The 457,605-nt window shown below is 71.9% G+C and carries 399 protein-coding genes, 1 tRNA gene, 1 other RNA gene and 6 pseudogenes (1 of these 407 only partly in view); 173 read left to right on the top strand and 234 right to left on the bottom strand.

The window, feature by feature from the left end:
* The 15 genes from IPJ95_06445 to IPJ95_06375 form a co-directional block, all read right to left on the bottom strand.
* Positions 1–241: the beginning of a PD40 domain-containing protein gene (locus tag IPJ95_06445; protein ID MBK7923261.1), read on the bottom strand. It extends 695 nt beyond the left edge of the window; only the first 241 of its 936 coding nucleotides appear in the window; its start codon is at positions 239–241; its stop codon lies off the left edge, out of view.
* A complete protein-coding gene (locus IPJ95_06440) occupies positions 238–1,377 on the bottom strand; it encodes a GGDEF domain-containing protein (protein MBK7923260.1) in 1,140 nt (379 codons plus the stop codon). The genes IPJ95_06445 and IPJ95_06440 overlap by 4 nt, the downstream gene beginning before the upstream one ends.
* Before the next feature lie 93 nt (positions 1,378–1,470).
* A complete protein-coding gene (locus tag IPJ95_06435; GenBank protein MBK7923259.1) occupies positions 1,471–5,127 on the bottom strand; it encodes a response regulator in 3,657 nt (1,218 codons plus the stop codon).
* A 57-nt stretch (positions 5,128–5,184) separates the two neighbouring features.
* A complete protein-coding gene (locus tag IPJ95_06430; GenBank protein ID MBK7923258.1) occupies positions 5,185–6,021 on the bottom strand; it encodes an alpha/beta hydrolase in 837 nt (278 codons plus the stop codon).
* The gene (locus IPJ95_06425) at positions 6,011–9,904 is read right to left on the bottom strand and encodes an ATP-binding protein (GenBank protein MBK7923257.1); all 3,894 of its coding nucleotides are present in this window, start codon (positions 9,902–9,904) and stop codon (positions 6,011–6,013) included. The genes IPJ95_06430 and IPJ95_06425 overlap by 11 nt, the downstream gene beginning before the upstream one ends.
* Entirely contained in the window at positions 9,901–10,722 is an 822-nt protein-coding gene (locus IPJ95_06420; protein ID MBK7923256.1) for a hypothetical protein, read from the bottom strand. Before IPJ95_06420 ends, IPJ95_06425 begins: the two co-directional genes overlap by 4 nt.
* A gap of 79 nt (positions 10,723–10,801) precedes the next feature.
* Positions 10,802–11,353, bottom strand: coding sequence for a GNAT family N-acetyltransferase (locus tag IPJ95_06415; protein MBK7923255.1), 552 nt, complete (start codon positions 11,351–11,353; stop codon positions 10,802–10,804).
* Positions 11,354–11,396: 43 nt separating this feature from the next.
* The gene (locus tag IPJ95_06410) at positions 11,397–12,173 is read right to left on the bottom strand and encodes an META domain-containing protein (protein ID MBK7923254.1); all 777 of its coding nucleotides are present in this window, start codon (positions 12,171–12,173) and stop codon (positions 11,397–11,399) included.
* A gap of 15 nt (positions 12,174–12,188) precedes the next feature.
* Positions 12,189–12,662 carry a hypothetical protein gene (locus IPJ95_06405; protein MBK7923253.1) on the bottom strand — a complete coding sequence of 158 codons (474 nt, stop codon included), beginning with the start codon at positions 12,660–12,662 and terminating at the stop codon, positions 12,189–12,191.
* Positions 12,663–12,712: 50 nt separating this feature from the next.
* Positions 12,713–13,324, bottom strand: a complete 612-nt coding sequence (locus IPJ95_06400) for a GNAT family N-acetyltransferase (GenBank protein MBK7923252.1) — start codon at positions 13,322–13,324, stop codon at positions 12,713–12,715.
* Positions 13,325–13,341: 17 nt separating this feature from the next.
* Positions 13,342–13,737 (bottom strand): hypothetical protein, encoded by a 396-nt coding sequence (locus IPJ95_06395; protein ID MBK7923251.1) that lies wholly within the window; start codon positions 13,735–13,737, stop codon positions 13,342–13,344.
* Positions 13,738–13,848: 111 nt separating this feature from the next.
* On the bottom strand, positions 13,849–14,253 hold the full coding sequence (locus tag IPJ95_06390) for a hypothetical protein (protein MBK7923250.1): 405 nt from the start codon (positions 14,251–14,253) through the stop codon (positions 13,849–13,851).
* 149 nt (positions 14,254–14,402) lie between these two features.
* Positions 14,403–16,589, bottom strand: coding sequence for a penicillin acylase family protein (locus tag IPJ95_06385; protein MBK7923249.1), 2,187 nt, complete (start codon positions 16,587–16,589; stop codon positions 14,403–14,405).
* Positions 16,590–16,738: 149 nt separating this feature from the next.
* The gene (locus IPJ95_06380; GenBank protein MBK7923248.1) at positions 16,739–19,222 is read right to left on the bottom strand and encodes a PAS domain S-box protein; all 2,484 of its coding nucleotides are present in this window, start codon (positions 19,220–19,222) and stop codon (positions 16,739–16,741) included.
* Positions 19,223–19,365: 143 nt separating this feature from the next.
* Positions 19,366–22,431 (bottom strand): protein kinase, encoded by a 3,066-nt coding sequence (locus IPJ95_06375; protein ID MBK7923247.1) that lies wholly within the window; start codon positions 22,429–22,431, stop codon positions 19,366–19,368.
* A 301-nt stretch (positions 22,432–22,732) separates the two neighbouring features.
* Between IPJ95_06375 and IPJ95_06370 the strand changes: the two genes are divergently transcribed.
* Both IPJ95_06370 and IPJ95_06365 read left to right on the top strand, forming a co-directional pair.
* A complete protein-coding gene (locus IPJ95_06370) occupies positions 22,733–24,394 on the top strand; it encodes a hypothetical protein (protein MBK7923246.1) in 1,662 nt (553 codons plus the stop codon).
* Positions 24,394–26,295, top strand: a complete 1,902-nt coding sequence (locus IPJ95_06365; protein ID MBK7923245.1) for a glycoside hydrolase family 127 protein — start codon at positions 24,394–24,396, stop codon at positions 26,293–26,295. Before IPJ95_06370 ends, IPJ95_06365 begins: the two co-directional genes overlap by 1 nt.
* A gap of 49 nt (positions 26,296–26,344) precedes the next feature.
* On the opposite strand, the gene IPJ95_06360 is transcribed toward IPJ95_06365, so the two are convergent.
* The gene (locus IPJ95_06360; protein ID MBK7923244.1) at positions 26,345–26,773 is read right to left on the bottom strand and encodes a fasciclin domain-containing protein; all 429 of its coding nucleotides are present in this window, start codon (positions 26,771–26,773) and stop codon (positions 26,345–26,347) included.
* Positions 26,774–27,152: 379 nt separating this feature from the next.
* Here IPJ95_06360 and IPJ95_06355 point away from each other — a divergent pair, with 379 nt between their 5' ends.
* Positions 27,153–28,265, top strand: coding sequence for a BtrH N-terminal domain-containing protein (locus tag IPJ95_06355; GenBank protein ID MBK7923243.1), 1,113 nt, complete (start codon positions 27,153–27,155; stop codon positions 28,263–28,265).
* A gap of 52 nt (positions 28,266–28,317) precedes the next feature.
* A complete protein-coding gene (locus tag IPJ95_06350; protein MBK7923242.1) occupies positions 28,318–29,430 on the top strand; it encodes a hypothetical protein in 1,113 nt (370 codons plus the stop codon).
* On the opposite strand, the gene IPJ95_06345 is transcribed toward IPJ95_06350, so the two are convergent.
* The 4 genes from IPJ95_06345 to IPJ95_06330 form a co-directional block, all read right to left on the bottom strand.
* Positions 29,427–29,885 (bottom strand): GNAT family N-acetyltransferase, encoded by a 459-nt coding sequence (locus IPJ95_06345; GenBank protein MBK7923241.1) that lies wholly within the window; start codon positions 29,883–29,885, stop codon positions 29,427–29,429. The genes IPJ95_06350 and IPJ95_06345 overlap by 4 nt on opposite strands.
* A gap of 68 nt (positions 29,886–29,953) precedes the next feature.
* Positions 29,954–30,502, bottom strand: a complete 549-nt coding sequence (locus IPJ95_06340; protein MBK7923240.1) for a DinB family protein — start codon at positions 30,500–30,502, stop codon at positions 29,954–29,956.
* Positions 30,499–30,915: a rhodanese-like domain-containing protein gene (locus IPJ95_06335; protein MBK7923239.1), complete on the bottom strand. Its 417-nt coding sequence runs from the start codon at positions 30,913–30,915 to the stop codon at positions 30,499–30,501. Before IPJ95_06335 ends, IPJ95_06340 begins: the two co-directional genes overlap by 4 nt.
* Before the next feature lie 88 nt (positions 30,916–31,003).
* Positions 31,004–32,149 carry a PLP-dependent aminotransferase family protein gene (locus IPJ95_06330; GenBank protein MBK7923238.1) on the bottom strand — a complete coding sequence of 382 codons (1,146 nt, stop codon included), beginning with the start codon at positions 32,147–32,149 and terminating at the stop codon, positions 31,004–31,006.
* Between the two features lie 526 nt (positions 32,150–32,675).
* Here IPJ95_06330 and IPJ95_06325 point away from each other — a divergent pair.
* Together IPJ95_06325 and IPJ95_06320 are read left to right on the top strand one after the other, a co-directional pair.
* Positions 32,676–33,254 (top strand): GNAT family N-acetyltransferase, encoded by a 579-nt coding sequence (locus tag IPJ95_06325; GenBank protein ID MBK7923237.1) that lies wholly within the window; start codon positions 32,676–32,678, stop codon positions 33,252–33,254.
* A gap of 11 nt (positions 33,255–33,265) precedes the next feature.
* Positions 33,266–33,805: a CbrC family protein gene (locus tag IPJ95_06320; GenBank protein MBK7923236.1), complete on the top strand. Its 540-nt coding sequence runs from the start codon at positions 33,266–33,268 to the stop codon at positions 33,803–33,805.
* Positions 33,806–33,811: 6 nt separating this feature from the next.
* Here IPJ95_06320 and IPJ95_06315 read toward each other — a convergent pair whose 3' ends face one another.
* From IPJ95_06315 to IPJ95_06280, 8 genes are all read right to left on the bottom strand, one after another.
* A complete protein-coding gene (locus IPJ95_06315) occupies positions 33,812–35,371 on the bottom strand; it encodes a serine/threonine protein kinase (protein ID MBK7923235.1) in 1,560 nt (519 codons plus the stop codon).
* Between the two features lie 21 nt (positions 35,372–35,392).
* Positions 35,393–36,088: an FKBP-type peptidyl-prolyl cis-trans isomerase gene (locus tag IPJ95_06310; GenBank protein MBK7923234.1), complete on the bottom strand. Its 696-nt coding sequence runs from the start codon at positions 36,086–36,088 to the stop codon at positions 35,393–35,395.
* 143 nt (positions 36,089–36,231) lie between these two features.
* Entirely contained in the window at positions 36,232–36,861 is a 630-nt protein-coding gene (locus tag IPJ95_06305) for an NADPH-dependent F420 reductase (protein MBK7923233.1), read from the bottom strand.
* Between the two features lie 197 nt (positions 36,862–37,058).
* The gene (locus IPJ95_06300; protein MBK7923232.1) at positions 37,059–37,973 is read right to left on the bottom strand and encodes a hypothetical protein; all 915 of its coding nucleotides are present in this window, start codon (positions 37,971–37,973) and stop codon (positions 37,059–37,061) included.
* 202 nt (positions 37,974–38,175) lie between these two features.
* Positions 38,176–38,388 (bottom strand): DUF2892 domain-containing protein, encoded by a 213-nt coding sequence (locus tag IPJ95_06295; GenBank protein MBK7923231.1) that lies wholly within the window; start codon positions 38,386–38,388, stop codon positions 38,176–38,178.
* Between the two features lie 162 nt (positions 38,389–38,550).
* Positions 38,551–41,724, bottom strand: a complete 3,174-nt coding sequence (locus IPJ95_06290; GenBank protein ID MBK7923230.1) for an efflux RND transporter permease subunit — start codon at positions 41,722–41,724, stop codon at positions 38,551–38,553.
* 1 nt (position 41,725) lies between these two features.
* Positions 41,726–42,751, bottom strand: a complete 1,026-nt coding sequence (locus IPJ95_06285) for an efflux RND transporter periplasmic adaptor subunit (GenBank protein MBK7923229.1) — start codon at positions 42,749–42,751, stop codon at positions 41,726–41,728.
* Between the two features lie 37 nt (positions 42,752–42,788).
* Positions 42,789–44,195, bottom strand: coding sequence for a TolC family protein (locus IPJ95_06280; protein ID MBK7923228.1), 1,407 nt, complete (start codon positions 44,193–44,195; stop codon positions 42,789–42,791).
* Positions 44,196–44,324: 129 nt separating this feature from the next.
* Here IPJ95_06280 and IPJ95_06275 point away from each other — a divergent pair, with 129 nt between their 5' ends.
* The gene (locus IPJ95_06275; GenBank protein ID MBK7923227.1) at positions 44,325–44,654 is read left to right on the top strand and encodes a winged helix-turn-helix transcriptional regulator; all 330 of its coding nucleotides are present in this window, start codon (positions 44,325–44,327) and stop codon (positions 44,652–44,654) included.
* A gap of 16 nt (positions 44,655–44,670) precedes the next feature.
* Here the strand turns inward: IPJ95_06275 and IPJ95_06270 are convergent, their stop codons facing one another.
* Positions 44,671–45,720: a DUF2911 domain-containing protein gene (locus IPJ95_06270; GenBank protein ID MBK7923226.1), complete on the bottom strand. Its 1,050-nt coding sequence runs from the start codon at positions 45,718–45,720 to the stop codon at positions 44,671–44,673.
* Positions 45,721–45,817: 97 nt separating this feature from the next.
* Positions 45,818–46,426 carry a hypothetical protein gene (locus IPJ95_06265; GenBank protein ID MBK7923225.1) on the bottom strand — a complete coding sequence of 203 codons (609 nt, stop codon included), beginning with the start codon at positions 46,424–46,426 and terminating at the stop codon, positions 45,818–45,820.
* A gap of 294 nt (positions 46,427–46,720) precedes the next feature.
* Here IPJ95_06265 and IPJ95_06260 point away from each other — a divergent pair, with 294 nt between their 5' ends.
* From IPJ95_06260 to IPJ95_06240, 5 genes are all read left to right on the top strand, one after another.
* A complete protein-coding gene (locus IPJ95_06260) occupies positions 46,721–47,437 on the top strand; it encodes a hypothetical protein (GenBank protein ID MBK7923224.1) in 717 nt (238 codons plus the stop codon).
* Complete coding sequence (locus IPJ95_06255; GenBank protein ID MBK7923223.1) at positions 47,434–48,279, top strand: phosphodiester glycosidase family protein; 846 nt, start codon at positions 47,434–47,436, stop codon at positions 48,277–48,279. Before IPJ95_06260 ends, IPJ95_06255 begins: the two co-directional genes overlap by 4 nt.
* A gap of 62 nt (positions 48,280–48,341) precedes the next feature.
* Positions 48,342–48,893 (top strand): hypothetical protein, encoded by a 552-nt coding sequence (locus tag IPJ95_06250; GenBank protein MBK7923222.1) that lies wholly within the window; start codon positions 48,342–48,344, stop codon positions 48,891–48,893.
* A gap of 3 nt (positions 48,894–48,896) precedes the next feature.
* Entirely contained in the window at positions 48,897–49,742 is an 846-nt protein-coding gene (locus IPJ95_06245; protein ID MBK7923221.1) for a hypothetical protein, read from the top strand.
* Between the two features lie 84 nt (positions 49,743–49,826).
* Complete coding sequence (locus tag IPJ95_06240) at positions 49,827–50,546, top strand: SGNH/GDSL hydrolase family protein (GenBank protein ID MBK7923220.1); 720 nt, start codon at positions 49,827–49,829, stop codon at positions 50,544–50,546.
* Here the strand turns inward: IPJ95_06240 and IPJ95_06235 are convergent.
* A complete protein-coding gene (locus IPJ95_06235; GenBank protein MBK7923219.1) occupies positions 50,543–50,953 on the bottom strand; it encodes an SET domain-containing protein-lysine N-methyltransferase in 411 nt (136 codons plus the stop codon). The genes IPJ95_06240 and IPJ95_06235 overlap by 4 nt on opposite strands.
* A gap of 157 nt (positions 50,954–51,110) precedes the next feature.
* On the opposite strand from IPJ95_06235, the gene IPJ95_06230 reads away from it, so the two are divergent.
* Positions 51,111–52,922 carry a flotillin family protein gene (locus IPJ95_06230; protein MBK7923218.1) on the top strand — a complete coding sequence of 604 codons (1,812 nt, stop codon included), beginning with the start codon at positions 51,111–51,113 and terminating at the stop codon, positions 52,920–52,922.
* Between the two features lie 40 nt (positions 52,923–52,962).
* Here the strand turns inward: IPJ95_06230 and IPJ95_06225 are convergent.
* A tRNA-Phe gene (locus IPJ95_06225) sits at positions 52,963–53,035 on the bottom strand.
* Positions 53,036–53,167: 132 nt separating this feature from the next.
* Between IPJ95_06225 and IPJ95_06220 the strand changes: the two genes are divergently transcribed.
* The 5 genes from IPJ95_06220 (at position 53,168) to IPJ95_06200 (ending at position 57,330) form a co-directional block, all read left to right on the top strand.
* The gene (locus IPJ95_06220; GenBank protein MBK7923217.1) at positions 53,168–53,503 is read left to right on the top strand and encodes a hypothetical protein; all 336 of its coding nucleotides are present in this window, start codon (positions 53,168–53,170) and stop codon (positions 53,501–53,503) included.
* Positions 53,504–53,614: 111 nt separating this feature from the next.
* On the top strand, positions 53,615–54,292 hold the full coding sequence (gene upp, locus IPJ95_06215; GenBank protein ID MBK7923216.1) for a uracil phosphoribosyltransferase: 678 nt from the start codon (positions 53,615–53,617) through the stop codon (positions 54,290–54,292).
* Positions 54,292–55,215 carry a polysaccharide deacetylase family protein gene (locus IPJ95_06210; protein ID MBK7923215.1) on the top strand — a complete coding sequence of 308 codons (924 nt, stop codon included), beginning with the start codon at positions 54,292–54,294 and terminating at the stop codon, positions 55,213–55,215. The genes upp and IPJ95_06210 overlap by 1 nt, the downstream gene beginning before the upstream one ends.
* A 59-nt stretch (positions 55,216–55,274) precedes the next feature.
* A complete protein-coding gene (locus IPJ95_06205; GenBank protein MBK7923214.1) occupies positions 55,275–56,660 on the top strand; it encodes an MBL fold metallo-hydrolase in 1,386 nt (461 codons plus the stop codon).
* Between the two features lie 73 nt (positions 56,661–56,733).
* Complete coding sequence (locus tag IPJ95_06200) at positions 56,734–57,330, top strand: YdcF family protein (protein ID MBK7923213.1); 597 nt, start codon at positions 56,734–56,736, stop codon at positions 57,328–57,330.
* Here IPJ95_06200 and IPJ95_06195 read toward each other — a convergent pair.
* Both IPJ95_06195 and IPJ95_06190 read right to left on the bottom strand, forming a co-directional pair.
* A complete protein-coding gene (locus tag IPJ95_06195) occupies positions 57,327–59,063 on the bottom strand; it encodes a hypothetical protein (GenBank protein MBK7923212.1) in 1,737 nt (578 codons plus the stop codon). The genes IPJ95_06200 and IPJ95_06195 overlap by 4 nt on opposite strands.
* A gap of 189 nt (positions 59,064–59,252) precedes the next feature.
* Positions 59,253–60,989 carry a hypothetical protein gene (locus IPJ95_06190; protein MBK7923211.1) on the bottom strand — a complete coding sequence of 579 codons (1,737 nt, stop codon included), beginning with the start codon at positions 60,987–60,989 and terminating at the stop codon, positions 59,253–59,255.
* A gap of 107 nt (positions 60,990–61,096) precedes the next feature.
* On the opposite strand from IPJ95_06190, the gene IPJ95_06185 reads away from it, so the two are divergent.
* The 13 genes from IPJ95_06185 (at position 61,097) to IPJ95_06125 (ending at position 74,984) form a co-directional block, all read left to right on the top strand.
* The gene (locus IPJ95_06185; GenBank protein ID MBK7923210.1) at positions 61,097–62,467 is read left to right on the top strand and encodes an insulinase family protein; all 1,371 of its coding nucleotides are present in this window, start codon (positions 61,097–61,099) and stop codon (positions 62,465–62,467) included.
* Positions 62,464–63,909, top strand: a complete 1,446-nt coding sequence (locus tag IPJ95_06180; GenBank protein ID MBK7923209.1) for an insulinase family protein — start codon at positions 62,464–62,466, stop codon at positions 63,907–63,909. The genes IPJ95_06185 and IPJ95_06180 overlap by 4 nt, the downstream gene beginning before the upstream one ends.
* Positions 63,910–64,063: 154 nt before the next feature.
* Entirely contained in the window at positions 64,064–64,621 is a 558-nt protein-coding gene (locus tag IPJ95_06175; GenBank protein ID MBK7923208.1) for an NUDIX hydrolase, read from the top strand.
* Between the two features lie 4 nt (positions 64,622–64,625).
* Positions 64,626–65,282 (top strand): sigma-70 family RNA polymerase sigma factor, encoded by a 657-nt coding sequence (locus tag IPJ95_06170; protein MBK7923207.1) that lies wholly within the window; start codon positions 64,626–64,628, stop codon positions 65,280–65,282.
* A gap of 221 nt (positions 65,283–65,503) precedes the next feature.
* The gene (locus IPJ95_06165) at positions 65,504–65,854 is read left to right on the top strand and encodes a hypothetical protein (GenBank protein MBK7923206.1); all 351 of its coding nucleotides are present in this window, start codon (positions 65,504–65,506) and stop codon (positions 65,852–65,854) included.
* 93 nt (positions 65,855–65,947) lie between these two features.
* The gene (gene holA / locus IPJ95_06160) at positions 65,948–67,075 is read left to right on the top strand and encodes a DNA polymerase III subunit delta (protein MBK7923205.1); all 1,128 of its coding nucleotides are present in this window, start codon (positions 65,948–65,950) and stop codon (positions 67,073–67,075) included.
* Positions 67,072–67,956, top strand: a complete 885-nt coding sequence (locus tag IPJ95_06155) for an SPOR domain-containing protein (GenBank protein ID MBK7923204.1) — start codon at positions 67,072–67,074, stop codon at positions 67,954–67,956. Before holA ends, IPJ95_06155 begins: the two co-directional genes overlap by 4 nt.
* A 32-nt stretch (positions 67,957–67,988) precedes the next feature.
* Entirely contained in the window at positions 67,989–70,529 is a 2,541-nt protein-coding gene (gene mutS / locus IPJ95_06150) for a DNA mismatch repair protein MutS (protein MBK7923203.1), read from the top strand.
* A gap of 33 nt (positions 70,530–70,562) precedes the next feature.
* The gene (locus IPJ95_06145) at positions 70,563–70,889 is read left to right on the top strand and encodes a hypothetical protein (protein ID MBK7923202.1); all 327 of its coding nucleotides are present in this window, start codon (positions 70,563–70,565) and stop codon (positions 70,887–70,889) included.
* 137 nt (positions 70,890–71,026) lie between these two features.
* A complete protein-coding gene (locus IPJ95_06140) occupies positions 71,027–71,362 on the top strand; it encodes an energy transducer TonB (GenBank protein ID MBK7923201.1) in 336 nt (111 codons plus the stop codon).
* 218 nt (positions 71,363–71,580) lie between these two features.
* Entirely contained in the window at positions 71,581–72,954 is a 1,374-nt protein-coding gene (locus IPJ95_06135) for a pyridoxal-phosphate dependent enzyme (GenBank protein ID MBK7923200.1), read from the top strand.
* Positions 72,955–73,104: 150 nt separating this feature from the next.
* The gene (locus IPJ95_06130) at positions 73,105–74,118 is read left to right on the top strand and encodes a D-alanine--D-alanine ligase (protein MBK7923199.1); all 1,014 of its coding nucleotides are present in this window, start codon (positions 73,105–73,107) and stop codon (positions 74,116–74,118) included.
* A gap of 14 nt (positions 74,119–74,132) precedes the next feature.
* A complete protein-coding gene (locus IPJ95_06125) occupies positions 74,133–74,984 on the top strand; it encodes a rhomboid family intramembrane serine protease (GenBank protein ID MBK7923198.1) in 852 nt (283 codons plus the stop codon).
* A gap of 94 nt (positions 74,985–75,078) precedes the next feature.
* Here the strand turns inward: IPJ95_06125 and IPJ95_06120 are convergent, their stop codons facing one another.
* A complete protein-coding gene (locus IPJ95_06120) occupies positions 75,079–76,410 on the bottom strand; it encodes an FAD/NAD(P)-binding protein (protein MBK7923197.1) in 1,332 nt (443 codons plus the stop codon).
* Between the two features lie 339 nt (positions 76,411–76,749).
* On the opposite strand from IPJ95_06120, the gene IPJ95_06115 reads away from it, so the two are divergent.
* Positions 76,750–79,356 carry a carbohydrate binding family 9 domain-containing protein gene (locus IPJ95_06115; GenBank protein MBK7923196.1) on the top strand — a complete coding sequence of 869 codons (2,607 nt, stop codon included), beginning with the start codon at positions 76,750–76,752 and terminating at the stop codon, positions 79,354–79,356.
* 797 nt (positions 79,357–80,153) lie between these two features.
* Here the strand turns inward: IPJ95_06115 and IPJ95_06110 are convergent.
* Together IPJ95_06110 and IPJ95_06105 are read right to left on the bottom strand one after the other, a co-directional pair.
* On the bottom strand, positions 80,154–80,825 hold the full coding sequence (locus tag IPJ95_06110; GenBank protein ID MBK7923195.1) for a hypothetical protein: 672 nt from the start codon (positions 80,823–80,825) through the stop codon (positions 80,154–80,156).
* Entirely contained in the window at positions 80,822–81,985 is a 1,164-nt protein-coding gene (locus tag IPJ95_06105) for a hypothetical protein (GenBank protein MBK7923194.1), read from the bottom strand. Before IPJ95_06105 ends, IPJ95_06110 begins: the two co-directional genes overlap by 4 nt.
* A gap of 908 nt (positions 81,986–82,893) precedes the next feature.
* Here IPJ95_06105 and IPJ95_06100 point away from each other — a divergent pair.
* Positions 82,894–83,340, top strand: a complete 447-nt coding sequence (locus IPJ95_06100) for a transposase (GenBank protein ID MBK7923193.1) — start codon at positions 82,894–82,896, stop codon at positions 83,338–83,340.
* Positions 83,341–83,530: 190 nt separating this feature from the next.
* Here IPJ95_06100 and IPJ95_06095 read toward each other — a convergent pair whose 3' ends face one another.
* The 8 genes and pseudogenes from IPJ95_06095 to IPJ95_06060 all read right to left on the bottom strand — a co-directional run bounded on the left by IPJ95_06095 (position 83,531) and on the right by IPJ95_06060 (position 89,340).
* Complete coding sequence (locus IPJ95_06095) at positions 83,531–84,001, bottom strand: hypothetical protein (protein ID MBK7923192.1); 471 nt, start codon at positions 83,999–84,001, stop codon at positions 83,531–83,533.
* A gap of 151 nt (positions 84,002–84,152) precedes the next feature.
* Positions 84,153–85,241, bottom strand: coding sequence for a hypothetical protein (locus tag IPJ95_06090; GenBank protein ID MBK7923191.1), 1,089 nt, complete (start codon positions 85,239–85,241; stop codon positions 84,153–84,155).
* A 338-nt stretch (positions 85,242–85,579) separates the two neighbouring features.
* Positions 85,580–86,215, bottom strand: coding sequence for a metallophosphatase domain-containing protein (locus IPJ95_06085; GenBank protein MBK7923190.1), 636 nt, complete (start codon positions 86,213–86,215; stop codon positions 85,580–85,582).
* A gap of 60 nt (positions 86,216–86,275) precedes the next feature.
* Positions 86,276–87,002, bottom strand: a pseudogene (locus IPJ95_06080) (phage Gp37/Gp68 family protein).
* Positions 87,002–87,286 (bottom strand): hypothetical protein, encoded by a 285-nt coding sequence (locus IPJ95_06075; GenBank protein MBK7923189.1) that lies wholly within the window; start codon positions 87,284–87,286, stop codon positions 87,002–87,004. The pseudogene IPJ95_06080 and the gene IPJ95_06075 overlap by 1 nt, the downstream one beginning before the upstream one ends.
* Positions 87,286–87,870 (bottom strand): three-Cys-motif partner protein TcmP, encoded by a 585-nt coding sequence (gene tcmP / locus IPJ95_06070; protein MBK7923188.1) that lies wholly within the window; start codon positions 87,868–87,870, stop codon positions 87,286–87,288. Before tcmP ends, IPJ95_06075 begins: the two co-directional genes overlap by 1 nt.
* 117 nt (positions 87,871–87,987) lie before the next feature.
* Positions 87,988–88,251, bottom strand: coding sequence for a hypothetical protein (locus tag IPJ95_06065; GenBank protein MBK7923187.1), 264 nt, complete (start codon positions 88,249–88,251; stop codon positions 87,988–87,990).
* A 531-nt stretch (positions 88,252–88,782) separates the two neighbouring features.
* Positions 88,783–89,340 carry a hypothetical protein gene (locus tag IPJ95_06060; GenBank protein MBK7923186.1) on the bottom strand — a complete coding sequence of 186 codons (558 nt, stop codon included), beginning with the start codon at positions 89,338–89,340 and terminating at the stop codon, positions 88,783–88,785.
* Between IPJ95_06060 and IPJ95_06055 the strand changes: the two genes are divergently transcribed.
* Positions 89,315–89,671: a hypothetical protein gene (locus IPJ95_06055; protein MBK7923185.1), complete on the top strand. Its 357-nt coding sequence runs from the start codon at positions 89,315–89,317 to the stop codon at positions 89,669–89,671. The two genes, IPJ95_06060 and IPJ95_06055, sit on opposite strands and share 26 nt — an antisense overlap.
* A gap of 28 nt (positions 89,672–89,699) precedes the next feature.
* Here the strand turns inward: IPJ95_06055 and IPJ95_06050 are convergent, their stop codons facing one another.
* The 21 genes from IPJ95_06050 to IPJ95_05950 all read right to left on the bottom strand — a co-directional run bounded on the left by IPJ95_06050 (position 89,700) and on the right by IPJ95_05950 (position 121,019).
* A complete protein-coding gene (locus IPJ95_06050; protein ID MBK7923184.1) occupies positions 89,700–89,888 on the bottom strand; it encodes a hypothetical protein in 189 nt (62 codons plus the stop codon).
* A 1,041-nt stretch (positions 89,889–90,929) separates the two neighbouring features.
* Positions 90,930–91,472, bottom strand: coding sequence for a hypothetical protein (locus IPJ95_06045; protein MBK7923183.1), 543 nt, complete (start codon positions 91,470–91,472; stop codon positions 90,930–90,932).
* A gap of 100 nt (positions 91,473–91,572) precedes the next feature.
* Positions 91,573–91,875 carry a hypothetical protein gene (locus tag IPJ95_06040; protein ID MBK7923182.1) on the bottom strand — a complete coding sequence of 101 codons (303 nt, stop codon included), beginning with the start codon at positions 91,873–91,875 and terminating at the stop codon, positions 91,573–91,575.
* Between the two features lie 463 nt (positions 91,876–92,338).
* Positions 92,339–92,866: a hypothetical protein gene (locus IPJ95_06035; GenBank protein ID MBK7923181.1), complete on the bottom strand. Its 528-nt coding sequence runs from the start codon at positions 92,864–92,866 to the stop codon at positions 92,339–92,341.
* Positions 92,867–92,916: 50 nt separating this feature from the next.
* Complete coding sequence (locus IPJ95_06030) at positions 92,917–94,071, bottom strand: hypothetical protein (protein MBK7923180.1); 1,155 nt, start codon at positions 94,069–94,071, stop codon at positions 92,917–92,919.
* The gene (locus tag IPJ95_06025) at positions 94,064–97,342 is read right to left on the bottom strand and encodes a hypothetical protein (GenBank protein MBK7923179.1); all 3,279 of its coding nucleotides are present in this window, start codon (positions 97,340–97,342) and stop codon (positions 94,064–94,066) included. Before IPJ95_06025 ends, IPJ95_06030 begins: the two co-directional genes overlap by 8 nt.
* Complete coding sequence (locus IPJ95_06020; protein MBK7923178.1) at positions 97,339–99,186, bottom strand: phospholipase D family protein; 1,848 nt, start codon at positions 99,184–99,186, stop codon at positions 97,339–97,341. Before IPJ95_06020 ends, IPJ95_06025 begins: the two co-directional genes overlap by 4 nt.
* Complete coding sequence (locus IPJ95_06015) at positions 99,179–100,414, bottom strand: hypothetical protein (GenBank protein MBK7923177.1); 1,236 nt, start codon at positions 100,412–100,414, stop codon at positions 99,179–99,181. Before IPJ95_06015 ends, IPJ95_06020 begins: the two co-directional genes overlap by 8 nt.
* 441 nt (positions 100,415–100,855) lie before the next feature.
* The gene (locus IPJ95_06010; protein ID MBK7923176.1) at positions 100,856–102,781 is read right to left on the bottom strand and encodes a DUF1998 domain-containing protein; all 1,926 of its coding nucleotides are present in this window, start codon (positions 102,779–102,781) and stop codon (positions 100,856–100,858) included.
* Positions 102,760–105,240, bottom strand: coding sequence for a hypothetical protein (locus tag IPJ95_06005; GenBank protein MBK7923175.1), 2,481 nt, complete (start codon positions 105,238–105,240; stop codon positions 102,760–102,762). The genes IPJ95_06010 and IPJ95_06005 overlap by 22 nt, the downstream gene beginning before the upstream one ends.
* Positions 105,200–106,069: a DEAD/DEAH box helicase gene (locus IPJ95_06000; protein ID MBK7923174.1), complete on the bottom strand. Its 870-nt coding sequence runs from the start codon at positions 106,067–106,069 to the stop codon at positions 105,200–105,202. Before IPJ95_06000 ends, IPJ95_06005 begins: the two co-directional genes overlap by 41 nt.
* A gap of 24 nt (positions 106,070–106,093) precedes the next feature.
* A complete protein-coding gene (locus IPJ95_05995; protein MBK7923173.1) occupies positions 106,094–108,703 on the bottom strand; it encodes an AAA family ATPase in 2,610 nt (869 codons plus the stop codon).
* Between the two features lie 11 nt (positions 108,704–108,714).
* Positions 108,715–109,809, bottom strand: a complete 1,095-nt coding sequence (locus tag IPJ95_05990; protein MBK7923172.1) for a hypothetical protein — start codon at positions 109,807–109,809, stop codon at positions 108,715–108,717.
* Between the two features lie 145 nt (positions 109,810–109,954).
* On the bottom strand, positions 109,955–110,491 hold the full coding sequence (locus IPJ95_05985) for a hypothetical protein (protein ID MBK7923171.1): 537 nt from the start codon (positions 110,489–110,491) through the stop codon (positions 109,955–109,957).
* A gap of 7 nt (positions 110,492–110,498) precedes the next feature.
* Positions 110,499–111,314, bottom strand: a complete 816-nt coding sequence (locus tag IPJ95_05980) for a hypothetical protein (protein ID MBK7923170.1) — start codon at positions 111,312–111,314, stop codon at positions 110,499–110,501.
* Between the two features lie 272 nt (positions 111,315–111,586).
* A complete protein-coding gene (locus tag IPJ95_05975) occupies positions 111,587–113,692 on the bottom strand; it encodes a hypothetical protein (protein ID MBK7923169.1) in 2,106 nt (701 codons plus the stop codon).
* A 97-nt stretch (positions 113,693–113,789) separates the two neighbouring features.
* Entirely contained in the window at positions 113,790–115,169 is a 1,380-nt protein-coding gene (rmuC, locus tag IPJ95_05970) for a DNA recombination protein RmuC (GenBank protein ID MBK7923168.1), read from the bottom strand.
* Complete coding sequence (locus IPJ95_05965; protein MBK7923167.1) at positions 115,166–118,384, bottom strand: DNA helicase; 3,219 nt, start codon at positions 118,382–118,384, stop codon at positions 115,166–115,168. The genes rmuC and IPJ95_05965 overlap by 4 nt, the downstream gene beginning before the upstream one ends.
* A 724-nt stretch (positions 118,385–119,108) precedes the next feature.
* The gene (locus IPJ95_05960) at positions 119,109–120,032 is read right to left on the bottom strand and encodes an HNH endonuclease (GenBank protein MBK7923166.1); all 924 of its coding nucleotides are present in this window, start codon (positions 120,030–120,032) and stop codon (positions 119,109–119,111) included.
* 123 nt (positions 120,033–120,155) lie between these two features.
* Positions 120,156–120,635: a PEGA domain-containing protein gene (locus IPJ95_05955; GenBank protein ID MBK7923165.1), complete on the bottom strand. Its 480-nt coding sequence runs from the start codon at positions 120,633–120,635 to the stop codon at positions 120,156–120,158.
* A gap of 90 nt (positions 120,636–120,725) precedes the next feature.
* Positions 120,726–121,019 carry a hypothetical protein gene (locus tag IPJ95_05950; protein MBK7923164.1) on the bottom strand — a complete coding sequence of 98 codons (294 nt, stop codon included), beginning with the start codon at positions 121,017–121,019 and terminating at the stop codon, positions 120,726–120,728.
* 1,401 nt (positions 121,020–122,420) lie between these two features.
* On the opposite strand from IPJ95_05950, the gene IPJ95_05945 reads away from it, so the two are divergent.
* The 3 genes from IPJ95_05945 to IPJ95_05935 all read left to right on the top strand — a co-directional run bounded on the left by IPJ95_05945 (position 122,421) and on the right by IPJ95_05935 (position 124,447).
* On the top strand, positions 122,421–123,098 hold the full coding sequence (locus IPJ95_05945) for a hypothetical protein (GenBank protein ID MBK7923163.1): 678 nt from the start codon (positions 122,421–122,423) through the stop codon (positions 123,096–123,098).
* A gap of 864 nt (positions 123,099–123,962) precedes the next feature.
* Positions 123,963–124,181 (top strand): hypothetical protein, encoded by a 219-nt coding sequence (locus tag IPJ95_05940; GenBank protein MBK7923162.1) that lies wholly within the window; start codon positions 123,963–123,965, stop codon positions 124,179–124,181.
* The gene (locus tag IPJ95_05935) at positions 124,178–124,447 is read left to right on the top strand and encodes a hypothetical protein (GenBank protein ID MBK7923161.1); all 270 of its coding nucleotides are present in this window, start codon (positions 124,178–124,180) and stop codon (positions 124,445–124,447) included. Before IPJ95_05940 ends, IPJ95_05935 begins: the two co-directional genes overlap by 4 nt.
* 178 nt (positions 124,448–124,625) lie before the next feature.
* Here IPJ95_05935 and IPJ95_05930 read toward each other — a convergent pair whose 3' ends face one another.
* The 5 genes from IPJ95_05930 to IPJ95_05910 all read right to left on the bottom strand — a co-directional run bounded on the left by IPJ95_05930 (position 124,626) and on the right by IPJ95_05910 (position 127,704).
* The gene (locus IPJ95_05930) at positions 124,626–125,138 is read right to left on the bottom strand and encodes a hypothetical protein (GenBank protein ID MBK7923160.1); all 513 of its coding nucleotides are present in this window, start codon (positions 125,136–125,138) and stop codon (positions 124,626–124,628) included.
* Between the two features lie 163 nt (positions 125,139–125,301).
* A complete protein-coding gene (locus IPJ95_05925; protein MBK7923159.1) occupies positions 125,302–125,640 on the bottom strand; it encodes a hypothetical protein in 339 nt (112 codons plus the stop codon).
* Between the two features lie 158 nt (positions 125,641–125,798).
* On the bottom strand, positions 125,799–126,647 hold the full coding sequence (locus tag IPJ95_05920) for a hypothetical protein (GenBank protein MBK7923158.1): 849 nt from the start codon (positions 126,645–126,647) through the stop codon (positions 125,799–125,801).
* Positions 126,644–127,129 (bottom strand): hypothetical protein, encoded by a 486-nt coding sequence (locus IPJ95_05915; GenBank protein MBK7923157.1) that lies wholly within the window; start codon positions 127,127–127,129, stop codon positions 126,644–126,646. The genes IPJ95_05920 and IPJ95_05915 overlap by 4 nt, the downstream gene beginning before the upstream one ends.
* Entirely contained in the window at positions 127,129–127,704 is a 576-nt protein-coding gene (locus IPJ95_05910) for a hypothetical protein (GenBank protein MBK7923156.1), read from the bottom strand. The genes IPJ95_05915 and IPJ95_05910 overlap by 1 nt, the downstream gene beginning before the upstream one ends.
* Before the next feature lie 254 nt (positions 127,705–127,958).
* Here IPJ95_05910 and IPJ95_05905 point away from each other — a divergent pair.
* The 4 genes and pseudogenes from IPJ95_05905 to IPJ95_05890 all read left to right on the top strand — a co-directional run bounded on the left by IPJ95_05905 (position 127,959) and on the right by IPJ95_05890 (position 133,267).
* A pseudogene (locus IPJ95_05905) lies at positions 127,959–128,602 on the top strand (N-methyl-D-aspartate receptor NMDAR2C subunit).
* On the top strand, positions 128,599–131,718 hold the full coding sequence (locus tag IPJ95_05900; protein MBK7923155.1) for a winged helix-turn-helix domain-containing protein: 3,120 nt from the start codon (positions 128,599–128,601) through the stop codon (positions 131,716–131,718). The pseudogene IPJ95_05905 and the gene IPJ95_05900 overlap by 4 nt, the downstream one beginning before the upstream one ends.
* Positions 131,719–132,128: 410 nt before the next feature.
* The gene (locus IPJ95_05895; GenBank protein MBK7923154.1) at positions 132,129–133,073 is read left to right on the top strand and encodes a hypothetical protein; all 945 of its coding nucleotides are present in this window, start codon (positions 132,129–132,131) and stop codon (positions 133,071–133,073) included.
* Positions 133,070–133,267, top strand: a complete 198-nt coding sequence (locus IPJ95_05890; protein MBK7923153.1) for a CDGSH iron-sulfur domain-containing protein — start codon at positions 133,070–133,072, stop codon at positions 133,265–133,267. Before IPJ95_05895 ends, IPJ95_05890 begins: the two co-directional genes overlap by 4 nt.
* 105 nt (positions 133,268–133,372) lie before the next feature.
* On the opposite strand, the gene speB is transcribed toward IPJ95_05890, so the two are convergent.
* The 7 genes from speB to rpmH form a co-directional block, all read right to left on the bottom strand.
* Positions 133,373–134,170 carry an agmatinase gene (speB, locus tag IPJ95_05885; protein MBK7923152.1) on the bottom strand — a complete coding sequence of 266 codons (798 nt, stop codon included), beginning with the start codon at positions 134,168–134,170 and terminating at the stop codon, positions 133,373–133,375.
* 116 nt (positions 134,171–134,286) lie between these two features.
* Entirely contained in the window at positions 134,287–135,078 is a 792-nt protein-coding gene (locus IPJ95_05880; protein ID MBK7923151.1) for an MOSC domain-containing protein, read from the bottom strand.
* Between the two features lie 112 nt (positions 135,079–135,190).
* Complete coding sequence (gene mnmE, locus IPJ95_05875) at positions 135,191–136,498, bottom strand: tRNA uridine-5-carboxymethylaminomethyl(34) synthesis GTPase MnmE (GenBank protein ID MBK7923150.1); 1,308 nt, start codon at positions 136,496–136,498, stop codon at positions 135,191–135,193.
* A 106-nt stretch (positions 136,499–136,604) separates the two neighbouring features.
* A complete protein-coding gene (gene yidC / locus IPJ95_05870; protein MBK7923149.1) occupies positions 136,605–138,275 on the bottom strand; it encodes a membrane protein insertase YidC in 1,671 nt (556 codons plus the stop codon).
* 30 nt (positions 138,276–138,305) lie between these two features.
* Positions 138,306–138,527: a membrane protein insertion efficiency factor YidD gene (gene yidD / locus IPJ95_05865; GenBank protein MBK7923148.1), complete on the bottom strand. Its 222-nt coding sequence runs from the start codon at positions 138,525–138,527 to the stop codon at positions 138,306–138,308.
* Positions 138,528–138,610: 83 nt separating this feature from the next.
* Positions 138,611–138,838 (bottom strand): ribonuclease P protein component, encoded by a 228-nt coding sequence (gene rnpA, locus IPJ95_05860; protein MBK7923147.1) that lies wholly within the window; start codon positions 138,836–138,838, stop codon positions 138,611–138,613.
* A gap of 110 nt (positions 138,839–138,948) precedes the next feature.
* On the bottom strand, positions 138,949–139,110 hold the full coding sequence (gene rpmH / locus IPJ95_05855) for a 50S ribosomal protein L34 (GenBank protein MBK7923146.1): 162 nt from the start codon (positions 139,108–139,110) through the stop codon (positions 138,949–138,951).
* Between the two features lie 126 nt (positions 139,111–139,236).
* Here rpmH and dnaA point away from each other — a divergent pair, with 126 nt between their 5' ends.
* The 4 genes from dnaA (at position 139,237) to IPJ95_05835 (ending at position 143,362) form a co-directional block, all read left to right on the top strand.
* Entirely contained in the window at positions 139,237–140,619 is a 1,383-nt protein-coding gene (gene dnaA, locus IPJ95_05850; protein MBK7923145.1) for a chromosomal replication initiator protein DnaA, read from the top strand.
* Positions 140,620–140,840: 221 nt separating this feature from the next.
* A complete protein-coding gene (dnaN, locus tag IPJ95_05845; protein ID MBK7923144.1) occupies positions 140,841–141,956 on the top strand; it encodes a DNA polymerase III subunit beta in 1,116 nt (371 codons plus the stop codon).
* Positions 141,957–142,032: 76 nt separating this feature from the next.
* Positions 142,033–142,956: an arginase gene (gene rocF / locus IPJ95_05840; protein ID MBK7923143.1), complete on the top strand. Its 924-nt coding sequence runs from the start codon at positions 142,033–142,035 to the stop codon at positions 142,954–142,956.
* Positions 142,957–143,029: 73 nt separating this feature from the next.
* Complete coding sequence (locus tag IPJ95_05835; GenBank protein MBK7923142.1) at positions 143,030–143,362, top strand: hypothetical protein; 333 nt, start codon at positions 143,030–143,032, stop codon at positions 143,360–143,362.
* Here IPJ95_05835 and IPJ95_05830 read toward each other — a convergent pair.
* The 7 genes from IPJ95_05830 to IPJ95_05800 all read right to left on the bottom strand — a co-directional run bounded on the left by IPJ95_05830 (position 143,355) and on the right by IPJ95_05800 (position 150,707).
* Positions 143,355–144,191 (bottom strand): alpha/beta fold hydrolase, encoded by an 837-nt coding sequence (locus IPJ95_05830; protein ID MBK7923141.1) that lies wholly within the window; start codon positions 144,189–144,191, stop codon positions 143,355–143,357. The genes IPJ95_05835 and IPJ95_05830 overlap by 8 nt on opposite strands.
* Positions 144,191–145,087 (bottom strand): transglycosylase domain-containing protein, encoded by an 897-nt coding sequence (locus IPJ95_05825; GenBank protein MBK7923140.1) that lies wholly within the window; start codon positions 145,085–145,087, stop codon positions 144,191–144,193. The genes IPJ95_05830 and IPJ95_05825 overlap by 1 nt, the downstream gene beginning before the upstream one ends.
* 8 nt (positions 145,088–145,095) lie before the next feature.
* On the bottom strand, positions 145,096–145,974 hold the full coding sequence (locus IPJ95_05820) for a hypothetical protein (GenBank protein ID MBK7923139.1): 879 nt from the start codon (positions 145,972–145,974) through the stop codon (positions 145,096–145,098).
* 2 nt (positions 145,975–145,976) lie between these two features.
* Entirely contained in the window at positions 145,977–146,747 is a 771-nt protein-coding gene (locus IPJ95_05815; protein MBK7923138.1) for a hypothetical protein, read from the bottom strand.
* Positions 146,748–146,780: 33 nt separating this feature from the next.
* Positions 146,781–147,017, bottom strand: coding sequence for a hypothetical protein (locus tag IPJ95_05810; protein ID MBK7923137.1), 237 nt, complete (start codon positions 147,015–147,017; stop codon positions 146,781–146,783).
* A gap of 115 nt (positions 147,018–147,132) precedes the next feature.
* An RNA gene (gene rnpB, locus IPJ95_05805) (RNase P RNA component class A) lies at positions 147,133–147,536 on the bottom strand.
* Between the two features lie 45 nt (positions 147,537–147,581).
* The gene (locus IPJ95_05800; GenBank protein MBK7923136.1) at positions 147,582–150,707 is read right to left on the bottom strand and encodes a protein kinase; all 3,126 of its coding nucleotides are present in this window, start codon (positions 150,705–150,707) and stop codon (positions 147,582–147,584) included.
* A 177-nt stretch (positions 150,708–150,884) separates the two neighbouring features.
* Here IPJ95_05800 and IPJ95_05795 point away from each other — a divergent pair, with 177 nt between their 5' ends.
* The gene (locus IPJ95_05795) at positions 150,885–151,733 is read left to right on the top strand and encodes a helix-turn-helix domain-containing protein (protein MBK7923135.1); all 849 of its coding nucleotides are present in this window, start codon (positions 150,885–150,887) and stop codon (positions 151,731–151,733) included.
* A 16-nt stretch (positions 151,734–151,749) separates the two neighbouring features.
* Here the strand turns inward: IPJ95_05795 and pyrE are convergent, their stop codons facing one another.
* Complete coding sequence (gene pyrE / locus IPJ95_05790) at positions 151,750–152,304, bottom strand: orotate phosphoribosyltransferase (GenBank protein MBK7923134.1); 555 nt, start codon at positions 152,302–152,304, stop codon at positions 151,750–151,752.
* Positions 152,301–153,188: a serine/threonine protein kinase gene (locus IPJ95_05785; protein ID MBK7923133.1), complete on the bottom strand. Its 888-nt coding sequence runs from the start codon at positions 153,186–153,188 to the stop codon at positions 152,301–152,303. The genes pyrE and IPJ95_05785 overlap by 4 nt, the downstream gene beginning before the upstream one ends.
* 88 nt (positions 153,189–153,276) lie before the next feature.
* Between IPJ95_05785 and IPJ95_05780 the strand changes: the two genes are divergently transcribed.
* From IPJ95_05780 to IPJ95_05770, 3 genes are all read left to right on the top strand, one after another.
* Positions 153,277–154,626 carry a GWxTD domain-containing protein gene (locus IPJ95_05780; protein MBK7923132.1) on the top strand — a complete coding sequence of 450 codons (1,350 nt, stop codon included), beginning with the start codon at positions 153,277–153,279 and terminating at the stop codon, positions 154,624–154,626.
* A 150-nt stretch (positions 154,627–154,776) separates the two neighbouring features.
* On the top strand, positions 154,777–157,572 hold the full coding sequence (polA, locus tag IPJ95_05775) for a DNA polymerase I (GenBank protein ID MBK7923131.1): 2,796 nt from the start codon (positions 154,777–154,779) through the stop codon (positions 157,570–157,572).
* Between the two features lie 11 nt (positions 157,573–157,583).
* Positions 157,584–157,970 carry a type II secretion system protein gene (locus tag IPJ95_05770; GenBank protein MBK7923130.1) on the top strand — a complete coding sequence of 129 codons (387 nt, stop codon included), beginning with the start codon at positions 157,584–157,586 and terminating at the stop codon, positions 157,968–157,970.
* On the opposite strand, the gene IPJ95_05765 is transcribed toward IPJ95_05770, so the two are convergent.
* Entirely contained in the window at positions 157,957–160,227 is a 2,271-nt protein-coding gene (locus IPJ95_05765; GenBank protein MBK7923129.1) for an MMPL family transporter, read from the bottom strand. The genes IPJ95_05770 and IPJ95_05765 overlap by 14 nt on opposite strands.
* 127 nt (positions 160,228–160,354) lie before the next feature.
* On the opposite strand from IPJ95_05765, the gene IPJ95_05760 reads away from it, so the two are divergent.
* The 3 genes from IPJ95_05760 to IPJ95_05750 all read left to right on the top strand — a co-directional run bounded on the left by IPJ95_05760 (position 160,355) and on the right by IPJ95_05750 (position 163,050).
* Entirely contained in the window at positions 160,355–161,134 is a 780-nt protein-coding gene (locus IPJ95_05760) for a matrixin family metalloprotease (protein MBK7923128.1), read from the top strand.
* 43 nt (positions 161,135–161,177) lie between these two features.
* A complete protein-coding gene (locus IPJ95_05755; protein ID MBK7923127.1) occupies positions 161,178–162,332 on the top strand; it encodes a serine hydrolase in 1,155 nt (384 codons plus the stop codon).
* A gap of 418 nt (positions 162,333–162,750) precedes the next feature.
* Complete coding sequence (locus IPJ95_05750; GenBank protein MBK7923126.1) at positions 162,751–163,050, top strand: DUF59 domain-containing protein; 300 nt, start codon at positions 162,751–162,753, stop codon at positions 163,048–163,050.
* Positions 163,051–163,083: 33 nt separating this feature from the next.
* On the opposite strand, the gene IPJ95_05745 is transcribed toward IPJ95_05750, so the two are convergent.
* Positions 163,084–164,220: a ribonuclease D gene (locus tag IPJ95_05745; protein MBK7923125.1), complete on the bottom strand. Its 1,137-nt coding sequence runs from the start codon at positions 164,218–164,220 to the stop codon at positions 163,084–163,086.
* Positions 164,221–164,391: 171 nt separating this feature from the next.
* Between IPJ95_05745 and IPJ95_05740 the strand changes: the two genes are divergently transcribed.
* Positions 164,392–165,399, top strand: a complete 1,008-nt coding sequence (locus tag IPJ95_05740) for a pyridoxal-phosphate dependent enzyme (GenBank protein MBK7923124.1) — start codon at positions 164,392–164,394, stop codon at positions 165,397–165,399.
* Positions 165,375–166,589: an alpha/beta fold hydrolase gene (locus IPJ95_05735; protein ID MBK7923123.1), complete on the top strand. Its 1,215-nt coding sequence runs from the start codon at positions 165,375–165,377 to the stop codon at positions 166,587–166,589. Before IPJ95_05740 ends, IPJ95_05735 begins: the two co-directional genes overlap by 25 nt.
* A gap of 234 nt (positions 166,590–166,823) precedes the next feature.
* Here IPJ95_05735 and IPJ95_05730 read toward each other — a convergent pair whose 3' ends face one another.
* Positions 166,824–167,087 (bottom strand): ferredoxin family protein, encoded by a 264-nt coding sequence (locus tag IPJ95_05730; protein MBK7923122.1) that lies wholly within the window; start codon positions 167,085–167,087, stop codon positions 166,824–166,826.
* A 154-nt stretch (positions 167,088–167,241) separates the two neighbouring features.
* On the opposite strand from IPJ95_05730, the gene IPJ95_05725 reads away from it, so the two are divergent.
* On the top strand, positions 167,242–169,278 hold the full coding sequence (locus IPJ95_05725) for a patatin-like phospholipase family protein (protein ID MBK7923121.1): 2,037 nt from the start codon (positions 167,242–167,244) through the stop codon (positions 169,276–169,278).
* 223 nt (positions 169,279–169,501) lie between these two features.
* Here the strand turns inward: IPJ95_05725 and IPJ95_05720 are convergent, their stop codons facing one another.
* The 9 genes from IPJ95_05720 to IPJ95_05680 form a co-directional block, all read right to left on the bottom strand.
* Positions 169,502–169,762 (bottom strand): hypothetical protein, encoded by a 261-nt coding sequence (locus tag IPJ95_05720; GenBank protein MBK7923120.1) that lies wholly within the window; start codon positions 169,760–169,762, stop codon positions 169,502–169,504.
* 760 nt (positions 169,763–170,522) lie between these two features.
* Complete coding sequence (locus tag IPJ95_05715) at positions 170,523–171,446, bottom strand: RHS repeat-associated core domain-containing protein (protein ID MBK7923119.1); 924 nt, start codon at positions 171,444–171,446, stop codon at positions 170,523–170,525.
* A 147-nt stretch (positions 171,447–171,593) separates the two neighbouring features.
* Positions 171,594–171,935, bottom strand: coding sequence for a hypothetical protein (locus tag IPJ95_05710; GenBank protein MBK7923118.1), 342 nt, complete (start codon positions 171,933–171,935; stop codon positions 171,594–171,596).
* Between the two features lie 17 nt (positions 171,936–171,952).
* Positions 171,953–176,500 (bottom strand): RHS repeat-associated core domain-containing protein, encoded by a 4,548-nt coding sequence (locus IPJ95_05705; protein ID MBK7923117.1) that lies wholly within the window; start codon positions 176,498–176,500, stop codon positions 171,953–171,955.
* A 203-nt stretch (positions 176,501–176,703) separates the two neighbouring features.
* Entirely contained in the window at positions 176,704–178,212 is a 1,509-nt protein-coding gene (actP, locus tag IPJ95_05700) for a cation/acetate symporter ActP (protein MBK7923116.1), read from the bottom strand.
* Positions 178,209–179,774, bottom strand: coding sequence for a cation/acetate symporter ActP (gene actP / locus IPJ95_05695; GenBank protein ID MBK7923115.1), 1,566 nt, complete (start codon positions 179,772–179,774; stop codon positions 178,209–178,211). The genes actP (IPJ95_05700) and actP (IPJ95_05695) overlap by 4 nt, the downstream gene beginning before the upstream one ends.
* Positions 179,775–179,787: 13 nt before the next feature.
* Positions 179,788–180,066, bottom strand: coding sequence for a DUF485 domain-containing protein (locus tag IPJ95_05690; GenBank protein MBK7923114.1), 279 nt, complete (start codon positions 180,064–180,066; stop codon positions 179,788–179,790).
* Between the two features lie 3 nt (positions 180,067–180,069).
* A complete protein-coding gene (locus IPJ95_05685) occupies positions 180,070–180,642 on the bottom strand; it encodes a chalcone isomerase family protein (protein ID MBK7923113.1) in 573 nt (190 codons plus the stop codon).
* An 80-nt stretch (positions 180,643–180,722) separates the two neighbouring features.
* Positions 180,723–181,310, bottom strand: a complete 588-nt coding sequence (locus IPJ95_05680) for a hypothetical protein (GenBank protein MBK7923112.1) — start codon at positions 181,308–181,310, stop codon at positions 180,723–180,725.
* A gap of 75 nt (positions 181,311–181,385) precedes the next feature.
* Between IPJ95_05680 and IPJ95_05675 the strand changes: the two genes are divergently transcribed.
* Both IPJ95_05675 and IPJ95_05670 read left to right on the top strand, forming a co-directional pair.
* A complete protein-coding gene (locus tag IPJ95_05675) occupies positions 181,386–181,589 on the top strand; it encodes a DUF350 domain-containing protein (GenBank protein ID MBK7923111.1) in 204 nt (67 codons plus the stop codon).
* Complete coding sequence (locus IPJ95_05670) at positions 181,589–182,218, top strand: transglycosylase SLT domain-containing protein (protein MBK7923110.1); 630 nt, start codon at positions 181,589–181,591, stop codon at positions 182,216–182,218. Before IPJ95_05675 ends, IPJ95_05670 begins: the two co-directional genes overlap by 1 nt.
* Before the next feature lie 155 nt (positions 182,219–182,373).
* Here IPJ95_05670 and IPJ95_05665 read toward each other — a convergent pair whose 3' ends face one another.
* On the bottom strand, positions 182,374–182,946 hold the full coding sequence (locus tag IPJ95_05665; protein ID MBK7923109.1) for a peptide deformylase: 573 nt from the start codon (positions 182,944–182,946) through the stop codon (positions 182,374–182,376).
* A gap of 373 nt (positions 182,947–183,319) precedes the next feature.
* Here IPJ95_05665 and IPJ95_05660 point away from each other — a divergent pair, with 373 nt between their 5' ends.
* From IPJ95_05660 to IPJ95_05625, 8 genes are read left to right on the top strand one after another with little or no spacing between them, the layout of a single operon-like run.
* On the top strand, positions 183,320–184,045 hold the full coding sequence (locus IPJ95_05660) for a winged helix-turn-helix transcriptional regulator (protein ID MBK7923108.1): 726 nt from the start codon (positions 183,320–183,322) through the stop codon (positions 184,043–184,045).
* Positions 184,042–185,490, top strand: a complete 1,449-nt coding sequence (sufB, locus tag IPJ95_05655; protein MBK7923107.1) for a Fe-S cluster assembly protein SufB — start codon at positions 184,042–184,044, stop codon at positions 185,488–185,490. Before IPJ95_05660 ends, sufB begins: the two co-directional genes overlap by 4 nt.
* Positions 185,491–185,533: 43 nt before the next feature.
* Entirely contained in the window at positions 185,534–186,301 is a 768-nt protein-coding gene (sufC, locus tag IPJ95_05650) for a Fe-S cluster assembly ATPase SufC (protein ID MBK7923106.1), read from the top strand.
* On the top strand, positions 186,298–187,596 hold the full coding sequence (gene sufD, locus IPJ95_05645) for a Fe-S cluster assembly protein SufD (GenBank protein ID MBK7923105.1): 1,299 nt from the start codon (positions 186,298–186,300) through the stop codon (positions 187,594–187,596). The genes sufC and sufD overlap by 4 nt, the downstream gene beginning before the upstream one ends.
* Before the next feature lie 7 nt (positions 187,597–187,603).
* Entirely contained in the window at positions 187,604–188,872 is a 1,269-nt protein-coding gene (locus IPJ95_05640; protein ID MBK7923104.1) for a cysteine desulfurase, read from the top strand.
* Complete coding sequence (locus IPJ95_05635) at positions 188,869–189,324, top strand: SUF system NifU family Fe-S cluster assembly protein (protein ID MBK7923103.1); 456 nt, start codon at positions 188,869–188,871, stop codon at positions 189,322–189,324. Before IPJ95_05640 ends, IPJ95_05635 begins: the two co-directional genes overlap by 4 nt.
* A gap of 55 nt (positions 189,325–189,379) precedes the next feature.
* Positions 189,380–189,811, top strand: a complete 432-nt coding sequence (locus IPJ95_05630) for a BrxA/BrxB family bacilliredoxin (GenBank protein ID MBK7923102.1) — start codon at positions 189,380–189,382, stop codon at positions 189,809–189,811.
* Positions 189,811–190,095 (top strand): hypothetical protein, encoded by a 285-nt coding sequence (locus IPJ95_05625; GenBank protein MBK7923101.1) that lies wholly within the window; start codon positions 189,811–189,813, stop codon positions 190,093–190,095. The genes IPJ95_05630 and IPJ95_05625 overlap by 1 nt, the downstream gene beginning before the upstream one ends.
* Positions 190,096–190,186: 91 nt before the next feature.
* On the opposite strand, the gene IPJ95_05620 is transcribed toward IPJ95_05625, so the two are convergent.
* Positions 190,187–190,402 carry a ferredoxin gene (locus IPJ95_05620; GenBank protein MBK7923100.1) on the bottom strand — a complete coding sequence of 72 codons (216 nt, stop codon included), beginning with the start codon at positions 190,400–190,402 and terminating at the stop codon, positions 190,187–190,189.
* A gap of 217 nt (positions 190,403–190,619) precedes the next feature.
* On the opposite strand from IPJ95_05620, the gene IPJ95_05615 reads away from it, so the two are divergent.
* The 12 genes from IPJ95_05615 to IPJ95_05560 all read left to right on the top strand — a co-directional run bounded on the left by IPJ95_05615 (position 190,620) and on the right by IPJ95_05560 (position 203,426).
* Complete coding sequence (locus IPJ95_05615; protein ID MBK7923099.1) at positions 190,620–191,570, top strand: ATP-binding cassette domain-containing protein; 951 nt, start codon at positions 190,620–190,622, stop codon at positions 191,568–191,570.
* A gap of 2 nt (positions 191,571–191,572) precedes the next feature.
* A complete protein-coding gene (locus IPJ95_05610) occupies positions 191,573–192,898 on the top strand; it encodes an ABC transporter permease (GenBank protein MBK7923098.1) in 1,326 nt (441 codons plus the stop codon).
* 139 nt (positions 192,899–193,037) lie between these two features.
* Positions 193,038–194,918 (top strand): tRNA uridine-5-carboxymethylaminomethyl(34) synthesis enzyme MnmG, encoded by a 1,881-nt coding sequence (mnmG, locus tag IPJ95_05605; protein MBK7923097.1) that lies wholly within the window; start codon positions 193,038–193,040, stop codon positions 194,916–194,918.
* A 216-nt stretch (positions 194,919–195,134) separates the two neighbouring features.
* Positions 195,135–195,983: a ParA family protein gene (locus IPJ95_05600; protein MBK7923096.1), complete on the top strand. Its 849-nt coding sequence runs from the start codon at positions 195,135–195,137 to the stop codon at positions 195,981–195,983.
* Positions 195,980–196,849 carry a ParB/RepB/Spo0J family partition protein gene (locus IPJ95_05595; GenBank protein ID MBK7923095.1) on the top strand — a complete coding sequence of 290 codons (870 nt, stop codon included), beginning with the start codon at positions 195,980–195,982 and terminating at the stop codon, positions 196,847–196,849. The genes IPJ95_05600 and IPJ95_05595 overlap by 4 nt, the downstream gene beginning before the upstream one ends.
* Positions 196,846–197,652 carry a M23 family metallopeptidase gene (locus tag IPJ95_05590; GenBank protein ID MBK7923094.1) on the top strand — a complete coding sequence of 269 codons (807 nt, stop codon included), beginning with the start codon at positions 196,846–196,848 and terminating at the stop codon, positions 197,650–197,652. The genes IPJ95_05595 and IPJ95_05590 overlap by 4 nt, the downstream gene beginning before the upstream one ends.
* A complete protein-coding gene (locus IPJ95_05585) occupies positions 197,652–198,095 on the top strand; it encodes a polymer-forming cytoskeletal protein (GenBank protein ID MBK7923093.1) in 444 nt (147 codons plus the stop codon). Before IPJ95_05590 ends, IPJ95_05585 begins: the two co-directional genes overlap by 1 nt.
* 117 nt (positions 198,096–198,212) lie before the next feature.
* Entirely contained in the window at positions 198,213–199,178 is a 966-nt protein-coding gene (locus IPJ95_05580; protein ID MBK7923092.1) for a BMP family protein, read from the top strand.
* 17 nt (positions 199,179–199,195) lie between these two features.
* The gene (locus IPJ95_05575) at positions 199,196–199,963 is read left to right on the top strand and encodes a Nif3-like dinuclear metal center hexameric protein (GenBank protein MBK7923091.1); all 768 of its coding nucleotides are present in this window, start codon (positions 199,196–199,198) and stop codon (positions 199,961–199,963) included.
* Positions 199,964–199,979: 16 nt separating this feature from the next.
* Positions 199,980–201,497, top strand: a complete 1,518-nt coding sequence (locus IPJ95_05570; GenBank protein MBK7923090.1) for an ATP-binding cassette domain-containing protein — start codon at positions 199,980–199,982, stop codon at positions 201,495–201,497.
* Positions 201,494–202,537, top strand: a complete 1,044-nt coding sequence (locus IPJ95_05565; protein ID MBK7923089.1) for an ABC transporter permease — start codon at positions 201,494–201,496, stop codon at positions 202,535–202,537. The genes IPJ95_05570 and IPJ95_05565 overlap by 4 nt, the downstream gene beginning before the upstream one ends.
* A complete protein-coding gene (locus IPJ95_05560) occupies positions 202,524–203,426 on the top strand; it encodes an ABC transporter permease (GenBank protein ID MBK7923088.1) in 903 nt (300 codons plus the stop codon). The genes IPJ95_05565 and IPJ95_05560 overlap by 14 nt, the downstream gene beginning before the upstream one ends.
* Here the strand turns inward: IPJ95_05560 and IPJ95_05555 are convergent.
* From IPJ95_05555 to IPJ95_05530, 6 genes are all read right to left on the bottom strand, one after another.
* Positions 203,423–203,599 carry a hypothetical protein gene (locus tag IPJ95_05555; GenBank protein MBK7923087.1) on the bottom strand — a complete coding sequence of 59 codons (177 nt, stop codon included), beginning with the start codon at positions 203,597–203,599 and terminating at the stop codon, positions 203,423–203,425. The two genes, IPJ95_05560 and IPJ95_05555, sit on opposite strands and share 4 nt — an antisense overlap.
* A gap of 201 nt (positions 203,600–203,800) precedes the next feature.
* Positions 203,801–204,592: a 1-acyl-sn-glycerol-3-phosphate acyltransferase gene (locus tag IPJ95_05550; GenBank protein ID MBK7923086.1), complete on the bottom strand. Its 792-nt coding sequence runs from the start codon at positions 204,590–204,592 to the stop codon at positions 203,801–203,803.
* Positions 204,592–204,957, bottom strand: a complete 366-nt coding sequence (locus IPJ95_05545) for a VOC family protein (GenBank protein MBK7923085.1) — start codon at positions 204,955–204,957, stop codon at positions 204,592–204,594. Before IPJ95_05545 ends, IPJ95_05550 begins: the two co-directional genes overlap by 1 nt.
* A 47-nt stretch (positions 204,958–205,004) precedes the next feature.
* Positions 205,005–205,871 (bottom strand): tRNA epoxyqueuosine(34) reductase QueG, encoded by an 867-nt coding sequence (gene queG / locus IPJ95_05540; GenBank protein MBK7923084.1) that lies wholly within the window; start codon positions 205,869–205,871, stop codon positions 205,005–205,007.
* A 135-nt stretch (positions 205,872–206,006) separates the two neighbouring features.
* On the bottom strand, positions 206,007–207,338 hold the full coding sequence (locus IPJ95_05535) for an NAD(P)/FAD-dependent oxidoreductase (protein MBK7923083.1): 1,332 nt from the start codon (positions 207,336–207,338) through the stop codon (positions 206,007–206,009).
* 117 nt (positions 207,339–207,455) lie between these two features.
* Positions 207,456–207,599 (bottom strand): hypothetical protein, encoded by a 144-nt coding sequence (locus tag IPJ95_05530; GenBank protein MBK7923082.1) that lies wholly within the window; start codon positions 207,597–207,599, stop codon positions 207,456–207,458.
* A gap of 53 nt (positions 207,600–207,652) precedes the next feature.
* Between IPJ95_05530 and IPJ95_05525 the strand changes: the two genes are divergently transcribed.
* The 3 genes from IPJ95_05525 to IPJ95_05515 are packed head-to-tail and all read left to right on the top strand — an operon-like array spanning position 207,653 to position 210,679.
* The gene (locus tag IPJ95_05525) at positions 207,653–208,801 is read left to right on the top strand and encodes an aminotransferase class V-fold PLP-dependent enzyme (protein MBK7923081.1); all 1,149 of its coding nucleotides are present in this window, start codon (positions 207,653–207,655) and stop codon (positions 208,799–208,801) included.
* Positions 208,725–209,549, top strand: coding sequence for a TIGR00730 family Rossman fold protein (locus IPJ95_05520; GenBank protein ID MBK7923080.1), 825 nt, complete (start codon positions 208,725–208,727; stop codon positions 209,547–209,549). Before IPJ95_05525 ends, IPJ95_05520 begins: the two co-directional genes overlap by 77 nt.
* Positions 209,549–210,679 (top strand): deoxyhypusine synthase, encoded by a 1,131-nt coding sequence (locus IPJ95_05515; GenBank protein MBK7923079.1) that lies wholly within the window; start codon positions 209,549–209,551, stop codon positions 210,677–210,679. The genes IPJ95_05520 and IPJ95_05515 overlap by 1 nt, the downstream gene beginning before the upstream one ends.
* A gap of 15 nt (positions 210,680–210,694) precedes the next feature.
* On the opposite strand, the gene IPJ95_05510 is transcribed toward IPJ95_05515, so the two are convergent.
* The 8 genes from IPJ95_05510 to IPJ95_05475 all read right to left on the bottom strand — a co-directional run bounded on the left by IPJ95_05510 (position 210,695) and on the right by IPJ95_05475 (position 218,048).
* Positions 210,695–211,411, bottom strand: coding sequence for a hypothetical protein (locus IPJ95_05510; GenBank protein MBK7923078.1), 717 nt, complete (start codon positions 211,409–211,411; stop codon positions 210,695–210,697).
* A gap of 68 nt (positions 211,412–211,479) precedes the next feature.
* A complete protein-coding gene (locus tag IPJ95_05505) occupies positions 211,480–212,220 on the bottom strand; it encodes a zf-HC2 domain-containing protein (GenBank protein ID MBK7923077.1) in 741 nt (246 codons plus the stop codon).
* Positions 212,210–212,722 (bottom strand): sigma-70 family RNA polymerase sigma factor, encoded by a 513-nt coding sequence (locus IPJ95_05500; GenBank protein MBK7923076.1) that lies wholly within the window; start codon positions 212,720–212,722, stop codon positions 212,210–212,212. Before IPJ95_05500 ends, IPJ95_05505 begins: the two co-directional genes overlap by 11 nt.
* Before the next feature lie 48 nt (positions 212,723–212,770).
* A complete protein-coding gene (locus tag IPJ95_05495) occupies positions 212,771–215,041 on the bottom strand; it encodes a carboxypeptidase regulatory-like domain-containing protein (GenBank protein ID MBK7923075.1) in 2,271 nt (756 codons plus the stop codon).
* A 111-nt stretch (positions 215,042–215,152) separates the two neighbouring features.
* The gene (locus IPJ95_05490) at positions 215,153–215,488 is read right to left on the bottom strand and encodes a metal-sensitive transcriptional regulator (protein ID MBK7923074.1); all 336 of its coding nucleotides are present in this window, start codon (positions 215,486–215,488) and stop codon (positions 215,153–215,155) included.
* A 27-nt stretch (positions 215,489–215,515) separates the two neighbouring features.
* The gene (locus IPJ95_05485; protein MBK7923073.1) at positions 215,516–216,586 is read right to left on the bottom strand and encodes a heavy metal translocating P-type ATPase; all 1,071 of its coding nucleotides are present in this window, start codon (positions 216,584–216,586) and stop codon (positions 215,516–215,518) included.
* Complete coding sequence (locus IPJ95_05480; GenBank protein ID MBK7923072.1) at positions 216,526–217,842, bottom strand: heavy metal translocating P-type ATPase; 1,317 nt, start codon at positions 217,840–217,842, stop codon at positions 216,526–216,528. The genes IPJ95_05485 and IPJ95_05480 overlap by 61 nt, the downstream gene beginning before the upstream one ends.
* Positions 217,842–218,048 (bottom strand): heavy-metal-associated domain-containing protein, encoded by a 207-nt coding sequence (locus tag IPJ95_05475; protein ID MBK7923071.1) that lies wholly within the window; start codon positions 218,046–218,048, stop codon positions 217,842–217,844. Before IPJ95_05475 ends, IPJ95_05480 begins: the two co-directional genes overlap by 1 nt.
* Positions 218,049–218,804: 756 nt before the next feature.
* Here IPJ95_05475 and IPJ95_05470 point away from each other — a divergent pair.
* Positions 218,805–219,797 (top strand): GAF domain-containing protein, encoded by a 993-nt coding sequence (locus tag IPJ95_05470; protein ID MBK7923070.1) that lies wholly within the window; start codon positions 218,805–218,807, stop codon positions 219,795–219,797.
* Between the two features lie 10 nt (positions 219,798–219,807).
* Here IPJ95_05470 and IPJ95_05465 read toward each other — a convergent pair whose 3' ends face one another.
* The 8 genes from IPJ95_05465 to IPJ95_05430 form a co-directional block, all read right to left on the bottom strand.
* Entirely contained in the window at positions 219,808–220,629 is an 822-nt protein-coding gene (locus tag IPJ95_05465; protein MBK7923069.1) for a cytochrome c oxidase assembly protein, read from the bottom strand.
* Positions 220,626–221,066: a copper chaperone PCu(A)C gene (locus tag IPJ95_05460; GenBank protein ID MBK7923068.1), complete on the bottom strand. Its 441-nt coding sequence runs from the start codon at positions 221,064–221,066 to the stop codon at positions 220,626–220,628. The genes IPJ95_05465 and IPJ95_05460 overlap by 4 nt, the downstream gene beginning before the upstream one ends.
* Positions 221,066–221,623, bottom strand: a complete 558-nt coding sequence (locus tag IPJ95_05455) for an SCO family protein (protein MBK7923067.1) — start codon at positions 221,621–221,623, stop codon at positions 221,066–221,068. Before IPJ95_05455 ends, IPJ95_05460 begins: the two co-directional genes overlap by 1 nt.
* 73 nt (positions 221,624–221,696) lie before the next feature.
* Positions 221,697–222,305, bottom strand: coding sequence for an SCO family protein (locus IPJ95_05450; protein ID MBK7923066.1), 609 nt, complete (start codon positions 222,303–222,305; stop codon positions 221,697–221,699).
* Positions 222,306–222,307: 2 nt separating this feature from the next.
* A complete protein-coding gene (locus IPJ95_05445) occupies positions 222,308–223,255 on the bottom strand; it encodes a CopD family protein (GenBank protein ID MBK7923065.1) in 948 nt (315 codons plus the stop codon).
* Positions 223,256–223,309: 54 nt separating this feature from the next.
* Positions 223,310–223,471 carry a hypothetical protein gene (locus IPJ95_05440; protein MBK7923064.1) on the bottom strand — a complete coding sequence of 54 codons (162 nt, stop codon included), beginning with the start codon at positions 223,469–223,471 and terminating at the stop codon, positions 223,310–223,312.
* Positions 223,435–225,039, bottom strand: coding sequence for a CocE/NonD family hydrolase (locus IPJ95_05435; protein ID MBK7923063.1), 1,605 nt, complete (start codon positions 225,037–225,039; stop codon positions 223,435–223,437). The genes IPJ95_05440 and IPJ95_05435 overlap by 37 nt, the downstream gene beginning before the upstream one ends.
* 48 nt (positions 225,040–225,087) lie before the next feature.
* Positions 225,088–225,465 (bottom strand): copper resistance protein CopC, encoded by a 378-nt coding sequence (locus tag IPJ95_05430; GenBank protein MBK7923062.1) that lies wholly within the window; start codon positions 225,463–225,465, stop codon positions 225,088–225,090.
* 169 nt (positions 225,466–225,634) lie between these two features.
* On the opposite strand from IPJ95_05430, the gene IPJ95_05425 reads away from it, so the two are divergent.
* The 8 genes from IPJ95_05425 (at position 225,635) to IPJ95_05390 (ending at position 232,953) form a co-directional block, all read left to right on the top strand.
* Complete coding sequence (locus IPJ95_05425; protein ID MBK7923061.1) at positions 225,635–226,009, top strand: hypothetical protein; 375 nt, start codon at positions 225,635–225,637, stop codon at positions 226,007–226,009.
* A gap of 204 nt (positions 226,010–226,213) precedes the next feature.
* Complete coding sequence (locus tag IPJ95_05420) at positions 226,214–226,732, top strand: copper chaperone PCu(A)C (protein MBK7923060.1); 519 nt, start codon at positions 226,214–226,216, stop codon at positions 226,730–226,732.
* 2 nt (positions 226,733–226,734) lie between these two features.
* Positions 226,735–227,247, top strand: a complete 513-nt coding sequence (locus IPJ95_05415) for a cytochrome c (GenBank protein MBK7923059.1) — start codon at positions 226,735–226,737, stop codon at positions 227,245–227,247.
* Positions 227,248–228,111: 864 nt separating this feature from the next.
* On the top strand, positions 228,112–229,326 hold the full coding sequence (locus tag IPJ95_05410; protein ID MBK7923058.1) for a di-heme enzyme: 1,215 nt from the start codon (positions 228,112–228,114) through the stop codon (positions 229,324–229,326).
* Positions 229,323–229,817 carry a cytochrome c-type biogenesis protein CcmH gene (locus IPJ95_05405; protein MBK7923057.1) on the top strand — a complete coding sequence of 165 codons (495 nt, stop codon included), beginning with the start codon at positions 229,323–229,325 and terminating at the stop codon, positions 229,815–229,817. The genes IPJ95_05410 and IPJ95_05405 overlap by 4 nt, the downstream gene beginning before the upstream one ends.
* Positions 229,818–230,242: 425 nt before the next feature.
* Positions 230,243–230,920 (top strand): DJ-1/PfpI family protein, encoded by a 678-nt coding sequence (locus IPJ95_05400; GenBank protein MBK7923056.1) that lies wholly within the window; start codon positions 230,243–230,245, stop codon positions 230,918–230,920.
* A 56-nt stretch (positions 230,921–230,976) separates the two neighbouring features.
* Positions 230,977–232,218: a hypothetical protein gene (locus tag IPJ95_05395; GenBank protein ID MBK7923055.1), complete on the top strand. Its 1,242-nt coding sequence runs from the start codon at positions 230,977–230,979 to the stop codon at positions 232,216–232,218.
* A 309-nt stretch (positions 232,219–232,527) separates the two neighbouring features.
* Positions 232,528–232,953 carry a hypothetical protein gene (locus tag IPJ95_05390; GenBank protein MBK7923054.1) on the top strand — a complete coding sequence of 142 codons (426 nt, stop codon included), beginning with the start codon at positions 232,528–232,530 and terminating at the stop codon, positions 232,951–232,953.
* A 60-nt stretch (positions 232,954–233,013) separates the two neighbouring features.
* Here IPJ95_05390 and IPJ95_05385 read toward each other — a convergent pair whose 3' ends face one another.
* Both IPJ95_05385 and IPJ95_05380 read right to left on the bottom strand, forming a co-directional pair.
* On the bottom strand, positions 233,014–235,437 hold the full coding sequence (locus IPJ95_05385) for a TonB-dependent receptor (GenBank protein ID MBK7923053.1): 2,424 nt from the start codon (positions 235,435–235,437) through the stop codon (positions 233,014–233,016).
* Positions 235,434–236,696, bottom strand: a complete 1,263-nt coding sequence (locus IPJ95_05380; protein MBK7923052.1) for a FecR domain-containing protein — start codon at positions 236,694–236,696, stop codon at positions 235,434–235,436. The genes IPJ95_05385 and IPJ95_05380 overlap by 4 nt, the downstream gene beginning before the upstream one ends.
* Before the next feature lie 118 nt (positions 236,697–236,814).
* Here IPJ95_05380 and IPJ95_05375 point away from each other — a divergent pair, with 118 nt between their 5' ends.
* A complete protein-coding gene (locus IPJ95_05375; GenBank protein MBK7923051.1) occupies positions 236,815–237,381 on the top strand; it encodes an RNA polymerase sigma-70 factor in 567 nt (188 codons plus the stop codon).
* Between the two features lie 93 nt (positions 237,382–237,474).
* Positions 237,475–238,383, top strand: a complete 909-nt coding sequence (locus IPJ95_05370) for a hypothetical protein (GenBank protein MBK7923050.1) — start codon at positions 237,475–237,477, stop codon at positions 238,381–238,383.
* An 81-nt stretch (positions 238,384–238,464) separates the two neighbouring features.
* On the opposite strand, the gene IPJ95_05365 is transcribed toward IPJ95_05370, so the two are convergent.
* Both IPJ95_05365 and IPJ95_05360 read right to left on the bottom strand, forming a co-directional pair.
* On the bottom strand, positions 238,465–240,678 hold the full coding sequence (locus IPJ95_05365; protein ID MBK7923049.1) for a TonB-dependent receptor: 2,214 nt from the start codon (positions 240,676–240,678) through the stop codon (positions 238,465–238,467).
* Between the two features lie 83 nt (positions 240,679–240,761).
* Positions 240,762–241,100, bottom strand: a complete 339-nt coding sequence (locus IPJ95_05360; GenBank protein ID MBK7923048.1) for a hypothetical protein — start codon at positions 241,098–241,100, stop codon at positions 240,762–240,764.
* A 136-nt stretch (positions 241,101–241,236) separates the two neighbouring features.
* Here IPJ95_05360 and IPJ95_05355 point away from each other — a divergent pair, with 136 nt between their 5' ends.
* Positions 241,237–241,671: a nuclear transport factor 2 family protein gene (locus IPJ95_05355; GenBank protein MBK7923047.1), complete on the top strand. Its 435-nt coding sequence runs from the start codon at positions 241,237–241,239 to the stop codon at positions 241,669–241,671.
* A gap of 19 nt (positions 241,672–241,690) precedes the next feature.
* Here the strand turns inward: IPJ95_05355 and IPJ95_05350 are convergent, their stop codons facing one another.
* From IPJ95_05350 to IPJ95_05325, 6 genes are all read right to left on the bottom strand, one after another.
* Complete coding sequence (locus tag IPJ95_05350; protein MBK7923046.1) at positions 241,691–243,871, bottom strand: HD domain-containing protein; 2,181 nt, start codon at positions 243,869–243,871, stop codon at positions 241,691–241,693.
* 3 nt (positions 243,872–243,874) lie between these two features.
* Complete coding sequence (locus tag IPJ95_05345; protein ID MBK7923045.1) at positions 243,875–244,342, bottom strand: prepilin-type N-terminal cleavage/methylation domain-containing protein; 468 nt, start codon at positions 244,340–244,342, stop codon at positions 243,875–243,877.
* 195 nt (positions 244,343–244,537) lie between these two features.
* Positions 244,538–245,170, bottom strand: coding sequence for a PorT family protein (locus IPJ95_05340; GenBank protein ID MBK7923044.1), 633 nt, complete (start codon positions 245,168–245,170; stop codon positions 244,538–244,540).
* Complete coding sequence (locus tag IPJ95_05335) at positions 245,170–246,645, bottom strand: GAF domain-containing protein (protein ID MBK7923043.1); 1,476 nt, start codon at positions 246,643–246,645, stop codon at positions 245,170–245,172. Before IPJ95_05335 ends, IPJ95_05340 begins: the two co-directional genes overlap by 1 nt.
* Positions 246,646–246,716: 71 nt before the next feature.
* Entirely contained in the window at positions 246,717–246,920 is a 204-nt protein-coding gene (locus IPJ95_05330) for a hypothetical protein (GenBank protein ID MBK7923042.1), read from the bottom strand.
* Between the two features lie 46 nt (positions 246,921–246,966).
* Positions 246,967–247,668: an SDR family oxidoreductase gene (locus tag IPJ95_05325; protein ID MBK7923041.1), complete on the bottom strand. Its 702-nt coding sequence runs from the start codon at positions 247,666–247,668 to the stop codon at positions 246,967–246,969.
* A gap of 285 nt (positions 247,669–247,953) precedes the next feature.
* Between IPJ95_05325 and IPJ95_05320 the strand changes: the two genes are divergently transcribed.
* Positions 247,954–249,699 carry an ABC transporter ATP-binding protein gene (locus tag IPJ95_05320; GenBank protein MBK7923040.1) on the top strand — a complete coding sequence of 582 codons (1,746 nt, stop codon included), beginning with the start codon at positions 247,954–247,956 and terminating at the stop codon, positions 249,697–249,699.
* Between the two features lie 10 nt (positions 249,700–249,709).
* On the opposite strand, the gene IPJ95_05315 is transcribed toward IPJ95_05320, so the two are convergent.
* Positions 249,710–250,582 (bottom strand): SRPBCC domain-containing protein, encoded by an 873-nt coding sequence (locus IPJ95_05315; protein ID MBK7923039.1) that lies wholly within the window; start codon positions 250,580–250,582, stop codon positions 249,710–249,712.
* Complete coding sequence (locus IPJ95_05310; GenBank protein MBK7923038.1) at positions 250,579–250,917, bottom strand: winged helix-turn-helix transcriptional regulator; 339 nt, start codon at positions 250,915–250,917, stop codon at positions 250,579–250,581. Before IPJ95_05310 ends, IPJ95_05315 begins: the two co-directional genes overlap by 4 nt.
* 140 nt (positions 250,918–251,057) lie before the next feature.
* Here IPJ95_05310 and IPJ95_05305 point away from each other — a divergent pair, with 140 nt between their 5' ends.
* From IPJ95_05305 to IPJ95_05255, 11 genes are all read left to right on the top strand, one after another.
* Positions 251,058–251,561, top strand: a complete 504-nt coding sequence (locus IPJ95_05305; protein MBK7923037.1) for a hypothetical protein — start codon at positions 251,058–251,060, stop codon at positions 251,559–251,561.
* 97 nt (positions 251,562–251,658) lie between these two features.
* Complete coding sequence (locus tag IPJ95_05300) at positions 251,659–252,426, top strand: hypothetical protein (protein MBK7923036.1); 768 nt, start codon at positions 251,659–251,661, stop codon at positions 252,424–252,426.
* Positions 252,427–252,587: 161 nt separating this feature from the next.
* Complete coding sequence (locus IPJ95_05295; GenBank protein MBK7923035.1) at positions 252,588–254,651, top strand: elongation factor G; 2,064 nt, start codon at positions 252,588–252,590, stop codon at positions 254,649–254,651.
* A gap of 93 nt (positions 254,652–254,744) precedes the next feature.
* Entirely contained in the window at positions 254,745–255,869 is a 1,125-nt protein-coding gene (locus IPJ95_05290) for a hypothetical protein (GenBank protein ID MBK7923034.1), read from the top strand.
* Positions 255,870–256,048: 179 nt separating this feature from the next.
* Complete coding sequence (locus IPJ95_05285) at positions 256,049–256,507, top strand: sulfurtransferase (protein ID MBK7923033.1); 459 nt, start codon at positions 256,049–256,051, stop codon at positions 256,505–256,507.
* A 95-nt stretch (positions 256,508–256,602) separates the two neighbouring features.
* A complete protein-coding gene (locus IPJ95_05280) occupies positions 256,603–256,977 on the top strand; it encodes a DUF2784 domain-containing protein (protein ID MBK7923032.1) in 375 nt (124 codons plus the stop codon).
* 7 nt (positions 256,978–256,984) lie between these two features.
* On the top strand, positions 256,985–257,320 hold the full coding sequence (locus tag IPJ95_05275; protein ID MBK7923031.1) for a YbjQ family protein: 336 nt from the start codon (positions 256,985–256,987) through the stop codon (positions 257,318–257,320).
* 252 nt (positions 257,321–257,572) lie between these two features.
* Positions 257,573–258,223, top strand: coding sequence for a hypothetical protein (locus IPJ95_05270; protein ID MBK7923030.1), 651 nt, complete (start codon positions 257,573–257,575; stop codon positions 258,221–258,223).
* Positions 258,224–258,229: 6 nt separating this feature from the next.
* Positions 258,230–258,727 carry a hypothetical protein gene (locus IPJ95_05265; protein ID MBK7923029.1) on the top strand — a complete coding sequence of 166 codons (498 nt, stop codon included), beginning with the start codon at positions 258,230–258,232 and terminating at the stop codon, positions 258,725–258,727.
* A gap of 10 nt (positions 258,728–258,737) precedes the next feature.
* On the top strand, positions 258,738–259,238 hold the full coding sequence (locus tag IPJ95_05260; GenBank protein MBK7923028.1) for a Rieske 2Fe-2S domain-containing protein: 501 nt from the start codon (positions 258,738–258,740) through the stop codon (positions 259,236–259,238).
* A gap of 307 nt (positions 259,239–259,545) precedes the next feature.
* Entirely contained in the window at positions 259,546–259,962 is a 417-nt protein-coding gene (locus IPJ95_05255) for a hypothetical protein (GenBank protein MBK7923027.1), read from the top strand.
* A gap of 16 nt (positions 259,963–259,978) precedes the next feature.
* On the opposite strand, the gene IPJ95_05250 is transcribed toward IPJ95_05255, so the two are convergent.
* From IPJ95_05250 to IPJ95_05225, 6 genes are all read right to left on the bottom strand, one after another.
* Positions 259,979–260,992: a tetratricopeptide repeat protein gene (locus IPJ95_05250; protein MBK7923026.1), complete on the bottom strand. Its 1,014-nt coding sequence runs from the start codon at positions 260,990–260,992 to the stop codon at positions 259,979–259,981.
* Positions 260,993–261,006: 14 nt separating this feature from the next.
* Positions 261,007–261,648, bottom strand: a complete 642-nt coding sequence (locus tag IPJ95_05245; protein MBK7923025.1) for a hypothetical protein — start codon at positions 261,646–261,648, stop codon at positions 261,007–261,009.
* A 43-nt stretch (positions 261,649–261,691) separates the two neighbouring features.
* Positions 261,692–262,771 (bottom strand): sigma 54-interacting transcriptional regulator, encoded by a 1,080-nt coding sequence (locus tag IPJ95_05240; protein MBK7923024.1) that lies wholly within the window; start codon positions 262,769–262,771, stop codon positions 261,692–261,694.
* A gap of 327 nt (positions 262,772–263,098) precedes the next feature.
* Entirely contained in the window at positions 263,099–263,947 is an 849-nt protein-coding gene (locus tag IPJ95_05235) for a hypothetical protein (GenBank protein ID MBK7923023.1), read from the bottom strand.
* Positions 263,948–264,108: 161 nt separating this feature from the next.
* The gene (locus IPJ95_05230) at positions 264,109–264,984 is read right to left on the bottom strand and encodes a cation transporter (GenBank protein MBK7923022.1); all 876 of its coding nucleotides are present in this window, start codon (positions 264,982–264,984) and stop codon (positions 264,109–264,111) included.
* An 89-nt stretch (positions 264,985–265,073) separates the two neighbouring features.
* Positions 265,074–265,844, bottom strand: coding sequence for a hypothetical protein (locus tag IPJ95_05225; protein MBK7923021.1), 771 nt, complete (start codon positions 265,842–265,844; stop codon positions 265,074–265,076).
* Between the two features lie 340 nt (positions 265,845–266,184).
* Between IPJ95_05225 and IPJ95_05220 the strand changes: the two genes are divergently transcribed.
* The 7 genes from IPJ95_05220 (at position 266,185) to IPJ95_05190 (ending at position 272,312) form a co-directional block, all read left to right on the top strand.
* Positions 266,185–266,703, top strand: coding sequence for a DinB family protein (locus IPJ95_05220; protein MBK7923020.1), 519 nt, complete (start codon positions 266,185–266,187; stop codon positions 266,701–266,703).
* A 16-nt stretch (positions 266,704–266,719) separates the two neighbouring features.
* Positions 266,720–267,637, top strand: coding sequence for a hypothetical protein (locus IPJ95_05215; protein MBK7923019.1), 918 nt, complete (start codon positions 266,720–266,722; stop codon positions 267,635–267,637).
* Between the two features lie 40 nt (positions 267,638–267,677).
* Positions 267,678–269,288 carry a peptide ABC transporter substrate-binding protein gene (locus IPJ95_05210; protein MBK7923018.1) on the top strand — a complete coding sequence of 537 codons (1,611 nt, stop codon included), beginning with the start codon at positions 267,678–267,680 and terminating at the stop codon, positions 269,286–269,288.
* Between the two features lie 124 nt (positions 269,289–269,412).
* A complete protein-coding gene (locus IPJ95_05205; protein ID MBK7923017.1) occupies positions 269,413–271,122 on the top strand; it encodes an amidohydrolase in 1,710 nt (569 codons plus the stop codon).
* 10 nt (positions 271,123–271,132) lie between these two features.
* Positions 271,133–271,510 (top strand): DUF4345 domain-containing protein, encoded by a 378-nt coding sequence (locus IPJ95_05200; protein MBK7923016.1) that lies wholly within the window; start codon positions 271,133–271,135, stop codon positions 271,508–271,510.
* Entirely contained in the window at positions 271,507–271,893 is a 387-nt protein-coding gene (locus IPJ95_05195) for a VOC family protein (GenBank protein MBK7923015.1), read from the top strand. Before IPJ95_05200 ends, IPJ95_05195 begins: the two co-directional genes overlap by 4 nt.
* A gap of 11 nt (positions 271,894–271,904) precedes the next feature.
* Positions 271,905–272,312: a hypothetical protein gene (locus tag IPJ95_05190; protein ID MBK7923014.1), complete on the top strand. Its 408-nt coding sequence runs from the start codon at positions 271,905–271,907 to the stop codon at positions 272,310–272,312.
* On the opposite strand, the gene ytxJ is transcribed toward IPJ95_05190, so the two are convergent.
* The 12 genes from ytxJ to IPJ95_05130 all read right to left on the bottom strand — a co-directional run bounded on the left by ytxJ (position 272,313) and on the right by IPJ95_05130 (position 281,280).
* Positions 272,313–272,660, bottom strand: a complete 348-nt coding sequence (ytxJ, locus tag IPJ95_05185; protein ID MBK7923013.1) for a bacillithiol system redox-active protein YtxJ — start codon at positions 272,658–272,660, stop codon at positions 272,313–272,315.
* A complete protein-coding gene (locus IPJ95_05180; GenBank protein MBK7923012.1) occupies positions 272,660–273,070 on the bottom strand; it encodes a hypothetical protein in 411 nt (136 codons plus the stop codon). The genes ytxJ and IPJ95_05180 overlap by 1 nt, the downstream gene beginning before the upstream one ends.
* A 45-nt stretch (positions 273,071–273,115) precedes the next feature.
* Positions 273,116–273,373: a hypothetical protein gene (locus tag IPJ95_05175; protein ID MBK7923011.1), complete on the bottom strand. Its 258-nt coding sequence runs from the start codon at positions 273,371–273,373 to the stop codon at positions 273,116–273,118.
* A gap of 20 nt (positions 273,374–273,393) precedes the next feature.
* Positions 273,394–273,909, bottom strand: a complete 516-nt coding sequence (locus tag IPJ95_05170; GenBank protein MBK7923010.1) for a hypothetical protein — start codon at positions 273,907–273,909, stop codon at positions 273,394–273,396.
* A 26-nt stretch (positions 273,910–273,935) separates the two neighbouring features.
* Positions 273,936–274,421 (bottom strand): DUF4440 domain-containing protein, encoded by a 486-nt coding sequence (locus IPJ95_05165; GenBank protein MBK7923009.1) that lies wholly within the window; start codon positions 274,419–274,421, stop codon positions 273,936–273,938.
* Between the two features lie 105 nt (positions 274,422–274,526).
* Positions 274,527–274,889 (bottom strand): hypothetical protein, encoded by a 363-nt coding sequence (locus IPJ95_05160; GenBank protein MBK7923008.1) that lies wholly within the window; start codon positions 274,887–274,889, stop codon positions 274,527–274,529.
* A gap of 50 nt (positions 274,890–274,939) precedes the next feature.
* Positions 274,940–275,257: a hypothetical protein gene (locus IPJ95_05155; protein MBK7923007.1), complete on the bottom strand. Its 318-nt coding sequence runs from the start codon at positions 275,255–275,257 to the stop codon at positions 274,940–274,942.
* A gap of 122 nt (positions 275,258–275,379) precedes the next feature.
* Positions 275,380–276,804 (bottom strand): M20/M25/M40 family metallo-hydrolase, encoded by a 1,425-nt coding sequence (locus tag IPJ95_05150; GenBank protein ID MBK7923006.1) that lies wholly within the window; start codon positions 276,802–276,804, stop codon positions 275,380–275,382.
* A 38-nt stretch (positions 276,805–276,842) separates the two neighbouring features.
* Positions 276,843–278,081 carry a family 3 adenylate cyclase gene (locus IPJ95_05145; protein MBK7923005.1) on the bottom strand — a complete coding sequence of 413 codons (1,239 nt, stop codon included), beginning with the start codon at positions 278,079–278,081 and terminating at the stop codon, positions 276,843–276,845.
* 49 nt (positions 278,082–278,130) lie between these two features.
* Positions 278,131–279,027 (bottom strand): sugar phosphate isomerase/epimerase, encoded by an 897-nt coding sequence (locus IPJ95_05140; GenBank protein MBK7923004.1) that lies wholly within the window; start codon positions 279,025–279,027, stop codon positions 278,131–278,133.
* Complete coding sequence (locus IPJ95_05135) at positions 279,024–280,736, bottom strand: GMC family oxidoreductase (protein MBK7923003.1); 1,713 nt, start codon at positions 280,734–280,736, stop codon at positions 279,024–279,026. Before IPJ95_05135 ends, IPJ95_05140 begins: the two co-directional genes overlap by 4 nt.
* 10 nt (positions 280,737–280,746) lie before the next feature.
* Entirely contained in the window at positions 280,747–281,280 is a 534-nt protein-coding gene (locus IPJ95_05130) for a gluconate 2-dehydrogenase subunit 3 family protein (protein ID MBK7923002.1), read from the bottom strand.
* 90 nt (positions 281,281–281,370) lie between these two features.
* On the opposite strand from IPJ95_05130, the gene IPJ95_05125 reads away from it, so the two are divergent.
* From IPJ95_05125 to IPJ95_05085, 9 genes are all read left to right on the top strand, one after another.
* Positions 281,371–283,272 (top strand): response regulator, encoded by a 1,902-nt coding sequence (locus tag IPJ95_05125; GenBank protein MBK7923001.1) that lies wholly within the window; start codon positions 281,371–281,373, stop codon positions 283,270–283,272.
* Positions 283,273–283,381: 109 nt separating this feature from the next.
* The gene (locus tag IPJ95_05120) at positions 283,382–284,011 is read left to right on the top strand and encodes a DUF1080 domain-containing protein (protein MBK7923000.1); all 630 of its coding nucleotides are present in this window, start codon (positions 283,382–283,384) and stop codon (positions 284,009–284,011) included.
* Complete coding sequence (locus tag IPJ95_05115) at positions 284,008–285,201, top strand: nucleoside permease (protein MBK7922999.1); 1,194 nt, start codon at positions 284,008–284,010, stop codon at positions 285,199–285,201. The genes IPJ95_05120 and IPJ95_05115 overlap by 4 nt, the downstream gene beginning before the upstream one ends.
* 446 nt (positions 285,202–285,647) lie before the next feature.
* The gene (locus tag IPJ95_05110) at positions 285,648–286,574 is read left to right on the top strand and encodes a sigma 54-interacting transcriptional regulator (protein MBK7922998.1); all 927 of its coding nucleotides are present in this window, start codon (positions 285,648–285,650) and stop codon (positions 286,572–286,574) included.
* Between the two features lie 159 nt (positions 286,575–286,733).
* Entirely contained in the window at positions 286,734–291,314 is a 4,581-nt protein-coding gene (locus IPJ95_05105; GenBank protein ID MBK7922997.1) for an RHS repeat-associated core domain-containing protein, read from the top strand.
* Between the two features lie 145 nt (positions 291,315–291,459).
* Complete coding sequence (locus IPJ95_05100) at positions 291,460–292,797, top strand: RHS repeat-associated core domain-containing protein (GenBank protein MBK7922996.1); 1,338 nt, start codon at positions 291,460–291,462, stop codon at positions 292,795–292,797.
* 1,062 nt (positions 292,798–293,859) lie between these two features.
* Positions 293,860–294,765: an RHS repeat-associated core domain-containing protein gene (locus IPJ95_05095; GenBank protein MBK7922995.1), complete on the top strand. Its 906-nt coding sequence runs from the start codon at positions 293,860–293,862 to the stop codon at positions 294,763–294,765.
* 153 nt (positions 294,766–294,918) lie between these two features.
* Positions 294,919–295,197, top strand: coding sequence for a hypothetical protein (locus IPJ95_05090; protein MBK7922994.1), 279 nt, complete (start codon positions 294,919–294,921; stop codon positions 295,195–295,197).
* A gap of 798 nt (positions 295,198–295,995) precedes the next feature.
* Positions 295,996–296,526 (top strand): outer membrane beta-barrel protein, encoded by a 531-nt coding sequence (locus IPJ95_05085; GenBank protein MBK7922993.1) that lies wholly within the window; start codon positions 295,996–295,998, stop codon positions 296,524–296,526.
* A gap of 376 nt (positions 296,527–296,902) precedes the next feature.
* Here IPJ95_05085 and IPJ95_05080 read toward each other — a convergent pair whose 3' ends face one another.
* Positions 296,903–297,937 carry a cytochrome-c peroxidase gene (locus IPJ95_05080; GenBank protein ID MBK7922992.1) on the bottom strand — a complete coding sequence of 345 codons (1,035 nt, stop codon included), beginning with the start codon at positions 297,935–297,937 and terminating at the stop codon, positions 296,903–296,905.
* On the opposite strand from IPJ95_05080, the gene IPJ95_05075 reads away from it, so the two are divergent.
* From IPJ95_05075 to IPJ95_05060, 4 genes and pseudogenes are all read left to right on the top strand, one after another.
* Positions 297,936–298,325: a hypothetical protein gene (locus IPJ95_05075; GenBank protein MBK7922991.1), complete on the top strand. Its 390-nt coding sequence runs from the start codon at positions 297,936–297,938 to the stop codon at positions 298,323–298,325. The two genes, IPJ95_05080 and IPJ95_05075, sit on opposite strands and share 2 nt — an antisense overlap.
* A 446-nt stretch (positions 298,326–298,771) precedes the next feature.
* Positions 298,772–300,002: pseudogene (locus IPJ95_05070) on the top strand (IS256 family transposase).
* 130 nt (positions 300,003–300,132) lie between these two features.
* Positions 300,133–301,471 (top strand): annotated as a pseudogene (locus IPJ95_05065) (Gfo/Idh/MocA family oxidoreductase).
* Positions 301,471–303,100, top strand: a pseudogene (locus IPJ95_05060) (alpha-D-glucose phosphate-specific phosphoglucomutase). Before IPJ95_05065 ends, IPJ95_05060 begins: the two co-directional pseudogenes overlap by 1 nt.
* Positions 303,101–303,118: 18 nt before the next feature.
* Here IPJ95_05060 and IPJ95_05055 read toward each other — a convergent pair.
* Both IPJ95_05055 and IPJ95_05050 read right to left on the bottom strand, forming a co-directional pair.
* Positions 303,119–303,409, bottom strand: coding sequence for a DUF4332 domain-containing protein (locus IPJ95_05055; protein ID MBK7922990.1), 291 nt, complete (start codon positions 303,407–303,409; stop codon positions 303,119–303,121).
* A gap of 36 nt (positions 303,410–303,445) precedes the next feature.
* Positions 303,446–304,006 (bottom strand): DUF4287 domain-containing protein, encoded by a 561-nt coding sequence (locus IPJ95_05050; GenBank protein MBK7922989.1) that lies wholly within the window; start codon positions 304,004–304,006, stop codon positions 303,446–303,448.
* Between the two features lie 157 nt (positions 304,007–304,163).
* Between IPJ95_05050 and IPJ95_05045 the strand changes: the two genes are divergently transcribed.
* Entirely contained in the window at positions 304,164–304,532 is a 369-nt protein-coding gene (locus IPJ95_05045) for a hypothetical protein (protein MBK7922988.1), read from the top strand.
* A gap of 190 nt (positions 304,533–304,722) precedes the next feature.
* Here IPJ95_05045 and IPJ95_05040 read toward each other — a convergent pair whose 3' ends face one another.
* A complete protein-coding gene (locus tag IPJ95_05040; protein ID MBK7922987.1) occupies positions 304,723–305,334 on the bottom strand; it encodes an NAD(P)H-dependent oxidoreductase in 612 nt (203 codons plus the stop codon).
* A 361-nt stretch (positions 305,335–305,695) separates the two neighbouring features.
* On the opposite strand from IPJ95_05040, the gene IPJ95_05035 reads away from it, so the two are divergent.
* Positions 305,696–306,598: a hypothetical protein gene (locus IPJ95_05035; protein ID MBK7922986.1), complete on the top strand. Its 903-nt coding sequence runs from the start codon at positions 305,696–305,698 to the stop codon at positions 306,596–306,598.
* Between the two features lie 89 nt (positions 306,599–306,687).
* A complete protein-coding gene (locus tag IPJ95_05030) occupies positions 306,688–307,161 on the top strand; it encodes a DUF1203 domain-containing protein (protein MBK7922985.1) in 474 nt (157 codons plus the stop codon).
* A gap of 365 nt (positions 307,162–307,526) precedes the next feature.
* Here IPJ95_05030 and IPJ95_05025 read toward each other — a convergent pair whose 3' ends face one another.
* The 4 genes from IPJ95_05025 to IPJ95_05010 are packed head-to-tail and all read right to left on the bottom strand — an operon-like array spanning position 307,527 to position 312,565.
* On the bottom strand, positions 307,527–308,624 hold the full coding sequence (locus IPJ95_05025) for a cystathionine gamma-lyase (protein ID MBK7922984.1): 1,098 nt from the start codon (positions 308,622–308,624) through the stop codon (positions 307,527–307,529).
* Positions 308,625–308,670: 46 nt separating this feature from the next.
* Positions 308,671–309,936 (bottom strand): hypothetical protein, encoded by a 1,266-nt coding sequence (locus IPJ95_05020; GenBank protein MBK7922983.1) that lies wholly within the window; start codon positions 309,934–309,936, stop codon positions 308,671–308,673.
* The gene (locus IPJ95_05015) at positions 309,933–310,820 is read right to left on the bottom strand and encodes a 3'-5' exonuclease (GenBank protein ID MBK7922982.1); all 888 of its coding nucleotides are present in this window, start codon (positions 310,818–310,820) and stop codon (positions 309,933–309,935) included. The genes IPJ95_05020 and IPJ95_05015 overlap by 4 nt, the downstream gene beginning before the upstream one ends.
* A 2-nt stretch (positions 310,821–310,822) precedes the next feature.
* Positions 310,823–312,565 (bottom strand): hypothetical protein, encoded by a 1,743-nt coding sequence (locus IPJ95_05010; GenBank protein MBK7922981.1) that lies wholly within the window; start codon positions 312,563–312,565, stop codon positions 310,823–310,825.
* Between the two features lie 622 nt (positions 312,566–313,187).
* Between IPJ95_05010 and IPJ95_05005 the strand changes: the two genes are divergently transcribed.
* The gene (locus IPJ95_05005; GenBank protein ID MBK7922980.1) at positions 313,188–314,177 is read left to right on the top strand and encodes a PAS domain S-box protein; all 990 of its coding nucleotides are present in this window, start codon (positions 313,188–313,190) and stop codon (positions 314,175–314,177) included.
* A 4-nt stretch (positions 314,178–314,181) separates the two neighbouring features.
* Here IPJ95_05005 and IPJ95_05000 read toward each other — a convergent pair whose 3' ends face one another.
* A complete protein-coding gene (locus tag IPJ95_05000; protein MBK7922979.1) occupies positions 314,182–315,546 on the bottom strand; it encodes an alpha-L-fucosidase in 1,365 nt (454 codons plus the stop codon).
* Positions 315,543–318,608: a protein kinase gene (locus IPJ95_04995; protein MBK7922978.1), complete on the bottom strand. Its 3,066-nt coding sequence runs from the start codon at positions 318,606–318,608 to the stop codon at positions 315,543–315,545. Before IPJ95_04995 ends, IPJ95_05000 begins: the two co-directional genes overlap by 4 nt.
* Before the next feature lie 176 nt (positions 318,609–318,784).
* Between IPJ95_04995 and IPJ95_04990 the strand changes: the two genes are divergently transcribed.
* Entirely contained in the window at positions 318,785–320,878 is a 2,094-nt protein-coding gene (locus IPJ95_04990; GenBank protein ID MBK7922977.1) for an SDR family oxidoreductase, read from the top strand.
* Between the two features lie 96 nt (positions 320,879–320,974).
* Here IPJ95_04990 and IPJ95_04985 read toward each other — a convergent pair whose 3' ends face one another.
* A complete protein-coding gene (locus tag IPJ95_04985; GenBank protein ID MBK7922976.1) occupies positions 320,975–322,081 on the bottom strand; it encodes a fatty acid desaturase in 1,107 nt (368 codons plus the stop codon).
* A 160-nt stretch (positions 322,082–322,241) separates the two neighbouring features.
* Between IPJ95_04985 and IPJ95_04980 the strand changes: the two genes are divergently transcribed.
* Entirely contained in the window at positions 322,242–322,511 is a 270-nt protein-coding gene (locus tag IPJ95_04980) for a hypothetical protein (protein ID MBK7922975.1), read from the top strand.
* Positions 322,512–322,588: 77 nt separating this feature from the next.
* Here IPJ95_04980 and IPJ95_04975 read toward each other — a convergent pair whose 3' ends face one another.
* Positions 322,589–323,965: an insulinase family protein gene (locus IPJ95_04975; protein MBK7922974.1), complete on the bottom strand. Its 1,377-nt coding sequence runs from the start codon at positions 323,963–323,965 to the stop codon at positions 322,589–322,591.
* An 11-nt stretch (positions 323,966–323,976) separates the two neighbouring features.
* Positions 323,977–325,377, bottom strand: a complete 1,401-nt coding sequence (locus IPJ95_04970) for an insulinase family protein (GenBank protein ID MBK7922973.1) — start codon at positions 325,375–325,377, stop codon at positions 323,977–323,979.
* A gap of 241 nt (positions 325,378–325,618) precedes the next feature.
* On the opposite strand from IPJ95_04970, the gene IPJ95_04965 reads away from it, so the two are divergent.
* A complete protein-coding gene (locus IPJ95_04965) occupies positions 325,619–326,551 on the top strand; it encodes a sulfite exporter TauE/SafE family protein (protein ID MBK7922972.1) in 933 nt (310 codons plus the stop codon).
* A gap of 11 nt (positions 326,552–326,562) precedes the next feature.
* On the opposite strand, the gene IPJ95_04960 is transcribed toward IPJ95_04965, so the two are convergent.
* From IPJ95_04960 to IPJ95_04925, 8 genes are all read right to left on the bottom strand, one after another.
* Complete coding sequence (locus IPJ95_04960; protein MBK7922971.1) at positions 326,563–327,555, bottom strand: hypothetical protein; 993 nt, start codon at positions 327,553–327,555, stop codon at positions 326,563–326,565.
* 140 nt (positions 327,556–327,695) lie between these two features.
* Positions 327,696–330,386, bottom strand: coding sequence for an EAL domain-containing protein (locus tag IPJ95_04955; GenBank protein ID MBK7922970.1), 2,691 nt, complete (start codon positions 330,384–330,386; stop codon positions 327,696–327,698).
* 216 nt (positions 330,387–330,602) lie between these two features.
* Positions 330,603–331,844, bottom strand: a complete 1,242-nt coding sequence (locus tag IPJ95_04950; protein MBK7922969.1) for a Gfo/Idh/MocA family oxidoreductase — start codon at positions 331,842–331,844, stop codon at positions 330,603–330,605.
* An 85-nt stretch (positions 331,845–331,929) separates the two neighbouring features.
* Positions 331,930–332,568 (bottom strand): hypothetical protein, encoded by a 639-nt coding sequence (locus IPJ95_04945; protein MBK7922968.1) that lies wholly within the window; start codon positions 332,566–332,568, stop codon positions 331,930–331,932.
* On the bottom strand, positions 332,565–333,173 hold the full coding sequence (locus IPJ95_04940; protein ID MBK7922967.1) for a lysophospholipid acyltransferase family protein: 609 nt from the start codon (positions 333,171–333,173) through the stop codon (positions 332,565–332,567). Before IPJ95_04940 ends, IPJ95_04945 begins: the two co-directional genes overlap by 4 nt.
* Positions 333,170–335,608, bottom strand: a complete 2,439-nt coding sequence (locus IPJ95_04935) for a zinc-dependent metalloprotease (GenBank protein MBK7922966.1) — start codon at positions 335,606–335,608, stop codon at positions 333,170–333,172. Before IPJ95_04935 ends, IPJ95_04940 begins: the two co-directional genes overlap by 4 nt.
* A gap of 50 nt (positions 335,609–335,658) precedes the next feature.
* A complete protein-coding gene (locus IPJ95_04930) occupies positions 335,659–336,840 on the bottom strand; it encodes an aminotransferase class I/II-fold pyridoxal phosphate-dependent enzyme (protein MBK7922965.1) in 1,182 nt (393 codons plus the stop codon).
* Positions 336,837–337,259: an OsmC family protein gene (locus IPJ95_04925; GenBank protein ID MBK7922964.1), complete on the bottom strand. Its 423-nt coding sequence runs from the start codon at positions 337,257–337,259 to the stop codon at positions 336,837–336,839. Before IPJ95_04925 ends, IPJ95_04930 begins: the two co-directional genes overlap by 4 nt.
* 124 nt (positions 337,260–337,383) lie before the next feature.
* On the opposite strand from IPJ95_04925, the gene IPJ95_04920 reads away from it, so the two are divergent.
* Positions 337,384–337,815, top strand: a complete 432-nt coding sequence (locus tag IPJ95_04920) for an SRPBCC domain-containing protein (GenBank protein ID MBK7922963.1) — start codon at positions 337,384–337,386, stop codon at positions 337,813–337,815.
* Positions 337,816–337,817: 2 nt separating this feature from the next.
* On the opposite strand, the gene IPJ95_04915 is transcribed toward IPJ95_04920, so the two are convergent.
* Positions 337,818–339,086: a beta-lactamase family protein gene (locus tag IPJ95_04915; GenBank protein MBK7922962.1), complete on the bottom strand. Its 1,269-nt coding sequence runs from the start codon at positions 339,084–339,086 to the stop codon at positions 337,818–337,820.
* A 169-nt stretch (positions 339,087–339,255) separates the two neighbouring features.
* Here IPJ95_04915 and IPJ95_04910 point away from each other — a divergent pair, with 169 nt between their 5' ends.
* Both IPJ95_04910 and IPJ95_04905 read left to right on the top strand, forming a co-directional pair.
* A complete protein-coding gene (locus IPJ95_04910; GenBank protein ID MBK7922961.1) occupies positions 339,256–339,726 on the top strand; it encodes a hypothetical protein in 471 nt (156 codons plus the stop codon).
* Positions 339,726–340,616 (top strand): DUF2911 domain-containing protein, encoded by an 891-nt coding sequence (locus tag IPJ95_04905; GenBank protein ID MBK7922960.1) that lies wholly within the window; start codon positions 339,726–339,728, stop codon positions 340,614–340,616. The genes IPJ95_04910 and IPJ95_04905 overlap by 1 nt, the downstream gene beginning before the upstream one ends.
* Before the next feature lie 15 nt (positions 340,617–340,631).
* Here IPJ95_04905 and IPJ95_04900 read toward each other — a convergent pair whose 3' ends face one another.
* The 4 genes from IPJ95_04900 to IPJ95_04885 form a co-directional block, all read right to left on the bottom strand.
* Positions 340,632–343,196 (bottom strand): U32 family peptidase, encoded by a 2,565-nt coding sequence (locus IPJ95_04900; GenBank protein ID MBK7922959.1) that lies wholly within the window; start codon positions 343,194–343,196, stop codon positions 340,632–340,634.
* A gap of 65 nt (positions 343,197–343,261) precedes the next feature.
* Entirely contained in the window at positions 343,262–344,338 is a 1,077-nt protein-coding gene (locus IPJ95_04895) for a PepSY domain-containing protein (protein MBK7922958.1), read from the bottom strand.
* A gap of 25 nt (positions 344,339–344,363) precedes the next feature.
* On the bottom strand, positions 344,364–344,570 hold the full coding sequence (locus IPJ95_04890) for a hypothetical protein (protein ID MBK7922957.1): 207 nt from the start codon (positions 344,568–344,570) through the stop codon (positions 344,364–344,366).
* Positions 344,571–344,622: 52 nt separating this feature from the next.
* Complete coding sequence (locus IPJ95_04885) at positions 344,623–346,020, bottom strand: alpha-L-fucosidase (protein MBK7922956.1); 1,398 nt, start codon at positions 346,018–346,020, stop codon at positions 344,623–344,625.
* Positions 346,021–346,091: 71 nt separating this feature from the next.
* Here IPJ95_04885 and IPJ95_04880 point away from each other — a divergent pair, with 71 nt between their 5' ends.
* Positions 346,092–347,240, top strand: coding sequence for a DNA topoisomerase IB (locus IPJ95_04880; GenBank protein MBK7922955.1), 1,149 nt, complete (start codon positions 346,092–346,094; stop codon positions 347,238–347,240).
* On the opposite strand, the gene IPJ95_04875 is transcribed toward IPJ95_04880, so the two are convergent.
* Positions 347,174–349,798, bottom strand: coding sequence for a serine/threonine protein kinase (locus tag IPJ95_04875; GenBank protein MBK7922954.1), 2,625 nt, complete (start codon positions 349,796–349,798; stop codon positions 347,174–347,176). The genes IPJ95_04880 and IPJ95_04875 overlap by 67 nt on opposite strands.
* A gap of 164 nt (positions 349,799–349,962) precedes the next feature.
* Between IPJ95_04875 and IPJ95_04870 the strand changes: the two genes are divergently transcribed.
* The 3 genes from IPJ95_04870 (at position 349,963) to IPJ95_04860 (ending at position 355,781) form a co-directional block, all read left to right on the top strand.
* Complete coding sequence (locus IPJ95_04870; protein MBK7922953.1) at positions 349,963–350,559, top strand: sigma-70 family RNA polymerase sigma factor; 597 nt, start codon at positions 349,963–349,965, stop codon at positions 350,557–350,559.
* On the top strand, positions 350,534–353,203 hold the full coding sequence (locus IPJ95_04865; protein MBK7922952.1) for a serine/threonine protein kinase: 2,670 nt from the start codon (positions 350,534–350,536) through the stop codon (positions 353,201–353,203). The genes IPJ95_04870 and IPJ95_04865 overlap by 26 nt, the downstream gene beginning before the upstream one ends.
* Before the next feature lie 181 nt (positions 353,204–353,384).
* Positions 353,385–355,781, top strand: coding sequence for a thiol-activated cytolysin family protein (locus IPJ95_04860; protein MBK7922951.1), 2,397 nt, complete (start codon positions 353,385–353,387; stop codon positions 355,779–355,781).
* Positions 355,782–355,848: 67 nt separating this feature from the next.
* Here IPJ95_04860 and IPJ95_04855 read toward each other — a convergent pair whose 3' ends face one another.
* Together IPJ95_04855 and IPJ95_04850 are read right to left on the bottom strand one after the other, a co-directional pair.
* Positions 355,849–356,481, bottom strand: a complete 633-nt coding sequence (locus IPJ95_04855; GenBank protein MBK7922950.1) for a gluconate 2-dehydrogenase subunit 3 family protein — start codon at positions 356,479–356,481, stop codon at positions 355,849–355,851.
* Positions 356,478–358,175, bottom strand: coding sequence for a GMC family oxidoreductase (locus IPJ95_04850; GenBank protein ID MBK7922949.1), 1,698 nt, complete (start codon positions 358,173–358,175; stop codon positions 356,478–356,480). The genes IPJ95_04855 and IPJ95_04850 overlap by 4 nt, the downstream gene beginning before the upstream one ends.
* Positions 358,176–358,333: 158 nt before the next feature.
* On the opposite strand from IPJ95_04850, the gene IPJ95_04845 reads away from it, so the two are divergent.
* The 3 genes from IPJ95_04845 to IPJ95_04835 all read left to right on the top strand — a co-directional run bounded on the left by IPJ95_04845 (position 358,334) and on the right by IPJ95_04835 (position 362,260).
* Positions 358,334–359,419: a histidine kinase gene (locus IPJ95_04845; GenBank protein ID MBK7922948.1), complete on the top strand. Its 1,086-nt coding sequence runs from the start codon at positions 358,334–358,336 to the stop codon at positions 359,417–359,419.
* Positions 359,416–360,180, top strand: coding sequence for a response regulator transcription factor (locus IPJ95_04840; GenBank protein MBK7922947.1), 765 nt, complete (start codon positions 359,416–359,418; stop codon positions 360,178–360,180). Before IPJ95_04845 ends, IPJ95_04840 begins: the two co-directional genes overlap by 4 nt.
* Before the next feature lie 103 nt (positions 360,181–360,283).
* The gene (locus tag IPJ95_04835; GenBank protein ID MBK7922946.1) at positions 360,284–362,260 is read left to right on the top strand and encodes a pyrroloquinoline quinone-dependent dehydrogenase; all 1,977 of its coding nucleotides are present in this window, start codon (positions 360,284–360,286) and stop codon (positions 362,258–362,260) included.
* A gap of 30 nt (positions 362,261–362,290) precedes the next feature.
* Here IPJ95_04835 and IPJ95_04830 read toward each other — a convergent pair whose 3' ends face one another.
* The 5 genes from IPJ95_04830 to solA all read right to left on the bottom strand — a co-directional run bounded on the left by IPJ95_04830 (position 362,291) and on the right by solA (position 368,921).
* The gene (locus tag IPJ95_04830) at positions 362,291–363,172 is read right to left on the bottom strand and encodes a TIM barrel protein (protein MBK7922945.1); all 882 of its coding nucleotides are present in this window, start codon (positions 363,170–363,172) and stop codon (positions 362,291–362,293) included.
* 8 nt (positions 363,173–363,180) lie between these two features.
* Complete coding sequence (locus IPJ95_04825; protein ID MBK7922944.1) at positions 363,181–364,641, bottom strand: beta-lactamase family protein; 1,461 nt, start codon at positions 364,639–364,641, stop codon at positions 363,181–363,183.
* An 84-nt stretch (positions 364,642–364,725) separates the two neighbouring features.
* Positions 364,726–365,967, bottom strand: a complete 1,242-nt coding sequence (locus IPJ95_04820) for an MFS transporter (GenBank protein ID MBK7922943.1) — start codon at positions 365,965–365,967, stop codon at positions 364,726–364,728.
* 100 nt (positions 365,968–366,067) lie between these two features.
* Complete coding sequence (locus IPJ95_04815) at positions 366,068–367,630, bottom strand: PAS domain S-box protein (GenBank protein ID MBK7922942.1); 1,563 nt, start codon at positions 367,628–367,630, stop codon at positions 366,068–366,070.
* Between the two features lie 124 nt (positions 367,631–367,754).
* On the bottom strand, positions 367,755–368,921 hold the full coding sequence (gene solA, locus IPJ95_04810; GenBank protein ID MBK7922941.1) for an N-methyl-L-tryptophan oxidase: 1,167 nt from the start codon (positions 368,919–368,921) through the stop codon (positions 367,755–367,757).
* Positions 368,922–369,083: 162 nt separating this feature from the next.
* Between solA and IPJ95_04805 the strand changes: the two genes are divergently transcribed.
* From IPJ95_04805 to IPJ95_04790, 4 genes are read left to right on the top strand one after another with little or no spacing between them, the layout of a single operon-like run.
* The gene (locus IPJ95_04805; protein MBK7922940.1) at positions 369,084–369,878 is read left to right on the top strand and encodes an IclR family transcriptional regulator; all 795 of its coding nucleotides are present in this window, start codon (positions 369,084–369,086) and stop codon (positions 369,876–369,878) included.
* Positions 369,875–370,771 (top strand): cyanophycinase, encoded by an 897-nt coding sequence (locus IPJ95_04800; GenBank protein MBK7922939.1) that lies wholly within the window; start codon positions 369,875–369,877, stop codon positions 370,769–370,771. Before IPJ95_04805 ends, IPJ95_04800 begins: the two co-directional genes overlap by 4 nt.
* A gap of 23 nt (positions 370,772–370,794) precedes the next feature.
* Positions 370,795–373,815, top strand: coding sequence for a TonB-dependent receptor (locus IPJ95_04795; GenBank protein MBK7922938.1), 3,021 nt, complete (start codon positions 370,795–370,797; stop codon positions 373,813–373,815).
* Positions 373,816–373,856: 41 nt separating this feature from the next.
* Positions 373,857–375,233 carry a RagB/SusD family nutrient uptake outer membrane protein gene (locus IPJ95_04790; GenBank protein MBK7922937.1) on the top strand — a complete coding sequence of 459 codons (1,377 nt, stop codon included), beginning with the start codon at positions 373,857–373,859 and terminating at the stop codon, positions 375,231–375,233.
* An 81-nt stretch (positions 375,234–375,314) separates the two neighbouring features.
* Here IPJ95_04790 and msrA read toward each other — a convergent pair whose 3' ends face one another.
* From msrA to IPJ95_04745, 9 genes are all read right to left on the bottom strand, one after another.
* Positions 375,315–375,854, bottom strand: a complete 540-nt coding sequence (gene msrA / locus IPJ95_04785) for a peptide-methionine (S)-S-oxide reductase MsrA (protein ID MBK7922936.1) — start codon at positions 375,852–375,854, stop codon at positions 375,315–375,317.
* Positions 375,855–376,274: a heme-binding protein gene (locus tag IPJ95_04780; GenBank protein ID MBK7922935.1), complete on the bottom strand. Its 420-nt coding sequence runs from the start codon at positions 376,272–376,274 to the stop codon at positions 375,855–375,857.
* 9 nt (positions 376,275–376,283) lie between these two features.
* Complete coding sequence (locus tag IPJ95_04775) at positions 376,284–376,577, bottom strand: hypothetical protein (protein ID MBK7922934.1); 294 nt, start codon at positions 376,575–376,577, stop codon at positions 376,284–376,286.
* 16 nt (positions 376,578–376,593) lie between these two features.
* Complete coding sequence (locus IPJ95_04770; protein MBK7922933.1) at positions 376,594–377,760, bottom strand: aromatic ring-hydroxylating dioxygenase subunit alpha; 1,167 nt, start codon at positions 377,758–377,760, stop codon at positions 376,594–376,596.
* Between the two features lie 8 nt (positions 377,761–377,768).
* On the bottom strand, positions 377,769–378,140 hold the full coding sequence (locus IPJ95_04765; protein ID MBK7922932.1) for a hypothetical protein: 372 nt from the start codon (positions 378,138–378,140) through the stop codon (positions 377,769–377,771).
* Positions 378,141–378,178: 38 nt separating this feature from the next.
* A complete protein-coding gene (locus IPJ95_04760; GenBank protein MBK7922931.1) occupies positions 378,179–378,529 on the bottom strand; it encodes a cupin domain-containing protein in 351 nt (116 codons plus the stop codon).
* Between the two features lie 7 nt (positions 378,530–378,536).
* Positions 378,537–379,448 carry an MBL fold metallo-hydrolase gene (locus IPJ95_04755; GenBank protein MBK7922930.1) on the bottom strand — a complete coding sequence of 304 codons (912 nt, stop codon included), beginning with the start codon at positions 379,446–379,448 and terminating at the stop codon, positions 378,537–378,539.
* Positions 379,449–379,552: 104 nt separating this feature from the next.
* Complete coding sequence (locus IPJ95_04750) at positions 379,553–381,142, bottom strand: NAD(P)/FAD-dependent oxidoreductase (protein ID MBK7922929.1); 1,590 nt, start codon at positions 381,140–381,142, stop codon at positions 379,553–379,555.
* A 19-nt stretch (positions 381,143–381,161) separates the two neighbouring features.
* Entirely contained in the window at positions 381,162–383,228 is a 2,067-nt protein-coding gene (locus IPJ95_04745) for a S9 family peptidase (protein MBK7922928.1), read from the bottom strand.
* 242 nt (positions 383,229–383,470) lie between these two features.
* On the opposite strand from IPJ95_04745, the gene IPJ95_04740 reads away from it, so the two are divergent.
* The 5 genes from IPJ95_04740 (at position 383,471) to IPJ95_04720 (ending at position 388,246) form a co-directional block, all read left to right on the top strand.
* Positions 383,471–384,151, top strand: coding sequence for a copper homeostasis protein CutC (locus tag IPJ95_04740; protein MBK7922927.1), 681 nt, complete (start codon positions 383,471–383,473; stop codon positions 384,149–384,151).
* A 62-nt stretch (positions 384,152–384,213) separates the two neighbouring features.
* Positions 384,214–384,687 (top strand): nuclear transport factor 2 family protein, encoded by a 474-nt coding sequence (locus IPJ95_04735; GenBank protein MBK7922926.1) that lies wholly within the window; start codon positions 384,214–384,216, stop codon positions 384,685–384,687.
* Positions 384,684–385,025, top strand: coding sequence for a tRNA-binding protein (locus IPJ95_04730; protein MBK7922925.1), 342 nt, complete (start codon positions 384,684–384,686; stop codon positions 385,023–385,025). Before IPJ95_04735 ends, IPJ95_04730 begins: the two co-directional genes overlap by 4 nt.
* Before the next feature lie 163 nt (positions 385,026–385,188).
* A complete protein-coding gene (locus IPJ95_04725) occupies positions 385,189–386,619 on the top strand; it encodes an aminotransferase class III-fold pyridoxal phosphate-dependent enzyme (protein MBK7922924.1) in 1,431 nt (476 codons plus the stop codon).
* 46 nt (positions 386,620–386,665) lie between these two features.
* Entirely contained in the window at positions 386,666–388,246 is a 1,581-nt protein-coding gene (locus tag IPJ95_04720) for an aldehyde dehydrogenase family protein (protein MBK7922923.1), read from the top strand.
* Positions 388,247–388,344: 98 nt separating this feature from the next.
* Here IPJ95_04720 and IPJ95_04715 read toward each other — a convergent pair whose 3' ends face one another.
* Together IPJ95_04715 and IPJ95_04710 are read right to left on the bottom strand one after the other, a co-directional pair.
* Positions 388,345–389,652, bottom strand: a complete 1,308-nt coding sequence (locus IPJ95_04715; GenBank protein ID MBK7922922.1) for an acetyl ornithine aminotransferase family protein — start codon at positions 389,650–389,652, stop codon at positions 388,345–388,347.
* A 142-nt stretch (positions 389,653–389,794) separates the two neighbouring features.
* Complete coding sequence (locus tag IPJ95_04710) at positions 389,795–391,165, bottom strand: lysine 2,3-aminomutase (protein ID MBK7922921.1); 1,371 nt, start codon at positions 391,163–391,165, stop codon at positions 389,795–389,797.
* A gap of 156 nt (positions 391,166–391,321) precedes the next feature.
* On the opposite strand from IPJ95_04710, the gene IPJ95_04705 reads away from it, so the two are divergent.
* The 4 genes from IPJ95_04705 to IPJ95_04690 all read left to right on the top strand — a co-directional run bounded on the left by IPJ95_04705 (position 391,322) and on the right by IPJ95_04690 (position 395,188).
* Positions 391,322–392,026: a GntR family transcriptional regulator gene (locus IPJ95_04705; protein MBK7922920.1), complete on the top strand. Its 705-nt coding sequence runs from the start codon at positions 391,322–391,324 to the stop codon at positions 392,024–392,026.
* 6 nt (positions 392,027–392,032) lie between these two features.
* Positions 392,033–392,938, top strand: a complete 906-nt coding sequence (locus IPJ95_04700) for a CoA transferase subunit A (protein MBK7922919.1) — start codon at positions 392,033–392,035, stop codon at positions 392,936–392,938.
* A gap of 19 nt (positions 392,939–392,957) precedes the next feature.
* Complete coding sequence (locus IPJ95_04695; GenBank protein ID MBK7922918.1) at positions 392,958–393,695, top strand: CoA-transferase subunit beta; 738 nt, start codon at positions 392,958–392,960, stop codon at positions 393,693–393,695.
* 107 nt (positions 393,696–393,802) lie between these two features.
* Entirely contained in the window at positions 393,803–395,188 is a 1,386-nt protein-coding gene (locus tag IPJ95_04690) for an amino acid permease (protein MBK7922917.1), read from the top strand.
* 58 nt (positions 395,189–395,246) lie between these two features.
* Here the strand turns inward: IPJ95_04690 and IPJ95_04685 are convergent, their stop codons facing one another.
* Positions 395,247–396,644, bottom strand: a complete 1,398-nt coding sequence (locus IPJ95_04685; protein ID MBK7922916.1) for a M20/M25/M40 family metallo-hydrolase — start codon at positions 396,642–396,644, stop codon at positions 395,247–395,249.
* A gap of 189 nt (positions 396,645–396,833) precedes the next feature.
* On the opposite strand from IPJ95_04685, the gene IPJ95_04680 reads away from it, so the two are divergent.
* The gene (locus IPJ95_04680; GenBank protein MBK7922915.1) at positions 396,834–399,227 is read left to right on the top strand and encodes a CehA/McbA family metallohydrolase; all 2,394 of its coding nucleotides are present in this window, start codon (positions 396,834–396,836) and stop codon (positions 399,225–399,227) included.
* A gap of 91 nt (positions 399,228–399,318) precedes the next feature.
* Entirely contained in the window at positions 399,319–400,806 is a 1,488-nt protein-coding gene (locus tag IPJ95_04675) for an amidohydrolase family protein (protein MBK7922914.1), read from the top strand.
* On the opposite strand, the gene IPJ95_04670 is transcribed toward IPJ95_04675, so the two are convergent.
* The 13 genes from IPJ95_04670 to IPJ95_04610 form a co-directional block, all read right to left on the bottom strand.
* On the bottom strand, positions 400,790–401,320 hold the full coding sequence (locus IPJ95_04670) for a GNAT family N-acetyltransferase (GenBank protein MBK7922913.1): 531 nt from the start codon (positions 401,318–401,320) through the stop codon (positions 400,790–400,792). The two genes, IPJ95_04675 and IPJ95_04670, sit on opposite strands and share 17 nt — an antisense overlap.
* Positions 401,317–402,333: an ATP-grasp domain-containing protein gene (locus tag IPJ95_04665; protein ID MBK7922912.1), complete on the bottom strand. Its 1,017-nt coding sequence runs from the start codon at positions 402,331–402,333 to the stop codon at positions 401,317–401,319. The genes IPJ95_04670 and IPJ95_04665 overlap by 4 nt, the downstream gene beginning before the upstream one ends.
* Positions 402,330–403,364, bottom strand: coding sequence for a D-alanine--D-alanine ligase (locus IPJ95_04660; protein MBK7922911.1), 1,035 nt, complete (start codon positions 403,362–403,364; stop codon positions 402,330–402,332). The genes IPJ95_04665 and IPJ95_04660 overlap by 4 nt, the downstream gene beginning before the upstream one ends.
* Before the next feature lie 379 nt (positions 403,365–403,743).
* A complete protein-coding gene (gene thyX / locus IPJ95_04655) occupies positions 403,744–404,496 on the bottom strand; it encodes an FAD-dependent thymidylate synthase (protein MBK7922910.1) in 753 nt (250 codons plus the stop codon).
* Positions 404,497–404,594: 98 nt separating this feature from the next.
* Positions 404,595–406,250 carry an FAD-binding oxidoreductase gene (locus IPJ95_04650; protein ID MBK7922909.1) on the bottom strand — a complete coding sequence of 552 codons (1,656 nt, stop codon included), beginning with the start codon at positions 406,248–406,250 and terminating at the stop codon, positions 404,595–404,597.
* A complete protein-coding gene (locus IPJ95_04645; protein MBK7922908.1) occupies positions 406,247–407,332 on the bottom strand; it encodes a phytoene/squalene synthase family protein in 1,086 nt (361 codons plus the stop codon). Before IPJ95_04645 ends, IPJ95_04650 begins: the two co-directional genes overlap by 4 nt.
* A 10-nt stretch (positions 407,333–407,342) precedes the next feature.
* Entirely contained in the window at positions 407,343–407,867 is a 525-nt protein-coding gene (locus IPJ95_04640) for a hypothetical protein (protein ID MBK7922907.1), read from the bottom strand.
* A gap of 16 nt (positions 407,868–407,883) precedes the next feature.
* Positions 407,884–408,762, bottom strand: coding sequence for a 3-hydroxyacyl-CoA dehydrogenase family protein (locus IPJ95_04635; GenBank protein ID MBK7922906.1), 879 nt, complete (start codon positions 408,760–408,762; stop codon positions 407,884–407,886).
* Positions 408,759–409,589: a hypothetical protein gene (locus IPJ95_04630; protein ID MBK7922905.1), complete on the bottom strand. Its 831-nt coding sequence runs from the start codon at positions 409,587–409,589 to the stop codon at positions 408,759–408,761. The genes IPJ95_04635 and IPJ95_04630 overlap by 4 nt, the downstream gene beginning before the upstream one ends.
* Positions 409,589–410,794, bottom strand: a complete 1,206-nt coding sequence (locus tag IPJ95_04625; protein MBK7922904.1) for an acetyl-CoA C-acyltransferase — start codon at positions 410,792–410,794, stop codon at positions 409,589–409,591. The genes IPJ95_04630 and IPJ95_04625 overlap by 1 nt, the downstream gene beginning before the upstream one ends.
* Before the next feature lie 149 nt (positions 410,795–410,943).
* Positions 410,944–411,363 (bottom strand): hypothetical protein, encoded by a 420-nt coding sequence (locus IPJ95_04620; protein ID MBK7922903.1) that lies wholly within the window; start codon positions 411,361–411,363, stop codon positions 410,944–410,946.
* Between the two features lie 93 nt (positions 411,364–411,456).
* Entirely contained in the window at positions 411,457–412,017 is a 561-nt protein-coding gene (locus IPJ95_04615; GenBank protein MBK7922902.1) for a hypothetical protein, read from the bottom strand.
* Positions 412,018–412,116: 99 nt separating this feature from the next.
* On the bottom strand, positions 412,117–412,995 hold the full coding sequence (locus tag IPJ95_04610; GenBank protein MBK7922901.1) for a zinc ribbon domain-containing protein: 879 nt from the start codon (positions 412,993–412,995) through the stop codon (positions 412,117–412,119).
* A 52-nt stretch (positions 412,996–413,047) separates the two neighbouring features.
* On the opposite strand from IPJ95_04610, the gene IPJ95_04605 reads away from it, so the two are divergent.
* Positions 413,048–413,908 (top strand): hypothetical protein, encoded by an 861-nt coding sequence (locus IPJ95_04605; GenBank protein ID MBK7922900.1) that lies wholly within the window; start codon positions 413,048–413,050, stop codon positions 413,906–413,908.
* A gap of 60 nt (positions 413,909–413,968) precedes the next feature.
* On the opposite strand, the gene IPJ95_04600 is transcribed toward IPJ95_04605, so the two are convergent.
* The 6 genes from IPJ95_04600 to IPJ95_04575 form a co-directional block, all read right to left on the bottom strand.
* Positions 413,969–414,571, bottom strand: coding sequence for a ribonuclease HI (locus IPJ95_04600; GenBank protein ID MBK7922899.1), 603 nt, complete (start codon positions 414,569–414,571; stop codon positions 413,969–413,971).
* Positions 414,561–415,430, bottom strand: a complete 870-nt coding sequence (locus IPJ95_04595) for a universal stress protein (protein MBK7922898.1) — start codon at positions 415,428–415,430, stop codon at positions 414,561–414,563. Before IPJ95_04595 ends, IPJ95_04600 begins: the two co-directional genes overlap by 11 nt.
* A 170-nt stretch (positions 415,431–415,600) precedes the next feature.
* On the bottom strand, positions 415,601–415,816 hold the full coding sequence (locus tag IPJ95_04590; GenBank protein MBK7922897.1) for a hypothetical protein: 216 nt from the start codon (positions 415,814–415,816) through the stop codon (positions 415,601–415,603).
* Complete coding sequence (gene selD / locus IPJ95_04585) at positions 415,816–416,871, bottom strand: selenide, water dikinase SelD (GenBank protein MBK7922896.1); 1,056 nt, start codon at positions 416,869–416,871, stop codon at positions 415,816–415,818. Before selD ends, IPJ95_04590 begins: the two co-directional genes overlap by 1 nt.
* Before the next feature lie 53 nt (positions 416,872–416,924).
* Positions 416,925–417,278 carry a hypothetical protein gene (locus IPJ95_04580; protein ID MBK7922895.1) on the bottom strand — a complete coding sequence of 118 codons (354 nt, stop codon included), beginning with the start codon at positions 417,276–417,278 and terminating at the stop codon, positions 416,925–416,927.
* Positions 417,279–417,281: 3 nt separating this feature from the next.
* Positions 417,282–418,616, bottom strand: coding sequence for an amidohydrolase family protein (locus IPJ95_04575; protein ID MBK7922894.1), 1,335 nt, complete (start codon positions 418,614–418,616; stop codon positions 417,282–417,284).
* Between the two features lie 157 nt (positions 418,617–418,773).
* Here IPJ95_04575 and IPJ95_04570 point away from each other — a divergent pair, with 157 nt between their 5' ends.
* The 3 genes from IPJ95_04570 to IPJ95_04560 are packed head-to-tail and all read left to right on the top strand — an operon-like array spanning position 418,774 to position 422,791.
* Positions 418,774–420,237: a trehalose-6-phosphate synthase gene (locus IPJ95_04570; protein ID MBK7922893.1), complete on the top strand. Its 1,464-nt coding sequence runs from the start codon at positions 418,774–418,776 to the stop codon at positions 420,235–420,237.
* Positions 420,234–421,013, top strand: coding sequence for a trehalose-phosphatase (gene otsB / locus IPJ95_04565; GenBank protein ID MBK7922892.1), 780 nt, complete (start codon positions 420,234–420,236; stop codon positions 421,011–421,013). Before IPJ95_04570 ends, otsB begins: the two co-directional genes overlap by 4 nt.
* On the top strand, positions 421,010–422,791 hold the full coding sequence (locus IPJ95_04560; protein ID MBK7922891.1) for a glycoside hydrolase family 15 protein: 1,782 nt from the start codon (positions 421,010–421,012) through the stop codon (positions 422,789–422,791). The genes otsB and IPJ95_04560 overlap by 4 nt, the downstream gene beginning before the upstream one ends.
* Before the next feature lie 4 nt (positions 422,792–422,795).
* On the opposite strand, the gene IPJ95_04555 is transcribed toward IPJ95_04560, so the two are convergent.
* Both IPJ95_04555 and IPJ95_04550 read right to left on the bottom strand, forming a co-directional pair.
* Positions 422,796–423,236, bottom strand: coding sequence for a hypothetical protein (locus tag IPJ95_04555; protein ID MBK7922890.1), 441 nt, complete (start codon positions 423,234–423,236; stop codon positions 422,796–422,798).
* Between the two features lie 117 nt (positions 423,237–423,353).
* Positions 423,354–423,842: a hypothetical protein gene (locus tag IPJ95_04550; GenBank protein MBK7922889.1), complete on the bottom strand. Its 489-nt coding sequence runs from the start codon at positions 423,840–423,842 to the stop codon at positions 423,354–423,356.
* A 162-nt stretch (positions 423,843–424,004) separates the two neighbouring features.
* Here IPJ95_04550 and IPJ95_04545 point away from each other — a divergent pair, with 162 nt between their 5' ends.
* On the top strand, positions 424,005–426,821 hold the full coding sequence (locus tag IPJ95_04545) for a tetratricopeptide repeat protein (GenBank protein ID MBK7922888.1): 2,817 nt from the start codon (positions 424,005–424,007) through the stop codon (positions 426,819–426,821).
* 21 nt (positions 426,822–426,842) lie between these two features.
* Here the strand turns inward: IPJ95_04545 and IPJ95_04540 are convergent, their stop codons facing one another.
* From IPJ95_04540 to IPJ95_04505, 8 genes are all read right to left on the bottom strand, one after another.
* Positions 426,843–427,388, bottom strand: a complete 546-nt coding sequence (locus IPJ95_04540) for a Uma2 family endonuclease (protein ID MBK7922887.1) — start codon at positions 427,386–427,388, stop codon at positions 426,843–426,845.
* 124 nt (positions 427,389–427,512) lie between these two features.
* Positions 427,513–427,953: a hypothetical protein gene (locus IPJ95_04535; protein ID MBK7922886.1), complete on the bottom strand. Its 441-nt coding sequence runs from the start codon at positions 427,951–427,953 to the stop codon at positions 427,513–427,515.
* On the bottom strand, positions 427,862–430,300 hold the full coding sequence (locus IPJ95_04530; protein ID MBK7922885.1) for a hypothetical protein: 2,439 nt from the start codon (positions 430,298–430,300) through the stop codon (positions 427,862–427,864). The genes IPJ95_04535 and IPJ95_04530 overlap by 92 nt, the downstream gene beginning before the upstream one ends.
* A 145-nt stretch (positions 430,301–430,445) precedes the next feature.
* Positions 430,446–431,144, bottom strand: a complete 699-nt coding sequence (locus IPJ95_04525) for a hypothetical protein (protein MBK7922884.1) — start codon at positions 431,142–431,144, stop codon at positions 430,446–430,448.
* Between the two features lie 992 nt (positions 431,145–432,136).
* Positions 432,137–433,495: a Fic family protein gene (locus IPJ95_04520; protein ID MBK7922883.1), complete on the bottom strand. Its 1,359-nt coding sequence runs from the start codon at positions 433,493–433,495 to the stop codon at positions 432,137–432,139.
* Between the two features lie 295 nt (positions 433,496–433,790).
* Positions 433,791–434,771 carry an FHA domain-containing protein gene (locus IPJ95_04515; GenBank protein MBK7922882.1) on the bottom strand — a complete coding sequence of 327 codons (981 nt, stop codon included), beginning with the start codon at positions 434,769–434,771 and terminating at the stop codon, positions 433,791–433,793.
* Positions 434,768–436,024 (bottom strand): trypsin-like peptidase domain-containing protein, encoded by a 1,257-nt coding sequence (locus tag IPJ95_04510; protein MBK7922881.1) that lies wholly within the window; start codon positions 436,022–436,024, stop codon positions 434,768–434,770. Before IPJ95_04510 ends, IPJ95_04515 begins: the two co-directional genes overlap by 4 nt.
* A gap of 50 nt (positions 436,025–436,074) precedes the next feature.
* Entirely contained in the window at positions 436,075–436,440 is a 366-nt protein-coding gene (locus tag IPJ95_04505) for a hypothetical protein (protein MBK7922880.1), read from the bottom strand.
* Positions 436,441–436,691: 251 nt separating this feature from the next.
* On the opposite strand from IPJ95_04505, the gene can reads away from it, so the two are divergent.
* The 9 genes and pseudogenes from can (at position 436,692) to IPJ95_04460 (ending at position 448,460) form a co-directional block, all read left to right on the top strand.
* Positions 436,692–437,348 carry a carbonate dehydratase gene (can, locus tag IPJ95_04500; GenBank protein MBK7922879.1) on the top strand — a complete coding sequence of 219 codons (657 nt, stop codon included), beginning with the start codon at positions 436,692–436,694 and terminating at the stop codon, positions 437,346–437,348.
* A gap of 150 nt (positions 437,349–437,498) precedes the next feature.
* A complete protein-coding gene (locus tag IPJ95_04495) occupies positions 437,499–439,367 on the top strand; it encodes a hypothetical protein (GenBank protein MBK7922878.1) in 1,869 nt (622 codons plus the stop codon).
* 91 nt (positions 439,368–439,458) lie between these two features.
* The gene (locus IPJ95_04490; protein MBK7922877.1) at positions 439,459–442,107 is read left to right on the top strand and encodes a hypothetical protein; all 2,649 of its coding nucleotides are present in this window, start codon (positions 439,459–439,461) and stop codon (positions 442,105–442,107) included.
* Positions 442,108–442,552: 445 nt separating this feature from the next.
* Positions 442,553–443,401 carry a hypothetical protein gene (locus tag IPJ95_04485; GenBank protein ID MBK7922876.1) on the top strand — a complete coding sequence of 283 codons (849 nt, stop codon included), beginning with the start codon at positions 442,553–442,555 and terminating at the stop codon, positions 443,399–443,401.
* A 13-nt stretch (positions 443,402–443,414) separates the two neighbouring features.
* Positions 443,415–444,395 (top strand): hypothetical protein, encoded by a 981-nt coding sequence (locus IPJ95_04480; GenBank protein MBK7922875.1) that lies wholly within the window; start codon positions 443,415–443,417, stop codon positions 444,393–444,395.
* Between the two features lie 40 nt (positions 444,396–444,435).
* A complete protein-coding gene (locus IPJ95_04475; protein MBK7922874.1) occupies positions 444,436–446,379 on the top strand; it encodes an Ig-like domain-containing protein in 1,944 nt (647 codons plus the stop codon).
* Positions 446,295–446,714 (top strand): hypothetical protein, encoded by a 420-nt coding sequence (locus IPJ95_04470; GenBank protein MBK7922873.1) that lies wholly within the window; start codon positions 446,295–446,297, stop codon positions 446,712–446,714. The genes IPJ95_04475 and IPJ95_04470 overlap by 85 nt, the downstream gene beginning before the upstream one ends.
* Positions 446,711–447,747: pseudogene (locus IPJ95_04465) on the top strand (zinc-binding dehydrogenase). The gene IPJ95_04470 and the pseudogene IPJ95_04465 overlap by 4 nt, the downstream one beginning before the upstream one ends.
* Positions 447,744–448,460, top strand: a complete 717-nt coding sequence (locus IPJ95_04460; GenBank protein ID MBK7922872.1) for a hypothetical protein — start codon at positions 447,744–447,746, stop codon at positions 448,458–448,460. Before IPJ95_04465 ends, IPJ95_04460 begins: the two are co-directional and overlap by 4 nt.
* Before the next feature lie 13 nt (positions 448,461–448,473).
* Here IPJ95_04460 and IPJ95_04455 read toward each other — a convergent pair whose 3' ends face one another.
* The 3 genes from IPJ95_04455 to IPJ95_04445 all read right to left on the bottom strand — a co-directional run bounded on the left by IPJ95_04455 (position 448,474) and on the right by IPJ95_04445 (position 450,696).
* The gene (locus tag IPJ95_04455) at positions 448,474–449,202 is read right to left on the bottom strand and encodes a hypothetical protein (protein ID MBK7922871.1); all 729 of its coding nucleotides are present in this window, start codon (positions 449,200–449,202) and stop codon (positions 448,474–448,476) included.
* A gap of 409 nt (positions 449,203–449,611) precedes the next feature.
* The gene (locus tag IPJ95_04450) at positions 449,612–450,028 is read right to left on the bottom strand and encodes a hypothetical protein (GenBank protein ID MBK7922870.1); all 417 of its coding nucleotides are present in this window, start codon (positions 450,026–450,028) and stop codon (positions 449,612–449,614) included.
* Positions 449,959–450,696 (bottom strand): hypothetical protein, encoded by a 738-nt coding sequence (locus tag IPJ95_04445; protein ID MBK7922869.1) that lies wholly within the window; start codon positions 450,694–450,696, stop codon positions 449,959–449,961. Before IPJ95_04445 ends, IPJ95_04450 begins: the two co-directional genes overlap by 70 nt.
* Before the next feature lie 440 nt (positions 450,697–451,136).
* Here IPJ95_04445 and IPJ95_04440 point away from each other — a divergent pair, with 440 nt between their 5' ends.
* Together IPJ95_04440 and IPJ95_04435 are read left to right on the top strand one after the other, a co-directional pair.
* The gene (locus IPJ95_04440; protein MBK7922868.1) at positions 451,137–451,373 is read left to right on the top strand and encodes a hypothetical protein; all 237 of its coding nucleotides are present in this window, start codon (positions 451,137–451,139) and stop codon (positions 451,371–451,373) included.
* Positions 451,374–451,711: 338 nt separating this feature from the next.
* Positions 451,712–451,984 (top strand): hypothetical protein, encoded by a 273-nt coding sequence (locus tag IPJ95_04435; protein MBK7922867.1) that lies wholly within the window; start codon positions 451,712–451,714, stop codon positions 451,982–451,984.
* A 31-nt stretch (positions 451,985–452,015) separates the two neighbouring features.
* Here the strand turns inward: IPJ95_04435 and IPJ95_04430 are convergent, their stop codons facing one another.
* A complete protein-coding gene (locus tag IPJ95_04430; GenBank protein ID MBK7922866.1) occupies positions 452,016–452,369 on the bottom strand; it encodes a hypothetical protein in 354 nt (117 codons plus the stop codon).
* A gap of 536 nt (positions 452,370–452,905) precedes the next feature.
* Entirely contained in the window at positions 452,906–453,403 is a 498-nt protein-coding gene (locus tag IPJ95_04425) for a hypothetical protein (protein ID MBK7922865.1), read from the bottom strand.
* Positions 453,404–453,539: 136 nt separating this feature from the next.
* On the opposite strand from IPJ95_04425, the gene IPJ95_04420 reads away from it, so the two are divergent.
* On the top strand, positions 453,540–454,328 hold the full coding sequence (locus tag IPJ95_04420; protein MBK7922864.1) for a hypothetical protein: 789 nt from the start codon (positions 453,540–453,542) through the stop codon (positions 454,326–454,328).
* 1,299 nt (positions 454,329–455,627) lie between these two features.
* On the opposite strand, the gene IPJ95_04415 is transcribed toward IPJ95_04420, so the two are convergent.
* A complete protein-coding gene (locus tag IPJ95_04415) occupies positions 455,628–455,780 on the bottom strand; it encodes a hypothetical protein (GenBank protein MBK7922863.1) in 153 nt (50 codons plus the stop codon).
* Positions 455,781–457,605 lie beyond the last annotated feature (1,825 nt).

Below are 457,605 nucleotides of genomic sequence, written 5' to 3'. Positions count from 1 at the left end.
CCGCGAGCCGGATGCGCGCTTCCGTCAGGAAGACGACCGGGTCCATCCGCAGGTAGGTGAAGTAGAGCCGGGTGCCGTCGGGAGAGATGAAGCCGCTGTCCTCCCACCCCGCGGTACTGACCGGGGCCGGCACCTGCTCCGCGGGGCCGAAGCGGGGCGGGGCGCCGCCGGGCGCGGTGGCGCCGCCGCCGCAGGCCGCCAGCGCCGCGGCCAGGAGCGCCGTCGCGGCGGGGGTCCTCACCCCGGGTCCCGGTCCACCACGCGGTTGCGCCCCTCGCGCTTGGCCACCAGCAGGCGCCCGTCGGCCGCACGGACCAGCGTCTCGAGGTCGGCGCCATCGGCGGGCGAGGCCGCCACGCCGGCGGAGATGGTGAGCCGCAGCGCGGGCCCGCCCGGCGGGGTCAGGCCGCCCTGCGCCACCTGCTCCTGCACCCGGCGCACCTGCCCCGCCGCCGCCGGTCCCGGGGTGTCGAGGTAGGCGATCGCGAACTCCTCGCCCCCCCAGCGGGTGACCAGGTCGGTGCGGCGCAGGCCGTTGCGCAGCGCGCCGGCGAGCTCGCGCAGCACCGCGTCGCCCACCAGGTGGCCGTGGGCGTCGTTCACCTGCTTGAAGTGGTCGGCGTCGATCATCACCACGCTGAGCGGCGTGCCGCGGCGCGCGGCGCGCAGCAGCTCGTCGCGCAGCCGCTCTTCGAAGGTGCGCCGGTTCATGAGCCCGGTGAGGGGGTCGGTGGTGGCGTGGTCGCGCAGGCGCACCGACCACTGCGCGATCCCGGCGCACATCCCCGCGAAGAGGAGCAGCGTGACCACCCGCTCCACCTGGACCCCCCAGTCGAACTGGCCGTACTGCAGCACGTCGGCCGTCGGCGTGGCGGGCCAGCGGCTCGCGCCCCAGGCCACGAGGGCGCCGTACTGCACCGCCGCCACCGCGCCCGCGAGCAGCGGCACCCGGCGGTCCCAGCGGATGCAGGTCCCCACCAGCGCCAGGAAGTACCCGAGGAAGGTGACCCGGCCGTTCACCGCGGCGGCGGGATGGCCCTGGGCCACGTCGAGGTAGTGAAGGAACGAGACCAGCGTCACGTCGCCGATGGCGGTGGCCATGGCCAGCCACGCGGGGCGTTCGCCGCGGCGGGTGGCGTGCAGCACCACCAGCGCCAGGGCCAGGCAGGTGAAGTTGAGGGGAACGGCGCGGCGGTACTCGGCGTTCGCCGGGTCGTGCCACACCACCACCAGGCCGAGGACGGTGAGCAGCCCGATGAGCAGCACGCGCACCCGGGCCACGCGGTGCTCGCTCTGCATGGCGAGGTCGGAGGCGTCGCGATCGCCGCGCCAGACGCGGCCGGCGGTCTCGAGGATGGCGCGTGCGAGATGCGTCATGCCGAAGGGCGTGGGGGGAAGCCGCGGACGGACCCGGGGACGGCGAAGGTTATGCAGGCCGGACCCGGGCGTCCATGCGCCCGCCGGGCGGGCCTAGGCCGGGACCGTCGTCGGGGGGCGCCGCGCCCGGTCGATGGCGCGGCGCACCGCGCGCGCCAGGGCGTCGAGGGTGTACGGCTTGGCGAGGATGTCGCCGTGGGCGGCCAGCTGTTCCTCCATGCCCGCCTCCCCGCCGATGAACCCGGAGATGAAGAGGACCGGCACCCGGATCCTCCGGGCCCCCAGCGCCCGCGCCAGCTCGAGCCCGCCCATCCTGGGCATCATCACGTCGGCGAGCACCAGGTCCACCGGGGCATCGGCGTGCTCCAGCAGCTGCAGCGCCATGACGCCGTCCTCCGCCGCCACGATCTGGTAGCCGAGCGACTCGAGCGAGCCGGTGGCCACCCGGCGCACCATCGGGTCGTCGTCGACCACGAGGATCACCTCGTCGCCGCGCGGCGGGCCGGCCGCGGGCGCGGCGCGCCCGTCGGCCGGCTCCGCGCCCACCGGCAGCCAGACCTCCATGCGGGTGCCGGCCCCGGGCGCGCTCTCCACCTCGATGGCGCCTCCCTGGTTGGTGACGATGCCGTGGCAGACCGCGAGCCCGAGCCCGCCGCCCCGCTCCACCCCCTTGGTGGTGAAGAACGGCTCGAAGATCCGGGCCCGTACCTCGGGCGTCATGCCGGTCCCCGTGTCGCGCACCTCGAGGCAGACGTACTCGCCCGGCGGGAGGGTGGTGCCACCCACGGCCCGCGGCCCCGCCAGCGGCATGTTGCACGCCCGCAGGGCCAGCCGGCCGCCCTCCGGCATCGCATCGCGCGCGTTCATCACCAGGTTGATCACCACCTGCTCCAGCTGGGTCTCGTCGGTGCGCACCGGCTTGAGGTCGCCGGGCAGCGTCATCTCTACCCGGATCCGCTCCCCCACGAGCAGCGTCACCGACTCCCCGAGCCGGTCGAGCACGTCGGGGAGGCGCACCGTGGCGTGGGTGGCCTGCTGTGCGCGCGCAAAGGCGAGCAGCTGCCGGGTGATCCGGGCCACCCGCTCCCCGGCCAGCCGGATCTGCCGCAGGTCGTCGACCGCCTCGGCGCGGTCGCTCACCAGCTGCTCCGCCAGCTCCGCGTAGCCCAGCACACCCACCATGCTGTTGTTGATCTCGTGGGCCACGCCGCCGGCCAGCCGTCCCAGTCCCTCCAGCTTCTGGGCCTGCACCAGCTGGCCCTCCAGCCGCTTCCGCTCGGCCAGCTCCGCCGCCAGCTGGGCGGTGCGCTGTTCCACCCGCGCCTCGAGGGTCTCCCGCGCCAGCTCGAGGTCGCGCGTGCGCTCCGCGACCGTCTGCTCGAGGGCGCGGCCCCGCTCTTCCAGCGCCCGGCGGCGGGCGCGGCTCACCGCCACCAGGAGGAGCAGCGCCAGCGACGCGGCCACCGGCATGAAGTAGGGCGTCTCGTGCAGGCGGTAGCGGACCCGGAAGGCCAGGTGGGTCGGCACCTGGGTCCACGGACCGTCCTGGCTCGCGGCCCGGAGCCGGAAGCGATAGGCGCCGCCGGCCAGCGGGCCGTACGACACGGTCCGCCGCTGGCCGGCGTCGATCCACGCCGTGTCGACGCCATCCATCCGGTACTCCACCCGCACCCGGGAGGGCACCAGCGCGTTGGTCGCCGCAAAGGTGATCTCCAGCCGGCTCACGTGCGGATGCAGGGTCATGGCCGGCCCGAGCGGCAGCTCCACGCCATCGAGCACCACCCGCTCCAGGTGCACCTGCGGCGGCGCGGTATCGGCCGCGATGCGCGCGGGGTCGAGCCGCACCACCCCGGCGTAGCTCGGCAGCCAGATCCGCCCCTGCGCATCCTGGTACAGCTGGCTCTGCACGTCGCCGTTGAACTCGGTGGTGGGCAGCCCGTCCTCGCGGTCGAAGCTGCGCACCGCCGGCAGGCGGGCGCCGCCGTCGGCGAGGGCCTCGAGGTCGCGGCGCGCCACCCGCAGCAGGCCGTAACTCGAGGCCAGCCACAGGTGCCCGGTGCGGTCCTCGGCGATGCCGAGCACCTCGTACTTGAGCCGCGGGTCCCGGCCGCCGAGGTGGACGATGCGCCCCCGCCGCAGCACGTAAAGGCCGGAGTCTGCCGTGCCGATCCAGAGGTTGGCCCCCTGCGGATACAGCGCCCAGACGTCGGGGTCGGTGAGCCCGTCCGCTTCCCGGTAGCGGCGCGGGCCGGCGCTGTCCACCACCGTGAGCCCCGGGCGGCCGATGAGCAGCCGGCCGGCGGCGTCACGGCTGACCACCCGCGGCACATCCCCCGGCTCGAGGCCGACGGCGGCGTTCATCGGCCGCACCGCGCCACCGCCATCCGAACGGTAGAGCCCGCTGTCGTTGACCACCCAGAGGCGCCCGCCCGGCTCGTCGAAGAGGCCCACGATATCCGCGGCCGGGAGCCGCAGGGCGTGGGTGAGGTCCCGGGTGCCACCGGCGCCGACGTGCACCACCCGCCGGTTGCCCGGCGCGGCCAGCAGCCCACCGGCGACCGCGGGCCAGGTGGCAATCGATCCGCTCCCGGGCCCGGCGGGGGCGATCGCCGGGTGGAAGCGGGCCCCATCGAAGCGGTACACCCCGCCGTCGAAGGCGGCGGCCCAGAGCACGCCGTCCCGGTCGCCCCGGATGGACCAGATGGACTCGTGCGGCAGGCCGCGGTCCGCCTGATAAGTGAGGAAGGCGCCGTGCTGGTACTTCTCCAGGCCGGCGCCGGTGCCGGCCCACACCCGGCCGCGCGCGTCCGTCATCAGGGCGAGCACCTGGCGCGCCGCCTTCCCCTCGCTGGGATCGACGGTGCGGAGCGCCTGGCCGTCCCACAGCAGCACGCCCCGGCCGTTGGTGCCGAGCCAGAGGCCGCCATCGGCCGACCGGGCCAGCGCCCACACGGGAATGACCCCCGGGCCGGCGGTCGCCACCTGGCGATCGGCCCGGGGCCGGCCGGCGCTGTCGATGGTCACATGGGTGATGCCCTGCCGCGTGGCGGCCCACAATCCTCCGGCGCCGTCATCCACCAGGTCGAACCCGCTCGCCTCACCCAGCGGGGTGGCGATGGCCGAATCCAGCGCCTCCCCCCGCGTCACGCGCAGCTGGCCGCGGCCCCCGATCCACACCCGGCCGCGTGCATCCTCGAGCAGCGCGTACTGCCGTCCCGTGGCCCCCGGCACCGCATGGAATCGGGTACCGTCGCCCACGTACGCGCCGTCCTCCGTGGCCACCCAGACGCGCCCCTGACGGTCTTCGAGGACCTCCCAGACCTCCGTGGCGGGAATCTCCCCCTCCGGGATGCGGCGCAGCGTGTCGGCTTCCAGCACCGCGAGGCCGCGGCTGGTCGAGACCCACAGCCGCCCGTGGCGGTCGAGGTTGAGGCCGTTGATCCACTGCGAGGGGAGGGCGGCGGGCGCGGCGGGCTGGAACGGCGTGAAGGCGAGCCCGTCGTAGCGGACCAGGCCCCGCCGGGTGCCGAGCCAGAGGTAGCCGTCGGGCGTCTGCGCGATGGCGTTGACCTGGGTCTCCGGCAGCCCCTGGTCCTGGCCGATGATGCGCCGGAACCAGGCGGGACGGTCCGGCTCCTGCGCCCGGGCCGCAGGCGCGGCGCCGAGCAGCAGCACCGCGAGCACGGCGCAGCCCAGCCGCGCCCGCGCGCCGCGGACGTCGGGCACGGCACCGGCGGAAACGGTGGACATGCCGCGAGTATCGGCCCCGCGGCGGGGCGCCTTGAGCCGCATCGGGCCGCGCCGCCGCTAGGGGAGCACCCGGAGGAGGCCCTCCGGCAGGGTGCCGCGGAAGATGGTCGCGTGATGTTCCGCGGGGCGCGGATCGTAGTGCCACGTGAAGCCGGCGGGCGCCGCGGACCGCAGCGCCTCCACCAGCCGCTCCACGCTCGCCACGTTGCCGTCGACGCCCGCCGCGGTGAGGTAGAGCGAGCGCCCCGCGAGGTCGAGCCCGCCGAGCCGCGCCGCCGCGCCGCGCGCCAGCGCCTCGGCGCCCCACCACAGGCTCGGGTCGATGGCCAGGTACCGGCGGAACAGCGCCGGGTCCTCCAGCAGCGTCTCGATCACGAACAGCCCCGCCAAAGACTCGCCGACCAGCGCCGTCTCGTCGGTCACGCGGTAGCGGCGCCGGATCTCCGGCATCAGCTCCTCGCGGAGGAAGCCGCGGAACGCGGCCGAGCCCCCCACCCGCGGGGCGATCGCGAGGTCCCGCGCCTCCCGCGTGGGGCCGGTGAGGTCACGCCGCCGCTCGGTGTTCTCGATGCCGACCACCAGCATCGCCGACACCCGCCCGAGCCCGATCAGCGAATCGAGGGTGTTCACCACGTGCGGGAAGTCTTCGGCCATGCCACCATCGGGCATGTAGAGAACCGGATAGGCGGCCGTCCCCGTCGCGTAGGCCGGCGGGGTATACACGTTGTAGCGCCGCCGCTCGCCGAGCGCCCGCGACTCGAGCGTGAAGGTGGCGTGGCGCGGCGTGACGTCCGCCGCGACCGGCGGCTGCTGCGCCGCGGCACGGCCGGGGAGGAGGCTCGCCCAGAGGGCGGCGAGGACGAGCAGTCGGCGGCGGGGACAGCTAGGACTCATCATCATTGCCTCGTTTGCTCGCATTGACGATCGCTTCGATCTCAACACGATCGGACGAAGAAAGCAGTCCGTATCCCCGCTTCAGCACCTTGAACACGTGTGCTTCTCCAACCCTCCTTGCCTCAAGAAGGGCAGCAAACCAAAGCGATCGTGCCGCCGCCCGATCGACGTTTTTCAGGGATGCGGCCACTCGGGCGTGAGCGCGGACACGATATCGCGGCACTTGAATCTTGCGAGCACGTCGCTGGGCTTCGGGAAATTGGCCTTGACCGAGCAGCAGCGTAACCTCGTGGAATAGCGTCCGGTCCGGATGAGTATCGGCCGGAACTGCCACGTGGGTCTTGGACCGCTCAGTCACCCGCGTGGGGCGCACCAGCGTCGTCGCGTCCGAGGGCTGCACCTCCTCGGCGCAGACCGCCTCGGCCAGCGCCAGCGCGCGCGCCGTGCGACCCGCCGCCTGCAGGATCCACGCGGCCCAGGTGCGCAGCCGCCAGACATCCGCGACGGTGAAGTCCTGCCAGCGCGGCTCCCCGTCGCTGCCGGCCACCGGCGCCCGCTTCCGGGCCGCCTTCCCCCGGCGCGGCGCGGCGGCGGGACTCCGCGCGGGCGTGTCGAGCCGTGCCCGGACCGCCTCCTCCTCCGCCAGGAGCCGCTCGGCGAGGGTCGCCACGCGGTCGAGCCCCGCGGCGTCCTGCCGGTCGCGCAGCACCTCCGTGATCCGGTGCAGCGCGCGGAAGCGCTCCTCCGGGTGCGGCATCCCTTCCACGAACGCGAGCGCCTCGTCCAGCCGGCCGCACAGCGTGAGCGCCCACGCCAGCCGCTTGGCGCTGTCGTGATAGTTGGACCGGACCTCCTGGTGCGCGCCCGGCGCCATCTCCGGCAGCCGCGCCGCCTCCTCGCAGCGCCCCGCGGTGGCGAGCGCCAGCGCCAGGTTGCCCTGGTGGGTGCCGGCGGAGGCGCGGGCCCCCTCGGGGTCGTTCCATGGCAGCACCTGGTCCAGGAAGGTGGCATCGCCCGCCACGGCGGCGGCCTGCAGCCGCAGGTTGCCGATGGGAAGCCCGCCCCCGGCCATGAGGGCGCGCACCTCGGCCAGTCCCGCCTCGTCCTCGGCCTGCCGCAGCGCCATCGCCGCCCAGAAGATGGCGTGGTCCAGCTCCATCATACGCCAGCGCATGCCGCCGGGCGCCGCGGGGGCGCCCGCGAGCGCCGCCCGCACGGCGGACCGGCTGAACAGCTCCCGGTCGGCCAGGTCCCAGTCGCTCATGTCGAGTGAAGTGCCCCGCACCTCGCTCGCCATCACCTGGGTCCAGCGCAGCGCCTGGCGGGCCAGGCGGCGGGCCGTGAGGTCATCGCCCAGCGCCCGGGCCACCCGCACCAGCCAGGCGCCGGTCACCACGCGGTAGGAATCGTGCATCGCCTGCGCCGCGCCGAGCGCCGCGCGGAACTGCTCCCGGGCGCGCTCCGGGTCAGGGAGGGCGTTGCGCTCCGCCAGGAAGCAGAACGCCTGGCACCGATCGAGCGGGTACGCGATGTTGTCGGCGATCAGCGCGGCGCGCTCCCGCTGGCCCGCTGCGGCGAGCACGTCCACCACCAGGGGCGGCGCGGTGGTCATCCACCGGCCATAGGCCAGCGCCAGGCGCGCGATCGCCACCGCGTCGGGGGGCGTGGCCTCGCGTGCCGCGTGGATCGCCACGTCGAGGTCCCGCAGCAGCGGCGCGGGATCGCCGCCGGTGGTCCGCGCCGCGATCCACGCCGGCGCCTGCACCAGCGCCAGCAGGTCGTCGCGGCGGCCGGCGAGCCGGTAGTGCCGCGCCAGGTACGCGCGCACGTACGGCGGTGCCGCCGCCCAGTCGGGGGTGCCGGCCGCCTCGCGCGGCACGGCATCGTCGAGCACCGCGGCCAGCCGCGCCTCGAGGCTGGCGCCGGCGCCCTCCCGCTCCACCAGCAGCGCCTGCGCCCGCGGGCGCAGGAACCGCCCGAACTCCTCGTGATAGAGCCGGAACACCGCGACGCCCTGCCCCACGTCGCGGGTCACGTAGTAGCCGGCGCGCTCCAGCCACCGCGCGATGTCGTGCTCGTCGAACGCGACGCCGCCGATCGCCGCCGCGAACGCGGGCCACAGCTCCCGGGGCAGGCCACGCCCCTGGGCACAGGCGAGGGCGCCGAAGACCGCCGCCGCCTCGAGCTGCTCCGCCGGCGAGAAGCGCTGGAGGTCGAACGCGAACGCCTCACCCACCTCGGCGGGGAGGCGGCCGAGGTCGGCGGTGGGAAGCACGTCGGGGCGGCCGGCGAGCACCCGCGCGGTGATCGACGCGACCAGGAACGACCCCCCGGCGCGGCGGCCCACCGCCCGCGCCACCTTCCGGGCGTACTCCCCCTGCGCCGCGGCGCGGTACGGCGAGCCCTCCGGTGCCCGCAGGCTCCGCTCCACGTAGGCGGTGATGTCGGCGGCCTTGAGGTACTCGGCGCTGCTCACGTCGAGCAGTTCGAACTTGCGACCCAGGCTGCGCACCAGCCGGCTGGCGCCCCCCTCCGCCCGCAGCCCGACGACCAGCCGCAGCCGGGGCGCGCGCTCCAATAGCGAGCGGAGGAACGTGGCCAGCTGCTCCGGCTGCTGGGCTTCGTCGAGCGCGTCCACCACCACGGTGACGGGGGCCGCGTGGCCCGCCGCGGCCGCGCGCGCCATGACCTCCGGATCGGTCTCGCCCGAGGCCAGGTCCGCGCCGAGGGCCACCGCCAGCTCCAGCGCCACGTCGGCGGCGGCCTTGCGGCGGGCGTGCACCGCGACCGTCACCAGCCCGAGCCGCGGCAGCTCCTGCGCCGGCACGCCCTCGAGCGCCCCGGCCCGGCGGGCCTCCTCGCGGACCACGGGGTCGGCGAGCGTCACCACCCGGGCCAGCAGCGCCGACTTCCCCGCGCCGGGCGGCCCGGTGACGATGAGCCCCACCCCGCCCTCCGGCCCCTCGAGCCAGGCCAGCAGCCGGCGCATGGCGCGGGACCGCCCGGTGAAGAGCCAGCTTCCCTCGCTCGCCGCCGCCACGCCGCGGGCCCGCGGCCCCCAGTGGCTGGCCAGGGTGGCCCGCTGCAGCCGCGCGAGCACCGCCTGCGCCAGCTCGGGGGAGGCGCCGACCCGCAGGCGCGGGTCCCACCACGCGTTGGGGAAGAACCGGAACAGTCCCTCGGCGCGGCCGGTGAGCTCGGCGTGCTGACGCCCCCCGTCGGTGGCGGTGCCGAGCAGCGCGTTCACCTGCTCCAGCACCGCGTCGGGGCGCAGGTACTCGTCCTCGCTCCCGCCGGCGCGGCCCTTCCGCACCACCTCGTCGAGCGCGTCCATGAAGGCGCGGGTCCGGGCCAGCTCGATGCTGCGCGCCGCGGCGATCACGTGCAGCCCGTAGCCGCGCGCGGCCCCCCCGTCGGCTTCACGCAGGCGGCCCAGCAGCGCCATCGCCTCGGCCGTGCCGGCGCCGGCGTGGCAGGTATCGAGGATGAGCAGGACGTGGCGGTCGCCGGTCCACACCAGCGGGATCAGGTCGGCCGCGGCCATCGCCGTGGCCGGCCGCGCGGCGGGCACCTCGCTCGTGACCAGCCGGAACACGGAGCGGTCCACCACGCCGTGCCCGGTGTAGTAGACCGCCACCAGGTCGTCGGGGCCGGGCGGCAGCCGCTCGAGCCACGCCGCGATGCCGTTGCGCACGCCCGCCAGGGTGGTGTCGGCCACCCGCTCCAGCGTGGCCGCTTCGTAGCGGAACTCGTCCTGGAAGAGCGTGCGCGCCCGCGCGACCTCCGCCTCCACCCCCGCGGCGATGTCCCCCCAGCCCTCCGCGTAGCGCGCCACCCCGATGAGCAGGAGGTGGCGGCGCGGCCCCGCGGCGGACAGCGTCACGCCAGCACCTCGCCCGCCTGGCGGGAGGTGAGGTACGGCTTCACGTCGTGCATCGTGGCGCCGTTCTGCACGGGGATGTCCTCCACCCGGTCACCGAACACCCGCCCCAGCCGCTTCTCCAGCGCCACGACGTCGCGCGCGTCGGCGATGTTCACCCAGCGGGTCACGCCCCCGGGCCACTCGCCCGGCGGCTGCCGCACCGGGGGATCGAGCCGCGGCAGGAGCGCCGGCACGCCGAGCGGCGAGCCGAGGGTGAGGAGGGTACGCACCGGCAGCCCGGGGTGGGCGCAGAGCGTCTCCCACGCCACGATGCTCCCCAGCGAATGGCCCACGAGGATGCGGGTGTCGGGGCGGATCGTGTCGAGGACCGCCTGCCGGGCGGCGCGACGGATCGCCGGCTCGCGTACGTAGCGGGCCACCTGCTTGAGGTGCCAGATCACCACCTTCTGGGCCACGCCGCCGAAGAACGGCAGCGCCGCCACCACCTGCAGCATGCCCGCGAGGGTGCGCGCGCCGAGCCCCTTGGTCGCGGCCCCGTCCGTCATGTCGGGCGCGTGCGCCGCGTACAGGTCGGCGAGCAGGGCGCGCTCCAGGGTGTCCTCGAGGTCGCCGGGCGCGTACTCGGGGATGCCGTCCGCGCCCTTGCCCCCCTCCGGACGGAACAGCGCCCCGTAGAACGCCATGCTCACCTCCGCGGGGTCGAGCCGTCCGCCGGCGTTCGAGACCCCGCCGGCCAGCGCCGGCGCCCAGGTGGCGAGCAGTGTCTCCGCCGCCTCGTAGGCCTGCCCGATGCCGTGCACGCAGACGATCCGTGTCATGCCGACCTCCTCCCCGGCTGCCGCGGGCGGGCCGCGCCGCCCCATGGGAAGGCAAGCTGCCCGCCCCATGCGCCGCGCGCTAGGGACGCCCGGCGCGCCACTCGCCCTCGAGCAGGCCGTAGACCGCGTGGTCGAGGAACCGGGTGGTGATCCAGTGGCTCTCCCGCTTGATCCCCTCGAGCCGGAAGCCGAGCCGCTCCGGGATGGCCCGGCTGGCCGTGTTCTCCACCGCGCACAGCATCTCGACCCGGTGCAGCCGCTCCACCTGGAACAGCTGCCCCACCACCGCCGCCGCCATGCGGGTGGCCAGCCCGCGGCCGGTGTGCCCCGCATCCAGCCAGTAGCCCACCTCCGCGTGCCGGTTCTGGCGATGGATGCACCAGCAGACGCAGCCGCCCGCGAGGGCACCGTCCACCCGGAGGCCGAGGTGGAAGCCGTCCCCGGCCCGCTGCTTCTCCTCGAAGAGCGTGATCAGCGCCGCCGCGTCGGCGAGCGTCTGCACCCCGCTCGACCAGCGCAGCCACCGGTCGAGGTGGGCGCGGTTGGCGGTGACGAGGCGGTGCAGGTCGGGAGCGTCCGCGGGGATGAGGGGGCGGAGCGTGGCGGTGGGCGGGAGCGCGAGCGGATCCATGGCGGGGGGGCGTGTGCGGAGGTGGCCGCGCGGCGGCCGGCGGTTACGGCCGCTCCGGCACGAAGCGGAGCGGCTGGCCCCCGTCGCCCGGGTAGAGCAGGAGCGCGGTGGCGTCGACCGTGAGCCGTGCCGCCGCGGCGAGCGCGGCGAGGTAGCGCGCCTCCTGCCGCATCGCGGGCTCGGCGCAGGCCTTCCGGGTGACCGCCAGCGCGCCCACGCGGATGGTGTCCCCCGCCAGCTCCACGGGGCCGAAGAAGCGGTTGCAGGAACCGCTGCCGATCACCCGGCCCGCCTGCGGGAACTCGAGCGTGGCGTGGGTCCCGCTGATCGCCACCGTCCCCGCCAGGTCCGCCAGCCGCCAGGCCGTCCCGACCAGCGCCGCGGCCGGCGTGCCCGCGGCCTCCGGCACCCGGACCAGCGCCAGGTCCACGCGCGCCGGGTTGCCCTGGGTCAGCACCCGGTACGCGGCGGTGGTGGTGTACAGGAGCCGGCTTCCGCTGCGGACACTGGCCCGGGCCGAGTAGCTGCGCGACTCGACGATCGACTCGGCCGGGAACCGGAGCGTGAAGGGAATCGGCCCCACGGTCGTTCCCGCGACGAAGGTCGTCTCCGCCATGGTGGCCGCCGCGGCGTCCTGCCGCGACACGTCGTCGAGGCGCACCTCGATGGTGGCGCCCGCGGGGAGCGCGATCCCCGCAGGAAAGGCGAGGGCCCCCTGCAGCACGCCACCATCCGCCGGGCGCGCCTCCCGCCGGGCGCAGCCCGCCGGCAGCAGCGCCAGGAGGCCCGTGACGATCCACCTGCGCCAGGCACGACTCATCGGCTTCCTCACGGGTCAGTTGGGGGCGCTGGCCCGCCCCGGGGCCGGCACCAGCAGGAGGTCCACGGTGCCTCCGGGATGATGGCTGCGCATGCGGAAGGTCGTGTGCGTGAGTCCCAGCACCTCGACCGGGTGCGACACCCCCTGCTCCACCAGCGTCAGCGAATCGGTCGTGCCCGACCACCGGCCCAGGGCGGGCTTCCCGCGCGCCGAGGCCACGACGAGCGTCCCCTCGCCGAGGAACGCGTAGAGGTCACCGCTCGCGGTGCCGGTGGAATCGGCCACCTGCCAGACCCGGTTGATGAAGGTCGGTCGGCCGACCGGGGCGGGCGCGTCGGCCGTCGCGGGCCCTGGCGGCGCACCCGCGGAGGGCGGGGCTGGTGTGACGGGAGCGTTGGAGCGTGGCGCCTCGGCGGGGCGGGCCGGTGGCTCGGCACAGCCCAGCAGGGTCAGCAGCACGGCGGTCGCGGCGAACGGGGTCGGGGACATGGCTCCCTCCAGGGCTGGGGTACGCGCGCGGGGCGAAGGCGGCCGAAAAACTACGCGTGCACCGTCGCCCGGAACATCCCCCAGCTCTCGAAGGCGTCGGCCACCCGGGCCCGGCCGGTCACCGAGTATCCCACATGCTCGTAGAGGGCCACGTTCCCCGCCAGTTCGGTGGTGAGGCTCACGCCCCGGGCCCGGGGGTCGGCCGCCGCGTGGCGGTGCACCCGGTCGAGCAGGCGGCGCCCGCGACCCCCGCCCGCGAGCCCGCGCCGCACCCCGATCATGTTCAGGTGCCAGTGTGGCTCCGGCGCCTCGAAGCCGCGGGTCACCGCGCCGAACGCCTCGTACCGCGCCCGCGCCTCGGCGCCCAGCCGGGCCCAGAGCGCCTCGCGGGCGGCGTCGAGCGCCGGCGGCGCCACCGTGCTGGCGCTCCAGGAGAGGATCGCCGCGCCCGAGAGCTGGCCGTCGGCTTCACGCAGCCCGTACATCGGCTCGCCCCGGAGCACCCGCGCCGCCACGAAGAACCCCACCAGGTCCCGCAGCCGCGCCCCGTAGTCCGGGGGGTCGCCCAGGCACCAGCGCATCACGGGATAGTCCTCGAACGCGCTGCACATCACGGCGACGACCGCAGGCGCCTCCGCGGCGGGGAGGCTGACCGGGTCCATGGCCTGCCCGGGGGCGCTCAGAACAGGCGCACCTGGAGCTGGCGCCCCGCGCGCGCCTCGAGCACCCGGTAGCGACCTTCGGCATCCCGAGCGACCCGGATCCGGGGGCCGAGCAGTTCGGTGGTCGTCCCGGCGCCGGAGCGATCGGGCAGCACCAGCAGCGTCACGTCGCCCTCGAGGGTGGCGGTGGCGCCGGGATCGAGGTCCATGGTGATGGGTGCCGTGAGGGTGGAATCGTGCCCGGCCGCCACCACACCTCCCCCGTCGATGCGGACGGCAGCGCCGTCGGCCCGCAGCGTGAAGCCGTAGGCCTCGCCCTGTGGTCCCGGGAGTACCTGGAGCCGGGAGGGCGCGGCGGCCACCGGCGGCAGCGCGGCGGCGGTGAGCAGGGCGATGGCGGCAAGGCGGAGCATGGTCCCTCCTGACGGGTGGGATGGCCGGGGGCGCGGCCCCGGGGGCCGCGCCCTGAATCTACGCCTTGGTCCGGCGCCGCGTGGCGGATGTCGATCGCACGCGGGCCGCCGCTACGGCGCCTTCTGCACCCGGAAGTTCACGTCGCCATCGGCCTGGCGCAGGCGCAGTTCGATGAACCAGGTCCCGGCGGTCGACAGCGTGCTCTGGAAGGTGCCGTTGCCGGTGAGGTCCGACTGGTAGACCACGGTGCTGTCGGGGCCGCGCACCGTGAGCGTGGCCGTGCCGCCGGTGACCACCGTCGCCTGGTTGATGCTGGCGCTGTCCCCGGTGTTGGTCCAGGCATACCGAAGGGTCTCGGTCACGTTGTGCATGCTCGTGACCTGGAGCTGGAAGTCGTCGGCAGCGTTGGTCACCTGCAGCTGATTGCCGGGCCCGATGCCGTTGGAGCCATCGCCCCCGCAGGCCGCGAGCAGCAGGGCGGCGGTGAGGGCTCGGAACGTCGTGACGGTACGCATGCGGCACTCCTTGCAGGGGTGCCGGAATAGTACCCGCGGGTGCCTGACAGGACGATGAACGCCCGGTCGCGGCGGGACCGCGTCCCCGCGCCCCAATCCGCCGCACCCCACTCCCGTATCCCGGCGCCCCCGCCCGCCGCCCGCCGCCCTCACTCCCCCGGCCGGTAGCTCCGCTCCGTATGGCCCGCCAGCTGGTCGGGGTAGAAGTACACCTCGCGCAGGTTTCCCGCGGCGTAGCGCTCGGCCTGGTCGTTGAAGTGCGGCGAGGCCGGATCCCCGCTCTCGCCGCCGGCGGTCACCGCGCGCGCCCGCACGCTGTCACCGAACTCCACCACCGCCACGAAGCTGTTGCCGCTCACGCCGTAGCGCTTCTTCGTCCCCGCGGGCGTCACGGTCCCGAACGAGGCCAGCGAGCCCCAGCGGCTCGAGGTGAAGGGCACCGGGAGGCTCGGGCCGGCGTCGTCGAACGGGTGGACGATGTCGTCGGTGAGCCGCTGGAACCGGTTGACCTCGCCCCACGGGGTGCGCCAGGTGCCGAAGTCGCGGGTGAGCTGGTCCACCGCCTCCGCCAGCGCCTCCAGCCGCAGGGCGCGGGTGGTGCGCCGAGCCATGAACTCGTAGAGCGAGAGGTCCTCGAGATCGGCCTGCCGCGACCGCGCCCACAGCGCGTCGCCCCAGGAGACGGCGAGCGTGGTGGGGACCGACGCCGCCGACCAGCGGTAGTCCCACCCGCGCAGCGCCGCGACCGGCTCCGCCAGCGCCCGGCGCAGCGAATCGCCGGGCAGGAGGTGGTCGTACGCGTCGAGCAGCGCCGGCACCAGGTCGGCAAAGGCGGGGAGGTAGCTGTCGTAGGCCGCGGTCACCAGCGCGTCCACCGTGAAGTCCCGGCGGGTGCCGAGGACCTGCATGGCGTGGATGCCGCGCGGGTTCTCCAGGCCCAGGTCGGTGTAGGCGGGGTAGTCGGCGCGGCGCGGGCTGTGCCCGGGCCCGGCGGCGGAGTAGGGCCAGTTGTTGCTGTTGTACACCCAGCCGTTGGGCGGGTTGTGCACCAGCGGCGAGCTGTCGAGCGCCATCGGCGCGCCCCACTCGGTGGCCGGATCGCTGCCGTCCACCGGCCGGTTCCAGTCGAAGCGCGGGTCGCGCCGCGGGATGAAGTTGGCGTGGAAGTAGGCGATGTTGCCCTCGCCATCGGCGAAGAGCGTGTTGTTGGAGGAGTTGGTGTGCAGCCCCATCACCTCGCGGAACTGGGCGTAGTTCGCGGCCTTGGTCCGCGAGAACGACTGGGTGAGCGCCTGCTGCGGCGCCTCCATCAGCCGCACCGCCACCCACCGGTCCCCCTCCGCGCGGACGATCGGTCCATGGTGGCTGCGCCAGGTGGTGAACCGCCGGGTGGCCAGGCCGGTGTCGGTGCGGAAGGCCACCGTGATCTCCCGGCGCGCCAGCGGGCGCTCGGCGCCGTCGTACCGGTAGGTGGCGCTGTCCCCGCGCACCGTCACCGTCTCCAGGTACTCGTCGATGTTGTCCACCCCGCTCGAGGTGTGCATCCACCCCGCGGAGGCGTTGAAGCCCTGGTACACGAAGAACTGCCCCCAGGTCACCGCGCCGTAGGCGTTGAGCCCCTCGTCGCTCGTCACCTGCAGCTCGGAACGGAAGAAGAACGAGGTGTGCGGGTTGATGAGCAGCAGGGCGTGGCCATTGAGGGTGTTGGCGGGCGCGATCGCGATGCCGTTGGATCCGGTGGCCTCGAGGTACGCCGGGAGCGGCGCGGCCGGCGCGGCTGTGACGCGCGCGGCGACCGTGGCCGGGCCGTCATGGAACGCCTGCAGCGCCCCGAGGTCCACCCGCTCGATGTCGCCGCCGATGCTCCCCTCGCTGAAGGACAGGGCCATCCACGGCTCGAACCGGGTGAGCACCCTGGGCTTCACCGCCGGGTGGGTGTGGAGGAAGTAGTTGAGCCCGTCGGCCCAGCCATCCATCAGCGCCCGGAGCCACGCCGGGCTGGACGCGTACTGGGCCTGCAGGTCGGTGGTGTCGATGAAGAGCCGCTGCCGCAGGTCCCGGTACAGCTCTCCCTCCCCCTCCGCCTCCGCCAGCCGCCCGAGCGACACCAGGTAGTTGGTCTCCACCCGGTTGAAGTCGTCCTCGGCCTGGGCGTAGATCATCCCGAACACCGCGTCGGCGTCGGTCGTGCCGTGCACGTGGGCGATGCCCCAGTCATCCCGCACGATCGTCACCGCGGCCGCCCGCTGCTCCCAGCGGGACAGCTCCGGGGGTGGCGCCGCCTTCGTGGCGCAGGCGGCGAGCAGGAGCACGGCGATGACGAGGCAACGGGGCATGGCGAGGTACCGGATAGGGGGGACGGCGGGACCTCAGGAAATGGGCAGGGAAACGGGGGAAAAGGGAAGAGGGAAGCGGGACGCGGCCCACCCCTTCGCCGCTTCCCGCTTCCCGCTTCCCGCTCTCCACCAGGAATCGCCCACCCCGGCTACAGGTCCAGCACCTCCCGCACCCGCCGGCCCAGCGCGGCCACCGAGAACGGCTTCTGCAGGAACAGCTGGTCCGGGCTGGTCAGGCCATCCCGCAGCACCGTGTCGTCGGTGTAGCCGCTCATGAAGAGCACTTTGAGTCCCGGACGGCGCGACGTGAGCGCCTCGGCAAGCTGCCGGCCGCCCATGTCGGGCATCACCACGTCGGTGAGCAGCAGGTCCAGCCGGCCCTGGTGGCCGGTGGCGAGCGCCATGGCCTCCGCGGCCGAGGCCGCCGGCAGCACCCGGTAGCCGCGCCGTTCGAGCGCCACCAGCGCCAGCCGCCGCACCGCCGCCTCGTCCTCCACCAGGAGGATCGTCTCGGTCCCGGGCCGCTCCGGCGCCGGCGGCTCGGCGGCGGCCTGGCCCGCGGCGGCGGCCACCGGCAGCAGGACCCGGAAGCTGGTGCCGTGGCCCGGCGCGCTGCTCACCTCCACGTGGCCCCCGGCCTGCCGGATGATCCCGTACACCGTGGCCAGGCCCAGCCCCGTCCCCTTGCCGACGCCCTTGGTGGTGAAGAACGGCTCGAACACGCGCGCCCGGACCTCCTCGCTCATCCCATGCCCGGTGTCGGACACCGTCAGCTGCACGGTGTGCCCGGCGCGGAACTCCCCGGTCTCGGTGGTGATCATCGCCGGTACCAGCAGCTCGGAGGTCTCCACCACCAGGGTGCCGCCATCGGGCATCGCGTCGCGGGCGTTGACCGCCAGGTTCAGCACCACCTGCTCGATCTGCCCCGGGTCGATCCGCACGGGGGGGAGGCCCGGCTGCAGCCGCGAGACGAACGTCACCTGTTCCCCGATCAGCCGCCGCAGCATGCGCGCCGCCGCGTCCACCACCTCGTTCAGGTCCACCAGCCTGGGCTGCACCATGGCCTTGCGGCTGAAGGCCAGCAGCTGGCCCGTCAGCGCCGCGGCCCGCTGCCCCGCCTCGAGGATGGCGTGGACCGACTCGCCGGCCTCGCTGTCCGTGGCGAGCTGGGCCCGCAGGATCTCGGCGTAGCCGTTGATGACGGTGAGCAGGTTGTTGAAGTCATGCGCCACGCCGCCGGCCAGCTGTCCGATCGCTTCCATCTTGTGCGCCTGGCGGAGGCGCTCCTCGCTGGCCCGCAGCTCCGACATCACCCGGTCGCGCTGGATCGCCACCCCCGCGAGCTGCGCGGCCACCTGGAGCACCTCCGCCGATCCCGGCTCCGGCGCCCCCGCCACCCTCCGGTACAGCGCGAAGGTCCCCAGCAGCTCGCCGGTCGCGCTGGCGGCTCCCGTGGCGTCGCCGGCCAGGATCGGCATCGAGAAGCAGGAGCACAGGCCGTGGGGCAGCGCCACGTCGCGGAACGCCGCCCACAGCGGGTCGGTGGCGATGTCCGTGACCAGCACCGGCTCCCGCCGGTACGCGGCGGTGCCGCAGGAGCCCACCGACGGCCCGATGGGCACCCCGTCCACCGCGGCGTTGTACGCCGCCGGCAGGCTCGGGCCCGCGCCGGAGCGCAGCACCTCGCGGCCCGGCTCGCGCACCATCACCGCGCAGAGCGACCCGGGGAGCTGCTCCTCCACCATCGCCACCACGCCCTCGAGCACCCCCGTGAGGTCGTCGCCCGTGGCGATCCGGGCCAGCACCCGGTTCTGGGCCACCAGCATGGCCTCGGCGAGCTTCCGCCGGGTGATGTCCACGTGCGCCACCACCGCGCCGCCGGTCGCGGGCCCCAGCGGCGTCACCCGCATGGAGAACCAGCGCCGTTCCGCCGGGCTGTGGCAGGGATACTCGAGCTCGAACCGGCCCCGCGCGCCGGACAGCACGGACACGATCCCGGCGGCGGCGTCCTCCGCCTGGCTGGAGCGGCACACCTCGAGGTAGTTCAGGCCCACCCCGGCCACGGCCGGCGGACGGCCCGGCGCCGCATTGGCGATGCCGAACTCCCGCCACGAACGGTTCACGGTGCGGATGGTGCCGTCCCAGGCGAGCACCGCCACCTGGCTCGACATGGAATCGAGCACCGCCCGCTCGAATTCCTCCCGGGTGCGCGCCTCGAACTCCGCCCGCTTGCGGTCGGTGATGTTGTACGAGAGTCCCAGCACCCCCACCGGCGTGCCGTGGCCGTCGAGGATGCGGCGCACCCGCGCCTCGATCCAGACCACCGATCCGTCCTTCCGCACATCCTCGAACTCGCCGTTCCACTCGGTGCCGGCGGTGCGGCTGACCATCTCGGCCGCCACCCAGGAGCGCCGGGGCTCCGGATACCGGTCGGCGTACGGCCGCCCCAGCATCTCCGCCGCCGACCAGCCGAACAGGCGCGTGGCGCCGTCATTCCAGTAGGTGACGATGCCCGCGAGGTCCGTCATGACCACGGCGTCCCGGATGCCGCGAAGGACCAGGCTGTCGCACACCACCGCGGACCCGAGGGCGGGTGCAGGCAGCTCGAGTTCTGGGACGTGATCCGGTGCCACGGCGCCTCCGGGGTACAGCCAGCGTCCTCAGTATCGACGGCGGGCGCAGAAACTCATGCGGGCGGGTGGGTGGGCACACGCCATGAAGGATACGTGACCATTTCCGGTCACCCGACGGACAGACCTTCATGAACCGGCGAGACCTACAGCGCGCCCTCCCCCGCCAGCCGGGCCATCCGTCCCCGGACCTCGCGCATCACGGGCGCGAGGGTCGGGTCGGCCTCGCGCCACTGGTCGAGCAGGCGGCCGTAGTAGTCGAGCGCCTTCGCCCGGTCGCCCCGCTCCTCGTACAGCTCGCCGATCCGCCGGTAGGCGCGGGCCTGGTTGATGGCGTCGTCGTAGAACTGCTCCCAGTCGGGGGCGGCGTTCACCACCCGCTCGAGCACGGCCAGGACCGAGTCCCGCTCCCCGGCCCGGTCGTACGCCCAGCCAAGGTCGTACCCAGCGCAGTTCGCGCAGTAGGCGGAGTCGGCGTTGAGGCGGATGCGGGCGAGCCCCGGGGCGTACTGACCCTCGGCGACCTCCACCCAGCCGAGCAGGTACTGGGCCTGGCGGCCGCCGGCCGGCATGACGGAATCGGCCACCATCTGCGTGTACAGCTGCCGTGCCCGGTCGGCCCGCCCGAAGTTCGCGTACTGGCTGACGAGCATGGTATAGGGCCGGTCGGGCGCGGGCATGGTGGCCAGCGGGTCCCGCGCCAAGGCCTGGTCGAGCAGTCGAACGCCGTCGCTCACCGACCCGCCCCACATGGTCCGGGCCTGCGCCTGGTACACCGCCTCCTTGAGCCGGCTGCTCGGGTCAGCGGCCGTCTCCGCGGCCGCGGCGCGCATCAGCCGGTCCATCTCCGACACCTGGCCGCGGATCCCCGCAAAGGCGGACAGCGCCGCGAATGCCCACTCACGGTCCCGCGGCTGGGTCAGGGTCGGCAGCGCGGCGCGCGCCACCGCCGCCGCGCTGTCCCACTGCCGCCGCATGGCCCGCACGTTCCAGCGGTAGCCGGGGATCACCGTCCCGGCGGTCGGCACCAGGCGCGCCATCCGCTCCGTGGCGGCGTCGGCCTCGTCCACCTTGTGCTGGGCGGCGAGGGCCTCCACCAGGTTCACCTGGAAGCTGCGCACCGTGCTGTCCACCCCCACGCCGCGCACCAGCAGCGTCTCCGCCGCCGCCCACTCCCGGCGCCGTGCAAACACCAGCGACAGGTTGTTGATGCTGGTGATGTCATCGGGGCGGCGCGCCAGGACCGCCCGGTAGGAGCGCTCCGCCTGCACCATGTCCTCGGTCACGGCCCAGTGGTAGTACGCCTCGGTCTGCAGCCGCTCGATATCGGGCAGGCGCTCCCGGTGCTGGTACGCCACGGTGGCGGCATGCAGCTGCTTGCTGCGCGGGTCGCCGGTGTTGTAGTAGAACACGCCCAGTGCCCGCCAGGCGGTGGCGAAGCCGCTGTCGAGCGCCACCGCGCGCAGCAGCTGCTGTTCCACGAGACGCGGGGTCCCGGTGCGCATGAGGGCGCGCGCCTCGGTGTAGAGCCGCAGCGCCTCGAGCGATGAGGTGGTGACCTGTTCCATCGGCGGGGCGGCGCGGAGGTCGCGCAGCGACTCGCCCAGCCGCTCCCGGAGGCGCTTGGAGAGTCGGTCCATCGCGGCCAGCACCTCGGTGTCGTCCGCCGCGGTCTCCCGCAGCGCCACCAGCTCGGCGTCGCCGTCGGTGGCCAGCAGCCGCGCCGTGAGCAGGAAGCCCCGCCCCGCGGCCGTCACCTCGCCCACCAGGTAGGCCTTCCCTCCCTCGCGCAGGGCCAGCTCGCGCGCGGTGGCCGGGTCGAGCCGCGCCCCGCCATCCGGGCGCGCCATGCGGCGCAGCGCGTTGCGCACCTCGGTGGCGTCGAGCACCCGTACCACCGGCGTCTGGCTCAGGTCGATCCGCAGCGCCTCCGACACCGAGGGGCCGAGGGTGCTGTCGGTGCCGGCGCTGGTGAAGTCGGCCACCACGATCCGGTCCTGCGCGTGCAGCGCCCCGCGCGCCACCAGGGTGCCGAGCGGGCCGATGCCCAGCAGGCGCATGGCGGTGTACGCCGCGGCGGCGAGCCCCAGCCCGGTGAACGCGGCCAGCGCGGTCTGCCGGGTGCGCCGCCAGGTCATCAGCCGCTGCAGCCCGGTCTCCCCGCTCGCATGCCAGGTGCCGGTGGCGCGGGCCGCCGCGCGGCGCCGCTCCATCACCGCCGTCCCCACCGCCAGCGGGAAGCCGGCCAGCAGCAGCAGCTGGGTGCCGGTGAGCACCCAGTCGGGCAGCCCCACCCGCAGCACGAGGGCCGTGACCGCCGCCATGAACAGCAGGCCGCCGAACCCGAACAGCAACGCCACCTGCACCGGGTGCGTCTCCTCCGGCACCGCCGCCGCGGGCACCGGCTGGGTGCCATGGGCCGGCGTGGCCACCGCGGGCGCCAGCCGGTCCAGCGCGTCCCGCAGCTGCTCGGCGCTGGCCCAGCGCGCCGCCGGCTCCTTGGCCAGGCAGCGCATCACCACCTCGGCCAGCCCCGGGGGCAGGTCGGGGCGCAGGCCGGCGATCGGCTCGGGAGGCTGCGTGATGTGCGCCGCCAGGATCTGCTGCGGCGTCGTGGCCTTGTACGGAAAGCGGCCGGTGAGCATCTCGAACGCCACGATGCCCAGGGCGTAGAGGTCCGCGCGGTGGTCCACCGCCGGATCGCCCGCCGCCTGCTCCGGCGCCATGTACGCCGGCGTCCCCAGCGCAAAGCCCACGCTGGTGAGCCGCGCGCTGGTGCTCGCCTCGCGCACCGCGCGCGCCACGCCGAAGTCCATCACCAGGGCGTGGCGCCCGGAGAGCATCACGTTCTCCGGCTTGATGTCGCGGTGCACCACCCCCTGCCCGTGGGCGGTGGCCAGCGCGTCCGCAATCTCGCTCAGCAGCCGCACCGCCTCCGCCACCGGCAGCGGGCCCCGCTCCAGCCGCTCCCGCAGCGATTCGCCGGGAACGTACGGCATCACGTAGTACGGCCGCGCCGCCTGCCCCGCCCCCGCCGCCACCCACCCCGAATCGAGCAGCGGCAGGATGTGCGGATGCTGCAGCCGTGCGGCGATCTCGATCTCGCGCACGAAGCGCTCCGGCCCCACCGCGGCGCCGAGCTCCGCCCGCAGCAGCTTGATCGCCACCGGGCGATCGTGCTTGCGGTCGGTGGCCAGGTACACGGTGGCCATCCCGCCCTGGCCCAGCAGGCGGTCGAGGGTGTAACGGTCGGCGAGCGCGGCAACCAGCTCGGGGGGAAGCTCAGCCAGGGGCGGGGACCGGTGAGGGTGAGGAGGTTGGAGGAAGGTAGAATCCCCGGGAGGGCCGGGCTAGGCTGCGCCTTCCCCCGCCCGCCCGCCCGCGTACCTTAGGCCGATGCCCTCCCCCCTCTCCCGCCGCGACGCCCTCAAGACCCTGGGCGTGGCGGGCGCCGTGGCCCTCCAGGCTCCCCTCCCGCCGGGACCAGGCACCGGCGACCGCCCCGCGGCCCCGATCCTCCCGCTGGTCAGCAGCAGCGACGTCTTCGTGCCCCCCCGCGGCCGCAGCTTCGTCAAGTACAGCTTCGACTTCCCCGAGCCCTCCGTCGCGTTCGAGGGGCTCACCTTCGGCCTCATGGTGTTCACCCGCGAGAACGCCTACGGCCTCGACCAGGCGCGGATGACCGTGCGCGAGACCGACACCGGCCTCGAGCTGCGCGCCACCGGGCTGGTGTGGGCCGGCGGGCAGCAGCGCGCGGACGGCGAGGTGCTCCTCGCCCTGCGCCGGGTACCCGACGGGGTGGAGTGGGACGGCACCGTGACCATGGACCAGCCGATCAAGGCCGTCACCACGGTGCTCCGCGGCGTGCCGCGCGGGCCCGTGGCGGGCGGCGGCGGCGCCTTCACCGATCCCGGCGACGACGAGCTGCTCTACGGCTACCCCTTCGGCGGCGGCGACCTCTTCGTGGCCGGCGGCATGAATACCCCGCTGCTGCAGGTACGTGAGGCCGACGGGCGCTGCTTCTTCGTCTCGAGCCGCGACACCGCCGTGCGCACCAAGCGCTTCTACCTGCAGCCGGGGGAGCGCGGCTACCGGCTCGAGGCGGTGCACGAGGTCGAGGGCTGGAAGGACGAGCGGCGGGTGTCCCTGCCCGCCTGGCGGGCCGGCCACGCCGCCACCCAGGAGGCGGCCACCGCCGATCACTACGCCCACCTGGCGCGGGCCTACCGGATCCCCGACTGGGACACCCGCCCCGACGTCCCGGACTGGCTCCGGCGCACCGCGCTCGTCACCACGCTGCACGGGATGCACTACACCGGGTACATCTTCAACGACTACCCGAAGATGCTCACCACCCTCCGGTGGATGGCCGCCCGGATCCCCGGCGAGCGGATCCTCGCCTTCCTCTCCGCCTGGGATGGCCGCTACTACTGGAACTACCCCGCCTACGAACTCGACCCCCGCATGGGCGGCGCGCGCGCCTTCCGCCGCCTGATCGACGAGGGCCACGACCTCGGCGTCCGCTTCATGCCCATGTTCGGCGCCAACGCCGCCAACCGCCGCCAGTCGGCGTTCCCCGCCCTCGCCGAGGCGGCCACCGCCAAGGTCGACGGCGACACCATGGACCTCAACTGGGTGGACTGGGACAACGACCGCCACATGGACGGCTGGCTCGCCTACATGAACCTCGGCGTGGCATCGTGGCGCGAGTGGCTCGGCGGCCGCATCGGCGAGATGATCGAGCGCTTCGGCGTGGACGCCTACTTCCTCGACATCGCCGGCGGCTGGATCAACAACCCGCGCGCCGACATGCATGCCGGCCTCCGGCAGCTGGTGCACGACCTCCGCGCCCGCCACCCCGGCGTCGCCGCCGTGGGCGAGATGCACTACGACGCCCTGCTCGAGGTGCTGCCGCTCTTCCAGGCCGGCGGCGGCGGGCCCGCCGGCCCCTTCGTGCAGCGGCACGCCCGATTCTTCCAGCACCTGAGCCACCCCGCCCCGGGCCGCGGCAGCACCGGGGTGCACGAGGAAGGCTTCAGCCGCTTCGATCCCGACACCCTCTCGCTCGCGCCGCACGCCATCCCCACCCTCAACGTGGTGGACGACACCCTGGCGCGGCACCAGGACCTCATGGACGCCGTGATCCGGCGCGCCCGGGAACGGGCAGGCCTCTGATGACCAGCCACCTCTCGCGCCGCGACTTCATGGCCGCCACCGCCGCCGCCAGCGCCCTGCTCCGGCCCGGGGCCCTGTGGGCGGCCCCTGGCGACACGCCGCCCATCACCCCGCGTGCCCGGCCGTTCCCCCTCGACCGGGTCCGCCTCCGCCCCGGCTACGTGGCCGACCAGCTCGAGATCAACCGGCGCCACCTGCTGGCGCAGGATCCCGACCGCCTGCTGCACATGTTCCGGGTCACCGCCGGCCTCGCCTCCACGGCCGAGCCCCTCGGCGGCTGGGAGGCCCCGGACAACGAGCTGCGCGGGCACTACACCGGCCACTACCTCTCCGCCTGCGCGCTGCTCGTCGCCGCCACCGGCGACCCGGCCATCCGCGCCCGCGCGGAGGCCGTCGTCGCCGGGCTGGCCGGGTGCCAGCACGCGCTCGGCAGCGGCTACCTGAGCGCCTTTCCCGAGGAGCTGTTCGACCGGCTCCGCGCCGGCCAGCCCGCCTGGGCGCCCTTCTACACCATTCACAAGCTCATGGCCGGCCTGCTCGACCTGCACCAGCTCGCGGGAAGCGCACCGGCGCGCGAGGTGCTCGAGCGGCAGGCCCGCTGGGTGGGCCGCTGGTGCCAGCCCCTCGGTGACGCCCACATGGCCCGGGTACTCGAGCGCGAATACGGCGGGATGAACGAGGTGCTCTACAACCTCTACGCCCTCACCGGGGACGCGCAGCACCTGGCGCTGGCGCATCGCTTCGACCACGAGCGGTTCTTCGCCCCGCTGGCGCTGGGCCGCGACGAGCTGGCCGGGCTCCACGCCAACACCAGCATCCCCAAGGTCATCGGCGCCGCCCGGCGGCACGAGCTGCTGGGCGAGCGGCGCGCCCGCGACATCGCCGAGTACTTCTGGCACCAGGTCACCGGCCGGCGCTGCTACGCCACCGGCGGCACCAGCGCCGATGAGGGGTGGGGCGAGCTCGGCGCGCTGGCCGCGGGGCTCTCCGGCTACACCCAGGAGTGCTGCGTCACCTACAACATGCTCAAGCTCTCGCGCCACCTCTTCAGCTGGACCGCCGACCCCCGCGTGGCCGACTACTACGAGCGCGCCTACCTCAACGGCATCCTCGGCACCATGCACCCCGCCGACGGCGACAAGCTGTACTATGTGAGCCTCGCCGACGGGCTGTGGAAGCTCTTCGGCACCCCGGGGCACGACTACTGGTGCTGCACCGGCAGCATGGCGGAGTCGTTCGCGAAGCTCGGGGACAGCCTCTACTTCCACGACGAGGCCGGCCTCTACGTGAACCTCTTCGTGGCGTCGGAGCTGGACTGGCGGGAGCGCGACGTGCGGATCGTGCAGGACACCCGCTTCCCGGAGGAGGAGGTCACCCGGCTCACGGTGCGCACCGCGCGGCCCGCCACCTTTGCGCTCCGGGTGCGGGTGCCGGCGTGGGCCGCCGGTGGCCACGCGACGCTCAACGGCCGCGCCCTCGAGAGCTTCGCCCCCCCGGGGAGCTACCTGGTGGTGGAGCGCCGCTGGAAGGACGGCGATCGGCTGGAGGTCACCCTGCCCATGGCGCTCCGCGCCGAGTCGCTGCCCGACGCGCCCGCGCGCCACGCCCTCTGCTACGGCCCGCTGGTGCTGGTGGGCAGGCTCGGCACCGAGGGCCTCACCCCCGAGGCCCTCCGCGCCGAACCCACCGCGCCCCGCACCGTGCCCGAGTACCGGCTCCCGTCGGTGCCGGCGCCGACCCTGGTCGGGTCCGCCAGCGACCTTGCCCCCTGGATCCAGCCGGTTGCCGGGCGGCCGCTCACGTTCACCACCCGCGGCCAGCCGATCGACCTCGAGCTGGTGCCCTTCTACCGCTCGCTCGACGAGCGCTACGCGGTGTACTGGACCATCGCGGAGGCCTGACCGCCACGGGCGAGGTGTCCCCGAGGGGATTCCCCCACCGCCGAGCCGCCTAGTTGGGCAGCAGCACCCCGTCCACGATGTACAGCATCCCGTTCCCGGCGCGGACCGAGCCGAGCACCTTGGCGCCGCCGACCGTGAGCTCGTCCCCTTGCCGCTGCACCGTCACGCTGCCTCCGGCCAGCATGGTGAGCACCAGGCCGTCGGTCAGCTGCGTCGGGTCGTACGCGGTGACGATCACGTGGTGCAGCAGGATGGTGCGGAGCTGGCTCGCGCTCTCCGGCTTGAGCAGGGTCTCCACCGTGCCGTCCGGCAGCTTGTCGAAGGCGGCGTTGACCGGCGCGAAGACGGTGAACGGCCCGGGATTGTTGAGCGGCAGCACGTAGTCCACCGCCTTGAGGGCGGTGACCAGCGTGGTGTGGTCCGCCGAGCCCGCGGCGATCCCCGCGATGCTGTTGGGGTCGAGCGTCACCGCCGGCATGGCCACGGCGGCCTGGGCGGGGGCGGCGCCCTCCCCGGCCGGCTTGCAGCCGGCGGGCAGGAACAGGGCGAGCGAACAGGCGGAGAGCAGCACACGGCGGCGCATGGGACGATCCCTCGACGTGAAGTGAGACGGCACCCGCGGACGGGCGTGACGGCCCGCGCGAGCGCGGCCGGTCGGGCCCGGGTGGCAACGAGGGATTGCCTGACGAGAGGGGAGGGGCTGCGCCACCAGTCTAGGGCCGAGGCCCCGTCGCGTCAATGTCCCACCTGAAGATGCGATTAAGAATCCGTGACGGCCTTCGCCGGCCGGATCCCGGTCGCGGCGCGCCCCGGTGTCCCCACTTCCCCCGCCACGCCGGGCCCCGTAGACTGGCCCCATGACCATCCCCGCCACCGCCGCCCTGCGGACAGTCCTCGCCCACGCCGGGCAGCCCGTCAGCGAGCCGCTGCTGTTCGTCCAGGCGGGCGGCATCGGCGCCGGGGTCTTCGCCTTCCAGTATGAGAAGGAAGACATCGCCACCCTCTTCCTCGCGGGCCGCCACCTCTGGGCCGACGACCACGCCTACCTCACGGCGGCCGCCAGGTGCCTGGGCTGGAAGACGGTGACGAAGGAGAGCACCAGCGTGAAGGCGGCGGAGCAGGAGCTCCGCAAGGCGCTCGAGCGCGGGGCGCCGGTGATCGCCTGGGTCGACGCCGCGCACCTCCCGCATCGGGTGATGCCGGCGCACTACAGCGGCGGCGGCTATCACGTCATCACGGTGCAGGCCATCGCCGGCGACGAGGCGCGGATCACCGACGGGGGCGGGGAGCCCTTCGGCATCGCGCTCCGCGACCTGGCCGCCGCCCGCGGCCGGATCGCCAAGTTCCGCAACCGGCTCCTCTGGCTCGACGGCCGCGCCGGGCGGCCGCCGTCCCCCGACGCCGTGCTCGCCGACGCCCGGAAGACCTGCGTCACCACCCTGCGCAAGGCGAAGATGGCCAACTTCCGGCTCGACGCCTTTGCCGAGCTGGCCGACCGGATGACCGCCCCCAAGGGGAAGGAGAGCTGGGTGGAGATGTTCCCGCCCGGCCCGCGCCTGTGGGCGGCGCTCACCTCGCTGCACGAGTATGTCGAGCGCTACGGCACCGGCGGCGGGCTCTGCCGCGGCATCTGTGCCGCGGGCCTCCGTGAGGCCGGGCTGTCGGCCCCCGCCACCGCGTACGCCGCGCTCGCCGGGGAATGGACCGCGCTGGCGGAGGCCGCGCTGCCCGCCGGGGTCCCGGCGTGTGATGAGGCGCGCGCCCTGTTCGCCCGGCGCACCGCCCTGGTCGCCGCCCGGGGGCCCGTCCCCGAGATCCGTGCCTGCTGGGAGGGGTTGAGCCGTCTCCAGCGCGATGCCCGGAAGAGCTTCCCCCTCGACGCCGCCCGGTCGGCCGACCTCCGCGCCACCCTGGCGGAACGCCTCCGTGCCATCCACGCCATGGAACTGGCCGCCCTCGACCTGCTCTGAGGCGCCGCCCCGGCCCTGCGGCCGCGCCGTTCAACCCTCTTACTATTCCCCCATGCGAAACCCCATCCTCGCCGCCGCCCTGCTCGCCCTGGTCGCGTGCGGCCCCTACACCCCGCCGCTGCCCCCCTCCCCCCCGGCCGATACCCTGCCGCCGGCGCGCACCTCGATCTCGGGCGCCGCGCTGCTGGACCTGCGCTCCCGCACCAGCGCGCGGCTGCAGGCGGTCAGCGTGGTGAACGAGAAGGTGGTGTGGGCCAGCGGGACCGGCGGGGCATTCGCGGTGACCACCAACGGCGGGGCCAGCTGGCGGAGCGGCGTGGTGGCCGGCGCCGACAGCCTCGAGTTCCGCGACGTGCAGGGCGTGGACGACAAGACCGCGTACCTGCTCTCCAGCGGCAACGGCACCCGCAGCCGCATCTACAAGACCACCGACGCCGGCCAGAACTGGCAGATCCAGTTCATCAACCGGACCCCGGAGGCCTTCTACGACTGCTTCGCCTTCTGGGACGCCGAGAGCGGCATCGCCTTCAGCGACAACGTGAACGGCGTCTTCCCGGTGCTCACCACCCGGGACGGCGGCCTCGACTGGCACTTCCTGAGCGAGCCGGGCTCGGAGACGCCCTCGCCGGTCCCCGCCGCCACCGCGGGCGAGGGCGCCTTCGCGGCCAGCGGCACCTGCGTGGCCACCCTCGGCAAGGAGGCGGCGTACATCGCCACCGGCGCCGGCACCCGGAGCCGCCTCCTCTTCACCCCCGACCGCGGCCGCACCTGGGTGAGCTACGACACCCCGGTGAGCCAGGGGACCAACACCACCGGGCACACCTCGATCGCCTTCCAGGACGAACGCACCGGCCTCGTGGTCGGCGGCGACATCGGCAGCGCCACCAGCGGCGGCATCCGCGTGGCGCTCACCGCGGATGGCGGACGGCGCTGGACCGAGGGCGGGCAGCCCACCTTCCCCGGCGCGGTATACGGCGCGGCGTGGGTGCCCGGGAGTCGCGGCACCGTGGTGGCCGTCGGGCCGGGCGGCGCCAGCCTCTCCCGCGACGAGGGCCGCACCTGGGCGCCGCTCGACTCGCTGGCCTACTGGAGTGTGGCGTTCGCCGGTCCCAAGGCGGGATGGATGGTGGGACCGGGAGGACGGATCACGAAGGTGAGCTTCTAGTCCCGCCGGCCGGGCGCCCCGTCGCGGGCGCCCGCGCCGGCCAGCGCCGCGATGCCGGCGGCGTCGAGCTGGTAATCCACCCATCCGTCATCCGGGCGCGCGCCCAGGCGTTCGTAGAAGCGCATCGCGCCGGCGTTCCACCGCGCCACCTGCCACTTCACCAGCGCGCAGCCGCGCGCCCGCGCCCGCCGGGCCAGCGCCGTCATCAGCGCCGCCCCGGCGCCGCGGTCCCGCCCCGCCTCCGCCACGTACAGCTCCTTGAGGTACAAGGTGGGCCGCGCGCGGTAGGTGAACGGCACCATGTAGTGCACCGCCATCCCGAGCACGGCCCCCGCCTCCTCCGCCAGCAGCGCCTCGAAGTCGCGCGCCCCGCCGGCGAACCCCTGCGCCAGCAGCACCGCCTCGGTCACCTGGAAGTCGGCCGCGTAGCGTTCGTACGCCGCGAGCCCGCGCATCAGGCCGAGCAGCGCGGGGATGTCGGCGGCGGTGGCGTCGCGCACCACGAGCCCCGCGGCCACCGGGCTCACAGGTACCGCGCCCGCAGCACCTCGAGGTGCCAGATGGTGTGGCCCGGCGGCACGTGGGCCAGGGCCCGCACCGTGAAGGGGTTGCCCGAGGCGGTGCCCCGGCGCAGGGGCGTGTCGGCGGGGAGCCCCGCCAGCAGCGCCATGGTGGCGCGGCGCACCGCCGTCCACTCCGCGAGCAGGCTCGCCATGGGGCGCTCGCCGAAGCGCGCCGGCGCGATCCAGGTCTCGTGCTCCCAGCTCGGCAGCGCAAGCGGGTCGCCGCGGGCGATGCTGAGCGCGCGGTGGCTGAACACCCGCTCGGTGTCGGTGAGGTGGCCCAGCACCTCCTTCACCGTCCACTTGCCCGGGGCGTAGGCGTGGTCGGCCTGCGCCGGGGTGAGCCCGCCCAGCAGGTCGCGCACCTCGGCGACCTGCGCCTCGAGCAGCGCCAGCAGGTCGCCCTCGGGGACCTTGCCGATGTAATGAGCGTAGTAGGCCGCGTACTCGTCCGGCGCGGGCCGGTCCCAGCAGGCGCGGGCCGGGGCGGTGGCGGGTTCCGGGGTCATGAGGCCACCTCCGCCGCCACGCCCGTCTCGAGCGCAAAGCCCTCGTCGAGCCAGCCGGTCACGCCGCCGAGCATCAGCTTCACCGGCCGCCCCAGCCGCGCCAGCCGGATCGCCGCCCGCTGCGCGCCGTTGCAGTGCGGCCCCGCGCAGTAGACCACGAACGCGGCATCGGCCGCGAAGGGACGCAGCGTGTACTCGACGATCTTGGCGTGCGGCAGGTTGACGGCGCCCGGCAGGTGACCCCGGGCGTACAGCTCGGGCCCGCGCACGTCGAGCAGCACGAAGTCCCGTGCGCCCTGGGTCCGGGCGTGGTGGACATCCCAGCAGTCGGTCTCGAACCGCAGGCTGTCCTCGAAGTGGAAGAGCGCCTCGGCGCTCCGGGCGGGGGGGACGAGCATCACGGCGGATGGCATGGGGCCTCGAACGGTGGTCGGGAATGCGGGAGCGCTCCCGGAAAGCTACCGCTCGATGGTCCCACGGCCAGCGCCACTTGGCATGGTGCTATGGGACCACTGGCCGGGTCGCCCCCTTGAGCAGCGGCGTCACCTGCGGCGCCAGCAGCCCCACCCCCCGGACGATCCGCTCCGGCGTGGTGGCACCGTAGAAGAGCAGCAGTCCCCGGTGCCGCGCCTCGCCGTAGTAGTAGCGGCTGAGCGGTGAAACCCCGAACCCCGCGTCGGGCAGCCCGCGCACCAGCCGGGTGTCGTTGCTGCCCCGCGGCAGGTACGCCACCAGGTGGAGCCCCGTGTCGCTCCGCCCGAGCGGCACCCCGTCCCAGGCGCGCGTCACCCGGCGCACCAGCGCGTCGCGGCAGGCGGCGTAGTGCGCCCGCGCCTGGCGCAGGTAGCTGGCGAAGTAGCCGCCGGCCAGGAAGTCGGCCAGCACCGCCTGCGGCAGCGGGGGCGAGAATCCGTCGCTGATCCGCCGCCCGGCGGCAAAGGCATCCACCAGCGGCGCCGGCACCACCAGGTAGGCCAGCCGGAGCCCCGGAAAGAGCACCTTGTTGCAGGTGCCCAGGTACAGCACCCGGCCCTCCCGGTCGAGCCCCTGCAGCGCCGCCAGCGGGCGCCCGTCGTAGCGGAACTCGCTGTCGTAGTCGTCCTCGAGGATCCACGCCCCGGTGCGCGCCGCCCAGTGGAGCAGCGCCAGCCGCCGCGCCAGCGACAGCGTCACGCCGAGCGGGAACTGGTGCGAGGGCGTGACGTAGAGCAGCCGCGCCCCCGGCCGCTCGGGCAGCCGCTCCGCCACCAGCCCCTCGCCATCCACCGGCACGCCCCGCACCGTGGCGCCCGCCGCGAGCAGCGCCGCGCGCGCGCCCGGATACCCCGGCTCCTCCACCAGTGCCGTGGCCCCGGGATCGAGCAGCAGCCGCGCCGCGAGGTCGATCGCCTGCTGCGTGCTGCTCACCACCAGCACCTGCCGCGCCTGGCACTGCACCCCCCGCGTCAGGCGGAGGTGCTCCGCCAGCGCCTCACGCAGCGCCGGCAGCCCGCTGGGGTCGGCCGGCCGGTACACCGAGGCCTCGCCCCGCCGCGCGTGCCGGAACAGCAGCCGGTTCCAGGTCTCCGCCGGGAACCCCGCCACGTCCGTGGCGCAGAGCCCCGCCGGCTGGTCCGCGGCGATCTCGGCCAGCCCGAGGTCGGTCATCAGCCGCCCCCGCCGCGACAGCGCGGGCGCCGTGCCCCCCGCCGGCGCCGGCGCCGCGGCCCGCCCGCCCCGCGCGCCCGGGCGCGAAGGGCGCGCCCTCGGCCATGGCCCGCGCCACCACTGAGCCGGAGCCGATGCGCCGCTCCACGAAGCCCTCCGACACCAGCTGGAGGAACGCCGCCTCGACCGTGTTGCGCGACACCCGGAGGTCGGCCGCGAGCGTCCGCGCCGACGGCAGCCGGCTCCCCGGCCGGAGCGCGCCGGAGAGGATGTGCTCCCGCACCTGCCGGTACACCTGGGTGTACAGCGGCCCCGTCGGCGACTTTCCCACCGGCAGCGCCAGCGCCACGCCCTTCGGCGCCGCCGGCCGGCCCCGTCGTCCCTGCGGCTCCCGCCTCGTCATGCGCTGCATTCACGACACCCCGCCCGCAGCCGTCAAGCCCGCGCCACCGGCCCGTTGCGGTTTTCCCCGTTCCCCTTTCCCTTTTCCCTGTTCCCCGGACCCGCCCCCGCTCCCGGTGCCTGCATGCACACCCCCGGCATCTACCTCCTGGACCCGGATCACGCCGACGCCATCCAGCGCCTCGCGGCGGACGCGCGCATCGCCGCCACGACCAGCATTCCCCACCCGTACCCCGAGCACGGCGCGCGCGACTACGTCGCGCAGCAGCGGGAAGACCGCGCCGCGGGGCGGGCCTGGGCCTTCGCGATCATGGACGGGGGCGCGCTGGTCGGGGCCTGCGGCGTGCACGGCATCGCCCCGGGCGCCACGCCCGAGGTGGGCTACTGGGTGGGGGTACCGTACTGGGGCCAGGGCTACGCCAGCTTCGGGCTCCGCCAGCTGCTCGAGTTCGTGTTCATCCACCTCGGCCTGGAACGGGTGGGGGCGCGCGTGCTCGAGGCCAATCCCGCCTCCGCGCGGGTGCTCGAGAAGAACGGCATGCGCTTTGTCTGCCTCCAGCCCAACGAGGACGCCGCCCTGCACCCCCCGGGCGTGCCGGTGGCCTGGTACGCCCTCACGCGTGAGGAGTGGCTGGCCCGGCGCCCGGAAACCCCGGGGCCCCTGTCGGACGGTCCACCGCCCGCGCGCCCCATCCGCACCTAGAGACCCGCCCCATGGACCTGCCCGTCTTCCGCTATCACCCCGATCCCATCGCCAGCGGCAGCATCGTGCCCTGGGACGAGGCCTGCCCCTGCTGCGGCGAGGTCCGCGGCTTCGCCTATGACGGGCCGGTCTACATCGAGGGCGACACCCCCGAGGGACTCTGCCCCTGGTGCATCGCCGACGGCACCGCGCACGAGGAGTACGAGGCCACGTTCGTGGACCGCGAGGCCTTCGCGCCGGGGGTGCCCCCCGCGGCGGTCGAGGTGATCTGCACCCGGACGCCGGGCTTCGATGCGTGGCAGGGGGAAGGGTGGCCGTCGTGCTGCGGGGATGCCGCGGCGTTCATGATGCCGGCGGGGCTGGCGGAGCTGCGCGCGCGGGACCGCGCGCTGGAGGGCCTGGTGCTGGGGCACATCGTCCACGAGATGGGCATCTCGGGCGGCGCGGCCACCCGGCTGCTCGACCGCCTCAACCGCGACCGGGGTCCGACCCTCTACCTGTTCCAGTGCCTGCACTGCGGCGGCCCCAGGTTCCACATCGACGGGCCCTGATCCCGCTCAGCGCCGCCGGCCGCCCTCCTCGATGGTGGCCACCAGCCGGTCGGCCAGGCCCTCGAGTTCGGTGGACCGCGTGCGGAACTGGCGGCGGAGCAGGCCGCGCGCCAGCGCATACGAGGAGCCGATGGCGGTTGCCCCGAGCGCAATCGTGGCCGGCACCGAATGCAGCAGCCCCATGCCGATCCCCATCCAGACCCCGACGGTCCCGCCGCCCAGGCCGCCCATGAACCCGCCGAAGTAGGCGCCCGCCACCTGCTTCAGGTTCTCCTCGAAGCGGATGACCGTCTGGCCCGCGCCGGGCCGGAAGGTGATGAACAGCTGCCGCCCCGGCGTGCCGCCGTAGGCCACCGACTGCCACGAGAGGTCGCGGCCCAGCCGGCTCACCTGGCCCATGTTGCCGATGGCCTGCCGGATGAGGTCCACCAGCTGCGCGGCGTCGCCCTCGCTGAACTCGCGCCGCGCCACCCGCTCGAGCAGGATCCGGGTGGGCGAGCCGAGGAAGGGGTGCGCCTTCGGCGCGGCGCTGCGCAGCGCCACCTCGCGGGCGGCGCGCTCCACGTGGGCCGGCGCGATGCCCACCTCGCCGGCAATCCGCTGCAGCCCGCCCAGCGAGAGCGACGCATCGGTGGTGGGCGTGGTGGCGTCGAGCTCGGCGGCGCGGGCCATGATCTGGTCGGCGTCGCCGGCGGAGAAGCGCGGCGTCGGGCCGAACGCCGCGGCCAGCTCCCGCGCGAACACCCCCGGGCTGGCGTGGCGCTGCTGGTCGCGGAGCAGCAGGCCGCGCACCAGCGCCGCCTCCACCGCCCCCGGCAGCCGGTCGAGCGCGGCGCGCACCGCCGGGGCCGCGTCCACGAACTGCCCCGCCCGCGCCGACTCCTCCCCCGGCCACATCCCCGGCAGCTCCCCGACCAGCATCTCGAACGCGGTCGCGGCCAGGCTGTAGACGTCGCTCCGCTCGGAGAGGTCGGTGAGCCCCGCCGCCTGCTCCGGGCTCATGTAGCCGATGGTGCCCACCGGAAACCCGGTGCGGGTGATGCGGCCCTCGGCGCCCGCGGTGCGCTGCCCCTCGACCATGGCCTTGGCGATGCCGAAGTCGGCCACCAGGGCGTGGCCCGCGGAGAGCAGGATGTTCTCCGGCTTGATGTCCCGGTGGATCACCCCCTGCCGGTGGGCGTAGTCGAGCGCGCCCCCCACCTCCGACACCAGCGCCACCACCTGGTCGTGCGGCAGCGTCCGTTCCCGGAGCAGCCGCTGCCGCAGCGATTCCCCCTCCACGAACGGCATCACGTAGTACAGCCGGCCGGCCGCCTCGCCGGCCTCGATCAGCATGAGGATGTGGGGATGCTGGAGCCGCGCCGCGATCTGGATCTCGCGCTGGAACCGCTCGGCGCCAAGGGTCGCGGAGAGCTCGTCGTGCAAGACCTTCACCGCCACCGGGCGGTTGTGCCGCACGTCATGGGCGCGGTACACCACCGCCATGCCCCCACGACCGACGACGCGCTCGAGGGCGTATCGCCCCGCGAGCGCGTCGGTCAGGTGCGGCGGAAGGGCCTCAGCCATGGCCCCGGATCCGGAGCTGGCTCACTTGAAGGAGAGGAGCTCGACCTCGAAATACACCACCGCGTTGGGCGGGATCGTCGGGGGAGAGCCCTGCGGCCCCCAGCCCAGCTCGGCCGGGATCCAGAACTCGTACTTGGAGCCCACGTTCATCATCTGCAGGCCCTCGGTCCAGCCCGGGATCATCTGGTTCAGCAGCAGCGACGCCGGCCCGCCGTGGTCCTCGGAGGCGTCGAACTTGGTGCCGTCGATCAGCGTCCCCTTGTAGTTCACGGTCACCGTGCTGGTGGCCTTGGGCCGCGGGCCGGTGCCTTCCTTGAGGACCTTGTACTGCAGGCCGGTCGGCGTGGTCTTCACGCCGTCCTTGCCCTTGTTGTCGGCCAGGAACTTCTCGCCGTCGGTGCGGTTGCTGATCGCGGCCACCGAGTCCTTCTGGTGCTGGATGCCCATCATGCGCACCTGGAAGGCCATCATCGTGGCCTGCATCGCCGAATCCGGGATCGTGGCCAGGGTCCCCGCCATCCCCTCCTTGAGCCCCCGGAAGATGAGCTCCGGCTTCACCGGCACCGACTGCTGCTTCAGGTTCTCGCCCATCTTGTAACCGAGGATGTAGCTGACGCTGTCGTCCTGGGTGGCGAGGCTGCCACCGCCGACCGCGCCGCCTCCCTGGCAGGCGCCGAACGCGAGCGATCCCATGGCGGCAAGGGCCAGGATCTTCATGGAAACTCCGAAATCAGGGGGTCTGGAGACTGCTTTGGACGGGCGGGAATATAGGCGGGAACCAAGGAGGGCGGTACGGCGGGCCACCAGGCCACCACCCGTACCGCCTTTACCGCCTTTACCGCCTTTACCGCCATTACCGTCTAGCGCCGCATCAGCCGCCAGGCGATCTCCCGCCCCTGCCCCTGCGGGTAGGCCAGCGTGATCCACAGCATCGCGAACGGCTCGAGCAGCCGGGCCCGCGCCAGCGGCCCCGCGTCGAGCATGCCAAAGCCCAGCTCCCGGCCCAGCGCCGCCACCGTCGCCTTGGCCTCCGGGTCGTCCCCGGCGTACAGCATCGTCGCGGCACCCTCCGGGTAGTCGGGGGCCAGGAAGTTGTTGGCGCCGGTGGTGTTGAAGCACTTCACCACGCGGGCACCCGGCGCGGCCCGGGCAATCTCCTCCGCCCCCGACGTCGCGCCGCCGACCCCGAGCCCCGCCAGGTTCGGCAACAGCGGGTTGGTGGTGTCGATGACCACCTTCCCCGCGAGTGACAGCCCGCGCACCACCTCGAGCGTCGCGTCCCACGGCGTGGCCAGCACCACCACCGGCGCATCCGCCACCGCCTCCGCCAGGGGCAGCGCCACGCCCGGGGTGGCAAACTTGCCGAGAAGCGCCTGCACCTTGGGATCGGCGGGGTTCCGCACCCCGAGCCGCACCTGGTGACCGCACCCCGACCAGCCGATGGCCAGGGTCCCGCCGACACTGCCCGCGCCGATGATCGCGATCCGCACTGTCCATCCCCCCATCGCCGATGGTCCCCTCAACTCGCACGGAGCGTAGCGCCTCCATCCCCGATCCGGCAGGGTGGCACGACGAAGGGGGCGGCGCGGGAACCTGCCCCGCCCCGCCCCCTCCCTACCGCCCACTCCCTCGCGCCCGAGTCGCCGCGGCGCGGCTCCTGAAGGGCGCTCGGTCGCCGCCCTACCGCCTACACCGCGCCGGTCGTGCGCGTCACCAGGTACTGCCCGCACTGGGTGAACAGGATGTTGACGAAGGTGGTCTCGCCGCCGCGGGTCACCACCAGGTCGAGCTCGCCGGCGGTGAAGCGCGGCGCCACGGTGCAGGTGGGATCGTAGGCCAGCGGCGTCACGGTGCTGGTGGTCACGCTCCAGCTGCGGTTGGCCGTGGCCCAGGCCCCGGTGCCGCCCAGCACGAAGGAACCGGCCGGCAGCGGGGTGATCAGCGAGATCGAGCCCGGGGTCGTCGCGGTGAAGGTGGCCACCCAGTCCTTGGTGTGGGTCGTGGTCCGGCCGCTCGGGTGGGTCCACACCGAGGTGAAGCCCGTGATCGTGTGCCCCAGCGTGTCGGCGTTGCCGCCCCACTCACGGGTGCCGTTGTGCACCGCCATGAAGCTGCGCAGCGGGAAGGCGGTATTGATGCGGGCGCGGGTGAAGTTGGTGAACACGTGCCGCACGCCGAGGCTGGTGGCGTTGGGCAGCGGATCGAGGAAGTCGATGGTGCCGCCGAGCGAGTCGGTCACGGTCCCGGCGCCACGGGTGAAGACGCAGGCGTCGTAGGTGAACCGGACCGAGTCGGGAATCGCGTCGCCGTCGCTGTTGGTCGGCGGGGTCGGCGCGACCGTCACGCAGACGGCCGGCGGCGCGCCCAGGATCGCGGCGGGCGCGGGCGCGGAGAGCGGCACGCCGTTGGACACATCATACGTCGACAGCTCGGCCAGCTCGTCCACGTCGGCCGCCACGTCGGCGCTGATGTCGTTGGCCTGCGCGGAGGTGAGGATGTTGCCGGTGCTGCCAGAGGGGGAGCTGCTGTCGGCGCAGGCGCCGAGGATCAGGGCGAGCGTCGCCACCAGGGCGAGCCGTCGCGGGAACGGGGTTCCAGTCATGGGACACTCCTTCAGGGGTCATCCGGGGATCGCGGCCATCCATCTGCCCCAGAGACGCAGCCCCGCCGAAGGCGTTAAGTCGTGACCTGCGTCACACTTCCGGGACGTTGCGGCAGGGGGCGCGATCCGGGAAGCGGGAAGCAGGTACTGAGCGACGGATCCTGACTTCCCGTTCCCTCTTCCCGCTTCCCCTTCCCCGCCCTCAGCGCGTCGTCGCCCGGGGGCTGCACCCGAAGAGCCCGAACCGCCCCAGAATCCGCTCCAGCGGGCAGAAGCCGGTCAGGCTCGACTGGATCAGGTTGAAGCCCACGAAGGCCGTGAACAACAGCCAGTAGGGATTCACCCAGTGCGCCAGCGCCAGCGACAGCAGGATGAACGTGCCGGCGATCCGCCGGATGACCATTTCGTTGCACATCGATGCCTCCTCAGAAATCCAGGGGGTGGGCCCGGGGCGCGACCCCGCCGACCCGCTCTCATTTTCCCTTTTTTTCCCTTTTCCCTTTTCCCTCTTCCCGCTTCCCTCTTCCCTCTCCCCGCTTCCCGCTTCCCGCTTCCCGCTTCCCGCTTCCCGCCAACCCTACGCCCCCACCTGCCGCCGCCGCAGCTCCCAGTAGAGCAGCGGCACCACCACCATCGTGAGCAGCGTGGCCACGATCGCGCCGAACATGAGCGCCACCGCCAGCCCCTGGAAGATCGGGTCGAGCACCATCACCAGCCCGCCCACCACCACCGCGGCCGCGGTCAGGGCGATGGGCCGGAACCGCACCGCTCCCGCCTCGATCACCGCCTCCGCCACCGGCACGCCACGGCGCTCGGCCAGCTGGATGAAGTCGACCAGCAGGATCGAGTTGCGCACGATGATCCCGGCGAGCGCGATCATCCCGATCATGCTGGTGGCGGTGAAGAACGCCCCCGTGACCGCGTGCCCCGGCAGGATGCCCACCAGGGTGAGCGGGATCGGCGCCATGATCACCAGCGGGATGCTGAACGACTCGAACCACCACACCACCAGCACGTAGATCAGCAGCAGCACCGCCGCGAACGCCAGGCCGAGGTCGCGGAAGACCTCGATCGTGATCTGCCACTCGCCATCCCACTTCATCGCCACTTCGTCCAGCTGGTCGGGCTGCACCGCGTTGTAGCGCCGGATCCCGGCGCCATCCACCCGGATGGTATCCAGCGCCTGGTTCATGGTCAGGATGGCGTAGACCGGGCTCTCGATGCTGCCCGCCACGTCGCCGGTCACGTAGATCACCGGGCGCAGGTCGCGGCGGTGCCGGGTGCCCTCGCGCAGGGTGCTGTCCACCGTGACGAACCGCCCCAGCGGCTGGGGCCCGCTCATGGTGGGCACCGGCAGGGCCAGCAGCGCCGCCACCGAGGAACGCCGCGACAGCGGCAGCCGCGGCACGATGCCGATCCCCTCCCGCGCCGTGGCGCTGGCCAGCCGCCCCGCCGGCATGCCGGCCTGCGCCAGGTAGACCGTCTGCACGATCTGCTCCACGCTCGCCCCGGCCTGGGCCGCGCGGGCCCGGTCCACCCGGAACGCCAGCTGCGTCTCGGGCGCCTCGACGGTCCAGTCCACGTCCACCACGCCCGGGGTGTGCTCGAAGACCTCCTTCACCCGCGTGGCGGCCGCCAGCCGGGCCGAGTCGCTCCCGGCGTAGATCTCGGCGACGAGCGTGGAGAGCACCGGGGGCCCCGGCGGGATCTCCGCGATCTTGGCGCTGGCCCCGTACCGCCGCGCGATCGAATCGACCCCCGGCCGCACCGCCACCGCGATCGCGTGGCTCTGGCGCGACCGCTCCTCCTTGGGCACCAGGTTCACCTGCACGTCGGCGACGGTGCTGCCCTGGCGCATGAAGTAGTGCCGCACCAGTCCGTTGAAATTGAAGGGCGCCGCGGTGCCGGCGTACACCTGGGTATGCCGCACCTCCGGCACCCCGCGCAGGTACCTGGCCACCTCGGCCGCCGCCGCCGCGCTGGTCTCGAGCGTGGTCCCCTCCGGCAGGTCCAGGATCACCTGGAACTCCGACTTGTTGTCGAAGGGGAGCATCTTCACCTGCACCACCTTGAGCGCCACCAGCCCCATCGAGGCGAGCAGCAGCGCCACCACCCCGACGTAGAAGCCGAGCCGGGTGCCCCGCCGCTCCATGAGCCGGCGCATCAAGCGGGCGTATCGGCCATCCGCCGGACCGGGTGGCGGTGCGGCCGGAGCCGAGTCATCGTGCCGCCGAGCCGACGGGCCGCCGACATGCCCCCGCAGCAGCCGCAGCGCGATGTACGGCGTCACGATGAACGCCACCGCGAGGCTCGCCAGCATGGCCACGCTGGCCCCCACCGGGATGGGCCGCATGTAGGGCCCCATCAGGCCGCGCACGAACGCCATCGGCAGGATGGCCGCGATCACGGTGAAGGTGGCGAGGATGGTCGGGTTGCCCACCTCGTCCACCCCCTCCACCGCCGCCTCGCCGGCCGGCTTGAGGCCGAGCTGCAGGTGCCGGTAGATGTTCTCCACCACCACGATCGCATCGTCCACCAGGATGCCGATCGAGAAAATCAGCGCGAACAGCGTGATCCGGTTGAGGGTGTAGCCCAGGGCGTAGTAGCTGAACAGCGTGAGCGCGAGCGTCACCGGCACCGCCACCAGCACCACCACCGCCTCGCGCCATCCCAGGAAGAGCCAGATCAGCACCGTCACCGACAGCGTGGCGATGACCAGGTGCAGGATCAGCTCGCTCGCCTTCTCGCGGGCGGTCTCGCCGTAGTTCCGGGTCTCGGTGACGGTGACCTCCGGCGGCAGCAGGCGCGCCCGCGCCTGCTCCACTCGCGCCAGCACCTGGTGCGCCACCAGGGTGGCGTTGGCGCCCTTCCGCTTGGCCACGCTGAGGGTCACCGCGCTTGCGGCTCCGCCCTCCCGGCCCGCGTGGCTGACGTAGCTCTCCCGCTCGCCGAACTCCTCCCGCACCGTGGCCACGTTGCGCAGGTACACCGGCACCCCGCGCCGCGCGCTCACCACGATGCCCGCCACCTCCGCGCCGCTGTGGAGCGGCGCGCCCACCTGCACCCGATAGCTCCGCCCCGCGCTCTGCAGCTCGCCCGCGTCGAGCCGGGCGTTGGCGCCGGCCAGCGCCTGCGTCACCTCGCCCGGGGTCACGCCGGCCGCGGCCAGCCGCGCCGGGTCGAGCTCCACCCGCACCTGCCGCGGCGCCCCGCCGATCACCTGCGTGGCCGCCACGTCGGTGACGGTGCGGATTTCCTCCTCCAGCTGCACCGCGAGCTGCCGCAGCGCGTTGGAGCCGTCCCGCGTGGACGACAGCGTCAGCGTGAGGATCGGGACATCGTCGATCGAGTGCGGCTTGACCAGCGGCGGCAGCGCGCCGGCCGGCATCCGGTCCAGGTCGGCCACCAGGCGGGCGTGCACCCGGGTGATGCTGCGCTCCTGGTCCTCGCCGACCTTGAAGCGCACCGTGACCATCGTGTACCCCTCGCCGGCCATGCTGTACACATGCTCCACGGCGGGGATCTCCCACATCCGCTGCTCGATCGGCCGGGTGAGGAGGTTCTCCACCTCCGCCGGGCCGGCGCCCGGCAGCGCCGCGATCACGTCGATCATCGGCACCGAGATCTGCGGCTCCTCCTCCCGTGGCGTCCCCACGATGGCCAGCGCGCCCACCGCCAGCGAGGCGATGATCAGCAGCGGGGTCAGCTTGGAGTGCAGGAACCGCTGGGCAATCCGTCCGGCGAAGCCCATGTCAGTCGCTCCCGGCCAGGATCACGTCGCCGGCGGTGAGCCCGGAGAGCACCTCGACCAGGCCGCCCGTGGCGGGCGCGTCGCCGGCGGTGCGCACCCAGCGCAGGTCGGCGCTCCCGCCCGAGACCACCCGCACCCCCACCAGGTCCCCCTCGCGGACCAGCGCGGCGGCCGGGACCAGGATCGCCGCCCGGGTCCCGTCCGGCACCCGCAGCGTCGCGGCGCTGCCGGGGAGGAACTCCCCGGCGGGATTCCGCACCACCGCGTTGACGGTGTAGACCCCGCCCGCCGGCGAAGGCACCAGCCCCTCGATCGTGGCCGGCAACGCCCGGCCCTCGATCATCGCCTCGAGCGCCTGCCCGGGGCGGAGGCCGCGCGCCACGCGGGTCGGCACGCTCACGCTCACCCGCAGCCGGCTCGCGTCCTGCACCTCCACGATCGGGGCGCCCGGCGCGGCGAAGGCGCCTGGGTCCACGTAGCGCATGGTCACCACGCCGGCGAAGGGCGCCACCACCGCGGCGTACGACCCCACCGCGTCGAGCTCGCTTCGCGCCGCCCGCGCGGTGCGGAGCCCGGCTTCGGCCCGCGCCAGCCCCGTTTCCACCTGGTCCAGCTGGAACCGCGTGGCCGCGCTGTCGGCGTAGAGCGCCCGGAAGCGCCCCGCCTGGGTCTCGGCGTCGGCGTACATCGCCTCCGCAGCCGCGATCCCCGCCTCCACCTGCGCCCGCTTGGCCTCGACGTCCCGCGCGTCGATCCGGGCCAGCACCTGGCCGCGACGGACCTGGTCGCCCTCCTGCACCAGGACCGCGGTGACGCTCCCCATCAGCTTGGTGCTGAGCAGGGCACGCTCCACCGGTTCGGCCACCCCCGTGGCATCGAACCCCGCGGTGATCGTGGTATCCCGGACGGTGAACGTTGCGCCGTGCGCCGTGGCGCCGGGGCTCGCGGCCGGTTCGACCTCTCCCGACCCACCGCACCCCTGCGCCATCGCCATCGTCACCAGGACCAGCCAGCCGTGCGTCCGCATTGCATGTTCTCCCGGGCCAGCGGCCCGGTTCGAGGTATCAGCGATCGAGCGCGCGGAGCGCGCCGAGCTCCAGTCCCTGGGCCTGCCGCGCTTCGGCCGCCGCCACGATCACCTCGTAGCGCGCCGCCGACAGCCCCAGCCGCGTGGCCGTTTCCACCGTCGCGGCATCCAGCAGCTCGCTCACGGTGGCCAGTCCGCCGTCGTACTTCCGTCCCACGATCCGGTGCGCCTCGGCCGCCTGCGCCACCGACCGGTCGGCGATCGCCAGCCGCGCCAGCGCCACCGCCTGCCGGTCCCGCGCGGCGGCGATCTCGAGCGCGGCCTGGGCCCCCGCCGCCTGGGCCATGGCTCGCGCCCCGTCGCGACGTCCCGCGGCGCTCCGCCGTTCCGCCAGCTCCTGCGCCCCCGCGAACGGCGACCAGGAGAGCATCACCCCGAGGGTCCACGCGCTCTTGCCACTGAACGGGGCGTCCGCGGAGTTCCAGTCCAGCCGTCCAAAGCCGTTGAGCCGCGGCAGGTAGAGCGCCGCCGCCCGGCGCGCGTCCGCCTCCGCGGCGGCCCGGCCCAGCTCCGCCGCCTGCACGTCGGCCCGGGCGGCGGCGCCGCCGCTGTCGGTCCCGGCCAGCCCGGCCACCGCCCGGACCGCGTCCAGGGACGGCAGGGAATCGGGGAGGGTCCAGCCGCTGTCCGCCGGCGCGCCCAGCAGCGTGGCCAGCCCCCGCCGCGCCTGACGCGCCCGGCGCTCGGCCTCGAGCAGCTGCGCGTCGACCTCCCCCGCCTTCACCGAGGCCAGCAGGGCGTCGGAGCGGGTGGCCATGCCCTGCCGCACCATCGCCTCCGCCTGCCGCACGTGGGCCGCGCCCGCCGCGCTGGCCGCGCGCAGCGTGGTCACCTGCTCGGCGGCCAGCACCGCGCCGAAGTACGCCTGCACCACCTGCACCGCCGTGCCGCCCCGGGTCCACGTCTCGGAGGCGGCCGTCGCGTCGCGCGCCGCGCGCGCCGCGCGCCGGCCCAGCCAGGCGTCGGCGTTGAACAGCGGCTGCTCCAGCACCACCCCGGTCATCAGGTTGCCGATGGCGGCGGGGTCGTTGAGCGTGGCCGGGTTGAACGCGGCCGGGGTGACGGCCCGCTGCCGGAGCAGGAAGCCGAAGCTGTTGAGCGGATCGGTGGTGCGGAGGTAGGCCGCCTCGAGCCGCACCGAGGGCAGGATCCCCCGGTAGGGTGCCAGCGCCTCGCCGGCCCGCTCCCGGGTGGCGCCGGCGGCGATGCGGTTGGCGTACCCGGCGGTGTCGGCGCGGGCGAGGGCCTCCCCGAGGGTGAGCGGCTGCTGCGCCGCGAGGGGCGCGGCGGCCAGCGCGGCCCCGAGGACCAGGCGGACCAGCGGACGGCGGAACGGTAGCGGCATGGCGGTGACCCGGGGCGTCGGCCCCTTGCGAAAGACCATATAACCATATAGTCATATATACCAATGGTCAACCCCCGCCCACGGCCCGCGGACGGGGGCCGGTTGCCGGGCGGCCCGCTTTCACTACATCATTATATGGTCACCAATCGCGGGGACTGCCCCGATCCCATGGCCGGCAAGGCACTCACCCAGGACCAGCTGCTCCACATCGCCGATCGCTTCAAGGCGCTCGCCGAACCCTCGCGGCTGGAGATCCTCCAGGCCCTCAAGGGCGGCGAACGCAACGTGTCGGAGATCCTCACCCTCACCGGCTTCGGCCAGGCCAACGTCTCCAAGCACCTGCAGCTGCTGCACGCCGCCGGCTTCGTGGAGCGCCGCAAGGACGGCGTCAGCACCTACTACCGCCTGGCCGACAACGACGTGCTCAAGCTGTGCGAGCTGATGTGCGGGCGGCTCGAGAAGGAGGCGCACAGCCGGAAGAAGCTCTTCACCGGCTGAGCGCCCCCCGGCGCGCCTACCGCAGCGCCGTCATCGCGGCCCGGATCCGGGCGTGCTGCCCCGCCGGCGCCAGGTCCAGCGCCTTCTGGTAGTTGGCCAGCGCGTCCCGCTTGTCCCCCTTCACGGCCAGCGCCTCCCCCAGGCTGTCGTAGACGTTCCACGACTTCGGGTAGTCCCGCACGTTCTGCCGGAACAGCGCGATCGCCTCGTCCAGCTTTCGCTCCCCCAGGTACTGGTAGCCGAGCACGTTCACGTCGGCCTCGGTGGCCAGCGTCAGCGCGCGGGCGCGCAGCGAATCGGCCTGCGCCTTCCGGCCCTGGCGCTCCAGTACCGCCGCCTTGGTCCGCAGCGACGCGAAGCTCGGCTGCAGGGCAACGGCGCGGTCCGCCCACGCCTCGGCGCGGTCGAGCCCCGTGTTGTGCGCCAGCGCCCAGCGCGCCGCTTCCAGCCATCCCGTGGGCCAGAACTGCTGGATCCCCGCCAGCTGGTGGCTCAGGCTGTCGAGCACCACCGCGTTGGTGGACACGCCGAGCGGGAACGCCACCGCCAGCTTCTCCCAGCGCAGCGTCACCGTCACCGTGGAATCACCGGGCGCCTCCAGCGTGTACTGCAGGAACTCCACGTGATCGGCGGCGCGCGGCGTCACCGTGAACCGCAGTGCGTCCTTGGCCTGGTCGTAGCTGAAGCTCCCCCAGTTCTCCGCCTCACGGTTGAGGATGATCGTCCACTGCTGCGCGCCCGGGATGGTGTGCAGGCCGTACCGCCCCGCCGGCAGGCGCGTGCCCCCCACCGTGAACGGCGAGGTCACCGCCAGCACCGTGTTCATGTTGGCCCCGGCGCGCCACACCGAGTCGAATGGCACCAGCTCGCCCCAGACCTTACGGCCCTTCACCGCCGGACGGCTGTAATCAATGGAGATGTCGGTGAGGCCGATGGTCTGCCGCACCCCGGCCCGCTGGCTCGCCCAGGGGAGGACCATCGTGGGAGCGCCCTGCTGGGCGGCGGCGGGAAGGGTGGGGACGAGCAGGAGCGCGAACAGCAGCAACGGCCGACGGCGAGCCAGCATGGAACCTCCGGAAGGTGGCGTGGATGGGACCCGCGTTCCTACGAGTCCCATCCCCTCCCGGTTTGGATGTTCCGCCTCGAATCCTCGACCACCCCCCTCAGGGCGTGACGCCCGCGGGCGTGGCCGGCGCGGGGCGGATGGCGGGCGCCGGGGGGATGACCGGCGCCGGCGGAATCGCCGCCGACCGCCGCGGCGTACGCGCCGCCAGCGTGGTGCGCGCCGGAGCCGCGGCGGAGGCAGAGGCGGTCCGCAGCGTCTGCAGCGAATCTTCCAGCGTCTTCACCCGACCCGAGACGGAATCCAGCGCGGCCCGCACCGCGGCGACCTCCTGGGCGGCATCCGGCCCCTCCGGGGCCGCCGGCCGGCTGGTGAAGCCGAGCAGCAGAGCCACGACAGTGCAGGCGCCGCCCGCCAACAGCGGCAGCGTCCACGGATGCTCGCCCAGGCCAGCCATCGCGGAGGGCCGGGCCTCGTACAGACCGCCGAACGTCGGCGCGCTCGGCCGTCCCGGGCGCCCCGGCGGCGGTGGCGGCGGGGCGGGGCGCTGCGACTCCTTGTACTCCTCGAGCTCACTCCGCAGCTTCGCGAGTGACTTGGCCACCATCAGCGTGGCCCATCCAACCGTACCCACCGCGCCCGCCGCGGCCAGCAGCAGCAACGGACTCAGCGTCGGGCCGGGGGTTCCGGCCAGGGCAATCAGGAGCATGGCGGACTCCCATCTCAGTTCAGCAAGGCCGGTCGGGCCAGGGCGGAGCGCCCGGGCCCTCGGCACGAGCGAATCACGCCGCGAGTCGTCACGGCCCCATCACGATCGCTGATCGAGCGGGTCAGAACCGGAGCCCGGCCGCGGCTCGAGGCGCCAGCGGTCTCCTGCGCGTCGTTATCCTATCTCTTTAATCGTCATGTGCTTACCGGATGCGGCTCCGGGTGATCCGGGGGTGACCGGAGGGTGATGGGGTTGAGTAGCTTTCTCCCGTCACCCATACCTCGGAGCCGCACCATGTCCGGCCGTTCGCTCGCCCTGACCAGCCTGCTGGTCGCCCTGTCCCTCGTGGCCCAGCCCGCGGAGGCCCAGCTCGGCGGCCTCACCCGGAAGGCCAAGGAAAAGGCCACCCAGGCCGCGGGCATCCCGTCCACCGACCAGCCGGCGCGGATGGCCGGCCCGGAAGCCACCCCGGAGTCCATTGATCACCTGCTCGCGGGGCTCAAGGCCGAGGCCACGGTGCGGCAGCAGCAGGCGGAGCAGGAGCGGCTGCGGCAGGAGCGGGAGGAGGCCGCGCGCAACGCCTCCGCGCGGCAGGGGCAGTGCTACGAGGACAAGAAGGCGAGCGACCCCGCCTGGCCCGAGCTGCAGCGGCTCGAGGCGCAGGCCAAGGAAGCCGTCGACAAGGGCGACTACAACAAGGCCAGCCAGATCGGGCAGCGGATGACCACCCTGGCCACCGAGATGCAGGCCCGCATCCAGGCCGCCTGTGCCGCGCCCGCCCAGCCCACGCCCGAGCAGCAGGCCATCCAGCGCCAGCCCGCCGCCAACCCGGAGCAGGCCGGCGCGGAGGCGGCGGGGATGTCGCTCACCGACTACGCGCAGTTCAAGGAGCTGGTCTACACCTACCTCTCCGCGGGCAACCGCGCCGGCCTGGCCGACAAGGAGAAGCAGGCCGTCGACGCGAAGAAGCGCGAGCTGCGCGAGCGGCTCAAGGCCGTGGGGCTCGGGTGATCACCGGACGCACCCTGCTGCTCGCCGCGCTGGGGGGAGCGATGCTGCTCGTCACCGGCGCGGGGAGCCGCGCGCCCGCGGCCGCGGGCGTCACCACCTGGCGGGCGGTGCGCCCCGGCGTCGAGCTGGGGGAGCGCGCCGTTGCGGCCGCGGGTGAGGGGCGCTGGACCGAGCTGCACCTGCTCCGGATCGATCCGGCGCGGGTGCGGCTCCGGTTGCAGACCCGGCTGGGCGCCGGGTTCGACCAGGGCGTGTGGACCGTGGACAGCGCCCCCGCCACCGCGCTCGCCGCCTTCAACGCCGGCCAGTTCAGCGGCATCGCGCCGTGGGGCTGGACCGTCATGGACGGCGTGGAACTCCGCCCGCCGGGGAGCGGCCCGCTGTCGCAGGCGGTGGTGGTGGACCGCGCGGGCAGCGTGCGCTTCCTGCCGCCGGACAGCATCGCCGCCGCGCGCGCGGCCGGCGGCGTGGAGCTCGCCCTCCAGTCCTATCCCGCCCTGCTGGTGGGCGAGGGCGAGATCCCCGCCGCGCTCACCACGCCGGGCAGCGGGGTGGGCATCACCCATCGCGATGCGCGGCTCGCCCTCTGCCACCTGGCCGACGGCCGCCTGCTGGTGCTGCTCACCCGCTTCGACGGCCTGGGCGAGGCCGGCGGCGCCATCCCCTTCGGGCTCACCCTGGCCGAGACCGCGGGGCTGCTGCGGGAGGAAGGGTGCCGCCGCGCGGTGGCGCTCGATGGCGGCATCTCCGCCCAGCTGGCGGTGCGCGAGAGTGGCGGCCGCTGGCAGGCCTGGCGCGGCTGGCGCAAGGTCCCCCTGGGCGTGGTGGTGGTGGAGCGCTAGCCCGGTCATCGTGGGTTCATCTCCCGGGGCTACCATTGCGCCACGTCCCGGGAGGTCCGTCCATGCATCGCTCGCTCGTGGTCCGGCAGCTGTTGCCCAACGCCGCGCTGTTCGCCGGGCTGATCCTGGCCGGGATCGGGTTCGACTACGCGCTCCACCTGGCCGGCCTCGCCGCCATCGGCTGGTACCTCGGGCCCGTCGGCACCCTCCTCGTCCTCGCGTCGTTCCTCTACTCGCTCCGCAAGCGGAAGCTGCTCCGCGCCGGCTCGCCCAAGCGGCTGCTCGAGCTGCACGAGACCCTGGGCTGGCTCGGCACCCTCTGCATCATCCTGCACAGCGGCATCCACTTCAACGCGATCCTCCCGTGGCTCGCGCTCGCCGCCATGCTGATCGTCGTGGCGAGCGGGATCACCGGCGCGGTGCTGCTGCGCCGCGCGGTTGATACCCTGAAAGCGCAGGAGACCCGGCCCGAGCCGGAGGACAACCGCCTGCTCGACGCCACCACCGTGGACCTGATGCGCCAGTGGCGCCTGATCCACATGCCGCTCAACGCGGTCTTCGTGGCGCTCGCGCTGGTGCACATCGCGAGCGTCATCCTCCTGCGGGACTGGTAGCCGATGCGCGCCCGCACCGTCTTCCTGCTCACGCTGCTCCTCGGCACCGCCCTCGCCGTCTTCACCCCGGCCTCCGCGCTGAATCCCGGCCCGCTGGTGGCCGGCCACGCCGCGCTCGCCGCCGACTGCCTCGGCTGCCACGTGCCCTTCCAGGGCACCCCGGCCGCGCGCTGCACCGCGTGCCACGCCCCCGACAGCATCGGGCGCACCCGGGAGGTGCGGCCGGCGGGCTGGGAACCGCGGCCGGGCCTGGTGGGGCTGCATCGGTCGCCCGGCGCCGCCGACTGCCTGGCCTGCCACACCGACCACGCCGGCGCCGATCCGGCCCACGCCACCCGGCCCTTTGCCCACGACGGCCTCGCCGCCGCCGACCGCGAGCGCTGCGGCAGCTGCCACGAGGCCAGCCGCCCCGCCGACGCCACCCACGAGCGGCTGACCGACGAGTGCGCCGCCTGCCACACCACCGAGGCCTGGACCCCGGCGCAGTTCGATCACCAGCGCTTTGCGGGAAGCCGCCGCTGCGCCGCCTGCCACGACGCCGACCGCCCCGACGACGGCCTGCACGCCGACGCCGCCGCGAACTGCGCCGACTGCCACACCACCCGCGCCTGGTCCCCGGCCGACTTTGCCCACGAGCGGTACTTCGTGCTCGACCGCGACCACAACGCCCGCTGCGCCACCTGCCATGACCAGCCCGGCACCTATCGCACCTACACCTGCTACGGCTGCCACGAACACACCCCCCGGAACATCCTGGGCGAGCACCGCGAGGAGGGCATCCGCAACCTCGCCGACTGCGTCCGCTGCCACCGCTCCGCCAGCGAGCACGAGGGCCGCGGCGACGACTGACCGGCCCGCCATGCCTCCGCCACCGGGAACGCGGCTTACCGGACTCGAACAGCACCCCCCGGGGGCGGCGGCGTACCTTGCCGCATGCCCCTCGCGCTGCTCTCGCTCTGCCTCACCCTGCTCGGCTGCCAGGCCCCCGCCGATGGCGCGCCCGCCGAGCCGACCCGCATCCTGTTCCTGGGGAACTCGTTCACCTACGTCAACGACCTCCCCGCGATGGTCGCCGCCGTCACGGAGCAGGCGGGCGTGCCCCGTCCCGTCACCGGCATGGTGGCGCTGCCCAACGCCTCGCTCGAGGACCTGATGGGGGAGGGCACGGCGCGGGCACGGCTGGACGGGGCGCGGTGGGATTTCGTGGTGCTGCAGCAGGGCCCCTCGACCCAGCCCGACAGCCGCGTGCACCTGATCGAGTGGACCCGGCAGTGGGCCCCGCTCATCCGGCGGGCCGGGGCGGAGCCGGTGCTCTACATGGTGTGGCCGGGGGTGGACCGGGTGGCGGCGACGGACGATGCGCGGGTCAACTACCGCGACGCGGCGCGCGCGGTGGCGGGGCGGTTTGCGCCGGCGGGCGCCGCATGGCGGCTGGCGCTCACCGCCGCGCCCACCCCCTCGGTGGCCTCAGGCGATGGCTTCCACCCCTCGGTGGCGGGCACCTACCTGGCCGCGGTGGTGCTGGTGGCGGTGCTCACCGGCGCCGATCCCGCGATGCTCCCGGCCGCGGTGCCGGGCCACCCGGAGATCGGGGCCGCGGCGGCGCGCCAGCTGCAGCAGGTGGCCCGGCAGGTCCTGGCGGAGGAACGCTAGACCGCGTCGAACCAGAGCTCGACGTCGTAGTGGATGGTGATCTCCTCGCCGGCCGCGATGGGCCGCAGCGCCTCGAGCACCACCAGCTCCCGCTCGTACTCCTGCCACACGCCGGCGTTGGCGTCCTCGGCGTGGTTCACCAGGCTCACCACTCCGTACGCGATCGCCCCCCGCCACCCCGCCTCGTCGTCCTCGTCGCCATCCCAGTGGAAGTAGTGGTGCGCCAGCGGGGTCCCCTCCAGCAGCTCCGCCTCCGCCGCGGTGATGATCGAGACCGGGGCGAGGTCCAGGATCTCCCCCTCCTCGATGGCGCGGGCGGCGTACACCCCACGGCCCTTGAGCGGGTCGCGGCGCACCACGATGGACGGGGTTTCGAGCAGGATCGGCGAGGGCGCGGAGGCGGTCATGGGGTGCGTCGGGCGCTGAAGTGGACGTCGGGCCGGTCTGGCGGCGCGGGAATCTCGCCCGCGGTGCGGCGGGGGGGAAGGGGGGCACCGGGGCTGCTATGTTTCCCCCCGGTCGCGGGCGGGTACGCGGTCTTCCTCATCCGTCGTGGAGTCTCCCATGGACGTCGTCGAAGCGGTGGCGGGCGTGCTCTCGAGTGCGTGGTGGCTGGTGCTGCTCGCGGTGGTGGTGGTCTTCTACAAGGTGGTGCTGCGGCTCTTCGGCGCCGTGATCATCCCCGGCACCGCCATCGGCGTGGTCCGCAAGCGCTGGGTCCTCCTCGGCAGCAGCCGCACCCTCCCCGACGGCAAGATCATCGCGCTGCACGGCGAGGCCGGCTTCCAGGCCGACACCCTCGCGCCGGGCCTGCACTGGGGCTACTGGCCCTGGCAGTACGAGATCAGCGTCGTCCCCTTCATCGACATCCCCGAGGGCAAGCTCGGCGTGGTCGACGCCAAGGACGGCGCCCCCCTCACCAAGCGGGTCTTCGGCCGCGAGGTGGACTGCGACGCCTTCCAGAACGCCCGCGGCTTCCTGCTCAAGGGCGGCCAGCGCGGGCCCCAGATCGCCATCATCCCGCCCGGCACCTACCGGGTGAACACCGCCCTCTTCTCGGTGAAGCTGGTGCCGGTGCTCGAGATTCCCGAGGGCAAGCTGGGCATGGTCACCACGCAGGATGGCTCCCCGCTCAAGACCGGCGAGATCGCCGGCCGCGAGGTGCCGGGCCACAACACCTTCCAGGACGGCGAGGCGTTCGTCACCAGCGGCGGTACCAAGGGCCTGCAGGCGCAGGTGATGATGCCGGGCAGCTACTACCTGAACCCCAACTTCGCCACGGTCGAGCTGGCCAACATGACCGAGGTCACCATCGGGCACGCCGGCGTGGTCATCGCCTTCGTGGGCGAGCCCGGCGCCGACGTCACCGGCGAGGGCTTCAAGCACGGCAACCTGGTCAAGCCGGGCCAGCGCGGCGTGTGGGTCGAGCCGCTCGACCCGGGCATGTACCCGATCAACCCCAAGACCAACCACGTCGTCGCGGTCCCCACCACCAACGTGGTGCTCAACTGGGCCACCGGGAAGACCGAGGCGCACAAGCTCGACGCCAAGCTCTCCACCATCACGGTGCGCTCCTCCGACGGCTTCACCTTCAACCTCGACGTCTCGCAGATCATCCACATCCCGCGCTCCTCGGCGCCCAAGGTGATCGCGCGGTTCGGCAGCATGGACAACCTGGTCACCCAGGTGCTCGAGCCGACCATCGGCAACTACTTCCGCAACGCGGCGCAGAAGTCGGACGCGATCTCGTTCCTCAAGGAGCGCACCCAGCGCCAGGGCGAGGCGCGGGAGCACATCCAGCACGCGCTGGAGCAGTACGACGTGCAGGCGGTCGACACGCTCATCGGCGACATCACGCCGCCCGAGAGCCTGATGAAGACCCTGACCGACCGGAAGCTGGCGGAGCAGGAGCGGATCACCTACGAGACCCAGCGCGAGGCCGAGGCCACCCGCCAGGCGCTGGAGCAGTCGCGCGCGCTGGCCAACACCCAGGCGCAGGTGGTGGACGCGGAGCGGAGCGTGCAGATCGCCGAGTTCCACGCCCAGTCGGCGGTGAAGAAGGCCAAGGGCGAGGCCGAGGCCAAGACCACCAACGCCGCCGCCGACGCCGAGGTGACCACCGTGACCGGCACCGCGGAGGCGGGGCGGATCAAGGCCGTCGGCGCCGCCGAGGCGGAGGTGCTCAAGCGGAAGGTGGAGTCGGTCGATCCGCAGTACTACGCGGCGATGGACATCTTCCGGAACCTGGCCACCAGCCAGCTCAAGCTGGTGCCGGACATCGCGGTGGCGGGTGGCGGCGGCTCCGGCGGCCCGCTCGACGTGCTGCTGGCCATGGCGCTGCGGGATGCGACGAAGAAGGAAGCGGTGGGCAAGTAAGCCGAACGCCGCCCCGGTCGGGGCGGCGTTGGTGTGGCCATGGCTGGAGAGGGAATCGAACCCCCGACACGCGGATTTTCAGTCCGCTGCTCTACCAACTGAGCTACCCAGCCGCGAGGGGCGGGAATATAAGGATCGGAGGGGGGCGGTGAAAGGGGCCCGTCCGGAACCGGAAACCCCGCCCCCGCAAACCCTTACGGGGTCACGCCTCCCGGCCGGCGCCCCGGCGGGCTATCCTCCCCGCCATGCTCCGCCCCCTCCTCCTCGCGGCCCTCCTGGCCGGCTGTGCCCCCACGCCCAATCCCTACCTGGCCGTGGAACGGGCGCCGGTGCCGGAGGGCACCCGGCTCCGGCTGGTCCCGGCGGCCGGGGCCCGCATCAATGCCCAGCAGCGGCCCGCACTCCAGCGCGCGGACAGCAGCGTGGTGCTCTTCGACTCCCCGTCCCTCACCACCGATTCCGCCTACTTCACCGAGCCCCCCGAGGCCCTGGTCACGGGCCCCACCGCCGGCCGCATCGTGGCCTCCGTCTGCCCCAGCGGCGAGTACGTCTGCCGGCCGGTGATCTTCGACATCCCCTGACCTGGGCCGTCACAAGCCAGGGGCCGGGCCGCAGCTTCTCCCCCGACGTTTCCCGCTTCCCATTTCCCGTTTCCCGCTTCCCGTTTTCTGCCCCCCGCCCCATCTTGAGGCATGCCCCACCCCAGCCACCCGAACCTCACGGTCCTCGAGCACCCGCTCATCCAGCACAAGCTGACCCTGCTGCGCGACCGGGCCACCAGCACCCGCGACTTCAAGCAGCTGGTGAGCGAGATCGCGATGCTCATGGCCTACGAGGCCACCAAGGACCTCCCCACCGAGACCCACGAGATCGACACGCCGCTCGAGCACATGACCGGGCGGATGGTCTCCGACAAGAAGCTCACCCTGGTGCCGATCCTCCGCGCCGGGCTCGGCATGGTCGACGGCGTCTCGCAGCTGCTCCCCACCGCGCGGGTGGGGCACATCGGCGTGGCGCGCGACGAGCAGAGCCTCGAGCCGCATCACTACTACGCCAAGATCCCGGGCGATGAGCGCGAGGGCCCCGCGGCGCTGGCCGGCATGGCGCACGAGCGCGAGTTCTTCATCCTCGACCCGATGCTCGCCACCGGCGGCTCCGCCACCGCGGCGGTGACCACCCTCAAGACGGCCGGCGCCCGCCGCATCCGCCTGCTGTGCATCGTGGCCGCCCCGGAGGGCGTGCGCCGGATGCTCGACGGCCACCCCGACGTGCGGATCTTCGCCGCGGCGCTCGATCGCGGCCTCAACGCCCAGGGCTACATCGTCCCCGGGCTGGGCGACGCCGGCGACCGGCTCTTCGGCACCCGCTGATGCTCGCCGCCACGCTCCTGGCGGCCGCGCTCATGACCCAGGGGGACACCGGCCGCCGCATCGCGATCACCTTCGACGACCTCCCGCTCAGCCGCGCCGCCACCCCCGTGGCGGCGCAGGAGTCGCTCACCGTCGCGCTGGTCGCGGCGCTCACCGCCGCGCGAGTCCCCGCGATCGGCTTCGTGAACGAGGGCAAGCTGCGCGGCGACGACCGCGCGGTGGATCCCCGCCGCGTGGCGCTGCTCACCCGGTGGCTCGACGCCGGCCTCGAGCTGGGCAACCACACCGCCACCCACCCCGACCTGCACCAGGTCCCCCTCGCCGACGTCGAGGCCGACCTCCTCGCCGGGGAGGCGATCCTGCGGCCGCTGCTCGCCGCGCGCGGCGCCACGCCCCGCTACTTCCGTCACCCCTACCTGCACACCGGCCGCTCCCTCGCGGTGCGCGACGCCCTGCTCGCCTTCCTCGAGGCGCACGGCTACGAGGTGGCGCCGGTGACGATGGACAACGGCGACTACCTCTTTGCCCGCGCCTACGACCTGGCGCGGGACCGCGGCGACCGCGCCGCCGCCGACCGCATCACCGCGGAGTACCTGGCCTACCTGGAGCGGGTGGTGGTCTTCTGGGAGCGGCAGTCGGTGGCCATCACGGGGCGGGAGATCCCGCAGGTGCTGCTGCTGCACGCCAATGCCCTGAACGCCGCCACCTTCCCCCGGATCGCGGGGCTGCTCGCCGGGCGCGGCTACACCGCCATCCCGCTGGCGCAGGCGCTGGCCGACCCGGTGTATCGTTCGGACGACCGCTACACCGGCCCCGCGGGCATGAGCTGGCTGCACCGCTGGGCCATCACCCGCGGCCTCCCCGGGAGTACCTTCCGCGGGGAGCCCGAGGTCCCGGAGTGGGTCCAGGCCGCGGCGCGCTAGCCGCCCACCCGTCCGTCGAACCGTCGAACCGCCGACCCAACGAGCCGATGCCCATGCCCATCCGCCTGACATTCCACGGCGCCGCCGGCCAGGTCACCGGCTCGATGCACCTCCTCGAGGCCGCCGGCGCGCGCTTCCTGCTCGACGCCGGGCTGTTCCAGGGGCGGCGCTCGGAGGCGCACGCGCTCAACGCCAACCTCCCGATCGACCCCCGCACCCTCGACGGCGTGATCCTCTCCCACGCCCACATCGACCACGCGGGACGGTTGCCGCTGCTGGTGCGGCGCGGCTTCCACGGCCCCATCTACGCCACCGCCGCCACCCGCGACCTCTCCGCCGTCATGCTCCCCGACGCGGCGCACATCCAGGAGAAGGACGCCGAGTTCCTGGCACGCCGGAAGAAGATCGGGCCGGAGAGCGAGCCGCTCTACACCCTGGCCGACGCGGTGGCGGTGCAGGACCTCATGCTGGGCCTGCCCTACCGCCGGGTGCAGCACCTGCGCAAGCACATCGCCTTCGAGTTCACCGACGCCGGTCACATCCTCGGCTCCGCCTCGGTGGACCTCCGCATCACCGAGGGCGCCACCCACCGGCTGGTCTTCTCCGGCGACATCGGCCGGCCCGGGCTCCCCATCATCCGCGACCCCGACCCGCCGGCCGGCCCCGTCGACACGCTGATCATCGAGTCCACCTACGCCAACCGCACCCACGAGACCGTCACCGACGCCGAGACGCGCCTGGGCGACATCGTGCGCCAGGTGGCGGGCCGCGGCGGGAAGATCCTGATCCCCTCCTTTGCCGTGGGCCGCACCCAGGAGCTGGTGTACAGCCTGCACCAGCTCTTCCGCAGCGGGAAGATCCCCGGCATTCCGATCTTCGTGGACAGCCCGCTCGCGGTCGACGCCACCGCCGTCTTCCGGCTGCACCCCGACCTCTTCGACCGCGACGAGCACCTGATCGAGCGCACCACCGCGCTGTTCGACTTCCCGCTGGTGCAGTACGTGCGCGACGTCAGCGACTCCCGGAAGCTCAACGGCATGCCCGGCCCCGCGATCATCATCGCGGCGAGCGGCATGGCCGAGTCGGGCCGCATCCTGCACCACCTCGCCAACCACGTCGGCGACCACAAGACCCTGGTCCTCTTCGTCGGCTTCCAGGGCGAGCACACCCTCGGCCGCCGCATCCAGGACGGCGCCCGGGTGGTGAAGATCTTCGGCGAGGAGCTGCCGGTGCGCGCGGGCGTGGAGACCATCGGCGGCTACTCCGCCCACGCCGACCGCAACGAGCTGCGCGGCTGGCTCCGCAAGCTCGGCGGCCCCATCAAGCGCGCCTTCGTGGTCCACGGCGAGCGCGAGGCCACCCTCGCCATGGCGCAGCTGCTCAAGGAGGAGGGGGTGCGCCAGGTGGACGTGCCGGCGCAGGGCGAGAGCTTCGACCTCGGATAGGCGGGACGGGCGGTACCGCCCTACCGCCTTACCGCCGTACCGCCTTTACCGCCCCCCCGCTTAACTTCCGCCCGTGCCTCGTTCCCGCCGCCTGCTGCTCGCCGCCGTCCTCACGCCGGCGCTCCTCTACCTCGTCTCGCTCCTCGCCGTCTACCTCGTCAGCCGCGAGGACCAGCGCCGCCTGGCGGACGCCATCGTGGTCCTCGGCGCCGCCCAGTACAACGGCAAGCCCTCCCCCGTGCTGCGGGCCCGGCTCGATCACGCCCTCACGCTCTACCGCGAGGGACTCGCACCGACGGTGGTGGTGACCGGCGGGATCGGGGAGGGGGACCGGGTGAGCGAGGCGACGGTGGGGCAGCAGTACCTGGTGGGGCACGGCGTGCCGGAGGCGGCCGTCGTGGTGCGCCCCGAGGGCCGCTCTACCCAGTCCTCGGTCCGCTCGGTGGCGGACTGGGCCCTGGAACGCGACACCCCGCGGGTCCTGCTGGTGAGCGACCCCTTCCACATGCTCCGGCTCCGCATCGAGGCCAGCCGCGCCGGCCTCACCGCCTTTGCCTGCCCCACCCGCACCAGCCCGATCAGCCAGCGGCCGAGCGCGGAGCTGTTCTTCTTTGCCCAGGAGGCGTGGAAGATCCCGGTGGTGCTGATGGGCGTGCGCGCCGAACGCTAGGCGAGCGGCAGGTACAGCGTCATGGTGGTGCCCCGCCCCACCGCGCTGGCCACGGTGATCCCCCCGTGGTGCCCCACCGCCACCCCGTACACCTCCGCCAGCCCGAGCCCGCCCGCGCTGTGCACCGGCCTGCGGGTGAAGAACGGGTCGAACAGTCGCGGCAGGTCCTCCACCGCGATGCCACTGCCGGTGTCGCGCAGCGCCAGCGCCAGGTAGCGCCCGGCCGGCACCGGCAGGTAGGGACTCTCCAGCCGCGTGGCGAACGCGACCGCCGTCAGCTGCAGCACCGGCGGCGCGGCGCCGCCCGCCTCCACCGCGTTGCGGGCCAGCTGCTGCAGCGCGGCCGTGAGCAGCGGCAGGTCGGCCCGCACCGCCAGGAACTCCACCCCCGGCGCCGGCGCGAGCGCCACCGCCGGCTCCAGCAGCGGCCGCAGCTCCGCCAGCAGCCGCCCGATGGGCACCGGTTCCAGCCGGAACACCTGCTGCCCGCTGAACGAGAGCAGCTGGCGGGTCAGCCGCGCCGCGCGCTCCGACTGCTCCCGGATGATCGCCAGGTCCTCGTGGGCCGCGTGCCCCGCCGGCACCGCTCGCTCGGCGAACTCGGCGTGCCCCGCCACCACCGTCATCATGTTGTTGAACTCGTGCGCCAGCCCGCCGGCCAGCCGCCCCACCGTCGCCAGCTTCTCCCGCTGCAGCCGCCGCTCCCGTTCCGCCTCCTCCCGCAGCCGCGCCGCGCTCTCCCCCGCCGAGAGCAGCACCCGGATCACCAGCAGCAGGGTGGTGACGATCAGCATCGCCACCAGCGGCTGCACCCGGCTCGGGGGCCCCTCCGTCATGGCGTGGAGCAGCGCCACCACCACCAGCACCGGCGTCACCAGTGGCAGCGGGCTCAGGTCCCGGAGCCACAGCGGCCCCGCGGTGGCGGGTTCGAGGTCCACCGGGTCCCGCCGGATATGCACCGCCGCCACCAGCGCGGGCAGCACCCCGAGCACATAGAGCACCCGCCCCGCCACCTTGGTGATCACCTCCGCCATCCCCAGCTGGGAGAGCAGCAGCGCCGGGAGGTACGCCGCCTGCGCCCCCACGAACCACCAGAACGCCCGCCGGGACGGCATCGGCCGGCCCCGCACCACCATCACCGACAGCCCCGCCAGCGAGGCCACCTGCGCCAGCCCGTAGATCAGCGACCACCGCGTCTCCGCGACATCCGGCGTGGCGTCCGCCAGCGGAAAGGTCACCTCGATCAGCACCAGCGCGCCCATCGCGCCGGCGGTGATCACCAGGTCGAGCAGCAGCGTGAGCGCGTCCCAGCGCCGCGCCACCACCCGGGGCCACAGCAGCAGCGCCAGCGCCGAGAGCATGTAGGAAAGGAACATCCAGCCGTCGAGGGCGAGCCCGAGCCACTCCGGCGCCCGCCCCGAGACCCAGAAGAGCGGGAGGTTGGTGAGCAGCGAGACGACCGAGATGCCGCCCGTCAGCCGCAGCACGCCGCGCAGCGCGCGCGGCAGCTCCCGCCGCCCCGCCGCCCAGAGGTACGCCGCCCCCTCGATCAGCAGCCGCACCTCAAACAGCACCAGCAGCCCGGTCTCCGGGGGCTCCACCCATCGTGGCAATGCCAGCACCACGCTGGCCAGCACCAGGAACGCGCCGCTGGCCCAGATCCACGCCGGCACGGCGGCGGCGGCCCGCTGGGGGGCGGGGCGGAGCGTGGGATGGGCGACGGCGTCGAGCATCGGCGTCCGCGGGTGCAACGGGTGAGGGACGGCGATCAGGGTGGGCGGAAAGCTGCCGGGGAATCTACCGCGCGGACGCCGCCGCAGAAGGACGGCCGTCCCGGCGGCTGGCCGGCAACCCCCTGCGCGGGGTTCCGTTGGCCCTTCGGCCGGGCGGGTGGGGCAGGCGGCGCCGTCCGTGGCCGGGGCCTATGCCGCCTCCGGCAGGTAGAGCGTGAGCTGCAGCCCCTGGTCCGGTTCGCTTGCGGCCACGATGCCGCCGCCGTGCGCCGCCACCACCCCCTGCACCGCCGCCAGGCCAAGCGCCGGGATCCCGCTGTCGGCCGAGGTGGAGAAGGGCTCGAAGATCCGCTCCACCGCCGGCCGGGGCAGCGCGGGCCCCGTGTCGGTCACCGCGAGCCGCAGGTACGCCCCGGCCGGGAGGGTGCCGGCCGCCACCCCGACCGGCGCCTGCAGCAGCGCCCGCTGCAGCTCCAGGGTCAGGGTCCCCCCCGACGGCATCCGGCGTTCGGCGTGGCGCGCCAGCGCGAGGACCATCTCCGCCAGCTGTGCCCGGTCGCCGATGACCCGCGCGGGCCCGTCCGGGAGCTGCACGATCACCGACACCCGGCTTCCCGCCGCCTGCCGGATCCGCGGCGCCTGCCGCCGCAGTTCGGCGCCCAGGTCCAGCCGCTCCCGGCCGGTGAACTGGCCCCCGCTGTACGCCAGCAGCTCCCGGGTGAGCACCGAGGCCCGCTCCGCCGCGGCACGGATCCCCTCGAGATCCCGCCCCACCCGGCTGCCCGGATCCACCTCCGTCAGGCCCAGCTCGGCGTGGCCGATCACCGCCGTGAGCATGTTGTTGAACTCGTGCGAGATCCCGCCCGAGATCCGGCGCAGCGCCTCGAGCTTCTCCCCCTGCAGCGCCGCCTCATGCTGCACCAGCCGCGCGTTCTCCCCCACCGTCGCCACGAGGCGGATCGTCTGCAGCGCCACCAGCACCACGAGCCCGAGCGCGAGCACGGTCTCGATCGCCCCGTCGCCGCGGGTCACCTCGGACAGGAAGAGCGCCGCCACGCCCGCGATGGCCAGCAGCGGCAGCGGGTTGAAGGTGAGCAGCCACGGCGGCAGCGGTGACGGCGCCGGCTCCTCCACCGGGTCATGCAGGATCAGCAGCCCGGCGAGGACGTACAGCAGCTGGACCACGATGTAGAGCGCGTCGTCGTAGCGGCTCACGCTGTAGGGGGGCAGGGTGGCGGCGAAGTACTGGATCACCACCAGGCTCACCACCTCGAGGCCGAGGGCGGCCATGTACATCCGGAACGCGCGCGGCGTGGGCAGCGGCAGCCCGCGCACCAGCACCACGTTGAGCGCCACCAGGTCGAGCAGCTGCGCCGCGCTCAGCGCCAGCAGGAACCCGCGCTGCGACGGGGCGCCCACCGGGTCCCCGGGCAGCGTGGACAGCACCCAGAAGAAGAGCCCCATGCCCGCGATGCCGATGGTGGCGTCGAGCCCGAAGTGCCACCACCGCCCGCGCGGCAGCGGCGCCAGCGGCCAGCAGAGGAGCCCCACCACCGCGATGCCGTAGGTGGCGAAGGTGAGCACGTCGTCGAGCAGCGTGGGGAACGGCGGCAGCGCCCCGAGGGTGGCGGCGCCGCTGTACAGGTAGGAGAAGGCGCTCACCCCGAACGCCGCGGCGGAGATCCCGAGCGCCAGCCGCAGCCGCGGGCCCAGGTCGGCGCGCCGCGCCGCCCGCCAGAACAGCGCCCCCTCCACCGCGGTGGAGAAGCCGAAGCCGGCGTAGCGCCAGGGGATGCTCCACTCGGCGAACGGCCCGAGCAGCGCGAACAGCGCCCACCCGCCCCACACCACCGCCGCCGCCGCCAGCCACCGCGTCACGTCATCGCGCGGCTGCCCTGGAGCGCCTGCGACCACCACTGCCGCCATGGACCGTCCTTGCCGGGGCCGGAGGGGAGCCGGGCCCGCTATTATTCTCGACCCATGGCGGGGTTCACGCCAGCACCCCGCCGCGTCCCGCTTGGAGAGTCCATCCCATGCTGCTCCGTCCCCCCGCCCGCGTCCTGCTGCTGGCGGCCCTGCTCGCGCCGCCGGCGGCGGCCCAGGCCCCGGCGCTCCGGGTCCCCGTCACCGTGGACACCCTGCCCAACGGGCTCACGGTGATCGTCCACGAGGACCACAGTGTCCCCACCGTCGCCGTGAACGTCTGGTACCACGTCGGCTCCGGCGACGAGAAGGCCGGCCGCACCGGCTTCGCGCACCTGTTCGAGCACCTGATGTTCATGGGCTCCCAGAACGCCGAGTACCCCGCCTTCGACCGCCTCCTCGAGGGGGCCGGCGCCAACAACAACGGCTCCACCACCGAGGACCGCACCAACTACTACGAATGGGGCCCCGCCACGGCCCTCCCGCTGATGCTCTGGCTGGAGGCCGACCGCATGGGCTGGCTGCTCCCCACCATGACCGGCGAGAAGGTGGACCTGCAGCGCGACGTGGTGAAGAACGAGCGCCGCCAGAGCAACGAGAACCAGCCCTACGGCCTGGCCAACGAGACCATCCTCGCCCTGCTCTACCCCGCGGGCCACCCCTACTCCTGGCCCGTCATCGGCTCCATGGCCGACCTCTCCGCCGCGTCGGTCGAGGACGTGAAGGACTTCTTCCGCCGCTACTACGCGCCCAACAACGCCTCGCTGGTCGTGGCCGGCGACGTGCAGCCGGCGGAGGTGCTCCGCCTGGCGCGGCAGTACTTCAGCGAGATCCCCCGCGGGCCCGCCATCGAGCGCACCACCGCCGCGGCCGTGGCCCTCCCCCGCGACACCGCCGCGGTGCTCGAGGACCGGGTGCAGCTGGCGCGGCTCTACTACGTCTGGCCCACCGTCCCCGGGCTGACCCCCGACGACGCCCCGCTCGAGCTGCTCGCCTACCTGCTCGCCGGCGAGAAGAACAGCCGCCTCACCGAGGCCCTGGTGCACGACGACCAGACCGCCTCCAGCGTCTGGGCCTACCAGGACGGCAAGCGCGTCGGCGGCGACTTCTGGGTGGTGGCCACCGCCAAGCCGGAGCAGGCCCTCACCGGGCTGCAGCCCACGATCGACCGGGAGCTGCGCCGCCTGGCCGCCGAGGGCCCCACCGCCCGCGAGCTGGAGCAGGCCATCAACGCCCTCGAGGCCTCGTTCCTCCGCCGGATCGAGACCGTCAACGGCAAGGCCGACATGCTGAACGGCTACTTCGTCCGCACCGGCCACGCCGACGGCTTCGCCGCCGACCTGGCCCGCTACCGCGCCATCACCGCCGCCGACATCCAGCGCGTCGCCACGCGGTACCTGACCCAGCCCCGCGTCACCCTCAGCGTGGTGCCGCAGGGCAAGCCCGAACTCGCCGCCACGCCGGTGAAGGGGACGCCATGACGCCGATCACCCGACCCCTGGCCGCCCTGGCGGCCGCGCTGCTGCTCGCCACCGGCGCCCGCGCCCAGGGCTTCGACCGCGCCCAGGTCCCGGCGGTGACGCCGCCCGCCAGCCTCACGCTCCCCGCCATCCAGCAGGCCCGGCTCCCCAACGGCGCCTCCCTCCGCGTGGTCCCCATGCACGAGGTGCCGCTGGTGCAGGTGACCCTGCGCGTGAAGGGCGGCGCCCGCCTCGACGGCGACCTCCCCGGCCTCGCCACCTTCACCGCCGGCATGCTCGATGAAGCCGCCGGCGCCCGCGACGGCCTCGGCATCGCCGCCGAAGCCGCCTTCCTCGGCGCCGAGCTCTCCGTCGCCGCCGACTGGGACTACCTCTACCTCAGCCTCAACACCCCGCGCCGCACCCTCGGCCCGGCGCTCGACCTCCTCGCCGACGTGGCCCTCCGCCCCGGCTTCCGGAGCAGCGACGTCAGCCGCGAACGCGACCTCCGCCTCGCCGCGATCCTCGCCGCGCGCGACCAGCCCAACGGCATGGCAAGCCTGGCCTTCGGCGCCATCGTCTTCCCGGCGGCGCACCCCTACCACCGCCCCATCAACGGCGACTCGGCCGGCACCGCCCGGCTCGACTCCGCCACCGTGCGCGGCTTCTACCAGCGGGTGGTGCGCCCCGACCAGTCGGAGTTCATCATCACCGGCGACATCTCCCTCGCCGAGGCCCGCGCCGAGATCGGCAAGCGCTTCGGCCCCTGGCGCGCCAACCGCATGGCGGCGCTCCGTGCCCCGGTGCCCCCGGCCCCCGAGGCCCCGAGCCGCCGGACCATCTACCTGGTCGACAAGCCCGGCGCCGCCCAGTCGGTCATCATGATCGGGCGCCCCGGCCTCGATCGCTCCACCCCCGACTACGCCGCCATCGAGGTGATGAACACCATCCTCGGCGGCTCGTTCTCCTCGCGGCTCAACCAGAACCTGCGCGAGACGAAGGGCTACACCTACGGCGCCGGCTCCGGCTTCGCCTGGCGCCCGCTCCCCGGCCCCTTCACCGCCCGCGCCGCCGTCCGCAGCGACGTCACCGACAGCTCGCTGGTGGAGTTCTTCAAGGAGCTCAACGCCATCCGCGACGCGCCGGTGAGCGACGTCGAGCTGGCCCGGGCCCGCAACTACATCGCCTTCGGCCTCCCCGGCGAGTTCGAGACCGCGGGCCAGATGGGCGACCAGGTCGAGGAGCTGCTCACCTACGGCCTCCCCGTCACCTGGTACGACCGCTACGTGAAGCAGGTCCTCGCCGTCACCGCTGCCGACGTGCAGCGCGTGGCCCGCGCCAGCTACGACCCCGAACGCCTCCACGTCGTCGTGGTCGGCGACGCCGCCAGGATCCGACCCGGCCTCGAAGCCCTGAACCTCGGGCCGGTGGTCGCCGTGGGGCTGGACGGGCAGGAGCGGTAAGGCGGTAGGGCGGTAGGGCGGTAGGGCGGCAGGTTACCGCCTTACCGCCCTACCGCCCTACCGGCGTTGTCCAACCTTCCCATACCCAACATTGCCCCTCCCCTTCCCCGGACCTACTCTTGTGACCCCGGGGCGGGGCGCCCATGTTCCGCCCATGGCGCTGATCGGCTCGGAACGGAAGTACACGGGGCGGGTGATCCACCTCGACGTCGAGACGGTGCGGTTCCCCGACGGCAGCACCGGCCAGCTGGAGATGATCCGTCATCCCGGCGCCGCGGCCGTCGTCCCCATGCTGGATGATCCGGCCACCCCGGACCCTCGGGTGCTCCTCATCCGGCAGTTCCGCCACGCGGCGGGCGGGGTGATCTGGGAGATCCCGGCGGGCCGGCTGGATCCGGGGGAGCAGCCGGAGCAGTGCGCCCGGCGGGAGCTGCTGGAGGAGACGGGGATGCGGGCGAGCCGGCTGGAGCGGCTCACCACCATCTTCACCACCCCCGGCTTCACCGACGAACGAATCCACCTGTTCGTGGCCGGCGGATTGGAAGCGGGGCAGCACCAGCGGGAGCACGATGAGTTCCTCGAGCTCTGCCCCACCCCCTGGTCCGAGGTGCTGGCCCTGATCGAGCGGGGCGAGATCCAGGACGGCAAGACCCTGGTCTCGTTGCTGTACCTGCAGGCCTTCCGCGCCCCCGGGCGCGGCCAGACGAGGTAACTCGATGGCGCTGCTTCGGTTCCTGAAGTCTGCCCTGACCGGCGTCCGGCGGCCCCCCGCCGCGGCCCCGGCCACGCCGCCCGCCCCCCAGCCCGAGATCAACGCGCTCATCGAGGCGCACCTCGCCGGGGACCCGCGCGCCTTCGGGCAGATCGTGGGCCGCTTCCAGGTCCGGCTGCTCAACTTCGTGTACCGGATGATCGGCGACCGGGAGCGCGCGGAAGACCTGGTGCAGGAGGCCTTCCTGCGGGTGTACCGCCACCTCGACCGCTTCGACCGGACCCGGAAGTTCAGCACCTGGGTCTACACCATCGCCAGCAACCTCGCCAAGAACGAGCTCCGCAACCGCAGCCGCTCCCCCCTCATCGCCTTCGACCAGGGCCGCGCCACCGAGGACGAGGAGCCCCGCCCGGTCGAGTACGAGGACGCCGCCAGCCGCCCCGACTACCTCTACGAGCAGCGCCACCTGCGCGCCCTCGTGGACCAGACGGTGGCCCGGCTCTCCAGCCACCACCGCGAGGTGTTCGTGCTGCGCGAACTCGAGGGGAAGAGCTACGAGGAGATCGCCGAGATCATGCACTGCAACCTCGGCACCGTGAAGAGCCGCCTCAACCGCGCCCGGCAGAGCTTCGCGGAGCTGATCTCGCCCCACCTGGACTGAGGGCGCGGCCCGGCGCGGCCGCCCCCGGATGGGCCGATCTCCGGGCACCCGTGACGCCCGGAACATTGGACGGCGAAAGCGGTATAAGGGCAAGATGTGGCGTGGGTTCCCCCGCAGCGCCACCTTTCTAACTGCGACATCCGAGCCTCATGGACTGCCGGGACTTCCGGCGCCGCTACTCCGCGTATCGTGATGGACACGATCCGGAGCTTGCCGCCGACATGGACGATCACCTCGAGGTCTGCGCCGGCTGCGCCGCCTTCGATCGTGCCGTGCGCGAGGGCACCGAGGTCCTCCGCGGCGCCGACATCGCCCCGTCCCCCGCCTTCCTGGCCGGCCTCGAGGCGCGCATCCTGAGTGGCGAGGCCGTCCCCGAACCGCTGCCGCCCCGGGTCTCCCCCTGGGCCGCCACCGCCGCGGTGCTCCTCCTCGCCATCCTCGCCGCGATGAACGCCCGGGACTTCACCGTCCTCCCCGAGCCCATCGCCGCCGAAGTCCAGCCCATGGTCGTCGCCCAGCCCCGCGTCATCCCCGGCATGCCCTTCGTCATCTACGAGCGCACCCGCCCCTGATCCCGCCGTTACCGCCCTACCGCCTTACCGCCTTACCGCCCTACCGCCCTACCGCCCTACCGCCCCACCGCCCCGTCCCGGTACAATTCCCCCATGTCCGCCCGTGCCTACGATGACCTCCTCCGCGCACTGGGTAAGGGCGAGCTGGCCCCCGTCTATTACCTCTGCGGCGCCGAGGACATCCTCAAGGATGAAGCCGTCCGGGCCATCCTCGACCGGGCCCTCGAGCCGCACGAACGCGACTTCAACTTCGACCAGCGTGCCGCCCAGGGCCTCGCGCCCGAGGAGCTCCACGCCCTCGTCAACACCCTCCCCATGCTCGCCAGCCGGCGGGTGGTGGTGATCCGCGACATCGAGGCGTGGAAGAAGAAGGCCGCGACCCACGAGGTGCTGCAGAAGTACCTCGCCAATCCCGCCGCCGAGACGGTGCTCATCCTCGTCGAGGGCGCGCCCAACCCCGAGAAGGACCGCCACTGGGAGCCCGACGCGGCCATCGCCGCCCGGAGCTTCGCGGTGCAGCTGGATCCCCTCCCCCCCGATCGCGTGGCCCGCTGGCTCGCCTGGCACGCCAAGGGGATGGGCCTCACCTTCGGCGAGGGCGCGGCCGAACACCTGGCGCTCGCCGTGGGCTACGACCTCGGCACCCTGCGCGCCGAGCTGGAGAAGTTCTCCAGCATCGCCGACCAGGGCCCCGTCAGCCGCGACACCGTGGGTGAGCTGGTCGGCATCCGCCACGGCGAGACGCTCGAGGACTGGATCGAGGCGCTGCTCGCCGACGATACCCCGCGCGCCATCAGCCTCGGCCGCCAGGTGCTGGAGCAGGCCGGCATGACCGGCGTCAAGATGATCACCGCCCTCGGCACCGCGCTGGTGGGCATGCGGCTCGCCCGCGCCCACTACGAGAAGGGCAGCCGCGGCGGCGCGCTGGAGCGGACACTCATGGACCGCTTCCGCGCCGTCCGCCCCTTCGGCATCGGCGACTGGAAGGTCGTCGCCCGGCAGTGGAGCCGCGCCGCCGAGACGTGGTCCGGCGCACGGCTCCGCGCCGCCCTCCGCGCTACCTTGGAGGCCGACGCCGCCCTCAAGGGCACCCGCGTCTCCGACGAGACCGGGGTGGTCCTCGGACTGGTCCTGCGCCTCGGTGGCTCGGCGACTCGGCGGCCCGACGGTTCGTCGGTTCGGCAGGTGGACGGTTCGACCATGCATGGAGCAACCCGATGACCTGGAACTGGCTGGGCACCGCGACCGCCGTCCCGCCCTCCCGCCGTACCGCCGCGACAGCACTCCTCGCCCTCGCGCTCCACCTCCCCGCGGCCGCGGCGGGCCAGTCCGACCCCCGGCTCGTCGACGCGCTCCGCATTGCGCAGGAGGGAGGCAGCGACTCCGCCCGGGTGCTGGTCACCAACCTGCTCCGCGTCACCCCGCCCACCGACACCCTCTATCCCCAGGTGCTCTACACCATGGGGCTGGTGAGCCGGAGCATCGACGAGATGCGCCGCACCTACACCCGGGTGTCGGTGGAGTACGCCACCAGCGACTGGGCCGACGACGCCATCTACCGCCTGGCGCTGCTCGACTACGCCGCCGGCAACCTCCCCGGCGCCACCCGGCAGCTCGAGCGCATCCGCAACGACTACCCCGACTCCCCCGCCCTCGGCATGGCGGCCGAGTGGGCCGCGCGCGCCTTCTTCGACCAGAAGAAGCGTGACGAGGCCTGCGCCTGGCTGGCCATCGGGATGGAGCGCGCCGCCGACGACGTGGAGCTGCGCAACCGGCTCGAGTTCCTCAATGGCCGCTGCACCACTCCCCAGCCGACCGATACCGCGCGCCCCGCCCCGGATACCGCCGCCACCCCCGCGCCCCCCGCCACCCCGGCCCGCACCGGCTTCGGGGTGCAGGTGGCCGCGGTGAACACCCAGGCCGGCGCCGACAAGATCATGGGCGACCTGCGCAACGCCGGCTTCCAGGCCTACACCGTGAAGGAAGGCGCGCTCTTCAAGGTGCGCGCCGGCCCCTACGCCGATCGCGCCGCCGCCACCGCCGCCGCGGAGCAGATCCGCCGCAAGCTCCGCCACTCGCCCTTCGTGGTGCCGGAGCCGTGAGCAAGGCGGCCGACGCCAGCGGCACCCCGCTCATGCAGCAGTACCGGGAGATCAAGTCCCGCCACCGGGACGCGATCCTCTTCTTCCGCATGGGCGACTTCTACGAGATGTTCTTCGACGACGCCGAGGTGGCGGCGCGGGTGCTCAACATCACCCTCACCGCCCGCGGCGACGGCGTGCCCCTCGCCGGCGTGCCGGTGAAGGCCGCCGCCGACTACCTGCGCCAGTTCATCGCCGCCGGCTTCCGGGTGGCCATCTGCGAGCAGGTGGAGGATCCCAAGCTCGCCAAGGGCATCGTCCGCCGCGAAGTCATCGAGACCATCACCCCCGGCGCCGTCCTCGACGAGAACTGCCTGCCGGGCGTGCGCAACAACTTCCTCCTCGCCGTCGCGGCCACTGAGCCGTCCTCCGGCCTCGCCGCCATCGACCTCTCCACCGGCGAGTTCATCCTGGAGACCCTCGTCGAGGGCGGGCTCGAGGAGGCGGTGGCGCGGATGGCGCCCGCGGAGGTGGTGGTGGGCGGCGACACCGCGCTCCGGCTCGAGGACGGCGTGCTCCGCACCACCCGCGAGAAGTGGGAGTTCGACCCCGAGCTGGCCCGCACCGAGCTGGCGCGCCGCTTCGGCCTGGCCAGCCTCGACGGGCTGGGCCTGGGCCCCGACGATGCCGCGGCGGTGGGCGCCGCCGGCGCGCTGCTCCGCTACGTGCACGAGCTGCAGCCCGCCGGCCTGCCCCACCTGCACCGCCCCGAGGTGCGCCGCTCCCAGGTGCACCTCTGGGTCGACGAGATGACCCGCCGCAACCTGGAGCTGGTGGAGCCGCTGCGCGCCGGCGCCCGCAACACCACCCTGCTCGAGGTGCTCGACACCACCATGACGCCGATGGGCGCCCGGCTGCTCCGCCGCATGGTGCTCTCGCCGCTCCGCGACCCCGCCGCCATCGACCAGCGGCTCGACGCGGTGCAGGTGCTGGTGACCGACGGCCGCGGCCGGGGCCGCATCCGCGAGGCGCTGCAGGGCGTCCGCGACCTGGAGCGCCTGGCCGGCCGCGCCGCCGCCGGCCGCGCCACCCCGCGCGAGCTCGGCGCCCTGCGCGACAGCTTCCTCCGCCTCCCCGACGTGCTCGAGGCGCTCACCGGCCTCGCCGACCGCGACCGGAGCACCGCCCTCGGCGCCGTGCTCGACGACTTCGACCTCCTCGCCGACCTGGGCCAGGAGCTCGCCGCCGGCCTCACCGAGCGGCCCCCCGCCGTCCTCGCCGACGGCGACGTGATCCGCCCCGGCTACGACACCGAGCTCGACGAGCTGCGCGACCTCCGCGACGGCGGCAAGCAGTACATCGCCACCCTGCAGCAGCGCGAGCGCGACCGCACCGGCATCCCGTCGCTCAAGGTGGGCTTCAACAAGGTCTTCGGGTACTACCTGGAGATCACCAACGCCCACGCCGACAAGGTCCCCGCCGACTACGAGCGGCGGCAGACCCTGGCCGGCGCCGAGCGCTACGTCACCCCCGAGCTCAAGAGCTACGAGGCCAAGGTCCTCGGCGCGGAGGAGAAGATCGGCCAGCGCGAGGCCGCGATCTTCGGCCGGCTGCGCGAGCAGGTGGGCCAGGCCACCGCGCGGGTGCAGCGCACCGCCGGCGCGCTGGCGCGGCTCGACGTCTGGGCCTCCCTGGCCGACACCGCGGTGCAGCACCGCTACGTCCGCCCCGCGGTGCACGACGGCCTCTCGCTCACCCTGCGCCAGGCCCGCCACCCGGTCATCGAGCGGCTCATGCCGCGCGAGACCTTCATCCCCAACGACGTCCGCTTCGATCCCGCCGAGCGGCTGCTGCTGGTCACCGGGCCCAACATGGCCGGCAAGAGCACCATCCTGCGCCAGATCGGGCTGTGCGTGATCCTGGCCCAGCTGGGGAGCTACGTCCCGGCGGAGGCGGCGGAGATCGGCGTGGTGGACCGGCTGTTCACCCGCGTGGGCGCCAGCGACAACCTGGCCCGCGGGCAGTCGACCTTCATGGTGGAGATGAGCGAGACCAGCGCCATCCTGCACAACGCCACCAAGCGGAGCCTGGTGCTGCTCGACGAGATCGGCCGCGGCACCTCGACCTACGATGGCGTGGCCATCGCCTGGGCGGTGAGCGAGCACCTGCACGACGTCACCGGCTGCCGCACCATGTTCGCCACCCACTACCACGAGCTGATGCAGCTCCCCGAGGAGCTGGCCCACGCCCGCAACCTCAACGTGGCCGTCCGCGAGGCGGGCGACCAGGTGATCTTCCTGCACCGCCTCGAGGCCGGCGGCACCGACCGCAGCTACGGCATCCACGTGGCCCAGCTGGCCGGCCTGCCGGGCCAGGTGGTGCGCCGCGCCCGCGAGGTGCTGCGCACCCTCGAGGGCGACCACCGCGTGGTGCCCGGCGAGCCCCCGGTCAGCGATCCCGGCCAGCTCGCCCTCTTCGGCGAGGCCCGGCCCCACCCGGTCGTGGAGCAGCTCAAGGGCACGGACGTGGAACGGATGACCCCGCTCGAGGCCCTCAACCTCCTCGCGGACCTCAAGCGGCGCTCGGAGGGGTAGGACGGGAGGCTACCGCCCTGCCACCTTACCGCCATGGATCTCCTCGACCGCTTCCTCGCCGGCGTCAACGTCCCCACCATGATCGTCGCGGTGGTGCTGGTGCTGCTGGTGATGCTGGTGATCAAGATCGGGAAGGTCCTGCTCTTCGCGGCGGTGTTCGGCGGCATGGCGGCGGGCGTCTCGCTGGGCCAGGGCAGCCCCCCCGGCACCGCGGGCACCCACGCGGCCATCGCCTTCGGCGTGGCGGCGGTGACGATGTTCCTCGTGCGGATGGCGAAAGGGTTCCTGGTATGGCTGCTGATCACCGCGCTGGGCGTCGCGGCCCTGCTGCTCTTCGACGTGGGACGCCTCGGCCGATGACCGTCGGCGCGCCCGGGATAACCGTTGGCGCGATCGTCGTTGGCCCGCCGGTCGTCGTTGGCGCGCACGGCCGTGCGCGCCTTCCCATTCTACCCCTCCTCGCAATCCTCGGCTGCGCCCGCGGCGACGGCAATACCGTGGCCCTCCCCGACCAATCCACCGCCCGCCGCGGCGACGACCCGCCGGTGGTGATCAACCCCACCTCGCCGGTGGAATACCCCGCCACCCTCTACGGCCGCGGCATCGAGGGCAAGGTGGTGCTCCGGCTCTTCGTGGACGAGACCGGCAAGCTCACGCCCGACTCCACCCGCCTGGCGGAGTCATCCGGGTACCCCGCGCTCGACTCCGCCGCGCTCGCCGCGGTGCCGTCGTTCCGCTTTGCCCCCGCCCTGCAGAACGGCACCCCCGTCGGCGCGCTCTTCCTGCAGCCGGTCCACTTCCGCCACCCCGAGGCCGGGGGGATGACGCCCTAGCGCGCTCCCGCCGCGTTGCACGCGGCGGGAGCGCGCGGGAAAGGGACAAATCTCCAGGCCGGCGACGTTGTCACGCGCCGGACGGGAAGCGGGAAGGGGGGCTGAGCGACCCTTCCCCGTTCCCCCTTCCCCCGACGCTTCCCGTTTCCCGTTTCCCGTTTCCCGCTGTAAGTTCCCCTCCCCGACACCTCGGACCCTGGCCCGTGACCCCTCCCCATCTGAAGCCCTACGACTCCGTCCTCCCCACCATCGGCTGGACGCCGCTCATCCGGCTCGGCCGCGTGGGCGCGGGCCTCCGGACGCCGGTGTACGGCAAGGCGGAGTACGCCAACCCGGGCGGGTCGGTGAAGGACCGGATCGGGCTCCGGATCATCGAGGACGCGGAACAGCGGGGGGAGCTCCGGCCCGGCGGGGTCATCGTCGAGGGGACCAGCGGCAACACCGGCGTGGGGCTCGCGCTCGCCGCGGCGCTCAAGGGCTATCGCTGCATCTTCACCATGCCCGACAAGATGTCGCAGGAGAAGGTGCGGCTGCTCAAGGCCTACGGCGCCGAGGTGGTCATCACCCCCACCGCCGTGCCGCCCGACCACCCCGACAACTACGTCAACAAGGCCAAGCAGATCGTCCATGACACGCCGGGCGCCGTGCTGGCCAACCAGTTCTACAACCAGGTGAACCCGCAGGCGCACTACGAGACCACCGGCCCCGAGATCTGGACCCAGACCGAGGGCCGCGTCACCCACTTCGTGGCGGGCGCCGGCACCGGCGGCACCGTGAGCGGCACCGGCAAGTATCTCAAGGAGAAGAACCCGAAGGTCCGGGTCATCGCCGGCGACCCGCAGGGCTCCCTCTACACCGGCTTCAGCAAGACGAAGTCCCTGGGCGAGGGCTACCCCTACAAGGTGGAAGGCATCGGCGGCGACAAGATCCCGAGCACCATCTGGTTCGACCAGATCGACGAGTTCCGCCAGGTGCCCGACCGCGACGCCTTCGTCATGGCCCGCCGCCTGGCCCGCGAGGAAGGCATGCTCCTCGGCGGCTCCGCCGGCCTCAACGTGGCGCTGGCGCTCGAGATCGCCCGCGAGCTCGACGACCCGCAGGCGCTGGTCGTCACCATCCTCTGTGACACCGGCGAGCGCTACCTCTCCAAGGTCTTCAACGACGAGTGGATGCAGGAGAACCAGCTGCTCGACGCCCCGCGCATCACCGTGGAGCAGCTGCTGCAGCGCCGCCCCGCCAACAGCCCCGCGCTGGTGAGCGTGGCCCCCGCCGCGGCGGTGCGCCAGGCGCTCAACCTCATGAGCACCTGGGGCGTGAGCCAGATCCCCGTGCTCGAGGCCGGCCAGTGCGTCGGCGGGCTCATCGAGAACACCCTCATGACCCGCGCCCTCGCCCAGCCCGCCCTCCTCGACCGCCCGGTGCGCGAGGTCATGGACGGCCCCTTCCCCGTCGTCGACGCCCTCACCCAGACCGACCGCCTCGCCACCCTGCTCACCCGCGAAAGCCCCGCCGCCCTCATCCAGAAGGACGGCAAGCTCATCGGCATCGTGAGCCGCTACGACATCCTGCAGCAGATGATCGGGACGCGCTAGCGCGGCGCTCCGCGCCGCGCGGGAAGCGGACAGCGCGCCCGTCCGGGGCCGCGACAGGCACCTGCCGGGAAGCGGGAAGCGGTGATCCAGCCGTTTCCCGCTTCCCGCTTCCCGTTTACGATTCACCCACCCCGAGCCGCGAGCCCCACGATCCGGATCACCGTCCTCACTGGTGGCGCCTCAGCCGAGCGCGACGTCGCCCTGGCCTCGGCCCGGCAGGTCGTCCCCGCGCTCCGGGCCTCCGGCCACGACGTGGTCGTGGTGGATACCGTCTCCGGATTCGTCCCCGAATCACGGGAGACCGACCACCTCCTGGGCCGGGTGGGCACCACTTGGCCCTCGGTGACCGAGCTCGCCGACCGGGAGCGGACCTTCCTCCTGACGTCGCTGGGCGCGCTCCCCGAGGTCCGGGAAGCCGACGCCGTCTTCCTGGTGCTCCACGGCGGCCGGGGCGAGGACGGCACCATCCAGACCCTGCTCGAGACCCTGGGCGTCCCCTACACCGGGAGCGGCCCCCTCGGCTCGGCCGTGGCGATGGACAAGGACGCCTCCAAGCGCCTCTTCCGCGACGCCGGCGTCCCCACCCCCCGCTGGCGGATGGCCCCGGTGAGCGTCGCCGAGTCCGGGAAGGAACTCGGCTGGCCGGTCGTGGTTAAACCCAGTAAGCAGGGCAGCACCGTCGGCCTGACGGTGGTCAAGCGGCCGGAGGAGTTCGAGGCGGCGGTGCTCTTCGCCAGCGAGTACGACGACGAGGTGATGGTCGAGGGCTTCATTCCGGGACGGGAGCTGACCGTCGGCATCCTGGAGGGGAAGGCGCTGGCCGTCGGGGAGATCATCCCCCAGCACGAGATCTTCGACTACGAGTGCAAGTACACCCCGGGCATGTCGGAGGAGATCTTCCCCGCCAGCCTCTCCCCCGCGGTCACGGCGGAGTGCCAGCGCCTGGGCGTCCTGGCCCACGACGCCCTCCGGCTGGGGAGCTATTCCCGGGTCGATTTTCGCTTGACTCCGGAGGGGGCCCTCTACTGTTTAGAGGTCAATACCCTGCCCGGAATGACGGCCACCAGCCTCCTTCCCCAGTCGGCCAGGGCGGCAGGCATCGAGTTTGCGGCACTGTGTGATCGGATTTGCCGTACCGCCCGACGTCCCGGGCGGCAGGCGTAACCGGGAAGCGACGCATGTCCTTCAGCAGCCCCACTTTCCCTCGCCCCACACCGTGGGTGGTCCGCGTCATCGCGGCCACGGCGGTGGTGCAGCTGCTGCTGGAAACGATCTTCACATCCGGTCAAATCCACACGCTCCTCGCGATGGACCCGGCCCATTTCATGGCCCGGCCCTGGGGCGCCTTCACCTACCTGTTCGTGCATTCGGGGTTCCTGCACCTCGCCACGAACATGCTCTGGTTCTACCTGCTCGGCACCGCGGTCGAAACCCGACTCGGGTCCCGGACATTCATCCTCTTCTACATCTACTGCGGGGTCGGGGCGGCGCTGGTCTCCCTGCTCCTCAACGTCTTCACGCCGGTCGGCCCGATGATCGGCGCCTCCGGCGCGGTCTTCGGCGTCTCGGTGGCCTTCGCCATGCTGTGGCCCGAGGCCGAGATGCTGGTCTTCCCCATCCCCTTCCCCATCAAGGCCCGGACCCTGGTCCTGGCCGCGGCGGCGATCGAGGTGGTGGCGGCCCAGATCCCGTCCATGTCCGGCGTGGCCCACGAGGCGCACCTGGGCGGCATGCTCGCCGGCTGGCTGTTCTTCAAGATCCAGGCGTTCTCCCGCCACCGCCCCGTCCCCGCCTTCCGGGAACAGCCGGAACGCGCCGTCATGGTGCAGCAGACCGCCGCCAGCCGCGAGTCCGAGCGCCCCGCCGCGCCGATCCGCCCGCTCACCCCCCGCGCCGGCTCCGACCCCGTGGCCATCGAAGTGGACCGGGTGCTCGACAAGATCAGCGCCACCGGCATCGAGAGCCTCACCGCCGAGGAACGCCGCTTCCTCGATGAAGTGAGCAAGCGGAAGCAGAAGGATCTGAACTAGGGCGGTAGGGCGGTAAGGCGGTAGGGCGGTAGGGCGGTAGGGGCCGGCTGAATGCCGGCCCTTCGTGTGTGTCCCCTTCCCGCTTCCCGCCGTCCTACCCCACCAGCTCCGCCGCCTGCCCCCGCAGCTCCGGGATCGCCAGCGACTCCCATTCTCCGCCGATCCGGAGCGGCCCCATCGCGAACACCCCTGGCACCGGGGTGCCATCGGCGCCGTGCAGCTGGCCGTCCGCGGAGGTTTCCCAGCCCAGTCGCAGCGGGTCGGGGGTGAGCAGCCCGCGCATGCGCAGGTTCTGGATGAGCGGGTCTCCCACGCGGTGGTAGTCGCGGTTGGGGCCGGTGCAGTTCACCACCCGCGCGGCGCGGGTGTGGTGCACCTGGCCATCCTCCGGGGAGCGCCAGCGGACCACCAGGGCGTCGTCCTGCGCGCTGAGGCCGAGCGGCCGGCCCCGCAGCACCGTGAGCCGGCCCGCGTCGCGGAGCCGCGCCAGCCGCGCCGCGATCTCCGGCGCCATCCGGTGCCGGTGGATGTCCCACGGCCCCTGCGCGTGGCGGAGGAAGCGCGCCCGGTCGGTCACGCTCCACCCGCGCCAGATCGCCTGGCTGTGCGGCCGGAGCCCGTCGATCACCGCGCGCCACTCGGCGCCGCCCCGCACCTGCTCGCGGATCCACCGGAACGCCCCCTTCGGCGTCTGGAATGCCTCGGGGAGGGTGGGCTGGGGCCGCGGCGTGTACGGCGCGTGGGGGCGGGGCAGCCAGCCGCGGCGCGAGATCGCGGTCACCGGCCCCTCATGGCCCGACTCCTCCAGCGACAGCGCCACGTCGATCATCGTGAGGCCGGTGCCGATGAGCAGCACCGGCGCGGTGGCCGCGAGGCCGGTCGCCGCGGCGGGGTCCCAGGGATTGCGGTAGTAGGAGGGGAAGGCGCCGGGGTCGGCGTGCAGCGGGTCGTTCGGCGGGAGGTTTCCCAGGGCCAGCACCACCCGCCGCGCGGCGAGGGTGGTCCCGTCGTCGAGCAGCACCCGCCACCCCTCGCCCTCGCGGGCCAGGTCCACGGCGCGCCGCGGCACCGGCGAGACGAGCGGCGAGCGGAGCGCCTCCGCCAGCACCTCCTCGAGGTAGGCGCCGTACACCAGCCGCGGCGCGAACGTCCCCTGGTCCGCCCCCGGCGTCCGCGCGGCGAGCCAGCGCTGGAAGTGCCCGGGGTCGTCGGGGAAGGCGCTCATATTCCAGGCGGGGACGTTGAGCAGGTTGCTCCGGAACGGCGTGTCGTACGCCACCCCGCGCCCCGCCCCCGGCCCCACGCCGATCAGCGCCAGCCGGCCCGGCTTGCCCTGCCGCACATGCTGGGCGGTCACCAGCGCCCCGCTCGCCCCGGCGCCCACCACCACCAGGTCGTAGCCCACTCCACTCCACTGGGAATGCATCATCCTCACCGTGACGCGTGGCGCAGGCCCCGCACCCGTGCAGCGTTGCGACAGGCCTGCTGGATCAATTCTGGCCTCAAGGGAGGTCGTCCCCCGGGTTCGGTGCCACGCGCTCGGAGGACCAGTGGCGGGCAGGGACCCGGGTGGCAAGAGCCGGGCCGGGCCCCCTCGCGGCCAGCCCCATCCCCCTCCCACTCCCCACTCCCCCTCTCTCTTCCCTCTTCCCTCTTCCCGTTTCCCTCTTCCCGCTTCCCGGCTCTCCCCCCCGAAACCCCCCAACCTTTACACCCGTAGTCGCCATCCAAGCTCCACCAGGCACTCCATCCCCTCGAGGTCCCTTTGTCCCAGCGCGTCCCGCTGCTGGCCCTGCTGCTGCTGTCCCTCGGCAACGGCGTGGCCGCCCAGGCGGCGGATTCCAGCAAGCAGTTCACCGCGCTCCGCCTCGACAGCGGCCGCCTCCACATCGACGGCCGGCTGGACGAGCCGGCCTGGGCCGATGCCGCGTGGCGCAGCGACTTCACCCAGAAGGAGCCGGTGGAGGGGGGAGCGCCGAGCGGCCGCACCGAGGTGGCGTTCTTCTATGACGACGACGCCCTCTACGTGGGCGCGCGGATGGGGAGCGCGGACCCGGCGGGGATCCCCACCACCGTCACCCGGCGCGACCAGTTCAGCAACGCCGAGCACTTCATCGTGGCGCTCGACACGTACCACGACCGCCGCACCGCCTACAGCTTCATCGTGAGCAGCGGCGGGGTGCGCAGCGACTACTTCCATCCCGCCGACGGCGAGGACGAGCGCGACTACACCTGGGATCCCGTCTGGCAGGCGCGCACCAGCATCACCCCCACCGGGTGGATCGTGGAGATCCGCATCCCCTTCTCGCAGCTCCGCTTCACCGCGGCCGGCAGCCAGCGCTGGGGGCTGCAGATCAACCGCTGGATGCCGCACGCCAACGAGGACGTGTACTGGATCGTCATCCCCAAGAACGAGACCGGCTGGTCCAGCCGCTTCGGACTGCTCACCGGCATCGACGGGGTGAAGCCGCCGCGGCGGGTGGAGCTGCTCCCCTACGTGGCGGGGAACGGCCGCTACGAGGATGCGCCCTCGGGTGATCCCTTCAACGACGGCAGCGAGTACACCGGGCGGGCGGGGCTCGACTTCAAGATGGGCCTGGGCCCGAACCTCACCCTCGACGCCACCGTGAACCCCGACTTCGGCCAGGTGGAGGCCGACCCGGCGGAGGTGAACCTCTCCGCCTTCGAGACCTTCTTCGGCGAGCGGCGGCCCTTCTTCACCGAGGGCGCCAACCTCCTCGCGGGGAACGGGCCCGGCTACTTCTACTCCCGCCGCATCGGCACCTCGCCCCGGGGCGACGCCGCCGCCGACTTCGTCGAGCGGCCCGACAACGCCACCATCCTGGGCGCCGCCAAGGTCACCGGCCGGCTGCGGAGCGGCACCTCCATCGGGTTCCTCACCGCCTTCACCGACCGGGAGGAGGCGCGCACCTACGACGTGGCCACCGGCCGCTTCGGGCGGGCCGCCATCGAGCCCTTCACGGCGTACGGCGTGGGGCGGGTGCAGCAGGAGGTGGGGAAGAACCAGTCGGTGGTCGGGGTCTCGCTCACCAGCGTGTACCGCAGCCTGGGCGACACCGCGCTCGCGGCGCTGCTGGCCGAGCGGGCCATCACCGGCGGCGCTGACTGGAACCTGCGCTTCAAGGACGGCACCTACGAGGTCGGCGGGTTCGTGGGCGTGAGCCACGTGGCGGGCGACGCGGCGGCCATCGCGCGGGTGCAGCGCGCGCCGGCCCACTTCCTCCAGCGCCCCGACGCCTCCGAGTTCGACTTCGACTCCACCCGCACCAGCCTCACCGGGTACGCCGCGGGGCTCAACGCCTCCAAGAACAGCGGCAAGCACTGGCTGGGCAGCGTGGGGGTGAGCACCGAGAGCCCGTACTGGGAGCTCAACGACGTGGGGCGGCTGCAGAGCGCCAACGACGCCGACGCCTTCGTGCAGCTGCGCTACCGCGAGAACACCCGCGGGAGGCTCTTCCACCGCTGGAGCAGCAACGCCTTCCTGGGCCGGGGCTGGAACTACGCCGGCATCCCCACCTACACCGAGGCCTCGCTGGGCAACAGCTTCACCTTCCACAACTTCATGCGCCTCTTCCTGGGCGTGTACGGCAACCTCGCCGAGCAGAGCGACGACCTCACCCGGGGCGGCCCGCTGATGGGCGCGCCCGGTGGCATCGGCGGCGACGTGGAGCTGTCGGGGAACGAGGGCAAGCCCGTCACCTGGGACGCTGGCCTGAGCTGGTTCGACGACGAGGTCGACGGCTGGCGGCGCACCTGGGAGGGGTCCATCGGCATCCGGCCGGTGCCGGCGGTGTCGATCAGCCTGGAACCGTCCTGGACCCGGAGCGTGAGCAGCCGCCAGTTCGTCACCAGCCTGGGCGGCGGGACGGCGGCCACCTTCGGCGGGCGCTACGTCTTTGCCTACGTCGACCGCAGCACCCTCTCCACCAGCATCCGGGTCAACTACGCCTTCTCGCCGGACCTGAGCCTCGAGTTCTACGGCGAGCCCTTCGCGGCGAGCGGGCACTATCGCGACTTCGGCGAGCTCCCCGACGCGCGCAGCTTCCGGATCCGGAGGTACGGCACCGACGGCACCACCATCACGAAGCAGCCCGATGGCAGCCGCGACGTCACCGACGGGGCGCAGACCTTCAACCTTCCCGACCGCGACTTCAGCGTGCTGTCCTTCCGGAGCAACCTGGTGCTGCGCTGGGAGTGGCGGCCGGGGAGCACCCTGTTCGTGGTGTGGCAGCAGGACAAGTTCGGCGACGCCACCCGCGACGTGGGAGTGCGCTCGCTGTTCGATGCCTTCAAGGCCGACGGCGGGCAGTTCCTGGCGGTGAAGGTGACCTACTGGCTGGCGGCGAGGTAGGCGGTTCGGCGGCTCGAAGCCACACGCTGTCATCCCGAGCGCAGCGAGGGATCCCTCCAGGTCCGCAAGGCGTGCGCTACCGCCGCCGGATTGACAGACGTTGGCCGGCCCCGGCACCCGCGGCTAAAGCCGCGGCTCGGCCTCCATCGCTGAAGCGAGGCATGACGGGCCTTTGCCCACCCCGGGCCGAAAGACCCCAGGCGCTTTAGCGCCTGCCGCCGAGCCGCGAGTTTACTCGCGAGCTCGCGACGCCGGCCCCGCGAGAGTACTCGCGAGCTCGCAGCCCGCGGCTAAAGCCGCGGCTCGGCCTCCATCGCTGAAGCGAGGCATGACGAGCCCCTGCCCACCCCGGGCCGACAGACCCCAGGCGCTTCAGCGCCTGCCGCCGAGCCGCGAGTTTACTCGCGAGCTCGCGGCCCGAGCCCGCGGCTAAAGCCGCGGCTCGGCCTCCATCGCTGAAGCGAGGCATGACGAGCCCCTGCCCGCCCCGGGCCGAAAGACCCCAGGCGCTTTAGCGCCTGCCGCCGAGCCGCGAGTTTACTCGCGAGCTCGCGGCGCCCCCCCCCCCATACTCGCAGGCCGCGCTAAAGCCCGGCTCGGCCCATCTAAGGCGGGCCTGCCCCACGGGGGACCCGGCTGCCTGGACCCGCTCTCGCGGCTCGCGGCGCCGGACTCCCCTCGCCTTCCCTCTTCCCGCTTCCCTTTTCCCTCTTCCCTCTTCCCTCTTCCCGCTTCCCGCTTCCCGCTTCCCGCTTCCCGCTTCCCGCTTCCCGCTTCCCCCTTTCCCCTTCCCCGCCCTACCACCCCACGCCGACGCCGAGACTCACCACCGGCAGCGTCGTCCAGGCGTCGGCCCGTTTGGCGGCGAGGCCGTGGAGTCGTGCCTCGACGCGGGGTGAGCCGAAGGGGCCTGCCGGGGGTAGCGTCAGCGCCACGCCGACCGAGACGCCCCATCCCCATGCCCAGCCGCGGTCGGCCGAACGGTCCAGGACCTGACTGGTGGCGCTGTCCCGGACGGTTCGCCGGCTCTCCTGCCAGAGCCCGTAGCGGCCGGCGCTCAGCAGGAGTGCCGGGCGGATCCTGCCGGCGCGCGGGCCGGCCTCGACCGCGAGCCCGATGCCGAGCATTCGTTCCCGGGCGGTGGTGGAGATGATCGTCGGGGTGAAGACCGGGAGCGGATCGAAGCCATGCGTGGTGCGGGCCTCGTGGCCGAGCTGGGCGAAGGAGACCTCGAGTCCGAGCCGCGTGGCGCCGCGACCCCGGAAGATCCCGGCGCCGAGGGAGAGCCCGCCGCCGAGCGCTTCGCCGCGGAGGGAGCGCCCGTAGCCGGCGGTGACATGCGCGGACCATGGGGCGGGGGGGGCTGTCACCTGGGCCACCACCGGCGCGGACAGGGTGGAGAGCAGCGCCAGCAGGGTGGCGATGCAGGGGGGCGGGGCGGGGCGGCCCGCTGAGGGCTGACGGCTCACTGATTCACCCAGGTGAATTGGGGGAGAACCTTTTCGGGGTCGAACACGCCGATGCGTGGCTGTTCCTTGAGCGGCCACCACCGCCCCTGGTCGTATTGGTGCAGCGGGATCCTGGCGAACACCCGGTTCGGTTGGTACTGGATGTAGTCGAAGTGGTCGTCGGCGTTGGGCCACCCATCCGTCTCGACCACGTCGACCTCCAGGTAAGCATAGTTGTCCGGCGCATGGGAGAGGAGCGGAAGCCGCAGGTTGGTGGCGTGATAGTCCGGGTCCACGCCGGTCAGGCGCAGGGTCGCCTGCCCGATGACCTGGAGGCCGATGTAGGCCGTGGCCCGGAACTCGAACTCATTCGACTCGAGCGGGATGCCGTTGTCATCCACCCCGTTCACGCTCAGGCCGTTGAGCGAGGTCACCCCTTCACCGCCCACGATGCTCCCGCCCCCTCCGCCGCCGGCGCAGTCATCCTCGAGACCCGGCGGGCAGAGCTGCATGAAGGCCCCGGCGGGACCGAGATCGGCGAGCTGCGCCCGCCAGGCTGGCTGCCCCGGACGCTGGATAGTGAGCGTCCCGCCGACCCCTTCTTCCCGCGGGTTCTGGATCATGGCGCCGCCGGCGAGGCGGGGTCCCGTGCGCCGGTCCCTCCCCTCCGACGCCTGGAGCATGAGCGCCGGCCCGGGAAAGGGTTCGGGTCCTCGGGGGCGGACGAAGGGCGTTCCGTGCACATCGAATCCGCGGATGGACGTGGGGATCGTGCCAGGCTCCACGATCAGAAGCGGTATCGCGCCCGCGGTCCAGGTCGCGCGGTCGCGCCGGCTGGGGAAGTAGAGGTCAAGCGGCGCCAGCCCGTGGACCAGCCGCATGATCGAGTCCACGCCCAGGCCCGACTGCCGCGCCATCGCGCCCGCCACCGGTGCGCCCTCCGGGGTGGCCAGCCATGTCTCGAAGGGCAGCCGGTGATCTACCAGGGGGGAGGCGCGCATCGCGTCGTGCACCAGCCCGCGCAGGCCGGAATCGGCGAGCGCCAGGGCCAGCGCGCGCCCGACAGCCTCGCGTTGCTGCCCCAGGGGTGCGACGCGGCCGGAGGCCGATTCGCCCTGCGGAGTGGAACAGCCAAGGATGCCGAGCAGGAGAAGCAGCGGAACGCTGGTGCGGGGCGACATGGTGGGGGGCCTCCGGTCGGGTGCGAGTGGGGGTCGGGAGGGGGCATCCCTCCCGATGCTCGCATGACCTCGGCACCGCCCTGGCTCCCGACGCCGGCCGTCGCCGCGGATCATGCACGCGCCAACGTGTGCCAGCGCCCTCAACCCGGAATCAACCAACGCCCCGGTTTCCCGCCCTACTCCCGCTCCACGCCCCCCAACTCCACCCCGACCACGTTGCGTTGCAGCGCCGCGACGGCGCGCGTCATCGGGGCCCCTGCCCGCCCCGGGCCGAAAGACCCCAGGCGCTTTAGCGCCTGCCGCCGAGCCGCGAGTTTACTCGCGAGCTCGCGGCCCGAGCCCGCGGCTAAAGCCGCGGCTCGGCATCCATCGCTGAAGCGAGGCACCACGGGGCCCTGCCCACCCCGGGCCGACAGACCCCAGGCGCTTTAGCGCCTGCCGCCGAGCCGCGAGTTTACTCGCGAGCTCGCGGCCCGAGCCCGCGGCTAAAGCCGCGGCTCGGCCTCCATCGCTAAAGCGAGGCACCACGGGGCCCCTGCCCACCCCGGGCCGACAGACCCCAGGCGCTTTAGCGCCTGCCGCCGAGCCGCGAGTTTACTCGCGAGCTCGTAGCGCTGGACCCGCGAGAGTACTCGCGAGCTCGCGGCCCGAGCCCGCGGCTAAAGCCGCGGCTCGGCCTCCATCGCTGAAGCGAGGCACCACGGGGCCCCTGCCAGCCCCGGGCCGAAAGACCCCAGGCGCTTTAGCGCCTGCCGCCGAGCCGCGAGTTTACTCGCGCGCTCGTAGCGCTGGACCCGCGAGAGTACTCGCGAGCGCGCCGCGCCAGCCGCCCACTGATCACGCGTCGGTCCGGTCCTCCACGCGGCATTCTGATGCTGCACCGGGATGCCCCAGCCCCATGCTTCCGGATGCGCCACCGGCTCTTCGCCCACGTCGTCTGGACCACGCTCGACCGGGCGCCAATCCTCACGGCAGGGGTCGCGGAGTTCCTGGCGCGCTATCTCCCGGCGATGGCCGCGAGGGACCGGGCCAGGATGCTGGCGGTCGGAATCGTCGCGACCCACCTCCATGTGCTGCTGCGGCTGCACCCCCAGACCGACATCCCCCGCATGATCCAGCGGATGAAGGGCGGCAGCGCTCGGCTGGCCCTGCTTGAGGGGCACGCCGGCTACCTGCGCTGGGCCAGGGGGTACAACATCGAGTCCGTGAGCGCACGAGCCCTTCCCGCCGTGGCTCATTATGTCGCGGGACAGTCGCGCCATCACGCAGAGCTCGCCATCGCGGGGTGGGAGCCGCCGCCGCCGATGCTGGAGAGCCGCTGGCGAGAAGAGGCCTGGCCCCCCGCCAGCGAATGAAGCCGCCGCCCCCGCCGCCACGATCCCGCGGCTACGGGCGACGCGCCCCACGAGCCCGCGGCTAAAGCCGCGGCTCGGCCTCCATCGCTGAAGCGAGGGACCACGGGGTCCCTGCCAGCCCCGGGCCGAAAGAGCCCAGGCGCTTCAGCGCCTGCCGCCGAGCCGCGAGTGTACTCGCGTGCTCGCACACTCACCGCGGGCGGAGGCTCCAGCCGATCACCGTGAGTGCCGTGCCGGTCCAGAACAGGAACAGCCACTTGAAGAGGTCGGCCCGGAGCCGTTGCATCCCCACGTCCAGGTCGGAGCGGAGGCCGGTCATCTCCTGCTGCAGTGCGGTGCGCAGCAGCGTGAGGTCGTGCTGGGAGTCGGCCCGCAGCCGGGTGACCTCCTGGGAGAACCTGGCGTCCAGGTGATCGACCTGCTGGCGGAGGGTGCCGAACTCCTGCTGCAGCCCGCCGAACTCCTGCCGCACCTGTGCCAGCACCCGGGCCTCGGAGGCGCTGATGCGCGCCTCGACGCGGCCCCAGTTGACGTCGTTCTGTTCCCGCAGCTCCTGCCGGTAGGTGGCATCCACCTGGTTGAACCACTCCACGAGATCGTTCGCGATCTCGTCGCCGAAGGTATCGTAGAAGCGCTTCGACAGGCGCGCGGTCACGGGCATGGGCACCTCACCAGGTTCGGGATGGTGCCCAGTCTACGATACGCTCGGCGGCGCCGAGCAGGCAATCCTCCGCGACCCGGAGCGGCGCAATGCAGGTGGGGCGGTGGGGCAATCCTGTCACCGCCCCAGACCGGACCACCCCCGACGCCCCCTACTTCGGGCTCAGCGGCCCCGACACGATCGCTCCCGCCACGCTGATCCCCACCACCAGCTGCCCGCCGGTGAGCGACGCGACGCTGATGTCGTCATCCGCCTTCCCCATCTGGTAGTACTGCACCCCCGCGCGCACGCTCCCGATGGTGAGCGCCAGGCCGAACTCCGCCCCCGCGAACGAGCGGTCCTTGCTGCCATGCAGCGCGGCCTGCAGCACCGTGGGCGACTGGGCCACGTTCCCCTGCAGCGTCCGCAGCGCCACCCCCGCCGTCATGGTGATGGCCACGTCGGTGTCGAGCAGCCGGCAGGTGCACAGGAAGTCGCGGTAGACGCCGAGCCCGACCCCCATCACCGCGGCGTTGCGGGCGTGGGCGGTATCGGTCACCCAGGTCGAGTTGCCGCCGCTCAGGTAGCCGTGCACGCCGACGTGCCAGAGCTTCGGCATCGGCGGGGCGAACACCTCGAAGATGAAGGTCGAGAGCTTGCCCTTGCCGGAGCCGGGCAGCAGCACGCTGGCCCCGAAGCCGTCCTTCACCGAGTCGACCGTGGAGGCCACGGCCACCGAGGTGTTGAGCTGCCAGCCCGACGGGAACGACACCGCGAGCCCCACCGACCCGGTGCCGGTGGTGTTGTCCTTGCCGCCGGAGCCGCCCACCGCGTCGCGCACCGTGCCGTCGGCGTAGAGCGCCACCACCGGCCGGCCGGCGATCCCCGCGAGCGAACGCTGAATGGCCGCCGCCTCCGCCTCGATCTGGGGCACGATGGTCGCGTCCTTCACCTGTTCCAGCAGCGCGTCGCGCGCCTTCTGGTTGAGCGCCACCGCGGCCACCTTCGCCACCCTGGCGCGCTGCACCCCAGCCTCCGCCGCCGCCTCGAGCTCCACCCGCGCCTGGACGTAGAGACCGAGTTCGCCGGCGAGCACGCCGGCGCTGTCGCGCGCAAAGCGGGCGGCCTCCTGGAAGGCGGCCAGCACCGCGTTCGGATCGGGACCCTCGTCCTTGTTGTCGGGGTTCCCGAACACCTGGATCTTGAACGGACCGCTGCCCGGGTCGATCGCCGGCAGGTCGAGCGTGGCGTCCTGGGGCACGGTGACCTGGATCGGCGCGGGCTCGCATGGTCTGGGCGGTGGCGGGGGTGGCGTGGAGCAGCGCGCCCAGGAGCAGGGCGGCGGTGGGCCAGACGAGTCGTCGCGGCATGGGGTCCCTCGGAGCGGGAGTGGAGGCGGCATCGGGCGGGCCGTGAAGGGCGGCCGCCCTGCCTCCGGTCCATGCTGGGCCGAAGCGGTCACGTCGGGGTCAAACGGCTGTCAGGTGGGGGTTGGAGCGGATCAGGTCGGGCAAGCGAGGGCAAGCAACCGTCTCAAGCCGTGAACACCCGCCAGAACTCGGTACGCCCGCTCGCGCGGGTGCGGCGGTGTCGTCCCCCCTACACCTCCACCACCACCGGCGCGTTCCGGGGCTCGTACCGCAGGTCACAGGTCGAGGCGTTCACGAAGGTCACGTCGCCGTGGCGTTCGATGCCGTAGGCCTCGTGGATGTGGCCGAAGGCGTGGAGCCGGAGCCGCGGCAGGCGCGCGATCCGCCGGCGCAGGTCGGCGCAGCCCACCCGCTCCGGCGGCCGCGCGCTGGTCTGGTCGAGGATGCCGTGCGGCGGCCCATGGGTGAGCAGCACATCCACGTCGTCGGGGATCCGGGCCCATGCGGCCTCGAGCGCCGGCCCACGCTCCAGGTTGAACGCCCAGTCCATGAACCAGGGCTGCCAGGGCGCGCCCCAGACCGTGAGGCCATCCAGCGAGACCGCCTGGTCCCGGAGGTAGGTGACCCCGGGCGGCACCAGCGCCTCCGCCACCGCGGCCTGGCGCTCAAAGGCAAAGTCGTGGTTGCCGGCGATGAACACCTTGTGCCGGTACGGCAGCGCGCCGAACCACGTGAGAAAGGCCCCGATCTCCGGCAGGGTGCCCCGGCCGGAGACGTCGCCGGCGTGGAGCACGGCGTCGGCCTCGGGGAGGTCGGTGAGGCTCGGGTGGCGGTTGTGGGTGTCGGAGAGGAGGAGCAGGCGCATGCCGGAATCTGGGCGGGAGTAGCGGGCGGACAAGAGCGGAACAACGGCGAACCCGTGTGCTCACGCCTGCAGCGCCACCCCCGCGGGCAATTCCTCCCATGTCCGCCCTTCAAGCAGGCGCCCAGCCGTCTTCTTCCTGACCCCGCCCCACTGCTTGAAGAAGAACGGCACCCCGGCGGCCAGGCACTGATCACGGATATCGAGCGCCCAGGCTGGGTGCATCGGGCGGGCGCCGGGGCCTGACTCACCCCCGACGATGACCCAGTCGATCCCGGTGAGGTCGAGCCCGGGCAGTGGCCCGAGCAGCGGCTCCAGGGGAAAGGAAGCGGACCGCCGCCGCCGTGGAGCGCAACCGGTCGATGCGGTGACGGTAGCGGCCCTCCTCAACGCTCACACCCATCCACAGCTGTGGGGGCCATGGCAGCCGGGCGGCCACGGCGGCCAGCCGCTCCGCACGCTTGGTCAGGACCTGGAACCGGTGCCAGTGAGCCATCCGCATGACGCCAAACACGCGCTGGATGTACGCCAGCGGCACCCGGTCGTGAAACAGGTCACTCATCGAGTTCACGAAGATGACCTGCGGCTTCTTCCACCGGAGTGGCAGGTCGAGCATGTGGGGCTGCAGTGTCAGCGCGAAGCCGTCACGATAGTTCGGCTGGCCCATGGCCCGCAGCCGCTCCGCCATCCGCTCGGCGTAGCAGTGCGTGCACCCCGGGCTCACCTTGGTGCAGCCGGTCACCGGGTTCCAGGTGGCTTCCGTCCATTCGATGCCGGTGCCCAGGGCCATCAGGTCGCTTCCCGGAGGATGTGGTTCGCGATACGGAGGGCCGTCTCGGTCCCCCTGGGGTTGCCCACCGCGAAGCAGAGCAGGTACAGTGGCATCCCCCGTGAATTCTGCAGGATCGCCGGGCGGTCCGCCACGCCGCTGAAGATGCCACGGAGCCGGCGGGTGAAGTAGCCCCCGATCACCTCCTGCGAGGCTTTGACCACCCGGGCCCGATCATCGCCGAACAGCGTCGGTTCCGGCACGATCTCGTAGAAGGCCTGGTACCACTCCTCGCTGCCGAGCATCAGGTCGAGGCGATGCCGCCAGGGCGGGGGATCTCTCCGCTCCGGGTGATCAGGCGGTTCACGGCGATGCCCAGGGGGAACAGGACCCACAGGTCGACGGCCCGCGTGGCGGCGATGGCCTCGATCGTGGCCCATTCGACCTGCATCCCGTACGGGTCGAGGAACATGGTGGCCCGGCGCCCTGCCCAGCCGCCGGCACAGAGCGTCCGGATCGCGTCGTTCGCCTCCCGCCGTTCGATCACGATCCGATCGGCCAGTGCCGGGAAGTCCGCCCTCAGCTGCTCCAATTGCGCGCACCGGACCCGGTGCTTCTCGAAGAACAGGTAACGGTCGAAAGGCGGCTCCAGGCCCGCGCGCGCCCCCCCCCCCGCGCGGGCGGCGGGGGGGTTCGTGCGGCCGGAACCCGGGAAAGGCGGCTCCACGATCTCGGCGAGCGGCGACGTCTCGTGGAACGGGGTCCCCGCAAACGCGTCGACATAGAGGAGCGTGAAGGGCTGACGCCGGAGTGCCGTGGTGTAGGCATTCAGGTAGCGCTGGACCGCGTGGAGTTTCCGGGCCGTCCAGTCGCCGCCGAATTGATGCACCGATCGGGGGCCCTTGGAGTCATGGACGCGCTCGCTGATTCACGCTGGAGGCCCCAAGACTACTGCCCCTCGCCAGAACACGCGTACCAGAAAAACGCCACGCTAACCCCGCTACCCCTAATGCACCGTCACCCCGATCCCGATCTGCCCCACGTTCGCGTCGGCGTTGTCGGTGCGCACCGCGAAGCCGTTCCAGAACGGCGTGAAGCTCACGTTCCGCCCGATCCGGAAGTCGTACCCGAGCCCGAGCAGCGCGCCGGCGCCCGTCTCGCTGTCACTCCCGAAGCCGTCCACGCTCACGTGGACCGTCCCCAGCCCCAGCCCGCCGAGCAGGAAGAAGCCGCCGGTGCGCGAGGGGTAGAAGCGGATCAGCGCCGTCACCGTGCCCACGGTGAGCGTGGCCCCCGCCTTCGGACTTGGTCCAGCCGTTGGTCCCGACGCCGAGCAGCACCTTCTGGCTCAGCGTGCCACCGAGCGCCAGCCCGCCGCTCCACGACCCTTCCCGGGAGCCGCAGTCGTCGCACCCCAGGCTGCCGTAGCCCATCCCCGCATTGAACCAGATCCCGCTGCGCGCCTGGGGGTGCTGGCCGGCGAGGGGAGCGCCATCATCCCCGCCAGCAGCAGCCCCACCAGGCTCCGGCCCACCATCCGTCCGATCATCGCCGCCTCCAGGTCTCGAGGGTACACGCCGGCCGCCGGCCGGCGCCGCCATGGGTAGAGGATAGGGGAGGGTGTGACGGTGGTGGGGAGGCCTTGCCCCACCCGGTGCTCCTGAGGCATACTGATCAAGCCTGTTCTCTTCGGTGAACGCCGGCTCCATGCCGTGTGCTCGCACCAGCGAGCCTAGCCGGGGACAATGGGCATCAGCTGTTCCCGCCGGAGTGGATGCCCATCACCATCCCAGAGCCTCCCTCAACCCTCTCCGCGCCGCACGACATCCGTACTGAGGTCGTCCTCGACGGCCGCCTGGTCCGTCGCGGCTTTCGCCTGCTCGGCGGCCGCGATGATCGCGTCGAGGTTCGCTGCGTTGCTGAAGGGAAAGGCGTAGCGATCGAAGATCACGTTCGCGACATCAGCGCCATCAATCACGAAATAGCTGCGGTCGCGGCGGCGGCCGGGCCGTCCTCCCGACGGCAGGTGTCGGTCACCATCGATGGCCTTGCCGATTTCGATCCAGTCCTCCGGGCGGGAGGTCACCGGCCTCGCGTCGTCGAGATTCAGGTAGTAGCGCACCACGCTCGTGAGGATGAGATAGGAGAACCTGCCGTCCTTCTGCAGGCCGAACGCCTTCAGGAAGCCCCGGTAGAGCACATGGCGCTGCCCATGACTCACCCGGCTCAGCACGTAGGCCACGGTGAGGACATCTCCATCCTCGACCTTCAGGTCGTACACCCAGCGGTGCTGGACCAGCACACGCAGCGTTCCGCTGACGACGAGCCCGCCGGTGCCCCAGCCGAGCAGGGAGGCCACCGCCACTGGCGATGATGACGTACAGGAAGATCCAGTAGCGATCGGCCGAGAGCGTGGCGGCCACCTCGGCGACAGCAAGCGGCGTCTTGGAGGTGTCGAGGGCGATGGCCGCGAGGACTTCCCGCAGGTTGATGCAGGGGAGGAGGCTGCCGCAGAACCACCCGTTGGCAATCAGCAGCAGTCCATGCACCACGAAGGCGATGAGGACCGTGCCCGCAAGCTGGCCGAGTGGCGATCGTTCCACCACCTCCCGCGTGAACTTCTCGGGGAAGTAGAGGCCCACGAAAAAGAGAAAGCCTGGCAGGAGCAGTACGAGAAGTACGATGCCTGACCAGGCGATGGACATGCGGGGGGGATGGCTAGGCGCTGGCGGTGGCGGGGGCCTCACGATCCCGGACCTCGATGATCTTCTTCACCAGGGCCTCGAGCCCTGCGTCAGCGCTCTCCTGGGCCAGCTCGCGTAGCGCCAGTTGGAGCACGACGGGGCTGCCCGCCAGCTCTACCAGCCGCCCGAGCAGTTCTTCCTGTTCACGCGTCAGTGCCTGCATTACCGGCCTCCGGTGAGCACGGAATTCAACCTACACCTGATAGCATCCATGGTAAAGCAACGCCCCATGGCAGCAACCCTCACCCGGCGGCGAGTGGGGCCATAACCGGAACTATCGGAGACGTACCGAAAAACCGCAGGGAGAAGGGCGGTGGGAGGATGGTTCGATCGGGCCAGCGGAAGGGCGAGGTGCCCCTGCGGCTGGCGTCCATTGCAGGCTGTAGCGCTCAACTTGACACCTCTCAGCGGCTGGCCCTAGCTTGTCCTTGGTACCTGCAGCCCCCCACGCGGGGGCGCCGCAAGGCTCAGGTACCGCCCGGGCGGCCCGAAATGGCCGCCCGTTTCTCTTCCACAGCCAGATCGGGCGCGCGTTTTTCCGCTCTTGACGAGTTCGTACCTTGGGGTGACTTCATCCCGCCGGGTACGTCCCGGCGGCGCCCACGGGCCACGGTCCGTGGGCCTTCTCCTGGCACCCGCCCGGGAGCAGACTGTGGCAGCCACCCGTCCAGCGCCGGACATTCAATCCATGCCCCCCCCGCCCCCCCCCCCCCCCCCCCCCCCGCCCCCCGGCCCCGGGCCCCCGGCCCCCGGCGGCCCCCCCCCCCAGCCGCCATGCGGCTCATCTTCGACGAGGGGAGATGACCCACCCCTCCACCACCCGCAGGAATCCGCACTTCTTTGCGCTTTTCCGCGCGCGCACGTCTCACTAGCTTGAGCATGCGGTCGGGAGCGGGTTTGCCTCGGCGAGCCCCCGCGGACACCTCAAGGTGTCCGCCCCGATCGCTCTCCTTTTGTCACCCTGGCCAGAGTCTCTGGTGCACCACCCTGGACTGGCAATGGGTCCGCCAGAGCCGACCAACCGCCTGAGTGGATTCCCTTCGCTGTACCAGACTCCGTAGCCCTCGCGTGCAGTACCTCGAGGGCCTTGCCGAGCACCGCCGGCTCCCGGATCTCGCACAACCCCACCAGGAAGCAATGGGAGGAGCCCTCTGCTCCGACCACGATTTTCCCGTGCTTGTTGAAGAGCGTCAGGTCTCCCGCTTCATCCACGAAGAATTGACGAAGGGTCCTGCCCCAATATCCACCCCTCCACCGCCCGCACCTCCGCATCCGCCGGCTCCCCCGGCGCCCGGTGGCCCAGCACCACCAGCAGCATCCCCAGCAGCCCCGCGAACGCGTCGAAGTCGTCCTCCGTGGCAAAGCCGGTAGCGATCTCCGCCCGGGCCGCCTCGGACAGCGCGATCCCGTCGGGCAGCCGGCCCGCGAGCCAGTGGGCGCAGGCCGCCTGACGGTGCTCGCGCTTCCGCTTGCTGGTCCGGTACCGGCTCCCCAGCCGCGCGCCGAGCGGGCCGTACGCCTCCGCCGGGTAGATCTCGGCCACCGTGCAGCCGGGCTGGGCGAGCAGCGTGGCGAGCGGGCCGTCGAAGGGCCACAGCCGCAGGCGGTCGAGCGCCGGCTGCAGCAGCTCCCGCCAGCCGCTGATGGCGGCCCGTCCCACCTGCGCGCCGCCCAGGGTAAAGAACAGGCATTCCGCGGCCTTGCGGGTGGGCGTCCGGCGTTCGCAGCGGCGCCGCAGCTCGTCCATGGTGGCGGCGCCGAGCGCCTGCGCCAGGTGGGCCCGGGAGGTGGCGCCTTTCGACGGGTTGGGACGGGGTAGAACGGCTGGCGGAGCGTGGGGTGGTCGCTCACCTCGAAGAACCGCGCCCACTCCCCTGGCCCAGCTGGGTCAGGAGGGGCCGGAACGCCGTGACGCCGGTTTGCCGGGCCCATGCCAGCGGCACGCCGATGGGGTGATCGAGGCCGATGAGGATGGCGGCGCCGGGGCCGGCGCGGTGTTCGATGCGGGGGAGCAGGGTATCGAGCGGGCCGACCGCCTCGGGCGCGCCGACCAGGTAGCTGCCATCCCCCCGCCGGCTGGCGATGGCCATGCGCCGCTTGGCGGGGGTGGTGGACCAGTCGGCGGAGAGGAGCAGGTGACACTCCGTCACGCCTCGCCATTTCGCTGCAGGGGTACCGGCTGGACCTGGGGGTTCACCTGGGAATGGTCTTGGCGTGGACCGCTCGCCGCCGGGCCCCGCGAGTGCGAAGTCAGGTGAACGGAAGACCCTTCGCACCGCCTTGGCATTCCGGGCACAGGCGCTGGAAGATGTCCGAACCGTTCGCGCCGTACTCCAGGCTACAGGTGCCGCATCGCAGCACGTAGATACTCTGGCAGTGATCATTGCCAGGGAGCCCCGTAGCTCGGACAACGGACTGCCCATTGCGGTTCACGTAGCCCGGCTGAGTGGTGGGGCCCTTCCCACTTCGTGATTCTCTGGTCACTGACCGCTCCGCATACCCTTGATGAAGAATGCCATGTCGAGCACCTTGGCCCTGGTGTACCGGCGATGCGTAGGCTCGCCCGTGAGGAACTCCAGCGTAGGGATCCTGTAGCGATCGATCAGTGCCTTGTTATTGGCGTAGATCTCCCGACTCTTGCGAGCGACGCGCGGGCCCGTACGTCCAGCGCTCCAGCCCGCGCTTGAAGTACTGGTCGAACGCGGGAACACATCCGAAGACCCCGAGCATGATCTTGGTGAAGAGTGTATCGGACATCGAGCCCAAGGCCCTGCCCAGTGTTTCGCGTGCCGCCCCGAGAACTTCGATGTTGGACTCGGTGTAGCAGTCTGCGTCGATGTCCCAGACTAGCTGGTTCATGCCTGCAATAGCTTCCACTGTCGGTACCAGGTGCCTCGCGCTTCGCTGCAGAAGGTCCGCCGACCCGCGGTACATCCCCCAGCTCGCCAAGTAGAAACCCAGGTGCAGGCAGCTCTGCTGAAGGTGCTCGGGTGCGGCGAGTGCCGCGACGTTTCCAGCCTCGTGGAAAGACTGGAAGAAGTTGAAGCAGTAGTCGAAGGAGGCATATCGAAGGTTCGGCCTGGCACCATCCGGGAGCCCGGTGCCGTCAATGAACGCTTCGATGTCCGATGCGAGACTCATAGCAGCCTCTTCCGCCCGTCATCCGCCGCTCATTCCTCGCGGTGGCGTGTCTACTGGGCTTTCGGGAGCGTTCCTGTCACAGGAGCCTGCAGCCGGCTCCACAATTTCGGGTCAGACCTGAATCCCGACCCCTCCAGCCTCCGCAGCTCATGAAAGCTGTCTTGTGCGCGCTCCTTGATCTCTGCCCATGCCCGTGCAAAGGCCGGGCGACGCAGGTGCTGCTCAATTCCCTCCGCCCAGATAGTCCATGTGCTGTCCGAGATCCTGCGCGTTGCGCGCAGGAAGACCTGGGTGTTGCTCAGGTCGATGTAGCGGTAAAAGTCGTCCAGTGCTGCCTTGTACTCTGTCTCCCCGATATCCTCTCCGAGCAGTGCACCCACGGGTAACTCATGCACGATGTTCCGGTACTGCTCCGCGAGGGAATCCTCGAAATCCGTAGTTGCCTGCCGCTGCGAAAGTCGCAGCTGCCACCAGGCGAGGAATACGCCCACTGTCGTGGCAATCGAGGAAACTTCGTTGATCCATGAGGGGAGGGGCATCTTAACCGTCCTGACTAGTGTGGCAGGTCCGCCGGTCCGTGTGAGAGGCACACGCCGGAGTCGCTCACGGCCCCGCTCGCCCCGCTGCGCCTGCGCCAGGTTGTACAGCGGCAACAGCAACGCCATCTTCCGCGCCCGCGCGCCTGGAGCGTCGTTGGTCCGGGGGTCAATGCCGCGATCAAGGTTCTGGTATGCCCGCTCGATTGCCGGGCAGCCCAGCGCCAGGTAGTCGTCGTAGCTCAGGTCGAAGATCTGTTGCAGCTCCACCTGCTCGAGGTCTTCGGGCTGGTCGATGACGCCGTCGGCAAGGATCGCATCGAGGCGCTCCCCGATGAGCCGGGCCACCTCCCGTGGCCGTGCATCGACAAACTCCCCTTCATCGACGCTGAAGTACCGTTTGAGGTGGACCATGGCGAGGGAAAGGAGCGGCATCGCCACCCGGCGCTCGATGCCATCGTCGACGAAGCCGACAAGCAGGTCGAGCTCGGCTCCACGCACCGAGGGCTCCTGCTCGAACGACTGCACACTGTCGAGTCCCCGACGCTCGCCGGGATCCAATACCCCGGCCGCGAGCTGCGAAGCCTCGTGATGCAGGGGGCTGTTGTCCCCCCACTCCCCCAGCCGGCGCTGGAAGTACTCCCGTATCAGCTGCTGGCACTCATCCATGGTTGCGCTCCAGGTCTCCGGCCGACCCAACCCCTACCCCCCGCGGCCCCAGATCAAGCCTCAGCTCCTCCGCCTGCGCCATCGCCTCCGCCTCCGTCATCTGCCCCATGAGGAACTCGAGCAGGTCCTCCTGCCGCGGCTGGCCGAAGACCATCCGGTAGAGCGTGACCGACCGCCGGAGGCGTGCGAAGCGCCCCACCTCCCGGCTCAGCGGCAGCATGGGCACATGCCGCTCGATCCGCGCTCCCCCCTCGACCGGGAAGATCCAGTAGGGCCACAGGTCACTCATGCCGGCGGGCCGCCCGGCCGCCGCCGCCGCGAACATGGCCGCCCACGGGTCCTGTCCCAGCGTCACATGCGCGGAATCGGCATGCGCCAGCGCCACGTTCTTCCGCACGGCGTGGCACTTGAACCGGTGCACCCGCCCCTCACGCTGCTCGAGGTCCACGGGGTTGCCCGGAAGGTTCCAGTGCGCCACCGCGTGACAGTAGAGATGGAAGTCGAGGCCCTCCTGGCCCACGGACGTCGTGGCCATCACGAAGGGCCAGAAGGGACTGTTGAACGCCTTCCGCAGCGTGTCCGTCCGGGTCCGCTCCTTCGCTCCCTCGAACCGGTCCTCGCTGAGCCGCGCGGCATACCGTGACCGCATCCTGCGCCCCTGGATGGTGAACCCCGAGCCGTCCACGGCAGGGATCACCTCGTCCACCCCGGGGTTGGCGGTCCGGATGGTCAGCGCCTCGATCATCGCCTCGGCAACCTGGTCACCTACCTGCTCCTGCTGGTGCCCCTTCACGCCGAGCCATTCGTGCAGGGCGTGGACGTACTCCTCGACCACCGCGCCGAGCCCGCCGCGCACGCAGTACGCCAGCACCTGTTTCCAGTAGTCACCCGCCGGCTCCAGCGCCCGGATCAGCGCGGTCACTTCGGGCAGGTTGACGTAGCTCCGGAAGGCATAGGCCACCTGCCCCGCCAGCACCCGGATCGCGGCGTCGGTCCGCTCCACCTTGTGGCCATACAGGTTGGTGAGGGCCCGGAGGGCGACGACCGCCGGACCGGCGAGCGCAAGCTCCGCCAGCCGCGTGTAGAGGTCTTTCGGGCGCCGCCCGAGCCGCTGGCCCTCCGCGCCGACGACCTCGCGCAACTCTGGGATATGCTTGTCGACGAAGACGTCCGCCGCCTCCCCCTCTTCCTCTTCCTCACCGCTCTTCTTCCGCCGCAGGTTCGCATGCTCGAACCAGGCATCCGTCGCGGTCCTGTCCTCCCGGAGGTCGAGCAGCGCCGGTGCCGCCCAGTACCAGGTCTCGTCCTCCCTCCCCTCCTGCGGGTCGGGAAACGCCACCAGCGCCCGCCGGATCCTACCCTCCAGGACAGCGATCAACTCCCCAAGCTGCGGCAAGCCGCCGGCAATATCCCGCTCCGTCTCCGCCCCCATCCGCGCCAGCGCGAACGAGGGATAGATCAGCGCCATCAGCGACGCCCCGCTCTCCTTGGCGAACCGGAGCAGCGGCCGGAACCTGCCGCGCGCCTCCTCGGTGTTCTGGGCCGCGGCGTCCTCGAGGAGGCTCATCTCCCGCTCCGCGGCGTAGCTCGTGAGGGCGGCAATGGCCTTCGGCACCACGTTCCAGCTGGAGAAGATGAGCAGCTTGGTGAAGTCGGCCAGCCGCTGGTCCGCGTACGGCCCCTCGAGCTGATACCATGGCCGCGCCGGGGGTACCCAGAGCAACCGCCAGGCGCCGTTATCGATGAACCGGTCCTGCAGCCAGCGCATGCGCGCGTTGCCGGGATCGAGCTTCCTGAACGCGAGGTAGTCTGCCCACGGGAAGGTGAGCTGAGGGCACGCAGCCACCAGCGCCGCCACTCGCCTCGCTTCCTCGGGGTCATCCTCCAGTTCCCGGAAGACCTGCTTGAGCTTGTAGTCCTCCATGAACGAGAGCAGGAATGGCGCCGACTTCCAGTACTCGATGGGATCCCCCTGCTCGAGTGCGTCCGCAATCTGGCCAAGCCCGCGATAGGTCACGGCCTCCGCGGAGGTGACCGACAGGGGTGCGGCCCCCACCTGGACCAGCATCCCGTCCCGGTCCGGGGTGGCCGCCAGGCGCTCCGTACGGACCATGACCCGGCGCAACTCCCCCTCGAGCTCGTCCTTGAGCACGCGCAGCGGCGCCCCGTCTCCCGGCTGCAGCCGGAGCATCTGCCGCCGGAACTCGGCGAGGATCGTCTTGCACCGCTCGGTTCGCGCCGGCTCATTCTGCAGGAACCGCACGGTCGCGAGGAAGTCCTCGTAGTGGTCCTCACCACCCGCCTCGTCCGCCCCGGTGAACATCTTGTACGGGGTGGCCGACAGCAGCAGCACCCGGGCCCGTGACTCGTCGTTCGCGTAGTTGAAGAGATCCCGGGCCAGCCGGCTCTCCTCCGACGCATCGTCCATCAGGTGCTTGAACCGCTGGAACTCGTCCAGGATGATGAGGTCGGGTTCGAGTGCCTGCAGGCAGGTGGTCGCGAGGATGTCACGCAGGGTGCCGACGACTTCCACCTGCAGCTGCAGCGCCTCGGCCGGCCGGCCGCGACGCTCGGCATCCCGCGCAAAGAAGCTGCACAGCTGGTCCCACCGGGTGCGAATGTCCGGGACGCCGGCGGTGGCCTCCCCGGCCGCGACCCGTGCCGCCAGGGCCGCGGCGAACTGGCTGGCGATGCCATCATCGACACTCCCGGCCGGATAGCGGCTGTCAATCAGGCCGCGGAACCGTTCGGTGCCGGCATCTCCCTGGAGGGCGTTCTTCGGGGCTGCCCCCTTTACGCCCCACGCCTTCTCGAGCAGGCGGTACAGGACGGCCCGCTCGTCCATCATCCCGAGACTGGATCGCAGGTCGAACGACGTGGCCGGCGTGAACGAGACGAAGTTGAGCTTGCGGCTCCCCAGGTCCTTGACCTGCACCGGCAGCATCGTGATCCGGCTGGCCAGGTTCATCTCCTGGTTGCCCGGCACCACGTTGAGCTTGTTGATGTTCTGCCGGGCGATGGCTCCATTGGAGCAGATGTAGATGACGTCGATGCGCCGCGTGGTCTCCCACAGCTTGTCGACCGCCAGGGCGATGACGCCCCGCGCCACGTGCGTCTTGCCGAGGCCCACCTCGTCCGCCACCAGGAACCGGTGTGTGGGATCGGGAGCGTTGTAGAGTCGCTCGAAGGCGTACTCCGCCGTGGCACGCTGGAAGTCCTTGAGGTGGCTGAAAACCTCCGGCACATCCGGCCGCGGGATGTCGGTGCTCATGCCCGGATCCCCTGGCGCGCGGCCCAGATGGCTGGCCACACCTCGAGGAGGCCATGGGGGATCCGGCGCCGCCCTTCGTCTCCATCGCCCAGGTCCTGGAGCAGGCGGTGCACCTCGTCCAGCCGATTGGGGTCGTGTGCCAGGGCCCGAAGCAGCGCCTCGAGGACCACGAACTCCTCCTGCTGCCCACGGCCGATGACGCCGGTGCCTTCGACGGGACTCCCGTCGCCCCCCATCGGGTCGTCCACCCCCTCCCCAAGCAGGAACTGGAGGAACCGCAACACCTTCTGCGGATCATCGAGGACCTGGCGCAGGATCGCCTCGCGCCGCCCCGCGGGGCCACCCACCAGCGGGAGCACGAGCGCGAACCGGGTCAGCTGTTTGCGCCCCTCTCGCTCGGCGCTGACCTCACACCCAAGGAAGGTGGTAAGCTCCCCGGCGCCCACATCCACAAACCGGATCTGCGGAGCGTCTCTTGGCACGCGCTGCACGCTGCTCTCCGCCCTGAGGGTCACTGGCCAGACCCGTACCTCTACCCCTTCGGGGATTGCCAGGTTCGCCCCAGGGACCCTCTCGAGCCGCAGCTCCCACGCTGTCCCGGGCCCCTGCGTGGCAACGTACGTCCACCCCGCCGCGGCCATCGCTGCCCGCGCGGCGTTGACCAGGTCGTCGAGCAGGCGCTCTACTCGGTCGTCCACCGGGGCCTCCGGTGGCTCGTACTGCTGGAGCAGGCTCACCAGGCTCGCCTGTCCATCCTCCGGCGTCAGCACCGCGTCGATACCCGCCTTGCTCTTCTTCGCGGTCAGCTGGAGCAGGAACTCGACGTTGCGGCGGAGGGCGGCGCCGGTGGCGTTGGCCGAGCCGACCAGGAGGGAGCAGTTCCAGCCCTCCTCACGGAGGTAGAGCTTGGCGTGCAGGCCGCGGGGGCGCTCGGTCATGGGGGCGTCACCGTCAGCCTGCGGTTCCTGCTCCCCCTCGACGTCGCTCGCCAGCACGTACACCCGTTCCCACCCCTTGAGCGCCGCGGCCGGAAGCCGGTCCAGCTCCTCCTCCCGCGAGACCAGGACACTCCCCTTCGTCCCTGCGACAAGATCCTCGAGTACGTCCGCGGTGACGAACGGGGAGACGACCAGCGTCCGTCCGTTCCTTGCTGCAAATGGCTGGGTCCGCAGGCCCTTGATCCCCATGGGATGAAAGGCATAGTCCTCGAACGGCTGCGGCAGGTGGCTCTTGAAGTCCACCTTCCGTGCCTCCGCGGCCATCCGTTCGGCACGCGCCTTCACGCCGACTGTCGCACCCCGATGGGCCAGGTCGGGCAGCGCCGCGATGAAATCGGCGAGGGGGTGGTTGGAGGCGTAGGCCACCTTCCGGTCCATCAGCGGGCCCTCGAGCATGGCGGAGAGGTCCCACGAGGGATCGTCGGTGAGGTTGCGGGTGAGGCAGAGGAAGCGGTACCACACCGCCCGCGTCTCGGGATTGAGGAAGCGCAGCAACCAGATCTTGGGATGAAAGACATCCGTCGGGTCCGGCGCCGCGGTCTCGACGACGCACTCCTCCAGGTAGCCGAACAGCGGGTTCGGCCGCACGGGCACGGCGATCCGCCCGACCTGGCAGAAGACCGTGAGCCGGTCCACGTGCCGGCGGAGCGCCTCCAGCAGCAGCACGGGGTTCGAGGTCATCGCGCCCTTGGCATCCTCCCATTCGTACTGGGTGAAGGCCAGCGGCGTGGAGAGCAGCGTCACCAGGTCGAGCGAGTAGGTCGTTCCGATGCCCTCATCCAGCGCGTACCCCTCGGGGGGCTGCAGCGCCTCGAGCAGGACCACCCGCGTCTGGGGGTCAAGCACTGGCGCTGAGTCCGCGCTGGATGTCGGCGACTACCCGCGACACCGTGTTGCCCCACCGGTAGTCGAGTTGCCGGGCCCCGGAGGAACCACCCCACCGTTTGAGTGCTTCCGGGCTGTGGAGTCTCGCCAGCCGTCCCTTGATGGCCCGTTCCCGGTCGGAGGTGAGGCGACGGGTCTGCGGGTGACCCAGGAGGGTGGCGGGGTTTCCCGCCAGCGCCAGTCGGAGCCAGGTGTCCACGAACGTGCGGGTGGGGAGCGGGATCCTGGGGTTCTGCTCCAGCACGAGGTGCCAGAACCGCTCGCGGTCCCAGGCTGCATGTTCCTCTCGCCGTTCGGCCATCATCTCCGTCCACTGCTTGTAGCTCGCACCGTGGATCTCCGCCCACTCCTCGCGTCCCGACTGCTTGTCCTCGATCCCGCGCTCGGCGAGCATGATGTTGTAGAGCAGCGCCGCGCCGTTGATCACCTCGGAGAAGTTGCGGGCGTGCGTCAATCGTTCCTGGACGTTCTGTGGAAAGCCGCCGCTCTCGGGATGCTGCCAGACCAGTAGCACATCGGTTACGGGGCTGCACCGATCCACCAGATGGGCCAGGAGAGTCCCGCGGCAGTGGGTGAGGATCTGCTCGTGGAGGTACCCGGCCTCCCGACGCGTGAGCGTGAGTGACAGGGAGCACTTGGGGAAGTTGGTTGGCGCCGGTGGAAGCCCGGCGTCCCAGTTGCGCAGGCGGACGCCGTCGAGCGCCTGCCCGTCATCATCGCGCCCGCGGCCGTCCTTGAGCCCGTAGAACCGATCCAGGGAGCGGTGGTACTGGTCCTGGGACTGATCGGTGGGCTTGAGGCCCCAGGCGTGGAGGGCGCTCCAGTACATGGTGGAGGGGAGCTGTCGGAGTCCGGCCCTGGCCACGCGTCCGATCGTCCGCTCCGAGTCCTCGCTGGCGAGGATCGTGTCGATCAGGCCCACCTCTAGCCGCCTGGCCTCCTTGGCGATGGCGGCCGCGGGCACCCGCTTCGCTTCCAGGGTCTGGTAGATCCAGGGGATGATGAAGAAGTATCGCGCTCGGGTATGCAGCACCGAGGTGCCGGGAAAGAGGGCGTCGGACAGGGCATCCCGGACCGACCCGATTCCGATCTCATCGACGGTGCCCTTCTCCTCGAACAGCTTGATGACCTCCATCGCCTTTCGGCGGGAGGCAGAGGAGGAGTCGAGCCAGGAGAGGGTGGGGGGCATGATGCGAAACAATCGCCTAGGGGGGGGGCCAAACCAATGAGGGTTGCGCTGCTATGCAGCCGCGAAGTACGTATATGAGTGGTTTGAGGTCTCTTGCAGCCACCGCGTGCGGAGGCGCCCGGGGATGGCGTTCCCCTTGTGGCGCCCCAGCACCACCCGGCTGCGCAGCCTATGGTTCCAACGCTGCGACATCAAACCAGCTGGTATCCGCACGCAGGGCCTGCCCCGCGTCTGGTCCCCTAAGGTATCGGGCCAGTCTGTAGAAGTGCCTTATCATCTCTGCCCGGTCCTGCAAATGGCTGGCCGGGATCTCCTCGACCTCATAGTGCTTGCTCCGAAGTGTATCCCGAATCGCTCGATCGCGTTCCCGCAGTTTCGGGCCGGCCGTGAATCGCATTGCTCAGGCCATCGAGGTAGAGGCAAATGCCCGGGGCTAGGTCGTCACCCGGAAAAGACGTCCGGCGTAGTGGTGCCGAGTGGCACACCAAGTGCGATCTGATGCTGCCACTGACCCTCAGGAAAGTTGGCGCTCTGCAGGAGTCGCCGTAGGAGAGCCTCGGCCGCGTTCGTAGGAGCCTGCTGCCCGTGCGGCTGCGCGGCGGGCAGTCGGGCGGGGATTTCGTGGGCTGACCGCAAGTGCGGGCCATGAACGCCAAAGTACGCGGACGCCACCTGGCGGTTGAGGTGGCGATGATAGGCCATGTTGCGGAAGGACTGGAGGCAATCCGCGCAGGACTTCTGACAGCCCCCAGCGCAATGGTCGACGACAGCTCTCGCGGCGGCGACTATCTCCGGCCACCGCTCCAAGGCCTGATCGAGCAGCCCTGAACCGCCCGGCATTGGGTCGTAGAGAATCGCATCGACCTGATCCTCTCCCATTCTTCCAATAACCAGGACCTGAAGATCCTCCCGCGACATCTCCAGCACGTTGGTCATGCCGAGGCGCAAGGCTTCCATCACAGAGAATGCTTCCTCACGACTCGAGCATCCTGGCAAGGCAAGTGCATCCGCAGCCGTGTCGGCGAAGAAGCCGATCGCATCTGGGCGGCGGCCGTAGCGCTGCTCTTCGATGTTTGCAAAGTCGTCGCGCTCTCGCTGGCTCGCGAAGGGGGACCGACAGTTCCCCGAGATCAGGCTCACTGGGTACCCATACTCCCCTTCGGCGACGCGAGCCGCAGGCCCAAGATTGACGAGACGGAGGTGGAGGCCCCGGCGATAACTGAGCATCACCGACCCCCACTCATACATCCGCCCGGGACCATGCCGATCGAGCTCGTAGCCTTCGATCGTCACCTGCAGCTGGAAACGATACTCCTCCTCGTCAGAAATCGGCGCGCGCTGCGGCAGGTCTGCATCACTGATGGGTACGGCCTGGACTCCGGCAGCCCCAAGCGTGACGACAGCCTCGCGCGTAGCGACCCCGGCCTCCCTAACCGCGCCATGATCCCGGTCGTATTGAAACAGGAGCGGCACCGAATGACCGTCGACCGCACCAAAGTGATAGCGGCGAACTGCAAACCGCTGTCCGTTGGCATAGATCAGATTCCCAGGGACATACTCGCGCAGGGCGACCGCCGCAGGGCGCGGGAGGTCGAAATCGCCCTGTCCTCCTAGGCCCGGTGGCAGCATCATGGTTCCCCGGATCGCGCCTGTATCGAGACCGTATCCGGGCAAGTAGCCTTCCGTGGCCAAGACCCCGAAGGTTGTTGACTCGTCGAATCCCTCGGTATCGGTCCACCTGCCAGTTTCCGTGCCCTTGAGTCGCCGCACGAGTCGTTCGCACCGCTTATAGAGCGAGTCCTCATCTGGTTCCAGGGTGCCTCGACTTTGCCTCTCCTGGTCAAGCCGGCCCATCTGACTTTGGGCCCACTGAAGCCGGCGTCGAAGGGTCTTGATCACTCGCTCGAGCCGGGGTCCAGCATCCAGCATAATCGCCTGTAAGTGCTTGTGGCCAACCACTTCGGCATCGGTCGGTGGCCAGGCGTCCGTGAACGATTCCTCCACGTACTCCATCAATCGAGCCTGGTGCCTGGTGACGATACGGTCGAAAGGGGTCAGATCGTACAGCTGGGTGCGAACCCGCCCCTGATCGTCAAACAGATAGGTCTTCACTTGCGGAGGCAGCGCAACCGCCAGCGCCGCTACCAGCTCCTCGCGCTCCTGCTGCGACAGAGTGGCACTCGAGCGCGCAAGCTGATGGAGGCGGGTCAACACGGCCGCTCGCACATGCTTCGCGACCATGAGTTCGTTACGAAGGTTGAATCGGGGCGCTTCTACTCGCCCCCCCAATAGCCGCTCCGGTTGGGCGAAGTACTGCCGGTCGTGAGACACCGACCGGGCGTAGGTCAGATTGACCGCGAGGCGCATCCGGCGCCCGGCCCGCCCTGTCCGTTGCCAGTAGTTGGCCGCAACCGGGGGACGTTCCGAGCAGCACGGTATCGAGGCCCCGATGTCCACACCCATTTCAAGGGTGGGAGTGCAGACAAGCGTATTGATGGCCTCGCTGTCACTCTTGAACAGCTGCTCGATCCGCCCCGATCCTGCGCGGGAACCTGTGCGGAATGCTCTCGGGGCCGAAGTAACGTGAAGTTCTGATCCAGCGCCATCAGGTCGTAGTTGTCGCGGTCATCCTCCTCGATGCGAAGCGTTCCATCACACCGCCATGCGAGGCACCGATTGTGTGGGGTGGAACGGACCTGGGTTCGCTGGCATGTCTGGCAGCGCCACCGACCGCGATGCGCGACGACTTGCATCCGGTCGCTGTCGAGCTGCCGAGTCCCATTGGCCCCGGGCAAGGCGTTGCCGTGAGTGCCGACCAGTGTCGCCGGTGCCAAAAGCTCGAGGTCGATCAGCGCCTGCCACAGCTCCTCCAGGAACTCCTCCGCCTGCTCAGGAGCTACACCAAACTTCTTGGCGACCTGGCGGGCAAGGGTCTCACCAGCTCGACTGACCCACTGGTCGACCCAGCGTTCGTCATCTCCCGCTGCCCGTGACAGCTTCAGCCCTTTGGGGACGCCTCGAATCTCCGGGATGTAGCCCTGCTGGACTTCCTTGCTTCCTGGCGCCCAGAACCGCGAAAAGATGTGATCCTGGCGATCGAGTAGATGGAACCGCCGGCGCTCGATGTCGAGTAACGCGGCGATTCCCTCGGTCAGTGCCTCCCCAGGCAGCCCGAGCATGGGAGCCCATCGCTGCACGAAGGGCACCTCAGCCGTCAACCCCACATACCGGACCTGGACACGTCCCCACGGCTCAAGCCCGACGCGCTGCTTCAGCCCCGTGACCAGCTCACGCAATACCTGGATCCTGAGGTAGTACCGGCGCTGGCGGGCATGCTCGATCCCGGCCTGCTCGCGGCGGGCGACATTCCAGACCTCGGGCAGGAGAGCACGGGATAGCGGGTCGTCACCGTCAAAGACCTGATCCAGCCGAGCGACCACATCTCCAACCGAAGCTCCCTCTCCGATCTGTTCGGCCATCATCGCCCGGAGACGGAATCTGCGCGCATGGTCACGCATCCAGCCTGCCTGAAAAGCGGCTTCCTGACGGCTGTCGGCGAAAACCAGAAGGCGCCGGCGGTCGGCGTGATGGACCATGCTCTGCGCCAACACATGGACATCGGCGACGGCCACGGCACGGACCGGTCGAGCCGGTTCGCGATAGCCCGCACCACGAGGCCTCCCACGTGCACCACAGGAGAGGCATCCCGCCAGGTATCCAGGGTGCTTATCCGATGACACGACAGCGGCGAGCCGAACCAGGGAACCCGTTCGACCACAGCCGTCGCACATTGGCTGCTCATCTGGGTGAGCCGCCCCGCACGCTTTGCACACGAAGAGCGGGCGCGTTCCAGGCAGATCTTCCGGATCGTCGTCGCCAGGATCGCGTTCCCCTACAATACGATCAACCAGGACGGCCCGTCGGCCGCCCTGCGCCTCCTCCGCGGCCGCCCAGAAGCGTCTGTCCCCGACCGCGTCTCCGCCCCCGAATCCGGCTCGGGTGAGAGCAAAGTCCCTCAGGAAGTGGACGAAGTAGTGCTGCCCACAGGTCGAACAGCTGGAAACCGGTAGTCGGAGCCTCGGCTCTTCCCCCTGCTCCTCCAACTGCTGTTCGGCCGAGAGCCAGAGCTTTGGGTCGCCCCCTTCTGTGTCAAAGGTGGCGATCGCACCACCGACACCGCGCATGAAGGCGTGAACGACTGGTCGCAGTAGTGGCCGTCCACCGTCCCGGGAGGCCGCACCGAGAACCATCCAAGCCAGGCATTCGGCTTCCTCCACTCGCCGGCCGATCGCGGTGCTTGTCTCGTCGGCGACCGCAGCAAGGTGCTTAGGTCCGCGTAGCCCTTCGGACAGTCGAAAGCAGATCTCATTTTCTGCGATGGCCTGATACAGCGCCTCTCGCCAAGGTCCAGCAGGAAGTGCTCTTGAGCCGAGGGCGATGAGAACCGCAGAGACAGCAGCGCCATCAACCGCATCGGCTTCGACCGCAGCCAAGGCGTCGGCAAGCAAATCGCCGGCGTCGCGCGCGGGGGCATTCGGCGTGTAGCGCTGCGCCTTCCACAGGTCGGCCTGGTACTGCTCTCTGACAAGGGTCACATCCCCCTGCGGTACACCGAAGAACCGCTCAGCGAATATCCGTGCCGAAGTGCCTTCGCCTTCCTGATCCATCAGGGTCGCGGAAGTGCCCACACAGACCGTCTCCTCCGCGTCGCTCCCACAGAACGCCCGCAGGCGTCGGATCAGCGCCGCTGTCTCGGCGCCGGTTGCTCCGGAAAACACGTGTGCTTCATCGACCACCAGATACCGAAGGTTGGCCCCGGCGAACAACTCGGCATCCTTCCCGCGCGTCAGCAGTAGCTCGCCGCTTGACGTTCGTCAGCAGGATGCGAGGCTGTTTCCCCGGGGCTCGCATCTCCTCGCGAGACACGAGTTCCTCAACCGGGTACACTCCGCCGCCCGCCCGCTCCTCGGTGGCTCGATTGCGTTCGACGAGGTAGTCCTGGCGTGTCGCGCCGGGGCGTAGACGAACCCCTGCGACGTCAGCCGACCGCTCCTTCGTCTTCCCCACGTACATTCCGAACGGTATCCCTGTGCCAGTCAGAAGTTCCCGAAGGCGACCGAGCTGGTCCTCCGCGAGCGCGTTCATCGGGTAGACGATTACAGCGATGATCCCGGGAGGCGCCCCTGCGTCCCTCAGGCGTAGACATTCGCTGATGATGGGATAGAGGAAACACTCGGTCTTGCCAGAACCCGTACCGGTCGAAACGAGCGTGGAATGCCCGTCAAGGATGGCTCGAATGGCCTCCTCCTGGTGCCCGAAGAGCCGCGGATGAGGAACCAGGTTCTCCATGTGAGGGTGAAGAAGCCCTTCGGCCACCAGATCGTGGAGCGCCGCGCCGGGGCGGAATGTACGGGAGAGGCTGACGTACGGGCCCTTCAGGAGAGGGGATTGGGTCGGCTCATCCAGCCGCAGCAGCGATCGCATCTGCGCCTGGAGCCGCAGATCCGAAAATGGATAGGTCGAATACTGGTACCGGAGGAAATCTCCAATGACTTTATCGGTGTAGACGATCGGGTTCAACGGCATCTCACCGGCCCCTCTGATGAATGACTGCACTTGATGCCGCGCCCACGCCTTGAAGCGTGCGCGTGACACCTACGGATTCGGAGACTAGCACGGCTACTTCGCCCTGCGCTTGCGGATGCCATCGATCCACATTTCTAGCGCTCCGATATCCGTGAGCAACTCAGCTGGCCCTGGGACTGGCAGGTTCACTTCAGCTGGCGCGTCGTGCCCCGCGTTGTACGTTGAGCAGCGATCCATCCCATTCTCGAGCGCCTTGAAGTCTTCCGGGGTGATGTCCAGTACCTTCCTGAGTCGCTGAGTCTGCACCTCACGCCCGAATCGTAGGACCGCCTCGTTGAGCCAGACCTCCTCGACTCCCCGTTCCCAGGACTCTCGCAGAAGCCCGTAGAGTCGCTCGGTACCCGCCCGATAGAGATCGACCTCGCCCTCCTTGTGCTGCTTTGCAAGCCGTACCTGAAGCTCCTTCAGGTATCCGATCCGCCTCTTCACCGGGAGCCCGTACCAGGGTAGGTCGTCGGTCACCTCACCGACCGAAACGGACGAGCGACGCAGTTGGCGCCCCGCGAAGGGGGCACCTTCCTTTCCTGCAATGCGTTCAAGAGTCAACAGAAAGACTAGGTCATGGGTGAAAATGATGACTGGCCGGCTCTTCGCTTCCTGCACTAGGCGCCTAGCGATGACCTCCCTACGCTCATGATCGAGCGAGGACACCGGATCATCCAGGACAATGGCCGATGGAGATGTCTGGGTTGAGAGCTCGGCGAGGAACGCGGCCAACGCAATACACCGCTGCTCTCCCTCGCTGAGAACTTCCTCTACCCCATCCACACCCACACCATCATCACGCTTGATCTCGACCCTGTGGTACAGCGTGCCCTTGGCCCCACCGGTCGGATCAAGAACAACCGACAGGTGCGAAAGGCCCAATGCCTTCAGTTCCGTGGCGAAGGTGCTACAAAGGGCGTCCGAGACCGAGGCTTTCGTAAGCTCGGTGCTCTTCCGGGTGATGGCATTGGTTTCGGTATCGGTCTGACAGTCAACGAGTTTGGCCCTTAGGACGAGCCGCTTCACCTCATCGACCACATGAGCTCGTTCATTGAACAGCCTGTCTCGTTCGGCTAGCGCGTCGAGCTCCTTCTGAAGTACTACCTTCCCCGCAGGTTGGTTCGCGGCGTCATTTGCGGCAGCCTCCTTCTCGGCCGCCTCAGCGAGGGCCGTCAGCTGCGGCGCGGGATTCACTGCGAGGGCGGTGACGCGCGCCCAGTCGTTCGCCGATAGTCCCCCTTGGATTGCCAGCTTGCGGTCGGCAGCGCTCTTCACAAATGCATCGATCGCGTCCCGGAGCTCCGTCCCCGGAGCCCCGAGTTCCTCGACAGTTGCCTGACCGGTGACCGCAACTGAAGCGCCATCAAGGCTCTGCTTCAACGTCGCAAGCATCCTCACAGCCTCGGTCGCAGCGGCCTGGCTGCGGTCCTGGACGAAGCGCTCAAACGCAGTGAGTCGATCCCGGGCTGCCTCCGCCAAGGGTTGCTGGCACAAGACGCATACCGCGTCGCCGGCAACGTTTGGGTACGGCTGGTCCTTGTACGCTTCTCGAGTCGAGAACTCCCTGGCAGCGTCCCACAATCGTTTCCAGACCGGTGTTCCCACCGACGGAAGCGGCTGATCCCTGAAGCTCACCGCCGAGGCAACCGCAACGGCGGCGGCGGCTTCCTGGTTCGCCACGACTGCTGCTTTGAGTCCTGCTTCGACCTCGGGAGTGAAACGTTCCCCGATGCTCGTAAGCTCCTTTGCAAGTGCCTTGAAGCGCCCAGCCCTATTGCGAAGCTCAGCCGAACGCTTCGCCGGTCCCTCAAGGTCGATCTCGGCAATCTGGACGCGGAGCTGGTTCATACGCTCTCGCTCCGCCTGCGAGAGCACTGCTACCTGATCGATCTGTGCGGCCGTGGTCGTGGTATTGAGGCCAGCCAGAAACTTGGCCACGGCGCCGTCAGCTGCGAACCCTACTGGCGCAAATCTCTTCCCATCCAGCGCCGTGATTGCGTCCTGTAGCACCCGCTTCACGCGATCGCACGCGGTGGCGAGTTTGGAGAGCAAGTCCAATCCGAGCGGCCTGTAGGCAACTTCCGTCTTGTCCTCGACGTACACCGACGCACAGGCGCTGTCGAATACGCTTATCGCCCCGAGCTCTGGCGGGGATCCGGCGCCGTCCACCCACGGCACTTCCCTCACCTCTGCCCCGATGCGGAAGACAATCGTGCCGCTTGGGGCCTTGCCGTCCGCCTTGAAGACGTTGCGCTTGATGCCGGCTCCCGGAGCGCGGGCACGGCAGATTCGCTTGAGAACACGGACGTACCCGGACTTTCCCGCGCCGTTATTGCCGTAGACCACCGTCAGCCCGGTTGGAGCGAAGGTGAGGGTCTGTTTTTCCGCCAACGCATTTACGTTGGCCAGATCCCGAAGGCCACCTAGCACCACGGGCGGATCCCCAGCCGCGGGGAGTGCAAGATGTTCGGCGGCAAGCGGTGTGGGGGCCGGGGCGGCCTCCTTCAGGACGATGCCCTTCTCGCCCTGGAGCATCAGTGCGAACTCGGCGATATCTTTCTCGGTCAGATCACCTGAGGCCACAAGACGCCGCAGGGCATCCCGCTGCCAGGCAGGTCGTTTCTGGGACCAGGCGAGAATTTCCTGGAGCACCGCCATTCAGGCCTCCTCTACTCGTCGAACAACTCGGGCTGTCCGGGTTTGCCGTTAGGTTTGGAGCTTGGCTCCGCCACTTTCCTTACGGGCTCAGCTACTCGACCCCCACCCGCCAGTTCGCGCTCGAGCGCCGCGTAACCCGCCTCACCTAACAGATTCCGCGCGTGCAGCCTGCATTCCTTCCAGGAATCTTCCACCGACTGCTCGACCTGGAAATCGAAGAACCGAGGACCCAGTCGGTCGCGAACCGGTTGGGGATGGTGGGCGCGATTGTCACGGCCCAGATCATAATCTGAGAGTCGGATGGCCTCAGGCAACATCCAGCCCTCTCCATCGTTCTGGGCGAAGAAGGCTTTGATACCCTTCCCACGATCCCCAAGGTGCGCGCCGACTAGGGCTTGGAGATCGTGGAAAGCAATGAGTGTGAGTATAGTGTGCCGTAGCTCGGGGTCCTTCTCTTTGTCAGCTCGCCAGAAGCCCTTGGGATCGAGAGTGCGTGCCGACTCGCGCGTCAACTGCGCGCTTGGTAAGTCACAATCGGAGAGGAGCCACTTTAGATCCTCAAACTCAAGTCCGACCATCAGGGCTGACATCGCATCAAGCGAACATCTCAGGCGCAAGCGTTCGCTTTCCGTGAGCGCCCATCGCGCCTTCAGTGCCCAATGTGGCGTTCGGTGTCGCCCGAGATGCGCTAGCCACATTGGAGAAAACTGCGAGGCATTGCACGCGAGCTTCAGGGCGGTAGTGGTCGCACCCTCCATGGCCATTCCCCATTGTGGCGGATAGAGAGCCGTCTCCTCTAAGTAATGCCACGTTAGGTGGAGGCCCCCAAGACGCTGGCGCAGTTGCCAATCGAACACGAAGGAGTTCAGATGTGCCAAGAGCAGAGCAGCGCCAAGCGGTGGGCGATGGCCTGAGTCAAGGATCGTGGCGGAGTTTCCACACGGGACGCCGTCTAGTATTGTGGCGAACATCGTGCGCGCATTGGTTGCAGACCCGATATCCATCAGGGTGATTTTGCACCGCGGCACAAAACCGGCCGCGAGCGCTTCGTCGCGTAGAAGCAGGTATTGCGGCATGACTCGCTTTTTGCGGCCAAACCTCTTCACGCCAAACCGCTCCGCGGCCTCTGCCGCTCACCCATCCTTTTTGGCTAAAATCGAATTGCCCGATCATCACTCCCTCGCTAGAGTGGCAGCGCAACCTGTTCGCATTCACTCTCCTCAATCCACCTTGTCCCGTCGTGTGATAGAATCACGCCGGGAGGCAGATCCCAGCGCGACCGGGTGGCATCCCCCGGCGTTCCGCCTTCTCTCGGTCGCCAACGACCGAGCAACCACCGCCCATACTGTCCGCCACATATCCCTTCGCTTCCACTGCAGGCCGATTGTGGAAGAGACTGGAGTCGGAGGTCATGTTGAAGTCACCCTGGGCGTATCTGATGCCCCAGCCCTCCCCGCCCTGGTCACCCATCAGCACTGAGTTGGCGTACATCTTCTCGAGAATCGCTAGGCCGGTGCGACTGCGGATCTCGAGGATGGAGCCCGACGACGGGCTGAACCGCGTTACCAGATCCCGACGGTAGGGGATGGCAATCCGGTCTGCCACCGCCCAGTCCGCTACGTCGCGCCGCATGAATGCCGTCTGGATTGCAACCGTGTCGCCACCCTTCTCGACGATCACCGGGCAGAACTTGAACCGACTGTCGATATCGAAGAGCTTGTCGCGATTCTCAAACCCGAACAGCCAGTGCCACCGACCCTTAGACAGGAGTAGCTGCCTGATTTGCATCGCTCCCTTATCGGTGTAGAGGCTGGAGGGTGTAATGCCCTGGAGAGAGCCACCTTGTGACGGAGCAGGGTCCAGGCTTGCTCCGTGAATAGCTTGTAGGTGAAGGCCTTGCCGGCACCTTGGTGGCGGTACGCATGAGTTGCATCCGCGTAGCCTGTCCTTCTGCCACGCTGACTCGCCACAACTCATGCAGCGCCCCGCTCTGTTTGCCCCTGCCCAGTATCAGTCTCGCACCTTTGGCCGGGTCACCAAATGGTGCGGCGGCATACTCAGTAAAGGCGGCGAGGGCCTTGTAGAATCCGACGTACAGGAGCCAACCGCGCTCCTCAGACTCGGAGTCTCGGAACAGCTCCTCTTGCCGCTGAAGCGCCGCCTGCTTCCCGTACGCCCGATAGAGCGGATCTATGTTGGAGAAAAACTCCTTCGATACGGGCTGGAGTGTTTCCCACGGGGGATTGCCGATGATGGCGTCGAAGCCTCCACCCGTTGCAGCGAATACGTCGGGATACTCCAGCTCCCAGTGGAAGAAGCGGTGTTCCGCAACCAAATCACGCACCACCGCGAGTCCCTCGACAGTTAGCGAGGCCATCGTGGCAGGCAATGGGGCGGAGTCCAGCTTGTCCGCTGGCCAGAACCAGAGCGCGCACCAAATGTCAAACGCACTCCTGAGAGCCAGCACCGCGGGGTTTCCCTGGACCTGGTCCCGATAGAGCCGGGCACGTTCCTCAGTGTCATGCACCGGCAGGGCATGCATGACGTCGAAGACCCGAAGCGCCTCGTCGTGAACCACCTCTGGGGGCTTTCCTTCCACGACATCGAACATGGACCTCGCCCCAGTGATCCATGCGATGAGGGCCGGCTTGACCTTGTTGTCTCGAAAGCTCTTGATGGCATCGGTCCAGGCGCCCCGCGCGTAGTGCACACCGTTCGCATGCGCCTTGTCGCCTCCTCACGTTCGAAGGCCAGCGCGGGGTAGTCCCTGAACCGGTCAAACCAGCACCCAACGAGAGCATTGCCACTTGATTTTGTGGTCGAGGAAGCTGAACGGCGGGGCGCGATCCATCGTCTCGACCCAGAGTGCCATCCGTCCGAGCTCTACAGCCAACGGGTCGAGATCGACCCCGTATAGCGATCGCTCGACCACGTATCTCCGGAGGCGCGCACGGAGCCTGGCATCGAACTCGGGGCATCGGGCCTACAAGGGAGTAGCTCCTCTGTGAGAGCCTGTCCCCCTGCTTCGCCCACGGCGAGTGTGACCAGGGTCTGGTCTCCCTGAGCCCGGATTCGCCCATGAGCATGAAGACTCTCGGCCAGCGCCTCAGTGAGGAATCGAAGGGCGGCCACGAGGAAGGAGCCTGAACCCGCAGCCGGGTCGCAGACCTTGAGGCCAAGAATCTTCTCGGGAGTGAGAGGCGACCATTCGGCGGCAGGCGCATTCTCGCGCGGTTCCCCAGCGGCGTCTCTCGGAGCTTCGTAGGCGAGGGGGCGGAGGGTTCGCTGAACTGTTGGCACTGCAAGCGCAGGCCGGGTATAGAAGGTGCCAGATCCCTTTCTGGTCCCTCCGAACCGCACCAGAAACCACTCTCCAGGCAGGACAACCGGGGCGATTAGGTCTGAGGCCGCCGCTTCTACTATTTTGGCGTGCTCCGCTTCCGCTCCCGCCGCTCGGCGCCGCGGCCTAGGGGCGAAGCCGCCGGCAACTACTGCGAGGCGGGCCCAGACCAGCGCCCGTTCGCGCGCCAGCCGATGTGCGTCGACCGCTTCGACCACCTCGACAGTCGGTTCACCGCCAGCAACAGGCTCTGGACCCGTTTCGGCCTCGGCCTCGGCTTCCTCGATGGCCTCAACTTCGGTCTCTTCGATTTCCTCCTCAGCATCCTCATCGTCGGCTTCCTCGGACACCACCACCCGCTTCTTCTGCTTGAACTTCTCGAGCAGCCCAGCCAGCGACCGGTCGTCCATCTGCTCAAGTCGAGAGAGCGGCAAGGCCGGTTCGTCACCGAGCTTCAGGAATACGACTGGATCGTCCGTGGAGACTCGGCGCAACTCGAAGTCGAGCAGGCCTTCGTAGCGGATACCGATGTATTCGGACGACAGGTCGGAGAAATCGACCGGCATCGGCACCAGGATAGACCGATTGCCCTGCCGGACTTTGGCCTTGGCGCGGGTCAGGAGATCGAGCAGGCGGAATACCGTGTGGTCGCTCACCTCGTGCGCAGGATGCTCCAGCACCGCCAGCGCCCGGGACACGGGGTCTGTTGTGTCGGGGTGGCCGGCCTCGAACAACCCCCCTCCGTAAGCCGGGACGGGCAACTGCTCGTGGGGAGAGCCGTCGTGAATCAATCGGAACAGCGCGAGTACCCGGGGCCACGCACCGCGACGATGACGGAGACGCGCTAGTCCGGCGCCTCCGCCGAGTCGTTCGAGCTCCTCGCGGAGTCCCTGGAGCCCGTACGAGCCGTGGTAGAGAGGGTGATCTCGGGGCAGCAGATCTCTCGCCTCGGCGAACAGCGCAACCACCATTCGCATGACCACCCGCACCGCGGCGTCGTAGATCTGCCGAGGAAGGACGTCGATCGCCGCGAGCTGGGGGCCGTGCGCTTCGATGAGCAGTTCCACCGCCCTCCGGACCTGCTCCCCCAACTCGGCCGAGAGCTCTGCCTGACCTTTGCGGGTCGCCTCGATGGCTTGGATGAGGACCGATGGCGAGCCGAAGGCCGGCGCGGCAAGCGCATGGAGCGAAAGGAGCGTCCGGAGCGCGGTGACCTGCGGGCCGGGCACCCCCTCCTCGAACCAGAGGCCGGCATCCCACTCGGCAAAGGCGTCATGGTCGAGTCCGGCGTGGATCAATCGCCACTGGAGCCCGTTGGTAAGAAGCGCCAAGCCACCACCATCGCGACGCAGCCATTCCACGGTGCGCGCGACGGTCCTCCGGCCGTTCCCGATACCCAATCGGGTGGCATCGTCCCAGAAAACGGGGAGGATCGAATCATTCGGACCGAGCCAGAGCCGAGCAGGTCGGATGGCCTCACCGGTGATTGCCCGACGAGTCCAGGTCGTAGGTACGTCGGGGCCCTTCAGCCAGCGACCACCGATCTCCGGGGCGGAGAGGTCAAGCACAAGTTCAAGGACGGTGTCGAGAAGCGCGCGCCGTTCCCCGCCCTGGGCGCGGATGACGTCCCTGCGCAGGCGATCGACCACCCCGCGGCTGGGGCGGCCGCCGGTGTTGGGAAGAACTCGGCCAACTTGGTCGGCGCGATCAGCAAGCCGCCATGCTGGAGGGAGGACCACCACTCGGTCATGTGGGTTCTCCAGCAGCCGGGAGGCGTGGCTGGTCAACTGCTGGGCTAAGCAGCTCGGCACTTTGGATGTGTCGGATAGTGTGCTGGAGGTCCTCCAACGGCTCGATCTCATCCGTGGTCGCGGCGCCGAGGTCCTTGAAGCGTCGTGCGGCCGGGAGCACACTGCGTTCGATCGACCCGATAGAGTCGTTGTAGGCGTCCACGGCCTTGCTCAGCCCGCTCCCGATTCTCTCGATGTGCTCGACCAGCTTCTTGAGGCGCTTGTAGAGCTCCGCGCCATTCTCGCTGATTTCGCGTGCATTCTCGGCCACCTGCTCCTGCCGCCACCCATAGGAAACCGCGCGGAGGAGCGCGATCAGGGTGATCGGACTCGCTGGAATCACTCGCGAGGCCACGCCGTGTTCGATCAGCGAGGGGTCGTGCTGCAGCGCGGCACTGTAAAAGGTCTCTCCCGGCAGAAACATGAACACGAACTCAGGGGTGGCATCGAACTGGTCCCAGTAGCTTTTGGCGCCCAGCTTGGTCATGTGATCGCGAACCTGCCGAGCATGAGCCTGGAGGAAGGTCTCCCGGGCGGCGTCATCGGTGGCCTCGACCGATTCCAGATATGCTGACAGTGGCGCCTTAGCGTCCACGATGATCTGCTTACCGCCGGGAAGCTTGATCACCATATCGGGACGCAAACGTCCGTCCGCAGTGTCAGTACTCTCCTGCTCGAGGAAATCGCAGTGGTCCAGCATCCCTGCCATCTCGACGACACGCTTGAGCTGGATCTCGCCCCAACGCCCCCGCACCTGAGGGGCCCTGAGAGCCTTGACCAGATTCGCGGTTTCGCCTTTGAGCTGGACCTGGGTCAGCGCCATCGAGTCGACCTGCTGCTTGATCTCAGCATAGGCGCCAATACGCTGTTTCTCCACTTCGCCTAGTGCGGTGTCTACCCGTTTAATCCCCTCCTCGATCGGGCGCACCAGCTCCGCGATGGCCTTGTGGCGGGCCTCGAGATCACCGGCCGCCCCCACCTGGAACTCCCCCATCTTGGTTGCTGCAAGGTCCAGGAATGACTGGTTGTTCTGCCGGAGCGCCTCGGCGGACAGAGCCTGGAACGCGTCTTTGAGCGCCTGCTCAGCCTGCTGAACGAGTACGAGCTTCTCGAGCGACGCCTGGCGTTCCGACTCCAGTTGCTTCCTGGCGCCAGCGAGTTCCTCACGCGCGGCGCGAAGCTCCCTTTCTGCAGCGCTTAGCCGCGTGATTTCCTTGTCACGCTCCTCGAGCCGGGTCGAGAGCTGGATCACACGGTTTCGCCCGATGAGCCAGGCGATCAGACCGCCGACCAGAAGCCCGATCGCGGCACCGATGATGACGTCCTGAACATTCATCGCCGTGCCACCTCGGGGAGGCGAATCTCGATGGCGACCGGGAAGAGTTGCGTCTCGCCACGGAGGGCAAATCGCTTCGGAAGGACTCGCTGCAGGATTCTGTCTCGTTCGATCGTGAGCTGTCGCCGGAGTTCCTCATAGTGCGATCGACGGCGGCCCACCTCCTCCTCCCGAGCTGCGATCGACCGGTCGAGCTCCGCTACTCGGTCCGCGGTCTCGAAGAGTCCGATCTGAGCCCGCTCCGCCCGAAGGTCCGCCACCTCTCGCTCGAGCCGCTGCGTGGTGGCCAGCTCGATCAGGCGAGATAGCTCACCCTGCCGGCTCTGGTACAACGCCCGTTCGCGCTCGGTGGCCTGCGCACCGTCAACAGCGAGGGTCTCGACCAGCCTCCCGGTGATGTCTCTCGCCGATTGCGTCAGCCACGTCCTGATGCCCGGCTCGACCTCGTCCCACAGGTCGCGCCCGCGACGGATCTGCTCTTGGGAGGGGACGACTCCATTCGCACCACGGATCTCGCTCGCCGGTCGGTGCCCAAGGGCCGCCCCGAGCTTGCCGTCCCGAACCGGGAATACGACCGTCCTGACCCAGTGGTGAAATGTCTCCCTCAGCTCATTCACCGCCAGCTCTTCGATTGTGAGCAGGACGAGCGCATCTGCTCCATCGGGGATGCCGCCCGATCGGACGCTCCACCGGGATGTGCTCCGCAGGGATCCTGGGAAGCGGGCTTGGGAAAGGAGTTGCAACGCTCGATGGAACAGCGGGTGACCCAAATGGAGCAACTGACCGTCAGGGGCCGGCGTGAAGACTGGTCGTCCTTCGACCATCCGGATCAGGAGCTGTGGATCGAAGAGGAGGCCCGGCAGAGCTCCTTTGCGAGGCCCGCTCGGGAAGCGCAGGTAGTCGTCGACCAGGTCGGTCCAAGTTGCCGGGATCGGTTGACGGAGGCGGAACATCCCGCGTCCGTCCGGCCCTTCGAGTCGGGGTCTGCCGCCACCCTCGATCCCTAGTGCCAAATCCAGCGTGTCGCGCAGTGTGGTGGCATCGAGATCCAGTTCCCGGACGAGCGCCTTGACCTGATCGGCCTCGGTCGCGGTGACCGAGGGGGTCTGGTCGCGTGGTACGTTCACCACCCCAGCGACAGCAGTCGTAGCCTGCTCGAGATCCCGCTTCACCTCGGCGTCCGAAGCGTCGAACAGGAGCCGCTGTTCGACCGCTCGATCGAACAGCTCTTCCGTGGCGCCCAGATCCTCCCGAATCACGTCCACCTTGCGGGCGACGTAGTCCATGAAGGCCACGTCGGCGTCGTCGGGGGAGGTGAAGTGAAACGCGGTCACATCGCGCGCCTGACCGTGGCGATCCAGGCGTCCATTTCGTTGCTCGATGCGAGCTGGATTCCAAGGGAGATCGTAGTGCAGGAGGTATCGAGCGGTGGCCTGGAGGTTGAGCCCCTCGGCCGCGGCGTCTGTGGCCAGGAGGATTCGCACCGAAGCAGTCGGGTCATTGAACGCGCCCTTGATCGAGTCACGTTCCTTGTCTTCCATGCCCCCATACAGCATCAGCAGCCGGTCTGCCTCGGGGTAACGCGCTGCAAGCAGGCGCCCCAGATAGTCCAGTGTGGTCTTGTATTCGGTGAATACGATCAGGCGCTCGTCGTTCCGAAAGCCGCCGCCCGGCTGGATCAGGAGTCGATCGATCATCGCACAGAGCGCAATGAAACGAGCATCATGATCCGGGACCATCTGTTCTGTTGCGACGCCGAGCAGATTCAGCATTTTGAGAGCGCCACCGATGAGCTTCATCGCTGGCTCGAGCTGATCCACATACGGCTTCAGCCAGGAACCAACCGTTCGGGCCGCATGCTGCACGCGGCTCTCCGCTTCGCGATCGTCCGCCAATCCCTCACGATAGGACCGCTCGACCGCTTGCACCTCGGAATCGGCGGTGTCGTCCCCTGAAGCCAATCCCTGCAGGTAGCGATTCCACGAGTCAGCGAAGGTCGCAGGACCGGAGAGCCTACGTTTCCCGAGCACCTCGACGGCGAAGCGACCGGAGAGCTGGGAACCTCGAGAACCGCCGGCGACGGCCCTCCAGACCGCCCGGCGGAACTCTCCGAAGGCCTGTGCCAGTGCGACCTCGTTGTCACCGAATGCCACCGGTAGCGCTTCCGGGTGGCGCGCGGCGAACCTCGGCACTGGTCCGGAGGCGTTGATCTCCCGCTTGAGCCGCCGGATCACCACCTGCTCCACGCGTCCCTGTTCGGCGGCGGTGAGCGGATCACTCTTCCGAGTAAACCGGACCGGATCCAGGGTCTCGAGCAGGCCAGTGAAGCTCCGGGTATAGCCGTTGTGCGGCGTGGCACTCAGGAACAACCGATGCTCGGTCAATGGGACGAGGCGCTGGAGCATCGTGGCGACGTCGCTGTCCACACCGAAGGGAGCCGGCGCAAGATTGTGCGCCTCATCGACGATCAGAAGGTCCCATGGAAGGCTCGGCGCATCATCCCGGACACGAGAAGCAGCCACGAACCGTTCGAATACATCCGGTTGCTTGAGGTAGTCGTAGGAGGTGATCACCCTGCTGAAGGTGCGCCACGGATTCGCATCGAGCCCGAGCCTGCGCTGTAGTGCGTGGGTGGCCGGGCGGTCCACCACATCAAAGGCGAGACAGAACTTGTCTCGCAGTTCCTGTTGCCACTGCAGTCGGAGGGATGCCGGGCAGAGCACGAGCACACGTCGCACGCGGCGGCGCAGGAGCAGCTCGGTGAGAATCAACCCCGCTTCGATGGTCTTTCCGAGCCCGACGTCATCTGCAAGAAGCAGAGTGACGCGGGGCATCCGGAGCGCCTTGAGTAGCGGGACGAGCTGGTAGTCTTCCGCCTGGATGGCGCCATGAAGCGGCGAAGTGACCGGCAGCCGCTCCAGGGGACCGAGGGTACCGTCGGGGTCAAGGTAAGGAGTCAGCGCCGACCAGCGTGCCGCGCGCACCATGGCATCAAGCTCATCCGGCAGCATCGCCGGATGTGCATTGATCGCGGGCAGAGCCGTGGGTTCGAGGAGGGACGCCCCCGGCTCACGCTCCCAGAGGAGCTGATCATCCGGAGCCCCGTCGGAATCGAAGTACTCCACTCCCACCAAGTGGACGACCCCATGCTCGGCCGCGGCGAAGGGGGCCACCGATGTGACTAGGCCGCGTCGGTTACGTACCGTCGCGACCATCCCTGGGCGGGGGCGGGGCCCTGGCTCCTCAGGCATCGTGCCACACTGGAAAGGCACCGGCTAGATGGAGAGTCAAGTCTACAGAGTGCGGCATCACCGTCCGATTGCTGCGCTGTGGAATTGCTTGTCTTGGCCGAAAGCTTGTCGTTCATTCGCCTACAGGCATCCAACCCAGGGCAAGCTCGATTCGCTCCCGGAATGGTGTCCTGATCTGTGTCGGGGCCCTGCGGAAATACACTTCGGCGGCGGAGCCCGGGGCTGCTCGCCAAGGAACTTGAGGACCTGTCCCGCTGTTGGAGCCAGTCCGGGTTGCCCCTCCCACTTCGCCCCTAGTGCGGTCCAGACTACTCCAGCGAGCCCTCTGGGCTGACTCCACGCTTCTATTGTCTCGACCCCCGGTCCATCGCTCTTGGCTGCTGGCGTCCAATAGCCGATATCTGACACAGCGCAGCCCTCGCGCTTACGCATCGCTTCTTTCGCCGCCGAAATGTTGTCGCATCTGAGCTCAGCCCAGAGTACAGGCGTGGTCGGGGTCCCGGGTAGGATTACTAGAGTGACGCGTGGTCCTGTCGAGCACCTGGCGAACTCAATCGGCAATACGGGGCCGTCGGTGTGCCACTTGTGGACAATTGGCAGGTCACGCGGGTCCCAGATCAGAGAGCCCCAACCCAAGCAGACAAACAACTCGCCCCCTACCGTGACGCTGTTCGGCCTGACAATGGATTCACCCCCGAAACACCACCCCCCCATGCCACTCCAACCCCTCCCGGAGCGGCCGGAGCCCCGGCTCATCCGGTACTGCCACGGGCGCCCCGTCCAAGGCGTAGTAGTGCCGCCCGTTCTGCCAGTCCCGCCTGAGCCGCGGGCTCACCCGGAACCGGAGCTCCGGCGTCACCGTCACGTACCCCCGGTCGAACAGCATGTGGATGTCCGACCGGAACAGGAGCCCGTTGCTGATCTCATGTCGCCCCCCGCTCGCCACCGGGCGGATGTGGGCCGCCTCGAGCACCGGGAGCGTCTTCTCCCCGGTCACCGCGCAGCGTCGGCCGTACGCGTCCGTCACCGCCACCCGGAACGCCCCCTGGCCCAGCCGGGGCCGGAACAGCGTGGGCTGCCCGAACAGCTCGCCGGTCACGTCCGGATCCGCCACCCGGGTGCGCTGAGCGGCCCGGGCCAGCACCACCGCCTCCCATAGCGCCCGGCCATCGGCCTCCTGCAGGTCGTAGCCGCGGCCCCGCACGATGTTCTTCGCAAAGCTCGCCGGCGCCGGGACCCAGTTCCGCTCATCCAGGAAGAACGGGTCGGCCAGGATGATGCAGCCCACCTGGTAGTCCTCGTCCGGCGTGGGCCCCGTCCGCCGGTAGTGCTCCACCCGCCCCCGCATCTCCGCCAGCGTCCGCGCCCCGTTCTGGACCCCGAAGGTGTCCCACGCCAGGCTCACCGGCAGCAGCGAAAAGGTGGCGAAGAACCCGCCGCCCACGATGTAGTTGTCCGGGGAATGCAGCTTGAACAGGAACGGCTGGCCCGGCTGGAGTGCCCGGAACGTGCTGCTCCCGCTCGGCTGCCAGAAATTCACCTCCGTGAGCCCCTCCTGCCGCCGGAGGAACTCCCACCACCCGCGGTCCGTCACCCCGACGTACGCTCTCATGGGTTACCACCTAACCTGCCTTTCGCAGGCGCCCCCGGCAAGCAACCCGAACGGGTGGCTCCCCCCACCCCTCAGCCGGCCCACCCCGCCAGCCGATCGCCCGGCGGGGTGGCCCCGCCACCTTCACCGCGCCTCGAGCGTCCCGATCCGCTCCCACGCCGGGTCCGGCCGCAGCACCACCGTCACCACCAGCCGGTCCGTCTCCGGGTCGGCGGAGAGCGCGGCGTTCTGGGCCAGCGTCGCCTGGATCTCCTCGGGCTTGAGCTTGTACATCCCGCCGGTGATCGCGTCGATCGCGAGCCCGGGGATCCCGCCGAAGACGATGTTCCCCCACACCCAGCCGCTCGTGGCGCGGCCCAGCGCCATCTCGAACGGCTGGTACCCCTCCAGCTCCACCCGGACCACGTGCTTGTCCTTCCGCTTGAGGCTGGCCACCAGCGGGGTCTTCCCCATCTCCGCGCCGTCGACCAGCACCCGGGCCCCCGTCGGGGTGCTGGAGACCGACACCTCCTGGCTGGTGCCCTGCATGATCGTGGCGCAGGCCGCCACCAGCAGGCCGCCAAGGGCAAAGAAGACAATCCGGGACAACGTACGCGCGCGCATGGATGCTCCACGGTGAAGGTGACCCGGCCGGCGGCCGGGGGCCCTCACCATGGCCGGGGGGTGTGACACCCGCCCGGGCACCGCTCCAGCTCACGCCCCGGTGCTCTTCCCCTCCTCGTACCCCTTGCTCCGCAGCCACTCGAGCAGCGCCGCCGCGCTCCCCAGGATCTCCGCCCGCTCCTCCAGGGCCGGATGGATCATCCCGGCCGGGTACGCCGTGGGCTGCCCCGTGTCCTGGTTCACCACCCAGCAGTGCAGGTAGTCGCGCGGGCAGCCGGCCAGCAGGCTGCGCGGGGTGCGTCCCAGCAGGGCGGCAAGCGCCCCGTAGGTCGCCCGCTGGTGATGCCTGGCGAGCAGTGTCAGGATGGTCTTGAGTGAATGCATGTCGGATCGGGCCGATCGGTCGCGCCAGGAAGGGGGTGGGCCCGTGGGCCAGAAGAAAGACCGGCACCCGCGGCGAGCGCCCCGCACCGGCGGCTCCCCCCACCCTACCCCACCCCCGTCATTCCACCGTCACATCGCGCCTGACGGTGCCCCCTGGGTGGCCGGCCGCCGGCCCGACCCCCGCCCGCGCCCGCCCCGGCCCGATTCCCGGCCCGGGGGCCCCCCTTCTATAAGGAGGGAGTGACGCGCGCACCCGCGGTCCATTCTCACACCCCCATGTGACAGCCGCGCGGGGCGGAAGAAGGTGCCGGGGGGAGAGGGCCGGGCTGCGCCCGGCCCGGGAAGCGGGAAAGGGAAGCCGGCGCCGCGGGCCGGCGGACGGGCAGGCGCCGCGAGCTCGCGAGCTGCGGCATGCACTCCCCGCCTTCCTCGCCGCCCGCGGCTGAAGCCGCGGCTCGGCATCCATCGCTGAAGCGAGGCATGACGGGTCCCTGCCAGCGCCGGACCTGGGAACATCAGGCGCTTCAGCGCCTGCCGCCGAGCCGCGAGTGTACTCGCGAGCTCGCGGCGATGCACTCCCCTCGCCTTCCCTTTTCCCGCCGCCCGCGGCTGAAGCCGCGGCTCGGCATCCATCGCTGAAGCGAGGCATGACGGGTCCCTGCCAGCGCCAGGCCTGGGAACATCAGGCGCTTCAGCGCCTGCCGCCGAGCCGCGAGTGTACTCGCGAGCTCGCGGCGCCGCACTCCCCCCCTCCCTTTTCCCTCTTCCCTCTTCCCCCTTCCCGCACTCCCCTCGCCTTCCCTCCTCCCTTTCCCCTTTCCCCCTTCCCCGTCTCCACCACCGTCCTCACTCCCGGACACTTTCCCCTCCAACCGTCCTGTTCCACGGACACTCTCCTCCGCTCCCCATCATCGGAACGCGGCGCCCCGTGCGCACCCAGCGCGTGCCTGCGCGCAAAACATGAAAAACCCCGCCACCCGCGCGGCGCGTGCCTCCAGGGTACTGCGTGGGCGCGCGCGGGCACCGCGTGGGGCTGCGCGCGCCGTGCGTGGAGCCTCACGCGGCGCGGCAAGTCGTTCGCGGGCCACGGCTTGCCGCGCGCACGCGGGGCGTGGGCCCTCCCGGAGCGCGGCGGATCATCGGCATGCATTGCGTGCGCATTCGCATGCACTGCGTGGGCATTCGCGTGCATTTCGTGGGCATTCGCGCGCGCCGCGTGGGTGCGCGCGGGCGCGCATTGTGTGCGGCGCGCCGCCTCACACAGGGCCCCCAGAGTTGTGGCCCGGGTCCTGCATCTCGGGCCCCCCGCGATCGCACGCAGCTGGGCAGACCGTTCACTGGAGGAGGCACCACCCACCGTCGTCCGCGCCGCGCGCGGCGACCCAACGCTGGAGAGAGTGTATGACACGGGAATTCCGGAAGAAGCACGACATGGGGAGCAGCGCCCTGGCCTTCTGCGAGGCGCACCCCGCCAGCATCCCCCGCTTCACCGAGTTCGTGGCCACCCTGGCCACCGCGGTGGCGGAAGGGCGCAAGTACCTGCAGCAGTTCGGGGAAGGCCGCGCCGCCGCGCGCGCCACGGTCGGGCATCGCCAGGTGACCCGGGCGCAGATGCACGTCACCATGCGCGAAATCACCGCGATCGGTCAGGCCCTGGCGAGCACCCGCCCCGAGCTGCGCCGCTACTTCCTGCTGCAGCAGAGCGGGGGCAGCCACGTCAGCCGCCTGAGCCGCGGCCGCCAGTTCGCCGCCAAGGTGGCGGAGCTGCAGGACGAGTTCACCGGCTTCGGCTTCGGCCCCGAGCGCCTGGCCGCGTTCACCGCCCTGCTCGACGCCTACGAGGCCACCCTGACCCGCTCCTCCGCCGCCCGCGGCGCGCACGTCGGCGCCTCGGCCGAGATGGACGCCATCGGCACCACCCTCCTGGCCACCGTGGCGGCCCTCGACGCCATCAACATCGTCCGCTTCCGCGACGACCCGGAGAACCTCGCCGCCTGGAAGAGCGCCAGCACCGTCTCCTGGCCCGAGGCCAAGCGCGGCCGCACCAGGCCCGAGGGAGGCAGCGGGGCCGCGGCGTGAAGACCACGGTGGTCGATGACGGGACGGAGATGAAGGGAAGAGGGAAAAGGGAAGAGGGAAGGCGGGGCCGGTCTGGCGCGCGTTCCCTCTTTTCGTTGCGGGAAGGGGGGGTAGAGGCGGGATCGCGACACGATGCCCGCAGCCGGTCCCGCTTCCCGCGGTTAAAGCCGCGGCTCGGCATCCATCGCTGAAGCGAGGCATGACGAGCCCCTGCCAGCCCCGGGCCGAAAGAGCCCAGGCGCTTTAGCGCCTGCCGCCGAGCCGCGAGTTTACTCGCGAGCTCGCGGCGCCCGAGCCGGCCAGGCGAAGGGGGCAAGGATTCCTCGCCCCGGCGGGGCTCGGAATGACAGACGTGGGCCGGTCCCGCTTCCCGCGGTTAAAGCCGCGGCTCGGCATCCATCGCTGAAGCGAGGCATGACGAGCCCCTGCCAGCCCCGGGCCGAAAGAGCCCAGGCGCTTTAGCGCCTGCCGCCGAGCCGCGAGTTTACTCGCGCGCTCGCGGCGCTGGACTCCCCTCGCCTTCACGCTTCCCTCTTCCCGCTGCCCGCTGCCCGAGCCCGCGGCTAAAGCCGCGGCTCGGCATCCATCGCTGAAGCGAGGCACGACGAGCCCCTGCCCGCCCCGGGCCGAAAGACCCCAGGCGCTTTAGCGCCTGCCGCCGAGCCGCGAGTTTACTCGCGAGCTCGCGGCGAAGGGATTCCTCGCCCCTGCGGGGCTCGGAATGACAGCGGGGGGGGTGGGTGGCGACGGAGGTGTGAGAGCGGCACAGCCGCGGCGCGTTTCGCGGACCCACGTCGCCCGGAATGGGTCCGCCCGCGGCCGCCCTGAGCGTTAGATTCATGGGGTCTCCGAGCGGAGCCCCCGATGACCAAGCTGCTGGAAGAGGCCTTTGCCGCCGCGGCGCGCCTCACCCCTGCCGAACAGGACGCCCTGGCGGCGTCGATCCTCGCCGAGCTTCACGCCGAGCCCCGCTGGCGCGAGGCACTCGGCCGCTCCGGGGACACCCTCCGCACCCTCGCCCGCGAGGCCGTGGAGGAATACCGCGCCGGCCAGACCGAACCGCTCGATCCGAATGCGCCGTGAATTCCCGCACCACCCAGCGCTTTCGCAAGGCGCTGGCCGCCCTGCCTGAGGACGTCCGAGCCCGCGCACGCCTCGCCTATCGCCTCTTCGCCGCGGACCCGTGGCACTCCGCTCTCCAGTTCAAGCAGGTCCACCCCTCCGAACCCATCTATTCCGTCCGCGTCGGCCTGGGCTACCGCGCCCTCGGCGTCCGCCAGGACGACACGGTCATCTGGTTCTGGATCGGCTCCCACGCGGAATACGATCGCCTGGTGACCCAGCGGTGACAGCGGGGGGGGGCGGCGGTTCGGCGGTTCGGCGATTGGGCGCGAGCTCCCCTCGCCTTCCCTCTTCCCTTTCCCTTTTCCCTCTTCCCGCTTCCCGCTTCCCGCACTCCCTCGCCCCCGGGTCGCGCTGTCGCGCTCCCAAAGGGGGCTCGGTCGCCGCTTCCCGCTTCCCCGCAGTTCAGAGGTACCTCGCCACCCCCATCGCCGCCGCCGCCACCAGCAGGCACCCCGTGCTCGCCGCGCTCCACCGCCCCATCTCGGCGCCGTAGCGCCCGAGCGTCGCCTGCTCCTCCGCCGTGGGCGGCCGCCGGGCCAGGCCGATCAGCTCGATCAGCGCCGCCATCCGGTCGCCGGCCGGCCAGATGCGCGTGAGCGCGATCGCCACCGCCGCCACGCTCGCCACGGCGCCGGTGAGCAGCGCCACGCCGGGCGGGCTCGCCAGCCACGCCGCCCGCATCCCCCCCGACACGATCCACAAGAGCCCGAGCCCGCTCGCGATCACCACCAGCGCCGCGTACAGCAGCCCGTGGTGATACCGCCGCCGCCGCAGCTCCAGCAGCACCGTGCCCCCCGCCGCACCCGTCGCCGCCAGGCTCGGCCCCACCTCCAGCGCCAGGAACAACGCGCTCCCCACCCAGTACACCCCCGCCAGCACGTGCAGCAGGCGGAGGGAGATGATCACGACCGTCATGGTTGCCTCGTTGAGGTGCTGGCGGTAAGGCGGTAGGGCGGTAGGGCGGTAAAACTCCGCGCTGACCACCATCACGTGCCACCCTACCAACCTACCGCCTTACCGCCTTACCGCCTTACCGCCTTACCGCCTTACCGCCCTACCGCCCTACCGCCCTACCGCCCTACCTCCACCCCACCACCCCCACCGGCTGCCCCGTGTTGCACACCACCCGCAGCAGCTCGCCGGGGCGGACCCCGTAGCGGCCGTCCTGGATGCGGAAGTCGGCCAGGCCGCCGCCGGCGCGGGCGGCGTGGATCTCGGAGTCGTCGCGCGGGTCCTTGAGCGTCGTCAGGCACCCCGACCCGATCAGCGTGTCCGATGGCCAGGTCCGCGCCGTCGGGTCCATCGGCTCGAACCGGCTCGGCAAGCCCAGCGCGGCCCGCGGCGTCGCCACCGCCGCCTGATTCACCGCGCAGCCGGTCGCCAGCAGCATCATCGCCATCCATGAGGTGCGTCGCATGGTCTGGTCTCCTCTACTTGGTTGAGTGCTGACGTTGGCGGTAGGGCGGTACGGCGGTAGGGCGGTAAACTCCCCTCTCTCCACCATCCCCCCCTACCGTCCTACCGCCTTACCGCCTTACCGCCTTACCGCCTTACCGCCGTACCGCCGAACCGCCCCTACCGCCCCACCGTCATCGCCATCGTCATCCCGTGCATGAAGTGCGGCTTCCCGTCCTTCGCGTCGGGGATGAAGCAGGTGAGGACGTAGTTCCCTTCCTCGAGCGTCAGGTCCATCAGCGCCTCGTGGCCGCGGGCCAGGCCCACGGTGCCGCCCACCAGGCGGGCCGGCGGCGGGCCCTTGGGCGCCATCTGCCACGCCTGCAGGTCGGCCACGGTCTTGCCCGGCAGCAGCTGGAACACCACGATCTCGTGCGGCTGGGCGCCGTCGTTCACCACCCGGATCACCTGCCGCCCGGCCTTGAGCCGCTGCGAGGGCGCGAACCCGAAGTCCACCAGCCGCACCGTGGACGAGGGCTGCGGCGCGCGGGCCCCGTTGGTGGCGGCGGTCACCGTGAAGCCGGCGGCCATCCCCTTGGCCACGTGCGGCACGTTGTCGGCGGCGGGGATGAAGCACAGCACCGCGTAGCTGCCGGGGGCGAGCGTCTGGATCACCGCGCTCGAGTCGCCGGGGCCGACCGCGCCGGGCCCGCCCACCATCACCACCCACGAGGGGGGCGGGGCGTCGTGCGGGAAGGCGGCCAGGTCGGCCAGCGTCTTCCCCTGCTCCAGCCGCACCAGCTGCGCGTGGTGCAGGTCGTGGCCGCTGTTCACCAGCTCGATCCGCGTGGGGCCGGAGGGGACGCTCGCCGGCACGTCGTAGCCGTAGTCGCGGGCCACGATCCGGAGCGTTGTCGGCGGCTTGGGCGCGGGCTTGGGGCCGCTCATGCCCATCAGGGCCACGGCGGCGCCGGCGGTGAGGACCACGGAGGCCACGTACCGCGTCGGGGAGAGGGGAGCGCGCATCATGAGTCGGTTCCTTCCATTCCATTCGGGTGAAGACAGGTGATCGTTGCCGTGAGGGGCACGGCGCTGTCGGTTTCTCCGGTGACGGTCACGGTGGTCGTGCGGCTGCCCTGCAGCACCGCGACCTGGCCATGCCCGCGCGGGACCGGAGTGGTCGCGCGGGTGTCGATCTCGAGCACCTGCCCGGCGAAGAAGTCGCCGAACACCATGCCGAGGTAGAAGTCGGTGGGCCGCGCCGGCGACGGCACCACCAGGGACAGGCTGCGCAGCCCCTGCTTGGGGCCGGTCCAGTCGGTGTACTGCACCGCCACGCTGCCGGGACCCGCCGGCGCCAGCACGCAGGCCGGCCGGCTGGCGCTGCTCTCGTAGCTCCCGGCCGCCGGGCCGCCGTCCAGCCGGACCGCCACCCGGGTGGCCGGGGCGGGCGCCTCGCGGCACCCCCCGAGCACCAGGCAGAGTCCGAGCACGGCGCGGCCCGTGCGCATTACCGGCTCCGCACCCGCGGCAGCGAGCGCAGCGCCGAGCCGGGCGACTGGGTGGCCTTGAACTTCCCGTTCACCGCGATGGTCATCTCCGTGGTCGGGTCGGACAGCGCCCCGCCGATGGCGATGAAGTCGAAGGTCCCCTCGTACACCCCGTTGCTGTTCCGGGTCACCTTCACCGAGCCGCTGGTGGCGGCGAAGATCGCGGTCAGCTGGCCGTGGTCGCTGTCGTACGCCGCCGCCACCCAGTCACCCTCCTGGGGCGTGCCGTTCACCGCGTCGGTCAGCTGGTAGGTGCCCACGCCGGGCACCCCGTCGCCGATGCGGATCAGCTGGATCAGCCCGCCGCCGGTCGCATCATCTTCCGCCATCTCGATGGCGAAGATCGTCCCCGCCTCCGGGTCGCTCGCGTTGCCGAACAGCGCATCGCCCTTGATGGAGGTCTCGATATCGCCCTGCACGTCGGCCGAAAACCCCGCCCCGCCGTTCCCCGGACCCACGCTGCCGTTGCCATCGCCACCGCAGGCGGTCAGCATCGCCACGGCCGCCATCGTCGCCATCCGCTTGGTGCCCCGCATTGCCTGGTCTCCTGTACTTGATTGAGTGTTGTGTCGGGCGGTTGGGCGGTTCGTGACCTCCCCCCGAACCGCACCGCCGAACCGCCGAACCGTCGAACCGTCGAACCGCCGAACCGCCGAACCGTCGAACCGCCGAACCGCCGCTTGCTCCCATCTGCCACGCGGGCTACAATAGGCCCGACGGTCACCTGCCAATGAATTCGGCTCCACCCCTCGATCACCTGCCGATCACCTGACGCAACGTGTTGACTGGCATGCCTTTCGACGCGGCCACCCGATGGGACCGGAGCTGGGCCGCTCTCGGCCTCCCGGCCCCCGCGCCCGGCGTCAGGGACCAGGTGATCGCGGCGTACCGCGCCCCCGGCCGCGCCTACCATTCCCTGCAGCACCTGGGGAGTGTTTCGAGCGGCTGGATGAGGCGGGGGAGCTGGCGGAGGCGGGGGGAGTGGCCGGAGGGGAGGTGGCGGTGGCGCTCTGGTTCCATGACGCGGTGTACGACACCCGTCGCTCCGACAACGAGCAGGCCAGCGCGGCGTGGGCCTCGGAGGTGGTGCGCGGGGCCGGCGCGGCGCCCGACACCGCCCGGCGCATCGAGCGGCTGATTCTCGCCACCCGGCACGACCTCCCCCCCGCCACCCCCGCGGAGGCGCTCCTGGTCGACATCGACCTCGCCATCCTCGGCTCGGTCCCGGCGCGCTACGACGAGTACGAGCGGCAGATCCGCGATGAGTACGCCTCGGTGCCGGCGGCGGATTTCGCGGCCGGCCGCGGCGCGGTGCTCGAGCGCTTCCTCTCCCGCCCCTTCATCTATAGCACCGCGCCGTTCCGGGCCCGCTTCGAGGCCCGCGCCCGGGCCAACCTGAGCCGCGCCCTCGAGGCGCTCGCCGGCGCCGCGTGACTCCCCCGCTCCAGCTCGTCACCTTCGGGGGACTCGGCATCCAGCGGGGCGGGGCGCCGGCCGCGGGTGCCGGCGCGCAGCGCCGCCGCCTGGCGCTGCTCGCCCTCCTCGCCGCCGCCGGCGAGCGCGGCCTGTCGCGCGAGAAGCTGCTGAGCCTGCTCTGGCCCGAGTCCGACCTGGAGCGGGCGCGGAAGAACCTCGCCCAGGCCGTCTACGCCCTGCGCCGCGACCTCGGCGCCGAAGACCTGGTGCTCGGCACCACCGACCTCCGGCTCAACCCCGACCTCTGCGACAGCGACCTGGCCCGCTTCCGCCAGGCACTCAAGGAGCAGCGCCTCGCCGACGCGGTGGCGCTCTACCAGGGGCCCTTCCTCGACGGCATCTACCTCGACGAGGCGCCCGAGTTCGAGCGCTGGGCCGAGACCGAGCGCACGGCCCTGGCGCACGACTACATCGCCGCGCTGGAGCGCCTGGCCCAGGACACCTCCGCCGCCGGCGACCCCCGCGCCGCCGTGAGCTACTGGCGCCTCCTCGCCAACGCCGACCCGCTCAACGCCAAGAGCGCGCTCGGCCTCATGCGCGCCCTGGCCAGCGCCGGCGACCGCGCCGCCGCCCTGCAGCACTACCGGGTGTACGAGATGCTGCTGCGGCAGGAGCTGGAGCTGGAGCCGGAGCCGGAGGTGAAGCGGCTGGCGGATCAACTGCGGGAAGCGGGAAGCGGCGACCGAGCCCCCTTCGGGAGCGCGTCAGCGCGACCCGGGGGCGAGAGAGTGGGGGAAGCGGTCGGTCGGACGGTCGGACGGTCGGATGGCCCCGACACACTGACCGTCCGTCCGTCTGACCGTTCGACCGCCCTCCCCGCCGTCCCCGTCTCCACCATTCCCGGCACCCCCGCCGTCACCCGGCCGGCGCCGGTGCCGGAGCCCTCGGGCCGCAAGCTCATCTCCGGCTACACCGACGAGTACGCCCGTCCCCGCCCCGTCCCCGAGCGCGCGCCCGTCGCGGGCGCTACCGCCGTACCGCCGTACCGCCCTACCGCCAAACCTTTCCTCAAGCGCACCTCGACCAGGCTCGGCATCGCCATCGGCGTGGTGCTCGGCCTGGTGCTGGCGGGGGTGCTGCGGGTGCGGGTGTTCCGGGACCGGATGGGGGCGGGGGTCGCGGCGCCGGTGGTGGCGGTGGGGATGATCAAGGACTACACCCGGAGCGGCGAGGGCCTGGCGCGGCCGCTCGGCGACATGCTCGCCACCGACCTGGCCCGCAGCCGCTCGCTGCAGGTGATCAGCACCGCGCGGATGTACGAGCTGATGGCGCAGGCGGCGGGGGGCACCGGCGACTCGGCGGCCAGCGCGGTGCGCGCGGCGCGGGCGGCCGGCGCCACCGAGCTGCTCGACGGCGCGCTCTATCGCCGGCCCGACGGCCGGCTCCGGCTCGACCTCAACCGCACCAGCCTCGCCACCGGCAGCGTGATCGAGAGCTACTCGTCCGAGTCGGGGGACCTCTTCGGGCTGGTGGAGGAGGCACGGCGCAGCATCACCGCCGGGCTCGACAGCACCGCCAGCGGCAGCATCGCCGACGTCACCACCCGCTCCCTGGTGGCGTACCGGTTCTACGAGGAGGGGCTGCGCGCCCTCTTCCGCGGCGACGGCGAGGCCGGGGCCCGGCTGATGGAGCAGGCGCTGCAGGAGGACTCCACCTTTGCCATGGCCGCCTACTGGCTGGCCACCACGCAGGGGAGCTTCAACGACGTGAACCTCATCCGCGGGCTGGAGCGGGCGGTGCGGCTCTCGGCGCGGGCGTCGGAGCGGGAGCGGCTCACCATCCTGGCGGGGTGGAGCGCGGCGGTGGATGCGCCCAACCGCATCGCCATCGCGGAGAGCCTCACCGTGCGGTATCCCAACGAGCCGGAGGGGTACACCTGGCTCGCGGGGGCGCGGAACTCGAGCGGCGACTTCCTGGGCGCGGTCGAGCCGCTGCGGAAGGTGATCCGGATGGACTCCCTCTCGCTCCGGGCCAGCGAGCGGAAGGACGGCCCGCCGGTGCGCTGCCACGCCTGCATCGCCTACCTGATGCTCATCGGCACCTATGACTACATGGACTCGCTGCCGGCGGCCATCCGCACCGCGGAGGAGTGGCAGCGGGCCCAGCCGCAGGCGCCGGGGCCGGCGGGGCAGATCAGCTGGCAGCTCATGCTCGCCGGGCGGTACCGCGAGGCGCTCACCGCCGACCAGGCCGTCATCGCCCGCGACCCCGGGCTGGTGCGCGACGGCTTCCGGGTGCAGGTCTGGCTCCGCATGGGCAACTTCGCCGCGGCCGACAGCTACTACACCCAGCTGGCCCACGGCAAGCTCCCGGGTGAGGGCTACAAGTGGCTGAGCCTCAGCCACCGGATGCAGGGCAAGCCGCGCGAGGGGCTGGAGTGGGCGCACCGGCTGCGGGCGCTCGACACCCAGGCGCCCCGGGGCGCCGCGCCGTACAACGCCCTCTTCGAGGGGCAGGCCTGGTACGAGCTGGGCGAGTTCCGCCGCGCGGCGGCCATCTTCGATTCCGTCTCGCGCAGCCCCAAGGACACCACCCGCTCGCAGGTGGCCCGCAACCTGGTGTGGACCCAGCTGCTCCGCAGCACCGCCCTCGCCGCCGCGGGCGACACCGCGCCGCTCCCCCGCATCGCCGACAGCCTCGAGGTGTGGGGCCAGCGGAATAGCTACGGCCGCGACGGCCGCGCCCACCATCATGTGCGCGGCCTGCTGTACGCGGCGCGGGGCCAGCTGGAGCAGGCCGCCGCGGAGTTCCGGCAGGCCATCTGGAGCCCGACCAGCGGCTATACCCGCACCAATATCGAGCTCGCCAAGGTCCTGCTCCGCCTCAACCGCCCCCGCGAGGCCGCCTACTGGGCCGACGCCGCCCGCCGCGGCGGCCTCGACGCCTCCCAGACCTACGCCACCACCACCGAGCTCCTCGAACTCGGCGCCCTGGCCTGGGACGCCGCCGGCGAGCGCGACAGCGCCGTCACCCGCTACCGCCAGGTGCTCAAGAACTGGAGCGACGCGGAACCGATCTACCGCGCGCGGGTGGAGCGGGCGAGGATCAGGGTCGCGCAGCTGGGCGGGAACTGAGGGGAAGAGGGAAGCGGGAAGCGGGAAGCGGGAAGCGGGAAGCGGGAAGCGGGGGAAGCGGGCGTACCTCGCCGGCGCGGGCGGGTTCCCGAAGCGCGCGTCCGTGAGCGGGCGGGCGGACGAGCACTCCCCCTCCGAGCGCGAACGTTGGCGCGCGGAGGGAATCCGCCCCGCCGGCGAGGAGTGAGGGGAGAAGCGCGTACGTTGGCGCGCGGAGGGAATCCGCCCCGCCGGCGAGGAGTAGGGAGGCTGAAGGGAAGAGGAAGCGGGAAGAATGATGGCCCTTCCCCCCGCGCGCCGTCCGTCTGTGCGCTGTCTCACACTCGGTCCGCCACTGTCAAGGCGTCCGGGCAATTCTGGCAAGGAGAACGGGGCTTGCGCCTTCACGTCAACCGCCGATATTTGCGCACGTGCTGATCAATCTCGTCCCCGAATTCCTCTCCGTCCTGAAAGCCACTGACCGCGACGCCGCGTTCGAGCAGTACCTGAACGCGCATCGTGCCGTGCTCTCCGCGTACTGGCACAACTATGTGCTGGACCTCGAGAGCCAGCAGGCGCGCGCGGTCATGACCCACGCCCTCAACGCCGACCGCTCCGACCTCTACGAGCTGCTCGAGAGCTCCGACGTCGCGGGCATCGTCGAGGACGCCATTGCCCAGTCCGAGGACCTGCTGGGCGTGGACCGGCCGACGGACGTCTACCTGATGGTCGGGATGGGCGCCGCGAACGCGGGCGAGCTGGTGGTGGGAGGGCGGGGCGTGGCGTTCATCTGCCTGGAGCACTTCACCGGGCGGGCCAACCCCGAGACCTACGGCATGGGCCTGCCGCCGGAGCTGATCCCGCTCTGGGTGGCACACGAGCTGGCGCACTGTGTCCGCTACACCTCGCCGCAGAGCCAGAGCGAGCTCAAGCGCATCGTCGCCGACCAGGGCGGCTACTACGACTACTGGGTCACCGGCAGCCGGGCCACCCTGCGCGAGCTGCTGCTCAACGAGGGCCTGGCCGTCCATGCCGCGCAGGCGGTGGCGCCCGGCCTCGACCCGGCCAACTACTTCGGCTATCCCCGCCGCCAGTACCGCCGCCTGCGCGAACTCGAGTCGCTGCTCCGCCGCGTGGTCGAGCCCGAGCTCGAGGGCCGCGGCATCGGGCTCCGCCTCCGCTACCTGAGCGGCGGCATGAGCCCCTCGGCACGCCTGGTGGCCGGCCGCGTGCTGCCCGAGCGCTCCGGCTACTACCTGGGGCACCGGATGTCCGAGGCCCTGGTGCAGGAGCGGGGCATCGCCCAGGCCCTGCGCGCCAGCGCCCAGGAGTTCCAGGTCGCCGAAGACCAGGCCCGGGGCGTCCAGACGGCATGAGCGACGCGCCGGTCCGCATCACCATCAAGCCCTCCGGCAGCATCCTCATCGAAACGCCGGTCGTCCTCGTCGATGGCGAGGGCCGCGAGATCCCCCAGCCCACCCCCAAGAAACCCGGCACCGTCAAGCTCTGCGGCTGCGGACGCTCCAAGGCCAAGCCGTTCTGCGACGGGTCGCATAACGAGGGGCGGTAGGGCGGTAGGGCGGTAGGGCGGTAGGGCGGTAGGGCGGTTCGCGGCACCTCTCCATCGATCTGATGTTCCCTTTTCCCGCTTCCCGCTTCCCGCTTCCCGCTGTCCCTACCCCACCCTCCCCACGATCTCTCCAATCACCTTCGCCGCGACCCTGGCCGTGAGGTCGCGGAGGTCGGTCATCGGATTCAGCTCCACCACGTCGGCGGCGACGATGCGGCCCTTGGGGATTGCCTGCAGGATGGTGAGCAGCTCGCGGGTGCTGAGCCCCCCCGGTTCGGGGTGACTGAGCCCCGGCGCGAACGCCGGGTCCAGCGCGTCGAGGTCTACCGAGAGGTACACCGGCCCGGCCAGGCGGCGGGCGGCGGTGACCATCGCCTCGAGTCCCTGCCGCATCGTCACCATCTCCACCCCGAAGCGCCGGGCCTGGTCGCGCTGGTGCGCGTTGAGCGTGCGGATCCCCGCCTGCACCAGGTAGTTCGCGCCGCCCTCCTCGAGGATCCGCGCAAAGGGGCAGGCGTGGCTGTCGCGCCGGCCGTCGAGTTCGTCGTAGAGGTCGGGGTGGGCGTCGAGGTGGAAGATCGTGAGCCGCTCGTGGCGGGGGCGCACCGCGCGCACCAGCGGCCAGGTCACCGCGTGGTCGCCGCCCAGGAAGATCGGCACCGCGCCGGTCTCGAGCAGCGCGCGGGCGCCGGCGGTGATCGCCTCGAGCGGCAGCGGGCCGTCGGTGGGGAGCGCCAGGTCGCCGGCGTCCTGGAGCAGCGCGCGGGCGTCCGCCGGCTCCTCGTTCCAGCCGTTGGTGGAATCGGAGCGGAGCGCCGCGCGGATCGCGGCCGGTGCCAGCGCCGGCCCCCGCTGGAACGACGAGCTCGCGTCCCACGGAATGCCGAGGAGGGTGGGGGTCATGGACGTCGCTGAAGTGAGGTTGGGTGATGCCTGGATGGAGCCCGGGACCCGACCGCTTCCCGCTTCCCGCTTCCCGCTTCCCGCTTCCCGCTTCCCGCTTCCCGCTTCCCGCCAATCTACCCGACTCTCACTGCATCGCCCACCTGGAGTGTGCCCGTCCCGTAGTGCACCACGTTCTGCCCGAACATCACCTTCTGGTCCTGGCGCCGGAACGTGGCCAGGGTGCGCAGCGGCTCGTCGCCCATGCGCCGGCCGGTGGCCTGGTCGGTGGTGGTGATCACGCAGCGGGCGCACGGCTTCACCACCTCCATCGGGATACCGCCGATCGTGACCTCGCGCCAGCCATCCTCGGCGAAGGGCGCGCTGCCGGACACCACCAGGTTGGGCCGGAAGCGGTTCATGGGGAGCGGCGCGGCCAGGCGGGCGTTGAGGTCGGCCAGCGAGGCCTCGCCCACGAGCAGGAACGGGAACCCGTCGGCGAAGCCGGTGCGGCCGCCGCGCGGCGCCCAGTGCGTATTCACCGGGCGGATCACCGTCTCGGGGAAGTAGGCCAGCACCGCCTCCTGCTCCACCACGTCGGAGAACCAGGCGTCGGCCTTGTGGTCGGGCGCCACCACGCGGAGCGGATCATCCCACACCTGCGTGGCCACCGGCCGGCCGCCCATCGGGGCCAGCGCCGTCACCAGCTCCGGCTGCCCCGGGAAGCGCAGCACCAGGTGCGGCGGGCGGATCTCGGGGATCACCAGCGCCAGCGCCGGCACCTCGCGCTGGGTCAGGAACTCCCCGCGCGGCGTGATCACCATCCAGCGCCGGTCGTACTGGAGGCCGAGCGCGTCCACCGGCCAGGCGGCGGGGCTCAGGCCGGCGCAGGACTTCACGGGGTAGAGATGCAGGGCAGAGATCTGCATGGGGTCAGCATAAGGGGAAAAGGGAAACGGGAAAAGGGAAGGCGAGAGAAGCTCCCCTCGCCTTCACTCTTCCCGCTTCCCGCTTCCCGCTTCCCGCTTCCCGTCCGTCGACTCACTTCCCCACACAGAACGACGCAAAGACTCTGTCCAGCACCTCCTCCACATCCACCACCCCCACCAGCGCGTCGAGGGCGCGCACCGCCTCCTGCACGTGGTGCGCGGCGAGCACCGCCTCGCCGCCCAGGCCGAGGTGCGTGGCGGCGGCCGCGAGCGCGTCGCGCGCGGCGGTGAGGGCCACCCGATGGCGCTCGCGGGTGAGCGCCGGCTCCAGGTCGGCGAAGCCGGCGCCGGACTGGAACAGCCGCGCGACGATGGCGCGCTTGAGCTCGGCGAGCCCCTGCCCCGTCACCGCCGACACCGGGAGCCCCTCCCCCTCGCCACCCAGGTCGGCCTTGGCGCGGACCAGCAGCGGTGCAGCCTCCGAACCGCCGAGCCGCCGAACCGCCAGGCCGCCCAGCTCCACCACCAGATCCGCCCCCTCCACGAATCGCCGGCCCATCGCCTGGCCCAGCGCGTCGAGCCGGTCGGTGGCCTCGCCGAGGCCGGCGGTATCCACCAGGCGGATGGGCCAGCCGTGGAACTCCACGTGGGCCTCGATGGCGTCGCGGGTGGTGCCGGGGATCTCGGTGACCAGCGCCCGTTCGCTCCCGAGCAGGGCGTTGAACAGCGACGACTTGCCGGCGTTGGGCGGGCCGGCCAGCACCACCAGCGCGCCGCGGCGCACCCGGTCGGCGAGCGGCGCGGTGCCGAGCAGCTGCTCCACCCCCGCGAGCACGGCGGCGCGCGCCGCCTCGATCCGCTCGCGGGAGACGGGGCCGTCGTCTTCCTCGGGGAAGTCCACGTCGTAGGCCAGCAGCGCCAGCAGCTCCACCAGCCCGGCGCGCAGCGCCGCGATGCGGCGGGTGAGGCCCCCCTCGAGCTGCACCAGCGCGGCGCGCGCCTGGGCCGGCGCCTCCGCGTCGATGAGGTCGCCCAGCGCCTCGGCCTGGAGCAGGTCGAGCTTGCCGTGCTGCACCGCGCGGCGGGTGAACTCGCCGGGATGCGCCGGGCGCGCGCCCGCGGCCTCGATCGCCGCCACCAGCCGCGCCGGCACCGCCAGCCCGCCGTGGCACTGGAACTCCACCACGTCCTCGCCGGTCTCGGAGCGGGGGCCGGGAAAGGCCAGGTAGATGCCGCGGTCGATCAGCTGCCCCGCGGCGTCGCGGAAGGCGGCGTAGTGCGCGGTCCGCGGCGGGTCGGCGCGGAAGGAGGGGATGACCTTCGCCGCGATCCCGAACGCCCCCGTGCCCGAGAGCCGGATCACCGCGAGCGCGGAGCGGCCGGGCGGGGTGGCGAGGGCGACGATGGGGTCGGAGAGCATGCCCTAAACTGCAGGGAAGGGGGAAAAGGGAAAAGGGAAGCGGGAAGGCGAGGTGAGCTCCTCGTGCCTTCCCGCTTCCCGTTTCCCGCTTCCCGGCGGTGCGCCGTCACCCCTTCTTGGTGCCGACTTCCGGCGGCTTCGCCTTGAGCCGCTCCTTGGCCAGGTACCACTGCTGCGGGATGCTGACGATGTTCTGCACCGCGTAGTACAGGTTGAGCCCGGAGGCGAAGTTCACGAACATCACCGTCATCATCACCGGCAGGAAGTACAGCATCATCTTCGACTGCGGGTTGGGCGGCATCCCGGCCATGCCCACCTTGTTCACCGCGAACATCGAGAGCCCCATCACCACGGGGATGATGTAGAGCGGGTCCTTGAGCGCCAGGTCGGGGAGCCACAGGAACGACTGCCCGCGCAGCTCGATCGAGTTCGACAGCACGAAGAACAGCGCCAGCAGGATCGGCCAGGGCAGCAGCAGCGGCCAGCAGCCGCTGAAGGGGTTCACGCCCTCGCGCTTGTACAGCTCCATCACTTCCTTCTGCATCCGCGCCGGGTCGTCCTTGAACTTGTCCTGCAGCCGCTGCATCTCGGGCTGCAGCGCCTGCATCCGGATGCTGGCGCGCATGCCCTTCTGGTTGAGCGGCCACAGCACGATCCGGATCAGCACCCCGAACAGCACCAGCACGATGCCGTAGGCCAGGCCCAGGTTCTCGTGCATGGACACCAGCAGCCAGCGCGCGCCCACCGCGATGGGCCGGATCATGGTGCGGAAGCCGGGCCAGCCGTAGGGATTGATGTCGTAGAAGCCGTGGCCGATCGCCTTGAGCCGTGGGTACTCCATCGGGCCCAGGTAGATGCGGTACTGGAAGTCGCCGGCGGCCGCGAGCGGCATGCCGAAGGTGACCTGCGCGTGGGTGGGCTTCTTGGCGGCGGGCAGCGCCTGCGCCGTGGCGCCGGAGAGCTGCGCCGCGCCGGAGTCGACCACCAGCACCGCGGCCACGAAGTACTTGGCCTTCACCGCGGCCCACTCGAGCGGGCCCTCGATGGTGCGCCGCTCCAGCGGGTCGAGCGAGGAGAACTTGGTGAGCTGCGACTCGTCGGTCTTGGTGACCAGGCCGAACTCGTAGTAGTTGGCCGCGCTGTCGGCCTCGGTCTGGCGGAAGCCGCTCCCCATGTCGATGAGCAGGTGCCCGCCCACCGGCCCGAGGCCGCTGACCCGGCCGCGCACCCCGATCAGGTAGTCCTCGGGGCGGAAGGTGTAGCTGAGCTCCACCGTGACGCCGCCGCGGCTCCCCTGCAGGGTGAGCGTCTCGGGCGAGCCCTTCGCCTCGAGCCGCCGGGCCGCCGCGCCGCCGACCGGCGTGAAGTCCCACCCGGCCAGCGGCAGCGTGTCGTTGCCGACGTTCAGCGCGAGCTGGTGGATCGGGGCGGGCAGCAGCTCGACCGGCTGGCCCTTCCCGATCGGGTCGAGGGCGTTGTAGCGGGCGAGCGTGGCCTGCACCATCGCGCCGCCGCGGGTGCTGAAGGCGTAGGTGTAGAGCGGGCCCGAGACGGTGATGGTGTCGGCGGTGGGGCGGATGCTGCCATCGGGCTCGACCACGCCCACGGGGCCGAACGCGCTGTCGCGGCCCAGCACCCGCCCGGTATCACGCGCCGTCGAGTCGCCGGGTTGCCGGGTCGCCGAATCGGCGGCCGTCACCACCGGCTTGGCCGGCGGCTTGAGGAAGAAGGTGGGGGCGATGGCGATGACCATCATCAGCCCAATCGCCCAGATCACACGGCGGTCCATGAGTGCCTATGCGTGGGGTCAGGGAACCGGGTCGTAGCCGCCCGGATGCCAGGGATGGCAGCGGACCAGCCGGCGGGCGCCGAGCCAGATGCCCCACAGGGCACCGTGGCGCTGCACCGCCTCGAGGGTATACGCCGAACAGCTCGGCGCGAACCGGCAGCTGGAGGGCAGACCCGGGGAGATGACGAGTTGGTACAGACGGATGAGGAGGATGCTGAGCCAGGTGAGCGGCGCCTGCAGCCAGCCGAGCGGGGTGGTGGGCCGGGGAAAGAGCCGTCGAGCCGCCGAGTCGTCGAGCCGCCAGGCGGTCGCGCCGCCGAACTTCACAGCCCGCCCACCCAGGTGAGCAGCTCGGTCCTGAGCGTCTGGAACGGCACGCCGTACGCTTCCTTCCGGGCCCGGATCAGGAGGTCCCGCCCGCCCTGCCGGGGCTGGATCTCCCGGCGCCACAGCTCCTGCAGGCGCCGCCGCAAACGATTGCGGGCCACCGCGCTGGACTGGAACTTCGGAACGATCAGTCCCATCCGTGGGTGGCCCACCATGTTGTCCATCCAGATGAACTCCAGCAAGCGCTGCCGGCGCCGGCGACCCTGCTCGAGGCACCGGAGCCGTTCGGCCCGGCCCGCGAGGCGGCTCGACCGCGGCCGCCGTTCGCCTGGCGTCAGCGGCTCCCGTCTTTGGAGCCGATGCTGACGACGAGCTGCTTCCGCCCCTTCTTGCGCCGGCGGGACAGGGTCTCGCGGCCCCAGCGGGTGGACATCCGGGTGCGGAAGCCATGCTTCGCGATCCGGCGCTTGTTGCGCGGACGGTATGACGGATTCATTGGAAAATCCCCTCAAATGAGCCTGCAAACCTAGCCAGGACCCCCCTCTCGGGTCAAGGTTGACTTTTCCACATCCGGCCCGTACGTTCGGCCACCCTTGCTAACGCCTCATCTCTCCTGAGTGGCATGCAGCAGTCCGCCAAAGACATCTGGAAGCGCATCCTCGACGAAGCCGGGCAGAAGCTACCCGACAAGGTCGTGCGCGCGTGGCTCGAACCCACCGAAGCCGTCGCCCTCGAGGACGACCGACTCGTCATTGCCGTGCCCGACGAGTTCGCCGCCAAGTGGAACGAGACCAACCACGGCGCCCTGCTCAGCCGGCTGGCCGAGTCGGTCGCCGGGAAGCCCGTGACCGTCACCTTCCGGGTCCAGGAAGACCGGCAGCGGCGGCCGCAGATGGACTTTTTTGTCAGTCCACCCGCCGGCGGCCACAGCTCGGTGCAGTCCAACCCGAGCAACCAGCCGCTCAACGACCGCTACAGCTTCGACTCCTTCGTCATCGGCAAGTCGAACCAGCTGGCCGCCGCGGCCGCCCACGCCGCGGTCGAGGCCCCGGGCAAGACCTACAACCCGCTCTTCATCTACGGCGCCACCGGGCTGGGCAAGACCCACCTGATGCAGGCCATCGCCCACGCCATGCTGCGGCGCAGCCCCGGCACCCGGGTGCTGTACGTGAGCGCCGAGCAGTTCATCAATGAGGTGATCGAGGGGATCTCGCGTCGCACCATGCCGGAGCTGCGCAAGCGCTACCGGCAGGACATCGACCTCTTCCTGGTCGACGACGTGCACTTCCTGGAAGGCAAGGAGGCCACCCAGGAGGAGTTCTTCCACACCTTCAACGCCCTGTACGAGGCCGGGAAGCAGATCGTCCTGACCTCCGACCGGCCGCCCAAGGAGATCCCGGGCCTCGAGGCCCGGCTGGTGAGCCGGTTCGAGTGGGGCATGGTGGCCGACATCGGCCAGCCCGACCTCGAGCACCGGATCGCCATCCTGCGCAAGAAGCAGGAGCAGGACCACCTCGAGATGACCATCCCGGACGACGTGCTCCGGTTCATCGCCGAGCACGTCCGCTCCAACGTCCGGGAGCTCGAGGGCTGCATCATCAAGCTGCTGCTCTTCGCGTCGCTCAAGCACCGCGAGGTGTCCATCGAGCTGGCCCGCGAGGCCCTGGCCGACAAGATCCGGCCCGGCGACGACCTCTCGGCCACCCCCAGGACCCTGCCCACCATCGACCGGATCCAGGACGTGGTGGCCCGGCGCTGGGGGGTGACCTCGGAGCAGCTCCGCTCCAAGGCCCGGATCAAGACCCTGGTGGTGCCGCGGCAGATCGCCATGTACCTGGCGCGGGACATCCTGCAGATGCAGCTGATCGAGATCGGGCAGGCGTTCGGGGGCCGCGACCACTCCACCGTGATCCACAGCGTGGACAAGGTCCAGCGGCAGATGGTGCGCGACCGCTCCTTCCGCGATCGCATCGAAAGCGCGCGCACGGAGCTGATTGCACAGTAGTTGTCCACGGAGGGTGTGGGCGATGTGGGCGGACGGGACAACCGGGGCACTTCTCCCGGATTCATCCCCACCCTCCACAACCGGTCCACAGGGCCGGAAGCCCCCAACCGGTGACGCAGCGTGGAGTTGGGGCGGCTGTCGACATATCCCCAGAGCCTACTACTGCTACTAGTTTAAATAAACAGAGAAACAGTAGTACTTCTTGCACGCCGAGGAACGGGATGAAGTTCACGATCACGCGGGAGCAGTTCCAGGAAGGACTGCAAGCCGTCACCGCCTCGATTCCCACGAAGACCACCCTGCCGGTGCTCTCGAACGTGCTCCTCGAGGCCACCGCGGACGGGCTCCGGCTCTCCGGGACCGACCTGGACATCGCGGTCAGCACCACGGTGCCGGCCAGCGTCGACCAGGAAGGCGCGATCACCCTGCCGGCCAAGAAGCTCTCGGACATCGTCCGCGAGCTGCCCAGCGCCGCCATCCGGCTCACCAGCTCCGGCGAGCAGCGGGCCACCATCGAGTGCGGCCGCTCCAGGTTCCGGCTCCTCGGCCTCCCCCGCGAGGAGTTCCCCGCCTTCCCCGCCGTCAAGTTCGACGCCGCCTGGCGCTCCAAGGCCGGCGACGTCCAGAAGCTGGTCTCCCACGTGGCCTTCGCCGCCAGCACCGAGGAGAGCCGCCCGATCCTCAACGGCGTGCTGTGGGAGCTCCGGCCCGAGCGGATGCGCATGGTGGCCACCAACGGCCACCGGCTGGCCCGCATGGACGTGCCCGTCACCGCCGGCATCGGCAAGGGCCAGGCCGACCTGATCATCCCGCCCAAGGCGCTGGACCAGATCCGCCGCCTCTTCGGCGACCAGGACGAGCTCGAGATCGCCAAGAGCGACAACCACCTCGGCTTCCGCTCCGCCACCACCCAGGTCTACACCCGGCTCATCGAGGGGCCGTACCCCAATTACGAGCAGGTCATCCCGCGCGAGAACGACAAGATGATGACCGCCGACAAGGCGGCCCTCGCCTCCGCCCTCAAGCGCATGAGCATCGTCGCCAGCGACCAGACCCACCGCATCCGCATGGGGCTGGCCAACGGCTCCTGCAAGCTCTCGGTGCAGACCCCCGACCTGGGCGAGGCGCAGGAGGAGCTCTCCGTCAGCTACGACGGCGAGACCATGGAGATCGGCTTCAACGCCGCCTACCTGCTCGAGATCATGAAGTACATGCCCACCGACGAGGTGCGCCTGACCTTCAAGGGCCCCGAGCGCGCCGCCACCTGCGAACCGGTGGGCTGGAACGACCCGGCGGCGTACCTGACCCTCGTCATGCCGCTCCGGCTGGTCGACTGAACGGCGGGACGCGGGAGGCGGGCACCGGACCCACCCGTCCTTCCCGCCTCCCGTTTCCCTCTTCCCGCGGTTCCCCATGGCCCCCCGCTCCCGCAAGCTGATCCACGTCATCGGCGTCCCCATGGACCTCGGGTCCGGGCGCCGCGGGGTGGACATGGGGCCCTCCGCCATCCGCATCGCCGGCCTCAACGACCGGCTGCGGGAGCAGGGCTACAAGGTCATCGACGAGGGCGACCTCGACATCCGCAACATGGAGGTCATGCAGGTCGGTGACCGCCGCGCCCGCTACCTCGCCGAGATCGTCCACGCCAACACGCTGCTCGCCGCGCGGGTGCGGGGCGTGCTCGCGAAGGGGCACATCCCCCTGGTGCTCGGCGGCGACCACTCGATCGCGGTCGGCACCATCTCCGGCGTGGCCGCCCACGCCCGCAGCAAGGGCCGCAAGGTCGGCGTGCTCTGGGTCGACGCGCACAGCGACATCAACACCCCGAAGACCTCGCCCTCCGGCAACGTGCACGGCATGCCGCTCGCCGCGCTGCTCGGCCTGGGCCCCGCGGCGCTGGGCCAGATCGCCGGCCGCTTCCGCAAGGTGGAGCCGGGCCACGTGGCGCTGGTGGGGATCCGCAGCGTCGACGAGGGCGAACGCGAGCACCTGCGCGCGCTCGGCGTGCACGTCTACACCATCGCCGACATCGACCGCCACGGCATCCATATCGTCATGGAGAAGGCGCTCGCCAACGTCACGAAAGACACCGACTTCGTGCACGTGAGCTTCGACCTCGACGCGGTGGATCCGGCGCTCGCGCCCGGCGTCGGCACCCCGGTCAAGGGCGGGCTCGACTACCGCGAGGCCCAGCTGCTCATGGAGTCCCTCGCCGCCGCCCGCGTGGTCAGCTCGCTCGAGATGGTCGAGGTGAATCCCATCCTCGACGACCGCAACCGCTCCGCCGAGTTCGCCGTGGAGCTGGTGCAGTCGGCGTTCGGGAAGCAGATACTCTAGGCGGTTCGACGGTTCGGCGGTTCGGTGCTCGAGCAGTTCCCGCTTCCCTTTTCCCGGTTCCCTCTTCCCGCCCATGGACCTCAAGAACAACCCCCCCGCCATGGCGCGACGCGGCGTCGGCCTGGCCATGGCCATCGCGAGCGCGTGGATGACCAACCAGGCCTGGATCCAGGCGCGCCGGGACGGCGCGTTCTCGATGCTCGCGGCGCTGGCCGGCCCCGCCTTCGTGGTGATCGGGCTCGGGCTGGTGCTGTTCAAGGGGTACCGGCAGGAGCGGCTGGAGCGGGGCGAGGACATCACGCAGCTGCAGGGGATGGACCTGCTCACGCCGCGGTGGAAGGCCGTGCTCGGCGTGGCGCTGGGGGCGGCCGCCATCAACTACGCGCTGCTCACCGGCCTCATCTGACCTCGGCGATGAACCCCGTCACCCGGTCCATCACCCCGGCATCCCGCATGATCGCGTGGTGGCCCAGCCCCTCGGTGCGCACGAACGTGGCGCCGGGCCACGCCTCGGCCACCGCCTTGCCGTCGCGCAGCGGGATGTCCAGGTCGTCGCGGTCGTGGATCACCAGCGCCGGGACGGTGAATTCGCGCACCAGGTGGGGCACGTAGAGGTCGCCGTACTTGAGCTTGTAGCGCCGCTCCAGGTTGGTGCGCAGCCGCTCCCGCGCCTTGGGTGGCAGCGCCACGTGGTCGGCGAACTGGTCGAAGAACTCCGGGGGCGCCGCGAAGGGCGCGATCAGCACGGCGCGCTGCAGCACCAGCCCGCGCGCCAGCGCCACCGCAATGGCCCCGCCGCCGAGCGAGTGTCCCACCGCCGCGTGCAGCGGTCCCAGCTGGGCCGCCACCTCGAGCAGGGCGGCGGCGTACTCCGGCAGGCTGGTGTGCTGCCCCGGCGAGCGGCCGTGGGCGGGGCCGTCGTAGGCCACCGCGGAGAAGCCCGCCGCCACCAGCCGCGGCACCAGCACCCGGAAGCGCGCGGCGCGGCTGGCCCAGCCATGCACCAGCAGCACCGTCGGTCCCTCCCCCCAGCGCCAGGCCGCGAGCGTACCCGCCGAGATCGGCAGGGCGAACGGCGTGCCGGTGGCGAGGAACTCGTCCTCGTGCGGGCGCGCGGCGGCGCGGGGTGGGTGGGTGAACAGCCGCTCGGCCAGGCGGGCCGCGCGCTCCGGCGCCACCCGGCCCAGGGTGCGCATGGCCGTCCGCACGGTGAAGAGCTGCAGCCGCTTCCGCATCAGGGGGCCGTCTCCGCCGTCGCATCGGCGGGGGCGGGCAGGGTGTCGGCCGGGGGCAGTTCGTCCGCTGGCGGGGCCTCCAGGGGCGCTGGCGCCGAATCGGGGGGCGTCGCCGTCGAGTCGGCCGCGGGCGGGGGCGGCTCCGCCTCGGTCTCCACCGTCGGCACCTCCACCTGCTCCCCCCGCAGCCGGCGCAGGATCAGGTTCTGGCGCCAGCGCATCCGGCCTGGGCGGTAGCCGGGGTTGGAGGAGAGCGGGAAGGGCAGCGTGCCGGCCAGCGCCGCCGCCTGCTCGGTGGTGAGCTGGCGCGCGCCCTTCTTGAAGTACTGCCGGCTGGCCGCCTCCACCCCCCAGGTGCCGCGGCCGAGCTCCACCACGTTCAGGTAGAGCTCCATGATGCGGTCCTTCCCCAGCGCCGACTCCAGCCGCCAGGTGATCACCGCCTCCTTCACCTTGCGCAGCGGGTTCCGCGAGGCGCTGAGGTACAGGTTCTTGGCCAGCTGCTGCGAGATGGTGCTGGCGCCGCGCAGCTTGTCGCGGCGGCTCCAGGCGTGGGGCAGCAGGGCGGTGAGCTCCCGGCGGTCGCGCGGGTTGTCCCAGGCAAACGTCCTCCGCTGGTAGCCGAGCGCGTGGGCCAGCGCCAGGTAGTCGATCCCGCCGTGGCGGCGGAAGTTGTTGTCCTCGCCGATGATCACGGCGTCCTGCAGCACCGGGGCGATGGAGTCGAGCGGGACGGGGCGGTACCGCACCGGCACGGTGTCGCCGGCGCGCATGGCCATGAAGGCGGTCTGCCGGGGCCAGTGGGTGCGGTACCAGAGGGGGGGCGGCCAGATGGCGAACAGCCACGCCACGAAGAGCGCCGCGAGCGCGAGGAGCAGGGTGAGGGCGCGGCGCATGCCGGGCCTCAGCGCAGCAGCGTGAACTGGAGCGTCGAGGATTCCCGCGCCGGCACCGACTGCCCGATCGTGGGAAGGCTCACCACCAGGTCGGTCCAGCGGCGGCCCTCCACCTGCACCACGCGGCCATCGGTGAGCAGCTGGTAGGCCAGGCTGTCGGCGCCGGTGCCCGTCACGCTGATGGGCTGGCCGAACTGGGTGCCGGTGCCGCTCGCGCGGCGGCTGCGCAGCACCTCCACCGGCACGGCCCCGGTGGCGGAGAGCAGGGTGCCGGCGGCGAGCTGGCTGTGCACCACCTCGGTGGCGGCGAAGGCGCTCACCCGGCCGTCCATGGTGGTGGAGTCGGTCCAGCGGGCGCCGGGGAGCACGCCCTGGGGCGGGAGCGGGGGGAAGAGCAGCTGCAGCTCGTCGCGGATCTGGCTCGCCGCGAGCGAGGGCGAGGTGCCGGCGTCCACCCGGGTGTGGCCCGTGGTGTCGCGCCAGGCGGTCCACCGCGCGCTGCGGGCGCTGTCGAGCAGCAGCGCCGCGAACGCGAAGCCGCTGTCGGGGCGCACCGAGTCGACCACCGCGGTGATGCGGCTGCCGCTGTCGGCGTGCACCAGGGTGAGCGTGAGGTACGCGGTGCGCGCCAGCTGCTGCACCTGGGTCTCGCCGCTGGGCATCGTGGCGGCCAGCGAGTCGCGGCGGTGGAAGGCGTAGCGGACGATGCCGCCGCCGCTGCGGGGATAGCGCAGCGCCACCGGCGGCGCCGGCGTGGTGCGGACGGGGTCGATGCTGGGACGGGGCGTGGCGGGCGCCGGGGCGGGCCCCCCGGGACGGCTCGCGGGGCCCCCCGAGGCGCATGCCGCGCCCAGGAGCAGCCCCGCGATCCGCCAGCCGTGACGCATGGCTACTTGAGCAGCGCGGTGGAGCCCTCGAGCTTCACCGTCACCGGGATCGGCTCCGGGAGCTGGGCCACGGTGACCGCGATGTTCTGGGTGCCGGTGAACGTCGACGAGAGGCAGGTGCCGTCGGCGGCCACCACCCAGTTGGCGCTGCTGGTGCCGTTCCCCTCGAGGCTCATGCTGCCCTGCGGGCCGTTCTGCTGCCCCGACATCGCGGTGCTCGATGCGCCCGCCAGCATGACCACCTTGGCGCCGTCCATCATCCCGCCCGAGGTCTGGAAGTTGGTGACGGTGCGGACCGCCACGCCGTCGTTGTCCGCCTCGGTGGTGTCGGTCCAGCTCTGGCCCTCGCGGGTGCCGGCCTTCATCGGCGGCAGCAGCTGCTGCAGCACGCCCTGCATGGTGTTCGCGGCGGGATTCTCGGAGCCGCTCGTGAGGTCCTTCACCCGGCCGTTGGGCTGGCGGAAGCCGGTCCACGTGGTGCCGGCGGCGCCCTTGGCCATCTCGCCCGCGAAGGGCGAGCCCTCGCCCGGCAGCAGCGAGTCGAGCACGATCGTCAGCGCCTGGCCGCCGGCGCTGTCCTTGGTCGTGACGGTGACGAACCCGGTGTTGGTGAACTCCTGCTTCTGCTCACCCTGCCCCACCGCGGTGAGGTCCTGGGTGACCGCGGTCTTGACCTCGACCCGGTACCGCGCCGGCCCCGCGGGGGCCGCGTTGGTCCACGCCGCGAGGGCGCTCACGCTGACCAGGGCGACCAGCCAGGGACGAACCGTCATGACTTCCTCTGTGTGATGGGAGATGGAGTGCGACTAGAGCGAGGCCGGCGACTGCAGGTCCGCCTTGGTCTTGCCGAAGACGGCCACCAGTTCGACCTCGTCGGAGGTGACCTTGAGCAGGCGCCAGCCGCGCTTCCACATGTCCTGCCGCCAGGTGGCCAGCCGGTCCCAGTCCGTGGCCGCGGTGCGGAACACCCGCAGCTCCGCCACCTGCTCCCACGAGTCCGGGTACGGCTTGTTCCGCTCCGGCGACGACGACGATCGGCTCATGCGTAACACCCTGCTGGACAGCGACTAAGGAAGCTACCCCGGGCACCCGGGGGACGGGAGGGCCGGGGCGCACCGGTGGGCGCGCACGGCCGTGCGCACCCCCCGGCGATCCCCGGCCCCAGGCCAGACCGTAAGCCGAGTTCTGTTTCCCTCGGGGTTGCCCCTCCGGGAGATGGTCATCTATCTGGGACGGTCGTCGCCGACCGCCTCGAGCAGCCTACCCGCGGCTTGGAATCCCGGGGCAAGCCCCGTCGTCCCATGGGCGGTGTGGGTCACACCTCGCCGCTTATTTGGCCTTGCACCGACTGGGGGTTGCCGTGCCCCCTCGCTTACGCTCGGGGCGGTGGGCTCTTACCCCACCGTTTCACCCTTACCGCCGGCTCGCGCCGGAGGCGGTCTGTTTTCTGTGGCCCTGTCCGTCGCCTTGCGGCGCCCAGGCGTTACCTGGCAGTCTACCCGGTGGAGCTCGGACTTTCCTCGGGACCGGTTGCCCGGCCCGCGACCATCACGTCCAGCCTGTGTGGGAAAGATACGCCGGGACCCCTGACGGGGTCAGGGGGGCGCCTACCCGGGGCCGGCCAGGCCGGCCAGCCGGCTCCGCACCCGGCCGATGAGCGGGCCCAGCGTGCTGTCGGCGTCCGCCCACTGGGCCAGCGCCCCCTCGTACTCCTTCCGGGCCAGATCGGGCTTGCCCTGCCCCTCGTAGATCTCTCCGCGCAGCACCCGCGCCTGGCCCAGCAGCAGCCAGCGCACGTCGAACCCCTCGGTGTCGAAGTGCTCCGGCGCGAAGATCTCGAGCGAGGCCAGGGCGCGGGTGTCGTCCCCCAGGGCGTGCCAGGCGTGGGCCGCGATCATCCGGCGGTAGCCCCACCACTGGGGGCGCTTGTGGTAGATCGCCGGGGTGGCGGAGTCGGGGAGCGTGAGCAGGGCGCGGGCCCGGGTCGAGTCGCCCCGGTCGAGGGCGCTGAGGGCCTGCAGCTCGGGCGGCGTCGGGTTGCCGTCGAGGGCCTGCAGCTCCTCGAGCGGGCGCGGGTTGGAGGGGTCCTGCAGGAAGAGCCCCATCGCCGCCGCCCAGCCGAAGTTGACGATCATCGCGCGGGTGCCGCGGGGCGCGCGGCGCGCGCTGTCGGCCACGTCGTCCCACAGCGGCTGCAGCCGGGCCGCCGGCGCGCCCAGCGCCGTGAACAGGTGGCTCTGCAGCAGGTAGTCGTACAGCGTGCGGCGGCCCAGCCGCTGGGACTGCGGCGCCGCGGGGAGGTAGTCCGCGCTCACCTCCGCCGCGAGCGAGAGGCTCCGGCCCGCCAGCTCCACCTTGCCCGCGTAGCCCAGCAGGTTGGCGCCCCCCGCCACCTCGCCCACCGCCTCGATGGGCAGCCGGGTCACGTCGAAGTCGGCCGCGGTGAGGGTGTCGAGCGCGCCGGCCACGGTGCTGAGTGCCTCGCGGGCCTCGCCGGTGGCGGCGAGCACCCGTCCCCGGAGGAAGGGGAGGTCGGCCCGGTCGCGGCCCTCGGGCGCCAGCCGGAGCCGGTCCATCTCCCGCAGCGCCTGGGCCCGGTCGTCCGCGGCGAGCAGGGCATAGAGCAGCGCGTTCTGCGCGTGCCCGTTCTCCGGCTGCCGCGCCATCCAGTCGCGCGCGCTGGTGATGCCGTCGGTGCGGGCCCGGCGCACCGCCTGCGCCAGCGCAAAGGAGTCGAGCGCCGGCCGGCCCCCCTCCCGCTCCGCCGGCACCAGGGAGTCGTTGGGCAGCAGCGCCATGAACGGCTGGTCCTGCGCCGCCTGGCGATAGATCCACGCCAGGTGCTCGAAGGCCAGGAAGTACTCCGGGTCGAGCGCGAGGGTGCGCTTGAAGGCGCGCAGCGAGCGGGTCATCCGCGCCGCGACGTTGGCCGTGGCGGTGTCGTGGAACCAGGCGTCGCCCAGCCCGTACCAGGCGTCGGCGTCGGTGGAGTCCTTGGCCAGCAGCGCCCCGTACGCGGCCTGGCCCCGGGTGTAATCGCCCTCGAGGAAGTGCCGGTAGGCGGCGATCATCGCGCGGTCGTGCTCGGGCAGCCGCTCCGCGAAGCGGGTGGCGCGCTGGATCGAGACCAGGCCCAGCGAATCGGCGGGCCCGGTCCGCCAGCCCCGGGTGAGCGAGAGCTTGTAATACGCGAGCCCGAAGGTGCTGTCGGCCTCCACCGCGTGGCGGAAGCCGTCCTCCGCCGCGCCCAGGTTCCAGCGGTTGAGCTCGTCCACCCCCGTCAGGTACGCACGGTACGCCTCGATGGACGGCGTCGTCACCCGGGCCAGGTCGGCGGTCATCCCGGCCGGCGCGCCGGAGATGTTGAGCAGGCGCGCCGCCAGCTGGTCGAAGAGCGGCCGCGCGTCGTCGCCGGGGCGGCCATGGACCTCGGCGGCGTCCACGCGCGCGCCGCTCGAGACGTCGAACACCCGCGCCAGCAGGTGCAGCGAGTCGCCCACCCGGGTGAACTCCCCCAGCACCACGGTCCAGGCGCCGGCGTCGCGGGCCAGCCGGCGCGCCATCTCGAGGCCGAGGGGGGCGCGGGCGTCGAGCTTGCGGCGGGCCAGCAGGTCGTGCAGCCGCTCGTGGTCCACCACCGTGAGGTCGGTCCACTGCGACAGGTTGAGCGCCAGCATGCTCACGCTGCCGTCGCGCAGCCACTCCACCGCCGGGTCCTGCCGCTGGTTGTCGAACGGCAGCACCAGGATCGAGTGCCGCGGGTTGACCCCCTCGGGCGGCCCGCCGGGCCGGAGCGCCAGGAAGCCGACCACCAGCAGCGCCAGGCCCAGCGCCGCCGCCGCCAGCCCGACGCGGCGGCCCCGGCGGGGCGCCACCGGCGCGCTGGTGATCCCCTGCACCGCGTTCCGCATCTCGGCGCCGGTCTGCCACCGCCGCGCCGGATCCTTCTCGAGCGCCCGGGTCACCGCGTGCGCCAGTGCCGCCGGGGTCTCGGGGCGCTTCCCCGCCACCGGCGCCGCCACCTCGGCCAGGTGCTTGGAGGCCACCGCCGCCGCATTCTCGGCGCGGAAGGGCGGCCGGCCGGTGAGCATCTCGTACGCCACCACGCCGAGGGCGTAGAGGTCGCTGCGGGCGTCCACCTGCTCCCCCGCGGCCTGCTCGGGGCTCATGTAGGTGGGGGTGCCCACCGCCACGCCCTGCGCCGTGCGGGCGCCATCGACCTCGCCCGCCATCACCCGCGCAATACCGAAGTCGGCCAGCATGGCGCGGCCGGAGCCCTCATCCAGCAGGATGTTCTCCGGCTTCACGTCGCGGTGCACCAGCCCGGCCCGGCCCGCGGCATCGAGCGCGTCGGCCAGGTCGGCCACGATGCGCTGCACCTGGTCCACCGGCAGCGCCCCCTCGCGCTGCAGCCGCTGCCGCAGGCTCTCGCCGGGGACGTAGTCCATCACGTAGTAGAAGACCCCGGTCGCCTCGCCGGCGGTGTGCACCGCCACGATGCCGGGATGCCGCAGCCGCGCGATCATGCGCGCCTCGGCCAGGAACCGCTCGGTGATGGTGGTGTGGACCGCGAGTTCGGGATGGACCACCTTCACCGCCACGGGGCGGTCGAGGGTGGTGTCGCGCGCCAGGAAGACCACGCCCATGCCGCCGTGGCCCAACGCCCGCTCGAGGCGGTACTGCGCTCCCAGCGCCGCCTGCAGGCGGGCCATCAGTTCCGGCGGCTCGGTCATGGTCCTGAACTTAGGTCGGGAGACGGGAGACGCCTACGGGGGCCCCCCGGTGGACGGGTCCCCTCCGGGCCTGACGCGCCGGGCCCCATGAAGGTTGCACCCTGCGCCGTGCCGCGATTGAACGAGGGTTGAGCACTCCACCGTATGCTGGCGGCCATCTCCCGACCGGATGCCGCCATGCCCCCACGCCCCACCGCCCCCATCGTTGCCACCGTGCTCCGGCCCGAGGAACGGCCCCGGGTGGAGGCCGCGGGCACCGGCTGGTTCTCGCTGGTGCACCGCGAGTCCATCCCGGAGGCCATCCGCGCCGTCCGGGAGCGCCCGGTGGATGCCGTGCTGGTCTCGGTGCACCAGTGCCCCGAGCAGCAGTTCGACTCCCTGGGCCAGCTGGTGCGCGGCTTCCCCGGCATCCCCACCGTGGCCCTGGTCAGCAGCCACGACCCCCGCGGCTCGGAGGTGCTGCTGCACCTCGGCGCGAGCGGGGTCCGCCAGGTCATCGACGTCACCGGCCCCGAGGGCTGGCACCGGCTGCGCAGCCTGCTGGGCCAGCCCGCCACCCGCGACGCCGCCCGCATCCAGGGCCCCGTCCTTGCCGCCCTCGGCGACGACATCCCCCCAGACACCCGGCTCTTCTTCGAGGCGCTCATCCGCCTGGCCCCCGAGGTTCCCACCGCGCTCCAGTTCGCCGCCCAGCTCGGCATCCCCTCCACCACGCTCATGTCCCGCTTCGGTCGCGCCGGGCTCCCCAGCCCCAAGAGCTACCTCGCCGCCATGCGGCTGGTGCACGCCACCCTGCTCTTCGAGCGCCAGGGCTACACCGTCGCCGACGTGGCCTACCGGCTCGACTACTCGTCTCCCCAGAGTCTCGGCCGGCATGTGCGGGGCTTGATGGGGATCACCACGTCCGAGCTGCGCCGGCGCTTTCCCTTCGACGCGGCGCTGGACCGGTTCCTGGTGCTGATGGTGGAGCCCTACCGGGAGGTGTGGCGGCGCTTCCGGCCCCTGGCCCGGGGCGGGAAGCGGTGAGCGTGGCGGGACCGGCCTACTTGAGGCCCAGGCGGGTGGAGGTCGTCAGCGCAACTACCGTGTGACCGGCAGCCTCGAGGGTGGCCCGGCCCCCCTCCTCGCGATCGACCACGGCCAGCACGCCCAGCACGGTGCCGCCCTCCTCGCGGATGGCCTCGATGGCCTTGAGGGCGGAGCCGCCGGTGGTGATCACGTCCTCGACCACCACCACGGCGTCGCCGGCGGTGAAGTTCCCCTCCACCCGGCGGCCGGTGCCGTGGGCCTTGGCTTCCTTGCGGACGCTGAAGGCATCGAGGATCGGGGGGCGGCCCGCGCTGGCGGCGGCGATGGCGTAGGCCACCGGGTCGGCGCCCATGGTGAGCCCGCCGATGCTGCGGGGCGCCCAGCCGGCCTCGCGCAGGGCGGCGAGCCCCAGCTGGCCGATGAGCACCAGCCCCTCGGCGGCCATGGTGGTGAGCCGGCAATCGATGTAGAACGTGGAGGTGCGGCCGGAGGCCAGCACGAAGTGGCCCCGCTTGACGGACCGCGCCAGCAGCAGTCGGTCGAGCGCGGCGGAATCCGCGGTGGTCATTTGCCGAAGAGGCTCTTGAGGAAGCTCTTGCGCTCGCCGCCCTGGCGCAGCGCGGTGCAAAGTCTGGCGGTGAACTCGTCAACCGTCTTGCTGCGCTTGCCCAGGTCGCGTTCCAGGCCGGCCATGATAGCCTCTTCCACGGCCACCGGGAACTTGAGCCCCTTCACCGCCTGGTTGAGCGGGGTGGGCGGCTGGGTGAGCAGCTGCTGGAACAGCTCCCGGGGGGAGCGACCGTTGTAGGGCAGGGCGCTGGTGAGCAGGTAGTAGGCGATCGTGGCCAGGCTGTAGACGTCGGCCTGCTCGCTGACCAGCTCGCCGGAGAGCGCCTCGGGGGCCACGTACTGCAGGGTGCCCACGAAGAACCCGGTGCGGGTGAGCCGCTCCTCGGGCTTGAGGTCGGCGTCGCGGGCGATGCCGAAGTCGAGCAGGACCGCGCGCTGGGTCTCGGGGTTGTACTGGATGTTGGCGGGCTTGAGGTCCCGGTGGATGATTCCCTGGCCGTGCGCCGCGGTGAGCGCCCCGCCGATCTGCTCGATGATGTGGCTCACCAGGGCGGGGGCCAGCTGCCCGGAGCGGATGGCGAACTTCTCGAGCGCCTCGCCCTCGACCCACTCCATGGCGAGGTAGTACAGGTCCTCGGTCTGGCCGTAGGTGTACGTCTTGACGATGTTCGGGTGGTTGACGCGCGTGCCGAACTCCGCCTCGCGCAGGAAGCGCTTGATGGCCACCGGGTCCTGCGCCAGGCGGGTGCGCAGGACCTTCACGGCGGCGATGCCGGTCTCGGGGTGTTCGGCCTTGTAGACGGTGGCCGTCCCGCCCTCACCCACGTGGGCGAGGAGGCGGTACCCGGCGATCGTCCGGCCGATGAGGCTGTCCTGACTCATGGGATGCTCCAAGCTAGTCCCGCTCCAATGGGGGAGCAAGCAGCCGTTGCTTGACGCTCTTCCACCACGATCACTAAGCTAGGTCATGATGCCCCGACCCACTGCCGCCGTCGCTGCCCTGCTCGCCCTCGCGCTCACCGGCTGTGGTTCCTGGGGCCGCGTGGGCAGCCAGCCGCAGCCCAATCAGGGCCAGACCCTGACCCAGATGCTGGACCTCACCACCGTCTACCGGCGGCTGGGACGGCTCACCGCCGGCCCGCCGCTTCCCTTCGTGGCCGAGGTGGGCTTCTTCGGCGGCCCCGGCGACTCCACCGTCGCGCTGATGGGCCTCTCGCTCGAGAGCCGCAGCCTGGCCTTCCAGAAGGACGGCGACGCCTTCGCGGCCCGCTACCGGGTGGAGTTCTCCGCCACGCCGGTGGGCGGCGGGGCCACGGTCGTCTCCGCCAAGGACCAGACGGTGCGGGTGGGGACGTTTGCCGAGACCCAGCGCAACGACGAGAGCGTGCTGTACCAGGACGGTCTCACCCTCGCGCCGGGCAGCTACCGGGTGGTGCTGCTGGTGATCGACCAGCTCGGCGCCCGGACCGGCCGGGCCGAGGCGGTGTACCAGGCGCCGGCCTTCGCGCCGGGCAGCGTCTCGGCGCCGCGGCTGGTGTACCAGTCCTCGGGGCGCGGCACCCGCGAGGCGCCGCTCGCCGTGATCCTCAACCCGCGCGGCACCGTGGCCTACGGCGGCGACACCGCCGCGGCCTACGTCGAGGCCTACGGGCTCACCGGGCCCACCACCGTTCCCGTGGTGCTCCGCGACATGCGCGACAGCGTCATCCGCACCGACTCGCTGCGCTTTGCCGGCGGCCAGGCCGTGGAGAGCGCGCTCATCCGCTTCACCCCCGACTCCGCCCCGCTCGGCGAGCTGCACATCGTGGTGGGGAGCGGCCCGGCGCAGGACAGCACCATCGCCGTGGTCTCGTTCTCCCAGGGCTGGGTGGTCACCAACTTCGAGGACCTGGTGGCGCTGCTCCGCTTCTTCACCCCCTCGCCCGGCCTCGACTCGCTGCGCAAGGCGCCCGCCGCCGAGCGGGGCGACGCCTGGAAGCGGTTCTACCGCGCCTCCGATCCCAACAGCGCCACTCCCGCCAATGAGGCGCTCGACCTCTACTTTGCCCGCCTGGCCCGCGCCAACCTGCGCTTCCGCGACGAGGGCGTGGCCGGCTGGCGCACCGACCGGGGCGAGGTCTACATCCGCCTCGGCGAGCCCGACGAGATCTTCGACGCGAGCCCCGCCAGCGAAGGCCGCCTGATCCGCTGGGGCTACACCGGCTACCAGCTGGTGCTCTACTTCGTCGACGAGACCGGCTTCAGCCGCTACCGCCTGACCCCCGGCTCGCGCGCGGAGCTCGAGCGGGTGGTGGCGCGGCTGTCGCGCCAGGCGGACTGAGACAGGCCGCGGGACGCGGGACCGGACGGCGTAGACCAGGGGCGCAGGCCCCGTCGCCCCGTTCGTTCCGCTTCCCGCTTCCCGCTTCCCGTTTCCCGTCGTCTCCTCCCCGCCCTACCCCCCCCGGCGTCGCGGCGGCACATTCCGTCCATGCCGCATTCGCCCCCCCAGCTGTTCCTCATCGACGGTTATGCCCTGATCTACCGGGCCTTCTTCGCCCTCATCTCCCGGCCGCTCCGCACCACCCGCGGGGAGAACACCTCCGCCGCGTGGGGGGTGGTGAACTTCCTGCTCCGGCTGCGGGAGAAGTACCGGCCGGAGTACCTGGCCTGGGTGCACGACGCCGGCGACTCCTTCCGCACCGCGCTCTATCCCGAGTACAAGTCCACCCGCGAGAAGCTCGACGACGAGCTGCAGGCCGAGTTCGACCGGTCGGTGGTGCGGATCGAGCAGCTGCTGCGCGCCTTCCGGGTGCCGGTGGTGGCGGTGCCGGGGTACGAGGCCGATGACGTCATCGGCACCATGGCGCGGCTGGGGGTAGACCAGGGGTGGCAGGTGGTGGTGGTCTCGGGCGACAAGGACTTCTACCAGCTGATCGGCCCGCGGGTGGCGCTGCTCAACCCCGGCCGCGGCGGCCCCGGCGCGGTGGACGAGCTGTGGGTGGACGAGGCCAACGCCGCCGACCGGCTCGGCGTGCCGCCGGCGCAGGTGGTGGACTACCTGGCGCTGGTGGGCGACGCCTCCGACAACGTGCCCGGGGTGAAGGGCATCGGCAGCAAGGGCGCGGTGGAGCTGCTGGCGCAGTTCGGCAGCCTGGAGGCGATGCTGGGCCGCGCGGGCGAGGTGAAGGGGAAGCGGGCGCGGGAGGCGCTGGAGCAGCACGCCGCCGACGCGCGGCTCTCCCGCCAGCTGGTGACCATCCAGCGCGACGTGCCCGTGACGCTCGACCCCGCGGCGCTGGCGGAGCAGGAGCCGGACCGGGCGGAGCTGCTGCGGGTGGTGAGCGAGCTCGAGTTCTACACCCTGGCCAAGCGGCTGGAGGGCGCGGCCGAGGGCGCCGCGGCGCCGGCGGCGGCCGTGGCGCCCACCGCGCCCGGGACCGACGCCCCGGGGATGGCGGTGCCGGTGCTCGACGACCCGGCGGCGCTGCCCGCGCTGCTGGAGCGGCTGCGGCGGGCGCCGCTGGTGGCGCTCGACACCGAGACCAGCTCGCTCGAGCCGCACGACGCCGAGCTGATCGGGCTGTCGCTGGCGGCGGCGGCGGACGAGGTGTGGTACCTGCCGTTCGGCCACCGGCCCCCGGCGGGGGAGCTCGCCGCCCCCGACCCGGTGCGCAACCTGCCGCCGATCACCGATCCCGCCTGCGCCGGGCTGGTGGCGCTGCTGCAGGACCCGGCGGTGCCCAAGGCGGGGCACAACCTCAAGTACGACTGGCAGGTGCTGCGCCGGGCGGGCGTGGAGCTGGCGGGCGCGGCCTACGACTCCATGCTCGCCAGCTTCGTGCTCGACCCGGGGCGCCGCTCCCACGCCATCGACACCCTGAGCCTGGAGCACCTGGGCCGCGGGATGCGGAGCTACACCGACCTCACCGGCAAGGGCAAGGCGCAGATCCCCTTCGCCGAGGTGCCGGTGCCGGAGGCGGCGGCGTACTGCGGGGCCGACAGCGCCACCGTGCTGGCGCTGCACCAGTTCTTCGCGCCGTCGCTGCGGGAGATGGGGCTCGAGCCGCTGCTGCGCGACCTCGAGATGCCGCTGGTGCCGGTGCTCGTGGACATGGAGTGGGACGGCATTGCCATCGACGCCGCCCGGTTCAGCCGGGTCTCGGTGGAGCTCACCACCGACCTGGTGGCGCTCGAGGCGAAGATCGCCCAGGCCGCCGGCGCCACGGTCAACCTCAACTCCCCGAAGCAGCTCGCCGCGCTGCTGTTCGAGAAGCTGCAGCTGCCGGTGCTCAAGAAGACCAAGACCGGCCCCTCCACCGACGCCGACGTGCTGGAGCAGCTCTCGGCCATGGGGCACGAGGTGCCGGGCCTCATTCTCGAGTACCGCGAGGTGCAGAAGCTCAAGAGCACCTACGTGGACGTGCTCCCCGCCCGGGTGAACCGCGCCACCGGCCGCATCCACACCAGCTTCAACCAGACCGGCGCCGCCACCGGCCGGCTCTCCTCGTCCGAGCCCAACCTGCAGAACATCCCGGTGCGCTCGCCCCGGGGCGAGGAGATCCGCAAGGGCTTCGTGCCCGCCGCGGGGTGCCGCTTCGTGGTCGCGGACTACTCGCAGATCGAGCTGCGCCTCATGGCGCACCTCTCCGAGGACCCCGCCTTCATCGCGGCCTTCCGCTCCGGCGACGATATCCACCGGCAGACCGCGGCGGTGATCTTCGGGGTGCCCCTGCCTGACGTGACCGGCGAGATGCGGGCCCGGGCCAAGACCATCAACTTCGGCACCATCTACGGCCAGGGGCCGTTTGCCCTCTCCCGCCAGCTCGGCATCACCCAGGAGGAGGCCCGGACCTTCATCCAGCAGTACTTCGAGCGCTTCGCGGGGGTCCGGGCCTACCTCGACCTGCAGGTCCGGCTGGCCCGGGAGCACGGCTACGTGGAGACCCTCTTCGGCCGGCGGCGCTACATCCCGGAGATCAACGAGAAGAACTTCAACCTGCGGGCCTTCGCCGAGCGCACGGCCCAGAACACGCCCCTCCAGGGGTCGGCGGCCGACCTGATCAAGGTCGCCATGGTCCGGATCCACGCCGCCCTGGCCGAATCCAGGCTCCCGGCCCGGTTGTTGCTACAGGTGCACGACGAACTGGTCCTCGAGGCCGAGACCGCCGCGGTGGACCAGGCGGTGGCGCTGGTGCGCCGGCATATGGAGGGGGCGGCGGAGCTCAAGGTCCCGCTGGTGGTGGATGTGGGGGTCGGGGACAACTGGCTCGAGGCCAAACACTGAGGAGCACCCGCATGCGACACGCCCCCACCCGGCGCGGCTTCACGATCATCGAGATGCTGGTGGTCATGGTGGTCCTCGGCATCCTGGCCACGCTGGGCTTCGCCCGGCTGCAGAACACCAAGGACAAGGCCACCATCGCCAGCATGACCTCCGACCTCCGGGCCGTCACCGAGGAGCAGGAGGCGTTCTACTTCGACCACCGCTTCTACAGCATCACCACCGACTCGCTCAACCCCAACTACACCGCGGGCAACACCATCACCATCCACGAGGCCACCGCCTCGGGCTGGTCCGGCAGCGTGGCCAACCCCAAGGTCACCAAGCAGTGCTACGTGGTGGTGGGCAACGCCGCGCCGGTCGGCACGGCCACGAACGACGGGGCGATCAGCTGTTCGTAGTGGCCTTGGGCTTGCGCCGGTACCCCGGCCACCAGTTCCACTCCCCCGCCAGGTGCATGATGGCCGGCACCAGCACCATCCGGATGATCGTGGCGTCGAGCAGCACCGCCACCGCCAGCCCGAAGCCCAGGAACTGCATCGCCAGCACCCGGGCAAAGGCGAACACCCCGAAGACCAGGATCATGATCAGCGCGGCGCTGGTGATCACCGAGGCGGTGGCGGAGAGCCCCTCCTCGGTGGCCTTCTCGTTGTTGCCGGTCTTGTCGAACGCCTCCTTGACCCGGGCCAGCAGGAACACCTCGTAGTCCATGCTGAGCCCGAACACCACGGCGAAGACCAGCACCGGCACCACCACGAAGATCGCCGAGGTGGGGCCGTCGAGCCCGAAGAGGCCGGCGCCGATGCCGTGCTGGAACACCAGCACGATGAGGCCGAAGGTGGCGCTCACCGAGAGGGTGTTCATGATGACCGCCTTGATCGGCACCAGCACCGAGCGGAACACGATGGCCAGCATGAGCCCGGTGCAGCCCAGGATGAGCACCACCAGCATCGGGAAGCGGCGCAGCAGCACCTCCTGCAGGTCCAGGCTCGCGGCGGTGTAGCCCCCCACCACGATCGTGGCCCCGCGCAGCTGCTTGGGCGGGACCTTGGCGAGGGTCCGCGCGTGGCGCGAGAGGTCCATCCCCGAGGTGAGGCTGGTGGTGTCCTTGAGCACCACGTCGATCAGCGTCACCCGCTGGTCGGTGGAGAGGTACGCGTCGAGGAAGCCGCCGTAGCGGGTCCGGGCGTCCTCGAGGTTGCCGTAGAGGATCGAGTACTCGAGGATGCCCATCCCCGGCTCGAGGTCCACCAGGCTGCGCACCTGCGCCACCCGGCCGTCGGCCTTGAGCGAATCGGAGAGCGCCCTGAGCCCGCGCAGGCTGGCCGCCGACACCGCGCTCTGCCCCTCGGGCAGCTCGATCACCATCCGCACCGGCAGGATGATGTTGGCCACGCCCATGGCCTCGAGGGTCTGCACCCCCTGGCCGGCCTCGGTGGCGGTGGGCCACCAGTTGCGCGCCGGCAGCCCGATCTTGATCCAGAACACCGGCGCGGTGAGCAGCGCGATCACCGCCCCGCCGATGGTGAGGGCGCGCACCGGGTTGCGGGAGAGACTGCGGGCCCACTTCTCCCAGGCGCCGGGCGCGTGGTACCAGGTGAGCCGCCGCGCCAGCCAGCGGGGCCGGTCGATCTGGCGGCCCAGCACCGCGAGCAGCGCGGGGAGCAGCGTGGTGGAGAGCGCCACCGCCACCGCCACCACCACCAGCCCGCCGATCCCCACCGACTGCGTCTCCACCAGCGGGGTGAGCAGCAGCGCCGCGAAGCCCACCACCACCGTCATCCCGGAGGTGAGCACCGCGGCGCCGGCGGTGCTGAGCGCGCGGGCGGCGGCCTCCTGGCGGCGCAGCCCGCGGTTCAGCTCCTCCCGGAACCGGGTGACGATGAGCAGCGAGTAGTCGATGCCCACGCCGAGGCCGAGCATGGTCGTCATGTTGAGCACGAAGACCGACATCGGCGTGTAGTCGGCGAGGATCACCACCACCGCGAGGGTCACCCAGATGGCCAGGAACCCGATGATGAGCGGCAGCACCGCCGCCACCAGCGCCCCGAAGGCGAGCAGCAGGATCCCCGCCGTGAGCGGCAGCAGGCGGAGCTCGCCGCGCTTGCTGTCGGCGGCCACCACGGTGCGCACGTCGAGGTCGAGCGGGGAGCGGCCGGTGACCCGCACCTGGTGGCTGGCGGAGTCCACGCCGGTCTGGCGGAAGGCCTCCTGCACCAGGGCGCGGACCGGCGCCACCAGCCTGGCCACGCTGTCGCCCTTGTCGGCGTTCACCGCCACCACCACGAAGGTGGTGCGGCCGTCCTTGCTGATGAACGTGGAGTCGCCGGTGCTCCGGAACGACGCCACCGTGCCGAGCCACGGCTGGCGGGAGAACTTGGCGAGGAGGCTGTCGAGCAGCAGCGCGCCGGGGCCGCTGTCCACCGGGGCCGGCGCCTGCAGGGTGACGGCGAAGAAGTCGTTGAGCGGCCGCGCGAACCGGGTGCGGAGCAGGATGTCGGCCGCGCCCGCCTCGGTGGGCTCCCGGGTGCCGCCGCGCACGTTGAGCACCTGCACGACCTGGGGGGACTTCTCCGCCGCCACGTAGCCGATCACCGCCCAGACGACGATGATGGCCCAGCGCCAGCGGATCAGGGCGCGCGAGAGAGCGGAAGCCACGAGCGGGAGAACTCCCGGTGCGAGCGGGGGCGGATGCGGGCAGTGCGGTCGGCGAAATTCTAGGGGGACAACCACTTGGGCGCCAGCGGTGGCGCCCGGATCGCCCGGGGGCCGATATTCCCCCGTCATGCTCCGCCGCGCCCTGCTGCTGCTGCTGGCCACCCTCGTGGCGCTCACCGCCTGGGGGCGGCTGCGCGCCCGCCGGACGGCCGCGGCCACCGGCGCAGTGGCTGGGGCGGCGCCGGCGCCCCGCGCCGACCTGACCCTCGATGCCGCCCGCGATCACCGGGCCGGCCCCCCGCTCGAACTGCCGGGCATCGTCCCGCTCGACTCGCTCACCCGGCTCGGCGTCCGCACCCAGCTCACCGCCCAGGTGGAGCGGCACTTCCTCGATTCGCTCTTCTCCGAGACCGACTCGATCGTCCGCCACTGGCCCGGCGGCATGCACGTGATCCGGGTGGCGATCGTGCCCGGGGGCGCCAGCGGCTTCCTCCCCGAGATGGTGGGCGACGTGCGCTGGGCGCTCGACGCGTGGAATCCCGCCGCGGTGGGGCTCCGCTGGCTCGAGGAGGCCGACAGCAGTCAGGCCGATTTCCTCATCCAGTGGGCCGACACCCTCGAGGCCGACCGCGCCGGCGTCACCGACGTGACCTGGGACCGCGGCGGCCGGATCCGCCGCACGGTGCTCACCCTCGTGACCCGTTCTCCCTCGTCGGGGCGCCCGCTGCCACCGGAGAGCCGCCGCGCCGTGGCGCTGCACGAGATCGGGCACGCGCTGGGGCTGCCGCATTCGAGCCACGCCGCGGACGTGATGTACCCGATCGCGACGGCGCTGGCGCTGAGTGACCGGGACCGGTTCTCGCTGCGGTTCCTGTACGAGCTGCCGACGGGATTCATTGGGCGGTAGGGCGGTACGGCGGTACGGCGGCTGGTGGCCCAGGGGAGGGTGAATGCGGCGGTGGGTGGCCACAATAGCGATGGCGCTGCTGCCGGCGGCGCTCGGGGCGCAGCAGTACCGGGTGGCGGACTCGATCATCGAGTCCGGCATCCGCCGTGGCATCTATCCCGGCGCCGTGCTCGTGGTGGGGGGGCGTGCGGGCATCCGCTACCAGAGGGGCTACGGCCACCTCACCTGGTCGGCGGCGTCGCCGGTGCCCGATCCCGACTCCACCCGCTACGACCTGGCCAGCCTCACCAAGGTGGTGGGGACGATGCCGGCGGTGGCGCGGCTGGTGGAGGAGGGGAAGGTGGCGCTGGATGCGCCGGTGGAGCGGTACCTGCCGCGGTTTGTCGGTGGGACAAAGCATCGCGTCACCGTCCGCATGCTCCTCGACCACACCTCCGGCCTCCCCGCCTACCTCGAGTTCTTCCGCCGCACCCAGAGCCGCGACAGCGCCATCGCCCTGCTCTACCGCACCCCGCTGCGCCGCGCGCCCGGCGCCACGGTGGAATACAGCGACCTCAACTTCCTGCTGCTCGGACTGCTGGTGGAGGCGGTGAGCGGCGAGCCGCTGGAGCGCGTCGTGCCCCGCGTGGTGCTGGGGCCAGCCGGGATGACGCACACCGGCTACGGGGTGCCGGCCGCGGCCCGGGAGCGGACCGCGCCCACGGGGCAGTATCGCGGGCGGCCGGTCTGCTGCACCGTCAACGACCAGAACGCGGCGCGGTTCGGCGGCGCGGCGGGGCATGCGGGGCTGTTCGGGACGGGGGCGGACCTGGCGCGCTACCTCCGGCTCTGGCTGGGCGAGGGGGAACTGGAGGGGGCGCGCGTCTTCTCGCCGGCCACCGTGCGGCTCTTCCTCTCCCCCGGTGATTCCGGCGCCACCCGGCTCCTCGGCTGGGAGCGCCCGCCCCACCGCGCCAACGGCGCCGGCGAGCCCTGCCCCAGGCCCTGCGACTCCGCCTACGGCTCCGGACTCTCCGACGCCGCCTTCGGCCACACCGGCTGGACCGGCACCCTCCTCTGGGCCGACCCCGCGCGCGACCTCTTCGTGGTGTTCCTCACCAACCGGAGCTACGCCCCGCGCCTCGGGAATTCCATCCGCGCCCTGCGCGGCGTCCGCGGGGCCCTCGCCGACGCGCTCGTCCGTTCCGCGGCGCCGTAACACCGGCCGGCGGATCTTTCGGGTCGTCGGACGGTTGGGCGGTTCGTCGGTTGGGCGGTTCGTGCCTCCGGGAATACTTTCAGCGCCCCGGGAGCGCCGCATGGGACTCCCGCCGGACCGACCAGGAGCCGCGCGGCTTTTCCGGGGCCTCCGCGGCCGAATCGCCGCGCCGGCGATTCCGCCGCGTCGAGTGCGTCCGCTGACGGTTCGTCGGTCGGGCGGTTCGTTCCTCCGGGCAGATCTTCGGCGCCCCGGAACCGTTCCCAGGGACTCCCGCGGGCCCGATCGGGAGCTGCGCTGCGTCCGAAGGGCCCTCGGTCGCCGCCCTACCGCCCTACCGCCCTACCGCCTTACCGCCTTACCGCCCAACCCGTAGCCCCTTCCCGACCACGGCACTAGGATTGACGCAGGAGGCAGCATGCAGACACCAGAGACGGTCCGGAAGGCACTCCGTGGGGTCAAGGATCCGGAGCTCAACCTCAACGTGGTCGACATCGGCCTGATCTACGACATCACCGTGAGCGAGGACGGGGACGTGCACGTCAACATGACGCTCACCTCCCCCGGCTGTCCCTCCGGCCCCGAGATCGTGGGCGACGTGAAGCGCGCCATCGAGGACCTCGAGGGCGTGAAGGCGGTCAGTGTCGAGATTGTCTGGGAGCCGTACTGGACGCCCGAACGGATGGACCCGCGGATCCGGGCGTTCCTGGGGGGATGACCGGCGTGGTGGTGGCGCGCCCGGCCGCGCGCCTCAGGTCCCGACCAGCGCCTTCCCCAGCACCTCCACCTGCCACCGCCGCATCCCCTCCACCTGCGCCAGGTCGGCCACGGCCTTCGGCTCCAGCCGCGCGATGGCCTCGAGGATCCCGTTGGCGCACAGCACCCCCGGCGCCAGCGGCAGCGCCTCCGCCGCCTGGTTGCGCACCGCCTTGAGCCGCTCCAGCCGCGCCTCGTAGGCCAGGTCGGGCGCCATCCGCCGCCCCCGCTCGAACACCGGGATGCTGTCGGCCGGCGCCGCGACGCCGCGCGCCACCGCGGCCAGCAGGTCGGCGCCCCGGCGCCGCAGCTGGTCGGGCGAGAGGGCCTTGAGCTCCTTGAGCGCCGTCTCGTCGGCCGGCATCGCCTTGGCGATGCTGAGCATGGCGTCGTTCATCAGCACCCGGAACGGCGCCCGGTCGAGCTGGCCGGCCACGCCCTCCCGCCACGCGAAGAGCTCGCGCAGCACCGCGAGCTGGTGGCCGCGCAGCGTCCGCGCGCCCTTGAGGCGCAGGTACGCCTCCTCCGGCGGTCCGTTCACGCTCCAGCGCACCTGCTCCAGCAGCTGGAACTCCTCCTCCGCCCAGTGCCACCGCCCGATGGCGGTCAGCTGGTCCTTGAGGATGTCGCGGAGCTGCGCCAGGTAGCGGGTGTCGTCGGCGGCGTAGGCCAGCATCTCGGGGATGAGCGGCCGCACCGACCAGTCGGCGCGCTGGTACTTCTTGTCGAGGGTGACGCCGAGGTACTTCTCGAGCAGCGCGGCGAGCCCGATGCCGGGTTCGTTGAGCAGCTGGGCCGCGATCCGGGTGTCGAACAGGTTGCGCGCGGTGAAGCCGTAGTCGCGGTGCAGGATGCGGAGGTCGTAGTCGGCGTCGTGGAACAGGGTCTCGATGGCGGGGTCGGCCAGCAGGGCGCCGAGGGCCGCGAGGTCCGGCACCGCCACCGGGTCGATGACGGCGGTGCGGTCCCGGGTGGAGAGCTGGATCAGGTAGATGCGGTCGCGATAGCGGTGGAAGCTCGCCGCCTCGGTGTCCACCGCCAGGAGCGGGGCATCGCGCAGCCCGCCGACGAAGGCATCGACCGCCGGCTGGGTGTCGAGGTAGAGGTCGCCCGCGGCGCCGGCGTCAGTCACGCGCGCGCGCCGGCGTGGGCGTGAGGAATGGGCTCAGGGGCAGCTCGCATGGCGGCGCATCGCGTGGGAGTGGAGGTCACGGCAACGGTGCAATCTAGTCGCACACCCCGCTCCCCCGAATCCCGCGCCGCGATACTGGACCCCGCCCGCGGCCCGCGGTACCCTGCGGGGGTGACCCTCCCCCTCGAGGCCCACCTCCGCCGGCCGCTCGTGCGGCGCCCGCTGGCGCGGCTCCCCTCGCCGCTGGAATCGCACCCCGCCCTCGCCGCGGAGTGCGGCCTCGCCTCCTTCCTGGTCAAGCGCGACGACCTGGCCGGCGGCAACAAGCGGCGCGCCCTGGAGTGGCTGCTCCCCGCGGCGGGCCCCGCCCTGGTGACGATGGGCGCCTACGGCTCCACCTGGTGCGCCGCGCTCGCCGCCGCCACCGGCGGCACCGGGCAGCGGGCGGAGGTGGCGCTCTTTCCCCAGCCCTGGTCGGCCGCGGTGGCGGGGGCGCTCGGCACCACGGTGGCCGGCGCGGGGGTGCACCTGGCCGCCCGCCGCTGGCAGCTGCCCCTGGCGGTGGCCCGCGCCTGGCGCGCCGCGCGGCGGCACGGGCCCGTCACCTGGCTGCCGGCCGGCGGCGCCACCCCGCTGGGGGTGCTCGGCAGCGTCAACGCGCTGCTCGAGTGCGCCGGCCAGCTCACCGCGGAGGGCTTTCCCCGCCCCGAGGCGATCGTCGTGCCCTACGGCTCCGGCGGCACCGCCGCCGGCCTGCTGGTGGGGGCGGGCCTGCTGGGCTGGCCGGTGACCATCGTGGCGGTGCGGGTCACCGACCCCTGGTTCACCACCCGGCGGCGCATCCTGTCACTGGCCGCGCGCACCCGCGCGCTGCTGGGCGCGCCGGCCGGCGCCGCCACGCTGCGCCTCGATGGCGCGCAGCTCGGCGCCGGCTACGGCCACGACACCACCGCGGCGGCGACCGCCCGCGTCCGCCTGGCCGAACGGGGCATCCTGCTCGATGCCACCTACAGCGCCAAGGCCTGCGCCGCGGTGCGGAGCCTCGCCGGTTCCTTCCGGCATGTCTGCTTCTGGCATACCTTTGACCCGTCGCTCGTGGCGCCCCCGATGGACCACCCGGTGCTGCGGGACGCGCACCGCTACGCGGAGTCGCTTTGGCCTCCCCCGACATCGACCTGACGGTCTACCCCGACGAATGTGATGCATACGGGCACCTCAACCAGGCGTCGTTCATCGCCCTGTTCGAGCGCGCCCGGTGGGAGACCCTGGCCCGGGGTCCCGGCATGGACTTCTTCACCCGCCAGGGCGCCTGGCCCGCGGTGCGGAAGTCGGTGGTGGAGTACCACGCCCCCGCCTTTCCCGGCGACGTGATCCGCTTCTCCCAGGTGCTGGTGCACCTGGGCCGCACCAGCTTCACCCTGCGGCAGACCGCGCGGCGGCTGCGCGACGACGCGCTGATCGCCACGGCGGAGCTGGTGTTCGTGTGCGTGGACGCGCAGGGCCGGCCGGTGCCGGTGCCCGAGGCGCTGTCCCAGGTGATGGCCGACAAGCCGCTCGCCGGCAACCTGCGGCGGGTGGCGGTCAACGGCGTGAACCTGGCCGTGGACGTGCGGGGCCAGGGGCCCGCGGTGCTGTTCATCCACGGCTACCCGCTCGACCACTCGATCTGGGACTACCCGCTGGCGCACCTCGAGGGGTGGCTGCGGATCGCCCCGGACCTGCGGGGGATGGGGCAGTCGGACGCGCCCGACCTGGGCTACAGCATGGCCACCTACGCCGAGGACCTGCTGGCGCTGCTCGACACGCTGGGGGTGGAGCGGGTGGTGCTGTGCGGGCTCTCGATGGGCGGGTACGTGGCGTTCGAGATGCTGCGGCGGGCGCACGAGCGGGTGCGCGGGATGGTGCTGATGGACACGCGGTCGGAGGCCGACACGCTCGAGGGCCGCAAGGCGCGCGATGCCGCCGCGGCCCTGGCCCGCGAGGGGGGCGCCCGCGCCATCGCCGACGCCATGCTGCCGAAGATGCTGGCGCCGGCCGCCGCCACCGAGAACCCGGCGCTGGTGGAGCGGGTGCGGAAGATGATGGAGGCCACACCGGTGAGCGGCATCCTCGGCGCCCTCGGCGCCCTCCGCGACCGGCCCGACAGCACCCAGGACCTCCCCCTCCTGACCCGGACTCCCACGCTGGTGGTAGTTGGGGAGCAGGACCAGATCACCCCCAAGGACGGCGCCCAGGCCATGACCACCGCCATCCCCGGGGCGCGGCTGGCCGTGGTGCCGGGCGCCGGCCACCTCACCCCGATGGAGCGGCCCGAGGCGACGGCCGCGCTGCTGGCCGATTTCCTGACCGGCCTGGGGCTCCACAGCTAGCGCTGCAACTTTTCCCGGGGCCGGTGCGTCTATATGCGTGGCGGGGTTACCCCCGGGTAGACCCGCTGACTCCTTCCCTCCACGCCCCATTGCCGCGGCCAATGCAGTTCGGCAATGGGGCGTCTCTCCTTTCCGTCAGGCTGCCGTCCCCCCAATGACGAACGACCCCCCGCCGGAGCGGGGGGTCGTGGACTGGTTGACGGGTCCGATCGGCCGATGGCCGGGGCCTATCAGCTACTTCTTGGGCTTGCCCGGCGGCGTGTCGCTGGTGAACGCGTCCTTGTTCTTGGCGATGAAGGTCTGCTGGTTGGCCGGGACGTCCTCTTCCGGGAAGATGGCGTTGACCGGGCACTCCGGCTCGCAGGCGCCGCAGTCGATGCACTCGTCCGGGTGGATGTAGAGCTGGTCCTCGCCCTCGTAGATGCAATCCACGGGACAGACGTCCACGCAGGCGCGATCCTTGACGCCGATGCAGGCTTCAGTGATCACGTAGGCCATGCTGCTGCTCCTCGATCAGGGTGATGCCGGCAGCGGCCGCCGGAATCGGGTGGAATCACGCCGTTGAGCGCCAAGTATTATGACCCACCGATGCCCGGCGCAAGGGGGCGATTATGTTTGCCCCATGCGTGTTTGTCGAGCCTTGGTGTTCTTCATGATTGCCCTCCTGGCCGGGGGCCCGGCCGGCGCGCTCCGGGCCCAGGCCTGCCCCGACCGGGGGCCGCTCGGGCTGGTGCTCTCCGGGGGCGGCGCCAAGGGGCTGGCCCACATCGGGGTGCTCCGGGTGCTCGACAGCCTGGGGGTGCGGCCCGACTTCGTGGTGGGCACCAGCATGGGGTCCATCGTGGGGGCGATGTACGCCAGCGGCTACAGCGCCGCCCAGATCGCGTCGCTGGCCGATTCGCTGGGGCTGGCGGAGCTGTTCACCAACGCCGACCAGCGCACCCCGCGCGCCCTGGGCGACCGGCGTCCGCTGGTGGTGTGGGAGCAGGGGACGGGCGGCTTCCGGGTGGCGCAGTCGATCGCGCGGGAGACCGGGGTGAACGCCGCCCTCAACCGCGCCCTGCTCCGCGGCAATCTCTTTGCCCGCGGCAGCTTCGATTCCCTGCCGATCCCCTTCCGCGCGGTGGCCACCGACCTGCGCACCCGCGCCGCGGTGGTGCTCGAGAGCGGCGACCTGGCCCGCGCGGTGCGGGCCAGCATGGCCATCCCGCTGGTGTTCGACCCGGTGCGCATCGAGGGGCGGCAGCTGGTGGACGGCGGCCTCGCCGCCAACGTGCCGATCGGCGTGGCGCGGGCCCAGGGCGCGGCGCGGCTCATCGTCTCCGACGTGAGCTGGCGGCCCCCCGACTCGGTGCAGGGCGAGAACCCGCTGGTCGTGGCCGACCTGCTGGTCTCCTACCTCTTTACCCAGCCGCTCGACTCCCTGGGCCCCGACGACCTGCTCATCCGGCCGGCGGTGGATTCCTACCAGCCGCTCGACTTCGACATGCTGCACCAGCGGGAGATCCGCCACGCCGGCTACGAGGCGGCGCGCGCCGCGCTCGAGGGCCGCACTCTCTGTGGCGCGCCGCCGCTGGAGCCGCGGCAGAGCCCGCTGTACCACGTCACCGAGATCGGCCTCTCCGGCGGCCGCCCCGGCGACGAGACGCTGCTCCGCCGGCAGCTGCGGCTGCGCGAGGGGAACGACCTCGAGGTCGGGGCGCTGCGCGACGACCTCACCCGCCTGGCGCAGCTCGACGAGTTCCGCGAGGTGTGGCTGCGCCCCACCGGGCCCGCCGACGCCCTGCGCCTCGACGTGCTGGTGCGCACCGCCGCCCCGCGGGTGGGCGTGGCCGGCGTGGCCTACGACAACGACCTCGGCGGGCAGATGTGGGTGGGCGGCGTGGACCGCGGCGCCACCATTCCCCGCGTCGAGACCTCGGGGACGCTGGTGCTCGGCGAGCTGCGCCAGGAGCTGGCGCTCAACTTCCGCACCGCCGGGGTGGGCCGGCTGCTGCAGCGGCCGCTGCTGGGCGGGATGATCGCGCGCGAGGAGGTCCGCGCCTTCAACAAGAAGGGCGGCAGCCTGCCGTCCACCAAGGTGCGCGAGCTCACCGCCATCGTGGGGGCGGAGCGGCGCTTCGGGCGGGAGTGGCTGGTGGAGCTCGGCGGCGTGGCGCACACCTGGCACGCGGAGGGGGGCGCGCCCGAGGGGACGGCGTGGGGCGGCGTGGCGCAGATCAGCAGCGGCCCGCGCTACCGTCCCAGCGGCATCTGGGCGCAGGGGATGCTGCTCGACCGCTATCGCCGGGTGGAGGTGGAGGCGCGGCGGGTCTTCCCGCTCAACGGACTCCGGGTCACGCCCACGCTGCGCTTCGGGTGGGGCCGCGACCTGCCGCTGCAGCGCACCTTCCCGCTGGGGGGCGTGGACGGCTTCCCGGGGCTCAACGTCGGGGAGCTGCGGGGCGATCGCGAGCTGTCGCTGGAGCTGCTGGTGGAGCGGCCGCTCTTCGGGCCGATCTCGGCGCGGGTCACGGCGGTGTCGGGGCAGGTGGCCACGGGCGGGCCGGCGGTGCCCCGCGGCCGGTGGCAGACCGGCGGACGCATCGGCGTCGGCGCCGCCACGCCGATCGGCCAGATCCGGGTGGAGTACGGCATCACCCGCGACAGCCGCAACGGGATGTTCGTGCGGCTGGGGGAGTGGTTCTGAGGCTGTCCGGCCGGTCCGGGCTGCAGGCCTTGATCACCGGGCCCCGGAAGGTGGCGCCGACCTACTCGGTGTCCGCCCCGCTGTTGCGGGTGCGCCGGCGGCGCATTTCGCCCAGGTACTTGCTGCCTAGCCAGCCGAAGAGTGCCTTCCGTAGGAGACTTGCTGCGCCTCTGATCCCGCAGGTCCGGCTCACCGGGCGCCCGCCCTGGGTCCTGTGGGGTCCCTACTTCTGCTCGTCCTCCTCCCGATGTCCGAAGCCAGCTCCGACCATCAGCCGGTACCAGATGCGGCCTGCCACCAGGCCAAGCGGGAGGAAGATGCAGAGGTGAATCAGCAGCTCGCGTGCAAAGCCCTCGCCGGCCATCGAATTGCCGGCTGCCCTCCGGGCGGACCGTACGGCCAATCCGATGCCCAGGATGGATCCGAAGATCAGTGCCGGGTGCGTCAGCCAGCGGTCCTGGCGCGCACGAGGCTCGTCAGACATCGGAATCCCGCCGCTGTGGTGTGGTCACGATTCCGCCGCGACCACGAAGAACATGAGGCCGGCGAGAGCGCCGCCAGCACCGAAGGCGGCATCCTTTCCACGCCAAGCGCGACTTCGTCACGGGGGCGGGTCAGCAGCGCCAGGATGGTCCAGCCGGTCGCATTCATCGCGAAGACCGCGGCACCCGCGGCCATTCGCTTGAGCAACGACGGTCAATGGGCGGCCCTCGTTCGATTGCTCCAGTGTACCTGCGGCATTGGGCGCGTGAAGGCCCCGGCCTTGCCGGGCGCCACGGCGCTGCTCTCCGCACCAGGCCTTGGGGGGCCTGTGGAGTAGCTGGCTAGTCGGCTTGCACCTCGCCCCGGCGTGCCCCGTTCCATGCCAGGGCATAGTCCCCGAGCGTCAAAGGAGCTTCATGCGAAAGAGCAATCCCGGTGGCCTTGCGCCTGCGTGCCAAGTGCTCCATCACCGCGTCGGACCTGTCGCCAGACCAGAATTCGCTCAACCACCTGGTTAGAACCCCCCGGTCCGAAGGCGGCTCGAAGAATGCACGGAGCGGGTCGGTCGGCCGAAGCCCTCCCATGGGTATCCCGTACTCCACCTCAAAGACCCAGAGGGCTTCCTGCGTTCCCTCCAAGGACAATCCGAGCGGGGACCAGAACTCCGCATAGGCACGCTCGGTATCCAGGACCTCCCGAGCGCCAAGCCTGCGGTTGACCGCCTGGTGCCACTGCTTCGAAGCCATATTGTAGTCCCCCCGCTACTGGATCCACCCGACCCGACACTCGATGGAAATCGAAGTGTTGTAGACACCTGTCCCTACAGCTATCACCCAAGCTGTCGGTGAGAGGATATCGCCGATGCCAACAAGATAGCCTTGAGCTGCAGCAGCTATCCTCCTACCATACCTTAGGCGCAACCTGTCCGCGCCCTGGCGGGCCGCCCAATTGAACGCGCTAGCTGGGACGCCACTCGATCCTTGAGTCCCGGCTCGCCCGGCCTTGAAGATGCTCGCACCAACATCTGCGAATGTCACTAAGGCACTCCCCGTTTCGATGAACTCGACCGTCTTGCCGACCATGCCATCCCCAAACAAGGCTGAGAACTTGTTCCTTTCATAGCAACTCGGGTCGCCGGATGCCGATTGCCCTCCATCCCCCTCCGCACCCCCCAATCCGCTGTAGTAGTCCAGCACATCCTGATCGGGGTAGCCGCTGCATTCCGGGTCGTGGAAGACGTCCATCCCGCACTCGTTGCTGGGATCCAGCCACTCCAACGGCCCACCCGGCCCGAATGGGTTCCATGGCCGCTTGCACTGCTGGCCAATCCCCGGGATCTGCCCCGGCCCCGGTGGGACATCAATCGGCTTGCAGTCCGGGTCCAGGCCCGATGGGTCGGTCAGGTTCACCGGATCATTCCCCGCATACGCGTACACATTCAGCCCGCCCGCGATCCCGATCGGATCCTCGCTGATCCACCGCCCCAGGGCGGGGTCGTAGTACCGTGCCCGCATGTAGTAGAGCCCGCTCTCGCTGTCGTACTCCCGCCCGGCGAAGTGATACCGGACCACGAGGCCGGTATCGGCCACCGCGTCGCCCCAGGGCGCCTCGGCAAATTCCTTGACCTTGGCCCCGGTGCGGAACCGGGCCAGGCCGCGCACGGTGCCGGTGATCGGGTCGAGGATGGGAGTTCGGGATGGATCCTAGTCCGCCCCCACCAGAAAGGGGAAAGCAGGCCACGAGGAGAAGATCCAGTCCTGCGATGCTGCCTGGCCAGGTGCCCACTGGACGTGGCAGCGAACCGGCATGGTTGCGCTGGTCACGCGCACCACCTACTGATGCAATTCGATCGACAAGAAACGACCGCGCTTGTCGAAGTGCACCATTCCCCCGCCCCCAAATGTGGGCTCATTGGTGGCCACCTCCAGTTGCAGGTGGAATCCGCCAGCGTCGCGCTTGAAGCTGACAACCTTCAATTGCCGGCCTCGCGGCGCTTCGTGTAGCGCTGCAAAGAACGAGTCCATCGCGACTGCCACCAGTGCAGAGCTGTCAGGCGATGGCGACACAGCTGCGTCAATCGGTGCTGAGTCTGGCGGGCGCCCGGAGCAACCGAGGTGCGCGAAACATGCCAGCCAGGCAAGTCGGCGAATTGGCTTCGCCAGGGTGAAGTCCATGTTCAGGGCCGTGTGTCTCATCGATGGCATCCAGTTGTCCCCATGCCTGGGCGGTAGGTGAAGAATGAGTCCCTCGAGACAACGAAGATCTGTAGCCGGAGACTGTCCGCGAGAGCGGTGTCCCTAGGGCTTGGCGCTTGAAGCCACACGGATCGTGGTCCACTCCTTCCGGCGTTTGGGTGAGAATGGAACAGCGCAAATACGCCAACCGGAAACGGAGTTTGGATCTTGAGCTGACTTCTCAAGCCACTACTAGTCCAGCCAGTGAATCCGGTAAGCCCCAGTCCGTGGCCGAATAGTGCCCCTCCCTCCTCAGCTCCGGACTTGAAGGTCGATTGCCAGGCTGAATTCAGCGCCGCGAAAACGGCCGGATTGTGTGACACCGCGTCGCAAGGCCCAGCACCTTTGCCGGCCCCGGGTCCCTCTCCCCCTCCCAATCCACTGTAGTAGTCCAGCACATCCTGATCGGGGTAGCCGCTGCATTCCGGGTCGTGGAAGGTGTCCATCGCACACTGCTCGCCCGGGTCAAGCCAATCCAAGGGCCCCCAGACGTCCCTGCACTCTCGACGCCCCCCGCCGTAGCCATCCAGCTCCACCGTCGTACAAACCAGCTTGAGCCCCGAAGGATCCCTGCCGTTTACCGGATCATTCCCCGCATACGCGTACCCATTCAGCCCCCCCGCGATCCCGATCGGGTCCTCGCTGATCCATCGCCCCAGCGCCGGGTCGTAGTACCGCGCCCGCATGTAGTAAAGCCCGCTCTCGCTGTCGTACTCCCGTCCGGCGAAGTGATAGCGGACCACGAGGCCGGTATCGGCCACCGCGTCGCCCCAGGGCGCCTCGGCGTACTCCTTCACCTTGGCGCCGGTCCGGAGCCGGGCCAGGCCGCGCACGGTGCCGTTGATCGGGTCGAGGATCGCCGCCAGGGTATCACTGACCGGGGTCGTGGTCCGCATGGCCAGGAGCCGGTCCACCCCGCCGGGGTACCAGGCGTACTCGCGCAGCACGGTGCCCGCGGCGTTGAGGTCGAAGATGACCTGGTCGCCCTCGTACACGTAGTATTCGTCCGCGGCGGCCATCTGCTTCCGCACCCGGCGCCCGAGTGCATCATAGAACATGCTGTCCACGAGGGCTCCTGTCGAGCCGTTCCGGATGCCCCGGAGCCGGCCCAGCGCGTCCCAGGAGTACTTGTATCCCACCCCCGTGCCGGCGGGACACGAGCCCACGATCCGGCAGACCACGCCCCCGATGGCATCGTAGCTGATGTTCGTGGTCCCGAACGCCGTCAGGCGATTGCCGTCACCGTAGGTCGTCGTGGTGCCGAGCTGGCCGCGGTTCCCGGCTGAATCGTAGGTCCAGGCGGAGTCGGTCGTGCCATTGATCACGTTTTGACACTGGCTCCCCGTGGAGTCACAGGCGTTGGTGAGGCGGCCTAGGGGGTCGTAGCGGAACAGGCGCCGGGTGTAGCTGCCGCCCTTGGGCGAGGTGCGGGTCCGGTTCCGGCTGAGCGAGTCGTAGGTGAGGATCGGCAGCTCGAGCGCGGCCAGATTGGTCCCGCCGGTGAAGGTCTGACTGGTGATCCGGTGACTGGCATCCTGTGCCTGGAGGAGGCGCCAGGCGTTCGCGGTGCCACGATTGAACACCAGGGTGTCCACCGTGAAGTCGCTCCGCGACTTGAAGGTGACGCAGCGCCTCGGATTGGCGAAGACGCACAGCGAATCCCGGACCCCGGTCGTCGTGGCGTAGACGAACTCGACCACCGAGGAGTCCGCGGCCGGGCTGCTCGGCTTCACGACCCGGCGAATGGGGCGGTCCTTGGCGTCGTAGGTGATCGTGCCCGAATAGGTCCGGCCGTTCAGGGTCTGGCGCCAGAAGTCGAGGCGGCCACGGCTGTCCAGGTGGACGCTGTCCCGCGCCACGCTGTTCCACGCCACGTTCCAGCGGCCCGCGACCGTGTCAAAGGCAAAGTAGTCCGTCGGCATGCCGGGGCCGGCGCGGGAGAGCAGCCGGCCCGCCTTGTCGTAACTCATGTCGATCACGTCGCCGCGGCGGGTCCTGACCTTCCGCAGGTTCCCGGCGAGGTCGTACTTGAGGGTGTCGGCCTTGGTGGTGTCCGCCGCGTCGTGGCGGGCGATCAGGCTCCCCAGCGCGTTGTAGGAGAACTTGTGGACGATGGGCCCCGCCCCGCCCAGGCGGCGCGGCGTCTCCACGCGGGTCAACTGCAGCGTCGCCGGGTCGTAGGTGTAGCCGTAGTGGTAGCCCGTGGCGCCGACCCATTGGCTCAGCACCTGGTTCATCGGCCCGTAGAAGGTCTTGGTGAAGAGGGTCAGGGGGCTGAAGCTGCTGTCGGGCCGGCCGGCGGCATCGTAGGTGACCCTGCTCTCGATCCCCGATGGGTCCCGGACCCGGAGCGAATGGCCCCAGGTCGGATCGTAGAAGAATCGCGTCGTGTGGCCCAGCGGATCGATGGCCGCGGTATCGCGGCCAAGGGGGTCCGCCTTATAGGTGCTCACGAGCTGGCCGCCGCCGGTGGCAGGCCAGGCCGCCGTCACGCCGACGTAGACGTCCTTGAGGGCGCCGGCCGGCCCGCCGGGGTCGCCCGCCCCGTAGTAGTGATAGTCGGTCCGGACCAGGTCGCCCTCGACATACGAGACGTCCGCGCGGAGCGTATCCACGTAGTGCAGCGTCGTACTCGTCCCGCCCGGTCCGTCCCCGGAGTAGGTCAGCTGTCCCTGGGCGTTGTAGCTGAAGGTCACGTAGTGCCCGTTCGACTCATCGATCCGGGTGACGCGTCCATCGCTGTCCCGGGTCAGCAGGGTGGAGTTGTTGAAGGGGTCGGTGACCTTGGTCGGGGCGCCGAACCGGTCCTGGCTGTACCGGGTGATGGCGCCGGCGGGGTCCGCGATGGTGGACTTGAGCGCGGTGTCCGCGGGCGCCCCCGGCTTGGGGGCGTTGCTGGTGGATCCGCTGACGTCGGGCCGCCAGGCCGTACGCTCCGCGGGGGTGTACGTCACCTTCGGCTGGCCGCTCGTGCCGTCGAAGAGGGCGACGCTCGGCGCGCGGATGCTGTCGAGCTTGCGCATGCCATCGTAGAACAGGCGGGTCACCGACCCCGCGCGATCGGTGATCGAGGCCAGCAGGCCGTTGGACCCGTAGCCCAGCATCTGGGTGAAACTGTCGGGATCCTGGATCTGGACCAGGGTGTCGCCGGCGTAGGCGTAGCTGACCACCCGCTCGCCTGCGCCGGGAAGGACCTTGACCTTCTGCAGCTTGGCAGCAGCGGCCGTGCAGCCGGCGTTGTAACAGAGCTGCAGCACCTTGCCCATCGGGTCGGTGATCGTGGCCAGGAGGGTATCGAGCGGTGCGGCATGGTAGCCGAACACCGTGGCATTCCCGAATCGATCAACCGCACGGGTCAGGAAGCCCTTATCGTTGAACTCGAGGGAGGTTCCGTCGAGATAGGTCCGCACGTACCGCGATGCCGCCGGATTGCCGGGCTTGATCTCTAGGCGTATCCCGGGGGCGCCGGCTGGCCGAAGGTAGCCGGCCGCGGTGCTGTCGTAGAAGGCGACCGACCCGTCGCCGTCCGTGACGAGGATGTCGCCGGCGGTAGTCCGGTAGAGACGCTGGTAGCCGGCCAACCCGACTCCTGCCCCGAAGAGGCTCTTGCGTCGGGAATGGGTGAGGACGTTCACCGGCGTTGTCGCTCCCAGGGAACTGCCCGAGTAGTTCGCCATGACCTGCATCTCGAGCGGCACGATGTCCGTGGAGTCCATCTGGTGCGTGGCGGCATCGAAGGCCACGGCCAGGCGCGTGGTCCCGGAGGCATGCGGCGTGAAGTACGCGATCGTCGCCCCATTCAGGAGCGTGAGCCAGGTACCTGCCCCGGGTCGGCGGACCTGGACGCTGTAGGTCGTCGGGACGGTCCCGCCGGCCGGGAGGCTGACATCCGCCAGGATCACGGGCGCCGGCTTGTGGGTTTGGCTGTTGTAGATCAGGGTGATGCCGCGCGCCTGCCCGAGCGAGTAGTACGCCGGCGCGGAGTGCGCGTACGTGCCGTCGAAGCACGCGGCCACGCACCTGGACACGTCGCGATTGGTGGCGTTGTGTGGCGCAAGGCTGATGATCGGGAGGGCTGGGCCGGTCACCGTGATGTTGTACCAGCCCTGGTCGCTGGCGTCGCCCCAGGCGCCCAGTGTCAGGGTCCCTGGCCCGCCGGTGCCGGTGGAGAAGGTCGCGGTCACCGAGATCTGATCGTCGGGGTCGAAGCTGTAGGAGTTGAGACTCAGCCCGGTACATGTGATCGTCCCGGTGCTGGTGCAGGCGAACGACTCCGACAGGACCGACAGGCCGACGTTCTTAACCGTGAACACCACCGTCTGACCGGTGGCGCCCGTCGGCACCGAGGCCGTTCCACCATCGGGCGTGACCACGATGTCGCTGCCGCCGCCCCCGGCGAGCGGGGCCTGGATCTGCCCCCGGGCCGCGACGGGCAGGGCGGCAAGGAGTGTGAGGATGGCGGCAAGAACGGAGTGGTGGGGCGGCCAAGGCAGGCGGAAGTGCACGGGGAGGCTCCGGGGTCGGGATGCCTCCCTATTCTTTCACGCGGTGTGCCACGCGGAATGAGATTACAAGCAGTTGTGGGAGAACAGGTTGCCTCACCATGGCCGCACCTGGCACTGTCTCAGTGAGACAGTCCCAGTGTCTCATGAGACAGTCCGGCGCGCCAGCATGGCCCTGTCTCCCACGGAGGTCCGGCCCAGCTTCCCTACCGGTCCGTCCCCACCGCCGCCCTCCGCTCCATCCCCTCGAACGCCGCCGCCGCCGCCGGCTCCGGCCACAGCCGTGACACCACCACCCCCGCCAGGAAGCCGAGCGGCAGCGAGACGATCGCGGGATTGCGGAGCGGGAAGGGCGCCGCGGCGCGGTGCAGCAGGTCCACCTGGATGGTGGGCGAGAGGTAGATGAGCAGCAGCGTGGCCCCGGTGCCGGTGAGCATCGCCGCCACCGCGCCCCGCGTGGTGGTGCCCCGCCAGAAGAGGGTGAGCATCAGCGCCGGGAAGTTGCCGCTGGCCGCGATGGCAAAGGCCAGCCCCACCATGAACGCCACGTTCTGGCCCTTGAACGTGATGCCTAACACCACCGCCAGCACGCCGAGCGCCAGGGTGGCCACCCGCGCCACGCGGAGCTCCTCCGCCGGGTCGGCCACGCCGCGCCGCACCACGTGCACCCAGAGGTCGTGGGAGAGCGCCGCCGCGCCGGAGAGGGTGAGCCCCGCCACCACCGCCAGGATGGTCGCAAACGCCACCGCCCCCACGAACCCCAGCAGCCCGGTGCCCCCCAGCCGCTCGGCCAGCAGCGGCGCCGCCATGTTGCCGCCGGGATCGGCGGCGCGGATGGCCTCCGGCCCCACCAGCAGCATGGCCCCGAACCCGATCACGAAGGTGAGCAGGAAGAAGACGCCGATGAGCCCGGTGGCAAAGAACACGCTGCGCCGCGCGGCGCGGGCGTCGGGGACGGTGTAGAAGCGCATCAGGATGTGCGGCAGCCCCGCCGTGCCGAACATGAGCGCGAGCCCGAGCGAGACGGCGTCCACCGGGTTGGCCACGAGCTTGCCCGGCGCCAGCACCGCGTTGCCCTGCCGAGCGGCGGCCGCGGCAAAGAGGCCGAGCGGCGAGAACCCGACCTGCGCCAGCACCAGCCCGGTGAGCAGCATCGCCCCTGCCAGCAGCAGCGCCGCCTTGACGATCTGCACCCAGGTGGTGGCAAGCATCCCGCCGAAGAGCACGTAGGCGATCATCGCCACGCCCACGATGCCCACCGCCGCCTCGTACGACAGCCCGAACAGGAGCCGGATGAGCCCCCCCGCCCCGACCATCTGCGCGATCAGGTAGAGGCTCACCGTGGCCAGGGTGCCGACCGCGGCCGCCAGCCGGACCGGCACCTGCCGGAGCCGCGCGGCGAGCACGTCGGCGAAGGTGTACTTGCCCAGGTTGCGCAGCGGCTCGGCGATCAGGAACAGCACGATGGGCCACCCCACCAGCCCGCCGGCGGCGTAGATGAGGCCGTCGAAGCCCGAGAGCGCCACCAGCCCCGAGATGCCGAGGAACGAGGAGGCGCTCATGTAGTCGCCGGCCAGCGCAAAGCCGTTCTGCAGGGCGGTGATGCTGCGGCCCGCGGCGTAGAAGTGGTCGGCGGTGCGGGTCTTCCGGGCGGCCCACCAGGTGATGCCGAGGGTGATGGCGAGGAACGCGAAGAAGAGGAGCTGCGCCGTCACGCCGCCGGCTCCTCCGCCTGGCCCAGGGCGGCGCGGCGCTGCGCCCGGGCATGCGCCTCCGCCGCGGCCGGTTCCGGGAAGAGAAGCGAGACCACGATCGCCGACAGGAAGCCGAGCGGCATGGTCACCAGCGCGGGGTTCTTGAGCGGGAACCAGGCCGCGTCGTGGTGCAGCAGGTCCACCTGCACCGTGGGCGAGAGGGCGATGAGCAGCAGCGTGGCGCCGGTGCCGGTGAGCATGCCGGTGACGATGCCCGCGGTGGTGGCGCCGCGCCAGAAGATGGAGAGGATGAGCGCGGGGAAGTTGCCGCTGGCCGCGATGGCAAAGGCCAGCCCCACCATGAAGGCCACGTTCTGGCCCTTGAAGGTGATGCCGAGCGCCACCGCCACGAGGCCCAGCAGCAGGGTGGCGATGCGCGCCACCCGCAGCTGCTCGTGCGCGTCGGCCTGGCCGCCCTTCACCACGTTCACCCAGAGGTCGTGGGAGAGCGCGGCCGCGCCGGAGAGCGTGAGGCCGGCCACCACCGCCAGGATCGTGGCGAAGGCCACCGCCCCGATGAACCCGAGGAAGGCGGTGCCGCCCAGCAGCTCGGCCAGCAGCGGCGCGGCCATGTTCCCGCCGGCGTCCACCGCCTTGATGGCGTCGGGTCCCACCAGCACCATGGCGCCGAAGCCGAGCACGAAGGTGAGCAGGTAGAAGGTGCCGATGATGCCGGTGGCGTAGAACACCGAGGCGCGCGCGGCCCGGGCGTCGGGCACGGTGTAGAAGCGCATCAGGATGTGCGGCAGCCCCGCCGTGCCGAACATCAGCGCCATCCCGAGCGAGATGGCGTCGAGCGGGTTGGCCACCAGCTTGCCCGGCGAGAGCACCGCGGCGCCGTAGCGCGCGCTCGCCTCCGCGAAGAGCCGGGCGGGGTTGAAGTCGAACCGCGCCAGCACCAGCAGGGCGAGCAGCGCCGCCCCCGAGAGCAGCAGCCCCGCCTTGACGATCTGCACCCAGGTGGTGGCGAGCATGCCGCCGAAGAGCACGTAGGCGATCATCGCCGCGCCCACCACCACCACCGCCGTCTCGTACGACAGCCCGAACAGGAGCCGGATGAGGCCCCCCGCCCCGACCATCTGGGCAATGAGGTAGAGCGTCACGGTGGCCAGCGTGCCCACCGCGGCGGCCAGGCGGACCGGCTTCTGGCGGAAGCGGACGGTCACGGCGTCGGCGAAGGTGTACTTGCCCAGGTTCCGCAGCGGCTCGGCGATGAGGAACAGCACCACCGGCCACCCCACCAGCCAGCCGGTGGAGTAGATGAGGCCGTCGAAGCCGGTGAGCGACACCAGCCCCGCGATGCCCAGGAAGGAGGCGGCGCTCATGTAGTCGCCGGCGAGGGCGATGCCGTTCTGCCGCGCGGTGATGGTGCGGCCGGCGGTGTAGAAGTGCTCGGTGGTGCGGGTGCGCCGCGCGGCCCACCAGGTGATGCCGAGGGTGGTGGCGAGGAAGAGGAAGAAGAACCCCTTGGCCACCAGGCTCGGGGCGCCCACCGTGGTCTGGGGGAGCTGGAGGAGGATCATGGCCGTGCCGGCGTCAGAGGAGGCGCCGGAGGCGGGCGATCTCGGGGTCGTAGCGGGTGTTGGTCCAGCGGACGTAGAGCCAGGTGAGGATCCAGCAGGAGACGATCACCAGCGCGCCGAGCAGGATGCCGAGCGAGAGGCCAGGGCGCACGAGGGTGCCGAGCAGCGGCTTCTGCCAGGCGATGAGGCCGAGGAAGCCGAAGTAGATCACGACCATGGTGGCCGTGAGCCACAGCGCCACCCGGCGCCGGGCCCCCGAGAGGGCCCGGAGCTCCGCTTCCGGATCGGCCACGGCTCAGGACTGGCCGAGCAGGTTCTTCTTGAAGCCCTCGCCGGGGCCGGGCTTGGGGCCGATCCAGCAGCGCAGGATCGCGTCGGCGAAGTCCTTGCCCGCCACGGTGCCCTTGTCGGTGCCGGCGATGTTGATCGTGGTGCCGGTGCCGGGGAGGTACGTGATGGTGAGGCTCTCGCCGTTCTTGAGGTCCTGCATCATCCCGCACAGGTCCACGAACTGCTGCTTGAGCTCCGCGCTGGCGCCCGGGGTGTTGTCCTTGAGACCGTCATTCCAGGCCCCGCAGACCTTGTCCTTGGTGCCGTGCCCCGAGATGAAGTGCATGACCATCTGCCGCGGCGCGTCGGCGCCGAGGATCTCGTCGGCGCTGCGGGAGGCCGACGCGACGTAGAGCCCCGCCACGTACACCTTGATGATGAACTTCTTGCGCAGCGCCATCCCGTTGAGGGAGAGGGTGGTGCCGCCGACGTCGATGGTGGCGGGCATGGTGACGCCGTTCATGGTCCGGCCGGTGTCGGCGGCGGCGGGCAGGGCGGCGGGCTGGGCCGAGAGCAGCGTGGTGAGCAGGAGCAGCATGGATCAACCTCGAGCGGCGGGTGAATGACTGGCGGCATCCGTGGGCCAAGTTGCGGTCCAACGCGGGCTTCCGCAACCCGTCAGGGCGGTCCCCGCAGGGCTACGCCGCCGTCGACCAGGCGCATGCCGGCGCCCGGGGGCACCTGCACGAAGAGGTCGCGGCCGGTGTCGGTGAGCGCGGGGTACTTCCGGCCGATGTCGGCCATGAGGAGCGCCAGGAAGGTCTCCGGCACCGGGATGCCGCGCACCGACGCGCCCCGCAGGTGGAAGCGCACGGCCTCGCGGCCGGCGGGGAGCAGCTCGACCTGGCCCTCGAGCCGGCTGTCGGGCGGGAGCAGGTACACCAGCTGCGCCAGCGCCTGGCGCGCCTCCGCGGGGAGGTCGGCGATGCGCCCGCCGATGCGGAGCTGCAGGGTGTCGGCGGTGACGGTGAAGCCGAAGTCGGGGGGGATCAGCCGCAGCCCGAGCCGCGCCATGAGGTACGCGGTGAAGTCGCCGGCGTCGATGGTGGCGCTGTCGCGCCGGCGGTCGAGGTAGACGGAATCCACCAGCGCCGCCGCGCGGAACACCCCCGCCGCCACGATGGGCCGGGCGGCGCTGTCGGGCGCGGTCTGGGCCGCCAGCGGGGCGGCGGCCAGGGCCAGCAGGAGGCAGGACGTCAGGCGCATATCGCTCGGCCGGTTCCGTTGCCATATTGGACGCGAGCCGGCCCCCCGCCCTGCACCACCCGCCCCGGAGGCACGATGGAATGGAGCATCATCGGACTGAATTTCCTCTACGCCGCGCTCGGCGTGGTGCTGATGTATGTGTCGTACCGGACCATCGACAAGCTCACCCCGGAGGTGAATTTCGCCGAGGAGCTGCGCAAGGGGAACGTGGCGGTGGCCATCTTCATCGCCGCGATCTTCGTGTCGATCGCGCTCATCATCGGCGGCGCGCTCAACTGATGTCCCGGCTCCGCGGCGCCCTCGGGCGGTGGCTCCTCCCCGCCCTGCTGCTGCTGGTGCTGCTGCCGGCCCCGCCGCTCCGTGCCCAGGCGGTCACCGACCGCTACGACCCCACCTTCCGGAAGTACAGCAAGCGCTTCTTCGGCATCGGCTTCGACTGGCGCCTGTTCAAGGCTCAGGGGATGACCGAGAGCAACCTCAATCCCGCCGCCACCAGCTGGGTGGGCGCCCGCGGGGTGATGCAGCTGATGCCCACCACCTTCACCGAGGTGCAGTCGCGCAACCCGGACTTCACCGCCATCGATCACGACGAGTGGAACATCGCCGCCGGCATCTACTATGACCGCCGCCTCTGGCGCCTGTGGCTCGGCGATTCGGTGAGCGCCGACGATCACCGCCACTTCATGTTCGCCAGCTACAACGCCGGCCGGGTACCCATCCTGCGGGCCCGCACCCTGGCCCGCACCCGCGCGCTCGACCCGGCGCTGTGGACCAGCATCGCGGTGGTGGCCCCCGAAGTCCGTGGCTGGCGTCACCAGGAGACGCTCACCTACGTGCAGCGCATCCAGGCCAACCTCGACCGGATGGATGCCCGGGGCCGCGTGGTGCGTCGCGCCGCCGTGCCGTGATGCCGCTCAGCCGTTGAGCTCAGGCCCGGGCGCCGGGGGGGGGCATGGGGCGGCAGGGTGGGGATGGGGAACAGGGGAAACGGGACGCGGGAAGAGGGAAGGGGGAAGCGGCCGAGACGCCGGGCCCGTTCCCCCTGGTGGTACCGCGGCGGCGGCTACAGCAGGCCGGTCAGCGGCGTGGCGTAGCTCTCGGAACGCGGCTCGGGCTCGCCGAAGCGGCCCTCGTGGGCGTGCTGGCGGTTCCACTCCTCGCGGAGGCAGAAGGGATCCAGCCCGTGCGGCCGGTCCACGGCGAGCACGCCGTCGAGGTGGTCGATCTCGTGCTGCAGCAGCTCGGCCCGGTCGCCCTCGAGCTCGGTCAGGTGCCAGGCGCCCTTCAGGTCCTGGTAGCGCACCTTGATGTGGTGCGCCCGCGAGACCCGCACCAGCAGGTTGGGGAACGAGAAGCAGTCGTCCCACACGGTGAAGTCCTCGTTGCCCACGTCCACGATCTCGGGATTGATGAGCGGCCAGGGCTGCTCCATCTCGATGTAGACGATCCGGACCGGGGCGCCGATCTGCGGCGCGGCGATGCCGCGGCCGTAGCCGAAGCGGGACTGGAAGTCGCGCAGCGTCTCGCGCAGGTCGTCCACCACCACGCGAACGGCCGCCGACTGCGGCTTGGCGATCGGCTCGCAGCGGGTCCGCAGGATCGGGTCGCCGAGCATGCGAATGCGGTGAATGGTCATCCAGGGTCCGGGCTCGAGACGCCCCAATCTTGTGCCGAAGTCATTCTGCCACAATAGCGGAGGTCACGGCGGCCGGTCGGGGCCCGGAGCGCGCGCGGGTTCGCGTGCGGAGCTTGCTCGGATGCTGGCGCGCAATCTGTTGTACAACAACGGCTTGAGAAGTAGTTGTATTTACGACTAACTCTGCCTCTGTGCGCCGGCTTTGCGGCATGGCCTGGTCGGGGAATGGCGCAGCGAGCCCTTGGATCCGTCGGCAGCCCGTCCGCTGGCTGGAATCGCGGAACCCCTTCATGAATAAGCGATTACGGATTCGCCCCAATCCATTGGTAATTAGTTGACAAATCCCGATCCCAGCTTTAGGGTTGCGGTCGCCATGGGAACCTCGATCTCCGAACCGATTGCCGAGCAGACGCTCCCGCCCGCCTACAAGGGGCCGCGGGGCGCCATCCTCGTGGCGCTCAAGCGCGCCGGGGCGCTGACGGCGCGGGAGCTGTCGGAGCAGCTGGGCCTGTCGTCCAACGCCATCCGCCACCACCTGCGGGAGCTGGAACTCGAGGCGGTGATCGGGTACCGGCGGGAGCAGCGCGGGGTCGGGGCGCCGACCTACGCCTGGCACCTGAGCGCCGCGGGCGAGTCGCTGTTCCCGCAGCGCTACAAGGAACTGCTCACCGAGGTGCTCGACCGGGTGGCGGAGCAGGCGGGCCGTCAGGCGGTGGTGAGCGCCTTCGAGACCCGGTTCAGCGACCTGGCCCGCAAGCTCCAGGTGGAGCTCACCGACGCCTCGCCGGAGCGGCGGATGGACGTGGTGATGCGGGCGCTGGTGGAGGGCGGGTACATGGCGGAGTGGCGGGACGGCGAGGAGGGGCTGCGCCTGACCGAGCACAACTGCGCCATCCGGGCCCTGGCCGAGCGCTTCCCCGAGATCTGCGCGGCGGAGCGGCGGTTCCTGGAGGAGGTCCTGGCGGCCGCGGTGCATCGCGAGTCGCACATGCTGGAGGGGTGCCCCGCCTGCGAGTACCGGGTGCAGTTCCCGGGCGCGGCGCCCGCACTGACGGTCCTGGAGGGGCCGGCCCGTCCGGCCCGTGAGGAGCAGGCATGAGCACGTCGGAATCGTCGGTCGAGTCGCTGGTCAACCGCGCGTACCAGTACGGCTTCGTCACCGACATCGAGGCGGACACGATCCCGCGCGGGCTGAGCGAGGACGTGGTCCGGCTGATCTCCGCCAAGAAGCAGGAGCCGGCCTGGCTCCTGGAGTGGCGGCTCAAGGCGTACCGCCGCTGGCTGGAGATGAAGGAGCCGCATCACTGGGCCAACATCTCCTACCCGCCGATCGACTACCAGGACGTGATCTACTACTCGGCCCCCCGGACGAACAAGCCGCTGGGGAGCCTCGACGAGGTGGACCCGGCGCTGCTCAAGACGTACGAGAAGCTGGGCATCCCGCTCTCGGAGCAGAAGCTGCTGGCCGGGGTGGCGGTGGACGCGATCTTCGACAGCGTCTCGGTGGCCACCACGTTCAAGGAGACGCTGGCCAAGTCGGGGGTGATCTTCTGCTCGCTGAGCGAGGCGGTGCGCGAGCACCCCGCGCTGGTGCAGCAGTACCTCGGCTCGGTGGTGCCGGCCAACGACAACTTCTTCGCGGCGCTCAACGCCGCGGTGTTCAGCGACGGCTCGTTCGTGTACATCCCCAGGGGCGTGCGCTGCCCCATGGAGCTGTCCACCTACTTCCGGATCAACGCGGCCAACACGGGGCAGTTCGAGCGGACCCTGATCGTGGCCGACGAGGGCGCCACGGTGAGCTACCTCGAGGGCTGCACCGCGCCCAAGCGCGACACCAACCAGCTGCACGCGGCGGTGGTGGAGCTGGTGGCCCTCCGGGGCGCCAGCATCAAGTACTCCACGGTGCAGAACTGGTACGCCGGCGACAGCGAGGGGAGGGGCGGGATCTACAACTTCGTCACCAAGCGCGGCAAGTGCGCCGGCGACGACAGCAAGATCTCCTGGACCCAGGTCGAGACCGGCTCGGCCATCACCTGGAAGTACCCGAGCGTCATCCTGCAGGGCGACCGCTCGGTGGGCGAGTTCTACTCGGTGGCGGTGGTCAACGGGAAGCAGCAGGCCGACACCGGCACCAAGATGATCCACGTGGGCCGGGACACCCGCAGCACCATCGTGTCCAAGGGCATCTCGGCGGGGCAGGGGAACAACAGCTACCGCGGCCAGGTGAAGGTCCTCGGCAAGGCCAGCGGCGCCCGCAACTACACCCAGTGCGATTCCATGCTGATCGGGAACCGCTGCGGGGCGCACACCTTCCCCTATATCGACGTCCAGAACCCGAGCGCGGCGGTGGAGCATGAAGCCTCCACCTCCAAGATCGGCGAGGACCAGATCTTCTACCTGAAGCAGCGCGGCCTCAAGACCGAGGACGCGATCAGCATGATCGTCAACGGCTTCTGCAAGGAAGTCTTCAAGGAGCTCCCCATGGAGTTCGCGGTCGAGGCGCAGAAGCTCCTCGGCGTGAGCCTCGAGGGCAGCGTCGGCTGACGGCGGGCGCGCGCGACCGCGCGCGCCCCGCCGGCCACAGTGCATGGAGAACCGAGTGCTCGAGATCATCAACCTGCACGCCCGCGCGGGCGAGAAGCAGATCCTGAACGGCATCACCCTCACCGTGAACCCCGGCGAGGTGCACGCCATCATGGGGCCCAACGGCTCCGGCAAGAGCACGCTGGCCCAGGTGCTCTCCGGCCACCCGGCCTACGAGGTCACCGACGGCCAGGTGCGCTACCAGGGCCAGGACCTGCTCGACATGGAACCCGAGGAGCGCGCCCAGGCGGGCGTCTTCCTGGCGTTCCAGTACCCGGTGGAGATCCCCGGCGTTTCCAACGCCTACTTCCTCCGCGCCGCGCTCAACGAGATCCGCAAGGCGCGCGGCGAGGAGGAGATGGACCCGCTCGACTTCATGGACCTGGTCGAGGAGAAGCTCAAGCTGGTGGAGTGGGGCCCGGAGATCCTCTCGCGGGCGGTCAACCACGGCTTCTCCGGCGGCGAGAAGAAGCGCAACGAGATCCTGCAGATGGCGGTGCTGGAGCCGAAGCTCGCGATCCTCGACGAGACCGACTCGGGCCTCGACATCGACGCGCTCCGGATCGTGGCCAACGGGGTCAACAAGCTCCGCCGCCCCGACAACGCCACCATCCTGGTCACCCACTACCAGCGGCTGCTCAATTACATCGTGCCCGACTTCGTGCACGTGCTGGCGGGCGGGCGGATCGTCAAGTCGGGCGGCAAGGAGCTGGCGCTGGAGCTCGAGGCCAAGGGCTACGAGTGGCTCACCGAAGCGGTGGGGTCGGCGTGAGCGGCGCGATCCTCCAGGGCGACGGGGCCGCGACCCGGAGCGGCGGCTGGCTGGCCGCCCTGCGGCAGGCGGGGCTCGAGCGCTTCCAGGCGGCGGGATTCCCCAGCAGCCGGGACGAGGACTGGCGCTTCGTGAACCTGGCCCCGCTGGTGGCCACGCCCTTCCGCCTGGCGGAGCCGGCGGAGGGCCAGGTCACCCGCGAGGCGCTGGCGCCCTACCTCTATGCCATCCCCGGGGTGGTCACCCTGGTGTTCGTGAATGGCCGCTACACGCCGGCGCTGTCCACGGTACCCGCGCTGCCGGCCGGCGTCACGGTGCAGCCGCTCGCCGCCGCGCTGGCCTCGGACGCGGAGCTGCTGGGACGGCACCTGGGCCAGTATGCCCGGGCCGACGACAATGGCTTCACCGCGCTCAATACGGCGTCGCTCAAGGACGGCCTGTTCGTGCGGGTGGCGGCCGGGGTACAGGCCCCCGCGCCGATCCACGCGGTGTTCGTCACCGCCGGCCAGGCGGCCGGGGCCGCCACCCACCCGCGCAGCTTCATTTTGGTGGAGCGGGGCGCCCGGGTGGCGGTGCTGGAGAGCTACGTGGGCCTCGACGACGCGGCCTACCTGACCAACGCCGTCACCGAGGCGATCGTCCAGGACGGCGCCACGCTCGAGCACACCAAGATCCAGCGGGAGAGCGAGCGTGCCTATCACGTGGGCACCACCCACATCCGCCACGGGCAGGACAGCCGCGGGCTCTCCTTCTCGGTGAGCTTCGGCGCCGCGCTGTGCCGCAACAACCTGGACGTGTTCCTCGACGGGCCCGGGGTGGACGCCCACATGCTCGGGCTCTACATGGGCCGCGACCGCCAGGAAGTGGACAACCACACCAGCCTGATGCACGCCCATCCCCACTGCGGCACCCGCGAGATCTACAAGGGCATCCTCGACGGGCGGTCGCACGGCGTGTTCAACGGCAAGATCTACGTGACGCCGCTCGCGCAGAAGACCGACGCGAAGCAGACCAACCGGGCGCTGCTGCTCTCCGACACGGCGCGGATCGACACCAAGCCGCAGCTCGAGATCTTCGCGGACGACGTGAAGTGCACCCACGGCGCCACGGTGGGGGCCCTCGACCAGATGGCGGCCTTCTACCTGAAGAGCCGGGGCATCGGCGGGGAGCTGGCCCGGAAGATCCTGACCTACGCCTTCGCGGCGGAGGTGCTGGAGGAGATTCCCCACGAGGCGGTGCGGGCCGCGCTCGAGGCGGTGGTGATGCAGCGGCTCGAGGAGCGGGCGGAGGCCTAGGCACACGATGACCGTGGCGCAGCGCCCGGCGGGGACGGCACAGGCGGAGGCGGGCCAGCTCGACGTGGCCCGGCTCCGGCACGACTTTCCCGTGCTCCGCGCCCGCGTCAACGGCCGGCCCCTGGCCTACCTCGACAACGGCGCCACCAGCCAGCGGCCCCGCCCGGTGGTCGAGGCCGAGGCCGACTTCGCGCTGCTGGAGAACGCCAACGTCCACCGCGGCGTCCATACCCTGAGCCAGCGCGCCACCCAGCGCTACGACGCGGTGCGGGAGCAGGTGCGCGGCTTCCTGAACGCCGCCGAGGCCGCCGAGATCGTCTTCACCTCCGGGACCACCGCGGCGCTCAACCTGGTGGCGCAGAGCTACGCCCGCCCGCGGCTCGGCCCGGGCGATGAGATCCTCCTGACCGGGATGGAGCACCACTCGAACATCGTCCCCTGGCAGCTGGTGGCCGCGGCCACCGGCGCCCGGGTCACGGTGCTGCCGGTGACCGACCGGGGCGAGCTCGACCTGGCGGCGCTCCCCGGCCTGCTCACCCCGCGCACCCGCCTCGTCGCCGTGGCCCACGTCTCCAACGTGCTGGGGACGGTGAACCCGATCCGGAAGCTGGCCGACCGGGTCCACGCCGCGGGTGGCGTGCTGGTGGTGGACGGCGCCCAGGCGGTGCCGCACCTCCCGGTGGACGTGCAGGCGCTCGGTGCCGACTTCTATGTGGCGAGCGCCCACAAGATGTACGGGCCCACCGGGGTGGGATTCCTGTATGGCCGGCTGCCGCTGCTCGAGGCGATGCCGCCGTGGCAGGGCGGGGGCGGGATGATCCAGCGGGTCACCTTCGAGCGCACCACCTACGCCCCGGTGCCGGCGCGGTTCGAGGCGGGCACGCCGCCGATCAGCCAGGTGATCGGGCTGGGCGCCGCCATCACCTGGCTGCAGGCGCTCGACTGGGCGGCCGTGGCCCGGCATGAGGCCGACCTGCTGGCCGAGGCCACCGAGCGGGTGGCGGCGCTCCCCGGCGCCCGGATCATCGGCACGGCGGCGGAGCGGGTGGGGGTGCTGTCGTTCGTGCTCGAGGGCATCCACCCGCACGACGTGGGTACCGTCCTCGACCTGCACGGCGTGGCGGTGCGCGCCAGCCATCACTGCGCCCAGCCCCTGATGGAGCGGTTCGGCGTGCCGGGCACGGTCCGGGCGTCGTTCGCGGTCTACAACACCCGCGAGGAGGTCGACCAGCTGGTCGACGGCCTGCGCGAGGCCCGGAGGGTCTTCGGCGCATGACCGACGCGAGCGAGCTCTACCAGAGCATCATCCTCGACCACAACCGGGCGCCGCGGAACTATCGCGCGCTCGAGGCGCCGGATCGCGCCGCCGAGGGGTACAACCCGCTGTGCGGCGACCAGCTCAAGGTCTGGCTCAAGCTCGACGGCGACCGGATCGCCGACGTGAGCTTCCTCGGCTCGGGGTGCGCCATCTCCAAGGCCTCCGCCTCGCTGATGACCACCGTGGTTAAGGGCAAGACCCTCGCCGAGGCGGGCCGGATGTTCGACAGCTTTCACCGGATGGTCACCGGCGCCGGCGGGCCCGCCGACGACCTGCCCGCCAAGCTGGCGGTCTTCTCCGGCGTCCGGGAGTTCCCGGCGCGGGTGAAGTGCGCCAGCCTGGCCTGGCACGCCCTCAGCAGCGCCCTGCGCAGCCAGGCCGGGGCGGACCCGGCCGGTTCCAGCACCTAGCACGGCGGGCGGGGGGCTCTCCCGCCGGCCGGTACACACTCAAGGAGTGACGATCATGGCGTACGATCCGCGGATGGTCCAGCCGATGCGCGAGGAGATGGTCCGCATGGGCGCCCGCGAACTCACCACCGTGGCCGAAGTCGATGCGGCGCTCGGTGACCAGAAGGGCACCACCCTGGTGGTGGTCAACTCGGTCTGCGGCTGCGCCGCCGGCGGCGCCCGGCCGGCGCTGGCCCTGGCGCTCACGCACGCGGTCCGTCCCCAGCAGGTGGTGACCGTCTTTGCCGGCCAGGACACCGAGGCCACCGCCCGGGCCCGGCAGTACTTCGCCGACTACGCCCCGAGCAGCCCGTCGATGGCGCTGTTCCGCGATGGTGAGGTCGTGCACTTCGTGCACCGCCACATGATCGAGGGCCACGCCCCCGCCGCGATCGCCGGCAGCCTCACGGCGGCCTTCGACAAGTTCTGCGCCACCAGCTCCGTCTGATGTCCGGCCACGTCTTCCACCCCGGGCACGCGGAGCTCCACGGGATCACCGTGGTGCTCGAGACGACCGGCAGCGCGCTGTACGTGGGGCGGTACCACGAGGAGACCCCGGCGGGCGTGCTGCTGCACGACGTGGCGGAACACCAGGAAGGGCCCGGCGAGGCATCGCGGGAGGATTTCCTGCGGAAGACGCTCACGTTCGGGGTGCGCGCGGCCCACAAGCACCTGGTGGTGCCCAAGGAACAGGTCCAGCGGATCTCGCGCCTGGTGGAGTGGGAGCGCTAGCCCCCCGTGCGCGGGGTCTGGTCGCGCCACGGGCTGCCGTCCGGTGGGGACGGCAGCCCGTGGCGCATCCGGGGGTGCCGGCGCGCCGAGGCTAGGGCCAGACCTGTTCGCCGGCGTCGTCGACCAGCGTGATGGCGTCCTCGGGGCAGGCCTTGGCGGCCAGGAGGATCCGCTTGTCCTTGGCCCCCTCGGGGTCGAGGATGACGCAGATCTCCTCGTCATCGAGCTCGAAGACCTCCGGCGCAAGCGACACGCACTTGGCGTTGCTCGAGCACAGGTCGCGGTTGACGCTGATCTGGTAGGGCATCGGTGGTCGGGGCGGTAAGGGTCGGGGGGTGCCACCATATTCGGCAATCCCCCGCCGGGTCGCAAGACGGCGCGCACCACCACCGGCGGGCCCGGAATCCGCGCCTCCCGCATCCCGATCCCGCCGCTATTCTTTCCTCGCCGGCCGCGGCACCCCGAAACCCCCCGGACAGGGGGGGCGTAGGAGGCGGGCCGGAATCCCCCAACCCAGGACTGCCATGGCCGTCGCCGTCATCTCCGTCCAGCGCGTGACCAAGCGGTACGCTGGACATACCGCGGTCCACGCGCTGTCGCTCGAGGTGCCCGCCGGGGGCATCTTCGGCCTGCTCGGCCCCAACGGGGCCGGCAAGACCACCACCATCCGCATGCTGCTCAGCATCATCACCCCGGATGAGGGCCAGGTGGTGCTGTTCGGTGGGGGCGGCTCGGGGCGCGAGCTGGCGCCCCGGATCGGGTACCTGCCGGAGGAGCGCGGGCTCTATCCCAAGATGCGGGTGCTGGACCAGCTCGCCTTCCTGGGGGAGGCCAAGGGTCTCTCCCGCTGGGATGCCCGCAAGCGCGCCAAGGCCTGGCTGGAGCGGCTGGGCATCGGCGACTGGGCGCTCCGGAAGGTCTCCGACCTCTCCAAGGGCATGCAGCAGAAGGTGCAGTTCGCGGGGGCGCTGCAGCATGAGCCGGAGCTGGTGATCCTCGACGAGCCGTTCAGCGGGCTCGACCCGGTCAACAGCCAGGTCATGCGCGACGTGGTGGTGGAGGTGGCCCGGAGCGGCCGGAGCGTGCTCTTCTCCACCCACATCATGGAACACGCCGAGAAGATGTGCGAACGGGTGGCGATCATCGCGCGGGGGGAGAAGGTGGTGGACGGCACCCTGGCCGAGATCAAGCGGGAGGCCGGGAAGAGCCACGTGGCGCTGAGCTTCACCCGCAACGCCCCGGTGGCCCAGCAGGTCCTGGGCGACCGCAGCCTGGTGGCCACCGTGGATGACGCCGGCGCAAGCGCCGAGGTGGGGCTGGTGCCGGGGGCCGATCCGGAGCGCCTGCTCAAGGCGCTGATCGCCGCCGACGTGGGGCTGTCCCGCTTCGAGGTCGTGGAGCCGTCGCTGCAGTCCATCTTCATTGCCAAGGTCGGGCCCGAAGCAGCCCACCCCGTGGCCCGCGAGGGGGTCTGACCATGGACAAGATCTTTGCCGTGATGCGGCGGGAGTTCGTCGAGCGGGTCCGGACCAAGGCCTTCATCATCGGTACCGTGATCGTGCCGCTGATGACCCTCGGCTTCGGGTACCTCCCCCAGCTGCTGATGCAGCGGGAGACCCGGGCCCGCCACGTGGTGCTGCTCGATGCCGTGGGCGGCGCCACCGGCGACAGCGTGGAGTCCGCGCTCCGCGCGGCGAGCGTCGGGAAGGACTCGGTCCGGCGGGCCCGGTACGTCGTGACCCGGCTGGACGCCGGCGGCCGGATGGAGGCCCTGCGGGACTCACTGGTGTCCCGGGTGGGGCTCGGCGACAGCACCAACCGCGGCCCCGACGGCATCGTGGTGCTGACCGCCCAGGCCATCGACTCCGGGCGGATGGTCTACTATGGCAACAACGTCGCCAGCTTCAGCGACATGAACGCCCTGGAGCGGGCGCTGGAGCCCGCCCTGCGGTCGCAGCGGCTCCTGCTCCGGGACGCCGATCCCGGCCTCATCGCCGCGGCGGGGATCCGGCTCGACCTGGACACCAAGAAAGTCTCCGATGGCAAGGTGACCGGGGAGAGCGGGGAGAGCTCGTTCTGGCTGGCCTACATCACCTCGTTCGTGATGTACCTGTCGCTGGTGATGTACGGGGTGCAGGTGATGGGCGCGGTGCTCGAGGAGAAGTCCAACCGGATCGTTGAGGTGCTGATCTCCAGCATGACGCCCTTCCAGCTCCTCCTCGGCAAGGTGCTCGGCGTGGCCGGGGCGGGGCTGCTGCAGCTGGCCATCTGGGGCGGGGCGGGGTTCTACCTGACCAGCGTCGTGGCGGGGCGTTCCGCCACCGCCGGCATGGACCAGCTGGCCGCCGACGGCACGGCGCGGAGCTTCGACCTCCCGACGGTGTCGGTGGAGCTGGTGCTGGTGATCCTGGTGTTCTTCCTGCTCGGGTTCCTGCTCTACTCGGCCCTGTACGCCGCGGTCGGGTCGATGTGCACCACCCAGCAGGAGACCCAGCAGGCGGCGCAGCCGGTGACGATCATCCTGGCGGTGGGCTTCGTCTCCCTGTTCGCCCTGCTCAACGACTCGTCCAGCTCCCTGGCGCGGATCCTGAGCTTCATCCCGTTCTTCGCGCCGATGGTCATCCCCGTCCGCTACGCCATCTCCCCGCTCCCGCTGAGCGAGGTGCTGATCGCGGTGGCCTCGACCCTGGTGGGCATGGTGGCGGTGGTCTGGCTGGCGGGGCGGATCTACCGGGTGGGCATCCTGTCGTACGGCAAGAAGCCCAGCATCAAGGAGCTGTGGCGCTGGGTGCGCACGGACTGAGTGCACGGGCGGTGCGGCCGGCACGGGGGGACGGGGCCAGTGGCCCCGTCCCCCCGTGTGCGTTGCGCGGGCCACGCCCGGAGGGCGGCCGGTGTGGGGATTCTCCCGTTCTCCGGTCCGGTCCAGTAGCTTGGCCCCCATGACGCCATACGACGTGATCGTCATCGGGGGGGGGCACGCGGGGACGGAGTCCGCCGCCGCCGCGGCGCGCACCGGCGCCCGCACGCTGCTCCTCACCCAGAACCTCGAGACGATCGGGCAGATGTCGTGCAATCCGGCCATCGGCGGGATCGCCAAGGGGACGGTGGTGCGGGAGGTGGATGCGCTGGGCGGGATCATGGGGCGCGCCACGGACCGCGCGATGATCCAGTTCCGCATGCTCAATCGCTCGAAGGGCCCGGCGGTCTGGTCGCCGCGGGCCCAGTGCGATCGCGGCCTGTATCGCCGCGCGGTGCGGTCCCTGCTCGAGGAGCAGGCGTCGCTCGCGTTCGCGCAGGGCACGGTGGTGGAGGTGCTGGTGAGCGGGGCCGGCGTGCGCGGCGTGCGGACGCGTGAGGGACAGGAGTTCGCGGCGCGCGCCGTGGTGATCACGGCGGGGACCTTTCTCCGCGGCACGATCCACCTGGGCCGCGAGACCAGGATTCCGGCTGGTCGGGCGGGTGATGCACCGTCCATCGAACTTTCACAAGCTATTGTAAAACATGGACTTACAGTCGAACGATTCAAGACGGGCACTCCGCCAAGGATCGATGGGCGGAGCATCGATCTCGGCGGCTTCCCGCGCCAGGACGGCGATGCGATGCCGTACTGGTTCTCGAGTCTGGAGCGCCACCCGCGGCTGCCGCAGTTGCCCTGCTACCTGGCATGGGCTGGAGCATCGGTCAGGAGCCTGATCGAGGCGCACCTGGGCGAATCGGCGTTGTACGGGGGCGAGATCAGTGGTCGTGGTCCCCGCTACTGCCCATCCATCGAGGACAAGATCGTCAAGTTCGGCGACGCGGAGCGGCACCAGCTCTTCCTGGAGCCGGAGGGGCTCGATACCGCGGAGCTCTACGTCAACGGGCTGTCCACCTCGCTCCCGTTCCCGGTGCAGGAGCAGATGGTGCACGCGGTGCCCGGGCTGGAGCTGGCCAGGATCACCCGCCCGGGCTACGCCATCGAATACGACTATCTCCCGCCCACACAGCTGCACCCGTCCCTGGAGTCCCGGGTACTGCCGGGCCTCTACTTCGCGGGGCAGGTGAACGGAACCACGGGATACGAAGAGGCGGCGGGGCAGGGGCTGATGGCCGGCCTGAATGCCGCCCGCGCTGCGCAGGGCGAGACGCCGGTGGTGCTGCGGCGGGATCAGGCGATGATCGGCGTGCTGATTGACGACCTGGTGACCCGCGGGGTGGATGAACCCTACCGACTCTTCACCTCCCGGGCGGAATACCGCTTGCTCCTCAGGCAGGACAACGCCCTGCGCCGGCTCTTCGCCATCGGGGAAGCCACCCGCCTGCTGGACGACACCCGCCTTCGGCAGGTCGAGCAGCGGCTGCGCGAGGAGGAGCAGGTCTTTGCGTTTGCGCGGGAGACCGTGATCTCCCCGGCGGCCGCCAATCCGCTGGTGGCGAAGAGCGGTTCGGCACCGCTGCTGGAGCCGACCCGGGTTCGCGAGGTGGCCCGCCGACCTGGCGTGAGCCTTCCCGAGCTGCTCGCCCTCTGCGGATGGAGCGGGGATCCGGAACTTGCCCAGTGGGCGGAGATCGAGATCAAGTACGAGGGGTACCTGGAGCGGGAGCGGGAAGGTGCTGCGCGGATGGCGAGCCTTGAGGATTTCCTGCTGGACGTGGCGCTCGACTATCCGAGCTTTCATTCCCTCTCGACCGAGGCTCGACACAAGCTGGCGGCCGTCCGCCCCGGTACCCTGGGTGGCGCCGGTCGCATCCCAGGAATCTCGCCCTCCGACCTGCAGAACCTCGTGATCGAGGTCCAGAAGTGGCGCAGGCACCGGGAGGTCTGCGCCCCGCCCGCGTGAGATCCGCGTTTCACGTGCAACGCGGCTGCCTCCGACCGCCGCCCCGCCCCGCCCCGACCCCGCCATGTTTCACGTGAAACATCTCCACAATCCGGAGTTCAGCATTTCGCGCCCGAAGGCGAAGCAGTATATTCGCCTTGCGCCGCCAGCCCGTATTCTCGTGCGGAGGCGTATTCCGAAATTCATTTGTAATCTCTTGTAAAATAAAGAGTTATAATGGCAAGAATCATCGCCATTGCGAACCAGAAGGGCGGCGTCGGCAAGACCACGACCGCCGTCAACCTGGCCGCCTCGCTGGCCATCGCCGAGCACAAGACGCTCCTGGTCGACGCCGACCCGCAGGGCAACGCCACCAGCGGCGTGGGGGTGCGGCGCGATCAGCTGCGCTTTGCGCTCTACGACGTGCTCATCGAGGGGCGCCCGCTCTCCGACGTGGTGCTCAACGACAGCGCCCTGCCCTACCTCGATATCCTGCCTGCCACGCAGGACCTGGTGGGCGCGGAGCTCGAGCTGGTGGAGCGCGCCGGGCGCGAGAGCGTGATGCGCCGCGCGCTGGAGGCGGCGCGCGACTCCTACGAGTTCATCCTGATCGACTGTCCGCCCTCGCTCGGCCTCATCACCCTCAACGTCCTGGCCGCCGCCGATGGCGTGATCATCCCCATCCAGTGCGAGTACTACGCGCTCGAGGGGATCTCGCAGCTGCTCAACACCATCAAGCTGGTGCAGCAGAACTTCAACGCGACCCTCGCCATCGATGGCGTGCTGCTCACGATGTACGACAGCCGGGTGAACCTCTGCCGCCAGGTGGCCGCGGACGCCAAGGAGTACTTCGGCGCGCGGATGTTCCCGACGGTCATCCCGCGCAACGTGCGGCTGGCCGAGGCGCCGAGCTTCGGCAAGCCGATCCTGCTCTATGACATCCAGTCCATCGGGGCCAAGAGCTACCTCGCGGTGGCGCAGGAGCTGATCCGGCGGGCCGAGTCCGCCGTCCACGGCACGCCGACGCCGGTCCCGGCCCTGCCGGCGTCCGGCGCGGCGGTCCCGCAGGAGGAGTCTGGGTCATGAGCGAGACCAAGCGACTGGGGCGCGGGCTGGAGGCGCTGCTCGGCCCGGTGTCCCGGCAGGCGGCGGAGGCGAGCGGCTCGCTGCTCGAGCTGCCGGTCCAGACCATCCGGCCCAACCCCTACCAGCCGCGGGCGCGGCTGGACGAGCCGCAGTTCTCGGAGCTGGTGGCCTCGATCGAGACCGCCGGCCTGCTGCAGCCCATCGTGGTCCGGAAGCACCTGGACGGGTACCAGCTGATCGCGGGCGAGCGGCGCTGGCGGGCGGTGCAGAAGCTGGGCTGGGCCAAGGTGCCGGCGGTCATCAAGGAAGCCGACGATCGCACCCTGCTCACGCTCGCGCTGATCGAGAACCTGCAGCGCGACAACCTCTCCGCGATCGAGGAGGCTACCAGCTACCAGCGGCTGATCGACGAGTTCCACCTGGGCCAGGCCGAAGTGGCGCGGCTGGTGGGGCGCGACCGGTCCACGGTGGCCAACGCCCTCCGGCTGCTCAAGCTGCCGCCCGAGGTGACGGCGATGGTGGACGACGACCGCCTCAGCGAAGGCCACGCCCGGGCCCTGCTCGGGCTGAGCGACCGGGCGCAGATCGGCAAGCTGGCGCAGGCCGCGGTGGACCAGGGCTGGTCGGTCCGCGACCTCGAGGCCAAGGTGCGCGGCCATCGCCCCGCCGCCGCGCGCAAGGCGCCGGTCCGGGAGATCGCCCCGGCGCACCGCAGGGTGGAGGATGCCCTGCGGGAGCGGCTGGGCACCGACGTGCGGGTCACGGCGCGCCGGCGCGGCCGCGGCATGATCACCGTCAGCTATTACTCCGAGGATGACCTGGCCCGGGTGCTCGAGCTGATCCTCGGCGAGCCGTACGGCGGATGAGTCGCTCGCGCCGGCACGTCACGATCGTCATCCAGTCGGATGGCGAACTCACGTCCCGGACCCTCCGCCTGCCGCGATGGGTGGCGCGCGGCGCCCTGGCGGGCGCAGGCCTGCTGGTCCTGGCCCTCGCGCTGGCGCTCATCACCTACCTGCCGGTGCTGGCCGCCGCCACCCGGGTTCCAGGCCTCCAGCGCGAGGTGGAGCGACTGGAGCGGGAAAACGCCAAGGTCGGCGACCTGGTCGCCGCGCTCGACAGCGCCGAGCGCCGGTATGACCGGATCCGCGAACTGCTCGGTGCCGACGTGGTTCCCGATCCCGTGCGATTTGCCAGCCAACTGCTGGTTGCACCGCCGGTCCGCGCCCGCGCCCCCGGGGTGATGGCCCAGTACGAGGCCGGCGCCACCGCGCCCAGCCACTGGCCGCTCGAGGACGCGGGGTATGTGACCCGCGGCCAAGCGGGAACCGGGGCTGGTGGCGATACTCGACAGGAGTCCCATCCCGGCCTGGACATTGCTGTTCCCATCGGCAGCCCGGTACGAGCTTCCGGCGGGGGGATGGTCCTCCAGGCCGGGGAGGATCCGGAGTACGGGCGGTTCGTCCTGGTGGAACACCCCGCGGGGTACCAGACCCTGTACGGGCACCTCAGCCGCATCACGGTCGCGGCGCAGCAGGTGGTGCCGGCGGGGGAGGTCGTCGGGCTCACGGGCAACACGGGCCGCTCCAGTGGCCCGCATCTCCATTTCGAGGTCCGGCTGGATGGCCAGCCGATCGATCCTCGCACGATCATCAAGGAGCCAGGCTGATGGCGATCTTCTCTTCTCGCGTCTCCGGATCGGGGCGCGCCGATGGCACCGGGCGGCGGGAGCCGGCGGGGCTGACCATCATCGCCGTGGGGACGGCGGTGGCGGGTGATGTCTCGAGCGAAGGGGTCGTGAAAATCGAGGGGACGGTGGAGGGGACGGTCCGGGCCGGGCCGCAGCTCCTCATTGCGCCCGGGGCCATGATCCGCGGGGACGTCTTCGCCGCCGAGGTCGTGGCGGGGGGTGAGGTCCACGGGACCATCTTCGGTGCCGAGCGGGTGGAGATCCAGGCCGGGGCCCTGATCGAGGGTGACATCCGGACCCAGCGGCTCCAGATTGCGGACGGCGGAAAGGTGAACGGCCAGATCACCATGGAACCTACCGGCGGTGATCGGGGTCATCTCAGCGGACAGGAGCTGCGCGGCGAACTGTCCAAAGTTGAGTGAATCAACGACCTGCGGGTTCCCACAATCGTTGATAAGTCGCTGAAAGTTGTGGAAAGCGCCGCGTCATCGACCGTTACAGTCGGGTAGGTGACTCCATTCTGTCACGAGAGTGACTTCATGATGCGCTTTCTCGGCCTCGCGGCCATTTTCTGCATCGGTCTCAGTAGTTGTAGCAAGAACCCCCAATCAACCGAATTCCGCGTCGGCCTGGTGACCCCAGGTTCCATCGCCGACGCGGCCTGGAACTCCGGGGCCTACGCCGGCCTCCAGCAGATCCACGACTCGCTGGCCGTGCCGATCAGTCACGTCGAGGCCCGGACCCCCGGGGAGCAGGAAGAGGCGCTCCGGAACTACGCCGCCCAGGGCTATACCCTGGTCTTCGGGCACGGCTTCGAGTTTCAGGGCGCCGCCGAACGGGTGAGTGCCCAGTACCCCCGGACCGTGTTCGTCGTGACATCAGGGGAACGGGTGGCCGGCAACGTCTCTCCCCTGATCTTCCGCCTCGCCGAAGCGAGCTACCTCGCGGGGATGGTGGCCGGTGGCATGACCCGCAGCAACACGCTCGGGTTCATCGGGGGCATCGAGCTTCCGCCCATCAAGGAGGCAGAAGCGGCGTGGGTGGCCGGGGCCACGCGGGTGAACCCGGGGATCGTGGCCCGCTCCACCTACCTCAACACCTTCGACGACGTGGCGGCGGGCCGCGAAGCCGCGCTCGCCCTGATCCAGGCCGGCGCCGACATGTTCCACCACAACGCGGACCAGGCGGCGCTCGGCGCGTTCCAGGCGGTTAAGGAGTCGAAGGGCGCCTACATCTTCGGCGCTAACTCCGACCAATCCTCGCTCGCGCCGGAACGGGTCCTGGGGTCGGCCGTGATCGACCTGCCCCGGGCCCTGCTGACGGTGGCCCGTGAGGTGCAGTCAGGCACCTTCGCACCGAAGGTGGAGAGCTTCGGGCTCAAGAGCGGCGTCATCCGGTACGAGCCCAACCCCGCGCTCGCGTCCACCCTGCCGGAGGCTCTGCGCGCCGCCGTGGCCGCCGCGCGCGACTCGATCAGCGCGGCCGATGGCGGCGCGGCGCCGTGACGGCTCCCGGCGCCCCGCTGGCCGAGCTCGTCACCTACCTGGACGGATACCTCCACATCCGCGAGGTCCCGGACGACGCCAACGCGCACAACGGCCTGCAAGTGGAGAACGAGGGCCGCGTCACCCGGATCGTCGCGGCGGTGGACGCCTCGCTGGCCACGATCGAACGCCTGGGGAGCAGCGACGGGGCCACCCTGCTGCTGGTGCACCACGGGCTCTTCTGGGATGGTGCGCAGCCGCTCACCGGCCGACGCTATCGACGGGTCCGCGCACTGCTCCAGCGCAACGCCGCGCTGTACGCGGCGCATATTCCGCTCGACCTGCACCCGGAGGTGGGAAACAACGCCGGCCTGGCCAGGATGCTGGGCCTGACGGAGACCCGCGCCTTCGGCCAGTACAAGGGCACGCTGCTCGGCGTGGCGGGGAAGCCGCCGGCGGGACTGGCGCGCCGGGACGTGCTGGTGCGCCGGTTGGCCGACTACCTCGGCATTCCCGCTACCCAGGTCCGGGTGCTGCCCGGGGGGCCGGAGGCCATCGGCACCATCGGAGTGATCACCGGCGGGGCCGGCAGCGCGATCGGGCAGGCGCGCGACGCCGGATGCGACACCTACATCACCGGCGAAGGCGCGGCGCATACCTACTTCGACGCGATGGAGTACGGGATCAACGTGCTGTACGCCGGCCATTACGCCACCGAGACCATCGGCGTGCGGCTGCTGGCGGAACACCTGGCCCAGCGCTTCGGCCTGCCGTGGGAGTTCCACGACCACCCCACGGGGATGTGACGCCCCGCCAGCGCGCATGACCCCGGCTCCCGGCCCCGTCCCGGCGGCAGCGCCGCCGGCCGGGCCCCTCCTGCTGCTCGACGCCATCCACAAGCGATACGACACCACCCCGGCGCTCGCCGGCGCCAGCCTGCGCCTGGACCGCGGCGAGATCCACGCCCTCCTCGGCGAGAACGGGGCGGGCAAGTCGACCCTCATGCGTATCGCCTTCGGCCTGGTGACGCCGGACGCGGGGCGCATCGCGGTGGAGGGCGTGGTGCGGCGCGTCAGCTCGCCGCTGGAGGCCAGGCGGCTGGGCATCGGGATGGTGCACCAGCACTTCACCGCGATCCCTACCTTCTCCGTGCTGGAGAACGTGGCGCTCGCGGCCGGCTGGCCGGCCGACCTCCGTGGCAACCGCGCGCGGCTCGAGGAGCTGATGGAGCGTACGGGCATCCTCCTGGCTCCCGAGGTCCTGGCGGAACAGCTGTCGGCCGGGCTCAAGCAACGGCTCGAGCTGCTCAAGGCGCTCGCCTCGGATGCCCGCATCCTGCTGCTCGACGAACCAACCTCCGTGCTGCCGCCCTCCGAGACGGACGGCTTCCTGGAACTGATCGCCGGGCTGCGCGGGCGCGGGGTGTCGTCGGTGCTCATCACCCACAAACTCGATGAGGCACTCCGGGTCGGAGACCGGGTCACGGTGCTGCGCCGCGGAACGGTGGCGCACAGCGGCCCCGTCGCCGGGGCCTCGGCGGCGGCGCTGGCCGTGGCGATGCTCGGCGCGGCGCCAGCACGCGCGCCACGGCTGGCTCCCCCCACGGTGGGGCCGGTGCTCGCACGATTGAGTGGCGTGTCGGTGCCGCGCCTTGGTGGTACGGGGAGCGGCCTCAGGCACGCCACCCTCGAAGTGCGGGGTGGCGAGGTGCTCGGGGTGGCCGCGGTAGAGGGAAACGGTCAACGCGAACTGCTCCGCGCCCTGGCCGGGCTGGCGGCCATCGCCGGTGGAACGGTCGAACTCAGCGGGCCGATCGCCTGCATCCCGGAGGACCGCACCCGGGAAGCCCAGGTGTCCGGATTCAGCCTGACGGAAAACCTGGTGCTCGGCCAGGGCGCCGCCGGGCCGTGGGTACGGCGAGGCTGGATCGACTGGCCCGCGGCCCGGGCGCGGACCACGGCGCTGATCGAGGCCTACGGAGTGCGTGCCGAGAGTGCGGACGCGACGGCAGGTACCCTGAGCGGCGGCAACCAGCAGCGCATGATCATCGCCGGGGCCATGGAGCGCGGGCCCCGCCTGCTGGTGGCGGAGAACCCCGCCCGGGGGCTGGACCTCCGCGCCACCGCGGAGGTGTACGACCGGCTGCGGAGCGCCGCGCGCAGTGGAGCCGCGGTGGTGCTGCACATTCCCGATCTCGACGAGCTGCTCGAGGTATCCGACCGGGTGATCGTGGTGGTTGATGGCGTGGTCCACGAGGTGCCGCCCGCGGCAACCCGGGATGACATCGGTGGCCTGATGCTCTCCCAGGAGGGCGCACACCGGGCGCGCGGCCCCGCGTGACCGCCCTCCAGCGCCTCGGCTCCGCCGTGCGCCCCGCCCTGGTGGCCCTCGCCGCCGGCCTGTTGCTGCTGGCCGTTGGCCTCGAGGGGGCGGGCTACTCCGCGGGCCCCGCGCTCGCCGCGCTGTGGCGCGGGGCCTTCGGGTCGCCGGATGCCATCCTCTCCTCCCTGCTGCCGCGCGCCATCCCGCTGATCATCATTGGCCTCGGGATCGGGCTGGCGTTCCGCGCGGGCGCGTTCAACATCGGCGCGGAGGGCCAGTTCTACGCCGGCGCGATCGTGGCCACGTGGGTTGGCCTGGCGCTCGGGGGGTGGCCCCGTGCGGTGGCGGTGCCCGTGGTGCTGATCACTGCCACCCTGGCCGGGATGGCCTGGGCCGCGGTGCCGGCGCTGCTCCGGGTCCGCTTCGGGGTGCTCGAGGTGATCAGCACGCTGCTGCTCAATTTCGTGGCCGAGGCGCTGGTGAGCTGGATGGTGGTGGGGCCGCTGCAGGAGGCACGGCATGTCTATCCCCAGAGCGATCCCCTGCCCCTGGCCGCGCGCCTGCCCCAGCTCCCCGGCACGCGCCTGCATCTCGGCCTGGCGCTCGCGCTGCTGCTGGCACTCGGGCTCTGGGTGCTGGGGCGATGGACCCTGGCGGGGCTCCGGCTCCGCGCCGTGGGCCTCAACCCTGATGCCGCGGAGACCATGGGCGGGGTGCGGCCGCTCCGGGTGCTCGCCCTGGCCCTGATCGCGTCGGGCGCGTGTGCCGGGCTGGCGGGGGGGAGCGAGGTGTCGGGGACCACTTTCGCGCTGTTCCAGAACCTGTCGCCCGGGTACGGCTTCACCGGCATCGCGGTGGCGCTGCTGGCGCGGCTGCATCCGCTCGGCATCGTGCTGACGGGGCTGCTCTTTGCCGCGCTCGAGGCCGGCGCCGGCGCCATGCAGCGGGACGCGGGGGTACCGGCGGTGGCGGTGTACGTGGTCGAAGCGGTGGTGATCCTCATCGTGGTCCTGAGCGATGTGGCCGCGCGCCGGGGGGACACCCGTGGAGCTGTTTGAGTCGTTCCTGGCCGCGGCGGTCCGCGTGGCCACGCCGCTGCTGCTCGCGGCGCTGGGCGAGACGCTGACCGAACGTGCCGGCGTCATCAACCTGAGCATCGAGGGCGCCATGCTGGCGGGCGCGCTCGGCGCCGCGCTCGGCGCGACGGCGGGGGGACCGTGGGCCGGGGTCGCGGCCGCCATGGCCGGCGGCCTGCTGGTGGCGGCCATCTTCGCGGCCGTCGCGGTGTGGCTGCGCGGCGACCAGATCATCACCGGCACCGCCGTGACGCTTGCCGCCGTGGGCCTGACGGGCGCGATCTATCGTGGTGCCTATGGGCCGGCTGGGGTCGGCCTCTCGCTGCCGACCTTCGCGCCGAGCGTGGTGCCGGTGCTGTCGGATCTGCCCGGCGTCGGCGAGGCGTTCTTTGCGCAGAGCGTCCTGACCTACGCCGCCTACGCGCTGACCGCGCTCACCGCCTGGCTGCTCTACCGCACCCGGTGGGGGCTCGAGCTCCGGGCGGCGGGCGAGGTGGCGGAGCACGCGCGGGCTGCCGGGGTGCGTGTCACCCGGATCCGGGTGCTGGCGGTGCTGTTCGGCGGTGCCACCGCCGGACTGGCGGGCGCGAGCCTGGTGCTGGCCCAGGTCGGGACCTTCGCGGAGAAGATGACGGCGGGACGCGGGTTCATCGCGATCGCCATCGTGGTGCTGGGGGGATGGCACCCGGGACGGGTGGCGGGAGCCGCGCTCTTCTTCGGCGCGGCGATGGCGCTGCAGTTCCTCTTCCAGACCTTCCTGCTGGCGGTGCCCTACCAGCTCTTCCTGATGCTGCCGTACCTGCTCACGCTGCTGGTGCTGGCCGGCGCCTGGGGAAGAACCAGGGCACCGGCCGACCTCGGCCGCGGCTAGAACTCCCGCCGCTTCATCTCCTTGAACAGGTCCTTCGTGGTCTCATCCTGATCTTCCGGACGGATCCGAAGCGTGCTGTCGTACTGGGCGGAGAGGTTCTTCTTGGTGGGCTGGGGCTTTCCCGCGTGCTTCTTGAGCAAGGCCGCCAGCTTCTGCTCTTCCCGCTTGGACATGTTACGCTCCTTCGGTCGACGATCCTCGATCTCCCGTCGCCCGCCGGCGACGAGGGCAATCCACCGGGACCACCCCTCCGACAATATAGGTGGTCGTCCCATCGGAGACGTCCTGGCTGCCGGCTGGCCACACCCGCCCGTGCGCCCGCCCGAACGACCAGAAACGATGCCATGGCATAGGTAGTATTTGTTGCTACTCCACTACGCAGGCTCCCCACGCCCTCCGGGTTGACCGTGCTTCGCCACCGCGGCCTGGATCATCTCGTCGCGAGTCCGGACGATGAGCTCCCGCAGCCGGTCGCGCAGCGCCGGGACATCGGCGGTGGTCAGGCCGGCCGTCGGGATGGGCTCGAGGACCCGGACCTCCGCCTCGGACTTCCCGAACCGCCAGCCGTGCTTGGGGAGGGCGGTGCCGGTGCCGCGGACCACCAGGGGGAGAATGGGCACCTGGGCGTCGATGGCCAGGCGGAAGGCGCCGTCCTTGAAGGGCAGGAGCTCCGACGTGGTGGATCGGGTGCCTTCGGGAAAGATGATCACCGAGATGTGGTCCTGCTCCATGATCTCCCGGCAGCGGCGCATGGCCTTCACGGCGGACTTGGCGGTGCCGCGCTCCACCGGAACGTCGCCGGCCAGGCGCATGTTCCAGCCGAGCACCGGGATGCGGAGGATCTCCACCTTCGACAGCCACTTCATCTCCCAGGGCAGGTGGCTGATGAGCAGGATGTCGACGAACGATTCGTGATTGGAGACGGCCACGAAGGGCTGGCGCGGATTGGCCGGCATCACGCCGGTGACCCGGAAGCGCCAGAGCGGATTGAGCGTGGCGGTGATCGGCCCGACCTGGCGGAAGAGGTACCCGGTCCAGTAGCGCCCCTTGTCGAAGGGCATGGTGACCAGGCGGACCAGCGCGAGCAGCGGCAGCCAGAGGAGCAGGGTGGCGCCGAGCACGAACCAGACCCAGAGCGAGACGACGGTGACGTAGAGGCGCGACATCAATGGCTGTCGGGTAGCTGATCGTCCCAGAGCGCGAAGATGTTGCCGTCGGGGTCGGCGATCATGGCCATCACGCCGAACGACTGCCGGGTAGGTTCGGCGATGAACCGGACACCACGCTCGTGGAGCCGCTCGCAGTACGGCAGCAGCCCCGACACGCGCAGCGTCAGCCCGGTGTGGCGCCCCACCAGCGCGCGGGCATCGGGGTGCACCGCGGGGTGGACGCCGAGATGGGCGGGGCCCTCGAGGAACTCGGCCCCGAAGGAGCCTTCCCGGAGCAGGGTCAGCTCGAGATCGTCCCGATAGAACCGCTTGGCGCGCTCGATGTCGGTGACGAAGATGGCGATCGAGTGGAGCGTCGGCATGGGCGGGAAAGTAATGCGGCCGGGCGGGGAGGGGAGCGGGCCCGGCGTCAGTCCCGGGGCAGGGCCTGCCACGCCGCCCGCCAGTTGCGGCGCATCCGCTCGAGCCCCGGTCGAGCCAGCGGGGTATCGCCGAAGCGGCGGTCGAACTCCCCCTGGTCCATGTCCTCGAAGAACCGCTCCCCCGCCCCGGCCAAGTCCGGTCGTGGCGCGAAGGCCTCGATGAGTGATGGCTCGGCGAACCGCTCGTTCCAGGGACAGACTTCGTTGCAGATATCGCAGCCGAAGGCCCAGCCCGAGAGCTGCTCCGCGAGCGCGCCGGGGATGGGGCCCTTCTGCTCGATGGTCAGGTAGGAGATGCAGCGCCGCGCGTCGAGCAGGCGGGGTTCGACGAAGGCCTGGGTGGGGCAGGCTTCGAGGCAGCGGGTGCAGGATCCGCAATGGTCGGTGGCAAAGGGCGGGTCGACCTCGAGCTCGAGGTCGGTCAGCACGCACCCGATGAAGAACCAGGACCCGACGCCCGGGCGGAGCAGCATCGTGTTCTTGCCGATCCAGCCCAGGCCGGCCCGTTGGGCCAGTTCCCGCTCGGCGATCGGCCCGGTGTCGGTGTAGGTCCGGGCGGTTGCCGCCCCGTGCGCACGCAGCCGCTCCGCGATCCGGTCGAGCCGGGTGAGGGTGGTCTGGTGGTAGTCACGGCCCCGGGCGTAGCGGGCCACCTTGGGCCGGTCGGCGGCGGCAGGTGGCTCGGCAGTTGGCTGTTCAGGATAGTAGTAGTTATCAAGAACAACTACGGCACGCTTGGCGACGAGGTCCGCGAGTCGGGGGTCCTTCCGCTTCCGGGCCTGCCGGTTGAGGTAGCGCATGCTCCCGCCGAGCCCGTCGCGGAGCCAGCGGTCAAGGATGTCGGCGTGGGGCAGCGGATCGAGGGGTGGTGATGCCGCAGGCGATGAACCCGAGCTCGGCGGCGAGGGCCTTGAGGTCGGCGCTCTGGAGTCGGGGAGCCGGGGCGGTCATGGGGATCGGGGCCGGCGCGGCACCGGCGCCCGACGGCGTCAGGCGGCCGGAACCTTGGGAGGTTCGGGCATGCGATGCTCGCCGGTTCGGCCGGTGATGCCGCCGAAGGGGCCTGACCGGCGGCCGGCCGGTTCGCCGGGGCGACCGCTCCACGGCCAGGTGATGAGCCGCGCGCCGCGCTCGTAGGTGAAGTAGCTCCAGCCCCACTGCAGCATCACGAGCACCCGGTTCCGGAAGCCGATCAGGAAGAAGATGTGGACGAAGGCCCAGATGAGCCACGCGAGGAAGCCACCGAAGTGCAGCTTCCAGATGTCGGCGACGGCGTGCCCGCGGCCGATGACCGCGAGCTGGCCCTTGTCCCAGTAGCTGAACGGCCGGCGGGGGCGGCCGGCGAGGTCGCCGGCGATGGTGCGGGCGGTGTACTGCCCCATCTGGATGGCCACGGGGCAGATGCCGGGGAGGGTGCCCCCCTTGCCGTCGGAGACGGCCGCGGCATCGCCCAGCACGAAGAGCTCGGGGTGTCCGGGCACGCTGCAGTCGGGCTCCACGATGGCGCGCCCTGCCCGGTCGAGCGGCGTGCCGAGGGAGTGCATGATCGGGCTGGCGACATTGCCCGCCGCCCAGACCACCGTCTGGGTGGGGATGGTCCAGCCACTGGCCTGGATGAGTCCCTGGCGGATCTCGGTGACCATCGTCTGCTCGCGCACCTCGACGCCGAGTCGGCGCAGCTCGTACTTCGCGCGCTCGGCGAGCTCGGCGGGATAGCTCGAGAGGATCCGCGGGCCCCCCTCGATGAGCATCACGGTGGCTTCGCGGGGATCGATGTGGCGGAAGTCGCGCCGGAGCGCGTGCCTGCGGATCTCGGCCAGGGCGCCGGCTACCTCGACGCCGGTGGGTCCCCCGCCGATCACCACGAAGGTGAGGTGGGCGTGGCGCTTGACCGGGTCGGATTCCCGCTCGGCACGCTCGAATGACAGCAGGATCCGGCGCCGGATTTCCTCGGCATCCTCCAGGCTCTTGAGCCCTGGGGCCAGTATCTCCCATTCGTCGTGCCCGAAGTAGCTGTGGCGGGCACCGGTGGCCAGGATCAGGTAGTCGTAGTTTAGTGTACTACCGTCGACCAGGGTGATGGTCCTGGCGTCGGGCTGGACCGAGGCGACCTCGCCCATCAGGACTTCGGCGTTGGGTTGCCGGCTCAGGATGGACCGGATCGGCGAGGCGATGTTCGAGGAGGCGAGTGCGGCGGTAGCCACCTGATACAGCATGGGCTGGAAGAGGTGGTGGTTCTCGCGGTCGACGACGGTGATCCGGACCGGCGCATCGGCGAGGCCCCGGGCGGTGTAGAGCCCGGCGAAGCCACCACCGACGATCACGACATGCGGCTCAGGCACTCAGGATCCTCCGGCGCCAGCGCGCAAAGCGCAGCACGTCCGCGACCGGCGGAGGGCCCGCTCCTCACCATAGGCGGTATGCAACCGCCATTCGAGTTAGTCGCGGTCGGGCAAGGGGAGGAATGGGGCGATGTGCCACCAGCGGCGGCGGCGGAAGGCCCAGGCGAGGGTCAGCAGGTCCACCGCGACCCGCGGGTCGCGGCACGCCCGTGCGGCGAGCGCGAGGGTCAGCCCGGTCATGGTTGAGGGGTCCGCCATGCGGACCAAGATAACCAGAGTATATTCTCCCCTCCATGACCGATGCGCGCCCCGCCCCCATCTTCGGGCGCTCCCGGGATGACTTCCCCATCTTCCGGCACTCCGTCTACCTGAACAGCTGCTCCCTGGGGGCGCTCTCGCGGCGCACCCGGGATGCACTCACAGGGTACCTGGACGAATGGGAGCGCCGGGGGGCCGCCGCCTGGTACGACACCTGGCTGCCAGCGTGCGAGCGGCTGCGTGAGGGGTACGGTCGCCTGGTGGGCGCGGAGGCGGGGTGCGTTTCGCTCCACCCTTCGATCTCGTCGGCGCTTTCGGTGGTCGGGGAAAGCCTGGAGTACACGGACCGCCCCCGGGTCGTCACCACGAGCCTCGACTTCCCGACGGTGGCCTACCAGTGGCTGGCCAAGGCGCGGCGCGGGGTGGAGGTGGTGGTGCTGGAGAGCCCGGACGGCATCACGGTGCCGCTGGAGCTGTTCGCGGCGGCCATCGACCACCGCACGGCGCTCGTGGCCACGAGCCACGTGTTCTTTACCAGCGGAGCCATCCAGGACGTGTCGGCCATCGGCGCGCTGTGCCGGGCCAACGGGGCGCTGCTGCTGGTCGATGGCTACCAGGCGGTGGGGCAGGTGCCGGCGGACCTGGCCGCGCTGGGCGCGGACTTCTACTGCGCGGGCGGGCTCAAGTGGCTGCTCGGTGGCTCGGGCATCGCGTTTCTGGCGGTCCGGCCGGAGCTGGCCGCGGGGCTGGAACCGGCGGTGACGGGCTGGTTCAGTCACGCTACGCCCTTCCGGTTCGACCCGCGCCGGCTGGAGCGCGCGGCCGATGCGCACCGGCTGGACATGGGCACCCCCGCAGTGGCGAGCGTCTACGCCCAGCTCGAGGGCCTCGCGATCCTGGAGGAGCTGGGCCTGCCGGCCGTGGGCGCGGCCACCCGGGCGCTGACCGAGGACCTCATCGCCGCCGCCATGGAGCATGGGCTGCGACCGCGGGTGGCCGCCAGCGCGGCCGAGCGCAGCGGCATCGTGATGCTGCCGCGGCAGGACCCGCAGGCCGACGTCCGGCGGCTGGCGGAGCAGGGCTTCATCGTCGACGCCCGCCCGGGGCATGTCCGGGTCTCGCCCTACTTCTACAACGTGCCCGAGGACCATCGGGCCTGCCTGGAGTCACTGGCCCGTGGCTAACAACAGGGAACTGCGTCACAGCTCGCGCCAGCGCGGCCCGACGGCGGACGAACAGCTGCTCGAGAACGTCGGGCTCCCGGAACGCCCCGACGCCCTCCGCAAGACCGACCCGTGGCGGGTGCTGCGGATCATGGGCGAGTTCGTGGAGGGCTTCGAGAAGCTGGGCGACATCCAGGACGCGGTGGCCATCTTCGGCTCGGCGCGCACGGCCGCGGCCGACCCGCAGTACACGCTGGCGGTGGAGACCGCCCGCCTGCTGGCCGAGGCCGGCTTCCCGATCATCACCGGCGGCGGCCCGGGCATCATGGAGGCGGCCAACAAGGGCGCGGTGGAGGGCGAGGGGCTCTCGATCGGCTGCAACATCGAGCTGCCGCATGAGCAGGGAACCAATCCGTTCGTGCGCCGGAGCATGTACTTCCGGTTCTTCTTCGTGCGGAAGACGATGTTCGCCAAGTATTCGATGGCGTTCGTGGTGTTCCCGGGGGGGTTCGGGACGCTGGACGAGCTGTTCGAGGCGCTCACCCTCATCCAGACCGGCAAGGTGAGCAGCTTCCCGGTGGTGCTGGTGGGGAAGGCCTACTGGCAGGGGCTGGTGGACTGGATCTCGAGCACGCTGGTGCAGGAGCGGAAGATCAATCCGGAGGACCTGAAGCTGTTCCACGTCACCGATGACCCGGCGGAGGTGCTCCGGATCATCCAGGAGGCGCGCAGCAACGGCGCCAGCAACGACGGCGAGAGCTACGACTGATGACCCGACCCAGCGCGAACTACCTCCGCGGCCGGCGGATCAACCCGCAGGCGATCACCGGCAAGGAGAGCGTGGCCGAGCTGCTCGACAACGCCTTCCTGGCCTACAACGCCGGGCGGCTGCGCGAGGGCTGCCGGCTCTTCACCGAACGGATGCTGGCCCCGGAGAGCACCGTGGCCATGAGCCTGACGGGCGCGATGACGCCGGCCGGGCTGGGGATGAGCACGCTGATCCCCCTGATGGAAGCCGGCTTCGTGGACTGGATCATCTCCACCGGGGCCAACCTGTACCACGACGCGCACTTCGCGCTCGGGCTCGCGCTGCACCAGGGGAGCCACACCGCGGACGACGTGGCGCTGCGGGAGCAGGGCGTGGTGCGGATCTACGACATCTTCTTCGACTACACGGTGCTGCTCTCCACGGACGCGTTCGTGCGCGAGGTCTCGGCGCGGCCGGAGTTCCAGCGCGCGATGAGCACCGCGGAGTACCACTACCTGCTGGGCGGCTACCTGCGGGAGCGGGAGAAGGCGCTGGGGCTGTCGAAGCGCTCGGTGCTCTCGATGGCGCACGAGCTCGAGGTGCCGATCTACACCAGCTCGCCCGGGGACAGCTCCATCGGCATGAACGTGGCGGAGCAGGCGCTGGCCGGGAGCCAGCTGCGCTTCGACGTGAGCGCCGACGTGAACGAGACCGCGGCGATCGTGCTGGAGGCCAAGCGGACCGGGGGCAAGAGCGCCGCGTTCATCGTGGGCGGGGGCAGTCCCAAGAACTTCCTGCTGCAGACCGAGCCGCAGATCCAGGAGGTGCTGGGCATCGACGAGCGCGGGCACGACTACTTCCTGCAGATGACCGACGCGCGGCCCGACACCGGCGGCCTCTCAGGTGCCACGCCCAACGAGGCGGTGAGCTGGGGCAAGATCGATCCCGACCAGCTGCCCGGCACCGTGGTGGTGTACCTCGACAACACGGTGGCGCTGCCGCTGCTCACCGCCTACGCGCTGGAGCGCCACGCGCCCCGGCCGCTCAAGCGGCTCTACGGCCGCCGCGCCGCGATGATGGAGCGGCTGCTGACCGAGTACCGCGCGGCGCTCGCGTTCCGCGACCGCCGCGCCGAGGAGGCGAAGGGCTAGCGCAACTGCCCGGGCCTATGGCGTCAGGCTGGTGAGGCGGACCACGTTGTCCACCACCGGCCCGACGCCGGAGACGTAGACCTTCTTCGACACGACGCCCGGCTCGAGGGGTGTCGTCTCCTCGAAGCGCACCGTGTTGCCGTAGCTTCCCGCCGGGACGGTGACCGCCTCACCCACGGTGGTGATCATCACACGATCTTCCGCGACGCCCGGGGCCACCTCCTGGCGGAAGCCCATCCCCTCCGCTGGCGCCGCGGGCATGAACAGCCCGGAGACCGCGCCGGCCACGCCGGCCCGCCACGCCCCGTCGTGACTGATGATCGCCCCGCTCTCGTAGATATCCACGTCCTCGCCGAAATAGCACACCGCCCCACCCGCAGTCTGGACGAAGAAGTTGCGGGAGACCTCGAGCAGTGCACCGTCCACGGTCTCGCGTTCCTCGATCACCCGGGTCCAGGCCCCGCCGACGAGTTCAGTATCCGGCAGCACCGTGATCTCCAGGAGGACCGCCTGCCCGCCTTCGATCCCTTCAAGGATGAGCTGGCGGCCGACGGACATCGGGAAATAGGGGTTGGTCAGCGCGTGGCCATAGGGCCCTGCGCCGGGCGCGCACACCGAGATGTCCTCGGTCTCCACGAACGCAGGGGTGTCCGGGCCATTGTTGCTGCAGGCACCGCAGGCGAGCGAAAGGGCGGCCAGTACAGGTACGCCGAGGCTGCAGGAGCGGTTCATGGCGGGGGATCTCCGTGAGAGTGAGCGAAGGACACTCCCAAGGAACCCCTGAGCGGCTGGCTTGTGACTCACGGGCCCCGCTCCGGCGCCAGCGGGATCCGGTAGCTCCCGCTGGTGTCCGACTCGACCGGGAGCTGGATGCCGGGGCCGCGCTTGAGGAGCAGCCGTCGGCCAGCCACGGAGAGCTCCACCTGGGCGGCGGTCCGCGGGACCATGATCTCGTAGTCGATCCGCGCTCCCTGGTTCCGGATGAAGAGCCGACCCGGGGCAGTCTCGAAGGCCGCGCCCGGGCCCAGGGCCGTTGCCACCAGCATGGGGCCATCGCCCAGGCGAACCGTGACTGTACCGGAATCCTGCGGTGAGGCGAAGTCGATCGTGAACCGGTCCCCAGGCTCGACAGCGATCCCGCTCGACCCGGGGGCGGGGAGCTGGGCAGGCACGAGGGAGGGCGCGGGTGCGGGTCTGGCGACCCACTGGACGATCCGGTCCAGCCAGTGCGGTACGGGCGAGCCGGGCATGGCGAACGCGGCCGTGGCGAGGCCCGCCGACAGCAGGACGGTGGCGGCCAGTCGACGCGCTGGCCACGCGGGTTGCCGGGCTCGCCGCAGCACCGCGTCGAGATCGGGGACGGGGGGTGCTCCGTCCAGGCGCGCCAGGAGACTCGACACCTGTGCCTCGTCGGCCTGGACCGCCTCCCAGCGGTGGCGACAGTCTGCGCAGCCGCCAAGGTGGGCTCGCACCGCCCCGGCGTCTGCGGCTGCCAATTCGCCGTGGAGCAGCCGCTGGAAGTCCTCTGTGTCAGGGTGCATTCCTGGTCCCCTCCCACCGCTCGCGAAACGCCGTCCTGGCCCGGGCCAGCAGGGTTCCCACGCTGGCCTCGTTCAGGCCAAGGATCCGGGCCAGTTCGTGGTAGCTGTACCCCTCGGCGCGCAGCAACAGCAGCTGTTGATCCCGTTCAGGCAGCTGATCCAGCGTCGCCCGGACCCGCCGCCGCTCCCCCTCCGCCTCGGTGGCCGCGGCGGGGGAGGGTGGCGGATCGGACTGGGTGTCCGCCCCCCGCGCGGGCGTCAGGAGCCGGGCGCGGCGGGACCTCGTCGACCGCGCGTTCCGAAGCAGGTTCGTGGCGACCGTGACCAGCCAGGCCCCGGGCGTATCGGGGGCCTGGCCCCTGCGATAAAGCCGGACGAACGCCTCCTGGGCGAGGTCCGCGGCCAGGTCGGCGTCACCCCCGAGCCTGCCGAGGTATCGCGCAAGCCGCGGGAAGTGCTCGTGGTACAGCACCGCGAACTCATCCTCGAAGCGCATCGGCATTGGTGAAGGAACCATCGAGGGGCGGGTTCGTGACAGGTGCCCCGTGGGTCACTCGAGGGACCACTCGACCCCCAGGACCAAGAGGGCCCTGGGCCGCGTCCTGACGGGGGTCCGGCCGCCGGTGCCCGGGTCACGGACGTAGGTCATGAGATTCCGCCGGGAGAACACGTTGGTGAGCGTGCCGTAGGCCGCGACGCGGTGGTGCCGTCCGCCCACATGCAGGCCCACGCTCTGCCGCACACCGACATCGGCACGGATGTAGCTCGGCAGACCGACGCTCCCCAGCGGCTCGAGCCGGTGGGAGGGGGTGCCGGCGAACTCGCAGCCGCGATCGAGGAGGTTGCACGCCTCCCACTCAAACGGATCCTCGATGGTGGTCGTCCGTGCGCCGGTCTCGGCGCTGACCGAGAGCCGAAGCGCCGTGCCCTGGGCCGGGCGGAGCAGGAAGCCGGCGTCCAGCAGCTGCTGCCCGCCCCAGGAGGGGATGTACGTCGTGTCGCCGTAGCTGACGCGGACCCGCTGATGGGCATAGCGGGCCACCAGGTCGTGCCGCGGCCCGCTCCAGCGTACGGCCAGCGAGCTGCCGGTGGCGTGGCTGGTGCCGGCCGTGATGCCTGAGGTGGCGAAGGGATCGGCCTGACGGGGGGCGACCAGCGTGAGTCCTTCGGAGTGTCGGGCATAGCCGCGAAGCTCGAACCGGAGCGCGGCCGCCGGCCGAAGCTCGAGCTCCACGCCGGCTTCGTCACCACGGCCGATCGGCACGCCCGAGTGGCCGCCCAGCACCGGGAGTTCCGCCGGAAAGATGTGCCCCACCACCGACTCCGGGTTCCGAAGCGACTGCAGGAACTGGTGCCGGCGGCTGAGGCTCAGGCTCACGCTGGCCGCGGGGCCGAGGGCCTGGCGCACCGCCACTGCGGGGCTGAATCGGCTGGCGTGGGCGGTGAGCGTCGCGGTGGCGGTCAGTTCCGCCGAGAGCCCCTGGCCGAAGTGCCGGAGGTGGCGGATGAACGGCTGCCAGAGCGTTTGGCGGGCTCCGATGGTGATCAGGTTCGAGCCGCCACCGGCGGGTGCCACGCGATATGCCGCGGTGGTCCGTTCCACCCGGAGCCCGCCAGTGGTTCGATGGCCGGCCCCGGGGTAGTCGATCGACAGGCTGGCGCCGGTCTGCCGCAGAGAGGAGTGCAAGCGTTCCGGGAGCGAATCGGCGGCGCGCCAATCCGCGTGCGCGACCCCGGCAGCCTGCCAGGTCCGCGCTTGCAGGGCGGTCGCGCCGATCGCCCTGCTCCACCCGAGCCCGAAGGAGTGACTGCTCCAGTCGAACCGGTTGCGCGGTGGCTCCTCGCCGACGGACAACTGCGCAGAGGCCAGGGCGGAGGCGTCCACGTCATTGCCGGCCCCGAAGCCGAGCAGTTGCAGCGCACCACCAAGCGCCGGCGCCCGGAGGGTGGCCAGCCAGTCGTGACTATCCCCGCGGAGATAGGTGGGATCCCGGGGATGAGTCAGCAGCCCGGGAAACGCCGACCGGAGGCTGAGGAGGTATCCGCTCCCCCCGGGGAGCGGTCCGTCCACCGTGCCCCGGAGTTGCGTGGTGCTGAATCCGGTCTGCACCCGGTGCGCCGTCCCAGGTCGTCTGGTGGAGGCCAGCACGGCCCCGGAAAGCGCCTCGGCGCCCTCGGCCGGCACGACCACCCCGCGGAGCTCGAGGCGATCCAGCCCATCGGGATTGAGGGCGCTGAAGACGCCGCCCTGGTGGAACGGGTTGAGGATGGGGATACCATCCACGGCGTGGGTCACCTGGTCCGAGGTGCCGCCCCGCACGTTGAGGCCGGTGGGTGATTCGGTGCGCAGCACCACCTCCCCGCCACCGAGCGCCATGAGCGCATCGGGTTCCGACAACAGCGGATGGGCGCGGATCTCAGCGCTGGAGAGGGCCCGGCCGGTCGGGGGGACCGAATCCTCCGCCCTGGAGATGAGGCCGGGTAGCATGGCGTGCGTCTCGATCGGCGGAAGCATGACCGGCTGCGGTATGAGCTCGATCGAGATCTCGACCGTGTCGCCGCCCGCCACGAGGGCGACAAAGCGCCCGGGGGCATAGCCGATCCGCCGCACGAGGACCAGGGAGGTTCCGGGGGCGACCGGTGCCAGGAGATAGCGACCGGCAGAATCGGTACGGGTGACGAGGCGGGCAGTAGGCAGCGAGACGACCGCCTCGCGCAGGGGGCTGCGGGACCCAGCCTCACGGACCGTGCCGGTGATCGCGCCGACCTGGGTCTGCAGCGTGCCGAGCAGCGGCAGGAGCACGAACCCGGCGAGCGTCATGCGTGCCCTCTCAGTGGTTCCCCCGCGTTCCACTCGCGCGGCCGGCCGGCCGACCGTTGCCGTTGCGCGCAATCTCCCGGCCTGCCGGCCGGGAGCGCAAGGCGCGGGCGGCTAGCGCGCGCCGCGGAAGAGCAGGTCGGCGAGCTCGTCGTACACCGCCTCCGCGGCGGCCGGGTCGTCCGCCCGGATGGCCGCGGAGGCGCAGTGCTTCAGGTGGTTCCGGAGCAGCGACCGGCTCACGCCGCGCAGCGCCTCCTGCACCGAGGTGACCTGGGTGATGATGTCGGTGCAATAGCGTTCCTCCTCCACCATCTTCTGCAGCCCGCGCACCTGGCCCTCGATGCGGCGCAACCGGGTCAACACGGTGGCCTTGATCTCGGGGTCCACCGCCACGGCGTGCCGGTCATCGCCGGCGGCGCAGGCACAGGGCAGGGTCTCGTCCGGCATGAGTGACTCCTCGAGGGCAGGGTCCGGTCAGCCGCGCGCCCGGCGCAGCCGCAGGCTGTTGGTGACGACGCTGACGCTGCTCAGGGCCATCGCCCCGGCGGCGATGGCCGGGTTGAGGCGCCAGCCGAGCAGCGGGTAGAGGAGGCCGGCCGCGACGGGGATGCTCACCACGTTGTAGGCGAAGGCCCAGAACAGGTTCTGCCGGATGGTGCGCAGGGTGGCGCGGCTGAGCGCGAAGGCGGTGGCCACGCCGTCGAGGTCGCCCTTGACGAGGGTGACCTGCCCCGCGTCCATGGCGGTATCGGTGCCGGTGCCCATCGCCACGCCGACATCCGCCGCCGCCAGGGCGGGGGCGTCGTTGATGCCGTCGCCCACCATGGCCACCACGTGTCCCTCCCCCTGCAGCCGCCGGATCTCCGCCAGCTTGCCATCCGGGAGGACCCCGGCCACCACGCGCGTGATCCCCACCGCGGCGGCCACGTGGCCGGCGGCCGCAGGCTGGTCGCCGGTGAGCATCACGACCGCGATGCCGCGCGCGCCCAGGCGGGCGATGGCCGCGGCGCTGGTGGGCCGGACCGGGTCGGTGATCTCGAGGGTGCCGCCCAGCGTGCCATCCACCACCACATGGACCTCGGTGGCACGGGTGTCCGCCGCGGCAGGCGGCTCGACGCCAAGCTGCGCGAGCAGCCGGGCGTTGCCCACCGCCACCTCGCGCCCCTCCACCCGGCCGCGGACGCCGAGCCCGGCGTCGCTGTAGAAGAACGACGGGTCGGCGAGGGCCAGTCCACGCTGCTCGGCCGCCCGCACGATGGCGCCGCCCAGGGGGTGCTCGCTCAGCCGCTCGAGCGAGGCCGCGAGGCGCAGGAGGTCGTCGGCGGCGAGGGCCGCCGCCGGCACGACCCGCGTGACCGTGGGGCGGCCCTCGGTGATGGTCCCGGTCTTGTCGAGCACGACGGTGTCGACCGCCGCCGCGCGCTCCAGCGCATCGCCCCCCTTGATGAGCACGCCCAGCTCGGCGCCGCGACCGGTCGCCACCATCACGGCCGTGGGCACCGCGAGCCCCATGGCGCAGGGGCAGGCGATGACCAGCACGGACACCGCGGCCACGACCGCGTTGACCACGCGGGGGCCGGGCCCAGCCAGAGCCAGCCGGCGAAGGTCAGGGCGGCGAGGCCGATCACCACCGGCACGAAGACGGCGGCGATGCGGTCGGCGAGGCGCTGGATCGGCGGCTTCTGGCCCTGGGCATCGCGGACCAGCCGCAGGATCCGTGAGAGCACGGTGTCCCGCCCCACGCGCAGGGCGCGCATGCGCAGGGCCCCACCGCCATTGAGGGTGCCGCCCACCACCTCGCCGCCTGGGCCGCGGTGCACTGGCATCGGCTCACCGGTGAGCATCGACTCATCCACCGCGCTCTGCCCCTCGACCACCACGCCATCCACCGGGATCCGCTGCCCGGGGCGCACCAGGACCTGGTCGCCGGGGAGCACCGAGGCGATGGCGACTTCAGTCTCGGTGCCATCGCGCAGCACGATGGCCCGGTCGGGGCGGAGCCCGGCCAGCCGCCGGATGGCGGCGCCGGTGCGGTGCCTGGCCCGGCCCTCGAAGTAGTTCCCGAGCAGCACGAAGCCGACGATCCAGAGCACCGCCTCGTAGTAGACGTCGGGCTCGAGCCCGCGCCGCTGCAGCGCGCGGCTGGCGAGGGTGTTCACCGCGCTGAGCGCCAGGGCGGCGATGCTGCCGAGGGCGATCAGGGTGTTCATGTCGGCGGCGCGATGGCGGAGCGCCGCCCAGGCCGCCGCGAAGAACCGCCAGCCCGCCCAGACCACCAGGGGGGGCACCAGGGCCAGCATGCCGAGGCGCACCAGGTGGGGATCGAGGCGGCCCAGCGGGGGGAGTGCCCGGACGAGCAGCAGGTTCACCGCCATCATGGCGCGGGAGAGCGGATCGGCGGCGTGTGGCGGGGTGCCGTGCAGCATGAGGGGCGCGCCGAGCAGCATGGCGACCACCGCGGCGCCGAGGGTCAGGACCACCTTGAGCCGCAGGCGCTGGAGTTCGCGCTCGTAGCGGGCCTCCTCCGCGGCGAGCTCCTCCTCGACGGTCTGGTCCGGGGCCGGGAGCTCGGCGCCATACCCGGTATCCCGGATCACCGCGGCGAGGTCGTGGGGGGAGGTGCGGGCGGGGTCGTAGGCAACCGTGGCCGCGTTGGTCATGAGGTTCACGCTGGCCCGGGCCACCCCCGGCGTCTTCTCGAGCTGGCGCTGGACCCGCGCGCTGCACGCGGCGCAGGTCATCCCGGAGACCGCGAACTCTACGGTTGGTTCGGGGGGCGCGGGGGTGGCGGTGTCGCTCATCAGGCCGTACCCTCGACCTTGTATCCCGCCTCCTCAATGGCGGCCTTCACCAGCGCGGCCGTCCCGTCGTCGGGCACGGTGAGGTCGGCGCGACCGATTGTCACCGACCGTACCCCGACCCCTGGGACTCCCGCCACCGCGCGGTTGACCGCGTTCAGGCAGTGGGAGCAGGACATGCCTGAGATGTGTAACGTGATATTTTGCATTGCTTTATGCCTCAGATTCCAAGCTGGATCCACCGTGGACACTGTCGCCAACTTATGATAGGGGCCTGGGGTATGCAAGTAGGGGGGAGGGGTATGGGCGTGATTTCGGCCGTCGCGGGGGCATGGACCCTGCCATCTTCCCACGCATGAGCATTGGCGAAGCGCACTTCCGGCAACGCATCCCGCTGCTGCACCCGCGGACGCGCATCCAGGACCTGGATGTGCTCAAGGCGTGGTACGAGGCGGTGGCGGATGCGATGGGTCCGGAACTGCCTTCGGAGCTGTTCGGCCTGTGGATCTACGGCACCGACGGGATGCCGATCCTGATCGAGCCCGAGGCGCTGAGCGCGGACGCGCTGGACGTGCCCGCCGCCAATCCCATCGCCAACCAGCACCTGCTGGACGACGTGGAGGACCGGATCCGCCGGGCCGGTTACGGCTCGGTGCTGCTCCGTCCGGTGCGGTTCGGCGGGCAGGACGTGGCGCTCATCCTGCTGGCCTCGTTCACGCCGCACATCTACGGGCTGCGGGCGGGGGAGATGTTCGAGGCCGCGGCCGACGTGATGGCGCCGATGCTCGCGCGGGTGACCCGCGGCGGGTCGGCGGTGGACGAGCAGGCCCCCCCCGCGGCGCCGCCGCCCGCGCACGACCACGTGCCGGCGGTGGAAGAGCGGGTCCGGGAGCAGGCGCGCGAGGGGAGAGCTGTTCGAGTCGCTGGCGGACGCGCTGGGGGGCGCGGGCACCCCGCGCGACCTGATGCTGGCGCTGTCGTTCGCCCTGCAGTCCGTGCTGCCGCACGACGCCTACGAGCTGCTGATTCCCGATTCCGAGGGGGCGCACTACTACCGGCTGGCGCTGCACGGGCACGGCGTGCTGTGGGGCGACCCCGCGCTGGCCCGCCCGGCGGCCGAGCTCAACCCCACCCTGCTCTTCGGCGAGCGGAACACGGTGCTGGTCGGCGACACCGCGGCGGCCTACGTGCCGCGGGTGCCCGAGCTGGTGACGGTCCGGGGGCCCGAGCTGCCTCCGCGCTCGCTGATCGGGGTGCGGCTGCGGGTGGTGGAGCGGCCGGTGGGGTACCTGCTGCTGGGGAGCGCGGGGCCGGAGTTCTACCAGGCCGCGGACCTCGCGATCCTCGACCGGGTGGGCGCCCTGCTCGCGCCGCGGGTGGACGCGCTGGTGCTCGGCTGGCAGTTCAGCGTGCTCAAGTCGCAGTTCGACCTGCTGCGGCACGTGCCGATGCACCTGGCGCGGGTGGCGGAGCTGCTCGCGGCCACGCCCTTCCTGGGCGAGGGGAGCCGGCAGTTCGTGCAGCTGGCGGGGGCGCTGCTGCCGGTGACGGCGCTCGAGTTCGCGGTGCGCCTCACCGATGAGCGCCGGGTGGCGGTGGTGCGCCCCGGGGCGGCGACGCCGCTCGCCGACCTGCCGCAGGAGCCCATCGAGGGCACCGGGGTGGCGCAGGTGGTGCGCGGGGAGCTGCCCTACCTGCTCACCGCACAGGACGAGGGCCAGGGCGCGGTCTCGGTGCTGGTGGTGCCGCTCCGCACCGGTGGCCGGGTCCTTGGGGCCATGGCCATGACCGCGCGCGGCAGCGAGTCCTTCTCCCGGACGGACATGGCGCTGGCGCAGCAGCTGGCCGACCTGGCCGCGCCGCACCTGGAACTGGCGCGCCGCAGCGGCGGCCTGGGCGGACCGATCATGCCGGGCTGGCGGCGGACCGAGGTCCGGGAGCAGGTCGAGGAGGAGTAGGCCGGGCGGGTCAGCGCGCCACCGCGCTGGGATGGACCGGGGGCGGCGCCGCCGCCTCGGCATCGCGGGACCACCGGAAGAAAATCACCCCGAACGCGAACCAGATCGGCAGGTCTCCCACCAGCTTCATGAGGAGGCCGGCGATCTTCTGGTCTTCCTGCGCGGTCAGCAGGCGGGCCACGCGGGGCGCGAGCTCATACGTGGCGTAGAGCGGGTACTCCGCGAACGTGAGGAAGGCGCTGGGGATGATCGCCGGGAGGGTGGCGGCGAAGAGGTAGGCCATCTTGAGCGGCCGCCGGAAGGTGGACACCTCCGGAGTCGGCGCCATCACCGGCCACCAGAGCCACAGTCCGCCGCCGATCCACGCGAGGTCCACGAGCAGCGCGCCGAGCTGGCTCGCCATCAGCGCGTCCACCACCGATGGGATGTGGGTGATGAACAGGATGGCGCTGAACCCCGCCAGCGCCGGCCCGGGGCGGGCCGCGGCGCGGAGCAGGGCCGCCGCGCCGGGGCGCGCGAGGGCGCGCCGGACATCCGCCGTATCGAAGCCCAGGATGAGGCAGGGCGGGGCCACCAGCGACAGCAGGATGTAGCTGACGGTGTGCGCGCTGAGCAGGTAACCGGCGCCGAGGGCACCGAGGGGCCAGTCGAGGGCGACCCACAGCAGCAGGAGGCCGATGGCGAACCAGGTGCCGCCGCGGCCCGGCGCCCCGGCACCCCGCCGCAGCCGGAAGTACCCGGCGGCCACCGCCACCACGAACAACCAGACTCCGGGGAAGGCCCGCCACTCCCACGTCCAGCTCTGCCCCGTCGCCGCGCACCACCAGTTCATTCGTCGCCGTACTTCCGCACCGGCAGCTGCAGCGTGACGCTGCCCGCGCGCGCAAAGGTCAGGATCAGGGTCAGCGAATCCCCGGCCTCGGGCATGGCCACGAAGTCCGTCAGCATGATGTGGGTGCCACCGGGGGCCAGCGCGAGGGTGCCGCCGGCCGGGATGGGCAGCGTCATCACGTGCGCCATGCTGCCACCGTGGAGCATGGCGCCCGCGGCGGCCGGGCTCGAGGCGCCGAGGAGCGTGTCGGGGGTGGTGCCGCGATTGGTGATCTCGACATAGGCGGCGCCGCTCGCCTGGATGATCGGCTCGTAGGCGAAGCCGTTGGTGAGCCGCAGGTCGCCCGCGGTGGCGGTGGCCGCCGGCGGCCCGCCGGCGCATCCGGCCATCAGGAGGAGGGCCGCGAGTTTCGCGGCGGGTCGGAGGCGGTGTTGCATCACTGCTCCGCGAGAAGTGGGAGGTCGCGGGCCCAGTCCTGCTGCCGGATGCCGAAGGGGTAGACCACGTGGGCCAGGTTGTCGCGGGTGAAGGCGATGACCGAGGCCGGGTGGCCGACGTAGTAGGCGGTGTCCCCGGGGAGGCGCTCGATGACGGGCTTGCCGAAGGGCAGCTGGCCGATGGCATTGAGGAGCGCGAGCGAGTCGCCCGTGAGCCCGATGAAGCGCGGGTCGAACTTGTCGAGCCAGGCGCGCATCGCCTCGGGCGTGTCGCGCACCGGGTCGGTGGTGACGAACACCACCTGCACGGCGTTGTTCACCTCGGGCGAGAGCTTCTTGAGCACCGCGGCGATGTTGGCCAGGTGCACCGGGCAGACGTCGGGGCAGTGGGTGTAGCCGAAGAACAGCAGCGCCACCCTGCCCTCGGTTTCCTTGCGGAAGTCGTAGGGCCGGCCATCGGTGGTGGTCAGGATGAAGTCCGGCTTGCGGATCGGGGGTTCGACCTTGGGGCGGCGAGCCCGTCCGGATTGAACACCTTGGGCGCTGCGGGCTTGCAGCCACCACCGAGCGCGAGCAGCGCGGCGAGGGCCAGCAGGCCGGAGCGGGCGGGAGCGGGGCGTCGGTGCACGGTCAGGATCCGTCCGCGAGCAGGGTCAGGTCGTGGAGCCACTGGTCGGGGGTGAACCCCGACAGATAGGCCACGTGAGCGAGGTTGTCGGGGGTGAAGGCAAAGACGGCCACGTTGTGGTTGATCGTGTACGTCCCGCTGTCCCCGGCGACGGGGTCCGGCGGCATCGGGTGCCCCAGCCGGAGCTGGGTGAACGCGTACGCGATCGACGCGCTGTCCCCGGTGAGCCCGACGAACCGCCGGTCGAAGTGATCAAGATAGGCGCGAATGCGCCCGGGTGTGTCGCGGCGGGGGTCCACCGTGACGAAGACGGTCCGGATCCGCTCCGCCCGCGCCGGATCCATCCGCTTGAGTGCCGCCGCGATGTTCGCGAGCTGGATCGGGCAGCGATCGGGGCAGGAGGTGTACCCGAAGAAGAGCAGGGTGACCACGCCCTCGGTGTCCCGCTGCAGGTCGTAGCGAGTGCCGTCGGTGGCGGTGAGCACCAGCTCCGGCTTGGCGAGCGGCGGCACGACCGCCGGCCCGGCGAGCCCCTCGCCGGAGAACGGCCGCGGGCCGCGGCCCTGGCAGGCGAGGGCGGCGAGGAGGCTGCACAGGAGGAGGGCGCGCATCGTCACAGTCCCGGGGCGGGAAGCGCCACCAGCACGGCCGTGGTGGCCACGAGCAGGAGGCCGATGACGAGCTCGACCGTGGCCGAGCGACGGAGCCGGGCGCTGCCCTCCGCGCGGCCAAGCGTGGGGGACACGCGCCGCCAGTTCCAGGCCCCGAGCGCCATCGTGAGCAGCAGCAGCGCGGACTTCACCAGCAGTGCGCGGCCGTACACCGTGCTGGTGAGGGCGGAGAGGCTTCCCACGTAGGCATACCCCAGCACGAGGCCGGCGCCGATCGCGAGGGTGGCGCCGACCAGCGCCAGGGGCGAGAAGGCGCCGACCAGCCGGGCCAGCGCGCCGTGATCCCCTGGCGGCCCCCCGGCGGGCCCGCCCACCAGCGGCAGGGCCGCGACGGCGAGGGTGGTCAGGGTCCCGAGCCAGAGTCCACCGCCGAGGAGGTGCACGGCGTGGAGCCCGATGCCGAAGCTGGCGCCCCACGGGTGTTCGCCGGCGTGGCCGGTGAGCGGGGTGCTGCCCACCACGGCGAGGACCGCGGTGCCGGCGAGCGCGAGCCGGAGGGCGGGGCGGCGCGTGACCACCAGGATCAGCAGGAGGGCGACCGTGGTGGTGGCCAGCTGGGCCAGCCAGCCGTGGCCCCAGGCGCTGTCGATCAGCATGGGGCGCGCGGCGGCCCAGCTCATCGGCTCGCCGGGATCGAGGAAGCTCTGCAGCTGGCCCACGCCCCGACCCAGGTCGGCAAGCAGCAAGAGGAACGCGACGACCCCGGCCAGCCGCCAGGCGCGGGCCAGTGACCGGGCGGCGAGGGAGTGCTCGTCGTCGGCGGGGTCGCGCCAGCGGGGAATGAGGGCCACGAAGGCGCAGGCGCCGACCAGCGTCAGGGTCGCCAGGTAGGCGACGGCGCGACTGGCGGCGAAGAGATCGAGGGGGAGGGTCGCGGGTTCGGTATCCACGGCTGGCTGGACGACGAGGGTCGGAGGGAAGGTACCCGGGGAGCAGGCGTGCTGTCAGTCCCGCGCGATGGGCACCACCGGCAGGAGCATCCGCGAGGGGAAGGTGCGCGAGTGCTGCACCCGGAGGTCGCCGGCCCGGACCTTGTCCGAGTCGAATTCCTGCAGCCCGGTCTGCGGGTTCACCGAGAAGAGCGGGACGAACGCGGCCGAGAGCACGATGCGGAGCCGGTGTCCGGGGAGGACACGGTTGGCGGTGAGGAGGCCATCGAACCGGAGCCGGGTGACCTCGCCCTCGCGCGGGAGGATGCGGGCGGGCCCGCCCTGGCGGTAGCTCGCGCGGAGCAGCGCGGTGCCGGGGCGGAGAGGTTCCAGGCGGTGCCGTCGGGCGCCACGTCGTAGAGCTGCAGCCAGAGATCGTAGTCGGGCACCGAGGCGGCGACGGCGAACTCGCCCACCACGGCACCGATGACGTCGCGCGGCTCGGTGAAGGGCGCCGTCTCGAAGACCGCGACGTCGGGGCGGCCCACGAGCGCCCGGTAGTCGTGCGCGCCGGCGCGGCCGTCGTACGGGTCGGCGAGGGGCGCGGCGGGGTCGGCGCGGAGGCTGGTCTCGGAGGCGCCGCGGATCGGCGGCTGCGCCTCCAGGCGGCCGGACTGTCCGTCGCGCTCCGGCGGCTGCAGAAAGAGCGTATCCGTGCGCGTGCCCGGAAGCGGCCAGCCGGGGGCGGTGCGCCAGCGGTTCTCGCCCATCACGAAGACCCGCACCGGCGGCTCGTCGTCGACCCCGTTCCGTTCGCCCTTCACGTAGCGGTCCATCCAGCGCAGCACCATCTCGGCGTACGCCAGCGCGGCGGCGGGGCCGAAGTCCCGGTCGCCGGCGGTGGTGCGCTGCACCGCGCCCACGCCGTGGGTCCAGGGGCCGAGGATCAGCGCGGCCCGCGGCGCGCCGGGGCGACGGGCCTGCACCAGGGCGGAGAAGTTGTCGGCGGCGCCGCGGGCGCCATAGGGTTCGTCGAACCAGCCGGAGAGGTTGAGCACGGCGGCGCCGACCTGGCTGTAGCGGCCCTCGAGCGCGGCCCAGCTCCACCAGGGGTCCCGAGGGGGGTGCCGCATCCATTCGTAGTACCAGGGGGCGATGCCCTGGAAGTCGGGCAGCGTGCCGAGGGGGCGATGGCGGCGGGCCCGGGGGCCCTCCCGTTCCCACGCGGCGGCGGCCTCGGCATCGGTGCGCGGCCCGGGGCGGCCCAGGCGGCGGCGCAGGTCGGGGGCGATGTTGAACCAGGTCCAGTCGAGCCACGACCCGTCCCAGACACCGCCGGCGTACCAGAACGATTCCGGCGTGGCGTAGGTCATGGCCGGCGCCATCGCCTTGAGCGCCGGGGGGCGCTGCAGGGCGGCGAGCCACTGCACCGCGGCGGGGTAGGAGAGGCCGATGGTGCCCACCGCCCCAGTGGACCAGGATTGCCGCGCGGCCCACTCGATGGTGTCGTACCCGTCGGCGCCCTCGTGGCGATACGGCTCGAACTCGCCGCCGGAGCCGTAGCGGCCGCGGACGTCCTGGAGGAGCACGGCATAGCCGCGGGCCACGGCGGCGCGGGTGATCCCGGAGGCCGCCGCGGCGTCCTGCCGGTCGTACGGCGTGCGGTAGACGAGGACCGGGAAGGGGCCCGGGGCGGCGGGGCGCCAGATGTCGGCCATGAGCACCACGCCGTCGCGCATGGGGATCGCCACGGCGCTGTCGACGACGAGGCTGTCCTGCCCCGAAAGGCGCTGGGCGCCGGCCACGAGGCCGGCGCCCAGCAGGAGCGATCCACACGAGCCCGCCGCGCATGCTCAGGGCTTGGCCGCGGGGTCGAAGGTGAATCCAAAGGTGCCGCGCACCACGTGGCCGTCGTGTGCGGCGGTCTTGTACATCACCAGGTACTTGCCGGGGGCGAGGTCCACCGGCACCGCGCCGGCGGAGGAGAGGCTGTCGTCGGTCTCGGTGAACTTGATCACGCCGACCGGCGAGCGATCGGCCTTGAGCAGGGTGGCGCTGGTGAGCGCGGCGTCGGTCCGGTCGCTCCACCAGAGGCGGATCTGCTTCGGCGCCGTGGCCACGGTGGCGTCGATGCCGGGCTCGGCCTTGACCAGCTTGGTGTGTACCAGGGTGGCCGGCAGCGCGACCAGCAGGGCGGCGGCAGCGCCCAGGACGAGGGTGGGGAACCGCATGCGGGGACTCCTCGGCTACGGGTGAGGGGTGCCGTCGGTCGCGCATACCGGCGGGGAACAGGGGTGGAATTCTAACACCACCGGCGGGAGCGGGCGGAGGGCGGGGGGCCGTGGGTGGTGACGGCGCCTCTTGCGCCCACCGGTGCCGCGCATGCATGATCCTGACTTCATGCGCCACCTCCTCCGCCCGCTCCTCGGCCTCGCCCTCGCGGTGGTCTTCACCGCCAATGCGCTTGCCCCCGGCCTGCACGGGTGCGAGCGGCGGGAGCCAGCGGCCGCGGCGATGGCGGGGCATCACGGCATGGCGGAGATGCCGGCCGGCCACCAGCACGGGTCGCCGGAGCGTTCCGCGCCGCATCGTTGTGACTGCGTGGGCCATGCCTGCTGTTTTGCCCCGGTGGCGCCCCCGGCGCCGGCGCGGCTCTCCCTGTTGCCCGTGGCGGTCGTGGCCGTGGCCGCGCCGCAGGGCACCCCGACGCTGGTGGTGGTCCGCCCCGCCCGCCTGCTCCCGCTCGCCCAAGCCCCGCCCGCCCCGCTCGCCTGACGAACCCGTTCCGGGTCGTCGGTCTCCCGTTCCAGCACAACTGAATCGCGCCTGACCGATCCCGGGATGTTCCCGGGCTCTCCGCCGTGAACGCCGCCTGCCATCGGCGGCGCGCGGGATGAGGTCTGACCGGCGCGCAGCTGCCGCCACCGCCCGCCGGGCGGGGTGCGCTCCCTTCGAGGGCAACCGATGGTCTCAGCTGTCTTGCGTGCAGTCGGCGGCGTGCTGCTGCCGTGGCTGGTCCTGGCGGGCGGTTCCGGGTGCGTCCGGGACGCGGCCGCGGCTCCGCTGCGTGCGGCCGACAGCGCGCCGGCCGCCGATTCGATGGCCACCCTCGCGCTGGAGCAGGCGTGGGTGGAACCGGGCGAGGCGGGAACGGACACGCGGGCCTTCCTGGCGATCACGAGCCAGACCGCGGTGCCGGTGGCGGTGGGCGCGGTGGCGACCCGTGCCGCGCGGCGGGTGCGGCTGTCGGGCCAGGCCAGCGGCCCCGAGTTCCTGGCGGCGCGCGGCGGGTTCGTCATCCCCGCGCACGGCGCCATCCGCATGCACCCGGGCGGTACCTGGCTCGCGCTGGAGGAACTCACGGTGGACCTGGTGCCCGGTGACAGCATCCGCCTGGCCCTGGCCATGCCCGGCGCGCTGACCCTGTGGGTGCAGGCCGAGGTCCGCGCGCTCCGCCTGTCTGCTGGTTCCCGTCCCCATTCCACATCGAGGTCCTGATCATGTCCGCCGTTCGTCTGACGCCCGTAGCCCTCCTGTCCCTCCTGGCCCTGGCCTGCGGTGGAGGCGACAAGCCCGCCGACACCGCCTCCGCCGCTCCCGCGGCCGCGCCGGCTGCCGCGCCGGCCGCCACCACGCCGGCGTACGTGCCCGAGGGGCAGTACGCGGTGTGTTCGACCTGCCATCAGCCCACGGGGCTGGGGCTCGACCCGGCGTTCCCGCCGTTGGCGGGCTCGGAGATCGTGACCGGTCCGGCCGAGGTGCCGATCGCGATCGTGCTGCACGGCATCCAGGGGCCGATGACCGTGAAGGGCAAGCAGTACAACGGCGCGATGGTGGCCTGGGGCCAGCTGTCGGACGAGGACATCGCCACGACGCTCACCTATGAGCGGTCGTCGTGGGGGAACAGCGCGCCGCCGGTGACCGCGGCGGAGGTGGCGGCGGTCCGCGCGGCGACGAAGAGCCGCACCACGCCGTGGACCTGGGACGAGCTGCAGAAGGCCAAGCTCAAGTAGTCAGATGAGGGAGGGGGTAAGGGCCGGTCCATGGGGTCACGTGTGGCGCGCATCCACGCTGGCGTCGGCGGCCGGTACCTGCCCTCTCCTTCTCCGCTTCACCTTCCAGGAGGACGCATGTCACGCATGGGCATGATGGGGCTGGTCCTCGCGCTGCCGGCGCTGCTGCACCTGGGGGACCCCCCGGCGGCGCAGCGGGTCACGCTGCGCTTCGACGCGCGGGTGGGCGACCGGCGCCTGGCGTGTGGCGAGAGCTACGACGGCATCGGGCGGTCGCGCACGCGGATCACGCCGACCGACTTCCGCATGTACGTGCATGACGTGCGCCTGGTGACCCCCGATGGGCGCGAGGTGCCGCTGGCCCTGGACCGCGACAGCACCTGGCAGGACGGCCAGGTGGCGCTGCTGGACTTCGAGGACGGCACCGGCCCCTGCCGCAACGGCACCAAGGGCGTGCGCCGCGAGATCCGGGGGCAGGCGCCGGCCGGGACCTACACCGGCGTGCGCTTCCGGGTCGGGGTGCCGTTCGAGCAGAACCACGGCGACCTGACGCGGCAACGGGCCCCGCTCGACCTCACCGCGATGTTCTGGACCTGGCGCACGGGATACACGTTCGTCCGGATGGACGCGCGGGTGGAGAGCCCGGTGGAGCGGCTGTTCTTCCACCTGGGCAGCACCCGGTGCGTGCGGGACGACAGCGCCGCTGATGCCACGCTGCCCCCCGATCGCTGCCTCGACAGCAACCGGCCGGCCGTCGCCCTGGAGGACTTCAATCCGGCGCGCGATACGATCGTGACCGACCTGGCCCAGCTGCTCGCGGAGTCGCGGCTGGACAGCAACCAGGTGAACACCGCCAAGGGATGCATGTCGGGCGAGGCGGACCTGGACTGCGACCCGATGTTCGCCGCGCTGGGCCTGCCGTTCGGGTCCCGCGCCGGGGGACCGCAGCGGGTGTTCCGGGTGAGCGGCCGGGCCGCCACCGTGGGCGCCTATCGGGTGCCGACCGGTGCGTTCCGCTGGGCGCTGCCCGCCGGCTTCCCGGAGCCCCGGGTGCCGGCCGACAACCCGATGACCGTGGCCAAGGTGGAGCTGGGCCGGCACCTGTTCCATGACCGGCGGCTCTCCCGGGACAGCTCGATGAGCTGCAGCAGCTGCCACCAGCAGGGGTACGCCTTCAGCGACCCGCGGGTGCACCCTGTGGGCATCACGGGCCAGGCGCACCCGCGCACCAGCATGAGCCTCGCCAACGTGGCGTACAGCCCGTCGCTCACCTGGGCCAACCTGCGGATGCAGCACCTGGAGCAGCAGGCGCTGGTGCCGATGTTCGGCGAGGACCCCATCGAGATGGGGATGACCGGCGCCGAGGCGGAGCTGCTCCGCCGGCTCCGGGACGAGCCCCGGTACCGCGCGCTCTTCCCGGCGGCCTTCCCCGGCGAGCGGGACCCGTTCGTGCTGGCCAACGTGACGCGCGCGATCGCGGCGTTCGAGCGGACGCTGCTCTCGGGCGCCTCCGCCTACGACCGTTTTCACGGCGGCGAGGCCGGGGCCATGAGCGAGGCGGCGCGCCGGGGGGAGACGCTGTTCCTGAGCGAGCGGCTGGAGTGCTTCCACTGCCACGGCGGCTTCCTGTTCACCGGCACGGTGGACCACCTGGGGAAGGCCAATCCCGAAGTCGAGTTCCACAACACCGGCCTGTACAACCTCGACGGCCGCGGGGCGTATCCGGCGCCGAACGTGGGGCTGATGGAATCGACCGGCGACCCGGCCGACATGGGGAGCTTCAAGGCGCCGAGCCTGCGGAACGTCGCGGTCACGGCGCCGTACATGCACGACGGCAGCATCGCCACGCTCGCGGAGGTGGTGGCGCACTACATGGCGGGGGGGCGCACGATCACCAGCGGGCCGCACGCCGGGGTGGGGAGCGCGAATCCGCTCAAGAGCGCCTTCGTGCCCGGGTTCACGCTCACCGAGGGTGAGCGGGCCGACCTGCTCGCCTTCCTGGAGAGCCTGACGGATCCCGCCTTCCTGGCCGACGCCCGCTTCGCCGATCCGTGGCCCACGGCCCGGGCGGCGCGATGACGGCCGCGCTGCTGCTGGCCGCGCTGCTGGCGCAGGCACCCGCCCCCGCGCCGGACGCGGCGCAGGTGTCCGCCCGGCAGCGGACGGCCACCGAACTGATCGGCAGCCTGCAGAGCCCCTTCTGCCCCGGGCTCACGCTCCCCGCCTGCCCCAGCTGGCACGCCGACACGCTGCGTCAGGCGCTGCGGCGGCGGATCCTGGGCGGCGAGGACCCGGGGCTGATCCGGCGCGAGATGGCGGCGCGCTACGGGCAGTACATCCTGGGCGAACCGACCTGGCAGGGCTTCGACGTCTTCGGCTGGGTGGGCCCGGGCATCCTGCTGCTGCTGGGCGGGGTGACGCTGGCACTGGTGCTCCGGCGCCGGGCCGGCCAGCCGGCGCCGGCGCACCAGCGGGGCCGCCCGGACTACGTCCCGCCGCTGGAGCCGCTGGCCGCTGAGGAGCGGGCCCGGCTGGAGCAGCGGCTGCTGGCGGAGTTGCGCCAGGAGTAGCACCTCGGGGAGGGGTAAGGGCCGCCGCGGAGCGCCACGTGTGGCGCGCATCCATGCTGGTGCCACCGGGCGGTACCTGCCCCACTCCATCTTCACCGTTTGGTTCGTTGCCATCGTCCCAGCACTCCCGTGCCGCGCCCCGGAACCCCAGCTTGCCGGCGCGGGGCGTATGAAGCTGACGGGATGTGTCCCGTCCCGTTCCCCGCCCCCTCCCGGAGCCCAGGATGAATCGCCGCCGTTTCGTGCAGTCCCTCGCGGCGGGCGCCGCGGCGGGTTCGGTGCTCCCGATCGCGGGCTGCGGGCCGGCGCCGGGCGCCGCGGGGGCCGCCGCCGGCGCGGCCGACACGGCGGCCATGGCGCACGACGCGTCGATGGACGCCCTGATGACCGCCTTTGCCCCGGACTCGGCGACGGCCGCGATGGTGATGCCGGCCACGCCGCGGCGCATCGCGATGCTGGCGTACCCGGGCATGTTCCCGCTCGACCTGGCGGGGCCGCACGCGGTGCTGAGCGGGCTCATGCAGACCACCGTCCACATCGTGGGACGGAGCACCGCGCCGCTGCAGGCGTCCGGGCTTACCGTGGTGCCGGACACGACCCTCGAGGCCTGTCCCGCCGACCTCGACGTGCTCTTCGTGCCCGGCGGCGGGGAGGGCACCGTGGCGGCGATGCAGGACGAGGCGCTGCTCGCCTTCCTGCGGGACCGCGCGGCGCGGGCGCGCTACGTGACCAGCGTCTGCACCGGATCGCTGGTGCTGGGCGCGGCGGGACTGCTGCGCGGGTACCGGGCCACCACGCACTGGGTGGCGCACGAGGTGCTGGCCGAGTTCGGGGCGGTGCCGGTGACCGCGCGGGTGGTCGAGGACCGCAACCGCATCACGGCGGCGGGGGTGTCGGCGGGGATCGACTTCGCGCTGGTGCTGGCGGCGCGGCTGTCCGGCGCCGCGTACGCCGGGGGGCTGCAGCTCAACGTGGAATACGACCCAGCGCCCCCGTTCAACGCCGGCTCGCCGGCCACGGCGGGCCCGGAGATCACCGCGGCGCTGGCGGGGATGTACGCGCCGCTGGTGGAGGCGATGCGGGGAGTGGCGGCGCGGCGCTAGGGTTGGTGGACCGCGATGGGGCCGTCCGGCGCCGGCCATTCCGTGAGGAGGATGCCATGCGAGGTACGTCGTTTCTGGTCCTGGCTGCACTGGGTCTCGGCGGGTGTGGCCGCGAACCCGATCTCGGCCCCCCGGTCACGATCGCGGCGCGGGACGCCGCGAATCCCACCGTGGCCGTGGATGGCCGCTCGGGCCGGGTGTACGTCTCGTGGGTGCAGATGGCCCCGGACAGCAGCTGGGACGTCTTCCTCGCTGCCGCCGACAGCGGGGCCGAGTTCGGCCCCCCGGTCCGCGTGAACGACCGGCCGGGCGAGGTGATGGTGGCCCGGGAGAATCCGCCGCAGGTGCTCGTCGGCGCGGACGGCGTGGTCTACGTGGGCTGGGTCAGCGCCCGGACCGCCGATGACGCGCCCCACGCCGACGTGAGCCTCCGCCTGGCCCGCTCCACCGATGGCGGTGGCACCTTCTCGCCGGCCGCCTCACTCGATGCCGACCCGGCGGTGCCCTCGCTCGCCAACATGTACTTCGACCTGGCGACGGCGCCCGGCGGGGCCGTCTACGCAAGCTGGCTCGACCTGCACTACTACACCGACAGCGTGGCCGCGCGGGCCCTGGGCAGGGTCTCCGAGAGTATCCCGGTGCCCGAGCACCGGGTGGACCTGGTCGTGGCCCGCACCACCGATGATGGCGCCGGGGTGGCCGCGGCCGCCGTGCTCGATACCAGCTCCTGCATCTGCTGCCGCACCGCCCTGGCCGTGGCGCCCGACGGCGCCGTGCACGCCCTCTGGCGCCATGTCTTCCCGGGGGACGTGCGGGACTTCCAAGCCGCGCGCTCCGCCGACGGTGCCGTCAGCTTCACGCCTCCCGCCCGGGTCCACGAGGATGGCTGGGTGCTGCGCGGCTGTCCCGACATCGGGCCGGACATCGCCGTGGATGCGCGGGGCGCCGTCCACGCGGCCTGGTACACCGGGGTGCCGGGCCGGGTGGGGCTCTGGTACGCCACCTCCGCCGATGGCGGACAGACCTTCGACGCGCCGGTGGCCCTGCTGCCGACGGGGCACGTGTCGCCCTCCCAGGTGAAGCTCGCGGCGGCGGGCGGGACGGTGTGGGGTGCCTGGGAGGACCGCCGCCGGCCGCCGACACGCGTGATCTTCGGGCGGCCGGGTACTGGTTCAACGACCCAGGTCGGCACGGGGGAGTTCCCCGGCATCGCCGCCGCAGGCCGGGTGGTGGTGGTCACCTGGATGGAGGCCGGCGCGGTGCGCGCGCGCCGCGCCCACCTGCGCGCCGCGGACTGACGCCCGGGTCCCACCGGTCGCGACGGCCCCGCCAGCTGCAGCTGGCGGGGCCGTCCTGTCGTGCCGGGGCCCCGTCGATGGCCGAGGCCGATCACCCGATTCCGTGGCCGGCCCGCCACACCCTGCGGGCCGGCGGCCACGTTTGCTGTATCGAGACTTGACGGTTGGCCCCATTCCGGGCCGGATTCTGGTGGCCCGATCCCTGCCCCTGTGCCCCCATGCGACGCGGGAACTTCCAGCCCATTCCGCCGCCGGACGCGCCGGATCGCGCCCGCAGGCAGCCGCCAGGAACCGGACACCCGTCACGCCATGAAGATCCCTTCCCGCGCCACCCTCGACGACCTCGAGGTCGTCGAACGGCCGGAACCGGAGACGCTCTCGATCCTGGGCGCCACGCTGCGGCGGCATCGGCGCACGCCCATCGAGCAGCTGGGTCCGGAGGCCCTCCGCTTCCTGCTCGAGGAGGGCGAAGGTGTCTCGACCGTGCTCGGCGTGGCGCTCGACCGGCTGGAGCAGGATCCGTTCGTGAGCGGCGACTTCCACCCCGGTGACCTGCTGGCGGCGGTGCTCCACCGCTCCTCCACCGTGTGGAACTCCCTGCCCGAGCTGCGCGCCCGCGCCCACGCGCTGGTGGCCGACGCGGAGCGGGAGGTGCACCGCCTGGAGCCGGCTGACCGCGCGGTGGTGGAGCGCGCCATCCGCGGCTTCCGGAACCTCTGGCAGCGCTGGAGCTGAGGCAGGACGGAACGAGGCGAGGCCCCGGCAGACGCCGGGGCCTCGCGTCATTCCCGGCCGTCACCAGGCGGCGCGGAGCGCCAGGCCCACGCTCCGGCCAGGCACGATGGTCAGGTTGTCCGGTTCCCCGCGCTGCGCGTCGAGCAGGTTGTCGCCGGTGACGGTCAGGCCCAGGTGGGAGCCGAGGTCGCGGCTCACCGACAGCCGCAGGCGGGTGACGCCGGGATAGGTGCGCCAGTAGCTGCGCAGCCGCTGGCCCACGAAGTTGCGCGCCGGCTGGCCGGCGGCGAAGTCCTGCGCGATCTGCAGCCGGTCGTAGTTGATCCAGTCGCTGGCGCGCGCCACCGTCCCGGTCGCCAGCCAGCCCGACTGCCTGACGGTGGCGGTGAGGCTCAGCGTGTGCCGCGGCACCTCGAGCATGCGGTCGCCGGGGAGCAGGTCGCCGCCGTAGCGGGGCGCGAGCCTTCGGACCCGGCTGTCCACCTCCGACCACGCCCCGCGCAGCACCGCCGGCCCCCCGCGCACGCTGACCGCCGCCTCCCAGCCGTGGTTGGTGATCTCCCCGACGTTTTCCAGTGCGTACGTCACCCGCGGCTGCCCCGGCCCGCCGCTGGTGTCGAGTGCCACGCCCACCCGCTGGATCAATCCCGACGCCACCTGGTCGAAGCGGGTGACGCTGAGCGTCACCGTGCGTTCCACGGCGAGGTCGGCGCCGGCCTCGAGGCCCGACTGCTCCTCGGGATCGAGCCCGGCCGCCGAGCGCGTGGCCTGGGGGCCGCCCGAGAACGCGGTGCGCACTGCGCCCGTGGGCCAGCGCACCCCCTTGCCGTAGGCCGCGCGCAGCTTGAGGGAGACCGACGATCCCCCCACGACCCACGCCGCGCCCGCCATCGGGATGAGCACCGGGTCGTTGCCGGTGGTGCCCTCGACCCGCAGCCCGCCCGAGAGGAACAGCCGCTCCGCAAGCCCGGCGCTGCCGGTGAGGCTCGCCCCGCTGGTGTGGCGGGTGCTGCCGCTGGCGCGGTTGTCCCGCGGCCCCGAGTCGATGCTGGCCCACTGGCGCAGGATCGAGTGCTCGGCGCTCAGGGCGAGGTCGCTCCAGCTGGCGCCGCCCAGCGGCTGGTGCCGCACCGTGCCCAGCCGGAGCGTGCCCCGCACCGCGCCCCCGACTGCGGCGCGGAGCGCGGAGTCGGTGGCCGAGGTGATGGGGGTGCGCTCATCGGCCACGCCCTCGAGCCGGTAGCCATCGAGGCCCGCCACCACGCTGTGGCTCCAACGTTCGCCGGGGAGGATCCGGAGGTTGCTGCCCAGGGTGTAGGTCAGGACCGACTGGCTGGTGCCGCCGGCCAGGCCCCGGCGGGGCCGGACGCTCGAATCCGGCAGCAGCGGACTCGGGGGCGCGTCGGCCACCTCGGTGCTGAAGCGGCCGAGGCCGGTGAGCATCCAGCGCTCCGCCACGTGGCGCAGGGTGCCGTGGCCGGAGAGGAACTGGCGCGCGGCGCCGGGGATGTAGGCGCCCTCGGTGCCACCCGCCAGGTGCACGGCCCCCGAGGTCAGCTGGGAGCCCAGCCGCGCGCCGAGCGCGTGGCGCTGTCCCACCACCGCGCCGCCGGCGTAGTCGGTGCCCGTCAGGCTCACGTCGCTCCGCGCCGTGAAGCGCGGGGCGGCCGGGTCGGCGCCCTCCTGCCGGGTGACGACGTTCATCACGCCGCTGATCGCGTCGGCGCCGTACAGCGCCGCGCCCTGCGGTCCGCGGATCACCTCGACCCGGTCCACCGCCTCCGGCGCGAGGCCGGTGAGCAGCAGCGGGTTGGCCAGCTCGATGCCGTCGATGTAGACCTTGGGGTAGCTCAGCCCGAAGGACGACGCGCCGCGGATGCTCGCGTAGCTGGCCAGCACGCTGTTGGGCGCCTGGGCCCAGAGCCACAGGCCGGGTACCGCGCCACTGAGCGCCGCCGCGAGCCCGCCGTCACCCCACTGCCGGAGGTCCTCGCCACGCACCACGTCCAGCGCCAGCGGCAGCTCCCGCCGGGCCTGGCCGGCGGGGCTGCCCGTGACCACGATCGTCGCGAGCTCTACCGGTGCGGCCAGGGGCCCGGGCTCGGGCTGGGCCGGGGGCGGCAGCACCACCTGCGCCGGACCCACGATGAGCGGTTCCACGCCGGTCCCCGCGAGCAGGTGGAGCAGCGCCACGCCCGCCGGCTCGGCACGGACGGACAGGCAGACTTGCCGGTCGAGGGGGAGGTGATCGCCGCTGTAGGAGAGCCGGAAGCCGGCGCTGGCCGCGAGCCGGTCGAGCCCGTCGCGCAGCGAGATCCGGTCCGCCTCGATGGTTACCGGGCGGTCGAGCGGCGGGGCCCATGCGCGGGCGGAATCGCCGCGAATGGCGGACGGGCAGGGGGCAGTCGCGGTGGCGGTGGACGGCAGGGCGGCGGCCAGCAGCAGCGCCCAGCGGAGGGCCCGCCCGGGGGCGGGCGCGGTCACGGCCGGGGGCGCGGGTCCGGCGCCGGGACGAGGCGGGCGGTGTCACCCTGCCAGGCGACCTCCGCGCCGACGGTCAGCGCCAGGATGCGCACCACCTCCTCGCGCGGCTCGCCGGCAAAGCTGGCGGTGAAGTGCCGCGCCGCGAGCGCGGAGTCACCGGACAGCAGTTCCACGCCGTACCACCGACGGAGCGCGTCCTGCACGGTGTCGAACCCGGCGTCGCTGAAGGCCAGCTGGCCCGCGGTCCAGGCCGGCGGCTCGCTGCCCGCCGCGCCCGGGAGGCGCTCCGGCGGGGCCGCGCCGCGCCGGACGGCCTGCTCGCCCGCCGCAAGCACCAGCGGCGTGGCCCCGCGCGCGCCGAAGGCCACCGATCCCGCGTGCACCTCCACGACCGTCGGGCCGGCGGCGGGCTGCCGCACGGTGAAGCGGGTGCCGATGTCGGTGATGTCGCTCGAGCCGGCCTGCACCCGGAAGGGACGGGCCGGATCGTGGGGGAGGTCGAAGTACGCCTCGCCCTCGAGCGTCACCGACTCGGGCCGCTCGCCCGGCCGCGCCCGCACCGAAAGGCGCGAGGCGGGACCCAGCAAGATCCGGCTGCCATCGGCATAGACCAGGGAATCGCGGCCGCCCACGGCCGTGGCCAGCACCGACTCCGCCATCGCGGGCCGCTGCATCCGCTGCCACGACACCACGCCGATGATCGCCGCGGCCGCCGCGCCGACGAGCCACCACGCCGAACGGCGCGGTCGCAGGGGGATGACGTCGGATGGAGGCGCGGCAACCACCGCGGGACGGGGTGCCGGACGGGGCGCCACGGGGGAGGGTGCCGGCGCCGCGGTCGGCTCCTGGTCGGGCAGCGCCGGTTCGGGTGGGGGCGCGGGCGCGGCCATCCGTGCCACGACCGGCGCACTCGGCGCGCGGGCCACCACCGGCTCCGGTACCGCCGGTCGAGTCGGCGGCGCCGCCGGGGTGATGACCTCGGGCTCGGGGCTGGCTGGGTGGGCCGAAGCCGGGGCGTCGGCGACGGAGTCCTGGCGCATCCGGGCCCGGGTGCGCTCCCACGCGGCGTCAACGTCTACCCGGGGCGCCGGGGGCAGCTCCAGCCGGCGCATCATCGCGGCCAGGGCCTGCATCGCCTTGGCCCGCTCCGGCTCCTCGGTGAGCAGCCGCTGGATGCGCGCCGCCTCTTCCGGGGAGCTCTCCCCGGCGAGGTAGCGCGCCAGCGCTTCCCAGCGGTTGTCGTCAGTCGGATGATCCATGAATGTGAGACACCTCACCTCAAGACTACCCCTATCCCGGGACCGGCAGAAGCCCGAGGACACCGCTGGCCCCCCATGGTACCTTTCACCCCTCAACCGACCCCCCACCACCATCTCCTTGGCCGAGCCGACCCCCGACCGCCTGCTGCTCGAGCGCCTGCGCACCGGCGACGAGGCCGCCTTCGAAGCGATCTTCCGCGGCTGCTACCCCCGCCTGGTAGCGGCGGCGGAGCACCTGCTGCGCGACCAGGCCCGGGCCGAGGACGCGGTGCAGGAGGTGCTGCTGGAGCTGTGGCGCGGCCGGGAGCGCCTGGACCCGGAGATGAGCGTTGCGGGGTACCTGCACCGGGCGGTCCGCAACCGGGCGCTCAACCAGCTCCGGCACGATCGGGTGGTGCGGCAGGCGGAGCCGCTGGTGGAGCCCGGCACCCCGCCGCCCGGTGCCGACAGCGGGGTGCTCACCCGGGAGCTGGAGCAGGCGGTGCGGGCGGCGGTGTCCCGCCTGCCGGAACGGTGCCGCGAGGTCTTTGAGCTGAGCCGGGTGCACCAGCTCCGCTATGCGGAGATCGCGTCGGCCATGGAGATCTCGGTCAAGACCGTCGAGGCCCAGATGGGCAAGGCGATCCGGATGCTCCGGGACGGGCTCGGCGGGTGGCTGCCCGAGGGCGAGGACCCCGGGGCATAGGGGTACCGGCCGGCTGGGGTGTCGTTGGGATGAACGCCCCGACGGCAACCGAACGGTTCGGCGCGCCGCGGGCCCAACACCCGGAGCTTCCCGATGTCACGTTCCCTCCAGACCCTGGCCGTGCTGGCGCTGCTCGCGGGCGTGGCGGCCTGCCAGGACAGCGGCTCCACCACGGGCACCTCGTCCGACCTCCTGGTCGCCGACGGCTTCGAGACCCTGCCCCTCGGCTTCGCCGACGTCAGCAGCACCTTCGGCAGCGTCTCCGACAGCGGCACCACCGGATGGCACCCCCGCGGACCGCACGGGCGCGGGCACCGTGGCCAGGGCGGGATGATGTGCGGCGGGCTGGGCGGGTTCTTCGGGCCCGGGCTCGACTTCGGCCTGCGGCACGGCCCCTTCCGCGGCCAGCTCGGCGCCACCTGCAGCTTCGACGCGGGGATCAATCGCGTGGTGTGCGACACCGTCACCCGGGGCGGGCTGAGCATCGCGCAGTCCATCGCCTACTACGACACCGCGGGCGTGGTGCAGTCGGCCTACGACAGCCTGAGCACCAATACCATCAATGTCCAGGTGAGCGTGACCGGCACCAAGGTGCATCACGGCGGGGACACCAGCGTGGTGCGCCACGCCAGTGACCGCACCGTCACCGGCCTGGCGCCCGGCAGCACCGCGCGGCAGATCGACGGCACCTCGCGCGGCAGCGAGACCACGACCGGCAGCGACACCCTGGGCACGTTCACGGCCGTCCGCACCCTGGGCGACACCCTGCAGGGCGTGGTGGTGCCGGCCGCGTGGGGCCCCGGCGTGTACCCGACCGCGGGCACGATCATCCGCGCGATGGACGTGACGGTCACCTATGAGGGCCAGGCGCCGGCCTCGCGGTCCCGTCGCGAAGTGCTGACCTTCGATGGCACCAGCACTGCCACCCTGGTGATCACCCAGAACGGCGTGACCACCAATTGCACCATCCAGCTGCCGCACGGCCGGCCCAGCTGCTCGTAACGCCACCGGCGGGGACCCGACACGCCAACGGGGGAGTCCATGCGGACTCCCCCGTTGTGCTGCGGTGACCGCGCGGGCGGCTCAGAACTCGGTTGTGAGGCGCAGCATGACGCTCCGTCCCATGCCGGGATTCTCCGCGTTGGTCTTGAGCCGGCTCAGGAAGTTGGCGTAGGCCGTGTCGAAGAGGTTCCGGACCAGCAGGTCGACGTGCAGCTCGCTCCCGCCCATCCCGACGGTGAAGCCGCCCCCGGCGTTGAGGAGGGTGTAGGCCGCCGACTGGTAGCCTGCGCCGCCGAAGGCGTCGGCAAAGAACGAGGCCTCCGCCGGGTCGAGGCGCGTCTGCCGGCCGTTGTGCTCGCCCCCCAGCGCCAGGTAGGGCTCGCCGAGGACGCCGCCATGCGGGAACTCGATCCGGGCGTTCCAGGTGGCGCGGACCGGCGGGATCGCGGGGAGGGGTGCGCCGGTGGAGGTGTTGGTTCCGCGCACGTAGTCCGCGGTGCCCTGCAGGTGGAGCCAGCGGGTCGGGTGCACCTGGCCCGCGAACTCGAGGCCCTCCAGCCGGGCGTTGCCCTGGGTCACGTCGTAGATCTGGAACCCGGAGCCCGGGTCGGTGGTGCCGGAGGGCACGGTATAGATGAAGTCCTCCACCCAGTTCACGAACCCGCCGAGCTCCAGCGCCGCGCTGGTGGTCTGCAGCCGGAGCGCCAGGTCGGTGTTGAGGGACTTCTCGGTGTTGAGGTCGGCGTTGCCGCGCTCGAAGGCCACGGTGCCCTCGTGCACGCCGTTGGAGAAGAGGTCGAAGCTCGACGGCGCGCGGAACCCGCGCCCGACGTTGAGCACCACCGCCGCCGGCTCCGCCAGCTTGTAGAGCAGGCCGAGGTTGCCGGTGAAGGAGTGCCAGCTCCGGTCGGTGTCCACGCCGGGGATGGTGGTGTCGCGCAGGGCGAGGGTGCGGTAGTCGTAGCGGGCGCCGAAGGAGAGGTCCCACTCGCCGCCGTGCACCTGCTCGAAGCCGTAGACCCCCACGGCCTTCACGTCGGTGTTGGGGATCAGCGTCTCCTCGCCGAACTTGTCGAAGGTGGTGCGGAGGGCGCTCACGCCGAGGGTGCCACTCATCCGGCCCACCGGGGCGTGGAAGAGCCGCGCATCGAGAGTGTAGTTCTGCGACAGGAGGCCGAGCGCCACGTCGGTGGCGGTCCGGTCCTCGAACTCGCGGCGGCGGTTCCGCTCGTACCCGGCGGCGAGCTCCAGCCGCGAGCCGCCCAGCGCGAAGCTGCCGTCGACCCGTGCCCGCCCGGTGGCGATGCGCTGCAGCGGGGTCTCGGCGGGGTCCTCATCGGTCAGTTCGATCCGCTCCCAGCGCCCACTGTAGCTCCCGGTGAGGCTGCCCCACCCGCGCCGCACGCCGAGCGCCAGACTGCCGCCGCCGGCCCGGTTGCCGCTGTTCCACAGGCGGTATTCGGGGGTCCGCACATCCTCGGCGCTGCGGCCGCTCAGGGTGGCGCGGTAACCCACGGCGCCGGTGGCGCCCTCGAGCAGCAGCGCGCCATCCGGCGAGCGGGTATTGGTGGAGTAGGAGGCGCTCGCCTCGCCGTGGAGGACGCTCCGCCCCGGTTCTGCCGCGAGCAGCGGGCGCGGGATGACGTTCACCACGCCGCCCAGCGCGTCGGATCCGTACAGCACGCTGGCGGGGCCGCGGATCACCTCGATCCGGTCCGCGAGGGCGGTCTCGATGTTGGGGCCGTGTTCATCGCCCCACTGCTGGGTCTCGGTGCGCTGGCCGTCGTCGAGCACCAGCACCCGGTTGGAGGTGAGCCCGCGGATCACCGGCTTGCCCACCCCCGCGCCGGTGCTCAGGCTGTGCACGCCCGCCACCTGGTTGAGGGTCTCCCCGAGGCTCGGCGCCTGGGCGGCGTGCAGGTTCTCGCCATCGATCACCGCGGTGGGCTGGGGGGAGACGAGCGGGTCGGTGGCGGTGGGCGTGCTGGTGACCTGGAGCGGCGGCAGCTCCACCAGCGATTCCTTCAGCGTGACGTCGACGGTGAGGGGCGCGTCGGCGATCTCGATCCTCCGCACCTGCGGCGCAAAGCCGATCGCGGAGACCGAGAGGGTGTAGCGGCCGTTGGGCAGGTCGGGGACCTGGTACTGACCCCGGGCATCGGTGGTGACGGCGCGACCGGCTTCCACGACCACGACGCGGGCCTCGGGCACCGGCTGGCCGGCGATCGAGAGCACCCGGCCGGTGAGGGTGCCGACGGGAAGGGACAGGACGGCGGCAAGCAGAGCGACGAGCATGACGGAGTTCTCCAGTGCGCAGAGCTGGGCCGGCGCGCGCGGGGCGGGCCAGCCGGACACGACTCACGAATTGTCGGGGGAGCTCAGGCGACTGAAGGTGGGGCGCGGGAGAGGTCCGGCCGGAAGGCCAGGCGGCGCGCGGCAAGCTGCTCCCGCTGGGCCGGGCGGACCGGATCCGGTGTGCTGTGGAAGGTGGCCAGCCGGGCGGCGGCCAGTGACGGGCTGAGGGGCGCGGCATGATCCAGAACGCAGAGCTGCTGGTGCGCCAGCCGGCTGCCCTGCTCCGCGAGCGTCCGCTCGGCCGGGGCCGCCCCGGGCCGTCCATGGAACACCACCGCGTCGAACAGCGGCAGGCCCAGCCCCCCACCCAGCAGGGCGAGGAGCAGGGCCAGCGAGCCGACGCGGCGCACGCGGGAGAGCATGGAAAGCAACCTAACGCGCGGGGCAAGGGGGGGGAAGCGGGGCCGGCTGCCGGACGGGAGCGAAACCGCTCCCCGTCATGGCCCCGTAGGGGCCACGCGACCGTCGCCTTCCCCATCGTCACCCCGGAGTCCACTCATGCTGACTCGATTGCTGCTGGCGGGCGCCCTCCTCGGGTCCGCGGCGCCCGTGGCACACCGCGCGCTGGTCCGTCCCGACCCGGAGGAGGCGGCCGTGCGCGCCGCGCTGGAGCACTACCTGCAGGGGCACGCCACCGGCCTCGGCTCCGAGTTCCAGCAGGGGATGCACCCGCAGGGTACGATGTACTTCGTCCGCGACGGCGCGCTGGTCACCCGCAGCTTCCCCGACTACATCGCCGGCGCCCCCGGCAAGCCGGCGGAGGACGAGGCCAGTCGGAAGCGGCGCATCGCCATGGTGGACATCACCGGGACGGCGGCGGTGGCCAAGGTCGTGCTCGAGTATCCGGGGGTGACGCTGACCGACTACATGGAGCTGCTCAAGATCGAGGGCCAGTGGCAGATCGTGGCCAAGAGCTTTCACGCGGAGCGGTGAACGCCGGCGGTGCCCTGCGTCAGACCGCCGCGGGCACCGGGGCCGGCCGGGGCGGCGGGGAAGCCGTGGAGACCGGCTCCGGCCAGAGGGTGAAGCGCCCGCTGCCGCGCAGGATCGATGCCCCCGCGGTCGGGTCGATCACGGGACGCCAGCCGGTGGCGGTGGCGGCGGCCAGGGCCTCGACGATGCGCGGGTCGAACTTGACCCCCGCTCCCTCGCGGAGGTGCGCGATGGCCCGCTCCACCGGCCAGGCCGGCCGGTAGGGGCGGTCGGACACCAGCGCGTCGAAGACGTCGGCCACCGTGAGGATCCGCACCAGCAGCGGAATCTGATCCCCGCTGAGCCCGTGCGGGTAGCCGGAACCGTCGAGCAGCTCGTGGTGGTGCAGCACCAGCGGCAGCGCGCGGCGCACCGCGCCGATCGGCGCCAGGATGCGCGCACCGATGGCCGGGTGCTGCTTGATCTGCTCGTACTCCTCGTCCGTCAGCTTGCCCGGCTTGTCCAGGATGCCCGCCGGTACCCCCACCTTGCCGATGTCGTGCAGCAGCCCGCCCCGGTGCAGCAGGTCCAGGTCGTCGTGGTCCAGGCCGATGCGGCGCCCGATCTCGATCGCGCCCAGCGTCACCCGCTCGGAGTGGCCGGCGGTCCACGGCGACACCGCGTCGATCGTGCGCGCGAGGGCGGTGAGCGAGCCCCAGTTCATCGCGTCGAGCTGCTCGATGAGCTGGGTGTTGGCGATGGCCACGGCGAGCTGGCCCGCGGCCCGCCGCGCCTCCACCAGCGCCTCAGGGCGGCCCTCCTGCTCCGGGCGGCAGGGCACCACGATTACGCCATCGAGCGCGCCGGCTCGCAGCAGCGGCAGCACCAGGGTCTCCGCCAGCAGGATCTGGTGCGGGCGCCCGAAGTAGCTCCGGCCCCGCTCCCCCCGCCGCACCACGAACCCGTCCGGATTCCGCCGGACCTCGTCCAGCTCCTCGGCGCCGGGCCGCGCGTCCCGCGGGGCACAGGGACCCTGCGACCGGCACACCACGCTCACCCGCCACCAGAACGGATCGTCCGGCCGCGCCAGCGCGATCGCGAGTCCGGCGCCGGGGATCAGCGTCTCGGCCTGGTCGAAGATGGCGCGCAGCAAGGTGCCGGCGCCTTCGCCCGCGAGCGCGGCCTGATGCACCCCCTGCAGCGCTCCCTGCACCCGGAACTGGTGGCCCAGCTCGGCCGACATCCGGTTGAAGGAGGCGGCGAGGGCGCCGAACTCATCGTCACTGGTGACGGCCACCGGCTCGTCGAAGCGGCCGTCGGCCACCCGGTGGGTGGCCGCCTCCAGCGCCACCAGGGGCGCGGTCTGCCGCCGCAGCTGTACGTGGCTCAGGGCAAACACGGTGGCCAGCGCCAGCAGCAGGCCCAGCAGGAAGGTGCGGCGCAGCGCGGCAAGCGGCGCGAGCACCACCGCCTCCGGGACGCTCACGATGGCGGTCCAGGAGGGCGCCGCGTACTGGTGTCCCAGGAACACGGTCCACTGGCCGGCGACGAACCGGGTGTTCCCTGCACTCCAGTGCAGCAGCTCCCCGGTGCCCGGCGACTGCACGGTGGCCAGCGCGCCCGGGAGGGTGCAGGTGATCGGCTGCGCCTGGGCGTCGGCGAGGCACAGCACTCGGTCCCCGGACACCAGGCTCCGGTCCGGCTCCGCGCTCCAGATCGAGGCGCCATCCACCCAGCCATACAGCCGGTCGCCACCCTCGAGTTGTCGGGCCAGCACTACCCGGAGCTCCCCGCCGGCCCGGTCCAGCACCAGGGCGGTCTGCCCGGCGGCCAGGTGCTCCTCGCCGCGCCGCTCGAGTATTGGCAGGTCGGTCCACCCACCCGTGAGGGGCGCCAGCGAGCCATCGGCCTGCCGCCGGGTGACGGCCGTGAAGCGCGGGCCCCTGCTGCCGGCAGGGGAAATCGCCGTGTCACGGGCGCCGGTGAGCACGTCCGGATGGCCGAGCATGGTGCCCAGCACGGCGAGCCGGTCGATGAGCAGCATCCCCGCCGACTTGCTGTCGGCGCGCAGCTGCAGCCGGGTGCGCTCCAGGATGTCGTCCGCCACGTGGCGGTACCCGAGCAGCGCCAGCACGGTAAGCGGCACCAGTGCACAGAGGAGGAACAGCGCCAGCATGCGCCGGCCCACGCGTGTGCTGAGGTAGCCGGGGATGCGCGTCACGGCCTAGAACCGCGAGCCGAGGCCGATGAAGCCGCCGTCGTTGCCACGGACGATGTCATCGCCGCCGGGGCCGGAGAGCGGCGGCACCGAGGCGCCGTCCTTGCCCTGGCTGTAGAGGTCGAAGGTGGAATTGATCGGCACCAGGAACCGATCCCGTCGGGCGCCGGGAGGTGGCGCCTTGCCGTGGCTCGTGGTCGGGAACGGATTGTAGACGTAGGCACGGCCCCAGGGATCGAGCATCCCGGCGCGCCCGATCGCGGCCAGCGAACCCGGCACGGTGTCGGCCTGGGTCTCGAAGGCCATGATATCCGCCTGGATGCCCCGGATGTCGCCGATGGCGCGCGCCATCCGGGCCTGCTCGGAGGTCTGCTGCAGCTTGGGTATCGCAAAACCGGCCAGCACGCCGAGAATCACCACCACCGCCAGCAGCTCGATGATGGTGAAGCCCCTGGGGTGCGTGCGGCGGTGCATGCCTGACAGGTCCTTTATGGAAATGCCCCGCATCAGTGCAACACCGATGCCTGTTTCCAAGTGATTGTAGATGATAGACTTAGCAATGCCATGCCGAGGCTCCGGCCTTGCATTGCAAGGCGCCGGAGTCATCTGCAACTATCGGAGTCGGGGCGGGAAAGCTGTAGCGCGGAAAGGGGCCGGCAGGAGGCTGCGCTAGAACGGTACCGACACGAAGAAGGTCACGTTCCGGTTCTGGAAATCGCCCTGGTCGGTGACGCGGCGGAGCCCCTGGCTCAGGCGCACCTCGAGCGCCAGCTCGCTGCGCTCGATCGGGATGCCGAGGCCGCCGCCCACCAGCCAGGCCACGTCGTAGTCCTCGAACCGGGCCGTGCTGATGTTGCCGCACGACTCCCGGAGGAACGACGCCCCGCCCTGGAAGAACTCGACGTTGCACCCGATGCGGACCCCGGGGACCACGCCCCCGGTGAGGATGAGTCGCAGCCCACCCGGCGAGGGCAGGCGGGCCCGGAGCAGCATGGGCAGCTCCACGTAGGCCAGGTCGCTCTCGAGGCGCACCGGCGTGCCGCCGCCGGTCGGGGTCACCAGGGTGGCGCCCCCCTTGCTCGCGAGGAACAGCCCCGACTGGACCCCGATCCAGCGCGCCAGCGGCACCCGCAGGTACGCGCCGGCGGTGGCGCCGGTCCGCTGCCGCACGCCGGCCGCGCCGGGGCCCGAGAAGTCGGCGATGGTGTACCCGAGTTCCACTCCGAGGGAGAGCCGCGACTGCCCGGCGAGCGGCGCGGCGGCCAGCACCAGCAGCAGCAGCGCCCCGTTCCGTCCCCGCATCAGCGGCCGGCCTCCAGCGCCAGCGATGCCCGGGCCAGCTCCGCGCTTCCCGCCGGCTTCCGCAGCGGACCCTCCGCGGGGAGCAGGAACCAGAAGCTCGCCCCGGTGCCGGCCACCGACTCGCAGCCGATGGTCCCCCCGTGCATCTCCACGAACCGCTTGGACAGCGCCAGGCCCAGGCCGGTGCCCTGCTGCTGCCGGCTGGCGGAGCTGTCCACCTGGCTGAACTCGTGGAACAGCTTGGGCATGTCGTCCGGCTGGATGCCGATGCCGGTGTCGCGCACCGAGACCCACACCGCCTCGCGGGCCACGAAGCGCGTGGTGTCGGTGGCCCGCTCCGAGGGCGTGGGCAGCGGGGCGCGGGTGACGACGGCCGAGACGGTCACGGTCCCGCCGACCGGGGTGAACTTCGAGGCGTTGGAGAGCAGGTTGTAGAGGATCTGGCGGATGCGGACGCCGTCGGCCAGCACCAGCAGCGGCAGCTCGCCGATCTCGAGCTTCATCTCCTGCTGCTTGCCGGTGCGCAGCGAGGCGGTGTCGGTCACCGCGCCGAGGATCACCTCGCGCAGGTCGGTGGGCGCCAGCGAGAGGGTCATCCGGCCGGCCTCGATCTTGGAGAGGTCGAGCACGGAGTTGATGAGGCCCAGCAGGTGGTTGCCGTTGCGCAGGATGGAATCGAGGAACTCCCGCTGCGCCTCGTTGACCGGGCCCAGCTCCTCGGTCAGGAGCAGGTCGGAGAAGCCGTTGATGGCGTTGAGCGGCGTGCGCAGCTCGTGCGACATGTTGGCCAGGAACTGGCTCTTCAGCTCGGTGGCCCGCTGCAGCTCGCGGTTCTTGGTGGCGAGGACCTCCTCCTTGCGCCGGCTCTCGGCCAGCACGTGCGCCCGGTCCACCCCGACCACGATCTGGTTGCCAAGGGTCTCGAGCAGGTGCAGGTCGGCCTCGGTGAAGGGGCGGCGGTCGCTGCGGTTGAAGGCGGCGAGCACCCCGATCACCAGCCCCGCCGAGCGGAGCGGCACGCAGGCCAGCGCCTGCAGCGGCAGGTCGGGGATGGGGAAGTTGCGGGGGTCGGTGGACATGTCGGGCACGGTGAGCGGGGTCTCCTCCGTCACCACCCAGCCCAGCAGCGAGTGGTCCACCGGCAGCAGCCGGTCCTTCGTGGCCTGGATCGGGCCGCTTCCCGCCACCACCCGGACGAATCGGCCCTCTTCCACCACGAAGCCGATGGCCGCGCTCTCGCAGGCCAGCAGGTCCGCGGTGGCGTCGGTGATCACCTGCAGGACGGCGTCGACCTCGTCGCCGGAGACCATGGCCTGGGCCACCTCCTGCAGCCGGGTGAGCTCCCGGTCGCGCAGCGCGGCCCGCGCCTCCGCCGCCGCGCGCGCGGCGGTCTCGGCCCGCAGCCGCGCCGCCAGCCGCCACGCCACCGCGCTCGCGCCCGCCACCCCGACGGCGAGCACGGCCTGGGCGATCATGCCGGGGGTGATGGCGAAGGCGGACGTGGCGGTCTCTCCGGCAGGTGGCGGCGCGGCCCCGCGCGGGCCGGCTACTCCGACAGCAGTTCGGTGAACGCGGTCTCGCCGGTGACGAGCATCCGGCGCAGATAGGGGATGCAGAGCCCGCAGGTGTCGCCGCAGCCCGTCTCCCGCATCACGTCCTCCAGGGCCCAGCCCCCCGCCCGCGCCAGCGGCAGGAGCCGCGCAAAGGGGAACCGGCGGCAGATGCACATGGTGACGGAGACTATCGGCACGGCGGGCGCCCGGGCCAAGCGGCGGGCCCCGCCGGGCGGGGTGGCCTCACGGGTTGGTGGGCCGGAGGTCCAGCTCGCTCACCAGCGCCCGCGCCGGCAGCGCCAGCGCCGCCAGCACGGTGTCGGCCACGTCCTCCGGCTGCAGGATCTTCTGCACGTCGGGCGTGAGCATCCCCTGGGTGCGGATGAGCGGGGTGTCCACGGAGCCGGGGCAGATGGTGATCACCCGGACCTGGTCCTTGCGCACTTCGAGCATCAGCGACCGCGCGAAGCCGAGCACCGCGTGCTTGCTGGCGGTGTAGGCCGTCCCGCCGGCAAAGCCGTTGCGGCCCGCCAGGCTCGCGATGTTGACGATGGCTCCCTGCTTGCGGGCCCGCATGCCCGGCAGCACCGCGCGCGTCACCAGGAACAGGCTGCGGAGGTTGGTGGCCATGGTGGTGTCCCATTCGTCCAGCGTGAGCTGGTCGAACGGCTTGAGCAGCGCCACCCCCGCGTTGTTCACCAGCACGTCCACCGGGCCGAGCGCCGCGGTCACCGCCGTCACCATGGCCACGACGTCCGCCTCGACGCCCACGTCGGCGGGCACGCCATGCGCCGTGATCCCGGCGGCGCGGAGCTCCTCGAGCAGCACGCGGAGCCGGGAGGGCGTGCGGGCGCAGACCCCGACCTGGTACCCGGCGCGGCCGAGGGCAAAGGCGATGGCCCGGCCGATCCCCTCGGTGGCACCGGTGATGAGTGCGGTTGGCATGGCGGGAAGATAGGTGGAAGGCCAAACCGCCGGGAAGCGGCGCGCCGGGTGTCGCCAGGGTGGCCGCGGTTCCCGAGTGCCGCTTCCCCCTCGGTTTCCCGCCGCCCCCGCCCCCTCGATTAGGTTGACCCTGTGACCCTCCCGCATCCCCCCATCCGGCCCCCCCGCTCCGGCCGCAAGCCGATCGAGCCGCCGCCCTCGTGGCGGGAGCGGCTGCGGGCCACCCGGCACCTGCCCCGGCTGCTCCGGCTGGTCTGGGACACGCACCGCGGCTACGCCGCCGCGATGGTGGCGCTGCGCGGGCTGCGGGCGCTGATCCCCGTGGGGGTGCTGTGGGTCGGCAAGCTGATCATCGACGCGGTGGTGGGGCTGGTGGGCGGCGCGCCCGCGCCCGCCGGCGTCCTGGCCGACACGTACCGGCCGCTCGCCACCCTGCTGGCCATCGAGTTCGGCTTTGCCGTGGTGGGCGAGGTGCTCGCCCGGGCGTCCGCGCTGGTCGAGTCGCTGCTCGGCGACCTGGTGGCCAACCGCACCAGCATCGAGCTGATGGAACACGCCGCCAGCCTCGACCTGGAGCAGCTCGAGAACAGCGAGATCTACGACAAGCTGGAACGGGCCCGGCGCCAGACGGTGGGCCGGATCGGCCTGGTCACCGGCCTGCTGGCCACGGTGCAGGACGCCGTCACCCTCGCCACCCTGGCCGCCGCGATCACCGTGCACGTGCCGTGGCTGCTGCTGCTCCTGGTCCTCGCGGTGCTGCCGTCGTTCCTGGGCGAGAGCCGCTTCGCCGCGCTGTCGTACTCGCTGCTCTACTCCTGGACGGAGGAGCGCCGCCAGCTCGACTACCTCCGCTACGTCGGCGCCTCCGACGTGAGCGCCAAGGAGGTGAAGCTCTTCGGGCTGGCGCGCTTCCTGGTGGGACGCTACGCCGAGCTCTCGGCCGAGTTCTTCGAGGCCAACCGCGCCCTCGCCATCCGCCGCGCGGTGGTCTCCAGCGCCCTCGCGCTGCTGGGGACGATCGGGTACTACGGCGCCTACGCCGCGATCATCTACCTGACCGTCACCGGCCACCAGTCCCCCGCCGGGCCGTTCACCATCGGCGTGCTCACCTTCCTGGCCGCGAGCTTCCGGCAGAGCCGCGACCTGATCCAGCGCACCCTGCTGTCCGTCTCGCAGCTGGTGGAGCAGAGCCTCTACCTTGACGACCTCTTCACCTTCCTGGGCATCACCCCGCGCATCCGGAGCCGGCCCGGCGCCCTCCCGGTGCCGGCGCCGTTCCGGGAGGGCTTCACCTTCGAGGACGTGGGATTCCGCTACCCGGGCTCGGAGCGCTGGGCCGTGCGGCACCTGACCTTCCAGGTGCGCCCGGGCGAGCGGGTGGCCCTCGTGGGCGAGAACGGGGCGGGGAAGACCACCCTCGCCAAGCTGCTGGCGCGGCTCTACGACCCGACCGAGGGCCGGATCCTCCTCGACGGGCGCGACCTGCGGGCGTACAGCGTGGAGAGCCTGCGCGCCAACGTGGGCGTGATCTTCCAGGACTTCTTCCGCTACGACTTTGCGCTGGGCGAGAACATCGCCGTCGGCGACGTGGCCCGGATCGCGGACGCCGCCGCGATCACGGACGCCGCGGAGCGGAGCCTCGCCGACAGCGTGGCCGCCCGGTTTCCCGCGGGGTACGCCCAGCTGCTGGGCCGGCGCTTCGACGGGGGCGTGGACCTGTCGGGCGGCGAGTGGCAGAAGGTGGCGCTGGCCCGCGCCTACCTCCGCGACGCGCAGCTGCTGATCCTGGACGAGCCCACCGCCGCCCTCGACGCCCGCGCCGAGTACGAGGTGTTCCAGCGCTTCTCCGAACTCACCGGGGGACGCATGGCGGTGCTGATCAGCCACCGCTTCAGCACCGTGCGCATGGCCGACCGGATCCTGGTGCTGCGCCAGGGCGAACTGCTCGAGGAGGGCAGCCACGAGGCCCTGCTGCGCCTCGGCGGGCTCTACGCCGAGCTGTTCCAGCTGCAGGCCGCCGGGTACCGCTGAGCCGTCGGCGCTAGCGCCCGGCCTCGTCCGTGAGCAGGCCAAGGAAGTACTGCCAGCCGAAGGGGTAGTCGCTCACGTCGGCGGCGCGCCCGAAGCCGCTGTGGATGAAGGTGAGCCGCGTGCCGCCCCCCGCCGGCTCGAGCAGGAAGGTGATCTGCTGCCCGGTGACCGTGGCATCCCCCCGCCAGTCGGGCCAGTCGAGGGTGAGCTTCCGGTCGGGGACGAATTCGAGGATCCGCGTGGGGCCCCCGGCAACCTCCCGCCCGTCCACCTGGTAGCGCCAGCCCAGGGTGTAGGCCCCGCCCACCCGCGGCTCCACCACCGCCGCGGTGCTCCCGAACCAGCGGTTCACCGCCTCCGGCTCCACCAGCGCGCGGAACACCTTCGCGGGGGGCGCCGCGATGGTGATCGTCAGGCGCACCTCCGGCGCGGGATCGCGGTAGTCCGGCAGCATGAGCCCCTCGCCCCCGGCCAGGTGCGCCTGGAGGTTGCCCATGGCGAGCTTCCAATGGTCGTCGATCAGCTCGCGCGCCCGGCTCATGCCGAGGTCGCCATCCACCCGGTGGGTCAGGGTCAGGGCCGTGCCGCTGCCGTCCTTGCCCGGGGCGAGCACCATGCCCACCTCGGTTTCCACGCCGGACACCCGCCAGGTGAACCCGAGCCCGGTACCCGGCGCAAAGCGGGTGAGCGCCTGGGTGGCCTCCCGGGCCGTGGGGACGCCGAGGGTGTGCCGCCCCCAGAAGCGGTAGGGCTCCCCCGCCACCCGGCCCACCTCCACCGACTCCGCGAACCAGCGGGTCAGCTCGGACATGTCGGTCAGGGCCCGGAACACCTGCACCGGCGGGGCGGGAAGGGCGAAGACCTGCGTATGGGTCCAGCTCATGACGGCTCCGTGGCGGAGGGGTCGGGAGATTCGAGATACTGCCGGAGATCCTGCAGCCGGGCCGACCAGAACATCCGGTAGTGCGCCATCCACCGCTCCACCTCCCGCAGGGGAGCGGGGTCGAGCCGGTACAGGCGCGAACGCGCCACCCGACGTTCGCGCACCAATCCCGCGCCCCGGAGCACCCGCAGGTGGCGGGAGATGGCGGGTCGGCTCACCGGGAAGAGCCCGGCGATCTCGCCGGCTGACCGCTCCCGGGCACGCAGGGCATCGAGGATGGCGCGCCGGGTGGGGTCGGCGATGGCGTCGAAGACAGGCGGACGTTGCGTAACCATTGAGTTACATAATTGCACTGGGCCTGCCTGCGCGCAAGCACCAGCGCCGGGAACCCCCCTCGCCCCCGCCGCGTTCCCGGGTCACGCCGGGATCACGCATCCCGGGCATTATTGATGCAGCCTCTACCGGAACCCGACTCGTGCGCCTGCGCCCATACCAGCTTTCCCTCGCCGCCCTCGCGCTCGTGGCGCTGCCCCTCGTCGCGCAACGGCCGGCGCCAGGTCTGCCGCGCTACCGCGCTTCCGCCCTCGTGCCGGGAGCCCTCCGGCCGGCCGCACCGGCGCGGGCGAGTGTCACCGGGATGGTCCTGGCGGGGGTCACGAGCGGCGCCATCGGGCTCGCTGGCGGTGGGCTCATCGGTTCGGCGGTAGGGGGCGGCAACGCCATCTGCGGGGACGACGCCTGCGGCCTCGAGGAGGCGGTGTACGGCGCCATCATCGGGGAATCGGTGGCCCTCCCCCTGGGCGTCCACCTGGCCAACCGGCGCCGGGGGAACTACGGACTGTCGCTGCTCGCCTCGGTGGGCATCGGCGCGCTGGGAATCCTGGCGGTGGACTCCTCGAACGACGGGTGGCCGCTGCTCGCCGTGCCGATCGGGCAGCTGGTCAGCTCCATCCTGATCGAACGGGCCACCAGCCGGTGAGCGGTGGGTGGGGCGGGGTCTTGTGATCCCGCGCACCCTCCTAACATTTCGGGGGTCCCCGGCGTCACCCGTGTGAACCCTCATCAAGGACTCCCGCATGCTGGTGCTGCTCGCTGCCCTGCTCCTCGCCCCCTCCCACCCCGCCCCGGCGGCGGCGCCTCCCCGGCGCGACGATTGGGAACTCCTGGGCACCCGGCAGGTCAACTTCCGGGCCGAGAAGGACCTCATCCCGGTGACCGGGCGCGAGGGAGCCTTCCGCGCCATCAGGCTCGAGGTCGAGGGCGGCAACCTCGACATGTACAACATCCGGGTGGTCTTCGGCGACGGCACCGTCTTCTCCCCCGAGACGCGGATCAACTTCCGCGAGGGGAGCTGGAGCCGCACCATCGACCTTCCGGGCGCGGCGCGGGTGATCCGGCGGATCGAGTTCTACTACAAGAGCGAGGTGCGGCGGGGTCGTGCCACCATCCGGGTGTACGGCCGCGAGGCCGGCGGGGCCGATGACCGCCCGGCCGACCGTCCCGCCGTGGCGCCGCGCCGTTTCGAGGGCTGGGACCACCTGGGCAGCCGGAACGTGAGCTTCCGCGCCGAGCGGGACGTCATCTCCGCCGCGGGCGAGGGCCGGTTCCGGGCGGTGATGCTGGTGGTCGACGACGCCGACCTGGAGCTGTTCAACGTGCGGATCGTCTTTGCCAACGGCGACGTCTACTCGCCCGAGACCCGGCTCTACTTCCGGGAGGAGAGCCGCAGCCGGCAGATCGACCTCCCCGGCGAGGCGCGGGCCATCCGGCGGATCGAGTTTGCCTACAAGAGCGTTCGGGGTGGCGGCGACGGGCGGGCCGAGATCCACGTCTACGGGCGGTAACGGCGCAGCGAAGGGGACGGCGGGGACGTGGCGCGCGCCACGTCCCCGCCGTTTCGCGTCGGCCGCCTGAAGCCGATTTCACACCACCCTCATCCGATTCGATTTGACACCCCGCGGGGGCGCCTGCATGATAGCCCAACCCTATCAAGGAGGTCGGCCCCATGCGGGTCTATGGCTCAAACGCCATTCGCAACGTGGCCTTCGTCGGTCACGGCGCGTCTGGCAAGACCACCCTCGTTGACGCTCTCGCCTTCGTTTCCGGCTCCAGCAAGCGACACGGCACCATCCAGGACGGCACCACCCTCACCGACCATTCCGCCGACGAGATCGAACGGAAGCACTCCATCTCGCTCGGGGTGGGCTTCGCGGAATGGCAGGACACCAAGATCAACCTGCTCGATGCGCCCGGCTTCCTCGACTTCCTGGGGGAGGCAACGGCCGCGCTGTACGCCGCGGACGCGGCGGTGGTGGTGCTCAACGCCACCGGCGGGGTCGAGGTGGGCACCGAGAAGGTGTGGGAGATCTGCGACCAGCTGCACCTGCCCCGGCTCATCTTCGTGAGCCAGATGGACCGCGAGCGCGCCAACTTCGAGCGGGTGTTCGACGACGTGAAGGCGCACCTCTCGCCCAAGGTGGTGCCGGTGGAGATCCCGGTGGGGAACGGCGCCGACTTCCACGGCATCGTGAACCTGCTCACCGACGAGGCGCAGTTCTACAAGAAGGGCACCAAGAGCGGCGAGTTCGAGACCGGGCCACTCCCCGAGGAGGTCAAGGAGAGCTACCGGAAGTACCATGAGCAGCTGGTGGAGGCCATCGCGGCCACCGACGACGCGCTGCTGGAGAAGTACCTCTCCGGCGAGGAGCTCACCCGGGCCGAGATCGTGACCACGCTCAAGAAGGGCGTGCTCGCCGGCGAGATCGTGCCCATGCTGGTGGGCAGCTCCACGCAGACCTACGGCACCCGCGCCCTGCTCTCCGAGATCGTGGACCTCCTGCCCTCCCCGCTCGAGGCCGCGATCCCCGATCCCGAGGGCGACCACGGCGGGTCCCCGCTGCTCGGCCACGTCTTCAAGACCGTCTCCGAGCCGCACGTGGGCGACGTCACCCTCTTCCGCCTCTATCGCGGCAGCATCAAGAGCGGCGAGGAGGTGTGGAACCACGAGCACAACGTGGCGGAGAAGCTCAACCACCTGAGCGTGCAGCAGGGGAAGGACCGCATCGAGGTGCCTGAACTGCACGCCGGTGACATCGGCTCGGTGGCCAAGCTCAAGGACACCCACACCAACGACACCTTCTGCCGGCGTGACCACGCAGTGCACATGGAGCCGATCCCCTACCCCGAGTCGGTGGCCACGTCGGGGGTCCTGGTGAAGAACCGGGGCGAGGAGGACAAGCTGGCGGCGGGGCTGCACAAGCTGCAGGAGGAGGACCCGACCTTTCACTTCGAGTACAGCTCCGAGCTGCACCAGACGCTGATCCACGGCATGGGCGAGCGGCACTTCGAGATCGTGCTCGACCGCCTGCTCCGCAAGTTCACGGTGCATGCCGAACTGGTGCGCCCCAAGGTGGCCTACCGCGAGACCCTCAAGGGCAGGGCCGAGGGCCAGGGCAAGCACAAGAAGCAGAGCGGCGGCCGCGGCCAGTACGGCGACTGCTGGGTGCGCCTGGCGGCGCGGCCGCGGGGCGCCGGTTACGAGTTCGTGGACAACATCGTGGGCGGGGTGATCCCCAACAAGTACATCCCCGCGGTGGACCGGGGCATCCAGGAGGCCGCGGCGCGCGGGGTCATCGCCGGGTTCCCGCTGGTGGACTTCTCCGCCGAGTGCTTCGATGGCAGCTATCACGACGTGGACAGCAACGAGATGTCGTTCAAGATGGCCGGCATCCTCGCCTTCCGGATGGTGGCGCCCAAGGCGCGGCCGGTGCTGCTGGAGCCGCTGCACGACGTGACGGTGCGGGTGCCGGGCGAATACCTCGGCGACGTGATGGGCGATCTCTCCGCCCGCCGCGGGCAGATCCTCGGCACGGAGGCGGATGGACGGCTCACCGCCATCAAGGCCATCGTGCCCGAGGCGGAGATGTACAAGTACGCCACGACCCTGCACTCGATCACCCACGGCCGCGGCACCTTCCACGAGCAGTTCCACGGCTATGCCGAGGCGCCGCCCGACGTGACCGCCAAGGTGGCGGCGGAGCACAAGAAGGACGACAAGGAAGAGGAATAGGCCCCCCCTTCCCGACGGCCCCCGGGTCCGCGTTAGCTTGAATGCGGCCCGCCCGGGGGCCGTCGTCGTTCCACCCTCCTGCGTCGAGGCCGCATGTCCCGCACGACTCCACCCCTGATCGTGCTCCTCGTGGCGCTGGCCGCCGGTTCCGGGGCCACCGCCCAGGCCCGGCCGCTCCCGGCGGGCGCGCTCCGGGTCAAGCCCGTCGAGATCATCGACCGGCACGGCTTCGAGAAGCCGCTGGTGGCCGCCACGATGCTGGTCCCGCTGGGCTGGAAGGGCGAGGGCGGGGTCGAGTGGAACCCGATGGATCCGTGCGGCGGCGAGGGCTACCGGTTCAACTGGAAGGCCACCGCGCCCGACGGCGTCGGGGCCATCGCGGTCCTGCCCGCCGAGCGCTGGTCACACGGCAACTTCCCCATGCCGCAGAACAACTGCCTCAGCTCCACCGCGTCGGGGGTGCGGGCGTACCTGGAGTGGTTCGTCCAGCGCAGCCGCCCGGGGGCGCGGGTGCTCGACTTCCGCGCCCGGCCCGACCTCGCGGCGCCCTACCAGCAGCTGGCGCAGCTGCCGGCCACGCCGGGCATGCGGACCTGGGTCGAAGGCGGTGAGCTGCTGATCGGATACCAGGTGGGCGGGCGGCCGGTGCGCGAGGCGATCGCCACGGTCACCGCCTTCATCCATACCCGGTTGCAGGGGCTGGGCGCGGGCCAGGACATCGAGCTGCTGCAGGGCCAGGCCTTCACCGGCTTCGCGATGCGCGCCCCGGAGGGGCAGCTCGACTTCAAGATGGCGGACGCCCTCCGCCAGTCGTTCCACGGCGCGCCGGAGTGGAACGCGCGCATCCGCCGCTCGGCGGACGAGCGGCACCGGGTGGTGATGGAATCCAACCGCCGGATCGCGGAGGACAACCTGCGCGGTGCCCGGGAGCGCTCCGAGATCATCGCCCGCACCGGGCAGGAGATCAACGACATCCAGATGGGCACCTGGCGGTCGCAGAACGAGAGCAGCGACCGCACCCAGCGGGAGCGGGTGGAGGCCATCCGCGGGGTGGAGACCTACAACGACCCGGCGGGAGGGGGGACGGTGCAGCTCTCCAGCCTCTACCAGCACGCCTGGCGCCTCCGCGACGGGAGCTACCTGCTCACCAACGACGTCAACCTCGATCCGGGACGCGATCTGGGCGTCCAGGGTCAACGGCTCCAGCGCACCCAGTGAGGTCCCTCATGTCCCGTCTCGTCGCTTCCCGCCTGACCCTGCTGGCCTGCGTGCTGCTGACGCCGCCCCTGGTGGCGCAGGACAGCTTCGGCGGCCAGCCGGCCCCGCCTGCCCCGGCGCCGGCGGCACCGGCCGCCCCACGCCCCACCGCCGGCGCGCGCCCGGACCAGGACGCGCAGATGGCCGCGGAGCGGCAGGATTTCGGCGTCCCGCCAACGGCGGAGCTGCATGCCGGCCCCATGCACGCCCCGACCCCCGCCTCCATTCCCGGGGGTCAGGTCATCACGACCCGCGGGCTGGTGGAGCTGCTGGGCAACACCCAGGTGCGGGCGCTGGTGTTCGATGTCCTGGGTGGGCAGGAGCGGATTCCCGGCGCCCTCGCGGCGGTGCCGGCCGCCCAGGCGGGAAGCTTCCGCGACCAGACCCAGCAGGAGTTCGGCGGGTTCCTGCGCCAGATGACGCAGGGGAGCGCGGACACCCCGCTGGTGTTCTACTGCCTCTCGTCGCACTGCTGGATGTCGTACAACGCCGCGCTGCGCGCCATCAACATGGGCTACCGGAACGTGCTCTGGTATCGCGGCGGGATCGAGGCGTGGAAGGCGGCGGGCCAGCGGGTGGAACCGAACGGCCCGCGCTGACCGGCGGCCGGTCCGGTTAGATTCCGCCAGCTGCCGCCGGGATGGCAGCCGGGCCGCTTTCCTGGCGCCGCCCGTACCTCGCGAGGAGGAATCGGGTGGTCTACGGCATACTGGCCGACCTGTTGCTGTTCATCCACGTCACCTTTCTCAAGTTCGTCGCGGTCGGCGGCTTCATGGTGCTCCGCTGGCGCTGGGTCATGTGGGTGCACCTGCCGTCGGCGGTGCTGGGCGCGGTCATGGCCTTTGCCGGCTGGCTGTGGCCCTTCGAGCGGGTGGAGACCTGGCTCCGGTCCCAGGCGCTCGACGCCGGCTACTCGCTCAACCTGGTGGATCGCTACCTCCCCACCTGGCTGCACCCGGCGTCCCTGCCCCGCGCCGCCGAAGCCGTCATCGGCCTGGGTGTCCTGGGGCTCAACCTCTACATCTACCGGCGCGTGTTCCGGCAGCGCGCGTCAGGGCAACCTGCCTGAGGGCCTCATGGCGATCGACCCGCGCTACACCACCACCGCGTTCGGCATCGAGGGGTACCGCGTCACCCAGACCCAGGGGGTGGTCCGGGGCATCACGGTGCGCTCCCGCTCCGTCTTCGGCACCGTCGGGGCCAAGATCCAGACGATCTTCGGCGGCAACATCACGATGCTCACCCGGCTGTGCGAGAACGCCCGCGAGGAGGCCTTCAACATCATGCTGGCCCACGCCGAGGACGTCGGGGCCAACGCCGTGATCGGGGTGCGGTACGACGCCGGGGAACTCATGCCGGGCGTGACCGAGGTCCTCTGCTATGGCACCGCGGTGGTGATCGAGCTCGCCTGACGCCGCGGCGGCTGCCCGCCTGATGCATGCGCGTTCCCCCTGCTGGAACGCGCCGTGTCACCCCGGTACGCGTTGATGCAGCGCCGCCGGGCCCGCCCCGCATCCTCTCCCCCGGTACTCCGCGCGTCCGTCGGCTGCACGTCGGCGGCGCGCAGCTTGCTCCGGACGTCCTGTGCTGGCGTTCCCCGCATTCACCGCCGGTTCACCTCGGCGGGCTACCGTACGGCATCCCTGTTCCGGAGCATTCCCCGTATGCACCTCCTCCTGATCACGGCCGCCCTGCTCGCGAGTCCGCAGGATACCGGCATCGTCGTGGCGCCCACCCTGGCCCCGGCCCCGGTCAGCTTCGCCCCGAGTCTCGGCAACCTGGCGCTCCTCCACCCGGCCGAATTCGTGGTGATCCCGGTGATGGCCGTCACATCCGGAGCTCCGGTGGACGCGGAGGTGGACACCACCGGCCGGCGGCGCGCCATTCGATACAGTGACCTGTATTACACCCGGCTCAAGGTGCACCAGGTTGCGAGCTACCTCACAGTCCCCCTGTTCGTGGCCCAGTACCTTGCCGGGCGGGAACTCTGGAACAAGGGGGACCACGCCGCCGGCTGGGCCCGGGATGTGCACGGCCCCCTGGCGGGGGCCATCGCCGGGCTGTTCGCCGTGAACACGGTGACCGGGGTGTGGAACCTGTGGGAAGGGCGCAAGGACCCGCACGGGCGCACCCGGCGCTGGGTCCATGGCCTCAGCATGATCGCCGCCGACGCCGGCTTCGTGGTGGTGGGTGCCACGGCCCCGGACGATGATGACGGCGGCGGGTCGGGCGGGACGACACACCGGAACGTGGCCATCGCCTCGATGGGCGTGGCGCTGGGCAGCTACGTGATGATGCTCCTCTGGAAGGACTGACGACCCATGACCGTGATCCAGCAGATCGCCCAGCTCGTGGCCCCCTGGGCCGACTTCTACAACGGCAGCAGCGTGGCGCAGAGTGCCGTCAACTTCGGGCACTTCGGCGGCATGATGGCGGCCGGCGGCCTCGCCTTGGCCACCGACCGCTCCACCCTGCGGGCCGCCGGCCCAGGCGGCGACAAGGCCGGCTACCTTCGAGAGCTCTCGGCAGTCCATCCGCTGGTGGTCGGAGCGCTGGGGGTGACGGCGCTGAGCGGCCTGCTGATGTTCGCGGCCGACCTCGAGGCGCTCGCGCTGATGCCGGTGTTCTGGCTCAAGATGGGGCTGGTCGGGGTGCTGCTGCTGAACGGCTACCAGATGGTCCGCACCGAACGGATATTGGAGCGCGGCGACGCCGCGGACCCGAAGGGCTGGCGGCGGCTGCGCGCCGCGTCGCTGGTGAGCCTGGCGCTGTGGTTCACCGTGGTGCTCGTGGGGTCCATCCTCCCCAACGTGAGCTGAGGTGGCCCGCGTGTCCGACTGCACCGGCGGCTGCGGCGTGCCCGATCGCCGCGAGTTCCTGGCCCGCGTCACCACCGCGGTCGCGGCGGTCATGGCCGGTCTCGCGGCCTCGCCGCGGGAGGCGGCCGCGCTGCCGCTCAGCCTGGGCCGGGCCCTCCTGGTCCGGGGGGACGAGATCACCTATCCGCTGCCCGCCGCCGACGGCACCACCATCGACCAGGAGAACGAGGTGATCCTGGTGCGGTGGAAGAACGCGGTCTACGCCTTCAACCTCTCCTGCCCGCACCAGAACACCGCGCTCAAGTGGCTCAAGGCCGATGGCCGGTTCCAGTGTCCCAAGCACAAGTCCAAGTACCAGCCCGACGGGACCTTCATGAGCGGCCGGGCCACCCGGAACATGGACCGGTTTGCCGTCCGCACGGCGGCCGGCAAGCTGGTGGTGAACGTGGCCCGGCTCTACGAGAGCGACAAGCAGCGGGCCCTCTGGGATGAGGCCCAGGTCACCGTGTAGCGGCCATCCCACGCAGGGTGACCCCGGTCACCTGACATCACGGCCCGTCCCGGCTACCATCGTTCAGTCCCCTACTGACCGGAGCCGTGATGGGCCTCGCTGCTGTGGTGCTGGCGCAGGCGCTGGTGAGCCTGGCGCCGACCCTCGACAATGTCCGCCTGCTCTCCCCGGAACGGACCGAGTACCAGGCGCCCGCCCCGCCGGCGCTGGCCGCGGACCCGGGGGCGGCGGGCTCCTGGCCCTGCCCGACACCGTCCGCCGCCGCCGCGCCATCTCACTGTCCTACGGCTACTACCGTCGCCTCGAGGTGCACCGGGTGGTGGGGTACGGGGTGCCGCCGCTCTTCGTGCTGGAGTACCTGGCGGGCCAGAAGCTGCTGGAGCAGGGGAGCGCGGCGCCGCTGTGGGCCGAGAAGGTGCACAAGCCGGCCGCCTACGTGCTCGCGGGCCTGTTCACGGTGAACACCGTGACGGGCCTGATCAACATGGCGGAGGCGCGAAAGGTGGAGTCGGGGAAGACGCGGCGCTGGGTCCACACCCTGATGATGCTCGCGGCCGATGCCGGCTTCATCTACGGCGCGTCGGTGGCGCCCTCGACGGCCAAGATCGACGACCGGATCGCGGGGGGGCAGCGGGGCGGGTGGACGCCGCACAAGATCACCACGGTGGCGTCGATGAGCGTGGCCACGGCGGCCCACGTGATGATGTACCTCTGGAAGGACTAGGGGCGGCGCCGCGCCACTAGTGCAGGGAGCGCTCGAGCTCCTGCTGCAGCCGTTCCGCCCCCAGCCGCTCGAAGATCTCCCGCGCCTCGGCCGCGTGGGCGTCGGCGTCGGCGAGGTGCCCCAGCTGGCGGGCCGCGGCCGCCGCGACGCCGGCGCACTCGCCCTGCAGCTGCAGGATCCCGAGCCGCAGCGCCACCGCGCGCGCCTCGAGGGCCAGCGCCAGCGCCTCCGCCGGCCGGCCCTCCTTGAGCGTGAGGGTGGCCCGCAGCCGGCCCACCTCCGCGGTGCCCACCTCGTCGCCCGCCGCGCGGCAGAGTTGTTCCGCCCGGAGGAGCTCCCGCCGGGCCAGGCTGAGCTCGCCCCGATCCAGGTGGATCTCGGCCCGGCCCATCACGGCCAGGGCCATCAGGCTGCCCTCGCCGACTTCCTCCGCGTGCCGCACCGCCTGCAGCGCGGCGGCCTCGGCGTCATCCCAGTCCCGCTGCTGGCGGAAGGTGAGCCCCAGGTTGTGGTAGGTCTGGGCGGTGCCGCGGCGGTCGCCGATCCGCTGGTAGCCGAGCAGCGCACCGCGATAGAGGCTGAGCGCCAGGTCGGGGCGGTTCCGGAGGTGCGCCACCGAGGCGAGGTTGTTGGAGGCGTTGGCGGCCATGCGCCCGTCTTCCAGCACGCGCGCCAGGTCCAGCGCCTCGCCGAAGCACCGCTCCGCCTCCTCCAGGCGCCCATGGTCAAAGGCGATGGCGCCGAGGAGGTTCATGGCCCGCATGCGGCCGTCGGTGTCGGCCCGGAGGCGGAAGCGCTCCAGCGCGGCCTCGGCCAGGGTCACGCCGCGGCCGAGCTCCCCGAGGCGGGTGGCGGCCGTGGCCGCCAGCAGGGCCACCTCGGGCATCCGCGCCCTGCCGTCCCCGGCGCGCGTGTGCGCCTCCAGGGCTTCCCGGAAACGCCCTGCCTCCACGAGCTGGCGCAGCTCGCGGGCGGGGTCGTCGGTGAAGAGCGGGTCGAGGGACATGCGGTCGGGTTTCGTGCGGGCCACGCGGCGCCCGGCTCCTAGTAGGCGATGGCGTAGCGGCTGAAGCCGTTGAGCTTCGCCTCGATCTCGTTTTCATCCTCGAGCTTGGCGGTGCCCACCTTCACGAACGGGTCACCGGGCTCGGCCTGGCGCCAGATGTCGATCCGCTGCTCGATGTCATCGTCGTCGGCGTCGCTGTCGCCGTCTCCGTCCAGGTCGTCGCCCAGCTCACCGTATTCGATCTTGAGGTCCGCGGGCTTGGCCGGGTCAAAGGTCAGGCCGGAGGGCTCGAGGTCGAAGAGGATCGAGTCGCTGCCCACCCACTTCACGCTGATGAAGACCGAGTCGCCGTTGGAGATCAGCGTGCCGTCGGGCCGGCGCAGCAGGGCCAGCTTCTCGATCTTGAGGCGGATGAAGTCCTCGGTCTGGCCGCCGAGGCAGTCGGCCGGGTCCCCGGACTCGGGGAACTCGAGCGCGATCTCGAAGTCCTGGGCATTGGGATCCTTCACCGCCCACCCGCCGGTGCTGTCGGCGCAGAGTGCCGGCGCGGTGTCCGGCAGCGTGAGGTAGGTGAGCTGGTCGGGCGGCGTGCCGCCGCCGCCGCCGGTGGAGTCGGCGCAGGCGCCGGCCGCGGCGAGCAGCGCCGTGGCCAGGGTGAGGGAACGGAGGGGATATCGCATTGGGTGCTCCTCTGCCATGGGACGGGCATCCGCGCCCCTCCCGCTAGGTGTCGTCGTCGCCCTGCCCATCGAGAATCCGCTGCAGGCGGGGGCGGGAGATCCCGAGCCGCCGCGCCGCCTCACTCTTGTTGCCACTGACCAGCTCCAGCATGCCCTGTACCGCCGCCTGGGTGATCTGCCGCAGGGTGGCGGGGAAGGGCAGCGCCCCGTCCCGTGCCGGCGCCGCGCCCCGCTGCGCCGTGAGCTCGCCCAGCTCCAGGGTGCCCGGGGTCGAGAGCACCAGCGCCCGTTCGATGGCGTTGCGCAACTCGCGCACGTTGCCGGGCCACGGGTGGGCCCGGATCGCCTCGCGCGCCTCCGGACCGAGGGCCGGCACCGGCAGGCCGTACTGGGCGGCCAGCCGCGCCGCGAACGCCTCCGCCAGCACCAGGACGTCCTCGCCCCGGTCGCGCAGCGGCGGCAGCACCAGCGCCACCACGTTGAGCCGGTAGAAGAGGTCCTCGCGGAACTCCCCCCGGGCGACGGCGGCCGCCAGGTCGATGTGGCTCGCGCCGATCACCCGCACATCCACCTTGCGGGTCTGCTGCCCGCCCACGCGCCGGATCTCCCGGCTCTCCAGTGCCCGCAGCAGCTTGGGCTGCAGGTCGAGCGGGAGGTTCCCGATCTCGTCGAGGAAGACCGTCCCGCCGTGCGCCTGCTCCATCAGCCCCGGCTTGGCGCCCACCGCGCCGGTGAAGGCGCCCTTCTCGTGCCCGAACAGCTCACTCTCGAGCAGGTTGGCCGGGATCGCCGCGCAGTTGATCTCGACGAACGGCGCCTCGGCCCGCGGGCTGTCGTAGTGCAGGGCGCGGGCCAGCAGCTCCTTGCCCGTGCCGGTCTCGCCCCCGATCAGCACCGTCACGTCGCGGTGCCGCGCCACCCGCCGGGCCTGGTCCAGCGTCCGGGCGAGCGTGGCGCTCCGGCCCACGATCGCGTCGAACCCCGAGAGCCGGCGTTCGCCGGCGGCGAACTGCGCCGCGTCGGCCCGGCCCGTTGCCGCTCCCCGCTCCCGCTCCAGCGTCCGGCGGAGCAGCCCCAGGTCTTCGGGCAAGGCGAAATAGTCCCGCGCGCCCCCCTGGAACATCGCCGCCGCCAGCCGGTGGTCCGGCGCCGCCCCCACCACGTAGCGGGGCAGCGTCGCGGGGAGACTGGGCAGCAGGTCCGCGGCCGGTCCCTCGGCCCCGCCCGCGAGCACCAGGAGGCAGGTGCTCCCCGCCGGCAGCGCCTCGCCGGTGCCCGGCGTCCACTCGGTCAGCGCCGCGCCCACATCGGCCGCGAGGTCGATGAGGGTGGTCCGGAAGCTGTCGGAGAGCCGCACCGCGGCGAGGGTCCAGGTCGTTGTGGGCAGCGGCTCTCTCCTGCGGCCCCCGGAACCGGCCGGCGCCCACGCCGGCCGGCCCCGGGGGACCGGTTAATCGTCGCCGGACTCGTCCTCGCCGTCGCGATCGTCGTCGCGGAAGGCGCGGAAGGAGTCCTTGATGTTGTCCCGGACAAGGTGGTCGTTCGCCCCGCCCTTGCTGGCGGTCGCCGGGTCGACCAGCGATCCGGCGCCGTCGCTGAACCAGCCCGCCAGGTCCACCTTCAGCGTCACATTGATGTTCGACACCGTATCGGCCACCACCAGCGCCGGCACGAAGTCCATCCGCTGCTCGGCCTCGATGTCCTGGGTGAACACGAACGGCGTGCCGTTGAAGCTCCCCACCACCCGGACGCTCACGCCGTCGAACGCGGGATGGTCGGCCAGGAACTGCGCGTCCTTCGGGTCGCCCCCACTGTGGGACGGCTTGTGGACCTTGATCCGCACCTGGTCGTAGGTGCCGGTGTCCACCGCCACCGCGAAGGCCTTCTCCACGGTGGAGTCGAGCGGCAGGTCGAGCAGGTACGGCCCGGCGTTGAAGGCCTCGCAGCCATCGGCGTGCCCGTCGTGGCCGTCGCCATCATCGTCGTCCGTGCTGTCGTCGTGCTGGCCCAGCGCGAAGAGCGACCCCGATTCGTCGTCATCGCCATCGCACGCGCTGTCCTCGACCCGCTTGAACCGGATGTCCCGCAGCACCAGCTGCACGCTGTCGAGCACCAGCGTGTTGGTGGCGTCGGTCAGGGTGTCGCTCACCAACCCGCGCACCGCGGGACCGGTCGAGCCGACCGCAAGGTTGAACGTGACCTGGGCACCGGTGGTCGGACCAGCGCCATCGCCGCTGCAGGCCGTCAGCACACCGGCCATCCCGCAGAGCGCCGCCAGGCGCGGAAGTGACTTCGGCATGGGAACTGTCTCCGGGCAGAGTGAGGGGGACCGCATCTGCCGGAGAAAGGAGCAACTCAAGTGCCCCTGAGGCTGCACCGATAAAGCATCACCCTGCAATGACTTGCGCCGTGTTGTGGCGTCCGTCCCGCCGATCGAAACGATCAAGCTGGAACAGAATGTTACACCTCATGGGGCTCCATGTGAATCAGGACCCCGGCCACCTCGGGCACGGCGGCCCGGATGGCGGTCTTCACCCGGCCACTCAGAATGTGGGCGTCGTGGAGGGAGAGGGCGGGGTCGGCCTGCACGTGGAGGTCCACGTAGTACTGCAGCCCGGCCTTGCGGACCTTGAGTTTCTCGATGTGGCGGACGTCGGTCGTGGCGCGCGCGGCCTCGCCGATGCGCTCCAGCAGGTGCGCGCCGGGGCTCTTGTCCATGAGGTCACCGATGGCGGGTCGCAGCAGCCGGATGGCGTTGACCACGATCACGCCCGCGGCGGCGAGGGCCGCCCAGTCGTCGGCCGATTCCCACCCCGGCCCACCCAGCAGCGCGACGCTGATGCCGAGGAAGGCCGCGGCCGAAGTGATGGCGTCGCTGCGGTGATGCCAGGCGTCGGCCTTGACCGCGGTGCTGCTCACCTCGTCGCTCACCTTGAGCACCCGGCGGAACAGCACCTCCTTCACCACGATGACCGCCACCAGCACGATGAGCGTGAACGGCGCCGGCGTGTGATGGGGGGTGCGGATCTCGCGCAGCGCCTCGACGGAGATGCCCGCCGCCGCCCCGATGAGCAGGAGCGACACGACGGTGGCCGCGAGTGGCTCGGCCTTGCCGTAGCCGAAGGGGTATTCGTCGTCGGCCTGGCGGGTGGCGATCTGCAGCCCGCCCCAGACGATCAGCGAGGAGAAGATGTCCGCGGTGGACTCGACGGCGTCGGCCACCAGCGCGTAGGCGTTGCCGAGGATGCCCGCGACCAGCTTGGTGATCGCGAGGAGCGTGTTCACCACGAGGCCGAGCTGGGCGCTGCGGATGCCGCGGGCGGCGCGGGTGGGCATGCCCGGAAGCTACCGGGAAACGGGAAAAGGGAAACGGGAAGCGGGGGTGATCTCCCGCTTCCCGTCTCCGGTTTCCCCCTCCCGCGCGGTCAGCTGTCGCTGCCGTGATCATCCTCGCCGTCGCGGTCGTCGTCCTCGAAGGCGTTGAGCGACGATTCGATGTTGCTCTTGACCTCGCCCTCGTAGGTGCCGCCCTTGTTGGCCTGGGCGGGGTCGAGGAGGCCGTCGGCCGCCTGGTTCATGAACCAGCTGGTCAGGTCCACGAACAGGGTCACGTTGGCGCCGGTGGTCTCGGTGACGAGCAGCGGCGGGTTGAAGCTGTACTCCTGCTCCACGTCCAGGTCGGAGGTGTAGGTGAACGCGACGCCGTTCCAGGTGCCGGTCACCATGACGCTCACGCCGTCGAAGCCGGGGTGCTGGGCCACGAAGGCCGAGTCGTCATCGCCGGAGGGCTTGTGGACCTCGAACTCGATCTTGTCGTACGACCCGGTGTCGATGGCCACGGAGAACTGGCGCTCGGCGCCGGCGCCGAGGGGCAGGTCGAGCAGGACGGGGCCGAGCTCGAGCTCCTCGCAGTCATCGTCGGCCGCGCCGCTGTCGCAGACGGCGCCGCTGACGCGGTCGAGCTCGATCTCCCGCAGCACCAGCTGCACGCTGGTCAGGACGATCGTGTCGCTGCCGACCGCAATCACTTCCTGGCCCGCCAGGGCGGCCTGGGCCGGGGCGGCGCCGGCGGGCTTGGTGGCCAGCTGGAAGGCCACCTTCCGGCCGGAGACGGCGGGCCCGCTGGCATCGCTGCCGCAGGCGGTGAGGAGGGCCACGGCGGCGAGGGCGGCCGGGCCGAACTTGATCGGGGTCATTGTCAGGCTCCTGTGAGTGGTCCGGTGTCTTCTGCTTCCTGGCCCCTGACAAAGCAATGGACAGGCCATTTCAGGCATGTAAGCCAAACTCTTGCAAACAATTGAATTATGGACGCGGTGTGAGCCAGCACACTGCTCAAGAAACACTATAGAACGAGGCAGGTGTAATGATTCGTTGCGCGCCGGGTGACCCGGAGGCCAGGGCGGCCGTTCCTGGGCCGGACGCCCTGGGCTGGTATCGTACCTGGCCGCCGGAGAGTTGCCATTTCGTTCCTGTGGACTATCCTCTCTGGCGACCCCTCAGGACCCGGCCGCTGACCCCCTCACGCGGATCGTCGCCATGACCATCGCCCGCCCCACCGCCGACGAGTTTGCGCCCTACTACGGCACCTATGTCGGCAAGGTCCCGGGCGAGGACGCGCGGCCGGTCCTCGTGGCCCAGCGGCACGGCACCGCCGCCTTCCTCGCGGCGATTCCGGAGGCGAAGGCGGGGTTCCGCTATGCCGCGGGGAAGTGGAGCGTGCGCGAGGTGATCGGTCACCTGGCCGATGCCGAGCGGATCTTCGCCTACCGGCTGCTGCGGATCGCGCGGGGGGACGCCACGCCGCTGGCGAGCTTCGACGAGAACCTCTACGTGCCCAACGGCCAGTTCGAGCGCCGCAGCCTCGCCGACATGGCGGCGGAGTTCGCCACGGTGCGCGACGCCACCCTTTCGCTCGTCCACGGCATGGACGCCGAGGCGCTGGCGCGCATGGGCACGGCCAGCCAGAAGCCGGTGAGCGCCCGGGCGCTGGCCTGGATCATCGCGGGGCACGAGATCCACCACCTGGCCGTGATCCGCGAGCGGTATCTCACCTGACCACCTGGGAGGACGCATGTCCAAGCGCCTGAGCCTCGCGGGGGCCGCGCTCCTCGCGGCCTGCGGCGGGGGAGGGACGGGCGAATCCGGTGGGGCCCAGACCGGCGTCCTTACGGTGGCTGCCAGCGGGATCCCGGCGGGCTACACCGCGCCGTACACGGTGCTGCGTGACGGCGCCCCGGTGCTGTCCGGGGCGCTGACCGCCGCCGAGACCCGAAGCCATCCCGGCCTCCCCTACGGCGACTACGTGGTGCGGTGGGACCCACGCACCGTCTCCGACAGCGGTGACCGCTTCACCTATGCCGCCGCGGCCGACACCACGGTGGTGGCCGCGGCCGATCCACCGTATCTGGTCACCGGGGAGTACGCGGTGACATCGGCGGGCTTTCTCGTGATCGCCATCGGCGGTCCAGCCGGCGCCGCGGTGGGGTTCACCGGCAGCCGGCTCGGCAGCGACACGGTGCTGCACGGCGTGGCCGTGGTGGGCCAGCCGGCCCGTTTCTCCAATCTCCGGCCGGGCCAGTACACCCTCACCTTCTTCCGCGGCACCTCCGTGGTCGATGGCTTCATCCGGCAGGTCTATTCGCTCGACACGCTGGTCATCGAGGCCGTCGCCAGTCCGGTGCTGGCGCGTGACACGGTGCTTCTGCTCCCCTATGAGGGGTTCGTCCGGCTGGTGATCGAGGGGCTACCACCCTCGATACATGCCCAGGGGAGCTTCGTGGAGGCGAACGGCCTGTGGCGGGAGGATCCGCGGATCCCCGCCGGTCCCTACGACCTGGCGTTCTACGAGAGCGGCACCGTCTACGCATCGTGGGCGCCGGTGACGGTCGGGGATACCACCTGGGTGCCGTCCTTCTCCGCCGGACCGTACTCCATCGCGCCTTCATTCCCGCTGCTGGCCACGGACACCATCCGGTACGTGGCACAGTAGCCGCGCGATCCGCCAACCCGCCCAGCTCCCAGGAGCCCGCGTGCCCCCGCGTTCCCGTCTCGTCCTCCTGGGCCTCGCCGCCCTGCTCGCCTGCCGCGACGCCCGTCCCTGCCCCACCTGCGACCAGCTGGTGATCGCGGCCACCGGCGAGCCGGAGGCGCTGCTGCCGCCGCTGGTCTACGAGACGGTGGGCCGCGACATCGGCGACCGGGTGTACGAGCGGCTGGCCGACCTGGTCCCGGGTGGCGCGCCGATCGACACCGGCGCCTACCGGCCGGCGCTGGCCGCGCGATGGGAGCGGGTGGACAGCCTCACCCTGCGGTTCCACCTCCGGCCCGGCGCCCGGTGGCACGACGGCGAGCCGGTCACCGCCGGCGACGTGGTCTTCTCGTTCGAGTCGTACGCCGACTCGGTGCTCGACACCCCCGCCCGCGGCTCCCTCGCCGGCCAGCTCTCGGCCAGCGCGGAGGACTCGAGCACGGTGCTGGTGCAGTTTGCGCGCGCCTATCCCGAGCAGCTGTACGACGCCACCTGGCACGTGCGGGTGATCCCGGCGCATGTCTGGCGCTGGCAGGAACGCAGCACCTGGGGCAGCGATACCGCGGTGGCGCACGTGATCGGCAGCGGGCCCTACCGGATGGGGGCGTGGGCGCGGGGGCAGTCGCTCACGCTGGTGGCCGACACCGCGGGCGGGCGGCGCGCCGGCGTGGGGACGCTCACCTGGCGCTTTGCCGCCGACCCCGACGCGGCGCTCAACCTGGTGCTGTCGCACGAGGCGGACCTCCTGGAGGCGGTGGGCGCGCCGGAGCGGGTGGCCCGCGTCGCGGCCGACTCCGGGCTCCGCACCGTTTCCTATCCCGCCGCGGCCTACGGGTTCCTCGGCTTCAACCTGGGCGGTGCGGCCATGCGGCGGCCCGGCGGCGGCCCCCTCGCCGACCGCGCCGTGCGGCGCGCGCTCACCATGGCGGTGGACCGGCCGGCGATCGCCCGCACGGTCTTCGGCGAGGGCGCCAAGGCGCCACCCGGCCCCATGTCGCAGCTGCTCTGGGTGTGGGACGACAGCGTGGCCACGCTCCCCTCCGACACCGCCGCCGCGGCGCAGGCCCTCGATGCCGCCGGCTGGCCCCGCGGCGCCGGCGGGGTGCGCGCCCGCGCCGGGACGCGGCTCGGCTTCGACATCCTGGTGCCCGCCACCAGCCTGGGCCGCCGCCGGCTGGCGGAGCTGCTGCAGGAACGGTGGCGGCTGGTCGGCGCGGAGGTGACGGTCACCGCGGTGGACTTCCCGGTCTTCCAGGAGCGGCTGGGGAAGGGCGAGTTCGACAGCTACATCGGGGCGTGGCTCGACGAACCGAGCCCGCGCGGCCTGGCCGACCAGTGGACCGCGGCCGGGATCGGCATCCTCAATTACGGCCGCTACGCCAATCCGGCCTTCGACCGGCTGTTCCACGAGGCGCTCGGTGCCGCCGACCTCCTGGCCGCACGCCGCGCGTGGCGCGCCGCCCTCGACACCCTCAACGCCGACGCGCCCGCGCTCTTCCTGTACGCCCCGGTGAACGTGGCCGCGGTGTCGCGGCGGGTGGAGGGATTCACGATCGACCCCTACAGCTGGCTGAGCGGCATCGGCACGGTGACGGCGGGGCCGCGTGAGTAGCGGCCTCAGCGGCCTCAACGGCTTCCGCGGCCGCGGGGCCGCGTCGCTCCGGCAGCACCGATGCCTCCCCTCCCCGCACCCCTGCGGTCGTGCCTGCGCGACGCGGCCCCGCCGGCCAGGGTCGATGGCCGGATCCCTGCTCTTCCTTGCCCTCCTCACCAGCTGCCACCTGGAGCGTCGGCCGCCGGCCACGCCGGCCGACCTGGTGCTGCGTGACGGCGTGGTGTGGACGGCGGAGCCGGAGCGCCCCTGGGCCGAGGCGGTGGCCATCCGCGAGGGGCGCCTGGTGTACGTGGGCGACGTGGCCGGCGCCGAGCGCTTCGTGGGTGGCGGGACGCAGGTGATCGAGCTGGAGGGGAAGATGGTGCTGCCGGGCTTCGGCGACACCCACGCCCACCCGCTGTCCGGCGGGCTCGAGCTGCGCGAGTGCAACCTGTACGAGGCGCGGACCGCGGCGGAGATCGAGGGCGTGATCCACGCCTACGCTGACGCCCATCCCGACCTGCCGTGGGTGCGCGGCAACGGCTGGCAGCTGCCGGTCTTCCCGGGCGCGAATCCCGGCCGCGCTCTCCTCGACCGCGTGGTGCCCGACCGCCCGGCTTTCTTCTATGCCGCGGACGGGCACTCCGCGTGGGTCAACTCCCGCGCGCTGGCGCTCGCCGGCGTCACCCGGGAGACGCCGGACCCGCCGGGCGGCCGGATCGAGCGCGATCCGCGCACCCGCGAGCCGAGCGGCACCCTGCGCGAGTCGGCGATCGGGCTGGTGAGCCGCCTGCTCCCCCCGTACTCGCGGGAGGAACGGATCGGCGCGGTGCGCCGGGCCCTGGCGGAGGCCAACCGGTTCGGGATCACCAGCATCACCGACGCCGACGTGGGCGAGGACTACCTCGATGCCTACCTCGCGGTGGACGAGCGCAACGAGCTCACCGCGCGGGTCACCGCCGCGCTCCGGGACCACGAGGACGTCCCGCTCGACAGCATGGTGCCCAGGCTGCGCGCCCTGCGTGACCGTGCGCGGTTCGCCTCGCGGGTGCGGGCCGGCACGGTGAAGCTCTACGCCGACGGCGTCCTCGAGGCGCGCACCGCGGCGCTGCTGGCGCCGTACCTCGACCGGCCCGGCGACGCCGGCCCACTGGTGTATGCGCCGGAGGCCCTGGAGGAACGGATCCTCCGCTTCGATCGCGAGGGGTTCCAGGTCCACGTCCACGCGATCGGCGACCGCGCCATCCGGGTGACCCTCGACGCGCTGGCCCGGGCCCGCGAGGCGCATCCCTCGCGCGACGCGCGGCCGGTGCTGGCGCACATCGAGCTGTTCGATCCCGCCGACCTGCCCCGCTTCCGCGCCCTGGGCGTGGTGGCCAGCTTCCAGCCCTTCTGGGCCCAGCGTGACGAGTACATCGCCGACCTCACCGAGCCGGCGCTCGGGCCGGCCCGCTCGCGCTGGCTCTACCCGATCGGCAGCATGCTCGCGAGCGGGGCGGTGGTAGCGGGCGGCAGCGACTGGACCGTCTCGACCCTCAATCCGCTCGACGCGATCGAGGTGGCCGTCACCCGGCACGAGCTCAACCGGCCCGACGGCGCGGCGTGGCTCCCCGAGGAGCGCGCCGACCTGCCGCGGATGCTCGCCGCCTACACCATCAACGCCGCCTGGGCCCAGCACGCCGAGCGCGAGACCGGCAGCCTGGTGGCCGGCAAGCTGGCCGACCTGATCGTGCTCGACCGCGACCTCTTTGCGCTGCCGGCCACCGAGCTGCACACGGCCCGGGTGCTCCTCACACTGCTCGAGGGGCGGCCGGTGTGGCGCGACTCCACCTTCGCGCCCACCCTGCGGTGAGGCCGGCGCGATGACCCTGGCGCGCTGGATCCTCGGCGTGATCGGCGTGACCTTCGTGGCCATCGGGGTGGGGTTCCTGTTCCGGCCGGTGAGCTGGGCCGCGTGGCTCGAGATCGCGCTGCCCACGGCCATGGCGCGGACCGACCTGCGCGCCACCTACGGCGGCTTCGACCTGGCGTTCGGGATCTTCCTGCTGCTGGCCGCCCGGCGGGCCGACTGGGTGGCCCCCGGCCTGGTGGCCAACGCGCTCGCGCTCGGCGGCTTCGCCGCGGGGCGCCTGCTCGGCTTCGCGGCGGAACGGAGCGTGAGCCCGCGCCTGGTGCCCTTCCTGCTGATCGAGCTGGCGGGGGTGGCGCTCTCGCTCCTGGCGCTGCGCCGGCTGCCGTGACGCCCGCCGACGGGACGGCGCTGACGGCCATCGGCCAGATCGCGGTGACGGTGCACGACGTGGCGCGCGCCACCGCCTTCTACCGCGACGTGCTGGGCCTGCCGCTGCTCTTCGAGGTCCCGGGCATGGCGTTCTTCGACGCCGGCGGCGTGCGGCTGATGCTCGCGGTCCCCACCGACCCGACGTACGACCATCCCGCGTCCATCCTGTACTACCGGGTGACCGACATCCACGCCGCCGCCGACCGGCTGGCCGCGGCGGGCGCCGCCTTCGCCGCCGAGCCGCACCTGGTGGTCCGGATGCCTGAGCACGACCTGTGGATGGCCTTCCTCGCCGACAGCGAGGGGAACACGCTCGCGCTGATGTGCGAGCGCCGGCGCTAGGATCCCGCCGCATGCCCGCTCCCGCGGCGCGCGCCGTGGCGTATCTCTGGGCCCTGCCGGTGACGCTGGTCGGCGTGCTCGCGGCGCTCGTCGGGCGCCTGGGCGGCGCCCGGCTTTCGTGGCGCGATGGGGTCCTCGAGGCGGCTGGCGGCCCGCTGGCCCCGCTGCTCCGGCGCGGCTATCCCCCGATGGCGATCGCCGCGATCACGCTGGGTCACGTGGTGCTGGCGCAGGGCCAGGACGACCTCGAGCGCACCCGCGCACACGAGCGCGTCCACGTGCGGCAGTTCGAGCGCTACGGGCCGCTCTTCCCGCTGCTCTACCTGGGCGCCAGCGTGGCCGCCCGGTGCGGGGGCGGCGATCTCTATCGTGACAACCGGTTTGAACGGGAGGCCCGCGCCGCGGAGGGCGCGGGGTGATCAGCCCGCGCGGGCGGCCGCGAGCCGTTCGGCCAGCGCGCCGCTGGTGATGCGCTGGTGGGAGGTGTGCCAGATGGGCCGGCCGCCGCGCAGCAGGATGACCTGCGGCGACTGGTGGGGGATGTCGAGCAGCCGGGCGAAGTCCTGCGACAGCGCCCGCTGCCGGAGGACGTCCACCTGCCACGCCATCACCTCCGGATGGGCGGCCACGAACCCGCCCAGCTCCATGCTGGCGTCCAGGGAGACGCCGCAGCGGGTGCTGTGCTTGTAGAGGAGGGTGAGCGAGGTCTCGGGAAGCGCCGCCAGCCACTGGGCGGCGCTTGCCGTGTCGAGCGGGGCCAGCGGCACTAGAACGTGATCTTGATGGTGTTGTCGTCGCCGAACTTGGTCTTGCAGATGCTGCTGCCCACCTCGGGCGCGCACATGGCGAGGGCGTGGATGATGCCGGAGGTCTGGTCCACGATGTCGATGGTCCAGGTGCCGGTGACCCGGCCGTTGGCGGCGGTCACCAGCGGGAGCGTGGTGACGGTGCCGGCCGTGGTCTGGGTCACCACCGTGGCGCCCTGGATGGGCGCGCTGCTGGACTTGTCCTTCACCTCGAAGGTGATGACGTCGCTCCAGACGGCGCCGTTGCCCCCGCTCTGCGACTGGGAGACCACCGTGACGGTGTACGGGGAGGCCGGCGGGCCGTTGGAGTCGGTCCCGCCACCGCAGGCGGCGACGGCACCGGCGATCAGGAGCAGGACGGCACGACGCATGGAAGGTCCTCGGGAACCGGGGTGAACGGGGAGCGGACCGCCGCGCTACGGCGTGCGGTCGGCGGCGTCGATGAGGGCCTCGGTCTGGGCCACGAACGCGTCGTAGGCCCGGCCCCAGAGGCCGGAAAAGCGGGACTTCTTGGGCGCGTTCTGGATGGTCTCGAGCAGCGGGCGGAGGACGGGGTCCTCCCAGTCGCTGGCCTCGAGCCCTTCGAGCACGGTGCTCCGGGGCACCAGCCCCTGGAGGTAGGCCCGGGCCCGGACGGCGATCTCGTGCCGACGGAGGGTGCGGTCGGTGGTCATGGAATCTGCTTTCCTCCTGCTCAGACGCGCGGTGGGAGCCGGAAGCCCACACCGGAGGTTTCGAGCCAGGCCAAGGAACGGGCGGCCTCGATGCCGGCGGTGGCCGACTCGAGCCCCTGGGGCGGTACCCATGCTACCACGTAGCTGCGCCCAGGTTCCTCCAGGTACGCCACCCAGGTGTCCCAGGGTGGCGCGTCCCGGTCATCAAAGTAGCCATGGCTGGCCGCCCGCGCTGCTCCCCCCGAATGCGGCGGCGTCGGGAAATACACCAGCAGCATCCCGCCACCCAGCGGATCGAGGGACCGCCGCCAGCTCCGCCCCAGCAGCAGCAGGCGCTGGTCTGCCACCGCGCGGACGGTCTCGGGCCACGGGGTGGCGGGGGGCGGCGAGAGGTCCGCGGTGCGCAGCACCCCCCCGAGGTCCGGCTGCCCCGCCTTGCGGCCACACCACGAGACGGTCTCCGCGAGGCGTTCGCGGAAGGCGTGCAGCGACCCCGAGAGGTCCGGCTCGCTCCGGAGGAACTCCGGCACCGTCATGGCGCTCCCGCTGTCCCCCGGTGGCCCTACTTGGCGGGCGCTGGGGCGGGCGCCGGCGGGGTGTCGCTGTTGTAGATGTCGCTCACGGCCTTCCACTGGCCGCCGATGCGGCGCCACCCCACGAGGTACTTGCCGGTCTCGCTGGCCTGGCTGCCATCGGGCTGGGGGACGCTGAAGGTGTACCGGCCCCGGTCCAGCGCCAGGTCGCCATCCACGATCACCTCGTCCACCGCGAGCGTCAGGCTGACGTTGATCCCCCACAGCCCGGCCCAGAAGGCGCGGATCGGGCCCGCGCCGTTCAGGGCCGGCATGTTCGGCGGCATCAGGACCGCGTTGCTGTCGTAGATCGCGGCGATGGCCGAGTCGTTCTTCGCCACGATGTATTCGTTCCACCTGGCATCGATATCCCGGATGGCCTGGGCATCGGCCGCGACGTCGTGCGTGGGAGCTGGGCTGCAGGCGAGCACGGCGCCGAGGGCGAGGCCGTTCAGCAGGCGGGACATCATGCGCATGGATACTCCAGAGAAGGGAGGGGGAGGAGATGACGACATGATGCGGGCGGGGCGGGGGCGGCGCAAGAGCGGCCCCCGGCCGGCGCCGGGGGCCGGGGCGGGGGATTATCGGGGCGTGGCGGGAGCGGGCGTGCGGCAGGCCGTGTCCTGCGCGGCCAGCCGGTCGAGGCTGATCACCTCCCAGTCGCTGTCCGCGGCCTCCGGGAGTGCGATCGCGATCCGGACGTCGGCGTTGGTCCGGCGGTCCACCTTGAGGGCGGTGATGCCGCGCAGCAGGACGAAGAGCGGGCCGGTGCTGGCGTCCTTCGGCTCGACCGCCACGCCGAGGCAGAGCCGGTCGCGCACCCGGGCGCTGGCGAAGGCGCCGCGAAGCCAGCCGGCGCCCAGCACCGGGGCCGTGACCTGCACCCGGGCCCCGGGATGGACGAGCGTGGACGTCTGGGCGTGGAGCGGTGGCGGAGACGCCACCGCCGTACCGGCGAGCAGGAGGACGGCCAGGCGGGCCGCCCGGCCGGCGGTTACTTCGCGGGCGCCTTGCCGGTGCGCTCGAGCGTCTTGAGCCACTTCACCGCCGCGGCGAGCGCCTGCTTCTTGCCACCGTTGGAGAAGTCGCCGAAGTAGGCGGTGAACTTGGGGCGCCAGCCCTTCGCCGAGCGCCGGTGACCGACCCGGACCACGAACCCGAAGGTGCGGGTGCTGGCCTGGTCCACGCGACAGATGCCGGGCGGCAGCTTGGAGTTGACCCGGCGCGCCCGGGCGGCCGGCAGCGTCACCTTCGGGGCGGGCTTCGAGGTCCGTGAGGCCGCGCGGCGCATCGCGGGCTGCTTCTTTGCCATGTATGGGGTCTCCGTGTCGCCCTCGGTCGGGGCGGGTGAATCTGACGGGAGTGCTAAAATGGCGATTCATGGCACCGAATGGAAGAGCATCCCGCATCTTCATACTCCGGCGTACGGTGATTTCACGACGCTTTCGCCGGCGCCCGCGCAAACCGCTGCAGCAGCAGGACGTAGAATCGGACACCAAAGCCAACATTCTCGACCGAGATTCGCTCGTCGTTGCCATGCACCTGGTAGCGGTTCTCGTCGATGGGGATCAGGTAGGGATCGAGGCCGTAGGTGACGATGCCCGCGGCGGCATAGCTGGGCCGGTCGGAGGCGCCGGGGCTGATGGGCGTGGCCACGGGCACGCCGGGCAGCAGCTCCGCGGCGGTGGCCTCGATGGCACGGAACAGCTCGGTGCCGAGCGGCGCGCTGTAGCGGGGCGGGAGGGGCGCGATCTCCTCCAGCGTCACGCGCGGGTCGGCGATGACGCGGCGGAGCTCCGCGAGGAAGGCCGCCGGGTCCTGGTCGGGGAGCAGGCGGATGTCGAGGTCGGCGGTGGCCACCTGGGGAATGGTGTTGGTCTTGTTGGAGCCGACCAGCACCGTGGGCGAAATGGTATTGCGGAGCAGCGCGTTCCGCTCCGGCTCGCTGGTGAGCCAGGCGCGGCCCGCCGGCGAGCGCAACGCCGCGGCGGGCTCGGCGAGCCAGCGCCGGCCCGGCCCCGTCTCCACCGCCGCCTGCGCCTTGAGGAAGCGTTCCACAGCCGGGGAGAGGGTCAGCGGGGTCTGCCACGCCGCCACCCGGGCCACCGCCCGCGCCAGCACCGGCACCGGGTTCTGGTCGCCGATGGGCACCGAGCCGTGGCTGGTGGTGCCCCGCACCACCAGCCGGGTCCACAGCGGCCGCTTCTCACCCACGTCGATTCCGAACCAGCGCACCGCGCCACCCTCGACGCGGGTGTCGGCGCCCTCGGTGAGCAGGTACTCCACCCCGGCCAGCAGGTCGCGGTGCCGTTCGACGAACACGATCGCCCCGCGGCCGTCGGTCTCCTCGTCCGCGTTGGCGATGTAGACGAGGTCGCGATCGAGCGTCACCCCGGCGCGCTTGAGGGCGATCAGCGCCATGAGCTGGATGATGCCGTGGCCCTTCATGTCGATGGCGCCCCGGCCCCAGACCTCGCCGTTCACGATCTCCCCGCCGAAAGCGTCGCGGGTCCACTGCGAGGGAGTCACCGGCACCACGTCCATGTGATGCACCAGCGCGATGGCCCGCCCTCCGCCGCTGCCCCGCAGCCGCGCGTAGAAGTTGGCGCGGCCGGGCCCGAGCTCGGCGGTATCGAGGATCTGCCCCTCGATCCCCTCGCGCGCCAGCACCTCCTGGAGCCAGCGGGCGGTGGCCAGCTCGTTGCCCGGTGGATTGGTGGAGTTGATCCGGAGGTACTCGGAGAGGAGCCGGCTGGCCTCATCCCGCAGGGCGGGCCAGTCGAAGGCCGGCTGCTGGGCTGCCAGGGCGCGGGGCGCGAGCAGCAGCGCCAGCAGGGCGAGGAGCGATCGGGTACGCATGGGGTGGAATGGTAACCGGAGCGCGCCCGTGCCGGGGGCTAGACGGCCACCGCCTCGATCGTCACGCCCCCGACCCGCACCGCGCGCGCCGCGGTCACGTCGGGGAGGCCGGCCTGCCGCGCGGCGGCGGCGGTGAGGTGGATCACGCCGAAGACGCCGGCGTCCTGCGCCAGCTTGGCGGCCACGTTGACCGGGGAGCCGGCCACGTCGCGCAGGCCGGGGCCGAGCTCGAACAGCAGCACCCGGCCCACGTCGATCCCCACCCGCAGCTGCACCCCCTGCGCGGCGAGGGTATCGCGCAGCTTCCGCGCAAAGGCCAGCGCCTGCCGCGCCCCGTCAAAGTGATAGATGCTGGTGCCGGTGGTGGACTTGACCTCCGCCCCGGCCAGGTCCTCGACCAGCGAGTTGCCCAGCCGCGTCACCGCCGCGGCGAGCGCCAGGTCGTTGAGCGCGGCCAGCTCCGGCACCTCGCGGTCCTCCCGCTCCACGTCGATGACCACCACCGCCAGGTCGCGGTAGGCCGGGCGCGGCACCACGGAGGTCCGCCGGGTGCGCTGGAACTCCCCGAGCCCGCCGAAGAACTCCTCCGTGAAGGGGAGCGGGTAGCGGAAGTCGCTCGCGGCGATCCCGCCGAGCCGCGGCCCATCCACCACCCGCCGCACCTCGCCGAAGCGCTCCGCCAGGTCCGCGCGTGGCTCGTAAAGGAAGTGCGCCGTCTCGCCCAGCCGGCGGGCCGCCTCGCCGGTGACCACCAGCTCGTGGGCCGCGGTGAAGTCCTCCGCGATCGCCTCCACCCGGTCGGCGTCGGGGCCGTAGAGGCTCTGGCCCAGCTCGTAGAACACCCCCTCGTGCACACAGACGCCGATCCCCACCTCGCACTCGGCGCGGATCCGGTCCATCAAGGTCAGCAGCATGCCCACCACGTGGTCCGGCGCCACGCCCTCAGGGAAGAACATCTGGGTGTTGTCCGCCGCCCAGACGCCGATGGGCTGCCCGCCGATGGCCCGCCCATAGGCGTGCACCAGCTCCTTGGGCCGGCTCACCATCGCCAGGATCTCGATGAGCGACCGCTCCGCCGAGAGCCGGGTGAGCCCCGCGGTGTCGGTGCAGACCACCAGCCCGCGCAGCGTGCACGGCGCCAGCAGCGCGCAGGCGCGCGCGTGGGTCTGCTCGCTGCGGGTCCACGCGGCGATGACGTCCAGCGGCAGCCGCTGGCCGGCATCGGGCGGGAGGTCGAAGAACCCGGGGGGGAACCGCGTGGGATTGAAGCGGGGCATGGTCGTGGCTTGGCGGCTCGGCGGCTCGGACGAACCGCCGAACCGATCCTCAGTACCGAAGCGTCTGCATGTAGGCCGCGCTCGCCCGGGCAAAGGCCAGCTGGTCCTTCGCCTCGTCGTGCTCGGCGAAGAAGTGGGTGACGCCGGCGCTCCGGGCCGCGCCCAGCAGCACCGGCCAGTCCATCACCCCGGCACCCACGTCCACCATCGTCCCGTCGGCGGCCATGTCCTTCACGTGCACCGCGCGGAAGCGGCCGGGGAAGCCGCTGAAGAAGGCCAGCGCGTCGGCGCCGCCCTGCCGGGCCCAGAAGAGGTCCAGCTCGAACACCACCAGCGCCGGGTCGGTGAGCCGGAGCAGCGCGGTGTAGCCGGAGGTGAACGGTGCGTCGGCGCCCTCCGGCAGGGGGGCAAACTCGAAGCCGTGGTTGTGGTACCCCACCGTGAGCCCGGCCTGGCGGCAGCGTTCACCCGCATGATTGAGCAGGTCGGCGGCGCGCTGCCAGCCGTCGGCGGTCCGGTACTCCTCCCCCACCCACGGCAGGATCAGGTAGCGGTGGCCCAGGACCTTCGCGTCGGCGATGGTCTGCTCCAGCTGGTCGGTGAGCGCCGGGATGCCCACGTGGCCCGCCGGGGCCTGGAGACCGGCGGTGTCGAGCGCCGCGCGGAACTCCGCCGCCGTCTTCCCGTACAGCCCCGCCAGCTCCACCTCGTGGTAGCCCATCGCCGCCAGTGCCTTCAGGGTGCCGGCGAGGTCCCGCTGGGCGGCGTCGCGCACGGCGTAGAGCTGAAGGCCGAAGGGGCGGCTCGGCGGTTCGGCGGCTCGGCGGTTCGGCGGCTCGGCCGCGGGGGTGAGTCCGGGCAGCAGGAGGCCTGCGGCCAGGGTGCCGAGGAAGTCCCGACGATCACACGCGCCGCCAAGCCGCCGAGCCGCCGAGCCGTCGCTCATAGTTCATTCCTCTTCATCAGCTCCACCGCGTGATGCGCGGCACGGGCCGTCAGGGCCATGTAGGTGATCGACGGATTCTGGTTGGCCGAGCTGGCCATGCAGGCGCCATCGGTCACGAAGACGTTGGGCGCGTCCCAGACCTGGTTCCAGCCGTTGAGCACCGAGGTCTTCGGGTCGCGGCCCATGCGGGCGGTGCCCATCTCGTGGATGCAGAGGCCTGGGGGGAGCTTGTCGTCGTGGGTGGTGATGTCGGTGGCGCCGGCGGCCTCGAGCATCTCGGCCGCGGTGACCTGGATGTCCTTGAGGATGGCCAGCTCGTTGGGGCCCCAGGTGCACTGCACCCGCAGCGCGGGGATGCCCCACTTGTCCTTCACCTCGGGATCGATCGCCACGAGGTTGTCGTGCCGCGGCAGGCACTCGCCCCAGCCGCCGAGGCCCAGCCGCCACGGCCCCTTCGCCGCGACCAGCTTGTGCTTGAACTCGGCGCCGAAGCCGGGGCTCGAGCGGTCGAACCCGCCTCGCCACCCGCCCCCCTGGAAGCCGTAGCCCCGCACGAAGTCCGGCTGCCGGTCCTTCACGTTGCGGAAGCGCGGCACGTAGATCCCATTGGGCCGGTTGCCGAAGGAGGTCCGGTCCTCGAACCCCGGCAGCACCCCGCCGGCGCCCGCGCCGAAGGGATGGTCCATCAGGTTGTGGCCCAGCTCGCCGCTGCTGCTGCCCAGGCCGCCGGGATAATCCCGGCTGGTGGAGTTGAGCAGCAGCCGGGTGGACTCGAGCGCGCCGGCGCAGACGAACACCAGCCGGGCGCGGAACTCGAGCACCTCGAAGGTGTTGCCGTCGATCACCCGCACCCCCGTCGCGCGCATGGCGCCGGTGGTCGCGGTGCGGCGCTGCGACGGCTCGTACAGCACCCGCTCCACCACGCTGTCGGGGCGGATGGTGAGCCGGCCGGTCTGCCGCGCCGCCGGCAGCGTGGAGCCGAGGCTGCTGAAGTAGGAGTGGGTGATGCAGCCACGTTCACAGGGGCCGCAGTAGTGGCAGGCCTTCCGCCCCTGGTGCGGCACCGTGAGGATGGCGCAGCGGCCCATGGTCACCACCCGGTCGCGGCCCCAGGTGCGCTCGGTGGCCTCGCGCAGTGCCGTCTCGGCGCAGCGGAACGCCATCGGCGGGAGGAACTCGCCGTCGGGGAGCTGGTCCAGCCCCTCCGCCATCCCCGAGACGCCGATGAACCGCTCCACGTGGCTGTACCAGGGCGCGATGTCGCGGTAGCGGATGGGCCAGTCGGCGCCGATGCCCTCGCGGGCGTTGGCCTCGAAGTCGAGGTCGCTCCAGCGGTACACCTGGCGGCCCCACATGATCGAGCGCCCGCCGAGGTGGCGGCCGCGGATCCAGTGGAAGGGCTGCGCGGGGTCGAAGGTGTAGGGATTCTCGAGGTCGTTCACGAAGAACTTCGCGCCCCACTCGTCGCAGGCGTAGCAGTTCTTCTGGATCGGCTGTTCGCGCTCCAGGGTGCGGCGGTCGCCCCAGCCGCGGAACGGCAGCTCCCACGCCTGGATGTGCTCGGCGTAGTCCCGCTCCGGCACGATCTCGCGGCCCGCCTCCAGCACCAGCACCCGGAGGCCACGCTCGCACAGCTCCTTGGCGGCCCAGCCCCCGGTGATGCCGGAGCCGACCACGATCGCGTCGTACTGGCGGGGAGTGGACGTCATGCGGGGCGGCTCAGTGCGGCCGGAGGGGGATGCAGCCGTCGAAGCGGCCGGGGATCATCGGGTGCGCCATGTCGGCGGTCATCACCGCCTCGGAGGTGAACCAGCCGTAGATCACCAGCCCCTTGAGCCGGCGGAAGGCCCCGGGCGCGGTGTCGAGCTCGCCGCCGCCGGTGTCGAGGGCGGTGAGCAGCTCCACCCGCGCCGGCTCCGGCAGGGTCACGAAGCGGCCGCCGTGCAGGTCCGTCGCCCGCGCCTCGAGGTGGGCCAGGCCCGCCAGGAAGCGGGCCCGCTCGTCATCCGGGTACCAGGCGTCGAGCAGCCGGTCCACGAAGCCGGTGCAGTCCACGTCGGAGGCCGACGGGGTGTCGGTGCGGGGGAGGATCATGTCGCCGATCAGGGTCACCAGGGCGGCCTGCTCGGCGTCGAGCGCCCGCCGCGGGCCCGCGGCGGCGTGGAGCCTCCGGGCCGCCGGGAGGAGGTCCGGCGGGAGAAAGGCGAGCGCGCTGGTCGCGGAAAGGAGCTGGAGGAGTTCGCGCCGGTCCATGGGCGGAGGTTACCCCCCGCGCGGGGGCAGCGCCAGTAGGATGGCGCCGGCGCCTCAGCCGGGCGGGGCCCGCCGCCGATACTGGGCTGGATGCCCCGACAGCGGACCAGCCTGGCCTTCGATACCCGCGCCCTGCAGCTGGCGCGCGACATGGTCTTCCTCGACGCCGAGGAGGCCGGCCGCCGCAAGGCGGAGCGCGACCGGCAGGTCCAAACCATGGACGTGCCGCGGCTGCGGGCCATCGGCATGCCGCTGCTCGCCGGCGTGGCGCTGCTCTACGACCACCTGGCCGGCCAGGACGTGGCCCGGACCGGCCTGCTGGGCGTTGGGCTCCTGACCCTGGTCTACGTGGGGCTCAGCTGGCTGGCGCTGGTGCGCTGGTACCGGCCGGGCGCCCGGCTCCACCTCGGCAACGTCTTCCTCGCCATCGACCTCGGCTTCATCGCCCTGCTGATGCACTTCACGGGCGGCACCGCGAGCTGGTTCTTCGTGGCGCTCCTGGTGCGGGGCGCCGACATGGCCACGGTGGGACAGCGGGCGGTGCTCTGGTTCGGCGTGATGGCCCTCGCCTGCTACCTCGGCCTGCTCGGCTGGGCCATCGCCGTGGGGCAGCACCACCCCGACTGGGCCGCGGAAGCGGCGCGGATCGGGATCCTGCTGGTCGGGCACGGGTACTTCGCCCTCAACGCCCGGCGGGTGGAGCAGCTGCGCCGGCGCACCGCCGGCGTGGTGAAGGTGGCCACCGACCTGATCCGCGAGCTGGAAGAGCGCGGGGAAGAGCTCGAGGCGGCGCGCGAGCGGGCCGAGGAGGCGAGCCGGGTGAAGGGCCAGTTCCTGGCCAACATGAGCCACGAGATCCGCACCCCGATGAACGGCGTCATCGGGATGGCCGCGCTCCTGGCCGACACCCGGCTCAGCAGCGAGCAGGCCGAGTACGTCCGGCTGCTGCGCGGCTCCGGCGAGGCCTTGCTCGGCATCATCAACGACATCCTGGACTTCTCGCGGGTGGAGGCGGGCAAGCTCACCCTCGACCCGAAGCCGTTCGACCTCCCCGCGCTGCTCGAGGGCACCCTGGGCCCGCTGCGGCCGGAGGCGGCCCGCAAGCAGCTCGCGCTGGCGCTGGTGCCCGACCCCGACGTGCCGCGGCTGGTGCTGGGCGACGCGGGGCGGGTGCGCCAGGTCCTCACCAACCTGCTCGGCAACGCGGTCAAGTTCACCGCGCGGGGCGGCGTCACGCTGCGGGTGCGCACCCTGCACGCCAGCGCGGAGGGCTGCCGCATCCGCTTCGAGGTCGAGGACACCGGGCCGGGGATCGACGCCGACACGCTGGCGCGGCTGTTCCAGCCCTTCACCCAGGCCGACGGCTCCACCACCCGGCGCTTCGGCGGCACCGGGCTCGGCCTGGCCATCTCGCGCATGCTCGCCGAGCTGATGGGGGGCGAGGTCGGGGTGGAGAGCCATCCCGGCCAGGGGAGCACGTTCTGGGTGGTGCTGCCCTTCGGCCCGGTGACGGCGGCGGCGGCGATCCGCGCCGTGGAGCGGGCGCCATCGGTGGCGCCGCCGCCGGCGGCCGCGGCGCATGGGGCGGAGGCGGTGCGGGTGCTGCTGGTGGAGGACGATCCGCTCAACCGGTACCTGGCGGAGCGCTTCCTGGCCCAGTGCGGGTGCGACGTCGTGGTGGCCGAGCACGGCCGCGAGGCGGTGGAGCGGGTGGGCCGCGAGCGCTTCGCGATGGTGTTCATGGACTGCCTGATGCCTGTGCTCGATGGCTACCAGGCCACCCGCGAGATCCGGGCGGCGGAACCCGAAGGACGGCACCTGCCGATCGTGGCCCTCACCGCCAATGCCATGAGCGGCGACCGGGAGAAGTGCCTCGCCGCGGGGATGGATGACTTCGTTTCCAAGCCCGTCTCGCGCGAGGCGCTGCAGCGGGCGGTGACGCGCTGGGTTCCGGTCGCCCCTTTCGTCTCGTCGGCCGGGGACGTATCGTAACGACCGTCTCCACCCCGCCGAGCCCTGCATGCGCCTTCCGCGCGCACCCTGGTTGTGTGTCGTCCCGCTGTTCCTCCTCTGCTCCTGTGCCGGCGCCGGCACCCCCGCCATGGGTGGCGAGGCCTCCATTGCCCTGCGCGCCGGGGGCTGGACCAGCCTGTTCGATGGCCGGAGCACCGCCGGCTGGCGCGGCTATCACCAGGCCACCGTGCCCGCGGGGTGGACCGTCGTCGACGGCGCGCTCACCCGCACCGGCGAGGGCGGGGACATCATCACGGTCGGGGAGTACGGCAGCTTCGAGCTGGAGCTCGAGTGGCAGGTGGCGCCCGGGGGCAACAGCGGCGTGATGTACCGGGTCACCGAGGAGGGGGAGTACAGCTACCACACCGGGCCCGAGATGCAGATCCTCGACGACGCGGCCCACGCCGATGGCCTCAACCGCCTCACCGCCGCCGGCGCCTGCTACGGCCTCTACGCCGGGCCGGCGGGGGTGGTGAAGCCGGCGGGCGAGTGGAACACCGCGCGGATCGTGGTGCGCGGCAGCCAGGTGGAGCACTGGTTGAACGGCCAGCGGGTGGTGAGCTACGAGCTGGGCAGCGCCGACTGGACCGCCAAGGTGGCGGCGAGCAAGTTCGCCCAGTGGCCCGGCTACGGCCGGGCGGCGCGGGGCCACATCGCGCTGCAGGACCACGGCGACCGCGTGGCGTTCCGGCACATCCGCCTCCGCGAGCTCCCATGATCCGAGCCAAGCTTTCCCTCATGATGTTCCTCCAGTACTTCATCTGGGGGGCGTGGTTCGTCACGCTGGGCACCTACCTGGGCCAGACCCTCAACTTCGACGGGCCGCAGATCGGCGCGGCGTACGGCACCATGGCCATCGGGGCGATCATCGCCCCGTTCTTCGTGGGGATGATCGCCGACCGCTTCTTCGCCACCCAGAAGATCCTGGCCATCCTGCACCTGGCGGGCGCGGGGATCATCTTCTGGGCCTCGCAGGAGCCGAGCTTCGGGCGGTTCTACCCGCTCTTGATCGGCTACGCGCTGTGCTACGCGCCGACGCTGGCGCTCACCAACAGCCTCGCCTTCGACAACATGCAGGACCCGGCCAAGGAGTTCCCCCTGGTGCGGGTGCTCGGCACCATCGGGTGGATCGTGGCGGGGCAGGTGGTGGGGCAGCTGGGGCTCGAGGCCAGCGCGGTGCCCATGCAGCTGGCGGCCGGCGCGTCGGTGTTGCTGGGGCTGTTCTCGCTGGCGCTGCCGGACACCCCGCCGCACGCCGCCGGCAAGCCCCTCGGCGTGCGCGACGTGCTCGGGCTCGACGCCCTGGCGCTCATGAAGAACCGGTCGTTCGCGGCGTTCGTGCTGGGGAGCTTCCTGCTGTGCATCCCGCTGCAGTTCTACTACGCCTTCACCAACCTCTTCCTGAACGAGATCGGCATGGTGGCGCCGGCCAGCAAGATGACGCTGGGCCAGGTGTCGGAGATCCTGTTCATGGTGCTGCTGCCGGTGGTGCTGGCGCGGTTCGGCACCAAGGTCATCCTGCTGGTGGGCATGGCGGCGTGGGGCGCGCGCTACCTGCTGTTCGCCAACGGCGACACCGGCGGCGGGGCGTGGATGCTGTACCTCGGCATCCTGCTGCACGGGGTCTGCTACGACTTCTTCTTCGTCACCGGGCAGATCTACGTGGACCAGCAGGCGGGGCTCAAGGTCCGGGCCGCGGCGCAGGGGTTCCTCACCTTCATTACCCAGGGCGTGGGCTACCTGATCGGCAGCTTCGCCTCGGGGCTGGTGGTGCAGCAGTTCGTCAACTCGGCGGGAACGGGCCACGACTGGCACGCCATCTGGCTCCGGCCCGCCGTGGGCGCGGCCGTGATCCTCATCATCTTTGCACTGGTGTTCCGCGGGGAGGGTGAGGGAAAGACGGCGTAGGATAGGCGGCTCGGCGGCCGGACGCCCGAACTGTCTCATCTGGGCGGTGAACTGTCTCACTGAGACAGTTGCCCCGGCCCGGGTCGGCGCCCAAGTCATTCCGCCACAACAACTCCGTGGTTTGACGCGCGCGGCACATCTCCTGACATAAGGAATGGGCATCCCGAATCCGGAGCCCCGGTGCGCCTCTGCCTGCGTTGGTGGTCCGTCCTCCTGATGTCTCTTTGCCCGCCCCTCCCGCCGTCCGCCCATCCGTCGTTCCGCCCCGCCGCACGCCCCCGTCCATCCCTCCTCGACTCCGGGAACGCAGGAGCAAGCCGCCTGATGGCGCTCACTCTGCCGGCGGTAGGCGCGCCATGACCGTCGTCGGAAAGCCCGGGGGACCGACGGAAGGCAGGGCGCCGGCCCTCCGCCCTTCCGTTCCCGAGGACTCACCTATCATCGCCGTGTCGCCCTCCATGCGCCGGGCGGTGGAGCGGGCACGGGCCTTCGCGGGCACCAGCCTCCCGATTCTGCTCGTCGGTCCCACCGGCACCGGCAAGGAGGTGCTGGCGCAGGCGATTCACGCCTGGAGTGCCCGGGACGGGCGGATGGTCGAGGTCAATTGTGGGGCGCTGCCGGCCGACATGGTGATCCGCGAGCTGTTCGGCCATCGGCGCGGCGCCTTCACGAGCGCGGTCGACACCGTCCCTGGGTACTTCGAGGCCGCCGATCGCGGGACCCTGTTTCTCGACGAACTCGCCAGCCTGCCGATCGCCGGCCAGCGGGCCCTGCTGCGCGTGGCGGAGACCGGCCAGTTCTCGCGCGTCGGGGAGACCGCCGTGCACCGGGTGTCGGTGCGGCTGCTCGCCGCGGTCCAGGACCTGGAGGGCGCCTCCGGTGGCCTGCCCATCCGGGCTGACCTCGTGCACCGGCTGGGCGGGGTGGTGATCCGGCTGCAGGCGCTACGGGAGCGGCCCGAGGATGTGTGGCCGCTGGCCGAGCACTTTGCGCGCCGGCTTGGCGCCGTGCTGGAGCCTGGCACCCGGACCGTGCTCGAGCGCTACCCCTGGCCCGGGAATGTCCGGGAGCTTCGCCATGTGGTGGCCCGGGCCGCCACCCTGCAGCCGGTGGGCCCCCTCACGCCGGCCACGTTGTGCGAAGCGCTCGATATGGCGGATGAGGGGGCCCGCCAGGACCGCATGCGTTGCCCCGAGGATCCCGGGCTGCAGTACCAGCGGGCGGAACTGGTGGCCTGTTGCGAGGAGCAGGATTGGAACGTGGACCGGGTCGCGGTGCTGCTCGGGGTGCACCGGGCCACATTGTACCGCCGCCTCAAGCGCCTGGGCATCCAGCCGCCGGTGAGCCCCGCGGGTGGTACAGGACTGAACTAGTCGCACGGTGTCGCACCGTTTGTCGCACGGCGGGCCGCTGTCGCTGCGACAAACCGGCGGCGCGATTGCCAAGTGCCGCCACGGAAACGACTTGGGGCCGCACGACGGTGGCACGTTGCTTGTCTTGTCAGGGAGGCATCCCCACTCCGGAGCTTCCCGGTGCATCGTCCCGCGAACGTCGCGTTCTCCTGTTGGACCCTCGCGGCCGCCCTGGTCCTCGTCGGCGCCAGCGCCGCCCCACTCCGCGCCCAGATCGAGGCGCCGCTCGCGGGCGGGGGCGGTGGTGGCGGAGCCATCGTGGTGACGCCGGACAACGGCAGCGCCTCTGCCCCCTCGGGGAGCAGCGGCCAGACGCTTGCCTTTACCGTGGCCAACACCGCTCCGGGCTCCAGGGCAGTCACCTTTTCCTGCGCAACGACCGGGCCCTTGACCTGCACCGGCCTGAGCATTCCCTCCTACTCCTTCGATGATCTCGAGGAGATCACCGTCACGGCCACCTACAGCACCGGCGCGGTGGGCAGCGGCACCCTGACCCTGAGCGCCACCGGGACGGCCAGCGACGACGGATGGTACACGGTGCTCTCGACGGGCCCGGCGCCTCCGGTCATCGCGCTGACGCCGCACAACGCGACTTACCGCGATGTGGCGAAGTGCGTGGCGAGCTGCTTCGATGCCGTGTACGCGCACGCCACCCCCGCGTACTTCTCCCTCGGTGCCCCGCGGGCGCTGACCCTGGCCTACAACAGCCAGACGCACAAGCCCACGCCCGTCATTCCGATTGACCTGACCCTGTCCGCTGGCGCCACCCTTCCCACCGCCTATTCGATCCAGGTCCGGCGCAGCGGGGTGGGAAGCTGGTTCACGCTGCTCAACGGCGCCACCATCGCGTACTTCGCGGCCCATGCCTCGGGCCAGACCCGCATCGCCGCTGCATTCGACGCCGCGACGAACAGTCTCGACTCGACCGGGGCTTTCCCCCTGGAACTGTCGATCATGGCGTACTATCCCGGCAATGTGACCCTGGGAGATACGGTATCTACCCAGGTGCTCATCGCTGCCCAGAGCCGAAGCGCGTTCGGGGCCGGCTTCGACCTGGCGGGGTATCAACGGCTCTACAAGCGGGGGAGTGCCACGGGTGACGTCGTGATCACCGAGGGTGACGGCTCGATCGCGTTCTACGACAGCGTGGCCGCGGGTTACGCCCGGCCCGCCGGTGCGCCGGGCGTGCGGCTGGCGTACCAGTCGGGCAAGTACACCCGCACCTACCTCGACGGATCGTCGGTGGAGTTCAACGCCAACGGATTCATGACCAGGGCGTCGGATCGCTTCGGCAACGCGACGCTCTTCGCCTACCTGGCGGCGCCCTACGACTCGCTGCTGAGCACCATCACCGACCCCACCAGCCGCGTGCTGCGGCTGTGCTACAATGCGAGTTGCTCCGCCACGGCAGGCAAACTCCATCACGTGGAAGTCCAGTACGGCTCGAGTGCCCTCCGGACCGTGACGTACACCACCGTCGGCGGCAAGATCACCCAGATCCAGGATCCGGATGGTTACGGGGAAAGCCTGGCGTACGGGGCCAATAGCCTGCTCGCAAGCGTGACCGATCGCGGGGGCAACGTGAGTGAGTTGTACTACGACGGCCTCAATCGCCTGGACAGCCTTCGAGCGCCGAGCGTCACCCTGTTCGATGGCTCGACCGGCCGGCCCCGGGTGACCTTTCAGCCCGCCGAGCGCACGGTCTGGCAGCCTACGACGCCGGGCAATGCGCTGAACGCACCCAAGGCCGGGGTGAAGGCGGACACCTCGCTCAAGTCATCGGTGACCGACCCGCTGGGTGCCATCGTCCGCTACAGCCAGGACGCGTACGGCACTCCGACGGTCGTGGTCGATCCGTTCGGGGTCCGCTCCCTGATCACCCGGGATGGTGACGGCCGGGTCACCCGGGTCGATGAGGCCAATGGGGCCTACGCCGTGTTCACCTACAACGGGCATGGGCAGCTGACCTATGCCGGCGACGGTCCGGGCGGCCGGAACACCTACTATCACTACCTCGATACCCTGACCAGCGACCTCACCTGGATCGAGGGCGACCGGGTGCGGACCGACTTCCACTACTACGGCACCGGACAGGCGGGTGGGCCGAAGGGGGCGCTCAAGGACATCTACGTGGGCGTGACCGGGGCGTGGCCGGACACCACCACCGGGCAGCTCGTGGAGCGGCACATCGCCGACCCGCTCGGCCGGGACACCGCCGTCGTCGATCCCCTCAATCACAAGACCCGCTACACCTATCACGCCTCCTGGGGCAACCTGGTCAAGGTCAGGGATCCCTCAGGCATCGAAACCCGCGTCACGCTCGACTCGGTTGGACGGCCCGACAGTTCGATCACGCCACTCGCGGCGACGTCGCGCACCGCCTACGGCGTCATGAACCAGGTCCTGACCACAACCTGGGCGGCGCCGGGGTATCGGGTCACCAATACCTACGATCCGGCGACCCTGGCGCTGATCCGGGTGGAGACACCCCGGCCGGGCGGGGCGGCGGCGCCGGTGGTCTACAAGTTCGGCTACAACGCCCTCGGGGCCCTCGTGGCCCGCTACGATGCCACGGACACCACCAAGGCCGACACCCTCAAGTACGACCTTGGCGGCAACCTTCGGAAGTTCCGGACCCGCCGGGGTGACGTGATCGACCTCAGCTACGACAAGGTTGGTCGGCTGCTGTCGCGCGCGGGACCGGGCTTCCCGACCGACTACTTCCTGTACGACACCCTCGCGGGCCGGTGGAACGTGGCCTACAACAGCGTAGCCCGCGACAGCTTCCACCTCGATACCCGGGGGCGCCTCGACGCATGGCGACAGACCATGAACGGCCGCACTTACAGCGGCAGCCTGAGCTACGACACCTATGACCGGGTCACGAGGCGCGTTCTTCGACCGAGTACCCCTGCGGCCGACTCTTCCCTGCTCCAGTTCGCGTACACCACGGGCAACGGCCTCCGGGATTCCCTCTGCGTCTTCGCCAATCCCAAGCGCTGCCTGACGTTCAAGACCACGGCCGACTGGGTCGCGGACACGCTGGTGTTCAATCGCGGCACCGCCAATGCCTGGCGCCTGCTCCAGGGGTTCGATGCCAACCACCGAATCACCAGCCAGACCTTCACCGGCGGGACCAACCTTGCCGCGCTCGAATTGCCGATCATGACCTACGACTCCGTGGGGCGCAACAAGACCCGCACGTCGCCCAAGGGGGGCGCCTTCACCCGGCGGCTATTCCGCTATGACCGGCTGGGCCGGCTTACCAACGCCTGCGACTCCACCGGGAGCCAGTGCCAGAACGTGATCAATGGCACGACCGACTCCGCCTGGACCTACGATTCGACCGGCAACCGCGGCCAGCTTGGTACCACGACGACCTACGGGGCGGGGAACCGGCTGGCCGCGTTCGGCACCACCAACCTCTCCTACGATGCGATCGGGAGCATCGTCTGCCGGCTGGTGGGAGCCTGCCCGGGCGGGACGGGCTCCGGGTACAAGTACTCCTGGGATGCTCTTGGCCGGCTCCGGGGCATCCGGAACGGCTCGACAGGCGCCCTCGTGGACAGCATGTTCTATGATGCCCTCGGGCGCCGGGTGCGGAAGCAGATGGCCGCCGCGGACGAGTACTACGTATACGAGGGCGACCAGGTCATCTTCGACCTCAACGCCGCGGGGACCGTGCTGCGGGAATACGCTTGGTATCCGGGGGGCGTGGACCGGCTCCTGGCCCTCCGGGCCACCACCCCGGTAGTCGACACCCTGGCGGCGATCCTCGACCCGATCAACGGCACCGTGCGCGGCCTGGCCCGGTTCCGCACCGGGGCCAAGGTCAAGGAATTCACCGAGGCGCCCTGGGGCGACGCGGTTGCCGACACGGGGATCGTGGTGCGGTACCGCTTCGCGGGGCGGGAGTACGACAGCGAGACCGGGCTCTACTACATGCGGGCGCGGTACTACGACCCCGCCCTGGGGCGGTGGATCAGCGAGGACCCGATCGGGATCGCGGGCGGGCTGAACGTCTACGCGTACGCGGGGAATGATCCGGTCAATGGGCGGGATCCTTCTGGGCTGGATCCGGACTGCGATCCAGGCGTGGTGTGCCTGCCACCGCTGGAGAGGCATGATGAGCCGGAGTGGATACCGACGTGGTACGGCACGAATGGGGAGCCATGCAACAGCGGCTGGACCTCGTCCACCGACGAGTGGGTCCGTCTGCGCTCTGGCGGCCAGATTCCCGACCGCTGGCGGAACCTCCCGGGTGGTGGGGAGGAAAGCGAGGGTCCTGGCGAGCCGACACAGGGGCAGAGATGCGCCGCGGCATTCTCAAACTTGGTCATCAATGGCACATTGGACTTCACCCAGGCCAGGTGGCTCGAACGTGCAAAGGTGCTGGGTAGCTGGGCACGCAGCCAGACCGAGTTCGCCGGGGCAATGGCACATGCCGACTGGAGGCTGTTCGGCAAGTCGACATTTGCAGGGGCGCGAGCGGGCAGGGCGGCTGCGGCGGAGCGCGCACTCCGAGCTGGGATTTGGAGGGCACGTGGGGCGGCAACAGCTGCGTTGTCGGCCGATCAGTCGACAAGCGATTTCCTCTGGGCGGTTGGAGGGGCGGCGGCAAGTTGGGTTCCCTGGGGAGGGACCGCTGTATCGTCCTTGCAGACGGGGATGGAATGCATCATCAAACCCCTGTTGAACTAGCTCGGGAGGCAGCGAAGGACCTGACTCGGCCCCGAGTGCGGTTCTTCGTGGGGAAGAGCCTCCGGTATGCCAGCATCGTCGTCGTCTACGTCGCCGCACTCGCCGTGTTCACGGGAGGCGAGAATCTCCGGCGCCTCGGGCTCACATGGTGGGCGGCGATGCTGCTGTACTACGCCTTCTCGGGATTCACCGGGGCGGTGGTCGGCTTCCTGGATCCGCACACATTATCGCGCCGCCGCCTTGTGCCGGTAGGCGTCGCCATTGCCAGCCCGCTTGCCGTGGTCTTGAGCGTGTTGTTGTATCCGGAAGAGCCCGTGAAGGCCCAGTTGCTCGCGGCAGCGTTCTGTGCCATCGTCACGGGATCCTTTATGGCGTTGGCGCTCTACCCAGCGTACCAGCGCCTGTCGCGGGAGTTTCTGGAGCAGTATCGCCCGGAACCGTGACTAGCAAGCCGCTGATAGGAGCCGTCGCAGGCAGCGCCGCCCGCCTCAGGACCATTCCCCCAGCCGCACGAACATCCCGCAGCGGCCTTGAGCTTGGCCTGCGCCGCCCCGAATGCGCCCGTCATCCCGGCGGCGTGGACCGGCTCCTGGCCCTCCGGGCCACCACCCCGGTCGTCGACACCCTGGCGGCGATCCTCGACCCGATCAACGGCACCGTGCGCGGCCTGGCCCGGTTCCGCACCGGGGCCAAGGTCAAGGAATTTGCCGAGGCGCCCTGGGGCGACGCGGTGGCCGATACCGGCCTCGTGGTCCGGTATCACTTCGCCGGGCGGGAGTACGACAGCGAGAGCGGGCTCTACTACATGCGGGCGCGGTACTACGAACCCGCCCTGGGGCGGTGGATCAGCGAGGACCCGATCGGGATCGCGGGCGGGCTCAATGTGTACGCGTATGCGGGGAATGATCCGGTCAATGGGAGGGACCCTTCAGGACTGGATCCACGGTGCGACCTGAGAAAGCCTCCGGGCACACCGGGTGGCTGCCCGTTGCCCATGGACACTCTTGAGGTGTTCGGGGATACCGGCCAGAACAAGGGGGCTTGCGACAGCGGTTGGATCCTGTCCACAGATCCTTGGTACCGACTGCGATGTGGCGGGGAAATCCCGGATGCGTGGAAGGACAATCCACCGTGGAACCCATATCGCAGCACGGGCGCGGGCGGCGCACCACCGATCGTTATTGCGACCGGGCGGAAGAATGCCTGGAAGGGATGTGCGGTTGGAAGCATCGAGTATGTGGCAGTGATCGATGTCCCCCCGCCTTCCCAGCGGGGGGTGTTCTCGGTCCAGCGGGTTGCGATCAACGACTATTTCAAGATCGGTCCTCTTCGAGTGAAGGTGCTCGGCGGGGTTGGGGTATATCGAGGAACGTACTTTGGTCCGGTCGGTCCTCAGGCGCTGCTCATGAGCCTCAGGGCACAGGCTTTTGTCCATTGTGCAAGTGGGCATGCCGTCTTCGAGGGATACGCCCCTACACCCTGAGGGCCAGAATGTCCAGAAACGCCACAGCGCCCATGCTCCAGATTTCCAACTTCCTTTTCTGGATCGCGCTCATTCCTGCCGGGACGCCTAGCATGCCATTCTCGCCCGGAGCGGACCAGAACAGTCATCGCGAACTTGCCGCTGAGGTGGCTTTGGTAGCGGCCGCACTTGCGGCAGGTAGCTCCATTGACACGCAGGCGGCAGAGATTCGGGTCAACAACAGCGTAGCACCTGGCTTCGGCGCAGCACTGCATGCCCTCGTGAGTGCCGCTAAGCCAGTGCGTTGCACTGCAACAGGTCACGCACTTCTTCTAACCCTAGAGTGTGAGTCACTTACAGAGCAAGGTGCCATCGCTCGCCACCTTGGGGAGGCGAGGGCCCTCCTCGGCCCAGGCTCAACGATCGGGGCCCTCATTGCTGAACCCGCGCGGGAACATTCTGAGCAGGCCGTACTCCTCAACGCCAGAGAATGGGCCCGCGTGGTGCCTGTACCCGCACTGCATGAATGGCTCCTGAACTATGTACTCCCAACCGGGATAAGCATCAGTGGGCGGCGGCCAAGCGACCCATCGGAGTTCGCCGTGGCCACCTTGGTGGTCATCCTGGAATAGGGCATCACTGCGCCTCACGGGTTCAGGTCGGCCAGGGCTGTCGTAGACGGGTTGCCTGTTTTCCAACCTGGTGGCGGCATTCCACCAATCTCAGCGACACGCACTCGCGCCCTGAAGGACCCTCGCAGTGAGAACACTGATCGCTGCGACGGTCAGAGCAAGGTGGCCCGCACTGCTCGTAGGCCTGCTCTCCGGGGCGCTGGGAATGATCGCTGGCTGGCAGCGGTTGGCCTGGACTCGAGCCGCGGTGGGAATGGTCATCTACTTTCTGGCGTGCTTCGGCTTGGCCATGTGGTTCGAGCATCGATCGCGCGGGGAGCCGGAGTCGGTCAAGTCTGCGCCCCCGGACGTCCGCTAGCTGTTGACCACCCCTGCTGGGCACAGTCGAGTACTCCGCAGCGGCCTTGACCTTGGCTTGCACCACCACCAATTCAACTGGTACCCCGGCGGGGTGGACCGGCTCCTGGCCCTCCGGGCCACGACCCCGGTCGTCGACACCCTTGCGGCGATCCTCGACCCGATCAACGGCACCGTGCGCGGCCTGGCCCGGTTCCGCACCGGGGCCAAGGTCAAGGAATTTGCCGAGGCGCCCTGGGGCGACGCCGTGGCCGATACCGGCATCGTGGTCCGCTATCACTTTGCCGGGCGGGAGTATGACGGCGAGAGCGGGCTCTACTACATGCGGGCGCGCTACTACGACCCCGCCCTGGGGCGGTGGATCAGCGAGGACCCGATCGGGATCGCGGGCGGCCTGAATGTGTACGCGTATGCAGGGAATGATCCGGTGAACCTGACCGACCCCTCCGGGCTGGAGCCTCGTTGCACCGACGTCCATCTGGAGGGCTACGACGAGAATTGGACTTGTCGATCGGAAGAAGACAAAGAGGGAACGTTCTCCGCTCCCGAGCAACCATACTGGAACCCACTCGCGCCAGGGGACACGACACGGAGTCGGCGTAGGAGCCCCGCTGGAGGTTCTCCGACAAAGAGTCGGTCGCACACTGGGTGCCCCGCCGAACCTCTTGCGCCCACCCCTTTAGTAGTAGCTGTGTTCAACCCCGTTGACACCTACGAGTGGTTTCATAGCATGAGGCCAGTGATGCACCACCTCTTTCGGGGAGAGGCACTGTCGTCCGAGAGGCATTTCCATGGCTCGTACGAGGCGACCCGACAGTTCGGGCCATTCCTCGCGTGGCAGTTCGGGCTGCTGAATGAACTGGAAGGTTTAGTGAGGCATGACCTGCCGAACTTGGGCAGCCGCCTCACCGGGAAGACTGCCTGGGCGTTCAGTGCCAGGGATGTGTTCAACAACGCACGGGGGATCGCTGCGGCCATCACAGGAAGGTCATGCAGGTAGGATCGTGGTGTCGCACCACGCACACTTGCGTTGTCACGAGGAGACCGGAGGATGAGGCGGAGCCAGTGGGTGAGTCGTGGGCGGAGCTGGCTGGGTGGCGCCCACTTGTTGCTGGTCCTGGCGGGCTGCAGCAGTGCTGCACCAGGAGATGAGATGCGCCTCGATGCAATCCGCGCGCAGTGGGGATCGCGTGTCGAGGTGGCCATCGATGATCAGCTGTATCTGTCCGCACGCAGCGTGGGGGAAGATGAGATCGATGAGCCTCTAGCCCGGCACCTCTTCACGCTGTTCTTCCTCGATGGGCAGGCGCTAAGGGAAACGGATGTGGTCTACCTCAACATCTATGATTCCCGTGGCATGTTCCGGTATCAGCTCTACTTTGATCCAGCTACGAGAGCGATCGTCCGGCAGGATGGAGTAGAGCACTACTAGCTCGGCATGCCAGCTCGCAGGAGTGGCCATGCCCGCGCGGTCGCGGTGTCGAGGCCGGCCGCACCATGGCGTCCACGGCGCTCGCCCTTGCGGCATGCGCGCACTATGGCGGCTGCCATGGAATGCGTATGCGTATGCGTATGCGGCAGGGCAACGGCCGGTGAGCTACAGGATCCGCAGATAGGCGGCCCGAGGCCCGTAGTTGGCAAGGTGCCCTAGATGTCAGGCCGCTTCCGGAAGGATGTCAGGCCACTCCATGCGGCTGGCAGGTGGCCTCTGTGCGTTGGCGCTGGCTCACCTCGCGGCTACCGTGACCCTTCCCCCGTTTCAGGGCCGCTCAGGATCGGAGGATCAGGGTTGAGGGCGGACCTCCCCGAAGTAGGACCACTAGGAAGCGCAGACCGGCAAGCGGTGGCGGACCTCCCGAAGTAGGACTATCAGGAGACGCCGACAGGCCGCCGGTTCGGGCGGAGGTCGGAGCCCTCGCCGTGATACACAGGGACCGACCCCCCGGATGCCCCCATCGCTTCGTGCCAACGCCGCCGACTGGCCCGCGGCAGAGCAGGTGCCTAGGGAGCGACCCACGCACCCCACGAATCACGAACCGCCGAATCGCCTTCCCGCCCCCCCCCCCGGCGGACGCCGAAAGGAGTACCGGATTCCGACTCCGGTACTCCTTTATCACATCTGGAAACCACCTTCCTGAACGCTTCAGACCCTCCTGCCCAGTCTTATGCGCAATCCGGGTCCGGACGCCCCGTCCGGTCACCCTCCGGAGCTCTCCCAACAGGAGTGGTTATGAAGCGTGTGACTTCCGTTCTCGCGGCGGCCGCCCTCGCGCTGGTCGTTGGCGCCAGCTCGGCGCAGGCGCAGACCCTGGTCGTGGGCGCCGGCGGCGGCGCGGTCCTCCCCACCGGGGATGCTGCGGACATCACGAACACCGGCTGGCACGGCGCCGGCGTGCTGTGGTACATCCTCCCGTCGAACCTGGGTTTCCGGGGTGACGTGATCTACGCCCAGCTGCCCATCGAGGGCGCGAGCGAGAAGGTCAAGCTGTTCAGCGGCGTGGGCAACGTGACCTACATGTTCAAGGGCAGCAAGAGCATCACCCCGTACGTCATCGGCTCGGTGGGCTACTTCAGCCTCAAGGTCGCGGACTTCGATTCCGAAGCCGACCTGGGCTTCGGCGGCGGCGCCGGCATCCTGATCAGCACCGGTGGCAAGCTCAAGATCGCCATCGAGGCGCGCTACATCTCGATCCAGAGCGATCCGTCCTCGACCAACCTGATCCCGATCACCGCGGTGTTCGCGATCCCGCTCGGCAAGTAAGCGCCAGGCGCTGGACGGCAGGACAGAACGGGGCGGGCCACCCAGTGGCCCGCCCCGTTCGCTGTCCCGCCGTGCCGCTGCGGGACCGGGGCCTCCCCCCGGGTACCCCCTCTGGCGCGTGCCAGTCGTCGGCTTTGGCACGCGGCGACGGGGCTACCCGAGGGTCGGCGGTCAATGCAGCGCCGCCGTCCCTGCCGGGCCCGGGACCGCGTGCCCCCAGAGAGGGTCGGCGGCAAGTGCAGCGCCGCCGTCAGTGCCAGGGCTGGGACCACGTGCCCCCAGAGCGGCATGCCAAAGCTGATGACTGGCAGGCCGCGGCGGGGGCACGTGGGCCCGGGCCGCCACGCCATCAGCCGTGCTCCGACCGCCGAGCCGCCTAGTTCCCGAACGGCGTCGGCCGCGGGGTGATGCTCGACGACGGCGGCAGGATCGGGATGGTGATCGCCGGCTGCTTGCCCGTCAGCGTCCGCAGGAACGCCACGATCTGCGCCACCTCGAGCGGCGTGAACTCCCGCCCCACCTGCAGCCGCCCCATCACCATCACCGCGTCTTCCATGGTGTGCGCGGCGCCGTCATGGAAGTACGGATAGGTGAGTTCCACGTTGCGGAGCGTCGGCACCTTGAAGGTCATCCGGTCGGCGTCCTTGCCGGTCACCGCCGCACGGCCGATGGCGGTGCTCTGGGTCTCGTAGGTGCCGAACAGCCCCATCTTCTGGAACGACGCCCCGCCCACCGCCGGCCCATGGTGGCAGGCCACGCAGCCGCTCGACTTGAACAGCTCGTACCCCGCCCGCTCCTGCGGGTTGATGGCCCGGCGGTTGCCGCGCAGGTACTGGTCGAAGCGGCTGTCGGGCGTCACCAGGGTGGCCTCGAACGCCGCGATCGCCTCGGTGACCTGGGCGATGGTGATGTCCGGGTTGCCGAACACCCCGTTGAACTCCACCACGTACTGCGGGATCGAGCGCAGCACGTCGAGCGCCAGCCCGTGCGACAGCGCCATCTCGCCCGGGTTGGCGATCGGGCCGCCGGCCTGCTCCTGCAGGCTCGCCGCCCGGCCATCCCAGAACTGCGCCAGGTTCATGCTCGAGTTGAGCACCGTCGGGGCGTTGATCGGGCCGCGCTGCCAGTGGTCGCCGATCGAGGTCTCGAGGTTGTCGCTGCCGCCCATGCTGAGGTTGTGGCAGCTGTTGCAGGAGATGAAGCCGGAGCGCGACAGCCGCGGGTCGAAGAAGAGCTTCTTGCCCAGCTCCACCTTGGCCGGGTGGGTGATCCGCGGCGCCACGATGGGCTGGATCGGCTCGGCCGGCCGGGCGGTTCGGGCGGGAGCGGCGGGGGTGGCCTGCGCGGCCAGGCCCGCGCCGCCCAGCACCACGCCGGCGAACAGGCCCAGGGTCAGGGAACGGAATGACATGGCGATCTCCTTCATGGGATGGCGCCGGACGGATTGTCGGGATTGTCCACCGAACGTACCGGCGGGCGGTGAAGGAGACGGGGAGAAGATCGTGAAGGAACCTTGGGCGCACGGCCGGGTGGGGGGCGGGAAGAGGGAAGAGGGAAGAGGGAAGAGGGAAGAGGGAAGAGGGAAGAGGGAAGAGGGAAGAGGGAAGAGGGAAGAGGGAAGAGGGAAGAGGGAAGAGGGAAGAGGGAAGAGGGAAGAGGGAAGAGGGAAGAAGGAAGAGGGACGAGGGAAGCGGGAAGAGGGAAGAGAGAAGAGGGAGGAGAGTGAACAGAAGGGGGAGGTGGGCAGTGAGAAGTACGAGGGATGGCGGCTGCAGGGCGTGGGAGGGCTTTCGCAATGAATAAATGGAAGGTGTCGTGCATAAAACGTCTGCTGCAGGGCGTGAATGCGGACAGGCGATGAGTTGGACGAATTCTCCGGCCAGTGAATGTCACGAGCGTCGGTGTTTTGCTCCTTCGCGGTGCGGTGAAGGTCACGGGGAGGCCCGTGAAGGGAACCGTGCGGTGAATGTATGCCACGCGCAATGCAAAAAAATTTCCGCGGAAGTGCGTGATGGGTACCAGGTGCCGGGTTGTGCGATAAAAGCGGACAGGAAATGTCGCCGGAGGGCCCGTGGAAGGAGACGGGGGTGCGTTGAACGCCTGCGTCATGCAGTGGAGCGGAGCCCGCGGTCCGTGATACGCGTCCGCGTGCCGGGAAACGGCGGCGGGAGGCCGCCGGCAGGCCGGGTGGGGGAGTGTTTGAAAGTTTGTGTATGAGCCATATCCTAGGGAGGGAGGAGGGGATATGGCACGGAAGAAGCGCCCGGCCGCGGACCCGCAGGAGGCGGCGGCCCTGGAGACCCTGCTGGCCCAGGTGCAGACGCCGGAGCAGCTCGAGGCGGTGTTCCGGCGGCTGAAACAGCGGATGGTCGAGCGGGTGCTGCAGGCGGAGCTGACCGAGCACCTGGGGTACGCCCCGGGGGCCGGCCGCGGGCCCGACGGCAATGCCCGGAACGGGACCACGCCCAAGACGGTGCTGACCGACGAGGGGGCGCTGCCGCTGGCGATCCCGCGGGACCGGGAGGGGAGCTTCACCCCGGCCTTCGTGCCCAAGGGGTGCGCCGGCTGCCGGGCTTCGACCAGAAGGTCCTGTCGCTCTACGCCCGGGGCCTGACGGTGCGGGAGCTGCAGGCGCACCTGGAGGAGTGCTACCAGGTGGAGGTGTCGCCGGCGGTGATCACGGCGGTGACCGACGCGGTGCTGGCCGAGGCGGCGGCGTGGCAGCAGCGGCCGCTGGAGCCGGTGTACATCGCCGTCGTGCTCGACGGGCTCCGCGTGAAGATCCGGACCGAGGGGCTGGTGCAGCAGCAGGTGATCTACCTGGCGCTGGGCATCCGGCCGAGCGGCGAGAAGGAGGTGCTGGGTTTCTGGCTCGCGGCGGCGGAGGGGGCGGCCTTCTGGCAGCGGGTGCTGAGCGACCTGCAGGGGCGCGGGGTGCAGGACATCCTGATCGCGCTGGTGGATGGGCTGCCCGGCTTTCCGGACGCCATCCACGCGGTCTTTCCCCAGACGGTGGTGCACCAGTGCGTGGTGCACCTGGTGCGGCAGAGCCTGGCGCAGGTGAACTGGCGGGAGCGGAAGGCGGTGGCGAGCGCCCTGCGGGGATCTACCAGGCGCCAGGCGAGGCGGCCGCGCAGCAGGCCCTCGCCGCCTGGGCCGCGAGTCCCTTGGGCCAGGCACATTCGGAGATCACGGCGCTGTGGCAGCGGCACTGGGAGCGGCTGGCCCCGGCGCTGGCGTACCCGGTGCCGGTCCGGCGGCTGCTCTACTCGACCAACGCGATCGAGAGCCTGCACCGGACGCTGCGGAAGAGCCTCAAGGTGCGGGGGCACTTCCCCTCCGCGGAGGCGGCGAGCAAACTGCTGTACCTGGCGCTGCGGAACGCGCAGGCGAAGCTCGGCACGCCGCAGCACTGGGTGGAGGCGCTGCGGCACATCCGGCTCCTCTTCGGGGACCGGGTCCCGGCATGGCAGTGAACCAGGCTCATACACAGAGAAACTGACACTCCCGGGTGGGGGGCCCAGGCCCTCGCCCCGGGCCCGTTTCCGCTGCATCTTCCCCTGCCACGTCCGCCGTCACTCCCCGCCCCGTCCCTGGAGCCCCTGCATGGGTCGCGCGAAGCCCTCACGCCGCGAGTTCGTCCACAGCGCCGCCGGCGCCGCCGGCCTGTTCCATATCGTCCCGCGCCACGTGCTGGGCCGCGGCTACCGCGCGCCGAGCGACACGCTCAACGTGGCCTGCATCGGCGTGGGCGTCATGGGCCGCAACGACGTGCGCGGCATGGAGGGGAGAACCTGGTGGCGCTCTGCGACGTGGACTGGAACGCCGCCGCCGACGCCTTCAAGAGCTACCCCAAGGCGCGCCGCTACCGCGACTACCGCGAGATGCTCGACAAGGAAGCCCGCAGCATCGACGCGGTGACGGTCTCCACCCCCGACCACAGCCACGCCGCCGCCACGCTGCTGGCGCTGCGCGCCGGGAAGCACGTCTACTGCCAGAAGCCGCTGGCCCGCACCATGGGCGAGGTGCGCGCGGTGATGGCGGAGGCGGCGCGCCGCCCGAAGCAGTGCACCCAGATGGGGAACCAGGGCCACACCAACGAGGGCACCCGCCAGCTGCGCGAGTGGGTGGAGGCCGGCGTGATCGGCCCGGTGCGCGAGATCCACTACTGGACCAACCGCCCCATCTGGCCCCAGGGCATCGACCGCCCCACGCAGGCGCACAACGTCCCCCCGACGATGGACTGGAACCTCTGGCTCGGCCCCGCGCCGGAGCGGCCCTACAGCCCGGCGTACGCGCCCTTCAACTGGCGCGGCTGGTGGGACTTCGGCACCGGCGCCCTGGGCGACATGGCCTGCCACGGGATGGACGCCGCCTTCTGGGCCCTCGACCTGCGCTACCCGACCCGCGTGGAGCCGGAGACCACCAAGCTGTACGAGGAGACCGCGCCCAAGTCCTCGCGGGTGACCTACAGCTTCCCCGCCCGCGGCGATCGCGGCCCGGTGACGGTGTACTGGCGCGACGGCGGGCTCTGGCCCCCCCGCCCCGCCGGACTCCCCGACACCCTGAGCTGGCCCCCGAGGAGATCGGCGGCCAGATGTGGGTGGGCACGAGCGGCGCGATCCTGGCCGGCATGTACGGCGACAACCCGCGGCTGCTCGACCCGGCGAAGGACGCCGAGCTCAAGGCCAACCCGCCGGCGGTGAAGTACGAGCGGTCGCCCGGGGTGTACGCGGAGTGGATCCGCGCCATGAAGGGCGGCGCGCCCAACCTCTCCACGTTCGCGGGCCACGCGGGTCCGCTCACCGAGATGGTGCTCTTCGGCTGCCTGGCGGTGCGCGCCGGCCAGCCGCTGGCGGTGGATCCGGAGAGCGGGAACGTGACCAACGTGAAGCTGGCGGAGGAGTGGCTGCGGCCGGTTCCCCGGAGAGGGTGGGCGCTGTAGTGCACCCACTCGCAGGCCAGCCCGCCCCCGAGGCGCTGCTGATCGACGTCGCGCAGCTGGAGCGCGACTATCAGGAGCGCCTCCCCGACCTCGCCGACCCGGCGCAACGCGTGAGCTTCGGCACCAGCGGGCACCGCGGGACGCCGGGCAACGGCACCTTCACCGCGGCGCACATCCGGGCCATCAGCCAAGCCATCGCCGAGTATCGCGCGGCCCAGGGGACCACCGGCCCGCTGTTCCTCGGGAAGGACACCCACGCGCTGTCGCGCGCGGCGGAACGCACCGCGCTCGAGGTGCTGCTGGCGCACGGGGTGGACGTGGTGGTGCAGCCGGCCGATGGCTACGCCCCGACGCCGGTGATCTCGCACGCCATCCTGGGCCACAACGCGCGGCGCCGGCCCGGCGAACCGGAGGCGGACGGGATCGTCATCACCCCCTCGCACAATCCCCCGGAGGATGGCGGCTTCAAGTACAACCCGCCCAACGGCGGCCCGGCCGACACCGACGTGACGGGGTGGGTGCAGAACCGCGCCAACGCCATCCTCGCCGGCGCCAAGGCGGAGCCGGACGTGCTGCGGGGCGGGCGGCCCGACGCGCGGCCCACCGACCTGGTGGCGGCGTACGTCGCGGACCTCGCCGCCGTGATCGACCTCGACGCCATCCGCGCGGCGAGGCTCCGGATCGGCGTGGACCCGATGGGCGGCAGCGCGCTCGCGGCGTGGGGAGCTGATCGGCGAGCGGTACGGCCTCGACCTGACCATCGTCAACCGGGTGGTCGACCCCCGATTCGGCTTCATGACCGTGGACCACGACGGCAAGATCCGCATGGACTGCTCCAGCACCGCCGCGATGGCGGGGCTGGTCGGGCTCAAGGACCGCTTCGACGTGGCCTGCGGCAATGACCCCGACGCCGACCGGCACGGCATCGTGACGCGCTCCGCCGGCCTGCTCAACCCCAACCACTTCCTGGCGGTGGCCATCCGCTACCTGCTGGCCAACCGCCCGGGCTGGCCGCGGAGCGCGGCGGTGGGGAAGACGCTGGTGTCGAGCATGATCATCGACCGGGTGGTGGAAGGGATGGGGCGGCGGCTGCTGGAGGTGCCCGTCGGCTTCAAGTGGTTCACGCCGGGGCTGTTCGACGGCACGGTCTGCTTCGGCGGGGAGGAGAGCGCGGGCGCCAGCTTCCTGCGCCGCGACGGCACGGTCTGGACCACCGACAAGGACGGCATCCTGCTCGGCCTGCTGGCGGCGGAGATCACCGCGGTCACCGGCCGCGATCCGGGGGAGCACTATCGCGAGATCACCGGGCACTACGGCGCCCCGGTCTACACCCGGATCGACACCCCGTGCACCGCGGCGGAGAAGGCGGGGTTCAAGCGACTCACCGCGGAGGCGGTCACCGCCGCGACGCTCGCCGGCGACCCGATCACCGCGCGGCTCACCCGCGCGCCGGGGAACGACGCGCCCATCGGCGGGCTCAAGGTGGCCACGGCCAACGGCTGGTTCGCGGCGCGGCCCAGCGGGACCGAGAACGTCTACAAGCTGTACGCGGAGAGCCTGGTGGACGCCGGGCACCTGGGGCGGATCGTCGCGGAGGCGCGGGCGATCCTCGCCACGGTGCTGCGCTGAGCGGCGGCCGAAGCGGCGCTACCGTCCGGCCAGGGTGCGGCCCTTCCAGTTCCACCACAGGAGCAACTCGGGGCGCGGTCGCGCGGTGCGGGCCGCGTAGGTGGCGCAGCGGAAGCTGTACAGGACGCAGCGATCCTGGTGCTGGCCCCGCAGCGCGATGAGGGCCGTGTAGAGCCGCTCGGGGTTGCGGCGGCGCAGGGCGGCCACGGAGGTCACGCCCAGGTCGCGCAGGTCCTGCGCGAGGCTCGGCCCGATCGAGGGGAGGGTCTCGAGGTCGTCGGTGGGGCGGCGCCGCGCGGCTCTGCGCATGGGTGCCTCCGGGCTCCAGCATGGAAGGTGGGCAACTCACCCCGCCGCATCATACGCCTGCCGCAGCCAGCCCACCAGTTCCTTGTCCACCTGCGCCAGTTGCTCCACTCGCACCCGGTGCGTGCACATGCTGTTGAAGGAGCCGGAGGCCTCGAGCCGGCCCTTGGGTGCCACGCCCTTCAGGTTGATGCCCACATCGAACCGCGACTTGGTGCTCGGCTGCAGGATGGCGAACTGCTTCGCGCGCCGGACCGAGACGTATGCCTTCTTGGGCGCCAGCTCCACGTCACCGCCGAACCTCTGGAGCTCCGCGACCAGCCGGTCGTAGATCGGCCGGAGCGCGGCCTTGTCACCGGCGAACTGCGCCGCCACGAGGTCGTCCGCGGCCTCGCCGGCGGGCTTGGCCAGTCCACCCTTGGCGGCGTGGACCACCAGGTTGGCGTAGCCGTGGCCCAGGTCGTGGTGCTCCTTGAGGTGGGCGACCAGCTCGCCGTGCTTCCGGTCGCCGAGTTTCCGCACGACCGCGACCCACTGGTCGAGCGTCTTGCCAGTCTTCTCTGCGAGGTTCCGGACCATCGACGCGGTCGCGGCATCCATGGCATCCGCCATCGAATGTCTCCTGGGTGGGGTAGCGAGGGAGGGGCCTGCCCAACTGTTCCCCGTTTCGGGGTCGATTCTTTACGGTGGGGAGGCTGTCGAAGGTTCGGCGTGGGGATATTCCCGGCAGCGGAAGTCGTGATTAGCTTCTCCGGCCATGATACCCGCCGAACTCTACCGCGCCATTCACCTGGCCGCGATCATGCTGCTGTTTGTGTCCTTTGGTGGTGTCGCGATGGTCGTCGCGGCGGGGGGCACCCGGGAGAGCAATCCCCACCGGAAGCTCCTCTCCGCCCTGCACGGCACCGCCGCGTTCCTCGTCCTGCTGGGCGGCTTCGGGCTGCTGGCCCGCCTCAAGGTGCAGTGGCCCTTCCCGAGCTGGGTGTTCATCAAGCTCGGGATCTGGATCGTGCTCTCCTTCGCGGTCCTGCTGCCCTACCGGAAGCCCGCGCTGGCCAAGCCGCTGTTCCTGCTCTATCCGGTGCTGGGCCTCGCCGCGGCGCTGACGGCGATCTACAAACCGTAGCGGTAAGGCGGTAGGGCGGTAGGGCGGTAAACTCAACGTGAGGCGGGCTGCCCGCACCCCATCCAGGCTCGCCTCTCGCTACCGCCTTACCGCCCTACCGCCTTACCGCCCTACCGCCCTACCGCCTTACCGCCTTACCGCCCTACCGCCCTACCGCCCTACCGCCCTACCGCCCTACCGCCCTACCGCCCTACCGCCCGCCGATCACCTGCTGCATCCGTTCCTCCGCCCGCGCCAGTGAGGCGGCGATGTCCGCCTCGGTGCCACCCGAGCACCGGATGACGGTCAGGTCGTCCACGCCCATGAACCCGAAGGCGGTGCGCAGGTAGGGCTCGAAGTGATCGAGCGCCACGTGGGGCGAGGGTGGGAGGTAGTCGTTCATGCTCGAGGAGAGCACCACCACCTTGCGGCCGCCCGCCAGCCCGCGCGAGGGAAAGGCTCCCGGGAGGAAGGTGCGCCCCACCCGGATGACCTGGTCGATCCACGCCTTGAGCACCGCCGGCACGGTGAAGTTGTAGACCGGGCTCCCCACCACGATCACCTCCGACGCCAGCAGCTCGTCCACCAGCTCATCCGAGACCGCGAGCGCGGCGTGCCGAGTGCCGGGCGGGCTGGTACGATCGAAGGCGGCGGCGATCCACGCCGTGTCCACCTGGGGCACCGGGTGCGCGGCCAGGTCGCGGTAGCGCACGGTGGTCCCGGGGTGTGCCGCCACCCAGCGCTCCACGAACTGCCGGGAGAGTCCGCGGGTGAGCGAGCCCGCCTCGCGGGCGCTGCAGTCGAGGTGCAGGAGCTGGGGCATGGCGTGTCCGGCGCGAAAGGTGGGCCCGGCGGCCGCTCCGCCGGGGAGGGGGCCCAAACTGGCCCGTGGTCGATGAAGCGGGCATGAACTGTCAGGGAATCCGGGTCCGTCGTGATGCGATGCCCGCGATGCGGTTGCAATCTCGGTAGCGGTGTTCGGAATGGTAGTGGCGCCATGCGCCACGGATCGGGACAGGGTGTCCCAAAACGGGGCAGGTGGTCGACTAGTCAACAATTTACAAATCATTGGACAGCGCCGACTTGGCTCGCGGTGCCCGGTGGAACCTGACTTGCCTTCCGGAGGGGTGTTCACGGCCGCACCTGGTGGCCACCCTGCATCATCCCCTCGGAGAACTCCCCAGATGAAACTCACCACCCTGCGTGGGACCGGTGTCGCGCTGGTCGCGGCCCTGTCCCTGGCCTGCACGGCGTCGCCGATCGGCGAATCAACCACCCCGGTCTCCGGGGCCAAGGGTGGCGGCGGCGGTGGTGGTGGGGGCGGGGGGGGGGGTGGGGGAACTCCGGTGCCGAGCTTCCCGGTGCTCCCGACCACGGCCCCCGCGCCCGGGGTGCTGATCCGCGAGTCGTTCGGCCTCGGCGACAGCATCCTCCGGCCGCACGGCGGCAAGGGGGCGCTCCGCTCCTCTTTCATCCACACCTCGATCGGCGGGTTCTGGGTGGAGTGGCCGGGCACCAAGAACAACCAGTGGCTCGTCCCCAACGGCGACCAGACCTGGAAGTTCTGCTCGGCGACCGACAACTGGAACGAGATGCCGTCGCCGCTGCAGGCGTCCCAGGGCAACGGGTGCGTGGCCTCGGAGTGGTTCGACCCGGTGCCGTACTCGCCCACGGCGCGGCTGCCGTTCTCGCCGCCGGCCACGGCGTACGAGCTGACGATGAACGGCTACCCGGCGGTGGTGTGGCCCAACTACATCGCCATCGGGTTCACCGCGGCGCCCGACACGATCAGCGGCCTGGAGAACAAGGGCGCCCTGTGGATGGCGCTCCGCTCCACCCCCACCGGCGGGCCGCTGCACTACGAGGTGCGGCTCAACGGCAGCACGGGCACCCTGCTGGCCAGCGGCGACACCGACGACATGACCTGGAACGAGATGGCGCTGCGCTACGACCCGGTGACCCAGCAGGTGAGCGCCCGGCTCAACGACCTGACCTTCGGTCCGTTCACGGCCCGGATCACGACGCCCCGGTTCGTGGCGTTCGAGGGCGTGGGGATCATGGACAACCTGATCGTGTGGCAGCGGTAGCCCGGCGGTCCAGTTTGACCGCACGCGGCGGATAGTCGTCCCGACGTCACGGTCCTATGTTCGCTCCCATCACCTCGATGGGAGCAAACATGCCGGCCTTCCGGTACGCAGGACTCGCCAGCCAGATCGCGGACGACGTCCGCGCCACCCTCCGATCCCCCCAGTACGGCCACCCCGCGCATCGTGAGCCGGCGCGGGGCTACGGCCCCTGCCGTCACTGCCTGCGCACCTTCCACGTGGGGCAGGAAGACCGGCTGCTGTTCACCTACCAGCCGTTCGCGCCGGGCAGCCTGCCCGCGCCCGGGCCGGTCTTCATCCACGCCGATGGCTGCGCGCGCTACGACGCGCTCGACTTCCCGCCCGACTTCCGCGGCCTGCCCCTGGTGGTCGAGGGATACGCCGACGGCGGGCGCCTCGTGGCGCAGGAGTGGGTGGGTGAGAGTGCGGCCGAGGCGGTGATCGAGGGGGTGTTCCGCGAGACGACCGCGGCGTTCGTGCACCTGCGGAATGCGGAGGCGGGGTGCTTCATGGCGCGGGTGGAGCGGTGCTTCGACTGTGACTAGCGTTGCGGGAAGCGGGAAGCGGGAAGCGGGAAGCGGGAAGCGGGAAGGGGGAAAAGGGAAGGCGAGGGGAGTGCGGTGCCGCGGGCTCGCGAGTAAACTCGCGGCTCGGCGGCAGGCGCTGAAGCGCCTGATCTTCGCGGTTCCGGCGCTGGCAGGGGCCCGTCATGCCTCGCTTCAGCGATGGATGCCGAGCCGCGGCTTCAGCCGCGAGCGGCGGGAAGCGGGAACTTCTGGGAGCCGGGGGAGGTCGCTCGTTCCGCCCTACCGCCCTACCGCCCTACCGCCCTACCGCCCTACCGCCCTACCGCCCTACCGCCCTACCGCCCTACCGCCCTACCGCCCTACCGCCCTACCGCCCTACCGCCCTACCCCAGCGCCTGCTCGACGTCGGCGATCAGGTCGTCCGGGTACTCGGTGCCGCAGGAGAACCGGATGAACCCCTCGCTCACCGCGTCGCCGCCCCAGCGGGCGCGGCGCTCGGCGCTCGAGTGGACGCTCCCGAAGCTGGTGGCTTCCCGCACCAGCGTCAGGCTCCCGAGGAACCGCTCGGCCCGCTCCTGGGTGACCAGGTCGAAGCTCAGCACCGAGCCGTAGGCGCGCATCTGCCGCTTGGCCACTTCGTGCCCCGGGTGCGAGGCCAGCCCGGGGTAGCAGACCCGCGCCACGTCCCGCCGCGTCGCGAGCCGCTCCGCGAGCGCGAGCGCGGTGGCGCACTGGCGCGCCTGACGGAGCGGCAGGGTGGCCAGCGAGCGATGCGCCAGCCACACCTCCATCGGTCCCGGGGTGGCGCCGTGCTGGGTGCGCCAGGTGCGGAGCCTCGTCGCGAGTTCGGCGTCGCGGGTGCTCAGGTGGCCCAGCGTGACGTCGGCGTGGCCGGTGAGCGCCTTGGTGTCGGAGGCCATGGTGATGTCGGCGCCCAGCGCGAGCGGGTCCTGCAGGAAGGCGGTCGCGGTGGTGTTGTCCACCGCCACGAGGCACCCCTCGCGCCGCGCGGCCGTGGCCAGCGCCGCGATGTCGCAGACCTCGAGCTCGGGGTTGGAGGGCGTCTCGAGCCAGAGGAGCCGCGCGCCCGCCAGGTGCGCGCCGAGGGCGTCGGCGCGGGTAGAGGCGGTGCGCACGGTGATGCCGAGCTTCGGCAGCCAGTCCCGGGCGAGGATGCGGGTGGTGTAGTAGCAGTCGGTGGGGAGCACCAGCGTGTCACCGGGCTGGAGCACCACGCCGAACACCGCGGAGACCGCCGCCATCCCGGAGGCAAAGGCGATCGCCTCGCCGCCATCGAGCTCCGCCAGTGCGGCTTCCCACGCGAGCCAGGTGGGGTTGTGGAACCGGCCGTAGGTGAGCGGGTGCTGGGCGGGATCGCCCGGCGCCACGTAGGTACCCGCGAAGGCGGGGCCGGGGAGGTACGGGCCGGGCGTCCGGTTGGACGGGTACCCGGCGTGGAGGATGCGGGTATCGGGATGCATGGCGAATGATAGCTGATTGGGGATGCCGGCCGGCACGGGTGGGGCCTCAGGGTGCCGCACGCTCGTGGGCCTCGGCGGGGCCCTCACCAGCGAGGCTGCTGGTCCAGGTGGTGATGGCGATGCCGAGGATGGTGAGCAGGAAGAGCCCCTCCGCCCATGGTGAGGCGACGAGGCCGCTGCCGATGGCCGCCAGGAAGGCCACGGCGGTGACGCCCTGGAGGAAGGCGCGACGGCGGCCGGCGCGGTTCCACGCGGCGGCCACGGCAAAGCTGGTGAACCCGACGCCCAGCGCGCTCAGGTAGCCGCCGTCCCAGCCGGTGATCGCCGCCGCGATCCCGAGTGCCACACCCAGGCCGAGGCAGCCGCCCACGAGGAGTGCGGCGTGGCGCTCGTCGCGGCCGAGCAGCTGCCGCCCCTCGCGCCCGGCGAGGAGGACGAGGTTGAGCAGCGGGTCGGCCAGCCAGCTGAGCACCACGAAGGCGATGTACACCGCAAGGAGCGGCCAGATGACCCAGCCCAGGGCGGGGTGATCGCCGACCACGCGGCGCAGCAGGTTGTACCCGAGGAAGCCGGCGAGGAGCAGCAGCCGGCGGGTGCGCACCGGGAAGCGGCCCAGCCAGGTGAAGGCGCGGAGCAGGAGGGCGTAGACGGGGTTGCGGGCCTTGAGGGCGACGAGCAGCCCCTCGCGCGCCCACGGCAGCGACGGGTCGATGGCGAGGGCCTGCTCGAACTCCACCCGCGCGTCCTTGTAGTGCCCCGCACTGAGCCGGGTCCAGCCGGCGCCGGCGCGCGCCACCGGGTTGAGCGGGAACCGGTCGGCGAGCGCGCGCCAGGCCTCGCGGTCGAGGCCCCCGCCCCGCACCGCGCCGGCGGCGAGCGTGTGCAGCAGCGCCGCCTCGTCGTTGTCCGGCTCCTGCTCGAGGACCTGGCGGGTGAGCTCCACCGCCTCCGGCCAGCGCCCGGCCGCCGCCTGGGCGCGCGCCTCGAGGAGCGCGGCCTCGAGGTAGCCCGCGGCGAGCCGCTGGGCTTCCCGCGCCGCGGTGATGGCGGCGGGATACTCCTCCCGGGCCAGCGCCACCGCCGCCACGGCGTAGTGGCTGAAGCCGTTGTCCTCCGCCAGCTCCACGCCGGTGGCGGCATCGCGCGCCGCGTCGTCCAGGCGGCCCTGGTCCACCCGCAGCAGGGCGCGGATGGCGTGCAGCGGCCCGTTCCACGGCTCCTCCCGGATCAGGAGGTCGAGCTGCGCGTGCGCCTCGGCCTCGCGGCCGTCGGCCAGCAGGTCGAAGACCTGCTCCAGGGGATCGGCGGTCACTCGGAGTAGCGGGTCTTCGCGGTGAGCGGGTCCACCCGGGGATTCCCGGGGCGGCCGCCGTAGGCGTTGGCGGCCAGCCAGGCCTTCTCGGCCTCGAGATCCTCCTTGGGCACCTCACGGAACCAGGCCTTGGGCCGGCCGTCGCCACCGCCGTTCCAGCTGTAGCCACGGGTCTTGAGGGCGTCCTTGGCGTCGTAGGGCGCGTCCACCGCCCAGATGCGCGCGGTGGTGCGGCGGGCGCTCTCGAGCAGCCAGCGGAGCGGGGTGCCCCCCGAGGCGAGGGGGGTGGCCAGCAGGTGGACCAGCGCCTGGCAGTCCACCGCGGCGCGGTGGCCCTGGAAGAACATCCCGGCGTGCTTGACCAGCAGGAACTCGAGCGCCGCCGACGCGCCGACCTCCCGCTTCCAGGGGATCTCGCGCTGGGAGCAGGCCCAGGGCTTCTGGGCGCACGCCGGCAGCCGCCGGTTGAGGAACCTGCGGTCGAAGGCGGCATTGTGGGCGATGACCAGGTCGGCGCGCTCCACCAGCGCGGTGGCGGCGGCGTCATCGATCCGCTGCCCCGTCACCATCTCCTGGGTGATGCCCGTCAGCTCCACCACCTCGCGGGGGATGGGGCGACCCGGGTCCTCGAGCCAGGTGGCCGGCGGCTCCACGGCGATCACCACGCCATCGGCGGGGCTGAAGGTGAACGGCACCGCGGCGAGCTCGATGATCGCATCGGCCACCGGGTCGAGGCCGGTGGTCTCCACATCGACCACCAGCCCCTGCCGCACGCCGCCCGGCCCCGCCTCACCGTAGCGCTCGCGCGGCGCGAAGCGGCGCAGCACCCGGTAGTCGCCGGTGGCCTCGAGCTGCCGGATCAGGGATTCCGCGTCCAGGGACATGCCTAGTACCGCCAGCTCAGGGTGTCCGCCCACGCCGGGTGGCGCTTGCGGATCTGGTCCATGGCCCGCGGGATGAACATCTGGGCGTAGCGCAGGCGGCTGTAGGCGTTGGGGCGGGTATGGTCGCCGTTCCAGCAGTGCTCGGCGCGCGGCTCGTAGTCCACCTCGATGTCGGGCGCCGGGCTGCCCAGGTCGCGGAGCCGCCGTTCCACCAGGTAGACGGCGTTGTTGAGGAAGTAGTTGTCGCCCTCGCCCACATAGATGTGGAGCTTGCCGTTGATCTTCGGCCCCAGGGTGGACCAGTCCCGGGCCAGGATGTGGCCCAGGTCGAAGTGCTCGCGCCAGTAGTCCGCGACCGACGGGTTGATGCGGCCGGTGACCTTGTCCCAGATGGGCGCCGGGTAGCCGGCGGCGTCGAGGGGGGAGTAGACGGCCTGCCAGATGTCCCACTGCCCGCCGGAGCGCCCGCGGCTGGCCAGCACGTGTTCCAGCTGGTTCATCTGCCGCACGGTGGTCTGGACGTGCCCCAGGTAGTTCCGGTGCCCGGGCCGCTCCACCCACTTCCACGGCCCGCCGCTCCGGTAGGCGTTGCTGTCGGCGTAGATGTTGATCGTCATGTACTGCCGGAAGTCGATGGGGTCGGGGCAGGCGGCCCAGGCCCCGTTGAACTCGTCGGGATAGAACATCTGCACCGCCATCGCCTCCCACCCGCCGGTGGAACCGCCGTAGGCAAAGCGGGCCCACCCCTGCCCGAGGCCGCGGTACTTCCGCTCCAGGTAGGGCACCAGCTCGCGCATGATCGCGTCGCCGTAGGGACCGTTGGCGGCGGAGTTCACGGCGTAGGAGTCGTCGTAGTACGGCGTGGGGTGCTGGATCTGGATCAGCAGCACGCGGGGGAAGCCTGGGCCGGTCCAGTCCTTGTAGAACTGGTGCGCGTACTCCTGCTGGATCCGGTTGTAGCCGTGCAGGTCGAAGCGCGCGCTGTAGTCGGGGGCGAGGTTCGGGTCGGGCGGGGTCTCGCGCCACGGCTCGAAGTCGGCGGGGAAGTGCCCGTGATCGATGAACAGCGGGTAGCGGGCGTCGGGGTGCTCGTCGAACCCGGCGGGGAGCAGCACGTGGGCGCCGAGGTACATCGGCTTGCCCCAGAAGTCGGAGAGCAGCTTCGACTGGATGCGCTCGTGGCGTACGTACTTCGTGTCGGCCGGCGGGGCGACGGGCGGGATCTCCTCCGCCAGCGCCACGCGGAAGGTCTCGGGCCGGCGCGGATCGAGGGTGATCCAGCGCGGCGCGCTGTAGAGGTTCCCGGGCTTGCTGTTCCACTGCTGCCCCTCGCCGCGATCGGGGGGGAGCTTCACCACGTGGCCATCGGCGCGACGGAAGGTCTCGTAGCGGTTGAGGAGCGCCTGCACCCGGTACCGCCCGGCGGGGAGGTCGGTGAGCCGCGCCACGGGGTAGCCGGGCGCGCGCGCGTCCACGGTGCGCGGCTTCCCCGGAAGCCAGCTCTCCACGTCGATGCCGAAGATCAGCTGGGTGTCTTCCTGGTCGCCCACCTGGAAGCGGGGCTCGGTGCTGCTGTCGGTGCTCAGCATGAGGAGCAGGCGGCCGTCGAGCGCCGTGACGCTGCGGGCGGCGGGAAAGGTCACCTCGAAGCGGGGTCCGGCGGGCGCCAGGCGGGCCTGCCCCGCGGCCGGGATGGTCGGAAGCAGGAGCAGCGCGAGCAGCCAGCGGGCGGTGGATCGGGACATGGGCTCTCCTCGGGGTGCAGCGAATCTACCGCCGCCCGGTGACCGGGCCAGCCCAACAGGAGAAGTGCCGGGCCCGGCGCGGAAATTCAGGTTTCCCGCCTGCTCTGGCGCGCTCGCTAACTTACTGTTGTGCAGTGCTTTATGAGACAGTGCTTCATTCGTCATGCTGTGTGCCAACATCAGGGTCAGCGCACCACCGCATCCCCTATTGCGGCCTGGAGCATCCTGATGTCGTCTTGCGCCGTGCGTGGATCTGGAATCCGCCCCCGGTGGGCTTTCTGCAGGGTGGCACGGGGCAGGACCTCTCGATCGAAGTGGACATGATCCAGAACGGCAGCGTCATCGGCGGCACGACGCGGCGTAGGTCAGCCCATACGACCCGGATGGCAAGCCGTGGTGCCCATCAGCACCGGCACGCCGGGGCGGGTGTCCGGGGCCGTCGTGCGGGTTCGAGCGCGAGCGCAGGCAAGGAGCCTTCATCGAATCGGCCCGGTCGGCGAAGATCCCTTCACGGTGATCCCTCGCTGTCGCGGGCCGTATTGCGCTGCCTGTCAGGCGGTCCTACGTTGGTCCGGTAGGTTCTCCCACCACGGACTGGCCTCTCCCCCTGAGGGCGCCCGCCATGACGACCGCATTGTCAGCCCACACTCCGGACGACGCCGGCCTGCGCAGCCTGGCCGAGTCGGCCGGGGACCTGCTCTCCTGCCACGCGCCGGACGGGGTGTACCGGTACGCCTCTCCCGCCGCGGCGCGCCTGCTCGGCTACGAACCCGCTGAGCTGGTGGGACGGCCCGTCTTCGACCTGTTCCACCCCGACGAGCTGGGGCTCGCGCAGCAGGCCCACGAGGCGCTGCGCCAGTCGGGCGTCTCCACCGTCATCACCCATCGGCTGCGGGCCAAGGACGGCACATACCTCTGGTTCGAGTGTTCGGTGCGGGCCATCCGCGACCCGGGCACCGGCGAGGTGCAGGAGATCCACTCGGTGACCCGCGACGTGACCCGGCGCCGGCTGGCGGAGGAGCGGCTGCGCGAGAGCGAGGCCCGCTACCGCGCGGTACTCGACGGCCTGGCCGTGGGCGTGGTGGTGCATGCGGCGGATGCCGGCATCGTGCTCGCCAACCGGGCGGCGCGCGAGCTGCTCGGCGCGAGCGAGGGGCAACTCCAGGGGCTCACCTCCTTCAATCCATACTGGCTGCTGCTGGGCGAGGATGAACGCCCGGTGCCGCCCTCGGATCACCCCGCCATGGTGGCGCTGCAGACCGCGCGCCCGGTGTGGGACCGGGTGGTGGGGGTGACCTCCGCGGCCGGCGGCATCACCTGGCTGGTGGTCAACGCGATCCCCGCGGTCGGCGGCGACGGGCGCGCCACCCAGGTGGTGGTGTCGTTCAGCGACGTGACGGCGGTGCGGCGGAAGGCCATGGAGCGCGCCGGGGCCGGCGGTGTGCTGCAGGGACTGGTGCCCATCTGCGCCCAGTGCAAGAAGACCCGCACGGCGGTGGGCGAGTGGCGGCCGATCGAGGAGTACCTCTGGCACACGGCGGGGATCGAATGCTCCCACTCGCTCTGCCCGGTCTGTGCGGCCCGGCTCTTCCCCGACGTGATGGACGCCTAGCGGCCTAGCCGGTCACCTCGGGGGTCCGGTCGAACTCCAGCCGGACCACCGGCCAGGGGCCATCGGGCGGCGCGCCCGGCAGCTGCACGGTCATCCCCTCCGGCCCCGCGGTCCAGGCCAGCGGGCCGCGCGCCGGATCGCCGAGCAGCGTGGCGCGGTGGATGGGGGTGCGCAGGCCCGGCACCCGCAGCTCCGCCCCCGGCCACTCACCGAGGAAGAGGTAGAGGCGGCTGGGCTTGCTGGTGGCGCGGAACGGCGCCCGGGCAAACGGCGAGGCGCTGGTGCCGCGGATCGCCTCGCCGTTCACCGCCATCCAGCGGCCCATGGCGCGGAGCCGCTCCACGCTCTCCTCCGGGAAGCTCCCGTCCGGCTTCGGCCCCACGTTGAGCAGCAGGTTGCCGCCCTTCGACGCCGTCTCCACCAGCATCCCGACCAGCTGCTCCACGGACTTGAAGTCGTGGTCGTGGCTGTTGTAGCCCCAGTTACGGTTCATCGTGATGCACGACTCCCAGTCCACGCCCGGCCAGCCGGTGGCCGGGATCTCCTGCTCCGGGGTGCGGAAGTCACCCAGTTGCGCCTCGGGCGGCACCGGGGTGGCCGACCAGCCGTTGACCCGGTTGTTCACGATGACCGCCGGCTGCAGCGCGCGGCACTTGTCGTAGAGCCGCCGGCCCATCGCCTGGGTCCAGGTGCCCTCCCACTGGCCGTCGAACCACATCACGCCGATGTCGCCGTAGCGGGTGAGCAGCTCGCTGACCTGCCCGTGCAGGTACGCCTCGTAGCGGGCGTACCGCGCCCCCTCCGCCGAGCGGGTCTCGGCCTCCCAGTCGCGGCGCGGGAGGTAGTCGGGGTGGTGCCAGTCCATGATGGAGTGGTACCAGCAGGGACGGACGCCGTGGCGGCGGCAGGCGGCGGCCACCTCGTGCATGATGTCGCGCTTGAACGGGGTGGAGCGCACGCAGAAATCGGTGAGGGCGGAGTCGAAGAGGGCAAAGCCGTCGTGGTGCTTGGTGGTGATGGTGAGGTAGCCCATCCCCGCCTCGTGCGCGAGCGCCGCCCACTGGTTGGCGTCGAAGCCCGACGGGTTGAACCGGGCCACCAGCCGGTCGTACTCGGCGAGGGGGATGTGCGCGTTGTTGCGGATCCACTCGCCGTAGTCGGTGCGGCCGCCGTACTCGCCGCCGAGGATGGCGTAGAGCCCCCAGTGGACGAACATCCCGAAGCGCGCCTCGCGCCACCAGCGCATGTCACCTGGAGCGCTTGGCAGGACGCGGACCATTCCCTCGAGGGCGGGCCACCCGCGGCCAAGCCCCAGGGCGCCGAGCCCGGCGGCGCCGGTGGCGAGGAAGTCGCGACGGGGCAGGGTCACTTCGCTTCTCCGGTCAGGTGTGCCATCCGGGCGCGCACCGCGGTCACCGCGGGCTGCAGCACCGGATCCGCGTCCTTCCAGAGCTCCAGCAGCCGGGAGTAGGCCTCGAGGGCACGGGCCGTGTCGCCGCGGCTCTCGTACAGCTCGCCGAGGCGCTGGAGGCTCGGGCCGAGGCCCCAGATATCGCCGTTGGGCTTCCAGGTGGAGCCGATGGCCACCGCCCGCTGGTAGGCGGCGAGGGCGGAGTCCGGCTGGTTGGCGCGCTCGAAGGCCAGCCCCTCCTCCCAGTTGCCGCAATCGGGGCAGCCGTCCACCAGGCGTCCGGCCGTGAAGGCCGCGACGGCATCCTGGGCCCGCCCCTCCGCCAGCGCCAGCCAGCCTCGCGCCTCGTACCACGACCAGCGCCCGCGACGCACGCCGATGGGCACCTCGGCCTCGTACCGCTCCAGCGCCGCCCGGGCCCGCGCGGTCTGGCCGGCGACGGCGTGGGCCACGGAGAGGGCCGCGAGCGGGCGGTCGTAGCGCGGGATGGAATCAAGAGGGTAGGCCCGCAGCCCCTCCTCGAGCAGGCGCAGGGCGCCGGCCGTATCCTGGCGGAACAGCAGGTACGCCCGGGCCAGTCCCGCCTGGACTTCCAGTGCCGCTCCGGGGAGCCTCCGCGCCATCGCGGTCGTCGCGGCCTGGCGGGCCTGCCGCTCGGCATCGGCGAGCTTGCCCTGGACCTGGAGCGTCATGCCCAGGCCCACCGCGGACCGGAAGCGCCACTCGTTGTCACGCGTCTTGAGGCCCAGGGCGAGCCACGCACGCTCGGCTTCGGGGTAGCGCTGCGCTCCCCCGCTGGTGAATCCCCGGGCCCAGAGGTACAGCGGGTGATCGGGGAAGGCCTTGAGCCGGGCGCCGAGGATCCGGTCGACCTCGTCGAAGTGTCCCTGCCCCCCCACGGCGGCCAGGAGCTGCAGGTCGGCGTTGTTGGGGTAGTCGCGGGAGGCGGCCAGGGGCCGGACCAGCGACTCGGCCACGGCGGGGCGCAGCCGGTTCAGCATCAGGAGGGCGAGATTGTTGACGGCCACGGCATCGTCGGGGCGGAGCAGCAGCACGCGGCGATAGGCCGCCTCCTCGCGCGCGGGGTCCGCGTCGACCTTGTTGTGGTAGAAGGCGATGGTGAACAGCCGCTCGATCTCGGGGAGCCGGTCGCGGTGCTGGTAGGCACGGGTGGTGGCGTCGATGATGCGATCCTCGCTCGCCGCCGCGTTGGAGAGCGCCACCGCGAGCTTGCGCCACGCCATGGCAAAGCCGCTGTCGAGGGCCAGGGCCTGCTCCAGCAGCGGAACGGCGCCGGGGCTGTCGCCCGCGTCGCTCCGCCGCGCGGCCTCGGTGTAGAGGCGCAGCGCCTCGAGGGAGCCGGTGGTGACCTGGTCCAGCGGCTCGCCGCCGCGAATGGTCTTAAGCGACTCGCCGATCCGTTCCCGCAGGCGGCCGGAGAGCCGGTCGAGGGCGCTCACAATGCCGGCGTCGTCGTCGGCGGTCTCGCGCAGCGCCACGAGTTCGCTGCCGTCGGCGACATCGACCAGGCGGGCGGAGAGGACGAAGCCCTTCCCGATGGGACTGATCTCGCCGCTCACCACCGCCTTGGCGCCCTCGCGGGCCGCGATCTCGCGGGCCAGCGCCGCGGTGAGCGGGGTGGCTGGGTCGCGCTGCATGCGGCCCAGGGCGGCGGCGAGTTCCGCCGTGCTGAGGAGCCGCACCACCGGCGACTGGCCCAGGTCGATGCGGAACGCCTCCGTGATCGAGCCCGCCAGGCCGGGGTCGCTGGTGCGGTTCTCGAAGTCGGCGACGATCATCCGGTCCTTCGCCTTGAGCCGCCCCGACGCGACCAGCGTGCCGGCGGGCCCGATGCCGGCCAGCCGCATGGCGGTGTACCCACCCGCCACCAGGGCCAGCACCCCGAAGGCGATCAGCCCGCCCCGGATGGCCTTCCGCCACGTGAACCAGTGCTGCATCCCTCCCGCCGACGGCGGAAGGATGCGGCCGGTGGCCCGGGCCTCCGCCCGGCGGCGCTCGAAGTGGCCGGTCAGCGCGATGATCGGGAGGCCAGCCGCCATCAGTCCGACGGCGCCGTAGAGCACCCAGTCGGGGAGGCCCAGGGCGCGCACCAGGACAAACGCCAGGCCGATCACCAGCACCGCCGCCACCCCGAACAGCACCGCCACCCGCACCGGGTGGCTCTGGCGGATGGCCTGCTCCGTGCCGCTGGAGATGGCCGGCGTGGTGCCGGTGGGGGTCAGCCCGCCGGTGGATGGGGTCGCCGCGGCCTCCAGCTGGCCCAGCAGCTCGGCGGCGCTCTGCCACCGGTCGGCGGGACGCTTCTCCAGGCAGCGCATGAGGAGGCCGTTGAGCACCGCCGGCACCGCCGGCCGGCGGGCACTCACGGGCTCCGGCACTTGCGTGATGTGGGCCGCGAGCAGCCCCTGCGCGGTGGGCGCCGTGAAGGGGGGCTGGCCGGTGAGCATCTCGTAGGCCAGGATGCCCGTGGCATAGATGTCGGCGCGGTGGTCCACGTGGGGATCGGCGGCGGCCTGCTCCGGCGCCATGTAGGCCGGGGTGCCGAGCGCCACGCCGAGGGAGGTGAGCGAGGACTTCCCGCTGGAGGCGGTGACCGCCTTGGCCACGCCGAAGTCGGTGACCACCGCGTGGCCGTCTGAGAGGAGGACGTTGTCCGGCTTGATGTCGCGATGGACCACGCCGCTCCGGTGCGCGTACGAGAGGGCGTCCACCACCTCGCGCATGATCTTGGCCGCTTCGGCGACGGGCAGCTCGCCCTCGCGGGCCAGCTTGGCCCGGAGCGACTCCCCCTCGATGAAGGGCATGATGTAGTAGAGCAGGTCGCCGGCGGCGGCGGCGGTGAGCAGCGGGACAATGTGCGGGTGCTGCAGCCGCGCCGCGAGCTTGATCTCGCGCTCGAAGCGCTCGACGTTCACCGCGGCGCTCATCTCGGGCGGCAGCACCTTGATGACGACCTGGCGTCCGAGGCGCGCCTCGGTGGCGAGGTACACCCGGCTCATGCCCCCGCCGCCCAGTTCCCGGACGAGCTGGTAGGTGTCGCCGAGGGCGGCCTGCAGGAGGGGCGCGAGGGAGATGGGTGGTCCGGGCCGAGGGAAGCAGAAAACTACCGGCGGCAGGAGCAGGGGGCCAGACGTCCCGCTCCCGTCCGGGGCGTCTCCGGGCGAGATTCCAGCCCATGACCCCTTCAGACCAGACGTCCGCCGCCGATCCCTGGGCCAGCCTGCCCGCCGGTACCGACCCGCTCGACGGGCTGGTGCACCTCTCCAACCTGCTGGGCCGGGAGACCCGGCTGGTCCAGCCGGGGGGCGGCAACACCTCCATCAAGATGAAGGTCCCGGGCCCCGACGGCGCCGACGTCGAGGCGCTGCTGGTGAAGGGGAGCGGCACCGACCTGCGCAGCATCACGCGTGGTGGCTTCACGCGGCTGTCGCTGCCGCGGCTGGCGCCGCTTGGGGTCATCGACCAGATGACCGACGCCGAGATGATGCGCTTCATGGCGGGCTGCATGCTGGCCGAGGGCCCCGCGCCGAGCGTCGAGACGCCGCTGCACTCGCTGCTGCCGCACCGGGTCATCGCGCACACCCATGACATCGCCACCATGAGCCTGACCAACGTGCCGGATGGCACGGCGGAGCGGCTGGTGCGCGAGATCTTCGACGGGCAGGTGGTGTACGTCCCCTACAGCCGGCCCGGCTTCCCGCTGGCGCGCGCCGTGAGCGCGATGGCCGGGAGCATCCCGGCGGGCGCCATCGGCATGACGCTGGCGCACCATGGGCTGGTGATCTTCGGCGACGACCCGCGGCAGTGCCACCAGCGCATGACTGCGGCGGTGGCAAAGATCGAGGCCTATCTCGCCGCCTGCCGCAAGGGCAAGCGGGTGCTCGGCGGCACCGTCCGGCCGGCGCGGCCCGCGGCGGAGCGGCAGCAGCTGGCCGCCACGGTGCTCCCGGCGGTGCGGGGCGCGCTGGGCGCGGCGGAGCGGGTGATCCTGCACTTCGACGATGGCGAGGACGTGCTCGAGACCCTGGCGCAGGAGCGCACCCCGGAGCTGGTGCGCCGCGGCATGACCACGCCGGAGCACCTGCTGCGGGCGGGGCGGCTGCCGCTGTGGCTCGACCTCGACCCGGCGCTCGCGCCCGACGCGCTGGCCGCGCAGGTCACGGCGCAGATCGCGGTGCAGCGGGCCGAATACGAGGCGTATCATCGGCGCCACGCCGCGGCCGACCAGCCGCCGCTCGACGACTGGGCCAAGGTGGTCCTGGTGCCGGGGATCGGGATGATCACGGCGTTCAGCGACAAGAAGAACGCGGTGACCGCCAACCTCTGCTACCGCGCCGGGCTCGAGAGCCTGGTGAATGCGGAGGCGGTGGAGCGGTTCGAGTTCCTCCCTGAGGCCGACGTCTTCGCGTTCGAGCACTGGCCGCTGGAGCGCCGGAAGACCGAGGAGGCGCTCGCGAAGGAGCGGGCCACCAAGCTGCTGCCGCGGCACGTGGTGGTGGTGATCGGCGGCGGGAGCGGGATCGGCAAGGCGGCGGCGGAGAAGTTCGCGGCGGAGGGGGCCCACGTGGTGGTGGCCGACCTCGACGGCGCCGTGGCGGGCAAGGTGGCCTGCGAGATCGCGGCCGCGGCGCCGGGGCGGGTGATCGGCGGCCCGGTGGACGTGCGGGACGACGCCAGCCTCGACGCGCTGTTCCGCCGCGCGGTGCTGGAGTTCGGCGGGCTCGACTGCCTGTTCTACACCGCGGGCGCCCCGCCCCGCTTCGCGCCGATCACCGAGATCACCCGGGAGGACCTGCAGCGGCAGCTCGAGGTGCACTACATCGGCGCGGTGCAGGCCATCGGCCGCGCCGCGCGCATCATGCGGCGCCAGGGGCTCGGCGGGTCGATCGTGGCGTCGGTCTCGAAGGCGGCGGTGGTGCCGGGCAAGGAGGCGGTGGCCTACGGCGGGAGCAAGGCGGCCATGCTGCAGGCGCTCCGGGTGGCCGCGGTGGAGCTGGGCGGGGACGGCATCCGGGTCAACGCCATTAACGCCGACCAGATCGAGACGCCGCTGTTCCTGCAGTTCGTGAAGGAGCGCGCGGCCAGCCGCGGCATCACCGTCGAGGAGCAGCTCGAGGTCTATCGCAAGCGGAACCTGATGGGGGCGGCGCTCATCCCCGCGGAGGTGGTGGCCGACCTGGCGGTGCTGCTGGCCAGCAGCCGCTTCCGCTACACCACCGGCGACATCCTCACCGTGGACGGCGGCCTGCCGGAGGCGTTCCCGCGGTAGGGGACCACCGCGGGCACGCGGGCGGCCTGGGTCCGCACGCGCAAACGGGAGCCGTGGCGATCGCCACGGCTCCCGTTCGTATCCGGGCGGCGCGGCCTACTGCCAGGTGCGCGGCACGGCCTCGGGCTTGGTGGCGAGGATGGCGGCGCCGGCGCCGATTTCCCGGGCAATGCGGTCCCGGATGGCCCGCAGCTCGCGGAAGCTCACCAGCCGCTTCTCGTCCTCGTCCCAGAGGGTGAGCCACAGCGTCTTCACGCTCTGGGGGAGCGTGAGCCGGGTGACCTGGTGCAGCGCCGGGTTCTGGTCGAACGCCTCCTGCAGCCGGTAGTTCGGGATCCGGGCGGAGACGTGGTGGATGTGGTGCAGGCCGATGCTGGCGGTGCACCACTGCAGCAGCCGGGGCATGACCAGGTGGCTGGCCCCATCGAGGCCGGAGGCGAAGTAGTTCCACGCCTCGCGGTAGCGCCAGTAGGTGTCCTCGTACTGGTGCTGCACGTAGAAGAGGTACACGCCCATGGCGCCCGCGATGAGCGTGATGGGCACCTGCACCAGCAGGAACTCCCGCAGCCCCACCGTCCACCACAGCAGCGCCACCGCGAGCCCGAGACCCAGGTTGGTCAGGTGCACGCTGGTCCACTCGCGCTTCCAGCTGCGCGGGATGTCGAGCGGCAGGCGGTGCTTGAGGATGAACTGCCACGCCGGGCCCACCAGCAGCAGCACCAGGGGGTGCCGGTAGAGGCGGTACAGGATCCGCTTGTGGCGGGGCCGGCTCAGGTACTCGCGGACGGTGAGGGTGTCGATGTCGCCGAAGTCCCGGCCGTCGAGGTTGCCGGAGCTGGCGTGGTGGATGGCGTGGGTCTTCCGCCAGTAGGTGTAGGGGACCAGCGTGATCACGCCGATCACCGAGCCGATGAGGTCGTTGACCTTCTGGGAGCGGAAGAAGCTCCCGTGGCCGCAGTCGTGCTGCAGCATGAACATCCGGACCACCATCATGGCCGCCGGCACCGCGACGATCAGGGTGAGCCCGTAGCCGATCTCGAGGCTCCACAGCGCGGCGATCCAGAAGATCACCAGCAGGGTGGCGGTGCTGGCCAGCTGCCAGGCGCTGCGGAGGTTGGACGGCACGCGGTACGGCGCGAGCATCGCCATCCAGTCCGGGCTTTCGGGCGTCGGCGCCCCGGCGGCCGGGGCATCGCAGGTCATCGGGTTCGCCATCTGGTCACTGCTCCTGGTGCATGGGAGAGGAACCCGTAATCTACGGCCCCGGGGGGTGCCCCAGTAAGGGCGGCGGGCGCCCGCGCCGCCCGGGGGGCACCGCCCGGCTGGCCATGGCCGTGGCGCCCGCGCATGTTCCACGCGACCCATGCGATTCCGCGACTTCCTCTCCGATCTCCTCGGGACTCCGCGCGGGCCCCGACGCTGGCTCTCGCCGTACCAGGCGGCGCGGGTCCGCCGGATCCATGTCGCCGAGCGTGACCTCGACAACTGGGTGGCCACCGCGATCCTCGAGGGCAGCGGCGGGGACGACGTCCGGGTGGCGGCCGCGACCCGGGCCGACGCCCTCCTCGTGGCACACGCCATGGCCGCGGAGGTGGCGCGGACGGGGCGGATCCTCGAGGTGACGGGACCCTGACGCGACGCGGGTGACGGCCCCGGGCTGCCCGGGACCGTCACCCGCCTACCGCCCGCCGGCCTGCGTGGCGTCCGGCGTCAGGGCACCCCGGCCCGGTACGGCTCGAGCTGGGGCTCGATGGTCTTCCTGTCTCCCACCACGGTGATCGTCATCCGCGCCGGGTCGAGGTACTTCTCGGCGGTGCGGCGCACGTCCTCGGGGCTCACCCCGTGCACGTTCTTGACGTAGCCGCTGATGTAGCCGTCGCCCAGGCCGTGCTGGTCCACGAACTGCATCTGGCCGATGAGCCCGTAGCGCGAGCTGTTCTGCAGCGTGAAGACGCCGGCCAGGTTGTTCTTGATGCCGGTGAGTTCCGCCTCGGGCGGCGCCTCGCGCCGGAGCCGGTCCACCTCGCCGAAGATCTCCTTGAGCGACGGCCCGGTGACCGCGGTGGTCACGTCGGCCACCTCCACCCACAGGCCGGTCTTCGGCCAGCTGCCCACGAACGAGAAAGGGCTGTAGGTGTAGCCCTTGTCCTCGCGGATGTTGCTGGTGATCCGCGAGCCGAAGGCGCCGCCGAGCAGGGCGTCGGTGACCGTGAGGCGGACCCAGTCGGGGCTGGTGGGGTCGGCCACGGGAAGGCCCACGCGGAGCGAACTCTGCACGGCGTCGGGGCGGTCGATGAGGTCGAGCTGGCGGTGGGCCACCGGCGTCGGCGGGCGGACCGTGGCGGCGCTCCCGGCCTTCCAGCGGCTGAAGGCGGCGCGGATGGCGCGCTCCAGCTTCGGCTGGTCGAAGACGCCGCTCACGTACAGGTGGGCGCGGCGGCCGCCGACGTTGTGGTCGTAGAACGCGGCGATGCGCGCGGCGGTGTAGCCGGCGATCATCGAGTCGCTGGCGTAGACCCGGCCGTAGGGGTGGTCGCCGAAGAGCATCTGGCGGAAGCGGGCGCGGCTGATCTGGCCCGGCTGGCTCTGGGCGATGGCGTTGTCCCGCTGCAGGTTGGCGCGGAGCCGCGCCAGGTCCGACTCGGCGAAGCGGGGACGGAGCACCACGTCGGCGAGCAGGGCGATGAAGCGGTCGCCGAATTCGCTCAGGACCTCGCCGCCCACGGTGAGGTCGTCATCGCCGGCGCCGGCGCGGAGGCTGCCGCCCATCTCCGCCGCCTCGCGGGAGATCTGGCCCGCGCTCCGGCTGGTGGAGCCCTCGAGCAGCATCTGGGCGGTGAGGCCCGCCAGCTGCACCTCGTCGGCCGCCTCGTCGATGCCGCCGGTGGCGAGGTCGAGCTGGACCGCCACCTTGGGCACCGTGCCGTAGCGCACGAAGCTCACCTTCATCCCGTTGGGCAGCGTAAAGCTCCGCCGCGGCGGCACCCGGAAGTCCTTCGGCGTGCCCGGCGCGGGGGGGGCCTCCTGCTGCGCGGCGAGCGGCAGCGCGCCCAGCAGGAGGGCCGTGGCCAGCAGCGTGGTTCGCATCGGTCCGCTCCTCACTGGGCGCCGCCGGCGGCCTGGTCACGGGCGCCGGGGACGATGGTGTACACGGTCCGGTTGCCGGACCGCAGGTATTCGCGCGCGGTGCGCTGGATGAGCGCCGGGGTGACCCGGGCGAACCCCGCCTCGAGCCGGTTGGCCAGCGCCGGGTCGTCGTCGAACAGCGCGAAGGACGCCAGCAGGTCGAGGGTGCCGAAACCGGAGAAGCTCTCCATGATGTCGTACAGCGCGGCGCGCATCTTGGTGCGGGCCCGCGCCAGCGTGGCGGCGTCGACCGGCCGGTCCATCAGGGCCTGGACCTCGCGGTCCACCGCGGCCACGATCGCATCGGGGCTGACGTTCGCGTCGTGGTAGAGGGAGACCATCCAGAGCATCGGGCCCTGGTAGTTGAACTGGTGCCCCAGCCCCCAGTTGATGCCGGCGCTCACGTCGCCGGTGTAGCCCTTCTCCTGCACCAGCGCCTCGAACAGCCGGGCGTCGCGGCCCTGGCCCAGGATCTGGTCGATCAGCCCGAAGGCGAACCATTCCGGGGTCCCGCGCGGCGGCACGTGGTACGCGAGGCCGAGCGCCGGCCGGGTGGCGAGCGAGTCGACCCGGCTGGCGCGCTTCTCGGTGACCTGCCGCGGCTCGGTGAGGTCGGGCGGGGCGGGCAGCTCCACGGCGGGGATGCCGCCGAAGTACTTCTGGATCCAGGCCCGGGCCTGCCCCGGCTCGAAGTCGCCCACCACCGCGAGCACCGCGTTGTTGGGCGCGTAGTACTTCTGGAAGAACGCGGCGGCGTCGGTGAGGGTGGCGGCGTCGAGGTCGGCGAGGTCACCGTAGAAGTTGTGGGCGTTGTACCAGTTCTCGTTGGCCGTCATCGGCAGGTCGATCCACGGGAACGAGCCGTAGGGCTGGTTGAGCACGTTCACCCGCACCTCGTTCTTCACCACTTCCTGCTGGTTCTTGAGGTTGGCGCTGTCGATGGCCAGCCCCTTCATCCGGTCGGCCTCGGCCCAGAGGATGGTCTCCAGGGTGTGCGCGGGCACCACCTCGAAGTAGTTGGTGAAGTCGAACCGGGTGGAGCCGTTGAGCAGGCCCCCGTTCGACTCCACCAGCTTGATGAACTCGAGCTTGCCGAGGTTGGTCGAGCCCTGGAACATGAGGTGCTCGAACAGGTGGGCGAAGCCGGTGCGGTCCCGCGGTTCATTCCGGAACCCGATGTGGTAGTAGGCCCCGACCGCGACGGTGGGCGCGGTGGTATCGCGGGAGAGCACCACCCGGAGTCCGTTGGGCAGGCGGTAGTAGTCGATGGGAACCGCCCGGCCCGCCTGCTGCGCGAGCGACGGGGCGGGGGTGGTGCCGAGGGCCGCGGCCAGCAGGGCGAGCGTGGCCAGCGGTCGGAAGGGCGCGAGCATGCGGGGACAGCCTCGTCGGGTGGGAAGACAGGTGTCGTACGGGACACGCGAGTGCCGGGTTTCCCGCCGGAGTATCACCCGCCGGGTGTCCCGGGGCCATGCGCCCGCCCCTCGGGGCGCGGCTGTCGGTCGTTGTTCGGGCACTGGGGCGCTGGGAGGCATGTCTCTTGCCCATGGGTGGGGGGTCGGGACATCCCCTCGGGGGCGTTCCACGCCGTTTACCCTGCCTGTCCCATGGGGAATGCCTGTGGAATTCAATCCCGCGCTGGTCATCGCCTTCGGGCTGGGCGTCGGCGTCCTCGTCGGCATGACCGGCATCGGCGGGGGCGCCCTGATGACGCCGCTGCTGGTGCTGTTCGTCGGCACGCCCCCGGTCACGGCGGTCGGCACCGACCTGGCCTACGGCGCGGTGACCAAGACGGTGGGCGGGATCAAGCACTGGCAGCAGGGGACGATCGACTTCGTGCTCTCCGCGTGGATGGCGGTCGGGTCGGTGCCGGCGGCCATCGGCGGCGTCTATGTGGTGGGGGCGCTGGAGCGGCGCCTCGGGGGCCCGGCCTTCGAGCAGGCCATGCTCTACCTGCTCGCGGGGGCCATCGCCTTCACCGGCGCCATGACGCTCATCCGCGCCATCTTCCTCAAGCAGCTCATCAGCCGCGAGCGCGATACCGTGCCCATGCAGGCCCGCCACAAGGTGGCGGCCGTGGTGCTCGGCCTCTCCGTCGGCTTCATCCTCGGCATCACCTCCGCGGGCAGCGGCTCGCTGATCGCCCTCGGGCTCATCATGATCTTCCGGCTCACCCCCTACCGGGTGGTGGGGACCGACGTCTTCCACGCCGCCATCCTGCTCTGGGCCGCGGCGATCGCCCACGTGGTGGCCGGCAACGTCGACTACGTGCTCGCCGGCACCATCCTCATCGGGTCGGTGCCGGGGGTGTGGGTCGGCAGCCACCTCTCGGTCCGGCTCCCCGCCGGCACGCTGCGCACCGTGCTCGGCGTGGTGCTGATCGGCGCCGCCATGGGGCTCGGCTCCAAGGCCGGCCTGCCCATCCCCAAGGAGGCGATCGCGGTGGTGCCGGCGGTGCTGGCGGCGATCGTGCTGTGGCAGCGCTTCCGCGACCGGGTGCCCCGCGCCGCCGCCGACACCGTGGCCCAGGAGCCGCGCGGGCACTAGGCCCCGCGGGGTCAGGGCAGCAGCGTCAGCACCAGCGACGCGTCCTCGGCGTAGTGGCCGTCGAACTCCGGGTCCGCGGCGTCATCCTGCACATCCTCGAAGGCGTAGATCTCCATGGCCAGATAGCGGACGCCGGCGGGCAGCGTGTCGGCCACGGCCACCTGCTGCCAGCTGTTGCCGGTGGTCAGCACGGTGCCGGCCACCACGCTCGCCGGGCTGGCGTAGCTGCCGGGGAAGCCGGCCGGGGTGCCGGTGTAGCCGAGCACCCGGACATCGAAGCGGGTGTCGGTGGTGGCGGTGCCCACCACGCGGTTGAACCAGGCGCTGCCGTCCACCCGGACCTTGCCGGCGTCGATCTCGGCGGCGAGCGCGGAGACGTCCACCAGCTGCCACTGCTGGCTGGAGACCGTGCCGGCGCCGGCCAGCAGGCCGCTGCGCATGAAGCGGAGCATCTGGCCCGACCGCGCGAAGATGCCCTGGTCCTGGACGAACACAGAGGCGGAATCGCCCCGCCACACGCCGGCGATGGTCGGGAGCGTGCCGACCTGGACCGGGGTGTCGAAGCCGGGGTTGAAGAGCCGGTTCACCCCGAGCCCGCTGGACAGATCAAACCGCGCCTGGACAGCAAAGGTGACATCGAAGCCGGGCTGGAAGGTCAGGGTGCAGACGGGGCCGGCGACGGCAGTGCAGCCGCTCCAGCCGGAAAAGCTGCTCACGCTGTCCGGGGTAGCTTCCAGGGTGAAGGTGCCGCCGGCGCCGGCGTCGAAGAAGTCGTCGGAGCACGGCGTGGGGACGGTGCTCCCGGCCGTGAACTGGCAGTCGATCTGCACGTTGACGTCGGGGGCCAGCACCCGGCCGTTGCCGCCGCCCGGGTTGGTCACCAGCACGGTGATCTCCTGGAAGGGCTGGTTCGGGTTGAACGGATTGCCGCTGCACGCGCCCAGCAGCAGCCCGCCCACCGCCAGCACGCCGCCCGTCGCCCAGATCCATCCCGCCCGCCTCACAGGCCGGTCATTCCGCTGACCACGCACAGGCCACTCCCGGTGATGTTCATGGGGCGGGCCGTCCGTGGCCGCCCTCAAGGGAGCAACGTCAGGGGATGCGGGGGATTCTCAGCGGGGCGGCCGGGCGGCCGGGCCGGGGGTCAGGCCGGGGTGGCGATGGCGGCGCCGCTGGCCAGCAGGCGGCGCACCTCGTCGGGGTGGAGCGGCAGCGAGAAGTAGTATCCCTGGCCCAGGTCGCAGCCCATGGCGGCGAGCGCGGCGCACTGGTCGGGGCGCTCGACGCCCTCGGCGACGGTGCGCAGCCGCAGCGCCTGGCCCAGGCCCAGGATGGCGCGGGCGAGGGCGGCGCGGTCGTCGCCGCCGGCCACCTCCTCGACGAAGGGCCGGGCCAGCTTGAGGATGTCGATGGGGAAGCGCTGCAGGTAGCTGAGCGAGGAGTAGCCGGTGCCGAAATCGTCGATGGCGATGCCGACCCCGAGCGCCTTGAGCTGCTTGAGGCGGGCCTGGGCGGAGCCGGTCTGCTGCATGAGGACGCTCTCGGTGATCTCCAGGACCACCGCCCCCGGGTCGACCCCCGACTCCCGCAGGGCACGGACGGTCTCCTGGACGATGTCGAGCTCGTGCAGCTGCCGGCTGGAGACGTTGACCGCCATGGTGAGGGGCACCGTCGGGTGCAGCTCGCGCCACTGGCGCAGCTGCCAGCAGGCGCGCCGCAGCACCCAGCCGCCCAGGTCCACGATGAGCCCGGTCTCCTCCGCCAGGGGGATGAACTGCTGGGGCAGCATGGAGCCGTAGCGGGGATGGTCCCAGCGCACCAGCGCCTCCACGCCGTGGAGCTGGCGGGTGCGCATGTCGTAGATGGGCTGGTAGACCAGGTGCAGCTCCTCCCGCTCGATCGCGGCGCGCAGCGCCAGCTCCATCTCCATCCGCTGCCGCAGGTCGGCGTACATGTGCGCCTGGTAGGTCTCGCAGCGCCCCTTGCCGCGCCGCTTGGCCGTGTACATGGCCATGTCGGCGTTGCGGAGCAGGTCGTCGGCGCTCTCGTCGCTCGCGGCGGTGGCGATGCCGATGCTGGCCGTCACGTACAGCTCGGTGCCCGCCAGCGGGAAGGTGCGCGCCATGGCGCGGGTGAGCCGCTCCAGCAGCACCTGGTGGCCGGTGCCCCCCGGCGGGTCCTCGAGGAGGATGGCGAACTCGTCGCCGCCGAAGCGGGCCACGGTGTCGGCGCTGCGGGCCGAGGCCTGCAGCCGCTCCGCCACCGCGTTGATGAGCTGGTCGCCCTCGGCGTGGCCCAGGGTGTCGTTGACCTGCTTGAAGTCGTCGAGGTCGAGGAACATCACCGTGATCGCCGTGCCCTGCCGCCGGGAGAGCGCCAGGGCGTGGCTCACCCGGTCGCGGAACAGGGCGCGGTTGGCGAGCCCGGTCAGCGGGTCGTGGAAGGCCAGGTGGGTGAGCTGCTGCTCCAGCTGCTTGCGCTCGCTCACGTCCCGGAGGTTGAGCACCAGGCCGCGGACATCGGGCTCCGCGAGGAGATTGCTGGCGATCACCTCCACGTGCAGCGGGGTGGAGCGGCTGCCGTGGAAGCGCCACTCGACCGCCGGGGTCACGCCGGGGGTGCGCAGCGCGGCGCGGAGGAAGGCCAGGGCCGCGTCGCGGGCGTCGGGGTCGAGCACGTCGGCCAGGGGCTGCCCCGTGATGCCGGCGGGATCGAGCTTGAGCACCCGCGCCACCGACGGGCTGGCGAAGCGGATGGTGAGGTCCCCGCGCACCACCAGGATCACGTCGGAGGCGTGCTGCACCAGGGCGCGGAAGCGCGCCTCGTTGCGGCGGGCCGCCGCCTCGGCGATGAGCTGGACGTTCTCCCGCACCGTGAGCAGCTGGCGGGCCACCACCAGCGCGGTGATCACCACCGCGGCCGCGGCGATCGGGCTCACCGGGTCCACCCAGGGCCGCACCGTCACGCCGAGCAGCAGGCCGTAGGTGGCGCCCACCGCCAGGTAGGGGAGCAGGCTCGAGGGCTGGCGCCGGGTGCGGCCGACGGGCGCGGGGGCGCCGGCCGGGACCGGGTGAGCCCAGTACATCTCGGCGCTGCCCACCAGCAGGATGTAGACGATCAGGTAGACGGCGTCGATCCACCCCATGATCCGCTCGCCGGCCTGCGCCACGATCAGGTCGAAGGCCAGGTCGGCGACGATGCTCAGCACCACCCCGACGATCAGCACGTGGAACGCCCGGCGGTTGCCGTCGAGCGGGCGGCGCAGCAGCGTCATCGTGACGCCGAGCAGCAGCAGCAGGCCCGCCATCGGGTAGGCCAGCGCCAGCGCCCGGTCGATGAACCGGGTGGCGGTCACGTCCATGCCCGGCCGGATGGCCAGGAACCAGATCGCGAGCCCGCCGCCCACCAGGACCGTGGCCGCGTCGATGACGAACTTCCAGCCGTCGAGACGGGTCCGCCGGATGAGCGGGAAGGACAGCAGCGCCGCCAGCGTGAAGCCGCTGTCGGCCAGGTAGAAGGGGTCGGCCCATGACACGCCGGGGCTCTCGCCGCGGCTGAAGAAGTAGCTGACCGAGATCAGGTTGCCGAGGAGCACCATGATCGCGCCGGCCCCGAGCAGTCGCAGGGCGCGGCGGACCCCGATATCGAGCGACGGATGCCGCGAGGCGAGCAGGTTGAGGACGGCGACGAGCAGGTTGAGCGGGAGGAAGGCGAGGTTGCTGACCAGGTCACGCAGCGGTTCGGTGCCGACCCCGGCCCGCTCGAAGGCCACGTAGAGCACGGCGTAGGCGGCGGTGGCCACGGTCCAGACGCCCGGGGTCGGCCGGATGGACATCACGGCCTCCGGTCCGCTGGGTCGCTCCATCGGCATCCGCTCGGCCATTGCCACTCCGGGACGGCCCCGTGGCGTGCACGCCACGACGGCCCAGGCCTCGGGGGCTGCGGAATGCAACGCCCGTGGCGAAGATCACAGGTTCAGGGGGTACCTGGGGGCCCAAGGGGGCCCCCGGTGCCGAAGGAGGGCAAGGGTGATGCCGGGACCGGAATTGAATCAGGGCTTCCAGGTGCCCTTTGCAACGGCCGGGATGAAGGTGTCGAGGCCCCGGGGGGGGAAATCGAGGGTCCGGCCCTGCTCGGCGCTCTGGTACGCGGCCATGAGGATACGCACCACGTCCAGGCCGTCATCCCAGGTGAGGATCGGCTCCTCCTTGCCCTGGAAGACCCGGACGAAGTGCCGGTTCTCCGCCTCATAGCCGTAGGCGGCGGCCTCGCTGGCCACCACCGGCATGAGCCCCACCTCGGCATTCTGCTTCTCGACCAGGTCCTCGCCGGCGCGGCCCTTGACCTCGCGGCTGAAGAAGAGCTTGAGCCCGCTGTCCAGGGTATTCCAGCTCATGGAGTACTCGGGGCCGAGCAGCTCGGCGGAGAGCCGCAGGCCGGCGCCCACGAAGCTCCAGCTGGTGCTGGCCTCGCCGAGCACGGTGTGGCCGTCGGCGGTCTCGAACTCCACCATGAGGCTGGCGAAGTCCTCGGAGGGCTGCTTTGCGTAGTCCACCTCCTTGCCCATGGTGGCCTTGAGCTTTTTCGCGTAGGCGGGCCGGGACCACTTGAGGCTGGCGATGTGCGCCGTGATCCGCTTCGGGACCACGGTATTGAGCGACTGCCCCGGCTCGGTGAGCAGGTGGCGCACCACGAGGGCGGAGTGGCACATCATGTCGTTGAGCACGCCGCCGCCCTGCAGGCTGCCGCGCCAGAACCAGGGCATGTGGGGGCCGCTGTGCTCCTCCGCGGCGCGGGCCAGGTAGGGACGGCCGGTGGTCGCGGCGCCGCGGGCCCACAGCAGCATGCGCCCGGTCTCCACCTGCGGGGCGAAGACCTGGTTCTCGAGATAGCCGTGCTTGAGGCCGGCCTTGCGCACCATCCCGAAGACGCTCCTGGCCTCGGCCACGTTCCGGGCCAGCGGCTTCTCGCAGGCGATGCCGGCGAGCTCCGCGTGGCCGCGCATGATCGGGTCGGTCAGCTCCTCGACATTCTCCACCCGCGCCTGGTTGGGGCCGCAGAGCCAGATGGCGTCGATGAGCGGATCGACCACCATCTCGGCGATGGAGCGGTAGGGCCGGCAGGGGCCGATGTCGAGCGCGCGGGCGTAGGCCGCGGCCGCCTCGGCGTTCTTCCGGTTGGGGCTCCAGACCCCGCGGATCTCGCAGTCGCGGACGGCGCGAAAGGCCTGCATGTGGAACCGGGCGTTGAAGCCGGAGCCGATGAAGCCGATGCCAAGCGGACGGGTAGCCATGGGAGATCCGTCGGCGCGCAGGACGGAGCGCGCGGGCAGGGGGTGGTGGGCTGTGGAGGCGTCGTGCAACGATGCAGCCGGTAGTCTAACCCGGCGGTGATCCACGTTCCATGCGCCCCAGGAGCTCCGCCAGGGCCGCCTGGCGCTCCGCCCGGGGCGGCTCACCGAAGCGGAGAAAGAGGGGGCGGTGCTCCCAGTCGAACGCCGACCGAGCGCCCCCGGCCAGGTAGAGCGCCAGCGCCGCGGCGTGGACCCGCAGGTGCGGCGCGCCATCCACGGCACACCAGAGCAGCGCCGCCCGGATGGCCGGCTCGGGGTGCTCCTCCGCGCGACGCATCAGCGCGTCGGCACCAATGTCGGTGGCGGGGTCCCGGAGCAGGCGCAGCACCTCGCGCTCCACGGTGCCCCGGCTCCCGCCGTCCGGCGCCAGCACCGCGGCGCGCAGGCGGATCTCGGCGACATCATGCCACTCGAGCTCGCGCAGGAAGCGCATCGCGGCCGGGAGGGCGAGCGCTGCCACCGCCTCGACCTCGCGCCAGCCGGCGCCCGGCCCCCCGAGCCGCTCGCGGAGCAGGGCCAGCGCCACCTCCTGCTCCGACGGCGTGAGTGCCCGGAGGGCCTCCAGGTCGTATCCCTCCCCCTCCCGCCAGCGGTCGTAGTCGAGCTCCAGGCTGGCGAGGAAGCGCGCCATCGCCGGCGGGGGCTCCTCCCCCGCCGGGCTCACGCCGGGTCCTCCGGCGGCAGCACGTAGCGCTCGGGAAAGCGGGCCATGCGCGGGTGGAAGAGGCGGCGCAGGGCGCGGATGTCGGCGTCGGCGTCGGCGGTGGGCCAGACCGGCGCGAGGATATCCACCACCTTCCGCGAGTAGTCCACCGCCACCGGGACGATCGGTACCCCGGCGCCGACGGCGATGCGGTGGAACCCGGTCTTCCATTCCGCCACCCGCTTGCGGGTGCCCTCGGGCGAGATGCCGAGCACCCACTGCTCCCGCGCCTGGAAGCGGTCGATGGCGGCGCCCACGGTGCCGTGGGCCGCGGTCCGCTCGATGGGCTCGCCGCCGAGCCAGCGGAGCAGCCCCGTCACCGGCCAGCGAAAGAGCGTGTGCTTGCCGAGCCAGCTCAGGCGGAAGCGGATGGCAAACATCGCCAGGATGCAGAGGGGGAAGTCCCAGTTGGAGGTGTGCGGGGCAACGATCAGGACGAAGCGGGGCAGCGGCGGCATCGCGCCCACCACCCGCCACCCGACGAGGGCCATGGTCCGGCGGGCAAGCGCCGCGCCGAAGGGCGTGCCCCGGCTGGGGCAGCCCAGCGTGGTGGAGGGCGCCGTCATTCGTCGCCGATCGGGCTGCCCGGGGGCGGCGCCAGCGGGGCCGGCGCGGTGTCGGCGGGGCCGCGCGGATGCTCCAGGAATCGGCGCAGGTCGCCGGCCAGGGCCAAGGCCTGGGCCCGGTCCGCGGCGCTCACCGACGGGCGGGCGCGGAGCGCCTCCATCCGCCGCTGCAGCGCCTCCACCTCGGCCAGCGCGATCGCGCGCGCCTGGGGCAGGTCGGCCTCGGTGGCGAGTCGCACCAGCCGGTCGGCCACGACGTAGCGGACGCCACGCGCCACCTCCGCTTCGTAGGGATCGCGCGGGGTGGGCCCGAACGCCGCGCTGACCACGGCCTTGAGCACCTCCGCAAGGCCCGGCGCGCCCGGCTCGAGCGCGGGCTGCAGCACCAGACGCGCGGCGCGCTCGGTGTCGAAGAGCAGCGCCACGGTGAGGTCGGCCGCCGCCATGGCGGGCGCCACGGGGTCGAAGGCCAGTCCCGTGGTGCGGCGGAACAGCTCGCGGTGCGGATCCCAGAGGTTCGGGCGCGGCGGCAGCACCGCCAGCACCGGCCGCGGCAGCGTGAGCTCGGCGGGGGTGAGGGTGCGGAGCAGGGCGGTGAGGGCGCGCTTCTGGTCGGCGGCGGGCACCGGGCGGCGCGGTACCTGGCCATCGCCCCGCGCGGCGTAGCTGTACCACTGGCCGCCCACGAGCTTGACCGTGGCTTCGAGCTGGTAACGGTGGTGCAGGTACACCGGCACCAGCACCTCCTCGAGCGTGGCCCAGGGGCGTCCGGCGCGGATGGCCGTCTCGCCGAAGCGGGTGAGCGCCACCCGGCGCACGTCCATCACCCGGGTCAGCTCCGCGGCGGCGTCCACGCCGTTGTCCCACAGGTGGGCCTCGGGATGCACGCTGCCGGCGGGGCGGGCGTCGCCATCGGTGAGGAAGGTGAGCCCGCGGGCGCGGGCCTCGCGCAGGACGCCGGCCAGCAGCTCGCGCTCCGGGCCGCGCGCCGGCGGATCCATGTAGCCGTAGGCGATAGCCACGCTGTCCCACGCGCCGAGCCCCACGGCGTAGGCGCTGTCGAGGGTCAGGCCGCCGTCGGGCGCGAGGCGCACCAGCGGGTGGGGGTAGTCCATCACCGAGGCGCGACCCTGGGTGCTCGCGATGTAGTTGTGCGCCAGGCCGAGCGAATGGCCCACCTCGTGGGCGGCGAGCTGGCGCAGCCGGGCCAGCGCCATGCCGAGGGGGGCGACCGGGTCCTCGGTGCCGGTGATGTAGGGATCGAGCAGCCCTTCGGCCAGCAGGTAGTCCTGCCGTACCCGCAGCGAGCCGAGCTGCACCGCGGCCTTGATCACCTCGCCGGTGCGCGGATCCACCACCGCGCCGCCGTAGCTCCAGCCCCGGGTGGCGCGGTGCACCCACTGGATCACGTTGTAGCGCACGTCCATCGGGTCGGCGCCCTCGGGCAGCAGCTCCACCCGGAAGGCGTCGCGGTAGCCGAGTGCCTCGAAGGCGTGACTCCACCAGCGGGCCCCGTCGAGCAGGGCGGAACGCACCGGCTCGGGCGCGCCGCGATCGAGGTAGTAGACGATGGGCCGCACCGGGTCGCTCAGCGCGGCGGCGGGGTCCTTCTTCTGGAGGCGGTGCCGGATGATCAGTCGCTGCGCCAGCGGCTCGCCGATGGGGCTGGCGTAGTCGGCGTACTCGACGCCGAAGTAGCCGGCGCCGGGGTCGTTGGCCCGCGGCCGGTAGCCCGGCTCCGGCAGCGCCACGAACGAGAGGTGCTGGCGGAGCGTGATGGCGGCGGGCGTCGGCGTCACGCCGCGGGTCCAGGCGCCGGGGGGACCGCCGGTGAAGGTGAGGGTGGCCTCGATCTCGGTGTTGCGCGGAAAGACGCGGGTGTTGGACAGGTAGGGCGCGCCGCGGGAGGCGTCGGGCGCGTAGCTGCCCTGTCCCGACGCGCGCAGCACCTCCGCCACGCCGGTGAGGTCGGCGAGCACGAAGTCGGTGGCGTCGACCAGGCTCCGCCCGCCGGTGGCCGCGGCCACGGTGAAGCCCCACAGCACCGACTGGGCAAAGGACTCGCGCACCGCGCGCTGCTCCGCGCTGTCCGGCGAGTCGGCGCGGTAGGCGTAGTTGGGCTGCACCAGCAGCAGCTTCGGGCCCACCCGGTCAAAGCGGACGATCTTGCCCTCGCCCACCTGGCTGCGGTCGAGGCCGATGTCGTTGGAGCCCATGCCCGTGGCCCGCGAGGCGATGAAGATCAGCTCCTCGTCCGCCAGCGGCACCTCGAGCCAGAGCCGGCCCCCGCGCTCGTCCCAGTACACCGGGAGGAACCCGTCGAGCCGCCGCATCCCGGCGGTCTTCTCCTCGATGGTGGGGAGCGCCGCGGTCTGCGCCGCGACGGGGGTGACGGCGAGCAGGCCGGCGAATGCCAGCAGCAGTCGGTTACGCATGCAGGCCCACGGAATGAGGGGTGATGACGCGCGCGGCCGGCGGCCGCGCCTCAGCGCGACCGCTCCAGCGCCTGCAGCAGGTCGGCGGTGATGTCGTCCAGGTGCTCCAGTCCCACCGAGACCCGGATGAGCCCCGGGGGGATGCCCACGGCCCGGCGCTCGTCCTCGGTCAGCTTCGAGTGCGTGGTGCTGCTCGGGTGGGTGACGATGGTCCGGGTGTCGCCCAGGTTGGGGCTGTGGGAGACCAGGCGCACCGCATCGAGGAAGCGGCCCGCCCGCGGCAGCCCGCCCTTGAGGACCAGCACCACGATCCCGCCTCCCTGCCCCATCTGCCGCCGCGCCAGCGCGTGCTGCGGGTGGCTCGGCAGGAAGGGGTAGCGAACCTCCTCGAGGTCCGGGTGCCCCTCGAGGCGGGTGGCGAGCGCCAGCGCGCTGGCGCAGTGGCGGTCCATCCGCACCGCCAGCGTCTCGAGGCTCTTGGAGAGCACCCACGCGTTGAAGGGCGAGAGCGCTGGCCCGGTGTGCCGCGCAAAGAAGCGCGCCTCCGCCACCAGCGCCGCGCGGCCCACGATGGCGCCGCCCAGGGTGCGGCCCTGGCCGTCGAGGTACTTGGTGGCGGAATGCACCACGAGATCGGCCCCGCAGGCGATGGGTCGCTGCAGGTAGGGCGTGGCAAAGCAGTTGTCCACCACGAGCGGCACGCCGCGGGCGCGGCACAGCGCCCCCAGCCACTCGAGGTCGATCAGGTCGAGCCCCGGGTTGGACGGCGTCTCCACGAACACCAGGCGGGTGGTGGGCTGGAAGAGCGGCTCCCACGTCTCGGGCCGCGCGCTGTCGGCGTAGCTGTGGCTGATGCCCACGCGGGGCAGGAGCCGGGTGAGGATCTGGTGGGTGGAGCCGAAGAGCGCCCGCGAGGCGAGCACGTGGTCGCCGGTCTTGAGCAGCGCGGCCAGGGCCACGTACACCGCCGCCATCCCCGAGGCGGTGGCGATGCCGTCCTCCGCTCCCTCGAGCAGGCAGAGCTTGCGGACGAACTCGTCGGTGTTCGGGTTGGCGTAGCGGCTGTAGATGTTGCCCGGCACCTCGTCGGCGAACAGGGCGCGGGCCTGCTCGGCGTCGTCGAAGACGAAGCTCGAGGTGAGGAAGAGCGGCGCCGCGTGCTCCCGCTCGGGCGTGGTCGGCAGCTGGGTCCGGATGGCCAGCGTCTCGAAGTGCGGGCCGGGGCCGGTCATGCGGCGGGGAGCACGGCGTGGCTCCAGGTAATGGTGGCGCTGCGCTCAAGGATCCGCGCCACCGAACAGTACTTCTCCATGGAGAGGCCCACCGCGTGGCCCAGCTTGTCGGGATCGCAGGCGCCGGTCACCTCGAAGCGCACATGCACCGTGGAGAAGAGCGAGGGTTCCTTGCCCGGCTCCCGCTCCCCCTCCACCGTGACCCGGAACGCCTGCACCTCCTGCCGCTGCTTGGCCAGGATGGCGACGACATCGATGCCGCTGCAGGCGCCGAGGGCGGTGAGTACCAGTTCCATGGGCCGGGCGCCGAGGCCCTGGCCGCCGATGGCGGGTGCCCCGTCGATGGCCACCGTGGCGCCGCTCTCGGTGGTGGCGGCGAAGTGGACCGCCTGGTTCCGGCGTTCGAGGATGACGCGCATGATGAGGAGGCTATCACCCGGCGGAGGGAAAGGCCAGACGGCGCCGGCCGGGGTACCGGCCGGGCCTTGTGGCGCGCCGTCCCGGGCCGCATGATTGCCCCGGCTCCCTCACGCCGAGACCCCCATGCCTGAGATCCTGCACGACTTCCCGGTGTTCGCGCCCCCCGAGCGCGTCTTCGCGGCGCTCACCGACCCCGCGGGCCTCGATGCCTGGTGGAGCCTGCGGGCGAGCGGCACCCCGGGCCCGGGCGCGCGCTACGCCCTCGACTTCGGCCCGGGCTACGCCTGGACGGGGGTCGTGGTGGCGTACGATCCGCCCCGCGCGGTCGCGTGGGAGATGGTCGTGGCCGATGAGGACTGGCGGGGGAGCCGGGTGGGATTCGCGCTCGCGCCCATGGAGGGCGGGACCCACGTGGCTTTTTCGCACACGGGGTGGCCCGCCGCCAACGCGCACTTCCGGACCTCATCGTTCTGCTGGGCGATGTACCTGCGGCTGTTCAAGCGGTACGTCGAGGCCGGCGAGGTGGTGCCCTACGACCGCCGGCTCGACGCCTAGCGCTATCGCGCCACCGCCTGGTACACCAGCGTCCGCAGCCGGTCGGCCAGGTCGAGCGGGCCCGCCGGCAGGAGCTGGGTCATGAACACCACCACCAGGCCATCCTTCGGGTCCACCCAGTAATTGGTGGCGTACGCGCCGCCCCAGCCGAACCGGCCGGGATTGCCGTACTGCCCGGCGCGGCCGGGTTCCTCGAGGAGCTCGAAGCCGAGTCCGAAGCCCAGCCCGTTGCGGGAGAAGAGCGTATCGGCGTGGTCGGCAATCATGAGGCCCACGGTGCGCGGCCCCAGGATCCGCGCCCCGTCCAGGCTGCCGCCGTTGGCCAGCATCTGCAGGAAGCGGGCGTAGTCGCCGGCGCTGGAGACAAGGCCGGCGCCGCCGGAGTAGCTGGTGCGCGGCCCCTCGAGGTAACTGCCCTGGCCCCGGGCCCCCTCCGGGGCGCGCACCAGCCCGCCGTCGCTGGCGGCATACAAGGTGGCCAGGCGCCCCGCCGCCGCGGCCGGGGGGTAGAACCAGGTGTTCCGCATGCCCAGCGGGCCGAAAATGCGGGCGGCGAAGAAGTCGGCCAGGCTCTGCCCGGAGACCTTCTCCACCACGCAGCCCAGGATGTCGGTGTTGTAGCCATACACGAAGCGCGCGCCCGGCTGCGCCACGATCGGCAGCCGGCTCAGCCGCTCCATGCTGGCGCAGATCGGCTCGGCCTTGTCGGCAAAGTACCAGCCGTATCCCGCCTGGGGGCCGAGGCCTTCGGCGGCGTAGGCGTCCCGCACCAGGGAGTCGGTGCCGTAGGAGATGCCCGCCGTGTGGGTGAGGAGGTCGCGGATGGTGATGGCCCGGCGCACCGGGGTGAGCACCAGCCCGGTGTCGCTGGCGCTCGCCACGCGCGCCGTGGCGAAGCCGGGCAGGAACTTCGCCACGGGGTCGCCGAGCCGGAGCAGGCCATCCTCGACCAGCATCATCACCGCCACGCTGGTGACGGCCTTGGTCTGCGAGGCAATGCGGAACAGCGTGCCGAGTTCCATCGGGCGCTGCGCCTCGCGGTCGGCCCAGCCGAAGGCCTGGGCGTAGGCCACCGTGCCGTGCCGCGCCACCAGCACCACCGCGCCGACGGCGCGCCCGCTGTCGATGGCGGCCTGCACCACGGGGCCGATCCGTTCCAGGCGCCCGGGCGCGAAGCCCAGCCGGGCCGGGGGGGTGCGCACCGGCGCCTGGGCGGCCAGCGGGGCGGTGAGCAGGGACAGGGTAAGCAACGTGAGGCGCAGGCGAGGCATGGGCGGTCCGCGGGTGATGGATCCGATGGTGATGGTTGTGCGTAGGGACGCGGGACGGGGTGAAGGTACGGCGCCGCGGCGGCCACAGGAATGCCCCTCCGCTGGACCGCTCCCCGGCCCGCCGGTACCTTGCAGCATCCGGTCGCCACTCCTGAACGCCGAGGGTCCCATGCGCCTTCCCTTGCCCCTCGCCGGGCCGCAGCCGCGCCGCCTGTTCGTGGCGACGATCGCCGGCGTGGCGCTGCTGCCCTTCTTCCGCCCGGCCCCGCGGCGTGCGGCCGCCCTCAGCACCTGGTGCGGCGCGCCGCGACGGGTCCTGGGTCCGCACCCGGTGCCACGGGCCGGCATCACGGCCGCCCGGGTCTGGACCGCCGACCAGCTGGCTACCACGCCCGACCTCATCCCGCTGTTCGACAAGGTCCGCGAGATTCCCGAGATCGTCGACGGCATCCGCTGCCACTGCCAGTGCACCGACCCGCCCACCTTCTACTCGCTGCTCTCCTGCTACGAAGGCGAGGCGATGTCCCGCTACTGCGACATCTGCCAGGGCCAGGCCAGCCTGGCCCACCGGCTGCACCGCGCGGGCGAATCGCTCGACGCGATCCGCGCCGCCATCGACGCCCGCTACGGGGACGCCTGATGCCGCTCCCGCTTGCCCGTCACGCCGCGACGGGGCTGCTGCTCTGCGCCCTCGCCCTTCCCCCGGTGGCCGGCCAGGTCAAGGCGAGTGAGCCGGCCTCGGTCAGCCAGACGATCGACGGGACGGTGATCTCCGTCGAGTACTCCCGGCCCCGGGCCCGCGGGCGCGAGGCGCTGTTCGGGGGCGAGGTGAAGTGGGACGAGGTCTGGACCCCCGGCGCCAACTGGGCCACGACGCTCGAGGTGGGCAAGGACGTGTCGGTGAACGGCCACGCCCTGGCCAAGGGGAAGTACTCGGTGTGGATGGTGGTGCGGCCCGAGACCTGGACCGTGGTGTTCGACCCGCGGGCGCGGATGTTCCACACCCGGCACCCCGACTCGACCCCGGAGCAGGTCCGGTTCGACGTGACCCCCGAGACGGCGCCCTTCACCGAGGTGCTCACCTTCGGCTTCCCGGAGGTGCGGCTGGCGGGCGCCACGCTGGCCATGCAGTGGGGCACCATCCGGGTGCCGCTGCGCATCGAGGTGCCGCCCAGTTACCGGCTGGAGCTCACCTCGGCGGAGATCTCCCCCTACCTCGGCACCTGGGAGATGCACTGGCGCAACCCGGACTGGGGCGACACCACCGTCACCATCGCCTTTGCGCTCACCCACCGCGACGGCGCGCTGCACGGGGACTGGCTCAAGGACCCCTGGCCCGATGCCGAGCCGTTCCTGCTGATCCCCACCCACGACCGCTGGTTCAGCATGGGGCTCATCAAGGACGGCGCGCTGTACGAGATCATGGACGGCATGACCTTCGAGTTCGGGCCGGCGGCGGGGCGCGCCAGGACCTTCGAACTGCGGGGGGAGAAGGACGACGTGGTGGCGGCGGGGAAGCGGGGCCGGTAGGGCCGCCGCGGGCGGCTAGACCGCGCGCGCGAAGTGCCCGCGGGTGAAGGCGCGGCCGGTCACCTCGCGGATGGCCTCGAGGTCGGGCGCGGCGCCGCGGCCCAGCGCGTCGAGCGCCCCGCGCCAGGCGCGGGTCACCTCCGCCACCGGGTCGCCGGGGACGTTGAAGACCATCCGGTAGGCGCGGAAGCCGGCCCGCCACAGCGCCGGCAGGTACTGGCCGCCGCTCACCGGCCGGGAGTGCAGCAGCCGGTTGCGGCAGGCGGAGTCGGTGGCCACCGGGAAGACGTAGCCCGCCGGGTCCGTCAGCTCCACGTCGGGGTGCAGCTGCACGCAGAGGTCGCGGCAGGTGGTGGCCTCCCGCTCGAAGGCCGCCGAGAGCACGCAGTGCTCCAGCGTCATCCCCTCCGGCCGGCCGTGCACGAACACCTCGAACCCCCGCCCGCCCCAGGGCGCGGCCACCTGCGCCAGCTCCTCGCCCGTCAGCTCGATGGACGGCACGATCCGCCGGGCGCCCATCCGGAACAGCTCCGCCGCCGTGTGCGGGTTGAAGCAGTTCACGGCGTAGTCGGCCACCACGTCGCGCCCCGCCCCCGCCAGCTCCGCCACCAGCCCCAGGTGCCCGCTCACCAGCGGCAGCCCGAGCGCGAGCCACTTGTCCACCGTCTTCCGTTCCTCCGGCCGCACGATCGTCGGGGTGCGCAGCCGGAATCCGATGCCGCCCGACGCCAGGTCCTCCGCCAGCTTGCGCACCCGCGACACGGGCGGCGTGGGATGCCGCAGGAAGACGTCGAGCGCCACCTCCGTGGCGCCCGCCCCCGCCGCGATCCGCGCATCCTCGATCCGCCAGACCTCGGCGGTGAGGCTCGGCGGCTCGGCCCTGAAGGACTCCCTCGCCCCCGGGTCGCGCTCACGCGCTCCCGGAGGGGGCTCGGTCGCGGCTCGGCGGCTTGGCGGCTCGGCCACCGAATCCCCCTGCACCGCGGTGGTGATCGCCGCCGTGCGCGCGGCCAGCCGGGCCTGCTCGGCCCAGTCCCGCCGCTGCACCAGCTCCGCCACCGCCGCCTGCCGCAGCTCGTTGATGGCGCTCACCGGCAGGAAGAGCCCGTCCGCGAGCCCCGCCAGATCCAGCGCGCCGAGCACAAAGGGAGTCTCGCCCAGCCGGCCGAGCTGCTCGCGCAGCCTGGCGTCATCGAGGGGATGCTTCCCCGCCGGGGCCAGCCGGATGGCGCTCTCGACCGTGACGGTCTCGTGGTCGGCGGTGGCGGTGGCGGTGGCGGTGAGGGTGAGGGGCGTGCCCGCCGCCCCGGCGACGGCCAGGGTGAGCGGCGTGCGGGGCAGCGGCGGATGCCGCTCCACCGCGGCAAAGGAGGCGCGCGCCCGCTCCAGCAGCTCGGCCTGGGAGGACCGGACCACCACCCAGCCTTCGGGCACGTCCGTTACGGCCGGGATGGCGAGGGTGATCCGCCCGCCGCGCTGGCCCAGGGTGCGCACCCGCGTCACGCTGAAGCCGGTGTTTCCCTTCTGGGCGCCCGCGGGATGCTCGAAGCCGAGGCCATCGCCCACCGCCACCGGCTGGGTGACGGTCAGGAGCAGGTCACGGCCGTCGTGTCCGCTCACCCGGCCCAGCACCATTCCACGATTGTCCGGCTGGTCGCGGGTGATGTAGTCGCGCCCCGCGCGCCCGCCATACATCCCGCCGGTGAAGCCGCGCGAGAAGATCTGCACCAGCGGCTGCACCTCCGCCTCGGTGGGCGGCACCCACTGCCCGGTGCCCAGGCGGTCGAGGAAGTCGCGGTAGGTGCGGGTGACGGTGGCCACGTACTCGGGCTTCTTCTTGCGCCCCTCGATCTTGAGGCAGCCGATCCCCGCCTCCGCGATGGCGTCGAGGTGCTCGCCCGCCGCCAGGTCCTTGGCGCTGATGAGGTAACCCCGGTCGAGCTCCGCGCCGGTGGCGGCGTCGGCGAGGACGTAGTCCTTGCGGCAGCTCTGGGCGCAGGCGCCGCGATTGGCGCTCCGCTCCGAGATCATCCCCGACATGTAGCACTGCCCCGAATAGGCGATGCAGAGCGCCCCGTGGATGAAGCTCTCCAGGCCGAGGTCCGGGACCGCGGCGCGGATGGCGCGGATGTCCTCCAGCGTGTTCTCCCGCGCCAGCACCACCCGGTCCACGCCCAGCCCCTCCAGCACCCGGGCGCCGGCGGCGTCGTGCACCGTCATCTGGGTGGAGCCGTGGATCTCGAGCGCGGGATAGAGCTGGCGGATCAGCCGGACGGCCCCGAGGTCCTGCACGATGGCCGCGTCGATGCCGCGGTCGACGCACTCGCCCAGGTGGGCCAGCGCGTCGGCCAGCTCGGCGGGCTTGAACAGGATGTTGAAGGTGAGGTACACCCGGGCGCCGCGGGCGTGCGCCAGGCGACAGGCCTCGCCGACCTCATCGAGGGTGAGCTGCGCGCCGTCGTCCCGGGCGTTGAAGCGCTCGGCGCCCAGGTACACCGCGTTGGCGCCATTGGCGAGCGCGGCGCGCACGGCATCGAGGGTGCCGGCGGGGGCGAGGAGTTCGGGGACGGGGCGCGACATGGGGAGAAGATACGCGCGCGGGCGGTCGCCGCGCACGGCGGGCACGCGCACCCGCCGCCACCGACCTAGGTGCCCTTCCGGCGCCCCTTCCACCAGAGCAGCGGACCGCTCAGCGCCACCACCGGCAGGGTGACCGAAAACAGGAACGCGAGGGTGCGCGTGGGCCAGCCCCAGAGGTCGCCGGTGTGCAGCTCCCGGGTCCACTGGCGCACCACCCGGTAGGCGAGGGGCGCCGTCGGGGTGGCGATCTGGGCCAGGACGGTGGCGGTGCACGGGTCGAGGAAGACCGTGGTCCGGCCGGCCGGCGTGCGGTCGCCGGGGTGGCGCATGGCCACCCTGATGGGAGTACCCGCGGCCCTCCCCGCCTCGATCCAGGTCAGGGAGGCACCCGGCTGGGCCGCGGTCGCGGCCTGGACCAGCCGGTCGAATCCCGCTGCACTGTCGGCGGGACACGTCGCGGGGGACAGCCCGGAGCCATCGGGGATCGGTCCGGCGCCGGTGAGCCGCGCCAGAGTGTTGTACGCCGGGGTCTGCCAGTACAGCCCCGCGGCAGTCACCCCGAAGCACATCAGGGCGATCCACGACCAGGCGGCCAGGGCGCTGTGGAGGTGCAGCAGGATCCGCCGCGAGGAGCCGGTGCGGACAATCGAGAGGATCTTCCCCGGCCACCAGAGGATCATGCCGCTCAGCGAGAGGAAGATGAGCCCGACCGCGCTCCAGGCCGCGATGGCGGCGCCGTAGCGATCGAGCCCGAACCGGGTGTGGAAGACCTGCACCGGCCGCAGCGACCAGTACTCCTCGCCGGTGCCGAGGACCACGCCGTGGTAGGGGTCGACGAGCAGGTCGGCGTCGGTGCCGTCCGGACGATGCAGCGTGATCCGGAGGGCCCGGTCCGGCCGCTCGGGGAAGCGCACGCCCTGGAGCGTGGCCCCCGGGTAGGCGGCCTGCAGCCGGGCCGTCAGCTCCACGAGCGGCAGGCGGGGGCCACCCGGCTCGACGCCGGTCAGCAGGGCATTGGAGGCATCCTCGAGTTCCGGCTGCACCGCGAGGATGGCGCCGGTGAGGCCCAGCACCACGAGCACCGGCGCCAGGAGGCAGCCGATGACGAGGTGCGAGAGGAGCAGGGTCCGGCGAAGGGTCACGCGTGACGGTCCGCCGTCAGGGGAGTCAGGCCGTGCTGGTGCTGTCCCGGGTGATGCGGCGGAACAGCCAGAGCGCGAAGAATAACGCCGCGCCCACGAAGGCAAACTTGAGCACCGTGATGAACAGGCCGAGCGCGATGCCGACCAGCGGCAGCAGCAGGAGACCGAGCAGCTTCCACAGCACCACGCCGACGGCCGCCGCGGCGGCCAGGGTCACGAACGGCTTCAACATGAGGGCGACTCCAATGGGGACGGCTCCAATACGGTGGCCGTCCCCGGAAGTGTCAAGCTGAAACGTCGTGAAACAGGGCCAGCTGGGTGATGCGTGGCTGGTCCAGCCCATCATCAATAGACAAGCGGACCCGCCGGACCAGGGTCGGGGGGCAGCGGTCGAGCTTCCGGTAGCCGATGGTCTGGCCCGCGGCGAGCGGGGTCCAGGCCCGCCCATCCGGGCTGCCCTCCAGCCGGAACCGCGCCACGCACTGGCCCAGTTCGATGGCCTCGCCCAGGGCCACCAGGTTCACGGTGACCGGGCGGGGCAGCTCCAGCTCGAGCCGGCCGGTGGTGGGGCCGGTCGCGGTCCAGCGTCGGGTGGCGTGCCGCGAAAGGTCCTCGGCAAAGAGGCCGTCGATCCGGGCGCGGAGCGCCGTGAGCCGGGCCACGTCCGTCTGATGGAGGAGGCCTTCGCGGGTAGGCGGGACGTTCAGGAGCAGCTTGGAGTTCCGGCCCACTGAGGTGCAGTGGATCGCCTCGAGCGCGGCCACGGATTTGACCCGCGCATCTTCGGCGGGGTGATGGAACCACCCCGGCCGGATGGACACGTCGGTCTCGCCAGGGCGCCAGATGGAGCCGGCGGGGTCCCCGTGCTGCAGCATGGCGATGACGCGCTCGCCCTCGGCGCCGGGATAGGGGACGGCGGCGGGGTCCACGGTGGACCAGTTGGGATCGCCGGCCGAGCCGGTCTCGTTGCCGATCCAGCGGACGTCGGGGCCGGCATCGGAGAACATCACCGCCTCAGGCTGCAGCCGGCGCACCAGCCCGAAGACGCGGGGCCAGTCGTACACCTGGCGGCGGCCGTTGGGGCCCTCGCCGTTGGCGCCGTCGAACCAGACCTCCGCCAGCGGGCCATAGCGGGTGAGCAGCTCGGTGAGCTGGTCGCAGTAGAAGTCGTTGTAGCGGGGGGAGTCCCCGTAGACGGCGGCGTTGCGGTCCCACGGCGAGAGATAGAGCCCCGGCCGCAGCCCCTCGGCGCGGCAGGCGTCCACGAACTCGCGCACCACGTCGCCCTGGCCGCCGCGGAACGGGCTCGACACCACGCCGTGGCGGGTGGTGGCGGTGGGCCAGAGGCAGAAGCCGTCGTGGTGCTTGGCGGTGAGGATCATGGCCCGGAACCCGGCGGCGCGCGCGGCGCGGGCCCACTGCCGGGCGTCGAGCGCGGCCGGGGTGAAGCTGGCGGGATCCTCCCGGCCGTCGCCCCACTCGCGATCGGAGAAGGTGTTGACGCCGAAGTGGATGAACATGGCCCACTCGTCCCGCTGCCAGGCGAGCTGGGCGGCGGTGGGCCGCGGCCGGCCAGGCGGGAGGGGGCGCGGGACGCGGGGCACGGGAAACGGAACCCCGGCACCGAGGCCGGCGAGGGCGCCGGAGGCCAGGTGGAGGAAGTCGCGGCGGGGAAGCGTCACGGACACCTCGGGGAGGTTGTGAGGCGCCCGGGCTGGCGCAAAGCGGCCGGGGGCGACCAACTTGGAGGCCCATGGCCTCCAGTCGTCACCACGAGCATCGCGAGTCGGCGGACCGGGCAGGGCTGGTCTACGTCACCGATGCCTTCCGGGGCATCCGGCGGAAGCGCGTCGGGACCGGATGGGCCTTCTACACCCCCGACGGCGGCCTGGTCACCGACCGGGCCGAGCGCCGCCGCCTGCTCCGGCTGGCGATTCCGCCGGCGTGGACCGATGTCTGGATCTGTCCCGACCCGGCGGGCCACATCCAGGTGACCGCCCGCGACGACCGGGGCCGCAAGCAGTATCGCTATCACCCCGCCTACCGCGCCACCCGGGACCACTCCAAGTTCCGCCGGATCCTCACCTTCAGCGAGCGCCTGCCGGCGGTGCGCGAGCGGGTGGAGCGGGACCTCGGCGCCCGCGACCTCTCCAGGCGCCAGATCCTCGCCACCGTGGTGCGGCTGCTGGACCGGACCCTGGTGCGGGTGGGCAACGACGAGTATGCCCGGACCAACCGGTCCTTCGGGCTGACCACGCTGCGGGGCCGGCACGTGAAGGTGACGGGCGACCAGCTGCGCTTCAGCTTCCGGGGCAAGAGCGGGGTGCAGCACACCATCACCCTGAATGATCGCCGCGTGGCGCGGATCATCCAGTGCTGCCAGGACCTGCCCGGGCAGGAGCTGTTCCAGTACCTCGACCCGGCGGGCCGCCGGCAGACGGTCTCCTCCGGCGACGTCAACGACTACCTGCGCGAGATCGCCGGCCCGGGGATCACCGCCAAGGATTTCCGCACCTGGGCCGGGACCATGCTGGCCGTGCGGGAACTGCGCGCCGCCGGGGCGCCCGCCTCCGCCACCGACGCGGAGCGCCGCATCCTCGCCGCCCTCGACGCGGTGGCCACCCGCCTCGGCAACACCCGCACGGTCTGCCGCCAGTACTACGTGCACCCCGGGGTGCTCCAGGCCTATCGCGAGGGACGCACCGCTTCGCCGCCGGCCCCGCCGGCGGCCCGCCGGGAGCGGCCCACCGCGGCGCTCCGCCGGGAGGAGATCGCGGTGCTGCAGTTCCTGCAGGCGCTGGATGTCCCGGAGCAGGCGGCGGTGCCCGGGCCGCGTCAGGGGCAGGGAGGCGCGGCGCGGAGGCCCACCGCCGCCCCGCGGCGGCAGTTGCGCAGCACGTAGGGATGCGCCGCGCCGATGCGCGCGGCCAGCACCTGCATCCCGTCGGCAAACAGCGAGTCGGCGGCGTGCCGCGGACCACTGTCGGCCAGCACCAGCGCAAGGCCGATCTCGGCCCGGCGGCCGAAGGGATTGCCGGGCTCGAGCCGTGCCGTCGCCAGGGAGTCGGCACGGCGGAAGATCGCCGCCGCCTCGGCGGAGCCCTCGTCGCGCAGGGTATGTCCCAGGGCGGTGAGGGTCTGCACCGTCACCGCCGGGTTGTCCCGCGCCTGCCCCCGCTGCCGTTGTGCCAGCGTCTGCCGGAACCAGCGCTCCGCCTCCGGCAGCCGGCCCCGGTTGTAGGCCAGGTTGCCCAGCGCCTGGGTCACGTAGGCGATCGTCGGGTGGTCCGGGTCGAGGGCGCCGCGCAGGATCGCGAGCGCGTGATGCAGCATCGAGTCGGCCTCGACGTAATCGCTCCCGCGGCCGCGCTGCGCGAGGAGCTTGCCGAGCCCCGAGTACGACTCGCCGGTGAAGCGGTGCGTCGGCCCGAGGAGCTTCTCCCGGATGGCCAGTCCGCGGCGCAGGATCGGCTCCGCCTCGTCGTAGCGCCCCGCCTCCCGCAGCATCACGCCCAGGTTGTCGTAGCCGAAGCCGACGGTGGCGATGGTGTCGCCCCAGGCGGCCTGCATCACCTTCAGGTTCTCGCGCAGGACCGGCTCCGCCTCGGCGAAGCGGCCGGCGTTGGCGTAGAGCAGGCCGAGGTTGTTGAGGGCGTAGGCACGATTGGTGTCCATGGAGTCGAAGGCGCGCCGCTCGATGGCGATCTGCCGCAGGTAGGTGGACTCCGCCTTTGCCAGCAGTCCCATGCGGGAGTAGGCGATCCCGAGGTTGCCCATGACACCGGCGAGATCGGGGTCGTCCGCGCTCCGGTACCGGAGCCCGATCTCCACCGCGTGCTGCCAAACGGCGGCGGCGGAGTCGGGCCAGCCCAGGTCGTGCATGGAGTTGCCCAGCGCCGAGTAGATGTCGTACAGCAGCGAGTCGGAGCTGCCGGCGCGCTGGTGGGCCGCGATGGCCCGGCGCAGCAGTTCCACCGACTGGCGGTAGTCGCCCCGGGCGGCCTCGATGCGGCCCAGCTGCTGCAGCAGGTCCCCCTGCAGGGCCGGCTGGTCCGCGAGCGAATCCACCTGCGCGATCCCCTTGGCCAGCAGGGCGCTGGCGGTGAGGTCCGTGCCCTGGTTGGTGAGCGGGTTGCTGGCCTGGAACAGGCCGATGAGGAAGTCGCGGGTGGCGTTGGCGCGGGCCAGGGTTGCCGCCGTCTCCGCCCGGGCATGCTCGGCCTGGCCCCGCTGCCACAGCGCCACGCCGAGGCCGACGGCGAGGGAGACCACCACCAGCGTCACCGCCACGGCGGCGAGGCGGTGCCGGGCCACGAACCGGCGGAAGCGATAGCCGGCGCCGGCGGGCCGTGCCAGCACCGGCTCGCGGTCGCGCCACCGCGCCAGGTCGGCGGCGAACTGCTCTACCGAGGCGTAGCGCCGCTCCGGCTCCTTGGCGAGGGCCTTGAGCAGGATGGCGTCGAGGTCGCCCGCCAGCGCCTCGCGCCAGGCGACGGCGGGGCCGGTGGCCACCGCGCTTGGCTTCGGCGGTTCCACCTGCTCCACCCGCCGGGCCAGCTCGATCAGCGGTGTCCCCGGCTCCACCGGGAGCGGCAGGCGGCCGGCGAGCAGCTGGTAGGTGACGACGCCGAGCGAGTAGATATCGGTGGCGACGGTGATCCGCTGCCCCCGCACCTGCTCGGGGCTGGCGTAGGCGGGGGTCATCGCGACGAGGCCGGTGAGCGTCTCCTCGCCGCCGGCGGCATCGAGCACCTTGGCGATGCCGAAGTCCACCAGCTTCGGTGTGCCGTCGGCGGTGACCAGGATGTTGGCGGGCTTGAGGTCGCGGTGCACCACGAGCGCCTGGTGGGCAAACTGCACCGCCGCAGAGATCCGGAGCAGCAGGCGCACCCGGGCTCCGAGGTCCAGCCGCCGGTCCGCGGCGTAGCGGTCCACCGGCAGCCCCTCGATATGCTCCATGACGATATACGGCGTCCCGTCGTCCGCGGTGCCGCCATCGAGCAGCCGTGCGATGTTCGGGTGCGCCAGGTCCGCGAGGATCTGCCGCTCGGCCCTGAGGCGGCGGAGCAGCTCGGGTCCGGCGATGCCCCCGCGCACGAACTTGATGGCCACCCGCGCACGGTAGGCGTCGTCGCTGCGGGAGGCGAGGTACACCGTGCCCATCCCGCCGTGGCCCAGTTCCGCCTCGAGCCGGTAGGGCCCGACCGCGCGGCCGATCCACTGCGCCGCGGTCTCGGCATCGGATGAGGCGGCCAGCGCCTCGGCCACCACCCGGCTCACCAGCCCGCCCCCGGGCGCCGCCCCGTCGGCGGCCAGGAGCGCGAGCACTTCGGACACGATGGCCTCGTCGTTCCCCGTCACCTCACGGAGCCACAGCTCGCGGGAGGCGGGTTCCTGGTCGAGGGCGGAATGGAACAGCTCCTCGATGCGGCGCCAGGCGGGTTGGTCGGCAGGAGGCACGGCGGGCCGGGCTCCTCGGTCGGGGTGGAGGGTCAGGGGAGTATGGACCGGCCCGCGGGCCGTCGCCAGCCCGGCGACAGGCCCGGACCATTGGCGCATCCCCAGACCAAGCGCTAGCTTGGCGAAAATCCCCTCATGCCACAGTTCCCTGACACCACCCGGTGATGAGCGCACCGCCCCCCGAGGACGTATCCCAGCTCCTGCTGGACTGGAAGCGCGGCGACAGCCGGGCGATGGACCGGCTCATGCCCATTCTCTATGAGGAGCTGAAGCGGCTCGCACGCCACCACCTGCGGGGCGAATCCGAGGGGCACACCCTCCAGACCACCGCATTGGTGCACGAGGCCTACCTCCGGCTGGTCGGTGCGGACGTGGCCTGGGAGGGGCGGCGGCACTTCTTCGCCGTGGCGGCGCAGGTGATGCGCCGGGTGCTGGTGGACCATGCCCGTGGGCGCGGCCGCTCCAAGCGCGGCGGTGGCCTCGTGGCGGTGGGCCTGCAGGAGGATCTTGCGGCGGCGCCGGACCGCCCCGCCGACCTGGTGGACCTGGATGAGGCCCTGGGGCGCCTTTCGGCGCTTGACCAGCGGAAGGCCCAGATCATCGACCTGCTCTACTTTGGTGGCCTGAGCTACGACGAGGCCGCCGCGGTGCTTGAGATCTCCCCCGCGACGGTGCACCGGGACCTGCGTCTGGCGCGGGCCTGGCTCTACCGGGAGCTTGGCGAGGCGGGGGCCAATGACGGCCGCGTGGAACCGGGTTGAGACACTCTTCGAGGCCGCGCTGGCCCGGGGGCCGGCGGGCCGCGGTGCCTGGCTGACCGAGGCCTGCGCCGGCGACGCCGAGCTCCGGCGCGAGGTCGAAGCGCTGCTCGACGCCGATGCCGCCTGCTCCGGCGGTGACTTCCTGCAGGGCCGCATCTCCGCGGCGGTCGAGGCGCTGGTCGCCGTGACCGACGCCTCGCGGGTGGGCGAGGTCGTCGGCGCCTACCGCCTCACCGGTGAACTGGGCCATGGTGGCATGGGGCGGGTCTACCTCGCGGAGCGGGTGGACCGGCAGTATCGTGCCGAGGTCGCCATCAAGTTCGTCCAGGGTGCCCTGGCCAACCCCGCCCTGGTGGCCCGGTTCCGGGCCGAGCGCCAGATCCTCGCCGACCTCACGCATCCCGGGATCGCCCGCCTGCTCGACGGCGGCGCCGCCCCCGACGGCACCCCGTTCCTGGTGATGGAGCGGATCGCCGGCCTCCCGATCGATCGCTTCGCCGACACGCAGGGCCTTGGGCTCCCGGAGCGGCTCCGGCTGTTCCTGCAGGTCTGCCGCGCCGTGGAGCACGCCCACCAGGCCCTGGTGGTGCACCGCGACCTGAAGCCCTCCAACATCATGGTCACCGAGGCGGGCGAGGCCAAGCTGCTCGACTTCGGCATCGCCACGCTGGTGGATCCCTCCGCCGACGGTGAGGAGACCACGATGCTCCGGGCCCTCACCCCGGCCTATGCCAGCCCGGAGCAGGTGCGTGGCGCCCGGGCCACGATGGCGACGGATGTCTACTCCCTCGGCGTGGTGCTGTACCGGCTGCTGGCTGGGAGGGAGCCGTTCCACCTGCGGGGGCTCACGCCGGGGCAGGTCGAGCGGGTGCTGGCGGAGACGGAACCCGAACGGCCCAGTACCGCGGCGCGGCGCGCCCGCGACGGCGCCCGGCTCTCCTGGGCGGGCGCGCTGGCGGGTGACCTCGACACCATCGTCGGCCGTGCCATGGGCAAGACGCCGGTGGAGCGCTACGCCACCGTGGCCGCGCTGCGCGAGGACCTGGAGCGCCACCTCGACGGACGGCCGGTCCTCGCGCGGCCGGCGAGCGCCGGCTACCGGCTGGGCAAGTTCGTGCGGCGCTACCACCGCGAGGTGGTGACGGGGGTACTGGCGCTGGCCGCCCTGGTCGCCCTGACCGTCTGGTACGTGACCCGGCTGGCCGCGGAGCGGGACCGCGCCCGGCTGGAGGCCGCCAAGGCGTCCGAGGTCGCAGGATTCCTGCAGGAGCTGTTCGAGGTGTCCGATCCCTCGGTGGCCCGAGGCGAGACCGTCACCGCGCGGGAGCTGCTGGACCGGGCCTCCACCCGCATCGATGAAGACCTGGCCGGCCAGCCCGCGGTGCAGGCCACCATGCTCCGGGTGATGGGCTCGGTCTACGGCAGCCTGGGATTGTCTGATCGGGCCCGGCCCATCCTGGAGCGCTCGCTCGCGGTTCACCGGGGGCTGTACGGCGGCCCACACCCCGAGACCGCCACCACCGAACTGCTGCTCGGCATCACCCGGCAGGATCTGGGGGACGTGAAGGGAGCCGAACCGCTCATCCGGAGCGCCCTCGCGACCCGAACCGCGCTCTACGGTGCGGCGGATACCTCGGTCACCGAGGCCCAGGCGCACCTGGCGTACCTGCTCGAGACCGTCGGCGAGTACGCCGCCGCGGAATCCCTCCTGGTGGAGGCGCTTCGGGTCAACCGGCGGCTGTACCCGCCCCAGGATCCCGCGATCGTCCGGTCGGTGGCGCGGCTGGGCGGCCTGCTCCGGCGGATGGACAAGAGCGCGGAGGCCGAGCCGCTCCTGCGCGAGGCGCTGGCCGCCGGCCGCGCCGTGCATGGGGAGCGGCACCTGGCGGTGGCCAGCATCGAGCGGAACCTCGCGGCGCTGCTCCGGGACAAGGGGGGGTACGCCGAGGCGGACTCGCTGTATCGCCTGGCGCTCGCGACCCGGCGGGCGCTGCTCGGGGAATCCCACCCGGAGGTCGCCACCACGCTCAACAGCCACGCCCTCCTGTTGCAGGCCATGGGGGACACCCTCGGGGCGGTGGCGGTCTTCGAGGAGTTCGTGCGGGTCACCGCGCGCGCCTATGCCGCTCCGCACCCCAGCCTGGCCGCCGGGTACAACAACCTTGGCTACGCGCTGCTGGACGCGGGCCGCTTCGATGCGGCGGTCGCCAGCTTCCAGAAGGCGCTGGCGCTGCAGGACCAGGTGCTTCGCCGGGGTCACGCCAACCGGGCGCATCCCCTGGTGGGTCTCGGACTCGTCAGGATGCGCCAGGGGCGCGTTGCAGATGCGGAGTCCTTCTTCCGCCGGGCCCTCGCCATCCGGCGCAACGCGCTGCCCGCCGGCCACCGCGACGTGGGGGAGGCGCTGAGCGACCTCGGCGCCGCCCTGGCCGCGCTGCGACGATTCTCGCCGGCCGAGTCGGCGCTGGTGGAGGCACGCGGGATCCTGCTCGTCACCGATGGCGCCACAGGGTCGCGGACCGAGCGGGCGGAGCGCCGGCTGGCGGCGCTCTACGAGGCCTGGGGACGCCCCGATTCCCCGGAGTCCCAGCGCCTTCCCCTGCCGCCGACGGGCGCTGAACGAGGGGGACAAAGGAAGCCTTAACACTCTGCCGGACAACAGCTTCCAGCCTTGCCCGCCGGCGCACCCCCGGAGTCCATTGCGCCCGGTGAGGGAAAAGCCGCCTGATCGTCGCCTCTACGTCTGACCACCCCTCGATGTGAACCGGCCTTCGATCCAGCCCGCCCGGGCCGGCGGGCGCGGGGTGCCTGACCAGGGAGGAACGATGCGCGGACGATCGATCAGAGGCTGGGCCGGCCGGGCGGCGCTTGCCGCCATGCTGGCGGGATGCGGCGGCAGCGAACCCGGGACCGGGCCCGGCGGCGGCGAGACGGCGGGGGAGTTCCTGGCCGGCCTGCCGAGCTGGGACGAGTACGCGCCGCCCGGCGTGGTGACCGACTCGGTGGTGGACAGCACCCGGACGCCGGTCGCGATCCGGGACACGGTCGCGAGCGTGACCACCGTGGACACGGCGGGCGTGGTGACCACGCGGACCAACGTGGCCTACGCCTGCACCGACGTGCCGTACACCCTGAGCAAGAACCCGCAGCAGATCGTGATCTACAACCCGGACCAGGACATCCTGTTCCCGGGGGCGCTGATCCAGGGGAAGAGCCACGCGCTGCAGGCGGGGTCGCTCAAGGGGATCACGGTCAAGGAGCGGACCCCGATCAATGTCTCCATCCCGGGGTTCAGCTTCCCCACCGGGAGCAACTTCCGCACGGTGGACACGGTGGACCAGGCGCACGTGGCGCAGGCCATCGGGAGCATCGTGGGCAACTACACCGCGGGGGGGCTGCAGGCACCGACCGCCAGCACCTTCGAGATGCGGACCTACAACTCCGAGAAGGAGTTCGCGCTGCAGGCGGGGCTCTCCGGCAAGTACCTCGGCTTCTCCGCCAAGGCCAGCGGCAGCACCAGCCGCAACTCGTCGGAGACGACGGTGGCGGTGCAGTTCTACCAGCGGATGTACGACGTGGTGGTGGCGGCGCCGCCGACGCCGGCGCAGTGGTTCACCAGCCAGTTCACGCCCGCGAAGCTGCAGGCGCAGATCGATGCCGGGTTCATGGGGCAGGACAACCCGCCGATCTACATTTCGCAGGTGACCTACGGCCGCAGCATGATGTTCACGCTGACCTCGACGGCGAGCGAGAGCGACATCCGGGCGACGCTCAATGCTTCCTACAAGTTCGTGACCGGGCAGGCGGGGCTGGACCTCTCGGCCCAGCAGCACGAGATCCTGTCGCGGTCGCGGATCGCGATCACCTCGATCGGCGGCAACGACTCCGCGACCATCGCGATGATCCAGAGCGGCGACTGGCGGGCGTACTTCACGCAGAGCGCGCCGTTCAGCACCGCGGCGCCGCTGTCGTACGTGTTCAAGAACGTGGGCGACGGCAGCATCGCCAAGGTCACCGAGGCCACCAACTACAGCATCCGGGCCTGCCAGGAGTACAGCACCCTGCCGGGGCAGTTCCTCTTCGACCCGGTGCAGAGCATCACCGCGCCGGTCGCCACGCCCTTCGAGACCCGGCTGGTGGACGTCGATAACGACGGCAGGATGGACCTGGTGTGGAACCACCGTGGCGTGACCAGCAACCAGCTGGCCTTCGCGCTGGGCCAGGCCAGCGGCACGTTCGCGGCGGCGGTGGTGGTGAGCCACCCCGACACCGCGGCCGAGGGGTGGGGGAACTACGGGTTCCAGAGCGGCGATTTCAACGGCGACGGCAAGGCCGACGTGGCGTGGAATCATCGTGGCGCGCTGAACAAGACCTACGTCGCCGTCTCTACCGGGAGTGGCTGGACGTTCGCGGCCGCCCAGCAGCGGCCCGAGGGCGGCTGGACCCCGTACCAGTGGTTTGTCCTGGATACCGACGGGGACGGCGACGACGACCTGGTCTTCAACCAGCTCGGCGCCACCAACCGTACCTACGTGAACTTCTCCAACGGCGACGGGACCTTCGACATGTCCCAGACCTACTACGAGCCGGCGCCGGGCGGGTGGAGCGCGTACGCAGCTTTCGTGGGCGAGATCGACAACAATGCCCGGCAGGACCTGATCTTCAACACCGTCGGCCCCAACACCGGCAACTGGACCTATACCGGGCGCTTCAACGCCGGCGGACGCACCTACACCCTGTCGAGCGCACAGCAGCACTTCACCCCCTGCTGCTGGCAGGCGTACCAGCGGATCACCGGGGACTTCAATGGCGACGGGCGGACCGACCTGTTCTGGTCCAGCGCGGTGAATTCCGGCGGTCGAGCGCTGCACGGTGGGCTGGCCAATGGCAGTGGCGGGTGGACCTACCTCAACCCGTACCTGGCCATCCCGCTGGAGAGCGGCGGCGGCTTCACGGCGCAGGTCGGCGACATCGACGGCGACGGCTACTCCGACATCATCTGGAACCAGCTCGGCGCCACGTCGAACAAGGTCCAGACCGGTCGGGGCAAGGCGGACGGCCGTCCGGAGATCTCCCCCGCGGAGCAGGTGCACCCGGCGCTCACCAACTGGAGCCAGGCCACCACGCTGGTGGGCGACGTGACCGGCGACGGCCGGGACGACCTGGTCTGGGTGATCCCGGGGGCCTCGGTGCAGGTGTACGTGGCGGAGGCCCAGCCGTAGCGCGGGAGGGATGAAGCGGGTGTCGCAGGGCGCCGGGGGAGCGGAGGACCGCTCCCCCGGCGTCACGTCAGTCGTAGCTGACGCCGAGCTTGCGGAGCGCCTCGGGCGGGCAGCCCTGCCACTCCATCACGAACTCGTTCCCCTGGTAGCGCAGGTCCCGCACGCCGATCTCGCTCGAGAAGAAGCCGGAGGCGGTGAGGTCGCGGAAGCGGTTGAAGAACGCCACGCCCTGCGAATGCTCCGGCCGGGCCCGCCTGGGCCAGGCGATGTCGTCGAGGATGGCGCGGCGCTGCGCGTCGGCCAGCTCCCCGAACGCCCGCCCGAAGCGCTCCCGCGCCTCGGTGTCGAGCCAGGCCAGCCCGCCCCGCATCCAGGTCTGCATCCCCTTGTTCTCGTCGAGGATGAAATCCATGAACTCCGGCACCCCCGCGTCGAGGGCGCCGCCGGAGCGGCCGTCGCGCGGGATCACGAGCTCCGCGAGCATCCGCACGGTGGCGTACTCGTGGTCCGTGAAGAACACCGGGGTGAAGGCTGCCGCGCGCAGGGCCTCACGGGCGGCGGTGGCGGCCCGGTGCACCTCCGCCGGGGAGAATCCCGCCGCCACCAGGGGGACCGCGGCGAGGGCCGCGAGGGCCTCGCGCCGGGTGGGGTGCTCCGGCTCCGAGGCGCCGAGCCGCCGAGCCACCGCGTCGTCGTTCACAACTCCCCCCGCTTCATCGCCTGGGTGATGTAGTCGCTGGCGCGCATCGAGAGCGCCAGGATGGTCCAGGTGGGGTTCTTGTCCGCCTGCGACACGAACGAGCCACCATCGGCCACGAACAGGTTCTTCACGTCCCACGCCTGGCACTGCGCGTTGAGCACCGAGCGCCCGGGGTCGGCGCCCATCCGGACGCAGCCCAGCTCGTGGATGATCGCGCCGCCGTTGGCGATGCCGTACCCCTGCTCCTTCGTCGGCATCGACGACCAGACCTCCCCCCCCATCTCGGCCAGGAGGGCGCGGAAGGTCTCCTGCATGTGCTTCACCTGGTTGAGCTCGTGGTCGGCCCACTTCCAGTGGAAGCGGAGCACCGGGATGCCGAACTGGTCCACCACGTCGGGGTCGATCTCGCAGAAGCAGTCCTCGTTGGGGATCTGCTCGCCGCGGCCGGAGAAGCCGATGGTGGCCCCGTAGTAGCGGCGGTAGTCGTCCTTGAGCTGGCGGCCGTAGCCGCCGCCGCCGGGGTAGTTCTGGATCCCGCCCATGAAGCCGTAGGACGGCTGGCCGAGGCCGCCCCAGATCTCGATGTGATAGCCGCGGGGGAAGTCGAGCTTCCGGTTGTCCAGCCACCACGGCATGTAGAGGTGGGCGCCACCGACGCCGTCCTCGTTGTGGGTCACGTGGTCCACCATGCGCGGGATGAAGCCGCCCACGTCGGTGCCGGTGGTGTCGGTGAGGTACTTGCCCACGGTGCCGCTGGAGTTGGCGAGGCCCTGCGGGAAGCGGGGCGACTTCGAGTTGAGCAGGATCCGCGCCGACTCGCAGGCGCTCGCGGCGAGCACCACCACCCGGGCGTCGATCCGGCGCTCGGTGCGGGTGGCCTTGTCGATGTACAGCACGCCGTCGGCGCGGCCGCGGGCGTCGAGGGTGACCTCGCGCGCCATGGCGCCGGTGATGAGCGTGAGCCGGCCGGTCTCCAGGGCCGGCAACACCAGCACGTTGGTGGAGCTGAAGTTGGCATTCACCGAGCAGCCGCGGTTGCACTGGCCGCAGTAGTGGCACCCCATCCGTCCGTTGTGGGGCCGGGTGAGGATCGAGAGCCGCGAGGGGATGCAGGTGACCCGGTGCGCGTCTGCCGCCTGCTTGACCAGCAGCTCCCAGCAGCGGGGCCTGGGCGGCGGCAGGAAGATCCCGTCGGGGTGGTTCTCCAGCCCCTCGACGCTGCCGAAGATCCCCACCAGGCGGTCCACTTCATCGTACCAGGGCTTGAGGTCGTCGTAGCCGATGGGCCAGTCCTCGCCCAGGCCGTCGCGCGACTTGCCCTTGAAGTCGTGGGGGCCGAAGCGGAGCGAGATCCGCCCCCAGTGATTGGTGCGGCCCCCAAGCATCCGCGCGCGCCACCAGTCGAACCTGGTGCCGGGCGCCCGGGTGAACGGCTCCCCCGGCACGTTCCACCCCCCGATGCAGGCGTCGAACTCGCCGAAGGGGCGCTCCGGGGTGCTCGCCCCCCGCCGGGGCGACTGGTGCGCCCAGGTGAGCATGGCCGAGTCCTTCGTGTTGTCCCACATGTCGCCGGCCTCGAGCAGCGCGACCCGCGCGCCGGCCCGGGTCAGCATGTAGGCGGCCATCCCGCCACCGGCGCCGGAGCCGATGATGCAGACGTCGAAGGGGGCGGTACGGGGCTGGAGGTGGGGCATGGGCGGGGGGGAAGGGAGAAAGAGGAAGCGGGAAGCGGACCCGTCGAATCTCCGCCGCCAACCGGGCGGCGTCAACCGTCGGTCCCGCCCGTCCCGGGCGGAGTCCCGCTGGTCCCCGCACCATGGCGGCCAACCGGGCCGGCTGCCACATTCGCTGCATGCGTCCCCGTCGGCCGTGGCTGGCACCGCTGGTGGTCTTCGCCGTCTTCACCCTGCTCGGGTTGTCGAAGGCGCTGCACTTCTGGCTCGACGACCTGGCCCGCCGTCACGCCGGGACGCTGCCCACCCGGCTCCTCGAGGAGCTGACCGGCGGCTATGCCGGGGCGCTCCTCTTTCTGGGGCTGGCCTGGCTGGTCCGCCGCCTGCCGCTCACCGGGGAGCGGTGGCCCGCCCGGCTGCCCGCGTATCTCGCGGCCATCCTGGTCGGCGGCGTGCTGCACACCACCATCATGTGGCTGAGCCGGCTGGCGCTCTTTCCGCTGGCCGGCCTGGGGCCGTACGACTACGGCCTCATGCGCTACCGCTATCCGATGGAGTTCGCGCTGCAGCTGCCCAACAGCGTGCTCATCATCGCCGTGCTGCACGGCTGGCGCGGGTACCAGGAGGGCCGGCAGCGGGAGCTCCGCGCCTCCCGGCTGGAGGCGGAGCTGGCGCGGGCGCGGCTGGAACGCCTGGAGGCGCAGCTCGACCCCCACTTCCTGTTCAACACCCTCAACGGGATCTCGTCCCTGATGTACACCGATGCCGCCCGGGCCGACCGGATGCTGGCCCGGCTGGCGGAGCTGTTGCGGCTCAACTTTGCCCGGGACGGCGGCTCCGAGGTGACACTGGCGCAGGAGCTGGCCTGGCTCGAGGCCTACCTCGAGATCGCGCGGCTCCGCTTCGGCGAGCGGCTCACGATCCGCACCGCCATCGCGGCCGACGCGCTCGCCTGCAGGGTGCCCCGCCTGATCCTCCAGCCACTGGTGGAGAACGCCCTGGAGCACGGCGTGGAGAAGCGGGCGGGACCGGCCGTCGTGCGCATCGCCGCCGAGCGACATGGCGACCGGCTCACCCTGGTGGTGACGGACGATGGCCCGGGGCTCCAGGCCGGCACCGGGAAGCACGGCGTGGGCCTCGCCAACACGCGGGCGCGCCTCGCGGTGCTGCACGGCGCCGCGGCGGCCCTGGGCATCGCCGAGCCGCCGGGCGGCGGGGTCGAGGTCCGGCTTGAGCTGCCGGCCCACGCGGGGGCCGCGCCGTGACCGCGCTCCGCGTGGCGATCGTGGACGACGAACCGCTGGCCCGCGACAAGCTGCGCGCCTTCCTTGCGCGCCACCCGGCCTGCGCCCTCGTGGGAGAGGCGGGTGACGGGCTCGAGGCGGTGCAGCTGCTGGAGACCGTGCGCCCGGACCTGGTGCTGCTCGACGTGCAGATGCCGGAGCTCGACGGCTTCGAGGTCCTCGGCGCCGTGGAGCCGCTCCCCGACGTGATCTTCGTGACCGCCTTCGACCGCTACGCCATCCAGGCCTTCGAGCAGGGCGCGGTCGACTACCTCCTCAAACCGGTGGCCCCCGATCGCTTCGATCGCGCCATCGAACGGGCCCTCGCCCGTCACGCCTCGGCCGACCCCGCCGCGCTGGCCCGGCAGGTGGCGGCGCTCTGCGCCGCGGTGGCGCCGACCCGGCCCCGGGTGGAGCGATTCCTGGTCCGGGAGCGGGACCGCTCCCGCCTGGTGCCGGTGGCCGCGGTGGACTGGATCGAGGCCGCCGGCAACTACGTCAAGCTGCACGCCCGGAGCGGCACGCACCTGGTGCGCACCCCCCTGAAGGAGGTCGAGGCGCGGCTGGACCCGGCGCGGTTTGCCCGGATCCATCGCACCGCGATCGTCAACCTGGACCGGGTGCGCTTCCTCGAGCCGGCGTCGCACGGCGACCAGGCGGTGCTGCTCGAGAGCGGCGAGCGGCTCACCCTGAGCCGCCGCTTCCGCGACGCCCTGCCGCGCATCCTCGGCGACGGCGCGTAGCCCCGGTCGGCGCGCCCCGCTCGTCCCGCCCGCGATCCCGCTGGTCCCGAACGTCTGGCTCCGCCGGCGGCAGGGCCATACTCTAGGGCCATCCCCCGACGGAGTGGATCCCGTGTCGCCACGCATCTCCCGCTTCCGCCCACTGGGCATCCTGCTCGTGCTCGGCCTCGCGGCCTGTTCCCGGGGCCCGGGCGCCGCGGCCCGTGCCACCAGTCACGACACCGGGTGGGGCGCCTACGGCGGCGATCCGGGCGGCGGCCGGTTCTCCGCGCTGCGGCAGATCGACACCGCGAACGTGGGCCGGCTGGCGCTGGCCTGGACCTACCGCACCGGCGACGCCACCCACGACGATCACAGCGAGGGGCCGGGCACGAGCTGCGGCCGCTGCCACACCGGCGCCAGCAAGTTCGAGGCGACGCCCATCCTTGCCGACGGGCGGCTCTACCTGAGCACGCCGCTCAACCGGGTGATCGCGGTCGATCCGGCCGCGGGGCACGAGTTGTGGCGGTTCGACCCGGGGCTCGATCTCAAGGTCGAGCGCTCGGAGGGCTTCGTGTCGCGCGGCGTGGCCTTCTGGAAGGGACCGGCCGGCAGCGGCTGCGCCTCGAGGATCTTCTTTGCCACCGTCGACGCCCGGCTCTTTGCCCTCGACGCCGCGCGTGGCACGCCCTGCCCCGGCTTCGGCGAGGCGGGCACGGTCCACCTCGATCGCGGCGTGGGGGAGGTGCAGGTGGGGCAGTACGGCGTCACCTCGCCCCCGGCGGTGCTCGGGGACCTGGTGATCGTCGGTTCCGCCATCGGTGACAACCGGCGGGTCGACATGGAACGCGGGGTGGTCCGCGCCTTCGACGCCGTGACCGGCGCGCAACGCTGGAGCTTCGACCCGATCCCCCGCGATCCGCGCGATCCGGCCTACGCGTCCTGGGACACGACCGCGGCGCGGATCACCGGCGGCGGCAACGCCTGGGCCCCGCTCTCGGTGGACACGGCGCTGGGCCTGGTCTTCGTTCCGACCGGCTCCGCGGCGCCGGACTTCTTCGGCGGGCTCCGCCCGGGGGACAATCGCTACACCAGCTCGGTGGTGGCGCTCGAGGGCCGGACCGGCCAGGTGCGGTGGCACTTCCAGGTGGTGCACCACGACCTGTGGGACTTCGACGTGGCCAGTCAGCCGGTGCTGGTCACCGTGCCGCGCGGAGGCCGGGAGGTACCCGCGGTGGCCATCGCCACCAAGCTGGGGCACCTGTTCGTGCTCGACCGTGCCACCGGCACGCCGCTCTTCCCGGTGGAGGAGCGCCCGGTGCCCGCCAGCGAGGTCCCCGGCGAGGTGGCCGCGGCCACCCAGCCCTTCCCGGTGCTGCCCCGGCCGCTCTTCGACGGCCCGCTCACCCGCGACAGCCTCTGGGGCCTCGACGACGCCGAGCGCGACGCCTGCCGCGCCCAGTTCGACCGGATGCGCGCCGGGCCGATCTTCACCCCGCCGAGCCTCGAGGGCACGGTGATGTACCCGGGGTATGCGGGGGGAACCACCTGGGGATCACTGAGCTGGTCGCCCGAGCGGCACCTGCTGGTGACCAACCTGCTCCGGATCCCGCTCTACGTGAAGCTTGAGCCGCGCGCCTCGGCGAGCGACGGCAACCAGCGCGGCACGCCGTACACCATGAGCCGCGGCATGCTGGCCTCGCCCAGGGGGCTGCCGTGCAACGCGCCGCCCTGGGGCAGCCTGGTGGCGATCGACCTCGCCACGGGCGAGCGACGCTGGCAGGTGGCGCTGGGGCAGGTGCCCGAACTCGCGGCGGCGCCGGGGAGCGAGGCGTGGGGTTCGCCCAACATGGGCGGGTCGATCGTGACGGCGGGCGGATTGGTCTTCATCGGCGCGGCGATGGACGACTACCTGCGGGCATTCGACCTGGAGACCGGCCGCGAGCTGTGGCGGGGGGCGCTGCCCGCCGGCGGTCAGGCCACGCCGATGACCTACGCCATCGACGGAAGGCAGTACGTGGTCATCGCCGCCGGGGGGCACGGCAGCCTCGGCACCACCTTCGGGGATCACCTGGTGGCGTTCGCGCTGCCCGGGCGGTAGGGCCGGGGTCGGCGGCGCCGAGGGGCCGCCCTATCCCGCGCAGATCATCCGCGCCTCGCGCAGCCCCGCCTCGGGCGCTCGGGTGGGGATGAACTCGTGGGCGAGCCAGCCGTCGAACCCGGTGTCCGCGATCGCCTGCGCGATGCCGGCGTAGTTGAGCTCCTGGGTCGGGTCGAGCTCGTGGCGGCCGGGATTGCCCGCGGTGTGATAGTGGCCGATCCAGTGGCCGTGGTTCCGGATGGTGCGGATGACATCGCCTTCCATGATCTGCATGTGGTAGATGTCGTAGAGCAGGCGCACCCGCGGGCTGTTCACCGCGTACATCAGCTTGAGCCCGAACGCCATCCGGTCCATCATGAAGTCGGCGTGATCCACCCGGCTGTTGAGGAGCTCGAGGCAGATCGTCACCCCCTGCCGCTCGGCCAGCCCCTTCACCCGATCGAGCCCCTCCACGCAGGCCTCGAGCCCCGCCTCCTCGTCGCGGCCCTCCCGGTTTCCCACCATCGCGATCACGTTCGGCACCCCGAAGCCCGGCGCCTCGCTGAGCGCCCGTTCCAGCTCTGCCACCAGCAGCGGGTGGTGGGCCCGGTCGTTGAGGCCGCGGCGGATGAAGTCGCGCCGCTCGGTGGGAGTGCCCATGGAGCAGAGGAGGCCATGGTCCCGCGCGATGGACCATTCCTTCTCGGTGAGCAGGTCCACCGCGCCGAAGCCCAGCCGCTGCACCATCGGGAAGAACTCGGCGTCGGGGAGGTCGCCGAACGGCCAGCGGCAGACGGACTGCTTGAGCCGGCCCGGTGGCTCGGTGCCTCGGCGGCCTGGCAACTCGGCGGCTCGAGGGCCCGGCGGTTCGGCCGGCATCGAGAGGCCCAGCGTGCCGGCGGCGGCGAGCCGGACGGCGTCACGGCGGTGCATGGCGCGCCTCACTGCGGGTTGAGGAGGAACTCCTCGATCCGGCCGTCGGGGGTCCGGTACATCAGCGCCTGCACGGTCAGCCCCTCGAACACGAAGGCCACCACCGCGACCTCCATGCCGCCGCGCTCGGTGCGGAAGCGGAGCTGCACCGACTTCGGTTCGCCGAGCGGGCCCAGGCGGTCCCGGGCACCCTGCACCCGGTGCGCGTTGAGGAAGTAGCTGTACTCGTCCGAGAGCGTGCCCCGGTCCACGGTGCCCTGCTGCAGGCTCGCGAAGAGCGCCTTCGCCGCATCCACCGCCGCCGGCCCGTGGATCTCGGGCGGGGTCGGGGGTTCACTCTCGGTGGTGCTGTCGGCGGGCACGGCGAGTTCGGGCGGGGGCGCGGTGCCGAAGAGGAGGCCCGCCGCCGCCATGCCGAAGCCGCTGCCGGGGCCGCCGGTCTCGCTGCTCGAGAGCACCACCACAGCGGAGCGATTGCCGGGCGCGAAGGTGTTGCCGGCGATGAACCCGCTCACCGCGCCGCCATGCGAGAGAGTGAGCCAGCCGTTCCGCTGGCCCACGTCGAGCCCGCCGCTGTACCCGGTGTTGCGCCCGTCGGCCAGCCGCCGCGGCGTGGTGAGGAAGCGCCAGCTCTCGGCACCGACCACCTTGCCGGTCATCAGGGCCAGGTCCCAGCGCGCGATGTCGGCGGCGGTGGCGTAGATGCCGCCGGCGGCACCGGTCCAGCCGCTGGCCTCGGGGGTGGCGGGCTCCAGCGGGCCCAGGGCCCACGAGTTGTAGCCGCGGGCGACGCCGGGCGAGCGCGGATCGGGCTCGAAGCGGGTGTGCCGCATGCCGAGGGGGCGGAAGATCCGGGTCTCGAGGAAGCGGCCGAAGGGCATGCCCGAGACCCGCTCGATGATGCGCCCGAGGATCAGGAAGCCGGTGTTGCTGTACGACCAGCGGGTGCCGGGCTCGAAGTCGAGCGGCCCGGTGCCGTAGCGCCGGATGATGCTCTCGGTGGTGGCCGGCGCGGCCATGCGGCGGTCCACGAAGTCGAGCGGGTAGTAGTCGGGATAGCCGGAGACGTGCGCCACGAGGTCGCGGATGCGGATGTCCGAGGCCCGGGTGAGCATCGGGTACCACTTCGACACCCGGTCATCCAGGGAGAGCTTCCCCGCCTCCACCAGCAGCAGCGCGGCCACGGTGGCGAACTGCTTGGTCACGGACCCCACCGCGAAGAGCGTGGTGTCGGTGACCGGCTCGCCGGTCTCGAGGTTGGCCACGCCATAGCCCCGGGCGATCACCGTCTGCCCCTCGTAGAGCACCGCCACGGAGAGGCCCGCCACCCGGCCCTCCGCCTGGTACTGTTGCGCCAGGGAATCGATGCGCGCGGCGACCGACGCCGGCGTGGGGGCCGCGCGCTGCTGCGCCGCGAGCGGCGTGACCAGCGTGAGGAGGACGAGCAGCCAGCGCCGCAGGATGCGCATGGTCGGATCCGGTGAGGTTGGGTGACGGCGGGGGACGCCGGGAACGTACCGCCGGCGCGGCGGAGCGTCCAGCGACCGACGCCCCTAGCCGTCGATCTCCACTGCGAGCCATAACAGGGCGCCGGCCACCGCGAAGCCGGCCGTCGTGGCCAGTGCCACCGGCCAGCCGAAGGCATCCACCGTGACCGGCACCAGCAGGGCGCCGATCCCGCCCACCACGTTGCCCGCGGTGTTGAGCACCCCGCAGGCGCCGGCGGAGTCGCGCCCCGCCACCGCCACCGTGGCCGCCCAATACACCGGGTCGGTGGCCTGCTGGAACCCGAGGCAGGCCGACAGCAGCGCCACCGCCACCAGGGGCGCCTCGGCGCGGGCCACGGCGAAGATCAGCGCCCCCGCGCACAGCAGGCTCACCAGCGCCGGCCAGCGACAGCCGAAGGTGAGCCCCCGCCGCCGCGACAGCCGGTCGGTGACGAAGCCCCCGGCCAGCGCGCCGAAGGCCCCGACCAGCCACGGTGCCGCAGCGTACCACCCCCCCTGCAGCAGGGTGAACCGGCGCTCCTCCACCAGGTAGATCACCAGCCAGTTGAAGAAGAAGTAGAACAGGTAGTTGCTGCAGAAGTAGCTCAGCGTGAGCAGCCGCAGGTTGCGGTTCCGGAGCAGCGCCCGCCAGGCACCAGGGCGGGGGGGCGCCGCGTCGCCGGCCGCCCGTTCCCCCGCGATGTACGCCGCTTCCGCGGTGGAGACGCGACGGTGCTCCGCGGGGTGATCGCGATAGTACCACCACCAGAGGGCGGCAAAGAGGAAGGCCATCGGCGCCGTGAGCACGAACGACTGCCGCCACCCGAGCGTCACCACCAGCCAGCCGATGAGGGGGCCGGCGGCGGCCGAGCCGAAGGCCGCCCCCGCGTTGGTCACCGCGTTGGGGAGCCCCCAGGCGGAGACCGGGAACCAGAGCCGGATGGTGGCCCCCCCGATGATCGGGAAGAGCGGGGCCTGGGCCGCGCCCATCAGGAAGCGGAGCACCGCCAGCAACCCCACCAGGGCCAGCGGCGGCAGGACCGCCGTGCCGGGGAGGACGCCGGGCAGGAGGTTGCAGAGCCCCCACGCCACGACCACCACGGTGAGGGCGCGCCGGGCGCCGAAGCGGTCGCCGAGCAGCCCGCCGGGGAACTGGAACAGGGCGTAGCCCCAGGCGAAGGCCCCGAGGACCAGCCCGAGCTGCACCCGGGAGAAGCGCAGGTCGGCGGCCAGCGCCTCGCCGGCGACCGACATGTTGATGCGGAGGATGTAGGCGATGAAGCTCGCCACGCAGGCGAGGCCGATCATCTCCCAGCGGACGCCGGAGCGGCCGGGATGGTGGGGACCTGTCAGGCGAGGGGCTCTGCGGTGAGGGGTGCCCCCAATCTACCCCGCGCCGGCCGCCCGGCTAGCTGGCCGTGGTGGGGCGGAGCGCGCCGCTGATGGCCCGGGCCAGCTCGGTGAGCAGCACGGGCTTCATCAGCACCTCGCGCACGCCGACGGCCTGGAGGGCCTCGGGGGAGAACTCCTCGACGTGCCCGGTGGTGAGCACCACCGGGAGGCCGGGGCGGGTGCGCGCGAGTTCGGCCGCCAGTTCGAGCCCGCTGCGGTCGGGCATGGTGAAGTCGGTGATCACCAGGTCAAAGCTGTAGGGATCGGCGCGGAACAGCGCCAGCGCCTGCCCACCCGAGATGGCCACGGTCACGGTGTAGCCCAGGCCCTCGAGGCGGCGCTGACCCAGGCGGGCCAGCGGCGGCTCATCGTCCACGAACAGGATGCGCTCACCGCCTCCCATCGCGGCCTCGGGGTCGGCCGCCACCGGCTCCGTCAGCACCGCCTCGACGGCGGGGAAGTAGCAGCGGACCTCGGTGCCTTCGTGCAGGGTGCTGGCCAGCCGCACCGCGCCGTCGTGGCTCTTCATGATGCCGTGCACCATGGCCAGGCCGAGCCCGGTGCCGGAGCCGGCCGGCTTGGTGGTGAAGAACGGGTCGAACACCCGGGAGACCACGGCGGGGTCGATGCCGCAGCCGGTGTCGCGGACCGTCAGGAGGGCGTACGGACCCTCGTGCAGGTCGGGGTTGGCCCGCGCCATGCTGTCGCGGACGTAGAGCGGCTCCACCGCGATGCTGAGCATCCCGCCCTCGACCATGGCGTGGGCGGCGTTGGTGCACAGGTTCATGAGCACCTGGTGCACCGAGGTCGGGTCAGCCATGACCGGCGGCGCGTCGGCGCGCACGTCGAGCCGGATGTCGATGGTGCTGGGCAGCGTGGAGCGGAGCAGGCCGGTGACCTCGTCGATCGACGCCTTCAGCCGGACCGGCTGCCGCACCGACTCGGAGCGGCGGCTGAAGGTGAGGATCCGGTCCACCAGCTGGCGCCCGCGGTCGGCGTAGGTGCGCAGCTGGGCCAGGTCCGCCGCCTCCTGCCGTCCGTGCAGCGGCTTGGCCAGCAGCTCGGCGTAGCCGATGATGCCGTTGAGGATGTTGCGGAAGTCGTGCGCGATGCCCCCGGCCAGCGTGCCGACCGCCTCGAGCTTCTGCGACTGGCGCAGCTGCTCCTCGAGCTCCCGCCGGTTGCGCTCCGCCTCGACCCGCGCGCTGATGTCCACCACCGACGCCAGGACGAACAGCCCCTCCTCGGTGATCACCGGGGTGAGTCCCACCTCGAGCGGCACCTCGGTGCCGTCCTTGCGCCGCCCATGCAGCTCCCGCCCCGCGCCCATCGCCCGCACCTTGGGGCTGGTGGTGAAGTCGCGCCGGTCCTGGGCGTGATGCCCATGGAACCGCGCGGGCACCAGCAGCTCCACCGGCTTCCCGAGCAGCTCCTCCCGCACGTACCCGAACAGCCGCTCGATCTCGCGGTTGACCAGCACGATCTGGCCCTCGGCATCGCTCATCAGGATGCCGCTCGGCGACGACTCGACGGCGGCGCGGAGTCGCTGGTCGGTGGTGCGGGTCGGGTCTGGATGCATGAGGGGGTCCGCGGGACTGCGAGAGGGGGCGTGGTGCTTCAACTATAGTAAGGCGTCCGCCGCCTCCCGCTAGGATCCAGCTTTCGGGCACCCGGCACAAAGCGCCGCACGGGAGCCGGATATGCTACTGCATGTAATTGCGTCTCGGGTTGCGCTCCTGCAGGATCGGACGGGAGAACCCGAAGGCCCCGAGGTCCGACGGGGTGGTGCCGGCCAGCGCCAGCTCGCTGAGGATCCGGCCGATCACCGAGGCGAACTTGAACGCGTGCCCCGCCCCGATGGCCACCACGATGTTGTCGTGCTCCGGGACCCGGTCGATCACGAAGTCCCGGTCGGGGGTCAGGGTGTACAGGCAGGTCTTGGTGTAGAGCACCGGCCCCAGCGCGCGGGGCAGGTGCCGCTCGGCCCAGGCGTGGACCCGGGCGAAGTTCTCCGGGTCGGGCTCGAAGCTGCGGGTGTCCGCGGTGGTGGGCCGCCCGCCGGCGTCCTGCGCGATCTTGGTGGCGGCCTCGCCGAAGACCGGGAAGCCGTAGTAGCAGGGATCGTCCATCCAGATCCACACCGGGAAGCGCCCCGGCTGGAACTCCCGCAGGTGCGGGGTGGCGTAGTAGGTCACCTGTTCCTGGGTGACCTCGAGCGGCAGGGGCTGCCCCAGCATGCCGAGGACGGCGTTGCTCCAGGGGCCCGCGGCGACCACCAGCTTGCGGCAGCGGTACGCCACGTCGCCGGCCACCACCTCCACCTCGCCGCCCACGCTCCGCACCGACGTGACCGGGGCGCCGTCCCGCAGCGTGGCGCCATGCTCCCGGGCCATGCGCTGGTGGGCGGCGTTGGCCCGGGCCGCCATGGCGATCCCGCCATCCTCCTGGAAGATGCCGTGGCAGTCATCGGTGATGGCAAACTGGGGGAACCGGCGCCGGATCTCCGGGGCGTCGAGATGCTCGAACGCCACCTGCTCCGCGGTCAGGCTGGCGAGGTAGGGGTCGAGCGGGATGCGGCTCTCGCGTGGGGCGAGGTCGAGCCCGCCGCACTTGAGGATGCAGGCCTCCCGGGCGTCGGCCTCGAGCAGCGCCCACGACTCGTAGGCGCGCCGGGCCAGGCGGACGTAGGCGGGGGTGTGATAGGAGAGGCGGATGATGCGGGAGTGGTCCTGCGACTCGCCCCGCACGTGGCCCAGCTCGAACTGCTCCAGCCCCAGCACGTCGCGGCCGGCGCCGCGGGCCAGCCAGTAGGCGGCGCTGCTGCCGAGGCCGCCGAGGCCGAGGGCGATGTAGTCGTAGTCGGTGCGCATGGGGCGGGGAAGGTGGTGGTCGCCGGCCGCCCGCGCCAGAGGGTACCCGTCACAGGCCGGAACAGGGTCTTGACGCCCCGCCGATTGGAGCGAACCTTAGTCCACATAGTGAAACCCCATTCCATTGCTGTCCCCTCCGCGCGTCCGGGCGGTACCCAGACGGTGACGCGGGCCTTCGCCATTCTCCGGGTGTTCAGCGACGCGCGGCGGGAGTGGACCCTCGCCGACCTGTCCCGGACCCTCGGGCTCACCAAGCCGACCACCCTCCGCCTGCTCGGCGTCCTGGAGCGTGAGGGCATGGTGCAGCGGAGCCGCCCGGGCGGGAGTTACCGGCTGGGACCGCGGGCCATCGAGCTGGGCGCGCTGGCGCAGCGCTCCATCGACTTCCAGTCGATCGCGCGGCCGGAGCTGGAGCGGCTGGCCTGGACCACCGGCGAGACGGTGAGCCTCGAGATGCTGGCGGGCACCGAGATCCTGGTGCTCGACGAAGTGCGGGGCCGGCGGCAGGGCAGCTGGGGGGAGTTCGTGGGGGCGCGGTGGCCGGCGCACGCGGCCGCCACCGGCAAGGTCCTGCTCGCCGCCGCGCGGCAGGAGCGGAGCGATGCCTGGCGGCAGTTCCTCGCCGCCACGCGGGGCCGGTTGCCGCGCTTCACGCCGCGCACCATCGTCTCGATGCCGCGGCTGGGCGAGGAGCTGACCCAGGTGCTGCGCCGGGGGTACGCCACGGCCATCGAGGAGCTGGAGCTCGGCTACGCCGCGATCGGGGCGCCGATCGAGAACCACACCGGCCGCACGGTGGCGGCCATCTGCCTCGGGGCGCAGGCGTCGCGGCTCACCCGGGACCGCCGCACGGTGCTGCAGCGGGCCCTGGTGGAGACGGCGCGGCGCATCTCGGTGCAGCTTGGCGCCAACGCCGTGCTGCGCCCCGTCCCGGTAGCGGAAGCGCGGCGCGGATGAAGGCGGCCACGCTCCTCCTGCTCGTGGCGGCGGCCGCGGCGCCCGCGCTGGCCGGCCAGGCCCGCGGCCACCTGTTGATCGTGGGCGGCGGCAGCCAGCCCGACGCGCTGGTCACCCGCTTCGTGGAGCTGGCCGGGGGGCGCGGCCGGGCCCGCATCGCGGTGGTGCCGATGGCCAGCGAGGAGCCGCGGGAGACGGGCGAGGAGAAGGCGGTCCAGCTGCGGGAGTTCGGGGCCGACGCGGTGGTCCTCAACCTGACCCGGGCGGAGGCGGCCGACAGCGCCGTGGCGGCCCGGCTCGAGGGCATCACCGGGATCTGGTTCACCGGCGGCGACCAGGTGCCGCTGGTGGCGGTGCTCGGTGGCACGCCGGCCCTCGCCGCCATGCAGCGGCGCTACCGCGCGGGGGCGGTGGTGGGGGGCACCTCCGCGGGGGCGGCGATCATGGGCGATTCCATGCTCACCGGCAACCAGCGGCGCCCCGACAGCCTCGGGTACTACGGCGACGAGTATCCCGAGATCGCCCGGCGCACCATCGAGGTGGTGCCGGGCCTCGGGTTCCTTCCCGCCGCGATCGTGGACCAGCATTTCCTGCGGCGGGAGCGGCAGAACCGCCTGCTGGCGGTGATCCTGGAGCGGCCCGGGTTCCTCGGGGTGGGCATCGACGAGGGCACGGCCGTGGAGGTCGGTCCCGACGGCCGCTGGCGGGTGCTGGGGCGGAGCAGCGTGGTGGTGTACGACGCGCGCCGGGCGGGGCGGGGCGCCCCGGACGGCGCGCTGGGCGGGACGGACATCCGGCTTCACGTGCTGCCGCCCGGCAGCACCTTCGACCCGCGAACGGGGCGTGGGCACCTCCCCGGCGCGGCGGCAGTGACGGGCTCGCACGGTCCCTGAATTCCCTCATGGAGGTGTTTGGTATGCAGTCCTGGCGACGTTGGTCACACGCCCTCTTCGGCGGCGTGCTGCTGCTGGTGCTCGGCTGGGCACCCGCCGCGGCACAGTCGATCAAGGGCACGGTGACGGATTCGGCGAACCAGCGGCCGCTGGAAGGCGCGCTGGTCTCGGTGGTCGGCACCAACAAGCGGGCGATGACGCGGGCCAACGGCGAATACGAGCTGACCGACGTGGCCGCCGGTACCCTGCTCGTGCGGGTCCAGATGATCGGCTACGCCCCGGCCGCGCGGCGCCTCGCGCTGGCGGCGGGGGATGACGCCACCATGGACTTTGCCCTGGTGCTCAAGCCCATCGAGCTCGAGGAGATGGTCTCCATCGGCTACGGCACGGTGGCCCGTGACAACCTCAGCACCGCGGTCAGCACGGTCAGCGCGGAAGAGGTGAACGGGCAGGCCAACGCCAGCGCCGACGCCGCGCTCGCGGGCCGGGCACCCGGCGTGCAGGTGATCCAGAACGCCGGCAACCCGGGCAACGCGATCAGCGTGCGGGTGCGCGGCACCGCCTCGATCACCGCCAACAACCAGCCGCTCTACGTGGTCGACGGCGTGCCGGTCATCTCCGAGGACCTCTCGCAGCTCGGCGTGGGCGGCCAGGGCATCCGGGCCATCACCGGCCTGAGCGCCGAGGACATCGCCTCCATCGACGTGCTCAAGGACGCCGCCTCGGCCTCGATCTACGGCTCGCGCGGGTCCAACGGCGTGGTGCTCATCACCACCAAGCGCGGCCAGGAGGGCAAGGGCACGGTCACCTTCAGCAGCTACTACGGCAGCCAGAGCGTGCTGAAGAAGATCGACCTGCTCAACGGGCCCCAGTACCTCGAGTACATGCGCGAGGCCGCGGCCAACGACGGCTACGACCCCGATGACTGGTTCCCCGCCACCGGCGCCAACACCGACTGGCAGGACGAGGTGTTCCGCTCCGCCCCGATCAGCGGGGCCGAGATCGCCGCAGCCGGCGGGACCGACCGCATCCGCTACCGGGTGTCCGGCTCCTGGTTCGACCAGAAGGGCGTGGTCATCACCTCGGCGTACCGCCGCCTCGGCGGCCGCGCCAACCTCGACTTCCAGGCCACGCCGCGGCTGTTCATCACCACCGGCCTGGCGATCACCGGCGAGCGCAACAACCGCATCGAGGCCGACGACAACCTCGAGGGCATCGTCGGCAACGCCATCGCCCACGAGCCCTACTTCCCGGTGCGGCAGCCGGACGGCCGCTTCACCAGCATCGCCGACGGCATGGCGTACGTGAACACCATGGACCTGGCGGCGCACAACACCACCAAGGCGCTCACCAACACGGTGCTGGCCAACATCGAGGCGCGGTACGACCTGGGGCACGGCCTGCAGCTGACCGGCCGGGCCGGCGCCGACCTCTACGGCCTGACCGAGGAGCAGTACCAGTCGCCGCTGGTGCCCGGCTCGGACGGCGCCAAGTACGGCGGCGTGGCCAAGCGGGGCTACTCCAACGGCCGCCGCTACGTCTTCGACGCCTTCCTCAACTATGACCGCAACTGGGGCGGCCGGCACCAGCTCAACCTGACCGCCGGCAGCAGCATCGAGCGGAGCCGGACCGACAACAGCTTCATCCGCGGCGAGATCCTCACCGACGAGAAGCTGCACGAGGTCAGCAACGCCACCAACGCCACCCAGTTCTCCGGCACCTTCGCCGAGAACGGGCTGGTGTCGTACCTGGGCCGCGTCAACTACACCCTCGACGGCAAGTACCTGCTCGGCCTGGCGTTCCGGCGCGACGGCGCGTCGGTGTTCGGTCCCGACAACCGCTACGGCTTCTTCCCCGGCGGCTCGGCGGCGTGGATCATGAGCCGCGAGGGCTTCCTGGCCAACAGCCGGAGCATCAGCCTGCTCAAGCTGCGCGCCAGCCTGGGCCGCACCGGCAACCAGGGCCTCGGCGACTATCCCTACCAGAGCACCTACTGCACCGCCAACTACGGCGATGAACCGGGCTACTATCCCTGCAACCTGGGCAACAACGCCCTGGGCTGGGAGAAGACCACCCAGACCAACCTCGGCTTCGACCTGGAGCTGTGGAATGGCCGCGCGGCGTTCACCGCCGACTGGTACAACAAGTCCACCACCGACCTGCTGCTCAGCCGCCCCATCCCGGGCAGCAGCGGCTACACCTCGTTCACCGACAACATCGGCGCCATGCGGAACCGCGGCCTGGAGCTGGTGTTCACCGCCGTGCCGCTGCAGCCCACCCGGGCCGACGGCCTGCGGCTGGTGACGACGATCAACCTGTCGTTCAACCGCAACCAGGTCACCGCGCTCTACAACGACCAGCCGTTCTCCACCGGCTACTACGACATGAACCGCGTGGCGGTGGGCCACCCGCTGGGCGAGTTCCACGCCTACAAGTTCCTGGGCGTGGACCCGACCACGGGCGACGCGATCTACAAGGACACCAACAACGACGGCGACATCACCACCGAGGACAAGACCTTCGTCGGCAACCCCTGGCCGGACTACACCGGCGGCCTCACCACCACGGTCAGCTGGAACCGGTTCGACCTCACCGGCTTCTTCCAGTTCAGCAAGGGGAACAAGGTCTTCAACGGGATGCGGGTCTTCTCGGATGAGGGCGGCTACAACTACGACAACAAGTTCAGCGACGTCCTCGATCGCTGGCAGCAGGCGGGCGACCAGACCGACCAGCCCCGCGCCAGCTTCGACGGCACCTCGGGGGCCCGGCTCATCTCCTCGCGCATGATCGAGGATGGCTCCTACATCCGCCTGCAGGACCTGACCCTGGGCTACCAGCTGCCCGAGGCGGTGGCCGCCAGCATGCGGCTGTCGAACGCGCGGCTCTACATCCGCGGCCAGAACGTCTTCACCAGCACCGACTACAGCGGCTACAACCCCGAAGTCAACAGCAACGGCTCCACCGCGAGCGCCTCCCTGGCGACCGACTTCTACGCCTATCCGGTGGCCCGCACCTGGTCCTTCGGCATCCAGGCGGGGTGGTAACCATGACGACCATGACCTCGCAGCTCCCGAAAGGCGCTCGCATGTTCAAGCGCTCCCTGTTCGCGCTCCTCGCCATCCTGGCGACCGGCGCCTGCAACAGCCTGCTCGACACCAGCCCGCCCGACCAGCTGTCGGACGACAAGACCATCAAGACCCCGGCCGGCGCCCGGGCCGCCCTCGCGGGCGCCTACAATGCGCTGCAGAGCGGGTACTACTACGGCGGCACCTTCACCCACTTCGGCGACCTCTACGGCGACAACGCCAACCATACCGGCACCTTCACCAGCTACCAGGAGGCGGCGCAGCACACGTTCTTCGCCGACAACTCCGACGTGACCGGCATGTGGAACGCCATCTACGAGGCCGTGAAGCGGACCAACGTGCTGATCGAGAAGGTGCCCAACGTCCCCGGCTTCGACCCGGTGGAACAGGACCAGATCCTGGGCGAGGCGTACTTCCTCCGCGCCCTGAGCTACCATAACCTGGTCAAGTACTACGGCGGCGTCCCGCTGCGGCTGCAGCCGATCACCGATCCCGACGCGGCGGCCAATCTGGCCCGCGCCACGGTGCCCGAGGTCTACGCCCAGATCATCGCGGACCTGACCGAGGCCGAGACGCGGATGAGCAACACCACGTCGCCGACCAGCCATGCCACGGTGGGCGCGGCCAAGGCGCTGCTGGCGCGGGTGTACTTCTACGACGGCAACTACGCCCAGGCCCTGGCCAAGGCGCAGGAGGTCGAGGCCCTCGGCTACGCCCTCGCGCCGAACTACGCCGACCTGTTCAACACCGACGCGGCGTCCACGCCGGAGAACGTCTTCACCCTGACGTTCAACCTCAACCAGTTCAGCCTGCTCGGGTACTACTGGCTCTCCGACCTGCTCAACGCCGGCGCGGGCCGGTTCGAGATGGGCCCGACCCAATCACTCATCGACGCCTACGACACCCTGTCCACCGACACCCGGCTGCCGTGGAACATCCAGCCCGACCCCTCGGGCGGCGGCTGGGTCGAGGGCACGCAGGGCGGTGGCTCCTACGGCACCAAGTTCCCCTCCCCCAGCGGTGACGAGGACTTCCACGTCATCCGCTTCGCGGAGGTGCTGCTGATCAAGGCCGAGTCGTTTGCCGAGCAGGGCTCGCTCGACAGCGCCGTGGCCAACTACAACCAGATCCTGGCGCGGGCCGGCCTCGACACCGACACGCTCGGGGTGGACATCAACACCCAGCAGGAGATCCTCGACCGGATCGACGTGCAGCGCCGGCTCGAGTTTGCGGAAGAGGGCGACCGCTTCCCCGACCTGGTGCGCAGCGGCCGCGCCCAGGCCGTCCTCGGCATCGCCGCCTTCCGGGAGCTGTTCCCGATCCCGCAGTCGGAGATCCAGGTGGCGCCGAACGTGACCCAGAACCCGGGCTACTAGTCCGCCCGCGGGTCGGCACGGCAGAAGGGGGTGGAGCCATCGGCTCCACCCCCTTCGGCGTGTCGGCACCTGCCCGCCACGCTACTCCTTGCGGAGCAGCTCCAGGAACCGGGCGCGCACCTTGGCCACCTTGGGCGCCACCACCGCCCGGCAGTACGGCTGGTTGGGGTTGCGGCGGTAGTAGTCGTCGTGGGAGGCGTCGGCGGGATAGAACGCCGTGAGGGGCACCACCTCGGTGACGATCGGGTCGTCGTAGATCCCCGCGGCGGTCAGCTCCACGATCACCTCCCGGGCCGCCTGCGCCTGGCCGGCATCGTGGCAGAAGATGGCGGAGCGGTACTGGGTGCCCTCGTCGGCGCCCTGCCGGTTGAGGCTGGTGGGGTCATGGATGGTGAAGAAGACCGTCAGCAGGTCACGGTAGGCGATCTGGGCCGGGTCGAAGGTCAGCTGGACCACCTCGGCGTGGCCGGTGTCACCCTCGCAGACCGCGCGGTAGCTCGGGTTGGGGACGTGGCCGCCGCTGTACCCCGACTGGACCCGCTCCACCCCGCGCAGCGGCTGGAAGGCTGCCTCCAGGCACCAGAAGCAGCCCCCGGCCAGGGTGGCGAGCGCGGTGGCCATTCAGCCGGTGGCCCCGACCGCCGCCAGCGCCGCGGCCGCCACCTCGCCGTCCTGCACCGACGTCATCCCGCTGATGCCCAGCGCGCCGACGATCTGGCCCCCCACCCGGACCAGGACGCCCCCCTCGAGCAGCAGCATGCCGGGGAGGGAGAGGAACCCGGTGCGGCCGGCCGCCAGGCTGTCCTCGAGCACCTTGGTGGAGCGGCGCATCCGCGCGGCGCTCCGGGCCTTGAGGATGGCGATGTCCTCGCTGCCCGGCTGGGTGCCGTCCATGATCTGGAACAGGAGGAGGCCGCCGGCGGGGTTCACCACCGCCACGGCGATGGTGGCCTGCCGGGCGAGGGCCGACGCGATGGCGGCGTCGGCAAGCTGCCGCGCGCCCTCGAGCGAGAGGGCGCTGGTGGTGTGGATGGGGAGCATCGGGGGAATCTACTTCACGTGCCGGAAGGTCAAGCCCCGCACGGCCAGCGACATGGTGGAGGCGTTGACCTTGTACTTGCGGGCCAGCGCCTTGATGAGGGCGCCCTTCTTGTAGAGGGCGCGGGCCTGCCGCACCGTGGCCTCGGTGAGCTTGGCCTGCAGGTTCTTGCTGCCCTTGCGGCCGGCTGCCCCGCCATACCGTCTGGGCTGGCGGGTGGAGGAGAACCGCGTCAGGACGTCCGCGCGCTTCCGGCTGCGGCGGGCGGTCTTGGCGGACTTGGTGGTGCGCGATCGAGAAGCCATGGTCGGGTCGGTCGGGTTAAGGTTGCGCCGAGGGCGGTCCATCGCCCACGGGCGGCAGGCGGTCGGTCAGGTAGTTCCGGATATCCAGGCTCAGGCTTTCCATCGGGGCGTAGAACCCCCGGGTGAACTTCCGGCTGCCCATGCCCCGCTGCACGCTCTCGCAGATCACCCAGTCCTGCCGGTTGGTGATGTCCCAGAACTCCACCGCATCCATCGGGTCGAACGCCGGACGGGCCATCTCGTCCGGGTGGAACAGGAAGTCGCAGATCACCGTGGTGCGGCCCGCCTCGTGCGGCCACAGGGTGAACGCCGCCGCGTGCTCGGCGGCTAGTGAGAGCATGAAGTTCGGGTACAGCAGCTCGCCCTTGTGCCGGATCAGCTCGTCGTCGTTGAGGCCCGGGAACGGACGGCGGCTGGTGGTGCCGCTCATCGTAAAGGTCCAGGCCCCTTCCCGGTGCGGCACCCCCCGGTCCCAGTCCAGGTCCGCGCCGCCCTTCTGCTTGAACGCGGGCACCACCCGGCAGAGTTCCGGGTGCACCGGGCCGCAGTGGTAGCACTCGTTGTAATTCTCGAGGATGACCTTCCAGTTGGCGGCGACCTCGTAGACGATCCGCCTGGCGATCCGCAGCTCTGCGAGCGGGTACCGGCGCACCCGCTCCACCGCCCCGCCCAGCTGCTCCCGCAGCGATCCCGGGACCGGCGCGCCGGGTGCCGGCGCGTCCTCCAGCCGGACAAACACGAACCCGCCCCAGCTCTCTACCGCCGCCCCGAAGAGGGGCAGGTCCTCCCGGCAGAAGCCGTCCCCGTCCTCGAGGAAGGGCGCCGTGCGCAGGCTGCCATCGAGCTGGTAGGTCCAGGCGTGGTACGGGCACTTGATGCCCGAGGCGAAGGTCCCGCTGGGGCGGGCCGCGCTCCCGGCCTGCGGCTTCGGGTCCACCCCAAGCACCAGCTCCGATCCCCGGTGCCGGCAGACGTTGTAGTGCACGTGCAGCTGGCCGTCCCGGTCCCGCACCAGGAGCAGCCGCTCCCCCGCCAGGTCCAGGAGGAGGTAGTCGCCGGCCTCCGGCACCTCCTCTTCCCGCCCCACGCACATCCACTCCCGGGAAAAGATGCGTTCCCGTTCCTGGCGGAACCTGTCAGGCGAGAGATAATACTCCCGATCGAGGGTGGGTTCCAGAGCCATGGCAGAGGTTACCGTTCCCGGGCCGTCCCGGCAAGCCGGGCTCCCGTCAGGCGCAGTTGGATGACGCGCGGCGTGTCGTCCGCGGCGACCGCGTAGACCCGCCCGGCCAGGAACCGGAGGCCGTGGTAGGGCGAGATGCCGGCCATCGTCCGCACGCTGGCCAGCGGCAGGCCGTCCGGACGATACACATCATACGTCACGCCAGCGTCAGATGTCGTGACCGCGACCCAGAGCCGCCCCTCGGGGTCCACCTGGAGGGCCCGGAGGGGCGGTTTGACCCGGGGAATCCGGGACAGGTCTGGGTTGACGCCGCCGGTCTTCTCGAAGAACGTCCGGACGTCCGCTGCCGCCGAGTCCCATGCCGGGCCGGTGACCGGCACGGGGGGCCGCGCGGTCCCAGCTGTCGGGGCGGCCCCCCTCATGGCGCCTTGAGCCCCTGCCCGATCTCCCCGCCCGCCGGACCGTAGAACATGACCCAGACCGCCAGGTCCTCGGTGAATTCCTCGAAGCGGTGCTCCCGGTGTGCCGGCACGAAGAGCACGTCGCCCGGCCCGAAGGCCACCCGGTCGGGGCCGTTGCGGAACCAGCCGCTTCCCCGCATCACCACGTAGAGCTCGTCGCGGGTGTGCGGCGTCTGGGGGTCGGTCACCTTGGGCGTGTACAGGCCCACCTCGAGGGTGCCTCGCTCCAGCATGATGGCGTAGTGGTCGCCATAGGGCCCGGGCATCCGGGAGAGGGCCTGGGCCAGGGTCAGGTGAAACGGGTTCATGGCCGTCCTAGTAGCGATTGAGGTCCTTGCCGACCACCGTCCGGCCGATGAACCCGCCGGCCCGCACGCCCGCCAGCAGCTCCTCGTCGGTCCCGCCCATGCGCACCACGTGGTACAGCACCAGCAGCTTCGGCCCGACCCGCTGGGCGATGGCGCCGAGCTCGCGGTCCGAGGTATGGAAGGCCTTCATGTACCGGGGCCAGGCGTCGCCACCGGGGCGCGGCTCGGGCTTGAGGCGCACCTCGGGATAGACCTCGTGGATCAGGATGTCGACGCCTTTGGCGGCGCGCTCCAGCGCCTCGCTGGGCCGGGTATCGCCCGAAATGAGGATCGACTTGCCCGGCGCGTCGATCCGGTAGGCAAACGCCGTCTTCCAGTTGCCGTGCGGGACCGGCACGGCGGTGATGGTCACCCCGGCCGAGTCGTAGACGGTGACGCTGCCGCTGATCTCGCGCACCGCCACCTTCTGGCCGCCGGGGATGGCGCGCTCCAGTCCGTCGGTGCGGACCGTGATGTCCTCGGCCCAGGCGGCGAGGATGTGATCCGTCATGGCCTGGGTGCCGGGCGGCCCCACGATCGCGAGCGGCCGCGGCCGGCCCATCACCCACGAGGTGAGGATGAGGTCCGGCAGGCCCAGGGTGTGGTCGCTGTGCAGGTGGGTCAGGAAGAGCCGGGTGACCGGCCCGCCGCGGACGGGCAGTCCCGCCGCGGTCATCTGGCGCATCACGCCGGGCCCCGCGTCGAAGAGGAAGATGCGGGTGCCGACCACCACGGCCGTGGCGGGGCCCTGCGCCTTGGGATCGGGATACGGCATCCCGGTCCCCAGCAGCACCACGATCGTGGAATCGGGCGCCCCGACGGCGGGCGGCGCCGGGGAGCCCAACAGGGCCAGCAGCAGCGGGGCGAGCAGCGTGTGCATGGTGGATCCCATCGCGTAAGTTCGTCCCCAAGGGGATTCCCTCGCCCCCGGGTCGCGGCTGTGCCGCTCCCGAAGCGGGCTCGGTCACCGAGCCGCCGAGCCGCCTAGTCCAGCAGCCCCAGCACTTCGTACGCCGCGTTGCGGCCGTTGATGCCGATCACGCTCCCGCCGGGCCAGGTGCAGGCGCCGCAGAGGTAGACGCCCGGCATCGGGGTGCGATAGGTGAGCCGGCCCTGCCACATGTACTGGGGAAGGCACTCGCCCTGGAAGATCTGCCCCCCGGTCAGGCCCAGCCGCGACTCGACGTCAGGCGGGCCGAGGGTCTCGCTGGCGATCACGGCGTCGGGGAGGTTGCTGCAGAACCGCGCGATGGACCCGAGCACCACCTCCCCCGCGGCCTGGCGATGGTCGTCCCACGTGCCCTGCGCAAAGGTGTGGGGCACGTACTGCGAGAACACGCTCATCAGGTGCTGGCCCGGCGGCGCCACCGTGGGGTCGTAGGCGGTCTGCAGGTAGATCTCGGTCCACACCCGCGCGGGCAGGCGTCCCGCCATGGCGGCCGCGTGCCCCGTGCGCCACTCCTCGCGGGTGATCGGCGTGTTGATGGTGGCCAGGTGGTGCGGCATGCGGGTGCCTGGCCGGGCGGTGAAGTCGGGCAGCTCGCGCAGGGCCGCGTTGAACTTGACGGTGGCGCTCTGCATGGGCACCGCCTCCACCCGCGCCTTCCAGCCGGCGTCGGCGGCGGCGCCCAGCAGCCCGAGCGTGGCCACGGGATCGGCGTTGCTCACCACCACCGGCGCCTGGATCCGCTCCCCGCCCGCCAGCTCCACCCCCTCGCCGGGAACGATTCGCGCCACCCGAGCCCCCGCGGCCACCACCGCGCCCGCCTCCACCGCAGCGTCGTGGATCAGGAACGACACCATCCCCATCCCGCCCTTGACGTAGCCCCAGCCGCCGGGCTCCCCGCCGTCCAGGCGGCCGCAGAAGTGATGGTAGTAGAGGGAGGCCGTCCCCGGATCGAAGGGGCTGGCGGCGGAGCCCACCACGCCCTGGCCCATGTAGGCCATCTTCATCCGCTCGTCCACCAGGAAGCGGTCCATCAGCTCCGCCATGGACCACTCGAACAGGAGGCCGATCGCGTCCGGGTCGTGGCCCAGCCGGGCCTCGATCTCGGCCCGGGAGGGGGCGCGGTGCAGCCAAGTGTCGCCGTCGTCCATCGGGCGGAGGGCATACACGATCTTCTTCATCAGCCCGTGCATCTCGTGCCGGCCCCGGACGTCACGCGGAGAGAAGGCGCGCAGCTCCGCCTCCGCCTTCGCCTCGTCGTCCCACAGCTGGATGCTGGAGCCGTCCTCGAACGGGACGAAGTATCCGCCCATCGCGGGCGTCCATTCGTACCCCCGCGCGGGGAGTCGCAGCTCCTCGATCACCCGGTGGTGCAGCAGTCCCACCACGTAGGCGCAGGGCGAGACCCGGTAGCCCGGCCAGGTCTCCTCGAGGGTGCAGGCCCCGCCGATCCGCTCCCGCGACTCGAGCACCAGCACGCGCCGGCCGGCGCGGGCCAGGTAGAAGGCGCAGGTGAGGCCGTTGTGGCCCCCGCCCACGATGATCGCGTCCCAGCGGCGGCGGGCGAGGTCGGCGAGCGGTGCGGGCAATCCGACCTTGCCGAGCATGGGGATGGCGGAACGCTGCATGTCGACGGGGCCTCGTGGGCTACGGCTTGGTGATGTACTCCGCGTACCACGCCAGGTACGCCTCATAGCGGTGCTGCTGGTAGCTCGGCTTGCTGATGCCGTGGAACTGGCCGGGGTAGATGATCAGCTGCGTCGGGACGCCGAGGCTGCGGAGCGCCTGGTACATCTGCTCCGAGTTGAGCAGCGGCACGTTGAAGTCCCGCTCGCCGCAGAGGAACAGCGTCGGGGTCTTGATGCGGTCGGCGTGGAGGAACGGCGAGGACAGCTTGAGGTACGTGGCGGTGTTCTTCCACGGCGTCCCGACCTCGGCCGTCCACTCGCGGATGTACATGTCCGTGCCGTAGCCGGCAAAGGCGTTGCCCATCCCCGCCCCGCTCGTGGCGGCCTTGAAGCGCTGGTCCTGGCTGATCACCTGGTCGGTGAGGATGCCGCCGTAGCTCCAGCCGCCGATGCCCAGGCGGTCAGGATCGGCCACCCCGACACGCACCGCGTGGTCCACCCCCGCGAGCACGTCCTTCGCGTCCTTGTTGCCCCAGTCGGCCCAGATGGCCAGCGAGAACTTCTCGCCCCGACCCGAGCTGCCGCGCGGGTTCATCGCCACCACGGCGTAGCCCTCCGCCGCCAGCAGCTGCCAGTAGAAGTCGAACTCCCGCTGGTACTGTCCCACCGGGCCACCGTGGATGGTGAGGATGGTCGGGTAGCGGATGCCCTGCTGGTAGCCGATGGGCCGGATCAGGAAGCCGTTCACCACGGTGCCATCGGGGCTCTTCACCGAGATGTCCTCCACCGGCGCCAGGCGGAGGGTGGCGAGGAGGGAGTCGTTCTGGTGGCTGAGCGGCCGCAGCGCCCCATTCTCGAGCGCGTAGACCTCGGCCGGCCGGGACGGCTGGTCCACCAGCACCGCGATCCGGCCCGACTTCCCCAGGGTATAGTCGTAGACCGTCGCGCCCTGCCCCGCCAGGCGTTCCACCGCGCCGCCGGCCGCCGGCATCCGCGCCAGGTAGACGGAGCGGTCGTCCTCGAGCAGGAAGTACAGCGACGTCCCGTCGGCCGACCACGTGGGGCGGTTGACGTGGCGGTCGAGCTTCGAGGTCAGCAGGGTCGGCTGCGCCGACCCGCCCCACGGCAGCACGGCCAGGTTCGGCCCTGCGTAGTAGATCAGCGAGTCGGGGCCGCCCTGGATGTACGCCAGGCGATGCCCGTCGGGGCTCCAGGCGATCGGACGATCACGGTCCGGGTCGCCGTCCGGGCCGGTGTAGGTGGTCAGCTGCCGCGGCACCGCGCCCCGGTCGGCCTGGATGATCCACACGTCGTAGTTGTTGCCGCGGTCGGGGTCGGCGCCGCGCTTGCTCGAAAAGGCCAGGTAGCGGCCATCCGGCGACCAGGAGGGCGCCAGCTCGTTGTACGGCCCGAAGGTGAGCTGCTCCAGCCGCCGGTCGGCCAGGGTAAACAGGTAGAGGTGCGACCGCTTGCGGCGCACGTACCCGCTGTAGTCTTCCTTGAAGTAGTACCGGTCGATCACCAGCGGCGGCTTGGTCTTCGGGGGGGCGGAATCGGCGGGCGCCGGCGGCTCCTGCGGCGGAGTGACGGTATCGGGGAAGAGCCGCGAGGTCTCCACCGAATCGCCGTCCTCGATGACCACCACCAGCCGGTCACCCGCGGGGGACCAGGCGTAGTCCGAGATGCCCGCCTTGATCTCCGAGACCCGCTCGGCCTCGCCGCCGGCGCGGGGCAGCAGCCAGAGCTGGTCGGCGCCCTCGTCATCGCCGCGGCCGCTGAGGAAGGCCAGGTAGCGCCCGTCGGGACTCCACCGCGGCGTGTGCTCGCTCTCCTTGGCGGTGGTGGTCAGGCGCAGGGTGGTCCGCCCGTCCCAGCTCGTCATCCAGAGGTCGCTGGAGCGGTCGTCGGCCTCGAGCCGGGTGGTGCCGACGGTATAGGCCACCCACTCACCGTCGGGCGAGAGCTGGGGATCCCCCACGTCGCGGAACTGGTGCAGGTCGGCCACCGTGATGGAGCGCGGGGCATCCTGGCTGGCGAGCGGAAGGCAGACGATGGCGGCCAGCAGGAACGGCAGGCGGAGTCGCATGGGATTCTGGGGTAGGGATGAGGCATGATGCCCCATTCCCGGACCTCGGGCAAGGGGCGCCGCCGGGCCCCGTTCCACTACCGGACTCGCGCTCCCCGCGCCGGGCGCGGGGGCCTCGCCCCTCTCGGTTGCCCCGCGGCGGGCCGGGCCCTACACTTGCCCCCGCCGGTGCCGCGGAGGCGCGCCTCCCGGCCCTCATCCCGGGCGCCCCGCGCCCCGACCCCGCCCACGGAACCCTACTCATGAAGTCCCTCATCCTGGTCGAGGCCTGCGTCGAGTCGGTGGCTGGCGCCGTGGCGGCGGAGCGGGCCGGCGCCGGGCGGCTCGAACTCTGCTCCGGGCTCGCGGAGGGGGGCGTGACGCCGAGTGCGGGGCTGGTCCGCGCGGTGCGGGAGCGGGTGACGATCCCGGTGCAGGTGCTGCTGCGGCCGCGGCCGGGCTCGTTCGTGCACGACGATGGCGACGTGGCCGCCATGCTCGCCGACCTGCGCGACCTCAAGCTGGCGGGCGCCGACGGCGTGGTGCTCGGCAGCCTCACCCCGGATCACCTGGTGGACCGTGAGACCGTGGCCCGCCTGGCGGAGCGGGCCCGGCCCCTGGGCGTGGCGTTCCACCGGGCCATCGACCGCACCCCGGACCTGGGCGCGGCCCTGGCCACCCTGGCGGAGCTCGGGATCGAACGGGTGCTCACCTCTGGCGGCGCCGCCACCGCGCTGGCCGGCGCGCCGGCGCTGGCCGCCCTGCAGCGCCGCTTCGGCGCCACGGTTACGATCCTGGCCGGCGGCGGCGTGCGGCACGACTCCGTCAGGCGCCTCGTGGCCGAGACGGGCGTGACGGAGGTGCACCTCGGGCCGCGGCTCCCCGGCGGGGCCGGCCTCGACGTGGCCGAACTGGCCGCGGTCATCGCCGCGCTCCGCGACTAGCCGGGAAACACCCGCCGTCCCCGCGCCGTACAGCCCCCACCCTCAACCACGGTCACCCTGCCATGACTCTCGTTCGCCGCGCCGCGCTCCTCGCCGGCCTGCTCCTGCTCTCGGCGCCGCTCGCCGCCCAGGAGGCGCCGGACCGCGACGCGATCCTCGCCGTCACCCGCCGCCTCTTCGACGGCATGCGCGCCGGGGACAGCGCCATGGTGCGCTCCACCTTCCACCCGAAGCTGTTCCTCGCCTCTTCCTTCATGCGGCAGGGGACCGCCACCATCCAGGTGGACGACGGCCCCGACGGCTTCGTCAAGGCGGTCGGCACCCCGCACGCCGAGGTGTGGGACGAGCGGGTGGCCCACGAGCTCGTCTACCAGGACGGCACCCTCGCCGCGGTCTGGATGGACTACACCTTCTACGTGGGCGACAAGAAGAGTCACTGCGGGGTGGACGCCTTCCTGATTGCCAAGGAAGGGTCGGAGTGGAAGATCATCTCGCTGGCCGACACCCGCCGTCGGGAAGGCTGCCCCGACCTGTGAGTGAGCCGATCAGCTGGGCGGACTTCGAGCGGGTGGAGCTCCGGGTCGGCACCGTGGTGGCGGTCGAGGAGTTCCCGGAGGCCCGCAAGCCGGCCTGGAAGCTGACGGTGGACTTCGGCCCCGGGATCGGCACCCGGCGATCCAGCGCGCAGATCATGGTGCACTATACCCGGGACGACCTGCTGGGCCGCCAGGTGCTGGCGGTCCTCAACTTCCCGCCCAAGCAGGTCGGGCCGTTCCGCTCCGAGGTGCTGGTCACCGGCTTCGCCGACGAGGCGGGCGCCATCGTGCTGGCCCGCCCGGAGCGGCCGGTGCCGAACGGCGCGAGGCTCATCTAGGGATCGGGGCATTGGGGGGGAAGAGGGAAACGGGAAGGGGGAAGGGGCGCAGTCGCGCGTGGAGGGGGCCGGCTTGCGGCGCACTGCGCCTTCCCCTCCCCCGTTGCCGCTTCCCGCTTCCCTTTTCCCGTTTCCCGGGCGTTTCGGTAGATTTCCCGGTCCTATGCCCGCCTACCAGTACCCCGACTCGCACGTCTTCTACCGCAAGCTGACCCGGCGGTTTCCGCTCATCACCCACGGGGAGGGCTGCTGGCTCGTCGATGCCGACGGCCGCCGCTACCTCGATGGCTCGGGCGGCGCCTTCGTGGCCAACCTGGGCCACGGGGTGAAGGAGATCGGCGAGGCGATGGCGGCGCAGGCGGCGAAGGTGGCCTACCTCAACGGCACCGCCTTCACCAACGAGCCGGTGGAGGCCCTGGCCGACGAGCTGGCCCGGCTCCTCCCCGGCGACCTCGACAAGCTGTACTTCCTGGGCAGCGGGTCGGAGGCGGTGGAAGCGGCGCTCAAGCTGGCGCGGCAGTACTGGGTGGAGACCGGCCAGCCTTCCAAGCACAAGGTCATCGCCCTCTTCCCGGCCTACCACGGCAACACCCTGCTGGCGCTCTCCGCCTCCGCCCGGGAGCACTACAAGACGTACTATCGCGAGTGGCTGGTGGATATCCACCGGATCCCCGCTCCCTATGCCTACCGCTGTGAATGCGGCGGCTCGGCCATGGGGGGCGCCGTCGCCCCCGGGGCGCGCGCCCGCCCGCCCGAGGGCGGCTCGGTCGCCGCCCGCTGGCTCGGCGGCGCGGGCAGCTGCCCGGTCTGCTCCGGCGCGGCGCTCGAGGCCGCGATCCAGGAACTCGGCGCCGAGAACGTCGCGGCGTTCATCGCCGAGCCGGTGGGCGGCAGCAGCACCGGCCACTCGGTGCCCGAGCCGGGGTACTTCAAGCGGGTGCGGGAGATCTGCGACCGGCACCAGGTGCTGTTCATCGCGGATGAGGTCCTGGTCGGCGCCGGCCGCACCGGCACCTGGTCGGCTATCGACCAGTACGGCGTGGTCCCCGACATCATGACCTTCGGCAAGGGCATCACCGGTGGCTACGCCCCGCTCTCCGCGGTGGCCGCGCCCCGCCGGCTGCTCGATCCGATCGCGAGGGGGTCGGGCGCGCTGCTCCACGCCCAGACCTTCAGCCATCACCCGGTGCTCGCCGCCGCGGGGCTCGCCGCGGTCCGGTACATCAACCGGCACGGGCTGGTGGAGCGCTGCCGCCGGATGGGCGAGGTGTTCCACCGCAAGCTCGCTCCGCTGCGCGAGCTGCCCCACGTGGGCGACATCCGCGGGCGCGGGCTCCTGGCCGGCATCGAGTTCGTGCAGGACAAGGGGAGCCGCGCCCCGTTCCCGCGGAAGCAGAAGTTCGCCGAGACCTTCAGCGAGCAGGCGCTCGCCGCGGGGCTCATGACCTGGGCCAACATGGGCCAGGCCGACGGCGTCAATGGCGACCTCTCCTGCCTGGCGCCGCCGTTCGTGATCGAGGAAGCCGAGATCGACGAGCTGGTGCGGCGCTTCACCACCGCGCTGGAGCAGACGATCAGCAGGATCAAGGCCTAGCAGGCCGTACCCGCGCACCGCTGTGCGCGCCACCCGGGATCGACCCATGACCGCCACCGCCCCGCAGCAGAAGATCACCTATACCTCCAGCAACGTCGACATGGAGGCGTTCCACCGCGCCTACGACGCGGCCCTCGCCGAGGTGCGCGCCCAGGCCGGGAAGCGCTATCCGCTCTACATCGGCGGCCAGCCGGTGGAGGTGCCCGGACGGGAGCCGATCACCGACGTCTCTCCCATTGACACCGGGTTCATCCTGGGCCGCTTTGCCTGCGCCGGGCCCGAACAGGTGGACCAGGCGGTGCGCTCGGCCCACGCCGCGCAGAAGGGGTGGGCGGCGCTGCCATGGCGGGAGCGGGTGCGGATCCTGCGCCGGGCGGCGGAGATCATCCGGGAGCGGAAGTTCCTGCTCAGCGCCATCATGAGCTACGAGGTGGGCAAGAACCGCTTCGAGGCCATGGGCGACACCGAGGAATCGGCCGACCTGATCGACTATTACTGCCAGCAGGTCGAGGACCACGACGGCTTCACCCGCGAGATGGCGAAGATGACGCCGATCGAGCGGAACACCGAGACGCTGCGGCCCTACGGCGTCTTTGCCTGCATCGCGCCGTTCAACTTTCCGCTGGCGCTCTCCACGGGGATGTCGTCGGCCGCGCTGATGTCGGGGAACACGGTGGTCTACAAGCCGGCCGAGGATACGCCGTGGACCGGCCTCAAGCTGTACGAGGCGTACCGCGACGCCGGGGTCCCGGCCGGGGCGTTCAACTTCGTCACCGGCCACGGCCGCGAGATGGGCGACGCGATGTGGCAGCACCCGCTGACGGCGGGCGTGGTCTTCACCGGCTCCAAGCCGGTGGGGATGAAGATCTTCCACGGCCTCTCCGAGCGCTGGGTGAAGCCCTGCCTCATGGAACTCGGCGGCAAGAACGCCACCATCGTCATGGACACCGCGGACGTGGACGCCGCCGCCGAGGGGGCCATGAAGTCGGCCTTCGGGCTGCAGAACCAGAAGTGCAGCGCCACCAGCCGGGTGTACGTGCACCAGAAGGTCTACGCCGCGTTCGTGCAGAAAATCGTCGAGAAGACCAAGGCCATCACCATGGGTGATGTCACGAAGCGTGACGTCTGGTTCGGCCCGGTGATCAACGAGAAGGCGGTGCAGCGCTGGGAGAAGGCCGTGGCCCAGGCGGGGCGGGAGGGGAAGGTGCTGTTGGGCGGCACCCGGCTCCGGGGCGAGGTGTTCGACAAGGGCCACTTCGTGGCGCCGACGATCGCCGAGCTGCCGCTCGAGAGCACCCTGTTCCTCGAGGAGCTGTTCGCGCCGTTCCTGGCCATCGCCCCGGTGGCGAGCTTCGACCAGGCCCTCGCCGAGAGCAACAAGGTGGAGTTCGGCCTCACCGCCGGACTCTTCTCGAGGAAGCAGGAGGAGATCGACCGCTTCTTCGACGAGGTGGAGGCGGGGGTCTGCTACGTGAACAAGCGCAGCGGCGCCACCACCGGCGCCTGGCCGGGGGCGCAGGCCTTCTGCGGCTGGAAGGGGAGCGGTGGCAGCGGCAAGGGCGGCTGCGGGCCGTGGTACGTGCAGCAGTTCATGCGGGAGCAGAGCCGGACGGTGGTCGAGGGCTGAGACCGGCGCAGGGGCAGGGAACTGTGAAAAGGGAAGGGGGAAGGCGAGGAGCGCTCATCTCGCCTTCCCCCTTCCCTTTTCCCGCTTCCCGGCGGTTCTCAGTCCTCTTCCTTCAGGCACGCCTCGAGGATCCCCATCCCGGTATCCACGTCGTAGGCATCGAGCACCAGCGGCGGGGCCAGCCGGAAGGTGCTCTTGCCGCAGCCCAGAAGCAGCAGCCCCTTGTGGAAGGCGCGCTCGGTGATGCGGTCGATGATCTCGTGGTAGGGCTCCTTGGTGACCCGGTCCTTCACGAACTCCACGCCCATCATCAGGCCGCGGCCGCGCACGTCGCCGATCACGGCGTAGGTCTCCTGCAGCCGCTGGCCGTGCGCCAGCATCCGGGCCCCCATCTCCTGCACGTGGGGCAGCATCCCTTCGACGATCTCGAGGGTGGCGAGCGCCGCGGCGACCGCCGTGGGGCTGCCGCCGTAGGTGGAGCCGTGTGCCCCGGGCTCCCAGGTCATGACTGACTCCCGGGCCACGAACGCGCCGATCGGCATGCCGCTCCCCAGCCCCTTGGCGCTCACCAGGATGTCCGGCTCGACGCCCTCCCAGTCACAGGCCCACATCTTCCCGGTCCGGCCCACGCCGCTCTGCACCTCGTCGGCCACGAGCAGGATGCCGTGCTGGTCACACAGCTCGCGCAGCGCCTGCAGGAAGCCCAGCGGCGGGATCACGTAACCGCCCTCGCCCTGGATCGGCTCCACGAAGATGGCGGCCACGTCGGTCGGGTCCACCTGCCGGGTGAAGAGGTCGTGCAGCGCGGAGAGGGAGTGATCGATCGGGTCCGCGGAGCGGTACGGGTTGGCGTAGGGCACGTGGTAGACCTCCGGCAGCATCGGGCCGAAGTGCTTGTGCTGGCGGGCCTTGCTGGAGGTCAGGCTGAGCGCGCCGTAGCTGCGGCCGTGGAACGACCCCTGGAACGAGACCAGCGCCGGCCGCCGGGTGTGGTAGCGTGCCAGCTTGATGGCGCCCTCGATGGCCTCGGTGCCCGAGTTGGACAGGAAGGTCCGCTTGCGGCTGGTGCCGGGGGCCAGCCGCGCCAGCCGCTCGGCCAGCCGGGCAAAGCCCTCGAAGTAGAAGTCGGTGCCGCAGATGTGCAGGAACCTGTCGGCCTGGGCCTTGATGGCGTGTACCACCGCGGGGTGGTTGTACCCCGTGGCCGACACCGCGATGCCCGCCATGTAGTCGATGTAGCGGTTCCCGTCCACGTCCTCGACCATGGCGCCCTGGCCGCCGCCGATGACCAGCGGATACTCCTTGATGTAGGAGGTCGAGGTCCAGGCCGCGTCGCGGTCGATGATCGCCTTGCCCTTGGGGCCCGGCGGCGGGGTGAGGATCCGGGGGTAGTCACGCTGGGTCATGGCGTCACCTTCGGACTGCTGGAAAAGGGAAAAGGGAAAAGGGAAAAGGGAAACGGGAAACGGGAAACGGGAAACGGGAAACGGGGGACGGAGGCAAGGGATGACGGCGTCGGTCCGCTTCCCGCTTCCCGCTTCCCGGCGGTTAGGCGTGCACCGCGTGCGTGGCGTCGTGGCGCCGGGCCTGCTCGGCCTGGTGCGCCCGCCACCAGGCCTGCCCCGACTCGGGCAGGGTATGGATCGGGTCGTAGTACTCGTACTGCTGGGACAGCGCCGCGTGGTTGCCCCACTCGATGCTGGTGAGGTAGTTCTTGGTCCAGTAGCTGATGCCCTTGTCGCGGTCGTAGCCGGCCAGCTGGTGCACCCAGCGCTTGCCGACGAAGGGCACGTCGCACACGATGCGCGGCGTAGCGAAGCCGGGCAGGTAGCCCATCATGTCGTGCTGCAGCCGCTGGGCCTCCCACACCGCCACCCGCCAGTGCTCGCTGTTGGGGATCATGTCGCACATGTAGAAGTAGTAGGGCATGATCTTGGCGTGATCGAGCAGCATGAAGCAGAGGTCGAGCAGGTCCTGGGTGGTGGCGTTGACCCCCCGGAGCAGCACGCCCTGGTTGCGCACGTCACGGAAGCCGATCTCCAGCAGCTTCTTGGTGGCCCGGCCCACCAGCGGCGTCACCTGCTGGGCGTTGTTGGCGTGGGTGTGCAGCGCCAGGTCCACGCCCCGGTCGAAGGCCTTCCTGGCCAGGCGCTCCAGCCCCGCGAGCACGCTGTCCTGCAGGTAGTGCTGCGGCAGCCCCACCAGCCCCTTCGAGGCCAGGCGGATGTCGCGGATGTTCTCGATGTCGAGCAGCGCCGAGACGAACGGCTCGAGCTGGGTGATGTGCAGGTTGGCGATGTCGCCCCCCGACACCACGACGTCCCGCACGCTCGGCGTCTTCCGCAGGTAGTCCAGCATCTGCTGGTGCCGGTCCTTCTGCGGGGTGACGAACTTGAGCTTCTCCACCTGGGGGACGTCGTTGCCCACCAGGTCCATGCGGGTGCAGTGCCCGCAGTACTGCGGGCAGGTGGCCAGCAGCTCCGCCAGCACCTTGGTGGGATAGCGGTGGGTCAGCCCCTCCGCCACCCACATGTCGTGCTCGTGCAGGCTGTCGCGCGAGGCCTTGGGATGGTTGGCCCACTCGGTGAGCCGGTCGGCCAGCGCCGGCGCCATGTAGCGGCGCACCGGGTCGGCCCACAGGTCCGCCACGTTCATGGTGTTGAGCATCTGCGGCGGGATCAGCATGGACATGGTGGCCCGCTGCTCCATATCCGTGGCGATGCTCTGCGCCAGGTCATCGGGCAGCAGCGCGCCCAGCGCGTCCTTGAGCTCGCGCAGGTTCTTCACCGTGTGCTTGCGCTGCCAGGTGGCGCTCTCCCAGTCCTCCCGGCGCACCCCCCGGTAGCCGGGGATGCGGGTCCAGTCCGGCTCCACGTACTCGCGACGCGGCGGATACGGGATGGGCTGGCCGGCCTTCATCGGTTCGCGGGTCTCGGACATGGGCACCTCGGCGTATATTAATACGTTGTGCTGCTTGACTTTGGGAGGATAATATATAATATATCTTTCCGCAACTGGCAGGGAATCGGCCCCCCGGCTCCCGCTCCCCGTTTCCCGTCCTCCGGACGCCGCCGCGTGCACCTCGACCAGCTCCTCGCCCGCCTGCCCCGTCGCCGCAAGCTCGCCACGCACGAGCTGGTGGCCGAGGTGCTGCGCGAGGCGATCACCAGCGGCCACCTCCGGGCCAACGAGGCCCTCCCGCAGGACGAGATCGCGGCGCAACTTGAGGTGAGCCACATCCCGGTGCGCGAGGCGTTGCGGCAGCTGCAGTCCGAGGGGCTGGTGACCTACCAGCCCAACCGCGGTGCCACGGTCAGCGCGCTCACCCCGGCCGAGATCCGCGAGCTCTACGAGATCCGCGGCATCCTCGAAACCGCCGCCGTGCGCCGGGCGGCGCCGCTGCTCACGCCCGCGCAGCTGGACCAGGCCGCGCAGGTCCTCGGGGCGGCGGAGGCGGCCGGGGACGGCGCCGCGTGGGGGTCGCACGACGTCGACTTTCACCAGCGCATCTACGGCCTCGAGGACCGGCCCCGGATGCAGGAGCTGATCGACGGCGTGCTGCGCCGGGTCGATCGCTACTGGCTCATCCACGGCCTGATGCTCACCCACCGGGCCCGGTTCGAGCGGGAGCATCGCGAGATCCTCGCCGCGCTGCGGGCCCGCGACGGCGAGCGCGCCGGGGCGCTGCTGGCCGCGCACCTGGCCGGGGCGGCGGACCTGCTGGTCGAGGCGGTGGAGCGGGAACAGGCGGCGCCAACGGCATCCGGATCGGGAGACTAGGCAGCCATGCATTCGAAGGTCGTATCCATGCACGACGCCATCGCCGCCCAGGTGCGCGACGGCGACACGGTGGTGATCGAGGGCTTCACCCACCTCATCTGCTTCGCCGCCGGGCACGAGATCATCCGCCAGCGGCGGAAGGACCTCACCATCGCCCGGCTCACCCCCGACCTGATCTACGACCAGCTCATCGCCGCCGGCTGCGCCCGGAAGCTGGTCTTCTCCTGGGCGGGGAATCCCGGCGCCGGCTCGCTGCACGCCTTCCGCCGCGCGATCGAGAAGGGCACCCCGGCGCTCGAGATCGAGGAGTACAGCCACTTCGGCATGGTGGCGCGGATGTCGGCGGGCGCGGCGCGGCTCCCCTTCTGGACCATGCGCAACTACATGGGCACCGACCTCCCGGTGGTGAACCCGCGCATCCGCACCGTGACCTGCCCCTACACCGGCGAGGTGCTGGCCACCGTCCCCGCCCTCAACCCCGACGTCACCGTGATCCACGCCCAGCGGGCCGACGCCAACGGCAACGCCCAGGTCTGGGGGCTGCTCGGCGTACAGAAGGAGGCGGCCTTCGCCTCCGAGCGCGTGATCGTGGTCGTGGAGGAGCTGGTGGATGAGTCGGTGATCCGCGCCGATCCCAACCGCACCCTGATCCCCGGCATGATCGTCGACGCGGTCGTGGTGGAGCCCTGGGGCTGCCACCCGAGCTACGCCCAGGGCTACTACGACCGGGACAACGACTTCTACGTGGCCTGGGAGGACATCTCCCGCGACCCCGCGAAGCTGCAGGGCTACCTCGACCAGTGGGTGCACGGCGTGAAGGACCGCGCCGAGTACATGGCCCGCCAGCCGGAGCTGCGGTCCCGGCTCACCGCCAAGGACCACTACTGCGAGGGCGTGAACTATGGCTTCTGAGTACACGCCGTCGGAGATGATGGCCGCGGTCGCCGCCCGGGAGCTCCAGGACGGCGAGGTGACCTTCGTGGGGATCGGGCTCCCCAACCTGGCCTGCAACCTGGCCCGCGCGCTGCAGGCGCCGGACCTGGTGCTGATCTACGAGTCGGGCGCGGTGGGCGCGGTGCCGGAGCGGCTCCCCGTCTCGATCGGCGACCCCTCGCTGGTGACCGGCTCGCTCATGGTCTGCTCCATGGCCGACGTCTTCCAGCTCTTCCTGCAGAACGGCAAGATCGAGGTGGGCTTCCTGGGCGGCGCGCAGGTGGACCGCTTCGGCAACATCAACACCACCGTCATCGGCGGCTACGACAAGCCCAAGGTCCGGCTCCCCGGCTCCGGCGGCGCCGCGGAGATTGCGGTGCACGCCCAGCGGGTGCTGATCATCAGCCGGCTCAACCCCCGCGCCTTCCCGGCGGAGCTCGACTTCCTGACCAGCCCGGGCCAGCGCTGCAAGGGCAGGACCCGCCAGGAGCTGGGGATGCCCGGCGCCGGCCCGGTGAAGGTGATCACCGACAAGGGGATCCTCGAGAATGACCCCGTCACCGGCGAGATGGTGCTCACCGCCATCTACCCGGGGGTCACGGTGGAGGACGTGAAGGCCAACGTCGGCTGGCCGCTCCAGGTGCGCGCCACGCTCCCGCTGGTGGCGCCGCCCACCGCCCTGGAGCTGCGGCTCCTGCGCGAGGTCCTCGATCCCAGGAAGCTGTTCCTTGGCTGATCCGCTGCGGGGGAGCAGCGCCGTGTCTCCGTGGTCGCGTTCCCGGCCATCGACCGCCGGCTGAGGGTCGAGCCCTCGGGTCCCCTCCCCCTTCTTCCGAGACCTCCGTGGACGCTGCCCCCCCCTCCCCCGACCTCAAGCGCAGCCTCGGCCTGCGCGATCTCGTCCTCTTCAACGTCGTCGCGGTCCTGAGCATCCGCTGGCTGGCCACCTCGGCGGCCAACGGGGTGGGGGCGCTCACCCTCTGGGTCGGCGCCGCGCTGCTCTTCTTCGTGCCGATGGGTCTGGCCACGGTGGAGCTGGCCACCCGGTTCCCGGAAGAGGGCGGCATCTACTTCTGGACCAAGCGCGCCTTCGGGCCGGGGCACGGGTTCCTCTGCGGCTGGTGCTACTGGGTCAACAACCTGCTCTACTACCCGAGCCTGCTGCTGGCCACCGCCACCATCGGCACCTACGCCCTCGGCGAGGCGGGCGTGCCGCTGCAGACGGCGTGGGGTTACCTCCTCCCCGCCACGCTGGTGCTGCTCTGGCTCGCGGCGCTGCTCAACATCGTGGGCGTGGGCACCGGCAAGTGGCTGCAGAATGCCGGCGCGGTGGCCGCCTACCTGCCCGGGGTGCTGTTGGTGGGGCTCGCGGCGTATGTGCTGGCCACGCGTGGTCCGGCCAACGACTTCTCGCTGGCGGCGCTGGTCCCCAGGGCGGGGAAGCTCTCCGACCTGAGCCTGTGGGCGTCGATCGCCTTCGCGTTCACGGGGATCGAGCTCTGCGCCGTGATGGCGGGCGAGGTCAAGGACCCGGCCCGGACCCTCAAGCGCGCCATCCTCGTGGCGGCGCCGCTCATCGCCGGCATCTACATCGTGGGCACCGCCGCCATGCTCATCCTGGTGCCGGCGGGCGAGATCAACATCGTCTCGGGGTTGCTGCAGGGCATCGAGCGGGGGGTGGGGCACGCGGGCCCGCTGCTCGGCATCCTCGTGCCCGCGGCGGCGATCTCGGTGGTGCTCGGCAACCTGGGGCAGGTGGGGGCGTGGCTCATCGGGCCGGCGCGCATCGCGTTCATGATCGGGCTCGATCGCTACTTCCCGCCGGCCTTCGGCAAGGTGCACCCCCGCTGGGGCACGCCCTACGTGGCCATCCTGGTGGAGGCGGGGGTGGCCACGGTGCTGCTGGTGGTGGCCGTCATGGGGAAGGGGTCGACCGTCGAGAAGGCCTACCTGGTCATGCTCGATACCATGATCCTCATCTACTTCATCCCCTTCCTGTACCTCTTCCTGAGCTACGTGAAGTTCACCGGCGCCGAGCCGAGCCCCACCGCCCGCGGCCCGCGGCGCTGGTTCGTCGGCGCCTCGGGGATCGGGCTCACGCTCTTCGGGATGGGGCTCTCGATGGTGCCGCCGGCGGAGGGCAGCGTGCTGGCCTTCGAGGCCAAGGTGGTGGGGGGCGCGCTGGCGTTCGTGGTGCTGGGGCTGTGGCTGTACTGGAGGAAGCGGTAGGGGGTTCGGCGGTTTGCGTGTAGCTTGACCCGCCCTACCGCCCTACCGCCCTACCGCCCTACCGCCCCGCCCCCGCCGGCAGCCGCTCCGGCAGGTCGGCGATCACATAGGCCATCACCGCCATCGTCGCCACGCAGCGCGCCACGTCCGCCGGGTCGAGCTTGTCCACCAGGTCGCCGGGGCTGTGGTGGTACCAGAAGTACCGTTCCCCCTCGGTGGCGAGACCCATCCCCGGCACGCCGCGGGCCATGAGCGGGGCGATGTCGGCACCGCCCCCCGGGGTGCTGATGCTGTCGGCGTCGATCGGCTCGAGCAGGGCGGCCACCCGGCGCACGATCGCCAGCGCGCTGTCGGTGCCGCTGAAGCCGAAGCCCCGGGGCCGGAACACCCCGCCGTCGGACTCGATGGCCAGCACGTGCTGCTCGACGTTGGCGCCCCGGGCATCGCGGTAGGCGTCGCCGCCGCGGCCGCCGTTCTCCTCGTTGGTCCAGCCCACCACCCGGATGGTGCGCCGCGGCCGCAGGCCCAGCGCCTTGATGATCCGCACCGCTTCCCAGGCCGCCACCACGCCGCCCGCATCGTCCATGGCGCCGGTGCCGACGTCCCAGCTGTCGATGTGGCCGCCCAGGACCACCACCTCCTCCGGGTGCTCGGCGCCGGTGATCTCGGCCATGACGTTGTGGCTCCGCGCGTCGGGCAGCGTCCGGGCCCCCATGGTGAGCTTCACCACCACCGGCTCCCCCCGGTCCTGCATCCGGTGCAGCATCATGGCGTCTTCCAGGGTGAGCGCCGCGATGGGGATCTTCCGGACCGCGCCCGTGGTGTCGTAGCGGGTGACGCCGGTGTGGGGGGAGCGGATGCTGTACGGGGCCACCGAGCGGATGAGGGCCGCCACGGCGCCCACCCTGGCCGCCTCGATGGCGCCGCGCACCCGGTACTGCACGGTGGCGCCGTAGCTGGTGAACGGGGCGTCGAAGAGGACGATCTTCCCCTTGGCCTCCGCCGCGCGGCGGGTGAGCTCCTCGAAGCTCGACACCACCAGCACCGGCGCGGTGATGCCCTGCGCCGGGGTGCCGATGCTCATGCCCAGCCCGAGCATGGGCAGCGGCGCGCGCCGGGGGGAGACCAGCTCCGCCGATTCGGCGCCCCGCACCCAGTGGGGCACCATCGCCGGCTCCTTCACCGGCCGGTCGAGGCCGTCCTTCCGCATCTCGGCCACGATCCAGTCGATGGCCCGCTCCAGGCTTTCCGAGCCGCTCAGCCGGTGGCCGAAGGTGTCGGTGAGCCGGGCCAGACGGTCCCAGGCGGCGCTGTCGGCCAGGGCGGCGCCGATGATCCGGTTGGCGGCATCGCGATACGGCTCGACGAGGGGATCGGTGGGGGCCTGCGCCGACAGGCTCGTGCTGGCGGAGAGGCCGATCAGGAGGCAAGATAGGGTCTGCAGCCGACGGAGCATGGCGGTCGTCTCGAGGGGGGCAAGAGGAACGTGACGCAACGTGGAACCCGATGGATCCGGGGCGGGACCGCCCGCCGGACGCCCGTAAGATACCTCGTCCCGCTCCTGCTGCTGGCCGCCCCCGCCACGGGGCAGCGGCAGACGGTGCTGCAGCAGATCGCGCTCCCGCACAACTACTACTACCGGGAGATGTACCTGCCGCAGGCCACCAGCGGTCCTTCCTCGGTGGCCTGGACCGCCGACGGCAAGGCGCTGATCTATTCCATGCAGGGCCGTCTCTGGCGCCAGGCGATCGGCGACTCGGTCGCCCAGCAGCTCACCACCGGCCCCTCCTACGACTACCAGCCCGACGTCTCGCCCGACGGCCGGTCCGTGGTCTACGCCGCCTACTGGAAGGACGCGGTGGAGCTGCGGGTGCTGGACCTCGAGACCCTGGTGTCCGAGCCGCTGGTGAAGAACGGGGCGGTGAACGTGGACCCGCGCTGGTCACCGGATGGCAGCCGCGTCGCGTACGTGAGCACGGCCTACGAGGGGCGATTCCACGTGTTCGTCGTCCCGGCGGCCGGCACGGCCGCGGACCCGACCCGTCTCACCGACGACCACGACTCCGGCCTCCCGCGCTATTACTACAGCCGGTTCGACCACTACCTCTCGCCCACCTGGTCGCCCGATGGCAAGGAGATCATCCTCGTCAGCAACCGGGGCAGGATCTGGGGCGCGGGGGGGCTGTGGCGGATGGAGGCGCGGCCCGGCGCCCCGCTGCGGCAGGTGCTGGACGAGGAGTCGGCCTGGCGCATGCGCCCCGACTGGGCGCTCGACGGCCGTCGCGTGGTCTATGCCAGCTACTTGGGCCGCCAGTGGCATCAGCTCTGGCTCACCACCGCCGACGGCGGCGACCCGCTCCAGCTCACCTACGGTGACTTCGACGCCACCGCCCCCCGCTGGGCCCCCGACGGCCGCCGCATCGCCTATATCAGCAACGAGGGGGGGAACACCTCCCTCAATGTGGTGAGCATCCCCGGCGGCAGCCGGACGCGGGTCGAGGCGCGGCGGCGGGTGTATCGCGAGCCGATGGGCCGGCTGGCCATTGCCGTGGTCGATGCCGCCACCGGCCGTCCCCTCCCCGCGCGGGTGTCCATCCGGCTGCCCGACGACCGCAGCGCGGTGCCCGACGACGCCTGGTGGCACGCCGACGATGCCTTCGACCGCGGCGACCGCGCCTTCGAGTACGGGTACTTCCACACGGCGGGGCGGAGCACCCTGTCGGTGCCGGCCGGCGCGGTGGCCGTGGAGGTGACCCACGGGCCGGAGTGGCGGCTGGTGCGGGAGACGATCACCGTCCCGGCCAACCAGCTCACCGCGCGGACCATCCGCCTGGCGCGGCTGCTGCCGCTGCCCGGGTGGACCTCGGGCGACCTGCACGTGCACATGAACTACGGCGGCCACTACCGCGCCACGCCGGCCACGCTCGCCCTCCAGGCCCGTGCCGAGGGGCTCAACGTGGTCGAGAACCTCATCGTCAACAAGGAAGACCGGGTGCCGGACGTGGGCTGGTTCACCGGACGCCCCGACCCGGTCTCCACCACCGACCTGCTCCTGCTGCACGACCAGGAGTTCCACACCAGCTGGTGGGGCCACACCGGCGCCCTCGGCCTGACCCGGCACCTGCTGCTCCCCGACTACGCCGGGTACGCCGGCACCCCGGTGGCGAGCCTCTTCCCCGACAACGCCACCGTCGCCGACGGGGCCCACGCACAGGGCGGGCTGTTCGGCTACGTGCACCCCTTCGACGAGGAGCCGAACCCGCTCGATACCGCGGTGGCCCTCCGCAACGCCCTGCCGGTGGACGTGGCGCTCGGCAAGGTGGACTACCTCGAGGTGGTGGGCTTCAGCGATCACCGCGCCACCTCGGCGGTGTGGTACCGGCTGCTCAACTGCGGCTTCCGCATCCCGGCCGGTGCCGGCACCGATGCCATGACCAACTACGCCAGCCTGCGCGGGCCGGTCGGCACCAACCGGGTGTACGTGCAGAGCCCGCTGCCCCTCGACCGGGGTCGCTGGTACGCGGCGCTCAAGGCCGGCAAGAGCTTTGCGACCAACGGTCCGCTGCTCCAGTTCAGCGTGGACGGCCAGGGGCCGGGCAGCGAGCTCGTGCTTCCTGCCGGCCCCCACGCCGCCGTGGTCAAGGTGCAGCTGCGCTCCAACGTGCCGGTGGACCACCTGGAGATCGTCGAGAACGGGCTGGTGGTGGCGTCACTCCCGCTCCGGGGCGAGCGCACCAGCCTCGACACCACGCTCACCCTCCCCGTCCGCCAGAGCGGCTGGCTGGTGCTGCGGGCGTGGAGCGAGCATGCCGCCGAGCCGGTGCTCGACCTCTACCCCTTTGCCACGACCAGCCCGGTGTACCTGACCCTCGGGGGCAAGCCGGCGCGGAGCACGGCCGATGCCGAGTACTTCCTGGCGTGGATCGACCGGCTGGAGGGCGGCGCGGCGGCGCACACCGGCTGGAACACCAGCCAGGAGAAGCGCGAGGTGCTGGACCGCATCCGCCGCGCGCGCGAGGTGTTCGCGGCGCGGCGGTAACCGGCACGGGCTCGGCGGCTTGATCGCTCGTTGGCTATACGGCGCCAGGCCCGCGTGCCCCCGCCGCGGCCTGCCAGTCGTCAGCTTTGGCATGCCGCTCTGGGGGCACGCGGTCCCGGTGCCACCCACCCGCCGGTGCGCGTGCGGCCGACCCACGGGTTCCCCCGCCGCCGCGTGCCAACGCCGACGACTGGCACGCGGCAGAGGGGGGACCCGTGGGGAGGTCCCACTCCTGGCAGCCGCAACACGAAATCCGAGGAGGATCCACCTGGTGAAGCCCTACCTGCTCGCCCTTGGCATCGCCGCGCTCACCGCCGGGCCGCTCGCCGGCCAGGACCTCATCGCGATCCGCGCCGGCCGCCTGGTGGACGTGGCGCGCGGCGAGGTCCGTGCCAACCAGGTCATCCTCGTCCGCGGTGAGCGGATCGAGGCGGTGCAGGCCGGCACGGCGCCGATCCCCCGGGGGGCCCGCGTCATCGACCTCTCGGCCCACACCGTGACCCCGGGGCTCATCGACCTCCACGCCCACCTGATCGGCGACATCTCCTCGTCGAGCCCGATCGCGCCGCTGACCCAGTCGGGGGCCCAGGACGCGCTGGCGGGGGTGCAGAACGCCCGGGCCACCTTGCTCGCGGGCTTCACCACCGTGCGCGACATCGGCACCTACCGCGCCTACGTCGACGTGGCCCTCCGCAACGCCATCAACGCCGGCATCGTCCGCGGCCCCCGGATGCAGGTGGCGGGAGCCTACGTGACGGTGTCGAGCGGCGCAGGGGAGGTCACCGGCATGGCCGCCGACGTGAGCGCCCCGGCCGACATGCGCCGCGGCGTGGCCAACGACGCCGCCGCGGTGCGGCAGCGGGTGCGCGAGCTCCTCAACGGCGGCGCCGATTTCATCAAGATCCTGGCGACCGGCGCGGTGTTCACCATGGGCACCCAGCCGGGGGCGCCGGAGTACACCGAGGAGGAGCTCAAGGCGGCGGTGGACGAGGCCGCCAATTACGGCACCTACGTGGCGGCCCACGCCCATGGGGCGGAGGGGATCAAGCGGGCGGTGCGGGCGGGGGTCCGGTCCATCGAGCACGGCTCCCTGGCCGATGACGAGGCCCTGGCGCTCATGAAGGCGCGGGGCACCTGGCTGGTGGCCGACATCTACAACGGCGACTACACCGACTCGGTCGGCGCCATCGAGCACTGGCCCGAGGAGATCCTGCGCAAGAACCGGGAGACCACCGGCACCCAGCGCGACGCCTTCCGGAAGGCCGTGGCCCTGGGCGTCCCCCTGGCCTACGGCACCGACAGCGGCATCTACCCCCACGGGCTCAACGCCCGCCAGCTCCGCTACATGGTCACCTATGGCATGACCCCGATGCAGGCGGTCCAGTCGGCCACGATCCAGGCGGCGCGGGCCATGGGATGGGAGGACCGGGTGGGGAGCATCGCGCCGGGGCGCTACGCCGACCTGATCGCGGTCAGGGGCGATGCCCTCGCCGATCTGGGCCGGTTCGAGGCGGTGGACTTCGTGATGAAGGGGGGCGAGGTGGTGAAGGAGCGGGGGGTGGCTACAGCGCCTTGGTGAAGATCACCTGGTCGTCGCCGGGGGCGTAGAAGCCGGGGACCCGCGCCACCGCGGCGTATCCCACCGCCTCGTAGAAGTCGCGGGTGGGGCCGTAGTCGGGGCGCCCGGAGGTATCCACCGCGATCAGGCGGGCCATCCCCGCCAGCCGCCCCTCCATCTCCGCCACCAGCGCCCGGGCCACCCCGCGGCGATAGGCGGCCGGGTCCACCGCCAGCCAGTAGAGGTCCCAGGTCCCCTCGGTGCAGGGGGTCTTCCCCCAGCAGATCCACCCCATCAGCTCGCCGTCCACCTCGGCGCCGAGGGCGTAGTAGGGGCGCGTCGCGTGCGAGCCACCCCACGCGCCGGCCGGGGGCCCCCCGGAGGGACCGGCGGGCGCCACGGCGTCGTGGAACACCTCGTCCGCGATGGCCAGCTCCTCCTCGCGGAAGACGCCGGTGGCGCGGGTGATGTCGAGGATGCGGACCGCGTCGGCGCTCGTCAGGTCCCGCAGACGAGGCCCGACGCGGTGGGTCATGCGGCGGGGGTGGCGGTGTCGACCAGAGCGGCCGCGGCCTGGCGGCTGCTGGAGCGGGAGAGCGCCTCGTCGACGATCCGGCAGATCAGGTCCTCGTACTCCCAGCCGTGGGCCTTGGCCATGCGGGAGAGGCCGGCGGCGTCGGAGATGTCGGGGTTCGGGTTCACCTCGAGCACGAACGGCTGGCCCGCGGCGTCCACCCGCATGTCCACCCGCCCGTATCCCTCCGCCCCGCACAGCTCCTCCCACGCCTGCCGCGCCACCGCCACCATCCGCTTGTGCAGGTCGGGGGCGATGTTGGCGGGACAGACCGGCACCGACCCCAGGTCCTCGGGGCTCCCCACGTCCCACTTGGCGGCGTAGGTGAGGATCGGCCAGCTGCCCTCGGGCATGTTGTCGAAGCACAGCTCGGCGATGGGCAGGACCTGGTCACCCACGAAGCCGATGTTGAACTCCCGGCCGGCGACGTACTCCTGCACCAGTACGGTGTCCCACTGTTCGACCGTCTCGGCCAGCCGCTTCTTGAGGGCGCGCTTGGAGGTGACCACCGAGCCGGCGTCGATCCCCACGCTGGCGTCCTCGGCGGCGGGCTTCACGATCACCGGCAGGGTCAGGTCGGCCGGGATCTTGTTGCCGTCACAGACCGCGAAGGGGGGGATGGGCGTCCCGCTCCGGGCCAGCAGGGTGTTGGCCACGTGCTTGCGGTGGGCCACCGTCACCGCCCAGGGGCGGCAGCCGGTGTAGGGCACCCCGGTCAGCTCCAGGGTGGCCACCACGAAGTCCTCGTACTTGGAATGGCCGCCGATCCCCTCGCAGAGATTGAAGACCGCGTCGGCCTTGCGGACCTTGGGGAGCCAGGAAAAGTCGTTCGGGGCGCGCACCGGGATGGAGCAGGTCTCGTAGCCGCGGCTGCGCAGCGCCGACTGCACCTCTTTGACGCTCTCCCAGACCGACGCCACGTCCTTGGCGTCCCATTCGTCCCAGCCCCCGTCGTACAGGACCGCAATCTTCACGCAGCCGCCTCAGCAAGGAGTGAACGTCCGCTGATCCGGCGCCAGGCGATGTCCGCCACGCTCCGGATCAGCTCGTCGTAACTCATACCAGCCGCGCGTGCCGCCTTGGGGAAGCACGAATTGTCCCGCGGGTCGGGCAGGATGCCGGGGAGCGGGTTCAGCTCCACCACGTTCGGGGTGCCTTCGGCGTCGCAGCGGATGTCCACCCGGCACCAGTCGCGGCACTCGAGGGCACCGTAGGCGCCCAGGGCCGCGGCCCGGATCTGGGTGGCCAGCCGCGCCGGCACCCGCGCGGGGCACTCGAACATCTCCAGCGGCTCATCGGGACGGTCCCAGATCCACTTGGCCTCGTAGCCGTAGATCGGGGGGGCGCCCTCGGGGAGCTCGTCGAACCGCATCCCGACGATCGGGAGGCAGCGCGCCTCCTTGCCGTTCCCCATGATGGCCACCGTGAACTCGGCCCCGGGCAGGTAGGTCTCGACCAGCACCGGCTCCCGGTAGGTCGAGAGCAGGTAGTCCACCTGCCGCACCAGCTCCTTCCGGGTGGCGCAGAGGCTCTTCACGCTCACGCCCTTCCCCGACCCCTCGAACGCCGGCTTGGCGAACAGCGGGAAGGGCAGGGTGCAGTTCCGGGCGTCGGCCACGGTGCGCGCCAGCAGGAACGGCGCGGTGGGCACCCCGCGGAGCTGCAGCATCTCCTTGGCCCGGCTCTTGTGGAGCGCCAGGGAAAGCGTCATCGGGTCCGAGGCGCTGTAGGGCACGCCCAGGAACTCGCAGATGGCCGGCACGTGGCCCTCGCGGTTGGGGCCGTACAGCCCCTCGGCGATGTTGAAGACGAAATCGGGCCGCGCCTTGGCCAGCTTGGTCGGGAAGTCGGCGATCGCCTCGAGCCGGATCACCTCGCCCAGCGGCCGGAGCGCGCGCTCGACGGCATCGATGGTCGCCGGTTCGTCCCACTCGGCGTAGAGGTCTGGCTGGGGAAGGTCGTAGCGGAGATCGCGGGAAGAGCCGGAAACACTGGGGGAGGCGATACTGGCCCCGGCGCTGGGGGCCGGTGCTTCCGGTCTCAAGTTGAAGGCAAGTCCTATGCGAACTGCCAAACGATCCTCTCTGCGTCGGGTCACCGCGGTGCATCGAAACCCGGTTCAAACGAGCGAACCTGCGCGATGTCTTGCAGATACCGTATCTAAAGTAAGAAAGTCATCAAGAACACACAATAGTTTTTTCGGTACTTTTTTCAGGAAGTTGATGGCGAGCCCATGACGCCGGGAAACGGGAAACGGGAAACGGGGGGAGCGGATCCGCGTCGCGATGCCCAGCCCGGGCCAGGTCCAGGGATGCAGAACGGGGGACCGCATGCCGCGGCCCCCCGCTTCCCGCTTCCCGTTTCCTGTTTCCCGGCAGCGCCGTTCAGACCTTGTGGTACCCCACCCGTCCCGCCTCCGTCCCGTCGGACCCCTTGTAGATCTCGAAGTCCGCGAAGAACGAGGGCGACTCCTTCCGCAGCGCCTTGAGGCAGGCCATCGCCATCCGGCGGATCTCCAGCTCGGCCCCCTCCCCCAGCCGCAGCTCGAGCATGGTCCGCCAGGCCCGGATGTTGGCGCTCACCACGATCTTCACCTCGGTGGCGTTGGGCAGGACGCTCCGGGCGGCCTCGCGGGCCATCTTCCGGCGGTGAACCTTGTCCTCCACCCAGCCGTACTTCTCCATCAGGTGGTCCACCGCCTGGACGTAGGCATGCTGGGCGGCCTGGACCTGGCCGGTCCACTCCCGCTCCAGCGCCGGGTCCCCGATGATCGCCGGGGGCATGACGAACGCCGCGTGCGACTCGTCCACGTAGCGCTGGGAGAGCTGGGAGTAGCCGAACCCCGCCCGGTGCCGCACCAGCTCGTGGCTGCACGACCGGCTGATCCCCTCGATCAGCAGCACGTAGACCGCGTGCTCGAACACCGAGCCGTGCCCCTGCCGCAGGATGTTCTCCAGGTATTCCTGGGTGGTCCGGCCGGCCGGGTTGTGCTGGCTCATGTAGCAGATCCGGCCGGCGAACTCCGCCAGCTTCTCCCCATCGGAGGACTCCCCCTTCCACTGGACGGGAAGGTGGCCCGGTTCCACGAACTGGGGCCGCGCGATGAGGGTGATCGTGGGGGATGTGATGATATCCATGGGTCCGTACTGCCGGGAAAAGGGTCGGGACAACGAGAAACGGGAAAAGGGAAAAGGGAAAAGGGAAACGGCACCCGCGGTTCGGGGGGAGCGGGGCTTCAAGCCCCGGCTGGGGCTCCGCTTCCCGCTTCCCGGTTCCCGCTTCCCTGCAGTTCGGCGATCTCCATCCGGCTCCGGGCGTACCCCCCGGTCCGCTCGATCTCCCGCAGCGCGCCGGCCACGTCGGCGGGGATCTCCGCCGCCCCGGGCCCGAGCTTGAGGGCGCCCAGCGGGTCGAGCCCGGTGGCGAGCTTCACGCCGGGGTTCAAGATACCACGGGGGTCAAAGGCGGTCTTCACCCCCCGGAACAGCGCCATCACCTCGGGCCCGTACTGCGCCTCGAGCAGCGGGGCACGGAGTCGGCCGTCGCCGTGCTCCCCGCTCACCGTGCCGCCGAGCCGGATGGCTGCGGCGTTCACCTCGTGGTACAGCGCGGTCACCCGCTCCACCCAGCCGGCCTGGTCCACCTGGGGCAGGGCGTTCACGTGGACATTGCCGTCACCGGCGTGGCCGAAGATGACCACCATGATCCCCTGGCGGGCGGCCGCGGCCCGGATGGCCGTGACGTACGCGCCGAGCCGGGGGAGCGGCACGCAGCCGTCCTCGATCACCTGCAGGGAGCGCCGGTCCGGCGGGAGGCTCGCGAGGATCGGGCTCGCCGCGTGGCGCAGCGACCAGAGCCGCTCCTCCGCCTCGGGGGTGAGGGCGGTCTCGATGTCGCCGGCAGAGGCGCCGACCGCCCGCACCGCATCGCCGGCCACCCCCCGGGCGGCGGCATCGGTCTCCCGCTCGAACTCGACGAGGAGCGTGGCCTCGGCCCTGAAGGACTCACTTGCCGCCGAGCCGACCAACTCCATGAACGTCCGGTCCAGCAGCTCCACCGCCGAGGGGTCGAGCGCCACCAGCGCCTGGACCACCGGCTCCAGGTCCTCGAGGGAGCGGAGCGCGATCCGCAGGCTGCTCCGCGCCGGGGCGATGGGACAGAGCCGCCACCGGATCGTGGTCATGAACGCGAGCGTCCCCTCGGAGCCCACCAGCAGGTCCACCAGGTCGCCGGTCTCGAGCCAGTGATCCAGGGCATAGCCGGCGGTGTTCTTCCGCACCTTCGGGAACCGGGCCCGCACCAGCGCCGCCGCCGCCCGGATGGCCGGCGCGGCCTCCCGTTGGAAGCGCTCGACCGCCTGCAGACTCGGCTTCATCCCGCCGCCCGACCGCCCGAGCCACCCCACCTCCCCATCCGCCGTCACCAGCTCGAGCCCCTGCACCCACGGCCGGGCGGGCCCATAGCGTACCGTCCGCGCGCCGGCCGCGTTGGTGGCGACCATCCCGCCCAGGGTTGCCCAGCGACTGCTCGAGGGATCGGGGGGGAGCCGGAGGCCGTGCGCGGCGGCGGCGGCGTTGAGTTCCTGCTGGGTGATGTTGGCGCTGGTGAGGGCGGTGCCGGTGGCCGGATCGATCTCCAGCCGCCGCGGCATCCGCTCCCGCAGGTCGACCAGGACGCCGCTCCCCACCGCGTTGCCGGGGATCCCGCTGCCCGCGCCACGCGCGGTGAGCGGTGTATCGCTCTCCGCCGCCCAGCGCATCAGCGCAGCCAGCTCCGCCGTGGAGGATGGCAGGGCGACGGCACTCGGCACCACGCGGTAGATCCCGGCGCCTTCGGAATAGGCCGCGCGGATCCGTGGCTCGGTATGGAACCGGCCCGGGGCGGTGCTCATCCGCGCTGGCCCCCGAGGCCCGGCCGCGGCCCGCGGATCAGCCAGCGGAACAGCGCCCGGAGCGCCCAGTTGCAGGGTGCCAGCAGCACCGTTGCGGCGAGGATCCCGTAGACCTCGTGCCGCGGCATCTTGATCCGCTCACCCCGCACCAGCCGTTCGGGGTGGGCGTGGATCAACGCCACGGTGCGGCAGGCAAAGAAGAGGCTGGTCAGACAGAAGACCCGCACCCGGACGGCGTGGCGCGGGAGGGCGGTGGAGTACGCCAGGGCGTCTTCCAGGCAGCGTTCGTTCTCGGCCAGGAGTGGCGCGACCATGCTCCAGGCGCGCGCCTCGGTGCCGGGCGTGCCGAATGCCTCGGGGGTGAGCCCGGCGCCCGCCCACAGCGCTTCGGGGATGAAGCTCCGGCCATGACGGTGGTCGTCGGCGATGTCGCGGATGACGTTGGTGAGCTGCAGCCCGAGCCCGAACTGCGGCGCCAGGCGCTCCAGGGTGGCCAGGCGCTCCGCCCCGATCCCCGAGATGTGACGGGTGAAGAGTCCGGTGAGCAGGTGACCCACCGTCCCCGCCACGTACCAGCAGTAGCGCCGGAGGTCATCCATGGTGCGGAGCAGCGGGGCCGGCCCGCCGGTGCTCGGCTTGAGGCAGCTGGCCATGCCGCGCACCATCTCCTGCACCCACGGCGCCACCGCCGCCTGGTCCGCCGCCGGCAGCCGCCGGAACTCCCGCAGCACCCGGTCGGCGTGCTCCATGAGTCCGCCGAGCGCCTGGTCGCTGGGCCAGCGGACGGCGCGGATCTCCCCGAAGCTGGCCGTCGGGTCGCTCATGGCGCGATCCACCTCCTCGAGGAGGCTGCGCCGGTCGGCCACCGAGAGCGCGGGATGATCCTCGGCGGTATCCGCAATGCGGCAGATCAGGTACGCCACGGCCACCGGTCGGGAGAGCTCGGCCGGGAGCAGCCGGATGCCGAGCGCAAAGGTACGGGAGACCCGTGGCAGGATGTCACGGCAGAACGCCCAGTCCTCCTCGGGCAGCGCCGCGGGCCGGGCCCCGGGGGCCGCGCGGGGAGCGGTCGACGCCTCCATGCTCAGCGGGTCATCGCTGGGGCGGGGGTGCGGGCGGGCCTTCCGCCGGGGCGGCCGCGGCCGGCTCCTCGCGGTTGTACAGCCGGGCCAGCTCGGAGACCACCTGCTCGATCCGCTTCCCCACCGGATGATCCGGCGGCACCTGCTCCTCGAGATCGCGCGGGGCGCGGCTCGGGTCGGCGAGCGGCCGGTAGACCGTCTCCACGATGATCGTGCTGAACCCCTGCCGGCTCGGGTTCACCCAGGCGCGCACCTGCACCACCCCCGGCCCCACCGCCCGGCGGCGGGTGGCGCCCTTGGTGGCGGCATCGAACCAGGCAGTCTCGATGAAGCCGTCCCGGAGCTGCACGGTGGTGACCGGCAGGGTGTCGCTCCGCAGCACGGCGGCGAGGGTCTCGGTGGCGTCCTGCATCTCCAGCTCCAGCTCGGCCGTGGCCGCGCCCGTCACCGGCGGATAGAACGGCCGGGTGGTGTACGGGCTGCACCCGGCCAGCAGGAGCAGGGCCAGCGAGGCGGATCGGCGGAGCGCTGTCATCGGCAGTCCCGACTCCTCACGTCAGCGCGATCGGCCGGGGCGGCTCGAGCGCGTAATCGTAGAACCCGCGGCCGGACTTCCGGCCGTGCATGCCGGCCGCGACCATCCGCCGCAGCAGCGGCGGGGTGGCGTAGCGGGTCTCGGCGTACTCCGCGAACATGATGTCGCCGATGCGGGCCAGGGTGTCGAGGCCCACGAAGTCGGCCAGGGTGAGCGGACCCATCGGGTGGCCGGCGCCCAGCCGCATGGCGGTGTCAATGTCCTGCGTGGAGGCGATCCCCCGTTCCACCGCCCGGATCCCATCCAGAATGTAGGGCACCAGCAGCAGATTGACGATGAACCCCGGGGTGTCCCGGGCCGAAACCGGCTCCTTCCCCAGCTGGCGCGCAAAGGCGAAGGCCGCCTCGATGGTCTCCCGGCTGGTTCCGACCGCGCGCACCACCTCCACCAGGGGCATCAGCGGCACCGGGTTGAAGAAGTGCAGCCCCACGAACCGGTCGGGCCGCCGGGTGGCCGCGGCCATCGCCGCGATCGGCAGGCTCGAGGTGTTGGACGCGAAGATGGTGCTCGGCGGCGCGATCCCGTCCAGCGAACGCCACAGTTCGTTCTTCACCGCGAGGTCTTCGGTCACGGCCTCGATGATGAGGTCGGCCTTGGCGGCGGCGGCCAGGCTGGGGTTGAACTCGAGGCGCGAGAGCACCTCATCGCGCTGGGCGATCGTGTACTGCCCCTTCTCCACGAACTTCGCCAGCGACCGGGCCACCGCCGCGAGCGACTTGTCGAGCGCCAGGGGGAGGACGTCGTACACCACGGTCCGGAAACCGGCGGCGGCGGCGGTCTGGGCGATCCCACTGCCCATGAGCCCCGACCCGAGCACGGCGACGCTGGTGATCATGGCTTGGAGGCCTTCCGGATTTCCTCGATGATGACGCCGAGCAGCCCCGGCCCGCCGGGCGCGAGCTGGTGGGTGGGCTTGGCCTGGCCCCGCTCCAGGTGGTCGAGCGCCCGCTCCACGCCGAGCAGCGCGCGCGCGGCGGCGGGACGGAACTGCGCCTGCACGGAGTAGCCGATCCCCGCGGCCAGGAGCAGCGGCGCGGCGGGCAGCCACACCAGCGGGGAGAGCACGCCAAGCACCACGGCGGCGCCCGCGCCCACGACGCCCGACACCGCCACCCCGATCACCAGCGACTGCCGGGTGCTGCCCAGGTCGGCGGTGAGGCTCACGTGGCAGAAGCCGGGCTCGAGCGCGGTGATCGTGGCCGACACCAGCTCCGCCTTGGCGAGCATCATCGCCTTGCGGCCGCCGAAGGCCGCGGTGGAGCGGCGCAGCGCCGCCTCGATGCCGCGGAGCGGTTCCCAGGTGATCCGTCCCGGCAGCTCCCGCTGCACGGTCAGGACCTCCTCCCGCTCCAGGTACTGGCTCAGCCGCTGCCCCACCTCCTCCGCGGTGCCGGCCACCACCCGCTGGGCCGAGACGGTGGCGGCGCCGAAGACCCGGTCGAGCAGGCCGTGCGGCGCGGGCAGCTCCACCCGGCCGTGCTCCTCGAGGATGGCCTGCCGCAGGTACCGCTCCGGGATGCCCACGTCCTTGCCGAGCGAGACGACCTCGTCGGGGCTCATCCCCTCGCCGATGTCGCGCTCGCCGGTCTGCAGCTCGGTGGCCCGCTGGATGATCCGTTCGATCGCGGCGCGGTCGATGCGGGCGGGCAGGTTGGCGCCCATCAAAACGCCTCGACGATGACCGCCTGCCCCTGCCCGCCGCCGATGCAGGCGCTGGCCAGGCCCAGCCGCTTGCCGGCGCGGCGGAGGGCGTGGAGCAGGTGCAGGGTGAGGCGCGCGCCGCTCGCGGCGAGCGGGTGCCCGATGGCGATGGCGCCGCCGTCGGCGTTGGTGCGGGCGCGGTCCAGGCCGAGCTCCCGTTCGACCGCGAGGTACTGGGCGGCGAAGGCCTCGTTCACCTCGACCAGGTCCATCTGCGCCAGGGTGAGCCCCGCCTTGGCGAGCGCCTTCCGCGCCGCCGGCGCCGGGCCGATGCCCATCACGCTCGGGTCCACGCCGGCGGTGGCCCACGCCACGATCCGGCCCAGCGGCGTCCAACCGTTGGCGGCCGCGGTGTCGGCGCCGGCCAGCACCAGGGCCGCGGCGCCGTCGCAGATCCCCGAGGCGTTGCCGGCGGTGACCACGCCGTCCTTCCGGAAGTACGGCGGCAGCTTGGCCAGCGCCTCGGGCGAGGTGTCCGGCCGCATGTGCTCATCGGCCGCCCACGGCTCCGCCTGCTTCGTCTTGCGGTTGGTGATCGGCACCGGGGCGAGCTCATCGGCGTAGCGGCCGGCCGCCCAGGCGTCGCGGGCGCGCTGCTGGCTCAGCAGCGCCACCTCGTCCACCGCCGCGCGCGAGAGTCCATACTGCGCGGCGAGCTTCTCGGCCGTCTCGGCCATGGACAGGCCGCACTGGCTGTCCTTGAGCGCCTCCCACAGCGCGTCCTCGAGCGGGGCGGGCGGCCCCAGGCGGAGGCCCCAGCGTGCCCCGCGCACCACGTGCGGCGCCTGGCTCATGGATTCGGTGCCACCCACCAGCACCGTGGCCGACTCGCCTAACAGGATCTGCTGGGCGCCCTGGATGATCGCCTCGAAGCCGGAGCCGCAGAGCCGGTTCACCGTCACCGCGGGCGTCTCGATGGGGCAGCCGCTCCGCAGCGCGACGTGACGCGCCAGGTAGATGGCGTCGGCGCTGGTCTGCAGGGCGTTGCCGAAGATCACGTGATCCACCTGTGCCGGCGCGACGCCGGCACGGGCCAGGGCGGCGGTGGCGGCGTGGACGCCGAGGTCGGTGGCGGTGGCATCCTTGAGGGTGCCACCGAAGCTGCCGAATCCGGTCCGAACTCCGCTCAGGACAACGACTTCGCGTGGGTGCCCCTGGGTGGGCATTGCGGGCTCCCTATATAAGGAAGGAGGTCCTCAGGGGCCGTAATATCGCCGGGGGGTGGGTGGGAAGTCGAGCAGGGAGGGAACCCCATGCCCGGGAACGAGTTGGGCGACCGTTTCCGGTCGCCCTGGGGACGCGCGAGGGTGGGGGACTATCCCTCCTGCACCTTCTGCCGGGCCCGTGAGGCGCGGGCATCCCACCAGATCTTGACCGGCGCGGAGCCGTCGCGGATGCCGCTCACCCGCATCTCGTAGGTGGTGGTGGCGAAGGGCCGCAGCTCGAAGACGATCGTCCCGCTGGCGCGCACGCCGCTCTCGGCGCGCGAGAACGCCGGCTGCTGCACGCCCTGCTCCAGGGTCCGGATCTGCGCCGAGCGCGCGCCCGTCACCTCCACGCGGTACACCTGGCCTGCCTCGAGCGTGGTCCGCACGAACTCGGTGCGGGGGCCGCTGAACTCATGGGCCAGCACCAGCGTGTCGCGTGCCGGGGCGCCGCTGTCGGCCACCTGGCCGCGCCCCGGCGTCAGCACCGTGAGGGCCAGTCCCGCCGTGAGCATCCATCCGTGTCGCATGCCGCCACTCCTCGGGTTGGCGCCGGTGGGCCTCTCCGCCCCGGCGGTTCACCCGTGGAGACGCCCGGACCGTGCCGCGCGCACACCGCGCCGCTAGGGCCGGTGTTCGCTCTCGAGGTAGGTTGCCGGGATCGGCGCGTCCGGCGTCTCTCCCTGCCAGGCGATGGTCAGGATCCACCACCGCGTGCCATCGTAGCGCATCTGGATGCTGTTGATGCCCCGCTGGAACGGTGCCGGATCCTCGGCCCGCTTGCGGCTCTCGTAGGTGCTCCAGGCATGCACCAGGTTGCCGAAGCGCTCGGTGCGCCGCGCCACTTCGCGCTCGAAGAAGCCCCGTTGCTCCAGCTGCGCGCCGGCGGTGGTGATGTACTCCTCGACCGACCAGGTGCGCAGCTGCCAGCTGCCATCCTGCGCCTTGAAGGTGGGGATGAGCCGCGCCCCCGCCTGGAACAGGGAGCGCATCCGGTCCCAGTCGCGCTGCTGGCCGGCGGGCCCGGAGATCACGTCGTAGAGCGCGGCCATGATGGCGTCTTCGGTGGCGACGTCGGCGGGGCGCGCGGCGGGGGTGACGGCGGGCGCGGGCGTGGCCTGCGCGGTGAGCGGAATGGCGGAGGCGGGCGCGAGGGCGCAGAGCGCCAGGAGCAGGGGGCGCAGGGTCATGGTCAGGAGGGGCGAGGGGTGAACGGCGTCACGCACGGGGTCGTCGGTGCCGTACGCAGGGTGGGGCGGAGAAGTGCCAGGGCCGGGCGGGAGCTACACCTCGCCCACGGGGTGACCGCAGCTGATGCAGTGCTTCCAGCCGAGCTCGAGCTCCGACTGGCACTCGGGACAGCGGGTGAGGCTCTGGTTCTGGCCGCAGTGGGGACAGAAGTTCACGGTGCGCCCCCCCGGCAGGTGGCCACCGCAGTAGCTGCAGCGGACGTCCGAATCGCGCCGCCGCCCGCGGGGCTCCGGCTCCGCCGTCATGCGCGGGACCGGCGGCACCATCGGCGGGGGTGGGGGTGTCGGCGCGGCCGGCTCCGCGGTGAAGAGCGGGCGGACGGTGGGCTCGGTGGTGGTTCGCGGACTGGCGGGCCTGGCGGCTGGCTGGCTCGGCGGCTCGGCCCTGAAGGACTCCCTCGCCCCCGGGTCGCGCTCCCGCGCTCCCGGAGGGGGCTCGGTCGCGGCTCGGCGGTTCGGCGGTTCTCCCCGGTCCGGCGCCGGCACGGGGGTCCGGGCGGCATCGATCGGGATCACCGACGGAAAATCGAACTCCTCCTCCGGCGGCGCGTAGGCCTCTTCCGGCCCGGGGCCCAGCGCGTGCGCCAGCGGCTCCGTGCCCAGGAACAGCTCGGCCTTGGCGTGCTCGCGCAGCACCTCGAGGTCGGGGTTGGGGCTCTCGAGCTGGTCGCGGAACACCTGCGCCACGTCGTCCGAGGCGAGGCGCACGAAGCCCCCCTCACCGGCCGCGAGGCGGAGCACCAGCATCTCGTAATCCTCGACGCTGTCGATCTGGAGGGAGCGGCGGTTGGTGCGATAGGGGATGACCGAGCCGAGCAGGTCGCCCAGCGCGAGGGGCCGGTGCAGGCGGGCCGGGTCGATCGCGATTAGGTTATCCACCAGCCGCCGGAACAGCCGTTCGAGGTCGGTCATTGAACTGGTGAGACTAGGGCCGGCCTCCCGCACTGTCAAGCAAGGAGCACCGATGCGTGGCTTCACCCTGCTGCTCGGCTGCACGGTCCTCGCCACGCCCCTGGTGGGCCAGGGCAACTGTTCGCCCTCGCCCGGCTCGCGCGAGGCCCAGGTCTTCGCCCACGTCTCGGTCCCGCTCGCCTACGGCAACGCGCAGGCGCCGTGGATCTACCGCCCCGGCCTGGTGCAGCTGAGCGTCGAGGGCGCGTACCTGCCGGAGGCCTCCGCGCGCATCCGGACCCCCGCCAAGTGCCGGCCCGGCGCCGGTCCCGAGGACTGGAACCAGGCCCAGGTGCTGCCGCGGCCGCGGGTGGGCTTTGCGCTCGCCGACGGCGTGATGCTCGAGCTGAGCTGGCTGCCGCCGGTGCGGATCCAGGGGGTGAAGGGCGGGCTGTGGGGCTTTGCCTTCACGCGGGTGGTGCCGATGAACCGGAAGGGCGCCCTCTTCAGCGGGCGGCTGCACGCCACCATCGGCAGCGTGCGCGCGCCGATCACCTGTCCCACCACCCTGGTGCAGGCGCCCGGCAATCCCTGCTCCGGCGGCTCCCGGTCGGACGACAAGTTCTCGCCCAACATCTATGGCGTGGAGCTGGCGGGGACCTTCCCCATGGCCCGCGGGCGGATCCGCCCCTACCTCGGCGCCGGGTACAACATCCTCCACCCGCGCTTCGAGGTGAGCTACCGCGACTCGCTGGACCAGCGCAACCACCAGAAGGTGAAGGTCAACATGAGCCGGATCACCGCGTTCGGGGGCGTGACGCTCGCGGTGACGGAGGGGATCCTGCTCTCGGGCGAGGCCTACTCCGCACCCTCGGACCTGGTGACGGGCCGGGTGCGGCTGACGGTCGGGTTCGGCGGGCGACGCGTGCGGTAGTCGGTTCGGCGGTTCAAAGGTTCGATGATCGGGGGAGCGGAGCATCGGCGCCCCTGCGTGTCATTCCTCCAGTCGCATCGGGAACTTCTCCCCCGCCGCCAGCCGCGCCTCGAGCGCCGCGAAGGCCCCATCGGGGTCACAGTCGAGGTACTGCTTGCGGGCCTTCCGGGCCGCGAGCCAGGCGGGAAACTCCGAGTCCACCGCGCCCTGGCTGGTCACCTGCTCGGTGGCCGCCTTCACCGCCAGGTCATTGGCGTACTCGTTCTTCGGGTGGCCCTGGTGCCCCCGCACCCAGGTGAGCTGCACCTCGTGCCGCCGGGCCGAGTCGACCAGCACCCGCCACAGCTCCAGGTTCTCGATGGCGCCGCCCTTCCGGGTCCAGCCCCGCGCCATCCATCCCGGCACCCACTCCCGCATCCCCTTCACCAGGTACTCCGAGTCGGAGACGAGGAGCACCCGCAGCCGCTTGCCCTTGCCGGCCAGCAGCTGCAGCGCGGCGATGGCGCTGGCGAGTGCCATGCGGTTGTTGGTGGTGTCGGGGGCGTGGATGTAGAAGTCGCGGCGCTGGATGGCGCCGCCGGCGCGCGCCTCGATCAGGCCGCCGCCGCCACCTGGCGTGGCGCGCTGCTGGCCGTTGCCCAGGCAGGACTCGTCAAGATGCAGGACGGCGATGGGAAGAGGAGACGCGGGCACCGGGGGAGGTTGTCTGCAGGTGGACCAGCACGGGGATCTCGGTGGCCCGCAAGATAACCTCGGTATGCGATGGCACGAGCCACCCGGCGTCCTCCCGGTGCGCCCCGGCGAAGACGGCGTTGCACTGCAGGGTCTCCACCATCGAGGGGAGCACCACCTCCAGCGCCCCCTCCACCAGGTGGAGGTCGTAGTCGAGGGGCATCCGGGAGAGGGCGCCCGAGGCCCGCGCCATGGTCTGCCGGCCGCCCTCGGGGTCGGACGAGACGTGCAGCACGTCGAGGTGCGCCTCGATGATGCCGGCGAACCGCCCGGCGAAGGCGAGCGCCCCTTCGCTGGCGGGCCCGCCGCCGTAGGCCACCATCACCCGGTCCATCGGGGTGGGGCGCCGCCCGCAGACCAGCACCGGGCGGGGCGAGCGGCGGATGAGGTCCCGGGTGTCGGGGCCGAGCGGGTCGCCGTTGGTGCGCATGCCGCTGCGGCCCACCACCACCACGCCCACGCCCTCCGCCAGCTCGCGCAGCACCTCCACGATCTCCCCGCTGCGCCAGGCGGTCTCCACCTCGAGCCCCGCCTTGCGCACCGCGCCGGCGGCGTCGTCGAGCATCATCTGCGCGGCGTCCTCGTGCTCGCGGCGGGTGACCGGCGCGTTGCCCGGCGTCCACTCCATCCACGGCGCGCCGAGCGCCATCTCGGCGGTCTTGCCCGGCGGCGGCGACACGTGCGCCAGGACGATCCGCGCCCGGAACCGCTGGCCGACCAGGATGGCCTGCGCCAGCGCCACCTGCGCGGCGGTGGAGCCGTCGAGGCCGACCAGCAGGGACGTGAACATGGGTTGAGGGTGGGGGCCGGAACCGGGGGTGTCAAGGGAGTGCGGCGACCGAGCGCCCTTCAGGAGCCGCGGAGCGGCGACTCGGGCGCGAGGGAGGGCGGGAAACGGGAAGCGGGAAGCGGGAAACGGGAAACGGGGAAAGGGAAGGGGAAAGGGAGAGGCCGCTTCGGCTAGGACACCACCTGGAAGGCGTCCACGTCCTCGAGCACGAACACCAGCTCCTCGCCGGTCATCGGCAGCCGGCCCACGAACGCCTCGCGGCTGCCGCTGGTGGTGAGCCGGGCGGCGATGACGATGTGCTCGTTGCCCCGGCGGCTCACCGCCACCCGGCGGCCGTCCCGCACCGCGCGCTCCAGCTGGTCCAGCCGTTCCGGTGACCACCGCATCAACCCCGCCTCCGGAGGACCCGTGTGGTCCCCGCGTCACTGGTGAGTACACCGATCTCGGCCCGGGCCAGGGTGCCGGCGGCCGCGAGCGCCGCCACCAGCCCTGCCACCCGCTCCGGCGGCACCGCGAGCAGCAGCCCGCCGGAGGTCTGCGCGTCGGCCAGCAGCAGCTGGTCGGCCTCGCCGATCTCCGGAGCGAAGAATACCCCGGTGGCCGCCGCCAGGTTGCGCCGGGTGCCGCCTGGCGCCACCCCCGCCGCCGCGAGCGCGCGCGTCCGGGGCAGCAGCGGCACCCGGTCGAGCCAGAGCTCCGCCCCCACCCCGCTCCCCCCGAGGATGTTGCCCAGGTGGCCCAGCAGCCCGAAGCCGGTGACGTCGGTGGCCGCGCTGACGCCGTGGGCCAGGGCCGCCGCCATGGCGGTGTCGTTGAGGGTGGTCATGCTGTGCACCGCCGCCGCGAGATCCGGCTCGGCAAGGAGGTCACGCTTGAGCGCGGTGGTGAGGATGCCCGTGCCCAGCGGCTTGGTGAGCACCAGCTGGTCCCCGGCGCGGGCGCCGGCGTTGGTGAGCAGCCGGTCGGGGTGCGCCTCGCCAAGGGCCACGAGCCCCACGTGCGGTTCCACGGCGTCGACGCTGTGGCCGCCCACGATGGGGCAGCCGGCGGCCAATGTGATCTCGCCCATGCCGCCGAGCACCTCGCCCAGCAGCGCGAGCGGCAGCGTCTCGCGGGGCCAGCCCACCAGGCTCAGGGCGCACATCGGCGTGGCGCCCATGGCGTAGAGGTCGCTCAGCGCGTTGGCGGCCGCGATGCGGCCCCAGGTGCGCGCGTCGTCCACGATGGGCGTGAAGAAGTCCACCGTGGCCACCAGCGCGCGGGTGTCGCTCAGCCGGTAGACGGCGGCGTCATCGCGGGTGGACGCGTCCACGAGGATCCGGGGATCCCCGATCGCGGGTACGTGGCGCAGCACCTGCGCCAGTTCGGCGGAGCCGAGCTTGCAGGCTCAACCCGCGCCATGGGAGAGCGTCGTGAGCCGGATCCGCGGCTTCTGGTCCATCGGTTCGGGGGACATGCACACTCCGGGGAAGGATCCACCGTCGTCCGGACGCCCTACGTCATCACCACCTGCAGCAGCAGCCCCGCCACCAGGATCCGCGCCACGGCGCCCGCCACGGCCTTCCACGGCAGCCCGCCCACCGGGTGGCTGCGCAGCCGCGAGGGGAGTTCCATCAGCAGGCCCACGAGGGGGAAGAGCAGCCACGCCCCGCCGCTGCCGAGCGACGCAAACCAGAGGGCGGCGAAGAGGGTGAGCAGTCCGGCCTCGATGGCCACGGCGGGCAGGTCGGCGCGCAGCGCGGGAGCGGCGGCGCCCGGGGTGCCGTGCACCCGCCGCGCCACCTCACGCCAGGCCAGGAACCACGCCACCGCCACCACGAACCCGACCAGGACTCGGCCGAAGGTCATGCCCTAGAAGCCGGCCCGGAGGGAGTCGGCGTTGTAGAGCTGGCCGCGCACCATCACCCGCTGCACCAGCCGGGTGTTGTGGATGTCGAGCAGCGGGTTGGCCTTGAGGATCACCAGGTCGGCCACCTTCCCGGGCTGCACCACGCCGAGGGAATCGGCGCCGAGCAGCTGGGCGGCGTTGCGGGTGGCGGTCTGCAGGGCATCGCTCGGGGTGAGGCCGGCGTTGACCAGCAGCTCGAGTTCGGAGTGGAGGCTCAGTCCCGGCACCAGCAGCTGGTTGGCGGCGTCGGTACCCGCCACCAGGCGGCCGCCGGCCGCGCGGAAGGCGCGGATGAAGAGGTCCTGGTTGGACCGCCCGGCGCGGAAGGCGGGGTAGTCGTTGGCGGTCCACCCCGCCCGCGCGATCAGGTCGGGGAGGTTCCATGCCTTGAGCTGGGAGTCGGGCATGGACTTGAAGTCGGCCTGGCCGAGCATGGCCGGGTCGTCGAGGCGGCTGAAGTTCTCGTGGAGCGCCAGCGTCGGGATGAGCACCACGCGCCGCTCGGCGAGGGTCTCCGCCACCCGGGTGAGGGCGGCGCTGTCGAGGCCGGCCCACGCCTTTTCGGTGTAGTTCCATCCGCGGAAGAAGCCGGCGCGATGCTCGGCGTAGAACTTCTCCGGCTTGGGCGAGGCCGCCTCGGGGATGCCGCTCAGGTGCTCGATGGAGCGCACGCCGAGCTGTGAGGCGGTGAGCGCGTCGACGAGGCCGAGGTGCGCGGTGACCGGCAGGCTGAAGGTGCTGGCCTCGTCGAGGATGGCCCGGAGGAGGTCGGGGGTGATGTGGGTGTAGGTCTTGATGTAGTCCACCCCGGCCACCGCCCGGGCGTCCACCGCCCGCCGGCCCTGGTTGGCCGTCTTGACCTCGGTGGCATTGGGGTAGGTGGCGGGGGCGCCGTCGAGCATGGCGCCGGCGGTGTAGATCCGCGGGGCCACCAGGCCGCCGAGGCTCACCTCTTCGCGCAGGGCGAGGATGCTGTCCTGGGTGCCGTGGACATCGCGCACGCTGGTGACGCCGGCGGCGATGTAGCGGCTGAGGGCCCAGCGCTCCACGTGGCCGTGGCCGTCCACCAGGCCGGGGATGATCCAGGCACCGGTGACGTCTACCTCGAGCGCCGACTTGGGAATCTCGAAGCCCTCGCGCGGGGCGACGGTCTCGATGCGGCCCTGGTAGACCACGATCACCGCGTCGCGCAGCACCGGGTCGCCGGCGCCGCTGATCACGTTGCCGCCCACCAGCGCGATCCGGTCCTTCGGTCGCGGCGCGCAGGCCGCGAGGAACACCGCGCCGAGGAGGAGCACCCTAGCCGCCGAGCCACGAAGCCGCCGAGCCGTCATTGCTCTGTTGTTGCGCATGCGTCCGGGGGAAGAAGGTCTTCAAACGTCGCCCCTCGCCCGGGGTGACGCAAGATGAGACGGGGGGTTCCGTCCCAAGGGTGAACGGGGGTAGGCTGTGAGTATGGCCCTGTTCCGATGGCGCGCCCGTGCCCCCGCCCAGCCGCTGATCGTGCTGAGCAACCGCGAGCCGTTCATCCACTCGCGCCGCCCCGACGGCGGCATCGACGTGGCGCGGCCCGCGGGCGGGCTTACCAGCGCGCTGCAACCGCTCATGGCGGCCCACGGCGGGACGTGGGTGGCGTGGGGGAGCGGCTCCGCTGACTTCGACGTGACCGACCTGGGCGACGCCGTGGCGGTGCCCCCCGAGCAGCCCACCTACCGGCTGCGGCGGATGCGGCTGAGCCCCGCCGAGGTGGTGGGGTACTACCTGGAGACGGCCAACCGCGCGCTGTGGCCCCTGTGCCACGCCCAGCTGCCGCGCTTCGTGTACGACGCCGCCGCCTGGCTCACCTATCGCCGGGTGAATGAGCGCTTCGCCGCCGCGGCCATCGCGGAGGCGCGGGGCACCCCCGCCACCTGCTGGATCCAGGACTATCACCTGGGCCTGGTGCCCGGCATCCTCCGCCGGGTGCGGCACCTGTTCGTGCACCAGTTCTGGCACATCCCCTGGCCGGCGCCCGACATCCTCCGCGCCCTGCCCCGCGCCCGGACGCTGGTGCGCGCCCTGCTCGGCAACCACCTGCTCGGGTTCCAGACCGCGCTCGACGTGCGGAACTTCCTCGACGGAGCGCGCCGGGTGCTGCGCGACGCGGTGGTGGAGCCGGCCCACGGCCTCATCCGCTACCGTGGCCGCCGCACGGTGGTCCGGCCCTTTCCGATCTCCATCGACGTGGAGTCGTTCCGGGCCCGGGCCTCGCTCCCCGCCACCGAGGCGGCCGCCCGCGACCTCCGCCGCCGCGCCCTGCCGCGGGGCGGCCAGCTCCTGCTCGGCGTGGACCGGGTGGACTACACCAAGGGCATCCCGCGCCGGTTCCTGGCGTTCACCCGGCTGCTCGAGGAACACCCCGAGCTGCGCGGGCAGGTGACGCTGCTGCAGGTGGGGGTGCCGAGCCGCACCGACCTCCCGGAGTACGCCGCCTTCGAGGAGGAGGTGGCGGAACTGGCGCTGACGGTGAACCGGCGGTTCCGGCACGAGGGGTGGACCCCCATCCTGCTGGTGCGGGAGAGCCTCGATCACGAGACCCTCACGGCGTACTATCGCGCGGCCGACGTGTGCATCGTCTCGCCGCTGCAGGACGGGATGAACCTGGTGGCCAAGGAGTACGTGGCCTGCCAGGAGGGGCGGCTCGGCGTGCTGGTGCTCTCCCGCTTTGCCGGCGCGGCCCGCCAGCTGCGCGAGGCGCTGCTGGTCAATCCCTATGACCTGGGCGCCACGGCGGCCACGCTCTACCGGGCGCTCACCCTGCCCGCCGAGGAGCGGGAGCGGCGCATCGCCGCCCTGCGGCAACGGGTCGAGCGTCACACCATCCAGGACTGGATGGACGATATCTTCGCTGAGGTGGAACGCCTCCGGCCCCGCCGATGACCCGGCCGGCCCCCCTGGGGCGCGGCGCCGCCGCCCGGGCGGCGTTCGCCCGCCTGGTCCACGCGGAGCGCCCGATCCTGCTGCTCGACCTCGACGGTACCCTCGCCCCGCTGCGGGACCGCCCCGCCGACGCCCGTGTGCCCGCCGGCACCCGCCGTACCCTGCGGATGCTGCGCGCCACGGGGGCTACCATCGTGCTGGTCTCGGGGCGCTCGGCCCGCGCGGTGGCGCGCATCGCCGCCGTGCCGGTGGATGGCATCCTCGGTGACCATGGGGCCCGCGCGCTCCTGGGTGGCCGGCTCCGCCCCTGGCTCCCGGTGGACCGCCCCCGCCTGGCCCGCGCCGCCCGGGCCGTGGCCGCCCTGCTGCACGGGCGGGAGCGGATCTGGCTGGAGCGAAAGGACCGCTCGCTTGCCATCCACCTGCGGCTGCCGGGCGGCCATGCCCACGGCCTGGCGCGGGAGGCGGCGCGGGTGCTGACGCGCGCCGGGCTGCGGGTGCTGCGCGGCCACCGGGTGCTCGACGCGCAGCTGCCCGGCGTGCACAAGGGCGCCGCGGTGCGGCGGCTGCTGGCGGGCCGCGACCATGACGTGGTGCTCTACGCCGGCGACGACACCACCGACCGGGATGCCCTGGCCGCGCTGCCCCGGGGCGGCATCGGCATCGTGGTGGGCCGCCGCGTGCCGGGCCCCGCGTTCCGCACCACCAGCCCCGCCACGCTCGCCGCCTGGCTGGCCCGGCTGGCCGCCGCGCGCGCCGCGCGGGGGGCCCGGTGAACGATCCCGGGATCGCCGACTACGGCCTGATCGGCGACATGCAGTGCGCCGCGCTGGTGGGGCGCCACGGCGGCATCGACTGGTGCTGCATGCCCCGGTTCGACAGCGGCAGCATCTTCGCCGCCCTGCTCGACCGGCAGCGCGGCGGCACCTGGCTCATCCAGCCCACCGAGCCCTTCGCCGCGGTGCAGCGCTACCTGACCGGCACCAACATCCTCGAGACCACCTTCCGCACCCCCGCCGGCGAGGCGGTGGTGACGGACTTCATGCCGCTCACCGCGGAGGGCCGCCCCGCGGGCGCGCACCCCGAGATCCACCGCCGGCTGCTCGGCACCCGGGGCACCCTGCCGATGCGGATGCGGTTCATGCCGCGGTTCGAGTATGGGGCGCGGAGCACCCGGCTGGAGGCCCTCGGCGGCGGGCTCTTCGCCAGCGACCGCACGGCGCAGGTGCTCACCCTGGCCAGCGCGCGGCCGTTCGAGTGGCAGATCGAGCAGGGCGCCGCGGAGGCGACCTTCGACCTTCCCGAGGGGGACAGCCGCTGGCTGGTGCTGCGCTACAACGACGATGACGTGCACCCGGTGGACCGCTACGACAGCGCCCGCAAGCTCGAGGACACCGCCGCCTTCTGGCTGCGCTGGAGCTCCCGGGTGCGCTACACCGGGGCGTGGCGCGAGGCGGTGGAGCGCTCGGCGCTGGCGCTCAAGCTGCTGACCGACGCCCAGTCGGGCGCCATCATCGCGGCGCCGACCACCTCGCTGCCGGAGACGCCGGGGGGGAGCCGCAACTGGGACTACCGCTTTGCCTGGCTGCGCGACGCGGTGTTCACCATCGGCGCGCTGCAGAGCGTGGGGCACGCCGCGGAGGCCGACGCCTTCATGCGCTTCCTGCGGCGGGTCTGCCGCCACGAGGCGAGCGGCCACCTGCAGATCATGTACACCGTGGACGGCCGGCGCGACCTCGAGGAGCGGCAGCTGGAGCACCTGGCGGGATACCGCGGCGCGCGGCCGGTGCGGGTGGGCAACGGCGCGGTGAGCCAGCTGCAGCTCGACGTCTACGGCGAGGTGCTCGCCGCCGCCGACGCCTGGCGCCGCGAGCACCCCATGAGCGAGGGCACCTGGCGCACCCTGCGCCCGCTGGTGGACTGGGTGAGCACGCACTGGCACCTCCCCGACTCGAGCATCTGGGAGGTCCGTGGCGAGACCCGGCACTACGTCTTCAGCAAGGTGATGAACTGGGTGGCGCTCGATCGCGGCATCCGCATGGCCACCGAGCTCTCGCTCCCCGGCGACGTGGCCGCCTGGTCGGCGGCGCGGGACACGCTCCGGACGGAGATTCTGGTCCGCGGCTGGAACCCGGCGCGGGGCGCCTTCATCCAGGCCTACGACCACCCCGAGACGCTCGACGCCGCCGCGCTGGTGTTCGCGATGGTGCGGTTCCTTCCGTGGGACGACCCGCGGGTGGTCTCGACGGTGCGGGCGGTGCAGCGGGAGCTCACCACGCCCGACGGGGAGCTGGTGTTCCGCTACCGCACGCCGGACGGGCTGGAGGGGGAGGAGGGGGCGTTCTCCATCTGCACCTTCTGGCTGGCCGAGGCGCTCTGCCGCATCGGCGACCGGCCCCAGGCCGAGCGCATCTTCCGCCGGATGCTCGGCCACGCCAACCACCTGGGGCTCTATTCCGAGGAGATCGACCCGGCGACGGGGGAGTTCCTCGGCAACTTCCCCCAGGGGTTCACGCACATCGGGCTGATCCGATGTGCGCTGGCCCTGGGGTGACCGGTTACTTCCGGAAGATCCCGATCCCGAAGTAGCAGGGTTCCTCCTTGCAGCTCGCCATCTCCACGTCGATGGTGAACTTCCCCGACTTGGTCGGCACCAGCGTGAGCACCGGGGTGTCGTCGTCCTTGCGGTCCTTGTCCACCACGGTGTCGTCGTCGTCCTTGATCACCATGTCCACGTTCTTGCAGTCGTTGTCGCAGGCGCCGGTGATGATGTAGCTGGTGCCCTTGTCGAGGTAGAAGGTCCAGCTGTCCGTCCCGCCGGTGTTGAGCCGCCCCATGATGTAGTTCTGCAGGAACCAGTCGCTGTCGTTCTTGGAGATGGTCTTCCAGTGCTCCTGGAGCTGGTCCCACACCTGCACGGCGTAGCTCTGGGCTTGGAGGTGGTCCGGGGTGGCCGCGAGCAGGAGCAGGCAGGCCGGCAGCAGGGCGCGACGGGACATGTGAGACTTCCTTTCAGGGTCGGCAGTGGTGGGGACGGTCGGGACCGCCCGCGGGGTGCGATGCTCGTGATCCGGAAGATACCGCCTCGCTCCCCGCGGTGACGCGAGGGGCTCGCGCTAGTACTGGATCACGCCGTCGAGCGTCGAGGCATCCCCGTCGGCGAGCGCTGCGGTCAGGCCGAGCGCGGTGAAGGTGATCGTGCGCTGGGCCACGTCCACCACCCCGGCCGTGGGTGCACAGGGTGAGCCCACGACCCCCCCGGCATCGCACAAGGTGAATCCGTCGGGCGCGTTCAGGTCGGTGCCCCACGAGTGCTCCAGGTTGGGGATGCTGGCATCCGACTTGAGGAAGTTGAGCGAGATCGAGTGCTGCACCCCGCCCACCGCGCCGGTGATCACCACCAGGACGGCCGGGCCCTGCTGCACCGCGGCATTGGTGTCCACCGTGATGCTGATGCCGGTCAGCGCACCGTTCCCGCTGCCGGGCGTCGCGTTGCTCACCGTCAGGGTGGAGTTCCCGCCCCCGCCCCCGTTGTTGGGGCCGTTGGAGCTGGAGCAGGCGGTCAAGCTGGCGGCGAGGGCCAGGAGGGCGAGGTGGTGGCGCATGGGACTCTCCGGAGGGGGCTGGCCGGGGTCCCGATCCGGGTGATCGGGGCAACTCGCGGCGCGGCCATGGGTTAGTGCGCCGCCCGGTTTGTAGGGCGGCGGCCGTGGCGATACCTTGCACCGGCGGGCTCACCCTCCTCTCACCCACGTCTCACCCCGGCGATGCTCCTCTTCCGGACCCTCGGGTCCGTCGACCTCCGCGCCCCCCAGGGCACCCCCGTCGACGCGCTGCTGCAGCAGCCGCGCCGGCTGGCGTTGCTGGCGTACCTGGCGGCGGCCGGACCCGGGACGATGGTCCGTCGGGACCGCCTGCTGCTGCTCTTCTGGCCCGAGCTCGACGAGGGCCGCGGCCGCGCGGCGCTCTCCCAGGCGCTCCACGTGCTGCGCCGCAGCCTCGGCGCCCCCGTCATCCTCACCCGTGGCAACGAGGAGGTGGGTCTCGAGCCGTCCGCCATCAACGCCGACATCGCCGGCTTCCTCGAGGCGCTGGCGCGGCAGGACTGGGCCGCGGCCGACCGCCTCTACGCCGGCGACTTCCTCCCCGCCTTTCACCTGGCCGGCGCTCCCGAGTTCAGCCAGTGGCTCGACGAGACCCGGGGCCACCTGCGCGGCCGGGCCCGGCACGCGGCCACCACGCTCGCCACGGAGGCGGAGCGGCGGGGCGAGGCGGCGGAGGCGGTGCACTGGAGTCGGCGGGCCCTGGCGCACGATCCCCTCGATGAGACGCTGCTCCGCGCCCTCCTCACGCGCCTGGCCGCCGTGGGCGACCGGTCCGGCGCCGCCCGCGCCTACGAGGAGTTCGCCGCCCGCCTGGCACGGGACCTGGAGCTCGAGCCGTCCGCGGAGACCACCCGGCTGCGTGACGCCATCCTCGATGCGCCGGAGGTGGCGACGACCGCGTCCCCGGCCCTCGGTGGCGCGGGCCTCGCCATGCCGGCGGCCACCGTGGCGGTACCGGTCCGTCCGGCCGCGGCGCGGGGACCGCTGCTGGCGCTGCTGCTGCTCGTGGCCCTCGCCGCCGGCGCGGCCGGCGCCATCTGGGCCACCCGCCGCGCCGCCGCGTCGCGCTCCGGATCGGAGGAGCGGATCCTGGTGCTGCCCTTCGCGGTGCGGGGCGACTCGACCCTCGAGTACCTGCACGAGGGCATGGTGGACCTGCTCAGCAGCCGGCTCGAGGCCTACGGCGTGCTGCGGGTGGTGGATCCGGCGCAGGTGCTGGCGCACCTCGCGGAGGAGGAGGCCGATGGCCGCGTCCCCACCCCCAAGCCGGCGCTGGCCCAGGCGCTGGCGGAGCGGTACGACGCGGGGATGTACCTGACGGGCACGGTGCTGCGGCTGGGCCAGGCCATCGAGATCACCGCGGTGCTGCACGACCGCGAGGGCGTCTCCCGGGCCACCGTGAGCCGCCAGGCCACCAGCGAGACCGCCCTGGGCCAGGCCGCCGACGCCGTGGTGCGCGAGCTGCTGGGCCGCCGCTGGTCGCGGCCCGCCGACCGGCTGCTGCAGCTGGCGGTGGTGGAGACCGAATCGTCCGAGGCGCTGCGCGCCTACCTCGAGGCGGAGCAGGCGTTCCGGCAGGGCGAGTTCACCGCGGCCCGCGATCGCTTCCTCCGCGCCACCGAGGCCGATTCGCTCTTTGCGCTGGCGTACTACCGCCTGAGCGTCACCGGCGGCTGGCTGGCCGACACCGCGATCTACGTGCACGCCGCCGAGCGGGCGGTGGCGCTCGCCGACCGGGTTCGCCCCCGCGACGCGGCGCTCATGCGCGCGCACCTGGCCTACGTGCAGGGCCGGATCGACCAGTCGGAGGCGATCTACCGCGACCTGGTCCGGGACTACCCCGATGACGCGGAGGCGTGGTACAACCTCGGCGAGCTGCTGTTTCACCAGAATCCGCGGCGCGGGCGACCGATGGCCGAGGCCCGGGTTCCCTTCGAGCGCGCGGCGGCGCTGTTCGGCCCCAACGCGGAATCGGCGCAGCACCTGGTGGCGCTGCGGCTGATGGCGGGGGAGCGGGAGGGACTGGTGGCCTCGATCGATTCGGTGCTGCATCTGCTGCCCCCCGCCTCGCCGCGCCGCGCCAGCTTTGCCCTGCTGCGCGCCCTGGCCGGCGGGGGCGCGCCGGAGCTCGCGGCCGCCCTGCGCGCGCTGCAGGAGCGCGGGGCCAACGAGGCCATCGTGGCGGCGTGGGTGGTGAGCAACTACACCGAGCGGTACGGGCTGATGGACTCGCTGCTGCAGCCGTTGACCACCGCCGCCACCCAGCCCCCGATGCGCGCCGCGGCGCTGGGCCTCCTGGCCCATGCCGCCGCCGCCCGCGGCGATGGCGTGGCGCTGCGGCGCGCGCTCGACCGCCTGGCGCTGGTGGACCCGGCCACCGCGCTCGAAACCCGCGCCTGGCTGCTGGCGCAGGCGTGGGTGGCGGGCACGCCCGAGGAGCGGGCGGCCCTGCGGCGGGAGCTGGAGGCGGCGGCTCCGCAGGCGTACCTCCCGGCCGCGGCGTACTTCACGCCGGGCCGCGCGGTGCAGCCGGCCTTCCGCCGGTACCTGGGCGCCCTGCTGGCCCTCCGCGATGCCGACACCACGGCGGCGGAGCGCGCCCTGGCCCGGCTCCGCGGGCTGGGCGCCGGCACCGGCGGGCCGGCGCTGGCCGGCAGCCTGCACGCCGAGCTGATGCTGGCGCGGGGCCGGCCCGACGTGGCGCTGGCGGAGCTCGACCGGCATTCGCCGATCCCCGTGCCGGACATGCCGCAGTTCGGCGCGGTGCGGGAGCGGCTGCTGCGGGGGCGGGCGCTGGCGGAGGTGGGACGCTACGACGAGGCGGTGGGGTGGTTGCGGTCGTGCCGGGCCATCTTCTCGTACGACTTTGCCTGGCGGGCGGAGGGGGAGCGGCAGCTGGCGGCGGCGGCGCGGTTCGCGGCAGACACGCTGCGGAGCAAGCGGCGGCGGGCGGCGGTGGATAGCGGGGGGCTGCGATAAGGCGCGCCTGATCGGCGCGCGTCAGATCTCCCGGAACAGCTCCGCGAGTTCCAGCCGGAACTCTTCCGTCGCGCCCTCGGGGCGCCAAATCAGCGCTGTTCGTTCGACGGTGGGGAAGTCGTCGGTGGGGCGCCAGATCTCGGCGGTGCGGGCATCGGGGTCAATGAGCCAGTACAGCGGCACGCCCCGCTCCTGGTACAGCCGGCGCTTGGTGAAGCGGTCGGCGCGGGCGGAGGATGCGCTCAGCACCTCCGCGGCCAGGAGCACGGTGCGAAGCGTGAGCCAGTCGAGGCGGCGGGCCTCCTCGAGCGGCACCACGAAGAGGTCGGGGGAGACCAGCACGTCGCGGAGTCCCCACGAGAGGTCGGCACGGGAGCCGAAGGCGAACCCGATCGGGTGTCGCTCGAGGTACGCGCTCAGGGCTACGAACAGCCTGCCACTCACGACCTCATGCCAGGGGCGGGGGGCCGGTGTCACCAGCAGCTCCCCGTGCACCACCTCGTAGGTGTTGCCGTCGTCCGGGAGGGCCCGGACCATGTCGGCGGTGTAGTAGCTCGGCGCGGCCATGCCCATAAGGTGGGTTCCTCGGCAAGGGAGACGCAAGGCATCGCCCAAGGTAGGGCGAGGGAGCGGCGGGGGCATAACCATTCTGACGCGAGGTCGGCGCGCCTTCCGTGCGCCCGGCGGCCACCTACTCCCGCCGCGCCAGCGCCACGGCGCCCAGGATGCTGTTCCGGAAGGCGGTCCGCCCCGTCCCGCCGCAGCCGCGCCACGGGACCTGACAGCGGCGCCGGATCTCGCGCCCCAGCATGGTCCGCATGTACCGGCTCACCACCACCGCGTTGATGCTGGCCACCCGCCGCTCGAAGTCCGCGACATAGGGCGCCCAGTTGGACCCCCACCCGGTGTGCATGAACTCCACGCAGATGTGCGGGTGCGACTGCTGCAGCTCCAGCCGGAGCTGTTCGTCGAACCGGGCCTGGGTCTCGTTCCCCCCGACCACCAGCACGTAGACCGGGCCCTGCGGGGCGGCCGCCTCCTCAAGATCCTCCGGCGTGCCCCCGAAGTGGCGCGCGTAGTGCGCCGTGAGCTCCTCCAGGAGGGCCGCTGCGGCGGGCCCGTAGTCGGCCACCCGTTCCAGAACCTCCCGTGCATCCTCCCGCGGCGCCTCGCGCCCCGCGCGACACCGCCCGGTAGAACACCTGCTTGAGGTAGCCGGCGGCCTCGCCGTGCGCCCCGCGCGCCTCGGCCAGGCGCGCCAGGCTCCAGGCGGCTTCATCGACGGTCCACGCCGGCCCATACTCGCGCTCATCCGCGAAGACGTACTCGATGTTGCGGACCAGGAGCCCCTGGGCCCCGGCCTCCTCCAGCGCGTCGAGCGCCTCGGTGGCCTCCGGCATCCGGCGCTGTCCCTGCAGGGCGGGCAGCACATGGAGCCAGTCCTGCGCCCGTGCGGTCAGGTTCCGGCCGGCCCCCCGCGCACGCTGCACCAGGGCGTCGGCGATCATGGTCGAGCGCCGGGCCGTTTCGGTCTGGGCCACCGCCTCGAGGACACTCTCGCCCACCCGCTCCAGCAGCTGCTCCGCGAGGCGGGCCGCGAGGTCGGGGGCAGAAGCCTCCATCACCAGGAAGAGGTCGGGCACCAGGTCCGCCGGCATCCGGAGCCCCAGCGCGATCCCTTCGAGCAGCAGCCGGACCCCGCGCTCGAGGTCGGGCCGTGACGGGACCGAGAGGCAGAGCGCCAGTCCGAGGTGGAAGCGGGCCCGGTCGAGCAGGCTGCCGCCACGGTACACCTCCGGGCGCTGCCCGAAATCGGCCAGGGCGATCTCGAGCCTGGCGCGGGCCCGGCCATACTCCTGGACCAGTAACTGGTGGAAGCCCTGGACGTACAGCGCGTGCGAACGGGTCCGCTCCCCGAGCGCCGCGGCCGCGGCGAGGCGCGGGGTGGCTCGCTCCAGGGCGGACGCGAGGGCCAGGCGCTCCTCCGCGCGCTCCGGGAGCTGCAACTCGGCCAGGCGGCGCAGGCCGGCATCCATCAGGGCCAGGTCCACCAGGACCGCCGGGCGGTTGGCATCCGTGGAATCCGCCAGCAGGCTCTCCAGCAGTGCCCGTGCCCCCTGCAGGTCATCGCTGAAGCGGAGGCAGTGCGCCCGGCGCCGCCGGACGTCGGCCCACAGCGCCGCGGGCACCTCCTCGCCATCGGCCAGGCGGCGGCCCAGCGCCCGCCAGAGCAGGTCGAACATCGGGGTGGCCACCGCCGTCTGCTCGTCGCGGAGCAGCGCCGTCGCGGTCTCCAGCACCTCCCGCGCAAGCCGGTCCGACGCATGGAGCGCCGCCTCGCGGACGAATCCGCAGGCCTGGGGGTAGCGGCCCTGGGCACAGAGGGCCTCGAAGATGCGGTGCGCCGCATGGGCCGATGGGCCGACGCCGGTGTCGCCCAGGCCCCGTACGACCTCGTGCGCATCGTACTGCACCGCGATCTCGGCGCCGCGCTGCTCGCGCGCCAGGCCCACCACGAACCCCGCGAAGTACCAGCGCCACCGGTTGGGATTGGCTGCGGGCAGCGTCGCCGGCACGGGGCGCCCGAAGAGGGCGTCGCGGAACCCGAGATGGTAGAAGGTCTGGTGCCGGGTGGAGTTGAGGCGCGTCATCTCCTCCAGTATGGCGTCGAGCCGTTCGGGGTCCGGGGCACCCTGGATCCCCCCCCGGACCTGCACGATGGTCTGGATCAGCAGCTCATCCAGCGGGCCCAGCTCCGCCGCGTCGGAGGTGATGACCATCGGGGGCAGGTGCGCCGCCACGGATGGCACCGGCTCCTCGCCGGCCGCGGGAGGTTCCGCGGCGGGCTCCTCCTGCAAGGGGACCGGTGCCGTCCCCGGACCGCGCGGGACCGTTGGCCGCCGGCGCTCCCGCTCGGCGAGCGCCACCCCGGCCAGGTATTCCAGCAGCCCCGGCCAGGTGGCCGGCCACAGGACACCCAGGGCCAGGAGGTAGTAGAACGCCTCGGTGTCGGGGCGCTGCTGCAGGAGCCGCAGCGCCGCCTCCCGATTCCGTTCCGCCGGGGCCGCGGGATCACGGAGGTCGCCGTCGGTCTGGCCGTTGTCGTGGGGGATGCCGAGCGCGTCGTAGAAGGCGGCCTGGATCGGGGCGCGCTCGGGGAAGTGCAAGGCGACCACCGCCGCCACGATCACGCCGCGCTGGGTCAGGTCGAGCGACGCGCAGGCGGCGGCCAGCGCGTCGTCGGTCCAGCCCTTGATGGTCGACACCCGGAAACCGCCCCGCCGGTCATGGACGATCTGGACCAGGGTATCCCGCAGCCAGGGGCGGTTGGGGTCACGGAGGGCGCGGAGGAGACCGGTGCTTCGTTCCGGCGCGCTCAGGAGGCGCCAGACCGCGGCGGGCGTCAGGCGCTCCGGGTGCGTGGCGGCGGCGAGCAGCGGCTCCCCGACCGTCGGCAGGGCGATGAGGTGCGCGTTCACGGGTGCCTCATGGCGTGGGGCAGGCCAGGCATCGGATGAGTCCAACGTACCGGGTGGCTGGGACAGCGCCAGCCGGAGACCAGCACGGCAGCCGCCCCGATGCGCTGGAGCGGCTGCCGTGTCCGGGCGAGCATGGGGCCGGAGGCTACTCGGTGGGCGCCGGCAGCCGGGGCGCCGGCAGCGCGGGCCGCGCCGCGGGGGCGTCGGGGGTCTCCACCGGCCAGGCCACGTTGCGGGCGCTCTTCCAGGCGCCGAGCAGCTCGGGCTGGCCCCGGAAGTGGAAGGCGACGGTGCCGTCGAGGTGCCGCACCATCTGCATCAGCTCGCGGATGAGCCCCTGCATCTCGCTCCGGGCGCCGGTGTGGGCCCGCCGGCCGGCGTGGGCATCGCTCACCGCCTGCTCGTACTCCGCCAGCAGGGTCTTGAGCTCGGTGGGCGTGGCGGGGAGCATGCCCTGGGCGAGCAGCAGCTCCTGATGGGTCTCGACCGCCTGCAGGACGGAGTGGGCGGTGGCCAGGAAGAGGGGTCCGCTCTTGCTGCTGACGGTGGTCTTGAGCAGCGCCGCGAGTTCCGGGGCTTCCGCCGCGATGGCCGGGGCCAGGCCGGCCAGGTGGTACAGCGGCACCCGGGTGATCTGCTGCCGCAGCTCCTGGTAGCGGCCCGTCTGGGCCTTGCGGCCCGAGGCGCCGTCCTGCTGCTGCGCGATCAGCGCCTGCAGGCGGGCCACCTTCTCCACGAACCGGGCGACGACCGTGGCCACGGCACCCTCGCCCAGGGGGTGCGCCCGGAGGAAGTCCACCAGGGCCGTGAGCATCGCCAGCTTCAACCGCAGGATGTTGTCCATACAGTCCTCCATGCCATTGAGGGATTCCGAGCCGGCGGCCTGTCCGCGCGGATCGGTCACATCGTGTCCTCGAACCATCGGTGGACTGCAACTCCGAGGTCCGGGGGGCGGCGGACGCGAACCTCGTGCCACACAATCGGAGGGGGTGGCGCGTGGATGCATGGGCGTATGCATCAATGCATACGACGCGCGTCGCGATCGTTGTGGGGTGCTGCCCAGCCGGAGGGTGGGGCGCCGCAGTGGCGCGCGGCGGCTCGTGGAGGGATTGCGCGGGTGCGGTGGTCGTTCGGAGGGGGTCTGGTGCGTGATGCCGGCCTGGTGGCCACGCGAAAGCGCCTGCCATGCCGATAGTTAGGCCGCCAACCCCCGATCGGGGCGCGGCGAACGCGCGGGGGCGAACCCTTGGCCACGCGCCGCGCCGGCGCGGCCTGTGTGGACGAGGTCTCGGGTCGTTCGGGCGAGGTCTCTGGTCGTTCGGACGAGGTCTATGGCCGTTCGGGCGAGGAAATTATGCATTTGAGGTTGTCTCGACCGGTTTGATCGAGGGCCGGAATCGCGGGGGCGCGGGCCGATCCGCCGGGCGGATCATCGGGGGGGAGTGTCCGCGGGCGTGGACAGTTCGGGGGCCAGGTGTCCTCGATTGAGGACGGTGGGGGGGCTGGGGGGGGGTGTCATTGGCGGCGAGCTCGCGAGTAAACTCGCGGCTCGGCGCAGGCGCTGAAGCGCCTGAGGCTCCCGGGCGCGGGGTTGGCAGGGGCCCGCCCCGCCTCGCTTCAGCGATGGATGCCGAGCCGCGGCTTCAGCCGCGGGCGGCGGCTCGGCGGCTCGGCTCAGGATTGTCATTCCAAGGGAGCGGAGCGCCCGGGGAATCCCCTGGGGACCGGCTCGGACCTTGAGGGATCCCTCGGGCCCGCGGCCCTCGGGATGACAGCGGAGTGTGACCCTCTGGATGACAGCACGGTGTATTCTGGCTGCGCGACTCGACGCCCTGCCTACCCGAGGCGCCCCGGTATCCGCAGCCGCGCCTCCTGCCAGTCGCGGAAGGCGTTCGCGCTGGCCAGCGCCCCCCGGGCCGCGCCGAGGTCGGCAAAGTCAATCGCCGCGGTCACCTCCTGGGCCCGTTCCAGCATCGGGAGCAGCAGGCCCGGCCGGTCCCGGCGGGTCAATTCGCGCAGCGCCCCGAGGTAGTCCTCACGGTAGACCGTCGGGATCAGGATGCGTCGCTGGCCCCCGGCCACCAGTTCCGCATTCATGAGTGCCCGCGCCACGCGGCCGTTGCCGTCCTTGAAGGGGTGAACCTCGGTCAACAGGAACATCAGGCCGCAGGCGCGCTGCATCGGCGCGGGGAGCCCCCTGATACGCTCGAGGCCGGCCACCAGCGTTCCCTCGACCAGCTCCGGCGGCACGAACTGACTCTCTCCCGCCCGGTTGGGTTCCGCCTTCCAGCTGCCGGGACGCATGTCGGGCCGGCCCTGCAGGATCGTCGCGTTGCAGCGCCTGATGCGCTCCAGCACCGCCTCGGTCGACGACAGGTCCGACATCCCGCGCGCCATCTCACCGGCATCACAGACGAAGCGGTAGGTTCCCAGCACGTCGTGGGCGTCGGCCGGTCGCCGATCCGGGATCTGCCCCTGGAAGACGATCGCTTCCGCCTCGTCGACCTCGAACGTGGTGCCTTCGATATAGTTCGAGAAGTACGCATCGAAGAAGGCGAGGTTGTCCCAGGCCGGTCCGGACCTGGTGTGGTCGGGGCGGTCTCCGGGCACCGCCCGCAGCAGCTCCGCCATCAGCAGGTCCACCCTCCTGATGGCCCCAGTGTCATACGGGATCCCGGCCTGCCTGGCGCGCAGGAGGGGCCCGGCCGCCCTCGCCTCCCGCGTACCCAGCAACGAGCCGATCACGCGATCGAGCACCTCGAAGGCCTCCTGTGCCTGCAGCGCTGGAGCCAGGTCGCGCGCCTGATCGCGGAGGCGGTTGAGTCCTTCCTCGCCCTGACTGCGGAGCACCGCTTCCAGGCGCTCCTCCACGTCCACCCGCCCGACCGCTCGCCTGCTCCCGCCCCGCGTCCGCGTCGGGAGGAGGTTCTCCAGCAGGTGCCGCGCCTGGGAGGCGAGCACCAGCGTTCCCGCGTAGGGCATGTCGCCCGGCAGGCGTCCGTGCCCGGCGACCAGGTGGATGGTCAACCCCGGTACCCGGATGACGCGGGGGTAGGAGGCCGTCAGCCACACGTCACCCGAACCGCTCGGCTGCCCCTCGAATGCCGTCCGGTGACTCACGACGGCTCCGGCCGGGCTCAGCGCCGCGATCACGTCCCAGACATGCCGGCGGATGAGTGTTTCCGGTGCGTCCACCAGGTTCCGGGTGTAGAGCCGCGGCGCCAGCCTCCGGATCAGGCCCGCGCCCAGCGCACGGCTGACCTCGCGCTTGATTTCCGCCCGGGAGCTGAAGAGCTCAGGCTGTTGCTGGACCCAGCTCTGGCTTGCAGCCGGCCGGCCAGCCTTTGTTGGCACTTTTTTCACGTCAAGACGCCATTTTGGGGACCAGCGTCAAGATAAGACGTGCTTGGAGGATGGCAATAGGCCGGGGAGGGGGGCGCTCGACGGTAGGGAACGCGTCGGTGGGGCGCCGGATCTCGGCGGTGCGCGCTTACTCCTCCTCCGCCTCTCCCTCCTCCTCCGGCGCCTCCCCCAGTTCATCGACCTCGCCCTTGAGTCCATCCACCCGGGTCAGGAACGCCGCGGGGGTGGTGGTGGGGATGAGGCGCGCGGTGAGCGGCTTGAGTGGCGTGTTGCCGGAGGCGCCGCCGAAGTCGGGCCGGTCACCGTCGGCGGAGAGATACGCCACGCCGGAGAGGGCCCCGATGATCCCGAGGCTCCACAGCCACTGCGCGGGGCGCGAGATCGTGGCCACCCGCGCCAGGTGGGCGGCGAGGCCCCAGGTGGCCAGCGCCAGCACGAGGATCCCCGCCAGGGTGCCCCAGCCCACGCCGTTCGGCACCAGGAAGCTGAGCCACTCCTCCCCGCCGGTGGCCAGGAGGAATCCCGCCAGCACCACGCAGGGGATGTACATGTGCTCCAGGAACCGGAAGCGGTGCTGGGTGATGCGATTGACCAGCGCCCAGGCGCCGGCCCACACCATCACCATGAGCAGCGCCACCAGCGCGTCGCCCATCAGGCCGCTCAGCCGCACCCGGTCGGTCTTGCCAAGCCAGGTGTTGAGCGCCAGCAGCACGCCGGTGCCCGCGATCACCGCCACCGCGCGGACCGGGCGCGCCTCCGCGCCGCCGGCGTCGGGGCCCGTCTCCAGCCGCAGGGCCGGCTCCAGCGTGGTGGCGGGATCGACGAAGCGGAGCACCGTCCGCCCGATCCGCACCTCGAGCCCCGCCCGCACCGGCACCTGCCAGCTGCGCTGCCCCGTCATGGGGTCGAGCAGGCCGTTCACGCTCCCCTGGTCGATCAGCACCAGCCCGCCGTGGCCATCCCACTCGATCCGGGCATGCCGCGCGTCGGCGTAGCGGTCATCGAGGATGACGTCGTTGTCGTAGCCGCGGCCGATGCTCGCGGGGTAGGCCCGGAGCGGCACCCGCTGCCGCACGCCGGCGCGCCGGTCGAGCACCTCGACGATCATGGGGTCCCCGCCACGTCGGCCGCCGCGGCGCGGCCCAGGCTGCCCAGGAACCGCTCCACCACCCGCCGCGCGTTCTCGAAGGTCACCCCGGAGAGGGTCAGCGTGGTGATCAGTCCGCTCGAGGGGTCGCCGAGGGTGGCGGCCTTGAAGAAGACGTCGTAGAGCCCCGGCAGCTTCCGGTAGCGGCGGGTGCAGTAGACCGTCTTGAGGGTCAGCGCGCCGTGGGCCACGTTGCCGGTGGCGCAGCGCGGCGCGGTGACCACCTCGCGGCTCTGGAACTCGAAGCCGTCGCCGGCGAACTGCTCGGTGAGCAGGGCGTAGAAGCGGTGCCGGTTGAGCTCCCGGGTGGAGAGCACGGTGTGCCGCAGCGTGAGCACCCCGGACCACTGCTCCCCCGAGATGAAGACATAGTCGTCGGTGGAGCACTGGTGCTCGATCGCCTCGTAGGGCTGTGCCCGGGAGTGGGAGGCGTCGCCCCAGCACTTGAAGAAGGGGGCGGGCTCGGTGGGCACCTGGTACCCGCCCAGGGTCACGGTGCGGGTGCTGTCGGCGAAGAGGCGGGCGAGGTACTCGTCCTGGTAGCGCAGCAGCTGCTCGCCCACGGTCTGGAGCAGGCTGTCGGGCCGGGTGTAGCCGGGCCGCCGGGCCTCGTCCACCAGCGCGATCACCCGCTCCACCGGCACCAGGAAGCTCACCTGGTCGCCGGCGGTGGAGACGTTCACCCCCACGACCTCACCGGCCGCGGTGACGGCGGGCCCGCCGCTCATCCCGGGGTTGAGCGAGCCGGTGAAGTGGATCTTGGGGTAGAGGGTGTGCTCGAGGAGGCCGTTGAAGGTCCCCTCCACGATGGAGAGGCCGAGGTCGTGCGGGTGGCCCATCGAGTAGAGGCGGGTGCCCCGGTCGGGGCGGATGGGGGCGAGGGCAAACCAGGGATCCCCGGCGGGCGCCACCTGGAGCACCGCGAGGTCGTGCACCACGTCGAGCGCCACCACCTCGACGGCCCGGACCTGCTCGGCGCCGTCCACCAGCTCGGCGCGGTAGCGCTCCGGCAGGTTCACCAGCTCGTTGACCACGTGGTAGTTGGTGACCACGTGGCCGTCGGGGGAGACGAAGAACCCGGAGCCGATGGCCGACTTGGCCCCGGAGCGCTTCTCGATGCTCTGGATCTTCACCACCCGCGCGGCGAACTGGCGGTAGACCAGCGCGGCGTCGGGGCTGCCGGCCTGGGCGGCCAGGCGTGGGGCCGGGAGCACCCCCCAAAGTGCGAGCGCTCCGGCGAACCGGAGCGCTCGGCAGGGTCGGATCACTTCTTTTTCTTCTTCCCGCCCTTCTTGGCGGACTTCTTCGCGGCCTTCTTGGCCACCTTCTTCGCGGCCTTCTTCTTGGCGGCCTTCTTGGCGGGCTTCTTGGCCGCCTTCTTCTTGGCCACCTTCTTTGCCGGCTTCTTGGCCGCCTTCTTCTTGGCCGCGGGCTTCTTGGCGGGCTTCTTCTTGGCCGCGGGCTTCTTCTTGGCCGCGGGCTTCTTCGCGGCGGGCTTCCTGGGAGCCGCGGGAGCCGGCGCCGCGGCGGCCGCCGGCGCGGGAGCGGGCGGCGGGGCGGTGGGCTCCATCGGCGAAGGCACGGGATCCATCCACCCCGAGTCCGTCCAGCTCATCTCCATATCGGCCATGGGCGCTTCCTCCAGAGACTGCCGCGGCGCGGGACCCGCCGCCGGTGAGGCGGGCAATGACTGCCCGCAACGAGCCATCGTTGATAAGATGCACTTCTTCTTGTTGAGTGCAAGACGGGCGGGCGTGCGAGGCGGCTTGGAAGCCCGTGGGCACCCGCCACCCGGCTGGATGTTGACGGTCGGCCCCTCCCTCACGCGTGCCCCGGCCTCGATGACGGCCGTAAGATAATGTAAATAAAGGAGTTACAAAGATGACCCACCACTGGGACCTGCTGGCCAAGAACAAGGCGTGGGCGGCGCGGATGGTGGCGCAGGATCCCGAGTTCTTCTCTCGGCTCCGGCACCAGCAGGCCCCGCGCTGGCTCTGGGTGGGCTGCTCCGACAGCCGGGTCCCGGCCAACGAGATCGTGGACCTGGAGCCGGGCGAGCTGTTCGTGCACCGGAACGTGGCCAACGTGGTGGTGCACACCGACCTCAACTGCCTCTCGGTGCTGCAGTACGCGGTGGAGGTGCTGCGGGTGGAGCACGTGATCGTGTGCGGGCACTACGGCTGCGGCGGCGTGCGCGCGGCGTGGGAGCGGCGCCAGCTCGGGCTGATCGACAACTGGCTGCGGCACGTGCAGGACGTGGCCGACAAGCACGCCGACCACCTGGGGCAGATCGCCGGCGGCACCCGGCAGGAAGACCGGCTGTGCGAGCTCAACGCGCTGGAGCAGGCGCTGCACGTCTGCCGCACCACGGTGGTGCAGGACGCCTGGCGCCAGCACCTGCCGGTGACGGTGCACGGCTGGATCTACTCGCTGGAGGACGGCCTCATCCGCGAGACCGGCTTCCGCGCCTCGAGCCCCGGTGACGTCGAACGCTCCTACACCGAATCGCTGGAGCGGACCCGGACGCGGATGAGCTGAGCACCGGGACGGGCCCGGCTGGCTGGGGGCGTGCCGGGCGGATAGGTTGCACGTCAGGCGGTGGTCGTCCCCCCGGCCGGCCGCTCCGTCCCTCTCCGGAGGCCCCCGTGCCGACCACTCCCCTGAATCCCCCCCCCCTGCCTCGCGGGAATGCTTAGCCTCGCGCTGGCCCTGGTGGTCGTTGGGTGCGCCGAGGCGCCGGCGTCCCCCTCGCTTGCCGGGCCTCCGCTTCCGCCGCGGATCCTGCAGCCCTACGACAGCAGCGCCACCGATTCCCTGCTGCACGAGCTCACGCTCACCGTCCCGGACACTGGCGGGCTGGTGGACACGATCCCGTTCTTTGCCCTGGGCGAGTACGCGGATACCGCGGCGCTCGAGGGCGAGTCCCTGCTGTCGGCGGACAACGGGCAGGCCTACCCCTACTCCCTTGTGGCCCTGACCGGCACCCAGTGGTACTACTACCCCAACGGCGACCTCTACACCCGCGACATCAGCGTGGAGTTCCTGCAGACCGATGGCGCGGGGCAGGCCGGCCTGGAGAACCTCGCGGCCAGCACCCTGACCGAGGCCAACCCGCTCCGCTTCCGCGACACCGAGGCGCCGCTGCACCGCAGCGATCTCCTGTTCACGGTGCGGCCGCCGCAGTTCAGCGGCCTGAACGCCAACGACCCATCCTTCCAGCTCCCATGCATGCTGATCCTGGCGGGCACCGGGTACTGCTTCCTGGTGCGCTCGTTCGGCCCGAGCACGACCTCCAGCACCAACCTTGGCGGGACCATCAAGGTCCGGGCCTTCCGCCGGCCACCGAGCTGCCAGACCAACGTGGTGCGTCTCAGCCAGGGGGATGCGCGATGGGGGGACACGGCATACGACCACCTTGCCGGGGCCACCATCCGAAGCAGCGGCTGCGCCCTGACCAGTCTCGTAATGGAATTGGTGCGTCAGGGCGTGGCCACGGATCCTGGGGCGCTGCACCAAGTGATGCTGACCGGGAGCGGGTTTGATCCTGGTGGAATCGTTCACTTTGGCCGGACCGTGCCATTGGCGAGCTCGCAGCTGGCATGGAACGACCTCGGCCGTGCACAGGATACCGCGGGGCTTCGGCAATCACTCTGCGCGGGGAAGCCCGTGGTGTTGGGACTGCTGACCCGGGGGGGCGGCACACGGCTTGGGCACTTCGTGCTGGCCACGGGGATCGGGCCTGCCACTCCTGGCGTCCCATTTTCCGAGTTTCGCATCGCCGACCCTCGTCACATCAATCCCCACTCGACCCTCGGTGAGTACGGGGTTCCGTTCCAGGTCCGGGGGACCGTGAACGCGACGGCGGGAGGTGCGGCCGCCGCCGCCCTGCCGGCTGGTACCCGGGTCACCTTTGCTGGCGGTACCCTGTTGGTGACCCTCAGTGGGGGCGAGAGGATCGGGAGCGATCCGGTGACTCACCAGCGATATCTGGACCTGGCCGGCTCGGACTACGAGGAGGTCGAGCTGGACAACGACGCCGACACCCTCGCGCCGAGTGCTCCTGTCACGAGCGTGGCCTGGCTGCCCGATGTCGTGAGTGGCTCCCTCGCGATCCAGGTGGCGCGCGATTCTGCGGGAACCGGAACACTGGCCGTGATGACCGAATTTGGCGGCGGATTGACGAGCCACTCGGCACCGAGCTGGCTCCCGGTCACGTTCAATGCCGGCGGCAGCCGCCTGGTGACGGTCGCCGTACCGACCGATTCGACGGATGTTCCCCTCTACACCCAATCCGGCCCCGGCGCCCCGCCGCAATTCAGCCTGCACAACGCCTGCCAGCGGCGCTTCAGTGCGCGGAGTTCGGTGGATTCCGTGGTGGCGGCCACGTGGACCATCGTGGGCAAGCCGCAGACCGGTGCGCTCACGCTCCCGGCGCGGCCCAGCGGCCAGGCCTACAGCGCCACCGAGTTCGTGGTCCCGGTCGCGGGCACGGTCAAGCTGCGGGTGAACAACGAGCCCGTGGCCCAGGCCAATACAGGCACCACTGCCTGCCCGTAGCGATATCGCTGCGTCGAGGGGAGCGGCGCAGGCGCGGCGGCCGGGCGTCCCGGGCAGCTGTGGCCGCCGGGACCCCTTGAGGAGACATGCCATGTCGCACCGCACCGCCTTGCTCCCGCTCCTCCTGCTCGGCCTCCCCGCGGCGGCCGTCGCGCAGGGGGTTGCCGATTCCACCGCGCTCCGGCCGGTCGAGTGGCGGGCCGGCCCCGCCGACTTCCACGGCCCCGCGCGGCCCGGGAGCTACGTCAGCGCGGTGGGCCGCCGCGCCCTCGCCATGGGCACCGAGCAGGGGGGCTTCGAGGTCTGGGCCTGGCCGCTCAAGCTGCTGCACCACTTCGAGCTCCGGTTCCAGACGCCGCTCTATCCCGAGGCGATCGCCGGCCGCGGGCTGGCCCGCGCGGTGACAATCACCCCCGCCGGTCCCGTCATCACCTACACCCACCCCGCCTTCACGGTGCGGCAGTCGGTGTTCGCGCTGCGCGACGCGCCGGCGGTGGTGATGCTGCTCGACGTGGACGCGGTGCGGCCCATGGAGATCGTGGCCGAGTTCATCTCCGACCTGCAGCTGGCGTGGCCGGGGGCGATCGGCGGGCAATACGTGTTCTGGGACGACGCCGAGAAGGCGTTCATCCTCTCGGAGAGCCAGCGGAAGGCCAGCGCGCTGGTGGGGAGCCCCTCCACCACCATCGCGACCAACCAGCCGGCGCATGACGTCCCCGACCAGCCGAACCAGTTCCGCATCGCGGTGGGCGATCCCGCCCGCGCGCCGATGCCGCGTCCCGGCGAGCCGGTGGGCCGGCTCACCTCGCTGCACGTCCGCGGCATCCCGATCGTGATCGTGGGCGGCCTCGCCCCGCGCGACAGCCTCAAGGCGCTCTACCGCCGGGTGCTGGCGGAGGTGCCCGCCCTGTACGCCGCCCGCGCCGCCGCCGCCGACAGCGTGAGCGCCAACGCGCTGTGGATCGAGTCGCCCGACGCGCGGCTCGACCAGGCGGTGCGCTGGGCGGCACTCAACCTCGACGAGGCGATGGTCTGCAACCCCGACCTGGGCTGCGGCCCGGTGGCGGGCTACGGGCCGAGCGAGTCGCGCGGGGCGCGCCCCGGCTTCGGGTGGTTCTTCGGCGGCGACGCCGCCATCAACTCCCTGGGGATGGGCGCGCTGGGCCAGTACGACCTGGTGCGGCAGGGCCTCGAGTTCTTCGTGAAGTACCAGCGTACCGACGGCAAGATCCCCCACGAGATCTCCCAGGCCGCCGGCCGCATCCGCTGGTTCGAGGACTTCCCCTACGCCTTCTACCACGCCGACACCACGCCCTACTGGCTCATGGCCTGGGGCGACTACTGGAAAGCCACCAACGACACCACCACCATCCGCCGGGTCTGGCCCGCCCTCCGCAAGGCCTACGAGTGGTGCCGCGGCACCGTGGATTCCACCACCGGCCTGATGCTCAACTCGAAGGGCGGACTCGGCGCCGTCGAGGTGGGCGACCTCGGCGTGGGCGTCCAGTCCGACATCTACCTGAGCGCGGTCTGGGTGGAGGCGCTGGACCGGATGGCGCGCATGGCCGAGGTGATGGAGCGGAAGCCCGCCGGCCGGTCGAACCGCCGAGCCGTCGAACCGTCGGCCCTGGGCGCACAAGCCCGTGCCCTCCACGCCCAGGCCCTCGCCTCCCTCCGCGACCGCTTCTGGCTGCCGGAGCAGCAGATGTACGCCTTTGCGCTGCTCGAGCGGGGCGAGATCCGCCCCGAGCTCACCGTGTGGCCCGCCACCGCCATGAGCTTCGGGCTCCTCGCCGACGATCGCGGCATGGCCGCCGCCGCCACCCAGGCCCGCGCCACCCTGCTCACCGACTGGGGCGCGCGCTCGCTCGCGGGGAGCAGCGCGCTGTTCGACCCGCTGCACTACAACAACGGCACCGTCTGGCCCTTCGTGACCGGCTTCGCGGCGCTGGCGCAGTACCGCTACCGGAACCCCACCGCCGGCTACCAGCAGCTGCAGGCGCTGGTGAACAGCGGCTGGGACCGCGGCCTGGGCCGCAACCCGGAGGTGTACGCCGGCCTGCTGCGCGAGCCGCTGGAGACCGCCGTGGCGCAGCAGTTCTTCGGCACCAGCTTCATCCCCACGGTGCTCGTGCGCGGGCTGCTCGGCTGGGAGCCGGATCTGCCCGCGGGGGTGGTGCACCTGGCGCCGGCGCTGCCGGCGGGATGGGATCGCCTCGAGGTGCACAACGCCCCCGCCGGCGAGGGACGGTTCGACCTGTCGTTCCGGAAGGCGCCCGGCCGCCTGGAGCTGACGATCGTGCGCACCGGCGGCGCCGGCAGCACCACCATCCACTACGCCCCGCGCCTGCCACTCGGCGCGCGGCTGCTCCGGGCCAGCGACGAGGCCGGCGGCTCTGGCCCCTGCGGCGCGGCGGTGCCGACGGCGCGGGACGTCGGCGTGCCCTGCCCGGTGACGGTGACCGACCGCGCGCACGTGGTGCTGGAGTACGAGCCGGGCTACGAGGTGCTGCTCGCGCCGGTCGAGACGCCGCGCGGCGGCGCCTCGCGCCAGCTGCGCCTGCTCGACCAGCGCCTCGAGGGCGACACCCTGGCGCTCACGCTCGAAGGGCCCGCCGGCAGCACCGCGCCGATCCTGGTGCGCCGCGGCGGCAGCGTGCACCCGCTCATCACCTTCCCCACCCCTGGCGACAGCGTGGATGGGTACAGCCGCGTTGATCTGAGGGTGGTTGTTCCGTAGGGAAGAGGGAAGAGGGAAGAGGGAAGAGGGAACCGAAGGGGAAGGGGGAAGGGGGAAAGGGGAACGGGGGTCCGGGGGAGGGCCGCCCCTTGTCATTCCGAGCCGCCGAGCCGCCGAGCCGCCGAGCCGTCCAACCATCGAGCCACCATGCTCTCACTGACGCTCATCGCCGCGCTGCTCACCGGGGCGCCCGATTCGTTGTACGACTACCGCACGGAGCGCGGCTTCCTGGCCATGCCCGATGGGGCGCGGCTGGCGGTGACCTGGTGGCTCCCCACGCCGAAGCACCCCGGCGAGCGGTTTCCGGTGCTGCTCGAGTACCTGCCCTACCGCAAGGACGACAGCTTCTACGCCCGCGACTTCCCGCTGTACGACTACTTCGTGCGGCGGGGCTTTGTCCCTGGCCAAGGTGGACCTGCGCGGCACCGGCGGGTCCGACGGGCCGGTGCCCTCGCGGGAGTACTCGGAGCAGGAACTCGACGACGCGGAGCAGGTGATCGCGCAGCTGGCGCGGCGGCGGGACGGCAACGGCCACGTGGGGATGTGGGGGATCTCGTGGGGCGGGTTCAACGCCATCCAGGTGGCGATGCGCCAGCCCCCGGCGCTCAAGGCCATCCTGGCGCTGCACGCCACCGACGACCTGTTCCATGACGACGTGCACTACATCGACGGGGCGCTGCACCTCGACCCCTACATCCTGCAGATCGACCACGAGAACGGGCTGCCCCGCACCCCGGGCTACGCCTTCGACGCGGCGTACTTCCGCGACCGCTTCGACGCCTCTCCGTGGGTGCTCACCTACCTCAAGCAGCCGGCGGACGGTCCCTTCTGGCGCCGGAACGGCCTCCGCTTCCGGCCCGAGGCGCTCACCATCCCCGCGTACCTGATCGGCGGGCTGCTCGACGGCTACCGGGACCTCCGCTGCGCGCGCTCGGGTACCTGGCCGGCCCGGTCAAGGCCGAGATCGGCCCGTGGGTGCACGACTGGCCCGACGACGGCACCCCGGGTCCCAACTATGAATGGCGGGCCCGCGCGGTGGCGTGGTGGGATCACTGGCTGCGCGGCGGGCCTGACGCCATCGTCCGCGAGCCGCGGCTGCTCGTGTTCCAGCGCGAGGGGCACGCCCCGGACCGCAACCTGGCGGAGACGCCTGGGCACTGGCGCTTCGAGGACTGGCCGGTGGCCGGCGCGCGCGCCGACACCCTGCACCTCGCGCCGGGGGGCGGGCTCCAGGCCGAGCCGCCGAGCCGCCGAGCCACCGAGCGACTGCGCTACCGTCCGGGCTTCGGCGTGATGGCCGGCGACTGGTGGGGCGAACCCACCGGCGACATGCGCCGCGACGACGCCGGCAGCCTGGTATACGACTCCCCGCGCTCGACACCACGCTCACCCTGCTGGGCCTGCCGCGGGTGGTGCTGCGGACCATCGCCGGCGCCCCGCTCGCCAACTGGACGGCGCGGCTCGAGGACGTGGCGCCCGACGGGGAGGTCTCACTGGTGGCGGGCGGGGCGCTCAACGCCACCCAGCGTGACGACCCCGCGGCGCCCACGCGGCTGGTGCCGGGACAGTCGTACACCCTGGCCTGGGACCTCCACCTCAGCACCTGGGCCTTCCGCCCCGGGCACCGGGTCCGGCTCGCCGTCTCCAACGCCCAGTTCCCGATGCTCTGGCCCACGCCGTACCCGATGACCAGCGTCGTGGAGCCGACGGGCTCGTTCGTGGTGCTCCCCCTGGTGCCGGCGGCGAGCCCCTATCCGGCCCCGGCGCTCCCGGTGCCCGAGCCGCGGCGCCACCGTCCCGACGTGACCCACCACGACGACCCGTTCCCCGCCGTGGAGCGCGCCAGCTACGACCCGCGCAGCGGGATGACCACCTTCGAGTGGAAGAGCGGCGCCGCCTGGTCCATCGGCGCGGTGCGGTACGACTACACTGAGGCCGAGACCTATCGCACCACCGACAGCGCGCCGGCGCGCTCGAGCTTCCTTGGCGTGGCCAGCCACCGGGTCCGCCCACCGGGCCGGGAGTTCACCCTCACCACCACCATCGACGTCACCTCCGATTCGGCCGCGTTCCACGTGACCGTGACCCGGGAACTGGCCCGGCCGGGGCAGCGGACCCGGGTCCGGCGCTGGCGGAGTCGCTGCCGCGGGAGTGGCACTAGCCGCCCGGGCCGTCGCAGTCCGCCGGGCGGTCTGGCGTGTTTGCCGACCGGGGTCCGAAGGGCCGTCATTGGCACGATACAAGCTGTTGTACCACAATGCTTTGCGGTTATCCAACCGATGGTCTAGCCCTTGCACTTCTCCGGGTGTCTCTGACTGAACCCGGGCCATGTCCACTCCGCTCCGCTGGTCATCGATCGTCCTCACGCTCGCGCTGCTCCTTCCTCGGGGGTCGGCGGCGCAGACCGTGACCGAACTCTACGCCACCCCCGATTCACTGCGCCTCGAGGCCGGGCAGCGGCAGGGGCTGTCGGTGCAGGCCTTCGACGACGCCGGCAACGCCGTGCTGGCGATCCGCTTCCGCTCCACCGACACCCTGGTGGCGCGGGTGGCGAGCAACGGCACGGTGAGCGCGCTGGCCGGTGGCCGCGCCCGCATCGTGATCGAGGCCGGCAGCAGGAGCAAGACGATCCAGGTGGTGGTGACCGGTCCGGTGGCCGCGCCGGTGGCGCGGTCCGGGGCCCGGGTGGCGCCCGCCCCGACGGCGCCGTCCGCGCCGGCCGAGCCCGCCCCCGCGCCGATCCCACCGGCGCCGCTCTACACCCAGCTCACCGCCGAACCCGCCACGCTGGCGCTGCTCCCGACGGAGCACGGCCGGCTGCAGCTTCGCGCGCTGCGGGCCGACGGCACCGTGGGCGCGCCGGAGGGCGCGGTGTGGCGTTCCTCGCGCCCGGAGATCGTCGCGCTGAGCGACAGCATGGGCGGCCTGACCGCGATGGCTTCGGGCCAGGCGGTGGTGGAGGCCGCGATTCCCAACGGTCCGAGCGTGCGGGTGCCGGTGGCGGTCTCGCTGGCGACGATCGGCGCCGACCGCGACCGGCTGGTGCTGTCCCCCGACGACAGCGACACGGTCGGCATCATCGTCCCGGCGCAGGGCGGCCGCCGGCTCCGGCCCCAGGACCTGGTGTGGAGCGCCAGTGACGACGGCGTGCTCGAGGTGCGGGCGGATGGCGTGGTCCGGGCGCGCACCGCCGGCCGGTCCGAGGTGGTGGTGCGCGGCTTCCTGCAGGAGGTGCGGGTGCCGGTGATCGTGCACCAGCGGGTGGCGCGCTTCGCCGTGGCGCCGCGGCTCACCGACACGGTGCGCATCCCGGCGGAGACGAGCCGCGAGTTCACCGTGATCCCGCAGACCATCGACTCGCTCCCCATCGAGGGCGTGCCCATGGCGTGGACGGTGGGCGACACGAGCATCGCCCGCTTCGATCCGGTCACCGGCACGCTGACCGCGCGCCGCGCCGGGCGCACCACGCTCGAGTTCTCGGCCCGCGGCTTCCTGCCCAAGGGCTGGTCCATCGAGGTGCTGCCGGGGGCCATCGCCCTCGACCGGCAGCGGCTGACGCTGGCCGCGGGCGAGCGGACCCGTCTGACCGCCGCCTTCGTGGACCTGGCCGGCGCGCCCGTCGGCGCCGCGCAGGGCGTGCAGTGGGTGACCAGCAACGCGGGCCTGGTGAAGGTCGACGCCGACGGCACCGTGGAGGCCGTGGCCCCCGGCCGCGCCACCATCACCGCGCGGGCCGGCGCCGGGGCGCCGAGCAGCGCCACGGTGCTCGTCACCGGCGACCTGCTGCTCACCTCCACCCGCAGCGGGCGGCTCGGCATCTACGCCACGCTGACCCGCGCGCCGGAGCAGTTCATCCCGCTGGTGGCCGACAGCTTCGGCAACTACCTCGACGGCGCCTACTCCCCCGACCGCAGCCGCGTGGCCTACGCGTCCGACCGCCTCGGCGCGGGGAACTACGACATCTACGTGGCCGACGCCGACGGCCGGAACCCGGCGCGGCTCACCACCGAGGCGGGCATGGACCTGCAGCCGCACTGGACGCCCGATGGCCAGTCGCTGGTGTTCGTCTCGCTCCGGGGCGGGGCCCGCCAGCTCTACGTGATGCAGGCCGACGGCAGCAACGTGCGCGCGCTGACCGCCCTGCCGGGCGGCGCGGAGGAGCCGGCGATCTCCCCGACGGCCGCACCGTGGCCTTCACCGGCTACACCAGCCGCGAGGCCCCGGGCGACATCTACGTGGTGCCGCTGGCCGGTGGCGTGCCGCAGCCCGTGACGGCCACCCGGGACCGGCGCGAGAACCGGCCGCTCTACCTGCCCAGCGGCGACCTGGCCTGGGTGCTGCACCGCAAGGACCGGCGCGAGCCGGAGCTGGTGCTGCAGCAGGGCGCCGCCGGCGGCCCGCCGGTGACGCTGGTGAGCACCGACCTGACCCTCATGGACATCGCCCTGGCGCGGGATGGCGCCCGGATCGCGTGGGTGGCCAGCAAGCCGGCCGACAAGAACCGGGTCGTGCCCGAGTTTACATTGCAGTGGCGCGCGCTCCCGGGCGGCGTGGACACCAGCGTACGGCTCCTTCCCGGGGAACGGATCACGAGTCCCGCTTTTTGATCGCCCTGACCCTCACCGCCCTCGGCGGGCTGGACCAGATCACCCTGCAGGACGTCCCGCGGCCCGAGCTCGGCGCCGCGGATGACGTGCGCGTGCGGATCCACGCCGCGGCCCTCAACCGCCTGGACCTCTGGGTGGTCGCCGGCCTCCCCGGCATCCGCTACCAGTTCCCCCACATCCTGGGCGCCGACGGCGCCGGCACCGTCGAGCGCGTGGGCGCCGGCGTCACCGGCTTCGCCCCCGGCGACCGGGTGCTGCTCAACCCCGGCGTGAGTTGTGGCGCGTGCGAGTGGTGCCTGGCGGGGGACCAGCCGCTCTGCCCCGAATTCGGGGTGCTGGGGAGCATCGCCCCGGCACGCTGGCGGAGTACATCGTGGTGCCGGCGCGCAACCTGGCCCGGGTCCCCGACGGCCTCGGCTGGGCGGAGGCCGCCGCGCTCCCGCTGGCCACGGTGACGGCCTGGCGGATGCTCATCACCCGCGCCGCGCTCCGCCCCGGCGAGACGGTGCTCATCTGGGGCGTCGGCGGCGGGGTGGCGCAGGCGGCGCTGCAGGTGGCCAAGCTGGTGGGGGCGGAGGTGATCGTGACCAGCTCCTCGGACGAGAAGCTGGCGCGGGCCCGCGCGCTCGGCGCCGATCACCTGCTCAACCACGCGCAGGTGGACGTGGCGCGGGAGGTCCGCGCCCTCACCCACCGCCGCGGGGTGGACGTGGTGGTGGACAGCGTGGGCGAGGCCACCTGGGACCAGTCGCTCCGGGCGCTGGCGCGGAAGGGCCGGCTGGTCACCTGCGGCGGCACCACCGGGCCCGAGGTGACCACCGACGTGCGCAAGCTGTTCTGGTACCAGTGGTCGATCCTCGGGTCCACGATGGGCAGTGACGCCGAGTTCCGTGCTATCGTTGAGCTGGCCGGACGGGGACGGCTCCGTCCCCCGCTGGATGCCGTCGTCCCGCTGGCCCGGGGACGGGAGGCGTTCGCGCGGCTGGCCAGTGGCGCCCAGTCGGGCAAGATCGTGATCGAGGTGGCGGGATGAGCGAGTTGTGGGAGCGGCTCCTGATCGGGTGGGGCGAGCTGGCCGTGGTGCTGCCGGGGCTGCTGGCGGCGGCGCTGATCATGTTCGCCGGGTACTTCGTGGCCCGGCAGCTGCAGCGCTGGACCGACCGCACCCTCGAGCGGCTGCACTTCAAGCGGCTGGCCGACGCCGGCGGCTTCACCGAGGCCGCCGGCCGGGTGCGGCTCGACCCGGTGCGCGCCATCGGCAAGCTGATCTTCTGGCTGGCCATGCTGGTGGTGGTGCTGCTGGCCAGCTCCGCCCTCGGGCTGGAGAACGTGCGCGAGATGTTCGGCCGGATGCTCGCCTTCATCCCCACGCTCATCTCGGGGACGGTGATCATCATCCTCGGCATGATCATCGGCGAGTTCGTGCGGGCGCTGATCGTGGCGTCGGCCGGCGGGGTGGAGGGCGTGCCGACGGTGGCCAAGCTCACCAAGGGCGCGATGGTGATGATCGCGTTCTTCATGGCGCTGCAGCAGGTGGGCGTGAGCGAGGAGATCGTCACCTCGGCCTTCACCCTGGTGGTGGGGTCCATCGCGCTGGCGGCGGGCCTGGCGTTCGGGCTGGGGAACCGGCAGCTGGCGGGCGAGATGACGCGCCGCTGGTACGAGGAGGGCCGCCGCCGCAACCGCCGCGCCACCGACCCGCCGGACCCCCCGGCGCCGGAGGAGGAAGGCGGGGGGCCCGGCTAGGCGTCAGGCGCGCCTATTTGACGACGTACCGCCCGACCTGCTGGCCCGCCTCGCCGCGCAGGATCAGGTACACCCGCCCGTCCCCGCCGAAGCCCGCCACGCTCGCGTTCCGAGGCAGCTGCACCGAGCGTACCTGCCGCCCGTCCCGCCCCACGACATCCCACACCGGCACGGAATCGCCGTAGGGGCGTGACCGCTGCAGCCACACCGCCCCGCTCGGGTCGGTCTGGCCCGCGGCGAAGGGCGGCTTCTCGTCGGCGAAGGGATACGACAGCTCGATGCCCGCCGGCGCGCCCATCTGCGCCATCTGGCCCCGCAACCGCTCCAGGAAGACGTCCTTCTCCTCCTGCGTCACCAGGACCTCCTCGAAGCTGCGCGACGGCCCCTTGCTCCACTCCCCCGAGGGGGCGCGCCAGTCCACGGCGTTGTTCGAGGCGCGCGCCACCCAGAGCGAGCCGTCCGGCAGCACGCCGAAGATGTCGCGGCCCGAGAAGATGGTCGAGACGATCTTCATCTGCTCGCCGAACTGGCCCCGGCCCCACACCGGCAGCTTGAGCCGCGCCACGGTGTCGGCCACGGTGTCGCCGCGGGGGATCTGCAGCACGTTGAGGCTGTCGAGCCCCACCTCCTGCCCCGGCTCCAGCCCGCCCAGCACCGCGCGGATGTCTTCCTTGTAGCCGTGGCCCCGCTGGTCGTAGTAGAGCGGCTGGTTGTAGCCGCCCACGCCGCGCCCCGGCAGCACCCCGACGAACGCCCCCCTGGCCGGTCCACAGGGTGGTGCGCTCGGCGGCGAAGTCGATCAGGCCCAGGGGTGGCGCCGGCCAGGCGCAGCACGTAGCCGGGGAGCTTGTGCCTGCCGGGCGCGGGGTCATCGGTGGCGATGGTGTCGGCGTGCTCGCCGAGCGGCGTCACGTTGCCCGACGCGAAGTCGGCGAGGAGGAACGTCTTGTCCTTGAGCTCGGCGAGCGCCACCCGGCCGTCGCTCAGCTCCACCACGTTGCTCACCTGCTGGAAGGTGCGGGGCAGGGTGGCCTCGGGCTGGTCCAGCACCACCAGCGGGGTGGGGGCGTCCGTGCACGCCAGGGCGAGCAGGAGCAGGGCGGGCAGGGCGCGCGGCCGGACCATCATCGGGGCGACTCCGGCGGAAAGCGTCAGGGCGTTGCCGCGCCGGCGGGAGCCGGCGGGTTCAGGCGGAAGCGGAGCAGCCGGACGCCGTGCTCGATCGGCTCGGCCACCAGGAGGTCGGTGGGACTGATCGCCAGCACGTGGCCCAGGCCACGGTGGGTCACCTCGCGGACCAGCGCGCCGGTGCGGTCCACCACCTGGTAGTAGCGCAGCGAGTCGCCGATGGCGCGGCTCTTGGTGAGCCAGAGCTGCCCGTCGGGGTCGAGGGTCGCGCCCTCGAAGGGGCCTTGATCGCCGCGAAGGGGATCTGGGCCACCGTCGGGCGCAGGCCGGCGTCGAAGCGGTTGAGGAAGAGCTCGCGGTCGTTCTCCGGTCACCGGGAGCACCCGGTCCGGCAGCTGGTGGCCCAGCTCCACCGCGCCGCTGTCGGCGCGCCATTCCACCCGGTTCTCCGCCACCCGCGCCACCCAGAGGGGTGCCGTCGGGGCGGATGCCCCCAGCGATCCTGCCCCGAGAGCAGGCGGCGCTCCAGCCGGCGACGGCCCTCGCTCAGCACCTCGGCCAGGTCGAACGGGGCCAGCCGCGCCACGGTGTCGTCGGGGCCGGCCAGGTCGGTGCGGACGATGGCGGCGGAATCGCGGTTGCCCGACCCGTCGGGGCCTGGCGGCGGGCGCAGCTCGAAGTACCAGCGGCCGGCGGCGTCGCGGGCGCGGGGCAGCGCGCCGCGGAAGCGGTCCACCGCCGGCAGCACGCCCGCCGGCGCGCCGCGCAGCGACCAGCCGGTGAGCCGCCGCCGCTGCCAGTCGGCCACGAAGATGGTGTCGCCGCTGCGGAAGAGGTGGAACGGCTGGTCGAGCTCCTGCCGGGCGCGGGGCGGGAAGGGGGCCAGCGCATGGGTGCCGAAGTCCACCACCTGCACCGCCCGGTCCTGCGGCGAGATCACCACCCAGCGGTCGCCCTCGAGCCAGGCGGCGTCGGTCACCTCGCCGGCGAACGGCGCGATGACCGTGTCGGCGGGGGGCGCGAGCTCGCGGCTTTCCAGCGGCGGCGCCGCCGCGGGGCAGGCGGCGAGCAGCAGCGGCAGCAGGGCGGGGAAACGGAGCCGGGACATGGGGCGGGAAATGTAATGCGCGGGGGGATGGGGCGGGGAGCACCCCCTGCAACCGCCGCCGCCGACCGGGCATCCTTCCCGGCATTCGAACCACGTGCCGCTGCACCCCCTCTCCTCCGTGGAGGTATCCCGCGTGCGCCTGTTGCTTTGTGCGACCATCCTGGCGGCCCTGCCCGCCGCCGCCCAGCAGGTCCCGACCCGCGCCCTGAAGACGCCCGAGGCGGAGTTCGAGCAGCCCTTCGACGCGGTCTTCGCCATCCGCGAGCTGGCCTCGGGCAAGGTCCTCGTCACCGACCTCGGCCCCAAGGCGGTGCTGCTCGCCGACCTCGCCACCGGCGAGCAGGTCAACGTGGGCCGCAACGGCCAGGGGGCCGGGCGAATACCAGTTCCCCGGCGACCTCCTGCCCTTCCGCGGCGACTCGGTGGTGCTCGTGGACCGGGTGAGCCGGCGCCTCCTCGTGGTGAGCCCCGAGGGGAAGCTCAGCCGCACCATCCCGTACCCCGAAGGCCTGAGCGGCATGCCCGATGCCCGGGGCGCCGACCGGCAGGGGCGGATCTACTTCCAGGGCAGCCCCTTCCGGGGCGAGCTCGGCGGCGGCATGGAGGTCGGCGGCGCGCTCCCGATTCGGTGGCGCTCATCCGCTGGGACCCGGCCACGAAGCGGCTCGACAGCCTGACCCGCGTGAAGATCCCCGCCATCAAGATGCAGGTCTCCGGGGGCAGAACGCCCGCACGGTCATGATGCGGAGCCAGCCCCTTTGCGCCGAGCGACGAGTGGACCGTCACGCCCGAGGGGGCGGTGGCCATCGCGCGGGTCGGCGACCACCACGTGGAGTGGCTGGGCGCCGGGGCGCCGGTGCGCGGCGGCCCGTGCCGTACGACCCCCTCAAGGTGGCGGCCGCCGACAAGCAGCTCTTCCTCGAGGGCATGCGCACCAGCCGCAACCGGATCACGGTCAACGTCGGCGGCGCGGGGCCGCGGGGGCCGCAACAACCAGGACAACGGCCCGCCCCAGATGACCGAGAAGGATTTCGACTGGCCCGAGGTCAAGCCGCCCTTCCCCACCCGCGCGCTGCAGTTTGCCCCCGAGGGCCAGCTGTGGGTCACCCGCTCCACCAGCGCCCGCGACTCGACCCCGGTGTACGACCTCTTCGACGCCGGCGGGAAACTGACCGGCCGCGTCACGCTCCCTTTGGGGCGCCGCATGGTGGGGATGGGGAATGGCGTGGTGTACGCGGTCCGCACCGACGAGGACGGCCTGCAGTGGCTGGAACGGTACCGGCGCTAGCGCCGCGCCATCCTCCCCCCAGTTGGCGAGTCTACAGCGGGCCGCGGATCACGCGGCCCGCACCGCTCACCCGTTGCAGCGTCGGCCGCGCCACGCACCCGGCGCGGCGCAGCGCCGATTCCAGCACCCATTCCCAGCCCACCCATCCGCTGACCACCGGCCACGGCAGGTCGATGGCCAGCCGCAGCCAGCGGCGCAGGGTCCGGGGATCGATGTCGGCCAGGTAGGCCTGGGTCTCGAGGCTGAGCCCCGGCGTGAGGCTCGCCACCAGCCGCGCCAGGCCGCCGAGTCCGCGCCAGTCGCGTACCTCGTAGGAGCTCAGCGCCTGGAGCCTGCGCGTGACCGTCCGTGAGGTCGCGGCGGCTCGGCCGGCCCGCCGAAGCACGCGGCAAGGGTGCCGGCGATGGCGGGGCGGCGCAGCCCTGCTCCACCCAGAGCCCCAGCACCGTGGGGTGCGGCACCGGGCGCCGCCGCACCGCCGTCACCGCCCGGGCCACCAGGGAAGGTGGGCGTAGTCCGCCGGGTAGATCGGGGCCTCAAGCCCGGCACCGGCTCGAAGGCGCCAGCACCGCGCTCGAGATGCGCCGGTCGGGCGGGAGCAGCGCCAGCGGGCACCGGGAGCGCCTCGAGGTGGGCCTGCAGGGGCGCGGGCGAGTGCCGGAACCTCTCACTCAGGTCGGCGAGCAGGAGGCTGCCCACCGGGGACGATCCGCCCCGTCGGTTCCCAGGTGGCAGTACGGAGGTGTCACCACATGAACCGTCATGGTGGAATCGCCCTGTCTGTCCGGCAGCGGCGGAAATCGTTCAGGGGTAGAGGAGAGCAGCAGGGTGGCCGGGGTGACGCGTACTGGGACCGGGGCGGGATCGGGCCAGCGGTGGCGCAAGCTGCATGGTCGCGCGGGGGGCGGCCCCTGGCGTGGGTCATGCCCCACCGCGCCGCTCCCCTCCGGCTAATCTCACGTGCCTGCTGCTCCACGCCCCGGCGGCGGCCCGGGCCCAGGCCCGCGCCCCCGCCGCGCTGCACCTGGAACAGCAGGCGGCGTATCCCTGCCGCCGCACCTCCGGGATCGAGGGGGGCCACCGCCCCTGGTGGATGGCGGCTACGCTTTGTGGGCCGCCGACGGGACGATCTTCGAGGTCGATCCCACCGGCGTCCGGCTGGAACGCCACCTGCCGCGCGACCTGCGGCCCGTCGGCCTCACGCCGGTGCCCGGCGGCTTCCGCTTCCTCGACCTGCGCACCGGGACCGAGTACCAGCTTGGCGCCGACACCCTGCCCGCCGTGCTGGGCCGGGTGCCGCTGGCCCCGGGCCAGGAACTCGACGGGGCCCGCTGGGTCGATGACGGCTGGCTCCTCGCCGTCCGCGATACCTTGGCGCGCCGCTTCCTGCTGCGGCGGGTGGCCACGGGCGGCGCCCACACCTGTACGCCTCATCCGTGGCCGACACCGTGCCCCGGATTCCCCCGCTATCACCTCTCGCCGGCCGGGCCGGCGCTGCTGCTCACCCACCTGACGCGCCCTTCGAGGTGCTGCGCGTCGACCCCGGACGGGCGGCGTGGACACGCTCGCCACGCCCGCGGCCGACCCCGCGGTGCGCGCGGCGCTGCCGGACACCCTCGCCGGGTGGCGCGCGCTGCCGGCGGTGGCCCTCGACTGCGGCTGGCTCCTCACCCTCACCGACCTGACCAGCGACCAGCGCCTGCTGTTGCGCTACGACGCCGCCGGCGCGTTGGCCCGGGTCACCCCCGCTCGCGGTGCCGTTCGGGCTGGTGGCGGGGCGGCCCGCCGCCGCGACGCTGCTGGCCGCGCCGCGCCGGGGCCATGGAGCTGGTCTGGTATGCATGGCGCTGGGACCGGGAACCCGACTGACCGCTGCCTGATAACGAAAGGACCGCACCACATGAGACATCTTCGACTTGCCGCATCGCTGTTCGGCCTGCTGCTCCTGGTGGAGGCCGCCCCCGCCCAGGGGCAGATCACCGCCTCACTCGCCGCCGTACACGCCAATCTCGCCGTCGAGAAGAAGGCCGGCTGCTGGGGCTGCGCCAACACCTTCCCGGTGTCCATCTGCATCGGCGGCCAGGCGCCGGGTACTGGAACTGCATCCAGACGATGTTCGGCGGATGCACCCGTCGAGCCCCGGGTGTGGCGCGGGGGGCCATGCTGCCCTGGATGCCGATGGCGCCACCCAGTACGTCTCCCGCAGCCAGGCCCGGCCGTGACCACCGGCCTCTCGGCGGACCGGCCGGAGTACCGCAACTGTGAGGGCATCCTCGTGGCTCGCTGGCAGGATGGAATGCAGGTTGCTAACGTTAGATCCCGGACGGCGACCCTGACGCTGTGACCCCGGACCCCGGATCCTCGCCATGCGTTCCAGCGCCTTCGTCCTCGCGGCCCTGCTCCTGGGGCTCGCCCCGCCCCATCGGGGCCGCGCCTCCTTCCCGCGGCCGACCTGCGTCCCGATCCCACCTTCCGGCGCCGGCCAGCGTCCGGGCCCAGCTCCTCGCAGGTGGCGGAGCTCGCCCTGACCCCGATGGCAGCGCTCTACCTCGCGGGCTACCGTTTCCCCCGCCGTGCTGCACCCGAGGCCGAGCGGGCGTCTGCGCCGCATCCTGGGTCCGCGCCGGCAGCGCCCGGGCGAGTTCAGCTACATCTTCCAGCTCGGCGTGACCCGCGACACCCTCTGGGCCTCCGACCCGGGGCTAGGTCCGCGTGACCCTCTTTCCCCGCGACGGCAAGGGGCGTCCGCACCATCGGCTACGGCTTTGCGGTACTCCGGGCGCCCGCGCGACGACGTGCCCCGCAGCTGCGCCGCGGGGTGGTGGCCGTGCTGCCGAGCGGCGACCTCATCGCCGGGGCGGGGGTCAAGCCGGCCCGGGAACCGGAGGGGAGCCGATCGCCTACGCGGCGCTTCAGGTCGACCGGGACAACGTGGTGCGGGATACCCTCGCGGTCATCTCGCTCGAGAACGCGACGCTCCGGTTCTTTTTCGTGACGGCGCCACATTATGCCGTCCAGCCTTCAGCGACATCGTACTGGCGTATGCCAGCGACGGCTCGCTGCGGGTGCGGGTGGACCGGCCCGCGGCGCCACGCGGCGCGGCCGAGCCCACGTTCACGGTCACCGCGTGGCGGGGCGGAGTCACGCCCGCTGTGGCGCCGGGGGGTGCCGTACCGGCCGGCGCGGATCACCAGCGCGCGCGGATCGCGCGGGCGCTGGATCCGTTCGCCCATCCGGATCCGGCCGCGCCGCCACCGCCCATTACCGTCGACTCCATCCGCGCGCACCTCTACCTGCCGCCGATGTTGCCACTGGTGTCGGCGCAGCCCGTGGTGGGCCGCGACGGGCACACCCGATGCAGGTGCAGCTGGCCGACCTCGCCCCCGGACCGCCGCGAGTGGATGCTGCTCGCCCAACGGGTACCCCATCCGCCGGGTCACCACCGATCCCCGGTTCCGGCTGCTTCGAGGCCGACCGCTCCACGCTCTGGGGCAACATCGACGACCGCGACGACGTGTGCCGGCAGGTGGTGCGCTACCGGGCGCTGCCGCTGCTGGCGCTCGTAGGCGCACGGATGCCACGCGCCCCCGCAGCGCGTGCGCGGCGGGGGCGCCGTTGAGCGTGGAGCGTGGTGTCGCGGGGGTCAGGCGGTGGCGAGCACCGGCTGCTCGAGGACCCCGACCGGCGGCGGTGGCGCCTCCCACGCCACCAGGCCGTGCCGGTGGAGCATCGCCTCCACCTTCCACTCCCAGCCTGGGCAGGAGGCGGCCACCGCGAGGTCGATGCCAGAGCCCACGGCCCAGGCGCGGGCGCTCCGGGGAGCGAGCCCGCCGCCCCAGGCGCGCGCTGATCCAGGCCCGCACTGCTGGTGCCTCTGGTCAGGGCCAGCAACCCGGCCAGCCGGCGCGCCAGTGCCCCACCCGAGCGGCCCGGAACTCCGCGAGGCGGCGGTTGGTGGCGGCGGCGCAGCGAGGCCGGCGCGGGGTGGCTCGGAGTCGGAGTCGGAGTCGGAGTCGGAGTCGGAGTCAAGAGTCGGAGAGTCGGAAAGGCGCGCAGCGCTCGTCGACCGCGCGGCGATCAGGGGCGCGTGACAGCCGCCGACGATCGAGGTAGTCGAGGATCTCTTGAGATCGAGGGGGCGCCACGACGTCCGGACCGCGTCGGTGAGTGCCTGGCCACTCGCCGCGAGTCCCTGCGGGCAACGGCCGCGCCGGCTTTGGAAGCGTCCCGGTGCAGTGCCGCGACCCTGCCGCGCCGAGGCCACCGCTGACGAGCAGCACCACGGCGCACCAGGGGCGGCCTGCAGCGCCTCTCCGGATGCGTCGCCATGGCGGGCCCGCGCCCGGCGTCGATCACGGGCGCATCGCCGAGGAGGGGCTGGACGCCTGGCTGCCAGGGCACCCCAGCGTGCGATGGACGGCGCAGAGGACACGGACGGGGGTGGCATCGGTGATTGCCTCCCGGGCGGGCGCGCGGGTCGGGGGTGCTGGTGGATCGTCGCGCGCCGTTCGCGTGCGGCTGACTCAGCTGCCGCATGCGATTCTTACGATACAAACCTTCGCGGCTGGGAGCGTCAGGAGCCGGACGGAAGCTGTTTGAGGCTGCGCTGTCTGCGGTTCAGCCTCAAACGCGGCAGGAGTTCCGCCGGGGCAGCACACGGGCTCGTGGACAGAGCGAGTTGGACCAAGTGGATCGGACAGATTCGTCCACGCTGTGTATGGCGCACTACCGCGTCCAGCGTCATCAGCGATCCCACGGGCCGCCAGCGACCCGTCGCTCGCCGGACAGCCAAGGACACTTTGTCCATTTCACAGGAGCTGCAATGCACAGAACGCTGCGCGTCACCCTTCTTGCTTTGCCACCACATTGGCTGCGGCAACTGCGGCAGCCGCGTCCTCATCGCGAAGCCGCTGGCGGTTCTCCCGAATGCCCGTATACCAGCCAGCCAGCCTGTGGGTTGTGCGCAGACTGCGACGAATCCCGTGACGGCGCCACCTGTACCCTGAGCAGTTGGTCTTGTGGCAGCTCCGGCAACGTTCAGGAGCAGGAGTGTGCTTACGTTCGCAACTAGGTCGCGACGCGCGCCCACCGCCGCCGTCACCGTGGGCGCGTTGGTACGTCCTCTCGATTGATGGGTGAACGAGTCCCGCCTTCCCTGATGAGTCGCACCATACATGGGATCGCCGCGCTTCCTCGCGGTGTCGCAGGTGATGACCCCGGTCATCCCTCCTCTTTGTTGTGCATTCATCGCAATCCGCGACCTTCCTGGCTTGGTGAATGAGCGATGATCGGCTCCCTCCGAGCGTGCCGATGCCGTGGCCCGCCAAGCGCGATTCCGGGGCGGGTGACCGGGTCGTCGAGCCGCGGTAGATTGTGACTTCGATTGCCCTACTGCCGTCGGGAGCGTCGGCGCGCGTCCTCGGAGCGTGGCAGCGTCTGGCGATAGCGTGGACTGGCGACTTCGGTACCGCGCGAACTGGTGCGGCTGCTGAGCATGGAAGGCGCCCTGGTCGCCCTCTGCACCGCGGACAGCACCGGCCCGTGGCAATTTACGCCCAGCTGACTTCCACTGCACCCATTGCGTCAGACCAGATTGATCAGGCACTGTCGCGCATGGCCGC

This window comes from Gemmatimonadota bacterium (assembly GCA_016713785.1).
Taxonomy (GTDB): domain Bacteria; phylum Gemmatimonadota; class Gemmatimonadetes; order Gemmatimonadales; family GWC2-71-9; genus JADJOM01.
This window is presented reverse-complemented; position numbering and strand designations above follow the sequence as displayed.

Coding starts and splice junctions, on each gene's coding strand:
- IPJ95_06440 (MBK7923260.1), bottom strand. CDS start 1,377: ATGACGCATCTCGCACGCGCCATCCTCGAGACCGCCGGCCGCGTCTGG.
- IPJ95_06435 (MBK7923259.1), bottom strand. CDS start 5,127: ATGTCCACCGTTTCCGCCGGTGCCGTGCCCGACGTCCGCGGCGCGCGG.
- IPJ95_06430 (MBK7923258.1), bottom strand. CDS start 6,021: ATGAGTCCTAGCTGTCCCCGCCGCCGACTGCTCGTCCTCGCCGCCCTC.
- IPJ95_06420 (MBK7923256.1), bottom strand. CDS start 10,722: ATGACACGGATCGTCTGCGTGCACGGCATCGGGCAGGCCTACGAGGCG.
- IPJ95_06415 (MBK7923255.1), bottom strand. CDS start 11,353: ATGGATCCGCTCGCGCTCCCGCCCACCGCCACGCTCCGCCCCCTCATC.
- IPJ95_06410 (MBK7923254.1), bottom strand. CDS start 12,173: ATGAGTCGTGCCTGGCGCAGGTGGATCGTCACGGGCCTCCTGGCGCTG.
- IPJ95_06405 (MBK7923253.1), bottom strand. CDS start 12,662: ATGTCCCCGACCCCGTTCGCCGCGACCGCCGTGCTGCTGACCCTGCTG.
- IPJ95_06400 (MBK7923252.1), bottom strand. CDS start 13,324: ATGGACCCGGTCAGCCTCCCCGCCGCGGAGGCGCCTGCGGTCGTCGCC.
- IPJ95_06395 (MBK7923251.1), bottom strand. CDS start 13,737: ATGCTCCGCCTTGCCGCCATCGCCCTGCTCACCGCCGCCGCGCTGCCG.
- IPJ95_06390 (MBK7923250.1), bottom strand. CDS start 14,253: ATGCGTACCGTCACGACGTTCCGAGCCCTCACCGCCGCCCTGCTGCTC.
- IPJ95_06385 (MBK7923249.1), bottom strand. CDS start 16,589: ATGCCCCGTTGCCTCGTCATCGCCGTGCTCCTGCTCGCCGCCTGCGCC.
- IPJ95_06375 (MBK7923247.1), bottom strand. CDS start 22,431: ATGGCCACCGTGTACCTGGCCACCGACCGCAAGCACGATCGCCCGGTG.
- IPJ95_06365 (MBK7923245.1), top strand. CDS start 24,394: ATGACCAGCCACCTCTCGCGCCGCGACTTCATGGCCGCCACCGCCGCC.
- IPJ95_06360 (MBK7923244.1), bottom strand. CDS start 26,773: ATGCCGGCGGTGACGCTCGACCCCAACAGCATCGCGGGGATCGCCGCG.
- IPJ95_06355 (MBK7923243.1), top strand. CDS start 27,153: ATGACCATCCCCGCCACCGCCGCCCTGCGGACAGTCCTCGCCCACGCC.
- IPJ95_06350 (MBK7923242.1), top strand. CDS start 28,318: ATGCGAAACCCCATCCTCGCCGCCGCCCTGCTCGCCCTGGTCGCGTGC.
- IPJ95_06345 (MBK7923241.1), bottom strand. CDS start 29,885: ATGCGCGGGCTCGCGGCGTACGAACGCTACGCGGCCGACTTCCAGGTG.
- IPJ95_06340 (MBK7923240.1), bottom strand. CDS start 30,502: ATGACCCCGGAACCCGCCACCGCCCCGGCCCGCGCCTGCTGGGACCGG.
- IPJ95_06335 (MBK7923239.1), bottom strand. CDS start 30,915: ATGCCATCCGCCGTGATGCTCGTCCCCCCCGCCCGGAGCGCCGAGGCG.
- IPJ95_06330 (MBK7923238.1), bottom strand. CDS start 32,149: ATGACCGACCTCGGGCTGGCCGAGATCGCCGCGGACCAGCCGGCGGGG.
- IPJ95_06325 (MBK7923237.1), top strand. CDS start 32,676: ATGCACACCCCCGGCATCTACCTCCTGGACCCGGATCACGCCGACGCC.
- IPJ95_06320 (MBK7923236.1), top strand. CDS start 33,266: ATGGACCTGCCCGTCTTCCGCTATCACCCCGATCCCATCGCCAGCGGC.
- IPJ95_06315 (MBK7923235.1), bottom strand. CDS start 35,371: ATGGCTGAGGCCCTTCCGCCGCACCTGACCGACGCGCTCGCGGGGCGA.
- IPJ95_06310 (MBK7923234.1), bottom strand. CDS start 36,088: ATGAAGATCCTGGCCCTTGCCGCCATGGGATCGCTCGCGTTCGGCGCC.
- IPJ95_06300 (MBK7923232.1), bottom strand. CDS start 37,973: ATGACTGGAACCCCGTTCCCGCGACGGCTCGCCCTGGTGGCGACGCTC.
- IPJ95_06295 (MBK7923231.1), bottom strand. CDS start 38,388: ATGTGCAACGAAATGGTCATCCGGCGGATCGCCGGCACGTTCATCCTG.
- IPJ95_06290 (MBK7923230.1), bottom strand. CDS start 41,724: ATGGGCTTCGCCGGACGGATTGCCCAGCGGTTCCTGCACTCCAAGCTG.
- IPJ95_06285 (MBK7923229.1), bottom strand. CDS start 42,751: ATGCGGACGCACGGCTGGCTGGTCCTGGTGACGATGGCGATGGCGCAG.
- IPJ95_06280 (MBK7923228.1), bottom strand. CDS start 44,195: ATGGTCTTTCGCAAGGGGCCGACGCCCCGGGTCACCGCCATGCCGCTA.
- IPJ95_06275 (MBK7923227.1), top strand. CDS start 44,325: ATGGCCGGCAAGGCACTCACCCAGGACCAGCTGCTCCACATCGCCGAT.
- IPJ95_06270 (MBK7923226.1), bottom strand. CDS start 45,720: ATGCTGGCTCGCCGTCGGCCGTTGCTGCTGTTCGCGCTCCTGCTCGTC.
- IPJ95_06265 (MBK7923225.1), bottom strand. CDS start 46,426: ATGCTCCTGATTGCCCTGGCCGGAACCCCCGGCCCGACGCTGAGTCCG.
- IPJ95_06260 (MBK7923224.1), top strand. CDS start 46,721: ATGTCCGGCCGTTCGCTCGCCCTGACCAGCCTGCTGGTCGCCCTGTCC.
- IPJ95_06250 (MBK7923222.1), top strand. CDS start 48,342: ATGCATCGCTCGCTCGTGGTCCGGCAGCTGTTGCCCAACGCCGCGCTG.
- IPJ95_06245 (MBK7923221.1), top strand. CDS start 48,897: ATGCGCGCCCGCACCGTCTTCCTGCTCACGCTGCTCCTCGGCACCGCC.
- IPJ95_06240 (MBK7923220.1), top strand. CDS start 49,827: ATGCCCCTCGCGCTGCTCTCGCTCTGCCTCACCCTGCTCGGCTGCCAG.
- IPJ95_06235 (MBK7923219.1), bottom strand. CDS start 50,953: ATGACCGCCTCCGCGCCCTCGCCGATCCTGCTCGAAACCCCGTCCATC.
- IPJ95_06230 (MBK7923218.1), top strand. CDS start 51,111: ATGGACGTCGTCGAAGCGGTGGCGGGCGTGCTCTCGAGTGCGTGGTGG.
- IPJ95_06220 (MBK7923217.1), top strand. CDS start 53,168: ATGCTCCGCCCCCTCCTCCTCGCGGCCCTCCTGGCCGGCTGTGCCCCC.
- upp (MBK7923216.1), top strand. CDS start 53,615: ATGCCCCACCCCAGCCACCCGAACCTCACGGTCCTCGAGCACCCGCTC.
- IPJ95_06210 (MBK7923215.1), top strand. CDS start 54,292: ATGCTCGCCGCCACGCTCCTGGCGGCCGCGCTCATGACCCAGGGGGAC.
- IPJ95_06195 (MBK7923212.1), bottom strand. CDS start 59,063: ATGCTCGACGCCGTCGCCCATCCCACGCTCCGCCCCGCCCCCCAGCGG.
- IPJ95_06190 (MBK7923211.1), bottom strand. CDS start 60,989: ATGGCGGCAGTGGTGGTCGCAGGCGCTCCAGGGCAGCCGCGCGATGAC.
- IPJ95_06185 (MBK7923210.1), top strand. CDS start 61,097: ATGCTGCTCCGTCCCCCCGCCCGCGTCCTGCTGCTGGCGGCCCTGCTC.
- IPJ95_06180 (MBK7923209.1), top strand. CDS start 62,464: ATGACGCCGATCACCCGACCCCTGGCCGCCCTGGCGGCCGCGCTGCTG.
- IPJ95_06175 (MBK7923208.1), top strand. CDS start 64,064: ATGGCGCTGATCGGCTCGGAACGGAAGTACACGGGGCGGGTGATCCAC.
- IPJ95_06170 (MBK7923207.1), top strand. CDS start 64,626: ATGGCGCTGCTTCGGTTCCTGAAGTCTGCCCTGACCGGCGTCCGGCGG.
- IPJ95_06165 (MBK7923206.1), top strand. CDS start 65,504: ATGGACGATCACCTCGAGGTCTGCGCCGGCTGCGCCGCCTTCGATCGT.
- holA (MBK7923205.1), top strand. CDS start 65,948: ATGTCCGCCCGTGCCTACGATGACCTCCTCCGCGCACTGGGTAAGGGC.
- IPJ95_06155 (MBK7923204.1), top strand. CDS start 67,072: ATGACCTGGAACTGGCTGGGCACCGCGACCGCCGTCCCGCCCTCCCGC.
- mutS (MBK7923203.1), top strand. CDS start 67,989: ATGCAGCAGTACCGGGAGATCAAGTCCCGCCACCGGGACGCGATCCTC.
- IPJ95_06145 (MBK7923202.1), top strand. CDS start 70,563: ATGGATCTCCTCGACCGCTTCCTCGCCGGCGTCAACGTCCCCACCATG.
- IPJ95_06125 (MBK7923198.1), top strand. CDS start 74,133: ATGTCCTTCAGCAGCCCCACTTTCCCTCGCCCCACACCGTGGGTGGTC.
- IPJ95_06120 (MBK7923197.1), bottom strand. CDS start 76,410: ATGCATTCCCAGTGGAGTGGAGTGGGCTACGACCTGGTGGTGGTGGGC.
- IPJ95_06105 (MBK7923194.1), bottom strand. CDS start 81,985: ATGTCGCCCCGCACCAGCGTTCCGCTGCTTCTCCTGCTCGGCATCCTT.
- IPJ95_06100 (MBK7923193.1), top strand. CDS start 82,894: ATGCGCCACCGGCTCTTCGCCCACGTCGTCTGGACCACGCTCGACCGG.
- IPJ95_06095 (MBK7923192.1), bottom strand. CDS start 84,001: ATGCCCGTGACCGCGCGCCTGTCGAAGCGCTTCTACGATACCTTCGGC.
- IPJ95_06085 (MBK7923190.1), bottom strand. CDS start 86,215: ATGCGCCTGCTCCTCCTCTCCGACACCCACAACCGCCACCCGAGCCTC.
- IPJ95_06075 (MBK7923189.1), bottom strand. CDS start 87,286: ATGCTCGGCAGCGAGGAGTGGTACCAGGCCTTCTACGAGATCGTGCCG.
- IPJ95_06050 (MBK7923184.1), bottom strand. CDS start 89,888: ATGCAGGCACTGACGCGTGAACAGGAAGAACTGCTCGGGCGGCTGGTA.
- IPJ95_06045 (MBK7923183.1), bottom strand. CDS start 91,472: ATGGACGAGCTGCGGCGCCGCTGCGAACGCCGGACGCCCACCCGCAAG.
- IPJ95_06035 (MBK7923181.1), bottom strand. CDS start 92,866: ATGAGTCTCGCATCGGACATCGAAGCGTTCATTGACGGCACCGGGCTC.
- IPJ95_06030 (MBK7923180.1), bottom strand. CDS start 94,071: ATGGATGAGTGCCAGCAGCTGATACGGGAGTACTTCCAGCGCCGGCTG.
- IPJ95_06025 (MBK7923179.1), bottom strand. CDS start 97,342: ATGAGCACCGACATCCCGCGGCCGGATGTGCCGGAGGTTTTCAGCCAC.
- IPJ95_06015 (MBK7923177.1), bottom strand. CDS start 100,414: ATGCCCCCCACCCTCTCCTGGCTCGACTCCTCCTCTGCCTCCCGCCGA.
- IPJ95_06010 (MBK7923176.1), bottom strand. CDS start 102,781: ATGCGCCTCGCGGTCAATCTGACCTACGCCCGGTCGGTGTCTCACGAC.
- IPJ95_05995 (MBK7923173.1), bottom strand. CDS start 108,703: ATGGCGGTGCTCCAGGAAATTCTCGCCTGGTCCCAGAAACGACCTGCC.
- IPJ95_05985 (MBK7923171.1), bottom strand. CDS start 110,491: ATGCAAATCAGGCAGCTACTCCTGTCTAAGGGTCGGTGGCACTGGCTG.
- IPJ95_05980 (MBK7923170.1), bottom strand. CDS start 111,314: ATGTTCGATGTCGTGGAAGGAAAGCCCCCAGAGGTGGTTCACGACGAG.
- rmuC (MBK7923168.1), bottom strand. CDS start 115,169: ATGAATGTTCAGGACGTCATCATCGGTGCCGCGATCGGGCTTCTGGTC.
- IPJ95_05965 (MBK7923167.1), bottom strand. CDS start 118,384: ATGGTCGCGACGGTACGTAACCGACGCGGCCTAGTCACATCGGTGGCC.
- IPJ95_05960 (MBK7923166.1), bottom strand. CDS start 120,032: ATGAGAGCGTACGTCGGGGTGACGGACCGCGGGTGGTGGGAGTTCCTC.
- IPJ95_05955 (MBK7923165.1), bottom strand. CDS start 120,635: ATGCGCGCGCGTACGTTGTCCCGGATTGTCTTCTTTGCCCTTGGCGGC.
- IPJ95_05950 (MBK7923164.1), bottom strand. CDS start 121,019: ATGCATTCACTCAAGACCATCCTGACACTGCTCGCCAGGCATCACCAG.
- IPJ95_05945 (MBK7923163.1), top strand. CDS start 122,421: ATGACACGGGAATTCCGGAAGAAGCACGACATGGGGAGCAGCGCCCTG.
- IPJ95_05940 (MBK7923162.1), top strand. CDS start 123,963: ATGACCAAGCTGCTGGAAGAGGCCTTTGCCGCCGCGGCGCGCCTCACC.
- IPJ95_05930 (MBK7923160.1), bottom strand. CDS start 125,138: ATGACGGTCGTGATCATCTCCCTCCGCCTGCTGCACGTGCTGGCGGGG.
- IPJ95_05925 (MBK7923159.1), bottom strand. CDS start 125,640: ATGCGACGCACCTCATGGATGGCGATGATGCTGCTGGCGACCGGCTGC.
- IPJ95_05920 (MBK7923158.1), bottom strand. CDS start 126,647: ATGATGCGCGCTCCCCTCTCCCCGACGCGGTACGTGGCCTCCGTGGTC.
- IPJ95_05915 (MBK7923157.1), bottom strand. CDS start 127,129: ATGCGCACGGGCCGCGCCGTGCTCGGACTCTGCCTGGTGCTCGGGGGG.
- IPJ95_05910 (MBK7923156.1), bottom strand. CDS start 127,704: ATGCGGGGCACCAAGCGGATGGCGACGATGGCGGCCGTGGCGATGCTG.
- IPJ95_05890 (MBK7923153.1), top strand. CDS start 133,070: ATGAGCGACGCGCCGGTCCGCATCACCATCAAGCCCTCCGGCAGCATC.
- speB (MBK7923152.1), bottom strand. CDS start 134,170: ATGACCCCCACCCTCCTCGGCATTCCGTGGGACGCGAGCTCGTCGTTC.
- IPJ95_05880 (MBK7923151.1), bottom strand. CDS start 135,078: ATGCAGATCTCTGCCCTGCATCTCTACCCCGTGAAGTCCTGCGCCGGC.
- mnmE (MBK7923150.1), bottom strand. CDS start 136,498: ATGCTCTCCGACCCCATCGTCGCCCTCGCCACCCCGCCCGGCCGCTCC.
- rnpA (MBK7923147.1), bottom strand. CDS start 138,838: ATGGACAACATGGTGGGCCACCCACGGATGGGACTGATCGTTCCGAAG.
- rpmH (MBK7923146.1), bottom strand. CDS start 139,110: ATGAATCCGTCATACCGTCCGCGCAACAAGCGCCGGATCGCGAAGCAT.
- dnaA (MBK7923145.1), top strand. CDS start 139,237: ATGCAGCAGTCCGCCAAAGACATCTGGAAGCGCATCCTCGACGAAGCC.
- dnaN (MBK7923144.1), top strand. CDS start 140,841: ATGAAGTTCACGATCACGCGGGAGCAGTTCCAGGAAGGACTGCAAGCC.
- rocF (MBK7923143.1), top strand. CDS start 142,033: ATGGCCCCCCGCTCCCGCAAGCTGATCCACGTCATCGGCGTCCCCATG.
- IPJ95_05835 (MBK7923142.1), top strand. CDS start 143,030: ATGGACCTCAAGAACAACCCCCCCGCCATGGCGCGACGCGGCGTCGGC.
- IPJ95_05830 (MBK7923141.1), bottom strand. CDS start 144,191: ATGCGGAAGCGGCTGCAGCTCTTCACCGTGCGGACGGCCATGCGCACC.
- IPJ95_05825 (MBK7923140.1), bottom strand. CDS start 145,087: ATGCGCCGCGCCCTCACCCTGCTCCTCGCGCTCGCGGCGCTCTTCGTG.
- IPJ95_05820 (MBK7923139.1), bottom strand. CDS start 145,974: ATGCGTCACGGCTGGCGGATCGCGGGGCTGCTCCTGGGCGCGGCATGC.
- IPJ95_05815 (MBK7923138.1), bottom strand. CDS start 146,747: ATGACGGTTCGTCCCTGGCTGGTCGCCCTGGTCAGCGTGAGCGCCCTC.
- IPJ95_05810 (MBK7923137.1), bottom strand. CDS start 147,017: ATGAGCCGATCGTCGTCGTCGCCGGAGCGGAACAAGCCGTACCCGGAC.
- IPJ95_05800 (MBK7923136.1), bottom strand. CDS start 150,707: ATGACCGAGCCGCCGGAACTGATGGCCCGCCTGCAGGCGGCGCTGGGA.
- IPJ95_05795 (MBK7923135.1), top strand. CDS start 150,885: ATGCCCCCACGCCCCACCGCCCCCATCGTTGCCACCGTGCTCCGGCCC.
- pyrE (MBK7923134.1), bottom strand. CDS start 152,304: ATGACCACCGCGGATTCCGCCGCGCTCGACCGACTGCTGCTGGCGCGG.
- IPJ95_05785 (MBK7923133.1), bottom strand. CDS start 153,188: ATGAGTCAGGACAGCCTCATCGGCCGGACGATCGCCGGGTACCGCCTC.
- IPJ95_05780 (MBK7923132.1), top strand. CDS start 153,277: ATGCCCCGACCCACTGCCGCCGTCGCTGCCCTGCTCGCCCTCGCGCTC.
- polA (MBK7923131.1), top strand. CDS start 154,777: ATGCCGCATTCGCCCCCCCAGCTGTTCCTCATCGACGGTTATGCCCTG.
- IPJ95_05770 (MBK7923130.1), top strand. CDS start 157,584: ATGCGACACGCCCCCACCCGGCGCGGCTTCACGATCATCGAGATGCTG.
- IPJ95_05760 (MBK7923128.1), top strand. CDS start 160,355: ATGCTCCGCCGCGCCCTGCTGCTGCTGCTGGCCACCCTCGTGGCGCTC.
- IPJ95_05755 (MBK7923127.1), top strand. CDS start 161,178: ATGCGGCGGTGGGTGGCCACAATAGCGATGGCGCTGCTGCCGGCGGCG.
- IPJ95_05750 (MBK7923126.1), top strand. CDS start 162,751: ATGCAGACACCAGAGACGGTCCGGAAGGCACTCCGTGGGGTCAAGGAT.
- IPJ95_05730 (MBK7923122.1), bottom strand. CDS start 167,087: ATGGCCTACGTGATCACTGAAGCCTGCATCGGCGTCAAGGATCGCGCC.
- IPJ95_05725 (MBK7923121.1), top strand. CDS start 167,242: ATGATTGCCCTCCTGGCCGGGGGCCCGGCCGGCGCGCTCCGGGCCCAG.
- IPJ95_05720 (MBK7923120.1), bottom strand. CDS start 169,762: ATGTCTGACGAGCCTCGTGCGCGCCAGGACCGCTGGCTGACGCACCCG.
- IPJ95_05710 (MBK7923118.1), bottom strand. CDS start 171,935: ATGGACTTCACCCTGGCGAAGCCAATTCGCCGACTTGCCTGGCTGGCA.
- actP (MBK7923115.1), bottom strand. CDS start 179,774: ATGATCCTCCTCCAGCTCCCCCAGACCACGGTGGGCGCCCCGAGCCTG.
- IPJ95_05685 (MBK7923113.1), bottom strand. CDS start 180,642: ATGCTGCTCCTGCTCACCACGCTGCTCTCGGCCCAGCCCGCCGCCCTG.
- IPJ95_05680 (MBK7923112.1), bottom strand. CDS start 181,310: ATGCGCCTGACGTCCTGCCTCCTGCTGGCCCTGGCCGCCGCCCCGCTG.
- IPJ95_05675 (MBK7923111.1), top strand. CDS start 181,386: ATGGAATGGAGCATCATCGGACTGAATTTCCTCTACGCCGCGCTCGGC.
- IPJ95_05670 (MBK7923110.1), top strand. CDS start 181,589: ATGTCCCGGCTCCGCGGCGCCCTCGGGCGGTGGCTCCTCCCCGCCCTG.
- IPJ95_05665 (MBK7923109.1), bottom strand. CDS start 182,946: ATGACCATTCACCGCATTCGCATGCTCGGCGACCCGATCCTGCGGACC.
- IPJ95_05660 (MBK7923108.1), top strand. CDS start 183,320: ATGGGAACCTCGATCTCCGAACCGATTGCCGAGCAGACGCTCCCGCCC.
- sufB (MBK7923107.1), top strand. CDS start 184,042: ATGAGCACGTCGGAATCGTCGGTCGAGTCGCTGGTCAACCGCGCGTAC.
- sufC (MBK7923106.1), top strand. CDS start 185,534: ATGGAGAACCGAGTGCTCGAGATCATCAACCTGCACGCCCGCGCGGGC.
- IPJ95_05640 (MBK7923104.1), top strand. CDS start 187,604: ATGACCGTGGCGCAGCGCCCGGCGGGGACGGCACAGGCGGAGGCGGGC.
- IPJ95_05635 (MBK7923103.1), top strand. CDS start 188,869: ATGACCGACGCGAGCGAGCTCTACCAGAGCATCATCCTCGACCACAAC.
- IPJ95_05630 (MBK7923102.1), top strand. CDS start 189,380: ATGGCGTACGATCCGCGGATGGTCCAGCCGATGCGCGAGGAGATGGTC.
- IPJ95_05625 (MBK7923101.1), top strand. CDS start 189,811: ATGTCCGGCCACGTCTTCCACCCCGGGCACGCGGAGCTCCACGGGATC.
- IPJ95_05620 (MBK7923100.1), bottom strand. CDS start 190,402: ATGCCCTACCAGATCAGCGTCAACCGCGACCTGTGCTCGAGCAACGCC.
- IPJ95_05615 (MBK7923099.1), top strand. CDS start 190,620: ATGGCCGTCGCCGTCATCTCCGTCCAGCGCGTGACCAAGCGGTACGCT.
- IPJ95_05610 (MBK7923098.1), top strand. CDS start 191,573: ATGGACAAGATCTTTGCCGTGATGCGGCGGGAGTTCGTCGAGCGGGTC.
- mnmG (MBK7923097.1), top strand. CDS start 193,038: ATGACGCCATACGACGTGATCGTCATCGGGGGGGGGCACGCGGGGACG.
- IPJ95_05600 (MBK7923096.1), top strand. CDS start 195,135: ATGGCAAGAATCATCGCCATTGCGAACCAGAAGGGCGGCGTCGGCAAG.
- IPJ95_05595 (MBK7923095.1), top strand. CDS start 195,980: ATGAGCGAGACCAAGCGACTGGGGCGCGGGCTGGAGGCGCTGCTCGGC.
- IPJ95_05590 (MBK7923094.1), top strand. CDS start 196,846: ATGAGTCGCTCGCGCCGGCACGTCACGATCGTCATCCAGTCGGATGGC.
- IPJ95_05585 (MBK7923093.1), top strand. CDS start 197,652: ATGGCGATCTTCTCTTCTCGCGTCTCCGGATCGGGGCGCGCCGATGGC.
- IPJ95_05580 (MBK7923092.1), top strand. CDS start 198,213: ATGATGCGCTTTCTCGGCCTCGCGGCCATTTTCTGCATCGGTCTCAGT.
- IPJ95_05570 (MBK7923090.1), top strand. CDS start 199,980: ATGACCCCGGCTCCCGGCCCCGTCCCGGCGGCAGCGCCGCCGGCCGGG.
- IPJ95_05555 (MBK7923087.1), bottom strand. CDS start 203,599: ATGTCCAAGCGGGAAGAGCAGAAGCTGGCGGCCTTGCTCAAGAAGCAC.
- IPJ95_05550 (MBK7923086.1), bottom strand. CDS start 204,592: ATGTCGCGCCTCTACGTCACCGTCGTCTCGCTCTGGGTCTGGTTCGTG.
- IPJ95_05545 (MBK7923085.1), bottom strand. CDS start 204,957: ATGCCGACGCTCCACTCGATCGCCATCTTCGTCACCGACATCGAGCGC.
- IPJ95_05530 (MBK7923082.1), bottom strand. CDS start 207,599: ATGACCGGGCTGACCCTCGCGCTCGCCGCACGGGCGTGCCGCGACCCG.
- IPJ95_05525 (MBK7923081.1), top strand. CDS start 207,653: ATGACCGATGCGCGCCCCGCCCCCATCTTCGGGCGCTCCCGGGATGAC.
- IPJ95_05520 (MBK7923080.1), top strand. CDS start 208,725: ATGTCCGGGTCTCGCCCTACTTCTACAACGTGCCCGAGGACCATCGGG.
- IPJ95_05515 (MBK7923079.1), top strand. CDS start 209,549: ATGACCCGACCCAGCGCGAACTACCTCCGCGGCCGGCGGATCAACCCG.
- IPJ95_05510 (MBK7923078.1), bottom strand. CDS start 211,411: ATGAACCGCTCCTGCAGCCTCGGCGTACCTGTACTGGCCGCCCTTTCG.
- IPJ95_05505 (MBK7923077.1), bottom strand. CDS start 212,220: ATGCACCCTGACACAGAGGACTTCCAGCGGCTGCTCCACGGCGAATTG.
- IPJ95_05500 (MBK7923076.1), bottom strand. CDS start 212,722: ATGCCGATGCGCTTCGAGGATGAGTTCGCGGTGCTGTACCACGAGCAC.
- IPJ95_05495 (MBK7923075.1), bottom strand. CDS start 215,041: ATGACGCTCGCCGGGTTCGTGCTCCTGCCGCTGCTCGGCACGCTGCAG.
- IPJ95_05490 (MBK7923074.1), bottom strand. CDS start 215,488: ATGCCGGACGAGACCCTGCCCTGTGCCTGCGCCGCCGGCGATGACCGG.
- IPJ95_05480 (MBK7923072.1), bottom strand. CDS start 217,842: ATGAGCGACACCGCCACCCCCGCGCCCCCCGAACCAACCGTAGAGTTC.
- IPJ95_05475 (MBK7923071.1), bottom strand. CDS start 218,048: ATGCAAAATATCACGTTACACATCTCAGGCATGTCCTGCTCCCACTGC.
- IPJ95_05470 (MBK7923070.1), top strand. CDS start 218,805: ATGCTGGCGCTGTCGTTCGCCCTGCAGTCCGTGCTGCCGCACGACGCC.
- IPJ95_05465 (MBK7923069.1), bottom strand. CDS start 220,629: ATGAACTGGTGGTGCGCGGCGACGGGGCAGAGCTGGACGTGGGAGTGG.
- IPJ95_05460 (MBK7923068.1), bottom strand. CDS start 221,066: ATGCAACACCGCCTCCGACCCGCCGCGAAACTCGCGGCCCTCCTCCTG.
- IPJ95_05450 (MBK7923066.1), bottom strand. CDS start 222,305: ATGCGCGCCCTCCTCCTGTGCAGCCTCCTCGCCGCCCTCGCCTGCCAG.
- IPJ95_05430 (MBK7923062.1), bottom strand. CDS start 225,465: ATGCGGTTCCCCACCCTCGTCCTGGGCGCTGCCGCCGCCCTGCTGGTC.
- IPJ95_05425 (MBK7923061.1), top strand. CDS start 225,635: ATGCGCCACCTCCTCCGCCCGCTCCTCGGCCTCGCCCTCGCGGTGGTC.
- IPJ95_05415 (MBK7923059.1), top strand. CDS start 226,735: ATGTCCGCCGTTCGTCTGACGCCCGTAGCCCTCCTGTCCCTCCTGGCC.
- IPJ95_05410 (MBK7923058.1), top strand. CDS start 228,112: ATGTCGGGCGAGGCGGACCTGGACTGCGACCCGATGTTCGCCGCGCTG.
- IPJ95_05405 (MBK7923057.1), top strand. CDS start 229,323: ATGACGGCCGCGCTGCTGCTGGCCGCGCTGCTGGCGCAGGCACCCGCC.
- IPJ95_05400 (MBK7923056.1), top strand. CDS start 230,243: ATGCCGGCCACGCCGCGGCGCATCGCGATGCTGGCGTACCCGGGCATG.
- IPJ95_05395 (MBK7923055.1), top strand. CDS start 230,977: ATGCGAGGTACGTCGTTTCTGGTCCTGGCTGCACTGGGTCTCGGCGGG.
- IPJ95_05390 (MBK7923054.1), top strand. CDS start 232,528: ATGAAGATCCCTTCCCGCGCCACCCTCGACGACCTCGAGGTCGTCGAA.
- IPJ95_05380 (MBK7923052.1), bottom strand. CDS start 236,696: ATGGATCATCCGACTGACGACAACCGCTGGGAAGCGCTGGCGCGCTAC.
- IPJ95_05370 (MBK7923050.1), top strand. CDS start 237,475: ATGTCACGTTCCCTCCAGACCCTGGCCGTGCTGGCGCTGCTCGCGGGC.
- IPJ95_05365 (MBK7923049.1), bottom strand. CDS start 240,678: ATGCTCGTCGCTCTGCTTGCCGCCGTCCTGTCCCTTCCCGTCGGCACC.
- IPJ95_05360 (MBK7923048.1), bottom strand. CDS start 241,100: ATGCTCTCCCGCGTGCGCCGCGTCGGCTCGCTGGCCCTGCTCCTCGCC.
- IPJ95_05355 (MBK7923047.1), top strand. CDS start 241,237: ATGCTGACTCGATTGCTGCTGGCGGGCGCCCTCCTCGGGTCCGCGGCG.
- IPJ95_05345 (MBK7923045.1), bottom strand. CDS start 244,342: ATGCACCGCCGCACGCACCCCAGGGGCTTCACCATCATCGAGCTGCTG.
- IPJ95_05340 (MBK7923044.1), bottom strand. CDS start 245,170: ATGCGGGGACGGAACGGGGCGCTGCTGCTGCTGGTGCTGGCCGCCGCG.
- IPJ95_05335 (MBK7923043.1), bottom strand. CDS start 246,645: ATGATCGCCCAGGCCGTGCTCGCCGTCGGGGTGGCGGGCGCGAGCGCG.
- IPJ95_05325 (MBK7923041.1), bottom strand. CDS start 247,668: ATGCCAACCGCACTCATCACCGGTGCCACCGAGGGGATCGGCCGGGCC.
- IPJ95_05320 (MBK7923040.1), top strand. CDS start 247,954: ATGGTGGCGCTGCGCGGGCTGCGGGCGCTGATCCCCGTGGGGGTGCTG.
- IPJ95_05315 (MBK7923039.1), bottom strand. CDS start 250,582: ATGAGCTGGACCCATACGCAGGTCTTCGCCCTTCCCGCCCCGCCGGTG.
- IPJ95_05310 (MBK7923038.1), bottom strand. CDS start 250,917: ATGGTTACGCAACGTCCGCCTGTCTTCGACGCCATCGCCGACCCCACC.
- IPJ95_05300 (MBK7923036.1), top strand. CDS start 251,659: ATGCTGGTGCTGCTCGCTGCCCTGCTCCTCGCCCCCTCCCACCCCGCC.
- IPJ95_05295 (MBK7923035.1), top strand. CDS start 252,588: ATGCGGGTCTATGGCTCAAACGCCATTCGCAACGTGGCCTTCGTCGGT.
- IPJ95_05290 (MBK7923034.1), top strand. CDS start 254,745: ATGTCCCGCACGACTCCACCCCTGATCGTGCTCCTCGTGGCGCTGGCC.
- IPJ95_05285 (MBK7923033.1), top strand. CDS start 256,049: ATGGCCGCGGAGCGGCAGGATTTCGGCGTCCCGCCAACGGCGGAGCTG.
- IPJ95_05275 (MBK7923031.1), top strand. CDS start 256,985: ATGGCGATCGACCCGCGCTACACCACCACCGCGTTCGGCATCGAGGGG.
- IPJ95_05270 (MBK7923030.1), top strand. CDS start 257,573: ATGCACCTCCTCCTGATCACGGCCGCCCTGCTCGCGAGTCCGCAGGAT.
- IPJ95_05265 (MBK7923029.1), top strand. CDS start 258,230: ATGACCGTGATCCAGCAGATCGCCCAGCTCGTGGCCCCCTGGGCCGAC.
- IPJ95_05245 (MBK7923025.1), bottom strand. CDS start 261,648: ATGCGATATCCCCTCCGTTCCCTCACCCTGGCCACGGCGCTGCTCGCC.
- IPJ95_05240 (MBK7923024.1), bottom strand. CDS start 262,771: ATGTTCCAGGGGGGCGCGCGGGACTATTTCGCCTTGCCCGAAGACCTG.
- IPJ95_05235 (MBK7923023.1), bottom strand. CDS start 263,947: ATGCCGAAGTCACTTCCGCGCCTGGCGGCGCTCTGCGGGATGGCCGGT.
- IPJ95_05230 (MBK7923022.1), bottom strand. CDS start 264,984: ATGCCCACCCGCGCCGCCCGCGGCATCCGCAGCGCCCAGCTCGGCCTC.
- IPJ95_05225 (MBK7923021.1), bottom strand. CDS start 265,844: ATGACCCCGATCAAGTTCGGCCCGGCCGCCCTCGCCGCCGTGGCCCTC.
- IPJ95_05220 (MBK7923020.1), top strand. CDS start 266,185: ATGACCATCGCCCGCCCCACCGCCGACGAGTTTGCGCCCTACTACGGC.
- IPJ95_05215 (MBK7923019.1), top strand. CDS start 266,720: ATGTCCAAGCGCCTGAGCCTCGCGGGGGCCGCGCTCCTCGCGGCCTGC.
- IPJ95_05205 (MBK7923017.1), top strand. CDS start 269,413: ATGGCCGGATCCCTGCTCTTCCTTGCCCTCCTCACCAGCTGCCACCTG.
- IPJ95_05200 (MBK7923016.1), top strand. CDS start 271,133: ATGACCCTGGCGCGCTGGATCCTCGGCGTGATCGGCGTGACCTTCGTG.
- IPJ95_05190 (MBK7923014.1), top strand. CDS start 271,905: ATGCCCGCTCCCGCGGCGCGCGCCGTGGCGTATCTCTGGGCCCTGCCG.
- IPJ95_05180 (MBK7923012.1), bottom strand. CDS start 273,070: ATGCGTCGTGCCGTCCTGCTCCTGATCGCCGGTGCCGTCGCCGCCTGC.
- IPJ95_05175 (MBK7923011.1), bottom strand. CDS start 273,373: ATGACCACCGACCGCACCCTCCGTCGGCACGAGATCGCCGTCCGGGCC.
- IPJ95_05170 (MBK7923010.1), bottom strand. CDS start 273,909: ATGACGGTGCCGGAGTTCCTCCGGAGCGAGCCGGACCTCTCGGGGTCG.
- IPJ95_05165 (MBK7923009.1), bottom strand. CDS start 274,421: ATGCGCATGATGTCCCGCCTGCTGAACGGCCTCGCCCTCGGCGCCGTG.
- IPJ95_05155 (MBK7923007.1), bottom strand. CDS start 275,257: ATGGCAAAGAAGCAGCCCGCGATGCGCCGCGCGGCCTCACGGACCTCG.
- IPJ95_05150 (MBK7923006.1), bottom strand. CDS start 276,804: ATGCGTACCCGATCGCTCCTCGCCCTGCTGGCGCTGCTGCTCGCGCCC.
- IPJ95_05145 (MBK7923005.1), bottom strand. CDS start 278,081: ATGCCCCGCTTCAATCCCACGCGGTTCCCCCCCGGGTTCTTCGACCTC.
- IPJ95_05140 (MBK7923004.1), bottom strand. CDS start 279,027: ATGAGCGACGGCTCGGCGGCTCGGCGGCTTGGCGGCGCGTGTGATCGT.
- IPJ95_05135 (MBK7923003.1), bottom strand. CDS start 280,736: ATGACGTCCACTCCCCGCCAGTACGACGCGATCGTGGTCGGCTCCGGC.
- IPJ95_05130 (MBK7923002.1), bottom strand. CDS start 281,280: ATGGACCGGCGCGAACTCCTCCAGCTCCTTTCCGCGACCAGCGCGCTC.
- IPJ95_05125 (MBK7923001.1), top strand. CDS start 281,371: ATGCCCCGACAGCGGACCAGCCTGGCCTTCGATACCCGCGCCCTGCAG.
- IPJ95_05120 (MBK7923000.1), top strand. CDS start 283,382: ATGGGTGGCGAGGCCTCCATTGCCCTGCGCGCCGGGGGCTGGACCAGC.
- IPJ95_05115 (MBK7922999.1), top strand. CDS start 284,008: ATGATCCGAGCCAAGCTTTCCCTCATGATGTTCCTCCAGTACTTCATC.
- IPJ95_05100 (MBK7922996.1), top strand. CDS start 291,460: ATGGTGGGCGGCGATGCTGCTGTACTACGCCTTCTCGGGATTCACCGG.
- IPJ95_05090 (MBK7922994.1), top strand. CDS start 294,919: ATGCGCCTCGATGCAATCCGCGCGCAGTGGGGATCGCGTGTCGAGGTG.
- IPJ95_05085 (MBK7922993.1), top strand. CDS start 295,996: ATGAAGCGTGTGACTTCCGTTCTCGCGGCGGCCGCCCTCGCGCTGGTC.
- IPJ95_05075 (MBK7922991.1), top strand. CDS start 297,936: ATGGCGATCTCCTTCATGGGATGGCGCCGGACGGATTGTCGGGATTGT.
- IPJ95_05080 (MBK7922992.1), bottom strand. CDS start 297,937: ATGTCATTCCGTTCCCTGACCCTGGGCCTGTTCGCCGGCGTGGTGCTG.
- IPJ95_05055 (MBK7922990.1), bottom strand. CDS start 303,409: ATGCGCAGAGCCGCGCGGCGCCGCCCCACCGACGACCTCGAGACCCTC.
- IPJ95_05050 (MBK7922989.1), bottom strand. CDS start 304,006: ATGGATGCCGCGACCGCGTCGATGGTCCGGAACCTCGCAGAGAAGACT.
- IPJ95_05045 (MBK7922988.1), top strand. CDS start 304,164: ATGATACCCGCCGAACTCTACCGCGCCATTCACCTGGCCGCGATCATG.
- IPJ95_05040 (MBK7922987.1), bottom strand. CDS start 305,334: ATGCCCCAGCTCCTGCACCTCGACTGCAGCGCCCGCGAGGCGGGCTCG.
- IPJ95_05035 (MBK7922986.1), top strand. CDS start 305,696: ATGAAACTCACCACCCTGCGTGGGACCGGTGTCGCGCTGGTCGCGGCC.
- IPJ95_05030 (MBK7922985.1), top strand. CDS start 306,688: ATGCCGGCCTTCCGGTACGCAGGACTCGCCAGCCAGATCGCGGACGAC.
- IPJ95_05025 (MBK7922984.1), bottom strand. CDS start 308,624: ATGCATCCCGATACCCGCATCCTCCACGCCGGGTACCCGTCCAACCGG.
- IPJ95_05015 (MBK7922982.1), bottom strand. CDS start 310,820: ATGTCCCTGGACGCGGAATCCCTGATCCGGCAGCTCGAGGCCACCGGC.
- IPJ95_05010 (MBK7922981.1), bottom strand. CDS start 312,565: ATGTCCCGATCCACCGCCCGCTGGCTGCTCGCGCTGCTCCTGCTTCCG.
- IPJ95_05005 (MBK7922980.1), top strand. CDS start 313,188: ATGACGACCGCATTGTCAGCCCACACTCCGGACGACGCCGGCCTGCGC.
- IPJ95_04995 (MBK7922978.1), bottom strand. CDS start 318,608: ATGAGCCGGGTGTACCTCGCCACCGAGGCGCGCCTCGGACGCCAGGTC.
- IPJ95_04990 (MBK7922977.1), top strand. CDS start 318,785: ATGACCCCTTCAGACCAGACGTCCGCCGCCGATCCCTGGGCCAGCCTG.
- IPJ95_04985 (MBK7922976.1), bottom strand. CDS start 322,081: ATGACCTGCGATGCCCCGGCCGCCGGGGCGCCGACGCCCGAAAGCCCG.
- IPJ95_04980 (MBK7922975.1), top strand. CDS start 322,242: ATGCGATTCCGCGACTTCCTCTCCGATCTCCTCGGGACTCCGCGCGGG.
- IPJ95_04975 (MBK7922974.1), bottom strand. CDS start 323,965: ATGCGAACCACGCTGCTGGCCACGGCCCTCCTGCTGGGCGCGCTGCCG.
- IPJ95_04970 (MBK7922973.1), bottom strand. CDS start 325,377: ATGCTCGCGCCCTTCCGACCGCTGGCCACGCTCGCCCTGCTGGCCGCG.
- IPJ95_04965 (MBK7922972.1), top strand. CDS start 325,619: ATGCCTGTGGAATTCAATCCCGCGCTGGTCATCGCCTTCGGGCTGGGC.
- IPJ95_04955 (MBK7922970.1), bottom strand. CDS start 330,386: ATGTCCATCCGGCCGACCCCGGGCGTCTGGACCGTGGCCACCGCCGCC.
- IPJ95_04950 (MBK7922969.1), bottom strand. CDS start 331,844: ATGGCTACCCGTCCGCTTGGCATCGGCTTCATCGGCTCCGGCTTCAAC.
- IPJ95_04940 (MBK7922967.1), bottom strand. CDS start 333,173: ATGACGGCGCCCTCCACCACGCTGGGCTGCCCCAGCCGGGGCACGCCC.
- IPJ95_04935 (MBK7922966.1), bottom strand. CDS start 335,608: ATGCGTAACCGACTGCTGCTGGCATTCGCCGGCCTGCTCGCCGTCACC.
- IPJ95_04930 (MBK7922965.1), bottom strand. CDS start 336,840: ATGACCGGCCCCGGCCCGCACTTCGAGACGCTGGCCATCCGGACCCAG.
- IPJ95_04925 (MBK7922964.1), bottom strand. CDS start 337,259: ATGCGCGTCATCCTCGAACGCCGGAACCAGGCGGTCCACTTCGCCGCC.
- IPJ95_04920 (MBK7922963.1), top strand. CDS start 337,384: ATGCCTGAGATCCTGCACGACTTCCCGGTGTTCGCGCCCCCCGAGCGC.
- IPJ95_04915 (MBK7922962.1), bottom strand. CDS start 339,086: ATGCCTCGCCTGCGCCTCACGTTGCTTACCCTGTCCCTGCTCACCGCC.
- IPJ95_04910 (MBK7922961.1), top strand. CDS start 339,256: ATGCGCCTTCCCTTGCCCCTCGCCGGGCCGCAGCCGCGCCGCCTGTTC.
- IPJ95_04905 (MBK7922960.1), top strand. CDS start 339,726: ATGCCGCTCCCGCTTGCCCGTCACGCCGCGACGGGGCTGCTGCTCTGC.
- IPJ95_04900 (MBK7922959.1), bottom strand. CDS start 343,196: ATGTCGCGCCCCGTCCCCGAACTCCTCGCCCCCGCCGGCACCCTCGAT.
- IPJ95_04890 (MBK7922957.1), bottom strand. CDS start 344,570: ATGTTGAAGCCGTTCGTGACCCTGGCCGCCGCGGCGGCCGTCGGCGTG.
- IPJ95_04880 (MBK7922955.1), top strand. CDS start 346,092: ATGGCCTCCAGTCGTCACCACGAGCATCGCGAGTCGGCGGACCGGGCA.
- IPJ95_04870 (MBK7922953.1), top strand. CDS start 349,963: ATGAGCGCACCGCCCCCCGAGGACGTATCCCAGCTCCTGCTGGACTGG.
- IPJ95_04865 (MBK7922952.1), top strand. CDS start 350,534: ATGACGGCCGCGTGGAACCGGGTTGAGACACTCTTCGAGGCCGCGCTG.
- IPJ95_04860 (MBK7922951.1), top strand. CDS start 353,385: ATGCGCGGACGATCGATCAGAGGCTGGGCCGGCCGGGCGGCGCTTGCC.
- IPJ95_04850 (MBK7922949.1), bottom strand. CDS start 358,175: ATGCCCCACCTCCAGCCCCGTACCGCCCCCTTCGACGTCTGCATCATC.
- IPJ95_04845 (MBK7922948.1), top strand. CDS start 358,334: ATGCGTCCCCGTCGGCCGTGGCTGGCACCGCTGGTGGTCTTCGCCGTC.
- IPJ95_04830 (MBK7922945.1), bottom strand. CDS start 363,172: ATGCACCGCCGTGACGCCGTCCGGCTCGCCGCCGCCGGCACGCTGGGC.
- IPJ95_04825 (MBK7922944.1), bottom strand. CDS start 364,641: ATGCGCATCCTGCGGCGCTGGCTGCTCGTCCTCCTCACGCTGGTCACG.
- IPJ95_04820 (MBK7922943.1), bottom strand. CDS start 365,967: ATGATCGGCCTCGCCTGCGTGGCGAGCTTCATCGCCTACATCCTCCGC.
- IPJ95_04815 (MBK7922942.1), bottom strand. CDS start 367,630: ATGCATCCAGACCCGACCCGCACCACCGACCAGCGACTCCGCGCCGCC.
- solA (MBK7922941.1), bottom strand. CDS start 368,921: ATGCGCACCGACTACGACTACATCGCCCTCGGCCTCGGCGGCCTCGGC.
- IPJ95_04800 (MBK7922939.1), top strand. CDS start 369,875: ATGAAGGCGGCCACGCTCCTCCTGCTCGTGGCGGCGGCCGCGGCGCCC.
- IPJ95_04795 (MBK7922938.1), top strand. CDS start 370,795: ATGCAGTCCTGGCGACGTTGGTCACACGCCCTCTTCGGCGGCGTGCTG.
- IPJ95_04790 (MBK7922937.1), top strand. CDS start 373,857: ATGTTCAAGCGCTCCCTGTTCGCGCTCCTCGCCATCCTGGCGACCGGC.
- msrA (MBK7922936.1), bottom strand. CDS start 375,854: ATGGCCACCGCGCTCGCCACCCTGGCCGGGGGCTGCTTCTGGTGCCTG.
- IPJ95_04780 (MBK7922935.1), bottom strand. CDS start 376,274: ATGCTCCCCATCCACACCACCAGCGCCCTCTCGCTCGAGGGCGCGCGG.
- IPJ95_04775 (MBK7922934.1), bottom strand. CDS start 376,577: ATGGCTTCTCGATCGCGCACCACCAAGTCCGCCAAGACCGCCCGCCGC.
- IPJ95_04770 (MBK7922933.1), bottom strand. CDS start 377,760: ATGGCTCTGGAACCCACCCTCGATCGGGAGTATTATCTCTCGCCTGAC.
- IPJ95_04760 (MBK7922931.1), bottom strand. CDS start 378,529: ATGAACCCGTTTCACCTGACCCTGGCCCAGGCCCTCTCCCGGATGCCC.
- IPJ95_04755 (MBK7922930.1), bottom strand. CDS start 379,448: ATGCACACGCTGCTCGCCCCGCTGCTGCTGGCCCTGTTGGGCTCCCCG.
- IPJ95_04750 (MBK7922929.1), bottom strand. CDS start 381,142: ATGCAGCGTTCCGCCATCCCCATGCTCGGCAAGGTCGGATTGCCCGCA.
- IPJ95_04745 (MBK7922928.1), bottom strand. CDS start 383,228: ATGCGACTCCGCCTGCCGTTCCTGCTGGCCGCCATCGTCTGCCTTCCG.
- IPJ95_04740 (MBK7922927.1), top strand. CDS start 383,471: ATGAAGTCCCTCATCCTGGTCGAGGCCTGCGTCGAGTCGGTGGCTGGC.
- IPJ95_04735 (MBK7922926.1), top strand. CDS start 384,214: ATGACTCTCGTTCGCCGCGCCGCGCTCCTCGCCGGCCTGCTCCTGCTC.
- IPJ95_04725 (MBK7922924.1), top strand. CDS start 385,189: ATGCCCGCCTACCAGTACCCCGACTCGCACGTCTTCTACCGCAAGCTG.
- IPJ95_04720 (MBK7922923.1), top strand. CDS start 386,666: ATGACCGCCACCGCCCCGCAGCAGAAGATCACCTATACCTCCAGCAAC.
- IPJ95_04715 (MBK7922922.1), bottom strand. CDS start 389,652: ATGACCCAGCGTGACTACCCCCGGATCCTCACCCCGCCGCCGGGCCCC.
- IPJ95_04710 (MBK7922921.1), bottom strand. CDS start 391,165: ATGAAGGCCGGCCAGCCCATCCCGTATCCGCCGCGTCGCGAGTACGTG.
- IPJ95_04700 (MBK7922919.1), top strand. CDS start 392,033: ATGCATTCGAAGGTCGTATCCATGCACGACGCCATCGCCGCCCAGGTG.
- IPJ95_04695 (MBK7922918.1), top strand. CDS start 392,958: ATGGCCGCGGTCGCCGCCCGGGAGCTCCAGGACGGCGAGGTGACCTTC.
- IPJ95_04685 (MBK7922916.1), bottom strand. CDS start 396,644: ATGCTCCGTCGGCTGCAGACCCTATCTTGCCTCCTGATCGGCCTCTCC.
- IPJ95_04680 (MBK7922915.1), top strand. CDS start 396,834: ATGTACCTGCCGCAGGCCACCAGCGGTCCTTCCTCGGTGGCCTGGACC.
- IPJ95_04675 (MBK7922914.1), top strand. CDS start 399,319: ATGCCGCTCTGGGGGCACGCGGTCCCGGTGCCACCCACCCGCCGGTGC.
- IPJ95_04670 (MBK7922913.1), bottom strand. CDS start 401,320: ATGACCCACCGCGTCGGGCCTCGTCTGCGGGACCTGACGAGCGCCGAC.
- thyX (MBK7922910.1), bottom strand. CDS start 404,496: ATGGATATCATCACATCCCCCACGATCACCCTCATCGCGCGGCCCCAG.
- IPJ95_04650 (MBK7922909.1), bottom strand. CDS start 406,250: ATGAGCACCGCCCCGGGCCGGTTCCATACCGAGCCACGGATCCGCGCG.
- IPJ95_04645 (MBK7922908.1), bottom strand. CDS start 407,332: ATGGAGGCGTCGACCGCTCCCCGCGCGGCCCCCGGGGCCCGGCCCGCG.
- IPJ95_04640 (MBK7922907.1), bottom strand. CDS start 407,867: ATGACAGCGCTCCGCCGATCCGCCTCGCTGGCCCTGCTCCTGCTGGCC.
- IPJ95_04635 (MBK7922906.1), bottom strand. CDS start 408,762: ATGATCACCAGCGTCGCCGTGCTCGGGTCGGGGCTCATGGGCAGTGGG.
- IPJ95_04630 (MBK7922905.1), bottom strand. CDS start 409,589: ATGGGCGCCAACCTGCCCGCCCGCATCGACCGCGCCGCGATCGAACGG.
- IPJ95_04625 (MBK7922904.1), bottom strand. CDS start 410,794: ATGCCCACCCAGGGGCACCCACGCGAAGTCGTTGTCCTGAGCGGAGTT.
- IPJ95_04620 (MBK7922903.1), bottom strand. CDS start 411,363: ATGCGACACGGATGGATGCTCACGGCGGGACTGGCCCTCACGGTGCTG.
- IPJ95_04610 (MBK7922901.1), bottom strand. CDS start 412,995: ATGACCGACCTCGAACGGCTGTTCCGGCGGCTGGTGGATAACCTAATC.
- IPJ95_04605 (MBK7922900.1), top strand. CDS start 413,048: ATGCGTGGCTTCACCCTGCTGCTCGGCTGCACGGTCCTCGCCACGCCC.
- IPJ95_04595 (MBK7922898.1), bottom strand. CDS start 415,430: ATGTTCACGTCCCTGCTGGTCGGCCTCGACGGCTCCACCGCCGCGCAG.
- IPJ95_04590 (MBK7922897.1), bottom strand. CDS start 415,816: ATGCGGTGGTCACCGGAACGGCTGGACCAGCTGGAGCGCGCGGTGCGG.
- IPJ95_04580 (MBK7922895.1), bottom strand. CDS start 417,278: ATGACCTTCGGCCGAGTCCTGGTCGGGTTCGTGGTGGCGGTGGCGTGG.
- IPJ95_04570 (MBK7922893.1), top strand. CDS start 418,774: ATGGCCCTGTTCCGATGGCGCGCCCGTGCCCCCGCCCAGCCGCTGATC.
- otsB (MBK7922892.1), top strand. CDS start 420,234: ATGACCCGGCCGGCCCCCCTGGGGCGCGGCGCCGCCGCCCGGGCGGCG.
- IPJ95_04555 (MBK7922890.1), bottom strand. CDS start 423,236: ATGTCCCGTCGCGCCCTGCTGCCGGCCTGCCTGCTCCTGCTCGCGGCC.
- IPJ95_04550 (MBK7922889.1), bottom strand. CDS start 423,842: ATGCGCCACCACCTCGCCCTCCTGGCCCTCGCCGCCAGCTTGACCGCC.
- IPJ95_04545 (MBK7922888.1), top strand. CDS start 424,005: ATGCTCCTCTTCCGGACCCTCGGGTCCGTCGACCTCCGCGCCCCCCAG.
- IPJ95_04540 (MBK7922887.1), bottom strand. CDS start 427,388: ATGGCCGCGCCGAGCTACTACACCGCCGACATGGTCCGGGCCCTCCCG.
- IPJ95_04525 (MBK7922884.1), bottom strand. CDS start 431,144: ATGGACAACATCCTGCGGTTGAAGCTGGCGATGCTCACGGCCCTGGTG.
- IPJ95_04515 (MBK7922882.1), bottom strand. CDS start 434,771: ATGATCGTCGAGGTGCTCGACCGGCGCGCCGGCGTGCGGCAGCGGGTG.
- IPJ95_04505 (MBK7922880.1), bottom strand. CDS start 436,440: ATGGCCGATATGGAGATGAGCTGGACGGACTCGGGGTGGATGGATCCC.
- can (MBK7922879.1), top strand. CDS start 436,692: ATGACCCACCACTGGGACCTGCTGGCCAAGAACAAGGCGTGGGCGGCG.
- IPJ95_04495 (MBK7922878.1), top strand. CDS start 437,499: ATGCTTAGCCTCGCGCTGGCCCTGGTGGTCGTTGGGTGCGCCGAGGCG.
- IPJ95_04490 (MBK7922877.1), top strand. CDS start 439,459: ATGTCGCACCGCACCGCCTTGCTCCCGCTCCTCCTGCTCGGCCTCCCC.
- IPJ95_04475 (MBK7922874.1), top strand. CDS start 444,436: ATGTCCACTCCGCTCCGCTGGTCATCGATCGTCCTCACGCTCGCGCTG.
- IPJ95_04460 (MBK7922872.1), top strand. CDS start 447,744: ATGAGCGAGTTGTGGGAGCGGCTCCTGATCGGGTGGGGCGAGCTGGCC.
- IPJ95_04445 (MBK7922869.1), bottom strand. CDS start 450,696: ATGTCCCGGCTCCGTTTCCCCGCCCTGCTGCCGCTGCTGCTCGCCGCC.
- IPJ95_04435 (MBK7922867.1), top strand. CDS start 451,712: ATGACCGAGAAGGATTTCGACTGGCCCGAGGTCAAGCCGCCCTTCCCC.